We start from the raw sequence: 461,373 nt of genomic DNA, 5'->3' as shown, positions 1-461,373 counted from the left end.
GGTAACCACTCGCGACTAAGCCCGCTACAATTGAGCGAACCATGTTTCCCGCCCCAATAAAGGCGATGTTCTTATGTTCCATATATAAAATCCTGAGCGTGTCGCTGCGCGGATAAGGCGAAGCGGTATCAATACTTGTACTTGTCGTTGGTTACTTACTACGGCTATTTCGCGTAATCACGAGCGCCGAAAATAGCCGTTCCAATACGAACCATTGTGCTGCCAGCCTCAACGGCTGCATCCATATCACCACTCATCCCCATAGACAGGGTATCGATGTCTGGATACTTCGCGGATAACTTATCTTTAAGCTCTGCCAGTTGAGAGAACGCATTAAGCTGTGATTGATAGTCAGAGACGTTTGCAGGAATCGACATCAATCCTCTTAAGGTGAGGTTAGGGAGCGATGAAATCAACTCCGCGAGTGCAAAAACTGTCTCTTCTGAGGTTCCTGACTTAGACTCTTCACCACTGGTGTTTACCTGAATCAGCACCTGTAGAGGTGGAAGTTCGCTTGGACGTTGATCATTAAGTCTTTGTGCGATCTTATCGCGATCAACGGAATGTACCCATTGGAAGCTTTCCGCGATTGGACGAGTTTTATTGGACTGAATTGGACCAATAAAGTGCCACTCTAAATCTAGGTTAGAATGTTGTTCTGAAAAGTGTTTTACTTTATCGACACCTTCTTGAACATAGTTTTCACCAAAGGCAACTTGGCCTCCGAGTGCGGCTTCTAGAATCGCATCAATAGGTTTAGTTTTGCTGACGGCTAAAAGTTGCACGGACTCTGGAGCTCGTCCGCACTTTTGCTCAGCACTACGAATCTGTGAGGTGATTTGTTCGATATTTTGTTGAATACTACTCATAGCTGACTTTACTTAAGGGAAAATAAATGGATATCACTGAGTTACTAGATTTTAGTGTAAAGCATAACGCGTCAGATCTACATCTTTCTGCGGGTGTATCTCCAATGGTACGTATAGATGGTGAAGTAAGGAAGCTTGGAATCCCAGCTTTGAGTCATGCTGATGTGCATCGTTTGGTTTTTGAGATCATGAGCGATTCGCAGCGTGGTGAGTTTGAAGAAAAATTGGAAGTCGACTTCTCTTTTGAATTGCCCAATGTTGGTCGTTTCCGTGTGAATGCTTTTAACCAAGCTCGTGGTTGCTCGGCTGTCTTTCGAACTATCCCTGTAGAAATCCCAACTTTAGATCAACTAGGTGCGCCTGAAATCTTTGAAAAGATTGCCAACTACGAAAAAGGTTTAGTGCTCGTTACTGGCCCAACAGGCTCTGGTAAATCAACGACCCTTGCGGCGATGGTTGATTACGTAAACCGCAACCACAACAAACATATCCTGACGATCGAAGACCCGATTGAATTCGTTCACACCAACAATAAATGCCTTGTTAACCAACGTGAGGTCCATCGTGATACTCACAGCTTCAAAGCGGCGCTGCGCAGCGCGTTACGTGAAGACCCAGATGTTATCCTTGTTGGTGAGCTTCGTGACCAAGAGACGATCAGCTTAGCGCTAACCGCAGCGGAAACCGGTCACTTGGTTTTTGGTACCCTACATACCAGCTCTGCAGCAAAAACGATTGACCGTATCATTGATGTTTTCCCTGGTAGCGATAAAGACATGGTGCGTTCAATGCTGTCTGAATCGTTACGATCGGTGATTGCACAGAAGCTGCTAAAACGTGTAGGGGGTGGTCGTGTGGCTTGCCATGAAATCATGATGGCGACACCAGCGATCAGAAACTTGATTCGTGAAGACAAGGTCGCTCAGATGTATTCGATCATTCAAACGGGCGCAGCACATGGCATGCAAACCATGGAGCAAAACGCGAAGCAGCTGATGGCTCAAGGCTTGGTTGACTCGGAAGAGGTTGAGAAAAAAATCGAAATTGAAACCTCAATGTTTTAATCAAGGTGCACATAATGGAATTGAATCAAATCCTTGAGGGAATGCTGTCTCAAAAAGCGTCCGATCTTTATATCACCGTCGATGCGCCTGTCTTGTTCCGTGTCGATGGTGAACTACGACCGCAAGGCGAGAAGCTGAATTCGGTTCAGGTCGCTCAACTACTTGATGCGATGATGGATCAAGACCGACGTGATGAATATCAGCAAACGCGTGAGGCTAATTTTGCCATAGTGCGTGACTTTGGGCGTTTTCGTGTCAGTGCATTCTTTCAACGAGAGCTACCTGGAGCGGTCATTCGACGTATCGAGACTAACATCCCAACCTTTGAGCAATTAAAGCTTCCAGATGTACTGCAGGACCTTTCAATCGCTAAGCGCGGACTTGTGTTGGTGGTTGGGGCGACAGGCTCTGGTAAATCGACCTCAATGGCTGCGATGACTGGTTATCGCAATACCAACCGCTCGGGGCATATCTTGACGGTTGAAGACCCAATTGAATTCGTTCACGAACATAAAAAATGTATCGTGACTCAACGTGAAGTTGGGCTCGACACCGAGAGCTATGAAGTCGCACTTAAGAACTCGTTACGTCAAGCGCCAGACATGATCTTGATTGGCGAAATCCGTAGCCGTGAAACCATGGAATACGCGATGACCTTTGCTGAAACGGGTCACTTGTGTATGGCAACTTTGCACGCCAATAACGCTAACCAAGCGTTAGAACGTATTCTCCACTTGGTACCGAAGGAACAAAAAGAGCAGTTCTTGTTTGATTTGTCGATGAACTTGCGTGGTGTGGTGGCTCAGCAATTAATCAGAGATAAGAATGGCAGCGGTCGCCATGGTGTGTTTGAGATTCTACTCAACAGCCCTCGTGTGTCTGACTTGATTCGTCGTGGTGAACTACATGAACTGAAAGCAACCATGGCAAAATCAAAAGAGATTGGTATGCAGACCTTTGACCAAGCTTTATATGATTTAGTTGTAGCAGGCAAGATCAGCGAAGAGGATGCGTTTCACAGTGCTGACTCTGCTAATGACTTACGTTTGATGCTAAAAACCAGACGTGGCGATGATGACTACGGGACTGGTGCTTTGGCCGGGGTAAAGATAGACATGGGTTAGGTTGAATGCCTAGTGTCTGGTGCCAATAAAAAACCCGCTGAGATGCGGGTTTTTTGTAAAGTGAATAAATTAGTGATTAGCAAAACGGTTGTTGTCGTTCGAGTAGCCACGCTCTTTCTCTAATTTAATTTTAGTTGGATATTGTTCGCCAGTGTAACCCGCTGAACCCCCCATTGAACTGCATGCTGAAATGGTTAGAGCGGTGAAGATTGCTAGAAAAATTTTCATTTGAACTCCCACGTTCTGATTTTGAATTGCATCGACATTACGGCGTGAAATTCGTGTGGGATCACAAATTAGTTCAAATTTTGCTCACTTAATTTTCGTTACGAATATTGCGCTTCAAACCAGCTCTCTAAAATGACGACTGCAGACTGGTTATCTACATTGCCTTTACTTAATGCTTTATAGCCACCCATGTCAAAAAGATCGGCTCTTGCTTCGGCAGTCGATAGCCTCTCATCATGCAGTTCAACATCAACACCAAAGCGCCCTTTAAGGCGGTTAGCGAACTTCTTCGCTCTAGGTGTGATGGTGGCTAGATCTTTGCCATGAAGGTCGGTAGGAAGGCCAACCACAATCAGGTTAGGTTGCCACTCCTTAATTTGCTTTTCGATATCGTCCCAGTTAGGAATTCCGTCTTTGGCTTTAAAGGCTTTCAGTGGGCTTGCTGTGCCTGTGATTTCTTGTCCTATCGCACTGCCGATACTTTTTGTACCGTAGTCAAATGCCATAATTGTTCGTGACATGGGGGTTCCAAATTTATCTGTGTTTGAGAGTGTCTGTTTATTTAGCTGATTTGAGCTAGGCGTGACCAGCGTCTGCTGAAAGCTGAGCCGCATTAATGCCTAACATCTGCACGGCGACTTTCCAGCGGTCAGAAATCGGTGTATCGAAGATGACCTTTGGATCGGCTTCAACGGTTAACCATGAGTTCTCGGTAAGTTCGGTTTCCAGTTGTCCCGGTTCCCATCCTGCATACCCAAGTGCGACTAAATAATTCATCGGCTCATCTTCTGTGCCCAACACCATCAAGATATCTTTTGAGGTTGTCACTGAGATTTGAACTGTCATGTTGATGCTGGATTGATAGCTGCCTTTAGGTTTGTGCAAAATAAACCCACGGTCTTCTGCGACCGGCCCACCGTTCAATACTGGCTTATCAAGACTTGCCTGATTCGATTTCGGCTGCTCAGAATCAACCTCAACTTGTTTAAGCATGCTTCCGACAGTGACATCGATAGGAGCGTTGATCATTAAGCCCATCGCACCTTCGTCGTTGTGCTCACAAAGGTAAATTACCGAATTTTGAAAGTAGGGGTCTTTCATTCCGGGCATAGCAACCAGAAAGTGGTTCGTTAAATTCATAGAGCCTCCTGCCAGTGTGTTCCCAGTAAAGGAAAAAGAGCGGCGTGAAGCCGCTCATTGATTCTGTGCCGTTTGCGAATAGCTAAGGCTTTCTTTAGTTTAGGCTATTTAGCGTTAACGCGACGCTCGATTGCGTCCATTAATTTACCTGTTACCGAAATATCAAAAGCAGCTTCAATTTCACGGATACAAGTAGGGCTGGTCACGTTAATTTCTGTCAGCTTGTCGCCGATAACATCCAGTCCGACAAAGATTAAGCCTTTTTCTTTTAGTGAAGGAGCCACTGCTCGTGCAATAGCCCAGTCTGTTTCACTTAATGGACGAGCTTCACCTGTACCGCCAGCGGCTAGGTTGCCGCGTGTTTCGCCTTTAGCTGGAATACGAGCTAGGCAGTAAGGCATTGGCTCACCGTCAACCACAAGAATACGCTTATCACCATTGCTGATGTCAGGAACAAAGGTTTGTGCCATTGCGTAGTTTTGACCATGGTTGGTCAGCGTTTCAATGATCACCGATACGTTTGGATCGCCTTCCTTCACGCGGAAGATAGACGCACCACCCATACCATCAAGTGGTTTTAGGATCACGTCACCATGCTTCTCACGAAACTCTTTAATCTTTTCAGCTTTACGAGTCACGATGGTAGTTGGTGTTAGCTCTGGGAACCAAGCCGTGAACAACTTTTCGTTACAGTCACGTAGGCTTTGTGGCTTGTTTACGATCAGTGCGCCGTTTTCTTCAGCACGCTCAAGAATGTAGGTCGCGTAAATGTATTCAGTATCAAACGGAGGATCTTTACGCATCAATACTGCATCTAAATCAGATAGCGCGATAGTCTGTTCTGACTTGAATTCATACCAACCGTTTGGGTCTTCCTTTAGTTCTACAACCTTAGTGTCAGCAATGGCTACGCCTTGATCTAAGTGTAGATCATCCATTTCCATGTAATGGATTTCGTAACCACGACGCTGAGCTTCAAGCATCATGGCAAAGCTAGAGTCTTTTTTGATGTTAATGGATGAAATTGGATCCATTACGATGCCAAGTTTGATCATTTTTTTCTCCTAGCCTAGATCGCCAAAACGGACTTGTAAGGCAGTAATTGCGGTTAGAGCAGCTGTTTCGGTACGAAGTACACGTGGGCCGAGTAGCGTCTCTTCAAATTTGTATTGCTCTGTCATGCCGATTTCTTCAGCCGACAAGCCACCTTCAGGACCAATCAATAGGCGTACCTTGCTGATAGGTTCTGGAAGGGTGTTAATTGAGTACTTTGCTCGAGGGTGCAGGTTTAGCTTTAGTGCTTCGCTTGGTTCGCTGCACCATTCTTCAAGCTGCATAATTGGACGAATGACTGGAACCGTATTACGGCCACACTGTTCACACGCCGCGATAGCAATCTTTTGCCACTGTGCGAGTTTTTTCTCAAAGCGTTTTGTATCAAGTTTAACGCCACATCGCTCTGAAATTAGAGGGGTAATGGTGTTCACACCAAGCTCAACCGATTTCTGAATGGTGAACTCCATTTTGTCACCACGTGAAATCACTTGGCCTAAATGTAAGTCTAACGGAGATTCGCTGCTGCGCTCGATGCGTTCAGAAACATTAACGGTGACATTTTTCTTTGACACTTCAGTGATTGTCGCTGGAAATTCAGCACCACTGCCATCAAATAGAAGGACTTCTTGGCCTTCTTTCATGCGAAGGACACGACCAACATGACCCGCGGCATCTTCGCCTAAAGCGAGTGAACCTAACTGATGAATGCGTTCTGGGTGATGGATACGAGGGATTCTCATGCTGGTAAACCTATAAATATGTTCATTTGGGTATTTTGTCTCTGCCTAACATGGATGCTTTTGGTTGAAAAAACAAGGGTAGAGCAAGAGTTTCAGGGGCAATTCTGAAACTCTTGTTTGAGATAGTTGGAATGTTGATTGTACGAGTGACGTTATTTACAAGCAGGGTAAACAAATGGGTTGTGATTTCCTTGGATGGCATAGATTCGCTCATCCCGAGTACATTCCCACTTGTCGACAGGAAATTGCTTGTTCCACGCCATCATCAGGTTGGTTTGCTGCTTAGATAGCTTGAAGCCATACTCTTGGCTCATGTAAAGGTAGGTACGCGCGATAGAGCCTTTTGCTCTGTCTGGCGGCATCACCTTACGCTGCTTGAAGTTGACCTGCATTTCGCACTGACCATAGCTCACGCCATCCATTCCATTCCACTGGCTGAAGTTGTAGTTCGAACGGTCACCATTTACTTCACCGATAGCTGGCGTTAGGTTGTGGAGATCGGCTTCCATGGACTTGAATACTTTGTCATTGCGAGTGCAGTTCTTGCGCCCGCCATCTTGCCAGCACTGACGCTGGTGGCCGAATTGCCAAGCTGGAACCACGTGTTCCCACTCAATTCGACTCGCTCGCTTTTGTTGTTTTCGGACTTGATAACCACAGCCGTCAAGGTCGGGAATCCCTTTCTTTTTGTCCTTCCATGTAATGTCACAACCACAATAAAATGAAGTCGGGTGGTCGAGATAAATCTTCACCGCTTCTCTTTTTGCTTTGGAGAATGAGCTCAGTGGTGCGGCGAAAACGCTTTGGGTTACCAGTAGGCCAAATACTATTGATAAGTAAAAAGACACAGGTAGGCCAAATGCTTTGATGGTGAGTTTTTGCATAGAAAAAGACTGATAAAAGTATGATAAACATCAGTCTAGCACTCAAAGGATGAGTTTCTCCATTACATTTCTATCATCAACTTAATCGAGTGTTGCTTTCTGAAATAAAAAGGATGGGGTTACCAAATCGAATAGGTGCGAGTCTAGGACTTTAGCTGAGCTGTGTGCCTGTGAAGGATAAGGTTTGATAGCACAGCTGGCAGCGATAGGTCGATTGATTTCGAAGCACTTTATTGTGTCGTCTGATTGATAATGGGTAAGTGGTGCACTCACATCGATATTCAAAGGTTTTCCCTTGAACTGAAGCTATTTCAAAGCTGTGAGTTGTTTTGGCTGGAACGTTGAATACCTTTTCCATCACGTATTTCCACTCGTTTCCGTGAGGCCTAACACGTCCGAAAACCTGATGCGTGATTAGGTGTGCTAGCTCATGCGGCACAACTTCGTTGATGAAGGCGTCTTCATTTTCAGAAAATAGTACGTGGTTGAGCTTAATTTCGTTGAGCTGAAGGTAGGCCTTTCCCGCTGCTTTACCTCTTAACTTGAAGGTGATAGTTGGGTGTGGAAATTCACGAGAGAAATGTTGATTTGCGATAGCTAGGCACTCGGCCAATTTCTTATTTGCTCGATGTTGTTGCGGGGTGTAAGACAAACGTTGTTAACTCCAAATAAAAGACCTCAGCGTTTAAGCCAAGGCCTCATCATAACATTGCTTTTTGATCTAGCGATGCTTTACATGTGATGTTTTTTCTTAATGATCTCGTGATAAGCGTGCCATGTACCATAACCAAGTAGCGGCATGGTGACGATCATTCCGATGCCGTAGGTGGCAAAACCCACCAGAATACCGGCACAAATAATACTTGCCCAAACCACCATTGCAGGAATGTTCGATTTCACGGCATTAAAGCTAGTGAAAATTGCGCTCATCACATCAACGCGTCTCTCCATCATTAACGGAATTGAAAATGCTGAGATGCTAAATATGAGGCTTGCGATAACAAAACCAATCACAGAACCCGTAATTAAGAAGGGAGCGAACTCAGCCAATGGTGCGCCTTGCACTGAAGGGTAGAGCGCGTGCAATAACGCAGCGATACGCATCCAGAATATCATCGCAACCATCAACACAATCGCAAAGGCCCATTGGTGGGTGGAGTTGCGAGTGATGGCTTTCATTGAGTGGAGTAGGCTGGCGTTATGGCCTTTTTCTCTTTCCCAAGCTGCGTCATACAAGCCTAGGGCAAGAAACGGCCCTATCAGCATGTACACGATCAGGCTTGGCATCACGACTAAGTGTGTTCCTTGCCATTGGACAAGTTGAACAATCGCAATTGCTGCTCCCATAAAGCACAATCCGTAAAATGCGCTGATTAATGGCATTCTTACTAAGTCATGCAGAGCAAGCGACAACCAATGAAAGGGTGCGGAAATACTGATTTGGTTGCAAGGAATGGTGCGAGCGTAATCCTTATCGCTGACCTTGTGTTTTTTATCGTTCAGTTCGGATGGGTGCGCGGTACGAGGCATAGATCCCCCTAGTTAAATAACGTCCTAGTTATAATTCCATAAGGCTCATCGATATGGCTTGTGTGAGAGTTATGGTGTTTGAGCTAAATTGCTCTTTGTCATCCCAGTTATTGTTCTAGCGTGCATTTAACGAGCGTTATCAGACTGAATTAATTTAAGTTAAATGTGAGCTTGATCGCCTAGGAGTTACCTTAACTATTGTCAGTAGTGCTAGAAAACACAAATTATCAGCGGCTTTTTATACTAAGTGGTTAACGGTAAAGAAGGGCGTTGGAGAAGGGTATTGTGAGTGAAAGTTCGGTAAGTACATAAAAATAAAGCCCTTACTAAGCAGTAAGGGCTTTAAAGAAACAAATCGCAGTGGCTAAATTATTTTAGGCCAGCGAAGTCCGCAAGGATTGCTGCTTTGTCAGTCGCTTCCCAAGGGAACTCTTCACGACCGAAGTGGCCGTATGCAGCAGTTTGCTTGTAGATAGGCTGAAGAAGGTTCAGCATCTCTTGAAGGCCGTATGGACGTAGGTCGAAGTTTTGACGAACTGCTTCAATGATGATTTCGTGCGCTACTTTCTCAGTACCGAACGTTTCAACCATGATAGATGTTGGATCAGCAACACCAATAGCGTAAGACAGTTGAATCTCACAACGATCAGCCATGCCAGCAGCAACGATGTTTTTCGCAACGTAACGAGCCGCGTAAGCTGCAGAACGGTCAACTTTTGATGGATCTTTACCTGAGAATGCACCGCCACCGTGACGAGCTGCGCCGCCGTAGGTATCAACGATGATCTTACGACCAGTTAAACCACAGTCACCCATTGGGCCACCGATTACGAAACGGCCTGTTGGGTTGATGAAGAAGTTAGTATCTTTGTTGATCCACTCAGCAGGAAGTACTGGCTTGATGATTTCTTCCATTACTGCTTCGCGTAGGTCAGGCGTTGTTACTGAATCACAGTGTTGAGTAGAAAGAACAACAGCATCGATACCAACGATCTTACCTTGGTCGTATTGGAACGTAACTTGAGATTTCGCATCTGGGCGAAGGAAGTCAAGTTTGCCGCTCTTACGTACTTCAGCTTGCTTCTTAACAAGAAGGTGAGAGTAAGTAATTGGAGCTGGCATTAGGATAGGAGTTTCGTTAGTCGCGTAACCAAACATGATACCTTGGTCGCCTGCGCCTTGCTCTTTAGGGTCTTCTTTATCAACACCTTGGTTGATGTCTGGAGACTGCTTACCAATTGTGTTTAGAACAGCACAAGAGTCAGCGTCAAAGCCCATATCAGAATGAACGTAACCAATTTCACGTACTGTTTCACGAGTGATTTCTTCGATATCAACCCATGCAGACGTTGTCACTTCACCGCCAACCATAACCATGCCGGTTTTAACGTAAGTCTCACAAGCAACACGTGCTTTTGGATCTTGTTCCAAGATGGCATCAAGAACAGCATCAGAGATTTGGTCTGCAATTTTATCTGGATGACCTTCTGAAACAGATTCAGAAGTGAATAGGTGCTTAGCCATGAGAGCTCCACTTTTAAGTTTTTGGTGTAAATAGTTTATGGCGTCGCAAGCTAGGAAGCGCCGCCATTAAATACAGTATATTTTGTAGGTGTTTCTACATCTAGACGGCTATTCTAAATTCCAGCGGTCGAATTACAAGCTCTTTTTTATGATATGTCATAACTAATCGTTTGCGTATCGATCGAGATAAGCCACTGCTAAGTGATGTAAATGTTCGAAAATTGCGAAAAATGACCGTTAAAATGCCAGTAAAACGTTTGCAGTCGCAATAGTCGTTTGAGAGAATACCCGCGCTAATAAAAATGAAAACTTTAGCAATTATCTCTTTTTTAAATCGCTTATGTATCCAGGAGCAGACATGCCTTCTCGTAAAGATCTAGCCAATGCAATCCGCGCACTTAGCATGGACGGTGTTCAACAAGCAAATTCAGGCCACCCAGGCGCACCTATGGGCATGGCTGACATCGCTGAGGTTCTTTGGCGTGGCCACTTGAACCACAACCCAGCAAACCCAGAATGGGCTGACCGCGACCGTTTTATTCTGTCTAACGGCCATGGTTCAATGTTGATTTATTCTCTGCTTCACCTTGCAGGTTACGAGCTTTCAATTGAAGACCTGAAAAACTTCCGTCAACTGCACTCTAAGACTCCAGGTCACCCTGAGTACGGTTACGCTCCTGGTATCGAAACAACGACTGGTCCTCTAGGTCAAGGCATCACTAACGCTGTTGGTATGGCAATGGCTGAGAAAGCACTGGCGGCACAGTTCAACAAAGAAGGCCACGACATCGTAGACCACTACACTTATGCATTCATGGGTGATGGCTGTCTGATGGAAGGTATCTCTCACGAAGCATGTTCTCTAGCAGGTACGCTAGGTCTTGGTAAGCTGGTTGCTTTCTGGGATGACAACGGCATCTCTATCGATGGTGAAGTTGAAGGTTGGTTCTCTGACGATACACCTAAGCGTTTTGAAGCATACGGCTGGCACGTAATCCCAGCAGTAGATGGTCACGACTCTGACGCTATCAACGCAGCGATTGAAGCGGCTAAAGCGGATCCTCGTCCTACGCTTATCTGTACTAAAACTATCATCGGTTTTGGTTCTCCAAACAAAGCGGGTACGCATGACTGTCACGGTGCTCCACTAGGTGCTGATGAAATCACAGCAACTAAAGCAGCATTGGGTTGGGAACACGGTCCTTTCGAAATCCCAGCAGATATCGCAGCTGAGTGGAATGCGAAAGAAGCAGGCGCAGCGAAAGAAGCAGCGTGGAACGCGAAGTTTGACGCATACGCAGCGGCTTACCCAGAGCTAGCAGCTGAATTCAAACGTCGTACTAACGGCGAGCTACCCGCTGAGTGGGAAGAGAAAGCAAACGCAATCATTGCTGATCTTCAAGCTAACCCAGCAAACATCGCTTCACGTAAAGCATCTCAAAACGCACTAGAAGCGTTTGGTCAAATGCTTCCAGAATTCATGGGCGGCTCTGCTGACCTTGCGCCTTCTAACCTGACTATGTGGTCTGGTTCTAAGTCTCTTGAAGCAACTGACTTCTCTGGTAACTACATCCATTACGGTGTACGTGAATTCGGTATGACGGCTATCATGAACGGTATCGCTCTGCACGGTGGTTTCGTGCCATACGGCGCAACGTTCCTAATGTTCATGGAATACGCGCGTAACGCAATGCGTATGGCTGCTCTGATGAAAGTTCAGAACATCCAAGTTTACACGCACGATTCTATCGGCTTAGGCGAAGATGGCCCTACTCACCAACCGGTTGAGCAGATCGCTTCTCTACGTCTGACTCCAAACATGAGCACATGGCGTCCATGTGACCAAGTTGAGTCTGCTGTTGCTTGGAAACTGGCTATTGAGCGTAAAGATGGTCCTTCATCTCTAATCTTCTCTCGTCAAAACCTTGCACAACAAGATCGTAATGCTGAGCAAGTTGCTAACATCGCTAAGGGTGGTTACATCCTGAAAGATTGTGAAGGCAAGCCAGAGCTAATCATCATTGCAACTGGTTCTGAAGTTGAGCTTGCAGTTGAAGCTGCTGCACAACTAACCGCTGAAGGTAAAGCAGTACGCGTAGTATCTATGCCTGCAACTGACGCGTTCGACAAGCAAGACGCGCAGTACCGTGAGTCTGTACTTCCATCTGACGTTACAGCGCGTATCGCAGTAGAAGCTGGCATCGCTGACTTCTGGTACAAATACGTTGGCTTCGGTGGCAAGATCATCGGTATGACAACGTTCGGCGAATCTGCACCAGCAGGTGAGCTATTCAAGATGTTCGGTTTCACTACTGAAAACGTAGTAAACACAGCGAAAGAGCTTCTTGCTTAATCATTGACTGATGGCCTTGTGCTAACAGTTAAATGAAGGAAAAAACCGAGCGCTGAGCTCGGTTTTTTGTATCTGGGATTTGTTTCTTCTAGGCTTATCTCTACAAGCAACAGATTAACCTGTCTTAACTAAACGGCGTTATTCAAGTAATGCCTTTTGGGTAGGATTCAGTTATCATCTGTTGCACGAAATTTTGGTTAGATGTACGGAACTATGCTAAAAGTCGCGATAAACGGATTTGGAAGAATAGGGCGTAATGTATTACGCGCTGTCTATGAAAGTGGCAAAAGCCAACAAATCAAAGTAGTAGCTGTTAATGAGCTTGCTCAGCCTGACGCTATGGCTCATCTATTGCAATACGACACTAGTCACGGCCGCTTCGGCAAGAAAATCTCCAACGATCAAGAGCACATCTATGTCCATCACGGCATTGGTGCGGAAGATAAAGGTGAGTTCGATACCATTCGTATCTTACATCTTGCTGATATTGAGCTGTTGCCTTGGCGTGACCTAGAAGTGGATATTGTTCTCGACTGTACCGGAGTTTATGGTTGCCGAGATGACGGCCTAGCGCACATTGCTGCTGGGGCAAAAAAGGTACTGTTTTCTCACCCTGGTGCCAATGACCTCGATAACACCATTATCTATGGTGTGAATCACGATACCATTGAAGCGGACCACCGAATCGTTTCCAATGGCTCATGCACCACCAACTGTATTGTCCCTATCATTAAGGTTCTTGATGACGCCTTTGGCATTGAGTCCGGTACTATTACGACTATTCACTCTTCAATGAATGATCAACAAGTTATCGATGCGTACCACAGCGATTTGCGTCGTACTCGAGCGGCAAGCCAATCGATCATTCCTGTCGATACCAAGTTGCATAAAGGTATTGAAAGAATCTTCCCGAAATTTTCCAACAAATTTGAAGCTATATCTGTGCGTGTGCCGACGGTAAACGTAACAGCGATGGATTTAAGTGTCACAATTAATGCAAATGTGAAAGTTAATGACGTAAATCAAACCATTGTTAATGCATCCCAGTGTACATTACACAATATAGTTGACTATACTGAAGCGCCGCTCGTTTCCATCGACTTTAATCACGATCCCCATAGCGCAATCGTTGATGGTTCACAAACTCGAGTGAGCAACGGCCACTTAGTTAAAATGCTAGTGTGGTGTGACAATGAATGGGGCTTTGCGAACCGAATGCTAGATACGGTTCTTGCAATGCAAGCTTCTGAAGGCAAGAAGTAAGACCTAGAAGCAAATGTGCGGATTATTTATTTTTTAGCTTGAAATAAATACTAAGAGTCCACATATTATTGGTAGTGAAAGAATTACCAGTTGAATAATTTATAGGCTTAGCAGGGTTGCTGAGTTTCCAAAACTTTATATTTATTTAAATTTGAGAGGACAAATCATGTCTGTGATCAAGATGACTGACCTGGAACTTGCAGGTAAACGCGTATTTATCCGTGCTGACCTAAACGTACCAGTAAAAGACGGTAAAGTAACTTCAGATGCACGTATCCTTGCATCTCTACCAACTATCAAACTTTGCCTAGAAGCTGGCGCAAAGGTAATGGTTACTTCTCACCTTGGTCGTCCTACTGAAGGCGAATACAACGAAGAGTTCTCTCTAGCTCCTGTAGTTAACTACCTAAACGACGCACTAGACTGCGAAGTTAAACTAGCTAAAGATTACGTAAACGGCCTAGAGCTAAACGCTGGTGAACTTGTTGTTCTTGAAAACGTTCGCTTTAACAAAGGCGAAAAGAAGAACGAAGAAGCGCTTTCTAAGCAATACGCTGCACTATGTGACATCTTCGTAATGGATGCATTCGGTACAGCTCACCGTGCTCAAGCTTCTACACACGGTGTTGGTACTTACGCTCCTGTAGCATGTGCTGGCCCTCTTCTAGCTGCTGAGCTTGAAGCGCTTGGTAAAGCAATGGACAACCCAGCTCGCCCACTAGTGGCTATCGTTGGTGGTTCTAAGGTTTCTACTAAACTAACAGTTCTAGAATCTCTTTCTAAAATTGCTGACCAGCTTGTTGTTGGTGGTGGTATCGCGAACACATTCATCGCTGCTGAAGGCCACAACGTAGGTAAGTCTCTATACGAAGCTGACCTAGTTGAAACGGCTCAAAAACTAATGAAAGAGTGTGCTATCCCAGTAGCGACTGACGTTGCATGTGCTAAAGCATTCGACGAAAACGCAGAAGCTGAAATCAAGCACGTTTCTGAAGTTCAAGACGACGACATGATCTTCGACCTTGGTCCAGATTCAACTGCGGCACTAGCTGAAATCATCGGCAACGCTAAAACTATCCTTTGGAACGGCCCTGTAGGCGTATTCGAATTCAAAAACTTCGAAGCGGGTACAGCTGGTATCTCTAAAGCAATCGCTGAGTCTGCAGGCTTCTCTGTAGCAGGTGGTGGTGACACGCTAGCAGCTATCGACAAGTTCGGTATCAAAGCTGACGTTTCTTACATCTCTACTGGCGGTGGCGCTTTCCTTGAATTCGTTGAAGGTAAAGTACTTCCTGCAGTAGCAATGCTTGAAGAGCGTGCTAAAGCATAATTGATTTAGAAAGGCGAGATGTGAATCTCGCCTTTTAACGTTTGCTGCATATCACACTTTTTTGCTAGAATGACATAAGTTGTGAGCAAACGATTGCAAGTTTTTGAACTTAAGTTTTTTAATCTTAAAACGATAGAATAAATAGGACTATTTCCATGTCTAAGATCTTCGATTTTGTAAAACCTGGTGTAATTTCTGGCGATGACGTACAGAAAGTATTTGAAATCGCAAAAGAGAACAAGTTTGCACTTCCTGCTGTAAACGTTGTTAACACTGATTCAATCAACGGTGTTCTAGAAGCAGCTGCTAAAGTTAAAGCTCCTGTTGTTGTTCAGTTCTCTAACGGCGGTGCTGGTTTCTTCGCTGGTAAAGGCGTTAAACTTGAAGGTCAAGGCGCACAAATCCTTGGCGCTGTTGCTGGTGCAAAATACGTACACGCTGTTGCTGAGTCTTACGGTGTTCCAGTTATCCTGCACACTGACCACGCTGCTAAGAAACTTCTTCCATGGATCGACGGTCTACTAGACGCTGGTGAAGAGTTCTTCGCACAAACTGGTAAGCCTCTTTTCTCTTCTCACATGATCGATCTTTCTGAAGAGTCTCTAGAAGAGAACATCGAAACATGTGCTAAGTACCTAGAGCGCATGGCTAAAATGAACATGACTCTAGAAATCGAACTAGGTTGTACTGGTGGTGAAGAAGATGGCGTTGATAACTCTGATATGGACGCATCTGAGCTTTACACTTCTCCTGAAGATGTAGCTTACGCTTACGAAATCCTAAACGCAGTTAGCCCTCGTTTCACTATCGCGGCTTCTTTCGGTAACGTACACGGTGTTTACCAAGCTGGTAACGTTGTACTTACTCCAACTATCCTACGTGACTCTCAAGCATACTGTGCAGAGAAGTTCGGTATTGCACCTAACGCTCTAAACTTCGTATTCCACGGTGGTTCTGGTTCTTCTGAAGCAGAAATCCAAGAGTCTATCGGCTACGGTGTTATTAAAATGAACATCGATACTGATACACAGTGGGCAACTTGGGATGGTATCCGTACTTACTCTGCTGAAAACTTCGATTACCTACAAGGTCAAATCGGTAACCCTAAAGGCGAAGACCAACCAAACAAGAAGTTCTACGATCCACGCGTATGGCTACGTGCTGGTCAAGCTTCAATGGTTACTCGTCTTGAGAAAGCATTTGCTGACCTTAACGCTATCGACGTACTATAATTCTTTGAATTAAGTACTCTTTAAGTTTTAAAAACCCGCTCATTGAGCGGGTTTTTTTATGTCTGATAAAAACTTGTATTAAATATGTGAAAAACCTAGCGTGTGGTGAATAAATTTCCTAGGATTGAGTTATCGGTATTTGTATTTATTGGTAAGTTTCAATAATTCAAAAGCTTACATAAATATGACTTTGCAATCTGTCAAAGATAGGATATCGTGCCGAAAAACTGAACTTGGTTCAGTTTATAAAAAGGACTTGGCTTTAATTTACTTTGAACACAATGACTTAACGGTCATTAAACTGTTTATTATATTGTAGAGTAAATTAGGCTTAAGGCAGTTTAGCCCATAGCATATTATATAGAGGATGCACATTATGGCTGAGAGTTCGACAGCGGTTGAGACTCCACTTGTGGATGGTTTGTCTCAAGCAGAGCAGTGGTTAACAAATAATTCAGATTTATTTATCCAATATGGCGTAAATATCATTTCAGCACTGATAATTCTATTTATTGGTAACCTTATTGTTAAAGCAGTAGCGAATAGCGTGTCTAAGGTTCTTCAGAAGAAGAAAATGGACCGAGCGGTTGTGGAATTTATTCACGGCTTAGTTCGCTACCTATTGTTTGTTATTGTTTTAATTGCTGCACTAGGTCGATTAGGTGTTCAAACGGCATCTGTAGTTGCTGTTATTGGTGCGGCTGGTTTAGCCGTTGGTCTTGCATTACAAGGCTCACTATCTAACTTTGCTGCTGGTGTACTTATCGTTGCATTCCGTCCATTTAAGTCTGGTGACTATGTGGAAATTGGTGGTGTAGCAGGTTCAGTGGATTCAATTCAGATCTTCCAAACGGTTCTAACAACGCCAGATAACAAAATGGTAGTGGTACCAAACGGTAGCGTTATTGGTAGCCCAATTACTAACTACTCTCGTCATGACACACGTCGTATCGACCTAATGATCGGTGTTTCTTACGGTGCTGATCTACAAAAGACCAAAGAACTTCTGACTAAGATCTGTGAATCTGACGAGCGCGTGTTGAAAGAACCAGGCGTTCAAGTGGGTGTTCACACACTTGCTGACTCTTCTGTTAACTTCGTGGTTCGCCCATGGGTTAGCACCGCAGAGTACTGGAATGTTTACTTCGACCTGATGCAAGCAATCAAAGAAGGCTTGGATAAAGAAGGTATCGAAATTCCATTCCCACAAATGGATGTTCACATGAACAAAGTTGAGGGCTAATAAAGCTTCGACAAGTTGAATAAAAAGGCGGATAACTTAGGTTATCCGCCTTTTTTGTTGTCTTCAATATCATTCCTTTTACTCGTTAGTTGTCGTTACTGCTTAGCTTCTTTTCTTTGTATATCCCTATTTCGTGTTCTACTCGACGTCGGCCACAACGATGTTTTTAACATCGCATATAAGGGCTTTCTTACTTCTTGTCCTCCCAAAATAGCCAATAAACATAAACCGCCAGGAATCAGAATCATCATCAGTAGCGGTCGAAGTAGATAAGAGAAGCAAAAGATCGTGGGCAGAAAAATCAGCACTTGTCCCAGTCGGTTTAATATATTCATCATGTCCGTATCTCCAAAGTTAAATTGAGCGCGCTCATTTTTATAATTGAGCGCGCTCAATTTGTCAAATTAGAGCACTAAGAGTATGATCAAGCTTGATTAGAGAAGGATGTATTTTCGTGAGTAAGAGAGAGATAACGAAACAGAAGATCTTAGCGTCTGCTTGGGAGTTGTTTGGGGAAAATGGTTATGACAACACCACAACTCGACAGATCGCTCGCCACGCGGGTGTGGCAGATGGCACGGTGTTTAGTCATTTTGAAACCAAGCTGACTATTCTTCGAGAAGGAATGCTATCGCAGTTGGAAAAGATTGGTCAGGAGGTGTTAGCGGCTGAGCAAGATAAACGTGCTGTGGATATCGGTATCTCGCTAATTGGACACTACTACAGCTATTATTTTGATAATGTTGAGTTAAGTCGAGCGTTACTCAAAGAGGTCATTTGGGATCTAGACTATTACCGTACCTTTGATCAGGCACTCTTTCAGACTGTTAATGTCGATGCATCTATTTCTGAAAAAATGCCATTGATTATGGATAGCTATTTCATGACCTTGATAAATCACTTGAGCCAACCGGAACCAAGCCTTGAAGCTGCGCTGAGTGAACTTAACAGTAAAATTCGAGTCATTCTAGCGTAACTCATTATATTAATGAGTTACTGATGTCATCTTTGGCTTGGTCGACAGTCTTTGTTCTTTAATTGCTTACCAGTATTGCTCAACCAGTCCATTGGTAAGCACAGCAGCAATTGCGAACATCATAGTTGCTACAGCGATATCAATGCCTTTCTTAACATTCGGTTTAGATAGCGTTGGGCCTAGCTTTGCCGCGCCCAGTGACAAAGAGTAAAACCAAACAAATGAAGCCAAGATGGTTCCCATAGCAAAAGCAATTCTGTCGTTACCTTCAAACTGCCCGCCAATCGACCCAAGAATCACCACCGTATCTAAGTAGAGATGTGGGTTTAACACAGTAACCGCCAATGCGCCCAAAATAACGGTGCGCTTACCACGAGCCAGTATCTCTCCTTTTGACTCCTCGCTTGAGGGCGCTTTAAAGGCACTGCGTAGTGATAACAAACCATACACGGTTAGAAAAGCGATGCCGCCTAACGTGACCGAGGTGAGTAGCAATTCATTTTGCGACAGAATCGCACCGCCACCAAAGATACCCAATGAGATAAACAGAGTGTCGAGCAGGCTACAGATTGTTGCAGTGGTTAAATGGTGGTTGCGCTTTATCCCTTGATTTAGGACGTACGCATTCTGAGCGCCAATAGGGATAATCATGCTTGCCCCTAGACCAAAACCTTGTAATAAAACCCAAAAACTCATTTTAACCTCCACTTATTTAACGATATTTACGTGCTATATGGCGAAGATACTCCGACCCTTTAAATAAGTATAATTAATGATTTTAATCTATTATTAGAGTTGCTAATGTGGCATTGAGTTAGCTTAAAAAGGAAGCAAATTGATGCGTGGATTGGATTATAAGTGGATAGAAGCACTGGATGCCGTAGTAAAACAACGTAGCTTCGAAAGGGCTGCTGAGCAGTTATATATCTCCCAGTCGGCGGTATCTCAGCGCATCAAACAGCTGGAAAAGTGGTTGGCTCAGCCTGCCTTAGTGAGAGAAAGCCCGCCTAGGCCAACGCCTGCGGGTAAAAAATTACTGGGCTTATATCGTCGTGTTCGTTTGTTAGAGCACGAACTTGTGCCTGAGTTGATGAATGAAGAGGGAACTCAGCCACTATCGATATCCATAGCCACCAACGCTGATAGTTTGGCGACATGGCTGCTACCGGCTTTGTCGGATGTGATGAAATCTCGCCAAGTCGAGTTGAACCTCGCGATTCATGGTGAGTCGAGAACCATTGAAAAGATAAAAAGTGGCGAGGTGGCCGGTGCAATCAGTTTGGAGTCTCAAGCGATTCCAGGCTGCAGTGCCGATTATCTCGGTAGGATGGATTATGTTTGCGTGGCTAGCCCTGATTTTCATCAGCGTTACTTTTCAGAGGGCGTAAATTACGCCACGTTAAGCAAGGCGCCTGCGGTTTCCTATGATCAATACGATGACCTGCATAAGAAGTTTTTGCATGATCATTTTAACGTCCCGAGAGACAGTGTGATTAATCATACTGTCGGCAGCTCGGAAGCATTTGTGCGTTTAGCGTTGTCGGGTGTTGCCTATTGCTTGATTCCTCGATTGCAGATTATCGATGAGCTAGAGTCTGGTGATCTTATTGACATTACCCCTGGCTTTCTGCTGTCTTATCGCATTTATTGGCACCATTGGCAGCTCGAGAGTGGGGTGTTAAAAGAGGTATCCCAAGCGGTATTAAGTTTTGCTCACAATCACTTGCCTCAGTAAGCTGTTGATTTTTTCAGCGTCAAAGTTCTGTTAGAAGTGCGTGCTCTGGATTGGCTAAACGATAAATTGCTCTATGATGAAAGTACATTTGTTTAGCATAGGTCATACCTAATGAAGCTTGTACCAAAGATGTTAGCAACGTCTCTTACTCTTACTGCGGCGTTGAGTGCTGTGAGTTTTCCATCATTGGCAGACTCTCCATCCTTTCCTCATATTTCAACGACAGGCTATGGTGAAGTGATCGCGACACCTGATATGGCGACATTCTCTGTGAGAGTCGTGGAATCTACGATGACTGCTGAACAGGCTAAAAATACCGTTGATAAAGTCGTGACAGGCTTTCTAAATAAGTTGCATCAAGCTGGTGTTGATGAGGCGAGTGTTCACAGCTCGAACCTGTACCTATCTCCTCAATACCATTATCCAAAAGATGGTAAACCTGAACTGGTTGGCTACCGCGCCTCACGTAATGTGACCGTTCAAGTTAATGAGCTAGCGAACCTTAATGAATACATGGATATTGCTATCGGGCAGGGCATTAATCAGATCGATAACATTCAGCTGCAAGTTCGCGACCAAGCTAAGTATCAAGAGCAAGCGCGCTTAGAAGCTATTAAAGATGCGACATCAAAAGCCAAATCATTAGCGAGTGGTTTTGAGCGTGAGCTAGGTGATGTTTGGCGTGTTGATTACAACGCACAATCTTCTCAGCCTGTGCTCATGCGTTCAATGGCGATGGATGCGAGAACTGAATCGAACTCTTATGAAGACTCAACGATCACCATTCGCGATCGCGTTAATGTGATCTACCAAATCGAAGAGTAATGACATCGCTATAGAGGCTTTTGGATCATGATGATCTAATTACCTACGATAGGCCAAATACTAAAAAGGCTCTCATAATGAGAGCCTTTTTGTTTTTACTAATATCGAGTTCGATGATTAGTGAAGTAGACGAGCACGGATTGTGCCTTCGATCTCTTTCAGTTTAAGCAATGCTTCTTCTGAACGATCCGCTTCTACATCGATAACTACATAACCCATATCAGCCGCAGTCTGTAGGTACTGACCCGCGATGTTAATGCCTTCTTCAGCGAAGATGGTGTTGATCTGAGTTAGGATACCTGGGCGGTTTTCGTGAATGTGCAGCAAACGAGACGTGCCCGTGTGTAGCGGTAGAGATACCTCTGGGAAGTTAACACTTGATAGCGTAGAACCGTTATCAGAGTATTTCGCTAGCTTGCCAGCCACTTCAACACCGATATTCTCTTGTGCTTCCTGAGTTGAACCACCTACGTGAGGTGTAAGAATCACGTTGTCGAACTGCATCAATGGCGACTCAAACGGGTCTGCATTGGTTTTTGGTTCTGTTGGGAAAACGTCGATCGCTGCACCTGCAAGGTGACCAGAATCTAGAGCGCCACACAGAGCTGGAATATCTACAACTGTGCCACGTGCTGCATTGATAAAGATAGAACCTGGCTTCATGCGCTCGAACTCTTCTTTACCCATCATGTCTTTTGTTTCGTTGGTTTCAGGGACGTGTAAAGAGATCACATCACACTTATTCAGCAGTTCGGTCATGGTATGAACTTGCGTTGCGTTACCCAAAGACAGTTTGTTTTCAATGTCGTAGAAGTAAACACGCATGCCAAGGTTTTCAGCAATAATACCCAGTTGAGTACCTATGTGACCGTAGCCAATAATACCTAAACGCTTACCACGGGCTTCGTAAGAGTTGTCTGCACTCTTTTTCCAGATGCCACGGTGAGCAAGAGCGTTCTTTTCTGGAATGCCACGTAGTAGTAATAAAACCTGGCCAAGAACAAGTTCAGCAACGCTTCGAGTGTTTGAGAACGGTGCGTTGAACACAGGGATACCGCGTTTTGCTGCTGCTTGAAGGTTTACTTGATTAGTACCAATACAGAAACAACCAACGGCAACCAGTTTTTCAGCTGCATCAATAACTTCTTGGGAGATGTTAGTGCGAGAACGAATACCAATGAAGTGAGCATCTTTAACTGCTTCAAGAAGTTCATCTTCCGGTAGCGAGCCTTTGTGGTACTCAATGTTTGTGTAACCAGCGGCTTGCAGTACTTCTACAGAAGAAGGGTGAAGACCTTCTAGAAGTAGAATTTTTATTTTTTCTTTTTCCAGTGAAACTTTGGCCATTGTTCTCGTCCTTAAAATGGAAAGGTTGGGCAAATGCGGCGCACGTGCTACAAAATGGCTGAAAGGGGAACAAATTCACCACTTTGTTAGGAGACAAACGTTTTCCCTGTGCGTCTTCTGAACAATAAAGTAACAAAAAAAAAATGTTTTGGGTAAGAAAATTACGGAATAAGACATAATTTTACAGCAATAAAGCAAAAAAAACGGCGCCCTAGGGCACCGTATGTAATGAAGTAACAGAAAAACTCAATCTTCCATTATTTATTCTTCGATTTTTGCACCTTCAGGCGTGCCAGTGATAACCACATCAGCGCCACGGTGAGCGAACAGACCAACCGTCACCACACCAGCAATACCATTGATGATATCTTCTAGTTGTTTCGGGTTTTCGATCGCCATGCCGTACACATCTAGGATCACGTTGCCATTATCGGTTGTGCAGCCTTCGCGGTAAACTGGGTCACCACCAAGCTTAACTAACTCACGAGCAACGTACGAACGTGCCATTGGGATTACTTCAACAGGCAGTGGGAATTTGCCCAACACATCAACTGCTTTAGTACCGTCAACAATACACACAAACTTATCAGAGATAGCCGCTACGATTTTTTCACGAGTCAAAGCAGCGCCGCCGCCTTTGATCATATCGCGTGAAGCGTTAATTTCGTCTGCACCATCAACATAGATGTCTAACTTGAATACGTCGTTGCACTCAAATACTTTGATTTCTAGTGCTTCTAGTTTTTCAGTAGAGGCTACAGAGCTTGAAACCGCACCTTTGATTTTGTCTTTCATTGTGCCAAGTGCGTCGATGAAGTGATTTACTGTTGAGCCAGTACCTACACCTACAATGCTGCCTTCTTCAACATATTGAAGTGCTGCCCAGCCAGCTGCTTTTTTCATTTCATCTTGAGTCATGCCATTCTCCTGAATAAGGTCTTGCGCTTTGAATTAATCGTTCGCGTATTGAAGTTAACGTTTATATATCGAGGTTAACGTTTGCGGCGCGATTATAGCGCTTTAATGGTTGTTTTCCCATTGCCAAGTTTTACTTGGAGTCACGATTTTAGGTAACGGAATGTCCCATTCTTCAATCGGTAGGGTATCAACATGTTGGCAATCATGAGCCAAACCAATAGGAGTTGCGCCTTCGCCCGTTTCGAACCACTTCGCCAAGGTGCGATCGTAATATCCGCCGCCCATACCTAAACGATGGCCATGAGAGTCAAAGCCGACAAGGGGTGTAAGAATGAGATCGAGTTGCTGGCAAGGTTTAACCAGCATTTGATTAAGTTGGGGTTCAACGATTCCGTACTTATTCAAAACAGTGGGTGTGGTTGGAGAATAATGTAGAAACAACAGGTGTCCGGCAGAGAAGGGGTGTAATACTGGTAAATAAGTTTGCTTACCTTGCGCCCATAACCATTCGATCAAAGGCTGGGTATCGAGTTCGCCATCGATAGAGATGTAGAGGGCAATATGTTGAGCTGACTGAATCTCATTGAGCTGAGAACACTGCTTAACTAAGTCTATACCGGATTGAGTTTGCTGGTCGCCAGATAAGGCATTGCGTTTGATACGGATCTGTTTGCGAAATTCGCTGCGTGTGAGCGTCTTCATAAGAAGGGATACCCCAAAGTGCCGTTGAGAATAGATGGCCCTTGAACCAGCGAGTTCAAGGCGGATCAGCAATGATTACCGTAGGCTTCTCGGCGGACCGAGCATGCTCAATAGCACTCAAGTACTAACCCTTAGGGATTGCTTATCGGCTCGGGGACGTGAATCCTCTGACAAACACTCCAGGGTAAATTTTGTGTACGCTATTGCTGTCCGTGCTTAACTTTACTGAGGACATCTGAAAGTGATGTCGTGAGCTGTTCCATTCGCTCGGTCAGTGCGTTTTGTTCATCATTTGCTTCAAACTTCTTGGTTTGTAATTCGTAGCAAATATTCAGAGCTGCGATAGTCAGCAGCTTCACTTCATTGGTTACCTTAGTACGTTCAGCCATCTCTTTCAATCGATTATCAAGATCGGCCGCCGCTGCAATCAATGACTCTTCTTGCCCTGGTGGACAATTCACTCGAGTCAGTTTTCCTAATATTTCAACGTCTACCGCTTGATTACTCATGATGGATGAACTCTTTAACGCGCTATTTTAAGGCTATTGCCCTTCGCCATTTTTTGAGAAAGAAAAAGTGCAAGTACCGATGAGGAAGCAATCTCCTCTGAGGGAGAAACTATAGGTAAACCGCTATTAAGATTCAAGCTTTTCAGAGTGACTGTTTGTAAATGAGAGCTTGAGCACACAGTAATTCAGCAAATTGAACAATTGGTAGTCAGTCATCCTTCAATTGCTGGGGATCGATGCTTACCAGAATTGGGGTGAAGTGGTACGATTATACTATCGATATAAAGAATAACTGAGCGAGCTATCTGATGAGCGAAACTACTTTACCTGATTACCTAACGGTTGCGACTGAACTTCAATCGGCAAGTTTAGCCGTAACCCCTGCTGAGATGCATGGTTTATTAACGGGTATGTTAAGCGGAGGCTTAAGCCTAGCAGATAAGAGTTGGCAACCGCTGATCTTTGATTACACCAACGAAGGTATGGGCTGGCCAGATCGCGCGTTAACGCTAGCGGAAGCGACATTGAAAGTAACGACCAGTGAAATCACAGGTTCAGACATGGAATTGTCTATGTTGCTGCCTGACGAAGACGCAAGCGCAAGCCTGTTTGACTTGGCTGACGGTGTGTCTGATTGGATTAACCATTTCATCTCTGGTTTAGGTCTTGTTGGCGCTCAATTGAACAAAGCGTCTGAAGGCACGAAAGAAGCGTTGGCTGATCTTGAAGAGATGGCAAAGCTAGGCATTGATGAAGAAGATGATCTGGAAGAACAAGCACAACTTCTAGAGCACGTTATTGAGCACGTAAAAGCGTGTGCATTAACGATTCATGCTGAATTTGGTGCACGCCCATCTGAAGATGCGGCGCCAACAATTCACTAATCGTTTGTCGGTTTGAGGTTATGATGGCTCAATATGATGTTGTAATTGCTGGTGGTGCAATGGCGGGGGCGACGTTAGCCCTTGCTCTGAACCGCCTAAGCCAAGGCTCGTTGTCGATTGCGGTGGTTGAGCCTTATCAGGTTGATCATCAAGCTCATCCTGGGTTTGATTCTCGTTCGATCGCTTTGTCTTATGGCACGGTACAGATCCTTGACTCTCTGCACCTGTGGCAATCTATCGCTCCGGTAGCGACCCCGATTAAAGATATCCATGTATCGGATCGTGGGCATGCAGGGATGACGGATATCTATAGTGAAGAACTGGCTGTAGATGCACTTGGCTATGTAGTCGAGTTAGCCGATGTCGGTCGAATTTATCAGCAGAAGCTGGAATCAGAAGCGGCAATTACGATGTTGTGTCCGGACTCGGTAGCGAAAGTTGAGCGAAGTGAGTCACTGACAACTATCGAACTCAACAGTGGGCAAACCATAACGACTAAGTTACTGGTTGCGGCTGACGGTGCAATCTCAACCTGTTGTCAGCAACTCAATATCCCACTGAATGAACATGACTTTGAACAGGTTGCTATGATTGCCAATATCGTGGCGAGCGAACCCCATCAAGGTCGCGCATTTGAGCGTTTTACCCATCATGGGCCAGTCGCTCTATTGCCGATGAGTGATAACCGTTTGTCTCTGGTTTGGTGTTTACCGCCGGAGCAAGTCGATAAAGTTATGGCTTTTAACGACGACGAATTCCTTGAGCAGCTTCAGAGCGATTTTGGTTGGCGACTTGGCCGATTAGAGAAAGTCGGCAAGCGTGCGAGCTATCCACTGATTCTTCGTCACCGACAGCAAAATATCTCTCATCGATTTGCCATTGTTGGTAATGCTGCTCAAACGCTTCACCCCATTGCGGGGCAAGGCTTTAACCTAGGTATCCGAGACGTGGCTTCCTTGGCAGAAGAGTTGTGTACTCAGTTGGATGATGTGGGTCGTTACCGTGGTCTTGTTAACTTTAGAAAACGTAGAGAACAAGATAGAGACGCAACGATCACGTTGACTTCAAGCCTAGTTCACCTGTTCTCAAACGATTTTATGACCGCTCGCATTGGGCGTAATCTTGGGTTAGCCGTAATAGATAACCTTCCACCACTTAAAGGTCCACTTTTGCGTCATACGCTTGGCCTAGTAGAAAGATAAGGTAATAAATAATGATGCAAAGTGTTGATATCGCGATTGTTGGTGGTGGCATGGTTGGCTTAGCGCTTGCTGCTGCCCTGAAAGACAGTGACCTAAGAATTGCTGTCATTGAAGGTAGAGCTCCCAGCGAAGGGCTTAGTGAGCTGCCTGACGTACGTGTATCCGCGTTGAGTCGTTCTAGTGAAGTGATTCTTCGCAACCTAGGTGCATGGCAAGGTATCGAACAAAGACGTGCAGCACCGTATCAAGCGATGGAAGTGTGGGAGCAAGATAGCTTTGCCCGTATTGAGTTTGACTCGACACGCTTGGCTCAGCCGAACTTGGGTCATATCGTTGAAAACCGTGTGATTCAATTAGCGCTGCTTGATCAGGTTAAGAAGCAAGACAACGTCAGCCTGTATATGCCCGCAACGTGTAAAACGATGGCGATTGGTGAAAGTGAAGCTTGGTTAACATTGGACAATGGTCAAGCACTGACAGCTAAGTTAGTTGTTGGAGCAGACGGCGCAAACTCTTGGGTTCGTAAGCAGCAAGATATCCCATTAACACATTGGGATTACGGACACAGTGCGATTGTCGCGAACATCAAAACCACAGAGCCGCATCACAGCGTTGCTCGTCAAATATTCACACCTCAAGGCCCATTGGCATTCCTACCAATGCAACCAAGCCACATGAGCTCGATTGTTTGGTCTACGGAACCAAACCGTGCCGAGAAGTTGGTATCCATGTCGGATACTGATTTTAATAAGCAGCTAACGGCAGAGTTCGACTCAAAGCTTGGATTATGCGAAGTGGTTGGTGACCGTTTTGCATTCCCACTACGCATGCGTTATGCACGTGACTTTGCGGTAGAGCGTGTGGCTTTGGTTGGTGATGCTGCTCATACCATTCATCCATTAGCGGGGCAGGGCGTTAACCTTGGCCTATTAGACGCAGCAAGCTTAGCACAAGAGCTGTTAAAGCTATGGGCTGCGGGTGAGGACATTGGCACCAAGCGTAATCTTCGCGGCTACGAGCGCTGGAGAAAAGCAGAGGCGGCGAAAATGATTGCTTCAATGCAGGGCTTTAAAGACCTGTTTGAAGGCGATAACCCAGCTAAGAAGCTGATTCGTGGTATCGGTATGAAGCTAGCAGGTCAATTACCGGGTGCGAAAGATGAGATCATGAAGCGCGCACTGGGTTTATCTGGCAATCTTCCTGATTTAGCTAAGCGTCCAGTGACTCATCGATAGTGACATAGTGTTCTGGTGATTTATCGAATCATCATTGATACGAAAAAAGGGTTGGCATAATGCCAACCCTTTTTGTTTGTGCGCCGAGCATGGCGTTGATCTAGGAGGTGAAAGTCCTCTACGGGCTCAGTCGAGCGAGAACCGTTAGCCTATGCAAGGGTGTTCACCGTGAGGTGAAATCTGAAGGAAGCAAATGGCAAAACTTGGTTGTGACGAACAGAAATCTGATAGTAGGTCATTACAACTTGGGCAACCTAGCAATAGATAGAATAGCCCGATGCCTCGACGGGAAGTGTGTAGTGATAAATCAGGCACGGCCAAGGGAAAGAGCAACGTCTTACCTCGGGAGATCTTATTACTTGTCTCGATAGAGACTAATACAGCAGCGATGCGGTATGACGAGCAATAAGAAGTCAGCAGAAGGCATAGTACCTTAAGGAAGTACAACTTAAGGGAAGGCCCGAACTGAATATATCAAGAAGCAGTCACTAGACACTCAGTCATGTGGGGTCATAGCAAGATGAAAACCATCTCTACGTCCCAATGGGCGATACAGCAAGTAAAGCTCATGGTGATGAAGAATGACAAGCATGATTGGCGTAAACAGGAGGACGAGTCTTGGTGATCTCAACGTCGTTGATGGAGCAAATCTGCTCTTCAACCAACTTGAATCAAGCTCTACGAAGAGTGAAGAAGAACAAAAGGATGTGCAGGTGTCGACAAACTCGACATAGATGCGACTATCTCAACACTTCGACAGGCTTCAAATGGGCAAGCGCTTCGCCAGAGTCTTCTGGAAGGAAGCTACCAACCTCAACCGGTACTTGGTGTAGAAATCCCTAAACCTAGTGGTGGCGTAAGGCAACTAGGTATCCCAACCGTGCTTGATAGAGTTGTCCAACAGGCAATGACCTCAGTACTGTCAGATATCTATGACCCCAAGTTCTCCAATAGCAGTTACGGATTTAGACCAAACCGCAGTGCGCACCATGCATTAACGGCAGCCAGTCATTACATCCGAGAAGGTCGAGGTTATGTTGTAGATATCGACCTAGCGAAATACTTCGACACAGTGAATCACGATAGACTGATGTACAGACTGTCACAGGACATCAGTGATAAACGAGTGTTGAAGCTCATCAGGTTATATCTACAGGCAGGCATAATGCGAAACGGGATGGTTGAACAGAGACAAAGAGGGACACCACAGGGTGGACCATTATCCCCGTTGCTATCCAATATCGTATTAGATGAACTGGATAAAGAGTTAGAGCGCAGAGGGCATAAGTTCTGTCGATATGCAGACGACTGCCAAATCTACGTTCATAGTGAAGAAGCCGCTTATCGAGTTAAAGAGTCGATAACGGAGTTCTTGGAGCAAAAGCTGAAGCTCACGGTAAATCGAGAGAAAAGTGGTGCGACAAGAGTGACAGAGCGGACTTACTTAAGCCACCGCTTCGGGATAGATGGAACAATCCATCTATCGAAGGCAGCACAAACTCAAATGAAGAAGCGAGTGCGGCAGATAACGAAGCGAAACCGAGGGCGAGAGTTGCAAGCAGTCATAGCGGAATTAACTCAATACCTAAGAGGTTGGCAACACTACTTCAAACTCGCCATAGGGAAAAGCAGCTTGCAGCGCTTAGACGAATGGATACGGCGACGGCTGCGATGTTACCGCTTAAAACAACGCAAACGCAGATACGGCATAGCGACATGGTTACAACAACAAGGTGTAACGGAGCGCAATGCGTGGAAGGTAGCGATGTCAGATAAAGGGTGGTGGCACTTGGCCTTAACGCCGCAGATAAATCACGCCATGCCAATAAAATGGTTCGAGGAGTTGGGCCTGTACTCATTGCGAGATGGGTATGAGTCACTGAAAATATATTCGAACCGCCGTATGCGACCCACGCTTGTACGGTGGTGTGAGAGGACGGAGGCCGTGAGGCCTCCTCCTACTCGATTTAATTCTGTAGATAATCAGGTCATGCGTACGCGCAGCGCAGTTTCATGATTTCACTATTTATTTCTTTCACTGTTTGAAAGTGACGCTTTTCTGCTCGGTCTGGTAGCACTAGCTTACCGTTATCAAACTCAAATTTTCCTACGCCGTAAATGTAGATTCGTCCTTTGAAAAGTCGACTTACATGTTTAGCTATCATACTCGGTGTATAGCGCTTAAACAGTCTCATTTTTTATTATCCTTATATTTACCTAGCCTGCATATTATAGAAAAACTCCGAGATAATAATTGTGATAAGCATGGAGTAATATGCAGTAGAGTTGACGTTAATTAGATATTTGTGCTGTTCTAAGCACTTTCTTCAGTAAATATCTATTTTTACGTGAGCTCCTCCCCAAAATAATACTGAGTAGTGAACTGCCGTGAACTTTCCTGTTCGGTATTAAGCAGTGATAATGTTACAAGTATAAGAATAGGCGGGATTTTTTTGTTTGTGTAATCAAATTGTAAATTTCTGACAAAAAAAAGCCCGTCTAAAACGGGCGAATAGTCACAGATGCATTACACAAAAGTGGATACTGATGTTACTCAGTGGATTCACTTGTACTGATTTGCTTAATAGCTAGTCAGTAAATTTACAATAACGCAAATTTAACCTTGTGACTACTTATGCTTTTATTTTGAGTAACTATTTACTGGTGGTGTATTCTTCTTATGACGAAGTTCACACAAAAAATGTACTCAATGAAATATTCAAATGAAGTTTGCGAAGCATGATCTGATCGAAACGATCATCGACTGATATCTGCGACGGTCGGTGCACATAGCGCCATAAGATCATTGAGATCCAACGCAACGCCAGCCATTCGAACACCCGAGCTAATGGTTACGGTCGAGTTGTTCTGAATGGAAGGATCAAAAATGATCGGCATGTGTCTCTTGAGAGCGAGCGGACCAACGCAACCCACTTTAAAGCCAGTGATCGCTTCAACATCAGTGAGCGACACGCAAGTCATCCGACGGCAATTCAGCACCGAGCGTACTTTCTTGGGGTCGACAGAACGATCGCCAGCAGTACAGGCCAGTGCATACTGATTACCCATATCCTTGAGCAGGATGCACTTGACCATTTGAGATGGGTCGATGCCTCGCTCTTGCGCGGTTTCTTCGATGCTGGTGGTGGGTTTACTTTGCATCAGCAGGCGATACTTCACCTGCTGTTGATCCAGCCATTGTGTAATCAGTGTTTCCACGTGGTTACTCGTCTTCGAGGCTGTAAGGCAGTGGCAGGATATTCCACACTTGATCAGGCTGCGCAGTCAATCGAAGCTGAACATCGTCATCCAGGTTGTTTGGCAATACCATTAAACCAATCGCTTGGTTATCAGCAAATTGATATACGTTTAATAGTCGGCCTGCGCCACGCCAGTTTTCACCTACGCTACGCTCTAGTTCAATAGGGTTCTCTAGTGTTAGCACTTCCCCAGTTGGGCCAGAAACAATACGCATCTCACGCTTGTTCATGCCGCGGTACTTAGCACGAGCAACCGTTTCTTGACCTGTGTAACAGCCTTTTGAAAAGCTGATACCGCCAATCGCTTGCAGGTTAAGCGCTTGAGGGATGTGCTCGTTTTGCTCAGTTTTCGATAGATTCGGCTGAGCATCAATAATTTCATGATATTGCCAAAGTGCTTCTGATACTTTCTCAGCAGAGCTGTTGGTGACTAAAGCTTCTGCAGCTTCTTCTGTCACAAGTAAAGCCCAGCGGTTGTCTGATACTAAAACGGCCGTACCGCCAGAAATCGCACGCACATTACCTTGGCTTTCTGAAATCGAATCAATGTATTGATTTGCAGACGCACCCATCACACCGATAACAACGTCAGACGTTTGCTCGATATCGACCATAGAGAACACTGCGTACTTTTTGATTTCAACGAGCTCGACTTCAATCGCAGATTTAGGTTGCATGAGTGCGTAGCCACCGTTGTGGTGGAACAAACGAAAGATACTCCATACCTTTCCTTTTGCATCACAGTGCGCGCCTAATGTGGATTCATCATTAGGAAGAGTCACCACGTCGCACGTTACTTGACCTTGCAGGTACGACTTTTTGTCATCGCCTATCATGGTGATTGCACTCCAGTCTGACGCGTGTGTCATCATCAGTTCTGGAAGCGATTCATTTTGTGTATGAGCGAGTGGCTGAAATGTGTTTTTCCAATCCATTTTATCTTTCCTAAGAATTTTATTTGGCTCTATGTTAATCCGGTTCTGTTTCTTTGTCAGCTTAGGTTTTTTTTGTGAGCTGAGATAGGGACTGTGACTCACATAGTAGTTGCAGGGCGTATGACTTGTTACACTCCGAGAAAGAAAAATTATAGGTGAGGATAGCCAATGTACACTGCAGAGCAGAAAGCACGAATTAAATGGGGTTGCCGTCGCGGCATGTTAGAACTTGATGTAGTCATCATGCCATTTTTCGAAGAGTGTTTTGATTCATTGCAAGAGCAGGAACAGCGTGAGTTTGTTTCTCTACTAGAGTGTGATGACCCAGATTTGTTTACTTGGGTGATGGGACACGGACGCAGTGAAAACCTAGGTCATGCATCAATGGTTGATAAAATTGTCGCACACAACCTCAGCAAGGTTCGTTAAGCTCCAGCTTAACCCTTCATATTCCGCATTATTCGCAAAAGGCACTGTTTTCGGGTGCCTTTTGTTTTTCATCGTCCTATCTTCTATTCCACTTGCCGCCAGCCTTTATTGTTTAGCACTGCTGATCCATCTGTTTAAAACCAACCATCTGATTTTGAATAGTGCTCATGGTCGTTTTGATTATAAAGAAGATGGTGAGATCCGATTGAATGACCGACGTTATATTCTAAAGTCCGTGGATAAGATCTGGGCGCAGTTCTTTGTTAAATTGCAGTTTGAGTGTGGGTACTCGGTATTGCTTTGGCGCGACAGCTGTTGCGAGAATGAATATCGTCACTTTCTGGCAAACTTACAACGAGCGTGTTAGGTCAGCCAAAGTATTAGATAAAAGAAAGCATTAGACAAAAGAAAAGGGAGCACTCGGCTCCCTTTCGTTTAATTACTTTTCGCTGACGACTAATTAGCTAAGCACGCTTAACCCATAATTATGATTGGCGCTTTTCTGGCGTCAGAATCGTTGGGCCGCTGTCTTCTGCAAGTTCTGGATAGTCCAACGTGTAGTGTAGGCCGCGGCTCTCTTTACGTTGCATTGCACAGCGAACCATTAGCTCAGCCACTTGTAGCAAGTTACGCAGTTCTAATAGGTTATTCGAAACTTTGAAGTAGCTGTAGTACTCATGAGTCTCTTGCTGCAACATCTGAATACGGCGCAGTGCACGTTCAAGGCGCTTATCCGTTCGAACAATGCCCATGTAATCCCACATGAATAGACGTAGCTCGTGCCAGTTATGCTGAATGATAACTTCTTCATCACTGTTGGTTACTTGGCTTTCATCCCATGCAGGCAGTTCAGCACACAATTGAGATTGGTCGATGTTCTCAACGATATCTTTTGCTGCTGCCCATGCGTAAACCACACACTCAAGCAGTGAGTTAGAAGCCATACGGTTTGCACCGTGTAAGCCGGTATAGCTCACTTCGCCAATCGCATACAAGTTAGTCAGGTCGGTTTGACCTTGCTTATTAACCATGACACCACCACAAGTGTAGTGAGCAGCTGGTACGATAGGGATTGGCTCTTTGGTCATATCGATGCCCAAGTCCATCAAGCGAGTATGGATCATTGGGAAGTGCGTTGTGATGAATTCTTCAGGCTTGTGGCTGATATCAACATACATGCAGTCGGCACCCAAGCGCTTCATTTCGAAGTCAATTGCCCGAGCAACCACATCACGTGGAGCCAGCTCACCGCGCTCATCGAAGTCCTTCATAAAACGAGAACCATCTGGGCGGCGCAAGTAAGCACCTTCACCACGCAGTGCTTCCGTCAGTAGGAAGTTACGCGCTTCTGGGTGGAATAAACAAGTTGGGTGGAACTGATTGAACTCAAGGTTTGCCACACGACAACCCGCACGCCAAGCGATAGCAATACCATCACCTGAAGAAACATCTGGATTAGAGGTGTATTGGTAAACCTTTGAAGCTCCACCTGTTGCTAATACAACAAATTTAGCGCGCACGGTTTCAACGTGTTCTTGGTTACGGTTCCAAATGTAGGCACCGATCACCTTGTCTTTTGAACCACCAATCTTATCTTCAGTGATCAAATCCAGCGCATTGTGGCGCTCGAAGATCTCGATATTTGGGTGGTTGTTGACGTTATCTTGTAGTGAGGTTTGCATCGCCATGCCAGTTGCATCGGCAGCGTGCAGAATTCTGCGGTGACTGTGGCCACCCTCACGAGTGAGGTGATATTTTGGTTGGCCTTCGGTGCTGTTTTCATCTTTATCAAATGGAACACCACCATCAATCAGCCATTGCACACATTCTTTCGCATTTTCAGCAATGAATTGAACTGTATCTTCTTCGCATAACCCAGCCCCAGCAATTTGAGTATCCTCTACATGAGACTCAATACTGTCCGACTCATCGAACACCGCGGCGATACCACCTTGTGCGTAATACGTCGATCCTTCGCTGCGTGGTCCTTTGCTTAATACAATTACTTTTGCATGTTCTGCTACGCGTAAGGCTAATGACAAGCCTGCCGCACCACTTCCTACCACTAATACATCACACTGATGTTCACGGTTTGCGTTCATAAAACTTATTAAATCCCGGGCTATAGTCGAGTTGTCCACTCTCAATTGACTTTGTCTTGTTTTAGGAGTTTGGGTAAGACTGTTATAATCTCTCCAGAGTCATCCTTAAACGCTATGCAAAATCAATATATAGACAGCTATCTAGAAATATTTAATTGCTCAATACCATTGCTTTTGCTCAAGTTTCCCCAAATTGATAGGGATAGCTATTTTTATTACATCACATTGTGAAACAATAATGGCAAATAATTTTAAGAAAGTTGGAACTTTCGGTATTTGGCTTAGTCACAATAGTGCTCTTGTAGACGGTGGTGTCAATACTACATTTCGCATAATTAGTACCCATATCTGCGAAGGTAAGGGTTATAACAATAGGAGTACCCGCTCGAATGAACGAGCAGCTAACCGATCAAGTGTTGATTGAGCGAGTTCAGAGTGGAGATAAGCAGGCATTTAACTTACTAGTGGTTAAGTATCAAAACAAAGTTTGTAATCTTATCTCTCGATACGTGAATAATTCCGGTGATGTACCTGATGTAGCACAAGAAGCTTTTATTAAAGCTTACCGCGCGATACCTAACTTTCGTGGCGAGAGTGCCTTCTATACATGGTTGTACCGAATTGCCGTGAACACCGCTAAAAATCATATCGTTGCCCAAAGCCGTAGGCCGCCAGCAACCGATGTAGATGCAGAAGATGCAGAATATTACGAAACAGGCAGCGCGTTAAAAGAAATATCGAACCCTGAGAACTTAACGCTGTCAAAAGAATTGAAACAAGTCGTTTTTGGAGCGATTGAAGCGTTACCAGAAGACTTAAAAACTGCAATGACGTTGCGTGAGCTCGAAGGTTTGAGCTACGAAGAGATTGCAGAAGTAATGGATTGCCCTGTAGGAACCGTACGTTCGCGTATTTTCCGAGCTCGTGAAGCAGTGGAAAAGAAAATCAAACCTCTTTTGCAACGCTAGAACTTGTAATAATTATGGTGAAAATAATGGCTGATAAAGAAAAGCTTTCGGCACTCATGGATGGTGAAACGATCGATAAAGCTCTCATTGTAGATCTTGAATCTGATCAAGAAAGCATGGATACCTGGCAGAGTTACCATTTAATTGGTGATGTTATGCGTGGGGATGCGCCAGAAACTCAAGATTGGAACATTGCTAACAATGTGGCAGCAGCGCTTGAAGCTGAGCCTGCACATAGTGCAATGCCGAACCTGCACCAAGTGAATGTTGAACCTACTGTTGCTCCAATTGAAGAGCAGCCTAAACCTCAGCAAGCGAAGCGTCAGCTTCCGGCTTGGTTACAACAGTTTGGACAAGTTGCCGTAGCTGCGTGTGTTTCATTGGCGGTTGTATTAGGTGTTCAACAATATGGTGGCAGCGACCCTGCAGCTCCAGAGCAGTTGCCTGTACTCCAGACGATTCCATTTGCGGGTTCTGCGGAACCAGTAAGTTTAACGCGTGACTCCGTTGAGAAGCCGGCATCGGAAGCTAACTTGCAAGAGCAGCGTAAACGCGTTCATGCAATGCTAGAAGATTATGAGCTTCAGCTAAGACTAAACAGTGATGCATCGCCAATGCAAGATGCACATCTAGAATCGGACATTGAATGAAGAAAATCCTGGTCAGTGCACTGACACTGTTCAGCTTGATGTCTCCAACAGCCTTTGCAGAGGAAACCACTGCAAAGGCCTTGTTGCATCAAATGAACGAGGCCAGTCAGCATCTAAATTACGAACTCTCCTACATATTGATAAAGAAGAGCAGTATTGAACCTCTTGTTTATCGCCATGCAGTTAACGACGACCAACAACTTGCACACCTTGTTTACCTAAGCGGCCCTGTTCGTGAAGTCATTCGACGTGGCAATGAAGTTAGCTACATCGAACCGGGTACAGAGCCATTTACGATTCAGTCTGGCAGTATGGTTGCACCTGTTATTCCGATGATTAATAGAGATATCGAATCACTGAATCAGTACTACGACTTCGTAAAAGTTGGGCGCTCTCGTGAAGCGGGCAGCACTACTCAAGTACTGCGGGTCGTGCCGAAAGATGGCCTTCGCTATTCTTACGTGGTTTGGGTAGACGAGAAAACAAGCCTTCCTTTGCGTGCCGACCTTTTGGACCGTGATGGCGAAGTGCTTGAACAGTACCGCACGATCTCTTACGTGGTGAACGACAAGATTGCTGAGGCGATGGGTGGCTTGAACCAAGCTCAATTACCAAAAGTCTTATCACTGCCGGAAGGCTTAGTGAGTGAAACTAACTGGCAAGCGTCTTGGATTCCTGAAGGGTTTAAGTCAAAAGAGCTTAGCCGCTATCAAATGGCTGCGACCGATAAAATGGTTGAAAGTCAGCTTTTCAGTGATGGATTGTTTAGCTTTTCGGTTTATATCGCCGATAAAGACGAACATTCATTGAAAGGGCAATTGGTACGTCAAGGACGCAGAACCTTACACAGCTTAGTGATTGGCGATAAAGAAATTTCTGTGGTTGGTGATATTCCGCCAGCAACCGCCAAACGTATTGCTCAATCAGTTACGTTTAATAAATTGGAACCAGCGCAATGATGACCGCGCTGGCGACCGTTAGCTCGGTTGAACAAAAAGGTAAGCAATATTTTGTTCAACTGAGCTGCGAGCAACAAACCAGTTGCAGCAGTTGTTCTTCTCAAAAAAGCTGCGGAACAGGTATTGTGACTAAGGCTGTTGGCAATAAATCTTTGTTTTGGCAGCTTAAAACCAAAAGCTTAGTCAAAGCAGGACAAATCGTAGAAATTGGCTTTCCAGAAAAAAGCCTACTTCAGTCGGCGGCGATCGTTTATCTGATCCCACTTTTCATGTTGATGATTGGTGCTGGTTTTGGACAACTCTTGTTGCAACCCTTACTTCAAGGGGGCGAGGGCATTGTTATCTTAAGTGCAGCACTGTTTACTGCTGGTGGGATTGCCTTAGCGAAGCGGCTAGCCAAACCCATGGAAGACAAATCCAAGCAAGAAGTCGTCTTGATTCGAATCCTTGGTGAGTCTCTCGTCTAATTTATGATGCTTCTTGCCCTTAAATTGGGTAGAATCTGCCAACTTGATTGAAATGCCGCCACCAATGCTGACTGTAGATTGGACGTGTCGCGGCTTTCTTATTATCCCTATTCAAAGAGTTTAGTCACACCAAGCCTATGAAGCACATTCGTAATTTTTCGATTATCGCCCACATCGACCACGGTAAGTCGACCCTTTCTGACCGCTTAATCCAAGTTTGTGGAGGATTAAGTGAACGTGAGATGGCAGCTCAAGTCCTCGATTCTATGGATATAGAACGCGAGCGTGGTATTACAATTAAAGCGCAGAGTGTGACTTTAGATTACAAAGCTAAAGATGGTGAAACTTACCAGCTTAACTTTATCGACACTCCTGGACACGTAGACTTCTCTTACGAAGTATCTCGTTCTCTAGCGGCTTGTGAAGGCGCACTACTTGTAGTGGATGCAGGCCAAGGTGTTGAAGCACAAACTCTAGCAAACTGTTACACAGCAATCGAAATGGAGCTGGAAGTAGTGCCAATCTTGAACAAGATTGACCTACCAGCTGCTGAACCAGAGCGTGTTGCTGAAGAGATCGAAGAGATCGTTGGCATCGATGCGATGGAAGCGACTCGCTGTTCTGCTAAAACAGGTTTAGGCGTAGATGATGTTCTAGAAAACATCGTAACGGCTATCCCACCACCGGAAGGTGATCCTGAAGCGCCTCTACAAGCGTTGATCATTGACTCTTGGTTCGATAACTACCTTGGCGTAGTTTCTTTGGTTCGTATTAAAAACGGTAAGCTGAAGAAGAACGACAAGATTCGAGTAATGTCGACAGACCAAGTTTGGGGTGTTGACCGTCTAGGTATCTTCACGCCTAAGCAAATCGACACTACTGAGCTAAATACTGGCGAAGTAGGTTGGGTTGTTTGTGGTATTAAAGACATCCTAGGTGCACCAGTTGGTGATACGTTGACGCTTGCAAAAGGCGGCAGCACTGAACGTCTGCCTGGTTTCCAAAAAGTGAAGCCTCAGGTATACGCAGGTCTATTCCCTGTATCATCTGATGACTACGAAAACTTCCGTGACGCGTTAGGCAAGCTAAGCCTGAACGATGCGTCATTGTTCTTTGAACCAGAAAGTTCAGCAGCACTTGGTTTTGGTTTCCGTTGTGGCTTCTTAGGCATGCTTCACATGGAGATCATCCAAGAGCGTCTAGAGCGTGAATACGACCTAGACCTAATCACGACTGCACCAACAGTAGTGTATGAAGTTGTAAAAACAGATAAAACGGTTCTTTACGTTGATAGCCCGGCTAAACTGCCAGCGGTTAATGACCTAGAAGAAATTCGTGAACCAATTGCACGCTGTAATATCCTGGTACCTTCGGATTACCTAGGTAACGTAATCACACTGTGTGTAGAGAAGCGTGGCGTACAAGTAGACATGGTTTACCACGGTAATCAAGTTGCTGTGACGTACGATCTTCCTATGGCTGAAGTAGTTCTCGACTTCTTCGACCGTCTGAAGTCAACGTCTCGCGGTTACGCATCATTGGATTACAACTTCCAACGTTACGAGCCATCAAACATGGTACGTGTAGACGTATTACTGAATGGCGAAACGGTTGATGCTCTAGCGATCATTACGCACAAAGATATTGCTCAGTCTCGTGGTCGTCTACTGGTAGAGAAGATGAAAGAATTCATCCCTCGTCAGATGTTCGATATCGCGATTCAAGCAGCGATTGGTAACCACATCATTGCTCGTTCTACAGTAAAACAACTGCGTAAGAACGTAATCGCAAAATGTTACGGTGGTGATATCAGTCGTAAGAAGAAACTTCTTAAGAAACAAAAAGAAGGTAAGAAGCGTATGAAGCAGATCGGTAACGTTGAACTGCCTCAAGAAGCTTTCCTTGCAATCCTTCACGTTGGAAAAGACTAGGTATCAATCGCACTAACTATCTGCTGAATATTACTGGTTAAAATCGTTTATTTCTTTGTTGCAAAGATTGCAATTAGGCCCACTAGTCACTGCACTTTGCGCCTCGAACTAAACGATTTTTCCTGCGTAATCTTCCCAGCATTTAGTCAGCATGATTGATACAAATTAGAAATATTAAGCAGAGTGAAAGAGTTATGCTCTTTCACTTTCGTTATTTTTAAAGAAATGAAATTTAAGGGATATCAATGGCTAATACATTTTCGCTTATCTTAGTGATCGTAACTCTAGTGACCGGCATTGTATGGGCGTTGGAAAAGTTTGTGTGGGCGAAGAAGCGCCAGCAAAAGCTTGCTGACGTTGAAGCACAATCGAATGGCCTAGACGCTGAAACCAGCGCAAAAGTTACGGCTCAGCCTTGGTGGGTTGAGAACAGTGTGTCCATTTTCCCGGTAATTGCATTTGTTTTGATCTTGCGTTCATTCATCTATGAACCGTTTCAAATCCCATCAGGCTCGATGATGCCAACCCTTTTGGTTGGTGATTTTATCTTGGTAGAGAAGTACGCGTACGGTCTAAAAGACCCAGTATGGCGCACTCAATTGGTAGAAACAGGCAAGCCAGAACGCGGTGATTCAATCGTATTTAAGTACCCACCTCAGCCAAACATCGACTACATTAAGCGTGTTGTTGGTATGCCAGGTGACACTATTCGCTACAGCAGTCGTAAAGAGATCTGTATTCAGGCGAAGGGTACAAGTAGCTGTGAACCAGTGAAACTAAGTCACGTTGAAGAGAGCCAATTTATTCAAGATGGTGTGCCTCTGATTCAGCTGAATGAACAGCTTGGAGATGTTGAGCACCAAATTTTAGTTAACCCATTACGCCGTGATCGTGTGCAAGCATATCAGCCTCGCAATGGTGTTAACGAGTGGGTCGTTCCAGAAGGCCAGTACTTTGTGATGGGTGATAACCGTGATAACAGTGCTGATAGCCGTTACTGGGGCTTTGTCCCTGAAGCAAACCTTGTTGGTAAGGCCGTTGCTATTTGGATAAGCTTCGAATTCGAACGCGGTTCAGACAGTGTACTTCCAACATGGATTCCTACTGGTGTGCGTTTTAATCGCATCGGTGGGATTCATTAATCGATCAATTAACACATCGAGAGAGCATGAATTCTCCAATTGATAAACTAGAGAGAAAGATTGGCTATCAGTTTAATGATGCCGATCTTATCCACTTGGCGCTGACTCACCGCAGCGCCGCAGGTAAACATAATGAACGTCTTGAGTTTCTGGGCGATTCAATTTTAAGTTTTGTTATCGCTGATGATCTTTACCACCGTTTCCCTAAAGTAAACGAAGGTGATATGAGCCGCATGCGTGCAACATTAGTACGTGGTCATACATTGGCAGAACTAGGTCGTGAATTCGAACTAGGAGATTACTTAAAATTAGGTCCAGGTGAGTTGAAGAGTGGCGGTTTCCGTCGTGATTCTATTCTAGCGGATGCGGTTGAAGCGATCATCGGTGCTGTCTATTTAGATAGTGATACCGAGACGGTTCGCGGCATTATTTTAAGCTGGTACCGATCTCGCCTAGATGCTATTCAGCCTGGAGTATCTCAAAAAGATCCGAAAACTCGCCTACAAGAGTTTTTGCAAGGTCGAAGAAATCCTCTGCCTGTCTACACAGTGACTAATATTAAAGGTGAAGCACACAACCAAGAGTTTACGGTTGAGTGTGAAGTGGCAGGTGTGGATAAACCTGTTATCGGTAAAGGCACTAGCCGCCGCAAGGCAGAACAAGCGGCTGCTGAAACAGCATTAGAGCAACTAAGCAATGTCTGATAACAACCAAGATTTCGATATCGATGCATTCTTTTCATCTGATAGCAAAAAAACAGGCCTACCGGAAAACCAACACTGTGGCTTCATCGCTATTGTCGGTCGCCCAAACGTAGGTAAGTCGACGCTTCTGAACCATATTCTGGGTCAGAAGATTTCTATTACATCACGTAAACCACAGACGACACGTCACCGTATTATGGGCGTTGAAACTGAGGGTGATTACCAAGCGATCTTTGTTGATACTCCTGGACTTCATATTGAAGAAAAGCGTGCAATTAACCGCTTGATGAACCGTGCGGCGAACAGCTCACTGAGTGATGTGAATCTAGTATTCTTCCTTGTTGATGGTACTCACTGGACTGACGACGATGAGATGGTTCTGAACAAACTGAAGAAGACTGACTTCCCAGTTGTACTTTGCATCAACAAAGTAGATAACGTTCAAGACCGTACTAACGTGATGCAGCACATGATGGAAGTCTCTAAGAAGATGGACTTCATTGACGTTGTGCCAATCTCAGCGAAGCAAGGTAAAAACATTGATGTACTGCGTAAGCACGTACGTGAACATTTACCTAAAGCGACACACCACTTCCCGGAAGAATACGTGACAGATCGCTCGCAACGTTTTATGGCCTCTGAAATTATCCGTGAAAAGCTGATGCGCTTTACGGGTGATGAGCTACCGTACTCGGTAACGGTTGAAATTGAACGTTTCGATTACAACCCAGATAATGATGGCTTCCATATCAATGCACTGATTCTTGTTGAGCGTACAGGTCAGAAGAAAATGGTGATTGGTAAAGCGGGCGAGAAAATCAAAACGATTGGTCGTGAAGCGCGTATCGATATGGAAGAACTGTTCGGCCGTAAGGTTTACCTAGAGACTTGGGTCAAGGTTAAATCTGGCTGGGCTGATGATGAGCGTGCACTTCGCTCGTTAGGCTACATCGATGATCTATAATATATTGAACGTCACTTTCTGAGATTAAGAAAGTTGAACTGAAGATAAATCCAAGAGAGAGTGCGAACTCTCTCTTTTTGTATCTGTAATAAGGGTAAGTGATTGAGCGAAGGGTTACAGCGATGCTTTGTGTTGCACCGTCGACCATATAGTGAGTCGAGCCTGATCTTGGACGTCTTCAGTGAAGAGTTCGGTCGGGTGACGTTGATGTCTAAAGGTGCTCGCAGCAAGCGTTCCAATTTGAAAGGTGCACTACAACCATTTACGCCACTACTGCTTAAGTGGTCTGGTAATGGTTCGATGAAAACCTTACGCCAAGCTGAACCTATTAGCTTGGGGCTTCCTCTCGCCGGTATCAATCTGTATTCAGCCATGTATGTGAACGAGTTAATTGGTCGCGTATTGATGGCTGAAGTGCCGATGCCAGCACTTTTTCACGACTATCTTCATGCTTTAACAGAGCTGGCGCATAATGAAAACCCTGAGCCAGCACTGCGTCGCTTTGAGTTGGCTCTATTATCCGCTATGGGTTACGGCGTCGACTTTTTACACTGCGCGGGTACTGGCGAAGCGATTGATCCGAGCATGACTTATCGCTATCGAGAGCAGAAAGGTTTCATCGCTTCGGTGCGTCGAGACAACCTTACTTTTATGGGCGATGAACTAATCGCAATCAGTGAACGTAGGTTTATCACTAAAGAGCAGTTAAAAGCGGCAAAACGCTTTACACGCATAGCCTTAAAGCCGTATCTTGGCGGCAAACCATTAAAAAGTAGAGAGCTATTTATGCCAACAATAGCCCTCTCTAGAGCACGGAGTATTGGAAAATGAGCTCAATCCTTTTAGGCGTTAATATCGACCATATTGCAACACTACGTAATGCACGTGGTACTAAATACCCAGATCCAGTACACGCAGCTGAAATTGCTGAACGTGCGGGTGCTGATGGCATTACTGTTCACCTACGTGAAGACCGTCGTCATATCGTTGACCGCGATGTGCGTATTCTGGCTGAAACACTTCAAACTCGTATGAATTTGGAGATGGCAGTAACGGACGAGATGGTTCAAATTGCCCTCGATACTAATCCTGAGTTTGTTTGTCTGGTTCCAGAGAAGCGTGAAGAGCTGACCACTGAAGGTGGCTTGGACGTGGTTGGTCAACTTGAAAAGATCAAAGCGGCGACGGAAAAACTGTCTGCTGCTGGCATTAAAGTATCTCTGTTTATCGATGCTGACCGTGAGCAAATCGACGCAGCAAAAGCGTGTGGCGCACCGTTCATTGAACTGCACACTGGCCATTATGCCGATGCTAAAACAGAAGAAGACCAACAAGACGAGCTGAAAAAGATTGCTGCAGGCGCAAGCTACGCGGACGATCTTGGTATCACAGTCAATGCGGGTCATGGTCTGACTTACCACAACGTCGCACCGATTGCGGCTCTTCCAGAGATCTACGAGCTGAACATCGGCCACTCAATCATGGGACGTGCAGTGTTTGATGGTTTGAACAAAGCCGTTTCAGACATGAAAGCCGTGATGGAAACAGCGCGCAACAACGCTTAGTTTTCTAAACAGTAAGCGTTAAGTCTTAAGCGACTAATTAGTAGAATTAATAGATAGAAGTTTGGTAATAGGGTAAACATGGCTGTTGTTGGATTAGGTACAGATATCGCAGAAATTGAACGTGTTGAAAAGGCATTGTCACGAAGTGGTGACGCTTTTGCTCAGCGTATTTTGACCGATTCTGAATTTGAAGTATTCCAGCAACTGAAGCAAAAAGGGCGTTACCTTGCAAAACGTTTTGCTGCCAAAGAAGCGGCATCTAAGGCGTTAGGCACGGGGATCGCGCTGGGTGTGACCTTCCACGACTTTGAGATTTCAAACGATGAGCATGGTAAGCCAGTTCTGAGCCTGCATAAAAAAGCGCGTGAAATCGCAGAGGCGAATGGCACAACATCGATTCATCTGACTATCTCGGATGAGCGTCACTACGCTGTGGCAACGGTATTACTCGAATCGTAAACAGATTATCGCTACTTTATATCTAGTGCTCTTGGCTCTAGACAGAAAAAAGCAGAGCTTGTGAGCTCTGCTTTTTTATTGCCTTGAGTTTGAGGCTAAATCAATCTAGTCACTAGTTGGTTTCAAGTAGTGAATGGCCGTCGCTTGAACCTTATCTAGCTCATCTTGAAGCTCGAAAAGCTCCGGCTCAATGTCTTCAACAGAAGTACCAGAACGCAGCTCTTTCTCTATCGTCGCACATACCGACTTTAGCCTTGGTACGCCACTGTACGAACTGCTGCCATGCATCTTGTGGATAATGTGTATCAGCTCTTCAACTGGGTAGCCACTGTCTTCTATCGCTTTGTCTGCTGCCTCATAAACCTCCGGAATAAAGTCGACAAGCATTTGCAGCATATCGCGTGCGAGGTCTTCTTTGTTGGCGGCTTTTCTCATCGCAGCTTGCCAATCAATGATGATGTTTTTGTGCACGCTGGCTTCAGTTTCTGACACTGGACCGTTATCGATTTCAGCAGAAACAGCAGGGTGGTCTGGATCTATTTTTTCGATGTGCTCAACCTCAGAGGTTGGGCTCCAATGAATCAGTACCTGCTGTAAAACATGCTCTTCAATGGGTTTGGTTAGATAGTCATCCATGCCTGCTTCGAGTAGTCGGTCACGTTCGCCAATCATTGCATGCGCGGTCACGGCAATCACAGGTGTGTTCGCATTATTAGCTAGCTTCTTAATGTTCTTACAAGCCGTCACACCGTCCATCTGTGGCATTTGAATATCCATGAAGATGATATCAAATTGAGTATCTGTCGCCTTGTCTATCGCCTGCTGACCACTGGTACAACTGATGACGGTTTCTACACGTTCTTTTAGCAACGCAGTGATCAGTTTAAGGTTGGCAGGGTTGTCGTCGACCGCCAATACAGTAAGCGGAAGCTTCTCTTCTGAGTGTGTTTCAATCGCTGGTGCAATCAAGGTTGGCGCCTGATTCGATACCAGAGTTTGCAGTAACTTCTTGCGAGAAAGAGGTTTAGTGATGCATTGAACATCGACCTCTTTCATTAGTTGCTCACCCAACGCTAGCTCGGTACTTGGTGTACCAATAATCACGTTTTGGGCAATCTTCTTCGCACCAATTGCCCAACCACTCACGGTATCAAATTGATATTCTTGGTTGGCGGCTAGGTTAAGCAAAACGTAGTCATACGAGGTGGTCTCGTCTGGCATTACTGAACGATACGTTACCACTAAGCCTTCTTGAGTTAGGATTTGCTGAGTAATCGATGCCGCTTGCATGTTTGGTTCGATCAGCAGCAGTTGTTTGTCTTGTAGACACTGAGTCTCAATCAGCTCTGTCATTGGCATATCAGTCGTTGATAGTCTCAACGTAAACCAGAAGGTTGACCCTTGATGTAGACGACTGGTTAGGCTGATCTCTCCGCCCATTTGGCTGACCAGTTTTTGGGTTATAACTAGACCTAAGCCTGTACCACCATAACGACGAGAGATACTTGCGTCGGCTTGGCTGAAGGCTTGGAACAGCTGAGCTTGTTGACGCTCCGAAATACCAATACCCGTATCGCGAACCATGAATTGCAGCTCAATGTTGTCTTCGCTTTGTGAGCGAAGCTCAACGCTGATATCAATGTTGCCGCGCTCGGTAAACTTGATTGAGTTGCCGACTAGGTTGGTCAGGATCTGTTGAATACGCAGTGGATCGCCCACCACGCCTGGCGGCACTTTAGGATCGATCTTCAGTGTCAGCTCTAGGCCTTTCTCATGAGCGTTGGTTGCTTGAAGGTTTACTACCTCTTCAAGGCTGGCTTGGAACTCAAATGGGATGTTCTCTAGGGCTAATTTACCGGCTTCAAGTTTCGAGAAGTCCAAGATATCGTTGATGATGCTAAGCAGGTTGTTTGCCGAGCGTTCAATGGTTTGTAGGTAATCGGTTTGGCTGTTCGATAGGTGAGTCTTAAGCATTTGACGAGTGAAGCCAATCACACCATTCAGAGGTGTTCTTAGTTCGTGAGACATATTCGCCAGGAATTCAGACTTAACACGAGCTGCTTCTTGAGCTCGTTTCTTCGCTATGTCTAACTCAACGTTTTGAATCTCTAATTGCTCAAGGGTTTCTCGCAAGTCTGATGTGGCTTGGTCGATACTGTGCTGCATCTCGACGTGATACTCTGACAACGATACCGCCATCGCATTGATGCCGTTTTTCAGTGAGTCTAGCTCACCATGCATTTTGCCTTCGATACGTACATCTAGGTGGCCTCGACGAATTCGGTCGACCATGTTTTTCATGTGTGTGATCGGTTGAGTCACATCGTGCATTAAGCGGAACGCAAACACGCCCGATAAACCAAGCCCGAGAATCAGAACTAAGAAGGCAGAGAACACTTCTTGATATTGCTGTAATCGAAGTGATGACAGATCTAACTCTATTGCAATATAGCCGATCGCTTGGTTGGCTTGAGACTGACCGTTGGCTGAGTTGATATATTGGCCTTCGGCGATGATCGGTGTCCGCAGAATCAGTGTGTTATCGAGTAAATCAGAAGAACTTAAATGCGGAATCGGTTTATCTTTTGGATAAGTCAGGCTTTCAAAGTCGGGGTGGAAGTTTGAGGTTACAAACAATTCATGACGTTCATCAAACACCGCGATACTACGCACCAGCTTAGAATTCTTTCGATGCGCATAGCTAATAAGCTGACGAACAGACTCTCGACTTTCGAGCTTCATGCCTGATTCACTCGCAATCGCAAGTGGTTCAATGATGCTAGTACCAGTGTTAACCACTTGCCCCTCAAGGTCTTGATAGCGGTTAAATGAGAAAAATGCACTCAATAGCAACCCAATAATCAGGGTTGGAGCTAGAGTTAAGGTAATTACACGGGCTCTTAAGCCATATCTGGTCATGTTCTTTAATTACATCGAGGTCTGGATATGGGAAAATAACGCACACAATGGCGGTTAAGTGAACGGTAAGCTTAATCAAAGCCGTGACGTTCGACAATGATTCCAAGACATAATAGTGAGTCCTGGATACCAATTACTTATTAAAAGATACATTAGGCACAAGCAATGGCACGTTTTTTCCAACCAAAAAAGAAAACTCAACTCGAGACCAAGCATCAATCGGTTTTGGTTGAACGAATGGATCACAATGGCGCTGGCATCGCTTATCAGAAGAATAAACCGGTTTTCATTGATGGCGCATTGCCAGGTGAGCAGGTGGTCATTCAACTTACTGAGAGCAAAAGTAAGTTTTCGCGAGCAAAGCTCATCAAATTGTTGAAGCCGAGCGAGCAGCGCTTAAAGCCATTTTGTAAGCACTTTAATCAGTGTGGTGGTTGTCACCTTCAGCATCTCGGTTATTCCTCTCAGGTTGAGCATAAATCGCAATCTCTGACGCACCTGATGAGCCAATACCAAACGGCTAATACTGAAGTTGCACAACCTATTATTGGTGATGAAACCGGTTATCGACGTCGCGCACGTATCAGCCTATTTGTTGATAAGAAGACACAGCAGCTTCAATTCGGTTTCCGTAAGAAGCAGAGTAAACAGATTGAAAACATCACCGACTGTGCCGTGCTTGATCCTCGCCTTAATGTATTGCTTCCAAAACTGAAAAATTTACTCAACACTTTCAACAGCCTTACGTCTTTAGGACACGTTGAATTGGTATTGGGCGATACTGGCCCTGTTATGGTGCTACGTCACCTTAAGCCTTTGGTTGAAAAAGATGAACAAGCGCTGATTGCATTAGCAAAAGAAGAAGGCGCGACGCTGTACTCAATGCCTGAAACCGATAAGTTGGTTCGTTTGGTTGGTGATGCACCAGCCTATAGCGAAACTGGCGTGACGTTACCGTTTGAGCCAAACCACTTTATCCAAGTAAACCAGAAGGTTAACCAGCAGATGGTGGCTCAAGCGATTGAATGGTTAGAACCTAAAGCGGATGAGCGAGTGCTAGATCTGTTTTGTGGCTTAGGTAACTTCAGTCTACCTATCGCTCAACAATCGGCGTTTGTGGTTGGTGTTGAAGGTGTCGATGAGATGGTTCAGCAGGCCACATTGAATGCCCAATTGAACCAGTTGAGTAACACCGAGTTTTACCAAGCGAACCTTGAAGAAGACTTATCTACACAAGCTTGGGCAAAAGAGAAATTTGATAAAATCTTACTGGACCCAGCTCGTGCTGGAGCGAGTGGTGTTGTTGATCAAATTTCAGCGTTAGGAGCGAAGCGTGTGGTTTATGTTTCGTGTAATCCTGCTACTCTAGCTAGAGATTCAGAGAGCTTAGAAAAGCAAGGCTACCAATTAGCCAAACTTGGTATGTTGGATATGTTCCCACACACCAGCCATTTAGAATCGATGGCTCTCTTTATCAAGGCTTAAAGGCCCGTAAATAAGGCTTAAAAATGAATGACAAAGGCGCAGGGACACCTGCGCTGATATCAATATGGTCGAACTAACTTGGAACCAGTTAGTCATATTAAATTGGGTATAAAACATAATAACTAGGAAGGCATGATGGTTGCGGTACGAAGCGCACATTTAAACCCAAGCGAACAGTTTGAGCTAGAAAGTTGGATTGCGTCACTGAATCAAGACGCAAAAACCTCGAATAAACTGATCAAGGTTTATCGTCACTGTGAAGAGCTATTAAAAGATCACGAGCAAGCATCGCTCTTGCTTTGGCGTGGCCGCGAGATGATCGAAATCTTGGTTACGCTGTCCATGGACCGTGCCACTTTAATTGCCGCGCAACTTTTCCCCGTCGTCTCAAGCGGCGTTTTTGAGCGCGAAGCGTTTGAAGAAAGCTACGGTAAAGAAACCGTAAAGTTGATTGATGGCGTTGAAGAAATGGCGGCTTTAGGCCAGTTAAACGTGACTCTTGAAGGCAGTGCTGCCTCGGGACAAGTTGATAATGTTCGCCGCATGCTACTGGCGATGGTGGATGATTTCCGCTGCGTAGTTATCAAACTCGCTGAGCGAATCTGTAACCTTATTGAAGTAAAAAAAGCGCCTGATGCTGTACGTCGCGCGGCAGCAAAAGAGTGTTCTAACATCTACGCTCCGCTCGCTAACCGTTTAGGTATTGGTCAGCTTAAGTGGGAAATCGAAGATTACGCATTCCGCTACCAGCAGCCAGACACCTATAAGCAGATAGCTAAACAGCTGTCTGAGCGTCGTATCGTACGTGAACAATACATCACCGATTTCGTTGACGACTTAACGGCTGAAATGAATCGTTCAAGCATCAATGCGGAAGTGAGCGGTCGACCAAAACACATCTACAGTATCTGGCGTAAGATGCAGAAGAAAGGCTTGGACTTCGATGAGCTTTTTGACGTGCGAGCGGTACGTATCATCGCCGACCAACTTCAAGACTGCTATGCCGGCCTAGGTGTGGTTCATACCAAATACAAACATCTACCAAGCGAATTTGATGACTACGTGGCGAATCCTAAGCCAAATGGTTACCAGTCGATTCACACCGTGGTTCTTGGCCCTGAAGGCAAGACCATTGAGATTCAGATCCGTACCAAGCAGATGCACGAAGACTCAGAGCTTGGTGTTGCGGCGCACTGGAAGTACAAAGAAGGTGCTTCGAGTGGACGCAGTGGTTACGACGAGAAAATCACTTGGTTGCGTAAACTTATCGATTGGCAAGAAGAGATGTCGGATTCTGGCGAGATGCTGGATGAAGTTCGTAGCCAAGTCTTCGATGACCGCGTATACGCGTTTACACCGCGTGGTGATGTGGTCGATTTACCTATGGGTGCAACCCCGTTGGATTTCGCTTACCACATCCACTCGATGGTTGGACACCGCTGTATCGGTGCCAAAGTAGCAGGCCGTATCGTCCCATTCACTCATAAATTATCGATGGGTGATCAGGTTGAAATTATCACTCAGAAAGAGCCGAACCCATCTCGTGATTGGCTGAACCCAACCACAGGCTTCGTTCACTCTGGACGTGCTCGTGCGAAAATCAACGCTTGGTTCCGCGCGCAAAGTCGTGAGAAGAACCTAGAAGCGGGTCGTGACATTCTTGAGGTTGAATTAGCGAAGGTTGGTGCAACTCTAAAAGATGCCGACCAATACGCGCTAAGACGCTTTAACGTCAACACGCCAGATGAGCTTTATGCTGGTATCGGCAGTGGCGACTTGCGCATTAACCAAGTGGTTAATCACATCAATGCGTTGGTCAACAAGCCTACGGCGGAAGAAGAAGACAAGAAAGCGCTAGAGAAACTGCTTGAGTCGGAAAACAAGCCAGCACAACAGAGTCGTCCAAAGAAAGACGCGGTAGTGGTTGAGGGCGTTGATAACTTAATGACGCACCTAGCTCGTTGCTGTCAGCCAATCCCTGGTGATGTGATTAAAGGTTACATTACTCAAGGTCGTGGTATCTCAGTTCACCGTGCTGACTGTGAACAGTTGAGTGAGCTAAGCCTGCACGCACCAGAGCGTATTATTGATACAGTCTGGGGCAATGGCTTCGTCGGTTCTTACATCCTAACGCTGCGTGTTGAAGCACTGGAGCGTAATGGCTTGCTGAAAGACATCACCTCACTGTTCTCGAACGAGAAGATCAGCGTGACGACAATGAAGAGCCGCATCGACTATAAACGTCAGCTATCGGTAATGGATTTCGATTTGGAAGTGACCAATATTGAGATTCTGAGTCGAGTGACGAGCCGAGTAGAGCAGATCAAAGATGTCATGTCGGTTAAACGCCTAGGCTAACTTTCACGTTGCATTAGTCACTTTTACTGCGTTAACTGCGCTTTCTTGTTCCATCACATAGGCGAGCTATGCTCAGGAATCGCGAAAGCTTGTTGCCTTGTTAAAGTAACAACTGCTTAGTGAAAGATGCGGAATTTAGAGAATTAGACAGTATCAACAAAGGTGAGTGGTTTTGGCTGCTCACCTTTTTTAGTTTTAGAAGACGTTATAAATTTAAAAATCAAAGACAGTGAATAGGAAGAAAACGATGAACCACCCGATTGAACAACTTGAACAGATTATGGCTAAGCTGCGCGATCCTGAAGGTGGTTGTCCTTGGGATTTGAAACAAAATTTTGAAACAATTGTGCCGCATACTATCGAAGAAACTTATGAGGTGGTGGACGCGATTCACAACAAAGATTGGCCGAACCTACAAGAAGAGCTAGGTGACCTGCTGTTTCAGGTGATTTTCTACAGTCAGCTCGCGAAAGAGCAGGGGCTGTTTGAGTTTTCTGATGTGGTTGATGGCATCAATGAGAAGCTAACGCGCCGTCATCCTCATGTATTTTCTGATACCGAGTTTGCCAATGATGAAGAAATTAATGCCAACTGGGAAGCTGAAAAAGCCAAAGAAAAAGCACAGGCAGGCAAAACTCAAGAAAGTATTCTAGACTCAATACCAAACTCTCTACCCGCGCTTTCTCGTGCTACAAAGATTCAAAAACAGGTAGCGAAATATGGCTTCGATTGGGACTCTATTGGCCCAGTGGCTAATAAGGTTTTAGAGGAAGTCGATGAGGTGCTAGAAGAAGCGCTTCAAGTCACGCCAAATGAAGATTTGGTTGAAGAAGAGTTGGGTGATTTGCTGTTTGCGACGGTCAATTTGGTGCGACATTTGGGTAAAAATCCAGAGTCGGCTTTAAATAAAGCCAATCTGAAGTTCTCACGTCGCTTTAAAGGGGTGGAACAAAAAGTTCGTCAGCAAGATAAAATTTTGACCGATTTTTCACTACAACAGCTTGATTCCATGTGGGATGAAGTCAAAGTGGCGGAGAAAAGATAACCAAAGCTTTTATCATGAATTGATTTGAAGCAAAAAATAAAAAATAGCAGTGTGATAGATTTCACGTTGTGGCGATAAGGGGCTTCTGGTATATTTTCATCCCGTCCAGAAGTAGTCCATTTCCCTCATTCAACCAATTTCAGGTTAAACATGACGACAAATTACATTTTTGTTACTGGCGGGGTTGTATCCTCTCTAGGTAAAGGTATTGCTGCAGCATCTCTTGCGGCTATTTTAGAAGCTCGTGGTCTTAAAGTGACTATGATGAAGCTTGACCCTTACATCAACGTTGATCCAGGCACTATGAGCCCGACTCAGCACGGTGAAGTGTTCGTTACGGAAGATGGCGCTGAAACTGACCTTGACCTTGGTCACTATGAGCGATTCATTCGCACCAAGATGACTAAGCGTAACAACTTCACTGCAGGTCGTGTTTACTCAGACGTACTCGCTAAAGAGCGTCGCGGTGATTACCTAGGTGCAACTATTCAGGTTATCCCACACATCACTAACTCTATCAAAGAGCGTGTAATTTCTGGCGCAGCTGGCCACGATATCGCGATCGTTGAAGTTGGTGGTACGGTTGGTGATATCGAATCTCTACCATTCATGGAAGCGATTCGTCAGCTAGCAGTCGAACTAGGCCGTGAACGCGCAATGTTCATGCACCTTACTCTAGTGCCATACCTAGCAGCTGCGGGCGAAGTGAAAACTAAGCCGACGCAACACTCTGTAAAAGAGTTGCTGTCTATTGGTATTCAGCCAGACATCCTAGTTTGTCGTTCAGACCGCAACATTCCTTCGAACGAGCGTAAGAAAATTGCTCTGTTCTGTAATGTGCAAGAAAATGCAGTTATTTCTATGCGCGATGTTGACTCTATCTACAAGATCCCTCAGCTTATTAAAGCTCAAGGCACTGATGAACTTGTATGTAAGCGTTTCGGCATCACAGCTCCAGAAGCAGATCTGTCTGAATGGGAACAAGTAATTTACGAAGAAGCTAACCCAACGGGTGAAGTGACGATTGGGATGGTTGGTAAGTACATTGAACTACCAGATGCATACAAATCAGTAAATGAAGCGCTAAAACACGCAGGCTTGAAAAATCGCCTAAGCGTTAATATTAAATACGTAGATTCACAAGACGTTGAGTCTCGTGGCGTAGAAGTTTTAGAAGGCCTAGATGCAATCCTAGTTCCTGGTGGCTTTGGTGACCGTGGTGTTGAAGGTAAGATTCTTGCTGCTCAATACGCTCGTGAAAACAAAGTACCGTACTTAGGTATCTGTCTAGGTATGCAAGTAGCGCTTATCGAGTACGCTCGTAACGTTGCGAAAATGGAAGGGGCACACTCTTCTGAATTCTGTACTGAAACTAAGTACCCAGTAGTTGGTCTTATCACTGAGTGGACTGATGGCGAAGGTAAAGTTGAAGAGCGTACAGAATCATCTGACCTAGGCGGCACAATGCGTCTTGGTTCACAGCTTTGTCACCTAGCGAAAGGGACTAAAGCTTACGAATTATACGGTAGCGCGACGATCCATGAACGTCACCGTCACCGTTACGAAGTGAACAACAATCTTCGTCCACAAATCGAAAAAGCGGGCCTAAAAGTATCGGGTCTATCTGCGGACAAGAAACTGGTTGAAGTTATTGAGAACCCGAACCACCCATGGTTCGTTGCTGCTCAATTCCACCCGGAGTTCACTTCAACACCTCGCGATGGTCACCCATTGTTTGCAGGTTTCGTTAAAGCGGCTGGTGAGTTCCAGCGCGGCGAGTTAGAAAAGTAAAAAGGAATACAGGTAGCTGCGTAAGTTGTGCTGCTACCTTTAAATTTGACATTTATATATTCAACGAGAAGGAAACATTCAATGTCTAAGATCGTTAAAGTTCTAGGTCGTGAAATCATCGATTCACGTGGTAACCCAACTGTAGAAGCTGAAGTACACCTAGAAGGCGGTTTCGTAGGTATGGCTGCTGCTCCATCTGGCGCATCTACTGGTTCTCGCGAAGCTCTTGAGCTACGTGACGGCGACAAATCACGTTTCCTAGGTAAAGGTGTTCTTAAAGCTATTGAAGCTGTAAACGGCCCAATCGCTGAAGCTCTAGTTGGTACTGACGCTAAAGCACAAGCTGACGTTGACCAAATCATGCTTGACCTAGACGGTACTGATAACAAGTCTAAGTTCGGCGCGAACGCTATCCTAGCTGTATCTCTAGCTAACGCAAAAGCTGCTGCTGCTGCGAAAGGCATGCCTCTATACGAGCACATCGCTGAGCTAAACGGTACTGCTGGTCAGTTCTCTATGCCTCTACCAATGATGAACATCATCAACGGTGGTGAGCACGCAGATAACAACGTTGACATCCAAGAGTTCATGATCCAACCAGTTGGCGCTAAAACTCTTAAAGAAGGTCTACGTATCGGCGCTGAAGTATTCCACAACCTAGCTAAAGTTCTTAAGTCTAAAGGCTACAGCACTGCAGTTGGTGATGAAGGTGGTTTCGCTCCTAACCTTAAGTCTAACGCTGAAGCTCTAGAAGTTATCGCAGAAGCTGTTGCAGCTGCTGGTTACGAACTAGGTAAAGACGTTACTCTTGCTATGGACTGTGCAGCATCTGAGTTCTTCGACAAAGAAGCTGGCATCTACAACATGAAGGGCGAAGGTAAAACTTTCACTTCTGAAGAGTTCAACCACTACCTAGCTGAGCTAGCGAACAACTTCCCAATCGTTTCTATCGAAGACGGTCTTGACGAGTCAGATTGGGATGGCTTCAAGCACCAAACTGAACTTCTAGGCGACAAGCTTCAAATCGTTGGTGACGATCTGTTCGTTACAAACACTAAGATTCTTGCTGAAGGTATCGAGAAAGGCGTAGCTAACTCTATCCTTATCAAGTTCAACCAAATCGGTTCTCTAACAGAGACTCTAGCTGCTATCAAGATGGCTAAAGACGCTGGCTACACTGCAGTAATCTCTCACCGTTCTGGCGAAACTGAAGATGCAACTATCGCTGATCTAGCGGTAGGTACAGCTGCAGGTCAAATCAAAACTGGTTCTATGAGCCGTTCTGACCGTGTTGCTAAGTACAACCAACTTATCCGTATCGAAGAAGCTCTAGGTTCTAAAGCTCCTTACAACGGTCTTAAAGAAGTTAAAGGTCAATAATTCGTCCTATTTGGCACTGTAGCTGCGTTAACTGCAGAAGATTCACTAAGTCACATAGGAAACTATGCTCCATAGCTGAATCTTCTTTGTTGCCTTGCTACAGCACCAACTAGTTAGAATTATGCACTAATGCTTTTAAATGCCTCGCTTATGCGGGGCATTTTTTTGTCTGCAAAAAGGTGAAGAAAAGAAGCTCTAGGTTATATAGCTTTCTTTTTGATACCGAAAGTTCGTCATTCCCTAGACTGACGAAGGAAGGAGTAGGGAATCTCATTGTTGTCCTTACCTATCCCGACAATAATTCCCCGACTTATTGATTCCCTGACACCACATATCTCGCACCAATAAGCTCATTATGGTATATATGTGCCTTATTCTAGTTCCTTCTTTTTCAACCGGCGAAAGGTGTTATGCGAATTTTTGCTTTAGTACTGCTCATAGTGTTTGGCTGGCTACAACACACACTGTGGCTCGGTAAAAATGGTATTTCTGATTACTACGGTGTGAACAACGAAATCCAAGTTCAACAGCAAGTGAATGAAAAGCTGCATATTCGAAATGCAGAAATGTTTGCTGAAATTGACGATCTACGCCAAGGCTTAGACGCGATAGAAGAACGCGCACGTCATGAGCTTGGAATGGTCAAAGAAGGCGAAACGTTTTATCGCATCATTGGTGAGGAATCCCATTAATGTCGACTCAACTTCAAAGCGTGATTGCTGTTGTACCTGCAGCGGGCGTCGGTAGCCGAATGAAGGCAGACCGCCCTAAGCAATACCTCGAGATTCACGGCAAAACAATTTTAGAGCACACCGTTGAGAAATTACTGTCTCACCCTCAAGTCGCTCAAATTGTCGTTGCGATCAGTGATGATGACCCATACTACCCTGAGCTAGCACTCAACCAGAATCCACAAGTGATCAGAGTGTCAGGCGGAAGCGAGAGAGCAGACTCTGTACTCTCTGCGCTAAACTATATCGCTGAGCAGCAGCTTAGTGATTGGGTAATGGTTCACGATGCGGCAAGGCCGTGTGTTCAGCTAAGTGATATCGACAAGCTAATTTCCGGTGCAATGAGCCATGATGTGGGCGCTATTTTAGCGGCTCCAGTTCGTGACACGATGAAGCGAGGTGTCCAAGGGCAGATCGAGCATACCGTTGAGCGAGCCGATTTATGGCATGCTCTTACGCCGCAAATGTTCAGAGCAAAGCCTCTGTGGAAGGTATTAAGTGAGGCGTTGCAACAAGGCGCTTCGATTACTGATGAAGCCTCAGCCTTTGAATGGAAAGGTTTATCGCCCGCTTTAGTTGCAGGGCGTTCAGATAATTTTAAGATTACTCAGCCTGAAGATTTAGCGCTTGCTGAGTTCTATTTAAGTCAGAATAAGGAATAATGATGATTCGTATTGGCCATGGCTTTGATGTACATAAGTTTGGTGGTGAAGGCCCAGTAATTATTGGTGGTGTAAGCATCCCTTACGAGCAAGGTCTTATTGCACACTCAGACGGTGATGTTGCCCTTCATGCGTTATGTGACGCTTTACTGGGCTCAATTGCAGCGGGTGATATTGGTCGTCATTTCCCTGATACCGATGACGAATGGAAAGGTGCGGATAGTCGTGAACTACTGAAAGATGTTTACCGTCGAATAAAAGAACAAGGTTACGTGATTGGTAATGCCGATATTACTATCATGGCGCAAGCTCCAAAGATGGCGCCTCATATAGACTCTATGTGCCAAGCTATTGCTCAAGACCTAGAAACCAGCATCAGTAATGTGAATGTAAAAGCCACGACTACTGAGCGTTTAGGTTTTACAGGTCGCAAAGAGGGCATCGCATGTGAAGCGGTGGTCCTAATTACCAAAAGTGTGTAAGCACCAAAACGAAAAGAACAGCATGTCAGATATTTTATCTTCATTGGCTTATCTAAACGGTAAACCAACTGCGAAAGCAAAACTAAAAGCAAAAGCCGAACACTTTGTCGTTAATGAAGACTTGGGTTTTGAATTTACTGGTGAAGGCGAGCACCTAATGGTTCGTATTCGTAAAACTGGTGAAAACACGAGTTTCGTAGCAAACGAGCTGGCTAAAGCTTGCGGTGTTAAGTCGAAAGATGTGAGCTGGGCGGGTTTGAAAGACCGTCACGCTGTGACAGAGCAGTGGTTGAGCGTCCACCTACCGAAAGGTGAGCCTGACTTTTCAGCGTTCTTAGCACAATACCCAAGTATTGAAATCCTAGCGACAGCACGTCATAACAAAAAGTTACGTCCGGGCGATTTAGTTGGCAACCAATTTGAGTTGACCCTGTCTGAAGTAACGGATTGTGAAGATGTGGTAAAGCGTTTGGAAAAAGTCGCTCAAGTGGGCGTGCCAAACTACTTTGGTGCTCAGCGTTTTGGTAATGAAGGTAACAACCTATCTGAAGCTCGTCGTTGGGGCCGCGATAACGTTCGTACTCGTAACCAGAATAAACGCAGCTTGTATCTTTCTGCGGCTCGCTCGTGGATTTACAACTTGATCCTTTCAGACCGTATTGAGCAAGATGTGTTTGCATCGGCATTGGTTGGCGATATCGTGGTGAAAGACGGTGCTCAACTAACGGTAACGGCTGAAAATCTTGAAGCTGTAAAGCAAGATATCGCGAATGGTACTGCATTGGTGACTGTGGCTTTGGCCGGAGATAACGCTTTGCCAACAACAGATGAGTCTCAAGCTTTAGAGCAGAAACACCTTGATGCTGAACCGGATTTGATGGCTCTAATTCGTGGTAATCGCATGCGTCATGACCGCCGTGAAGCGTCACTGAAACCTACTGATCTAACGTGGGAAGTGAGTGAAGATAATGTCACCCTGAAGTTCTCTCTTGATGCAGGATGCTTTGCGACGGCTATCGTTCGTGAATTGGTTGAAGAAGTACACGTAGAGAGAAGCTACGAGCAGTAATGATTCTGCTTGGCACTAAGTGACTTAATATTGGAATTGAAGTCACTTAGCACTGGAATATGAAGAAAGGATACAGAATGAAGATTTTACTCAGCAACGATGATGGTGTGCATGCTCAAGGTATTCATGAGCTAGCAGATGAACTACGTGATCTTGCTGAAGTTATCATTGTTGCCCCTGACCGTAATCGCTCGGGTGCGTCAAATTCATTAACTTTAGAACAGCCTCTGCGTGTTCAAGAGATTGCTGAAAATACCTATTCGGTACAAGGAACACCGACCGACTGTGTGCATTTTGCGTTAAACGAACTGCTAAAGAATGACATGCCTAATCTGGTATTAACGGGCATTAATCACGGTGCTAACCTTGGTGATGACGTGCTTTATTCAGGTACGGTGGCAGCAGCAATGGAAGGGCACTTTCTAGGCGTTCAATCGGTGGCGTTTTCGTTGGTGGGTAAAAAACATTTTAAGACAGCGGCAGCGATTGCTCGTCGTATTGTCGAACAACATTTAGCAAACCCAATCCCGACCAATCGCTTATTGAACGTGAACGTTCCTGATTTAGCCTTAGAACAACTGTCTGGTACTCAGGTGACACGCTTAGGTGCTCGTCATCACTCTGAAGATATGATTAAGCAAAAAGACCCTCGTGGTCACGATATCTATTGGCTCGGCCCTCCGGGCAAAGAGCAAGATGCCGGCGAAGGTACCGATTTTTACGCAATCGAGCATGGCTTTGTATCGGTAACACCGTTACAAGTTGATCTAACGGCACACGAGTCGTTAGGTGCGATGACAACATGGTTAGGGGAGAAGTAAGTGAGCAATCCACAAGCCGAGCGCTTAATTACTTTTCTGATTGAAAATGGCATCCGAGATCAAAAGGTTCTTGATGCTATTTACCAACTGCCGAGAGAGAGTTTTTTATCACAGGCGATGTACCATCAAGCTTATGATAATAATGCTCTGCCGATCGGACAGGGTCAGACAATCTCCCAACCATACATTGTTGCCAAAATGACAGAGCTGCTTGAGTTACAACAAGATAGCCGAGTTTTGGAGATCGGAACGGGTTCAGGCTACCAAACCGCGGTATTGGCTCAGCTTGTTGATCATGTCTATTCGGTTGAAAGAATAAAGTCGCTACAATGGGATGCTAAACGCAGGTTGAAGCAACTCGATTTCTACAATATTTCAACTAAGCACGGTGATGGTTGGCAAGGGTGGTCTTCAAAGGCGCCTTTTGATGCGATTATTGTTACCGCTGCTGCAGAGTCGATTCCTCAAGCGCTTCTGCAACAGCTGAAAGATGGCGGTCGTTTACTGATTCCTGTTGGGGATGATGAACAACAACTGTTGAAGATCGTTCGTCACGGCGATGAATTTTTGTCGAGTGTTATCGAAATGGTGAGATTTGTACCTCTTGTTCCTGGTGAACTAGCTTAATAACAAGACTAATGGTGTAGGTGGATAGAGAGTCGATGCGTTCGAAGTTGTTTAAAGGAAGTACTTTACTGCTTAGCTGTGCCCTTGTTGGGTGTGCAGCGAATTCGCCTGCGCCGGTTTCAAGCCTTAACAAGAATTATTCATCGATTGATCGTGGTAGTTATCGCGGTAGTTACTATGAAGTCAAAAAAGGCGATACTCTTTATTTCATCGCTTATGTGACCAATAAAGACGTAAATGACCTCGTTAGCTACAACAAATTGTCTGCGCCTTATACTATTCACCCAGGGCAGAAGCTTAAGTTGTGGCGTCCTAGCTACAATGCGCCAGCGTATGGTAAATCAACGGTAGCGGCAGCAGCAGTTGCTGCGCCTGTCGCGGCATCGACAACGTCATCTGCGGCAAATAAACCTAAATCCACATCGCAATCGAGCAAAAACTCTAAACCAGCTCCAGCTCAAACTACCACCAAAGTGGCGAAAAAAGATCCACCAAAGAAGGTTGAACAATCTAAATCAAAGGAGTATGTTGGTTCTAAAGGTAAACAGAATGTTACACCGTCCACCAAACCAACAAGTGATAAAGTATCCAAATGGTTATGGCCAACTAAAGGGAGAGTAATCAAGAATTTCTCTGTAGGCGAACAAGGAAATAAAGGCATAGACATAGCAGGACAGCGAGGTCAGCCAATAGTATCTACTGCAGGGGGAACGGTTGTTTATTCGGGTAATGCACTACGAGGCTACGGCAATCTAGTGATTGTGAAGCACAATGATAATTACTTAAGTGCATACGCGCATAACGACCGACTATTAGTATCTGAAGGGCAAAGTGTGAAACCAGGGCAGAAGATTGCAACAATGGGAAGCTCTGGAGCCAGCAGTGTTAGGCTGCACTTTGAGATTCGTTACCAAGGTAAATCCGTTAATCCAAAACGATATTTGCCTTAAATACAATATGAACGATTAACGTATTGTATTGAGTGACATAGTCATTTAGCGACATATGAAGTTGTAATGTCATGCTAATTTCGCCAGGGGGAGGCGTTATGAGTATAAGCAATGCAGTAACCAAAGAAGAGTTCGATCTTGACCAAGCAACCACGGAACCGGAAGCTCTTGGAAAAGCAAAACGAACAGTCACTAAGAAAACCGAAGCGAAAGAAGAAGTTGAAGTTACGTCTAAAAGCTTAGATGCCACTCAACTGTATCTAGGCGAAATCGGTTTCTCACCACTACTAACCGCAGAAGAAGAAGTGCTTTACGCACGTCGAGCTCTACGCGGTGATGAAGCAGCACGTAAACGCATGATCGAAAGTAACCTGCGTTTGGTGGTAAAAATTTCTCGTCGTTATAGCAACCGTGGTTTGGCACTTCTCGATCTAATCGAAGAAGGCAACCTAGGCTTGATTCGCGCCGTAGAGAAGTTTGACCCAGAGCGAGGCTTCCGCTTTTCAACTTACGCAACATGGTGGATTCGTCAAACCATTGAACGTGCGTTGATGAATCAGACTCGCACTATCCGTTTGCCAATCCATGTTGTGAAAGAGCTGAACATCTACCTACGTACTGCAAGAGAACTATCACAAAAGCTTGACCACGAACCAACAGCTGAAGAGATCGCTTCTAAGCTAGATAAGCCGGTTGGTGATGTGAGCAAGATGCTTCGTCTAAACGAACGAGTGAGCTCTGTTGATACGCCAATTGGTGGTGACGGTGAGAAAGCGCTGTTGGATATTATTCCAGACATTAACAATTCAGATCCTGAGGTTTCAACTCAAGATAGCGATATCAAGAACTCACTGATCTTCTGGCTTGATGAACTGAATCCTAAGCAGAAAGAGGTACTTGCACGTCGATTTGGACTACTGGGTTATGAACCGTCAACGCTAGAAGAAGTTGGTCGTGAAATCAGCCTGACTCGTGAGCGAGTTCGTCAAATCCAAGTTGAAGGTCTTCGTCGTCTACGTGAGATTTTGATCAAGCAAGGTCTGAACATGGAAAACCTGTTCAACGTTGAAAACGACTAAACGATATTCCACGATATCGAAATAAAAAAACGCTGACCTAATGTCAGCGTTTTTTAGTTTTAGCTTCTGGTTTAATTTTGACTTCAGCTAGAAACCACAGCGCTTGGCTATTTAAACTAGAGTGCTTCTTTAGTTAGAGTAGCTTCTTCAAGCGGTAGAGCTCTTCTAATGCTTGGCGAGGGGTTAGATCATCAGGATCAACATTCGCTAGTGCTTGCTCCACCTCACTCGGTTCAGGGATCAGGCTAAGTTGGTTCGCGATATCAACACCACTTGGCTTCGATGTTGGCGACTCCATACTTAACGCTTCTAACTGAGTCAGCTTCGCTCGAGCATTCTTGATCACGGCTTTCGGTACGCCAGCTAAACCTGCAACCGCTAGACCGTAAGATTTACTTGCTGCACCTTCTTGAACCGCGTGCATAAAGGCAATGCTGTCACCATGCTCAACCGCATCTAAGTGTACGTTTGCTAAAGTTGGAAGTTGGTTAGGCAGTTCAGTTAGCTCAAAGTAGTGCGTTGCAAACAGTGTCATCGCATTGATTTGATTGGCTAGCCACTCTGCACTTGCCCAAGCCAGAGACAGACCATCGTAAGTACTGGTACCACGACCGATTTCATCCATTAGCACAAGGCTATTTGGTGTTGCGTTGTGCAGAATATTTGCGGTCTCTGTCATCTCAACCATGAAAGTTGAACGACCAGAAGCCAAATCATCGGATGCGCCAATACGCGTAAAGATACGGTCGATAGAGCCGATGGTTGCGCTTTCTGCAGGTACATAACAACCGATATGAGCCATCAATGCGATGAGTGCCGTTTGGCGCATGTAGGTCGATTTACCACCCATATTTGGACCTGTGATGATCAGCATCTTACGTTGATCATTCAGGTCGATAGGGTTAGCAATGAAAGGTTCGTCCATCACTTGTTCTACTACTGGGTGACGACCTGCTTGGATCTGTACACCCGCGGCTTCTGTCATGGTTGGACGACAGTAATCAAGAGTATCTGCGCGCTCAGCTAAGTTCTGTAGTACATCAAGTTGAGATACTGAAGAAGCGATGTTTTGTAGGCGCTCTAGATATGGCAGTAGCAAATCAAACAACTCTTCCCAAAGCTGTTTCTCGATAGCGAGTGCTTTCGACTTAGAGTTAAGTACTTTGTCTTCGTGTTCTTTCAGCTCAGGAATGATATAGCGCTCAGCGTTCTTCAGCGTTTGGCGACGAACATAATGTGGCGGCACAAGGTGGCTTTGCCCACGGCTCACTTGGATGAAGAAACCGTGTACGTTGTTGTAGCCAACTTTTAGCGTGTCGATACCGTGACGTTCACGTTCTTCTTGCTCAAGCTTATCCAGAAACTCGGTTGCGCCCGCAGCAAGGTCACGCCATTCATCTAGCTCGGCGTTGTAGCCTTCAGCAATCACACCGCCATCGCGGATAACCACGGGTGGGTTCTCTTTGATTGCACGCTCAAGTAGCTCAGAAACCTCATCCACAGGAGAGGCATACTGAGCAAGTTGAGTCAGGTATGGGTGTTTCAGCTGCGTCAGTGTTTCAGCTAGCTCTGGTAAATATTCCATCGCTTGGCGAAGTCGTGCCATATCACGTGGACGAGCAGAACGAAGAGCAAGACGAGCAAGAATACGCTCGATATCACCAATCTGCTTTAAGGTTGGCTGTAGCTCTGTGAATAGAGCCAAATCTTTCATCTCACCAATCGCATCTAAGCGCTGATCGAGTGCAGAGATATTGCGCATTGGTTGATGTAACCAACGCTTAAGCATGCGACTGCCCATCGCAGTTGCGGTGTGATCAAGCACTTCAGCAAGAGTGTTATCTGTGCCACCGCCAAGGTTTTGCGTGATCTCTAGATTGCGGCGAGTCGCAGCATCAAGGATCACTGAGTGATCTTGCTTATCCATCGTCAGTGAACGGATATGAGGAAGGGCTGTACGTTGGGTATCTTTCACGTATTGGATCAAACAACCAGCCGCACATAGACCCAGTTTTGCGCTTTCTACGCCAAAGCCAACCAGATCGCGAGTACCAAATTGTTTATTTAATTGCTGCTTAGCGGTATCTAATTCAAATTCCCATACAGGGCGGCGGCGGTTGCCATTACGGCTTGCCATTAGATTTACAGGTTCGAAATCTTCAGGGAACAGTAGCTCACGTGGTGAGGTTCTCTGCAGTTCTGCGGCCATTGCTTCTTCGGTTTCTGGCTCGCAAAGTTGGAATCGACCGGAGGTAATATCCAGTGTCGCGTAGCCAAACTTACCGTTGTGGTGGTAGATGGCCGCAATCAGGTTATCAATACGCTCAGAAAGCAATGCCTCATCGGTCACGGTGCCGGGTGTCACGATACGTACAACAGCACGTTCAACAGGGCCTTTTGAAGTTGCTGGATTACCAATCTGTTCACAAATTGCTACGGATTCACCAAGTTGCACTAACTTTGCAAGGTATCCTTCAACGGCATGGTATGGAACACCCGCCATCGGAATCGGTTCACCATTTGATGAACCGCGTTTAGTAAGTGAAATATCGAGGAGTTGAGAAGCTTTTTTAGCATCATCGTAGAAAAGCTCGTAGAAATCGCCCATGCGGTAGAACAGCAGAATTTCTGGGTTTTCTGCTTTCAGTTTTAGGTACTGCTGCATCATAGGTGTATGCGCTGCTTTTATGTCTTTGTTTTTAGTGGTTTCTTTTTGCATTAAGTTACTTTAAATCAATGGGTTATGAATTTCTGGGATCTTCAACAAGTCCCACTAAGTATCAAAGGATTTCACTACAGCGCGATCATTAGTGTAGGTAAAAGTGTAGTTTTTTTATTTCCTATACTAGATAATACAATCGCCGCACAATATTGCGATAAGGGACCCCGATAAATGGCTGATAAGAAGAATATCAAATCTATAACGAATAAGACAATTGAGGCGCTAACGGCTAAGAAAGGTGTCTTGTCTGATACTGGAGAAAACCGAGGGCTAAGAATAGCCTGTGGAAAGACGGGCAGGAAAACTTTTACCTATCGCTATAGAAGCCCAGAGTCAGGTGGTAAACTTGTACAGATTAAGCTAGGTACCTTTCCTGATATGTCACTTGAGCAAGCTCGCATTAAGCTTCGCGAAATGAAAGCCATAAGAGAGCGGGGAATATGTCCAAAGGCTGACTTAGAAAGGCAAGAACAAGAGCGGCGTAAGTTATTAAAGACTGAGCGTGTTAATAGCATTACTCTCAAAGATGTGATCGATCATTATTTAGAAAATTATATTCAAGACAGATTTACTTCTTCTGGTGGAGTGATCTCAGGAGCTCGTAAGGCAAAAGGACAAAAAGAAGTTAGACGAACATTGTATGTTGATATTGTCGCTCTTCTTGGAGATAGATCTGTTATGGAAGTCGGCAAAAGTGACATCACGTATTTAATTCAAGGGATCATTGATAGAGGTGCGCCAGTACAAGCAGGCTCTGTGTTACGAGAGCTATCCAGTGCCTATGAGTATGCTATTGGTATGGATTATCTCCCTGAAAACTTTGTCAATCCAGCGCTGTTGGCTATTAATAAGTTTAAGAAGAGTAAGGTTAAGCTGACTAATAATAAAGGTAAGAGAGTGTTAGACCATTCTGAGTTATCTAGATTTATCAAATGGTTGCCGAATTCGAGTTTTTCTAAAAACATAAGAGGTATTCTCCGAATGACGCTGTGGACAGGCTGTCGTACTGGAGAGGTTTGCGACTTAGAGTGGCAGCAGATTGATTTTGATAAGAACACCATTTATTTAACTGAAACAAAAAATGGTAACTCTCGTTATGTTCAGCTGCCTTCTCAAGCTGTTCAGTGGTTACGTAAGTGGAAAGAGGTTAAATCATACCCTCAATCTATCTATGTTTTTTCTACTTCTAAAGGAGGTTCTCACGTAGTTCAAAAACAACTAACTCAGTATACGTGGCGAATGCGTAGAGATGGATTAATGATTGATATGCCGCTTTGGACTCCTCACGATCTACGACGAACAGTACGAACGGAATTAGCACGTATGGGATGCCCTACGGGAGTTGCTGAAGCAGTATTAGGGCATAGTGTTAAAGGCATTGAGGGAACATATAATTTGCACCGCTATGAAGCTGAGTGTCGAGAGTGGCTACAGCGCTGGGCTGATGAGTTAGACTCGATAGTAAACGTTAAGACTAATATTGTTCAGTTTCCCGAAGTGGTATAATGTCGTAGGCTAAAGGGGGAGATGCCTATATTTATCCCCTTTACCGCTATAAGTTTTAACCTTTTTTACGTAGAGATCTACCCATAGATGAGGGGGCTGAGCTAAGAATCTCGACTAATCGGTGTATACTTTCATGCTTTTCAGATGAATCGTTGGTTACGTTTTTTAATATTATCTTCGTCAGTATTGACACTGTTAGTAGCTGTTTCATCCTTCATCCTTTATTTTTTCTAATTGTATATCTATCAGCTCTTTAAGCTTTGCCTTAATCTGATTTTTAGAGTGCCCTCCTGAAATCACAGTAAGCTTTTCCCAGTCAGCCTCACTGAATGTCAGTGTCTTTTCTTCTTTAGTGGTCTTTAATGCCTTGCCCTTTTCTTTATCCCTTTTTCTTCTAAGGAATTTCTCGACCAATTTATCTTCTAATTTGGTAAACATGTCTGGCTCAGTAGTCGCACAAAGCACATCGAAAATACACATGATGGTATGCTTCTGCTTATCGGTATCTTCTGTTACGGATAGACCAGTGTTTGGAAATTCTGTGATTAAAGCTCGGTAGTACCAACTAATTAACTCAGTATCATCTGATTTAAAAGCTTTTTTATTTACATTTCTGTTAATAAAAACTGTTTCATACAACCTTTCAATATTCCTAAGCAAGCGATATGTGGTTTGCTGCTCCCTTGGTGTTCTTGAGGTTATTATGATTTCTAGAGCACGAACAAGATTATCGTAGGCCGATAGGTTCTTATTTGGACAGACTTTAGTCAGAGGTGTTAAGTAGTCGGTGTCTCGTAGTAGGTATTTACGTCTCGAAAGATTTAAAGAAAACTCAGTTACAGGGAAGAAAAGATTGGTATTGCCAGTGCTAACTACGGTATGAACGATAACAAGAAAAAAATAAAGGGCTCTTGGCTCCCCATCTAGCCAGCCGATCTGATCACCAAACTCATATCTAATATCTCTTGATTGAGAAAAAAGTTCGTCAATATAATTGCCTAGTTTATATTCTTCTCTTTCGGATAGATTACCGGAATCTAAGTCTTCTCTCTCTATTCTTAAACTTTTACTTATCAACTCTTTTAATGTCAATTCAAGCTGCGATTTCTTGTAATTATTAAGATTAGTCGCTGTTTCGTTATATCCCATTTCAGCTTCAATGATTCTGATATATTTTCTTAATTCATCTTCAGTCGATTTTTTTATTAATTCTAAATAGCGATATGAGCTCATGAGGATCCTTACGTAAGGTTTTGAGTGGGACTATTGTAAGAAATATATAGGTTTTTGTACAGATTTTCAGGAGGGGTTGGTTATATTGTTGTAATTTTTGTGTGGGTTTTATGTTGGATTTTAATTGTGCTGAGTGTTTTTTCAATAGTCAAGTTTTTCTGGTAAAAAATTGTAGATTGGTTGTGCATTTCTTTGTTGATTTTTATTCGCTATAAATAATATTAACATAGTTAATTGATAATGTAATGGCAAGCTATAACTTTCGAGTTGATGATTATAAACGAATTCACTTTTATAATGTCTAAAATAGATAAGTAAGGTCGTTTTTTAGTTTTTTTGTCGGGAAAGGGATAGTTATCCGTATTGTTTTTCTGTAATGGTGATTTTAATTTTTTGGTATAAGTAATATACATAACTACTAAAATTAACGTTACTCCCTGTGTGTATGAGAGAGACACACAAATAGGGAGAACACTATGAATGATAAGTACACATCTGAAGATAAGTACAACAACTACGATCTACCTCAACCAACGAAACGAAAGCAACGATTCTTCTACCGTAAGTTTTACCTCTACAAGATTTCTCAATTGATAGAGAAAGCATTAAAGTATCACTCTAGGCTATCCGTGTTTCGGATAGACCTACACTTACCTAAGGATTTCGATGATGCCGATTCGAAAGTCATCACTCGATTCTTCAAATCCCTAAATGCCAAACTGGACGTAGATATAAAACGTAAAGAGAAAAGCTGGGGAAGGAGCTTGAGAAGCAAGACCAGTTACATCTGGGCAAAAGAGAAGAATACCTCAAAGCAGTACCACTACCATATCGCAATTTTCCTAAACAAAGACATCTATCATCGACTTGGTGACGTAGGAGCATCAGAAGGGTGCTTAGCTGCTTTAATTAAGCAAGCATGGTGTAGTGCTATCAAACAGGAGAAAAACGCTCTTGTCCATTTCTGCAAAAATGGCGTGTACTACTTAAATCTGAACTCATCTGACGTTCAGAAATCGAAAAATGAGTTATTCAAAAGGGTCTGCTATTTCGCTAAACCAAACTCAAAAGTATACGAGGGGGTCATGAGAAACTTTGCGACTAGCTCTTAGTTTTCTTAACAATCACGTTAGGCATCGTTCCTGTTGGAATCACAACAAACCACAGGAAACTTATCGTGCTAAATCTGTTCAACGCCACTCACAGTAGTTCAGAAGCGTCTAACTACCTTATCGTTACCGCATTCCACTACCTTTAACGATTATCCCGTGCTCTACAGTGAGCACGGACTGTATAAATCTGCCTTTACGAGTATGACCAACCTCTTTGAACAGGCACTAGAGCAGTTTGAGTTCACGTTAGTCATGCATTTGGGGCTATACCTTCCTAAAGACCACCCAGACACAAATTTGACCATCATCAATGACTACACCCACCAGCTTAAAGTGAAACTCAATACAGACTCACTCTATTGCTCGTGGCGTAAGCGAGCCGATAAATCCCCCTCACACTATTACCAAGTCATACTATTGCTTGATTACAACCAGTACTTTGGTTCCGCTATCTGTTGGGATAAACGTAATCAATTAGCCAACCACCTTAAAGAGGCATGGCAAGAGGCTGTACAGAGCCACTACGAAGGCAAAGAACGTTCATTAGTGTTATTTAACGACCGAGGTAACTACGGCTTAGGGACGCGCTGCAAAGAGCAAAAGTAGCGTAGTAAAGAACAGTGTATTTCACCGCATGAGCCGTCTAGCTGAGGCATGGGAAGAAGAGCAGTACTGTTTTGGTTCTAGCGAGGATTAACCCCACCGCACTTTTTTACAGCGGTGGCTTATCTCATGGGTATATACAAAATACAGGAGACCATTCCCAATGAGATTTCTAAAGTTAAAAGAAGTGATGGAGAAAACGGCTTTAAGTCGTTCAGCGATTTACCGAAAAATGAATAACGGTAACTTTCCATTATCAGTCAATCTTGGAGATAGAGCTGTTGCTTGGGTTGATGGTGAGATTGATGATTGGATGGAATCATGCTTGGGATTACGAGAGATCCAATAATAATCCAAGTAGCAGAAACATACTGACCACATCAACAGGGAGCCATTGAAGGCTCCCTTTTCAATTAGAGAGAGAAATAAAATGAGTTTTTCAATTTACGTAGATGGCGCAGCACCAAACAATCAACACGGATGCACACAGGGTGGAATTGGTATTGCAGCCTTTAATGAGCACGGTGAACTAGAGTATCAAGATAGCATCACTATCAGACGTAGTACTACCAATGCAGAATTAGAGCTAATGGCCTTAATCGAAGGTCTAGAGTATGCACAGGATGGCGATGTTATCTACTCAGACAGTGACTTTTGTGTGAAGGGTTATAACGGTTGGTTAGATAACTGGAAAGAGAAAGGTTGGCGTAAGTCAGATAAGAAGCCAGTAAAGAACCGTCATCTATGGCAACAAATCGACGAACTGCGTTCAAAGAAATACGTAGAGGTGTTTAAGGTCAAAGCCCATTCAGGTGATAAGGGTAATGATATGGCAGACTTGTTAGCTGTTGAAGCGGCAGAAGCCGAGTAAGAAGATTGTGCACAGTTTGTTGGCAAACCGCTAGCAGGCTGTGCGGTCGTATTTATGCTTTACCCCTAGAAACTATGATTCGTCTTTAGGATAGCGTTAAGCGTTTTTATAGATAACATATATCTGTAGGCTGATGCGATTTAGGGAGAGATCTAGTGGTCGTTCTGCTAAATGTGAGTCGATTCCCACGGGCATACACAGGCAGGGTTTGCACTTTTTTTTCAAATCGAAGATTATTGTTTATATCGTTTTACTGTTGATAAATTAATTATGCCAAAATCCCAAACAGTCCCTAAGTCTCTGACAGATAAATTTGACGAGATAACCTCCATCACAGACCAATTTTGTAACAGTTTCTTAAACGACGAATATGCAGAAATTATTCGTAATGCTGTTGCATCCCTTTGTCGAAAGCGTCCTTCACCATTAACAAAAGGAAAAGCTTCTTCGTGGGCATGTGGTATCACTCATGCCATAGGGATGGTCAATTTTCTTTTTGATGCAAGTAAAACGCCGCATATTAGTGCTGGAAAGATGTATAAAGAATTTGGAGTGGCAGAAAGCACTGGGCAAGGGAAATCAAAACAAGTAAGAACATTTCTAAAAATAAGACAATTTGATCCAAACTGGTCATTAAAAAGCAAGTTGGTTAAAAACCCTATGACATGGATGGTTTCAGTAGACGGTTATATTGTAGATATTCGTACCGCTCCAGTTGAATTGCAGCAGATGGCTTACGAGAACGGTTTAATTCCATTTATGCCCAAATAACATTTGGGAAGACGAGATCATCGAGTCTTATAACGCGTTCTCTGGTTGGCCTGATGCTGCTCCTCATTAAGCTGGGTGTATTAAAATATGGGCTTGATGTGTCTTTGCGTTCCACTCTTCCATTTCAGCAAGGAACAGGCCGTGAGCGTTAATCGTATTGATGAGCTTTGGTGCGCGTTCTAGTTTGATGAGCATCGATAGCGGTATTATTTGGTTGTTTTCTTGGTCAAAGCCGTGTTCGACTTGCTCTTCTAACATGTAAAGAATACCAAGCTCCGCTTCGCTGCATTCTTCAAACAATCGAGACTCAATACCTTCTTCATCATAAAGGTGTATGAGTAGATTATAGAGCTTTTCAGCACCGACGAGTTTCGTTTGATTCGATTGAGAATTGAGTTGATGCAGTTTCATTTCTAAGTTCCCCCCTTTTTTTCTCGCTACGCTGAGCATCAGTTTGATGTCTTTTTTAATATTCGACAATGACTTATCGCTGAGCTTCGGCTTGAGGTATTTTATCAAAATTTCATTACGCGTTGTGACTGGCACAAAGCGGGGAGATGCTGACACTTTACACAACAAGTGGAGTAAGGCGTGGGTAATGACGTTGTGTAGGTTGTGGTAGTAGTCAAAGTCTCGTTTGATTTGCATAGCCAAGGTAAAGTTGTTGTTTGGTTGTTAGGATATGGGGGCTCGCTGCTCTTTATCAATCACAATACTGACTCAGGGAGAGATTTTCCATAACGGTAGTCGTTCATAAATTGCTAATTTAGTGGATCAACTGAGCTGGAAATGTTCAAAAGTGTTTTAGTAGGGAAGCTGGTATGCGTATACAGAAGCAAAAAAAAAGAATGGGGAGCGTGATTGCTCCCCATTGTCAGTTTTAGTCTTGGCTGGTGGCATTACTTTTCTTTGATGGCTTCACAGCCTTTAGGTATCGCAACCGACGATACCAGTTTTCCTGCGTTTAGAGCTGCTTTCACATCCAGCTTGTATTGAGTGCATTTGCCTACACTGACGTTAACCGCTCCCGTTTCTACCGATGGATTACCTCCAAGCGATCCACCACCTTGAGCTAAAACAAAAGGTGACGCTAAGGTAGTAAGTAGAACAAGTGTGTTTGTTGTGATGTTTTTCATGGTGTCATTCTCACTATAATTTTAAAAAGAAAGTTGGGGAGATTAGTTAGCCGTTTGTTCAGCTTCAGGTGAACACTTATTCTTATCGGAGATCTGACCGTTAAGCTTTCCACACGCATCGGCTGTCCAATGTAGAAGCGCTCCAGCGACAAGAGTGGATTGAGGGCCTTGTTTTCCATTCCAGTGTTTCTCCAGATGCGCCTTAGAGATATTTGGTGTTCCACCGAGCGCAGCGTTTGCCATTGATGAAACGCTTAGAGATGAGCTCAATGCAATCGCGATGAGTACGTATGATTTTTTCATATTCGATCCTTATTGGTGTTGATAGATAGATGAGTTGTTTTGCTTTCGGTTTAGAAGGTGTAAACAAAGGTGCCAGCCGTTGACGTCACTTCAATTTCTTTTATGTTATCGACGGTGCAGTTGTTGCTGTATCCCGTGTAGGTTTCACCGAACTTCAATGAAACGTTTCTAGATAGCTCTGAGGCCGTACCAGCAGGAATACGACAATTACCTCGGTTAATCACAACGTCGGTGATGACGGTGTTGTTGGTGATGGCTTGTAGGTCAAAGACTAAGCTCCCCCAATGAGAGTTGGTGGAGATCGATACTTCTATATCCGCAACGGCTTCAGGAGACTCTTCCTGCTCAGTGCATCCTGTTGCTCCAATAAACAGGGCCATCGTGACTGCGTATCGAACCGATTGGTTTAGTCGATGTTTTAGTTTGGTCATGGGTTTACTCTCCTCATTGGTGAGTGAAATTCTGGGTAGCCTGCTCCTTCGTGAGCCAGCATGAACTGCTCAACATTGAAGTCAGAGGGATAGGTAAATGAAAATGTCGATACACTGGCCTCATCGATGAGTGGTAAGGCAACGGTGTGTATTGGATGTTGGTCGGATAACCGAAAGAGCAGCAAGAGCGCGTCACATTGAACCGAGAGTCCCAGTGGTTCAATGAGCGTTTGCTCTTGCTGCAAAGCTTGGCTAGAGACCTTTAGCATTCGGTTGTTAAGTAATGCTTCATGGACTGACCCTAAGACTTGTTGCTGCTTGTTACTCCAGCTTCTCGTATTAGGTAGGTTGAGGTGTACTTTGCTTAGCCAAAGTCGTTCTTTTGAAATGGCTGAAGCCTTATCCGGTAAGGGTTTGTCTCTCTCCGAGGGCCGACCCTGTCCATAATTCAGTGCATCAGGAATAAGCGGTTGTAAGTACTTGTTGGTCAGTTGCCAATAGAGCATTTCTTGCTTATTGAACGTCAGCAACTGCTCGGATGTTTTTCGGTAAACATGGGGCATGCTCATCGAATCACACTCCACGTTAAACACCTCCACAATGACTTCATCGAGGTAGCGTTTGATACTGCGGGTGGTGCGGTGGATATCGATTAGGGCTAACTGCTGCTGCAACTCCCTAACGGTGACCCATCGATGTTGAGGAATAAGCATCAGCGTGTGCAGCAAAGCAGATAAGCCTTCAATGCTGGTTTTATTGCTCATGGCTACTCTCTCAATACATAGCGCTCCACACCGGAGTCGGACATTTAATGTCGGGAGAATAGAGGTGGGTTCGACACATAATGTCCAACGGTTAAAGCGCCATCAATCGGCTTAGTGAAAGCGTGAGTCGATTAACATTATCGATGGTTGTTTTTATCTCTCAGCTCTGAGATGGCTACCAGCAACCCAATCAGCAGTACCACCAGAAAGCCTAAGGTCGTTAGGGTTCCAATGGCACCAAAGAAAGGGGAAAGAGAAAGTAACGTGATGAGGGCAGAGATAAGTTTGATGGTTTGTAGAAGAAGGGAAGTCATGAGTTATTGCGGGGTAAGGGTAATGTCGTCGAATACCTCCATCTCAACGTATGCGAGAAAATTACTCTCCCACAATTTATACAGCTCGATAGCCTCACGGTTATCTTTCATTGAAAACCAGCCGTGGTAGCTGGCAAAACATTGACTAGCGCGAAAGTCAAAATCTAAATTCCGCTCAAGCTCAGGGTAGTAGTTCCCCATATAAGCAAAGTCTGTGATGTACTCAACACACCATTCTCCTGTTGAAGACTGGCAAATAGACATTTCGACAGGGTGAAAGCCACCAGCATCAGCACTGTAACTTTTATCACGAAAGTTAAAGACCACATGACGGCTGGTGGAGAGCGTTTCATTGTTAAGCAAATGAGCTGAGTAACGCTCATTAAGCAAGGTATACAGCTTCTTAGAAACTGGTAGTGGTAATGACGTAAAGGCTAATTGGGACATCGACAGTCCTCCTTGTTTAGGGATAAATCAGAAAGTAGGTAGGGGATTAGTTAAACGAGCTGACTAGCGAGAGTTGCACGCTATCAAAGAGGTTTCGGGTTAGGTGGCGAGTTAATGCGTTCATCCAAGCGGTGAGCACTTCTTGCACTTCTGGATAAGATAAATCCGTTGTTCCTGTATCGGGTTGATAAAACCAACGATTAGCAAGGTGAAAGTACAACTCTGGCTCTACTGAAGTACTGTTGTCATTAGGGTAAGAAAAGCTTGCAAAGAACACGATGACCCATGACTCTGAGATTGACTCTCGTTTGAGCTGTATCTCAATCGGGTGCAGTCCTTGACGATGGCGGTAGTAACTCATTTGACGGCAGTTCAGTACCAGTCTTTCAGCCTGTTCAGGTAGTGTGTGACCAGTAAGAAGACTTTCTAGTGACGAGAGCAGTGCATCATTGATACTGATATCACCATAGTGTTGTTCAATCATAACCAGCCTCGCTCAGCAAATGAGGTGCAGGTTTCGCCCGTTACGATATGGTCCAATACGCGCACATCCACCAGCGCTAAAGCGTCTTTGAGTCTTTCGGTGATACGTCTATCCGCTTGTGAGGGGGTAGAGTCACCTGAAGGATGGTTGTGGGCCATAATCACTGCCGCTGCATTCACTTCCAACACGGCTTTTACTACTTCTCTTGGGTAGACACTGGCGGCATCGACGGTGCCATGAAAGAGCTCTTTAAACTCAATCAGTCGGTTTTGGTTATCCAGTAGCAGTAAAGCAAACACTTCACGTTCATAGCTGCCTAGCTTACAGCGTACATATTCTTTAGTGGCGTTAGGACTAATTAAGGCATCACCACGCACGTAGCGTGTGGCGAGTATCTCAGCCGCATGCTCTAGGATTTCATTCTCCTGATAGCGCTGTTGTTTTTTGTAATCAGAATTTTGGGTAGTTGCCATTACGGGCTCCTGTCGGATTCAATGATGGGTATTCACATTGATGACATATGCCTGAAAATTTTTGGGGTTAGGGTGCGAAGCGAGGGAAGATCATAAGGAAAGATGTGTTATTGAAGGGGGCGTATGGTTTGTTAGCTTTAGAGGTAGGCTAGAGAGGAAAGTTGTCCGAATGTAGAAGTTACGGAACTAAACGTTACTCACCCGTTTAAGCTCACAATACAATAACTAATGTTTGGTTTAAGATTGAAGATGCATATGAAAGACGACATTATTATGCCTAATTCAGAACTCCAACATAGCTTAAGGATCAAGATTATGGGGTGGCTAGACAAAGCTAAAAATGTTGCTTCACAGGCAAAGGATAAAATTTCAGATGTAGATACCGACGCTTTGAAGCAGCGAGCTAAAGATGTTTCTAACAATGCTGTATCCAGCGTGTCTGATAAGGCTGTAGAGGCCCTTTCAACTACAAAAGAATTAGTTTCTAATGTGGACGCAAAACAAGTTTTGGCTGATGTTAAGGCTAATGCTGGAGAATTCACAGAGAAAGGCCAGGCGCTAGCATCTGAGCAGATACAGAAATCAAGCAAGGCGATTTCAGGCGTATACTCTGAACAGGTAGATAACATAAAATCTCAAGCTACAAATGCCACAGAGTATTTGAAAAGTGGTCCCGCTAAATTGAATGCAATGGCTCGGTCTACTCTAGAAATAGATAAAGATACAATGCGGATGGTTAGCGACCTTCAGGAGCGACTTCCGGTACCTGCTAATACTATGGATGATATTTTCACACAATGTCGCGATGTAGCCATTCAAAGAGCTATGGCATCGTTCTTTCTAACTGGAACTATGGAGGCAATTGACCGGAATTCTGAAGCTAAATACGAAAACCTATCTGAATCATACAAAGACTATACAGCACGTACAAACATACGTGACCACGAAAATTATTCGGAAATGAAGAACATTCGGGCAGATGCTAGAGATACATTCAACTTTGTTGAAGACGGTTACAACAAAGGGAATCAAACCAGCCCATACGATGTAGACATTGAACACGTTATATCAGCGAAAGAGATATACGGTTCGACCATAGTTAAGGCTGGAACGAATGATGATCAGTTATTAGATGTGGTAAATGACAAAGATAACCTTATCTTCACTAATAGCTCGGTAAACAGATCAAAAGGACAAGTCCCTCTCGCTGAAGTTTTAGAGCGTTCAGAGCCTCACCCAACAAAAGAGGGTGTTAGAGTTTTGACTATCAATGGTGAAACCCATGAGATCAGCGAAGCAGACTGCCAAGAGGCACTTGAGAGATCAGAAGAGTCATTAGATTCACATAAAGTAGAAGCTGCAAAAGAGATTGGTTTGACGGCGGTTAAAACTGGTGCTGCCATGGCAGTTCAGCAGGTAATTGGTATGATGGTCGTAGAAACGATCGACATTTTCATGGAGGAGCTACAGCGTTTCTGCAAGGATTTTAAACTCTTTGATGAAAAGGGGATTATTGGCAATGTGCAAGAACTTCAGCAGCGTCTTTCTCAGAAGTTGAATCAACGTTTTGAAGAACGTCAAATCTGGGCTAAAGCACGAACACTGGGAATCGAGGCAGGAGTGAGCGGAGCACTGAGTGTTATTCCTCAAATCTTAATCTCAATGATCACCAAGATGCCGGCTTTTGTGCTCGGTATGATTCGAGAAGGTACTTTAAGCTGCGTCCGAAGTGTTCGTGTTTTGGCTGGTAACGATCCTAATAAACTACAGTCTATCAGTATCATTATGGCTAGTACCGCATCAGCTGTTGTAGGCCTCTATGTTAGCCGTGTAATTAGCACAGGGCTTGCAGGTGTACCATTGTTGAATCGCTTTAATAGCCAAATTACCTCAATTCTTTCGGGTTTATTAGTAACGGCGGTTCCATTAGTAGCTATCTACACTTTTGACCAGAACAAAAAACGTCTTATGTTTGCAATAAACAAAGACAAATCAACACCGTTATTTGAATCAGCGCAGAGTTAACCTCAGACCGTTTTTAGTCATCGTAATCAATCATAATTTTTGTTGCTATGTTCAACGATGGCTTTTCTTATCTTAGGTAATACGAGATTTTCGATACTCAAAGTTATTAATTAATTGCTACATTAGAAGAGTATGTAAAACGTTTATGTCCTCTTTTTTGATAACGAGCTGTGTGTTCACCAAGCGATTCTGTCGTTGATAACAGAAAAAAAAGAACACCGTCTAGATAGAGAGGCGAATAGATCGCCTCTCTTTTTTTATTCGTTTATCGCGATCTCACCTAAGGGCACATAACGTGCTTTGTTGTCCTCTCTGTAAAAGTTTTGCTTTTTTATTTGCCATCCGTAACGAATGTATTTGGTATCGGTTAGGTAATAGCCTTCCCCCATGGCAAAGCGCTCACGGTGTTCAACGCTTTTCTCAGGGTCATTAAGAAAAGCCGTTTCAGTGTGATTAAGGCATGCTTTGCGCAGCTCTGGAAATAGGTTTCGAGAGTGTTTCGACCAAGCGAGAATGATGGTCTTTAGCGTTTTGGTGTGAAACTCTCCAGCATACGGTTCACTGATTTCAGCGTCATAGTCCGTGAGTGTGGCAACAATCACGCCCTTTGCCCATTGTGGTACTTCTAAGGTCTCTTGAAACGCCTCCTCCGCTTGTTGGTGTTCACGCCACGCTCTTTCCCGCTCCTGTTGTTTGGCTTCTTCTTTTGCAGCTTCTTCGGCTTTAGCTTGCTCCTCGACCTGTTTAACTTGCATACGCCCTAGGTCTACGAATGAGTGGTCCAATTCATAAGTGTTTATGAGTTCGATTAACTGCTGGTGGTGTTTGTCATAAAGCCAAGGCTTATCGACATCCCCTTTATGCTGACGGTAATAACGAGCCATACTTAAACAGTGTTCAGCAAAACCCTGATCATTACCACCACAGCCTAAATCTAAGCGGCATTCGTGCTGATATTCATTGTCAAAGGTCACGGTTACTTTTGTTTTGTCGTACCCGCCTAATGGATTGCGTTTAGCAACCTCCAGAGCTTTCTTTTCGAATTCATTAAAGTCATAGAGTGTTTCTTCAGTGAACTCGCGAGATTCCGACCATTGGACAAGTACCGTGTTCGGTTTAATTTTTTTTGCCTCTGATGTGAGTAAAGAATCCTGTTGGTCTTTGGATGAGCTGTTTGGTTGTGTTGTTTGCATGAGTGCTTCCTTTTTACGAATAAAATAAAAAGACCACCTTGATAACAAGGTGGCCTCTAGAGTGGTGGGTGAACGTGTTTGTGGGTCGTTAAGCTGGTGGGTTGTGTTTAACGTATTAGATAGAATGCTTCTTTACAGCGTGATAGGGCGGCTCTGAGCCATTTATCCAGCACTTGCCTTGGTAGCCATTGATGAGCTGCTGAAAGAGCCACATCTCAAAAGCAGACTTGGGTTTTATTGCGACATCAAAGCCATCGTCATCAAATCGTTGCCGTTCTTTCCAAGTTGCATCTAAATCACTTAGCTGCGTTTTTAACTCATCTAGTTGGGTTTGTTTGGATTTCTCTAATGGCGCTTTAAGCCATACCTCTAGGGTGTGGCAATACGGCATCACTCCATAGTCTTTAGCGAGGTTCAAAGTGTTACGTAATGCTCGTATCCAACCTTCTGCTTTGGTATCGCGACCATTGAGTTTGACATCTCCAGATTCAGCGGCTGCTGACCAGTCACAACCGTATTTTACGAGTAGTTGGTTGAAGGTGTTTACACCACAGAACTGCCAGCTACGTGCTCGTTTGTTTGTCTCCGTGTCAAAGAGATTACTAGAGCCAATGAGCATGTGGAGCATGAGTAGGTCATCTTCACGTAGCCTAAGTCTGTAACGTTCATACAGGGCTTGTTTGAGTTCGTTGTTACTTCGGGTGTCTGTGTGGTTGAGGCGTTCTCTGAAGAAGGTACAGGCTTGCTGAGCGACATCTTCTTTTGGTACACGCAGTGCTAGTTGTTCATAGACAATGTCATAGGACATAAGGGTTTCTCCTGTGAAAGAGTAAGGTAGTAAAATCATGGTGATACTAGAAACGAGGGGAGAGAGTGGTTATTAATTGTGCTCAGGTATTAGCGGCTACGCAGCTCGACTTGGTTGTAGACTCCCTTGGCTAAGTTAGCGATAAATTTGGATTCCCATAGCTTATATAGCTTGTCGGTGTTGGGGGCAGTCATACTCTTTAGACCAGAGTATCGAGTGAAGACTGTGTCATGAGTGAAATCGAACTCAATGTCTCGCTCAAGTGTCGGGTAAGGGTATCCATTGAAGCTAAAATCTGTGATGCAAAGGATTGAATAGAGGTTGTTAACGCCTTTCGCCAGTGCAATCTCAACAGTGTGGTAGCCTCCATGTTCAGCGGAGTAGTGCTTGTTCCTGAAATAGATGATGTGATGCCCATCTGCGAGTCCTGTGTGTTTGTTTAGAACGTTGTTTAATGTATCCAGAAGAGCCAGAGAGATAGGCAAAGCTGTCTTGTTGAAGAAGTTGCGGGTAAGGGATTTCTATGCATAAGCAGCTCCTTTTTCTATCGGTGGAGTTATGCATAGTGATGAAATATATTTGAAAAGATTTGGATTCGAATGGATGGCAGGGGAGAAGGGCGTGATGCTGAATAGTGAGTCATTTAGGCTAAAACAAAAAGTTACATATGAAACCGGAGTGCTGAAAGTTTGGTTTTGCGCATTGTTGATTCTTTAATTCTCCCGTATTCTCCGTGTTTCAAAATGGACATAGAACTAGCGAGAGTACAACTCGGTGGTTGCTGAGATGGTCGCGATTAAAAAAAACAGCGACATAGTTAAAGTCAGCTTAGAAAAACACTTAGAGACTTGCCTTTAAAGATAGGCACTCATCAGCTTCAAACTCGGTGGTTTTTAGCGTTTAAGAGTGAAGCTCTTGAAGCGTAAATACCAGAGCAAGAAGTTCAGGCTTAACTGAGTCCCTAAATACAATATGACGAACATGTGCCGACTGTTTCACGATGTCGGTCAATAGTTGAAATGAATTGAGTAAAATATGAATAAGCAACAATTAGCGGCAAAAATCTGGGAATCAGCGAACCAGATGCGTTCAAAGATCGAAGCAAACGAATACAAAGACTACATCTTAGGTTTCATCTTTTATAAGTACCTCAGCGATCAACAGGTGCAGTTTGTCACCAAAGAAGGGATGACGTCTGATGAAGTCAAAGCGCTAACAGAAGAAGACGCTGAAACAGTCAAATACATTCAAGATAACCTTGGCTATTTTATTGCTTACGAAAATCTGTTTTCAACGTGGGTTGATCCAACGTCCGACTTTGATGAATCTAACGTACGTGATGCACTTTCTGCTTTTAGCCGTTTGATTTCTCCTACTTACAAAAAGTTGTTTGAAGGCATCTTTACTACTCTAGAAACCGGGTTAAGCAAACTCGGAGAAAGCGCGGGTAAGCGAACTAAAGCTATTAGCGACTTACTGCACTTAATCAAAAGTATCCCGATGAACGGTCAGCAAGGTTATGACGTTCTGGGTTACATCTACGAGTACCTGATTGAAAAATTTGCAGCTAATGCGGGTAAAAAAGCCGGGGAGTTTTATACGCCTCATGAGGTCTCGGTTCTCATGTCGCACATCATTGCTCATGAACTCAAAAATAAAGACACCATTGAGATTTACGATCCAACGTCCGGCTCTGGCTCACTCCTTATCAATATTGGTGAGGCTGTTGAAAAATACGCTAAAAACAAAGACAGCATTACCTATTATGCGCAAGAGTTAAAAGCGAATACTTATAACCTTACCCGTATGAATCTGATCATGCGTGGTATTAAAGCCAGCAATATTAAAACCCGCAATGGAGATACTCTAGAAGACGATTGGCCATACTTCGATGAGAACGACCCACAAGGCACTTACGATGCCTTATACGTGGACGCCGTTGTTTCTAACCCGCCGTATTCACAACAATGGGACCCTAGCTATAAAGATAGCGATCCTCGTTATTCGCGTTTTGGTCTAGCCCCAAAAACTAAAGCCGATTTTGCCTTTCTATTGCACGATCTCTATCACCTAAAGCCCGATGGTATTATGACCATTGTATTACCTCATGGTGTGTTGTTCCGTGGTGGTGAAGAGGGGGAGATCCGCAAGCAGCTTATTGAGCAGAATCACATTGATGCCATTATTGGTTTGCCGGGTAATATCTTCTTTGGTACGGGTATTCCAACCGTGATCTTGGTGCTCAAGCAAAAGCGACAAAATACCGATGTATTGGTTGTTGATGCTTCTAAGCACTTTACTAAAGAAGGCAAAAACAACAAGCTGCAAGCGAGTGATATTAAGCGTACTGTCGATGCCGTGATCAATCGAGAGAGCATCGATAAATTCTCGCAAGTAGTGAGCAAAGAAACCTTACGCAATAATGGTTACAACTTAAACATACCACGCTATGTGGACTCTTCAGTGGCGGCTGAAAGCTGGGACTTACACGCCACCATGTTAGGCGGTATTCCTAACAGTGAAATTGATGAACTCAATCCATATTGGCTTGCTTTTCCTGAACTACGCAGCGCCTTGTTTGCGGCTAAATCTTCTGCGTACAGTGAGCTGGCCATTGCTAAAGACGCAGTCAATACAAGCATTAGCAGTCATCCACAGGTGGTAGAGTTTATAGCAGGTTACAAACAAGCTTTTGCAGGGTTTGATGACGACTTAAACACCAAACTCATTCAAGATTGGGAAGGGGTTAAACGCAATCAACAAGAGGCTTCATTAAGTGTTGAGCTATTTAACCGCCTAAGTCCTATTGCTTTAATCGATAAATATCAAGCCTATCAGCTTCTAAACAACCAATGGCAAATCATTAGCGCCGATTTAGAAATGATGCAAACCGAAGGTTTTGATGCGACTAAGCAAGTTGACCCAAATATCGTTATCAAAAAGACAAATGGTAAAGACACGGAAGTACAAGACAAAGCGACGCCGTGGAAAGGTCACATTCTGCCTTTTGGCTTAGTGCAAAAAACTCACCTAAGCGACGACCTAGCAGCACTGGCTAAACAAGAGAATCGTTTGGCTGAAATCTCAAGTTCACTTGAAGACATTTTAGAATCGCTTAGTGAAGACGATAAAGAGCTAGCTACGGTCAAAGAAAGCAACGATGCTTTTGTCAATGCTGAAGTAGCAAAAGCAGCTAAGGTATTCTTGAAAGAGCAGAAAGACAGTAACGTTAAGTTCACAGAAGACAGTCTTGTACCTGAAGAAAGCTACAAGGCCAAAATTATTCGTGCTAACAAACTTATCAACGAAGAAAAGGCTCTAAAAAAAGCAGTGAAAGAGGCAGCAACTAAACTGCATCTTAAAACCAAGACCACCATTGAGGGCTTAAGCGACGAGCAAGTGAACAATCTACTGCACCTAAAATGGATTGAGCCATTAAGCAGCGAGCTCGCTGCAATGCCAAGCAGTTTGATTACCCAGCTAACCAACAAGGTGCAAGTTCTTGCCGATAAATACGAAGTTACTTACTCGCAAGTCGCGAGTGATATTAAAACCACCGAAGATGAATTAGCGGAAATGATGGACGGGCTTACGGGTAACGAGTTTGATATGCAGGGCCTAGCTGAACTGAACAAGCTATTGGAAGGTCAGTCGTATGAATAGCATGAAAGGAATACCTGCAATTCGTTTCAATTGTTTCGAAGGTGAGTGGACGTTATCTAAGCTAGATGATGTTGCTGATTTTTATGATGAACTCAGGAAGCCAATAACTGAAAGTGCTAGAGAATCTGGCCCATACCCTTATTACGGGGCTTCTGGAATTATTGACTATGTTAAAGATTATATTTTTGATGAAGAGATGATTCTTCTCAGTGAAGACGGAGCAAATATTTTAGATAGAAATTACAGAGTATGCTTTCTGGCGAGTGGTAAGTACTGGGTTAATAATCATGCTCACGTAGTTAAGGCGAAACGAGGTAACAATAATTTCTTCATATGTGAAAGTTTAGAGCGTTTACGTTATGACAAGTACAACACAGGAACAGCACAGCCAAAAATAAATCAAGATGTTTGTAAAAAATTACCACTATATACAACTAGTAACGATGAACAAACAGCTATCGGTAACTACTTCCAAAAGCTCGATAGTCTAATCAAGCAACACCAACAAAAGCATGACAAGCTCAGTCACTTGAAAAAAGCGATGCTGGAAAAGATGTTCCCCAAGCAAGGTGAAACCGTTCCGGAAATCCGTTTTAAGGGGTTTAGTGGGGAGTGGAAAGAGAAATTCTTTGGAGCATGTTTTGCTAACGTACCAAATAATACCCTTTCTCGTGCTGAGCTAAACTACCGAGTTGGATTGGCAAAAAACATTCACTATGGAGACGTATTAATTAAATTTGGTGAAACTTTAGATGCAGATAGTGAACTGATACCGTTTATTACAAATAATGAAGTTGTTAATAAGCTGAAACATACCGCTTTGCAGAGTGGTGACATAGTGATTGCTGATGCTGCCGAAGATAATACTGTTGGTAAGTGTACAGAATTACTCAATGTAGGTGAGCTGTTGGTTTTTTCTGGATTGCACACTATTGCAGTTAGGGCAACCCTGCCTTTTGCTTCTAAGTATCTTGGTTACTACTTAAACTCAGCTTCATATCATGACCAGCTTTCATCATTGATGCAAGGAACAAAAGTACTATCAATATCAAAGACCGCAATACAGAACACTCTTGTAGTATTTCCAAAGAACGTTGAAGAGCAAACCGCTATCGGCAACTACTTTCAAAAACTCGATACGTTGATCAACCAACACCAACAACAGATCACCAAGCTCACTAACATCAAGCAGGCTTGCTTGAGCAAAATGTTTATTTAAGGAATGACTATGACCATTTTTAAAACCGAAGCGCAATTTGAGCAGGCTTTTATTGAAGTTCTTATCCAAAAAGGATGGGAGCCTGAAATATTTAAAAACAAAACAGAAGCCGAGTTACTGCAAAACTGGGCAAACATTTTGTTTGAAAACAACCGCCAACAAGATCGCTTAAACGATGTGCCGCTGACTACCACTGAAATGCAGCAGATTATTGAGCAGATTAAAGAGTTGAAAACACCGCTCAAACTCAACGGTTTAATTAATGGTAAAACGGTCGCGATTAAACGAGACAATCCTGATGACTCGCTGCACTATGGCAAAGAAGTCAGTTTGAAAATTTATGACCGCCAAGAGATCGCTGCTGGTCAAAGCCGTTACCAAATTGTGCAGCAACCCAAGTTCGAACGAGGTAGCCCGTTACGTAACGATCGTCGTGGTGATGTACTGTTGCTAATAAACGGTATGCCCGTTATTCATATTGAACTAAAGCGCAGCGGAATTCCGGTCAGTCAAGCGGTCAATCAAATTGAAAAGTACTCTAAAGAAGGCATTTTTAGCGGACTCTTTTCGCTTATCCAAGTCTTTGTTGCGATGGAGCCGGATGAGGCTAAATACTTTGCTAACCCCGGACTAGATGGCAAGTTTAACCCTGACTATCAATTCAGTTGGGCCGATTATAATAACGAGCCTGTGAACCACTGGAAGGATATTGCCTCTACGTTGCTATCGATACCTATGGCACATCAGTTGATAGGTTTTTATACCGTCGCTGATGATACCGATGGGGTCCTTAAAGTCATGCGTAGCTATCAGTATTACGCTGCGAATGCGATATCGGATCGAGTTGCTAAAACCAACTGGAAGCAGTTAGGTGGTATAAACAATAAAGATAGGCTAGGTGGTTATGTATGGCATACCACAGGCTCTGGTAAAACCATGACCAGCTTTAAGTCAGCGCAGTTGATTGCTCAATCAAAAGACGCCGATAAAGTAATTTTCTTAATGGACCGCATCGAGCTTGGTACTCAGTCTCTACTTGAATATCAAGGGTTTGCCAGTGATGGAGAAGTGGTACAAGCCACTGAGAATACCCATGTACTGGTGACCAAACTAAAGAGCACTAAACCTGCTGATACTTTGATTGTCAGTTCCATTCAAAAAATGAGTAATATCTTTGAAGAAATGGGTGATGAGGGAGTAGCAACAAACTCGGCTGATATTGAAAAAATTCGAGCTAAGCGTTTGGTGTTTATTATCGATGAGGCTCACCGCTCAACGATGAGCGCAGGAAAAGAAGATAAAGAAGGCATGTTGGTCAGGGTAAAAAAAACCTTTCCTAAAGCTCTCTTCTTTGGTTTTACAGGCACGCCCATTCATGAAGAGAACCAAGTTAACAGTAATACGACTACTGACGTGTTTGGTAACGAGTTGCACCGCTATAGCATTGCCGATGGTATCCGTGATGGAAACGTGTTGGGTTTTGACCCTTACAAAGTTTCTACCTTCAAGGACGGCGAACTAAGAGAAGAGATCGCTTTACAGCAAGCTAAGGCTGACTCGGTTACTGATGCGATGGCAGAGTCTGGCAAAAAGAAAAAGTTTAATCACTTTATGAATGATGTGCCGATGGCGGGTTATAAAGACGCCGCAGGTAAATATCATAAAGGTATTGAAGACTATGTTCCTAAAAGCCAATATTTGACGGAGGCTCACCAAGAAAAAGTCGTCGCTGACATCTTGGATAAATGGGATGTACTGAGCCAAGGCAGTCAATTTCACGCCATTTTAGCAACGAATAGTATCGCTGAGGCGATTGATTATTATCGCCGTTTAAAAGCCGAGAAACCTGAGCTAAAAATATCGGCCCTATTTGACCCTAACATTGAGAACGATGGTAGTGGTGACCGTGGCCCGACGTTTAAAGGTGATGGTCTAGAAGAGATTATGGCTGATTATAACGCCCGCTATGGCCTAGAGTTTGACTTTGCTCGCCATTCGGCCTTTAAAAAAGATATCGCCGCGCGGCTTGCTCATAAAGAACAATATAAGAATATTCACAAAGAGCCTTCAAAGCAGCTGGACTTACTGATCGTGGTCGATCAAATGCTGACTGGCTTTGATTCCAAGTGGTTGAATACTTTGTACTTAGATAAAGTGATTAAGTATCAGAATATCATTCAGGCTTTCTCGCGTACTAATCGTTTGTTTGGTCCCGACAAACCTCACGGCATTGTTCGTTATTATCGCTATCCACATACCATGGAGCAGCACATTAATGATGCTGTCAAACTCTACTCCGGCGACAAACCTATTGGGCTTTTTGTTGATAGGCTGGCAAGTAATATTGAGCTTATGAATAGGGTGTCAGCGGATATCTCTGAGCTGTTTGCTAGTTCAGGTATTGAAAATTTTGAAACGCTGCCAGACGATGTAGAGCTCTGTGCTAAGTTTACCGAATTATTTAATACCTTTAACAAGCACCTAGAAGCTGCCAAAGTACAAGGTCTGAATTGGGAGCAGTCTACCTATACTGACTCATTAGAAGGCGAGAGCTGTGTTGAGCGCGAGGTCACTCTGGCTATCGATGAACTCACTTACATGAGTTTAGTTCAGCGTTATAAAGAGCTTGCTGGCAAAGGGGACGGTAAAGGTGAAGGTTCAGGTGGTGATGTCCCTTTTGATATCAGTGGTTATCTAACTGAAATAGACACGGGTAAAATCGATGCCGACTACATGAATAGTCGCTTTGATAAATATCTAAAAGAGCTTAATCAGCACCAAGATTCCACAAGTGTCGAAATAACTCTCAATGAGTTACATAAATCATTTGCGTCACTAAACCAAAGTGAACAAAAGTATGCCAAGCTCTTTTTGCACGATTTGCAGCGTGGGGATGCACAGTTAATTGAAGGCCATACTTTTAGAGACTACATCAACGACTATCAAAATCAGAAGGAACAGTTGCGAATAGCCGCTATTGTTGAGGCTCTTGGTTTAGATAGCGATTTACTTCTCCAGTTGATGGGTGGGGATGTTAATGAGCAGAGCATTAACCGTTTTGGTCGCTTTGATACGCTGAAATCAACGGTCGATAGAACTAAGGCAAAAGTCTACTTTGAACGCCTCGAAGGAGCGACGATCCCCCCGTTCAAACTGAACATGCGCATTGATAAGTACCTTCAAGAGTTTATCTTTGGGCAAGCGGAAGATTTTCTGGAAGATAGTCGGATAGATACTCACGAAGAGAGTCAAAATGTTTCCCCTAAGCCACTTGTTTTTGGTGATATTAAGCTCTATCGAGCAGACCAAGTTCTAGAGCTTAAAAACGCTGTTGAGTTGGGTTCAGTTACCTTTAAAACAGATACCTTGTATGAAGACAATCCCGCTTCGTTATTATCAACAGGCTGCTACAGTGAGCTAAAGCAACTTGGGGTGGTGTCTTCTCATGTTTTAGATACGACGCTTACTGCACTTTTAGAACTCGAACAGGTGACAAAAGATCTTGATCTTCCCCTTTATCAAGAAGGTCAGAGTGGTATTGTTTGGGCTCTCAAAGAGGTAAGAGAGGGGAGCGTAGTTGATGAGTTTATTGCTATTGCTGTTCAATATGCTGGAGATGAAAGCTATAAGCCATTTATCGAAAATGTTATTTACGATGGTGCAAAAAGTGTTCTGTTTGCCAGCTTTGTTGTATTGCCAAAAATGGCATTCAGCAAACTAAAAGCTAAGCATGAAGAACAAAAAGAGCGTAATGCTGAAAAGTCTGCCATTGAAACTTCGCCAAACGTCATTGATTTTAAAATGAATAAGAAGCTAGCAGAAAAATGGGGAAATACAGCACACTAATGAGTAGGTTAAATGACCTCCATTTACGTTTGCGAGTGTAGTTAGTATAGAAACGAATTGAGCAAAAAATATGACAGTAAAAGTTTCACATATCACGCATATTGATAATTTAGGGAGTATCTTAGAGCAAGAATGTCTCTGGTCTGATGATAAGCGTATTGAACTAGGGTTAGTGAATCAGAATATAGGTTATAGCCATATTAAACAGCGCCGTCTTGTACGCCCTGTAAATGTGGCTGCTGGCGGAGCTATCGGCCAGTATGTGCCTTTCAACTTCTGTCCTCGTTCTGTCATGCTGTTTGTTATCTATAAGGGGCACCCTGATTTTCAAGGTGGTCAAGACCGAGTGCTACACTTAATCAGTGATACAGATACTATTCGTTTGAGCAATCAGCACTGTTTCTTCACCGACATCCATGCAGACTTGGATTATGCTGAACAGATTGATGATTTTGATCGGATAGGTGAGCTAGATATTCAGCGGATTATTAATGAGAAGTACTGGCAAGATTTTAAAGAAGAAAAACAAGCTGAGTTTTTAGCTTTTGAATCAGTGCAATGGACCACAATTCACCAAATTGGTGTTAAGACGGAAGCTATTGCTGATGAAGTTAATGCTTTGCTTCAGGCTACACAGCACAAGCCAGAGGTTGTTATTCGACCTGAATGGTATTACTAGAGGTTACTATGATCATTTATCAGACAGGTAATATTTTGCATGATCAGGCTGACGCTATCATCAATACCGTAAATACGGTAGGCGTGATGGGGAAAGGCTTGGCTCTACAATTTAAAAAAGCATTTCCTGATAACTTTAAAGCTTATAAGAAAGCATGTGATGATAAATCTCTCGTAATCGGGCAAGTATTATCCGTACCTCTAAACTCAATCAGTGCACCATTTTATGTGATTAATTTTCCAACAAAAGCACATTGGAAAGGCCACTCTAAGCTTGATTTTATAGAGCAAGGTTTAAATAGCTTGAAAGCGGAGGTAAAGCGCTTAGAACTTAAATCGGTCGCTATCCCAGCATTAGGTAGTGGTTTGGGAGGATTATCTTGGCAACAAGTCGAGTTGCTCATTAAAGAACATTTAGCTGATATGCCTGATGTTGAATGGCGGATCTACCCACCACAAGCAGCACCTAAAGCAGAAGCTATGCTAAATAAAACTAAACGACCGGCTATGACAACGGGCCGAGCGGCTGTGCTTGGCTTGATAGAGCGCTATGTGTCAACGGGATTTGGTTATCGTTTATCTTTACTTGAAGTACAGAAGCTCGTGTACTTTCTAACAGCGGTTGGTGAGCCATTAAACAAGGTTGTCTTTCAAAAGCATCACTATGGTCCTTATGCTGATGTACTTCGTCACGTGCTCGATAAAATGGAAGGCCATTTTATTTCAGGTTATGCCGATGGTCTAAATAAGCCTGAAACACCGATTGAGCTTAAAGGCGATGCTGTAACTGAGGCTCTTAATTACCTTGAGCAGCATACAGAGACTAAACAGCGCTTTGATAAGGTTGCCAAGCTAATAGAAGGGTTTGAGTCTCAAAATGGTATGGAGCTACTATCAACTGTTCATTGGGTAGCAACTCAGGAATATGGTGATAAAGTTCTAACGAGTGAAGATGTGATTAATGGTGTTCATGGATGGAGTGCGAGAAAAGCAAATATGAAGTCAGCTCATATTTTGGCTGCTTGGAATCGATTGCGTGAACAAGGGTGGTTGGACAGTAAAGCGCCAGCGTTGTGATGTGAAAACCTATGCTCTCTTTTGTATTTCGATGAGCAATTTATTATGCGGGTTATGTTCTTAGTTAATGAAAAAGCCCTTTCAGCCATATCGGTTGGAAGGGTTTCATTTTTTTTAGCGATAGATAATGCAGCAAGGAGTTGGCGGCGTCATCCAAAATATTTTAGATATATGTCATTACCGTGAACATCAATATTCAGGTAAGGCATGACATGAATAAAATTAAGTTAATAAAATTAGAAGCTGTGATTGAAATGACGACTTTGAGTCGCTCTGCTATCTACAGGGGCATAAGAGAATGTCGGTTCCCAAAGCAAGTACGTTTGAGCCGTCGCTCAGTTGCTTGGGTTGAAAGTGACATTCAGAACTGGATAAAAGCACAAGTCGCGGAAAGGCAGAACATATAGATTTGAGAGGGGCAGGCTAAGGCCCTCTTTTTTTGTTTTGAGGATATAGGATGTCACGGTTTTAGGTTTGCCGAATACTTTAGTTTGTAACTGGAAACTTTGCAGGTGCGGACAAAAAGCAACCGATTGGAATTCGAGATAGAGAACTAAGGTTTCTTTTCTATCAATGAGTTAGCTTTTTTGGTTAGTGTAGGTAAAAGTGTGGTTTTTAAATATGTTTTACTTTAAGTTGTTGTTTTTAATGTGATTACATACTAATGCATCAGGAGTATGTTTTTGATCGGCTTTCACAGTTAACTTCTTTCGTTTATTTCTATTGCGGCTTAGGATACGTGAAAGCGTTTCGTGCGAAAAGCGGCTGATGCGAAAAGATGCGAATCCAAATGATATGACAGTAAATAAAGGGAAGCTGATGATGCAGATGACTCAAGACCTTAGTGAACAGCTTGGACATTTACTCGCTAAACACAAACAAGTGTTAGTGACGGCTGAATCTTGCACTGGCGGAGGTGTCGCGACTGCAGTCACTGACATTGCGGGCAGTTCTGGGTGGTTTGATCGCGCTTTTGTTACTTATAGCAATGAAGCCAAGCAAGAGATGATAGGTGTGCAGCTTAAAACCTTGATTGAGTTCGGCGCGGTGAGTGAACCTGTGGTGATAGAAATGGCCAAGGGTGCACTACAACATTCAAATGGCACTATTTCTGTGTCGATCAGCGGTATTGCTGGCCCTGGCGGCGGTACAGAAGAGAAGCCCGTTGGTACCGTCTGTTTTGCTTGGAAGGCATTAAACGGCTGGGATAAAGTGGAAACGAATGTATTTACAGGTGATAGATCACAAGTACGCCAACAAGCCACGCACCATGCCCTGCAAGTTATTTATGATTACCTATCAATGGAAGGTAAGTAACATTTGTACAAATTATTTTCATACAGGTATGGACACTGTATGAATCAACAGTATAATGAAAGCCAATTAGTCACCCTTATGTGGGTTAGAAATAGATTCTAGATCGCTTGTTGAGACAACCGATTATGTGGAGATAGAGATGGACGAGAATAAACAAAAAGCGTTAGCCGCAGCCCTTGGTCAGATTGAAAAGCAATTTGGTAAAGGTTCTATCATGCGTCTTGGTGATAACCGCACAATGGACGTAGAAACTATTTCTACAGGTTCTCTATCTCTAGATATCGCACTAGGTGCTGGTGGCCTACCGATGGGACGTATCGTAGAAGTTTACGGTCCAGAATCATCAGGTAAAACAACGCTAACGCTTGAGCTTATTGCTGCAGCACAGAAAGTGGGCAAGACGTGTGCTTTCGTTGATGCGGAGCACGCACTAGACCCTATCTACGCTCAAAAGCTTGGTGTTGATATCGATGCACTTCTTGTTTCTCAACCTGATACGGGTGAGCAAGCGCTTGAAATCTGTGATGCACTGGCTCGTTCAGGTGCAATCGACGTTCTTGTTATTGACTCAGTAGCAGCACTAACACCAAAAGCAGAAATCGAAGGCGAAATGGGCGACAGCCACATGGGTCTTCAGGCTCGTATGCTTTCTCAAGCGATGCGTAAGCTAACTGGTAACCTTAAGCAGTCTAACTGTATGGCTATCTTCATCAACCAAATTCGTATGAAGATTGGTGTGATGTTTGGTAACCCAGAAACAACAACTGGTGGTAACGCTCTTAAGTTCTACGCATCTGTTCGTCTTGATATTCGCCGTACTGGTGCGATTAAAGATGGTGATGAAGTTGTTGGTAACGAAACTCGTATCAAGGTTGTTAAGAACAAGATTGCTGCACCATTCAAACAAGCTGAAACTCAAATCCTTTACGGTAAAGGCTTCAACCGCGAAGGTGAGCTTATCGACTTAGGTGTTAAGAATAAGCTAGTAGAAAAAGCGGGCGCTTGGTACAGCTACAAGGGCGATAAGATCGGCCAAGGTAAAGCTAACGCTGGTAAATACCTACGTGAAAACCCAGAAGTTGCTCTAGAGATCGATACTAAACTTCGTGAGTTACTACTGACTCCTGCTGTTCTTGAAGAGAAAGACGTAGAGAAAGAAGAAGAAAACGAAGAGCTATAAGCTAACGTTTTATAGAGTAGATGTTTGAAAGAAGCATCCGCTTGAAAGAACTTAAAGCCTCGCATATTTTATGCGGGGCTTTTTTATTGGAGCAGTTCCGTCGAGCATGTATTTGGTCAACTCTCTTTTGTTGACTGAGTTTCTTCGGTACTAGATCGTCGATTTACTTCTGCTTTTCCACGGCTAGATATAGTGGAATATTCTTCATTTTATCGAATTCCCACTAAAATCCTGCCCAAGGGTGTCTTTTCTACAAGAAAACTAGTCGAAGCCTTAACCATGATCTACAATACGGCAAAATTCTAACTCGACTATTTTCAGGAAGAGCTGCATGTACATGAGCACTGATGAGGTTCGCAATGCGTTCCTTAAGTTCTTTGAGAGCAAAGAACACCAAATCGTAGACAGTTCATCGTTAGTTCCACATAACGATCCAACCCTGCTATTTACTAACGCAGGTATGAACCAATTCAAAGATTGCTTCTTAGGCGCCGAAAAGCGTGCCTACACTCGAGCAACTACGGCTCAGCGTTGTGTACGTGCGGGTGGTAAACACAATGACCTTGAAAACGTAGGTTTCACGGCTCGTCACCACACGTTCTTCGAAATGCTAGGCAACTTCAGCTTTGGCGACTACTTCAAAGAAGAAGCGATTGGCTTTGCTTGGGAATTCCTGACTGAGACTCTTCAACTGCCAAAAGACCGTCTGCTGGTAACGGTATACGAGACAGATGATGAAGCATTCGATATCTGGAACAAAAAAGTAGGTGTTCCTGCTGACCGTATCGTTCGCATTGGCGACAAAGAAGGCGGTAAACAGTTCGAGTCTGATAACTTCTGGACGATGGGTGACACAGGTCCTTGTGGTCCATGTACTGAAATCTTCTACGATCACGGTGAGCACATCTGGGGCGGTCGTCCTGGCACACCTGAAGAAGATGGTGACCGTTTCATCGAGATCTGGAACAACGTATTCATGCAGTTCAACCGTCACGCTGACGGTACAATGGAACCGCTACCTAAGCCTGCTGTAGATACAGGTATGGGTATTGAGCGTATTTCTGCAATCATGCAGGGCGTTCACTCTAACTACGAAATTGATGTATTCCAAAAGCTAATCAAAGCGACAGCGGAAGTTGTGGGTCATGACGATCTATCTAACCAATCGCTACGCGTTATTGCTGACCACATCCGTTCTTGTTCATTCCTAATCGCTGACGGCGTTATGCCTTCCAACGAAGGTCGTGGCTACGTTCTACGTCGTATTATTCGTCGTGCAGTTCGTCACGGTAACAAGCTTGGCGCACAAGGCGTGTTCTTCCACAAACTTGTGGGTGTACTGGCTGAAGTGATGGGCTCTGCGGCAGATGAACTTAAGAAACAGCAAGATCTTGTTGAAAAAGTACTTCGTATTGAAGAAGAGAACTTTGGTCGTACTCTAGAGCGCGGCATGGTTATTCTTAATGACGCACTAGACGCACTTGAAGGCAAAGAGCTTGACGGCGAAACAGTTTTCAAACTTTACGATACATACGGCTTCCCAGCTGACCTGACTAACGATGTAGCTCGTGAGCGCGACTTTACTATCGATGAAGAAGGCTTTGAGAAGGCGATGGAAGCACAGCGTAAGCGTGCTCGTGAAGCTGGCCAATTCGGCACTGATTACAACGCGACGATCAAAGTAGATACGAACACAGAGTTCTGTGGTTACACAGCAACTGAAGGTGCTGGTGAAATCTCTGCGCTATTTGTGGACGGCGAAGAGGTATCTTCACTATCGGCTGGCGACAAAGCAATCATCATCCTTGAAGAGACACCATTCTACGCTGAGTCAGGCGGTCAATGTGGTGATGCTGGTACACTAAAAACAGCGTCGGGTCTTTTCAAAGTACAAGATACTCAGAAGCTAGGTAACGCATTTGCACACCACGGTGAGCTAGTTGAAGGTGTATTTGCTAAGGGCGATAAAGTAGAAGCAACGGTTGATGCTGAGCGTCGTGCTGCTATCTCACTAAACCACTCTGCAACTCACTTACTTCACTCTGCATTGCGCGAAGTTCTAGGTGAGCACGTTGCTCAGAAAGGTTCTTTAGTTAAGCCAGATAACCTACGTTTTGACTTTTCAAACCTTGAAGCGGTAACACCGGCACAGATTAAAGAAGTAGAGCGTTTGGTTAACGCACAAGTTCGTAAGAACCACGTGATTGAAACCAACATCATGGACATCGAGTCAGCGAAAGAAAAAGGTGCAATGGCACTGTTTGGCGAGAAGTACGATGATGAAGTGCGCGTTCTATCTATGGGCGATTTCTCTACTGAGCTTTGTGGTGGTATCCACGCAAGCAACACAGGTGATATCGGCCTATTCAAGATCACCTCTGAAGGTGGTATTGCTGCGGGTATTCGTCGTATTGAAGCGGTAACGGGTGAATCTGCTCTAGATGCAGTAGAAGCTCAGGCTAACGCTTACGAAGAGAAGCTTGCTGAATCAGCTAAGAAAGCGAAATCTCTAGAGAAAGAAATCCAACTGCTTAAAGAAAAGATGGCTGCTGCAGAAAGCGCAAACATCATGGGCAAAGTAGAAGACATCTCTGGTACTAAAGTTTTGGTTGCTGCAATTGAAGGCGCAGACAACAAGAACCTACGTACTATGGTTGATAATGCTAAAAACCAAGTAGGTAGCGGCATCATCCTGATCGCAAATGTAGCAGACGGTAAAGTTGGCTTGATTGCTGGTGTAACCAAAGACCTAATCGGCAAAGTAAAAGCGGGTGACCTTGTTAAGATGGTTGCTGAGCAAGTTGGCGGTAAAGGTGGCGGTCGTCCAGATATGGCTCAAGCGGGCGGTACTGACGTTGAAGCACTGCCAGAAGCACTTAAATCTGTGCGTACTTGGCTAGAAGAGCGTCTTTAAGCTTAAGTAATTGATACAAAGATGCCCAATCAGTTGATTGGGCATCTTTTATTTTGCCTATTGGAAGCGTGTTTAAACAAGGTTTGATTGAGATTAACCAAGAAGTCTAATGGTGGCGTTAGACTCCTTGGTTAATTTTTTATTGCTTCGCCCTGACGCGGAGTATGTGTTTTTTTGTCATATATAGACATTGGTCTTGGGAAGGTGAGGACGGGTGAAAATGCCTCTTATCGTGCAGAAATTTGGTGGAACGTCGGTGGGTTCAATTGAACGAATCCATCATGTAGCAGAAAAAATCATTGAAGCGAAAAATGAAGGGAACCAGATTGTGGTTGTCGTTTCTGCTATGTCTGGTGAAACAAATCGGTTAGTTAACTTAGCCACACAAATCGATAGTGTACCAAACGCTAGAGAACTGGATGTGTTGTTAACGGCTGGCGAGCAAGTTTCCATGGCCTTGTTAGCAATGACGTTACACAAGTTAGGTTATGAAGCGACATCGATGACTGGCTATCAAGCCAAGATACACACGGATTCTAATCATAATAATGCAGCGATTGAGCGTATTGATACTGCCCCGATTCAAGCACTGTTAGATGACAACCAGATTGTCATTGTTGCAGGCTTTCAAGGATTCAATGCGAAAGGCGATATCACAACATTAGGTCGCGGTGGTTCAGATACTACAGCGGTAGCGCTTGCGGGTGCCTTACAGGCGAAAGAATGCCAGATCTATACTGATGTAGATGGTGTTTACTCTTGTGATCCTAGAGTCGTGAAGCAATCTCAAAAATTAGATACTTTAGACTTCCCTTCTATGGAAGAGATGGCCCGCCGAGGTGCTAAGGTTTTGCATCTTCCGTGTGTTCAGTATGCATGGCAGCACAACGTGCCATTGCGCGTGCTTTCAAGTTTTGAACAAGGCGAGGGCACATTGATCACGGGTAATCAGTGTTTGAATGATATTGCTGGTATCGCTATTCAAAGAGATATGGTGCGTATCGAGTGTTTGAATGAAGACTTACCGTCTTTCATTTCACATTGCCAACTGTTGGGGATCGAAGTCTGTAGTGTGATCGAGGAAACAGAACGGGCAGCACTCATTATTAAACAAGACATAAGTGCCAAATTAAAACTAGTTTTTGACGAGAAAATCCGTAATAGTGAACAGGTTAGTTTGTTAACTGTGGTAGGAAGCCGAACACAAGAAATTGTGGTCAGTTCACATGGATTGTTGTCTGAAGGCGAAATTGATGTACAGCATCACTTATTGCAGCAGCAGTCTTTAACTTTGGTGATATCACCAACGCAAGTCGATATGGCTGCTAACATATTACACAATGCATACATCGTAGCGCGTGAAACACAGGGTTATCCTAAAAAAGAAGTGCATTTTGGTTAAATAAACTCAATCGATAGTTTACGAAAATATAACTTTTGTTGGATAATGCTCTCGTAGCTAGATAAATTTAGAGATTACTCAAGGAGCAAAGAATGCTAATTTTGACTCGCCGCGTTGGCGAAACACTGATGATTGGTGATGAAGTAACAGTTACTGTACTAGGCGTTAAAGGCAACCAAGTACGTATCGGTGTTAACGCACCTAAAGAAGTATCTGTTCACCGTGAAGAGATCTACATGCGCATTCAAGCTGAAAAAGGTAATGGTAACGTTGCATCTGGCAACTACTAATACTTTTGCGTAGAGAAGAGGCTAGCATTGTTGCTAGCCTTTTTTGATCTTGGGGAATCGAAACACTCATTTTGACATAGATGAGTTAGATAACGGTTCGGTCTCAAAGTGGTGAAGTGAATGCTTTGTGATGTTGTGAGATACAGACAAGGCTGAACAGAACTGTTGCTCTCTATTTTGTTTGGCAAAACTCAAGATTTATTAGCTTCCCCTATGGCGCAAATACGCATCCCGTAGTATTGTGCCAACAGCGGTAGCACTTGCTGCTGGATAAATTAGATAATTGTTTTCGGCTGTTTATTATTGCCAATCTTTCACCTTAATTTTTAAGGGAAAAAGCGCGATTTGAATGTTATAAGTTCAATTTGCAAGCGCTTTGATTAAATAGCAAACGGTTGAGTGTTTTTGTCCAGTTTTTTTCAATAAAGTGTTTGACATATTTTCGGTAAAACGTAATATGTGCCTCCGCAAGACGGTGAGGTGGCCGAGAGGCCGAAGGCGCTCCCCTGCTAAGGGAGTATGTGGTTTGTAGCTGCATCGAGGGTTCGAATCCCTCCCTCACCGCCATTTCTTGCGAGTCTAAAATTAGCAATTTAGACAATGTAAATGTGCGTCCTTAGCTCAGCTGGATAGAGTACCTGGCTACGAACCAGGCGGTCGGAGGTTCGAATCCTCCAGGACGCGCCATTCTCTCTTCTCTTACTTGTAAGTGATTTGAGAATAATGAATTAGGTGAGGTGGCCGAGTGGCCGAAGGCGCTCCCCTGCTAAGGGAGTATGTGGTTTGTAGCTGCATCGAGGGTTCGAATCCCTCCCTCACCGCCATTCATTACAGGCCGATGGCCTTTTTTTTTCTTCGTAGCAAGAAGAATGTGATATGTTTCACAACTTCATTCTTAATGAATGAACACCGTGCGTCCTTAGCTCAGCTGGATAGAGTACCTGGCTACGAACCAGGCGGTCGGAGGTTCGAATCCTCCAGGACGCGCCACTATTTAAGGGTTTATTTCTTTTAAGAATGAAAGTCCTTGTATTGACTAAGTTGATACTAAAACCGTGCGCTCTTAGCTCAGCTGGATAGAGTACCTGGCTACGAACCAGGCGGTCGGAGGTTCGAATCCTCCAGAGCGCGCCACTATTTAGGGTTTAGTTCTTATAAGAATTTGAATCCTGATATTGATAAATCGTTCGTCGAGAATTAATATCAAAACCGTGCGTCCTTAGCTCAGCTGGATAGAGTACCTGGCTACGAACCAGGCGGTCGGAGGTTCGAATCCTCCAGGACGCGCCACTCTTTAGGGTTTCCTTGTGAACTCCTGATATTGGGAATACTGATATCGAAAACCGTGCGCTCTTAGCTCAGCTGGATAGAGTACCTGGCTACGAACCAGGCGGTCGGAGGTTCGAATCCTCCAGAGCGCGCCACTATTTAGGGTTTCTTTTATGAACCCCTGATATCGGGAATACCGATATCGAAAACTGCGCGTCCTTAGCTCAGCTGGATAGAGTACCTGGCTACGAACCAGGCGGTCGGAGGTTCGAATCCTCCAGGACGCGCCACTCTTTAGGGTTTCCTTGTGAACTCCTGATATTGGAAATACTGATATCGAAAACCGTGCGTCCTTAGCTCAGCTGGATAGAGTACCTGGCTACGAACCAGGCGGTCGGAGGTTCGAATCCTCCAGGACGCGCCACTATTTAGGGCTTCTTTCTTATAAGAATGAAATCCTTATATTGATCTGTTGTTAGTAACAATGAATTGATATTAAAACCGTGCGCTCTTAGCTCAGCTGGATAGAGTACCTGGCTACGAACCAGGCGGTCGGAGGTTCGAATCCTCCAGAGCGCGCCACATTATTAGAAAAAGCCTCGTTTATACGAGGCTTTTTTTATGTCTGCTGTAAAATTGTTGCAATAATGTTAAATTTGTTCGTTGTTTAACTTGTTGTATTTAAAGTGGTTCTTGATTACTTCTTTGTTATTCCACCTTTCTCATATCAATTCCCAGAAAAGTCCCGTTTAAGTCACAGTTTAAATATCTAAAAATGACGTATTTGACAGATTTATGTGATCTGATAGGCGAATAATTAACCTTATGTGTGCGTTATCCGTAACAGAACCTTAAACAAAATTGACAAACTTTTACCAATCGAGATAATCCATGGGTCGGGATCACTATTCGCTGAAATCCTGTACGTATGTCAGGATGACGAAGAAAGGAAGCAACATGACTAATATTGGAAGCCTGCTAGGAGATGCGGCGACTCTAATGATAACGGGGATGTCCGTTGTCTTTATTTTCCTAACTATTCTAGTTTACCTCGTTCGGTTGATGTCAAAACTGGTACCAGAAGAAGTACCTGAGCCGATCGCAGCACCTAAAAAAATTCAAAAATCACAATCAAACCCTTCAGCTGTTAGTCCACAGGTAGTGGCAGCAATTTCGGCCGCGGTTCATCAATACCGTGCGTCTACTGCTAAGTAGCATTTAAAGGATTAAAAAGGAGTTTATGAGCATGTCTAAACCACTAGCTATCACTGATGTGGTACTTCGTGACGCGCACCAGTCACTATTTGCTACTCGTATGCGTATCGAAGATATGCTACCAATTGCGGCAGAACTGGATAAAGTCGGTTACTGGTCACTTGAGACTTGGGGCGGCGCGACGTTTGATTCGTGTATCCGTTTTCTTGGCGAGGATCCATGGGAGCGTTTGCGTGAGCTGAAAAAAGCGATGCCAAACACACCAATGCAGATGCTACTGCGTGGTCAAAACCTATTGGGCTACCGTCATTACGCGGATGATGTAGTAGAAAAATTTGTTGAACGTGCCCATAAAAACGGCATGGATGTATTCCGTATCTTTGATGCGATGAATGACGTACGCAACTTTGAAAAAGCAGTGAAAGCAACGATCGACATTGGTGGCCATGCTCAAGGTACGTTGTCTTACACAACCAGTCCGGTTCACAACTCAGATACTTGGGTTGATCTGGCTAAGCGTCTAGAAGACCTAGGTTGTCATTCACTATGTATCAAAGATATGTCAGGTTTATTAAAGCCTTATGAAGCGGAAGAGTTAATTACACGCATTAAAGCATCGTGTGATGTTCCTCTAGCGCTACATAGCCACGCGACAACCGGTCTATCGACAGCAACAGCGGTTAAGGCCGTTGAGGCGGGTATCGATATTCTAGACACGGCTATCTCTTCAATGAGCTGTACTTACGGCCACACGCCAACTGAAACGGTTGTGGCGATGTTAGAAGGTACAGAGCGCGATACGAACCTTAAGCTTGACCAAATTGAACCAATCGCATCTTACTTCCGTGATGTACGTAAAAAGTACGCGAAATGGGAAGGGCAGCTAAAAGGCGTCGATTCTCGCATCTTGATCGCTCAGGTTCCTGGCGGCATGTTGACTAACATGGAAGGCCAGCTGAAAGAACAAGGCGCAGCCGATCGTATGGACGAGGTTCTTGAAGAGATTCCTCGCGTACGTAAAGAGCTTGGTTATATTCCTTTGGTAACACCAACTTCTCAAATTGTCGGTACTCAAGCGGTTATTAATGTTCTAACGGGTGAACGCTACAAGAGCATCACTAAAGAGACTGCCGGTCTTCTGAAAGGTGAATACGGTCAAGCTCCTGCGGAAGTGGATGCTGAACTGCAAGCGAAAGTTCTGGATGGTGCAGAGCCGATTACTTGTCGTCCTGCTGATTTACTTAAGTCTGAAATGGATACGTTAACGACGGATCTGTTAGAGAAAGCGAAATCAGAAGGTATCTCTCTAGCTGAAGATACGGTTGATGATGTACTGACTTACGCACTCTTCCCACAAGTGGGTCTTAAGTTCCTTAAGAACCGCCGTAACCCTGAAGCATTTGAACCTGCACCAACGCTAGAAGCTGCGGCTCCAGTTGCAGCAGCTCCTGTACAAGCTTCTGGTGGTATTGAAAGCTACAGCGTGAAGGTTGATGGTCAAGTTTACGACGTTGAAGTTGGCCCACAAGGTGAACTTACATCAGTAGCGCCATCTGCAAAACCTACTCAAGCGGCTCAAACTGCACCATTAGCAGCTTCTGACGCTGAAGCGGTTCCAGCCCCATTGGCGGGTAACATCTTCAAAGTAAATGTTCAGGCGGGTGCTGAGGTTGCTGAAGGCGACGTTCTGCTTATCCTAGAAGCGATGAAGATGGAAACGGAAGTTCGTGCTGCTCGTGGTGGTATCGTTCAAGAACTGAATGTTAAAGAAGGCGATGCAGTTACTGTAGGCGCTCCACTACTAAGCTTAGCGTAAGGGAGTACCATGGAAGGATTGATGACCTTATGGTCTGAAACAGGGATTGCTAACTTCGAGTTCGGCCAGATCTGTATGATGCTGGTCGGTTGCTTGCTGTTGTTTTTAGCAATTCGTAAAGGATTTGAACCGTTACTTCTACTACCGATTGGTTTTGGTGCTGTATTAGCAAACATCCCAAATGCTGGGTTTACTGATCCCGGTGGTTTACTGTACTACGTTTACTATATTGGTATTGAAACGGGTATTTTCCCACTGCTGATCTTTATGGGTGTTGGTGCGATGACGGACTTCGGTGCGTTGATTGCGAACCCTAAAACATTGTGGCTAGGGGCTGCGGCTCAGTTCGGTATCTTTGCAACGCTATTTGGCGCGATCTTGTTGAACTATGTTCCAGGAATGGAGTTCTCGATGGCCGATGCTTCGTCAATTGCGATCATTGGTGGTGCCGATGGCCCAACTGCGATCTTCTTGGCGAGCAAGTTATCTCCGGATCTTTTAGGTGCCATTGCCGTAGCAGCTTATAGCTACATGGCATTGGTTCCTATTATTCAGCCACCAATCATGAAAGCGTTAACGTCTCCTGAAGAGCGTAAGATTAAGATGGCTCAACTTCGTCACGTTAGCAAAGCAGAGAAGATCCTCTTCCCGCTTGCTGTACTGCTGATGACGATTTTGTTCCTACCTTCAGCAACACCTCTAGTGGGTATGTTTTGTCTGGGTAACTTGATGCGTGAAGCGGGTGTGGTTGATCGCCTATCGAAAACAGCGCAAAACGAACTGATTAACGTTGTGACTATTTTCCTTGGTCTCGGTGTTGGTTCTAAGCTTCAAGCGGATACTTTCTTGAACTTAGAGACTCTGGGTATTCTTGGCTTAGGTGCGGTCGCGTTCAGTATTGGTACTGCGGGTGGTGTATTGATGGCGAAGGTTCTAAACCGCTTCTCGAAAGAGGACATCAACCCATTGATTGGTGCAGCTGGCGTATCAGCGGTTCCAATGGCGGCACGTGTTGTGAACAAGGTAGGTCTTGAAGCAAACCCTCAGAACTTCTTGTTGATGCATGCAATGGGTCCGAACGTAGCAGGTGTACTTGGTAGTGCGGTAGCTGCGGGTATTCTATTAGCGCTAGTCGGTTAATGGATTACTTAGGTCATGTATCGTTACGTTAATTGGTCGTCAATTTACGAATGAGCGGTTAACTTAGCCTTATTAAATGGTTTATAGTCAAAGGGATGCTTTCGCATCCCTTTCTTTTTATTAATTAGGGTGCTTGCTCACTAGGGCTTTTATCAATCAAGGAAATGTGGAAATGGAAAATAAACAGATTGCGATTACTCAATTCGGCGGCGTCGAAAACCTTAGTATTCAAACCAGTGCGATTCCTGAGCCTAAGGCTGGAGAAGTGGTGGTTAAAGTTTCCTTTTCGGGCATTAATCCGATTGATGTGAAAACCCGTGCTGGCCTTGGTTGGGCAGCAGCACAAAACAAAGACAACCTTCCTTGGGTACCGGGATACGATATTTCGGGTCAAATTGTCACGCTAGGCGATCAGGCTGAACGTTTTACGGTTGGTGATAACGTGGCGGGCTTTATTGGCTTTCCACTGCAAGGTGGCGGCTACAGCCAATATGTTTGTGTTCCAGAAGCGGCGTTAAGCATGGTTCCTGATTCTGTCACCTTAGAAGCGGCAGCGGCATTACCACTCGCGAGTCAAACAGCGGCACAAGCGCTCAACAAAGCCGAAGTGAAAGAAGGCGACCGCGTGCTTATTTTAGCGGGTGCTGGCGGCGTTGGTCACCTTGCGGTTCAAATTGCAGTAGCCGCAAAAGCCGAGGTTTACACGACCTGCAGTGAAGCCAACCTTGATTACCTTGCGACGTTAGGTGCTCACGCAATTAACTATAAGTTTGCGCCAGCGTCGGAAAGAGTTTCTGATGTTGATGTGCTGATTGATTTGGTCGGTGGCGATACCGCGCTTGATGCGTTGAAGTGCCTGAAAGACGGTGCAAGAGTGGTGACCGTTCCGACCCTATCTGCTGAGTTGATCTGCGAAAAAGCGACACTATTAGGTTTTACTGCATCAGGCATGTTGGTTGAGCCAAACCCTGAGCAAATGGACACTATGCTCTATATGGTTAGTGTCGGATTGCTCAAAACAGAAATTCAAGGTATTTACCAGCTAGACGAGGCGCAGTCGGCGCATCTACAGGTTGAAACCGGACACACCAGAGGCAAGGTGCTACTTAAAATGCAAGAAAGTTGATATGCAGTGCTAGAATTCTTTAACTCCCTTTTTGAAAATATCGCGCTGTGGTTCTCGGACTCAGCGCTGTGGGTACTCTTCATCAGTGGCTTCTTGAGTGCCACATTACTCCCCGGTGGTTCAGAAGCTAGCCTTGTGGCTGCATTGAGCCTAGATCATTTTTCCACTTCATCGATTATTCTGGTGGCAACATTAGGCAACACCTTAGGCGGCCTGACTAACTATTGGATTGGTTTGTGGTTGCCTAATCGAACTCAATCTGAAAAGCATGGTCATAAGGCTATGGCTTGGCTAAGCCGTTATGGCTACTGGACACTGTTATTTAGTTGGTTACCGATCATTGGTGACCCTTTGTGTCTGGCAGCTGGTTGGCTAAGAATGAAATTCATCCCTAGCGTTATTTTGATAGCGATTGGCAAGGCCGCTCGCTATAGCTTACTTGCTGCTATCTACTTCGGTTTTTTCTAAGGAGAACCTATGAAAAAGGTTTTACTTGGTACATTTTCTCTTATCGCCATCGCAGGCTGTTCTTACAATGTACCTAGCTCAACGCCCTTCTTTTCCTCGTTACCTGAAGGTGTCACTCTGTTAGAAGAGGTTAAGCCTTCTAAAGATAAAGTGGTGATTCCTTACACCAAGTATCAGCTTGCAAACGGCCTGACAGTGATTCTTTCCCCTGATGATTCTGATCCGTTGGTGCATGTTGATGTGACTTACCACGTAGGCTCTGCTCGTGAAGAGATAGGCAAGTCGGGCTTTGCTCACTTCTTTGAGCACATGATGTTCCAAGGTTCAGAGAATGTTGGTGACCAACAGCACTTTAAGATCATTACCGAGGCTGGTGGTTCGTTAAACGGTACCACTAACCGTGACCGTACCAACTACTTTGAAACTGTTCCCTCTAACCAACTTGAAAAAATGTTGTGGTTAGAATCCGACCGAATGGGCTTCTTGTTAGATGCCGTTTCTCAGAAGAAATTTGAGGTACAAAGAGGCACGGTTAAAAACGAACGAGCGCAGAGCTACGAAAATCGTCCTTACGGCTTGATGTGGGAACGCATGGGCGAAGCGCTTTACCCAGAAGGTCACCCTTACTCTTGGCAACCAATTGGTTATGTGGAAGATCTAGACCGTGTTGATGTGAATGACCTTAAGGCGTTCTTCCTACGCTGGTACGGCCCAAATAATGCGGTACTGGCTATCGGTGGTGATATCGACGTTGATGACACGCTAGAGTGGGTTAACAAGTACTTTGGCCCAATCCCTCAAGGTCCTGAAGTGAAGGCGGCAGAGAAGCAACCTGCTGTTCTAACTGAAGATAAGTACATCACCTTAGAAGACAATATTCGTCAGCCGATGGTGCTTGTGGGTTGGCCAACAACGTATCGTGGTGAAGAGACCCAAGCTTCACTGAATGCACTGTCTAACGTGTTAGGTTCAGGTACCAACAGTTACCTATATCAAAATCTCGTAAAAACGCAGAAGGCAGTCAGTGCAGGATCTTTCCATGATTGTGCTGAGCTCGCTTGTACCATGTATGTGTATGCGATGGGCAACTCAGGTGAAAAAGGCGATTTGACGGTTCTTAATAAAGAGCTGATGGATACCTTAGATCAATTTTCGAAAGAAGGTGTTGAGCAAGAGCGTTTAGACCAGATCACTGGCATGGCAGAAGCGAATGCCGTTTTCGCATTGCAAAGTGTAAAAGGCAAGGTTTCACAACTGGCATCTAACCAAACCTTCTATGGTCAACCAGATCGCATTGAATCACAGTTGGATCAAATCCGAGCGGTGACTCCAGAAAGCGTAAGTAAAGCCTACCAAGATTTCATCGAAGGTAAGCACAAGGTGACCTTGAGTGTGGTGCCTAAGAAGCAACTTGATTTAGCGGTTCGTGAAGCGACCTTTACTACGCCTCTACGTACTTTGCCTGAATACAGCAAGGTGACAGAAGACCAGCTGGATTTCAGAAAAGCACCGAACACTTTTGATCGCAGCGTGATGCCAGAAGTGAACTTTGGTGTTGAAGCAACGATGCCTGATTTGTACCGCATGCACTTTGCCAACGGCACGAATTTGATTGGTACTGTGACTAGTGAAACACCGACCGTACAGCTACAGATTCAACTTCCAGCGGGCGAGCGTTATGTTCGCAAAGGACAAGAAGGCCTAGCGAACCTAACGGCTTCGATGATGGAAGAAGGCTCGACCAAACGAACCGTTGAAGAGTTACAGGCGACCTTAGATAAACTTGGTAGCAGCGTGAGCATTAGCGCGGGCAGCTACACCACGGATATTTCAGTCTCGACACTAGAGAAAAACTTGTCTCAAACCTTAGCGATCGTGCAAGAGGTTCTATTCGAGCCTAAGTTCGATGAGCAAGATTTCGAGCGAGTTAAGAAACAGATGCTAGAAGGCGTTGTGTATCAGCACCAGCAGCCAAGCTGGATGGCTTCTCAAGCAACCCGTGAAGTACTATTTGGTGACAGTATTTTTGCTCGCGCAAGTGACGGTACCAAGGCGTCTTTGTCGAAACTTACCCTAGACGATGTGAAAAAATTCTATGCACAACATTACACACCAGAAGGTGCCAATATTGTTGTTGTGGGAGACATCTCGAAGAAAGAGGCAGGGAAACAGCTACAATTCTTTGAACAGTGGCAAGGCGATGCGGCACCACTAACGCGTCCACAGATCGTCAAAGAGCTTTCAGGTCAGCACCTGTATTTGGTCGACAAACCGGGTGCGCCGCAAAGCATTGTTCGCTTGGTGCGTAAAGGCCTGCCATTTGATGCGACGGGTGAATTGTATTTGAGCCAGTTAGCTAACTTTAACTTAGCGGGTAACTTCAATAGCCGTATCAACCAGAACTTGCGTGAAGACAAAGCTTACACTTACGGTGCAAGCGGCTACTTCGCAAGTACTCGAGAAACTGGTGCAGTGGTATTTAGCGCGCAGGTAAGGGCGAATGCGACGGTTCCATCGATTCAAGAGTTTATTAATGAGTTGAACGAGTTTAGTCAAAGTGGATTAACTGACGAAGAGGTGAAATTTATGCGCCTCGCCGTCGGTCAACAAGATGCGCTTAAATACGAAACGCCAAGTCAAAAGGCTGGGTTGTTGAGTAATATTGTCGCATTGAGCCTTGATGAAGATTACCTACAACAGCGTAATCAGATAGTTGAAACGGTTTCAAAAGAGACCTTAAACGAGCTATCGAAGAAATGGTTCGACCCGAATGATTATCAAATAATCGTTGTTGGTGACGCGACTTCGCTTCGCCCGCAATTAGAAAAGTTAGATATTCCAATAGAAGAGCTTGAAATCATTCGTTAGAGTACACATTAAAGGGGGAGGGAAGAGACTCTACTTTTCTCCTCCAACCTAATTTATGATAGTTCTAATCAGAACAATATAAGATAAGTGAACTGAATTTTGACTGATTTTGCTGCGCGACTAAAGCAAGTTGCAACCAACCCTAAGACCTTCTCTCAATTCGGTCGTGGTGTTGAAAGGGAAACATTACGCTACACGGAAGATGGGCACCTTGCTACTGGGCCGCACCCTGAGGCTTTGGGATCTGCGTTGATGAACGAATGGGTAACGACCGATTTCTCTGAGTCGCTACTGGAATTTATCACGCCTGTTTCTAACGATGTTCCGACGCTTTTGAATCAGTTGTCTGATATCCATCACTTCACGCAAACCAAGTTAGACGGCGAAAAGCTATGGCCGCTTTCTATGCCTTGTTACGTTGGCAGTGAAGATTACATTCAACTAGCGCAATACGGCACCTCTAACAACGGTAAGATGAAGACGCTATATCGTGAAGGCCTAAAACGTCGTTACGGTAGCTTGATGCAGATTATCTCTGGTGTTCATTTCAACTTCTCTTTCCCAGAAAGCTTTTGGGATAGCCTGTTTGGAGAGCAAACAGAAGAAGCGCGTTGTGAATCTAAGTCAGATGCTTACTTCGGTTTGATTCGTAACTACTACCGCTTTGGTTGGTTAATCCCATACTTCTTCGGTGCTTCACCTGCGCTATGTTCTTCTTTCATCAAAGGAAGGGAGACAAGTCTGCCTTTTGAAAAGATTGGCGAGACACTGTATCTACCAAAAGCAACGGCACTGCGCCTGAGCGATCTTGGTTACACTAATAGTGCGCAAAGCGTATTGAAGATTGGTTTCAACAGCCTAGACCAATACCTTGAAGGTTTGAATCAAGCGATTCGCACACCATCAGAAGAGTTCGCTGAGATTGGCACTAAGGTTGATGGTGAATACCGTCAACTCAATAGCAATGTACTGCAAATTGAGAATGAGCTGTATGCTCCAATCCGTCCTAAGCGTGTGGCGAAGAGTGGTGAGAAACCATCTGAAGCGCTCGCTCGTGCTGGTGTTGAGTACATTGAGGTTCGTTCTTTAGACGTAAACCCATTCAGCTCAATTGGTATCAATGAGCAGCAAGTTCGCTTCTTGGACCTATTCCTTACGTGGAGTGTACTAACAGACTCTGCCGAGATGGATAACTGTGAACTTGAGTGCTGGCGCGATAACTGGAACAAGGTGATCTTAGAAGGTCGTCAGGTTGGTTTAGAGCTGCAAATCGGTTGTCATGGTGAGCGATTGTCTCTGCAAGATTGGGCGAAGCGTGTCTTTAAAGACCTACGCTCTATTGCCGAGATGATGGACGCTGAACAAGGTGGTCGTGCATATCAAGAAACCTGCGATACGCTTGAAGCTTGGATTGATAACCCAGAGCTGACCATTTCTGGCCAGTTGCTAGAAGAGACTAAGAAGTTAGGTGGTTTAGGTAAAGTGGGCTGTACGTTAGGTAAAACGTATGCAGAGCAGCACAAAGCACACCAATACAAAGTATATTCAGCTGAGTTGATGGAAGCAGAAGTTCAACGCTCTGTGACTGCTCAGCAACAAAGTGAAGAAGCAAGCACTCAAGATTTTGATAGCTTCTTAGCGGATTATTTTTCGTATTTAAAAGCATAGCGAGACTTTGGTGGAAAGGAAGCAAGCCTTATTAGGTCAGCCTACTCGTGTGAGTAGTCAATGGTTACCTGTAGTGACTGTTGGTGTTGTCTCTAGCCTATTGGTTGGATGTGCAACGCCACCGCCAAAGCAGCAAGATAATTTGTGTAGCATCTTTCGAGAGCACCCTTCATGGTATGAAGATGCCTTGGATATGCAAGAAGAGTGGGGCACGCCGATTAACGTTGCGATGGCTTTTGTGAAACAAGAGAGTAGTTATCGTCATGATGCGCGCCCACCTAAAGATTACATTCTTGGCTTTATACCGTGGGGCCGTGTAAGCAGTGCCTACGGTTATGCACAAGCTCAAGATCCTGCTTGGGAAGACTTCCAAAAGGCGACCAATAACGGTGGCTCAAGAACCAACTTTGATGATGCATTGATGTTCATCGGTTGGTATACCAGCGAGACGCGTCGTCAATTGGGCATCTCACTGTGGGACCCGTATAACCAATACCTGGCTTATCATGAAGGCCGTGGTGGTTATAAGCGCAAGTCATACAACAGCAAGCCATCGTTGATTAAGGTGGCGCGCAAAGTCGAACAGCAAGCAAAAGATTATGGATGGCAGCTGAAACAGTGCCGCAAAGAACTAGAAGACAATCGAAGCTGGTTTTTCTAAAGCCAGACGTCATGGAGAAGAGCAATGCCTTTATTAGATAGTTTCACTGTTGATCATACACGCATGAACGCACCGGCAGTTCGTGTTGCTAAAACAATGCAAACCCCAAAAGGGGATACCATCACTGTGTTTGACCTGCGTTTTACTGCGCCAAACAAAGACATCCTATCTGAGAAAGGTATCCATACTCTAGAGCACCTATACGCTGGTTTCATGCGTAATCAATTGAACGGTTCAGATGTAGAGATCATCGATATTTCACCGATGGGCTGCCGTACTGGTTTCTACATGAGCTTGATTGGTACGCCTACAGAGCAACAAGTAGCTGACGGTTGGTTGGCAGCGATGCAAGACGTACTGAAAGTTGAGAGCCAGAATAAGATCCCTGAGCTGAACGAATACCAATGTGGTACCGCAGCAATGCACTCTTTGGATGAAGCGAAAGAGATCGCGAATGCGATCATCGCTGCAGGCATCTCTGTAAACAAGAATGATGAACTGGCACTGCCAGAGTCTATGCTGCAAGAGCTTAAAATTGACTAATCACTTTTCACCTTGAGTGTGGTGAGTTAGATGTTAAAAGGCCCGATTCAATGAATCGGGCCTTTTGTTTATGTGAGGTATTAGTGATAACTCAGTTGGCCGTTCTTACGGTAATGAACAGTACTTATCAATTATCCGTTCACGATCTGTGGGAACACACGCACCAGCTTGATGCGGTTCTCTTCGAGTTCAACGATTTCCATTGGGTGGCTGGCAACCTGAACACTCAGGTGACTCTCTGGAATATCTTCAAGGTGTTCCAGTATCAAACCATTCAGCGTTCTAGGGCCATCGGTAGGCAGTGCCCACTGTAAGCCTTTGTTGATGTCTCTGATATTGGCACTGCCTTCAATTAAGAAGCTACCATCACTTTGTGGTGTGATCTCTTCAGATAAACTTGGCGCAATTGAAGTGGTAAACTCACCAACGATCTCTTCCAGAATATCTTCCAAGGTAACCAAGCCGTTGATATCGCCATATTCATCAACAATCAAACCGATACGCTGCTTATTGCGTTGAAACTTAAGTAGTTGAATGTTGAGTGGTGTCGCTTCAGGAATAAAGTAGATCTCATCCGCTGCACGCAATAGGGTCTCTTTATTGAATTCGTTCTTTTCAAGCATCAGACGGTAAGCTTCACGCAGCCTAAGCATGCCAACCACTTCATCTATTTGGTCACGGTACAGCACCACACGGCCATGAGGCGAGTGAGTCAGTTGGCGAACGATAGATTTCCAGTCGTCATTGATGTCAATACCAGTAATTTCATTACGTGGCACCATGATGTCGTTCACGGTGACGTGCTCTAAATCTAGAATAGACACCAACATATCTTGGTGACGCTGAGGGATTAGGCTACCTGCTTCATTTACCACGGTTCTAAGCTCTTCTGAGCTTAAGTGGTCGGTCGCATCGTGGCTGGCTTTGACACCTAAGATACGAATGAAGCCGTTGGTAATGAAGTTGACCAAGATCACTAATGGTGACAGCACCTTCATCAGTATCATCAAAAGGATACTACTCGCGTAAGAGACACGTTCAGGAAATAGAGAAGCGATGGTCTTTGGTGTTACCTCGGCGAACACGAGGATCACGAGAGTCAGGGTACCAGTAGCGATAGCCACACCGATATCCCCGTAGATGCGCATACCAAGAATAGTAGCGATCGCAGATGCAAGAATGTTGACGAGATTGTTGCCGATAAGAATGAGACCAATCAATCTGTCTGGGCGGTTCAGAAGTTTTTCTACACGTTTGGCACCTTTATGACCCGTATTGGCCAAGTGCTTTAAACGGTAGCGGTTCAGGGACATCATGCCCGTTTCGGAACCAGAGAAATAACCAGAAATTACAATGAGACACGCGAGTAGCGCAAATAAGATACCCGTTGATATGTCGTCCAAAACTATTCTTTTCCTATTTGTGTATCTTGATTAATTTATGACCGAACATGGTCGAGATGTCAATTGAATGTATTGCACTCAATATTTTAAAGGCAAGGTATGTGAGACCTTGCCTTTATTTTACAGACTAGTTCAGGATGATTTCCTGAACGAAGCGACTACCGAAGTAGGCTAATGTGAGCATGCTGGCACCCGCGAGTGCAAACCACGTGACTTTTTGTCCACGCCAACCTTTCTGATAGTGACCCCATAGAAGGATGGAGTAGATAACCCAAGCGATAAAAGACAGCACAGCCTTGTGCGCTTTTCCTTGAGCAAACATATCTTGTACGAAGATGAGGCCGGTTAACAAAGTACCCGTTAATAAGCCATTACCAATCAGAATGATCTTGAAAAGCTGTCTCTCCACCATCATTAAAGGAGGTAGGTTAGGGTTGATCACCAACGCTTTTTTCTTTTTAAGTTTGTGATCTAGCCACGCGAGTTGCAGGGCGTATAGCGCGCCGATAGTCAGTGTCGCGTATGAGAATAGAGCCAAAGAGATGTGCACGAGCAGTTTTGGGTCATTCTCTAGATGTTTGATGAAGGTGCTTGGAAGAAAAGTGGCAGCCATCAAGTTCAGTGCCGCGAAGCTATAAACGACGGGTAAGATAAACCACAAACGAGTTTTGAGCATAGCGCCGCTCATAACCACAGATATGATTAAACTGATTAATGAAGCAACGTTCAAGATACTGAGGTTTTGGCCACTGGCATTAAAAATCAAATCGCCAAGCAACCAAGCATGGAAAGCTAGAGCAAGTAATGCGCTGATAAACACCGTTTTTACACGGATTCCTGTTTGGTGCACGAGACCTGGAATGATCGTGGAAATCGCCATTGTATAAAGAAAGGCTGCTGCGATCGCAATAAGACTGTCCATGGTATCCATTTAAATGATTACTAATTGGCGAATTATACCTCGCATCGCTCTTTGGGGCTATGGCGAACCTCATTCAATTCCAAGTGAATAATGTCTCACATCACAAGCACGGATGATTAACGCTCTACAACGGGTATGACTCTAATCCGCGCTAATGTATACTCACAGTAATAGTCGCAGTTTTGAGCGAAGAGAAAACTATGTTTGATAATTTAACGGATCGTCTATCCAAAACGCTGAAGAACATCAGCGGTAAAGGTCGTCTGACCGAAGACAATATTAAAGAGACGCTGCGTGAAGTGCGTATGGCGCTACTTGAAGCCGACGTTGCACTGCCCGTTGTCCGCGATTTTGTTAAGCGCGTAAAAGAAGGTGCTGTGGGTGTTGAGGTTTCTAAATCTCTAACGCCTGGTCAAGAATTTATTAAGATCGTTCAAGCTGAACTTGAAGCGGTGATGGGTGAGTCTAACGAGGCTCTTAACCTAGCAGCGCAGCCGCCAGCCGTTATCTTAATGGCGGGTCTACAAGGTGCGGGTAAAACCACATCGGTAGGTAAGCTATCTAAGCTTCTAACTGAGCGTGACAAGAAGAAAGTCTTGGTTGTATCTGCCGACGTTTACCGTCCAGCGGCGATCAAACAGCTTGAAACGTTAGCAAGCGATGTTGGCGTAGACTTCTTCCCATCTTCAGCTGATCAAAAGCCTCTTGATATTGCAAACGCTGCAATCGACCACGCGAAGAAGAAATTCTACGACGTGCTACTTGTCGATACTGCTGGTCGTTTGGCTATCGATGAAGAGATGATGGGCGAGATTAAAGAGCTTCATACTGCAATTAAACCAGTAGAGACACTATTCGTTGTTGATGCAATGACAGGTCAAGATGCTGCGAATACTGCAAAAGCCTTTGGCGATGCGCTACCACTAACCGGTGTTATCTTGACGAAAGTTGATGGTGATGCGCGTGGTGGTGCAGCTCTGTCTGTTCGTCATATCACAGGCAAACCGATTAAGTTCTTAGGTGTTGGTGAAAAGACTGACGCACTAGAACCGTTCCACCCAGATCGTGTTGCTTCTCGTATCCTAGGTATGGGCGACGTTCTGTCTCTTATTGAAGACCTACAGAAAAACGTTGATACCGAGAAAGCAGAGAAACTGGCTAAGAAGTTCAAAGAGAAGAAAGGCTTTGACCTTGAAGACTTCCGTGAACAACTTGGTCAGATGCAAAACATGGGCGGCATGATGGGCATGATGGATAAGCTTCCAGGCATGTCTCAGCTACCAGATAACGTTAAAGATAAAGTTGATGACAAGATGTTCAAGCAAATGGAAGCGATCATCAACTCTATGACCATGAAAGAGCGTCAACGCCCTGACCTAATCAAAGGCTCACGCAAAAAGCGTATTGCCGCTGGTTCAGGTACACAGGTACAAGATGTAAACCGTATGCTTAAGCAGTTCACCCAAATGCAGAAGATGATGAAGAAAATGCAGAAAGGTGGCATGAAAGGCATGATGCGCAACATGCAAGGCATGATGGGCGGCGGTGGAGGTATGGGCGGAATGGGTGGTGGCTTTAACCCGTTTGGTCGATAATCTACAAATGTAAGCTTTAGCTACGTTACTTTTCATAGTGTTAGCCGTGTCACAGAAAGTGTACGGCAGCTATGTTGGTGAAAAAATAGCTAAAGCCCTTGCATTGCCCCGGAATAAGAGTAAAATTCCGGGGCTTTAATTTGGCACGAGACCCCAAGCTATTTACTTATACTTGGGGTTAATTATTTTATTAAGAAAGCAAAGAGGACGACATGGTAACCATTCGTTTGGCACGTCACGGTGCAAAGAAGCGCCCATTTTATCAAATCGTAGTTGCGGATAGCCGTAACGCTGCAACTGGCCGTTTCATCGAGAAAGTAGGTTTCTTTAACCCTACTGCTCAAGGTCAAGAAGAAGGTCTACGTCTAGACCTAGATCGTGTTAACCACTGGGTTGGTCAAGGCGCATCTCTATCTGATCGTGTAGCTAAGCTAGTTAAAGACGCTCAAAAAGCGGCTTAATTCTTTTTTAAAGAGAAATAGCTTATGTCGATGAAGGGTAAAGAAACTATGAGCGAGCAAAACAATAGAATTGTCATGGGTAAACTTGGGTCTACCTATGGTATTCGTGGCTGGCTTAAAGTGTTCTCCTACACAGACAATGCTGAAAGCATATTTGATTACAGCCCTTGGTATTTAAACCAAAAGGGTAAGTGGGTTGAGTACAAAGTTGAGAGCTGGAAACGTCATGGCCAAGGTTATGTATGTAAGCTAGCGGGATTAGATGTTCGTGAAGACGCGCAACTGATGACTAACTTTGAAATTGCTATTGACCCTGCTTCGTTACCTGAATTGTCAGAAGATGAATTCTACTGGCGCGAATTGTTCGGTATGCAAGTCTTTACTACTAAAGGTTACGACCTTGGTAAGGTCACTGACCTATTAGAGACTGGCTCGAACGATGTTCTAGTAATCAAAGCAAATCTTAAAGATGCTTTTGGCCAAAAGGAACGGTTAGTACCGTACCTTGAAGAGCAAGTGATCAAGAAAGTTGATCGCGAAGCTCGCCGGATCGAAGTTGACTGGGATCCTGGATTCTAACTCCAAATTACAGAGCGAGAGAACACATGTGGGTTGGCATTATTAGCCTTTTTCCTGAAATGTTCCGTTCTGTTACTGATTTTGGAGTAACAGGTCAAGCGGTTAAAAAAGGTCTTTTATCTATTGAGACATGGAATCCTCGTGATTTCACTCATGATAAACATCGCACTGTTGATGACAGACCTTACGGTGGTGGTCCTGGCATGTTAATGATGGTTCAGCCTTTGCGCGACGCTATCAAAACGGCCAAGCAAGCAGCACCGGGAAAGACGAAAGTTATCTATCTTTCACCTCAAGGTCGTAAACTCGACCAGAAAGGTGTTGAAGAGCTGGCAACAAACGAGAATTTACTTCTTATTTGTGGTCGCTACGAAGGGGTAGATGAGCGCATCATTCAATCTGAAGTTGACGAAGAATGGTCGATTGGAGATTTTGTGATGACGGGTGGCGAACTGCCAGCCATGACGCTGATTGATTCAGTATCTCGGTTTGTTCCGGGTGTACTTGGAGATTTCGCTTCAGCAGAAGAAGATTCTTTTGCAAATGGTTTGCTAGATTGTCCCCATTATACGCGCCCTGAGGTGCTAGACGATAAAGATGTGCCATCGGTACTCAAGTCTGGAAACCATAAGGACATTCGTCGCTGGCGATTAAAACAATCGTTGGGCCGAACTTGGCTAAGAAGACCAGAACTCCTGGAAAACCTAGCTCTGACTGACGAACAGGAACAATTACTGGCTGAATTCATTAAAGAGCAACGCTCTTAACGAAAAGCAAGCAGTAACCTATTAAATTTAGTATCAGTTTATTCTAGGAATTTATACAAATGAGCAACATCATCAAGGCTCTTGAAGAAGAGCAACTAAAATCAGACCTTCCTAAATTCGCACCAGGTGACACTGTTGTAGTTCAGGTTAAGGTAAAAGAAGGTGACCGTGAGCGTCTACAGGCTTTCGAAGGCGTTGTAATCGCTATTCGTAACCGTGGTCTACACTCTGCATTCACAGTTCGTAAGATCTCGAACGGTGAAGGCGTAGAGCGTGCGTTCCAAACTCACTCTCCAATGGTTGATAGCATCGAAGTTAAACGCCGTGGTGCAGTACGTCGTGCCAAGTTGTACTACCTACGTGAGCGTTCTGGTAAGTCAGCTCGTATTAAAGAGAAGCTTACTAAGAAGTAATTCTTTTTGCATTCTATCGATAAAAGCGGAGCCACTTGGCTCCGCTTTTTTGTGCCTGCTATTTAGAGTTTTGAAAGTAATATATCCCCAACTCGCTCTTGAGGATAACGGACTAAAACGAAACTCACATTTAACCGTCATTCCCTAGACTGACAAAGGAAGGAGTAGGGAATCTCTACTAGCGCCATGCTATAGGCAATAAAAAAGGATTGACGTTAAACGCCAACCCTTCAATCATTTTTCCGAATCTCGAATCTCGAATCTCGAATCTCGAATCTCGAATCTCGAATCTCGAATCTCGAATCTCGAATCTCGAATCTTAGTACTGGTCTTCCGACCAACCATCGCTATCCGACATATCAGGTGCGCCAGCGATGCTGTTCTCTTCATCAGCCCATTCACCGAAATCAATCATCTGACATTGCTTGCTGCAAAACGGGCGGTGCGGGCTTTGTTCACCCCATTCAACGTCAGTATTACATTGAGGGCATTTAACGATGGTGATTTTGTTCGACATAGTGATTCTTAATTAGAGGGTATTGTAAGAAAGAGTTTAGGCTCGAGTGAGGACTCAAGCCAAACTATAAAAGAAATTTAATTAGGTGCAGATCGCCAATTCAAATTCGATGTCTTGAGTACAGGCTTGCCCAGTTTCAAAGCTCATGAACTTAACAGCAAAACGGTTTTTATGACCCGAGATCATCGGGTAGGCACCGTATTGCATTGGAATAGAAAGGCGAAGGATATTCGCTTCATCGGCATCGCTCTGGAAGAAGCCAGCACGAGCGATTTGCTCTTTAAAGTGGCCAGTCTCTCTGGTGAGCTTCAACCACAGTGTTAGCGCTTCATACAGAGGCTGTAAGCTATCCATCCAAGCTTTAGCATCTCTCATTCTCTTATCGAGAGGAAGGTGCAGCCAATAATGCAGTGCCGGTAAATCAAAGCAGCATGAGCCACCTGGAAGATTAAAGCGTTGGCGAATCGCACTCAGGAAGCGGTCTTCTTTAAGTGATTGGCCAAAACGCTCTGCCTGCATCAGATCACGATAGATATTACCAATGTCATTAAGCAGTGATGTCAGCATCTCTTGATCGACACCTTCAACATCCAACCAACTTTTGTAGGTTACACGTTGTTTCTCAATATCTTTTGCGAGTTCGCTCTTGAGTTGGATCTGTTCGAAGATTTCAATCAGATCAAAGATGGAACGGAAAAAGAGTTGATACTGTTGAGCATCGGAAAATGTAGAAGACAAGTGTAGCTGCCTCAAGAGTGATTCGACTCTTAAGTAGATGCGTGTTTTCTCATTTAGCGGATGTTCAAATTTATGGGTGATCATCGAGCAAACCTTCATTCAACATTGTTCTATTCTGACCCATCTACAGCACTGATTGCCAGATACTTTTGATGTAAATCTGTGATTTGAGGCAAAAGTTCTTGGTTTTTAGTATGGTTTTTAATCACGTCATCTGCAACTGCTAAGCGTTGTTCTCTTGAAGCCTGTGATTTTAAAATTGATGCAACTTGTTCCCTAGAAACATTATCACGACTCATCGTTCGTTCTATTTGCACTTCTGCTGGCACATCAACGATTAATACGCGATCGGTCATGCCTTGCATTTGGTTTTCAACCAATAGCGGTGCGACTAATAAACCATACGGGGATGTGATTTTAGACAGGTCACTGTCAATTTTCTCACGGATCATGGGATGAAGAAGATCATTGAGCCATTGCTTCTCTTTTGGATTCGAGAAGATAAGCTCACGTAGCCTACTTCGGTTGAGTGTTCCATCTTCAAGCAAGATAGACTCACCAAAGTGTTCTGTAATCTGTTTTAAACCATCACTGCCCAGTGCGACCACTTCACGTGCCACGATATCAGCATCAACAATATCAATATTAAAATGCTCATTGAACAAGTTAGCGACGGTGGTTTTGCCACTAGCGATACCACCGCTTAATCCGATAATGATTGCCATGGTTAAATTCCTAGTACAGAAGTGAAATACCAACCCATGATGTCGTTACCCCACATCAAGCTTACCCAACCCGCAATCGCAAGGTAGGGGCCAAATGGAAAGGCTTTATCTATGCCTTGCTGTTTCAAGCGAAGTTGAATCAAACCAAACACAAGTCCAACAAGCGAAGATAAAAGGATGATCATCGGTAGGTGCTGCCAACCAAGCCATGCGCCAAGCGCAGCCAGGAGTTTGAAGTCACCGTAACCCATACCTTCTTTGCCTGTCAGTAGTTTGAACAACCAATAAACAGACCACAGCGCTAGGTAGCCAGCCATTGCCCCTACAACTGAGTCTTGAAGTGATACAGGGCTGATATTAAACAGTGCTAAAGTGATACCAGACCAAACCAAAGGCAAGGTGATTTGATCAGGCAACAACATAGTATCGAGATCGATAAAGGTCGCGGTAATCAGTGCGAAGGTGAAAAAAATCAAAGTAATGGCGTAGTAACTGAAACCAAAGTGGCTAGCAACCATTGTGCAAAGTATTGCGGTAAGCAGTTCGACCAAAGGGTAGCGAGCACTGATTGGATTCGCACAGCTGTGGCACTTCCCCTTTAAGAACAACCAGCTTAAGACTGGAATATTGTCGACGATTCTTAATTGGGTTTTGCATTTCGGGCAGGTTGAACGAGGAATGCTGAGATTAAACTTTCCTTCTGGTGCTGGAATTTTATATTGAGAGAAATATTCCGAGCACTCTTGTTGCCACTCTCGTTCCATCATTATCGGTAAACGGTGTATGACTACGTTGAGGAAACTGCCGATAAGAAGGCTAAAAATGAAAGCTAATACGGGGAATAGCCAAGGATAGTAGTGAAATACTTCCATAGTGTCCTTTACCACTTAATCAAGGTGAGCAGAGATTGCTGCTCATGGGTGTTTAGTTGCTTTTAACTATCCTAACACACTCATAAGATTAAAGATCGGTAAGTACATCGCAACCACAAGTCCACCAACAACGGTGCCTAAAAACACGATGATCAGTGGCTCTAGAATCTTGCCTAAATTGTCGACGGTGTTGTCTACTTCAAACTCGTAAATCGAGGCTACTTTATTGAGCATATCATCAAGGTTGCCAGACTCTTCGCCAATCATCACCATCTGTAACACCATTTCGGGGAAGGCATTGGTATTGCGCATTGCGATATACATCGGCATGCCAGCAGCCGTTTCTCGGTGAACTTCAATGATCGCCGACTCATAATGCAGGTTGCCTGCGGTTTTGGCTGTGGTTTTTAGGCTCATTAAAATCGGAATGCCAGAACTAAAGCTTGTCGATAAGGTTCGGCTAAATTTGGCAATAGAGGCTTTGGCTAATACGCCTCCAAGAACAGGGAAACGTAATCCTAGCCGACTGACAGACAGTCTGATCGAGTGGGAACGTTGACACAGTTGGTAAATAATCAGGACAACAAGCCCGATGCCTACAGCCGTATAAAAACTGTAAGCCTGCATCCAATGGGAAAGGTAGAGTACTTGTTGAGTAAACCAAGGCAGGTCGGCACCAAAGCCTGAAAACATCGATTCAAACTCCGGAATCACCATGGTCAGCATTAGATAAGAAACAGTCAGTGCAACGGTGACCACCATGGCAGGGTAAATCAGTGCTTTGACGACTTTGGATTTTAATTGCTCACTCTTTTCTCTATAGGTCGCTAAGCGCTCGAACACTTGTGCGAGATTGCCAGAAAGTTCGCCTGTCGCGACCAAGTCAGTATAGAGGTCATCAAAGTGACGGCTTGCGGTTCGCATCGCTTTTGAGATTGGCGTTCCGGCTTCTACGCCTTTGCAGATGTGCGATAAAATCGATTTCATTTCAGCTTTACGGTGGTTGTCTGATACCAACTTGATGGCTTGCACGATAGGCACCCCCGTAGCCAGCATGGTCGCTAGCTGCCTAGTCAAAATAGTGATGTCTTTGGCTTTGACTCTATGGGTTAAACGAGTGACGGCTGAAATACTTTTCTTTTTGATTTTCTTAATCTGAATGTGCTGCTCTTTGAGCTTTTCTCGTACTTCCAATTCGGTGAGCGCTAAGGTCTGCCCAGACACTTTCTTGCCGGAACTATTAATACCTTTCCAGTGATAGCTTTTTAGTTGTGATTGTTTGGACTTGCTACTCATTGGTGATCCATTAGTTTATAGGTACAGAACACGTTGCAGTTCTTGATAGCTGGTGGTGCCTTCAAGCAATTTATCTAGCCCCGACTCTTGCAGAGTTCTCATGCCTTCTCGGCGAGCCAAGTTTTCAATGGCTAACGCGTTAGGCTTGTCTATCAGGCTATTTTTCAGCTGATCGCTAAAAGGCATGACTTCATAGATACCCACTCGCCCCGAATAACCTTGATTACACTCATTACACCCTTGGGGATTAGCTTTGTAGATGGTTTGGTTGTTAGGAATCGAGTGACGCAGAAATATGTCCGGTGAGTTGTCATCTTCTTTGCAATGGTTGCACAATCGTCTTGCCAGTCGTTGGGCGATAATCAAACTCAGTGATGAAGCGAGGTTAAAGGGTTCTATCCCCATATGAGCGAGTCGAGTGACGGTTTCTGCGGCGGAATTCGTGTGCAGCGTTGAAAGGACCAAGTGACCGGTTTGCGATGCTTTGATCGCGATCTCTGCGGTTTCCAAGTCGCGGATCTCACCAACCATTACGACATCGGGATCTTGTCGTAAAAATGATCGCAGCGCCTCAGCAAACCCAAAGCCGATTTTAGGCGTCACTTGTACCTGATTGATACCACATAGGTTAATTTCCACTGGGTCTTCAGCTGTCGAGATATTGCGTTCAGTGGTGTTGAGCACTCGAAGGCCAGTATATAGGGAGACGGTTTTTCCGCTGCCAGTGGGCCCTGTCATTAAGATCATCCCTTGTGGGCGTTTCAGTGCATTGAGGTAGAGGGCTTTTTGATCTTCGCTATAACCTAATTTATCGATATCTAAATTAGCAGCGCTGCTATCAAGCAGTCGAAGTACAATCTTCTCACCCCACAAGGTCGGCAATGTTGAGACTCGCATATCAATCGCGAGCTCATCATTCAGGCGCAGTTTTATTCGTCCATCTTGAGGTAAGCGACGTTCGGCAATATCAAGCTTGGCGAGAATCTTTAAACGGGCTGATAAACGACGACTTAAGTGGGAGGCTGGTTGCTGTATTTCAACAAGGATGCCATCACAACGCAGGCGTACTCGGTAGTGCTCTTCATAAGGTTCGAAGTGGATATCTGATGCACCTTTGCGTACCGCATCAACCAGTATTTGATTTATGAATCGGCTGACAGGGGAGTCGTCCTGGCTGAGGTCTTCAATCGACGCTATCTCGTCGTCAGAGACTTCAACAAGATTGGCGAGTTCATCTTGAGTGATCTCTTTGCGTTTCGAACCTTGCCCGGAAATAGAGCGGCCATACAACTTGCGTATTGCGCCTTCTAATTCAGAGTAGTTAGCGACAACTAATTCAATCTGTAATCCCGTCGCGAATCGGAAATCATCTTCGGCTTGTAAATCGGTCGGGTCGGCTGAGGCGAGTGTTAGAGTAGAATTAGAGACTGAAATCGGTATCGCACGATACTTGGTGATCAGTTCACGAAGCCCTAATTGGTCACATAAGATTTCATAATCAACATTGGCGAGTTGCACCAATGGCAGACCGAAGATGGCCTGAATGTTATGTGCGAGACTCTCGCTAGTGAAAAAATCCAGAACGAGTAAAGCTTCAGGTGTCGAAATACCCGAAGCATGTATATGTTCCGCAACGGCTTGTTCCTGAGTCAGGCTAAGTAAATCAGCCTGACATAGAACGGTTGGAAGGTTGGTTAGCACTAACCACAACCTTGTAGGGTAAAGGTTGTCCCTGAAATACCGCACTCCCACAAACCATCCTCTCGTGTCCAAGTAACAATGCCACCATTTGCGGAAGTACTAGTTAGGGTTACGGTAATGCTACCATTTGATCCTGTAGCTCCGCTTGCTGCGACGTTTATGGTACCCAGTGAAAAGCTAGGTATCGCAATACTTGCTGATGCCGGAAAACTTCCATTCTCCACTATATGTTGCTCTACTGGCGTTTTTAGTGCTGTTGATGTCGCTAGCGCTGAACCTAGCGCCCCTTTAGCTGAGTAATCTTGGTACGCAGGCACAGCGATCGCCGATAAAACCCCAATAATTGCCACCACAATCATCAATTCAATCAGCGTAAAGCCTTTCTGGTTCGTTCTTTTGTTCTTGTTATTCATTGTCTAATTCCATTCTTTAGTTTGTTTCAGCGCAAGCACTGGTTGATGGAAAGAATAGAAGTCGAAATGGGGAAGTGGAATGGTGTTCAGGTGTGGTCGCGAGTGGTTTTGTATTTATTAGTGTGGTGTTTCATATAGCACGCAAATTTATGCGATCAACTTAAATAACTGCCTGAAATACTGATAATTAAGGTAATAAAAAAGGCACTATCATCAACAGTGCCTTCACGGAAATTATCTATTATTCAGTCAATTACGCTTTGAATCTCATTGATAGATCCATTGCTTTTAGGTGCTTAGTTAATGCACCTACCGAGATGTAATCAACGCCTGTTTCAGCAAATTCTGCAATCGTATCTAGCGTCACGTTGCCAGAGTTTTCTAGTGCTGCACGTCCAGCGTTGATTTTCACGGCTTCACGCATCATGGCGGTAGTGAAGTTGTCTAGCATGATGATGTCTGCACCAGCATTGATCGATTGCTCTAGCTCTTCTAGGCTTTCGGTTTCAACTTCTACTGGTTTACCTGGGTTGAGCTCTTTTGCTGTAGAGATAGCTTTCTCAATGCCACCACACGCGATGATGTGGTTTTCTTTGATTAGGTAAGCGTCGAAAACACCGATACGGTGGTTGAAGCCACCGCCACACGCTACAGCGTATTTTAGTGCACTACGTAGGCCAGGAATCGTTTTGCGAGTGTCTAACAGGCGGCACTCTGTATGTTTAATTTTGTCTGCGTAGATAGCCGTAGTCGTCGCACAGCCAGATAGCGTTTGAATGAAGTTCATTGCGTTACGCTCACCCGTTAATAGCGCGCGTGCTGGGCCTGTTAGCGTGCAAAGCGTTTGGTTTGGTTCAACTTTGTCGCCATCTTCTACATTCCACTCGATAGTCACTTCACCGCCCAGTTGCTTAAACACTTCATCAGCCCACGCTTTACCACAGAACACACCGTGCTCACGGGTAATGATGGTTGCGCTGTTGATTGCGTCTGCAGGGATTAGACTTGCTGTGATGTCAGCCGCTGGATCTAACGTGCCACCTAGATCTTCTTTGATGGTCTCAGCGACTGCACGAGTGATCTCTAGAGGCAGTTGCTGTTTTAAGTAGTCAAGGCGTTGGTGGCTGTTATGTGTGTTTTTCATCGCAAATCTAATCTTGAAAGGGAGTGGGAATGGAATGATACTCTTGCTTAACTTCAAATTAAAGAGGCTAGCGCGACTGCTCTATGGGCAAGGTCACATCTTATTGTGCTAGCAGAAAAGAAAGTGAGACCAAGATGACGATCAGCTCCAACGGATGGTATGACAACGCTCGGCATGTTCCTTCCCCGTATTTTGATGCTAGACCTAGTGTCGAGGATATCTCTCTGCTGGTGGTCCACAACATTAGTTTGCCTCCGGGGCAATTTGGTGGGCCTTACGTCGAACAGTTTTTTACAGGCAAGCTAGACCCGTCGGAACACCCATTTTTTAAGGTGATTCACCAAATGGGCGTATCGGCGCACTGCTTGATTCGTCGTGATGGCGAAGTGGTGCAGTTCGTTTCGTTCTTAGACCGAGCTTGGCATGCCGGCCATTCGAGCTTTGCAGGGCGTGACAGATGTAATGATTATTCGATTGGTATTGAACTCGAGGGCAGTGACTTTGTGGCGTATAGCGAGCAGCAGTATCAAGCGCTTGCCCAATTAACAGAAACGATTGTATCCACTTTTCCTCAAATCACCACCGAACGCATCACTGGCCATCAATATATAGCGCCTCTGCGTAAAACTGACCCTGGCTTGGTGTTCGATTGGAAGAAGTTTAAAGGAAAGCTAAAAGCTTAAGTCTTAGTTTTTGGTTATGACCTTACCGCTTTTGGGCGTTGAATAGTCAACGCCTAGCATAATGACTTGTGAATTTTTGTTGTTGCGATGTAAAGAAAGTGGTGGAGAGAAGAGCATCAATAAATAGAGAGTGTGACGAGCTTATCAAACACTCATTTATTAAAACTTATTAACAGAAATTCGACCCTAAATGTGCGCTTGGTTCGATTTTTAAACAAGTGGCACTAATCTTTCTGAAACAATTCATTTTTATCCTGAAACTTTCTAGCACGAAACCTCCCCAAAAGTATTACCCCTGTAAATGGTAAGACCAATTTGGTTGCTGTTTTAAATTTCATTTGTTAAATCATGGTTAATTCACACTGCGTTCTATGATGCAGGTCAATTTTACACTGGACAGTGGCGTTTTAATTATGTTAATTTCTGCCCAACTTAAAATTGGTATTACCAATTGTCAGCGAAGAAAAAGAAGAACAACAAACTATGGCTTATCAAAGGATTCGTCAGCCAAAACTCTCCGATGTTATCGAGCAAGAGTTAGAAAGGTTGATAGTGGAAGGAACACTGGCTCCAGGGCAGCAGCTGCCGCCTGAGCGTGAACTGGCGAAACAGTTCGATGTGTCTCGTCCTTCAATCCGAGAAGCGATACAACGTTTAGAAGCAAAACGCCTGCTTACTCGCCGTCAAGGTGGAGGTACGTTTGTTAGCGAAAATATCTGGAAAAGCTTTTCAGATCCTTTGCTTAATTTGTTGTCCTCCCATTCTGAAACCCAACTAGACTTGTTGGAATCGCGTCATGCGATGGAAGGGATTTCGGCTTACTTCGCGGCATTGCGTGGCACTGATGAAGACTTTGCTCGAATTCAAGCATGCCAAGAGAAAATTCGCGGTGCGCAAGATAAGGGGGATATTGAAGCCGAATCTGCAGCGGTGATGGCTTTTCTTATTGCTTTAACAGAGGCAGCGCACAATGTGGTGTTACTGCACATTGTTCGCAGCTTGGCTCCGTTACTCGAACAAAACGTCTTAGAAAATTTAAAGCTGTTGCATCGTCGTAAAGACGTTGTGGAGAAAGTGAGTATACATCGAGCTAACATTGTAGATGCGATCGTTTCAGGACAGCCAGAACAGGCACGTGAAATGTCACACTCTCATTTAGCTTACATCGAAGAAACATTGATGGATTTGACCAAAGAAGAATCGCGTCGCGAACGTTCTTTACGTCGAATTCAACAGGGTAAATAGCCGTAATACTTCGGCTTTTTACGTGTTTAGTAGAATCCAACTAACAAAAAGGATAGATCGCCATGTCTGACATGAAGCATGACGTTGATGCTCTGGAAACTCAAGATTGGTTAGAAGCTCTTGAGTCAGTAGTACGTGAAGAAGGTGTAGAACGTGCACAGTTTTTACTAGAACAAGTTCTAGATAAAGCGCGTTTAGATGGTGTTGATATGGCTACAGGCATCAACACAAACTACATCAACACAATTCCAGCAGCACAAGAGCCAGCTTACCCTGGTGACGTAACTCTTGAGCGTCGTATTCGTTCGATTATTCGCTGGAACGCAATCATGATTGTATTGCGTGCTTCTAAGAAAGACCTAGACCTTGGTGGTCACATGGCTTCTTACCAGTCAGCAGCAGCGTTCTACGAAGTATGTTTCAACCACTTCTTCCGTGCTCCAAACGAGACGGACGGTGGCGATCTAGTTTATTACCAAGGTCACATCTCTCCAGGTATCTACTCTCGTGCATTCGTTGAAGGTCGTCTAACTGAAGAGCAGCTAGATAACTTCCGTCAAGAAGTTGATGGTAAAGGTATTCCTTCTTACCCGCACCCTAAACTGATGCCTGAGTTCTGGCAGTTCCCTACAGTATCTATGGGTCTAGGTCCGATCTCTGCGATCTACCAAGCGCGCTTCCTTAAGTACCTTGACGGCCGTGGTCTTAAAGATACTTCTGCTCAACGTGTATACGCTTTCCTAGGTGACGGTGAGATGGATGAGCCAGAATCACGTGGTGCTATCTCTTTCGCTGCGCGTGAGAAGCTAGACAACCTATGTTTCCTAATCAACTGTAACCTACAGCGTCTAGACGGCCCTGTAATGGGTAACGGTAGCATCATCCAAGAACTTGAAGGCCTATTCAAAGGTGCAGGTTGGAACGTTGTTAAAGTTATCTGGGGTAGCAACTGGGATTCTCTACTAGCTAAAGACACTACTGGTAAGCTTCTTCAACTAATGAACGAAACTATCGATGGTGACTACCAGACATTCAAATCTAAAGATGGCGCATACGTACGTGAGCACTTCTTTGGTAAGTACCCAGAAACAGCTGCACTAGTTGCAGACATGACTGACGACCAAATCTTCGAACTGAAGCGTGGTGGTCACGACTCTTCTAAACTGTTCGCTGCATTCAACAATGCAAAAGAGACAGGTGGCAAGCCAACAGTAATCCTAGCTAAGACAGTTAAAGGTTACGGCATGGGTGAAGCTGCAGAAGGTAAGAACATCGCTCACGGTGTTAAGAAGATGGATATGACTCACGTACAATACCTACGTGACCGTCTAGGCCTACAAGACATCCTTTCTGATGAGAAAGTGTCTGAGCTTCCTTACCTGACTCTTGAAGAAGGTTCTGCTGAGTACGAATACCTACATGCTCGTCGTAAAGCCCTACAAGGTTACACGCCAGCACGTCTGCCTAAATTCACTCAAGAATTCAAAGTTCCTGAGCTAGACGCATTCGCACCTCTACTAGGTGAACAGAAGCGTGATATCTCTACAACTATGGCTTATGTACGTACGCTAAACATCCTTCTTAAAGATAAGAACATTGGTAAGAACATCGTTCCTATCATCTGTGATGAAGCTCGTACATTCGGTATGGAAGGTCTATTCCGTCAGGTTGGTATCTACAACCCACACGGTCAAGAATACACACCTGAAGATAAAGGCATCGTTTCTTACTACAAAGAAGCAACGTCTGGTCAAGTACTTCAAGAAGGTATCAACGAACTAGGTTCTATGGCTTCATGGGTTGCTGCTGCAACTTCATACAGCACAAACGATCTACCGATGATCCCGTTCTACATCTACTACTCAATGTTCGGTTTCCAACGTATTGGTGACATGGCATGGCTAGCAGGCGACCAACAAGCTCGTGGCTTCCTACTAGGTGCTACTGCAGGTCGTACAACACTGAACGGTGAAGGTCTACAGCACGAAGATGGTCACTCGCACATCCAAGCGAACACTATCCCGAACTGTATCTCTTACGACCCAACGTTTGCTTACGAGCTAGCGGTAATCATGCAAGACGGTATCCGTCGCATGTACGGTCCTGAGCAAGAGAACGTTTACTACTACCTAACAGTAATGAACGAGAACTACGCAATGCCAGCAATGCCAGAAGGCGCTGAAGAAGGCATCCGTAAGGGTATCTACAAGCTTGAATCTCACGCTGGTGCTAAGGGCAAAGTTCAACTAATGAGCTCTGGTACTATCATGAACGAAGCGCGTAAAGCAGCTGAAATTCTAAGCGAAGAGTACGGCGTAGCATCTGACGTATTCTCTGTAACGTCGTTCAACGAACTAACTCGTGACGGCCAAGCGGTAGAGCGTGACAACATGCTTCACCCAGAAGCTGAAGAGAAAGTACCGTACATCACGACTGTTCTTGGTAAGGAACCTGCAATCGCAGTGACTGACTACATGAAGAACTACGCTGAGCAAGTACGTGCGTACATGCCAACTGAGTCTTACAAAGTACTTGGTACAGATGGTTTCGGCCGCTCTGACAGCCGTGCAAACCTACGTCGTCACTTCGAAGTTAACGCTGGCTACATCGTAGTTGCAGCTCTAACTGAACTGGCTAAACGTGGTGACATTGAGAAATCAGTAGTTGTTGAAGCAATTGCTAAGTTCGATATCGACACTGAAAAAACTAACCCGCAATACGCATAAGACTGGCATTAAGGTAGGTAAATACAATGACAATCGAAATTAATGTACCAGACATCGGTGCTGACGAGGTTGAAGTAACTGAGATTCTTGTAAACGTTGGTGACAAGGTTGAAGAAGAGCAGTCACTGATCACTGTTGAAGGCGACAAAGCTTCAATGGAAGTTCCAGCGTCTCAAGCGGGTATCGTTAAAGAAATCAAAGTAGCTGAAGGCGATTCAGTTTCTACTGGTTCTCTTATCATGATCTTCGAAGCGGAAGGTGCTGCTGCAGCACCGGCTGCGCCAGCAGTTGAAGCGGCGGCACCAGTTGCTGCAGCTCCTGCAGCGGCGGCTGAGCTTAAAGAAGTTCACGTACCAGACATCGGCGGTGATGAAGTTGAAGTAACTGAAATCATGGTTGCAATCGGTGATGCAGTAGAAGAAGAGCAATCTCTTCTTACTGTTGAAGGCGACAAGGCTTCAATGGAAGTTCCTGCACCATTCGCTGGTATCGTTAAAGAAATCAAGATCGCTTCTGGTGATTCAGTTTCTACTGGTTCTCTAGTAATGGTATTCGAAGTAGCTGGTTCAGCACCTGCAGCAGCTCCGGCTCCTGCGGCGGCAGCACCAGTTGCAGCGGCTCCAGCAGCATCTGCTGAGAAAGAAGTAAACGTTCCTGATATCGGTGGTGACGAAGTAGAAGTTACTGAAATCATGGTAGCGGTTGGCGATACAGTAGAAGAAGAGCAATCTCTAATTACTGTTGAAGGCGACAAAGCTTCAATGGAAGTTCCTGCACCATTCGCTGGTACAGTAAAAGAAATCAAGATTGCAGCTGGCGACAAAGTGTCAACTGGCTCTCTAATCATGACTTTCGTAGTTGAAGGCGCAGCTCCTGCTCCTGTTGCAGCACCTGCACAAGCAGCAGCTCCAGCGGCGGCACCTGCTCCTAAAGCAGAAGCACCTGCAGCGGCTCCAGCAGCAGCTGGCGACTTCCAAGAGAACGGTGACTACGCGCACGCTTCTCCAGTAGTTCGTCGTCTAGCTCGTGAATTTGGCGTTAACCTTTCTAAGGTTAAAGGTACTGGTCGTAAGAGCCGTATCCTTAAAGAAGACGTTCAGTCTTACGTTAAAGATGCACTTAAGCGTCTTGAGTCTGGTGCAGCTGCATCTGGCAAAGGCGGCGACGGTTCTGCTCTTGGTCTACTACCATGGCCAAAAGTTGACTTCAGCAAGTTCGGCGAAACTGAAGTTCAGAAGCTTTCTAAGATTAAGAAGATCTCTGGCGCTAACCTGCACCGTAACTGGGTAATGATCCCTCACGTTACACAGTGGGACAACGCAGACATCACTGAGCTAGAAGCATTCCGTAAAGAACAGAACGCAATCGAAGCGAAGAAAGACACTGGCATGAAGATCACTCCACTTGTGTTCATCATGAAAGCTGTCGCTAAAGCGCTAGAAGCATTCCCAGCGTTTAACTCTTCTCTTTCTGAAGATGGCGAAAGCATCATTCTTAAGAAGTACGTAAACGTGGGTATCGCTGTTGATACACCAAACGGTCTAGTTGTTCCTGTCTTCAAAGACGTGAACAAGAAAGGCATTTACGAGCTATCAGAAGAGCTAATGGCTGTTTCTAAGAAAGCACGTTCTGGTAAGCTAACAGCGGCAGACATGCAAGGCGGTTGTTTCACAATCTCTAGCCTTGGTGGTATTGGCGGTACTGCATTTACTCCAATCGTAAATGCTCCAGAAGTAGGTATCCTAGGTGTATCTAAGTCTGAAATTAAGCCAGTTTGGAATGGTAAAGAGTTCCAACCACGTCTACAGCTTCCACTGTCTCTATCATACGACCACCGTGTGATCGATGGTGCTGAAGGTGCACGCTTCATTACTTTCCTAAACAGCGCACTATCTGACATTCGTCGTCTAGTACTGTAATTGAGAAAGTAATTATTAAGGTGACTTTCGGGTCACCTTAATTCTTTATATAAAGACTATTTTTAGAGAACAGTTTCCTGCATTTCTCATAATCTGATAGGGAATTGTTGTCTAGCTCACAGGCTAACTTAAAGCTACTTTCACACTGTTAACATCTCTGTAAAATGTTTCCTGTTTGAAAGCCCAATAATTTTAAGAACATCTACTCAGCCTGTTAGGGATAATGACTACAAGAGGTCACAATGAGCAAAGAAATTAAAGCCCAAGTTGTTGTACTTGGTTCAGGTCCTGCTGGTTACTCAGCGGCATTCCGTTGTGCGGATTTAGGTCTAGAAACAGTACTAGTTGAACGTTACAGCACTCTTGGTGGTGTATGTCTAAACGTTGGTTGTATTCCATCAAAAGCACTTCTTCACGTTTCTAAAGTAATTGAAGAAGCTAAAGCGATGGCAGAGCACGGCGTTGTATTCGGCGAGCCACAAACGGACATCAACAAGATCCGTATTTGGAAAGAAAAAGTAGTTGATCAACTAACTGGCGGTCTTGGCGGTATGGCTAAGATGCGTAACGTTACTGTTGTTAACGGTTTCGGTAAGTTCACTGGTCCTAACAGCATTCTTGTTGAAGGCGAAGGCGAAGCAACAACTGTTAACTTCGACAACGCAATCATTGCTGCGGGTTCTCGCCCAATCAAACTTCCTTTCATCCCACATGAAGACCCACGTATTTGGGATTCTACGGATGCACTAGAACTAAACGAAGTACCTGAAAAACTGCTTATCATGGGCGGCGGTATCATCGGTCTTGAGATGGGTACGGTTTACCACTCTCTAGGTTCTAAAGTTGAAGTTGTAGAGATGTTCGATCAAGTTATCCCTGCTGCGGATAAAGATATCGTTAAAGTCTTCACAAAACGTATTAAGAACAAGTTCAAGCTAATGCTTGAAACTAAAGTAACAGCAGTTGAAGCGAAAGAAGATGGTATCTACGTTTCAATGGAAGGCAAAAAAGCACCAGCTGAAGCTGAGCGCTACGATGCTGTTCTTGTTGCTATCGGTCGTGTTCCAAACGGTGCACTTATCGACGCTGAAAAAGCGGGTATCGAAGTTGATGAGCGTGGTTTCATCAATGTTGATAAGCAAATGCGTACAAACGTTCCTCACATCCATGCGATCGGTGACGTTGTTGGTCAACCAATGCTTGCTCACAAAGGTGTGCATGAAGGTCACGTAGCTGCTGAAGTTATCTCTGGTAAGAAGCACTACTTCGATCCTAAAGTAATCCCATCAATTGCGTACACTGAGCCAGAAGTTGCTTGGGTAGGTAAGACTGAGAAAGAAGCGAAAGCTGAAGGCATCAACTACGAAGTTGCTACTTTCCCTTGGGCTGCTTCTGGTCGTGCAATTGCTTCTGACTGTGCAGACGGCGTGACTAAGATGATCTTCGATAAAGAGACTCATCGCGTAATCGGTGGTGCTGTTGTTGGTACTAACGGTGGTGAACTTCTTGGCGAAATCGGCCTAGCAATCGAAATGGGTTGTGATGCAGAAGATATCGCACTTACTATCCACGCTCACCCAACTCTACACGAGTCTGTTGGTCTAGCTGCGGAAGTATTCGAAGGTTCAATCACTGACCTTCCAAACAAGAAAGCAGTGAAAAAGAAGAAGTAATTCTTCTTTAGTCACTCGCTAATGTTTTTAAAAGCCGCTGATTCGTCAGCGGTTTTTTTATGTCTGAAGTAAGGCGCAGGAACGTTTCACTCCGAGATGCGAGTACGCTGCGCTTCGGGATGCGAAGAGCCATTCCATTCTACAAAAAAGGGTTGACCGCTTAGGCCAACCCTTAAATTATTTACTCGAATCTCGAATCTATTTATAAATGCACAGCATGTTTAAGTAGCTATCTGTTAAGCTTGAAAGCTCTTCAGGTGTTTCTACACGTTTCGCTTGGATGAATAGCGAGTAGCAGATGCCGTGGAATAGGTTCGCTAGATGTTTAGGGTCGTGATCGTCACAAACTTCGCCGCGTTCAATCGCTTTGCTAAACATGTTCTGGACTAACATTTGGTTAGTGCGGTTAGTGGTTACGAACAGTGGCCATACTTCATCACGAGTCGAAGCGCTCCATTCGAACCATACGTTCAACCAATGGCTGTCTTGAGCCACTAACGTCACCATTTCAGTCGCAATATTATGTAGGTTTTCTTTTGCGTGAATATCTAAGTCGATATTGTCTGAAAGGAAGTTAGAGAATTGGCGTACAACGTGATTCAGTACTTCATCAACCAGATCTTCACGGGTTGGGAAGTAGTTAAATACGGTTGCTACAGACACCTGAGCGATGTCTGCAATATCAGCGTGTCCACCACGGCCAATGCCGCGACGAGAGAACACTTCAAGCGCGATTTCCATCAGCTGAAGTTTTCTTTTTAAAGGTGAAAGCCTAGTTCTAGGTCTCTTAGAGATTGAGTCCATTTTATTTTCCTTGCCAACGATTTTTTTATATTAATGATTTTATTATTATTTAAGCCAAGATGAGTGTAATGGTGCATATGCGAATGGTCAATCCTTTCAGCTTGTTTTATAGACAGTTACATCAAACTTGATACATAAAGCGTGATCAGCATTGATGTGAAAGGAGACGAGTATTGGATAAGGCACCAGCGCACATTTCGTTGAGAATCTGACAGTAAATTCGAACCATAAGGTGGTGTGGGTATTTGAGCAGTGCTAGACTTACGCACAAAATTGAGCGACACAACTGACGAAACTGTCAACATTCGTCGCAATCACCAAATAGAATGAGAGCAGTATGAAGCATACAGTTGAAGTCATGATCTCTGAGCAAGAAGTTCAGGATCGAGTGAACGAACTAGGCAAACAGATCACGGAGCACTACAAAGGTAGTGAAGATCTAGTTTTAGTTGGCTTATTGCGTGGATCTTTTGTCTTTATGGCAGATCTTGCTCGTGCTATCGATTTAACTCACCAAGTTGATTTCATGACCGCGTCTAGCTACGGCAACGGCATGGAAAGCTCACGTGATGTTCGTATTTTGAAAGACCTTGATGATGATATTCAAGGTAAAGACGTTCTACTTGTAGAAGATATTATCGATACGGGTAACACGCTGACTAAGGTGAAAGAGATTCTAAGCCTACGTGGCCCTAAGTCTATCGAAATTTGTACGCTACTAGACAAACCTTCTCGCCGTGAAGTGACTGTAGATACAAAGTGGATTGGTTTTGAAATCCCAGATGAGTTCGTTGTTGGTGTTGGTATCGACTACGCACAAAAATATCGTCACCTACCGTACATCGGTAAGGTAGTACCTCAAGAGTAATCATTGCGCTTGTGGTTTAGAAGTCATTAAAAAGCCCGCTTGATGCGGGCTTTTTGTATTTATTACAGAAGGGGGTTAGCTTTGTTGACTAAGAAGAGGCGTCGTTAAGATCTTGTTTAATGCATCTAAGTGACTGTTCTCTAGGGTATCGTTACTTGAGCAACGTACGCCAAGGTCTTGCAGCTTGCCATCGCCAATACCATAAACCACACCGTGGATTTCAACTTCTTGGCCACGCTCCCACGCATTCTGCATAATGGTTGAGTTGCCTAGGTTATAAACCTGTTCTGCGACGTTAATTTCGCACAACTTGTCACCCCATTGCTCACGAGGTAGCCCTTCGATTTGCTTACGGTATTTTAGGTAGTTATCACGGATATGAAGTAACCAGTTGTTGATAAGGCCAAGTTTAGGGTTATCAATCGCCGCATTAACACCGCCACAACCGTAGTGACCACAGACAATGATGTGTTTAACTTTGAGTACATCGACGGCGTACTGCACAACTGAGAGGCAGTTTAAGTCGGTATGAACCACTTGGTTCGCCACATTTCGGTGAACAAACAGTTCGCCAGAATATAAACCAGTGAGACGCTCGGCCGGAACACGGCTATCTGAGCAGCCAATCCATAGAAAACCAGGGCTTTGACCCTCTTCAAGCGTTGTAAAATACTCAGGTCGTTGAGAGCGAATTTCTTCTGACCATTTAGAGTTGTTTTCAAAAAGCTGTTTAATCTCTGGCATTTTGCGTCTTACATCCCTTAATTAAGAATCTCAACTATACACAATGTTACAAATTCAATCTCGTAAAAACTGTGTCAAATAGTACTCATCTGACGTGTACTCGTTGTTAAAATCATTAACTTAGCGTAGAAGCTATGATCCGGTTATAAGACATGAATAATGTGATTGAATTAACACTTTCTGAACACTTGATACATTTGTTAAAGTGATAAGGTTTGTCATTTCATCATCAGGAAGGTGTGTTTTGTTTGGAAGTCGTTTTACGGATATCAATCTCAAAGGGGATATGTTTGGTGGTGTCACTACAGCCATCATCTCATTGCCTTTAGCATTGGCATTTGGTGTTGCTTCTGGTGCGGGCGCCGAAGCTGGCCTTTGGGGAGCCATCATGGTTGGCCTATTTGCAGCTTTGTTCGGCGGTTCAAGCAGCCTGATATCTGAGCCAACCGGCCCGATGACAGTGATCATGACGGCGGTAATGACCAGCATGGTGGCTAAATATCCTGAAACCGGAATGGCAATGACCTTCACCGTGGTAATGATGGCAGGTGCATTTCAGATACTACTCGGTACGTTAAAGCTCGGAAAATACGTTACTTTGATGCCATATAGCGTGATCTCCGGATTTATGTCGGGTATCGGCGTTATTCTAATTATTCTGCAGTTGTCCCCTTTATTAGGACACGCTGCCCCCTCTGGAGGGGTGATGGGCACGCTTTCCGCACTTCCAGATACATTGGCTAATCTTAAAATCAGTGAGCTGTTTTTAGGTGCTTTGACGCTCGGTATTCTTTTTGGCTTCCCTGCTAAGTATCGTAAGTATGTACCCGCTCAACTGGTCGCTTTGGTTGCTGTGACGCTCTTGTCTGTCATTATTTTTGATACCGATTCTATTCGCCGCATTGGTGAAATCCCAGCCGGTTTGCCTTCTCTCGTTATCCCTACAATCAGCGCTGAACAGTTCACTACCATGGTTATTGATGCCTTGGTACTGGGTACACTTGGCTGCATTGATACGCTTCTGACCGCGGTTATCGGAGATTCACTGACTCGTAAAGAGCATGACTCAGACAAAGAACTTCGCGGCCAAGGCATTGCGAATATGATCTCTGGACTGTTTGGTGCACTACCTGGTGCGGGTGCGACTATGGGTACTGTAACCAATATTCAGGTTGGCGCGCGTTCTCCGCTTTCAGGTGTTATTCGAGCTTTAGTACTTGCGCTAGTGGTATTGGTTGCGGGTGGCTTAACAGAACCGATTCCTATGGCAGTGCTGGCTGGTATCGCGATGTATGTTGGTTTCAATATCCTAGATTGGAGTTTTATCCAGCGCGCGCACAAGGTTAGCTATGCCGGCATGGGCGTGATGTACGGCGTGATGCTCCTGACTGTGTTTGTCGACTTGATTATTGCTGTCGGATTGGGCGTGTTTATCTCGAATATTCTGATTATTGAAAGATTGAGCCGAGAACAAGCCAGACAAGTTAAGGCGATCAGTGATGGTGATGATGAAGACGATATCCCATTGACCGATAGCGAACGTCAGTTACTCGATAGTGCCAATGGTAAGGTTCTTTTCTTCTATCTTTCAGGGCCGATGATATTCAGCGTTTCAAAGGCGATTTCACGCCAGCACTCAAGTATCTCTGACTATGAAGCGATGATTCTAGACCTGACAGATGTTCCTATGATTGATGTCACTGTTGGCCTTGCGCTAGAGAATGCGATTAAGGATGCATTGGATGCGCAGTGTGAGGTGTACCTGCTGTGTCCTAATGAGAATACTCGTCAGCAACTAGAGAAGTTCCACGTGATTGACCTAGTACCTGAATCCAATACTTATCGATTCAGATATGAAGCCCTGACGGCAGCAACAAGCTATGTCGACAGAGATGAGCATCAATTTGAGTCAGTTTAATTTTCAGTAATAAGCGAACATGAATGAGCTGATATGAATAATCTAATATGAATAAGCTATAGACGCTCACTTCAAGGCTGATCATAAATGCCGTTAAGTGAATCACTTAGCGGCATTTTTATATTTACTGAACATTGATTTAGTCTTCACGTAGCCAAGACGCTTATTTTTTTCGAAAGAAACTCTCACACGATATTTGTATTCATCGTTAATCAACGATAAACTTGTTTGCAAAATGGCCGAGTAAACAAGTTTGGGTTAGTTTTCTGCTAGCTCGTTTTAAGCATTACTCTCTTCCTCAAGCTCGGTCGTCTACATCTTATCTATAGCAAATGGCAGTCTATCTCTATGTATGCATTAGAAATTGAGCAATTAAGAAAAACTTATGCTGGGGGCTTCGAGGCTCTTAAGGGCGTTAGTTTACAAGTAGAAAAAGGCGACTTTTACGCACTACTTGGTCCAAATGGTGCGGGTAAATCAACCACCATTGGTGTTATCTCTTCACTGGTAAACAAAACTTCAGGCAAGGTTAAAGTGTTCGGTTACGACATTGACACTGATCTGGAGTTGGCGAAGCAGAACTTAGGTCTAGTGCCCCAAGAGTTCAACTTTAACCCGTTCGAAACCGTTGAACAGATCGTGTTGCAACAGGCGGGCTATTACGGCGTGCCAAAAGCATTGGCGAAAGAGCGAGCGAAAAAGTACCTATCTCAACTCGATTTGTGGGAAAAACGTGGCGAACGTGCGCGTAACTTGTCTGGTGGTATGAAGCGTCGTTTGATGATCGCGCGTGCATTGATGCATGAACCTCATTTGTTGATCCTTGATGAACCAACGGCGGGTGTTGATATTGAACTGCGTCGTTCAATGTGGGAATTCCTAAAAGAGATCAATGAGAAGCAGGGCATTACCATTATCTTGACCACGCACTACCTAGAAGAAGCGGAAATGTTGTGTCGCAACATCGGCATCATTAATCGCGGTGAGTTGATTGAGAACACAACCATGAAAGCGCTGTTGGGCAAATTGAGTGCTGAGACCTTTATTCTGGATCTGGAAGAAGGCACGACAGAACCTAAGCTTGAAGGTGTGAATAGCCAAGTCATGCTCAATGGCTCGCTAGAAATCGAAATCGATAAAAACCTAGGTTTGAATACCATCTTCGCTCAGTTGAGCGAGCAACAGGTGAAAGTCCTCTCTATGCGTAACAAAGCAAACCGTTTAGAAGAGCTATTCGTGAGTATTGTCCGTGAGGGGAGTAAATAATATGTACAGCCTATATTGGACAGCTTTCTGCAGTTTGTTGACTAAAGAGATCAATCGCTTCACGCGTATCTGGGTGCAAACTCTGGTGCCGCCAGCGATTACCATGACGCTTTATTTCATCATCTTCGGTAACCTGATTGGTGCTCGTATTGGTGAAATGAACGGCTTCAGTTATATGGAATACATTGTTCCTGGCCTGATCATGATGTCGGTGATCACTAACTCGTATTCCAACGTTGCTTCTTCATTCTTTAGTGCTAAGTTCCAAAAGAACATTGAAGAGTTGCTTGTAGCTCCGGTTCCTAACTACGTGATTATCGCCGGTTTTGTAATGGGTGGTGTGGTGCGTGGCTTGTTAGTGGGCACTATCGTAACCTTCGTATCCTTGTTCTTTGTCGACTTACAAGTTGACCATTGGGGTGTGATCATTGCGACAGTATTTTTAACGTCGGTAGTGTTCGCTCTGGGTGGCTTGATTAACGCGGTATTCGCACGCACGTTTGATGATATATCTATTATCCCAACCTTCATCTTAACGCCGCTGACGTATCTGGGTGGTGTGTTCTACTCAATTAGCCTGTTGCCTGAGTTTTGGCAGGGTGTGTCGAAGCTGAACCCGATTGTCTACATGGTAAACGCGTTCAGATATGGCTTCCTGGGTGTGTCTGATGTGGGTATCGTGACGTCGTTTGGCGTACTAGGCGTGTTTATCGTGCTGTTGTATGGCATTGCACACTACCTAGTGACAAAGGGTATTGGCTTACGTAGTTAATACCTAGTTAGCCAGAATTGCAGGCAAAGAAAAAGGTCGATATTACATCGACCTTTTTTGTGTTCTGCGTTTGTGCTTTTGCTTTGCGTTAGGAGCTTGTTTACGCAAAGAGAAGAAAGCGATTACTCAGCGGTTTCTTCTTTCACTTCTACTTTGGTTTCCGTTACCAAGTCGAGAACTTGGTTGTCGATAAGACGAGTCTTACCTAGGAAAGCTGACATAAGAATCACAGCTTGAGTGGATTCTGGAGTGATCGCTTGTAGCGTTTTTGCATCACAAATGAATATCTCATCAGGTTGAAGGTCTGCAGCGCGTAGCTGGTCGGTTGCATCTTCAATTACTGATGCGTAGTCATCGCGACCACCACGAATAGCACTGCTGATCCAGCGCATGGTACGCGCTAGAACTGGTGCTCGTTGGCGTTCGTCAATCGTTAGATTGCTATTGCGAGAGCTCATTGCCAAGCCGTCCATTTCACGAACGGTCGCAACGCCCACAACTTTAATGTCTAACGCTAAGTCAGTGGTCATCTGGCGAATAACAGCAAGCTGCTGGAAGTCTTTTTTGCCGAAGCATGCAAAGTCTGGCTGAACAATGTTAAACAGCTTGGTGACAATCGTCGCTACGCCACGGAAATGACCTGGACGAGATGCACCTTCAAGCATGTGAGATATGCCAGGGACCTCAACAAACGTCTGTTTGTCTAATCCATCTGGATACATCACCTCTGGCGTTGGTGTAAATACCAGCTCAACGCCTTCGCCAGTTAGTTTGCTTAAATCTGCTTCTAACGTGCGAGGGTAGTTGTTTAGGTCGTCGGCGCGGTCAAACTGCATTGGGTTTACAAAGATGCTTACCACAACGATGTCTGCCAGTTCTCGAGCTTTCTTTACTAGAGTTAGGTGGCCTTCATGCAGGTTTCCCATTGTCGGTACAAAAGCAACCGTACGTCCATCACGCTTAAACTGTTTAATCTGCTCACGAAGAGCCGCTATTTCAGCAAAAGTTTGCATACTTACTCCTAAGCGATTGTATGAGCTTCATCAGGGAAGCGCGCGCTCTCTACTTCTTCTTTGTATAGAGCTACTGCCTTACGCATATCACCGGTTTCTGCTAGGAAATTCTTAGAGAACTTCGGCATGTAGTTCGCAGAAATACCGAACATGTCATGCATAACCAAGATCTGACCATCGGTAACATTGCCGGCGCCGATACCGATAACCGGTACGTCACAAGCTTCTGTAATTCGTTTTGCCAATGAAGCTGGCACACATTCAAGTAGAACGATTTGAGCGCCTGCGTTTTGCAGAGCTAGCGCGTCAGCAACCATTTTGTCGGCTTGCTCGTCGTCACGACCTTGAATTTTGTAACCACCAAAAATGTTTACAGACTGAGGTGTTAAGCCTAAGTGTGCACATACTGGTACTGCACGTTCTGTTAGCATCTTCACAGTATCAACCAACCAGCTTCCGCCTTCGATTTTTACCATATTCGCGCCAGCACGCATCAAGGTAGCTGCGCTTTCACAAGCTTGCTCTGGAGTCGCGTAGCTCATGAAAGGCATGTCAGCCATCAGAAGGCAATTAGGGCTACCAGCACGCACTGAGCGAGTATGGTAAGCAATATCTTCAACGGTGACTGGTAATGTATCGTTATGGCCTTGTAGAACCATACCCAGTGAATCACCGACAAGCAGTACAGGCATCTCTTGGCTTTCGAATAATTGAGCAAAGCTCGCATCATAAGCTGTCGACGTCGCGAATTTACGGCCTTCACGTTTGCATTTGATCAGGTCGTTAATGGTTACTTTTTTCATTGGTTTTCCTTAATGCGCTTGGCTATTGTTGCCAAACATTGAGCCCGTTCTTATCTACTATTTTCAGTAGTTCTGTCAGCTCAGTCCCATCAGGGAGTTGTAAACTTGGTGCGATTTCAGCAAGCGGGTAGAGTACAAACTCTCGTTCTTTCATTCCGTAATGAGGAACAATTAAGCGCTCTGAATCGATCACCTCATTGCCGTATAACACAATGTCGAGGTCCAAGGTTCTTGGCCCCCAACGCTCGTCTTTACGGACGCGCCCTTGCTCTAACTCGATCTTTTGAGTGCAATCAAGCAGTTCAATTGGCGTTAATTCGGTTTGGATAGCGACTACCGCGTTGATGTAGTCCGGTTGATTTTGCGGCCCCATTGGAGTGCTACTATATAGCTGAGAGGTCGCAATAAACGTTGATCGCGGTAGGCTTTTTAGCGTTTCGATAGCCAAATTTGCTTGGCTAACTGGGTCGGCAAGGTTGCTGCCGACCGCAATGTAAGCCGTTATCATTCTGATTGCTTACTCTTTTTGTTTCGGTAAGTCTTACGGCGACGATGGCCTGACTTTGATGGTGCTGCAACGTCGTTAGCCATCGCTTGACGCATGTTGCGACCGGCTGTTTGATAACGCTCCCACCATTTCGCAAGATCTTTAGTTTCGCCACCCTCAATCTCACCACGCATTTCTAGGAAATCGTAGCCTGCACGGAACTTGTTGAGCTCCATAAGACGAACAGCGCGTTTACCGTTGCGACGAGGCAGTCGAAGTTGCAGTTGCCAAACTTCGCGAATGGTTGCGGTGTGACGACGAGGAATCGCAATAGACTTTACTTGCTGATCAAGAATGATGTTACTCGCTTCCATGATCGCGTCGTAGTGCGCCATACCCTGTTCAGCGACAAGTTTGTCTGCTAGCTTGTTCATTGGGTACCAAAGCATCGCTGCGAACATGAATGCTGGGTTTACTCGCTTACCATCTTCGATGCGAAGATCGGTTGAATCGAGAACCAAATCAAGCATCTGCTCTGTGTGAGAGTCGTAATCTTCTGTGAAGTATTCCGCTACAGCTGGGAACATCTGCTGAAAGAGGTTGTACTCGCGCATTAGGTGGTAGGTTTCTAAACCGTGACCTGATTGCAGCAATTTCAGAGACTCTTCGTAAAGACGCGCTGCTGGGATATCTCTTAGAAGGTGCGCTAACTCTTCAATCGGGTCAGCTGTGTCTTCTTCAATATCGAAATCCAGTTTAGCGGCGAAGCGCATTGCACGTAGCATACGTACTGGGTCTTCACGGTAACGCGTTTCTGGATCGCCAATCAGGCGGATCAGTTTATCTTCTAAATCTTCTACACCACCCGCGTAGTCGTGGATGCTGTAGTCTGCAATGTTGTAGTACATCGCATTGATTGTGAAATCACGACGCTCTGCATCTTCATCAACACTGCCATACACGTTATCGCGCAATAGCATGCCTTCTTTCGATTGTGCAGACACGTTTTTCGATGGTTCTTGGTGGTGGCCACGGAAAGTTGCCACTTCAATGATGTCACGACCAAACATGATATGTGCCAAGCGGAAACGGCGACCGATAAGGCGACAGTTTCTGAAGAGGTGTTTGATTTGCTCTGGCGTTGCGTTGGTCGCAATATCAAAATCTTTTGGCTGAGAGCCTAATAAGATATCGCGTACACCACCACCGACTAGAAATGCGTCAAAACCCGCACCATTCAGACGATATAGCACTTTTAGTGCGTTGTCGCTGATCTGCTTGCGTGAAATATTGTGCTCTTGACGAGTATAAATATTCAGAGCTAATTCGTGGAATCCGCGTTGTTCGCTTGGGGTATTGTCGTTTGTATTCATTAGTTTAGAACAAAGTAGGTATCGCCAACTTTGTTTTTCTCTTAGTCCAAAGTGGTAGTGCAGAGTTTAATTGCGGCTAATAATAGCTTAGCGCGAGCCATTTGAGAACATCGTCTGCTTAACCACAGTGGTTGGTTATGGCATTTTTATGTGTCGTTTTTGCTATTTGCCGTGAGTTTCGAGCTAATTACAGTGCTCTTTTTGTAAACTATCAGGTAACTGACTGACGTTCCATTGTTGGCAGCCCCACAATAAAATCTCATCCATTGAAGCCTCACAAAGGGCTGTCGGGATATCAAAACCTAAGAATCGCATCGCGTTGAGTAACGTTGGTTTTGGATTGTCGAGATTGATTGCGGTGGCATGGTTCTGTTTTGACAGTTTATTCCCCAAGTCATCGGTTGCCAATGGTAAGTGCAAGTAGCTCACTGTTTTTTGCTTGAGCGTCTTGTACAAACTGATTTGTCGACCTGTTGGTTCTATCAGGTCTGCGCCTCTTACGACTTCCGTTACTCCTTGTTCGATGTCATCAAGGACAACGGCCAAGTTATAGGCAAACAATCCATCTCTGCGTTTAATAATAAAATCTTCTTCAGCTAATGCTTTAGGGATTTGAATCGTGCCGTGGCGCACATCATCAAAGGACTCTACAGGAAAATCCATGCGTAAGCGCACCGCTTGTTCACCTGAATCGATTAAGCCTGCATCTCGACAGTGACCATTGTAAAAGCCACCCAAAGCCTTTATCTGCTTACGAGTACATTGGCAGTAGTAGGCTTGTTTATCAGCGACCCATTGATCAATTTGAGCTTGATACATGTCGTGACGCTGGCTTTGATAAACGACTTCACCATCCCAAAATAGATGGTAAGCCTCAAGCGTCTTAAGAATCAGGTCTGCAGCGCCGGCCATTTCTCTTGGTGGATCTAAGTCTTCCATACGAACCAACCATTTTCCTTGGTTAGATTTTGCTTGGAAGTAACTACCAAGAGCAGCAACAAGTGAGCCAAAATGAAGAGGACCTGACGGTGATGGTGCAAAGCGCCCGATATAATTCATGTGTGAACAACCTAATCTGGATGGTACCGCAGTAGCCGATTCTTAAGACGTTTAACTGTCGTATTATTGTTTCTAACTCGCGCTTTAACGCTGAGTTCACCAACAAAAAAGGGAGCCAAGGCTCCCTTTCTTTACATCTGCAAGAATTAACCTTGCATCTGTTTCTCTTTGATTTCTGCAAGTGTTTTACAGTCAATACAAAGGTCAGCAGTTGGACGAGCTTCAAGGCGACGAATGCCAATCTCGATACCGCAAGAATCACAGAAGCCGAAATCGTCTTCTTCGATCTTGTCTAATGTCTTCTCAATTTTTTTGATAAGACGACGCTCACGGTCACGGTTACGTAACTCTAGGCTGAATTCTTCTTCTTGAGAAGCACGGTCAACTGGGTCTGGGAAATTCGCTGCTTCGTCCTGCATGTGGTGCACAGTACGATCAACTTCTTCCCTGAGCTGGTTGCGCCAAGCTGCTAAAATTTTTGTAAAATGTTCCGTTTGCTCAGGTGACATGTACTCTTCACCTGGCTTTTCTTGGTACGGTTCAACACCTGCGATGGCTAGGATGCCTAGCGCTTTTTTCTTAGATTCTGGCATACAGCATCTCCTATTTACACCTAGTCAACTGCAAAGCAGCTAATTTTAAGGCGGGTATCTATAGCAGAAAGAACGAATGGTGGCAAATACTCTTATTCAAACTTGCAATCAATGTGATTAGTTCAGCATCTTTGCTTAGCTATTGATAAATTCAACAGCTTGTTTTAGTTGTATTTGAGTATTGCTGAGCTCTGCTTTATAGCAAAGCACTTCAACTCCAGCGTCTTGTGCTTGTTTTAGTAATAACGAATATTTGGCGTCTATATGGTGTGCCGCAGACACTTTTTCAATACCTGAATGTAAAACAGTGAATAAAAGTACGGCTCTATTTCCAGATTCGACCATTTCTGTGAGTTCACGCAGATGTTTTTGGCCTCTGGTGGTGACCGCATCAGGGAAAAAGCCTTGCCCTTTAGTTGACGTTTCTTGCTCGTCGAGCAAAGTGACGCTTTTTACTTCGATATAACAAGGCGGCTTTTCGTTATCTTCAAGCAGAATATCAATGCGACTATTCTCACTGCCATATTTCACTTCGGTTCGTAACGCGTTATAGCCTAAGAGTTCAACTATAGTATTATTTTCAATTGCTTCCACTGCCAACTGGTTTGCTCGCGCAGTATTTACACAAATACGATGACCTTTGTCTGTTTCTGAGATCTCCCAGCTGTTTGGGTACTTTCTTTTTGCATTATCGGAGGTTGAGTACCACACCGTATTGCCAGGAGTCGCACATCCTGTCATCGCTCCCGTATTGGCACAGTGAATAGTACGCTCGCTACCGTCTGGAAGTTGGATGTCAGTGAGGAAACGTTTATAGCGTTTAATAAGAGTCGCTGGCTCTAATGGCGGATTGAAGTGCATATTACTTATTTAGACAGGTAGGTTTTTATGTACAATGTTGCCAACATTACACCACAAGGTTCTCCCATTGCCACAACTGCCCATAGAAGCTGTGATGCCAGATCTGCTCGCTGGCGTAGAAACACACACTCAACTTATTCTAAAGGCCGCTCCCGGTGCGGGTAAGTCAACATTCTTCCCTTTACAGTTAGTTAAGACCAACGCCGTTCAAGGCAAAATCATCATGCTTGAACCGAGGCGTTTGGCTGCAAGGAATATTGCCACTTACTTAGCGAGCCAATTGGGAGAAAAGGTGGGGGAGAGCATTGGCTTTAGAGTTCGTGGTGAATCTAAAACCAGCAGTGCAACTCGCCTAGAGATTGTTACCGAAGGGATAATGACAAGAATGATCCAAACCGACCCTGAATTGACCGGGGTTGATATGGTGATCTTTGATGAATTTCATGAGCGCAGCATTCACGCCGATACCGCATTGGCGTTTAGCTTGGAGATCCAAGAGGCATTACGTGACGATCTAAAAGTGGTTGTGATGTCGGCAACCTTAGATCAACAAGCGCTGCAAACTTTGCTGCCGAATGCCAAATACGTTGAATCACAAGGTCGCACCTTTCCGGTCGATTTCCGTTATCAGCCTCTTAGCGCAAATGAATATCTAGCCCCTAAAATGGCTAATGTGATTCGATCTCTGGTGGAGAAAGAGTCAGGCTCACTTCTGGCCTTTTTGCCGGGCGTTTCTGCGATTAAGCAGGTGGAGTCTCAACTAGAACAACTCGCCAGTGATATCGATGTTTGCCCTCTGTATGGGCAACTCAGCTTTCCTCAACAGCAGAAAGCGATCGCGCCATCAGAGAAAGGGCGTCGAAAGGTGGTGTTAGCGACCAATATTGCTGAGACTTCTTTGACGATTGAAGGCATTCGACTGGTGGTTGATTCCGGGCTTGAACGTGTAGCGAAGTTCGATCTGAAAACCGGTATTACTAAGCTTGAGCAAGTGAAAATCTCGCAATCTTCAGCTGAACAACGAGCAGGTCGTGCAGGACGAATTGAAGAGGGCTTGTGCGTCCGTTTGTACAGCGAAACGCAGCTGATGCAGCAACCGGCTGTACCAGAACCTGAAATTCTTCATTCTGATTTGTCTTCGTTGGTGTCTGAATTGACGCAATGGGGCGCTGCGAGTGCCGATGAACTGCAATGGTTAGACGTTCCGCCCAAAGCTTCTATTGGGCAAGCCAAGCAACTCTTACAGACTCTTGAATTGTTAGACGATAATGGTCAATTTACGGCATTAGGAAAACAGGCCCAACGTTTAGGTCTAGAGCCTCGTATTGCCAGCATGTTGGTTAAAGCGCAGCAAGGTAGTCCTGCTCTGTTGAATGTCGCGATTGTTGCCGCTGCTTTGCTGGAAGAGCCGGAGCGCAATGTGACGGATATTCAACACTCTTTGCACCGATTTAAGCAAAGAAAACATTCCAAAAATAGCGTTGTGATGCAGCGAGCGAAAAGTCTCGCGAGCAAACTCAATCATCACTTAGATTTGTCACAAGCTGACGAATCATTGCTACCATTAGTGCTTTGTTTTGCCTTCCCAGACCGGGTTGCACAAGTGAGAGGCGCGACCAGCAGTGCTTTCCTTCTGGCGAATGGCCACGGCGCTGAGGTTCGTGACGATGACCCATTGGCGAACAATGACTATATCGTAGTGATTGATTTGATGCGCAGCACAGGGCGAGCCAGTCAAATTTTCTTAGCCACCGCGGTTGATATCGCGCAGCTAGAAGCTGAATTTCCAAAACTGTTTGTTCGTTCCGATTACGCCGATTGGGATGAGAAACGCGGCCGTTTAGTTGCCGAGCAGCGTGTATCTCTGGGCAAATTGATTATCAGCACCAAAGTTTTACCTGATCCCGATGCGAATCAGGCGAGCCAAGCGCTGCTCAATTATGTCGCTCGATGTGGGTTGGATCGCTTAAATTGGACAGCTTCGGCTAAGCAGTTGGTTGAGCGTGTACGCTGTGCAGAGCTTTGGATGCCTGAGCATGATTGGCCAGCGATGGACGATGCGAGTTTGATTGAACACCTTGATGAGTGGCTATCTCCGTATTTGAATGGCATTAAGTCGGCAAAAGGGCTGGCTAGTGTGTCGATTGAGCAAGCATTGTCGGCTTATCTTGGCTGGCCTTTGAATCAAGAAATCGACCAATGGCTGCCAACGCACTATCTGATGCCAACAGGCAGCAAGAAGGCCATTCGTTATCAATATCAATCTGAACCAGTGATCTCAGTGCGAATGCAGGAAGTCTTTGGCGAACAGGACTCGCCATTGATCGCGCAAGGGCGTAAAAAAGTAGTGCTTGAGCTCCTTTCTCCAGCACAGCGACCACTGCAAATTACTCAAGATTTAGCCGGCTTTTGGGCTGGCGCGTACAAAGAAGTACAAAAAGAGATGAAAGGCCGTTACCCAAAACATCCTTGGCCGGATGACCCTGCTAACCATGTAGCAACCACTAAAACCAAACGACAGTTGAATCGATGATGACCAAAATGTTAACGCCAAAAAAGGCACCACCTAAAAAAGCGCCAGCAAAGAAGTCACCAGCGACCAAAGCCAAGCCAAGAAAACCAAGAGCGGCTGCGAAAAAGACCAAACCTAAGGCTAAGAAATCTGGCAAAAGAGGTTGGTTGAAGATCCTATGGGGCATTTCTTGGAAAGCAGGCTTAGCGCTCGCGGCATTGCTGTTGTTCGTCGGTATATATCTCGACTCAGTGGTTAAGCAGCGTTTTGAAGGTCAGCTGTTTGATTTGCCAACCGTGGTTTATGCGCGAGTGCTAGACCTGTCTCCGGGAACTCCGGTGAGTTTGGTACAGGTTAAGAATGAGCTCGATGTACTTAATTATCGTAAGGTGAACGCGCCTCGTCACCCAGGCGAATACTCTTCTTCTTCAACCAAGATTGAAATGATTCGTCGTCCGTTCGAGTTTGTCGATGGACCGGAAGCGGATCGTCATGTGATGCTGCATTTCAATGGTAACGAGTTGACTCGTATTCAGTCGCTAGAGAAGAAAGGCGACATGGGTTACTTGCGTGTTGAACCGAAAATGCTTGGCATGCTTGAGAAAAGTAACGATGAGCAGCGCCTGTTCTTAAAACGTAATCAATTCCCAGAAGTGATGGTTGATGCCTTATTGGCAACCGAAGACCGAAACTTCTATCAACACGATGGCGTGTCGCCATTGGCCATCGCTCGTGCAATGGTCGTTAACGTCAAAGCAGGGCGAACGGTACAAGGCGGTAGTACGCTGACGCAACAGTTGGCAAAAAACCTGTTCTTGTCCAGTGAACGTACATTGTGGCGTAAGGTTCGTGAAGCCTACATTGCGCTTATCTTGGACCATCGTTACAGCAAAGACCGAATCCTAGAGGCTTACTTAAACGAGGTTTACCTTGGGCAAAATGGTGGGCAAGCGATCCATGGCTTCGGTTTAGCGTCTCGCTTGTACTTCGGTCAGCCAATTCAAGAGCTCCGTATCGATCAACTAGCACTGCTGGTGGGTATGGTGAAAGGCCCTTCGTATTACAATCCGGTTCGTTATCCTGAACGTGCTAAGACGCGACGCGATCTGGTTCTTCGCTTGTTGATGCAGCAAGACATCTTAACTCCGCGACAATACGAAGAAGCGGCGAGTCGTGATTTGGATATTCAAGACAACCCACGTATTGCTAGCCGTCAGCCCGCTTACTTCCAACAAGTAAATATTGAGCTTAAGAAGTATGTCGGCGATCGATTTGAGGCGAAAAAAGGGATTCGAGTCTTCACCTCTCTGGATCCAGTCTCTCAAGACAAGTTAGAGAAGTCGATTGCTCGTAAGGTGCCTGATTTATCGAAAACCGCAGGTAACAAACTGGAAGCAGCAGCTATTGCCGTGGATAGAAATACCGGTGAAATTCGAGCGATGGTCGGTGGTAAGCGTACTGGCTACGATGGCTTTAACCGTGCCTTGAACGCGAGTCGTCCTATTGGTTCTTTGGTTAAGCCAGCAATCTACTTAACCGCATTAGAGCAGCCTCAGAAGTACACGTTAGCGACAACATTGAAGGATACGCCACTGAGCTTGAAAGGCAGTAAAGGTAGTGTATGGAGCCCAAGAAACTTCGATCGTAAGTTCCGTGGCGATGTGCCTTTGTATGTGGCGCTTTCTAAGTCTTACAACGTACCTACCGTTCGTTTAGGCATGCAGTTAGGCATTGATAGTGTCTCGGATACGATTGGAAAGCTGGGGGTCGATAAAAATGAAATTCGTCCAGTACCGTCGATGTTTTTGGGTTCGTTCTCACTGACTCCATTCCAAGTCGCACAGATGTACCAAACCATTACCAATTCTGGGCGTATCGCACCTTTGTCTGCGCTTCGCTCAGTGGTTGATAACGATGGTGAGGTTTTGTATCAGTCGATTCCTCGTGTATCACAAAGCGTCGACCAGCAAGCCGCTTGGTTAACAACCTATGCAATGAAACGTGGCGTATCGGAAGGTACGGGTCGTTTCCTACAAGGCCAGTTTGCATGGGCAGGATTAGCTGGCAAGACCGGTACCAGTAATGACAGCCGAGACAGTTGGTTCGTGGGCGTTGATGGCCGTGAAGTGACGACCATCTGGCTAGGGCGAGATGACAATAAGCCGACTAAGCTTACTGGTTCGAGTGGTGCGTTACGTGTTTATGCCGATTATCTGAAACAGAGAACGCCCGAGCAGTTATTGCTGCCTTGGCCGACAGGCATTGTCACGGCCAACTTTACTCGAACTTCTGAAGGGGCTTTAGAGTTTGATTGTGATGGCGCAGTTAAACTGCCAGTTTGGGATGAGGATGGAAACATTAAAAAGGGCTGTGAAAGTCAACCAAAACAGTGGCTAAAGAAGCTTTTTCAGTGGTAAAGTCGTAACAGGAAAGAATGACAAGGACAGTTAAAATAATGATTTCTCGTTGGTTAGTGAGTGGCTTAGGCATTGTCGGTACAGTGATCAGTTTTCAGCTGTTTGCATCCACCGCGACACAGGTTGAACAATCTCAGCAGGCTGAACAAGCTCATAAAAGACCAACCGTTGCTGTCGTTCTTGCTGGTGGTGGGGCAAAAGGTGCAGCTCACATTGGTGTGCTTAAAGCTCTAGAAGAGATGCAAATCCCGGTTGATTACATTACCGGTACCAGTATGGGCTCATACGTTGGCGGTCTTTATGCGACAGGGATGAGCGCAGACGAGATCGAGAGCTTTATTTATACGGTTGATTGGAATCGCGGTTATCGTGATCGCGTTAACCGTAGTGATCGCCGTGTACGTGACAAAGAATATGAAGACCGCTACCAACTGAACACAGATCTCGGCTTAGGTTGGGGCGAAATCAAAGCAAGGAAAGGGGTGGTGCAAGGCCAGAATATGTTGCGTATTCTGCGTGAGACCACAGGTAATCTATCCTCATTCGATTCTTTCGACCATCTTGCGATTCCATACCGTTCCGTCGCAACCGACATCATCGAACTTGAAGAGGTGGTCATCGACCATGGTCACCTTGTTGATGCCATGATGGCCAGTATGTCGGTACCCGGTGCGCTTCCCCCTTATTCGCTAGATGGTCGAATGCTGGTTGATGGTGGTGTCACCAATAATATGCCAGTCGACGTTGCCAGAGCGATGGGAGCGGACATTGTCATTGCGGTGGATATCAGTACCAATTACAAAGGCAAAGAAGACTTCACGAATTTTCTAGCGGCAGCTGACCAACTTTCTAATTATCTGGTTCAACGCAGCACTCAGGAGCAAGCTGAAACACTGACCGATGATGATGTTTTCCTACGCCCTGATGTTGGGCAAATGGAGACGACAGAATTCGATAAAATGCCGGGTGCCTACCAAGCCGGTTATGACGCAGCGATTCAGAATAGCTCTGAGCTTTCTAAGCTGTCACTCTCTAACGCAGACTATCAGCATTATATCGAGGACAAACAAAAAGCACGCAGACAGCTGAAGCACGGTGATAAGACCGTCGTTGACCGAGTTGTTATCAATAACAATACTCACTATTCCGATAAGCTGATCGAAAACCGTTTAAACCTAGATTCCGGTAAGATCTTAAAGACCAGTGAAATTGAATCTAAAGTGCAAGACCTCTATGCACTGGATAGATTTGAGTTAGTCACTTATGAGTTTGATAATGTTGACGGTGAAGAGCAACTTACGGTGAATGTGGATGAAAAGTCTTGGGGGCCAAACTACCTCAACTTTCGTTTCTTTCTTGAAGATGATTTCTCTACTACCAGCCAGTACTCGATCGGTGTTTCAGCCAACTTTACCGATATCAACTCGCACGGTGCAGAGTTAAGAACCAATATCGAGATGGGTACGGATAAACGAATTGAGGCCGAACTCTACTCGCCATTCTTTTCGAGCCAAAAATTGTTCACTTCAGCATCGATTGTTTACAGTAAGCAGAACAGAAACCTCCCGGTCGATATTGACGAAATTGAAGAGCCAACACTAGACGTAACGAACGACTACTTTCCAATGACTTATAGCGAGTATGTCGGAGAGTTAGCATTAGGCTATCAACCTACCTTGTGGCAAGAGCTGAAATTCGGCCTTCGCTATACTGATGGGGATGTTGAGGTGGCTTCTTTACCTTCATTGGGCAGTGGTGGCTATAAACGTATTGGTGGCTTTATGGGCTATCGACTGGATACTTTGGATAACTTCAGCTTGCCGACTAAGGGCTTCTTTGTCGATTTGGAGTACCTTGTCTCCCATGATGATTTTGATAATGACAGCTCTGTTGGTGAATCGGATTTAACGTCTGAGAGTGATACGGTTTATGAGTTTTCAGCCAATTTCATGGCTGCACAAAGTATTGAGAAGCATACTTTAGTCGCAAAGCTCGATTACGGCATTGTAGAAAGTAAAAATTCAGTCTTTCCAATTGATCCGAAAGAGCTAGGAGGGTTCCTCAATCTATCCGGTATTCCAAGGAATAGCTTGATCGGTCAAAACTTAGCATACACCAGTTTGATTTATCGCTATAAGTGGTTTGAAAATGACTTCGGTCTCTTTAAATCACCATTCTACGTGGGGGCATCCATTGAACATGGTGGTGTTTGGTCGAACAATGATTTGAGTATTGATGAAGCGCCAATGTACACCGCGGGTTCTGTTTTCGCAGGAGTCGATTCACCCATCGGGCCGATCATTTTAGCTTATGGCCGAACCGAAGATAACTTCGATTCGGTGTATCTGATTGTAGGTACTTCCTACAAATAATCATGCGTAGAGTCGCCATTTAAGTGCGTAATTAGGCAAAAATAGTGGGACTTTCGTCTTAACTTGCTATGTTGGTCAAAATGATAAGATTTTAATTTAACGTTAAATTTGCTATTCTACCGCCCACAGTTTGGCCTCTATGACGCCGCTCATCAATACAAATTGAATGACAAAAATGGCAATGGAGAGCCAAGTTTCCAAGGATGTTCACTTCTTTATTTTACTAACAATTATGAAGGGAAGAAGTGAACCGCAATGAGAGGAAAAAAGTCGTGCTTGAAGCCTACCGTAAACACGTCGAAGAACGTGCTGCCGAAGGAGTTGTTCCAAAACCACTAGATGCTGAGCAGGTAGCTGGCCTAGTTGAACTTCTGAAGAATCCACCTCAAGGTGAAGAAGAAATCATTCTTGACCTACTAGAAAACCGCATTCCACCGGGTGTAGATGAAGCTGCTTATGTAAAAGCTGGCTTTCTTACGGCTATCACTAAAGGTGAAGTAGCTTCTCCACTAGTAAGCAAAGCAAAAGCTGCAGAACTGCTTGGTACTATGCAAGGCGGTTACAACATCGAATCTCTAGTATCTCTACTAGACGATGCTGAGCTTGCTCCAATCGCTGTTAAAGCTCTATCTCATACTCTACTGATGTTCGATGCGTTCTATGACGTAGAAGAGAAAGCGAAAGCGGGCAATGCATCTGCACAACAAGTACTTCAATCTTGGGCTGATGCTGAATGGTTTACAGCGAAAAACAAAGTAGCGGAAAAGATCACCGTTAAAGTATTTAAAGTTACCGGTGAAACTAACACTGATGACTTATCTCCAGCGCCTGATGCATGGTCACGTCCTGATATCCCAGTGCACGCGAAAGCGATGCTGAAGATGGAACGTGATGGCATTACTCCTGATGAGCAGGGTAGCGTTGGTCCAATCAATCAAATTGAAGAAATGCAAAAAGATGGCATTCCACTGGCTTACGTTGGTGATGTTGTTGGTACAGGTTCTTCACGTAAATCGGCAACAAACTCAGTACTTTGGTTCATGGGTGAAGACATCCCATTCGTACCAAACAAGCGTACTGGCGGTGTTTGTCTTGGTGGTAAAATTGCACCAATCTTCTACAACACAATGGAAGATTCAGGCGCACTACCAATTGAACTGAACGTACAAGACATGAACATGGGCGATATCATTGATATCTACCCGTACGAAGGTGTTGTTCACAAGAACGGTTCTGTGATTTCAAACTTTGAGCTAAGTAAAGTTCTTCTCGATGAAGTGCGTGCTGGTGGCCGTATTCCACTGATCATTGGTCGTGGCCTAACAGGTCGTGCTCGTGACTCTTTAGGTCTAGCTGAAACTGATCTGTTTGCTAAACCAATCGATCCATCTGCATCTGATAAAGGCTACACGCTAGCTCAGAAGATGGTAGGTAAAGCATGTGGTGTTGAAGGTGTGCGTGCTGGTCAGTACTGTGAACCTAAAATGACGACAGTCGGTTCTCAAGATACGACCGGTCCTATGACTCGTGATGAGCTTAAAGATCTGGCGTGTCTTGGTTTCTCAGCAGACCTTGTAATGCAGTCTTTCTGTCACACATCTGCATACCCGAAACCTGTTGATGTAAACACTCACCATACGCTACCTGATTTCATCATGAACCGTGCGGGTGTTTCACTTCGTCCGGGTGATGGCGTTATCCACTCATGGCTAAACCGTATGCTTCTTCCTGATACTGTAGGTACAGGTGGTGACTCGCATACTCGTTTCCCTCTAGGTATTTCATTCCCTGCGGGTTCTGGCTTGGTAGCATTTGCTGCCGCAACAGGCGTTATGCCTCTTGATATGCCTGAATCTATCTTGGTTCGCTTTAAAGGCGAAATGCAACCGGGTATCACGCTACGTGACCTAGTACATGCCATTCCTCTTTATGGTATCAAGCAGGGCCTACTAACCGTAGAGAAAGCAGGTAAGATCAACGAATTCTCTGGTCGTGTACTAGAAATTGAAGGTGTTGAGCACTTATCTGTTGAGCAAGCATTTGAGCTTTCTGATGCATCTGCTGAGCGTTCTGCTGCAGGTTGTACGGTTAAGCTATCTCAAGAGTCGATCGATGAGTACCTGAACTCGAATATCGTTATGCTTAAGTGGATGATCGCGGAAGGTTACGGTGATGTTCGTACGATTGAGCGTCGTATCACTGCAATGGAAGAGTGGTTAGCGAACCCTGAGTTGCTATCTGCTGATTCAGATGCGGAATACGCGCACGTTATCGAGATTGATCTTGCTGACATCGATCAACCAATCCTTTGTGCACCAAACGATCCAGATGATGCTCGTCTTCTTTCTGACGTTCAAGGTACTGAGATTCAAGAAGTGTTTATCGGTTCTTGTATGACGAACATCGGTCACTTCCGTGCTGCTGGTAAGATGCTAGAAGAGTTTAACGGCTCGCTAAATACTCGCCTATGGGTGGCTCCGCCAACCAAGATGGATAAAGATCAGCTGACAGAAGAAGGCTACTACGGCATCTTCGGTCGTGCTGGGGTTCGTATTGAAACTCCGGGTTGTTCACTGTGTATGGGTAACCAAGCTCGTGTTGCTGATGCTGCGACGGTAATGTCTACCTCTACTCGTAACTTCCCGAACCGTTTGGGTACAGGCGCGAATGTTTACCTAGCGTCAGCTGAACTTTCTGCGGTTGGTGCGATTCTAGGTCGTATTCCAACGAAAGAAGAGTACCTAGAGTACGCTGATAAGATCAATGCAACGGCTGCTGATACATACCGTTACCTGAACTTCCATAAAATGGGTCAGTACACGGAAAAAGCGGACACGGTTATTTTCCAAGAACCAGCCTAGTTCCTCGTCATATTTGTAGCGGCAGCGTTGTTGACTGCGTACGTTCACCCTAATCACATAGAGCTTCTATGCTCATAGGGATGAACGTACTTGTCGCCTAGCTGCCACTCCAACTATTTAGAGGAACCCAAATGATAGAGCGTCTACTTCGGTAGGCGTTTTTTTATGTCTGAATGTTAGAAGACGAGCGACTCGATCTCTTGATGACTTCGCTATATACTCTCGCCTCATTTTTAACCCTATCTGTCATTAGTGCGCGGAGCCTTTATGGAATTTGAATTTACAAGAAACACTTTAATGGGCGAGTACTATGTAAAGTGCAGTATGGGGCACGAGATCGTTGGCCGCTGGTTACAAGAAGAGATCGGTAAAGATAAGCAGAAACTAGATCATGTGATGGCGCTTATTGAGCAATCTCGACAGGACCTGAGCAATGAAGTGACGCTGCTTGGCAAAGAGATTAGCCTTGCCATCAATGAAGATGAAGTCACGATTCAAGAAAACGTGTTAGCGCATGACCAAGAAATGGAAGAGGGCAGTGAGTTCGACTTCTATAACTGTGAAAGCCAAGCAAGCTGTGGAATCGATGACTTTGAACTACTCATCGAACGCTGGATGGATTTTTTAGGTTACTAGTTTCTAACACCTATTTGTTAGTCATTCAGAGCTTTGAAGGCTCCGTTGCCCAAATCTGGAGCAATAAGAGCTTTACGCATTAAGATAGTGAAAAGGCCGCACCATATTGGTGCGGCCTTTTTTGTTTTTATAGTCTTATTATGTATATTTAATTAAAAATCAAACACTTAACTTTTTGGCACGCTACTTGGATTGTTATAAGAGAATTAACGGATTAAGTAAGAATTTAAGGAACGAATATGAAATTAATAAATGCCATTGTTAAGCCATTCAAATTAGACGATGTACGCGAAGCGCTCTCTGATGTGGGTATTGAAGGTATGACGGTTTCTGAAGTTAAAGGCTTTGGTCGTCAGAAGGGACACACTGAATTGTATCGTGGTGCAGAGTACCAAGTGGACTTCCTACCAAAGGTGAAGCTAGAGATTGCTACCCAAGCTGAAAACGTTGACCGAGTTGTTGAAGCGATTAGCCAAGCGGCACACACCGGAAAAATCGGCGATGGCAAAATTTTTGTGTATGACCTAAGCCAAGCCGTACGAATTCGTACTGGTGAAATGGATGCTGAAGCACTTTAAAGAATTACAAGGACTGGAGACTTTAATATGGAACTTACAACAACAGTAACGGAACTACGTTACGCACTAGACACTTTTTTCTTCCTCATTTCAGGTGCGTTGGTAATGTGGATGGCAGCAGGCTTCGCGATGCTTGAAGCTGGCCTAGTTCGTTCAAAGAACACCACAGAAATTTTAACTAAGAACATCTGCTTATACGCGATTGCTTGTACAGCGTTCTTAGTGGTTGGTTACAACATTATGTATGTCGACAACGGCGAAGGCGGTTGGTTGCCATCATTCGGTACTCTGATTGGTACTCAAGGTGAAGGCGCAGACCACTCTCTAGAATCAGACTTCTTCTTTCAGGTAGTATTCGTTGCAACTGCAATGTCTGTGGTATCTGGTGCAGTTGCTGAGCGTATGAAACTTTGGTCATTCCTTATCTTCTCGGTAGTACTAACAGCATTCATTTACCCAGTTGAAGGTTACTGGACTTGGGGCGGTGGTTTCCTATCAGAAGCGGGTTTCAGTGACTTTGCAGGTTCGGGTATCGTACATATGGCCGGTGCAGCAGCTGCATTAGCAGGTGTTCTACTGCTTGGTGCTCGTAAAGGTAAATACGGTAAGAACGGTGAAATCTACCCGATTCCTGGTTCAAACATGCCGCTTGCAACACTAGGTACATTTATTCTTTGGTTTGGTTGGTTCGGTTTCAACGGCGGTTCTCAATTGATGGTTTCAGATTTCGAGAACGCGACAGCAGTTGGTCAAATCTTCCTTAACACCAACGCAGCAGCGGCAGCTGGCGCAATCGCAGCACTACTAGTATGTAAAACGACTTGGGGTAAAGCAGACCTAACAATGATTCTTAACGGCGCGTTAGCTGGCCTAGTAGCAATCACTGCGGACCCTCTATCACCATCACCTCTATTTGCTGTAGCGATTGGTTCGGTATCTGGTGCATTAGTTGTATTCAGCATCATCGCTCTAGATAAAGCTAAGATTGATGATCCAGTAGGTGCAATCTCTGTACACGGTGTGTGTGGTTTCTTCGGTCTAATGGCTGTGCCACTAAGCAATGCTGACGCAACGTTTGGTGCTCAACTAATGGGTGCAGCAGTAATCTTTGCATGGGTATTCGGTGCTAGCCTAGCTGTATGGGCAGTGCTTAAAGCAACAATCGGTATTCGTGTTAGTGAAGATGAAGAGCTAGAAGGTATGGACATGCACGATTGTGGTGTCGGCGCTTACCCAGAGTTTGTATCAGTAAAATAATCGATAGTATTTGTCTAATCTGAACGGGTTAGGCAGGACAAAGAAAACCCCATAGCCATTGGTTGTGGGGTTTTGTTATTAATGGTCGAGTAGTTTTGATTGATGTAGATAAACCGATCTAGCCGGCAACGCTTCGCACGCATAAGTGGTCGCTTTGAAATGAATTGTTACAAAAGTGCGAGGCTGATGGCACAGAGCGAACAATTTTTTTGTCGGACATCATTGTAATTGTGTTACTGATGAATATAATAACGCAACTGATATAGATTATCATTTCGATATAAAGGATTTTACCATGAAAAAACTGCTAACACTTTCAGCTCTAGCGTGTAGTGTCATTGCCCCTGCTGCAATGGCTGCGGAAGAAGTGAACGTATACTCTTACCGTCAACCTTTCCTAGTTGAACCAATGTTCAAGGAATTCACAAAAGAGACTGGCATTAAAGTAAACGTTAAGTTTGCTAAAAAAGGTTTAGCAGAAAAGTTAGCTCAAGAAGGCGAATACAGCCCTGCAGACGTAGTGTTAACTGTAGACATCAGTCGTCTATCTGAGCTAACTAAACAAGGTTTAGTTCAGTCTGTTGAAAGCGAAGTTCTTGAAAAGAATATTCCTGCTCAATACCAAGATACAAACAATGAGTGGTTCGCTCTAACAACACGTACACGTAGCGTTTACTCTTCTCGTGACCGTGTTGGTCGTCTAGGTGAGGAGTTTACTTACGAAGATCTAACTAAGCCTGAATTTAAAGGTAAGATCTGTACGCGTAGCGGTAAGCACCCATACAATGTTTCTCTAGTATCTTCGATGATCGCTCACAAAGGTGAAGCTGAAACGAAAGAGTGGCTAGAAGGCGTAAAAGCTAACCTAGCACGCAAGCCTCAAGGTAACGATCGCGCACAAGTTAAAGCGATTAAAGAAGGCCTATGTGATGTTGCTCTTGGTAACAGCTACTACCTAGGCAAGATGGTTAACGATAAAGAGCAAAAAGCTTGGGCTGACGCTGTTTACATTAACTTCCCTAACCAAGAGACAACGGGTACTCACGTGAATATCTCTGGTATGGCAATGGCTAAATACTCTCCAAACGAAGAGAATGCCGTTAAGCTAATGGAATTCCTATCGGGTAACACAGCACAAAGCATGTATGCAGAAGTGAACTATGAATACCCAGTGAAAGCTGATGTGAAACCTTCTGAGCTTGTTGCTTCATGGGGTGAATTCAAAGCAGATACAATTTCTCTAGACCAAATTGCTGACCACCACGCAGCAGCAATTAAACTATTAGACGAAGTTAAGTTCGATCTTTAATTTATTACTGTAGGCTTCGGCCCAAGTAAAATGACAACCTCAAGTCGCCATTTTCGGTCACTTGGGGTTGTTTGTTTTGGAAAATCACTTTTTGATACAAAGCTCGCCGTTGATCCCTTGAGTTATTAGCATCTCACCTTGAAGTCATTACAGTATATGGGTATAAATAACCCCACCATTAAAAGGACATGAGATGTATTTGCAAATGCATTTGTGTTTCATTAAGCCTCTTTGTAGTTAGGCGATGAAAGAAAAGAATTATTTATGGAACACCAGTAGCGGCATTATTGCTGTATTACTGGTTTTACCGATCTTAGCGATTTTTACGACGGCTGTTGGAGAAACAGATGAGCTATTTTCTCATCTGATGTCCACAGTAATGCCCACCTATGCTTACAATACGGTGGTTTTAGTCATGGGAACCTTATTCCTGTCTTTGGTTTTTGGTATTCCGTCTGCTTGGATTATGGCAATGTGCCGTGTTCCGGGAGAGCGGGTTTTGCAATGGGCGCTAGTACTGCCATTAGCAATGCCAGGCTATATTGTTGGGTATATATTCACCGATTGGTTCGACTTTGCTGGGCCTGTTCAAGTTCTACTGCGAGATCTTACTGGGTGGGGACCCGGTGAGTATTGGTTCCCGGATATTAGAACCTTATCTGGTGCTATTATTGTTCTGTCTCTCGTTCTTTATCCTTATGTTTACTTGCTGTGCCGCGCCGCATTTATGGAGCAAAACGTCTCCTTACTGCAATCCGCTCGGTTGCTAAAATGCTCACCTTGGGAAAGCTTTCGTCGTATCTCGTTGCCACTTGTTCGCCCATCAATGGCGGTAGGTCTATCGCTTGTTGCGATGGAAACTATCGGTGATTTTGGTACCGTGAGTTACTTTGCAGTCAACACTTTAACGACAGCGGTTTACGATACCTGGCTAGGTTATTCAAGTTTAACGGCTGCTGCGAAAATATCGGCAATTATGCTAGTTATCGTGATCCTGCTGTTGAGTTCAGAGCGCTACAGTCGTCGTAAACAGAAACTGTTCCAGAATCAATTCAGCAGTCGTGAAGACTTTCGTTACGACCTATCCGGTTGGAAGAAGTGGTTGGCACTGTTTTGGTGCTGGGGGTTAGTGTGCGTTGCATTCTTGTTCCCTCTGGGTCAGTTGATGATCTATGCCTACAAATACTTTGCACAAAGTTGGACGCCTGAATTCAGAGAGTATGCTGTTAACAGTCTTTATGTGTCAGTAGTCGCGGCGATTATTGGCGTTATCATTGCGATGATTGTGAACTTTAATCAACGTGTCAGCCCGAGTAAGAAAAATCAGGCTTACATGCGTATTGCTTCGATGGGCTATGCTGTTCCAGGCACTGTGTTGGCGATTGGTGTGATGGTGCCTGTGCTGTTTATGGATCACTTAGTCAATGATATTGCCAAAGTGATGGAGTGGGGACGCCCGGGGCTGATTTTCTCTGGTTCCATGTTTGCGCTGATCTTTGCAATGGTGGTGCGTTTTTCTGCAGTGGCGATTGGCAGTATTGAAAGTAGCTTGAGTAAAGTATCTCCTTCATTGGATATGGCTTCTAAAACCATGGGTTGCAATACCAACCAGATGTTACGTCGTGTTCATTTACCTTTGATTAAACGCGGCGCGCTGATCGCCGGTTTACTGGTGTTTATCGAATCAATGAAAGAGCTAAATGCGGCATTGCTGCTGCGCCCTTTCAACTTCGAAACATTGGCGACCTATGTTTATAACTATGCCTCAGATGAGCACCTCGAATTGGCGGCGATGCCTGCTGTATTACTGGTGTTAGTAGGTTTAATTCCTCTGATCATCGTAAACCGTTCTTTGGAGCAGAAACACTAATGAGTTGTGCATTATCAATTAAAGATTTGACTTGTAAGTATGAGTCGCAAACCATCTTGGAAGCGCTCTCGTTAGAAGTTGAGCATGGTGAAATTGTTTGTCTTCTTGGTGCAAGTGGTTGCGGGAAAACCACCTTACTTAAGGCGATTGCTGGCCTGCTTCCATTGAGTAGTGGCGTAATGAGTTTAAACTGTCAAACCATCGATGATGGCGATAATTGGTTGCCACCGGAGCAACGAAATATTGGTATGATTTTCCAAGACTACGCTCTGTTCCCGCACTTGACGGTCAACCAGAACGTTGGCTTTGGACTAAAAGAACTCTCAGAGCAGCAAAAGAAAGAGAAAGTTCAAGAGATGTTAGAGTTGGTTCACTTAGATGAGTATGGTGACCGATACCCGCATCAACTTTCTGGTGGTCAACAGCAGCGTGTTGCGATTGCCCGATCTTTGGCATACAAGCCTGACTTACTGCTGTTAGATGAACCATTCTCGAACATTGACACTCAAGTTCGTCATGAGCTGATTTCTCAAATTCGTAAGATCTTTAAGAAGCAGGGTGTGACCGCTATTTTTGTGACTCACAGTCGCGAAGAGGCATTTGCTTTCGCAGATAAGATGGCTGTAATGAACCATGGTGTGATTGAACAGTATGGTTCGGCGTCTGAGTTGTATTTCCATCCTTCGAGTAAGTTCGTTGCTGATTTCTTGGGTGGCGGTAGCTACTTAAAGGCACAGCGTATTTCAGACAATGAGTTTGAAACCAGCCTAGGTCTGATTGAAGCGAAAGCACAAACCGAGATTGAAGTGGGTGCGGATTGCGCGTTGTTGTTAAGACCTCAACATATTGTGGCAAGCCATGATGTCGACAGTAATCTGTCTGTATTGGAGCAGCAATTTATGGGCGATCACTGTCGCTATGTGATTGAAGCCAATGGTCAGAAGTTATTGTCGACCTCTTCTGAAGCGCTTGAAGTCGGTATGCCAGTAACTGTGAAAGTAGACACCAAAGGCGTGCTTGCGTTCTAACTCAGTTTAGTCGCTAGCTAAACTCAGTAAATCCTACTCTGCTAAGCAATAGAAGTTCGCGATAAAAAAGCCCAGCACTTTAATCTAAAGTACTGGGCAAGAGTTCTTCATCTATAGGCTTTAACAAGGCAGTGATTTGTTAAGTCCCATCCAAAACTGCTACACTCTATAAGCCTATAGAGAGAGGAAGTCTTTCACTTTTTGAAGAACACGTTCTGCAGTGTCTTTGTCTTCCATTTCTGCGAAGATTCGTAGTAACGGCTCTGTTCCTGAGAAGCGAGCAATCACCCAGCCGCCATTCTTGAAGTACACCTTAGCACCATCTTCATAGCTGACTTTTTCAATTTCGTACTTAAATTCAGGCAGTTGTTTCTCTACGTAGATCTTAGTGTAGAGAGCTTCCTTCTCCGAAGGCTTAAACTTACAATCGCCTTCAGCGGTGTAGGCATAGCCATATTTAGAGTAGATTTCATCAAGCAGCTCAGACAATTTCTTACCTGTTACGCTGATCATCTCAACCAGTAGGCTTGACGCGAAGACACCATCTTTACCTTTGATGTGACCACGAATGGTTAAACCGCCTGAGCTTTCGCCACCAATCAGTGAGTCATCGGCTTCCATTTGCGAGCTGATATGTTTAAAGCCTACCGGAACCTCAAAGCTTTTCTCGCCGTGATCCGCCGCCACTTTGTCGAGTAGGTGTGTGGTTGCGATGTTGCGCACGACAGAACCTTTCCAGCCTTTGTATTCCAATAAGTAGTAGTAAAGCAGTAATAGCACTTCGTTAGGGTGGATGAAGTGACCCTTCTCATCGATGATACCCAAACGGTCGGCATCACCATCAGTACCAATACCAATGTCATAACCTTCAGCGGCTACTAAGTGCTTTAAGCGATACAGCGTTGCGGCATTTGGCGATGGCATCAAGCCACCAAAATCTGGGTTTTTGCCATCGTTGATCACGTCGACATCACAACGACCATTGATAAGAACCGTTTGCAACGCGTTTTTCGCGACACCAAACATAGGGTCAATTAGTACGCGCAGATTCGCTTTCTTGATCGACTCGATATCGATAAAGTTGATGATTGAATCAACAAAGTCGTTCATCGGGTTGATGATCTCGATTTCTTTGTCATTCAACGCTTGTTCGAAATCAACTCGGATAACGTCTTCGTTGGTTAGAGTTGCGATTTGCTGTTCGATCTTCTCTGTGATGATCTCGTCAGCATCACGACCACCTTCAATGAACACCTTGATACCGTTGTAATCCGCAGGGTTGTGAGATGCGGTAATACATGCCGAGTAGGTGCAGCCCATCTCTTTTGCTTGGAACATCACGATAGGTGTCGGAACGAATTTATCAATGAAGCTTACTTTGATGTTGTTCGCTGCAAGTACTTCTGCAAACCAGCATGCCGCTTTATCTGAAAGGAAGCGACGGTCATAGCCGATCACAAATCCGTTCTTTGCAGCATCTTCGTTGTTGATGATGTTAGCGAGCGCTTGCGCTACCAAACGTACGTTTTCTCTAGTGAACTCTTCACCAATGAAAGCGCGCCAGCCACCTGTACCAAATTTAATCATTAGAAAATCCTTTTAGTCTCATTGTCTCAAGCCTGTAAAGACTTGAGACAAGAGCTGTTCGTTAAATTGAGTGGCTAGCCTAGAACAACGACAACATCGTTCACGCTGCCTTCTGCTTGTACTGGGATTGCACCTTCAACTGACTCACCATTGATAGTGATAGAAGCAACGCCTTTGCTTACTGCATTCGGGTTTTGCACTGTGATGTTGTAAGTTGCGCCACGCCATTGACGAGTAACCTCGAACTCTGGCCAATCTGTTGGGATACATGGATCAACCGTTAATCCTTCAAAGCCAGTACGAACACCAAGAATGAAGTTGGTTACCGCAAAGTAAGCCCAACCAGAGGTACCGGTTAACCAAGGGTGGTTTGCGCGGCCGTGGTCTTGGTGGTCTTTACCCATGATGAACTGCACGTACGAGTATGGTTCTGCGTAACGTGTTTCAATCATGTCGTTTTGGTTATACGGGTTAAGTGCATCGTAGAATTTCATCGCACGGTCACCACGGCCAAGTTTCGCTTCTGCTACCCAAGCCCATGGATTCGGGTGAGAGAAGATTGCGCCATTCTCTTTTACGCCTTGGTAAACGCGAGTCACGAAACCGATGTCATCGTTTGGTGTTGCAAATGAAGGGGAGTTTAGGTGTAAGCCGTATTCAGAGAATAGGTTCTCATCTACTGCGTCCATCGCTTTCTCACCGCGCTCTTGAGAAACGGCACCAGACAGAACTGCGAGCGTGTTTGACTCAAGGTGTACACGGCCTTCAGCTTGTTGTGCAGTACCGATCTTGTCGCCATTTTTAGTCAGGCCACGGATGTACCAACCACCCTCGTCATCCCAAAGGTGAGTTTCACACGCTTCGCGTACGTTCGCTGCCATTTCTGTGTATTTAGCAACATCAGCATCGTTATTGCGGAACTTAGCAAGGTCTAAAAATTCTTGTAGCGCCCAGAAGTGTAGGAATGACACCATTGAAGATTCACCGCCACCTAGGTTCAAACAGTCATTCCAGTCAGCACGTAGACCTTTACAAATACCAGTTTGCCCCACGTATTCTGCAGAGAAGTTCAGTGCCGCTTTCATGTGTTCGTAGACAGTCGCTTCACCTCCGTCTGCGTATGGAATTACTTCATCAAAGAAGTCATGTTCACCGGTTTCCATCACATATTTGATGATGGTCGGAACGATCCACAAGTGATCATCAGAACAAGTATCTTCAATGCCGTGGATCTTGTCGTCATCTGACGGTGTTGGAACAACAGTTGGTGATTTTGAAGGCTCAACGTCTGCTTTCTCTGGATCGAACCAGTCTGGATCGAATAGGTGTAGACCGTAGCCCGCTTTTACTTGGCCACGAAGCAGGTCGATAATACGTTTCTTGGTCATTTGTGGGTTGGCATGAGGTACTGAAATCGCATCTTGCGCAGTATCACGGTAGCCAAGACCAGTACGCCCCCCAACTTCAATGAATGATGCAAAGCGTGACCAAACTACACAGGTTTCTGCTTGGTACAGTGTCCAAGTGTTGATCATGGTGTCTAAGCCTTCGTTTGGAGACTTAACTTGGAACTTGTTGCAACGCTCGTCCCAGTGATCTTTGATGCCTTGGAAAGCCGCATCAACGTTTGCTGTATCTTGGTACTTCTCGCGTAGGCGTTCCCCGTTGCCTTTACCTATACCTAGTACGTACGCAAAGCGAACTTCTTCACCCGGTTGAATGGTAAATTGCTTATGCAGAGAACCACAGTGGTTGTAACAGGTTTGAGCGCTGTTCGAACACTGACCGTTTTCAACCGCAATCGGGTTAGCTTCATCGCGGTACATACCAAGGAAGTTGTCACGCTGACCGTCGTAGCTGTCTGGTGAGAAGGTTGACGCTAGGTAGTAGAAGCCTTCAAAGTCGTTAGTGTTGTAGTACAGATCGTATTCCAACACACCTTCTTGGTAAGACGTGCCCGCAGAGTACAAAGACATCTGGTGGTTTTGGTTGTCTGATTGGATGTGGCTGAACGAGAACTCTACAAATGAGAATGTGCTGATAGTACGAGGCTTATCCGTGTTGTTCTTTAGCACAACGTCCCAAACTTCTGCATCTTCGCCTTTAGGTACGAATAGCGTTTTGGTTGCGGTAATGCCGCTGTATTCACATTTGAACTTTGAGTATGACAGGCCGTGACGAACCTCGTAGTTCGCTTCATCTAGGCTCTTGGCCACTGGTTGCCAAGAGATAGACCAGTAATCACCCGTCTCATCATCACGCAAGTAAACATAGTGTCCAGGACGGTCAAAGGTGCCGTTTGGACGGAACTTAGTAACACGGTTGTATTCCGGAGAGTTGTAGAACGAGTAACCGCCCGCATTGTGCGAAATCACGGTACAAAACTTTTCAGTACCTAGGTAGTTGGTCCAAGGTGCTGGTACATCAGGGCGAGTGATGACGTATTCGCGATTGTCGTTATCGAAATAGCCGTATTTCATTGTCATTTCCTTTTTAACAAACTGCATCTATGCAGCTAATTTTTGAATAGTGATGCTGAGTCTTATCTGACTGAGCACCTTAATTTGAGTTAGCAAGCGCTCGATGTGAGTGTTGCTTTGGTTTTGTTTTATTGAGCTTTCCAAGGGTTGCGATAGTCAACATTGAGTCTGTCGAGTAGCGGCAAGTGACCCTTTAGGCGAGACAGGTAATCTAGCCAGTTTCGGTTGTTTTTATGTGTCCAACATCCTTCAGCTAAAGCGCTAATTCTTGGAAATACCATGTAATCCATACGCTTTTGGTTGGTGACGATCTCACACCATAGAGCACACTGAATTCCGCGGATCCGCTTACGAATTGGGTCGGTGTCGGATATCTCAGCAAGCGCTTCGTAGGTATAAGCTTGTTCTAATGGGATAACGGCAGCCCAATCTACGCCCGGCTCTTCCGGTGCATAATCTTGGGTCATGTCGAGATAGGTAAATTGTGCAGGTTGCAATACCACATCAAAGCCTTGGCGAGCGCAGTTCACAGCCGCTTCTTCACTGAGCCATGAATAGATGATGGTCTCTTTGCTCACCTTGTCGCCGTGCTGAGCTTCTTCCCAGCCCACCATGCGTTTGCCGAGTTGCTTAAGCTTATTCTCGGCATAGCGGAATAGGTGACCTTGCAAATCTTTGCTGTCTTGGTATTGATGTTCTTTCATCAGCGCTTGAGCTGCAGGGCTGTTAGTCCATACGCCCGGTGGTACTTCGTCTGCGCCCATGTGAATCAATTCGCTAGGGAATAGCTCTGCGACTTCTTCAATAACCGCATCTAAGAACTGGTAAGTGCCCGGTAAACCTGGATTTAACACATTGTCGTTGTAGTGCTGAATGCTCTTGTATTGAGTAGTGTCTGCTTGCTCTACCAACATATCAGGCAGTGATTTGATTGCTGCACGGCAGTGTCCCGGGATATCGATCTCAGGGATAACCGTGATGCTGCGTTGTTCTGCGTATTCAATCACTTCGCGAATCTGTTGCTGGGTGTAGAAGCCGCCGTAGTTTTCAGCAATATGGGTATATTGTGGCTCTAATGCATGGTCAGGACCTCGCCAAGCACCGATTTCAGTGAGTTGAGGTAGGCTCTTTATCTCGATCCTCCAACCTTCATCATCGGTTAGGTGCCAATGAAAAACGTTGAATTTGTAGTGCGCCAACTGGTTGATTAAACGTTTCACTTGCTCCACCGAGTGGAAGTGACGTGCACAGTCCAACATCATGCCGCGGTATTTGAAACGAGGTTGGTCGGCGATTTTGCAACATGGCACAGAGAAGCGTTCAGCATTTTGTTGTTGAACTAATTGGATTAAGCTAGCTACTGCATGAGTGAAGCCTGATTGACTGCCTGATTCTACGACCACTTGTTGAGTTGTGATTGTTAGCTTGTACTCGGCTTCATCTAAAGTTGGGTTGCTACGAAGTAGAATGTCTCCGCTCGCTTCTGGTGAGAGTTCTGTTGAAATCGCTAGCTCGAACGTAATCAGTAACTCTTGTTGTAACCAAGCGCTGGCCTTCTCTGCAAGGTGAGATTGAACCTCAATTTTGCATTTACTATTTAACGCGAAGCTACCTTGCTTAAGTTCGAACTGATTCGGCTGAGGAATTAATGCCACCTCAGCAGCGTTCACTTCAGGTATCTGATTGCGTTCACGGTATGGTGACGCCAGAACAATAGGTGATATCGCGACTGGCAGCACCGAGGTTTCGCCTTGGTGATGCGTTTGGATAAAGGCATCGTTTAGACCGTCAGAATAAAAACGGAATGGGGCGCTTTGAATGCTGAATTCAAGGTAGTAATGGTTGTTCGCCTTTAACACTGACGAACTTGGTTTGAACGAACAAAAGCTGCCAACTTGAGTCAGTTCACCCTGCGATAAACTCTCTTGAAGGATGAATCGGTCAAACGCAAAATGCAGTGACCAATCTGTTACGTTAAGGTCACTTAAGTTATGTACCGTAAGGCCAAATCGGCAGTTGTTTTTTTGTTCAGAAAGAACAGCTAAGTCGATGCGATAATTCATATAACTTCCCTGCTAAGCCTGTTGATACAAGTTGTGTTGTGGTTTACCGGCAAACATCAATGCGCCTTCGATAGCGTCGAATTGAGGTTTAACGATCCATTGCTGTACTGGTGGTGATAGCCAGTTGAGAATTCGCTCTGCGATACTTCCCATCAGGCATACCTTGTCCGCACCTTTGTGATGCAGTGCTAGTACAAACATTTCGATATCAGCGGCGGTTTGCTTGAGCATCTCGATAGCCAGTTCGTCACCTTCATTAGCGAGTTGAAAAATAACAGGTGAGAATTGACCGTAATCCTTTGGAATCGCGCCTTTTGACCACTCTACAATGGCATCGACATCATTATTAAAGTGATTCATAACATGCTGAGTCAGTGGGGTTTTACTACGAATTCCATCTTCTGCAAGCAGGACTTGTTGAATCAAACGTAAGCCCATAACAGCGCCGCCGCCTTGATCGGATATCGGGAATTCACGACCGCCAACCACATGTTGTTCACCGTCTTTTAGGTAAATACCGCAAGAACCCGTACCGCCAATCATGATGGCACCGTTATGGCCATTGTGAGCCCCAATGCATGCACCATAAGCGTCGGTATTTAACGTCATGCTAGCGAAAGGGTGTGCTTGTGCCATGAAGTCGAACCATGCTGATTTCTGCTCGGCACCAGCCAGTGCAAGGCCGACATGCATATTGGAAAAATGATTAAAGTCGAGTTGCCCTTGCTGAGCTGCTTGAGTAATCGCATCGACAATTGAGCTCATCGCAACATCAACACCCAAAAGGATATTAGCGCTGCCGCTTTTCGCTTCACCAATGAGTGTGCCTTGGTCATCACGAATACGAGCACGACAAGAAGTGCCGCCACCATCAATACCTACGTAGTAAAGAGTCATGATTATTGCTCCTTACGTTGTGCTAGGAAATTGAACTGCGCAGCGGTTGCCAATAGGAACCAAGCGCCGTGAGGGATCCATTGTTCGCCCCAGCGCCAGTTTTGAAGCATGTCATCTTTTTGTGCTGGTGGATTAAACGCAATGTCTTGATCATCTTCAAAGCCAGCGGTGATACCGTTACAGATACCGCCTTTGGCATTGAAAAAACCAAGCTGAGGTAAGTAGTCAGGGTTGTTATGACCGTGACCATCAAGCATGCACATGTGGTATGGATTGAGACCTAAAATCCAGTCGAGGCTGTTCTGTGAAAGTTGGATTAAACGCTTTTGCAGTTCGCTGTCTTGAATGTGTGGCTGAACTAAATACGCCATGGTTGCGAGTGAGCCAAGACGTGCGTTCTCGCCTTGCCACCAGTAGCCTGTTTCGTTTTTCTGAGCGACGAAGAAAGCATCGCGCTTATCACTATCAACATTTTTAACGTACTGTCTTGGGTAGCCAAATGGGTTGGTTACTTTATCGGTGATGTTGATTTCGAATTGACATGCTTGTTCAACAACAATGCGAGCTTGTTCTTTGAGCTCCGTATCGGTTTCATTGTTGATGTACTCACACAAAGCAATTACTGGAAGGCCAGCTTCAGCTGCATGAAAGTATGGGCGAGAGCCATCAGAGTTTGCTGACCAGAAGTGCTCAAATGAATCATCTGACTGTTGGCGAGAGATTAAGCGAGCCGCCCAAGTTCTTGCTTCTGAAAGGTATTGTTCGTCTTGTGTTACTCGATACAGCTCATTGGCTGCGAGTAGGGCACAGTACTCATCGATGATGTTCTCTTCACCATCGTTTAGATACTGGAGGTTGTGCTCTTTAAGGTGCCAGTAACCTTTGGTCGCGGTACCAAGATAGGTTTGGCTAGAGTAGCTGCCTGAAACCTCAAGTTCAGAAGCCGCAGCGAGTGCCGCAATAGCAACACCTGCACCTTGCCGGTAGCCTGCTTGTAAGTCTGTTGATTTATGACCTTCTTGAGTCGCATAAGCACAGATATCGCGCTGGTTGATATCTTTACTCCACTTGTCGAATACTGTCATGTAGAAGTATCCAGCCGCGTCTTGCATGCGTACTAAGAAATCAGCACCGAATAGCGCTTCTTCTGTTAGGCGAGTCATGGAGAATTTAGGGAAGTCTGGATTGTCACTGGTTAAGCGCACGCTTTTGAGCATGTTCCAAACAACCATAGGAATCTGTTGTGGATTGAGGTAGTTGCCGTAAGACAAGTGGCTAAAGTACTTGCTTACATCACCTGATGCGTCGTACCAGCCACCGTGGACATCGACGTATCTGTCGGTGCCAAGAATTTGTGCTTGTCGATCTTTCTTGTCAAAAGTGCCGCCACAACGTTGAGACTTAAAGTAATGAAGCACATCAGAAAAGGTGTGGTTCATTAATAGGTTGCTACCAATCTCGAAAACTTCTGAGCGTAGGTTATCAAAGCGCAGGTAGTAGCGACCAGATTCAGTGGCTGAACTGAAATCAATAGTGAAGAATTGCCCTTGATGCCAATTTGCTACGCGGCCTTGTTTAACCACATCAAAACTTCCGACAGTCATATGGTTGTCAGCACAGACGAGTAGAGCCGTTGTGCTAGATAGGCGAGCTTTCTTAGTTTGTAAGATAGCTTGCTTGGGGCCTGTGGACTCATAGCCAATATGGTTGGTCAATAACAGCATCAATATTCTCCGACAGTCCTAGTTTCTATTGGCTAGGTACTTGAATTTTTTTGGATATAAATAGTTAGGGCCCGCAGACCCTAACTTGGGTTTTTATGCTTAGCTTTCGTGTAGGTAACAGCGTACAAAGTGGTTATCAGCTAGCTGTGTAACCCCTGGTAGCTGCTCTTTACACTTGTCCATCGCATGAGTACAACGGCCTGCAAATGGGCAGCCTGCTGATACTGGTGTCCAAAGAGGAATCTCCCCTTTGTTGCCAGCAAGTTGCTCGTGGATCGATTTCTTAGGATCTGGAACGGCAGAAACCAGCAGTTGAGTGTAAGGGTGTTGAGGGTTAGCAATAACGTCGTCGGTATCGCCCCATTCCACCATGTGACCGACGTACATCACTGAAAGATCCTCAGCAATATAACGAGCAGTTGCGATGTCGTGAGTGATGTAAAGCAGTGACATTTGCTTCTCAAACTTCATCTCTTCCATCAGGTTTAAAACACCCGCACGAATTGAAACGTCTAGCATTGATGTTGGTTCATCGGCCAGAACAACTTCAGCACCAACTGCGATGTTACGTGCTAGATTGACACGTTGACGTTGGCCGCCAGACAGTTGGTGAGGGTATTTCTTCGCCGTCTCTTTTGGCGGAATGAGACCAACTTGCTCTAAAAGATCGTAAACGCGTTCTTCTAGTTCTCTTTTATTGCCCGGAGATACTTTCTTGTGGATTAACAACGGTCGAGCAATGTGGTGGAAGATATTGTGCGTTGGGTTCAATGAACCAAACGGGTCTTGCCATACCATCTGCACGCCTTCACGGTAGTGCATAAGATCTTTTCTGCTTGAGATCTCTTGGATATCACGGCCTTTGTATTCTATCGTGCCGCCCGAAGGCGCGTACATTTTTGCGATCATCTTTGCCGTTGTTGATTTGCCTGAACCAGACTCACCAACCACCGCTAAGCCGCGACTTTTATACATCTTGAATGACACGTCGTTAATCGCACGCATCATTGGGGTTTGAATGGTGGTACTGCTTATTGGGAAGTCTTTTACGACATTTTTGCCTTCTACCAATAATTGACCGAAATCTTTGCTCATAATTGTCTCCAGAATCCTTATTCGCTTTGCTTGTTTTTAGGCGGACGGGCCGCCTTGTTCGTTATTCACGCCAAGTTAGCGTGCAAGCTATAGCTTCCTTTGTACTATTGGGTCACCGTACAGGTGGCAGTTAGACAAATGTCCCGGGTCGATAGAACGCAGCTTGGTTGGCACCTTGGTACACGTTTCATGTACACGGTCACAACGAGCTTGGAAACGACACCCTTCAGGGATCTCTAACAGGTTCAGAGGGTTACCTGGAATACCTGCTAACTTTGTCTTTGGCCCTGTCAGTGGAGGGAAAGAACTTCCCAGCCCTTTGGTGTAAGGGTGGTAAGGGTTTTCTAGAATATCTTGAGAGTTAGCCACCTCGATTAGCTCACCTGAGTACATGATGCCGATGCGGTCAGAGAACTCGACCATCAATGACAAGTCATGGGTGATGAACAGAATAGAGAAGCCAAACTCTTCTTTCAGTGCATAGATCTTTTGTAGGATTTCACGTTGCACAACTACATCAAGTGCGGTTGTCGGCTCATCCATGATGATCAGCTTTGGATTCAGTGCTAACGCGATAGCGATAACTAAGCGCTGACGCATGCCACCAGAGAATTGGTGAGGGTAGTCACTCAATCGGCTCGGGTGAATATCTACGATTTCAAGTAGACCTTCAGCACGCTGCTTAGCTTGCTCACGAGTCATGTTAGTGTGACGCATAATTACGTCACAGAACTGCTCTTCCATCGGTAGTACTGGGTTGAGTGCATTCATCGCACTCTGGAATACCATCGACATCTCGCTCCAACGGAACGACTGCATACGGTCATCGCTGTATTCAAGGATGTTCTCACCGTTGAAGATAACCTCACCACCACTGATGTAAGCGGGCGGCTTATGAAGACGCATAAGAGAGAAAGCGACCGTTGATTTACCACAGCCAGATTCACCAGCTAGGCCGAATACTTCACCTGGAGCGATGTCAAAACTTACGTTGTTACACGCACGAACATCGCCAGACTCTGTGATGTAATCCACGCATAAGTTGCGGATAGAAATTAGTGGTTCAGACATGATTATTTATCTCCGCTCCAAAGTGCATTTTGTGGTGGTAGTTCTGGTTCACGTTCTTCTTTGTCTTGAGCTGCTAGTTTTTTCCAACGCTTCATGCCTTTGTGAGAACGCAGTTGCGGGTTAGCAATTTCATCGACAGCGAAGTTAAGTAGAGCAAGGCCAGTTACAAGTAGTGTCAGTGCGATACAAGGAGCCAGCAGTTCCCACCAAGCGCCAATCAGCATTGATGAAGAGGTTTGAACGTTGTAAAGCATGATGCCCCAGCTGATTGTGTTCGGGTCACCAAGACCTAGGAACGAGATGGTTGCTTCCATCATGATTGCGTACATCACCGAACCGATGAAGCTTGCGCCAACGATAGAGATAAGGTTTGGCAGAATCTCTACGAAGATGATGCGGAATGAAGATTCACCCAAAACTTCAGCGGCTTTTACAAACTCTTTTTCACGCAGTGCTAAGGTCTGGGAGCGAACAACACGGGCGCCCCAAGCCCAGGACATAAAGCCGATAACCAAGGTTATGGTGAGTGGCCCTGCCTCACCGATAAAGGCTGCTACTACGAACAGTAATGGGTATTGAGGGATTACTAGCATGATGTTCATTGCGGCTGTTAGAACGTCATCGACACGGCCACCGAAGTAACCTGCAGAAACACCAATAACAGTTGCGAGTAAACATACGGTTAGACCCGCACCAAAACCTACAGCAAGAGATACGCGTGCGCCGTATACCACTTGAGACCAAACGTCACGACCCATGCGAGTTGTACCTAGTACGTGGTCCGCCTTTTTAGACATGATCAATGTACGACGGTCGTCTGCTAAGTTTTGAGCAACCCAGCCATCAGGGTTAGTTTGTGCAGACTTCACTACGAAACCAGGGTATTCATGTGGGTTGCCTGTACGCTTGTCTGGTACATGTTTAGTGATCAATGGAGCTGCAATCGCGCCAAGAATAAAAATACTTAGGATGATGACGCCTGTTAGGGCCATCGGGTTACGCCAAATGAGTTTTAGAAAGTCTTTCATGATTATTTACCACCCTTACGAAGACGAGGGTCAAGAACAACGTAAAGCATGTCTGCAACTAGGTTAAAGAACAGCATGAATAGCGTCATGATAAGCAGCTGACCTTGCAGTACTTGGTAGTCACGAGCGTTAATTGCGTTGAAAAGTACGCTGCCAAGACCTGGGTAGTTAAAGATGATTTCGATAATTAACTGACCACCGATTGCCATACCTAGCGACATTGAAAGGGCTGTCACACTCGGTAGCATCGCGTTACGAGCTGCGTAGTTGAATACCACTCTGTTTTCGCTCAGGCCTTTGCCTTTCGCCATGGTGATGTAGTCTTCGGCTAGTAGGTTGATCATGTTGTTACGCATGTTTACTAGGAAGCCACCAATTTGAACAACAGAAGCACAGAACAATGGTAAGAAGGCGTGGTAAGCGACATCTTTGATGAATGCCCAGCTTGTCCAATCAGGCATGGTACCTGCGGTGTAGGCATAACCGGTTGGGAACCACTTCAAGCCAATTGCAAAGGTAAATAGTGCAATCATCGCGATAACAACTTGAGGAACAGCTTGTAGAATCAGCATCCCTGGCGTTACGAAGGCATCGTATTTACTGCCGCGTTTCCACGCTGCGAAAATACCTAGGATCGAACCAATCGAGAAAGAAAGAATAACTGCGGTGCCGGCTAAGAAAAGCGACCAACCGAATGCTCCACCCAACAGTGTGTTTACAGAAAGTGGGTAGAATTGAATTGATGTACCAAGTTCCCAGCTAAGAATGTTCTTCATGTACGCTACGTATTGAACCAGTAGGCCACCATCAACGAAGCCTAATAGTTCTTTCATTGCAGCAATACGCTCTGGAGTAACTTGTACAGAAGCGTTCGCAAACATCATGGTAACGGGGTCACCAGGCATTGCTCTTGGAATAATAAAGTTTAACGTCGCAGCAACTAATAGCGCGACAAAATAAAATGACAAACGTCTTAAAAAATAACCCATAACTCACACCTTACTCACCCAGATTGTTTCCCTGTTTCTGGATTCAGGTCGCTCCTAGCGAAATTTGGAACGAAAAATCCCCTGACGACTAGCGCCATACTTTCAATTGAGAGTGTGGGGATTTTTATAAGCGGCGTAAGAGGTTACGCCGCAAGGATTGAACGATTACTTATTTAACTGGTTTTAGGTCCAGTACATGAAGTAGACGCTCTGGAATACCAGCCCAAATGTTTGGACGGCCTTTTGGATTTTCTTCGTTCCACCAGCCAGTGAAGCGAGTTGTGTTGTATTGGTACATGTAAGCACCAGACATCACAGGGATTGTCACTTGGTCTGCAGCGATGATTTGCTGAATACCGTGTGCAATATCTAGCTGCTCGTTCTTATCAGCTGTTTTGTAGAAGCTGTTTAGAAGACCATCTAGCTTTTCGTTTTTGTAGAAGTGCATTGCGAAACGAGGCATACCATCACCAGATTGTAGTGATGAGTTGTAAGCACTGTTCCAGTACGTGTATGGATCCGCACCGTGGAAGTAGTTTGTGTATGCTACGTCGTATGTACCTTCAAGCATTGCTTGGTTGTAAACAGAGAAGTCAGGCGTACGAGCTTTCGCTTTAATACCGATTTCGTTCAGCTGTTCTACCGCTAGTTGAACTGTGTTGTTGAAGTCAGTCCAGCCGTTTGGCGATTGAATCATTAGTTCAAAAGACTTGCCTGATGGAGTGTCAACAAAACCATCTTTGTTTACATCTTTGAAGCCAGCGTCAGCAAGAAGCTTCTTCGCGCCTTCAGCGTTGTATGTGTTGAAGCCTTTGTACTTATCGTGAGTTTTTTCATCAGACCAAGCTTCAAACGCGTAGCCAAGACCCGATGCGAAATCGTTCACAGTACCGCCGCCGTAGAATGCGATGTCGATGATAGTTTGACGGTCAAGAGCCATAGAGAAAGCACGACGGAAATCAACGTTGCTCAATGCTTCATGCTTCGCAGCATCAGGGTGCTTGAAGTTGACGATGAATGCCTGTGTACCTGCTGGCGGGTACCAGTAGTGGTGTTTAGGGCTAGCTGCTGCGTATGTACGGTCGATATCTGGAACAAAAGAAGACGTCCAGTCCATTTCACTGTTTACAACTTTACCTAGGAATTGGTCGTTGTTCGCAATTTGTGGAACACGTAGACAGTCAACATCTAGGTTGTCTGCATCCCAGTAGTTTGGGTTTGCACACTGGATGTATAGTTGCGCTGTAAACGTATCGATTTCTGTAAATGGACCAGAACCTACCGGATTCTCATTGGTAAACGTTGATGGATCTTTAACGTCTTTCCAGATGTGCTTAGGTACTACAGGTACTTTAGCAATCTCATAAGGTACGTTTGAGTTTGCTTCTGTTAGGGTGAACTTAACTTGGTTGTCGTTCAGTTTTTCTACAGAAGTTACCCAAGAGTTGATACCAGATTGGTCAAGCTCTGGCTTCTCTTTTACAAGGTTGAAAGAAAAAACAACATCATCAGCAGAGAAAGTTTCTCCGTCAGACCATTTAACACCCTTACGAATGTCGAAAACAACGCTCATCAGATCATCTGACATCTTGAAGTTTTCAGCTAGACGGAACACTGGAGTGTTACCGTGCATTTCGTTAAATACTACTAGCGGTTCATACATGAAGTCAGTTGTAGTATGTAGGTTAGTAGCACCAAGGTACGGGTTAAAGTTACGTACGAATGTAGTGTACTCTTTCGGGTGAACGGTCAGTTCACTGCGTTCTGCAGCTGTTGCTACTGATGCAAAACCTGTTGTAGCAGTTGCAATAATTGCTGTTGCTATTGCTGTTTTTTTTATATTGGCAAGCATAGCTGTTCCTTACTATTTGCTTTCATTTCACTAATGGATTGAATGTTATCTGTCGCTAAATTGTTTAGTAGATACACACTCTGGTTAAAGGCCTACCTCTTCTTCGTTGCTCCAGATTCATCGTTGATTCTGAGAAGTGGTAAGAGTGGCCTGTAGGCCTTTGGCAGGAGTAAGAAAACACCTTATCGATGAATTAATCAAACTCGTTTCCCGTCAAAAACGTTAAAATTAGATAATCCCACGTCATTAACGTCAAAATGGGTTGCTTTGGTGGTTTTTTGTGCGTAATTGTTAAGGTGATGTGACTCGCATTTGGTTTTGTGGTAATTGTTGGTTGTAAGTGGTCACTAACTTTAAAGGCTTTTTATTATAATGCTTTACCATGCGTTGGTATAATTGTAGATCTCGGTCACTTACCAGTTTTACGTTAAATTTCCCTAGAAAATTAAATCTGCCGTTCTGTTGTGACTCGCTTCTCAAACTGCAACAAAGAGTCGGAGGAATGTGAAATTCAGCCAAGAATAGGACTCAAAATAGCGATTGGATTGGTGATTGTTTAAGCTTGAGTAACGTGTCATTTTGCTTGTTTAAAGCAGTGAAAAAAGTGTATTTGGATTGACGATATTGTGCTTTGAGTGAGAAAAGTACGTACAAAAAAAGCCCACGCTAGGTGGGCTCCATTACTCTAAGTATCGTGATGTTGGTTCAGGGATTAACTGGTCAGTAGTTTCTGCAGCTTATCTCTTAGCATCTCAATATGCGTCCTTTCTGGCGTCTGTTCTTTACAGTGTTCCAGTATGAATTCGATTGAGCTCAGTACCGTTCGCCAGCGAGGCGTTTTCGGTAGCGTTTCTACGCGTAGATATTTGTCTAGCGTTCGCGTTTGTAGCGTACTGCGGTCTAAGTAGACCCGCCACAAACCACTTTTCTCTGCGAAAGCAAACTTGGTTTCACCAGTCACCGATTCCCAGTAGATGATGGCATTCGTCATCGCATCGACCAGCACCTCGCGCATCAACTCTTGCTTGTTTTTACCTTCACCGGTTGCCTTGTCAGCAAGACGAGTAAATTCTCCGCCAAGCTCTTTCAGTTGCTGCAACTTATCTTTGTCGCCTTCAAAGGCATAACTAGAGAGAGCCTCAACCGCTGTTTCAAGGTTATTGATTCGGTTGGAGTTAACACCACCACCTACATTGAAGATATACATGGTGTCGAGCCCTGAACCTTCAGGCAGCTTAAGGATGTCACTTGGTATGCGCTGACGTGTGTCATCTATATAGATATCAATGTCACCGCAGTAGTGGGCTTGTTCTACCTTGAGGTATTTAGGCGCAATGATCTCGTCGGCCATAGAGCGCTTAAGTTGTTCCTGTCCGCGTCTGAATAGTTTTGCCGCCGCTTCGTTGGCAAAGCGAATACGTTGGTCATCACGAATACAGATGATGGCTTCAGGTGCCGATTCTAGTTGCTCTAATAAGCGCCCTTGAGTTTCTAACAAGTTAGCTTCAACCATAGCTCTGTGTTTGAGCTCGAGTTGCAGTTGGTCATTTTCAAGGCGTCTCTGTTCGGCTTTACTTGCTGATAGATGCGCTGTAATTCGAGCCGCCAGTTCTTGTTTGTTGAACGGTTTAGACAAGTAGTCATTGGCACCTGCTTCGAAACCTCGAACACGGTCTTCTGCCTGGTTGAGTGCCGTTAGCATGATGATTGGCAATTGAGCATGGTCATATTGCTTTCTCAGAGCTTCACAAACCTGATAGCCGCTCATACCTGGCATCATGATATCGAGCAGAAGCAGCTCTGGCTTCTCTTTTTCAATCAGTTCAATGGTTTCCGGACCGTCACATGCAGTACGTACTCGATAACCTTCTAACTTCAAGAAGCTGTCTAATACTCGCAGGTTAACCGGCTCATCATCGGCGATAACCAGTAACGGGCCATCTGGGTTTTCACTGATAACACTGTTTTCTTGTTGGCTGTTATCTATTAAATCGGGCGCTTGGAAGTGCGAGTAATGACCAGATTCGTTGTAACTGTCCAGCTCATCTTGAGTAGCTAGGGGCAGGGTAAAGCTAAACGTAGTGCCAAGCATTGGTTGGCTACTTACGTACAGTGAACCGCCCATTAGCTCGATCAACTGACGACTGATCGATAATCCAAGCCCTGCACCTTGGCGGTAGTTACTCGCATCTTGGCCTGCTTGAATCAATGGTTCAAAGATGTGCTCAAGGTACTCGGCCGGTATACCTTGGCCTGTATCGACAACTTGTACACGAATGTTGTCATCGATAACGCTGGCAGAGATAACAATCTTACCTTCAGAGGTGTACTTGATGGCATTGCCAACTAAGTTATACATCACTTGCTCAAGTCGTTGAGGATCCGATGAGACTAGCCCTAAATCACTTGGGACTTGGTTAATGATGCGGATTGGTTTATTGCCCAATAGATGATGAGATAACTCTAGGACCAAGCTGGTGGCTGCAGATAAATCAACAGCTGATTTCTTAATGTCTAAGCTGCCATAGCGCATCTTGTGATAATCAAGCAGATCATCAACCAAGGTTGCTAATCGCTGACCGCTATTGATGATGATATCCAACTGATACTTCTGGTTAGCAGGGATGGGGCCATTCGCACCGGATATCAGCGCTTCAGCAATACCCACCATGCCATGCAGTGGTGTTCTCAATTCGTGTGAAGTAGTAGCTAGGAACTCATCTTTAAGTTTGTTCGCCAGTTGCAACTCTTCGTTTTGCTTTTGAATTGTCTTAAGGTTGTCTTCAAGTTCATCGTTTTGGTTTTTGATGAGCTGCATTTTTTCACGAATCGAGCGCTGCATTCTCTCGAAGCTCACCGCGAGCCGGCCTATTTCATCTTTGCGCTCGGTATTGATCATGGTTTCATCGAGATCACCCGCAGATACTTTCTCGGCAGCCCACGTCAGTTTGAGTAGTGGGGATGTGATGAAGTTAGACAGATAGTGCGATGCAACGACTACCAGAATGATCGCCGTTAGCATCACGATCACGAAGATCTTTTCTAACTGATGAATACGAGCAAACGCCTCTTTTTCTGGCAGCTCTACGACAAGAGCCCATGTTGCGTATTTCAGCTCAATTGGTGTATATGCTGCGATGATCGCTTGATCTAGGGTGTTGTCGAAGGTGCCAACCGCTGTTTCGCCAGCCAATGCTTTATCGACAACATCTAAGCTCAAGTTGATAGATTCTTGTGAATGAGCAAGGCTACGCGGCAGGTGATCATCACCTACAAGCAGAGTTTGAATATTCGAACTCTTGTTGAGATCCGCAATCAGCTTAGTAATGCCGTTGATAGGTAATCTAAACATCGCGTAACTGTGTAGGTAGCCCTGTTGAACGATAGGTGCACCTAGCCATGCGGTCTGTTTACCGTTCTCGTCTTTAAAGTCCGACACAATAACAGGCGTGTAATCCTCATTAGACTTACGGCGATCGGTGACATCTTTAGCGAGCCGTTGAAAGGTAACGCCTAGGTTTGAATCTTTGTATTTACCTGTCAGCAAGTTAGTGCCGTAATCGTCATTTTTAAAGACGGAGTAAGCAACGTTACCGTTGATATCAACCAATAGAATATCGTCAAAATCGGAGCGTTTAAGCAACTCTAGGTAAGCGTTATGGTAGCGCTTGTGCAGTAGGCGGTAACGCTCACTGCCAATGAAGCTACTGGATTCAGGAAGAATCGATGTTTTGATTTGATCGCCCGATCCTTGAATGTAGCGTTGCTGCGCATTACTGCGTGCTTCGTCAATATCTAACCCTAGACGTTGGAATGCATTGATCAAACCATAGAATCGGCCGCCACTGGCATTGGCTAGTTCAGAGCGAACAAAGCCCATCACTTGGGATTCTTGAGCTTGTAGGTAGTCGACAATCTGTTGCTGCTTAGTATCACGGACTGAAACAAGGTGTGAGGTGCTTTGTTCCTGAAGGTCCTGACTGTGCGATTGAAGGAAAAAGATCGCGATAAGTGTCACTGGGGTAATACTGAGGACAAGAAATGCCAGCATTAGGGTATTTTGAAGGCGCTTAAACTTCTGCTTACGATAAAATCTAAACATAAATTGGGTACTACTTTCCTTTGATGTACTGCTAAAAGGGGCGAAAACAAGTACAGAGAATAGAATTAATGGTTTCCAATTTAACGAAATTAACGAGTTTTTTTACTTTGACAAGTAAGTGGTATTTAAAGCGTGTGCAAAAGCTCACTTTTATAGAGTTTTGATAAAAATATGAACAGACAGCGCAGATAATGACCCTGCGCTGTGCTAGAGATGCTACTTACTTGCGTGGTAGATCGCGAATTTGGTGGTCTTATTTAGAGTCGCGCATTTTCCAAACGCTTGCTCAATAATTGGGATGTATTTTAAGAAACTGTTCGCAACAATAATCATCTCACCAGAGCGCTTCAAATGCTTAGGGGCCTGAGCAAGTAAGGTCTCAGTCGCGCTGTAGCTAGTGTCTAAACCAGAATGGAATGGTGGGTTACTGATGATGAATTGGTAGTCTTGTGCTGTATCAGAATAGACATCTGACGCGAAGACTTTACCTGTTAAACTATTTGCTTTCAGTGTGGCTTGGCTTGATGCTACGGCAAATGCACTGATGTCGCACATTTCTAGCTCAATATCTGGGTTACGAGATGCCATTACTGCGCCTAACACGCCTGCACCACAGCCAAAATCCAGTACCTTGCCTTTTAGTCTTGGCAGGGTATCCAATAGAAGTTGGCTACCAACATCGAACTCTCCGTGACTGAAGACGCCTGGAAGGCTTTTTACCGTGAGAGGTTGCTCATCAATGTTAACCGTGTAGGTCTTAAACCAGTCTTGTAAGTTGAACGCTTGTGGTTGCTCGAAGCATTGACCCCAGTAGAAAGAGCAGCGACGTGCTGAATCGTATTTAACGACTTTGCCGTAAGGCGCAAACATCTTCTCGATGCTTTTCACGCCTGAGCGGTTCTCACCAACCACGACGATTTCGGTATCTTTGCCTAGCTTAGCAAATAACATCGCCAACAGAAATTCCGCTTCCGCTTTGGCTTTCGGCCAGTAGAGCATCACTAAGTCAGCTTTGGTCTCTTCGGTAAACTCAGCACCGTAAAAACGTTGGATGCTGCTATAACCTTCAAGCTGACGGTAGTAGCTGTAATTAGAGGTGAACACAGAGACAGATTCACAATGCTTGGCTAATTCAACAGGGAATAAGTCTTCAGCCTCACCGGCAACTAAAACATGTTTGCCTTCAAAGTAGGCAAGTTGGCGCTCAGCAATCTGGCTTGGGGCAATATAAGCTGACATAGGACACTCTATTGAATCGTTAGCAAAAAATGAGGGCGGATTTTCGCATAATCCGCCCAAAGCTTGAAGTGTTTAATACTCGTTCGGCAAGCAAGTGATTGAAGAGCGGTTTAACTCTTGTCTTGCTGGTTTAAAAAGTCCTTAAACTCTTCATCGTAGATGTTGAATAGGACGATAGTAATCGCAAAAATCAGTGGGCCGTAGATAAGACCAATTAGGCCAAACAGTTGAATACCACCCAGTAGTGAGAAGAAAATCATTAGGGTGTTCATGCCTGCGCTGCCTTGCATTAGAAGCGGACGCAGAAGGTTGTCAATTGATCCAACAATTGCCACGCAGTAAACCGTTAGGAAAATTGCCCACGTAGTATCACCAGTTAGGAACAAGTAGGTCGCCGCTGGGATCCAGATTAGTGCTGTTCCCACAACAGGGATGAATGAGGCAAAGCCCATCATAGTGCCCCAGAATAGGCCTGGGAAACCTGCAATCCACATACCTAAACCGCCGGCAAAACCTTGCGCGATTGCTGTTAAGAATGAGCCCATTACTGCTGATTTCGATACTTGTTCTATCTCTGTTAGAAGCTTGTCTTCTTGGCTACGAGATAGCGGAAGAATATGACGAACCACACTGATGATTTTGTCGTGATCTCTTAATAAGAAGAACAGAACAAACAACATCAAGAAGAAGTCCATCAAGAAATTGGTTGCATCACCTAAGATTTTCGCACTAATGCCAACCAGTTTAGAGCCGAAGCTTGTCGCGAACTCACCCACCTTCTGTGCGATGGCTTGTGGTTCAATATTGTCGAAAGGCAGGTAGTTGTTCACGAATGACAGCGCTTTGACCACCAATGGGTGTGCGAACAGAGTTTGAATGCCGCCGTGTGTTACCCATTGGTAGGTGTTCTGAGAGAACAGGGAACCTTGCTGAACAATTGCTGCGAATACTGCCAATAAAGGGATAACAATAATGAAAGTCAGGATGATACAAGACAGCAAAGAGACGATGTTTTCTTTATTAGGTATCTTTTTTTCAAGCCACTCATGGATTGGGAACATCAATAGTGAAATGATAAAGGCCATCACAATTGAGTTAACGTACGGCTCAATAAGCAAGTAACAAGCATAAGCCGCCGCAAGTAGGGCGATGATGATCACCCAGTGGCTGGAATTGATTTTAATTTTTTCTGACACGGTAATGGTCTCTATATTTGCGTTCTGAGTTTATAATGGCTGCAAAACAGAGAGTTAGCAATGAGGAGTTTTGATTATGGGATGCTGTGATAAAGATAAGAAATGCCAAGACGAACAACAGCAAACAAAAAAAGAGATCCCTTGGTTCAGAATGTTCCTTGGTACGCTGATGTTGTTGGTTTTTCTTTTCTGGGAACGTTAGACGTTTTTCGTCAAGTTTTCGAACAAATTGACGCGTAATCTAAGCGGAAATATTCGAGTTTAATTAAGTCGATGCATTAAAAAGGGCTGCGTTAATGCAGCCCTAAATTCAATCGGTTAGCGACTTATAAAGTGCTTTCGATTATTTGCTTTCAGCAGCAATGATCGCAAGAGAGCGGTCAGCAGCTTCTAGTGTCGCATCTAGCTCTTTTGAACCATGAGCAAGAGAAGTAAAGCTTGCTTCGAATGCTGAAGGTGCAAGGTAAACACCGTGATCCAGCATTAGGTGGAAGAAGCGCTTGAAGCGTTCTACATCACACTTAGTTACATCTTCGTAGCACGTCACCGTTTCTTGGTCTGTGAAGAAGAAACCAAACATACCACCAACTTGGTGTACTAGCATCGGGATGCCGTGCTTGTCAGCAAGCTGCTTGAAGCCATTCGCTAGCTGCTTAGTTTTTGAAGCTAGACGCTTTTCGTTGCCTTCTTCACGTAGAAGGTTCAAACATGCGTAGCCAGCAGCCATTGCAACAGGGTTACCTGAAAGCGTACCTGCTTGGTAAACTGGGCCTGTAGGAGCGATGTATTGCATTACTTCTTTACGACCACCAAAAGCACCTACAGGCATACCGCCGCCGATAACTTTACCAAGACACGTTAGGTCTGGCTTGATGTTGTAGTAAGCCTGCGCACAACCTTCAGCAACGCGGAAACCTGTCATTACTTCATCAAAGATTAGCAATGCACCTTCTTGGTCACAGATTTCACGTAGACCTTCGTGGAAGCCCTCTACTGGTGGGATACAGTTCATGTTGCCCGCAACTGGTTCAACGATGATGCACGAGATCTCGCCTTTGTTTGCTGCGAACAGCTCACGTACTGAATCTAGGTTGTTGAAGGTTGCAGTCAGCGTGTGCTTAGCAAAATCAGCTGGAACGCCTGGTGAGCTTGGCTGACCTAAAGTCAGTGCACCTGAACCGGCTTTTACAAGTAGGCTGTCTGCGTGGCCGTGGTAGCAGCCTTCAAACTTAAGAATTTTGTCACGACCAGTGAAGCCACGAGCAAGACGAATCGCACTCATTGTTGCTTCTGTGCCTGAGCTCACCATACGTAGCTGTTCCATTGATGGAACCATCTCAGATACAAGCTCAGCCATTTTGATTTCAGTTTCGGTTGGAGCACCGAAGCTAAGGCCGCGTTGAGCTGCTTCAATAACCGCATCACGGATAACAACGTGGTTGTGACCAAGGATCATTGGACCCCAAGAGCCAACGTAATCGATATATGCTTTACCATCAGCATCAAAAATAAGTGGGCCATCAGCGCGTTCAACGAAGATTGGAGAACCACCTACGCCATTGAATGCACGAACTGGAGAGTTTACGCCACCAGGAATAGTTTGCTGTGCTTTTTCGTACAGCTCTGCTGATTTGGTCATTGATATATCCTCTTTTGACTGTCGGACCAATTGGCACGCATTGTACCTATCCCTAATCCAACTAGGAATGCTTTCGCCCAGATAATCACCCGAATCTGGTTGTTTTGTGTGATTACACGTTTTAATTGCCAGATATTGACGAGTTTACCACAGTAAAAGGAAGGATCCGGTGGTGAATACTTGAACGTTTCAGTCAGGTATTAGATAATCACCCGAATATAAGAAAATACTCAACAACTATGGTCTCGAATTAGATTTGTATCATGTTGTTTTTGACACAGGTAAGAGAGGTTGTCGTGAGCGAAGTAAATATCCCATTGTCTTTTTCTGATGCAGCAGCTACCCGCGTACAAACGCTAATCGCTGAAGAAGAAAACCCAGAACTAAAACTACGTGTATACATTACAGGTGGTGGTTGTAGTGGTTTCCAATACGGCTTCACATTTGATGAAAAAGTAAATGATGGCGACACTACGATTGTAAATAGCGGTGTAACACTGGTTGTTGACCCAATGAGCCTACAATACCTTATGGGCGGCATGGTTGATTACACAGAAGGCCTAGAAGGCGCACGCTTCTTTGTGAACAACCCGAACGCTACAACAACATGTGGTTGTGGCGCATCATTCAGCGTATAGCTTGAAAGATAGCTAGAGTTAAAAGACAGCTTTAGCTGAAAGCTACACCAGAAGGTTGTAAACGCCGAACTTATGTTCGGCGTTTTTGTTTTTATATCCCCAAATTTCTCTTCATAACAAAGCTCGGTTCTGAACAAGGCACTTGTTTTTCACGCAGCTTCAAAATTGATAAGACATATTAAGTCATTGCTTTTAAAACCATTCCAACCCTCTATTTTGACATTTTTAGTACACGGCATATTTTTTAAACTGTCGATAGCGTCCAACTTCGTTTGATTTTGGTCTGTTAAGGTTACCTATGTGTATCAGGAAGTTGCACATGACAGTGTTAAGCCATTTAGCGCGCCTTAATCACATCGGACAAAAGGATTTGTTATGCCCACTCTATCTTCTAACTCACCACTTTTTCAGAAACTGAAACAGCCGTGGCTGGTGTCTCTGATTTTAGTGATGTTGTTGTCTATCTGGCTTGGTTTAGGGGTGGGGCAGGCAGAAGAGTCGCCAGAGAAAAAAGCGACAGAAATCCCGTTAGCCAAAGTTTCCTTTCAAACCTTCACCTCATCACCCACCTTTAAAACCATTGATTTATACGGTCGAACGGCACCCGATAGGCATGCTCGATTAGGCGCGGAAGTCGCGGGAAAGATTGTTCGATTGAACGTTGTGAAAGGCGATGCGGTTAAAGCAGGGCAGGCTATTGCTCAGATTGATAAAGGTGATTTGGAAATACAGTTAGAGCGTGCAACGGCTCTGTATCGTTTAAAGCAGAAAGAGTTCAAAGCAGCGCAATCACTGAAGAAAAGAGGTCTGCAAGGTGAGATCGCCTACACCACAGCAGAGGCTTCGTTAACGGAAGCAAAAGCCATGATGCGCAATGCGGAATTGGCTTTAAAGAATACCGTTATTAGCTCGCCTTTTTCGGGTGTGGTTCAAGATTTGATGGTCGAGTTGGGTGACTTTGTTGGGGTTGGCGATCCGGTTGCGGGCGTGATTGACCTTGATCCTTTGGTTATTGAGGCCGATGTCAGTGAACGTCATATCCAGCATTTGTTAGTTAACCAGTCTGCCTTGGTTCGCTTGCTAGGAAGAGAAGAGGCGGAAGGGCGCTTGCGTTATGTGTCTCGAATTTCTTCGGCCTCAACTAATACTTTTCCAATCGAAATTGAAATCGATAACTCTGAAGGCCTACTGCCTGCAGGTGTCAGCGCTGAAGTGAAGCTCAACCTCGAAACAAGGGATGCTATCAAAGTCACACCTGCGATGTTGGCTTTGGATGAGGCGGGTAACCTTGGGGTCAAAACGTTGGTTTCAGTCGATGACTCACCAGTTGTGAAATTTGTCGGTATTCAACTAGTGAAGGCAGAGCAAGATGGAGTTTGGCTCACAGGTTTGGGTCAACGGGTCGATATCATCACCGTCGGACAAGGGTTTGTGCGTGATGGTGATTCAGTGATTGCGGTTGAGCAAGAAGCCGAACTCTCGAATGTAACAACTGAGTAGGAGATAACAGATGTATTCAATTATTGATGCAGCCTTGTCTCGTGCTCGAACAATGCTCTCTCTTTTGGCGCTCATCTTGGTTGCAGGTGTCATTACCTATATCACGATACCTAAGGAGTCGAGCCCAGACATTACCATCCCGATTATCTACGTCTCTGTTGGGCACCAAGGGATCTCGCCAACTGATGCTGAGCGTCTGTTAGTTCGACCTATCGAGCAAGAATTAAGGTCGATTGAGGGCGTAAAAGAGATGACAGCAACCGCAGCAGAGGGTCATGCCTCTGTGGTGTTGGAGTTTAATGTTGGAGTCGATCTTACCAAAGCGATGGCGGATGTTCGTGATGCCGTTGATCTTGCCAAACCAAAGCTACCAGAAGACAGTGATGAGCCGACCGTCAATGAAGTCACACTCGCTTCGGAGCAGCCAGTACTTTCTGTTGTGCTGTTCGGCACCGTTCCTGAACGTACTATCGTACAAATTGCCCGAGAAGTAGGAGATAAACTCGAAAGCTATCGCCAAATATTAGAGGTCAATATTGCAGGTGATAGGGAAGATATCGTTGAAATCATCGTTGACCCTCTTTTGATGGAGAGCTACAGCCTAGATCAAGCGGATATCTACAACCTGATCGCTTTGAATAACCGAGTGGTTGCCGCGGGTTTTGTCGATACTGGTTATGGTCGTTTTTCTGTCAAAGTCCCTTCGGTATTTAACTCCTTAAAAGACGTGCTTGAGCTACCTATCAAAGTGGATGGCAAACAGGTGGTCACTTTTGGTGATGTCGCCACGGTTCGTCGAGCGTTTCGAGATCCAGAGAGTTTTGCTCGTTTAGATGGTAAATCTGCGGTGGTGTTGGACATCAAAAAGCGCGCAGGTGAGAACATCATCGAAACCGTTGAGTTGGTGAAAGCTGTAATGGCCGGGGCTCAGCAGCAAGCAGAATGGCCAAATAACCTGTTGGTCAAATACACCTGGGATGAATCGAAAGATGTGAAGATCATGCTTAATGATCTGCAAAACAATATTCTATCCGCCATCATCCTGGTGGTGATCGTCATCATCGCGATTCTTGGCGTGCGTACTGCTTTGTTAGTCGGCATCTCAATTCCGGGTTCATTCTTGACCGGACTATTGGTTCTTTCTGTATTTGGCTTAACCGTTAACATCGTAGTGCTGTTTTCGTTGATTATGGCGGTCGGGATGTTGGTTGACGGTGCGATTGTGGTAACTGAATTTGCCGATAGGCGGATGCAAGAAGGGGAAGGGCGTAAAGCAGCCTATCGAGATGCGGCTAAGCGAATGGCATGGCCAATAACCGCATCAACGGCTACAACCTTGGCGGCGTTTGCTCCACTCCTGTTTTGGCCTGATGTAACAGGCGAATTCATGAAGTTCCTTCCATTAACTCTGATCGCTACGTTAACTGCCTCATTGATTATGGCGCTGTTGTTTGTGCCCGTGTTAGGTGGTTTGATTGGCAAACCGCAATACGTCTCGTCTCAGAGCCAAGCTCGAATGGTGGCTTTGCATAATGGGGATTTCTCACAGGCGACAGGCTTAACCAAGGCGTATTACCACACACTTTCTATTGCGATTAAGCACCCCTTTAAGATTCTTTGTAGTGCGATACTGCTCGCGGTTGCGGTTGGTTTCACGTATTCAAAAGCGGGGCTCGGTGCTGAGTTCTTCCCTGAAGTTGATCCGCCATTCTTTAATGTCAAAGTTCGCTCTCATGGCGATCTTTCTATTCAAGAAAAAGATGACATCATGCGCGATATTGAACAGATGATGCTGAATCATGATGAGTTCGACAGCGTTTATACGCGAACCGGTGGTGACGACCAGATTGGTTTGATTTCGATAACGCCCGTCGATTGGCAATACCGCCGCAGTGTTAAAGCGATCATTGATGAATTAAAGGTGCAAACCGATCAATACGCTGGTGTCGAGATTGAATACAAGTTCCCTGATGCAGGACCTCCGGTTGAAAATGACTTGGTCATCGAGCTTTCTGCTAAAACACCTGAGCAACTTAATCAGGCCGCAAAAATTGTGAGAAACTGGGCTGATGGCAATCAAGCACTGACCAATATCAGCGACACTGCGAGTAAAGATGGCATCGATTGGAAGGTGGATATCCGCCGAGACGATGCCGCCCGTTTTGCAGCTGACGCGACCTTGGTCGGCAATACCGTTCAGTTCGTCACTAATGGATTAAAGATTGGTGATTACTTGCCTGATGATTCATCAGAAGAGGTCGATATCTTGGTGCGTTACCCGAATGATAAAAGGGATATTGGACGCTTTGACCAGCTGAGAGTGAAAACGCCAGCTGGCTTGGTGCCGATCACCAACTTTGCTCAGATTGTTCCCGACCATAAGCAAGATACGATTAAACGTCTCGATGGTAAGCGTGTGGTGAACATCATGGCGGATATGGAAGAAGGCTATAACCTTGCGCTGGAACTACCAAAGATCGAACAAGCATTAAGTGAGCTAGGGCTGCCGAGTAGCGTGGAATTTCGTATCCGTGGCCAAAACGAAGAACAAGAGAACTCGTCAGCCTTTTTACAAAGCGCGTTCTTGGTGGCACTAGCGGTGATGGCTTTAATTCTGATTACTCAGTTCAATAGTTTCTATCAGGCGTTCTTGATTCTAAGTGCAGTGTTGTTCTCAACGGTTGGTGTGTTCGTTGGTTTACTTATCTTCCAGCGCCCGTTTGGCATCGTGATGTCCGGTATTGGGGTGATTGCGCTGGCTGGTATAGTGGTGAATAACAACATCGTGCTGATCGATACTTATAACCAATTGATTATAAGAGGCTTGGATAAGCGAGATGCGATTCTGAGAACCGGTGTTCAGCGTTTAAGGCCTGTAATGCTTACCACTGTCACCACCATTTTAGGTTTGATGCCGATGGTGCTAGAAATGAATATCGACTTGATTAATCAAAAGATAGAATTTGGTGCGCCGAGCACGCAATGGTGGTCGCAACTCGCTACGGCAATTGCGGGAGGCTTAGCATTCGCCACGGTATTGACCTTGGTACTGACTCCTTGTTTATTAATGTTAGGGCGAGATAAGAAGCCGGAAAAATAGTAGATACAGTGGTTCGATGAACATAAAAAAGAGCGCCTTGGTGGGCGCTCTTTTAGTTGGTTTATATGGCTATCAACCTAATTGGTTGCGAGTAACTGACCGTATCGCTCAAGGTTATTTAGTCGAATCTCTGAGTTCGCAATAAATGTTGCTTTTGCTTTACCCGTTAACGACTTTGATTGAGGCAACTTCACGGTACGCGCATTTTTATGCACGCCATTGACCAAGAATTCATAGTGTAAATGCGGGCCAGTTACACGACCTGTTCCACCCAAAGTACCAATGGTTTGGCCTTGTTTTACGCGCTGGCCAGTTTTCACCATACGTCGCTTCATGTGTAGGTACTTGGTGATATAAGTGTTGCTGTGGCGAATGAACACGTAGTTACCGTTGAATTGGTTGTACCCAGACTTCTGCACGATACCGTCACCGGCTGCCCAGATAGGTGTGCCAACAGGAGCTGCGTAGTCAGTGCCGCGGTGAGCTCGAACCTTACCTGTTACTGGGTGTCTTCTGGTAGGATTAAAGTTCGATGTTACGCGACGAAAATCAATTGGTGAGCGCAAGAACGCTTTCTTCATCGCACGACCATTTTCGTCGTAGTAGTTACCAGTTTTATCGTCCAATACCGCGGTAAATGAATCACCTTGGTTTTTGAACACTGCCGCCATGATCTTGCCGCGACCAATCACTTCGCCTTCAACCACTTTCTCTTGATACAAGATTTTGAAGCTGTCGTTCTTACGAATATCTAGCGCAAAATCGATATCCCAACCAAAGATACCTGCCAGTTCCATAATTTGGTTTGCGGTTAAACCTGCGTTTACACCAGCGTTCCAGAAATTAGAGGTAATATTAGCTTCGGCATAGTTGTATTGGTATGCGACTTCTTTTTTGTCGAAGCTAGAGGAGAAAGAATCGCCAGACTTAGTGATCTTGAAGCTTTCAAACGCACTAAGTTGTCGTTTTAACTGAATAAGGTCGTTGTTTTCATCGAAGCCGAATTGCAAGACATCGCCAGGCCTGAGATTAGACAACTGCTTCTTAATATCATTATTGGTATTGAGGAGCGTGATCAGCAGGCGGTATGAAAGGCCAATACGCTCGAATAAAACAGAGGTACTTTCGCCTGAACGAACGGTGTATTTTTCCCAATTGAGTACTGCCGTTGGTGGTGCGTCACTTGAGCTAACAAGCGCAGATGCATCAATAGTCAGTGGATAATGTTTTCCCACAACTAAAGCGCCCGAATCGTCACGCAAACTGTTGACGTCGGGGAGTAAGAAAATCGCGACGAAAATTATGGCACTAAAAAATGCGATAAAAGCCCGGTGCAAAATAGGAAGGCGTGCAAAAATAGACAACATGTTCCGGTTCGTTCTGTAAATATTATGAAAATCGACGACGGAATAGTGTAACTGGTTTCAAAATACATCGCTATTCAAGTAAGATGTCTAATTAATGTATTTTTGCCAAATCTGTGGGAGTGAACAAGAATGGCGAGTATTGAAGCTGCACTAGCCGAGATCAAACGTGGCGTAGAAGAACTGATTCCAGAAGACGAACTGATTGCAAAACTAAAAGAAGGTCGTCCTTTACGCATTAAGCTGGGTGCCGATCCAACAGCTCCAGATATCCACCTAGGCCATACGGTTATCTTTAACAAGCTTCGTGCTTTCCAAGAGCTTGGTCATGAAGTGACATTCCTTATCGGTGATTTCACTGCAATGGTTGGTGACCCATCAGGTAAGAACTCAACGCGTCCACCACTAAGCCGTGAAGACGTACTGAAGAATGCTGAAACTTACAAAGAGCAAGTATTCAAGATTCTAGATCCTGCGAAAACGCAAATTCGTTTCAACTCTGAATGGCTATCTGAGCTTGGTGCTGAAGGCATGATTCGTCTTGCTTCTAACCAAACTGTTGCTCGTATGCTTGAGCGTGATGACTTCAAAAAGCGTTATGCTGGTGGTCAACCGATCGCAATCCACGAATTCATGTACCCACTTCTACAAGGTCACGACTCTGTTGCACTAGAGAGCGACGTTGAGCTGGGCGGTACTGACCAGAAGTTTAACCTTCTAATGGGTCGTGAACTGCAAAAAGCGGCAGGTCAAAAACCACAAGCGGTACTGATGATGCCACTACTTGTTGGTCTAGACGGCGTTAAGAAGATGTCTAAGTCTGCGCACAACTACATCGGTATCAGCGAAGCACCAAGCGAGATGTTTGGTAAGATCATGTCTATTTCTGACGATCTAATGTGGAGCTACTACGAGCTGCTGTCTTTCCGTCCTCTTGAAGAAGTTGCGGAACTGAAAGCTGGCGTTGATGCAGGTAAGAACCCGCGTGACGTTAAAGTACTGCTAGCGAAAGAGATTATTGCTCGTTTCCATAGTGAAGCAGATGCTGAAGCCGCTGAGCAAGAGTTCGTTAACCGTTTTGCTAAGAACCAAGTTCCTGATGAAATGCCAGAATTCGAATTCGAAGCTGGCCTGCCAATTGCGAACGTTCTAAAAGAAGCAGGTCTTGTAAACTCGACTTCTGATGCGATGCGTATGATCAAGCAAGGCGCGGCTAAGCTTGAAGGCGAGAAGATTGAAGACAGCAAATTCGTACCTGAAGCAGGTACTGCCGTTTACCAAGTAGGTAAGCGTAAGTTTGCTCGTATTACTATTAAGTAATAATGCACATCAATGATTGAGCCAAAGGCATCCACGGATGCCTTTTTTATTGACCGAAAGTTGACGAAACTTTGAAACGCCTATTGCTACACTATGCGCGCTGTCAAATTGACAGTAATTCTGGAGATTTTTATGAACAATACCGACCATCCTCCTAGTTTGAATGGAGAAGAATAACCTGTCTCGGTATTGATCTATTGTCCTGCCGTTCAGGTAGGGTATCTTTGTTTTCTCCCTCATTCTTTTCCACACACTAGATTCTAACAAGTAGACACATCAGTAGCTTTCAGCTCTTGATGCGCATAAATCTATAAATCTATAAATCTATAAATCTATGCTATTTGTTTTGATGGTCGTTACCTTTGCCAATCGGGAGATTCGCCATGACGGTAATGAACAACACTTTTTTGTCTATTGAAGCTCTGTACTCAGAGCAAGACATCCAAGCTGTATCGAATGCATTTCAACAGTACGGACGTGAACAACAAATTAACCTTTTGAACCGAATGCCGCTCGAAGATGCGGTGTTAGTGCTGGGGCAATGCTCTCTTAGTACGATTCAGACTTTACTTAGTGAGCTGGAAGAGCAGGGCTTTGAGAAGCGCTCTCGACATCTAGCTCACCAACTAGGGCTGATTTACTCAGAGGTAGAACCTCAGCAGGGCTATCTTTCTACTGGCGTCATGAGCCACGTTAGACAGCGTATCGGTTGGATTATTGCGTTAGCACTATTGGGCATCGTCTCAGGGCTTATCATCGCTCAATATGAAGACATTCTCAGTCAGTTGGTTCTTTTGGCTATCTACATGCCGGTAATTGCTGCTGCTGGTGGTAATACCGGGACACAAGCCGCGACTTTGGTTATCAGAGCCTTAGCCACAGGTGAGTTAAAAAAACGCCAATGGGCTAACGTTCTGTGGAAAGAGTTTAGAGTTGCTATTTGTTTAGCTCTAGCGATTGCCATAGTGATGATTGGGCGTATTCTGCTATTTAGCGAAAACCAATCGACAGGTGGCTATGACATCAACATGATTGCGTTAGCGATTGCGGTAGCGCTGTTTATTCAGGTGACCATATCAACTGTGCTCGGCGGAGGGTTACCGATCGTTGCTAGGCTATTCAAGCTGGATCCAGCGGTGTTAGTGAGTCCAGTGCTTGCTTCGATAGTTGATATCTCAGGAATGTGGATCTATTTCACTGTCGTGAACTCATTCCTAGGAATTGCTTAAAAGCTGATAAAAATAGCTAAATACATCTGAGAAATAAAAATGGCGCTGAAGATTGAAGGTCTTCAGCGCCATTTTTTAGGTAGAGGTTTACAAAGAGCCAAACATTACTTCGATTTGCTTTGTGTTTGACTGAACTCAACTACATCTTTGTAGAAAGCACGCTCAAACTGGGTGATTGGAGCCTCTACCGGTCTGTCTGGATCTTGCTCTTCAGGGAAGTAATCACGAATAAACTGCACAAACAAAGAGTTTGGTTTCCCGGACTCATCTAAACCATATCCCGCCATGTTGTACGTTCCGTACAAAGAACCACTTTTGGCTGTGATGTTGCCTTGAATCGGTGCTTTTCTCATGCTTTGACGGTATTTGAGCGTTCCATCAGTGCCTGATGTAGGCATAGCCTCAATTAGGTTGAGCTGTTGATCGTTTTCCCAGATATAACGAAGCACTTGAGCCATGGTCTGTGACCTCATTCGGTTATTTCTAGATAGCCCTGAACCATCGACGAGCTGCGCTTTACTGAGGTCAATATTAGCCTTGGTCAGCAATATCTGCTTTATCGCTTCAGTACCGTTATTGAAACTGCCTGGTTGAACATAAAATGTGGCTCCTAGCGTTTTAGTTAGATTATCTGCGATAAGGTTATCTGACTTCTTGAGCATGATATCGAGCAGTTCAGGAAGCTTTTCTGAGTGATGGCTAGCCACTAACGTCGTCTTGTTTGTGCTTTCCTTAGTTCCAATGATCACATCCCCCTTTACTTGTATTTTCAGCTCTTTAAGTAGTGATCTCACCACTTGAGAGGTGTAAAGCTCAGGATTTTGAATAGCGAACTTTAGTGGTAATGGCTTCTTACGTTCCACTAAGCAACCAGATAGCGTGTACGAGTTGTTTGGTGTGGTGATGAGCTCTAAGTCGCACTGTGTGGCTTTTTGTCCTGAGCGCGTCACAGTGGCTGCATTGGTTGTCACGTCGATTGGGTAATGGGTTGGAATATAGACGCGAGTGCTGCCGTTATCTTTTGTATAAATAGAGGCTTGTGCGCAGTTACTGTCTAAGGTCATTGCACTAGAAGGCGCGCTGTAACAAACGCCTAGAATGTCCCAAGGCCAACCAACGGCTCGCTGATAGCCGGTATAAGCCGAGTTATCGAGGTATAAGTTGCCTTTGATGGCTCTGGATTGAGACTTAGCGTATTGAGCTAAAAGGCTTTTAAGCTGTTCTCGTTGCAAGGTTGGGTCGCCACTAAATGAAATGATAGAGTCATTCCCAGAACGAGCAATGCTGGTCGTGTAGTGAAAGTCATCCCCTAACTCCAACTTAGCCGCCAACGCTGTCACCAGCTTTAAAGTACTAGCGGGGGGATAGAAGCCATCACTGTTGGAATTCATTTTGTTTGAATCGCCTTTCAGGGATTCCAAAATTACACTGGTGCTACTGCCATCAGGCAGTTTATTTAGAGGGGGGTAAGCGAAAGCGTTAACTGAGAAAGCGCTAATGGAAAAACTACATACAAGTAGTGTGGATAGAAGGCGCATAGAAGATTTCTTGGATGGCTGATGTTTTCAGTATACAGATATAAAAAAACGCCCGCTATCTAGCGGGCGTTTTGATTCTCAATTAACTAATTAATCAATTAGATAATCAGAATTAGAAGTCGTAACGTAGACCTAGAGCTAGCTCGTCTTCAGCTTGGGCTTTAGTTGCACCGAAGTTAGCTGGAATGCCTGCTGTACCGAACTTGTCACCTTCAGAGATTAGGTTGAAGTTGTACGAGATGTACGTACGGAAGTTAGGCTTGAAGTAGTAAGTCGCATCGATAGCAACGTTGTCAGCAGATGTGTCGCCGTTTGTTTCTGCGTTGTTGTACGTTAGCGTGAATGCAGTTTTTTCTAGTGTGTATGCTGTTGCGAATTCGTAACCAGTGTAATCACCGTTATCTTTCGCTAGCTCACCGTCTGTGAATGTACCAGCAAAGTATAGAGCGTCAGTGCGGTAAGAAGCCGCTAGCATGTACTCGTTTTGCTCGTCTTGATCAGCGTAACCAGCACCTAGCTTGAAGCCAGAGTCACCGATAGCGTAGATACCAGATAGAGAGTAACCATCTGCATCATTATCATCGTAAGAAATTACAGTGTCGCCAACTTTGTTTTCTGTGCGGTCAGCAAAACGGTAGCTTGCTTTAACGCTTAGGTCTTGGAATTGACCTTTGTAAGAAACCATGTTGTCTGAACGATCTGCTACAGCAATTTTCATCGCCGCAGAGTTACCGTGGTAAGACATGATATCGGTAAAGTCTGTGATTACACCTAGTGCACCGTCGTTTTTACCGTAAGTCACTTCACCGAATGCACCGCCGATACCAGCGTACGTGTAACGGTTAGTAATGTCACCGTCGTTGTTATCAGTAGAACCGCCGTTTTCAGCAGTTGTGAATTCGCCTTCGTAGAAACCAACACCGTATAGGCCGTCTTGGATTTCCACTTTACCTAGGAAGTTAAGACGTACACGTGTTTTGTCTTCAGCTTTGCCGTCTTTTAGAGATAGACGAGCTTCCGCACGACCACCGATCTCTAGAGAAGTGCCGTTTGAGCTGTATACAGAAGTACCGTCAATACCACCAGCTTGTTTACCGTCGGCTGCCACTGCGTTAGTAGCAAGAGCTGCAGCAGATACAGCAAGCGCAATCATAGTCTTGTTCATGTTATTATTTCCTAATTACTGTCCATAGAAGTTTTATCAAGGATTTGAACCCTTTTGTGTATTGCCTGTATTAATCAGGCTTCATAACCATGATTAGAACAGAAGTCTGAAAAATGCCAGTGCAATCCATGGGTTACTTTTTACCTCTAAAGTTCCATAGTCAGTTAGTAAAATGATATAAAACTAAAAAATGAACACTGTTTTATTATGTCTCTTGTTATTTAAGTTTATGTTTTAAATTGATTTTTACAAAAGTGTGATCTGTGTTTATTTTGTTTGTTTTTTGTTTTTTTAGGTATTTGTTTCTGGGCTTATTGATGGGGAGGTTATTATTCATTTTTGTGATGTCTGTAATTTAGACCTAGATAAAGCTTTTATAACGCAAAGTGGAATAAAGGTGATTTAGCCATAAAGTTTGTTTACACTAAGCCAAATCGTTTTGTTTCTATCACCTAATAACTATGTTGGGTGTATTTATGTTGGCCAAAGAAAGCTTTGGCATAGAGGTAAAAAATGGAAAAGGTTCCAATGACAGTACGTGGCGCTCAGCAGCTACGTGACGAATTAGATCGCCTACTTAAGCTACGCCCTGTTATCTCAGCAGCTATTGGTGAAGCACGTGAACTAGGTGATCTGAAAGAGAATGCTGAATACCACGCCGCTCGTGAAGAGCAGGGTATTTGTGAAGCTCAGATCCGTGATATTGAATATAAGTTATCACTGGCTCAGATCATCGATGTAACGCAAATGGATAATACGGGCAAGATTATCTTTGGTACGACAGTGACGCTAATCGATGTGGATACAGACGAAGAGTACCGCTACCAAATCGTTTCAGAAGACGAAGCAGACATCAAAACGGGTCGTATTTCTGTGAAATCGCCAATTGCTCGCGGCCTTATCGGTAAAATGGAAGGTGACGAAGTTATGATCTCTACCCCAGGTGGCGACAAAGATTTCGAAATCGACAAAGTAGAATATATCTAATTGAATTTTCTTTGTTTCTAATAAGTAAAAAGGTCGCTAAATGCGACCTTTTTCGTTTCTCACGCTACACTAAAAGATAAGCGCTGTGGCTTCCTATTAGTGAAGTTAGCTTATATTAAGCTCGCTTATTTACGTGGAATCTCGATTTTACGTGCTTCTGACTGACGGAACAGTACTAGAACTTTACCGATAGTCTGTACTTTCTCAGCTTTAGTTTCACGTACAATTGCATCGATAATCAGTTGCTTAGTCTCACGGTCTTCTGATGCAACTTTAATCTTGATCAGTTCGTGGTGGTCTAGAGCTAATTCGATTTCCGCTAGAACAGCTTCAGTAAGTCCATTTGCGCCCATTAGCACAACAGGTTTTAAACTGTGAGCTAGGCCCTTTAGATGCTGCTTTTGTTTGGTACTTAGGTTCATTACGCGGCCAATTTTCTTTACTATTAGGGTTGAAAAAACCTATTTTAACGCCATCTAAAGCTGAAGACTATAATTTATTCAGCAATTAGTACTTTCCTCCAATTTAGGTATCCAATGAGCAAACAGAAACACTCGGCCAGTTCAGGCCGTTGGTTGAAGGAACACTTCGACGACAAGTACGCAAATGAAGCAAGAAAGAAAGGCTATCGTTCACGTGCTTATTTCAAAATGGAAGAGATTCAAACGAAAGATAAATTGCTGTCTCCTGGGATGACCATTGTGGATTTGGGTGCAGCACCTGGCGGTTGGTCTCAATATGCTGCTAAGATTGTTGGAGACAACGGACAAATCATTGCGTGTGACTTGTTACCAATGGACCCGATTGCTGGCGTTAGCTTTTTACAAGGCGATTTCCGCGAAGAAGCTGTGCTAGATGCCTTGTTGGAGCGTATACAACCAAACATGGTTGATGTCGTGATGTCAGATATGGCACCTAATATAGCAGGCAACAATTCTGTGGATCAGCCAAGAGCTATGTATTTAGTTGAATTAGCTTTGGATATGTGTCGACAAGTTCTAGCTACCAATGGTAGTTTTGTTGTAAAAGTATTCCAAGGCGAAGGGTTTGACCAATACGTTAAGGACGTCCGCGAGATGTTTAAAACAGTAAAAGTTAGAAAACCCGACTCTTCTCGAGCTCGATCTCGTGAAGTGTTTATCGTAGCCACTGGTTACAAAGGTTAACGATTCTCTTCCAATAGTGAGAGTTAACAACATGGCTACAGGTTACAAACTGTAGTACCCTACCTTTAATTACAATTAGTTATCGAGAGGCTTACACCTTGAGTGACATGGCAAAAAATTTAATTCTGTGGCTTGTTATCGCGGTAGTGTTGATGTCGGTATTCCAGAGCTTTGGCCCTGGGGAAAGTAACGGCAGAGCAGTAGATTACACCACGTTTGTACAGGAAGTTGGCCAAGGCCAGATTCAAGACGCACAGTTCAATAACAGCGAAATCACTTTCACACGTCGTGGTGGTGGCTCTAAGTATGTAACTTACATGCCTGTTTATGATCAAAAGCTACTTGATGACTTAATTAATCAAAACGTAAAAGTTCAGGGTACACCACCTGAAGAACAGAGCCTGCTTGGCACTATCTTCATCTCATGGTTCCCTATGATCTTACTGATTGGTGTATGGATTTTCTTCATGCGTCAAATGCAAGGCGGCGGCGGCGGTAAAGGCGCGATGTCTTTCGGTAAGAGTAAAGCTCGAATGATGAGCGAAGAACAAATCAAAACGATGTTTGCTGATGTTGCTGGTTGTGACGAAGCAAAAGAAGACGTGAAAGAGCTTGTGGATTACCTTCGTGACCCAAGCCGCTTCCAAAAGCTAGGTGGTAAGATCCCAACAGGTATCTTGTTGGTTGGTCCTCCTGGTACGGGTAAAACATTGCTTGCAAAAGCGATTGCCGGTGAAGCGAAAGTACCGTTCTTTACTATCTCTGGTTCTGACTTCGTTGAAATGTTTGTTGGTGTTGGTGCATCTCGTGTGCGTGACATGTTCGAACAAGCGAAGAAAGCGGCACCTTGTATCATCTTTATCGATGAAATCGATGCTGTAGGTCGTCAACGTGGCGCTGGTGTTGGTGGTGGTCACGATGAACGTGAACAAACACTGAACCAAATGCTGGTTGAGATGGATGGTTTCGAAGGTAACGAAGGTATTATCGTTATCGCTGCGACTAACCGTCCAGACGTACTAGACCCTGCATTACTTCGTCCTGGTCGTTTTGACCGTCAAGTTGTGGTTGGTCTGCCAGATGTACGTGGTCGTGAACAGATTCTTAAAGTACACATGCGTAAAGTGCCACTATCGGGTGATGTTGAACCATCTCTGATTGCTCGTGGTACTCCAGGTTTCTCTGGTGCAGATCTTGCGAACCTTGTGAACGAAGCGGCGCTGTTTGCTGCTCGTGGTAACAAGCGTAATGTATCTATGGTTGAGTTCGAACTAGCTAAAGACAAAATCATGATGGGTGCAGAGCGCCGTTCAATGGTGATGTCTGAAGAAGTGAAAGAGTCAACGGCTTACCACGAAGCGGGTCACGCAATTGTTGGTCGCTTGGTGCCTGAACACGATCCAGTGTACAAGGTTTCAATCATTCCACGTGGTCGTGCGCTTGGTGTAACTATGTACCTACCTGAGCAAGACCGCGTAAGCATGTCTCGCCAACATCTAGAATCAATGATCTCTAGTTTGTACGGTGGTCGTCTTGCTGAAGAACTTATCTACGGTAAAGACAAAGTTTCGACTGGTGCGTCTAACGATATCGAACGTGCAACTGATATTGCTCGTAAGATGGTAACGCAGTGGGGCTTCTCAGAAAAACTGGGTCCTCTTCTATATGCTGAAGAAGAAGGCGAAGTTTTCCTAGGTCGCGGTATGAGCCAAGCGAAACATGTTTCTGACGATACGACTAAGCTGATCGATGAAGAAATTCGTATTCTAATCGACCGCAACTATGCTCGTGCGAAGCAAATTCTTGAAGAGAACATGGATATCATGCACTCGATGAAAGACGCGCTAATGAAGTTTGAAACGATTGATGCAGGTCAGATTGATGACTTGATGGAACGTAAAGACGACATTCGTGAGCCAGCTGGTTGGGGTGATCAGGCGAAAGCAGAACCTGCAAAGGAAGAAGCTAAACCTGAAGCGAAATCAGAAGAAGCAGCAGCCGAACCAAAAGCTGAAGAGTCGCAAGTTGAAGAAGTTAAGTCTGAATCAGATGATGCTCAAAACAAAGATTCTTAATCACTAGGCTTTAAATTAAAACCCTGAGTACGCTCAGGGTTTTTCTGTTTATAGCCCAAGATGTTTTTACCTTTAAGACCCACCTTCCATGATATTAAAAGCACATAATAAAACGCTCGTTTTAGACCGCCCACATGTGATGGGTATCCTCAATGTTACGCCTGACTCTTTCTCTGATGGCGGGAAATTCAATTCATTAGATAATGCTTTACTGCAAGCAGAGCGAATGATTCAAGCAGGTGTTAGCATTATTGACATTGGTGGTGAGTCAACTCGCCCGGGAGCACCTGACGTATCTTTAGAAGAAGAGCTCGCTCGCGTTATACCTGCCATTAAAGCAATTCGCGCCAAGTTCGATGTGTGGATCTCTATTGATACCAGTAAAGCTCAAGTGATGCGCCAAGCCGTTGAAGCAGGGGCTGATTTGATCAATGATGTGCGCGCATTGCAAGAGCCCGGAGCTCTAGAGGCAGCCGCCGATGCTAATGTGCCAGTTTGCCTGATGCACATGAAAGGTCAGCCAAGAACCATGCAAGCCAACCCAAATTACGATGATGTCCTAACGGATGTTGAAGCGTTCTTAAAAGAAAGGGTAGAAGCGTGTGAGGCTGTTGGCATACCAAAAGATCAGCTGATTTTGGATCCTGGTTTTGGTTTTGGTAAAACCATTGAGCATAATTACCACCTATTAGCGCACCTTGAAAAATTTCACAGGCTTGGGTTGCCAGTCTTAGCGGGGATGTCGAGAAAGTCGATGCTCTTTAAGCTACTAGACAAAGTTCCAGCAGATTGCATGGTTGCTAGCGTCACTTGCGCTACCATCGCTGCAATCAAAGGTGCACAAATTATTCGCGTTCACGATGTTGAAGATACATTGGAAGCGATGAAGATAATCGAAGTGATGAATAACAATCACTAATCATAATTAAGGAAAATCAATATGTCTGATAAGAGACGTTACTTCGGCACAGATGGTGTACGTGGCAAAGTTGGCCAATACCCGATTACACCTGATTTTGTTCTGAAGCTTGGCTGGGCTGCGGGTCGTGTTCTTGCGAAACAGGGCACTAAGAAAGTCATCATTGGTAAAGACACCCGTATCTCTGGCTACATGCTGGAGTCTGCTCTAGAAGCTGGTCTCGCTGCTGCGGGTCTTCAGGCTACTTTTACTGGCCCAATGCCAACACCAGCCGTGGCTTACCTAACACAAACGTTCCGCGCTGAAGCTGGTATTGTTATCTCAGCATCACACAACCCTTACTACGATAACGGTATTAAGTTCTTCTCTTCTGAGGGAACAAAGCTACCGGACGATATCGAGTTGGCGATTGAAGCTGAACTGGACAAAGACATTGAATGCGTTGATTCTTCGGAGCTAGGCAAAGCAGTACGTTTGAACGATGCCGCTGGCCGTTACATCGAGTTCTGTAAAAGTACGTTCCCACATAAAATGACATTAGCTGGCATGAAGATCGTTATCGATTGTGCCCATGGTGCCACTTACCACATTGCGCCTGCTGTATTTAAAGAGCTGGGTGCTGAGGTTGTGGCTATTGGTGTTGAGCCAAATGGTACTAACATCAACCACGAAGTAGGCGCGACGGATGTACGTGCTCTGCAAGCTAAAGTGCTTGAAGAAAAAGCGGCATTAGGTCTGGGCTTTGATGGTGACGGCGACCGTATCATCATGGTTGACGAGCTAGGCAACAAAGTTGATGGTGACCAAATCGCTTACATCATTGCACGCGATGCACTGCGTCGTGGTGAGTTGAAAGGTGGTGTTGTTGGTACACTAATGACCAACCTGGGTATGGAAAATGGCCTTAAGCAGTTAGGTATTCCGTTTGTTCGTGCTGCAGTTGGTGACCGTTACGTAATGGAGCAACTTCTTGCTAAAGGCTGGAAGATTGGAGCAGAGAACTCGGGTCACGTTATCCTATTAGATAAAGTAACGACGGGTGATGCTATCGTTGCTGCGCTGCAAGTATTGGCTTCAGTTGTTGATAGCGAAATGACTCTGAATGAGCTGTCTCAGGGCATGACGTTGTACCCGCAAGTTCTAGAAAACGTTCGTTTCAGTGGAGACTCAAACCCACTAGAAGCAGAAGCAGTAAAAGCAGCTGTTGTTGAAGTTGAAGCTGAACTTGGCGAGAAAGGTCGTGTGCTATTACGTAAGTCTGGTACAGAGCCACTATTGCGTGTGATGGTTGAAGGCGAAGATGCTGAGCTTGTTCAAGCATCCGCGCTTAAGATTGCCGATGCAGTAAAAGCAAACTGCTAATTTAACCTTTTACTAAACAGGCGCAATGAATAGCGCCTGTGATTAGAAGTGATTGACTTATATAACGGTCAAGATATAACGGTCAAAAGAGACGTAAATGAGTTTTGTGTCGCTTTTGACCTTTTTTTGACCATTCACTTGGTAAAGGCTTATTTTTTAGCAAATTCTCCTTGTCAGCCATCGTCGCATTCGCTAGTATTGCTCGGCCTTCAGTTAGGAGGTCGCTAGCCTTGTTCTTAAAAATAGTTTTTTGAACGGCGCTGGCTCAACAATTAGGAACATAGGTGGAAAAATGTTTACAGTTCTACTTGTGATTTACCTGTTGGCAGCGCTTGGTGTAATTGGCCTAGTGTTGATTCAACAAGGTAAAGGCGCAGATATGGGAGCCTCTTTCGGTGCTGGCGCTTCAAACACTGTGTTTGGTGCTGGTGGCTCAGGAAATTTCCTTACCCGAATGACTGCAATTTTTGCAACTACATTTTTTATCCTTAGCTTAGTGCTTGGTAATATGTCTACACATAAAACTGAGTCACAATGGATTGACCCGACTCAAGGTCAGGTAATTCAACAAGCTGATGACGCAGTGAGTGAAGTTCCGGCGCAAGGCGACGAAATTCCACAATAATCTGTAAAGATTTGATGCCGAGATGGTGAAATTGGTAGACACGCTAGCATGAGGTGCTAGTGCCTTAGGGTGTGAGGGTTCGAGTCCCTCTCTCGGCACCATGTTTACAAACTTGTAAAACATCTTGTTGGGCGTATAATGCTCGCAAGTCGGACGCGGGATGGAGCAGTTTGGTAGCTCGTCGGGCTCATAACCCGAAGGTCGTCGGTTCAAATCCGGCTCCCGCAACCAATTTCAATGCTATTATATAGCTTGTATTGGTAGCAAGTTTGCACAGTGTGAACCTCACTGTGAGTTAAGTGTGATATCGAATGTGATGGCACTTAACATATAAGGGTCCAGCAACAAAAACCCCGGCTTATACGGGGTTTTTTGTTATCTAAGCATTTATAAATGCGCTTAGATAATGTTTGCTTGGAATTTAAATTGGGCTTTGAGCCCTTTTTTTGTTTCTGGAGTGGTTAAATGACTGGTTTAGAAAGACAACTTACTGAAATGCTTGACGCTCCAGTAGCAGCATCAGGTTATGAGTTAGTTGGATTAGAATTTATTCGTGCTGGTGAGCACTCAACGCTACGTATTTACATCGATTCACCAAACGGTATCAATGTAGATGATTGCGCTGAAGTTAGTCACCAAGTAAGTGCCGTAATGGACGTTGAAGATCCAATTTCAGTGGCTTATAACCTTGAAGTGTCTTCACCAGGTTTAGAGAGACCACTGTTCAAAGCAGAGCATTACCAACAATTTATTGGTCACGAGGTAAGCATCGTTTTGAAAATGGCTGTCGGCAACCGTCGTAAATGGAAAGGTGATATCCAATCTATCGAAGGCGAGACAGTGAAAGTATTGGTTGAAGGACAAGAAGAAGAATTCGTCCTGAGCAATATTGCGAAAGCTAACCTGATCCCTAAATTTTAGTTCTCCTAGAGAGAAGAGCTTAAGAGGCTAGATTAATGAACAAAGAAATTTTGGCGGTAGTAGAAGCTGTTTCTAATGAGAAAGCAGTTCCTCGTGAGCGTATTTTTGAAGCGCTTGAAATCGCGCTTGCAACGGCAACAAAAAAGAAAAGCGAACTAGAAATTGAAGTTCGTGTTGAAATCGACCGTAAAACGGGTGATTTCGAAACTTTCCGTCGTTGGGAAGCTGTTGAGGAAGTTGAATTCCCAACAAAAGAAATCTCTATTGAAGCTGCAAAGTACGATGACCCAGAGATCGAACTTGGCGGTTTCATTGAAGATGACATCGAATCAGTAACGTTTGACCGTATTACCACTCAAACGGCTAAGCAAGTTATCGTACAGAAAGTACGTGAAGCTGAACGCGCTCAAATCGTTGAACAGTTTATTGATAACGAAGGTGAGCTAGTAACTGGTGCAGTTAAGAAAGTTAACCGTGACACTATTATCCTAGACCTAGGTAACAACGCTGAAGCGGTAATTCTTCGTGATGACCAACTTCCTCGTGAAAACTTCCGTCCAGGTGACCGTGTTCGTGGTCTTCTTTACGCAGTTAAACCAGAAGCTCGCGGTTTCCAGCTTTTCGTTACTCGTTCGAAGCCAGAAATGCTAGCTGAACTATTCCGTGTTGAAGTGCCTGAGATTGGTGAAGAGCTAATTGAACTTAAAGGTGCTGCACGTGACGCGGGTTCTCGTGCTAAAATCGCTGTGAAAACAAACGACAAACGTATTGACCCAGTTGGTGCGTGTGTTGGTATGCGTGGTGCACGTGTACAAGCTGTTTCTAACGATCTTGGCGGTGAGCGTATTGATATCGTTCTTTGGGATGATAACCCGGCTCAATTCGTAATCAACGCAATGGCTCCTGCTGATGTTGCTTCAATCATCGTTGATGAAGACGCACACTCTATGGATATCGCTGTTGAAGCGGATAACCTAGCACAAGCTATCGGTCGTAGCGGTCAAAACGTACGTCTAGCTTCTCAACTGACTGGTTGGGAACTGAACGTAATGACTGTTGCTGACCTTGAGAAGAAGCACCAAGAAGAAGCAGTTGCTTCTATTGAAAACTTCATGAAGCACCTAGACATTGAAGAAGACTTCGCTCAAATGCTTGTTGAAGAAGGCTTCTCTACGCTTGAAGAAGTAGCATACGTTCCTGTGAACGAGCTTCTTGAAGTAGATGGTCTAGATGAAGGTATCGTTGAAGAACTACGTAACCGCGCGAAAGACGCACTGACTACTCTAGCGCTAGCGAAAGAAGAAACTTTCGATGGTGTTGAGCCTGCTGAAGACTTACTTGCACTTGAAGGTCTAGAGCGTGAAATGGCTTACAAGCTAGCAGCAAAAGGCGTTGCGACATTGGAAGACCTAGCTGACCAAGGCGTTGATGAACTAGAAGGCATCGAAGACCTAACTGCAGAGCGTGCAGGCGAGCTAATTATGGCTGCGCGTAACATCTGTTGGTTCGGCGACGAAGAATAATTCAGCAAGGAGAGAAAGCGGTATGACACAATTAACAGTTAAAGCACTGAGTGAAGAGATTGGTACGCCAGTTGACCGCTTAATTGAACAACTTGCTGATGCAGGCATGAAGAAAGCAGGGTCGGATCAAGTGACTGATTCAGAGAAGCAAACATTGCTAACGCACCTTAAAAAGGAGCACGGCGATACTTCTGGTGAAACAGAACCGACTCGTTTAACTCTTCAACGCAAGACCCGCAGCACGCTAAGTGTTGCCGCTGGAGGCGGTAAGAGTAAGGATGTTCAAGTAGAGGTACGTAAAAAACGTACTTACGTGAAGCGCAGCACTATTGAAGATGAAGCGAAACGTGAAGCTGAGGAAGCGGCTAATCGTGAAGCGGAAGAGAAAGCACAACGCGATGCTGAAGAGCAAGCGAAACGTGATGCTGCAGAGAAAGCACAGCGCGAAGCCGAAGAAAAAGTAACACGTGAAGCGGATGCAAAACGTGAAGCTGAAGAGAAGGCTCAACGCGCACAAGCTGAAAAGGCTAAAAAAGACATGAATTCAAAAAATGCAGACGCTAACGCACAAGCGAAAAAAGAAGCGGATGAACTTAAAGCTCGTCAAGAGCTAGAAGCAACTCGTAAAGCAGAAGCTGAAGCAGCTAAGCTTGTTGAAGAAGCTCGTAAGTTAGCAGAAGAGAACCAAGAACGTTGGTCTGAAGAAGAGAAGAAGAAGAAAGAGCAAGAGAAATCTGCGGATTACCATGTGACTACTTCTACTTACGCTCGTGAAGCTGAAGATGCGGCAGATAAGAAAGATGAGAAAGCACCTCGTCGTCGCAAGAAGAAAGCAGCTCCTGCTAACCAACCTGCAAACAACCGTGGTGGTCGTAACCAACGTGGTCGTGGCGGTAAAGGTAAGCTTGCTAAACCAACTTCAATGCAGCAAGGCTTCGATAAGTCAGCTACTGTTGCTAAATCTGACGTTGCTATCGGCGAAACTATCGTTGTTTCTGAACTGGCGAGCAAAATGTCAGTTAAAGCAACTGAAGTTATCAAAGTAATGATGAAGATGGGCGCTATGGCGACTATCAACCAAGTGATCGACCAAGAAACAGCACAACTTGTTGCTGAAGAAATGGGTCACAAGGTAATCCTGCGTAAAGAAAACGAACTTGAAGAAGCAGTACTAGCTGACCGTGATAGCGATGCTATCGCTGAAGGTCGTGCTCCTGTTGTTACTATCATGGGTCACGTTGACCACGGTAAAACTTCAACACTTGATTACATTCGTAAAGCACACGTTGCTTCTGGCGAAGCTGGCGGTATCACGCAGCACATTGGTGCTTACCACGTAGATACTGACAACGGCATGATCACTTTCCTTGATACTCCTGGACACGCGGCGTTTACCGCTATGCGTGCTCGTGGTGCTCAAGCGACAGATATCGTTGTACTTGTAGTTGCAGCAGACGATGGCGTAATGCCACAAACAATCGAAGCAATCCAGCACGCGAAAGCGGCAGGCGTTCCTCTGATTGTTGCTGTGAACAAGATCGATAAAGAAGGTGCAAACCCAGACAACGTTAAGAATGAGCTAGCTCAATACGACGTTATCCCTGAAGAGTGGGGCGGCGAGAACATCTTCGTTCACATCTCTGCAAAACAGGGCACAAACATCGATGGTCTTCTAGAAGCAATCCTTCTTCAGTCTGAAGTTCTTGAGCTTACAGCGGTTAAAGAAGGCATGGCGTCTGGTGTTGTTGTTGAATCTCGTCTTGATAAAGGTCGCGGTCCAGTTGCAACAGTACTAGTACAGTCTGGTACTCTAAACAAAGGCGACATCGTTCTTTGTGGTCAAGAGTACGGCCGTGTTCGTGCAATGCGCGATGAGAACGGCAGAGACATCGAAACTGCAGGTCCATCTATCCCTGTAGAAATTCTAGGTCTTTCTGGCGTACCTGCGTCAGGTGACGAAGCGACTGTTGTACGTGATGAGCGTAAAGCACGTGAAGTTGCTAACTACCGTCAAGGTAAATTCCGTGATGTTAAACTAGCTCGCCAACAAAAAGCGAAACTAGAGAACATGTTCGCGAACATGACGGCGGGTGAAGTTGCTGAACTTAACGTTGTACTTAAAGCTGACGTTCAAGGTTCTGTAGAAGCGATTGCTGACTCTCTACTGAAACTATCAACTGACGAAGTTAAAGTGAACATCGTAGGTTCTGGTGTTGGTGGTATTACTGAAACTGATGCAACTCTTGCTGCAGCTTCTAACGCTATCATCCTTGGTTTCAACGTTCGTGCTGACGCAACTGCGCGTAACACGGTTCAGAACGAAAACCTAGATCTACGTTACTACTCAATCATTTACCAACTGATTGACGAAGTTAAACAGGCGATGGGCGGTATGCTTGCTCCTGAATTCCGTCAAGAGATCATTGGTCTTGCACAAGTTCGTGACGTATTTAAGTCGCCTAAACTTGGTGCAATCGCTGGTTGTATCGTTACTGAAGGTACGATTAAGCGTAGCAACCCAATCCGTGTACTTCGTGAAAACGTTGTTATCTACGAAGGTGAACTAGAGTCACTTCGTCGCTTTAAAGATGACGTTCAAGAAGTTAAGAACGGTTACGAATGTGGTGTCGGCGTTAAGAACTACAACGACGTTCGCGTTGGTGACCAGATCGAAGTATTCGAAATCGTTGAGGTTAAACGTACTCTAGACTAATCAGTCTGTACGACTCGACATATTGACTAAGGTTACTAACATTACTAATAAAGGTAATAAGTAATCGGTTGTTGAATACACCATGGGGGGCTGGTAATTACCAAGCCCCCCATCTTTCTAAGTGAGAAAAGAAAATGTCAAAAGAATTTAGCCGCACACAACGTGTGTCTCAGCAGCTTCAAAAAGAGCTTGCGCTTATCCTCCAACGTGAAGTTCGTGACTCACGTATTGGTATGGTAACTATCTCAGATGTAGAAGTGTCTCGTGACCTTGCTTACGCAAAAGTGTTCGTGACTTTCCTATGTGTTGGTGAGCAAACACCTGAATCATGTCTTAAAGCTCTTAAAGAGCATGAAGTGCCAGTTCGTATGGCTCTTGGTAAGCGTATTCGCCACCGCCTAACGCCTGAAGTTCGTTTTACTTACGACAACACACTAGTAGAAGGCATGCGTATGTCTAACCTAGTAAGTGAAGTTCTGAACGACGACAAGCGCAAGCAAGAAGAAGCTGGCCGCACTGACGAAACTCAGTCTAAGGGCGAAGAGTAATGGCTCGCCGTCGTAAAGGTCGCCCTATAAACGGGGTAATTCTGTTAGATAAGCCGACAGGTATTTCGTCTAATGATGCACTGCAAAAAGTAAAGCGTATTTACTTTGCAGAGAAGGCGGGGCACACCGGTGCTCTGGATCCTCTTGCGACTGGCATGCTGCCAATTTGTCTTGGTGAAGCAACGAAGTTTTCTCAGTTTCTTCTAGATTCTGATAAGCGCTACGTTGTTATCGCTAAGCTTGGTGAGCGTACCAATACCTCTGACTCTGATGGTGAAGTGGTAGAGACGCGTGATGTTAACGTGACTCAAGAACAGCTTGAGCGTTGTATTGCGAGCTTCAAGGGTGAAACCGATCAGATACCATCAATGTTTTCGGCATTGAAGTATCAAGGTAAGCCTTTGTACGAATACGCACGTGCAGGTATCGAGGTTCCTCGTGAGTCTCGTAAGATCACCGTGTACTCTATTGAACTGCTTCGCTTTGAAGGTGATGAAGTTGAAATGGAAGTGCATTGTTCGAAAGGCACATACATCCGCACAATTACCGATGATCTTGGTGAGATGCTAGGTTGTGGTGCTCACGTGACTATGCTTCGTCGTACAGGTGTCGCGAAGTACCCATACGAGCGTATGGTGACTTTGGAGCAGTTAAACGAGATCCTAGAGCAAGCACAGGCGCAAGAAATTGCACCGAAAGAGCTGCTTGATCCTCTGCTGATGCCAATGGACACTGCCGTTGAAGACTTACCAGAAGTAAACCTGAACGCGGAACTGACTGACCTTGTTCAGCACGGTATGCCAGTTCAGGTTGCTGGTGCGCCAACTGAAGGCACGGTTCGCATGACAAGTGGCGAAGAGAAGCTGTTTGTCGGCGTTGCTCAGATTGGCGAAGATGGCCGAGTTGCACCGAAGCGTTTGGTTGTTTTCAGAGATGAAGAGCCACAAGCGTAGCGCTTACATAGAGTCTGATATTAGCGGTTCGCCTTGAAATGCGAGCAAATAAGACAGAAAGCGAACGCCTAATTTAGGTGGTTCGCTTTTTTCGTTTTCAATGGGTTCGATTGTTATTGCACCAACTGACAAACTTCCCTATAATCCTCGGCTCGCGTAGCGGCTGAATCAGAGATTGGCTGCTACAAATATAAACTTACTCTTATCAGGAGAGAATTATGTCTCTGAATGCAGAAACTAAAGCAGCAATCGTTGCAGAATACGCACAATCTGAAGGCGACACAGGTTCACCAGAAGTACAAGTAGCACTACTTACTGCTTCTATCAACCACCTACAAGGTCACTTCAAAGCGCACAAACACGATCACCACAGCCGTCGTGGTCTACTACGTATGGTTTCTAGCCGTCGTAAGCTTCTTGATTACTTGAAAGGCAAAAACCTTGCTCGTTACCAAGACCTAATCAAGCGTCTAGGCCTACGTCGCTAATAGCGATGTCTGCAAAGACAGTTTGAAGAAAAGGAGCATTTATGCTCCTTTTTTTGTGCCTGTAAGAAAATGCGAGACCGGATGCTCAGAATATCATCTGGCTTTTTCTGATAGGAAATATATCTCCTAATAAAAATAGTTTATACTACGCCCGCCTATAGCGTTTTCAGCGTTTGGCAATCAACCTCTCAAGAGATTACAGTCACAGATGTCGGCCAATAGGTCGCGACTATTCAAAGGCGGATTTGGTCTTAATTCGGCGTATGAACTCATACAAAGAGTCACCATCCTAAGTCCCTTTTCACTAGTCGCGATTGGTAATATCTTGAGTCATTATTCACTTAATCTAAAGTTTGACTTTAGAGCTAAGGATATACAATGTTTGAAAAACCAGTTGTAAAATCGTTCCAGTACGGTAACCACACCGTTACTCTAGAAACGGGCGTAATTGCACGTCAAGCTACCGCTGCTGTAATGGCGACTATGGATGATACATCAGTATTCGTTTCTGTTGTTGCTAAGAAAGAAGCTGTTGCAGGTCAAGACTTCTTCCCTCTAACAGTTAACTACCAAGAGCGCACATACGCTGCGGGTAAAATCCCTGGTGGTTTCTTCAAGCGTGAAGGTCGTCCATCTGAAGGCGAAACACTAACAGCTCGTCTGATTGACCGTCCAATTCGTCCACTTTTCCCAAGTGCGTTTAAAAACGAAGTTCAAGTTATCGCTACGGTTGTTTCTATCAACCCTGACGTAAACCCAGACATGATCACTATGATCGCAACGTCTGCTGCACTTGCTATCTCTGGTGCTCCATTCAATGGTCCTATCGGTGCTGCACGTGTTGGTCACATCGACGGCGAACTTGTTCTTAACCCATCAAATACTGAGCTTGAAAACTCTAAACTAGACCTAGTTGTGTCTGGTACAGAAGGCGCAGTACTTATGGTTGAATCTGAAGCAGATAACCTATCTGAAGAAGAAATGCTTTCAGCTGTTGTTTACGGTCACGACCAACAACAAGTTGTAATCAAAGCAATCAACGAGTTTGCTGCTGAAGTTGCAACTCCATCTTGGAACTGGGAAGCACCAGCAGTTAACACAGAGCTTAAAGCTCAAGTTGCTGAACTTGCTGAAACACGTCTATCTGACGCGTACCAGATCACTGAAAAAATGGCTCGTTACGAGCAAGTTGGCGCAATCAAGAACGACGTTGTTGAAGCTCTAATCGCACAAGACGAAAACCTAGATGAGCGCGAAATCCGCGGCATGCTTGGTTCTCTAGAGAAAAAGGTAGTACGTAGCCGCATCATCGCTGGCAACCCACGTATCGATGGCCGTGAAAAAGACATGGTTCGTGCGCTAGACGTACGTACTGGTGTTCTTCCACGTACACACGGTTCTTCTCTATTCACTCGTGGTGAAACTCAAGCACTTGTTACTGCAACGCTTGGCACACAACGTGATGCTCAAATCATCGATAGCCTAATGGGTGAGAAGAAAGACAACTTCCTTCTACACTACAACTTCCCTCCATACTGTGTAGGTGAAACTGGTTTCGTTGGTTCTCCTAAGCGTCGTGAAATTGGTCACGGTAAGCTTGCTAAACGTGGTATCCAAGCAGTAATGCCTTCTGTTGAAGAATTCCCATACACAGTTCGTGTTGTATCGGAAATCACAGAATCTAACGGTTCTTCTTCAATGGCTTCTGTATGTGGTACATCTCTAGCGCTTATGGATGCTGGTGTTCCAATCAAAGCTTCTGTTGCGGGTATCGCAATGGGTCTTGTTAAAGAAGGCGACGATTTCGTTGTTCTTTCTGACATCCTTGGCGACGAAGATCACCTAGGTGACATGGACTTTAAAGTAGCAGGTACTAACGCTGGTATCACTGCACTTCAAATGGACATCAAGATCGAAGGTATCACTAAAGAGATCATGCAAATTGCACTTAACCAAGCGCAAGGTGCACGTAAGCACATCCTTTCTGTAATGGATGAAGCTATCTCTGGTGCTCGTGAAGATATCTCTGAATTCGCTCCACGTATCCACACAATGAAAATCAGCTCTGATAAGATCAAAGATGTTATCGGTAAAGGCGGCGCAGTTATCCGTGCTCTTTGTGAAGAAACTGGTACTACAATCGAAATCGAAGACGATGGCACAATCAAGATTGCTGCTACTGAAGGCGCAGCTGCTAAAGAAGCTATCCGTCGTATCGAAGAGATCACAGCTGAAGTTGAAGTTGGCCGCATTTACCAAGGTAAAGTTGCTCGTCTAGCTGACTTCGGTGCATTCGTTACTATCCTTCCAGGTAAAGATGGTCTAGTACACATCTCTCAAATCGCTGACAAGCGCGTTGAGAAAGTGTCTGACTACCTAACTGAAGGTCAAGAAGTTCCTGTTAAGGTTCTTGAAATTGACCGTCAAGGCCGTGTACGTCTAAGCATGAAAGAAGCAGTTGAAACGCCAGCTGAAGGCGAAGCACCTGCTGCTGAGTAATTCTCAGTGTGTCGATGGTGATATCGCTTTTTAGTGATTTCTAACCTATCGTCAACAAAGCATGTTATAAAGGGGAGCATATCGCTCCCCTTTTTTATTGCGGTCATAACAGGAGTAATTATTTGTGAAATGGTTTCAAACCGCGAGTATGTGTTTACTGCTTGTACTAACAGGTTGTGCGACAACATCAGATAACGCCTCACGCTGGGTTTATCCACCGATGGCTGTGCCACTGCAACCAAGCGTTCAGCAAGAAGTTCAAATTGCACGTCTTAGTCAGTTATTACAGCGCCCAGATTTGAACGATGAAGTTCGAGCTAAGATGCTGTTTGAACGTGGTAACTACTACGACAGTGTTGGCCTGCGTGATCTCGCGCGTCTCGACTTCAACCAATCTCTTTCATTGAACCCAGCTCAACCTGATATCTTCAATCTTTTGGGTGTTTACTTTACGCAGGTAGGGGAGTTTGATGCGGCTTATGAATCTTTTGATTCTACGTTAGAGCTTGATCCTGCAAACTCTTACGCAGAAAGAAACCGTTCTATCGCGCTTTATTATGGCGAACGTTACGACTTAGCCAATGAAGAGATGATGAAGCACTACGCCGATGATCCTAGCGATCCGTTTCGCGCTCTGTGGTTGTATATTATTCAGCATGAGCTAACGCCAGAGCAAGCTAAGCTTGATTTACAAAAACGTTACGAGAGTCGCGATGAGCAGTGGGGCTGGGTATTAGTCGCGATTATGCTTGATGACATTACTGAAGAGCAGGCTTTTAAGGCGATCTTAACCGGTACTCGTGACAACACGTTACTAGCGCAGCGTCTAACAGAGACGTACTTCTACCTGGCTAAGCGTTACCATATGAATGGTGACTACGCGAATGCGATCTCTTTGTACAAGTTGTCAGTCTCTTTCAACGTGTATGAATATGTAGAGCACCGCTACTCTTTCTTAGAGCTAAGCCGTATCTTCACCACGCTTAAAGCCGAGCACTTAGCACAAGTTAAGTTAGCTGAGGCTGAAGAAGAAGCCAGCGCTAAGTAAGCAATACATTTTGACTCCGAGAAGCCGCTGCCTGTCAGCGGTTTTTTTATGCTCCTTTTTTATGATCTTCATCTCGTTTTGATTGCTTTTTATTTAAACAACACTAAAATAGTTAGCCTTGCTAACTAAATGCTATTCTTTGATTGGGTGAGTATGCTAAACCAGAATTTAGAAAAGATTGAGCGTTTTGCTTCAAAGATATGGCGAACTCAGGTAAATGAAGACCCTATTTGCCAATTGAGCTTCAATGAGTATGACTATTTGAAGGTCATTCAATCTTCTCCTGAACCGATCCGATTGACTGATCTTGCGATTGAGATGCAGGTGACCAAGCCTTCAGCAACCACTATGGTTCAGAGACTAGAGAGAAAGGGGCTTGTTGAGCGTAAAGCTTCGCTCGAAGATGCGAGGTCTAAGTTGGTTGTACTGACCAGCAAAGCTGAAGTCGGCTTAGAAGAAGAAAGTAAGATCTATCAGGTCATGGCACAAATACTGGAAAGTCGTTTGTCTGAGCAAGAATCTCAGCAGCTAAACCTATTATTAAATAAAGCTTTGAAGTAAATAATTTAGATATTTAGTTAGCCTTATTAACTAATTTTTCGAGTCATATCTTGTTGATATGCGACTCACAAATGAAAGTAGAGTAAGAAATGAGTAACTCAATTAGTCGTCAGTTTTGGCGATACACAATCCCTACCGTGGCAGCCATGTTGGTTAATGGCCTGTACCAAGTGGTGGATGGCATTTTCATTGGCCGCTATGTGGGGGCTGATGGACTTGCAGGTATCAATGTTGCGTGGCCTGTGATTGGTTCGATTCTCGGTATTGGTATGTTGGTGGGCGTGGGTACCGGTGCACTGGTCTCGATTCGCCAAGGTGAAAAAGATACTCAAGGCGCTAAGCAGATCTTAGCAACGGGCTTAACCCTGTTGTTAGCGATAACGCCTATTGTCTCCGCATTGCTGTTTTTGTTTGCTGATAACTTCTTGCTTTGGCAGGGCGCTGAAGGGCGAGTGTATGAACTTGGCTTGCAGTACTTACACATTCTTATTGGTGCTAGTGTCTTCACGCTAGGTTCGATCGCGATGCCGTTTCTACTGCGTAACGATGACAGCCCTAATTTAGCGACGATATTGATGATCGTTGGTGCTGTGATTAATATCGTACTCGATTACCTGTTTATCGCTCTGTATGGTTGGGAGTTGATGGGCGCGGCACTAGCAACAGCTATCGCACAATTTGTGGTAACGGGCTTAGGTCTGGCTTACTTCTTTTCACGTCGAGCAAATTTACGCTTACGTTGGAATGAGTTACGACTGAAGCTATCGGTTATCCCACAGATCTTCGCCATTGGTACATCAAGCTTCTTTATGTACGCTTATGGTTCGATGATGGTGGCGCTGCACAATGCGTTGTTCTCCCAATATGGCGACCAGTTGATGATTGGTGCTTACGCGATTTTGGGCTACATCGTGACGGTTTATTATCTCACGGCTGAAGGTATCGCCAATGGCATGCAACCTTTGGTGAGCTACAACCATGGTGCGCGTAACCAAGCGAACATTCGTAAGTTACTTAAGATTGCGATGCTGAGTTCGGTATTGATTGGTGTGGCGTTCGTGCTGCTTCTGAACGCATTCCCACGTGAGTTTGTATCAGTCTTTAACTCGGACGAACCTCAGTTAGTTGAGTACACCGTGTTGGGTATTCGACTTCACATGTTTGCCTTAGCCCTAGATGGCTTCTTGGTAGTAGCAGGTGCTTACTATCAGGCAGTGAACAAGGGTAGCAAGGCGATGTTTGTAACGATAGGCAATATGCTGATCCAGTTACCTTTCTTGTACATTATGCCTAAGTTGTACGGTGTGCCGGGGATCTGGATTGCATATCCACTGTCTAATATCGCGTTGAGCGCGGTGGTAATGGTGATGCTCTACAAAGACGTAAAGAAGCTCGACGCCTCGCCGATGGAAACCGCAACGGCATAGGTCGATTTTCTTGAGACGAACTAAAAAGGTCTAGCGAATGCTAGACCTTTTTTGTACCTGTTTCTGGTTAGTCCAATGCGAGGAACTAGATGTTCTTAACGTCTAGACCGGCAAGCTGATGCCAGTAACCATTACATTGGCGGCTTTCAATCTTCATCGGGTTTTGACCTTGTTCGTTCGCTCTGAAGTTATTGATCTCAGAGAAGGTATCAACGCCGAGTGGGCTTAAGCGAACCACATCAACCAGGTCGTGCATGTTCGGCAAATCATTGACTAGGTTGTAGCAGTAGCCTGATTGGGTCTGGATACCATTAAGGTTGAATACTGATTGGCCTTCTTGGCTTTCTACTTGTAGCCCTGTTGGGTACTTGATACAGCAGGTTTCGCAATCGTCTTTAGCTTTGTTTTCAGCGCGAGCGGTAAAGCAGCGTGCTGAGTAAGCAAGCGGTAGGTAGCCGTGGCTAAATACTTCTACTTCGAACTTATTACGAATATTGAGCTCTTCGCACTGGGTCATTACGTTACTTAACCATTCGCGAGAAAGCTCAACCGGCATACACCAACGCGTCATACCTTGTTTCAAGAACAGGTTCAGGGTGCGTGCGTTGTAGGTGTTCACCGCAGGACCAACCACGAAAGGGACTTTGCTTTCGCTGGCCAGTTGAATTGCAGACACGTCGTTTGCTTCAATCGCGAAGTCACCGTTATCGATGTACTTCTTCATGATGTTGACTTCACTTGGCGCTTCGAGCAACGCCATGGTCGACAGTACCACTTGCTTACCTGAAGCAGACAGCTCTTTAGCGATGTCCATCCAGTGTTTTGCTTTCATCTCACGACGCTTTGAACACACGGCTTCACCGAGATATATGATATCAGCAGAGCTTGATTTCGCTTGCTCATAGAAGCTTTCAACGTCTTGTTTTGGCCAAAAATAAAGTAGAGGGCCTAATGCGTATTTCATTGAGTTCTCCATTTGGCTCTATTGCCATTTACGATGATAAGCGCCAAGCGTGGTTTGTGTACCTTCCGATACATTCGCCAGTGTCGCATTCCAAGCTTGTTCTACTTGGTATTGTTCAGGGTTTGCTAAGTAGCGATCAATAGCAGCGCGCCACGTACGAGTAACTTGCTCTACATAAGCAGGGCTACGCTGACGACCTTCAATTTTCACTGAAGCAACATTGGCAGCGAAAAGCTCTGGCAGCATTGATAGCGTGTTTAGGCTGGTTGGTTCTTCAAGTGCGTGATAGCGCTTACGTTCACCATCGATCTCTGCTTCAAAGCGGCCTTTACACAGCGTTGGGTAACCTGCGTTCTCACCTGCTTCATATTTATCGATAAGGATTTCGTTCAAGCGAGATTCGAGGCCTGTTTCTGTTTCTTGCCAGCGAACGTATTTCGCAGGAGAGCAAGCGCCAACCGTATTTGGTGATTCGCCAGTCATGTATGAAGAGAGGTAGCAACGACCTTCTGCCATGATGCACAAACTACCGAAAGCGAATACTTCAAGGTCAACGTCAGAAGTGATATTACGAGAAAGCTGTTTGACCTGATGGATCGATAATACACGCGGCAGTACCACACGCTTAACATTGAAGTTTTTATGGTAGAAGTCGATAGCAGCGGCATTGGTCGCTGATGCTTGTACCGATAGATGCAGTTCTAGATCTGGATATTTGTTTGCTGCGTACTCAAGCACCGCGATGTCTGCGATGATCAGTGCATCGACACCTAGCGCAGCAGCGTTGTCTACGGCATTGGTCCAACGGTCGAAGCCATTTGGGTGAGCAAACGTGTTTAGGGCAACATGAATTTTCTTGTTGTGGTCATGCACATACTGCACAGCACGATCGAGCTTTTTACCCGCAAAGTTTAGGCCTGCAAAGTGTCGGGCATTGGTATCGTCTTTGAATCCGATATAGACAGCATCCGCACCACAATCAATAGCGGTTTTCAAAGCAGGTAAGTTACCCGCTGGGCATAAGAGTTCCATTTGCTCACTACCAGTAGAATTGAGTTGAAGCGAGCATTTTATGAAGAATTGTGAATGACGGAATTGATGTAAGGCAGGTTTAGATGGATAAATCTGCTTTTACTCCGTTTGAGGTACTGACGAGTGACCGTTTTACATGTTGGCTTGGTTTAAATATGAGGTACTTGAATCGGTTAGTTAGTTCTTATGACGGCGGTTTTGGGCAAACAACTCTTCGACATCTTGTTTTGGTTGCGGACGGTAGAAGTGGAAGCCTTGAATCGAACTACAGTTGAGATTAGACAGCAGAGTCGCTTGCTCACTAGTTTCGACACCTTCAGCAACCACAGTTAAATCGAGAGACTTACCCAGGTTGATGATGTTTTCAATTACGGTGATTTGCTTTGGTAGGGTATCGATATCGGAGATGAAAGCACGGTCTATCTTTAGCTCATCAATTGGGAAGCGAGCAAGGTAAGACAGTGAAGAGTAACCAGTACCAAAATCATCGATGGAGAGAGCAAAGCCAAGTTTCTTGATGGCGTTAAGCATTTGAAGTGTGTGTTCACTATCACTCATCACCGCGCTTTCCGTTAGCTCAAATGTAATCGCACTTGGGTCTAGTTCTGTCGAACGCAGCAGTTTTTCCATGTAATCAATCAGTTTCGGGTTCCCAAACTGTTCAGGAGAAAGGTTGATTGCCACACGGCCAGGTAGGATCCCCTGCATCTTCCAGCGTTTAACTGTTGCGAATACTTCACGCATCACCACACGACCAAGCTGCTCGATAAGACCTGCACGTTCTGCAACTGGGATGAAAGCAGCAGGGCTGATGTAGCCTTCGACAGGGTGTTTCCAACGAACTAGAGCTTCTGCTCCGTTGATGGTGAAATCACGGGCATTTACTTTTGGTTGGTACCAAACCTCGAGTCCATTTTGTTGCAGCGCTTTCTGAAGCTCAATCTCCAGCCACAGTCGCATACGCGCTTCTTTGTTCATCTGTTCGTTGAACTTGATCAAGCGGTTGCGACCACGATCTTTCGCTTCATACATTGCTGTGTCTGCATTTTGCAACAAGATACGAGCATCAGTACCATCTTGAGGGAAGTTCACGCTACCAATCGAGCAGGCCAAGCGTTTACTGAAGTGGTGAAGATCGAAGGGTTGATTGATCAGGGAGATGATCTTTTCAGCGAGCATTTCAGGTGTTCGCTGATGTTCAGGTTCTGGCAGGATAATACCAAACTCATCCCCGCCTAAATGCCCAATCACAGCCTTACGGGGCAGTAAGCGTTTAAGGCGTGAAGCGACCTCTTTAATCACCTTGTCACCGATGTGATGACCAAGTGAATCATTGATATTCTTAAAGTTATCAATGTCTAAGTAGAGCATCACCACTGGCGTATCGTTGTGAATGAACTGCTCAAGACGCTTTGTAAACCCAACTCGGTTATAGAGCTTAGTCAGTGCGTCGATGTAGGCATCTTCACTGTTTGCCGGTGTATATTGTTTTGCGGTTTCTTGTGCGTCTTGGATAAGCACCAACTGAGTATTACTTCCAAGAACAGTGGTGGAGTCGATGTTGAGCTGAACCTTACGTTCAAAGCCGCATCGGGCACCCGTTAAGCAAACCAAACCAGACTCAGAAATAATAGAAGTGAGGTTATTATTGAAAACTGTTTTGGTTTGTTCATCGATAAATAGGCGTCCCAATTCTTCGCCAATTAACTCTGTGGTTGAGTTAAAGCCAAGCAAGCGAGCTGCTGCTGGGTTGGATGACAAGATGTAGTCACTTTCAACGAGCAGTAATCCGTCTGGGAGTAGTTGAGATAGCTTGTGGAATTTAGCTTCGGATTCTTCTAAAGAACGGACAAGTACTTGGTTTTCTGATGTGTCGAAGGCGTGAAAGACGATGTAGTCGGTTTTGTTGCCATTGGTAAGCGGAGATAGGCTGAAATGAAGGCTGGTATCGAGGTCAGTTTCGTTAAGGGTGACTTCGGCCTCAATCGTTTCGCCACTGAATGCACGCTCATAGTAAGGCTTAAGATGTTGGTAAAATTGTTCGCCCAATGTTTGGCGGTCATTCATGCCTGCAAGCTCTGTTTGACTCAAACCAGCAATATCGCAGTAACGCTCATTCACCATAAAATAGTTATGTTGAGCATCAAGTACTGCAAAAAAGAACGGACTATTTGCAGTTAGCTGGGTAAACCAATGTTGTAGTTGCTGGGGAGGCATCAAAGTACTACCAATTCTCCAAGAGCTTGAATATTCACTATCGATAAATATTTATTACTTTTTGTGTGGCTATCGATATTTACCTGTGAGTGCAGCGATCCGCTGTAATTCTCATTACCTGAGTTACTATAACTGTGATTTTCAGGATATTAAAGGTCGAGCATCAAACAGAAGTTAATTTGATACATAACAGTAACTGAGATCTTAACATCATCTATGATGCATTCCATATTATTGACAAAGTTACGGATAAGTCACGTGATAAACAAGATTCGCACTCAACTAGTTCAAAATGCCGCATCAATTTTGCGATCTCCAGTCCAGTTATTGCCTAAAACAGTACAAAAAAGAGCCTTGTTGGAGGCGCTTAAGAATGTCTTTAAGGAAGCTTTAGAGGACGGTGACTTTGAGTTCTTAGAAGATAAGTGGCTTAAAGTCTCAATAAAAGATATGGGGTTAAGTTGGTGTATTAGTTACAAAAATGAGCAACTAGTTGTAGCTGATAAAGAGGTGGCTGAAGATGTAAGCTTTAGCGGGAATCTTAATGACCTTGTGTTGATTGCGGGGCGTAAAGAAGATCCAGATACGCTTTTCTTCCAACGTAGACTGTCTATTGAAGGCGATACCGAGCTTGGTTTAGAAGTCAAAAACTTGATGGATAGCGTAGATTTGGACTTATTGCCGACTCCTATGAAAACTTTGTTAAATCAATTAGCTGATTTTGTGCAGAAGGGAGTACAATCCCCAGATACACAAAGTGAGGTAATGAATGCTTATTCGAACTGAAGCACCGGCAGATATACTTGTCATTGATCGTTTATTGAAATCTGTTTTTGAAACAGATGCAGAAGCTAATTTGGTTATGAGCCTGCGTGAGAATAGTCATTTAACGCTATCGCTGGTGGCTTGTTCTGACGAAGGCGAGGTGGTTGGTCACCTGATGTTTAGCCCTATCACGCTTAAAGGTGACGATCACAATTGGCAGGGGCTTGCACCGCTTGCTGTGAAAGAAGAGTTCCGCAACCAAGGCATTGCTAAATCACTGGTTGAAGATGCTTTCTCTACTTTGGTTGATTTTGGTTACCCAGCCTGTGTTGTGCTTGGTGATCCTGCCTATTACGGCCGCTTTGGTTTCAAGGCTGCGAGTGAGTTTGGTTTGAGCTGCACTTGGAATGTGCCAGAGGGAGCCTTTCAAGCTATCGAGTTAGTTGAAGGTGCGCTTGCTGGGCATTCTGGTGAGATTGCTTACAGTCCTGAGTTCAATGACTTATAAGCCCATTTCCCACGCAATATGATGCAAACTGATTTAGTCTAAATAAAGGAGCTTGATGCTCCTTTATTTTTTGTTAGTATCAGCCCAGCTCTGATGAGCTCGTTTTTAACTTCGCTCTAATAAATCGCCCACTATAAACCTAAGGTTACACCGCTAGATATGTCACAAACACACGCACAATACCTGCAAGAGATGGGCATTAGCCAATGGGAGCTTAGCCACCCAGAGCGTTTAGCGGGTTATGAATCTGAATTGATGCCACTCTCAAATGACTGCAAGCTACTGTTGGTTTCGCCTGAAAAGCCTCAGGAAGATCTCGCCGTGATGTTTGAACGAGTACTCAAAAGTATCAAGCTCGACTTATTTCAGGCATTACACATTCAGCCTCAGCACCTATCTTCGGTGGATTTAGGGGCGGTTGAGTGGGTGTGGTTTGCGGGGTGTGAGCCGACTCAAGAGCTGAAGGCTAAAACATTACAATCGCCATTACTGTCTGACATTAACGGTAATAACCAACATCGCCGCGACTTATGGCAACAAATTTGTGCTTATGACTAATCAATTTTTACCGACTTCACAACAACACCTAGACGCCATTTGGCAGATTGAGCAGGCCGCACATTCTCATCCTTGGTCTGAAACCATGATTCGAGATCTTGAGAGTCGAGGCGCTTGTCATCATGTTCTCGAAGTCGATGGGCAAGTGGTCGGGTACTTCTTCGCGCAAAACATCGTTGGTGAAGTCACGTTACTTAATATAGCGGTAGACCCAAGCCAACAAGGCAAAGGGTATGGTAAAGCGTTAACTGAACATTTCCTTGATATATGCGAACAAGCTGACGCGGAAAGCGCTTGGCTAGAGGTTCGCGAAAGTAATGTGAATGCGTTTAATCTTTACGAAAAAGCGGGCTTTAATGAAGTCGATCGTCGTCGTAACTATTACCCAACTAAGCAAGGCAACGAAGATGCGATCATTATGAGCTATCTTTTTATGTCTTTTAGCTAGTCATCTTGTCGCTTTTCGCTAAGCAGAGAATAAGCGACAAAATAGGGTGTAAACTGACCCTTTAGAAAGTGACACGCTTTCTGTATAATCTGCACACAGAATTCAAGGGCAAGTATTATCTACTTGCCCTTTTTACGCTTTAGATCAGCAAAGGGCGACTATGTCTTTCCAACAAGAAGTGAGCAAACGTAGAACGTTTGCGATTATCTCTCACCCGGATGCGGGTAAAACCACGATTACTGAAAAAGTTCTTTTATTCGGAAACGCGATTCAAAAAGCGGGTACCGTAAAAGGCCGTGGCTCTAACCAGCACGCTAAATCTGACTGGATGGAGATGGAAAAAGAACGTGGTATCTCGGTAACTACGTCGGTAATGCAATTCCCATACAATGATTGCCTAGTAAACCTATTAGATACTCCAGGACACGAAGATTTCTCGGAAGATACGTACCGTACGCTAACAGCGGTTGACTCTTGTTTGATGGTTATCGATGCTGCGAAAGGTGTCGAGGATCGTACTCGTAAACTAATGGAAGTAACACGTCTACGTGATACGCCAATCGTAACGTTTATGAACAAACTTGACCGTGACGTTCGTGACCCAATGGAAGTGCTTGATGAAGTTGAGAGCGAGCTAGGTATGGCTTGTGCTCCTATCTCATGGCCAATTGGTTGTGGTAAAGAGTTTAAAGGTGTTTACCACATTCACCGTGATGAAACGATCTTATATGAATCAGGCCATGGCCATGAGATCCAAGAAGTTCGCATCATCAAAGGTCTAGATAACCCAGAGCTAGATGAAGCGGTAGGCTCTGATCTTGCGGAAAGCGTACGTGAAGAGCTAGAGCTTGTTATCGGTGCTTGCCCTGAGTTTGACCACGAACTGTTCCTTGCTGGTGAACTAACGCCGGTTTACTTCGGTACCGCATTAGGTAACTTCGGTGTTGACCACATGCTTGATGGTCTAACGAAATGGGCACCTGCTCCTCAAACGCGTCAAGCGAACGAGCGTGATGTTGAAGCGACAGAAGAGAAGTTCTCTGGTTTCGTCTTTAAGATCCAAGCAAACATGGACCCTAAACACCGCGACCGTATCGCATTCATGCGTATCGTATCAGGTACTTACAACCAAGGCATGAAGATGAACCATGTTCGTACTGGCAAGAACGTAAGTATCTCTGATGCGGTAACCTTCATGGCGGGTGACCGTGCACGTGCTGAAAAAGCATACGCGGGCGATATTATCGGTCTGCATAACCACGGCACAATCCAGATTGGTGATACCTTCACTCAAGGTGAGAGCCTTAAGTTCGCTGGTATTCCTAACTTCGCACCTGAGCTATTCCGTCGTATTCGCCTACGTGATCCACTGAAGCAGAAGCAGCTTCTAAAAGGCTTAGTTCAGCTTTCAGAAGAGGGCGCAGTACAAGTATTCCGTCCTATGCAGAACAACGACCTGATCGTTGGTGCAGTTGGTGTACTTCAGTTCGACGTGGTTGTAGCGCGCTTGAAAGCGGAATACAACGTAGAAGCTATCTACGAAGGTGTTAACGTTGCAACAGCTCGTTGGGTTGAATGTGATGACGCTAAGAAACTAGAAGAATTCAAACGTAAGAACCAATCTAACCTTGCGCTAGATGGCGGTGACAACCTGTCTTACATCGCACCAACTATGGTGAACTTGAATCTAGCTTCTGAACGTTTCCCTGAAGTTCAATTCCGAGCGACGCGCGAGCACTAATTACTCCGCGCTCTATTCGAGTTAAACAAAAACGTCTATTGTTCTGCAATAGGCGTTTTTTAATGCGTTTTATTTAAGGTTCAAAAGCTGAGGTTAAAGGCAAGTATGTTGGGTTGGATAAAAACTTGGATTAAGAAATACGATAAGTGGTGTGAAGAGCTTGGCTTAACGCCTGAAAATAAGCGTAGCTGTGTACCTTATCGTCGTGACCTTCAAGGCCAGAAAGCAGAGAATGGAAAATATGACACAGCAAATAAGTGACTTTCCGCTGTTTGATACTCATTGCCATGCGGATTTTGAGGCGTTTGAGCAACATATTGTAATTGATCAGGGAACTACACTTGATCAAAGTATTGATCGCTACCTTGAAGAAGCGAAACAAGCCCAAGTTGAGAAAATACTCATCCCTTCTATAGGCCAAAATAACTGGCGTAAGCTTGAAAAAATTGCGCAATCCTACCCGAATGTTTATTACGCGCTAGGCTTCCATCCTTACTTTTTAGAGCAAGCGGATGAGGTGCAATTTGAAGAACTTCGCCAATTACTCTCTTCAAAAAACAGCCAATGTGTCGCGATAGGTGAGTGCGGACTCGACTTCTTTGTGGGCGTCGAAAGGGAAAAACAAGAGCGTTTTTTTGTCCAGCAAATGGAGCTAGCTAAGACCTTTGAGTTGCCTTTAATCATCCATGAACGGAAGTCTTACAACCGACTGATCGAGTTAATAAAGCAGCATAATTTTACTTTTGGTGGGGTGATTCACGGTTTTTCAGGGAGTGAACAGCAAGCTTTAGCGTGGATCAAGCTCGGTTTCTATATTGGCGTCGGTGGAACGATAACTTACCCAAGAGCGCAAAAAACACGCACAACTATCGCAAAATTGCCCCTTGAATGCTTGGTATTGGAAACGGATGCTCCGGACATGCCGGTGTACGGAAACCAAGGAAATGTTAATCATTCCAAATATTTAGTTACGATATTAAATGAACTTATTTTGCTTAGAAATGAGACAAAGCAATCGGTTGCAGCGCAAATATGGCAAAATAGCCATCGCGCATTCGGTATATGTGAATAAAATCGAGGGTTTTTGTTTATCGTTTGCGTAAATTGCATTGAGCTTGTGATTTAGCTCACATTTGTGTGTGAATGGTACATGAATCTTGTACGAAAGTGTGAGGATGGCATTACTTTATTAGTGGTCGCATGAGTATAATTGCCTCCGCTTTATAGCCCCATTTTGTAACACGCCAATAAATAACTAATAAGGAAGTCATAAACTATGAGCCTGTTTATGAGCCTCGTCGGAATGGTTGCACTGATTGCAATCGCAGTACTACTATCTGACAACCGCAAAGCTATTAATCTAAGAACAGTGGGTGGCGCTTTCGCTATCCAATTCGCACTTGGTGCATTCGTACTTTACATCCCTTGGGGTCGTGATCTACTTGCAGGTTTCTCTGCTGGTGTAGCAAACGTGATCGACTACGGTAAAGACGGTACTGGTTTCCTATTCGGCAGCCTAGTTAACTTCTCAGTTGACGGTATCGGTTTCATCTTTGCTTTCCAAGTACTACCAACTCTGATTTTCTTCTCTGCACTTATCTCTGTACTTTACTACATTGGTGTAATGCAAATTGTAATCAAAGTTCTTGGTGGTGGTCTTCAGAAAGCTCTAGGTACTTCTCGCGCCGAGTCTATGTCTGCAGCAGCAAACATTTTCGTTGGTCAAACAGAAGCACCTCTAGTTGTTCGTCCTTTTGTTCCTAAAATGACTAACTCTGAACTATTCGCAGTAATGTGTGGTGGTTTGGCTTCTGTAGCTGGTGGTGTACTAGCAGGTTACGCATCTATGGGTGTACCTCTAGAGTACCTAGTTGCAGCGTCATTCATGGCAGCACCTGGTGGTCTACTATTCGCTAAAATCATCAAGCCTGAAACAGATACGCCAGACGACAACATCGCTGACGAAATGGACGGTGGCGATGACAAACCAGCTAACGTTATCGACGCAGCAGCAGGTGGCGCATCAGTTGGTCTACAACTAGCTCTTAACGTTGGTGCAATGCTACTAGCATTCATCGGTCTAATTGCTCTAATCAACGGTATCCTAGGTGGCATCGGTGGTTGGTTCGGTATGGAAAACCTAACTCTAGAACTTCTTCTAGGTTGGATCTTCGCACCGCTAGCATTCATCATTGGTGTTCCATGGGAAGAAGCAACTATCGCTGGTTCTTTCATTGGTCAGAAGACAGTTGTTAACGAATTCGTTGCATACCTAAACTTCGTACCATACGTTGGTGAAAATGCTCAAGTTGTTGCAGCAACTGGTCAAGTGATGTCTGAGAAGACTCAAGCTATCATCGCATTCGCACTATGTGGTTTCGCAAACCTTTCTTCAATTGCGATTCTTCTTGGTGGTCTAGGTGGTATTGCACCAGCTCGTCGTCACGACATCGCTCGTATGGGTGTTAAAGCGGTTATTGCTGGTACTCTATCTAACCTGATGGCAGCAACAATTGCTGGCTTCTTCCTATCTTTCTAATCAAGTAGATTTAGATATATAGACGCCATAATAATATCGCCCCGTAGCAAGAAATTGCTGCGGGGCTTTTTTGTTTTTAGGCCTAGTGATTTTTAGTATGAGCACGAGCGATGCTGGGATTCAATAATGGGTCTAGAATGTTTTTTTGAGATACAAACCGTTTGCGTTCTAAGGAGCACTACAATTTATTGATGGATACCTATAATGTATAAGCTAAAGGGATAGGATGTCTCTGTTGGCAAGAAAGTAACCTCGAAATCAACTCGAACGTTATTCTTCTGGGATTAAGCCAAAATTAGCGATACGCTATAGATGTTAGACACAACATGACTGATTTGTTGTGCCATAGACCAAACTGGTACTGTGCGGTGACAAGGATTGCAATTGGTAGCGAAAGTTATCAAGTCTTCAAGGAACCAAGTCCGTTCATTTGTGACTACTGAGCATTACTAAAATATCCATCTATACTGGATGGATGGCGAAGTAGTTAACTATTTGAATATATTGATCGGAGATAGAAATGAGCGATTTAAAAGCAGCAGCTCTACGTGCACTTAAACTTATGGACCTAACTACGCTAAATGATGACGATACTACTGAGAAAGTAGTGGCGCTTTGTCATGACGCGAAGACTGCAGTAGGCAACACAGCTGCAATCTGTATTTACCCTCGCTTTATCCCAGCAGCTAAGAAAGCGTTGCGTGAGCAAGGTACTCCAGAAGTACGCATTGCGACTGTAACTAACTTCCCTCATGGTAATGACGACATCGAAATTGCTGTTGCAGAAACAAAAGCAGCGGTAGCGTACGGCGCAGACGAAGTTGACGTAGTATTCCCATACCGTGCTCTTATTGCTGGCAACGAAGAAGTTGGCTTTGAGCTAGTTAAACAGTGTAAAGCAGCTTGTGGTGACATTACGCTTAAAGTGATCATCGAAACAGGTGAACTGAAAGAAGAAGCACTGATCAAGAAAGCTTCTCAAATCTGTATCGAAGCTGGTGCAGACTTCATCAAAACTTCAACAGGTAAAGTGCCAGTAAACGCGACTCCAGAATACGCTCGCATGATGCTTGAAGTTATTCGTGACATGGGCGTTGCTAAAACAGTTGGTTTCAAACCAGCTGGTGGCGTTCGTACAGCTGAAGATGCTCAAGCTTACCTAGCAATGGCTGATGAGCTACTAGGCGCTGAGTGGGCAGACAACATGCACTACCGTTTTGGTGCTTCAAGCCTACTGACTAACCTTCTTAATACATTAGAAGTGACAGACCAAACTGCTGATCCAGCAGCATACTAATTTACTCGTCATATTTGACGCCGCAGCGTTGTTGACTGCGTAAGTTCACCGGTTCGCCGGCCGTCCTAATCACATAGAGCCTCTATGCTCATAGGAATGAACTCACTGGTCGCCTAGCTGTAACGCCAAATATTTAGAGTATTGAAAATAACAAGTCTGTTTGATGGAGTGACGTTAAGTCACTCCATATTACCTCTTTCCCTACAAACCATACTCACTAGAGTTTGGGAGGCACTAATGTATCTACCTCAAGAAATTATTCGCAGAAAACGTGATAACGAAGTACTGACCACAGAAGAAATTAACTTCTTCATTCAAGGCGTAGCTAAGAACACGGTTTCTGAAGGCCAAATTGCAGCATTTGCAATGGCTATCTTTTTTAATGAAATGACAATGCCAGAACGTATCGCACTAACTTGTGCAATGCGTGATTCAGGTATGGTGATTGACTGGAGCCACATGAACTTTGATGGCCCAATCGTTGATAAACACTCTACTGGTGGTGTTGGTGACGTAACTTCTCTGATGCTTGGCCCTATGGTGGCAGCATGTGGTGGTTTCGTTCCAATGATCTCTGGTCGTGGTTTAGGCCACACTGGCGGTACGCTAGACAAGCTAGAATCTATCCCGGGTTACAACATTACACCAACCAACGAAGTGTTCGGTGAAGTAACGAAAGATGCTGGCGTGGCTATCATCGGTCAAACAGGCGATCTAGCTCCTGCTGACAAGCGTGTTTACGCAACTCGTGATATCACAGCAACCGTAGATAACATCTCGCTAATTACGGCTTCAATCCTATCTAAGAAACTGGCCGCTGGCCTTGATTCTCTAGTGATGGATGTAAAAGTAGGTTCAGGCGCTTTCATGCCGACTTACGAAGCGTCAGAAGAGCTAGCGAAATCTATCGTTGCAGTAGCAAACGGTGCAGGTACTAAAACAACAGCAATTCTAACGGACATGAACCAAGTTCTAGCTTCTTCAGCGGGTAACGCAGTAGAGGTTCGTGAAGCGGTTCAATTCTTAACGGGTGAATACCGAAACCCACGTTTGCTAGAAATTACGATGGCATCGTGTGCTGAAATGCTGGTGTTGGGTAACCTTGCAAAAGATTCAGACGAAGCGCGCGAAAAACTGATGGCAGTACTGGATAACGGTAAAGCAGCAGAGTGCTTTGGTAAGATGGTAGCGGGCCTTGGTGGCCCAGCAGATTTCGTAGCGAACTACGATAACTACCTAGAAAAAGCAGAAATTGTTAAGCCAGTGTACGCGCTAGAAAGCGGTGTAGTATCAGCAATGGATACTCGTGCAATTGGTATGGCTGTAGTTGGTATGGGCGGTGGTCGCCGCGTAGCAACTGACAGCATTGATTACGCAGTCGGTTTTGATCACTTCATTCGTCTTGGTGAAGTAGCAAGTGAAGATAAACCATTAGCAATGATTCATGCTCGCAACGAACAACAGTGGCAAGAAGCTGCAACAGCATTACAAAATGCAATCACTGTGGGCGGAGAATATACAGCAACGCCAGATGTTTACCGTCAGATTCGTTCTGAAGACGTGTAAATAACAGGTATCGGCATACCTCGTGTATGCCGATAAACAGAGTTCTGGTGCAAAGAGCAATAAGTTGGTGAAGAAAATGAAAAGAGCATTTATTTTAGTTTTAGATTCATTCGGTATCGGTGAAACAGCGGATGCAGATAAATTCGGTGATGTAGGTTCTGACACTATGGGTCACATCGCAGATCATTGTGACCAAGGTCTTGCCGACAATGCAGATCGTAAAGGTCCTCTGACGCTACCAAACCTGTCTAAGCTAGGCTTAGCAATGGCTCATAAAGAGTCTACAGGTCGTTTTGCTCCTGGTATGGATGCAGACGCTGAAATCATCGGCGCTTACGGTCACGCTGCTGAACTGTCTTCTGGTAAAGACACGCCATCAGGTCACTGGGAAATCGCTGGTGTACCAGTATTGTTTGACTGGGGCTATTTCACCGACAAAGAGAACAGCTTTCCAAAAGAGCTGACTGACCGCATCCTTGAGCGTGCAGGTTTGTCTGGTTTCTTGGGTAACTGCCACTCATCAGGCACTGAAATCCTAGATAACTTAGGTGAAGAACACATGAAGACTGGCCTGCCAATCTTCTACACTTCTGCGGACTCTGTTTTCCAGATCGCTTGTCACGAAGAGACATTCGGCCTACAAAACCTATTAGACCTTTGTCAGATTGCTCGTGAAGAGCTAGAAGACTACAACATTGGTCGTGTTATCGCGCGTCCGTTCGTTGGCCCGGGTAAAGGTCAATTTGAGCGTACAGGTAACCGTCGTGATCTTTCTGTTGAGCCACCTGCAGCAACTATCCTGCAGAAACTTGCTGATGAGAAGGGCGGTAACGTTCACTCAATCGGTAAAATCTCTGATATCTACGCAGGCTGTGGTATCACTCAGAAAACTAAAGCAACAGGTATCCCTGCGCTATTTGAAGCGACTAAAGAAGCGATCAATGAAGCGGGCGATAACACGATTGTGTTTACTAACTTCGTTGACTTCGACTCAGCTTACGGCCACCGCCGTGATGTTGCTGGTTACGCAGCGGCACTTGAGTACTTCGATGGTCGCATCAATGAAATCATCGATATGATGAAAGAAGATGATGTACTTATCCTAACGGCAGACCACGGTTGTGATCCGACATGGCCAGGCACAGACCATACTCGTGAGCACATCCCTGTGATTGTTTACGGTCAGAAGGTTCCAGCGGGTTCTCTAGGTCGTCGCGATACGTTCGCTGATATCGGCCAAAGCTTAGCGTCATACTTTGGCACATCGCCAATGGGACACGGTACAAGCTTCCTATAATAGTTAACTAAGAGAGAGGGAAACCTCTCTCTTCTTTTTTGTTTTGAGATTAAGGATATTTTCAATGGCTACTCCACATATTAATGCTGAAATGGGTGATTTCGCTGACGTAGTTTTAATGCCAGGCGACCCGCTACGTGCTAAATACATCGCTGAAACCTTCTTAGAAGAAGTGGTTCAAGTGTGCGACGTTCGCAACATGTTTGGTTACACCGGTACTTACAAAGGTCGTAAGGTTTCGGTTATGGGACATGGTATGGGCATTCCATCTTGTTCTATTTACGCGACTGAGCTAATCAAAGATTTTGGTGTGAAAAAGATCATTCGAGTTGGTAGTTGTGGTGCAGTGAGCGAAGATATCAAAGTGCGTGATGTGGTTATTGGCATGGGCGCATGTACTGACTCAAAAGTGAACCGTATTCGCTTTAAAGGTCACGACTTCGCAGCTATCGCAGACTACAAAATGGTACGTGCGGCAGAAGATGCAGCAAAAGTACGTGGTGTTGATGTAAAAGTTGGCAACCTGTTCTCGGCTGAGTTGTTCTACACGCCAGATCCAGAAATGTTCGAAGTGATGGACAAATATGGCATTGTTGGCGTAGAGATGGAAGCGGCTGGCATCTATGGCGTATGTGCTGAATACGGTGCGAAAGCGCTAACGATTTGTACTGTTTCTGACCACATCAAGACTGGTGAGCAAACTACATCAGATGAACGTCAAACGACTTTCAACGACATGATGGTTATCGCACTAGACTCTGTGTTGCTTGGTGACCAAGAATAATCTTGATTTGTCTTAGCTTGATAAGTGAACTGATAACAAAAAGCCCCGTTGCTGCCTGAGCGTCGGGGCTTTTTATTGGATAAGTTAAACGCGATGTTTATGAGCTTACATTCTTCAACAGTAAGTTCTCACCAGACTTGGTTGGCCTTCTGCGAATCAGCATAATGAACAGCACACCACTCACAAACCCCATCAACACCATACCGATCATGTAGCGATCACTTTTTCGATAATGGTGATCAGAAATTGCCGTCATCTTACCTGTTTCAAAAGTCACTCGAATAAAGCCGATGATCGTTTTCTCCGGTGAATAAATAGGTTCAACTAATTGTTGTCTGCCAATACTTGCTGTTGAAAGTGGCGTATCTAAGCCAAGAACCTCGCGCACCGAGAGCGCTTTTTCACTCGAAGCCAGTCGGATGCCCTCTGCATCATAGATGGTGGTATCGAACACCAGTCGGTCTTGAGACAGCTGATTAGTAAGATCAAGTAATCGCTCTTGGTCTTGTTGCGTGATCATCTTGCTGGCCGAAAGTGATGCCTGAGAGATAAGCAGCTTGGTAAGGGTTTCCAACTGTTTCGCTTGGATCTTCTCGTTACCTTTACTGATCACGACCGTATTTTTAATCGTTACAACGAACATGGTAGCCAACAAAATAAGGGCTAGCATTCGTAAAGCGTTACGTATTGAGAACAATGATTCATTCATGTTTCACGAAGCCTGAAATAAACAAATGTTATGATTAAGACATATTGAGACTTGCGTTTTCAAATTGCAATAGGTTAACGTTTAGCATAGTTAATTAGGAATCATACACATGGACGCTCAGAAATATCTGCCGATAAAAAGGCATACGACATTATTAACTCGACTCCCCGAGACTCGTTTCGCTTCTCAACTCGCTAAATCCAAAGCTAATTGGATTGTGTTTGGTGAGTACCTATCTCCACAATTTTTCGATGACATCGACTTTTTCACTGGCACTTACAACACCATCCTCGATACGTGGAAAGTTGGGCATTATGAAGTGGCTTTGATGTCAGGCAACCTAACACCAGCACATGAAGAAATCCTCCAAGCGCTAAAGCTTGATTATGCTTGCCTTAGCGAGGTCCCAGACTTATCTAAGCCAGGTTTGATTGTGATGGATATGGATTCCACAGCGATTCAAATTGAATGTATCGATGAGATTGCCAAACTGGCTGGAGTGGGAGAGTTAGTCTCTGAAATCACCGAACGAGCAATGCAAGGTGAGCTCGACTTTGAACAGAGCTTACGCCAAAGAGTAGGAGCACTGAAAGGTGCGGATGAGTCGATATTAGAGCAAGTGCGCCAATCTTTGCCATTCATGCCAGATCTGGTTGGGCTTGTGAACACGCTTAATAAGCTTGGCTGGAAAACGGCGATTGCATCAGGCGGTTTTACTTACTTCTCTGACTACCTGAAAGATACCTTGGATCTTGACCATGCTCAGTCGAATACTCTAGAAATCGTTAAGGGTAAATTGACGGGGGAAGTGTTGGGTGACGTGGTTTCGGCGCAAACCAAAGCCGATATTTTGGTAGAGTTGGCTGAAGAGTACGAATTGGAACTGCACAATACCGTTGCCGTTGGTGATGGTGCCAATGACTTGGTGATGATGGGCTCTGCAGGTTTAGGCATTGCCTACCACGCGAAACCAAAAGTAGAGCAGCAAGCTCAAACCGCTGTTCGTTACGCAGGTTTAGGCGGTGTGCTTTGTATCTTGTCGGGTGTATTAGCTAAGCAGCAAAAAATCAGCTGGCAGGCAAAACCTTAAGGCTTGATTGGGAAGTTGTATTTGCCGGAAGTTATAGTCGAGATCAGATACAAAAAAAGCAGGCGATGAGCCTGCTTTTTCTATTTTCCAATCCAGTCAATGGAGATTAACCTAACGAGTAAGCTCTAATCGAATCAACACTTCATCTGTGATGTCTTCAATCTCACCATAGCCGATAAAAGCGGTGATCTCGTTCTCTAGTTTCTTAGCTTGATGCATGCTGATGCGTGAAAGCTCTTCTAAATCCGATTGGAATAAACTTGTTAGCGGGTTAAAGATAGGTGCCGTGGTGACTCGCAATACATACACATTACCCAAGTGCTGCGCCTTCTTGATGAATAAGATGCGCTCTTTTGCTGAGGTGAAATCTTTCACCAACTTGGTATGCACCGATTGGATCTTGTCACCAAACTTTACCGCAGCAATATACACGTCATGGTGTTTGGGCTCAGCGCCTTCGATTCTTTTCAGTGGCTCGGCCAGTAGCGAGTTAGTGTGGCCTTTAAAGATCGGCTCTAGAGAGAACTTTTGGTTGTGTCCAAGTTTAGCGAGCAACGTTAGGTGCTTATTCAATGGGAAGTTCACGCCTATGATCTTACAGCGCAATGTTGAGCTTGGCTTATCAATGAAGATAGGGTTACTGACCATCTTGCTAAGCAATATATTGTGTAACGATTCGAGCAACGAGTTGGTTGGCAGTATCTCTTTCTTTTTAATCAGCTTGCTTTGGTTCTGATCGATAAGCCCATTTAGGAAAGCGATAGTACGCATCGTCTTCGCGTTCTCAGCAATAACCAGCTGTACGTTGCGGCCATTCGGGCTCACTCGGATCACATGGTAAGGCACGGTGCTCAATGGCAGGTTCTTGTCATAGAGCTGCAGTTCATTGAAGTTCACCAATACCGGATCATTAATCTTGAGGACCATTGGGTGTTCAAGGTTAATGCTCAGTCCACGCTTCGAGATATCTAAAGTGTGTCCGCTTGCCGCAGCGCCATCTTGTGACGTAAGTTGTAACGGTGATTTAAATTGGTATCTCGGTTCTTTACGGCGAGTCTGAGAATCAAAGTAGATACTTTGAATATTCCCAACCACAGTGCGTGGGTGACGAAAGCGGTTCAGTTCACTGCTTGGAATACGTGGCTTTTCACTTAACAGATAATCAGCCGCACTTTCGTGATCGCCAATTTCTTGCAAGATACCGCAATGCGTCAGTTGCGCTGAGCTTTGAGCCAGAGTATCCGAGTGTTTGGCTAACGCTTGTTGCTCGGTGTCTGAAAGTTCGAAAACTGAGAACTTGAACGCCTTCCAACTTTTACGTTTACCGCCAATGTGCCAAAACAGTTGTCTTTGTTCGCGAGAGGCTTCAGGTAGCATCATTGAATAGAACAAGGTCTTGTTTTGGTGTTCATGGGTAAAAGAGTAGATAACGTTACTGGTTCCCTTCACTCCTGGTTTCGCCAGCAGGTTCATACGTTGCTCGTTGAACAGGGTGCCCAGCGCTTGTTGATTTCGCTCGTCGTGCCAGTATTGCCACAACGGATGGTTGTTATCCGTCAGTAGGGCAAGCTTTAGTTCACTGCCGCTGAAGAACAGCGGAAGGTTACAAGTATGCTTTAGATAGGTGTGTTCGATTCCTCGCGTACGAGTTCGAATGATCCTATCTTGGTTCTCATGGCTGGTTTTCTTACTGATGCTATTTAAAGACTCATCGAGTAAGCGAGCCACAACATTGTTGTCGCTTACCTTGATGGTTCTTAGAAATTTGACCGCGTTGTTCTCATAAGACTCGTCGATACCCAAAACACGAAATTCAACAGCTTGGTTAACATCGTTTTCTTGGGACTTTTCGATAAGCTCTGAGAATTTAACGCTGATGATCTCACCGAGGTTGTATCGAAAGGCGCTTGGCACCTTGAACTTTGCGCCCGACGGAGAAATATCAACCGTTACACCATGTAGGCTTTGCCCTTTCGATGTGGTGATCTCAACCTGTGAGCTAATCTTGAGTCTGTTCTCTTGACGCTTTAAGTCGTAACCTAGATTAATCGCTTCAGCTTCGTACGGGCTATTGGCGCTAGTAATGTCGTGGTTACCTTGAGAAGATGTTTTAACAACGCTCATTGGTTGAGTTCGCGGAGTCATTACTAACTCCCATGCGCCTTCTGTGTAACCTTTAAACTTTTTAGTGCCACGTTGATACGCGTTTAAAGCGATGTCATCGAGCCAGTGTTTACGGCCGTCTAACGTGAACTGACGACATTCATTATCAATGCGCCCACGTAAATCAATGCTCTTTGTACACGGAGCCATGATACGATTCAGTTCCATTTTAACCAGCAGTTTTAGAGACGGAGATTCGCCTTCTGTCATTTGAGAAAGAAGGAATTCGAAATCTTCGGCGTGGTAGGCCGGGATAAGACGTTCTGCTACAGATAGAATTTCAGATTGCTGCATACTTTTCTTGTTAGAATGGACGGTGCATTTATGTTATCGACTAGTTTAAATCGATCTTTAAGTATAAGTGGTATGACTGCAACGTTTATTTTCACCCGTACGGTCAAATAAGTCACAAATTGACAACATCATTGTGTAACTGAGTAAATTATTGAGGTTTTATGGCTAAGGCAAAACGAGCTTATGTGTGTAATGACTGTGGTGCTGACTTTCCACGTTGGCAGGGGCAGTGCAACGCATGTGGTGCTTGGAACACGATTACAGAAGTTAGGTTAGCCGCTTCACCTCAAGTAGCGCGCAATGAAAGATTATCTGGTTATGCAGGTGCAGTAACAGAATCGAGCGTTCAGACATTATCTGAAATTAATCTACAAGAAGTGCCACGCTTTAGTAGTGGCTTCAAAGAGCTCGACCGCGTACTCGGTGGTGGTGTTGTCCCTGGAGCTGCGATCCTGATTGGTGGTAACCCAGGCGCGGGTAAATCAACACTATTATTGCAGACCATGTGTCAGCTCTCTTCTCAACTGCCGACTCTTTATGTAACAGGTGAAGAATCCTTACAGCAGGTTGCAATGCGTGCCTCTCGACTTGGATTACCAAAAGAGCACCTAAAGATGCTCTCTGAAACCAACGTAGATAAGATCTGTCAGGTTGCTGAAAAAGAACAGCCAAAGATCATGGTTATCGACTCCATCCAAGTTATGCACGTTGCTGATGTTCAGTCTTCACCGGGCAGTGTTGCTCAGGTTCGTGAATCGGCAACCGCATTAACGCGCTACGCAAAACAAAATAATGTTGCGGTGTTCTTGGTGGGACACGTAACTAAAGACGGCACCTTAGCCGGGCCAAAAGTGCTTGAGCACATTATTGACTGTTCTGTTCTATTGGATGGCGGAACAGATAGCCGCTTTAGAACACTGCGCAGCCACAAAAACCGTTTTGGTGCGGTCAATGAGCTTGGCGTATTTGCCATGACAGGCCAAGGACTAAAAGAAGTTAGTAACCCATCCGCAATCTTCTTGTCTCGTGGTGAAGAAGAAACCTCGGGTAGTTCGGTGATGGTTGTGTGGGAAGGCACTCGTCCATTGCTTGTTGAAATCCAAGCGCTGGTGGATTATTCCCAGCTGGCAAATCCGCGTCGTGTCGCTGTCGGCCTTGAGCAAAACAGGCTTTCATTATTATTAGCGGTGCTGCATAAACACGGCGGCTTACAAATGGCTGACCAAGATGTGTTTGTGAATGTCGTTGGTGGTGTTAAAGTAACCGAAACCAGTGCTGATCTTGCGTTGGTGATGGCTCTACTTTCAAGTTTCAGAGACCGCGCATTGCCAAAAGATGTGGTGGTGTTTGGAGAAGTAGGTCTAGCGGGTGAGATTCGACCTGTACCGAGCGGACAAGAGCGTTTAAATGAAGCATTTAAACACGGCTTTAAGAAAGCAATCGTACCGGCAGCGAACATGCCTAAAGGTGGCATTCCTGGAATGCAGATCCATGGTGTGAAAAAATTATCGGAAGCAATTAATGCTTTTGATGAGTTGTAATTGAACTCACTTCAGCTACTCTATACAGCAGCAATTCAGCCTAACCTTAACGCCGATTAGGCTTTGGGTTAGCACTATAATTAACAATCATTTAGATTGTTACTACTGAGTGCCTTTTTCTATATGTTAGAAAAAGGCAAAGTTTTTTAGTCCCAAATGCATGCAAAGCTATCAGTCTTCACAGATTGTGATATACTCTGCGCGCATTTTATATCCTATTAACAGAGTAAGACAATGGCAGATTTATCGAAATACAGAAACATTGGTATTTTCGCGCACGTTGATGCGGGTAAAACAACTACCACTGAGCGTATCCTTAAGCTAACTGGTCAAATCCACAAGACTGGTGAAGTACATGATGGCGAATCAACTACTGACTTCATGGAACAGGAAGCTGAGCGCGGTATTACTATCCAATCAGCAGCTGTAAGCTGTTTCTGGAACGGTCACCGTCTAAACGTTATCGATACTCCTGGACACGTTGACTTCACAGTTGAAGTATACCGTTCTCTTAAAGTACTTGATGGCGGTATCGGTGTATTCTGTGGTTCTGGTGGTGTTGAACCTCAATCAGAAACTAACTGGCGCTACGCTAACGAATCAGAAGTATCTCGTCTGATCTTCGTTAACAAACTAGACCGTATGGGTGCAGATTTCTACAACGTTGTTGACCAAGTTAAAAACGTTCTAGGTGCTACTCCTCTAGTTATGGTTCTACCAATCGGCCGCGAAGATGAATTCGTGGGTGTTGTAGACCTTCTAAGCCGTAAAGCATACGTTTGGGATGACACTGGTCTTCCTGAAAACTACGAAATTCTAGATGTTCCTGCGGACATGGTAGATGACGTAGAGCAATACCGTGAAGAGCTAATCGAAACTGCTGTAGAGCAAGACGATGACCTAATGGAAGCTTACATGGAAGGTGAAGAGCCTTCTATCGAAGACGTTAAGCGTTGTATCCGTAAAGGTACTCGTGACCTAGCATTCTTCCCAACTTTCTGTGGTTCTGCATTCAAGAACAAGGGCGTACAAATCGTTCTTGACGCTGTTGTAGATTACCTACCTTCTCCAACTGAAGTTGATCCTCAACCTCTAATGGACGAAGCTGGCGAAGAAACTGGCGAACACGCTATCGTTTCTACAGAAGAAACTTTCAAAGCGCTTGCATTCAAAATCATGGATGACCGCTTCGGTGCTCTAACTTTCGTTCGTATTTACTCTGGTAAACTGAACAAAGGTGACACGATTCTTAACTCATTCACTGGCAAAACAGAACGTGTTGGCCGTATGGTTGAGATGCAAGCTGATGACCGTAACGAACTAACTAGCGCACAAGCTGGTGACATCATTGCGATCGTTGGTATGAAGAACGTGCAAACTGGTCACACTCTATGTGATCCTAAGCACCAAGTAACGCTTGAGCCAATGGTATTCCCAACTCCAGTAATCTCAATCGCTGTATCTCCAAAAGATAAAGGCGGTTCTGAGAAAATGGGTATCGCGATCGGTAAAATGGTTGCAGAAGATCCATCTTTCCAAGTTGAGACTGACGAAGAGACTGGCGAAACTATCCTGAAAGGTATGGGTGAACTTCACCTAGACATCAAGGTAGATATCCTTAAGCGTACATACGGCGTTGACCTAACTGTAGGTGCTCCTCAAGTTGCTTACCGTGAAACTATCACTCAAGCAATTGAAGATAGCTACACGCACAAGAAGCAATCTGGTGGTTCTGGTCAATTCGGTAAGATCGATTACCGTATCAAACCAGGCGAAGCAGGTTCTGGCTTCAAGTTCAACTCTGTAGTTGTGGGCGGTAACGTTCCTAAAGAATTCTGGCCTGCAGTTGAGAAAGGCTTCGCATCTATGATGGAAAACGGCGTACTAGCTGGCTTCCCAACTCTAGACGTTGAAGTTGAACTTTTCGATGGTGGTTTCCACGCAGTCGATTCATCTGCAATCGCATTTGAAATCGCAGCGAAAGGCGCATTCCGTCAATCTATGCCTAAAGCTGGCGCGCAACTTCTTGAGCCTATCATGAACGTTGACGTGTTCACTCCAGACGATCACGTTGGTGATGTTATCGGTGACCTTAACCGTCGTCGTGGTATGATCAAAGATCAACAAGCTGGCGTAACTGGTGTTCGTATTAAAGCTGACGTACCTCTTTCTGAGATGTTCGGCTACATCGGTCACCTACGTACTATCACTTCTGGTCGTGGCCAATTCTCTATGGAATTCGCACAATACGCACCATGTCCAACTAACGTTGCTGACGAAGTGATTGCAAAAGTTAAAGCTGAAAAAGAAGCTGGTAAGTAATTAGCCCTTTTCTAAATTAGCTAAAAAAAGCCCCGCAAGTGAAAGCTTGCGGGGCTTTTTATTGCTTGTAACATACTGCGAGAGATGAGAGATGAGAGATGAGAGATGAGAGATGAGAGATGAGAGATGAGAGATGAGAGATGAGAGATGCGAGATGTGATATGGTCCCTAAAAAGTAGACACAGGGGTTGTCCCGTATTTAATCAACACGGGACTGATAAAGCAGGGAGAGACTAACGCTTTAAGTCGATGTAAATCTGCTCTACCTTGGTGCGAGCCCAATCTGTTTTACGCAAAAATTTTAAGCTCGATTTAATGCTCGGGTCTTTTTTAAAGCAGTTGATGTTTACCATGTAACTCAACTCTTCCCAACCGTAATGTTCAACCAATTCAGTCAGTAGCTTTTGTAGAGTGATACCGTGAAGTGGGTTATTTTCTTGTGTCATGAGATGTTCTCGCCATTTATTTGAGCTCAGTATACCAGTTTCGCTTTATGAATTATCAGACCATTTAAGTTCGTAATCGGTGTGGATAATCGACAATTCTTCTCTACCTGTATCACCAAATAATTTAACTTGAGTCTGCATCCATTCTTCGAAGCGTTTTATCTTTTCTCGATGGAAGTAACCTGGAGGTGCACATAAAAAATAATTGTATTTAGGCTTCAGTGCTATGTTTCCGATTCGGACGAGTTTCTTTTCCTGCAAGTAGCGATACACCAAGCTGTGCTTAACCAAGGCTACGCCTTGAACGGATAGCGCACCTTCTAACACAAAATGAGAGCCATCAAATTGCAATGATGTACGGCCAGCTTTTACTCCTGCGACTTGTAGCCAAAGATTCCAATCCATATCAGGCCAGCGGTCTTCAATCAATTCTGCTTTATGCAGATCGTCGATCTCATAAATACCATGTTTCTCTTGATAGATAGGATGGCAGACAGGGTAAACCACTTCGTCCATTAACCAACGTGATTCGATGTTTGGGTAGTTACCGTGACCGTAGCGAACACAAATATCGACATTGGAATCCTCAAAGGTGACCAGTTTGTTGGTCGGTTCTATCAACATAGATAAATCTGGATGGCGATCGCGGAAGTCGCCAATTCTGGGTACGAGCCAATGCTGAGCAAAGGAAGGCACGGTAGAGATCGACAGCTGAGTAGGGTTAGGATCTTGGTTGATTCGTCTCACCCCATCTTGAATATGAGCAAAGCCTTTCTTCGCTTGCAGGTACAGTACTTCGCCTTCATGGGTTAATACTATTTTTCGGTGCTGGCGAATAAAGAGGTCAGCTCCTAACCATTCCTCAAGTTGACGAATTTGTTGACTCACCGCGGCAGCAGTAACAAATAGCTTTTCTGCTGCGAGCTTAAAACTGCCAGTTTCAGCTGCAGTATAAAAATAGTAGATCCCTTGGAATGGTGGAGTTCGCTCTCTCACATTAGTTTTCCTTAACTGAATGCCAGTATCTATCGTTTGTCGATGTTGCTCTGTTGGTCGATTATTGACCATAACAAAGCAAAAGATCAACAGGAGAAAGGGTATGAATACGATCACAGTAACAGCAAATACCAACCATTCACTTTTGTCATCGTTATCAACTAAGAAATTCTATTCTAAATTGAGACTGTATATTCGGAATCGTAGAACCAGAAAGCAGTTGTCTGAGCTTCCCGACTATTTATTGAGAGATATCGGGGTTACTTCAGAGCAAGTCGAGAAAGAACTGAAGAAGTCATTTTGGGAGTGATTCAGGGCAGCGTAGCTTTTAACTCAACGTTGCTTTTGCTCAACATAGTTTTGTCGGTGTCGGGAGGTTTACGTTACAGTTCTATGTTGAGTTAAGCTTGTTGCTTATTTAAGCTCATTGCTTATTTGAGGAATCGATAGTTGAGAGCTAATTCTCCAATAGCTCGTTTACTTCTTCGTGTAACCAATTGGTGAACGCTGTAATACGCTCTTTTCTCGGGGAGTTGGGGTCAAAACATAGGTTTACTTGAACACCAGGCGTCATGCCTATATCAAAGGGTTTTACTAGCAAGCCGCGTTCGATGAAGTCACCAGCCAAGCTGTCCGTTGCTAGGCAAACGCCATGTCCCGCCATGACTGTGGTTAGCCCCATATCAAATGTACCGACTTCCATCCATTGAATGGTGCTGCTTTGGGTAGATATGTTTGCTTGTCTAAACCATTCCTCCCAAGGGAAACAACCGCTATCAAACTGAATCAGCCAACACTTGAGGAGTTGTTCTGGTGATGTGAATTTCAGAGATTTTGCTAACTCGGGGGAGCAAAAAGGGTAGATAGGCTCGTTAATTAGCATCTTAAGAGTCAAGCCTTCTTCCACATATAAGTCTTCACCTTGTCGAATAGCTACATCAATCTCGCCATGCTTTAAATTTGGTGTGTCGCAGCCTGTTAGCACCTTGATCGGGATCTCTGGATGCTTCACTGAGAACTTCCAAAGCCTAGGCAGCAACCAACGCGTCGCAAAAGAGGGTGGACTTCTAACAACAAGTAGCCCTTGAATGGGTTCAGACTGGATCTTGTTCAATCCCAGTATCACCTCTTGAAATCCATCAGATACATGTTTAAAAAGCGTGTGTCCTTCGTGTGTCAAAGTCATTGCTCGCCCCTTACGAATAAAGAGCTTACATCCAACCTGCTGTTCTAACTGTCGAATCTTCTGGCTGACGGCAGCTTGACTGACGAACAGCTCTTCAGCAGCTTTGCTGTAACTGCTTAAGCGAGCCGCAACTTCAAAGTAACGGAGACCTGAAAGGTAGCGCAGTCTATTGTCCATAATCTCAGCTTATAGTTCTTGTTAATAATGGTTGTTCGCTTATCGAACAGGTAGTTTCCATAATAGCGACAAATAAACAGGGAATACAAGAGAGGGAAAATGAAAGCAATAACCTGTTGGGTTGGCAGATTTGTTACTCAGGCACTTAAAACTATTGATAAAAATAAGATGAGGAAGGTGACTAAATCGAGACAAATTATTTGCTCGGAATCGCTAAGTAGCCGAATGAGAGATGATATCGGTTTGGATAATGAGAGTAGTGATGCTGCGGATTATACTAAGTACTTATAATTTGAGCTTACAAAAAAGGAGCCGTAATGGCTCCCTCTCGGTTTTGATTATTCTTCCCAAACCACCAATTTATCTTTTGGCCAGTTATGTCCGATTTCATGGTATTTCTGCTCAAGAATATGTCGCTTGATTTTGAGAGTAGGGGTTAACACGCCATTCTCAATGCTCCATGGTTCCTTAATCATCAGTACACCCTTGATCTTCTCATGTGAGCCGAGCTGCTCGTTCATTTTCTCGATAACGCGCTTTGTCGTTCTCTCATAACGAGCTCGGTCAAAGTTAGGGAAGTCATGCGGTACCACCAGTAGGATTGGGCCTGGTAGACCAAGACCTATCAAACACATCATTTCTACGCGGCTGTACTCAAAGAGTTTATTTTCGATAGGCACAGGAGCAACGAACTTACCTTTAGCGGTTTTAAAGGTATCTTTCTTACGCCCGCGAATCGTTAGGTAACCTTCACTATCGATATCACCGATATCACCGGTATGAAGCCAACCATCGGAGTTAAAAGATTCTTGGGTTGCAATATCATTTTTGTAGTAACCAGAGAATAAGCCTTTGCCTCGAACTAGAATCTCTTCATCTTCAGCTATTTTGAGTTCGATCCCTGGACCTGCATTACCAACCGTACCAATTTTATCGGCTCTGAATGGGTAGTTGAGCGTGCTATAGGCGAAAGACTCTGTCATGCCCCATGCCTCGGTAATGTGCAAACCAACACTCTCATACCATGCCAGTAGAGCGGGTGATACTGGAGCTGAGCCACATCCAAGAACACGAGCTTGATCTAATCCTAAACCGTCAGCCAGCTTCTTCTTAATGATGTTGTTGATAAACGGAATCTTAAGTAAGAAGTTCAGTTTCTTCTGAGGCAATTTGTCTTGGATTCGCTGCTGGAACAGCGTCCATAAGCGAGGAACTGAAATAAACAGAGTAGGACGATGCATTTTCACATCATCAATAAACGTGTCTAAAGATTCAGGGAAAGCCGTGACCACGCCACCCATGACTGAAGAACCAAAGATGTAAACGCGTTCTGTAATATGAGCAAGTGGTAGGTAAGAAAACAGGCGATCGCCGGGTTGGATACCAATATGGTCGATCAGTCTTTGAACTGACCATGTAAAGGCGCCGTATGTAAGCATTGCCCCTTTTGGTAATCCAGAGGTGCCGGATGTATACACTAATGACATTAACTTGTCGTCGTGATGTTGAGGACGTTTGGTGGATGGTTCATGCGTATCGATCAGCTGTTCAAATGTGTGTTGGCATTTGGCAGCCGTATCGTATGGTAGAGAGATGCTGATTAAGCTCGGATTGTCATCCAGTACCTTTTGGGTAGCAGCAGGATCATCTAGCTTACCTGCAATCACTATTTTACTTTCACTGTGCTCAATACAGTATTGGATGGTATCTGCACCAGCTGTTGGAAAGATTGGGACGCTGACAAAATCTCCTAACATCATGGCAAGGTCGCAGATGAACCACTCTGCACAGTTTTTCGATACGAGAGCGACTCGATCGCCCGGTTGGGCGCCGAGCCCTTCTAGTGCTGACGCCAGTTTCAGTGCTTTGTCGGCTACTTCTTTATAAGTAAATTCGACAAATTGGCGGTTAATAATCTGTTTCAAATAGACTTCGTTTGGGCGTTCTTCTGCCCATTTTAAAATCATGTCATTGGGTGTAGGGAGAGCTGTTGCTTGTTCTTGGCTAAACTCGTTAGGCTGAATCATTGTCTAACTCCATGTTTTTCGCTAAGTTATTTTTGTTAAAATCATGTTAAATGTACCATGATTTTTTCTTTTAGGGAGTAAAATTAGCGTTTTCTGTTATCTGTGCAGGCACGCCTGTAACTTGCTGGGGTTACACCAGTCCTTTTCTTAAAAATTCTCGAAAAATACGACACATCCTTGTATCCACATTGATAGGCAATTACAGCAATTTTTGACTCGGTATCCGCCTCAATCAACTTTTTAGCTAGTAGAACTCTTTTGTCACAAACAAAGTCTCTAAAGCTTACCCCAAAGTGTAGATGAAACTTTTTCGAAAAGTAGGTTGTTGAACAATGGCACTTCTCGGCGATCTCCGTTTCTCTGATTTCTTTGTTTATGTTATCCATAACATAGTTAACAACCTCAGAAGTAAACAATTTGGTAGGCAGTTGATTGTTGTTATTTATGTCTCTGTCGAGATCGAAGTGAGGTTCGAAGATATGCTGTGTTTTACGCTTAAGTTCTTCGAATGTACTGGTCAGATGATTGCCAGGGCAAGATCATGAACATTTTTCGCCCAATGGTTGACTAACGTTGACCTGATGGGTTGGTTGTGATCTTATTCTCCTCTTTTGAGGAGCACCCATGAATTTAGATACCATCAAAACGTATTTCAGCATCATTCGAGACGAACGACAAAGCGCAAAAGTAGACTATCCTCTGTTCGACATTTTATTTGGTTCAATTTGTGCCGTAATAGCCGGAGGTCAAGGCTGGACTGATATTCGCGAGTATGTTCTCGGACACCATGAATGGTTTCTTAAACATGGTTTATTCGAAAAAGGTGTGCCGGTTGATGATACCTTTGCTCGTCTGATTTCAAACATCGACCCGGCAGAGTTCCGAGATTGCTTTCTAGCCTGGATGAAAGCAGTGCACAAGTTAACTGGTGGTGAGGTGGTAGCCATTGACGGCAAAACTTTACGGGGTTCCTATGACAGAAACGACAGGCAAAGCACCATTCACATGGTGAGTGCTTATTCCTGTGCTAATCAACTCGTATTAGGTCAGCTAAAAACCGATGCTAAGAGTAATGAAATCACAGCGATACCTGCACTCCTCCAGATGCTCGACTTACGAGGTGCTATCGTGACGATTGATGCGATGGCCTGCCAGACTAAGATAGCAAAGGCTATCACGAGCAAAGGCGGTGATTACTTATTATCGGTTAAGGGTAATCAAGGCAAGTTAGCGGCCTCGATTCAGTCCGCCTTCTCCTCACGCCGGCGAGATCCGATTGACTGGGATAGGTATCAAGTTGAGAAGCAGAAGGGCCGGATTGAAGCGCGTACTTGTCATATCCTGAGTGCTCGTGAGTTGGAGGGTGACTTCTCCACTTGGGATAGGTTAACCAGTATTGTGATGGTCGAAAACTACCGAGCAACAAAAGGCAAGGCTCCAGAGTTGGAGTATCGTTACTACATTAGTTCAGCAGAACTGACCTCAGAGCAGGCAAGAGAGGCTATCCGTGCCCACTGGGGCATTGAATCCATGCATTGGATTTTAGATGTCAGTATGGGTGAAGATGCTTGTCAGATTTATAGAGAAAATGCTGCTGAAAACATGGCGGGATTAAGACATATGGCATTGAACATGCTCAGAGCTGAGTCAACCAAGATTAGCGTACCGATGAAACAGAAGCGGTGTATGATGAAGCCTGCCTACTTGGAACAAGTTCTTATGGCTGGATTTACATCGATGGCTAAATCTTAACCATTCATGCGGACGCCCTGAGATGATTGCTGTTTGTTTCGATAATGAAAAATATATTCTTATGATTTCGAACGATATTAGGTAACTGGTCCGAGCAAATAATGACTATTCGCTTGTTCAAGTTTTCACAAATAGATAATGCCATTGTAAGTAGTTGAAGTTTATCCGGTCTATTCAAGATAAAAAATACCAGTCTGACATCTAAGTTACTGATTATAGATATATCTTGCTTATAATTTTCAATGGGGAAGTAGTGGTTTATTTTATTGATAATAACAGCATTAAATTCACTGTCTTTATCTGATAATAAAGGTGTGACTACTTTCATATAAATGCCAACTCTATTTCATATTCAACTTCGAGTTTAAAAATAGATAAATTAAGATGCGTAATAATTAGATTAGAAGTACCACAAAAAAGTGCAAGTAAATGGCAAGAAAATCCTAACCTAATATATCTCTCACCTCTAGATTTAGTTTACAGGTAAACAAAGCCTGATACGTAAATCAAGGAGAGGTTCTCATGGATAAGTTTTTGAATAATTGTAAAGAATTCATGAAAGATGAAGAAGGGTTGACTGTAATCGAGTATGTAATCGGTGCAGCTTTATTGGTATTAGGTTTAACAACCGTATTTTCTGGTTTAGGGGCTACACTCGCAGCGAAACTGAACAGTATTGTTAATGGTCTATGATCGGTTAGGAGTGAGACAGCAAAGAGGGCTTACTTCGGTTGCCTACATTGTCGCTGCTGCGTTACTTGTCATTGCTATAGGATTGGTTTTTTCTGGGATGGCAACAGCCTTACTTAGCAAAATCCAGAGCATTTTTTCGAGTGTATGAATTGAATATATGATTAATGAGCCTTCAGTTTTTTGGGCGTTGCTAATTGCAGTTTCGGTATACGATGTTGAGAAACATCGTATACCAAACAAAATATTGATACTGTTTTTGTTTGTGTACTTTTTATCAATGTTTAACCGCAATTACACCTTTGATGTTTTTTTAATGTCCTTAGTTGGATTCGTGGTGTTTTTTTGTTTTGGATTACTCTTATATTTTTTAAGAGCTATTGATCTGCTCCAGTTAGACTGGACACCGCATTAAGCGACATATTGTTTTTCAAAGTTAACTGGACTTAGATACCCAAGGGCACTGTGCCTTCTTGTTCGATTATAATCAACTTCGATATATTCAAAAAGTGCTTGGCGCATCTCTTCTCGCGTCATTATCGGCTCGTATTGAACGGCTTCTACTTTCATTGAGTGGAAAAAGCTTTCAACACAGGCGTTATCCCAGCAATTTCCCTTCCTACTCATACTTTGTTTTAGATTATGGGCTGAGATTAAGTCTCTGTAATCTTTTGAACAATATTGGCTACCTCTATCACTATGGATAATTACCCCTTCGGGCATGCCTCTACGGAACAATGCCATTGATAGCGCATCACAGACCAGAGTCGCGGTCATTCTGGTGCTCATTGACCAACCAACTACTTGCCGTGAGTACAAGTCGATAACAACCGCCAAATACATCCAACCTTCGCTTGTCGCTAGATAGGTAATATCTCCAGCCCATTTTTGGTTTGGTGCTGTCGCATTAAAATCTTGCTCTAGCAAGTTCGGGGGCAACAGGAAGCCTATGCTTGCTGTCTGTCGTACATTTAAACTTACGGGCTGCCTTCGCGACTAAGCTCTGGCGCTTCATGCTCGTGGCAATGGTTTTTACATCGTGCTTATTACCATTTGCCTCAAGTTCTTTTTGAATACGCCTTGCACCGTCGCGTTCCTTTTTATCATCAAAGACTTCTCGAACTTTGCTGTCAAGCTGCTTTCGGTGCTCGTTGCGTTGAGTGACTTTATGGCGATTATCAATCCAATAATAAAACCCACTTCGAGAAACCCCAAACACCTTAGCCATACGGACAATCCTATATTGCATAAGGTGTTCGAGCATAAACTCATAGCAATCTACTTTAGATTTTTCGCGAAGTAGGTGGCGGCCTTTTTTACGATATCTAGCTCTTCAGCTTGCTCAGCCAATAACCGTTTGAGTTTGGCATTTTCAGTGGCGAGTTCCCTTTCTCTATCGCTGATTTTCGCATCTTTTTTGACGGCTTTACGCCATCCATAAATTTGAGATTCATACAACGATAGCTGTCGTGCCGCAGCAGCGACACCGACTTTCTCTGCCAACTTAAGTGCTTCGGATTTAAATTCAGGAGCATGTTTGATTCGTGTTTTCTTAGTTGTCATTGTTCACCTCGTTAGTGATTGTACTCACTTAACTCAGTGTCCAAAACTTCTGGTGCAGATCATTGCTCTGCGAGACAACAATATAGACTTGGCTTTATATGAATATATACGCTCTTTGTCCTTCCCTGAAAAAGAGTTTCACGATAAAACCTTGTTCACTATTGGCCAAATACATTCGTCTCGCGGTAACTATGCGTTGGCCGAGAAAGCTTACCTAGCAGCGCTAGATTTTAATCCTGCCCACACCGAAGTATTGGAGCAGTTAGGTGTTTTGTATACCAAGCAACGCCGTACCGATGAAGGTCGAAGCTATTTCTTTAAAGCGATTAATTCAGACCAGGTTCGTTTAAAAAGCAGCGAAACTATCCAAAATTACCAAGCGTTGAGTCAAAGTGAAGTGGCCAGTTTGAAGGTAGACAGCATGTCCCCAGCATTGGCTTATATGGGGATTGGTGTATTGGAAGATGTTGACGGAAAGCATCAGATCGCACAAGAGTACTTCAAAAAGTCACTGACGATAGATAAAAGCTCAGTCAAAGCTTTGTTGAATATGGGCTACTCCCACTACATGTATGGTAACTATAAGGAAGCGTATCAATACACGCGTTCAGCCTTAGAGTTAGAACCGAATAATGAAAAAGCTCAGAATAATCTAGCACTTATTTATTTAGCCTCTGGGGATATTAAAAAGGCAACCAACGTGTTCATGAGGCACATGGATGCCCCGGAAGCGTTGAATAATGTTGGCTACTTCCTCATCTTACAAGGAAAACCTGATCAGGCGGTTCCATATCTACAGCAAGCTATCGATAAAAAATCATCTTACTACAAAGTAGCAAATGAAAACTTAAACAGAGCACTAGCGGAAGTGAGAGAGATGGAACAATAGTGAATTGATTTTGGCTTAATGAAAAGGATATTCATATTGCCTAAAAGTGAGAGTTTTAACAAAGACATCATAGCTATTTCTGTAATTTGGCTCGTATGTGCCATTTTTATATTTATTTATAAGTGGGAGAGCATTTCAATACTCAACCTGAATGACAATGACGATTATATGCGTTTTGTTCAGTTTCAGGAGTGGATGAGGAATGGTCATTGGTACCTAGAGCCAATGAGTAACTTTAATGCCGATGACGGTATTATTATTCATTGGTCTCGATTTCCTGATCTAATGCTCTCTTCAGTCGCTTTCCCATTGATATTTATGGTTGATGATAGCCTTGCTAAGGCAAGATCATTATAAATTTGAACTTTTCCTAATTTAAGGGATCAGATCTGGTAACTATTATCCATTTAGAGTCTTTTCCATGTCTGATTCGTTTCTAGAGCATTTCGAAAACATCGTTGACCCTCGCATTGAACGATGTAAAAAACACCAACTCTTAGATATTCTTTTACTTGCTATTAGTGCGGTGATTTCTGGCGCGGAGGGCTGGGAGGACATCGAAGATTTCGGCCATAATCGTTTAGATTGGCTTCGTAAATACCGTCCATTCCTCAATGGCATCCCTCGTCACGATACAATTGCAAGAGTTATCACCAAACTCAGAGCAGATGAGATTGAGCAAGCGTTTCAGTCGTGGATGAAGACGCTAGTTCAAACGACAGGCACTGATATCATTGCCGTAGATGGCAAAACAGCACGCCACTCTTTCGATACTCGCGGAAGAAAAAATCCGCTTCATTCGGTGAGTGCGTGGAGTTGCTCCAACCAACTTGTTTTAGGTCAGGCCGCCGTTGACGATAAAAGCAATGAAATAACCGCTATTCCTAAATTGTTAACCTTACTTGATATAGAGAACTGCATCATCACACTCGATGCGATGGGTTGTCAGCGCAAGATTGCCAAACAAATAGTTCAAAGCAAAGCGGACTATGTCTTGGCCCTAAAAGGGAATCACTCAACGATGCAGGCAGAGCTAGAAGCTTGGTGGCATAAGGCGTGTCGAGAGCAATTCACCGAGAAGAACTATGCTCAACACACGGATGTAGACGCAGGACATGGTCGAATCGAGACGCGACACTGTGAGCACCTTGTGGTTGATAAAGAATGGCTGACTAAACAATATCATTGGGAGGGACTTAGAAGCATTATTAAAATCACTTCTGAGGTCGAGCACTCCATAACATGCAAGGTTAGCAAAGAGACTCGTTGGTATATCAGTTCACTGGAATTAGATGCAGAACAAGCACTTAAAGCTGTCCGTGGTCATTGGCAAGTAGAGAGTATGCACTGGATGTTAGACATGACCTTCAGAGAAGATGAATGCCGAATTAGAAAAGGAAATGGTGCGTTGGCTTTTAATGCGTTAAGGAAAATAGCCCTCAACTTGTTTAAGTTTGATACAACCCAAAAGATGAGTATGGCTCGAAAGAAAAAGAATGCAGCACTGAATGATGAATACCGCTCAGTGCTTTTAGAGTCTGCGGTTAAAATGCGCTAGCCTTAATAGCCTTGCTTATACTATCTCGATTTCTATTGTCCCTTTGCTTTATTTATTGTTCTTCGCATTATCGTGCTTTTACCTATGCGAACGTTTCTTAGGCGCTAAGTACCGCTTTATCAGCACGATGTTTGCTATTTTTTCTCCTGCGATAATACACTTCTTACCTGGTTCTATTGACCATCATAATATTCAACTTATTTTGGCAACGCTCTTCTTATCAGTAACACCGACTTCTATCAACAACCTAAGGCAATCATGGCGAGTGTATGCTCAGGCCGTTTTCGTGTCTCTATCTCTATGGACTGGGATGGATAATGTTTTGTTGTTTATGATTTTCTTAATTATTTATACTGTGTATTACTGCTTCGTTCGTGACGAGTGGTTTAGTTATGTCTCTAAGTTATACGTAACTTGTTCGATTTTTGGAGCTTGTGCTGTTTTATTAAATAGGCCTTATGATGAGTTCTTTGCTTTTAAATATGATGAAATCTCATTTATTATCATCATTCTTTTTTTTAGTGGTTGGGTGTTTGTCAATGCTTACAACCTATTGAATAATAATAGAAAAAACTTAACTCAAAGATTTTTATTGTTTGTTTTTCTTGGTTTGTTGTGTTTACTTCCGGTTGTTATTCTTTACCCCTCACTGACTAGTGCTTTGTTTATTGATTACCCACCGATATTAAAGTTGTATTGGCTTGATCAAGTTGCCGAAGCTAAATCTGTCGCAACATACATAGCAATGAATGGCTTTTTTTCAGTGGATAATTATTTGTTGCTATTAGTTCCCGCAATGTTGTATCCATTCTTTCGAAATAAAAACCCACACTGTGCAATCTTGTATCTCATTTTTATGTTTAATTTAGCCCTTGCGATGTTTTGGCAGATTAGAGTGATGAGGTTGTGTTTTGTTTTGGCGGCACCTTTTCAAGCATATTTTGTAATTAAAGTGTCTGAATACGTTAGGTATTCACTACTGAAAATGCTGATTATTTTCTCAGGTACTCCATTGGCGTTAGCGTTTGTCATTCTCGCTTTATCTCCAGCAGAGGAAGTGACTACCAAACTTGATAAGACCGATAAGTTACCAGTCATCTTTAAGGTGCTGAAAGATAACGGTATTAACTCTCATACAATTCTTTCAGGAATAGAAACAGGTGCACCTGTATTGGCCAAAACGAACAACAATATAATCGCCGCGCCTTATCATAGAAATATTGTGGGTAACCAATTTTTAATCGAAGTGATGTTAGAAGAGGACATGCTTCTAGCAAGAAACAAAATAGTCGATAAAAAGGTTGATTATATATTGATCGGTAATGACCCTCATTTAACTCTCCTAAAGGACTCTGGAAGCGAGGACTCTTTAGTTAGGAGACTTCATGGGGATAATATCCCGGCTTGGTTAGACGTTACATATGATGGAATTGAGGATGGTTATCGAGTTTTTAAAGTAAGGAGTGAGCATGAATAAACAGAAAGTCGCAGTATTACTCCCATGTTATAACGAAGCCGGAGCCATTGGTGAAACGGTCACGTCTTTTCAACAAGCCTTACCTGATGCATCCATTTATGTTTATGACAATAATTCAACCGACAACACGGTCAACGAGGCGTTACAAGCAGGGGCGATTGTGCGACATGAGCCGCGCCAAGGTAAAGGGGAGGTTGTGAGGCGGATGTTTTCTGATATCGACGCCGATATCTATGTGATGGCTGATGGTGATGATACCTATGACGCCTCAATATGCCCCGAGCTGATCGACCAACTAAATAATGAAAAGCTCGATATGATCATTGGCAGTCGCGAGCGAACTTCAATGGCTTATCCCAAGGGACATATCCTTGGGAACAAGATGTTTTCATCTCTGATTAACTTAGCATTCAATGCGCAATTGAATGATGTGTTTTCTGGCTATCGAATTATGAGCCATAGATTTGTCAAAACCGCACCTATCTTCAGCGATGGTTTCCAGATAGAAACAGAACTTACCGTGCATGCGTTACACCATAATATGTCAATCAAAGAAGTCTCGACTCAATACCAATCTAGACCTGAAGGGACTACCAGCAAACTGAACACCTTGAGCGATGGTCTCAAGATTCTAAATTTTATCTTGTTCTTATTGAGAGATGTAAAGCCGATGTTTTTCTTTGGCTCTCTCTCGATATTGCTAGGTTTTATTTCATTGATCTTGGGTATCCCCGTCATTGTTGATTTTGTTGATACAGGATTGGTTGAGAGGCTACCTACAGCTGTTTTGTCTAGCTCAATAGCTTTGATCGCGGTGATGTCTTTTTTCTGCGGTTTGATACTCGATAACGTATCACGAGGTAGGCGAGAGATGAGAATACTCTCTATTTTAAGATTTAAGGACGATGAATGACTTAGCTGAGATATTTGGCTAAGAGATCAATCCTCGAGAGCATGAGCTTTGAGATGGAATTACCAACTATATAGCGGGTGATAGGTAGATTAAATTATGAAAGACGAAAGTAAGAAGCAAGCGGTTCGCTTACTTCTTACCTTAAACCTATTAGACCGCCAGTCCTGTCATTGCGCCAAAGACAATGAACAACCCTACTAACCCAACAATAGGTAACTTCACGGTTTTCAATAACCACACACCAACAATGATCAGAGCGAAATCTAAGCCACTACTCACTACACTTGTGAAGATGGGTTGATATAGTGCTGCCAATAACAAACCTACAACCGACGCATTCACACCTGTAAGTGCACCAGCCACTAAAGGTTTGCTTGCAATCGCCTGCCAGTTCTTCAGTACACCCATTAGCAATAATAAGCCCGGTAAGAATACAGCAATCGTTGCGAGTAGGGCGCCGGTGATCGGTGCTGATGGCATCAACACATAACCTAGATAAGTGGCTAACGTAAACATCGGGCCAGGTACTGCTTGCGCCGCTGCATAACCTGTTAGGAAGGCATCTTGAGACAGTTGGTCGCCAATACCATTTTGTAGTAGTGGAAGTACCACGTGGCCGCCACCAAATACTAGGCTGCCTGCTTGATAGAACAGGCCAAACACTTCAATGCCTTGAGAGTAAGCACTGAATAGAGGCAAGCCAACCAGCAAAGCAACAAAAATCACGAGAGGCGTTACCGATATTTTTTGTGTTGAAGGTATCGTTTTAAGCTCTTGTGAGGTTAAGAACTTACTGCCAACGATCGCTGCAAATAGAAGCACTAAAACTTGAGGCCAGATGCCAGGAATCAGTAGCAGAACAATTGCGGTAATCACACATAAGGCGGTCGCGATCTTCGATTGGCAAAAGTTTTTGTACATGCCGAAAGTGGCATCAGCCACAACCACAACGGCGAGTAACTTAAGCCCGTGGATGACAGAGATGAACAGCGGAGCTTCCAACAATTGGTTACTCACTAACGCCAAAATCAGCATCAGAATGACAGATGGAGAAGTGAAGCCGACAAATGCAGCAATCGCACCTGTTAAGCCTCCTTTCTTGTAGCCAACCGCAAAGCCAACCTGACTTGAACCTGGGCCCGGAAGAAATTGGCTGAGGGCGACAATTTGCCCGTACTCTTCGTCGGACAACCAATTCAGTTTTTCAACAAAGGTTTTACGGAAGTAGCCAATGTGTGCTGCTGGTCCACCGAAGCTAATCCAGCCAAGCCAGAAAAAGGTTTTAAAAATTGAAAGCATGATCGATTCCAGATAAATGTTTAGCGTAATTTAGGTGGAGTTAAACTATGATTCAAATTAATTGTTTTAATTATAACTATGAATGAAATGGGTTGTTTGGCATGGCTGATTTTAATTGGAAAGGGATCGACCTTAACTTGTTGATTGCACTGCAGGCTTTGTATAAAACGAATAGCGTGAGTAAGGCTGCTGAGCGTTGTTATGTCAGCCAATCTGCGATGAGCCATAGCTTACAAAGGCTACGAAAGTTGTTTGATGACCCTTTGTTTGAGCGTGTAGGTAGCAAAATGGAGGCGACCGACCGAGCCATTGAACTATCAAGTACCGTGGATGCGCTACTGAATACCATCCAGTCTGAGGTGCTGTTGTCAAAATCGTTTGATGCAGAAACTTATAAAGGGACTTGGAAGATTGGTCTCACTGATTATGCCGAGCAGATGTTCGCTCCAATATTGTTTGACCTGATTAAGCAATCCTCTCCTTACTCCCAAGTAGCGTTGTTCAATGTAAACCGGAGTAACTACCAGCAAGTCTTTGAAGATGCCAAGCTTGATATGACGATAGGCAGCTTTGGTGAGGTATCAAAGCAGTATCGAACAAAGCATTTGTACACGGAGCAACATGTTTGTTTACTTGACCAATCGGTTCTATCTATTGAGGAACCTATGTCGCTAGAACAATTTGTTGCTGTCGAGCACGCACTCGTTTCCCCGGCAGGGGCTTTAAAGACGGGAGTAGATACTCGTTTAGCTGAACTCGGTTTAAGCCGGAAAGTCGCGATATCTTCCAGTAACTTTTTAACTGTTAAGCGGCTCATTCGTGGTAGAGAACTATTGTGTATTGTCCCCAAGCTAGTCGCGCGCAAGGATATTGATAGTGAAGAAACCTTACTAGCTGTGAAGCCACCAATTGATGTTCCAGATTTTGATATCCAGCTTGTTTATAGAAAGGCAAAGCATTTAGATGATAAAAATAAACGACTTAGAAAGCTGATTACTAATGCGATCTCATCTGTGATTTCCGAATAGTTTATTGTGTCGGTTAATCGTCAAATTCATATGAATTAATTTTAGAAAAATCCGGTTTATTATAAGAATCCGACTATACTTAATTTACGACTCAAAGCAGTCGCAAAGAATAGGTTTTTTGATTTACCTAAGTAAAAAAATTGGTTATATCTTCATGATATAGCTTAAAAATCTACCAGGCTAAACGGACTTAGTTGGTCTTAAAAGCGCTAGCTCCCCCTAGCGCTTTTTTCTTTTGGTCGAGATAAATTTAGACGTATCAACAACAACCTAAAAAGAGAATCGAGTCCATTTCTTCGCTCGCCAGCGATAGGCCATGATGATTCCACGGAACCACTCGTCCATCGCTATTGCCATCCAAGCCCCTAATACGCCATAACCCCAATGCACGCCAAGCAAGTAGCTCATGGCAACCCCAATGCCCCACATGCTGAGAATACCCATTTTGATCGGGAATTTAATGTCGCCAGCGGCCTTTAGACAAGAGATAAAGATCAGGTTAAATACTCGGCCAGCTTCAAGAATGATGGAACCTGCAATCAGCGCGGCAGTTAGCGCAACGATCTCTGGATCTTGCGTGAACAGATCGAGAATTTCGAAACGGAACACATAAACCATGCAGGTAATCGCAGTTGAGGCGATAAAACCAACCACAAAGTAGCGTTGCACGCGCTTGGTGATCTCGTCGATCCAACCCTTGCCAATGTAATAGCCTGTTTGGATTTGGCTGCCTTGACCAATCGCCAGTGCAAACGCAAAAGAGAGGCGAGCGATGTTTTGTGCGTAAGTAAACGCAGCCAGTGAAGAGGTGCCCATCTGCACTACAAAGAAGGTAATGCTGATCTGAGCCATGTTATAAGAGAGCACTTCTCCTGCGTTCATCGAGCCGATCTTAATGATTTTTTGATAGATGGCTTTCGGCACAGATTTAAACTGCTTCACTGGTAGATCTATCCCTTTGCTTCTGACCACACCAATTAAGATCAACATCCCGATCACTTGGCTGATTACAGTCGCGGTCGCAACCCCTTGCACGCCGTATACAGGCAAACCAAAAGGTTGATATAAGGCACAATAGTTGCCGAATACGTTGATGACGCCAGCAATCATGTTGATCACCATTGGTGACTTTGAATAGCCATGACTGCGCAGAATAGTAGTGAGAACCACACCAATGGTTACATTGAAGGTGAGAGCACCACTGATGAATAGGTATTCTTGTGCGTATTGCTCGACTTGAGGTTCGAGTTGATAGAGCGGGATAAAATATTCAGCAACAAGAACGGCAATCACACTCAGTAGCACACCGGCAATAATGGCCAGAATGATGCTCGCTACGCCCACGTGAGCGCTCTCTTGAGTGCGGGAGGCACCGTTGTACTGCGCGATTAAAATCCCTGTACCACTGCTGACCATAGTTGAGACAATGATCAGGAAAAAGGATATCTGAGAAATAACACCAACGGCAGACACGGCTTTGTCCGAGTATCCCGATAACATGAATACATCACTGGTGTTGAGTGCGGTTCTTAAAAGAACTTCGATAAAAATTGGCCAGGTGAGCGCAACGATTCCCATACGTTTGTTTAGGGTGGAATCAGTATTAGGCATTTAGGTTTTCTCAAAAAAGGGGTAGGCGACACTATAGTTTAGCGATTATTTAGTAAACGACTATCAAATTAATGTCCGGAAGACTAATAAGGATAAATAAAATTCGAATAAGTCTTCAGAACCCAGTGTTTCAGTGAGAGTGATGAAACTTTTGAGCGGGATTTCATAGCATGAGCACTCTTTGTTTTTTGTGAGTAAAAGCTTGCGAGTGTTAGCGGACTACAGCAAAAGGATCATGGTAGGCCAAATAGTCTAAATGCTTGTTCGCTTATTTGGCTTCAGGTGTAAAAAAGGCACTCAGCGAGATACTGAGTGCCAAAGTCTGAAATTTATGAGTTTATCTTTTCATTGAATTCCAGAAGACAGGTATAGGTTTGATTTACTCTGCGTCAGTAAAGAAATCGTTGTAAAGCATGTACAGGTGAGCTGCACTCCAAGAGAAGTTTGGTGCGCCTTGTTGTTCACCGTTCAATGGGTTGTAGTTCTCACGGATAGGACCGTCTTGAACTAATCCATCGGCATGGTCAAAGAACGCACCTGCCATTTCAATTGCGTCATCACGGTAGCCGTAGCTGTCCATGCCTTTTAGACCGAAGTAGAATTGGTCTACCCAAACGCGTCCACGCCAGTAAATGTCTGGGCCGAATGCTGGGCTAGAAAGCGCTGCCGTACCCAGCGGAACGTAGGTGTTGAACTCTGAGGTATCTTTCATCACAGAAACAACCGCATCAGCGTGATCTTGCGTTGCTGCGCCATTGAACAGTGGTGACCACCCTTCAGGGCCTTTACCACGTTCTACAATCGGTTTACCTGCACAGCCATTGGCTAGTGGTTTGTCTTCAATGCGAATGTCGTAGAAGAAGTTAGTGCCTTCGTCGAACATACAAGTGTTGATGTAGTTCGATAGGTGTTCTGCTTTTTCACGGAACTCTTTTGCTTCTGCGTCTTTACCTAGAATGTCAGCCATTTCTGCTAGGTACTTGTTATCGCTGTACATGTAGCTTGCTTGGTCGACAGATTCTTGCAGTAGCGAGTAGCCTAGCAGTGTGCCGTCTTCAGCGCGGTTTTGAGCGAACTCAACATCCCAATCGCTGCGCTTACCACCGTTTGCAACGTATGCGTCTAGCTGGTCTTTATCAATGAAGCCAAATGCGGCTGCATCGTCACGGCCTGATTCCCAAGATGCAGCCGTTTGTGCGGGGCTCTCGATGTAATCGTAGTTGCCTTCTGCTACCACTTTATCCAGTGCTGCTTGTCCTACGACTGTTTCGTGCTTATCGCCACGAACCACGGTGAAGTACATTTCACCTTCAGGTGTGTTGTGTGCTTTGTCGCGAGCAGCGCCATACTCTGGAACGCCATTGCCGTTGTTGTCACGGTTGCGTAGCCACCAGTCGTGGTATGCCACTAACTTTGGATACATCTCTTCTAGCCAAGCTTCATCGCTGGTGGTCTTATAAACTTCCATTACCGCCCATGCTGCTAGGCTCGGTTTGGTGTTACGCTCATTCCAGTTACCGCCGTCGCCGCCACGTTCTGGGCTTAGGTTGTAAGCGAGTAGATCTGGCACGTAGCCCTCATCCCAAGGGCGAACGGCATCGTCGGCTTGGATTTGGTAAGCGAACATTGCACGGATGTTATCTTTCGCTACGTCTGGGTTGAAGTGAGCCATTGCGTAGGCTTGTTTCCATGTGTCCCACGGCCAAGTTTGGTTGCCCGAGAACCAACGCGCCGTTACTGATGGTGTTACAGAGTCAAACTCCATCGCACCTGCAGCGCCGCGCCAGTTACCGTTTAGGGTTTCCATCGCCTTAACCGCAACACGCTCTTGTTCTGGTGTTGCGTTCGGGTTGGTTAAACCCATCTCAAGATAGCCTTCCCAACGCTCTGCTGATGCAGCTAAGAAATCGGTAGGGTTTGCCATGATCTTTTTGATTTCGGGCTGTTCTGCTTGCGCTTCTTCTGCCGTTAGAACATGTGAGTATGTGGTGTAGATAGTTGTCGATACTTCAATGTTTGCCGTTGAAGTAAACGTTAGGCCATCCACTTTAGTTTGCGTTGGAATCGATTTGTGAACTTGGTACTCAGACTCACCTGAAGTCAGCAGATCCCAAGTTGAACGCACTTTACCAAAGGTGACTTTCAGGCCATCGTCGGTTGCGACGATTTGACGGTCATACTCAGGGTAAGTTTCAGCGATTGTTTTGTCGGTTTGCGCCACGCCTTCTTTCGCGTGCGTCTTTTCTAGTAGTTCACCATCCCACACTAACTCAACCGGCGAGTCGGTAGTGATTTTGGTTTCTAACAGAGAAGTACGGTTTGAAGCAAAACGCATCGTCATCTCTACCGTTACATCGTCAGATTTTAGTGTCTGAACTAATGCGCCCGGTAGGCTGTAAGCTTCCATGGTGAATGCGACTTTTTTGCCATCTTTGAACACGCTTAGGCGGTCAAAGTTATCTGCCATGAAGTTAATGTATTCTTCAGTAAGCAGCGCCGTACCCGGGAAGCCGCCCATGCCTTCAGCCGTGTCTGGCAACAAGTGACCGTGCCATGCACCTAGGTCGAAGAAGGGGTTAAAACGTTGGTGGTCATCGAAGTCGTAGTCACGCATGTATTCTGGTGAACCAGTGCGGTCGATAACGTTCTTAAATTGGTTCGCTTGAAGCTCTTCAGAGCCTGTATTTGTAGCGCAACCAGTAACAACAAGTGCTGCACCGATAGCGAGAGCTGCGAATGATTTATTCAGTTTCATGATCAATTCCTGTTATTACCAGTAGAAGTATTGCATTGCGAACACCTGAGCGTCACCGATTTCAGTATCGCTGCCTACGCCAAAGCGGCTATCGAAAGCAGTCGCAAATGTGCCATTTCCGTATTCGTACCAAACGCCCGCGTTGATGTAAGAGGTGATTTCTTTGTCGCCGTTGTCACCACCAAAGTTTGCGTAGTTGTAGGCTGCCGAAAGGTAAACGCCCTGAGCCGCTTCGTACCAAGCACTGGTTTGAATACCGGATTCACTGCCAAATGATTCTTGGTTGCCTTTATCTGTGTCGTGCCAAATACGAGTCGCAAAGTTTTTGTATTCAGCACCCAATAGCAATAGTTCACCGCCATCGTTGTTACGAACTTCACCACCACCCATTAAAGTTAAGTCGTCAGTCAGATCGTATTGGAGGTAACCGTTGACCATGGCGTTCTTATCTTTCCATTGGTCTGCGAAGTTGTCGTATTTACCGAAATGAACCAGAGCATCGTCTTCAGAGAAGTCAGATTCTGGCGCGAAAGAAACGCTGTAGCGTAGCTTGCCTTCTAGGTTTTGGATCTTCACACCAACATGTACGTCACGCGTGTTTGAGATCGCGTAGCCGTACTCGACGGTAGGGTCACCCCACCATTGAACGTCATCCAATGAAGAGTCCATACGACCAACAATAAACTCTGTTTTAGCGTCGGTGCGGTAGCCAGCGTAAAAGCGGTTAAAACCACCTTCAAAGCCGCCCCAGCCGTGGCCAGTTGCCCAAGCATTGCCTTCGTCGTCAGCTTGTACTGTCCAGCCTTCCATGTAAGCAAGACCGAACCAATTACCGTGCTCGATAGCCAAGCCTGCTTCGATGTAAGTACCGTCTGCATAACGGCCTTTGTCGTCGCCTTCTAGTGCAACGTGACCACCAAGGCCAAGCTCACCATAAAAGTTAAATAGGGTTTCTGTTTCTGTTTTCGGAGGCTGAGTATCACTGTGGTTTGCTGCGGATTCTTCCGCATGGGCCGTGGTACTTAGGGCAGCAAGAATACAGCTTGTAATAAGAGTGGTTTTAGTAAAACTACTATTCATTTTAATCACTTCTGTGTCGGGGTTATAAATGAAGGTTCGTAAGCAGTTCTGACTTCTAATATGGGGTGCTCTTCAAGGCGTATTGGTCAGGTTACTTACGATCGCAAAACCGATATTAATGATTATTTTTGTGTTTAAAATTAAATCGATCTAAAAGTGTGATCTATTTTTAGTAAATTTTTACTTTTAATTTATTTTGGTTTTTAGTTGAATTTGTAAGCTAATGCTTGGGGTGGGAGGTATTTGGAGTGTGAATAAAATTTTGAACAAATAAACAGGCTTGTAAATAAAAAGGCACTCACCAAATGGGAGTGCCTTAAGTTTTCGATCTGAGTGTAGGGTAAAACTAAGCGTTCGCTGGTTCAGGTTTCGCTTCTAGTTTTTTCTCTTCTGGAGATAAGCTTTTCTCGTATTGACCGTACTTCCACCATGCGTAGCCAAGGAAGATCACAATCCCCCCCACGTTGTAGAAGATGATGGTCATGATGTCTGCGCCTGTAGGGAAGGTAGAAGCGAAGAAGCCAACGGTAAAGATAGCGATAAGAATCGATACTGCAGTAATACCGACCGTACGAGAACCCATGCGGAAATCACGTGGTAGGTGGTCCAGTTTCACGCGCAGGTGCAGGTAAGCAATCATGATGAACAGTGGCGGTAGCATAGAAGCTGCTGCGGTCATGTTGATGATGGTGCTCATCAAGTCTTGAACGGTGTCAGACGCCAACGTTGGGATGAACATCAGTGGAATCACGATGAAGAACTGAACCCAAGCTGCACGCTCTGGTACACCTTGTTTGTTAAGCGCGACAGTCTTCTCGCCAAAGATGCCTTTAGGGATTTCAGAGAAGAAGATCTTAACCGGTGTCGCCGTCCACATAAGTAGAGAGCCCAACATCGCAGTGAATGAAACCACACCAACGAAACGGTTCATCAGGATTTCCGACAGTCCAAAGTGTCTTGCTAGTCCTTCAAATACCTGAACTGAGCCGCCAGTGAATTTAAGTTCTTCACGAGCAACAAATACGTTCGCTAACACAGATCCTACCGAGTAAAGCGCACCGATGAAGATACCCGCGATGATGATCACTTTAACGAAAGACTTGTGACCGCCTTTGATGTCGTTAACGTAAACCGCGACCGATTCCGCACCGCCCGCCGCCATGAAAATCCAAGTAATTACGCCAAGGAATGCCCAGTTGAAGCTTGGTGTCATTGCTTCGATGGTGATTGGATCAGCTGGCTCGATACCACCTACTAAAGCCCCGCCAGATAACAAGATGTAAGACATCGTTAGCAGCAGCATCAGTGAGGATGTTAGTGAAGTGATAGGGCCCAGTAATTTCGCGCCGTTGTTAGAGATATGAGTCGCGACCGCAAACAAAATGGTACTCAGAATCGCGGTGGTCATTGGCGTGAATATGTACTCGAAACCTAAGAACGCATACGACGCATAAGCGATGATTCTAGGCAGCAGAGAGGTGAAGAAGAATAGGTTAACAAACCAGTAGGTGTAAGCTGAAATAAACGCCCAGCGACCGCCTAGAGAGCTTTTAACCCAAGAGTAAACACCCGCTTCAGAGTCTTTATTCAGTGACACAAACTCTGCAACGATCAAACAAAATGGCACAAAGTAGAAGATGGTTGCTAGAAAGAACATCGGAGCCGAGGAAAGACCGATCTCGATGTTGTTATTAATGATGTTATTGAAGCTGTATACCGCCGCGAAGGTCATAGACAGTAGGGCAAATTTGCCTATCGTACTGCGTTTATTTTCGGACATGATGTTCTCCGGTGAATCACGTTGATGATCGTTATAACTTGGTCCTAGAGAGGGAAGCTCTAGGCCGCACTTTTATTGTTATGTTGGTTTGGCAAACACCCGCTTTGTTTTGTCAGGGTTGGCTCATTGTTGTTTTTATAGATTTACGATCGGACTTCTTTGGGCTTTTTCTCTCTGGTATTTCAGTAAACTTATTACCAAAACAAAGAGTTAAAGATTAAGAAGTTCATTGAAGAGATTGCTGGTTTCATGAGCGACGATTTATAAGGCTTGTAGGGGCTTTTTGTCGCTTTTTTTATATGAATCAGTTTGTCTCTTCAGCAAGAAGATTAAAGATTAAGCGGCGGGAAGTTAATCGAAATTGATCAAATATGTGACCTTGAGTAAGTAAATTTAGTTAATGTTTTACCTTGGTTTTTATTCGAGTTTTATTACCTATTAATTGGTGTTTTTCGTGAACTGAAACCTTGACGGAACACCGTTTTTATTTTTTGAGTTCTATTTTAATTATCTGATTTAAAACAAAAAAAGCGCCTTGGTAGGCGCTTTTAAAGTTGGGGGGGATGCAGAGTGCTACGATTGCTTAGCTGTTTCTAGCTTTGCGTCTTTACCTGCCTGCTTTTTTTCAAAGCGCGAGATCCACCACCAAGCGAGACCAGAGAATACCGCTGTCATGAATACGTTGATAAAGAAGGCTTGAACTAGGTCAACACCTGTTGGGAATGCAGATGCCGTCATACTCACAACGAAGATGCCGATAAGCACAGAGACAACAGCCATACCTTGAACTCGAGTACCCATGCGGAAATCACGTGGTGTGTCGTCATGCTTCAAGCGGAATACAAAGTACGCCACCATGATGAAGATCGGCGGAAGCATTGCTGTACCAGCGGTTAGGTTGATTGCTGTGTTCATCATGTCTTGTACTGATTCAGAGCCGAAGCCATTCACCACAAGCATCACGAATACAAACGCGAACTGCCACCAAGCTGCACGTACTGGCACGCCGTGTTCGTTAAGCTCTGTTGTCTTCTCGCCGTAAACACCTTTAGGAATTTCAGAGAAGTGAATTTTTACTGGAGCTGCTGTCCACATCATCATCGAACCGAACATAGCAACGAATAGGATAATACCGACGAAGCGACCCGTTAGAGATTGTGAAATGTCGAAGTAGTTCGCCATACCAGTGAAGATTTCAACCATGCCGCCAGCGTAGGTCAGTTCATCACGAGCAACGAATACGTTAACAAGTAGAGAGCCCACTGCGTACATTGCGCCGATTGCGATACCTGCGCCAATGATAACCTTGATGAAAGACTTGTGACCGCCCTTAACATCGTTTAGGTAAGCGGCTGCGGTTTCAGCACCACCGGCTGCTTGGAAGATCCAACACATGATACCTAGCGTTGCCCAGTTGATGGTCGGTGTCATTGCTTCAAGCGTGATTGGTTCTACTGGTTCATGGTTGCCGCCCAGTGCCATTAGTGCACCGATAACGTAGATTGCAAACAGAGCGAATACACCGTATGCCACGATCTCGGCAATCTTACCTAGCCAGCTCGCGCCTTTGGTTGAGATGTGAGTCGCTGCTGCAAACAGAGCAATCGAGATAGCCGATGTGACGACTGGCGAGAAGGCGTATTCATAGCCCAACATCGCGTAAGATGCATAAGCGATTACGTTTGGTAGCAGTGATACAAACCAGAAAAGGTTTACGAACCAGTATAGGAACGAACCTAGGTAGGCTGCTTTTGAGCCTAGCGGTTTTTTAAGCCAGTCGTACATGCCTGACTCAGAATTTTTATTTGCGGATACGAATTCAGCAATGATGAACACGAATGGAATAAAGTAAATAAGGGTAGCGAGCAAAAAGATAGGGGCTGAACTCAATCCCAATTCGATGTTGTTGTTTACAATGTTGCGAACGTTAAATACCGCTGCAAATGTCATGGAGAGTAGGGCAAATTTGCCTAACTTACCGCGTACAGATTCAGACATAGTGTCCTCCAAGGGTCACGTAATTATAGTCGTTATATCTTTAAGCTTCCTTGTAGGGAAGAAGCATAAAGGCGTTTGCAGTGTGACTGAGTCTTGAACGGCAAGCCTCGGTCACACTGTGAATAGATTTTGTTGTTGCTACTTTCAGCTGTTTGGCTTCGGTAGCTTAATGTCGGTTACTTCTTTAGCTTCAGTTACTTACTTATTAAGGAAGTAGCCGTCTTCGATAGTCACTTTCAGCACCACTTTGCGAACTCGGTTATCACCGTGAAAGCGATAAGCTTTGCTGTTATCAAAGATCGCCACTTGGCCTTCAACTAACTCACGAGTTTCACCGTTACCCAGTAGGTGTTCACGGTCGGTTTCATCGCTGTAAGCTTGGGTCTGTTCAAGTTGAGACTTATCAGCAAACTCAACCGTTTCACGACCTTCCAAGTAGTAGTGCACATCAAAGTAACGACGGTTGCCGGTGAAGTTTTCTGTGTTACGAGCCACACCGTCTTCAATCATGTAAGCCAGTGAGTCACCAATCGAATACATCACGCCATCTTTGATGTTGCCGATGTTTTCAATCGCTTCTACACAGCGTTGCCATTTACGACCGTCGCGGTAAACGACTTTAAATTGCTCTAGGTTGTCTAAAACGATCATCGCTTATGCCTCGTTCTGTTGTGGTTGAGTTGTTGGCGTATTCGCCGTGAAGAACTCGTCACCAAAGTTATGATTGATAAGTGCTTGTGCATTACAGTCACCTGCTTGGAATGGCACTAGCGTTAGACCGTAGCGGAACTCATCCATGTATACGCGGTAAGAATCCAACACTTCACTGCCCCAAGAGTTTGAGCCTAAGCCCATCACTTGGTGATCTAGATTTAGCGTGATGTAGCCACTCTTCTCTAGCTCAATCGTGTGCTGTGCTTGATGCAGATTTTGGTTGGTGTAGAACCACGCGCTGAAGTTGATTTCTTGTTGTGGTTTCACCGCAATACCATTGCCAGCGCGACTTGAAAGCGCAGCCCAACGAACGTGTTGGCGGTTGCCGTTGTTTTGTGGGAATGGGTAGTTCTCGAACATGTCAGCCACGGTTGATTGGTAAACGTCAATCATGTTGGCTTGCTTGCTGTCTTGGTAGTTCTCTTCAGGGCCACGTCCGTAATATTGGACTTGGTCGAAGTCGCCGTTGATGCCCATGTCGAAACCAATCACTGGAATCACGTGTGGGTAATCACCGTAGCGTTCGCCACCTAGCTCAACGTTTAATTGACCTTCGGAACTGATCTGGTAGCGATATTCACAGCGCATGCCGAAATCGAATACTGGTGGAGCAATGATACTGGTGGTGGTGATCTCAATCTTGCCGTTGTTCTCTTCCACGTTTAGCGTGCGGAAGTGCTCTTGCATGATCTGCAGGTGTGCAGGTTCCCAGTAACCATCGTGCTCTTGCTTATGGTTATCGATCATTGGCTTGAAGAAGTTCAGTTTAGGCTCCGACTTAATCAGTTCTTCGCCATTGACTAACCAGGACGTCAGCTTGCCGTTCACTTTTGAGAAATTCAGAGCAAAGTTGTGGCCTTTGATTAGGTAAGCTAAGCGAGACTCTTCAACATTCAGTGCAGTTGCATTGTTGTTCGTGAAGGCTTCAAGTTGTGCTGTGTTCTCTTTCACTTGGAACTGATAAACCGCGATGTCGTGGTTCGCCTCGCTGTATGAAGTACGAGAATCCTTACGAACCGTAAAGTTCACAAACACTTCGCGCGCATCAAGCTGTGGCAAGTTAAGCGTTAGTTCACGGCTAGAGTTCTCAGCCAGTTCTTCAACCTTGATGTGTTGTACGGCAATGGTTTCACCCTCAGCGCGGATTTCCGCAGTGATGGTGTAGTCATCGATGTTTGAGAACCAAAGCTTGTTGTCTACCGTAAAGGTGCCCGTTTGTGCATCGAAATCGCGAAGCTTCACAGGGGCAATCACTTGCTTGTACTCTTTCAAGCCTGGGCCTGGCGTTTGATCCGGGTAGATCAAACCGTCCATGCAGAAGTTGTAGTTGTTCGGGTAGTCACCGTAGTCACCGCCGTATTTGTAGAACTCTGTGCCTGCTTCATCACGCGCTAGAATGCCGTGGTCACACCATTCCCAAACATAGTGACCTTGAATGGCATCATGCTTGTAGAATACGTTCTGGTACTCGGTTAAACCGCCCGGGCCGTTACCCATTGCGTGTGCGTATTCACAGATGATGCGTGGCTTTTCGTGCGGGAATTCACCGAAGGCATTCATCAGTTGAGCTCGTGAGTACATGGTTGAAATGATGTCGACCACTTCAGCATCACGGTCTTCTTCGTAATGAACCAGACGCGTGTCATCAATGGCTTTTGCTGCATCGTACATAGAACGGATGTTGCAGCCGTAACCAGACTCGTTACCCAGTGACCACATGATGATAGAAGGGTGGTTCTTTTGAGCGTGAATATGACGCTCGATACGCTCAACAAACACCGCTTCCCATGCTGCATCGTTAGTGATGCGGCTTAAGTCGCCAACGTTAGCAAAACCGTGTGTTTCAACATCGGTTTCGCCCATCACGAACAGACCGTAGATATCACACAGTTCGTAGAAACGTGGGTCGTTCGGGTAGTGCGCTGTACGTACTGAGTTGATGTTGTGTTGCTTCATCAACACTAAGTCTTTTTCTACGCGATCCATCCCAACAGCACGACCTTTTAGGTGGTCGTTGTCGTGGCGGTTCACACCATGCAGCATCACGTATTTGTTGTTGATGTAGAACAGACCATCACGAACTTTAATGTCACGGAAACCAACGCGTTGTGGGATTACTTCTAACACTTTGCCGTCAGCGTCTTTCAGCGTCAGCAGCAGTTGGTAAAGGTATGGGTTTTCAGCGTTCCATTGAACAGGGTTCACTACATCGATAGAGAATTGAGTATCGGCATTGCCGCCAGTCTGTTGGTTAGGAACAGTTAGGTTATCTACTGAGCCTTGCGAGATAACTTGGCTGCCATCAAGCAATGCGTACTCAAGGGTTGCGTTTGCCGCTGCTGCTAGGTTTTCTAGTTCCACTTTGCACGACAGGGTAGCGCTTTGGTAAGCGTCGTCGAAATCAGTGCGAACGGTAACGTCTTGAATGTGCAGCTGTTCTTTACCTACGAGGTAAACGTCACGGAAGATACCGCCCGTCCACCACATGTCTTGGTCTTCAATGTAGGTTGAATCGGCCCACTGCATCACACGAATAGAAAGTAGGTTGTTGCCTGCTGTTACCTGGCTAGAGATATCGAACTCAGCGGTTAGGCGGCTACCTTTGCTGAAACCTACATATTCGCCGTTTACGTAAACTTCGAAGTAAGTTTCAACGCCATCAAATTTGATGATGGTTTGTTTTTCGTCCCAGCTTTCGCCAAGGAAGAAAGAGCGTTGGTATGCGCCGGTTGGGTTGTCTGATGGTACGAAAGGCACGTCAATTGGGAATGGGAAACCTTCATCTGTGTATTGAAGATCGCCGTGGCCTTCCATTTGCCACATGTTTGGAACCGTGATGTTGCCCCAGTCGCTCATTTCCTGAGAATAAAACTCTTCAGGAACCAATAGCGGATTGGTGAAGTAGCTGAAATTCCATTGGCCACTCAATAGTTGGAAGTGGCTGCTCAGTTCACGCTGAAACGTTTTTGCATTTGTTTCTGATGCGTATGAGAAGAAGTATGCACGCGGTGCCATACGGTTCTCATGTAAGTTCAGGAAGTTTTCCCAGTTGTTCACGTTGCCTCTCTCTCGGTCTGAATGCAGTTTGCTGACCGACGTTCTTATGCGTAATTGGGTCGTAGTGAATACGAGTATTTTTGGACTGAGGTAATTATTAGTAAAAGTTTTACTAAATGAAATTAGTGAGAACGTTTTACTTTAACTTCATCACGTTTTTTATGGTCTTTTTGCGGTGCTGTGTGATCCACTTAAAAGAATGCTATTAGCTGATTTATACAGCAGGTTAAAGAGGGGCATATGTGTCGATTGATGTATGTGATGGGCACAAAAAAGGCCACCTTCAACAAAGGTGGCCTTAATTTATCTATTTGATATATTTAATTATTTTGTTGTATCACGCAGCTTGAGTTTGCTTGGAACATAGACGCGTAATGGGATAGTGCGACCGTCGCGTACTTTCTCGATCAACAGGTTAACGCCTTGAATTCCCATGAGTTCAGAGTGAATACGAACAGTCGATAAAGATGGGAAGGTAAATTTAGCTGTTGGGATGTCGTTTACACTAATCAGCGCAATATCTTCAGGAATGTTTAATCCGTGCTCATGAACTGCTCGTAAAACGCCAATTGCGATGGAATCTGACGCAATAAACATGGCTTTAGGGTAGTCGCCTGTCGCGAGCATCTGCTTTGCAAGCTTGTAACCTGAAGAGCTAGAGAAGTCACCACGGTAGATGTCTTGCTCACTGACAACGTTCTTGAGGCTGCCATATTCAGCAAAGGCCACTTCACGAATATCAGGGGTGTTGACGTCGTCTTGGCCACCAATAAAGCCGATGCGCTCATAGCCTTGATTGATAAAGAAGTTGGTGATCTCTTTGCTGATCAAAGCCAGGTCGATATCGACAGAGTCATAAGGTTCTGAGTGATCAGTAAAATCGACATAACAGATATTATCGCTCAGCTTTTTAGCTTGCTCGATAACCTCTGGTGTCATTCTTCCGACTAACAAAATACCTGTGATTGGCGCTGAATTAATTTGTATTTTGCTTTCATAACAGTTGGTTAGCTTAACTTCCATCTTTTCGCATTGGGTTTCAATCCCGTGACGAATCGACAGGTAGTAAGGGTCGTTAACCTCAGCTTCTTGCTTGTAGTTATACAGTGCTAGGAAGTGATGGTTTTGTTTTTTACTGCTAACGGTTTTTCGTGAGCTGCTGGTTTTGTATTCCAACTTCTCTGCAATTTCAAAGATACGCCTTTTGGTCTCTTCCTTGACGCTTAATGTTGGATCTTCATTGAGAACCCTTGAAACTGTAGCCAATGATACATTCGCTTCAGTCGCGATATCTTTTAACGTTGCCATACTCACTTCCTGTTATTGGAACATTGCGCTGCTTTGAAATTGGTATTTAGTAAAAAAGCAATGCACCTCTTTATTCTACAGACCTATTGTAATCAAACTGGACGTCATTGCATTAACTTTTAGTAAAATAAATGCTCAACTCCTCTGTGATGTCTCAAATCTAACTATCTATAATTATCTTATTAAAATTCAATGAATTAGAAGTTAATGGCTATACGTTATCTCGATGTCATGATCGGTACCAAGGATGAAAGTTGGTGTAAACGTTTACACTTCGTGGTTTTGATCACAGAATTATAGTCAAAATGGCTGCTACTATTTCTGACATACGGTGCTACTGAGCTGAATGTCAGTCCGAGTTAGCCCACGAATGACGACAAAGAGAGGTTGATTGTGAAAGTACTGGTTACGGGCGGCATGGGTTACATCGGAAGTCATACATGCATTCAAATGATACAGGCAGGTATGGAGCCAATCATTGTTGATAACCTTTGCAACAGCAAAGAGCTAGTGCTGGAACGAATCGAATCGTTAACTGGCAAGCGACCAACGTTTTATCTTGGCGACATTCGTGACCAATCTTTTCTAGATAGCGTGTTTTCAGAAAACGATATCCAAGCGGTGATTCACTTTGCTGGCCTGAAAGCGGTAGGGGAGTCGGTTGCTAAGCCTTTGGAATACTACGATAACAACGTCAATGGTTCACTGGTGTTAGCTCGAAGCATGAAGAAAGCGGGTGTGAAAAGCATCGTATTTAGTTCTTCGGCTACTGTTTACGGCGATCCAGAAGTGGTGCCGATTACTGAAACTTCACCAACTGGCGCGACAACTAACCCTTATGGTCGCAGCAAATATATGGTGGAAGAGTGCTTAAGCGATCTGTTCAACGCGGAGAATGATTGGAGCGTTACTTTACTGCGTTACTTCAACCCAGTAGGTGCACATCCATCGGGCACTATGGGTGAAGATCCACAAGGTATCCCAAATAATTTAATGCCGTTTATTGCTCAAGTAGCCGTCGGTCGTCGTGAAAAACTGGCTGTTTTTGGAAACGATTACCCAACAGTCGATGGCACAGGCGTTCGTGACTATATTCACGTAATGGATTTAGCGGATGGCCATGTCGCAGCACTAAAAGTGGTTGGTGAGAAAGCGGGCTTACACATTTACAACCTAGGTACTGGCAAAGGCTCAAGTGTACTCGAGATGGTTGAAGCCTTCGCACAAGCATCGGGCAAACCGGTTCCTTATGAACTTTGCCCACGCCGCGCAGGTGACATTGCCGAATGTTGGGCAAGCACTGAAAAAGCAGAGCGCGAGCTTGGCTGGAAGGCGACGCGTAGCGTGATGGAGATGACGGCGGATACGTGGAACTGGCAGTCGAATAACCCGAACGGCTATTCCCCTTCGTAATTGAAGCCGCAGCGTTGTTAGCTGCATCTCTAATTTCTTTGGGAAAGCAGAGATAAGAGATGAGAAAAGCGAGATTCCAGATATCTCGTGCCTCGATTCTGGAATGACGAATTTTAAAACTACGATTTCTGAACGTCATTCCCTACTGCGAGGAACGAGCGTGATAGGGAATCTCCTTGTAGAAGAATTATTCATTTTGGTGAATTGACCAAGACACAAAATTTGAGAGCAATCTAAACATGTCAAAAGTTGAATTTAACCCAGTAGACCACCCGCATCGTCGTTATAACCCATTAACGGGTCAGTGGATCTTAGTATCACCGCACCGAGCAAAACGTCCTTGGAGTGGTCAAGATGAAAAGCCATCGACTGCGCAGCTTCCTGCGTACGAGAAAGAGTGTTTCTTGTGCCCAACCAATACGCGTATCTCGGGCGACGAAAACCCAGATTACGACGGCACTTACGTATTCAGTAATGATTTCGCGGCGTTGATGCCTGATTCACCTGATGCTCCAGAGTCTGAAAACCCTCTATTCAAGACTCAAGGTGTTCGCGGGTTAAGCCGTGTGATCTGTTTCTCTCCGGACCACAGCAAAACGTTGCCAGAGTTACCAGTAAACAAGATTCGCGGTGTGATTGATACATGGAATGAACAGATTGAAGAGCTAGGTAAAGACTACCTATGGGTTCAAGCGTTTGAAAACAAAGGCGAGACCATGGGCTGCTCTCAGCCTCATCCACACGGTCAAATTTGGGCGAACAGCTTTCTGCCAAACGAGATTGAACGTAAAGAAAAGCTTCTAAAAGAATACTTTGAGCAACAAGGTTCAAACCTATTAGTGGATTACGTTGAAGCTGAAATGAAAGACGGCTCACGCACTGTCGTTGAAACCGAACATTGGGTTGCTGTGGTTCCTTACTGGGCTGCGTGGCCATTCGAAACCATGTTGCTGCCAAAAACACACATTCGCCGCATGAGTGAACTGACTGACGAACAACGTGATGACTTGGCACTTGCGATTAAGAAGCTAACGAGTCGCTACGACAACCTATTCCAATGTTCATTCCCATACTCGATGGGCTGGCACTATGCGCCATTCTTTGAAGAAGGTACGGATATCGATCATTGGCAGTTGCATGCCTTGTTCTACCCGCCACTGTTACGCAGTGCTTCGGTTCGTAAGTTCATGGTTGGCTATGAAATGCTGGCAGAATCTCAGCGTGATTTAACCGCAGAACAAGCAGCGCAACGTCTTCGTGATTTGAGTGACGTTCACTATAAAGAGCAGTAATACGTTGCTTCGTAGATAACGAGCGAGATTCCTGATATCTCGTCCCTCGATTCTGGAATGACGGCAGGTGAGAAGCTTGGTTGCTTCGTTACTTAGGAGTCGATATTGTCATTCCCTATTGTGAGAGATGAACGAGATAGGGAAATCTAAAAGAATTAAAGTGGTGCCGTGAAGGGGCCATAACCAATTGAACAAAGAGTTTAACCAGAGAGTTTACTTATGTCTGACCTAATCCAAAACGTGAAAGCATCTTTTGAGCAAGTCCTTGGCTACCAAGCGACTCATATTATCCAAGCACCAGGTCGTGTGAACCTGATCGGTGAACACACTGACTACAACGATGGTTTTGTTCTACCGTGTGCCATTAACTACCAGACGGTAGTCGCAGCGGCTAAACGTGACGACAACATCGTGCGCGTAGTGTCGGTGGACTACGGCAATGCTGTGGATGAATTCGACCTAACTCAAGAGATCACATTTCAACAAGACAAGATGTGGGCTAATTACATTCGTGGTGTGGTGAAGTGCTTAAAAGGTCGCGGTTTTGAATTTACAGGTGCAGATATCTCTGTAACGGGCAACGTGCCTCAAGGTGCTGGCTTAAGTTCTTCTGCGGCACTGGAAGTGGTGATTGGTCAAACATTCAAGGTGCTTTACAACCTAGAGATCAGCCAAGCCGAAGTGGCGCTTAATGGTCAGCAAGCTGAAAACGAATTTGTAGGCTGTAACTGCGGCATTATGGACCAGATGATCTCTGCAGAAGGTCGCGCAAATCACGCAATGCTTTTGGACTGTCGTAGCCTAGAGACTCAAGCGGTTTCAATGCCAGAAGATATGGCTGTGGTTATCATCAACTCAAACAAGAAACGCGGCTTAGTCGACAGCGAATACAACACGCGTCGTGAACAATGTGAAGAAGCGGCGCGCATCTTTGGTGTTCCGGCACTTCGTGATGTGACCATTGAACAGTTCAAAGCGAAAGAATCTGAGTTGGACGAGATGGTTGCTAAGCGTGCTCGTCACGTGATTACTGAAAATGACCGTACCGTTGAAGCGGCTCAAGCTCTGCGTACTCACGACATGAAGCGTATGGGTGAACTGATGGCAGAATCGCATGCATCAATGCGTGATGACTTTGAAATCACAGTGAAAGAGATTGATACGCTGGTAGATATGGTCAAAGAAGTGATCGGTGAGCAAGGCGGTGTGCGTATGACGGGCGGTGGTTTCGGTGGTTGTATTGTGGCTTTGGTTCCACCTGCATTGGTTGATGAAATTAAAACAACTGTGGAGCAGAAATATCAAGCGGCGACGGGTCTAAAAGAATCTATTTATGTGTGCCAAGCGAAAGACGGCGCCAGCCTAATTGAAGTAATCTAACTGCTTCGAGACTTAATATAGAGCTTACCAAGTAAAAAGATCATGGTAGGCCAAATACTAAAGCCTTTACCTCAAACGTAGAGGCTTTTTACTGGCAGTAGAAGGAATTTAGAATGACACAAGCGCAGAACCTGCATCAATCCATGACAGAAACTGCAGCCTATGATGGCCAACCTGCTCAGCTTGTCACGCTGTCGAATGTACACGGCATGGAAGTGACATTCATGGATATTGGCGCAACGTGGTTGAGCTGTATCTTGCCAGTAAAAGGAAATAGAAGAGAAGTGCTATTGGGTGTTAACTCAATGGATAATTTCGAGAAGCAAGCCAGCTATATGGGCACAACCGTTGGCCGTTATGCTAACCGCATTGCCAATGGTCGCTTTAAAATTGATGGTCAGAACTACAAGCTGGAAACCAACCAAGCGGGCAATACCTTGCATGGTGGTCCGAACGGTTTTGATAAACGTCGTTGGAATATTACCGAGAAAACCGAAACGTCAGTGGTGTTTACTCTTGAGTCTGCTGATGGCGACCAAGGATTTCCGGGGAATTTGAATGTGTCGGTGCGTTATGACATCACCGAAGACAATCGAGTTTCCATTAATTACTCTGCAACCACCGATAAGCCAACCGTGGTTAATCTAACGAATCATGCTTACTTCAATCTACTTGGCGCAGAAGCCGGACACGATTGTTTGTCACACATTGTCAGCATCAACGCCAATCAATTCTTACCGACCAATTCGGTGGGTATTCCATTAGGTAACCTTAAATCGGTGAAATCGACCAGCTTCGACTTCAATCAGCCTATGATGATCTCAGAGCGTTTGTTGGGTGATGAACAGCAGAAAGCAGCAAAGGGTTACGACCACTCTTTCTTATTGGCTGACGGCTGCAAGCGCACTCAATGTGCCGCTACCGTAACCTCACCAGATGCGCTCGTCACACTAAAAGTATTTTCAACCAAACCTGCGATGCAGCTATACACCGGAAACTGGCTTGGTGGCACACCAAACCGAAGTGGTGGTAGCTATGAAGACTACGCTGGTTTGGCGCTAGAAACTCAGTTCTTACCTGACTCTCCTAACCACCCAGAGTGGAAGCAGGACAGTTGTATTCTCAAGCCTGAACAAGAATATAACTACAGTACCTGTTACCAGTTTGAATTTTCGGGGGATTCTTCAAACTAGTACGCTCTAGTTCAAAACGGTTACGCCAATGTCTTTTGCTTGTGAATAGGACGATGTGAATTATCGCGTTGTTCTTGGGGGATGAGCAAAAGTGGCGCTCAACAAGAGTGCGGTTTATTAAGCGCGATTGTTGAGTATCCGAGTAAGGTAGGAAAGCCCTAACAGAAGCGATTCTGTTAGGGCTTTTTTTTGTTTATTGCTTGGTGAGTAGACTAGAGCTTAGACTTTCTCTACCGAATTACGGCGTACCAAAGTCGGAGAGAACATCATTGGCTCAGTTGAGGTGTTTTCACCTTTGGCTAGGTGCAACGCGAGTCGTGTCGCTTTCTCTGCCATCATCTGAATTGGGTAGCGAATGGTGGTTAGCTTTGGATGAACATAGCGGGCAATCAAGCCATCATCGAAGCCGATGATCGACATTTCGTCCGGCGCTTGAATACCGTTTTCATCAAGGACAGATAAAGCACCTGCTGCCATGTAATCGTTGTATGCAACAATACCGGTGATTGGCAGTGATTTAGTCAAAAGGTTAGTCATGGCGTATTCGCCACCGTCACTGGTGGGTGCTGAGTATTCAATATAGCTGTCAGAGAGCGCAATTTTGTAATCTGAGAGTGCCGCTAAGTAACCTTGGATACGTTCATCGGCATCTTCAATGCTATGCGATGAGGCGATACAGGCAATATTCTGATGACCATGGCGGATCAGATATTCAGTCGCAAGATACGCGCCTTTTTTGTTGTCCAAGAAAATACAACGGTTGGCAATCTCTGCAATATAACGGTTGATCAGCACTAAGCCTTTGACTTCTTTTGCATAGGCAATCAGTTCTTCGTCTGTCAGGCCTTTTGAGTGGATCACCAAAGCATCGCAACGGCTGTTAATCAGTAACTCAATCGCTTGTCTCTCTTCTTCACGATCGTGTGAGCCATTACCGACAAGGATATGTTTTCCGTTCTCACGAGCGACATTATCGACAGCCTTAACTAGCGTGCCAAAAAAGGGATCGGAGATGTCACCGACCAATACACCAACAGTGTTTGTGCTTTGGCTTACCAGAGCGCGAGCATTGGCATTCGGGCGATAGCCGAGTTTAGACATCGCTTTAGTTACAGACTCTACCGAGCTTGCACTCGCCTTGGGAGACTTGTTGATCACTCGAGATACGGTTGCAACAGAAACACCAGCTTCCTTTGCTACATCTTTAATTGTTGCCATTTTTAACCTCTATACATTGCTGCATCTATTTAACACCGACAATGATAGTAAGGCAACGAAACTCTCATTTTACTTCCAGTAATGAGATCTTTACCGCTTGTAATTATTAGGCTTAATGCTAGTGTAAACATTTACATTTTACTTAATTTTAGTAAATGATTTAATGGGTGAAAATAAATCAATATAGGAAGTGAGAAATGGATACTGTCTCTTATGGTGACTTTGCTAAGTTAGAAATGCGTGTCGGTAAGATCATCGAGGTTGTGCGTCATGAAAATGCGGACAAGCTTTACATCGTGCAAGTGGATGTGGGTGACAAAACGCTACAAACGGTGACCAGTTTAGTACCTTATTACACAGAAGAAGAGTTAATGGGCAAGCAGGTTGTTGTTTTGTGCAATCTAGCGAAGGCGAAGGTGAGAGGCCACACTTCTGAGTGCATGTTGTTATGTGCCGAAACGGAAGATGAATCTGAAAGTGTATTACTGACACCTGAACGTGCGATGCCAGCAGGTATTCGTGTCGTTTAAGCTCTCTTTAGGTTGGTGATCTAATGTGTTCACCAACCTAAATTAACTCGCTATGTATATTCATTAACAAGGTACATAAGCTAGCTTCGTACAGTCAGTATCAAGCCATCAATTACACTGTGGTGGTGATCGGAAACCCCAGCAAGATTGCCGTATTTAGGCTGGTGGCGATCATTTTCTAATGGGTGATGCCAACCTTGTGTGTGTTTAACAAAGTGCGCCGCAAAGCTTTCAGACACCTCTAAACATCCTGCCAATACCGTGTCGACATAGGTTTGAACGATAGGGCTGTTTTCGCAAGGAGCCTCAATCTCGTCTTTGATGTAAACCCAGATCGATTGATCCTGTTTGAACTCATTTTGGCTTTCTATCTGAGAGGCCTTTAATTCGATTCGATGATAACCTCGCTCACGGCGATCAAACTCAGCCAGTGCAATATCATCCACCTCAAGCAACACACCATTCACCTGTCCCTTGCCGAGATTGACGATCAAAGGTGATAAAACATAACTGTCATCGATCTTGCTCCAATGGCGAATTAAGCCATGAACAATCGCAGGGATCGCTTGCCCAGTCTGACCGGTAAGCTGGCGTGAAGATGAGTTGATTAAGCTACCATAACCAAAAATATACATCGCATTCCTTGTCTGAGTTGTTCCATTTAAGTCTAGTCTTACTATATGTGTCGTTTCATCAAAAGTCAGCCGTTTTTATTTTTATACACTTGCGAGTTAAATTGACTCTTTTGATTGTGTTTAATTGACTCGCTTTTGACTTGAAAAAGTGCGTTGATTGTTGTTTTTAAAAGGTTTCTATGTTTGGCGCGTTTCGTGCATTGTTGAAAGTAATATGGCAGTAGAAATTACTGCATCACGAATTTGACTATTAAATAGCAATTCCCAGAAGCCACACTTGGCTTGTTATCTGAAATGAGGAACGAGTTTGTTAAATATCACAGATAAAAGTGTAGAAGATGCAATTCCTGCTTATCTTCGTTTGGGGTTTAGACCTTTCTTCTTTTTAGGCAGTCTCTATGCTGTGATCGCGATTGTGGCTTGGGTCATCATGTTCCAAAACGGTCAGCCAGAAATGCTAAAAGTACCGGCGCTTTGGTGGCACGTACACGAAATGCTGTTTGGTTTCTCAATGGCGATAGTGGTCGGTTTTGTGTTAACGGCGGTACAAACGTGGACGGGTGTCAACGGAACCAAGCACTATCGGTTAGCTGCCCTTGTTGGCTTATGGATCGCACCTCGCATTCTGTTTTGGACACCTGCTCCGTTATGGTTGATCTCGTCGGTTGAGGCGTTGTTCTTAATCTTCGCCGCCTACGAAATTGGTTTTCGTGTCGTGAAGTCGAAAGGCTGGAAGAACCTGTTCTTTGTACCACTGTTTATATTGGCTATCGTGGCGAACTTTGCTAGTTACGCGACCATTAAGGGGATGCCTCCATTTCCTTCATCAGCGGTATGGCAAGCGATGTTGTGGTGGTTTACGTTGTTGCTGTCTGTAATGGGTGGGCGAGTTATTCCATTCTTCACGGCGCGTCGTTTTGATTTTGAAAAAGCTCAACCCTTAGTTTGGTTGGAATGGCTAGCGAATCTACCTTTGGTTGGTTTATTTGTGTTGAGTTTCTTCCCATTGACCTTTGCTCAAGTCGGCAATGAGTTGATGGTATTTGCAGGTGTAACCCAATTGGTACGCTTTATCCGCTGGAAGCCTTGGACAACTTTGTCTGAGCCTTTGGTGTGGTCGCTGCATGCGGCTTACCTATGTATCCCTCTAAGCTTGCTGCTACGTGGTCTGTTGGACAACCCGTTCGCGAGCCACAATATGCTGCACTTGTTTGCGATTGGTGGTCTGAGTGGGTTAATTCTTGCGATGATTACACGCGTGACGATGGGGCACACCGGTCGTGCTATCTATAAAGGGCCAAGTATGGCTTTGGCGTTCTCGGCTATTTTTATCGCGGCGCTAGTACGTAGTCTAGGTGTGACCTTTTTCCCGGCGTACTTATTTGAGATAGTCAACATCAGTGCGGGTTTATGGACGTTAGCATTTGGGCTATTTATCTGGAAGTTCGGCATGATGCTATTAACACCAAGAGTGGATGGTCACCCGGGCTAAGCTAATTGGTTATCTACCCATACTGAAAGGGAAGCTCTGAGCTTCCCTTTTTGATCTTCATAACTCATTAAGTATTTGCAACAAGGTATTGGCGTACCTGTGTAATGAGATCTTCTTTGGCGTGAGGCGAGATGAAACTGGCTTCGATGGCATTAATACTGAATTGCGCTAATTCGTTTTTCGTCACTGGGTGAGCATTGGCGACGGCGAGGAAGTTATCATTCATATAGCCGCCGAAGTAAGCGGGATCATCGGAATTGATGGTGACGCACAGCCCTTTTCTCAACAGCTCGACGATGTTGTGCTCTTGCATGGTGTCGAAGACCTCGAGCTTAGTATTCGAGAGTGGGCAGACCGTCAGCGGTGTGCGTTTGGCTATTAGCTGCTCCATCAGTTCTTCATCTTCTATACAGCGAACGCCATGATCAATTCGGGTAATGCTTAGCAAGCTCAGAGCGTCGATAATATTTTGCGCAGGGCCTTCTTCTCCGGCGTGCGCGACAGTCAGAAATCCTTGGTTGATCGCTTCTCGGAATACATGTTTAAACTTCTCTGGCGGGTTGCCTTGTTCTGATGAATCTAGCCCAACCGCAATGATTTTGTCTTTGTAAGGTAAGGCCTGTTTGAGTGTCTCGAACGCGCTGCCTTCATCGAGATGACGCAGGAAACACATGATAAGTTGGCTGCTGATCCCGAGTTCCTGTGTGGCTTGCTCTAGTGCTTGGGTAATGCCGCCTACAATCGTGTCAAAGGCGATGCCACGTTCAGTGTGGGTTTGAGGGTCGAAGAATATCTCAGTGTGAACCACATTATCTTGCTGGCACTTCAACAGATAAGCCCACGTCAGATCGTAGAAATCTTGCTCATGAATCAGTACGTTAGCACCTTGATAGTAGATATCGAGAAAGGATTGAAGATTGTGGAACTGGTACGCCTCTCGTATTTGTTCAGGGGTCTCAAAGGGAATCGACACGTTATTACGCTTGGCGAGCTCGAACATCAGCTCTGGTTCTAATGTACCTTCTATGTGTAAGTGCAGCTCAACCTTCGGTAAATGTTTGATGAAGCTATCCATAGCAACTCCTTAGCTATTTTAATTATGGGCGGAGTAGGTGAGGCAGTAGAGTCTATAAACCTGAGCAAGCAGGTATCTCTTTCATTTATCTCTGTTTGAGCATAGTTCATTTCATTGTTGTCGATAAAACAGGGCAGAAACTGATGATGAATTGGAAGTTATGAACTAACAGAAATCAAGCGCAAACGATTTGCAGCATTGGAGTGTGATCCGCTGCAAATATTTGCAGCAATATTCATTGATTTGTGCTCTAATACCGCGCTTACCAAGGGATGGTGTTAAAAGATGCTCACTTAGATGGAGTTATCAAAGTTGACCGATCCCTTAATGATCTCCCTTAGGAAAAAATAGAACATGTCTAAGAACAAAAAATTTGATATCCGCCTTACAGAAAAACGCAACGGTTGGTGTGCTGAGATTACTCGTCAAGTAACGTCTCGCAGCACTACAGTATCTAAGCGTGAGTCTGGTTTCGAAACTGAAGCTCTAGCACAAGAGTGGGCAGAGAAAGAGCTAGCATCTTTCATCGCTAACCAAGCTGAACGTAACGAGCGTAAATCAGAGCAGCGTAAAGAGCGTGACGAACTACGTCACACTAAAGAGCTTAAAGCTGAGCAAGCACGTGAAGCGCGCGCTAAAGCTCGTGCAGAAGAGCAAGAAGACGCTGAGTAATTCAGTGCATGATTAATTTATAGATCCCTTAATTTTAAGATAAGGGATTTGTAAAAAAAGCCCCGATATAACTTTTCTCTTTCTAGTTAAAAGTATATTGGGGCTTTTTAGTTTGTGGAGTTCTGTTTTATTGTGTTTAAGAGCACGGTTTGGCTTCTCGCTTTTAACGTCGAGCTCTTAAACTTTTAAGCATTGCCTGATTAGTTATTCAGCGCAGTTAGCCAATCGTCTTCTGCTACTTCTTCAATGTAGCTTTCTACTGATTGTCCTACTTCTTCATCGTCTTGCTTAAAGTAAGCAATATGGAACACAGCATCACCTTCGTTTACCAAAGGTAGAGTTTGTTGACCAATCACGATACCGCCTTTGGTTGTGATCACTTGGCCCTCTTGGTGACCTAATGGAGAACTGATGTAAGCAAGGGTTTGTCCTGCTTCAACTTGTTCGCCAAGTCTTACCATGTTACGCAAAATACCGTCTGATTCCGCGCGGATCCAGCTGGTGGATTTACTCAACACAGGCTCTGGCAACTTTTTGCGGTTAGGGCGCAGCATGCCGATTTCTTTCATCACTTGATGCACACCAAGATAACCCGCACGAATCGCTAGATGATCAAAACGCAGCGCTTCACCACCTTCGTAAGTTAATACAGGAATCCCCAGTTTTTCTGCTTCGCTACGCAGTGAACCGTCACGCAGTGGTGAATCGATGATCACTGGTGTTGCGAATGCTTTCGCGATGCGCATTGTTTCTGGATTTGATAGGTTTGCACGAATCTGAGGCAGGTTGGTGCGGTGAATCGCGCCCGTGTGTAGATCCAAGATGTAATCACAGTGCTTTGCCACGTTCTCGAAGAAAGTGTAAGCGATACGTGATGTTAGCGATCCTTTCTCACTACCTGGGAAGCAACGGTTTAGGTCGCGACGGTCTGGTAGGTAACGAGACTTATGGATAAAGCCGAACACGTTAACGATAGGCACGACAATCAAGGTACCTTTCAGTTTTTTTGGATCGATAGCATTCGTCAGTTGTCGAGCAATCTCAACACCGTTTAGCTCATCGCCGTGGATCGCCGCATTTACCATCAGTGTTGGGCCTGCTTGGCGACCGTGAATAATTTCAATCGGGATCGAAAGTGGAGAGTGCGTGTAAAGCTGAGCCGCTTGCAGTTCAATCTCCATTCGTTGTCCTGGCTGAACAGTATAACCAAGTAATTCGAATGGTTGATTAGGTTTTAGTCTTGCCATTTAGGTTGTTCTCAACATGGTGATAATTCGTTAACACGGAATGTATCAATCGTTGATTTTTAGTACGAATCAATCGCTTTACGGTGACGACAAAAGTTTTTTATGAAGGGGCTTATGAATTGGTTTCAGTTTTTTATTTGGTTAATTGAAGGGTGTTTCAAATTGTGAATTTTCTGACAATACATTGATTTAGCGCTGATATTTGTCATTTGGTTCGTTGGTATTATCCACCGCCATTTTTTGGCGGCCAAATTCAAATATCGAGATCAAAATGAAAAAAACAATTTCAAAAGTTGTAGCACTAGCAGTGGTATCTGTTGCTTTGTCTGGCTGTGTTGGTAGCAACGCAGTAACGGGTTACCTAATGAAGTTCAACCTTAAAGCGGTTGATAACCGTTACGCACGTGGCGGTTTGAACTTACTGTTGGCACCTGCGTACGGTCTAACGGTTGCAGCGGATTACCTAGTATTCAACTCACTAGAGTTCTGGACAGGTAGCAACCCACTAACGGGTGCTCCGCACATCTTTGATACTAAGGTTGATACTTACCTTGATATTAACCATCAGCTAGATCCGTCTCTAACAGAAGCACCGATAGGCCCAATCACTAATGTAAATATGATCGAAAAAGGTCAGATGCAGCAGATTGATGAAAATACAATCCAAATGGATATCACTTACCAATCTGGTGAGCGAGCGACACTAATCGGTGTTCGTGATGGTGAGATGGTAACGTACTTCATCGATGGCGAAGTGGTTGCACAAACTTCAATTGATGAGCTAGAGAACTACGCAGCTTCACGCGCTTAATTTTTTTGCTTATTACAAAAATTAGATACAAAAACAGGTACTCAATGAGTACCTGTTTTTGTATCTAATAAACGGCATTTACTGAAAAGTACTATTTATTGAAAAGTACTATTTATTGAAAAGCACGGTTCATTGAACAAACATAGCTTATCGAATTATGCTTTTTCTGGGATTGCTTCAAGCAGTGCAACCATTTGGTTCCAGAATAGCTCAACGGTGTCGATCTTCACTTTCTCATCAGGAGAGTGCGGGAACTTGATCGTTGGGCCGAAAGAAACCATATCCATATTCGGGTAAGGTTCTTTGAATAGACCACACTCAAGACCAGCATGGATAACCATGATGTTTGGCTTGTGACCGTAGATACCTTCGTACATGTCGCGGAAGATGTGCATGATTTCTGAATCTGCGTCTGGCTTCCAACCTGGGTAAGCGCCAGAAAACTCGATGCTCGCGCCTGCTAGTTCAGCAACAGAATTCAGCATGCTTTCAACTTGGCTACGGCCAGAATCGATCAAAGAGCGAATCAGGCAAAGTACAGTGATTGAGTTCTCTTCTGTTGTGATAACACCAACGTTTAGAGATGTTTCAACAACACCTTCAATCTCGTCGCTCATACGAATCACGCCGTTTGGCGCAGCGTTTAGTGCAGCGATAAAGCGAGCTTGGTCAGCTGCTGCAAGAGCGCCCATTTCAACCGAAGCTTCTTCGTTGAAAGTAACAATGCTGTCTTCTACTTTACCTAGCTCAGTTGAAAGAAGCTCTGTGTAGTAGTTGTATAGAGAAGCCAGTTTCTCTTGGTTTGCAGCAGGTACTGCAACCGTTACGAAACCTTCACGAGGGAGCGCATTACGTAGGCTACCGCCTTTGAATTCGACGATGCGTAGGTCTAGCTCTTTCGCGTGACCCGCTAGGAAGCGAGCAAGCAGTTTGTTTGCGTTTGCACGGCCTGTGTGGATATCACAACCAGAGTGACCGCCTTTAAGGCCTTTCAACGTTAGCTTGCGTGTTACGAAATCAGCAGGAATTGCATTACGTGCAACTTCAAATGTCATTGCGCCGTCGATACCGCCAGCACAACCCATGTACACTTCGCCTTCTTGCTCTGAATCGGTGTTAAGAAGGATATCGCCTTCTAACCAACCCGCTTCAAGACCGAAAGCACCAGTCATGCCTGCTTCTTCATCTACTGTTAGTAGAACTTCGATAGGGCCGTGCTGGATTTCGTTTGAAGCAAGAACCGCTAGGCAAGAAGCCATGCCCATGCCGTTATCAGCGCCAAGCGTTGTCCCTTTTGCTGTAACCCACTCACCATCGATGTATGGTTGGATTGGATCTTTAGCGAAGTCATGAACGGTGTCTTCGTTCTTTTGTGGAACCATATCGATGTGAGCTTGTAGCACCACACCTTTTTTGTTTTCCATACCCGGCGTTGCTGGCTTCTTGATGAATAAGTTGCCCGTTGGGTCACGACGTACATCTAGGCCTTGCTCTGTTGCCCAAGCAATAATGTATTGAGCAAGCTCTTCTTCATGCTTTGAAGGGTGTGGGATTGAGCAAATCTTATCGAAGAACTGCCAAATAGGGGCAGGGGATAATTTACTGATCTCAGAATGGAATTCAGACACGGATGACTCCTTTTTTATTTGATAACCATATATTTAGGGTTTTTATAGGTGAAAACTTAGAACAAAAATCTAAAATATGGGTCTGTTTTGATGGCAACAGCATACCACTAGAGTGTTTTGACGAGTAGCGGTTCTAAACCTCAAATAGCTCAAATTTTGAAAGCGATCTTGTCCATCTGATCATGATTAAGCGCTTTGATGCTTATAAATGACACGGGCAAACGTTTGTTTAATTCTTTTTTGTAATTTAATTACAAAAATAAGTTTGCAAAATAACCATAAGTAGCCAAAAGTGTGATGTGTAGCAAAAAATACTTGTAATCTTTTTTCTTTGGGGTATATTAATAACCAACTTCTGAGACGAAGAGTAAATGCTCAAAGGATGAGTCCGTTTTATCGCCTCCAAGGAACCGAGAAATCAAATTTGTTTTTTATTGATTTATTAAGGTGATAGTTATGAAAGGTTTACCATCTGCAATGTTCTGGCTTAACAGCTCTGTTTACACTAGCAACTTTGCATACCCTACAAGCTTTGGTTACTAATACCGTAAGCATGTAACTCGAACAGTTTTGTTCACCCCTATATATTGGAATTCTTTTACAGCCCTTTTGGTTGACAGATTCTACCGCCACTCAGTTTTGAGTGGCGTTTTTTTTGCCTGCTACTTTTCCAAACCGCTTTATCTCGTCTCTTTTCCTGCTGCTCTGCGTGGTTGTTTTTTAAACGCCAAAATATCAATTTGCGCCTTATTACTGATCCTGTTGAAAAATACACAACTCTTGTGGGTTTGAATTCAGAATTTAATGGTTAGATTCTTTATCAAAATAACAGATGGTCGAAAAAGTAACCAAGATTTTTCATTGTGCTTAATGGGCTTAATTAACTGTTTATTATGATTATTTCTTGGTGATTACTGCGTTTTTAATCGCTTTGTTTCATACGGCATTCTGATAAATATCGATTAGAGCCTTAATTCTATCTGGAATTTGTTATTTGATAACTTTATAATCCACAGCCAATCGATTACGCAACCGTTTACTTTTTACCCTTATAGGATTCGATAATGTTCGAAAAGCTATTCAAACTCAGTGAAAATGGCACCAATGTGCGCACTGAAATCATCGCAGGTCTAACAACCTTCCTAACAATGGCTTACATCATTTTTGTAAACCCAATGATTCTAGCTGATGCTGGTATGGACCATGGCGCTGTATTTGTAGCAACCTGTTTAGCGGCTGCTATTGGCTGTTTCATCATGGGCTTTGTTGCTAACTACCCAATCGCTCAAGCACCAGGTATGGGTTTGAACGCCTTCTTTACCTACGCAGTTGTTATGGGTATGGGTTATACGTGGCAAGTTGCTCTGGCAGCGGTTTTCGTATCAGGTGTAATCTTCATTTTCTTAAGTATCTTTAAGATCCGTGAATGGATTATCAACTCGATCCCCATGTCTCTGCGTGTTGGTATCTCTGCAGGTATCGGTCTTTTCCTAGCGTTTATTGCTCTTAGCAATGCAGGCATCGTTGTTTCTAACCCAGCAACTAAAGTTTCACTGGGCGACATTACTGCGATTGCTCCTATCCTTGGTTCATTAGGCTTCTTCCTTACGATTGCTCTTGTTCACCGTGGTGTGAAAGGCGCAGTAATGATTGCAATCCTAGCAATCACGGCTCTTGGTATTATTATTGGTGACGTTCAATACGGCGGCATCATGTCTACACCACCAAGCCTTGCTCCTACATTCATGCAGCTTGATTTCTCTGCTGTATTTGAAATCGGTATGATTTCAGTGGTATTCGCATTCTTGTTCGTCGATTTGTTCGATACAGCTGGTACTCTGGTTGGTGTTGCAACGAAAGCAAACCTAATCAAAGAAGACGGCAAACTACCTCGCTTGAACAAAGCACTGCTTGCTGACTCTACAGCAACATCTATTGGTGCACTGCTAGGTACATCAAATACTACTTCTTATGTTGAGAGTGTTGCGGGTGTCGCTGAAGGCGGCCGTACAGGTCTAACAGCGGTTGTTGTTGGTATCTTATTCCTACTGGCTCTTTTCTTCTCGCCACTTGCAGGTATGATTCCGGCTTACGCAACATCAGGTGCACTTTTCTATGTAGCAATTCTGATGATGTCTGGCCTAGTTGGCATTGATTGGCGTGATCTTACGGAAGCAGCACCAGTCGTGGTAACATGTCTGCTTATGCCGCTGACGTACTCTATCGCTGAGGGTATCTCACTAGGTTTCATCGCTTACGCTGCAATTAAGCTGCTAAGTGGTAAAGGTCGCGACGTTTCACCTGCTGTGTGGGTAATGTCGGCTATCTTTATTCTTAAATACATTTTCGCTTAATCGTCTAGATTTCTGCTTAATCGCTGAAGAGGCTATGTTTGAGATAGCCTCTAATAACATGACAAAATTATTAGGTTTTATACTATGAGCAACAAATTCGTTATCACTTGGGACAACATGCAGACTTACTGCCGTCAACTTGCTGAAAAGCAAATGCCAGCAGAGCAGTGGAAAGGCATCTGGGCAGTAAGCCGTGGTGGTTTGGTTCTGGTGCAATCTTGGCTCGTGAACTAGGTATTCGTCACGTAGATACGATTTGTATTTCTAGCTACGACCACGATCACCAACGTGATATGACAGTAGTTAAAGCACCTGAAGGTGACGGCGAAGGCTTCCTAATCGTTGAAGACTTGGTTGATAGTGGTGACACTGCACGTAAGCTTCGCGAAATGTACCCTAAAGCGAAACTGATCGCTGTATGTGCAAAACCATCTGGCGCTGATTTGCTAGACGAGTACATTGTTGATATCGCTCAAGACACATGGATTGAGCAACCTTGGGATACTAGCCTAAGCTACGTTGAGCCAGTAAATCGCAAGTCAAAATAAGCGTAAACTTAGTTTTTTGAGAAATGACCCTTTATAGGGTCATTTTTTTTTATATGATTAGTGACAACCATTTCTTATTAAGTATCCCAATGTCTGAACCAGAAGAAACGAGCTCGAACCTTTCGGAAACTTTGTTTGTAAAGCACAAGCAGGCGAAAGAGACCTCAATGTTGACACAATACATGCCAAGCTCTGAAGAGTTATTGGATGAGAAGCGTGAACAGCAAAACTCATCATGGTACCGAAACCTAAGACGTCTTCAGTGGGTATGGCAAGGCGTTAATCCAATAGAGCAAGAAGCGGTATTGGCTCGCATCGCGTCATCAGATAACTCTCGTACAACCGATGAGTGGCTTGATACGGTTATGGGTTACCGAAGTGGTAATTGGGCATACGAATGGACCAAGCTGGGTATGCAACATCAGAATCGTTCTAATGAAAAGAACGGTGAAGAGATGGCTGAAGAGCTGTTTTCAGCATCGTTGTGTTTCAGTATTGCGGGTTACCCACATCTCAAGAACGACAATTTGGCAGCTCAGGCTCAAGTGTTGGCCAACGCAGCCTATTCTGAAGCGATTAAGCACACCAAGTTGATCGTCAAACAGATTGATATTCCGTACCAAAACAAGAAGATCAAAGCGAACTTGCATCTAACTAAAACAGACAAACCACAACCAGTTGTGATTGTCAGCGCGGGTCTCGATAGCTTACAAACTGATATGTGGCGCTTGTTTAGGGATTATTTAGCACCTAAGAACATTGCTATGTTAACGGTAGACATGCCATCGATAGGGCACAGTGCGCATTGGCCTTTGACAGAAGACTCGTCTTGTCTTCACCAAGCTGTGCTGAATGAGCTACCTAACATTCCATGGGTGGATCACCACAAAGTGGGTTTATTTGGCTTCCGCTTTGGCGGCAATGCGATGGTCAGATTATCTTTCCTTGAGCAACATAAGATAAAAGCATGTATCTCTTTAGGCGCGCCAATTCACGATATCTTTGTTCATGCCGACAAACTTAAGCAGATGCCTAAGATGCATTTGGATGTGTTGGCTTCGCGTCTTGGTAAAGGGGCGGTCGATATCAATAGTCTTTCTGGGCAATTGATGGCGTGGTCACTGAAGGTGCAAGGTTTGCTGTCAAACAGTAAAACCAGTGTTCCTATCTTGGCATTGGCCTTAGAGGGTGATCCTGTATCACCACCGATGGATAATCAACTGGTTGCTATTTACAGTGATTACGGAAAAGCGAAGAAAATCAAAGCTAAGTCAATTACACAAGGTTATGAGCAATCCCTCGAATTGGCGATAAAGTGGCTTGAGGATGAATTATTTAGATGACATTTCTCCTAAATTAGTTAAGCATGAAAAGTGTACAAACTAAGTACCTGATACTCAGTAATAATTTATAAAATCCAATTGCGTAGTTTCTACGTATAACAGTCTGAGTAACGTCATTCTTAACATTGAAACTGGAGATTCAATATGTCAGAAGTGACACAACAACCTACGCATTACCGCTTGTTGAATGTTTTAAAGGCGATCGGGCCTTACTTGAGGGAACCGCAATCAGAAGAAGGTCACTATATCTTTGATTGCTTGTCTGTATGTGTGAACGATAAAAAATCACCAGAAGAACGCGAGTTTTGGGGCTGGTGGCTGGAATTAGATAAGTCGGAAGAGGGATATTCGGCGAAGTACAATATCGGTAAATACAACATCGATGGTAACTGGGATTCTTTGCCGTTACCTAAAAAGGCGGTCGCTGAGGTCTCTCGAACTCAAGAAGCCTTCCACAAAAAACTGGTTGATGAACTTCAAAGTAAGTTTGAAATCAGTATCCAATTAGACGAAGAGTCTGTCGAATTCGTCTAATTTTAAAGGTTACTCTTCTATATAAAGCAAAAAGGTGCGATTTCGCACCTTTTCTGCTTGTGAATTCCCCTTTTGATTGCTAAAACATCACCTCTTATTTGTTTTATCCATAAAAGACTTCATGACAACAAATCATCAAAGCGGGACAACAACACAGCGTAAAACTGTCGTTGTTAAACTGGGTACCAGTGTCTTAACTGGTGGAACATTGGCATTAGATCGTGCTCACATGGTTGAGCTAGTTCGTCAATGTGCAGAATTAAAAAAACAAGGCCACTCTGTGGTTATGGTTTCGTCTGGCGCAATTGCAGCAGGACGTGAGCACCTTGGTTACCCCGCACTTCCCAACTCAATGGCGAGCAAACAGTTGCTTGCGGCAGTTGGGCAAAGCCAGTTGATTCAAGTTTGGGAGTCTTTGTTTGCTATCTATGGCCTTAAGATTGGTCAGATGCTACTGACTCGTGCTGATCTCGATGATCGCGAGCGTTTTCTGAATGCACGTGACACGATCAACGCACTTGTTGAACACGATATTATTCCGGTAGTAAACGAAAACGATGCAGTAGCAACCAACGAAATTAAAGTGGGCGACAATGATAACTTGTCGGCATTAGTGGGTATTTTGTGCGGTGCTGATAAGCTTTTGCTACTAACAGACCAAAAAGGCTTGTTTACGGCTGACCCTCGTAAAGATCCAAATGCTGAGCTCATCAAAGAAGTGAAAACCATTGATGACACACTGCGTAAGATCGCAGGCGGCAGCGGTACGACGTTAGGTACTGGCGGCATGGCGACAAAACTGCAGGCTGCGGATATTGCTCGTCGCGCTGGCATCGAAGTGATTATTGCTGCGGGCAGTGCTGAAAATGTGGTGTTTGACTCACTGAGTGACAACCCACAAGGCACACGTTTCTTGCCGTTAGCCGAAGCGCTTGAAAACCGTAAACGCTGGATTTTAGCGGGTCCTGCTTCAGCTGGTGACATTGTGGTCGACGACGGTGCAGTAAACGCAGTCAACACCAAAGGCAGTAGCTTGTTGGCTAAAGGTGTTGTTCGAGTTAAAGGCGAGTTCTCTCGTGGTGAAGTTACCCAAGTCACAGACAGCAAAGGCAAAGTAGTAGCGCGTGGTATCGCTAGCTACTCAAGCCAAGACCTAGCAAAAATAGCAGGCAAGCACAGTAAAGATATTGGCGACATCCTTGGTTACGATTACGGGTCAGAAGTCATTCACCGTGACGACCTAGTCGTGATTCAAGAGTAGCTTGTGATGATAAGGCGATGAGCCGCGAGTTTAGACATCGCGAATCGCCTTTGTACATCCAAAGACAGACAGAATTTAGGGAGAGTTAAACGTGGATTTAACTAACATGGGTATCGCAGCAAAAGACGCTGCTTTCCACCTAGCGACCGCATCTACGGCGCAAAAGAATAAAGCATTGGCGATCATCGCTGATGAGCTAGAAGCAAACGCAGCAACGATTTTAGAAGCGAATGCGAAAGATATCGAACTAGGTCGCGAAGCCGGTTTAACTGACGCATTGCTTGACCGTCTACTTCTTAACGAAGAGCGCTTAACAGGCATTGCTAACGATGTTCGTAACGTGATTAGCCTGAATGACCCAGTAGGCAGCGAAATTGACAGCAAGGTACTGGAAAACGGCATGTCATTGTCTCGCCGTCGCGTACCGCTTGGTGTGGTTGGCGTTATCTATGAAGCGCGTCCGAACGTAACCATTGATATTGCGGCATTGTGTCTGAAGACTGGTAACGCAAGTATCCTACGTGGCGGTAAAGAGACGTTTTTCTCGAACATGGAACTGGTTAAAGTTATCCAGTCTGCATTAGAGAAAGCGGAACTTCCTGCGGCTTCTGTTCAGTACATCGAAAAACCGGATCGTGAACTCGTATCTCAACTGCTTAAGCTAGATGACTATGTTGACATGATCATTCCTCGTGGTGGCGCTGGCTTGCACAAGATGTGTAAAGAGAACAGCACCATTCCAGTGATCATCGGTGGTTTCGGTATCAGCCATATCTTTGTTGATGAAAGCGCTGATCTTGAGAAGTCTGTCGATGTGGTTGAAAACTCGAAAGTTCAACGTCCATCTGCATGTAACTCATTGGATACACTGCTAGTGCATGAAGCCGTTGCTGAAGCTTTCCTTACTAAGCTGAAACAGCGTTTAGCGGGCAAGGTAACCTTGGTTGCTGATGCGAGTGCAAAATCACTGCTAACTGGCTTTGAAGACCAACGTGATGCGGTTGAAGGTGACTTTGACACTGAATGGCTAAGCTACACGTTAGGCGTAAAAGTGGTTGCTGACGTTGCAGAAGCGATTGACCACATGCGCGTACACAACGCGAGTCACTCTGATGCGATCATGACTAACAGCCTAGAAAGCTCAGAGCGCTTTATTAACTCGGTAGGTTCTGCGGCGGTATATGTAAATGCATCAACTCGCTTCACTGATGGTGCGCAGTTTGGTTTGGGCGCTGAAGTAGCAGTCTCTACCCAGAAATTACATGCTCGCGGCCCTATGGGCTTAGAAGAGCTAACAAGTTACAAATGGGTAGGTAAAGCGAACTATTTAGTTCGCGGTTAACGCTGGTCGTTAATTTTACTCCTCAGCTCATTTTTGAAATGGCGATCGAGTAGCAATAATCAATGAATCACCACACAAAAGGGCCTTAATTGGCCCTTTTTCTTTCCTAACGTTTGGCAATTCCGTTACACTGATATTCAATTATTTGGAGGTGATATGCATTGTCCTTTTTGTTCAGAGAACGACACTAAAGTAATCGATTCAAGACTGGTTGCCGATGGACATCAGGTTCGTCGTCGCCGTCAATGCCTTGCATGTAGCGAGCGTTTTACTACGTTCGAATCGGCAGAACTTGTGATGCCTAAAGTAATTAAGTCGAATGGAAACCGCGAACCATTTAACGAAGATAAAATGGTCGGTGGTGTTCAGCGCGCCCTCGAAAAACGCCCAGTGAGTGCTGATGCAATTGAACTTGCGATCAGTACGATTAAGTCACAACTCCGTGCAACTGGTGAGCGTGAAGTACCAAGCGAGATGATTGGTAACCTTGTGATGGGCCAATTGAAAGAATTGGACAAAGTGGCGTACATCCGTTTTGCCTCTGTTTACCGTAGTTTTGAAGACATCCGAGAGTTTGGCGAAGAAATCGCTAAATTAGAGGATTAACTCCTCAATCATGTCAAACTTTACTCCCCTAGATTTTCAAATGATGTCGCGTGCTATTCAGTTAGCAAAACGCGGCATTTACACTACTGCACCAAACCCGAATGTGGGCTGTGTCATCGTACAAACCGATGGTCAGATCGTCGGTGAAGGTTTTCATGCTAAAGCGGGCGAACCTCATGCCGAAGTGCATGCCATGAGAATGGCAGGCGATAAGGCCAAAGGCGCGACAGCTTATGTCACACTTGAACCTTGTTCGCATTATGGTCGAACGCCGCCTTGTGCCGAAGGTTTGATTAAGGCTCAAGTTGCAAAAGTAATTTGCGCTATGCAGGACCCAAACCCAAAAGTCGCAGGTCGTGGTATCAAAATGCTACGCGACGCGGGTATTGAGGTTGAAATTGGTTTGTTAGAGCAAGATGCTCTTGATTTGAACCCTGCATTTATCAAGCGTATGCAAACTGGCATGCCATTTGTTCAGTTGAAGATGGCGGCTAGCCTTGATGGTCAAACTGCATTGGAAAATGGCCAAAGCCAGTGGATCACATCGCCAGAAGCGCGTCGTGATGTTCAGAATTACCGAGCAAAAGCGGGCGCAGTGTTATCCACAAGCCAAACGGTGATTGAAGATAACGCCTCGTTGAATGTTCGCTGGGCAGAGTTGCCAAGCAGTATTAAAGCTCATTACGCTGAAGATGAACTTCGTCAGCCAATTCGCGTGATTCTTGATCGTCAAAATCAACTGCGTCCTGAGCTCAAGTTATATCAGTCGCCAACACCAGTGTTAAGAGTGGCTGAAGCGTCTGCGGATATTGAAGTAGGAACCACAGATGCAGGTCAGCTCGATTTGCACGATCTGATGCGTCAATTACCTGCCAATCATATCGACCATATTTGGGTCGAAGCGGGCGCAACATTGGCAAAAAGCTTGATTGAAGAACAGCTGGTGGATGAGCTAATCCTCTATTTAGCACCTAAACTTATGGGCAGTGACGGACGAGGTTTGATGGGCGCATTAGGGCTCACTTCAATGTCTGACGTTATTGACCTAGAAATTAAAGATGTTCGACAGGTTGGTGTGGATATTCGCATTGTGGCGAAACCAATTGTGGCTAAACCAATAGCAGCGAAACCACTCTCGAAATAGTTACTCCAACTGCATACGTGTCGTTGACAACAAAAAGAGTTTTAAAATGTTTACAGGAATTGTAGAAGCCGTAGGTACATTGAGTGCAATCACTCCCCGCGGAGAAGACATCACCGTAACGGTCAACGTTGGCAAGCTTGATATGGCTGACGTTCAGTTAGGCGACAGTATCGCAACCAATGGTGTGTGTTTGACAGTCGTTGAATTCAACGACCACAGCTACAGTGCAGATCTTTCGCTTGAGACCCTGAAAAAAACGGGTTTTGTCGATTACCAAGCGGGCGATAAAGTTAACCTTGAGAAAGCAATGTTACCAACCACGCGTTTCGGTGGACACATTGTGTCTGGTCACGTTGATGGCGTGGGTGAGATTGTTGAACGCAACCAAGTTGGCCGTGCAATTGAGTTTTGGGTAGAAATGCCAGCAGAGATCTCAAAATACGTCGCTCAAAAAGGCTCAATAACGGTCGATGGCATCAGTCTGACTGTGAACGATTTACGCAAGAACGCATTCAAGCTGACTATCGTTCCTCACACCTCTTCAGAAACCACCATCGACCAATTCAATGTAGGTCGTAAAGTGAATTTAGAAGTCGATGTATTAGCGCGTTACATGGAGCGTTTACTGCAAGGTCAGCAACAAGAATCTGAGCCTGAATCTCGATTAACGATGGAATTCTTACAGCAGAATGGTTTTGCCTAACCGTTAATACAAAGTAATTAAGCGAGACTTTGTAAAGCGAAGCAATATCATCAGGTTTAAATAGTGTCGGTTCTAGGAAGCAGAACCATTTCAAAGGATATAGAACAATGCCAATTAGTACTCCTCAAGAAATTATTGAAGACATTCGCCTAGGAAAAATGGTTATCCTGATGGATGATGAAGATCGCGAGAATGAAGGCGATCTGATCATGGCAGCAGAACATGTTACGCCAGAAGCGATTAACTTCATGGCAATGTACGGCCGCGGTTTGATCTGTCTAACGCTGACTAAAGAGCGTTCAAACCGTATGGGTTTAGCACCTATGGTTCAAGACAATAATGCACAGTACACCACTAACTTTACGGTTTCGATTGAAGCGGCAGAGGGTGTAACAACCGGTATTTCAGCATCCGATCGTGCAGTGACGGTTCAAGCTGCAGTAGCGAAAGACGCAAAAGCGGCTGACTTAGTTCAACCTGGTCATATCTTCCCACTGACTGCTCAAGAAGGTGGCGTATTAACGCGTGCTGGCCACACTGAAGCGGGGTGTGATTTAGCTCGATTAGCAGGCTGTGAACCAGCATCGGTTATCGTAGAAATCCTAAACGACGACGGTACTATGGCGCGTCGCCCTGACCTTGAAGTGTTCGCAGAAAAGCACGACATCAAGCTTGGCACTATTGCTGACTTGATTGAGTACCGTAACAACACTGAAACGACAATTGAGCGCGTTGCACAATGTCATTTACCAACAGAGTTTGGTGATTTCGAGCTTGTGACTTACCGCGATACAATTGATAACCAGATCCACTACGCAATGCAAAAGGGCGACTTGTCTGTAGGCGCTCCTTTAGTGCGTGTTCACCTGCATGATACATTTACCGATCTGCTTCATTCAGACCGCGGTACCGAGCGCAGCTGGTCGTTAGATAAAGCGATGAAGCGCATTGGTGATGAAGGCGGCGTGTTGGTTATTCTTGGCAACGAAGAGTCGTCTGATTCTTTGATCCACAAAGTGAAGACATTCGAAGCGCAAGATAAGAACGAGCAGCCAACCATGGCTAAGAAGCAAGGTACTTCTCGTCGTGTTGGTGTCGGTTCTCAGATTCTTCAAGACCTAGGCGTACACGATATGCGTCTGCTTTCTTCGAGCACTAAGCGTTACCACGCATTGGGTGGTTTTGGTCTTAACGTTGTTGAGTACGTTTGCGAATAAATCCTATGTCAACAAGCAGACGTTTCTCCGTTTGTAGCGACATAATTTACCGATGATTTCAGTGGCTCTTTTGGTGATAAATCTTGCCAAAAGAGCAAAGTAGCCAAGTTCGACTCAAAACGTGTTCAATACACAAACTTGGCTACTCGCTGTTCCTATATGCTTGGGATTGGCGCTGCATTATCATCTTTACATTGCCGGTGTCTGTTCTTCTAAATTACCATTAGATATTGCTCACAGTTTTGTGCTAGAATCCGGCGATTCTCACTTGATGAAAATAGTTAAAGGAAGGCTTATGAAAGTGATCGAGGGTGGCTTCCCAGCGCCAAATGCAAAAATTGCTATCGTTATTGCTCGTTTCAACAGTTTTATTAACGAAAGTTTACTTTCTGGTGCAATCGATACTTTAAAGCGTCATGGACAAGTAAGCGAAGACAACATCACTGTTGTTCGTTGCCCTGGTGCAGTTGAACTTCCACTTGTAGCGCAGCGCGTTGCAAAAACAGGCAAGTTCGATGCGATTGTATCTCTTGGTACAGTAATTCGTGGCGGTACACCTCACTTTGACTATGTTTGTAGTGAATGTAATAAAGGTTTGGCACAAGTGTCTCTGGAATACTCTCTTCCAGTAGCGTTTGGTGTTCTTACTGTTGATACGATCGATCAAGCTATTGAACGCGCAGGAACCAAGGCTGGTAATAAGGGTGCAGAAGCAGCACTTAGCGCACTTGAGATGATCAACGTTCTTTCTGAAATCGATTCCTAATGGGGGCCAGTGTGAAACCAGCCGCACGTCGTAACGCACGTCAATTTGCTCTACAAGCAATTTATTCTTGGCAAATTACTAAAGAAAATATTGCTACCGTTGAAGAACAGTTCTTATCTGGTGGTAAGTATGATGAAGAAGAGCATCATGCTGCAGAACCTGCACTTGCTATGCCAGAAACAGACGTTGCATACTTCCGCGACCTGCTAACTGGTGTTGCTCTTAGCCACATGGAACTTGATAGCAAGCTTCGTCCATTCGTATCTCGCCCTATGCAAGATCTGGATCTGATGGAACTAGCGCTTCTACGTTTAGCTATGTACGAGATGACTCGTCGCGAAGATGTACCATACAAAGTGGTTATCAACGAAGCTATCGAGCTTGCGAAAGTATTCGCAGCAGAAGACAGCCATAAGTTTGTTAACGGTGTGCTTGATAAAGCTGCACCGCACGTTCGTAAGAAATAATATGTTCGTATATTGAATCTAAAGGTCAGCTATCATGCTGGCCTTTTTTGTAACTAAATTTCTGTAATATCAATAATTACGGTGATTTGTATGAAGACTAAAGATAGGGCATGTGATGTCTGGCGAATTTAACCTGATTGAAAAATATTTTGTAAATCGACAACCACAACGTAAAGATGTACATCTGGCTGCGGGTGATGATTGTGCTTTGGTCAAAGCGCCAAGCAATGTTGAGATAGCGATCAGCACGGACACCTTAGTTGCGGGTACTCACTTCTTAGCGGAAGCGAACCCAGCTTGGGTTGCACATAAAGCCTTGGCGTCTAACATTAGCGACCTTGCTGCTATGGGGGCGACGCCTGCTTGGGTTTCATTTGCGTTAACCATGCCTGAAGTGGATGAGGCATGGCTTGCTCCTTTCTGTGACTCCTTTTTTAAACTCGCAGACTACTTTGGTATCCAGTTAATTGGTGGTGATACAACTAAAGGGCCACTAAGTCTGACATTGACTGTACAGGGCTTTGTTCCTGAAGGACGAGCACTGCGTAGAGATGGCGCTAAAGTGGGTGACTGGATTTACGTAACGGGTAACCTAGGTGACAGTAAAGCTGGCCTCGAAGTGCTACTTAACCCTGAACAGAACAAAGCTAAGCCTTATGCACTTGAGCTTGAAGAGAGACACTACATCAGCTCTCCACGAGTGCTCGCGGGCCAGGCGCTCGTTAATCTTGCTTCGTCTGCTATTGATATCTCTGACGGCGTGATTGCTGACCTAAAGCATATCCTGAAGCGTTCAGAGGTTGGTGCAAGCATTGATGTGAGTTGCCTTCCTATCTCTCCAGAGCTACGCCAGTTTGCTTCTGATGTCGCTTCGGCTCAACAGTATGCGCTCACCAGTGGTGAAGAGTACGAACTGTGCTTTACTGTGCCGGAAGAGAATAAAGGGTCATTGGAAAGTGCTTTGTCACACACTGGCACAAAAGTCACCTGCATTGGCCAGGTAAGACCTGTAGAATATTTTGAATTACACAATAATGGTGAACCACTGAGTTGGAACTTAACTGGTTACGATCACTTTAAGGTTAATTGATGACAAACCCACTTTCTCTTATTTCTCTTAAAAACCCTTGGCATTTCTTAGCAACGGGTTTTGGTAGTGGCTTATCGCCTATTATTCCCGGCACCATGGGTACGCTCGCGTCTATTCCGTTGTACTTATTGTTGGTTCAGCTACCGTTCCCTGCTTACGTTGCTGTGGTGGTTGTAAGCTGCATTATTGGTATTAAGATCTGCCAAGTAACGTCTGATGATATGGGCGTGCATGACCACGGTTCTATCGTTTGGGATGAGTTTGCGGGCTTTTGGATCACCATGAGCTTGGTGCCGATGCTGAATATCCCTGCTGATGACTGGAAATGGCTTCTGACTGGTTTTGTGCTTTTCCGCTTCTTTGACATGGTAAAACCATGGCCGATTGGTTGGTTAGATGCGCGAGTTCATGGTGGTTTGGGTATTATGATTGACGATATTGTGGCGGGTATTATGGCGGCGATTTCGTTGTATGCCGTAGCGCATTTCGCAGGTTGGTTAGTGTGAGTTAGCTGAAGGTTTAGTTGGTGGTACACTAAACTAATTAACGGATACTAAAAAGGTTGACCCTAGGGCCAACCTTTTTGTTTTGTCGTTTATGCCGTTTGCTTGTGAAAGCTATTTAGCAAGGTAGTCAGAAATAGACTTCTCAATACCTTTCGCGTCTAAGCCTAGCTCTTCATGTAGCTCGCCTTGAGTGCCTTGAGCAATGAATTTGTCAGGTAGGCCAAGGTTCAATACTGGCATCAGTAGTTTCTCTTGCATCAAGAATTCAATCACACCCGCACCCGCACCACCTGCGATTGCGTTTTCCTCGATAGTAACCAGTACATCGTGGTCAGCAGCAAGTTGCTTGATCAGAGCTTCGTCTAGCGGTTTCACAAAACGCATGTCTGCAACGGTCGCATCGATAGCGTCAGCGGTTTGAAGTGCGCTCTCAAGGAAAGTGCCGAAGCTTAGGATAGCGACTTTCGAGCCATCTTTTGCTTTCGCACTTTCACGAACGATACGACCCTTACCAATCTCAAGCGCAGTAAACTCACTTTGGATCTCAGTGCCCATGCCATTACCTCGAGGGTAACGAACGGCACTTGGACCTGTGTGTTGGTGGCCAGTGTATAGCATTTGGCGACATTCGTTTTCGTCACTTGGTGCCATGATCACCATGTTTGGAATACAACGCATAAAGCTTAAGTCGAACGCACCTTGGTGTGTTTGACCATCGGCACCGACAAGACCTGCACGGTCAATCGCGAACATGACCGGTAGATCCATGATAGCTACATCGTGGATCAACTGATCGTAGCCACGTTGTAGGAAAGTCGAGTAGATAGCCACAATCGGTTTATCACCCGCAATCGCCATACCGGTTGCTAGCGTCACAGCGTGCTGCTCAGCAATAGCAACGTCGAAGTATTGTTCTGGATATTCTTTAGAGAAACGTACCATGCCAGAGCCTTCACGCATTGCAGGCGTGATCGCCATCAGCTTAGGATCTTGCGCGGCCATATCACACAGGAAGTCGCCAAAAATCTTAGAGAAAGTTGGTTTAGAGCTGGTGCTCTTAGGCAGACTTGAGTGTGCTGGATCGAATTTCGGTACGCCGTGGTAACCGATTGGATCTTTCTCTGCTGGCTCGTAACCTTTGCCTTTCTTAGTCATGATATGCAGGAACTGAGGGCCTTTAAGGTCTCTCATGTTCTTCAGCGTTTTAATCAGCTCATTCACATCGTGCCCATCAATTGGACCAATGTAATTAAAGCCTAACTCTTCAAACATGGTGCCAGGAACAACCATGCCTTTTAGGTGTTCTTCTGTACGACGAACCAGCTCTTTAATCGGCGGAACGCCAGATAGCACTTTCTTGCCGCCCTCACGAATAGACGTGTAAAGACTGCCAGAAAGAACTTGAGCTAGGTGGTTGTTCAGAGCACCTACGTTTTCAGAGATCGACATCTCGTTATCGTTAAGGATAACCAGCATGTCATTGTGAATATCGCCCGCGTGGTTCATAGCTTCGAATGCCATACCCGCAGTAATCGCGCCGTCACCAATCACACTCACGACTTTACGATTCTTGCCTTCTTTCTTTGCACTGATAGCCATACCAAGTGCAGCACTGATCGAAGTTGAAGAGTGACCAACCGAAAGGGTGTCGTATTCGCTCTCTTGACGCCATGGGAATGGGTGTAGCCCATCTTTTTGACGGATAGTCGACAAGCGGTCGCGACGACCAGTAAGAATTTTATGCGGGTATGCTTGGTGGCCAACATCCCAAACCAACTGGTCAAAAGGTGTGTTGTACACGTAGTGCAGAGCAACGGTTAGCTCTACTGTACCTAAGCCTGACGCTAAGTGACCACTTGATTGGCTCACCGAGTTAAGAAGATAGGTACGTAATTCATCACAAAGCTGTGTAAGCGTCTCTTTCGGGAGGAGACGCAAATCCTCTGGCTTATCAGCTAAAGCAAGAGTTGGGTACTTTGATATATCAAGAGTCATAGGTAATGCGCGCTTATTGTCTTAGTTCTTGCGCTCGATGACGTATCGGGCGAACTCTTCGAGTAACTGGGTATTGTATGGGATTGCAGCCAAAGCTTGAAGCGCTTCCTGTAGCAGAGTTTGCGCTTTTTCTTGAGCGCCCTCTAAACCTAGCAAAGAAGGGTAGGTGCTTTTGTTTAATTCTTGGTCAGAACCCTGTGGTTTACCCAAAGTTTCAGTATCGCTGGTGATATCTAAAATATCATCTTGAACCTGGAATGCTAATCCAATGGCATCGGCGTACTTGTCTAATTGAGGCATCACTTCAAACGCTTTTTCGCCAGCAGCGAGTGCACCTAAACGAATCGCACATTTCATTAGAGCGCCCGTTTTATTGCGGTGAACTTCTTCTAACTCTTCTAGCGTGACAGAGCGGTTTTCAGCTTCAATATCAAGTGCTTGTCCAATACACATACCTTGTGCACCAGAGGCTTCAGCTAGGCGTTGAATCATTCGAACGCGATTGCTTTCCCCGTCAGCACTTAATGTGCCTTCCGCAAGTATAGTAAACGCGAGAGTTTGTAGTGCATCGCCCGTTAAAATTGCCGTTGCTTCATCGTATTTGATGTGGCAAGTCTGATGGCCACGACGCAGTTCATCGTCATCCATAGCTGGAAGGTCGTCGTGAATCAGAGAATAGGCATGAATACATTCGATTGCAGAGGCTGGAGTATCGAGTTCTTCAGCGGAGCAGCCGAGCATTTCCCCTGTAATGTAGACAAGAAATGGACGTGCGCGTTTACCGCCTAAAAGTAACCCATAACGCATCGCGTTGATCAGGTTCTGATTTTGGTGTGGCAGGCGATCAAGCCAAAGGTTCAGTTGCTCGTTATTACGTGCTTGATAAGACAATAAAGTCTCGATCATAGGGGATCTCATACAATTCGTTATTCTGGTTGTGGGTTAAAGTCACTAAGTTCTGCGTTTTCATCATTTTGCAGTAGGATGCTAACACGCTGTTCAGCATCGTTTAGTTTGCTTTGACCGGCACGAGCGAGGGAGATACCTCGTTCGAACTTCTTCAGCGCATCATCTAAAGCTAGATCACCATTTTCTAGTTGATCAACCAAGCCATCAAGCTCTTCGATTGCTGCTTCAAAGCTCATATTTTCAGGTTTCTTAGTAGCCATAATAAATCTGCGTTTGGAAAGATGAACGAACGTTACCCTAGGCCGCTAAGATGGTCAAATGTAACCAAGAAATTTTGCTAGAAAGTTTGTTTTTAAGGGGCTTGAACTCACTTTGCTTGAATAACCTTAGCTTTATCGAGTTTATGCGCTACCTATAAGAGCAAAGTAAGCCAATAGTTGGGATTCAAAAACGAAAAGTGTGATACTTAGGCCAAGAATTTACTAAAAGATCTTATAGTCTTGCCGATACAAAGATTATCGTCGACATAGAGCTACAAAAAAGCATGAGGAGTGCTCAGTGGATTTAGCAACCCTAATAGGTTTGATTGGTGGATTTGCCTTTGTAATCATGGCAATGATCCTAGGTGGAAGCCTCGGGATGTTCTATGACACGACATCCATTTTGATCGTGGTTGGTGGCTCAACCTTTGTTGTTCTGATGAAGTTCACCATGGGGCAGTTCTTTGGTGCGACTAAAATTGCAGGCAAAGCCTTCATGTTTAAAGCCGATGAACCTGAAGATCTCATCGCTAAAGTGGTAGAGATGGCGGATGCAGCGCGTAAAGGTGGCTTCTTAGCACTCGAAGAGATGGAAATCAGTAACAGCTTCATGCAAAAGGGCATCGACCTGTTGGTAGATGGCCATGATGGAGATGTAGTACGTGCAGCATTGCAAAAAGACATCGCATTAACGACTGAACGTCACGAGCAGGGCGCGAAAGTGTTCTCTGCATTTGGTGATGTTGCTCCTGCGATGGGTATGATTGGTACCTTGGTTGGTCTGGTAGCCATGCTTTCGAACATGGATGATCCAAAAGCGATCGGTCCTGCGATGGCGGTAGCACTTTTGACCACTCTGTACGGTGCGATTCTTTCGAACATGGTGTTCTTCCCAATTGCTGACAAGCTTGCGCTACGTCGTGACCAAGAAACACTTAACCGTCGTCTAGTTATGGATGGTGTACTGGCTATTCAAGATGGTCAGAACCCACGAGTTATTGATGGTTACCTCAAGAGCTACCTCAACGAAGGTAAGCGCACGATTGATGGTGAACCCGCGTAAGAGGAGTTTAAGATGGATGAAGAGAATCCATGTAAATGTCCTCCTCCGGGGTTACCTCAATGGATGGGGACATTTGCTGACTTGATGTCACTGCTGATGTGTTTCTTCGTACTGCTGCTCTCATTTTCTGAGATGGACGTACTGAAGTTCAAACAGATCGCTGGCTCGATGAAATTCGCGTTTGGTGTACAAAACCGCTTGGAAGTGAAAGACATTCCTAAAGGCACCAGCATTATTGCACAAGAGTTCCGCCCTGGTCGCCCAGAGCCAACACCTATTGATGTGATCATGCAGCAGACTATTGATATTACGCAGCAAACGCTTGAGTTTCATGAAGGTGAATCTGAGCGAGCTGGCGGCACCATGCGTGACCAAGGCAAGATGACCGGAGGCAAGTCGCCAGAGGTTTCGACTCACGATAATCAAAACTCTGAGTCAGACCAACAGCAACAACAAGCTGAAGCTCAATCGCAAGAGATGGAAACCTTGATGGAAAGCATCAAGAAAGCGTTGGAACGAGAAATCGACCAAGGCGCGATTGAGGTGGAAAATCTTGGCCAGCAGATTGTTATTCGAATTCGTGAGAAAGGCGCATTCCCATCGGGTTCTGCTTTCTTACAACCTAAATTTCGCCCATTGGTGAGACAGGTCGCTGAACTAGTAAAAGATGTACCGGGCATTGTCCGAATCTCAGGACATACCGATAACCAACGTCTTGATTCAGAGCTTTATCGCTCAAATTGGGACTTGTCATCACAGCGAGCAGTGTCTGTTGCTCAAGAGATGGAGAAGGTTCGTGGGTTTTCTCATCAACGCTTGAGAGTGCGTGGCATGGCCGATACTGAGCCAGTCGAGCCGAACGATACTGAATGGCAACGTAGCGTTAACCGCCGCGTTGAAATCAGCATCATGCAGGGTGAACCGCTTTACAGTGATGAAGTGCCTGTTATTAATGAGTAGCCGATATGTGCACGCGGTAGTGAACAGATAGCATCGAAAGCCCAACCTTACAATGAGGTTGGGCTTTTTGTTTGTTGGTCTTCAATCATCTCTCTGCTGTATTTATGTCGTTTCGAAACCTGCTACTTTTAATAACAGGCAGTTTAATGATGGTGTTGCAGCAAGCACTCTTTTCCTTGCTTCACTTTCTCATGTATAATTCGCGCCCTTAGGTTTAGATATGATCTATTCTTGCTTCAAGTGCTGGGTAAATTCTCTAATTTGTTTGGCGATGAGCGTTTTCAAAATTTTGAACATTAATGTTGTGAAAGTACTATGAAATTTATTGTTAAGCCCCATCCGGAAATTTTTGTAAAAAGTGAATCGGTGCGTAAGCGCTTCACAAGGATTCTAGAGTGCAACATTCGTAACGTTATTCAACGTCGCTGTGAAAGTGTTGCGGTATTCAACCGTCGCGATCATATAGAAGTGACGTCTGAGAGTGACCAGTACTACACAGAAGTGTTAGAGGCTCTGACTCACACTCCAGGTATTCACCACTCTCTTGAAGTACAACAGTCTGAATTCAAAGACTTGCACGATATTTACGAGCAAGTACTAGAACGCAGCCGTGCTGACATTGAAGGCAAGACTTTCTCTGTTCGTGCTAAGCGTCGTGGTAAGCATGACTTTACATCTATTGAACTTGAACGCTACGTAGGTGGTGGTCTAAACCAAGCGGTTGAGTCAGCTAAAGTTCGACTTAAGAACCCTGATGTAACCGTTAAGGTTGAAGTGGCTAACGATAAGCTAAACCAAGTTCTAGCTCGCCATAAAGGCCTAGGTGGTTTCCCTCTTGGTACTCAAGAAGACCTACTGAGCTTGATCTCTGGTGGTTTCGACTCTGGTGTTTCAAGCTACCTGCACATCAAGCGTGGCTCTAAGGTTCACTACTGTTTCTTCAACCTTGGTGGCCCAGCGCACGAGATTGGCGTTAAGCAAGTAGCTCACTACCTATGGAACAAATACGGCTCATCTGCAAAGGTGAAGTTCATTTCTGTAGATTTTGAACCCGTGGTTGCTGAAATCCTAGAGAACGTTGAAGACGGCCAAATGGGCGTTGTTCTTAAGCGTATGTTCATGCGTGCTGGTGGTATGGTTGCAGAGCGTTTCGGTATTGAAGCGCTAGTAACGGGTGAAGCACTTGGTCAGGTTTCTAGCCAAACGCTAACTAACCTTCGCCACATCGACAACGTGACTGATACTTTGATTCTTCGTCCGCTTATCAACTGGGACAAAGAAGACATCATTGACCTTTCTCGTATCATCGGTACTGAAGACTTCGCTAAAGTAATGCCTGAGTATTGTGGTGTTATCTCTAAGAAGCCAACAGTGAAAGCGAAGAAAGGCAAACTGGAAGCAGAAGAAGCTAAGTTTAACTTTGAAGTGCTGGATCAAGTGATCGAGAACGCTCGTGTTATGGATATCCGTGACATCGAGAAAGAGAGCCAAGAGCAAGCGCCTGAAGTTGAACAAGTTCAAGCTGTTGCTGAGCACGCTATCGTTCTTGATATCCGTAGCCCAGAAGAAGAAGACGAAAGCCCACTAGAGATCGATGGTGTTGAAATTAAACACATTCCGTTCTTCAAGCTTTCGACTCAGTTCGGTGACCTAGACCAAGATAAAGAGTACTTGCTGTACTGTGACCGTGGTGTAATGAGCCGTCTGCAGGCGCTTTACCTACAAGAGCAAGGCTTCCATAACGTTAAGGTTTACCGTCCATAGTGGAGTGTTGACCAACCGTTAATCATTTTGCAAAGCCGCTTACTGAAAAGTAAGCGGCTTTTTTATTTTCTATTGTGAATGATTTACAGTAGTCAGACAGAGTCGTGAGTTTGGGCGTGCTATCGTCATGCTCAGATTCAAAATTTTTGATTGATAGAGAGAGTGAGCTCTAAACGGGTTTATAAGTACCGAAGAAGTGTGAGTATCTTGAAGTATTCTGTTACTTTTTAGTGCAACTCAATGGTGCTATTTGTATGTGTTCAGTTGATTATTTGAGTGGGTATCTGATTCTGTGATTAGCGATGAAAAATAATAAAGATTAATTAGCACAGCTATTGATAAACTTGTTGTTACATTTCTTTGCACATAAAAAAACACCGCCCATAAGGCGGTGTAAACAAATTTGACAGACAGGTCAAAATAAATACAGGAAGTACATGCCTCGTTTCAGTATAGAACTGCAACAAAACATTTGGTAGAACTCTACCCAACTCGAAAAGAACGAGTTTGCAAACACAACATCGCAGGAGCTAAGCCAATTGATTCTAGAGAGAATCAAGCCGTTCAGGCTAGCTGCTGCGGGATGAAATATAGAATTTCTCTGGCCGCTAGGCAATGGACAAATTATAATGTTTCAGATAAAAAAAACTAATGCTTATTTAGAGAGTAACTATGTCTCGTCGATTACCCCCATTAAACTCGCTAAGAGTGTTTGAAGCTGCTGCTCGACACTTGAGTTTTACGCGTGCCGCAGAAGAGTTGTTTGTTACTCAAGCGGCGGTCAGTCATCAGATCAAAGCGCTTGAAGAATTCTTATCTTTGAAGCTGTTTCGCCGAAGAAACCGCTCTTTGCTGCTGACTGAAGAAGGCCAAAGCTACTTCTTGGATATCAAAGATATTTTCACATCACTGGCAGAAGCGACGGACAAAGTGCTTGAGCGAAGTGAAAAGGGCGCATTGACCATCAGTTTACCGCCGAGTTTTGCCATTCAATGGTTGGTACCAAGGCTTGCCGACTTTAATCAGCAAGAACCTGACATTGATGTAAGAATCAAAGCCGTTGATATGGATGAAGGTTCGCTGACTGATGATGTAGATGTGGCTATTTACTATGGCCGAGGTAATTGGTCAGGGCTTAGAGCTGACAAGCTGTATCAAGAATATCTGATTCCACTTTGCTCACCTTCCGTGCTGCTAGGAGCTAAACCATTAGAATCTCTCAGCGATTTGGCATGTCATACGTTACTGCATGATACTTCTCGAAAGGATTGGAAACAGTTTGCTAAGCAAAATGGCATTGACGGGGTTAATGTTAATCACGGTCCTATCTTCAGTCACTCAACCATGGTGCTGCAGGCGGCTGCTCACGGCCAGGGGATTGCTCTTGGTAACAATGTGTTGGCGCAGCCTGAAATCGAAGCAGGTCGTTTGATTGCGCCTTTTGATGAAGTGTTGGTGAGTAAGAACGCCTTCTATGTGGTTTGTCATGAGAAACAAGCTGACATGGGTCGTATCGCCACTTTCCGTGACTGGATGCTAGCGAAAGCGCAAAGTGAACAAGAGGACTTACTCGATGAATAACGTCATCATTGATGGTGAAAACAACCCAATCACCTTTATCTTCGCTCACGGCGCGGGTGCCGGCATGGACCACGAGTTCATGCAGTCAGTGACAAAAGGGTTGACCTTTAAAGGGATACGAGTGATTCGTTTCAACTTCCCTTACATGATCAAGCGTGCTGAAGATGGCAAGCGTCGGCCACCTGACAGAGCCCCTAAGCTCCTTGAAGCCTACCAAGAGATCATAGAGCAATGCGACGCTGATAAGCTTGTGATTGGTGGTAAGTCGATGGGAGGGCGCATGGCGAGTCATTTGTCTGAAGTTGATAAAGTGGCAGCGATGGCGTGCTTGGGTTTTCCTTTCCACCCTCCGGGCAAACCAGAGAAATACAAAGGCGAACATCTCGCTGAGTTAGCTAAGCCGTGTCTTATTTTACAAGGCGAGCGCGATACCTTTGGTAAGCGAGAAGAGTTTGCTGACTTCAATCTATCGGATTCAATTCGAGTTGAGTTTATTCCCGATGGCGACCATAGTTTTAAGCCTCGTAAGAGTTCTGGTTACACCGAACAGCAGAATATTGCGTTAACCGTTGAGAAGTTGTCAGCGTTTATCAAAGAGGTGCTCAATGAAAAGTAAGTATTTACTCACTTTTTCAGGCATTTCTGGTGCGATCGCTGTGATGCTTGGGGCATTCGCCGCGCACGGTTTGAAGGCTATCTTGCCAGAGTATCTTTTAGGTGTGTTCGAGACCGGTGTTCAGTACCAATTTATCCATACTCTAGCGATATTGGCGTGTGGTGCTCTGCTACAGATGAAACTTGGCGCTAAATCACAAAAATATTTTTTCATTGCGGCAATTTGCTTTATCATCGGCATCCTTTGTTTTAGTGGCAGCCTTTATGGCTTAGCACTGACAGGAATAAAATGGTTTGGCCCTATAACACCGTTTGGTGGTCTACTGTTTATCATTGGTTGGGGAGTCTTCTCCTTCGCTGCTTTGAATATAAAAGAGGTAACTCAGTGAAACACGTACTACTTTATTGTCGCTCTGGTTTTGAAAAAGAATGTGCTGGCGAAATTCAAGACAAGGCAACACAACTGGAAGTGTTTGGTTTTCCTCGCCTAAAGAACAATACAGGCTTTGTATTGTTTGAATGTTACCAAGCAGGTGAAGCGGATAAGTTGATCAAAGAGATCGATTTCCAATCACTGATCTTTGCTCGTCAGATGCTAGCAGTGGCAGTTGAAATCAAAGACCTGCCAACCGATGACCGTATCTCTCCAATTCTTGAAGCGCTTTCTGAAAAAGAAGGTTTCCCTCGTTGTGGTGATATCCGTATCGAAACACCAGATACTAACGAAGCAAAAGAGCTTTTGAAGTTCTGCCGTAAGTTTACTGTGCCGATGCGTCAAGCGATGCGTGGTAAAGGCCTGATGACAGCGAAAGATAACGCTAAGAAGCCTGTGCTTCATTTATGCTTCATCGCTCCGGGTCACTGCTTTGTGGGTTACTCTTACCCAACCAATAACTCACAATTCTTTATGGGCATCCCTCGTTTGAAGTTCCCTTCAGACGCACCAAGCCGTTCTACATTGAAGTTAGAAGAAGCATTCCACGTATTTATTCCTCGTGATGAATGGGATGAGCGTCTTGCTCCAGGTATGTGGGGTGTTGATTTAGGTGCATGTCCGGGTGGTTGGACTTACCAATTGGTTAAGCGCTCGATGTTCGTTCACTGTGTTGATAACGGCATGATGGCAGACAGCCTAATGGAAACGGGTCAAATTAAGCACCACATGGTGGATGGCTTTAAGTTTGAACCAGACCGTAAGAACGTAACTTGGATTATCTGTGACATGGTTGAGAAGCCAGCGCGCGTTGCACACCTTATGGGTGAGTGGATCATCAAAGGCTGGGCGAAAGAAGCACTATTCAACCTTAAACTGCCTATGAAAGGCCGTTACGATGAAGTACTGCAAGATATCGAGAACCTAAAAGTGTTCCTTATTGAGAATAAAGTGAAGTTCAAGATGCAGGCTAAGCACCTTTACCACGATCGCGAAGAGATCACGGTTCACATTCAGGCGCTTTCAAACATCTCACCGCACTAATATTTACGTTAGGGTGTCAGTGAAAAAAATGCTCCTTTAAGGAGCATTTTTTGTATCAATACCATCGAGTCACAGCGACTTAAGCGTGTGCTTCGTAGCGAATATCTTGCAGATTGAACCCTAAATCGATATCGGTTTTGAGTGCCGATACTTGCTTACATACACGAGCGGATTCGATGTGCTCGTCGAACTTCTTACGGTATTTTTTCGGTAGATCTTCTGCTTGGTAGGCCGCTTCGATATCTGAGTAGGTGGTTAATATCTCTTTGGCTGCTTTTGGTCCGACACCTGGAATTCCCGGTACTTGGCTAGAGCTGACACCTGTTAACCCCCAGTAATCCGCCAGTTGTTCAGGCTTAACGCCAAACTCAGCTTCGATAAAGGGTTTGTCTAACCAACGGTGCTGGAAGTAGTCACGGATCTGCAGAGTGGGTGATAGCAGTTGGCAGTAGCCTTTATCCGTCGAAATGATGGTGACGGTTTCTCCGTGGTCAGCCACTTTCTTTGCCAGTGTTGCTACTAGGTCATCCGCTTCATCGCCATCAGACAGCAGTGAATCAATGCCTAATTCCCACCAAGCTTGTTGAATAGCATCAAGACCTTTCATCAATGGCTCTGGCATCGGTTTACGGTTCTGCTTATAAGAAGGGAGCACGTCTGCGCGCCAGCCACGGTCTTGTAAATGGTGATCAAATACCGCGATGATGTGGGTGGGTTTTGATTCATTCAGAATCTTATTGAGAGTGCGAGTTGTCGTGGTGATGGTTCTTGCTATATCGGTTGGGTCCGGCTGAACAGAGTGCACGCGTCGGATGAGGTTTAAGGCATCGATAATAACAAGATGGATAGACATAAGTTTCCACTAAATAGGCAATAAAAAAGGGGCTGCTAGCCCCTTATAGTAACGTATCACTTGGTGAGTTGAAACGTTAGCGACGTATACGTCATGACTTGTTTAGTTTTACGCTTGTCACCTGTTATCAGTTGCTTGCCATTATTAGCTACTAGACACAATCTGATAGCAAGGCACGTAGTCCGTACCACCCGGTAGCTTCATTCGATGTTGCTCCACAAAGTCATTTAGCAGTTGGTCCATTTTGGTCATTAGCTCTTTGTCGCCATCAATCAGGAATGGACCGTGCTTCTCGATCTCTAGAATACCCTCAGCTTTGACGTTACCTGCGACAATGCCTGAGAACGCTTTACGTAAATTAGCGGCTAGGCTCTCTGTTTTTTGGTCCATATGAAGATCAAGCGCCGCCATAGATTCGTGTGTCGGATCGAATGGCAGTTGGAACTCCGGCTCAATATGCAGTGACCAGTTATAGCTGTAGGCATCGCCGGTCTCTTTACGGTGAGATCGCACATCTGGCATCGCTTGTTTCATGATTTTTGCAGCGCGAGCAGGATCATCAATCACGATCTCATAGTGTTTCTGCGCATCAGGCCCTAAGGTTTCACCGATGAACTTATCGATAGAGCGGAAGTAAGCCTCACTCTCTTTCGAACCCGTTAAGACAATCGGCATTGGCTGCTCAGCGTTGTTCGGGTGCATCATGATCCCTAAGATGTACAGCAGCTCTTCGGCTGTGCCTGGGCCGCCTGGGAAAATGATGATGCCATGCGCCATACGAACGAATGCCTCAAGACGTTTCTCGATATCTGGCATGATCACCAGTTCGTTCACGATTGGGTTTGGTGGCTCAGCAGCAATGATTGAAGGTTCTGTCAGCCCTAAGTAACGATGATCAGTATAACGTTGCTTAGCGTGACCAATAGCCGCGCCTTTCATTGGCCCTTCCATCGCACCCGGTCCACAACCGGTACAGATGTTCAGCTCACGTAGGCCAAGTTCATTACCCACTTCGCGAGTGTATTGGTATTCAGTGGCATTAATAGAGTGACCACCCCAACATACAATCAGGTTAGGCTCGATACCCGGTGTAAGTGCGCCTGCATTTCTCAGAATACCAAATACGAGGTTGGTAATGTGAGTGGCATTAGTCAGGTTGAGCCTTTGGTTATCTGCGAGGTGCATGTTGACGTAAACAATGTCACGCAGCACTGAAAATAGGTGCTCTTGGAGACCTTTGATGATTTCACCATCGACAAAGGCATGCTCTGGAGGGTTGCTCAGCTCGAGTTTGATACCACGCTCACGTCGCACTACCTCAACATCAAACGATTGATACTTGTCGAGTAACTCTTTGGAGTTGTCGGTGTGGCTACCTGAGTTGAGTACCGCTAACGTACAGTTACGATACAGTTGGTACAGATCACTAGACGCGGTTTTCTTAAGACGCTCAACCTCAAGTTGAGAGAGTAAATCCATGCTACCGGCAGGGCTGATATGAGTGATCATAGTGCCTCCTTGTTGAAAAGAGCAGGGGACGTTGAAGTGACCCTCTGGCTCGAGAGTGAGAAGCAAACGTTGAAAGTGTTTGGTTAAAGGTGGGAGAGAGTTAACCAGACGAAACGGATACGACAGCGTTGCTTGCCAAGAATGCTTGTTAAGCGAATGTTAATCATTAGCTTAGCAAACATTGAGGGAAATGGTATGTGATAAGTATTTGAAAAAATGAAATAAATTAAATCTAAGGTGGCTTAGTTCCAAACAAGTTGGTTAGTGCCGCGTTGTTTTGCTTTGTTTAGCGTCTTATTGAGTCTTTCCAATACTTCTTCTGGTGTATCTGACTCTTTAAACTGAGTGCTTGCCGCACACAAGGTAATCGTGATTTGTTGGTCACGGAACTTAAAGGGCAAACGACTTACTTGAGTTTGGATGTTTTGAATGACCTGGTGGCAATATTCATCAGTTTGCTCTGGCAGCAATAAGACAAATTCTTCACCTGAAAAACGCGCCACAGTATCAGTGGTGCCTGCTTCTTTGGTGATGGTTCTTGCGATGATTTTGAGTGCTTTGTCGCCCGCGGTATAACCAAAGCTATCGTTAATCGCTTTGAAGTTGTCTATATCGAGCAGTACTACGCGCAGTGAGTGTTGTGCGCGGATCCAGCGGCGATACTCAAGCTCTAAGCGGTCAGTAAAGGCGGTGCGATTGTAAACCTTTGTTAGCGGGTCAAGCAGCATGCGTTGAGCCTGATCTTCCAAACGCTTACGGTAATCTTGGGTGACTTCATACAGTGAATCTAACTGAGTCTTTCCGTAATTCATTCTCTCTATTAGAGCTTGTTCTTTTTGCTCTGCGTGGTTCAATCTTTCCGAAAGAGAGGCTATTTCACTGAGCAGCGGGTTAATCGAGCGCTTTAAACTATCAATATCTTTTGCTTTCTCTACAGAGTTTTGGCTCTTAGTGACAAGTTCATTTAACTCAGAGTTAAGCCCTTGGCGGTGCTCAAAGTAGCTTTGGCTCTGGTCGGTATTTTGGTCTGCCGTTTTGATGCTGGAAGCTAGAGATGAATTAAGCTGATCAACAAATTGTTCAGACTTCTTACGTTCTAGGTTGGTGCCTTCAATGACCAGTTTGAGGATCTGAAGTGTCAACTCAAGTAGGTTTTGTGTGGAAACACCAAGCAGCAGCTTCGCTCGAATATCGGTAAGGAGATCACCCGATTCACCCTCGAAATCAAGTTCAGTGATCAGATGTTGTAATTCATTTGATAGGTCGGAAAGGAGCTCTTGTTCCGGAGAATACGTAGCGTCGGCAAAATGAGTGCGTGAGTTATTCGCCATAATCTTAATGGCACGCTCATAAATACCGAGAAGTTTCATGGCATGATCGACTTTTTGACTGCCATTGCATTCGGAGAAGCTAAGTAAGTTTCGTAGGTCGCGTTTAAGCTGCGCTGGAAGGCCTGTTATGCGCTGCAGCGTTTCCCCACTGTGCTTAATGCTATCGTCCAGATATCCGTTCTGTTTATCCATAGCCAACGTTTTCTGCTTAAGCATCCTTTCTAATACTGCCAGCTTTGGGATCATTGAGCTAATGTCTTTTTGCTTTTCTAGCTCTTCCCTAAGGGCAATGAGGTTTTCATCTAAATGACTGTTACTGCCAACACATGCGTCACTTAAAGATGTGACGATACGCTTTAGAACTTTCTGTTCTCTAATAAACTTGAACGAGGTGTCTCTTTGCGTCAAACGAACCTGCTCCAACTGAGATTTCAGCTGGTGGAGTTGCGCCTGAATGTCTTTTTCAAGAATGCCCATAGATGTATTAATTAGCGCCGCGTAGACCGATCTCGATCATTTTGATGAAATTCCGTTACATCGATAATAACAAAACTAAAAATAAGGTCACGACTTGCCGCTCTTAACCGCTCGCAAATCAGTCATCTTTTAGCATTTTTTTGATGTTGTCCTCATTCTGGTACGACGATTGTATTTTTATTAACCCTTGATTAATCGCATGTTTACACGCTTCTCTTATGTTACCAGTTGCAAGGCTCGCTGCTGGTGCATTATCGATAGCTTTTAGGTATACCCATTGGCTGCTGCGCTCTTTGAGACTGATCTCACGAGCTAGATTGGTCGACATTAACAATACGTCGAGCAGCTCTTGATCGTTAATTGCGGTGTAAGCGCGTGGTAAAAACGGGTAGTCAGCGATGCCCATGCGGACCGTTCGATTGATGTTACGCTCTGTTTCGAAGTCATTCACCCAAGACTGAATCTTTCTGAACATGGCCTCAGGCGATAAATCACGGTCGGCGTTGGGCTCGATATAAAGCAGGTTCGCATCCGAGAAATGGTAAACACGAGCTGGACCTTCAAGCTTAGATTTGAGGAATTCACCGAAAGCATCTTCCAGTTCTAAACCGGCTTTGTAACCGTTCTGCGTGTACATGTTGCGCAAGAACGGCAAATCAATCATCACAAAGCGCAAACGGTCGTTCAGTGGTTCATGAATCAATTCCCCCATCTGCCATTGCTCAAAGGTCTGGCTGGTTTGCTCCAAAGAGTTCGAGAGCTTCGCATTGAGCATTCTTAGGTTAGGAAGCTTCGAACGCGAGTGCGTAAAGAGATCTGTGCGTAGTGAGTCCACTTCTTTGGCCAAGGTTTGAATGAGGTAGCCTCGGCGTAGCACAAAGAAGAACAAGACAATGCTGAACAAGAATAGGGCGAACGATATTTTTTGGAACTTACGATGCTCCAGTTTGTATTTTTCTAGCTCTTGCGCTTGGCCTGCATAGTGCAAGGTCTGCTCGGCAAACTCTTTCTGTTGGCGGAATGCATCTTCGCCAACACGGTTAAGTTTTTGCTGCTCTAAAGAAACAAGGCTGTTGTACTGCTTGAGGTTTGCTAGCGCCTGCTGTGGACGACCAGCCTGCTCATAACCTAAAGAAAGTAAGTAGTACGAGCGTTGTGAAAGGCGCATGTTTTCTATCTGGCGTGAGATCTCAAGTGCGCGTGTTGCATGCTTAATCACGTCTTCGCTTTCTTGCAGGTGATAAGCCAACCCAGCCGATAACAGTGCGGCACGACCTTCCAGCTTTGGTATGTCGGTGTATTCCAGCAGCTCAAGGGCACGTGTTAGGTACTGTTCTGCTAAAGGGTAATTATAAAGGCGTAGGTAAGTCGCTGATAGGCTTAGGCGAATATCAATGACTTCGTGGATATCTCGGTCAGTACTTTCGTGATCAAGAACGTTGAAGAAGTGCACCAGGGCAAGGTTATATTTCCCTTGATAGAAGTACACGTCACCCATTTTCTTAAGCACTTGCGCTAAGACAGGTGAGTTTTCAAAGTTATCATAGAAATCAGCAGCTTGAGAAAGGTGCTCTAGCGCTTTATCTAAAACTTGGCGCTCAAAGAAAAGCTGAGCAAGTAGGCGGTTTACCTTGGCCAAGCGTGAACTCAGGTTGCCTTCGACTGATTTCCAATAGCCATACAACAACTCAGACAGCGCGTGGTTGTACTCTTTGTGGGTCAGATAAAACTCACCGACTGAGATGTGGTAGTCGATGGTGACTTTTTCAGAGTAGCGCTGGTCGAGGTAGGTTTTGGCTTCTTGATAGAACTTCTCAGCTTCGTCGACCTTGTTGTCGTAAGAGGCGATGTCGGCTTTTAACATGATCAAGCGATAGGTGATGCCTTCCGTCAAGCGTAAGGTTTTATTCACCGATTCTAGGTTTGCTTCAATACCTGCTAGCTCTGATTTTGCTTTGGCTGATTTTCTATCATTAAGCCAAACCAAGCGAACTTTTAGGATCTGGAGATCCAGCTTTAGGTAATCAAGCTTATAGGTTTTCGCTAGCTCAGAGGCCTTTTCGATGTGCTTGATAGCAATGCGAATATTGCCAAGGTTGTACTCTGCTTTAGCTAAGATCTTATACGCATCGATACTGCTGTTTGGTGTTCGAATAGAAGAGTCTGTCTCTTCGCGAGAAATAGCAGAAGGGCTTTTCTCGCGTTGATCGGAAAGGACACGAAGCGTTAGGTAGCTGTTGGCCATTTGTTTTGCTTGGCTCGGCTCGATCTCAACCAAGTTATTGGCTTCATTGAGCAGCGCCGACGAGTAGACCGACGCATTAACCGATGTGCTTAAGCTTAAAATAAATAGGCTAACGACGTATAACCAACGCATTTCAATGTCCCTTTAAAGATGAGGTAGGTTCCAATAAGTGTGTGGTTTGTATGCCTATTATTGGCGAGCCATACGCTTGTTGTGGCTTGGTCTATCTTGCTCTGTTGAACGGTACGGGTTGATATCCAGACCACCACGACGCGTGTAACGAGCAAATACGGTTAGCTTCGATGGACCACAGTATTTCATGATGTCAGTGAAGATACGTTCGACACATTGTTCGTGGAATTCGTTGTGTTCACGGAAAGAAACTAAATAGCGTAGCAGAGCTTCACGGTCAATTTGCTTACCTGAATATGCGATCTTAACGCTGCCCCAATCCGGTTGATTAGTGATCAAACAGTTCGACTTCAATAGGTGGCTGTGCAGTGTTTCTTCGACTTCTTGTTCGCCAGCAGCGCCCTCAAGCAGTGATGCTTCAAAGTCATAGCTAGTGATGTGGATGTCTTGGTTGTCGATACATTCGCCTTCCATCGTTACGATAGGTTGGTTGGTGTAGTCGGTTACTGAGTTTACATTCACAATGACGGTTTCGCCTGCACATGCTGACAAATCTTGGGTCAGGCGCTCAGTGACTTGTTCCCAGTTTTCAAATTGAGTCTGGTTGTAGCTGTTCAGGTACAGTTTGAAAGATTTTGATTCAATTAAATTTGGGCTGGTTGCCGGGATGAAAACTTCGCCAACAGCCACTTGTGGTAGGCCATTGGTGTTTAGCCACGAAAGCTCGTACATAGTCCAAATATCATGACCAACAAAAGGCAGCTCGCCGTTTAGCGCAAGATCATCGCGATTAAGGCTACGAGGCACTGGTTGCAATAAACTTGCATCGTATTGGTTAGAGTACTCAGTTTTTTGGCCTAGGGTTAAACCCGCTAGCTCTTTTGCGTCAGAATATTTGCTCATACTTTCGTTTCAAATTCGATTAGAATGGGGTCGATTTTACTGAATCCCCATTACCCTGTCATTAAGTCATCGCTTATTCGGCAAGGAAAGGCCCAGATTCTATTTATTATTATGTGTTTAGGAGATTTTCATGACTCAACGTGCTCAAGACGCACTACTTTCTTTCAGTCAGCGATACGTTGACGCGTGGCAGCAGCAACACCAAAGCTTACCTCGTAATGAGGAGTTGGTGGACATCGTATCGCCATGCGTAGAAGAAAAGAGTGGCGACGCCGTGTTGTGGAAGCACTATCCACGTGAGCAATTCGCGGATTTCACCAACGTTGAAACCGGTATTGAGTTGACTCTGCATGAAGACATCAAGACTTTCTATGGCGCACAATTCAGCGCAGATATGAATGCGACTTTTGATGGTAACGAGCTGACTCTATTACAGATTTGGAGTGATGAAGACTTCGAATGCCTACAAGAAAACATTTTGGGTCACCTAGTGACTCAGCGTCGCTTGAAGCTAAAGCCTACGGTTTTCATTGCCGCGACCGATGCAGAGCTGGATGTTATCTCTATCTGTAACCTAACGGGTAACGTGATTTTGGAGCGCTTAGGCACCAAAAATCGTGATGTACTAGCCGAGACATTGGCAGAATTTTTAGAAAAGCTACAACCAGCGGTATAAATAGATGTACGTACTAGAACTTCAATTTGAGTGTTTTGACAACACAACGGTAAGCGCTGTCGACAAGGCTGTTAATGGCTTAATGGATGCACTTCGTTATAACGGGCAAGTGTTGGGGCGTGAATTTCCTATCGTGATGGGTGACGGCGAATTTTATGTTCGCGTTGTCTGCCCAGAGCAAGACAGCTTGCACCCGCGTAACCACTCAGATTTCGTAAAAGTGTGTTTTGATCGCTTGTCTAACGCGAGCCTGCTTGCGCCTAAAATACGTTTACTGGGGCGAGATCTTAACTCTGAAGAAGTGGCCGAAGACGAAGCGCCAAGCTGGCAGGTGTTGTACACGACGTTCGTTCATACCTGTTCGCCGCTACGCAGTGGTGACAGCTTGTTGCCGATCCCTCTGTATCGCAACCCGCCAACCTTCAATGGTGACCATAAAGCCGTATTGAAATGGCAGACTGAATGGCAAGCTTGTGATGAAGTCCAAATGGGTGGTGGTTGTCGTGCTGAACACGCAACTCTGACAGAGATTAGTGATACTAAAAGTGTGTTGTTCAAACGCGGTTGGGGCTTGAGAGGACGCATTGAATATCTCACGAAGATCCCGACTTATTACTACTTGTACCGCGTGGGTGGCATTAGCTTAAAAGCTGAAAAAGAGCGCAAATGCCCGCAATGTGGTGGCGAATGGCTGCTAGATGCGCCTATCCACGATATTTTCTATTTCAAGTGTGATGACTGCCGTCTGGTATCAAACATCTCTTGGGATCATCTTAAGTAATCCATAAAGCTTAATTTTCGATTCAAGGTATCGAAGTGTTGATCAATACTTCGATACTTATTCCTCTGTTTTCTCTCTGCTAGCTTCTCGTCTGTTTCTCTTTCTTTGACCTCCATATTGAGCATTAATCAGTATTGGGCTTTTCCAATATTGTCGAATCTATTTCGCCCTTAAGTACGCTCATTCTGTGCTGTATGTCTCTCTCTGTAGTCCTCATGTATTCACCGAAATAATTCCACACCCATCAACTTTTGATCATTTCAATAGTTAACTGGATCACAGTAATCAATCAGTTCTCTTTCAATTTATATTCTGCTCAATATAAATGGGATCGATCCCATGGGAATGTTCCCATTTATAAGTGATAACCTAATTCTAGATCTGAAAGGAATGGACGATGAAACTGTTACCTATTGCTGCTGCACTCTCTACTGCTTTACTTGCACCTAATTTATACGCTGATGAAACCACACCATTAGAGTTCAATGGCTACATGCGCGGAGGCGTTGGCCTGAGTAATGAAGGCGGCTCAAACAGCAAGTGGGAGGTGAGTAAAGTTGGACGACTCGGCAACGAAAATGACCTGTATGGCGAGTTTGGTTTTAGAAAAGAAGTGTATGCTGAGGACGACGTTTCATTTTTAGTTGATTCCATGTTGTCGTACTGGCAAGGCCAAGATGAGAACGCGGCGGATAAAAGCGTTGATGTAGTTCAACTCAATGTTCAAGCAGTAGGGCTTTTTGAAGATAAAGATATTGGTATTTGGGCGGGTGAGCGCTACTACCAACGCCATGATGTTCACATCGTTGATAACTACTACTGGGATGTAAGCGGTATTGGTGCGGGGGTTGAACACATCAATATGGGACCAGGTAAATTATCGGTGGCTTTGATTCAAGACACGGTTACTGGCGATGTGTTTGATGGCAAAGAAACCACAGCCATGATTGCTGATATACGTTATGCGGGTATTCCATTGTGGAAAAATGCTGATCTTGAGGTCGGTATTGATATGAACTTCGCCAATGAAAAGCAGGGCCAAACGGTGGACGCGGATGATAGCGTGATGCTGACTGCCAGCCTAAATCAAAAACTAGCGGGTGGTTTCAACAAAACCATTCTCCAAGTGGCTAACTCTGGTTATGCGGAGCAGATGATAACCTTTGGTACAGGTAAGGGCATCGTTCGTGATGTAAATAACAACGATGCGGATGGCTTCCGATTGATTAACTGGGGTGTGCTTGATATCGGTGAGAACATCGAATTTGGTCACACGGTTCGTTATGCCGCGTCATCGGATGTTGGTGCGAATAACAGTGATGATGAGTCGTTCAGTGCTGTAATCCGTCCGCTTTATAAGTGGGACAAGCGCATGCGTACCATTCTTGAAATTGGTGGTTTTGTAGAAACGATTGATAACAAAGATGGGGCGGGTGGTAAATTTACAATCGCTCAGGCTTGGGTTCCACAAGTGGGTTTCTGGTCTCGTCCTGAATTTCGTATCTTCGCCACTTACCTAAATGATGCAGAAAACGACAATGCCTTCGGTGAAGGAAAAAACAGTGAAATGAGCGTTGGTATGCAAGTGGAAGCTTGGTGGTAAGTCGAGCCTTTCTAACTAATTGCGGTACATAAAAAACTGCCGTAAATAAAAAGGGGCTGACGTTATGTCAGCCCCTTCGGGTATCTATACGATGCTGCAGTTTAGGTGATTACCAACCTTTAACTACGCCACCTTGGAAGATATCAGAAGCTGCGTTGTACACTTCTTCAGTTTGGTAAGCTTTAACGAAGTTCTGTACGTTTTCAGCGTTTAGGTTGTCTTCACGAGAAACGATTAGGTTTACGTAAGGAGAATCTTTGTCTTCAACGAATACGCCATCTTTTTGTGGAGTCAGGTTGATAGAGCTCGCGTAAGTTGTGTTGATGATAGAAAGCGCTACATCATCAAGAGAACGTGGCAGTTGTGCTGCGTCTAGTTCAACAATTGTTAGGTTCTTAGGGTTCTTAACGATGTCACGAACAGTTGCTAGAAGACCAGCACCTTCACGAAGCTCAAGAAGACCTTGTTGCTCAAGAAGCAGTAGAGAACGACCTAGGTTTGTAGGGTCGTTTGGTACTGCAATACGAGCACCGTCTTGGATTTCGTCTACAGATTTCACTTCTTTAGAGTAACCAGCAATTGGGTAAACAAACGTGTTACCAGCGATAGTCAGTTTGTAACCACGGTCAGCCACTTGCTGATCTAGGTACGGTGCGTGTTGGAATGCGTTGATGTCGATAGAGCCATCATCCAGTGCTGCGTTTGGTGTTACGTAATCTGTAAAAGTAACCAGTTCAACGTCTAGGCCGTACTGCTCTTTTGCTACTTTAGCTGCAACTTCAGCAACTTGCGCTTCAGCACCTGCCATTACGCCAACTTTTACTTTAGAAGTATCCACTTCTTTATCACCACAACCTGCTAGTACTAGCGCTGATGCTGCTGCTGCGATAGTAAGTAAACCTTTAAGGCTAAATTTCATAATAATCTCCTTTTAATAAATCTATTTAATTTGGTTCAGACGACTCTTGTCTTAGATAGTTTGCGTTTAAACGCTGAGTCTTTATCTGTGGTCAACGCGGCGAACTAATGAATCACCGATTGATTGAATAATTTGTACAAGCACAATCAACATCACTACCGTTACAGCCATGATGGTCACATCGTAACGGTGGAATCCGTAACGAATCGCGACATCACCTAGACCACCACCGCCTACAGTACCTGCCATTGCCGAGTAGCTCACCAACGTCACTAGCGTAATCGTTACTGAGTTGATAATAGTCGGTAGTGCTTCAGGAAGCAGAACCTTATTGATGATTTGTGTTGGTGTTGCGCCCATCGATTGAGCTGCTTCTACTAGACCTGTTGGTACTTCAAGTAGTGCACTTTCGATAAGTCGAGCTACGAATGGGATAGCGCCAATTGTCAGTGGAACAATCGCTGCTGTTGTACCGATGAAGGTACCAATCAGCATCTTAGTCAGTGGGATAATCGCAACCATCAACACTAAGAAAGGCACTGAACGACCGACGTTCACAATCGCACCTAGAATCTTGTTTACTTTGGTGTTCTCTAACAGGCCACCTTTTTTAGTCGTGTGTAGAATCACGCCTAGTGGAATACCGACAGCGAAGCCTACAATGCCAGCGACAGCAACCATGTAAAGTGTTTCGCCTGTTGCGCCTAATAGAAGGTTACCGTTAAGGCTGATCCAGTCAGCAATCTCGTTGAAACTAAAGGACATAACCAAGCACCTCTACTTTTACATTGTTATCGCGTAGGAATTGGATAGCAGCATTATCATCTGCTTCATTACCGAACAGTTCAGCAACCATCATGCCGAACTTCACACCGCCGGCGTAATCAAGGTCAGAGCTTAGGATGCTGACATCGATATTGAATTTGCGTGCAATCTGCGTCATCAACGGAGCATCAACCGTTGCGCCTGTAAACTCAAGGCGTACCAGCGGGTAGCTGCTGTTTACACGAGTCTGTTGCAAGCGTGCTTGGTAATCTTCGGGAATCGTCAGATCCAGCGTTGAACGAATGAATTGATGCGCAAGCTCAGTTTTAGGGTGAGCAAAGATGTCACCAACTGTGCCTTTCTCTACCAATTCACCACCGCCGATGATCGCCACTTCGTGACAAATGCTCTTAACCACATCCATCTCGTGCGTAATAAGCAGGATCGTGATGTTCAGCTTGCGGTTGATTTCACGCAGTAGCTCAAGAATCGATTGGGTAGTCGCAGGATCCAATGCGCTGGTCGCTTCATCACACAGAAGTACTTTCGGATCAGAGGCCAGGGCACGAGCAATCGCAACACGCTGTTTTTGACCGCCACTTAGATTTGCAGGGTAAGTGTCACGCTTATCAGCTAAGCCAACGAGTTCAAGTAACTCACTCACTTTCGCTTCAATAATTGCTTTATCTTTACCAGCAAGCTCTAAAGGCAGTGCTACATTGTTAAATACAGTACGAGAAGACAGCAGGTTGAAGTGTTGGAATATCATGCCGATATTACGGCGCGCTTCGCTAAGTTCAGATTTGCTGAGTTTTGTCAGGTCGATACCGTCAACAATCACTTCACCTGAAGTCGGGGCTTCCAACATATTTACACAGCGGATTAGGGTACTTTTGCCTGCACCTGAAGAGCCGATGACTCCAAAGATTTGACCTTGAGGAATGTGGAGGTTGATATCAATTAAGGCATTGATTTCTTTAGTGCCTTGATAAAAAACCTTGTTGACTTGATTCACTTTAATCATAGAGAAACCCGTGCAGGTAGAACAGAATAATATGTCGATAGCTCGCTCGATTTACAGACGATGCTATGGTGTTCTATGATCTAAGTCAATAGATATTTTTACGTCTAGACGGCTAAACGTCGATTGTATTGATAAGCTAGAAACAAATCGTTAACGAACGCAAAACTAAATAGATAGTGATGAAGCAAATAAAGCGTGTAATAATTAATGATTAATAGAGAGTTGATAGAGAACAAAATTTTGTCTAAACCTGCTGTTTTTTTAGATCGTGATGGTGTGATTAACGTTGATCACGGCTACGTACATGATGAGCATGACTTTGAATACATCGATGGTGTGTTTGAAGCGGCGAAAGCGTTTAAAGATATGGGTTATTTATTGGTGCTAGTGACCAACCAATCTGGTATTGCTCGCGGCATGTTTAGTGAAGACCGTTTTCTTTCTCTGACGCAGTGGATGGATTGGAACTTTGTCGATAACGGCGTTGAGCTTGATGGCATCTATTACTGCCCGCACCACGCTGAACACGGTATTGGTGACTACAAGCAAGATTGTGAATGTCGTAAACCAAAGCCAGGTATGTTCATTTCTGCTCGTGACTTTCTGAAGATTGATATGGCTAACTCGGTCATGATCGGCGATAAAGCTGAAGACATGATGGCTGCAGAAGAGGCAGGTGTTGGCACAAAAGTACTGGTAAGAACCGGTAAGCCAATCACTGAAAAGGGTGAAGCGTTAGCTAGTGTGGTACTTGATAGCATTAAAGATGTACCTGCTTTCTTAAAAGGTTAAGACACTAAGTCTCTTTCACTTAGATATAAGTGTTGTTCACTATATAAAGATGAGGAACGTAGCATGAAAGCATTGTTGATAGCATCTCTATGTACGGTAGCGTTGTTCGGGTGTTCTAAATCCGCAGCGCCTGATGGTGCAGTATCGGACGATCAATTCGTGACTTATCAATGTGAGTCTGACGCTTCATTTAAGGTCGCTTACCTTGGTAATGAAAAAGCGGTATTACGTTTGCCAGAGAATGAATATCGCCTCACTCAAATAGCGGCAGGTTCAGGAACGAAGTACATCTTAGATGATGGAACCTCTGAACTGATCAATAGCGTCACTTTACGTACTAAAGGTGACAACGCACGTCTAGAACTTGGTCGTGTCGTCTATAAAAATTGTCGAAAGTAAGTCATAGTTAACTCCTAAGATTTACAAACAGTTAAGTGAGGGGATCTACCCTCACTTTTTTTTCTCTTCCCTTTAACGTTAGACTTTTTATGAGCAAAAAACTCACTATTCTCGATATTGCTAAGCTGTCCGGTGTTGGTAAGTCAACCGTATCTCGCGTTCTGACCAATGATCCAAAAGTGAAACCTGAAACCCGTGAAAGGGTGGAAAGAGTAATTCAAGAATCTGGGTACACGCCTTCAAAGTCTGCGCAATCAATGCGTGGTGGCAGTCAAAAAGTCATCGGCGTGATCATCTCTCGTTTAGATTCTCCCTCTGAAAACAAAGCCGTTAGCACCATGCTAGCTGAGTTGTATCGAGCGGATTACGACGTGGTGATCATGGAAAGCCAACTCGATAGAGATAAAGCCAACGAGCATCTTCAGGTTCTTAAGCGTCGTAACGTTGATGGCATTATTGTGTTTGGCTTTACGGACTGTGACATTCCAGCGATCGAAGCGTGGGAACACAAAGCCGTTGTTATCGCTCTGGATACCGAGAACGTAACGTCGATTAACTATGATAACCAACAGGTGATCAATAGTGCGTTAGCGCATCTATCGGATCAGGGTATCTCAGATGTCGGTTTTATTGGTGTTGATCCTAGCGATAAATCAACCGGTGAGTTGCGTCTTAAGGCTTACCTCGATTGGTGTGAAAGCACTGGAGTGATTGCGAACTATCGTACTGGCCAACTTCATCATGAAAGCGCTTATCAGCTGGTGGATGAGGTACTGACTCCTACAACTCAAGCACTTGTTTGTGCTAGTGACACATTGGCTCTTGGCGTGATCAAGCGTCTACAAGAACTACAACGTGAAGATGTGGTTGTAACAGGCGTTGGTGGCAATGATCTTCTCTCTTTCTTGTTCCCTCGCGTATTTAGTATTGATCCAGGCTATCAATCTGCAGGTAAGTTGGCGGCTAATCTATTGATCTCTCAGCTTTTAGGCAATTCAGAGATCTCTCATCACACTCAATCTCCGATTCTATAATCCACTCAATTAAGCGAAATTTAACCGCTTAGATTAAAATTAGAGTGTGATCTCTTTCAATTAATGGGACTGTTCCCATTTGAATTTATCATTCATGCGGGCATTATAATAACTGTAATTGGGAATGTTCCCATAAATCTGAATCTTGAGTGGTTATCACTGCATGGTTTAGATGAGTAATTGAATGAAACCAGGGTGGGGTAGTATGAGTAAGATAGCGAAGCAAGACGTTGCGCGTCTTATCGAGTTAGTCGGTGGCAAAGAAAATATTGCGAGTGTCAGCCATTGTCTGACTCGACTGCGTTTTGTATTGAACGATACAGAGCAGGCCAACAAAGCTGAACTCGAAAAACTGAAGCTAGTAAAAGGCTGTTTTACTAACGCAGGCCAATTCCAAGTCGTGATTGGCACTGAAGTTGATGAAGTGTACGCACTTCTGATTGAGCAAACGGGTAAAGAGGCGTCATCAAAAGATGAGTCTAAGCTGGCCGCTCGTCAAAATATGAACTTCCTTGAGCGTGGTATCTCCCATTTAGCCGAAATTTTCGTACCACTGCTGCCTGCCATCATTACTGGTGGTCTGATTCTTGGTTTCCGTAATGTGATTGGCGACATTCGCATGTTCGACGGCAAAACCCTCGTTGAAATCAGCCAATTCTGGGCAACTGTTCACTCTTTCTTATGGCTGATTGGCGAAGCGATTTTCTTCTTCCTACCGGTTGGTGTGTGTTGGGCGACGGTTAAGAAGCTTGGCGGAACCCCTATTTTGGGTATCACGCTCGGTGTAACCTTGGTTTCCCCGCAATTGATGAACGCTTACATGATAGGTAAATCGGTACCTGAGGTGTGGGACTTTGGCTTGTTCGTGATTGAGAAAGTCGGTTATCAAGCACAGGTGATCCCTGCGATGCTAGCGGGTGTGGCTCTGGCGTTCATTGAGACTAACCTTAAGCGTATTGTACCTTCTTATCTGTACCTTGTTGTCGTGCCATTTGTATCGATTATTTTGTCTGTGATTTTAGCTCACGCTTTCATTGGTCCATTTGGCCGTATGTTAGGTGATGGCGTAGCATTCGCGGCTAAAGCAGCAATGACGGGTGACTTTGCGATTCTTGGTTCAGTGGTATTTGGCTTCCTATACGCACCTTTGGTTATTACGGGTATTCACCACACAACCAACGCAGTCGACCTACAATTGATGCAAGACTTAGGCGGCACGCCAATCTGGCCTTTGATTGCGCTATCAAATATCGCACAAGCTTCAGCGGTCGTTGGCATCATCATCTTAAGTAAACGCGAAGGTGAACGAGACATCTCGGTTCCAGCAGCAATCTCTGCTTACTTAGGTGTAACAGAGCCAGCGATGTACGGCATCAACCTTAAATACAAATTCCCAATGCTGAGCGCAATGATCGGCAGTGCTGCAGCGGCTGCAATCTGTGGTAGTGCAGGTGTGATGGCGAATGGTATCGGTGTTGGTGGCTTGCCGGGCATCTTATCGATTCAACCGCAATATTGGTCTATTTACTTAATTGCGATGCTGGTGGCGATTGTACTACCCGTCACGTTAACACTGTTCTTCTATAAACGAGCACAGATGAAAGGCGAGCTAGAAACCGCCAACGCGTAATGCATTAAATAAGCGATGGCTTCAAAGTGAGCCATCGCTTTTTCTCTTAGTTATAGCTTTTTCTTTTAGTTATAACGGCTATTCGACCATGATTCACATGGTGATTTTTATTTTATATTTTCTGGTAAGTGAGTGTTAGAGATGGCGATGACTGAGCATGATGAAAGTTGGTGGAAAACCGCAACCATCTATCAAATCTACCCAAAGAGCTTTTGTGATAGTGGCAGTAAAGGTACTGGCGATATCAAAGGGATCATTTCAAAACTGGATTATCTTAAACACTTGAGTGTGGATGCAATTTGGTTAACCCCAGTTTACGCTTCCCCAATGATCGATAACGGCTACGATATTTCAGATTACTACGCGATTAACCCGCAATTCGGCACCATGGAAGAGTTCGACTTATTGCTGGCTGAAGCGCACCAACGTGGTATTCGTATCGTGATGGACATCGTGGTAAACCACACTTCAACAGAACATGCGTGGTTTCAGTCGGCATTGGGTGACAAAAACAGCCCATACCGCGACTACTATATCTGGAAAGATCCAGTAGATGGCCAAGCACCAACTAACTGGCAGTCTAAGTTCGGTGGTAATGCGTGGGAACTAGATGAGTCGACTGGGCAATACTTCCTACACTTATTCGCCAAAGAACAGGCTGACCTCAACTGGGAGAACCCAGTTGTACGCGAAGAAGTGAAGGACGTTATCAGCTTTTGGGCAGAGAAGGGCGTTGATGGTTTCCGCTTGGATGTGATCAACCTTATTTCGAAACAACAAGATTTTCCTAACGATGATATCGGTGATGGTCGTCGTTTTTACACTGATGGCCCACGTGTACACGAATACCTGAAAGAGATCAGCGAAGCAGTATTCCAGAAGTACGGCAGCGTGACTGTAGGTGAGATGTCTTCAACTACGTTGGAGCATTGTCAGCAATACTCAAATGTTGATAACAGCGAGCTATCAATGGTGTTTAACTTCCACCACCTTAAGGTCGATTACACCAATGGTGAGAAGTGGACTAATGCGCCGTTTGATTTCTTACAGCTCAAGTCGATCTTCAATCATTGGCAAACAGGCTTGAACGGCAAAGGGTGGGGCGCATTGTTCTGGTGTAACCACGACCAACCGCGAGTGGTGAGCCGCTTAGGTGATGATCAGCAGTATCGTGTTGAGTCGGCGAAGATGCTGGCTGCGTCTGTACACATGATGCAAGGCACGCCGTATATCTATCAAGGTGAAGAGATTGGCATGACTAACCCGGGTTATACTGAGATAAGCCAGTATCGTGATGTAGAGAGCACCAACATGTATGACATCATGGTTAACCGTGATGGTGTGGCTCATCAAGATATGATGGCGATTCTTGCACAGAAATCTCGTGATAACTCTCGTACGCCGATGCAGTGGAACAGTGAAGCGCACGCGGGCTTTTCGAAGGCTCAGCCATGGTTGGATGTTGCGAACAACTACCCTGAGATCAATGCTGAGCAAGCGCTAGAAGATAAAGACTCTGTTTTTTACTTCTACAAGAGTTTGATTGAACTTCGTAAAGAGGTGCCTGTGATTACTCATGGTAGTTATCAAGATTTGCTACCTGAGCACCTATCTATATTTGCGTATTCTCGCGAGAGCGAAGGGCAGACTCTGCTGTGTGTTAATAACTATTATGGTGAAGAGACGGAATGTGTTTTACCGGAACGTTTTGATATGACGAATGCCAAGTGCTTGCTTGCTAACTATCAAGAGACAGACGACTCAGTAACATCGCATCATCAAGTATTGCGCCCTTATGAGACTCGTATTTTGTTGATTGAGGGCTAGGTAGCTAGGTCACTTTATTAAGGTATATCTAAACACAAAATAAAGCTCATGACCTTTAGTACCCCAGTAGGTCATAAGCTTACCAACAAGGCTTTGGATTGCTCCCCAAAGCCTTTTTTACATCAGTGTGCTGCAGTTAGTATCACTACGTTTTTTCTATTGCTGTCAGCTTAGCTGCTGATTCCTCAATAGTAGATTGTTCCACTGACATCAATTCAATCTGCTCAATCAGGCCAATCGTTGGGTTGAACCAGCGCTCAGACGATGTGCCAAACTCTGCTGAATCCATACCGACACAGCCAATGTAGTAAGTGTTTTTCTCCGTAAGATTCGCAGCTTCGATCGATTTACCCGAAACAGTGAAGCTTTTACGTACACCTGTTTCATTGATTTCTTGCTGCCAAGTAACTTGGCATGACGCATCAGTTGGCAGTGATTGCACCCACTGGTGATCCTCAAAGTCACTCAACATATTCGCGACGGCTTCTCCATCAAGCGTAATTTGCATTGAAATGGTTTCTTCGCTGATATCAATAATTGGGTTGCTCTCTTTTACGTCTGTTCCTTTCAAACGGAACAGTGGGCTGCTGTACATCATTCTTGTGATGTATTGGCTACCAATGAAGTAAGCATTGGTGATTTCGTGTAACCCACGGTCAGGACCTGCAAAATAAATGCTGCCGTCTTCTTGTGTGCCTTCAGCATTCGTCATGATGTCTTCAGAGACATAAAACTCGGTGATGCCGTAATTGATCAGGTCGTTGATAACTTGAATTTCCGCTTCATTGCCTGACTCTGATTCTAAACCTGCAATGACGAGCTCACCACTTAACGGCGTGAAGTTCATCGTCATCGAGCCTTCAGTTTCACCATCTTTGGTAAATGCGTATTTTAATGCTGTGCTTGCTTGAGGCGCGAATTGAGAGTCATTGATTGGGTAATCGACTTGATTGCTTGGGCCTTTATTGCCATTGGTTGAACCAGACGAAGAGCCGCCTCCGCCGCCACAGCCATAAAGAGCAAAAAGAGAAGTCGCAAGCAGCGTCATGGTTTTTTTCATGTGAAGCATTCCTAATAATGTTGTTGACCGTGAGCGGTCGGATGTTTTTAGGAATGCTATTGATATGAGGGTTTGTAGGGCAAAAAATGAAGATACATGAAACCTTAATTTATATTTAAGTTGCTGTTATTAATGATTTTATATTATTTAGTTCGATAGTTGATGCCCGACAGCGGTACAGTAATTTAGCATCAGATTCTCCCACTGCTTGATGATCAGCGGCTCATTGACACTGAGTTTTAGATTTTTCCAAGGCTGAAGGCAGGTCGATTTTGACTCTGGCTTGGATAAGCGCGCAAACAGTTCTTCCGATGGAACGACTCGTAGTAAGGCAACCAAAGACTCCATGTAGTTGAGGCGAAACTTATCCATGTCTCCTTGCTTATAAGCGATGTGAGATACCACCATATAAACCAGAGCATTTTCGATAGTCGAGTTTCCGGCGGTGTTGGTTAAGAATTCCTTCGAAGTTTGCAGATCTCTCAACTTGAAGTGAATAATCCCCAGCCACAGCTTAAGTTCGTCTGGAATCAACTTAAAGTGGGTTTGCACTAGGCTAGTAAATCGAATCAGTCGCTGGTGATCTGTCTCAAATAGCGCTAGCTGGCGAGCGATCAGCGTTGAGGTCATCACGTTGAGTGGTACGTTCTCAAGATCGATAGTCGTGCCATTCAATAGAGCACTTAATGCGTGATTGTCGACAGACCATTCCGGATAGAGCGGAGCAGGCAGAGCAAAGTAGCTCGCAAGTTCTTGGTTAATCTCCATCAAGCTCTCGCTGAGATTATCTATCTCAATAGAGTAAACGCCACGAAAGGCAAGCTTACCTGAGCTCGGGTAGATAAGGCTGACCTTGGCTGCGAGTCGTTTGTCGACCTCTTGGTCCTTCAGCTGAATATTAAGCAGATAGTCACTGGTGCGCATGTTCTTTGCGCCAGGGAAGAAAGGAGAGCTATCTACCGGGTCTAGGAAGTAACTTGGGGCATCTTGGTTGGCTAAATCGGTATAGGCGTACTCAATTTGTTGTTGAAGCAACAGAGCTTTAACCATCTTGCGATAATGTCTTGCATTGTCACCGACCGCATCGATGCGATTGAGTAGCAGCTCAACCTTAGGAATTAACCTCTGTTCACGTTCAACCTCAGAGGCATGGTTCGACGAATGCCATAACATGTAACCCAAGCTTGCTGTAGTGATCAGTAACACCAGAGTCGTTAACAGGAGAACAGAGGTCACTAGCGTCGGAGTCTTTCGCGCTTTAGGTTGTTCTGTTTCCAAAACTGTTTCTGCTGTTTCAGATGCTGCATTAGATAAACTGACCGAGCTAGGGCTAAGAAAGTAGCCTTTGCGTGGGTAAGTGACCAAAATTTTGGTAGCGTCGTTCTCTGGCAAGTGTTTTTGTAGTACCGAGCGAAGTGTGCTGATTCGGTTGGTGAGTACGTTTTTGGATATGAAATTACTTTGCCAAACCGTCGCGATAATTTGCTCTGCCGCTAATGGCTCTCCGACGCTCGTGAGAAATAGCTCAAGTAACTCGATAGAACGAGGCTCTAAATCGATGACCTGCTCGTTGCAACTCAAGACACGTGTCATTGGGTTGAATTCTAAACCTTCAATGAAGATCGAGGTTTGAGTGTCTTTGGCGCTGGAGAGGTAATCTTGCATAACGAAAGAGGGGTAGCTTATAAAAGCTAAATACTAGCTGTTTTCGTTATGAAAAACAGCTAGTAATTCATTGATTGGATAGCTGGCGTTAAGACGCGTAGTTCACCGAATAGCGTGTAGGCTTATGATTCATCGCTAATACGATGTTCAATACCGCAGTGCCCAATACAGAAACCGCAATCACCCAAGGCGATACGAAGAAGAATGATGCAAACAGAATACACGCATCAATAGCCATTTGGGTTTTGCCTACTGAGATACCGTAGCGATCCTGAATGAATAAGCACAAGACGTTGAATCCACCCAAGCTTGAGCGATGACGGAATAAGATCAGCATACCCAAGCCCATCAATAAACCACCGGCTACTGCACAGTAGATCTCATTATGAACTTCGAGCGAAATAACCAAGTATAAATGATCGGCAAACACAGACACTAAAGCGCCGGAAATCGCACTGCTGATCGCAAAGCTGCGACCAAAACGTTTCCACGCCAATAGATAGAATGGACAGTTAGCGACAAAGTATAGAATACCGAAGGTTACAGGCAAAAATTGACTCAGCAGTAGAGCCAAACCAGTAGTACCACCGGTAAGCAGGTGCGCAGACTGTAAAAAGAAGACGCCTAACGCTACTAAAAACGTGCCCGTCAGGACTGCAATCCAATCTTCTTTACGTGAGTGTTTTTCCATCGTTTTAATAATTACCTAATCAATAAAGGCGTGCATAGTAGAGAAAAACTTAAGCTTTCGGTAGCTAGAGGGGCAAAATTAAGGTAAACCTATGTAATCTGCGTTTTACAGGGTGTAAATCGTAAAATTGACAGTAAGGAACATCTTTGGTTGGATAAGCCCAATAACCATGATGAATCTTATTTGTGATTATGAAAAAACTGCATGATAAAATTGCAATTAGCTCTTTATGACCTAGATCAAATTATGTAGAATGCGTCACATCAAAACGGTGACGGAAACGTTTGCTTTCGGTCGTTGTGTGGTTTTTTTGAAACTTTCAGTACAATCTGAGTCAGGAGATACAGATGCTTAAGCGTGACATGAACATTGCTGATTACGATGCGGATCTATTCGCAGCTATCCAAGAAGAAACTCTTCGTCAGGAAGAGCACATCGAACTTATCGCTTCAGAAAACTACACAAGCCCACGTGTAATGGAAGCTCAAGGTTCTCAGCTAACAAACAAATACGCTGAAGGCTACCCAGGCAAGCGTTACTACGGTGGTTGTGAGTACGTAGACAAAGTTGAAACTCTAGCAATTGAACGTGCATGTGAGCTGTTTGGTGCCGAGTACGCGAACGTACAGCCTCACTCAGGTTCTCAAGCAAACAACGCTGTATACATGGCGCTACTGAACGCAGGCGACACAGTTCTAGGTATGAGCCTAGCGCACGGTGGTCACCTAACTCACGGTTCTCCAGTAAACTTCTCTGGTAAGCTTTACAACATCATCCCTTACGGTATCGACGAAGCAGGCCAAATCGATTACGAAGAGATGGAAAAGCTGGCTATCGAGAACAAACCTAAGATGATCATCGGTGGTTTCTCTGCTTACTCTCAAATCTGTGATTGGAAGCGCATGCGTGAAATCGCTGACAAAGTAGGTGCTTACCTATTCGTAGATATGGCTCACGTAGCGGGTCTAATCGCGGCAGGTGTTTACCCGAACCCAGTTCCACACGCGCACGTTGTTACAACAACAACGCACAAAACGCTAGCAGGCCCACGTGGCGGTCTAATCCTTTCTAACGAAGGCGAAGACCTTTACAAGAAGCTGAACTCAGCAGTATTCCCAGGCGGTCAAGGTGGCCCTCTAATGCACGTTATCGCTGGTAAAGCAGTAGCGTTCAAAGAAGCTCTAGAGCCAGAGTTCAAAGAATACCAAGCACGTGTAGTTGCTAACGCAAAAGCAATGGTTGCTGAATTCCTTGAGCGTGGTTACAACATCGTTTCAGGTTCTACAGAGAACCACCTGTTCCTAGTTGACCTAATCAACAAAGACATCACAGGTAAAGAAGCAGACGCAGCACTAGGTGCAGCAAACATCACAGTAAACAAGAACTCAGTACCAAATGATCCACGTAGCCCGTTCGTTACTTCAGGTATCCGTATCGGTTCTCCTTCTATCACTCGTCGCGGTTTCTCAGAAGCAGACGCGAAAGAGCTAGCAGGTTGGATCTGTGACATCCTAGATAACATGGGCGATGAGTCTGTTATCGAAGCAACGAAAGCAAAAGTACTAGAAATCTGTAAGCGTCTACCGGTTTACGCTTAATTTTTCTGGCTCAAATAGCTTAATTTCTGTGTCAAAGGTGCTCATTTACATTCGTAAACTCCGCGCCTTTTCCTTGAACTAAAGCTATTTGATTGAAAAATGATGATTTTAAAGGCTCCTTGATAGGGGCCTTTTTTGTTTTTGAGGTACTTCGTTGTCGAGCATGCTCACTTACATCCGTAAGCTCCGCGTGCTCTCCTAGAATTTCAAACGACTACTTTGAAAAATACTTTTAAAGGGGCTCATTGAGTCTCTTTTTGTTTTAGGGAAAGGTGCTGAAAACTCCGCGCCTGTTCCTTGAACTTAAGCTATTTGATTGAAAGTACGATTTGAAGGGCTCCTTGTTAGGGGCCTTTTTGGTATCTGTCGGTATGGAGTTGGGTTATATGAGAATGCAGAAAGGCGGGTACTAAAAAGGGCTGATGTCTGCACATCAACCCTTTGTGGTTTTCTTATGTTGGTTCTACTTTCTGATGCTAAGCAGGGTGCCAGACTTACACTTGAATGAGTAATAATGGCGGCTCTCGTTGAATTTTCCTAAGCCTTCGCCGTCACAGTAGTCGATATTGATGTCACGCATCACTTCTAGTGTGTCTTCGCTTTTCAGAGCGAATTTAGAGCCATCAGAGCAGACAATACGCACTCTTTCATCATGGCTTACTGAGTAAATATCGACTTCGGTGTTACACAGCTCAAAAGAGGCTTCACGAAAGTTGTCTTGCTGTGTATTTGAAGCGCAACCTGCAGTCAGTGTTGCTGCGAAAACTGCCAAAAGTCCGAGTCTTTTCATTGTTAATCCTTCGCTATCATCAGATTGATTGATGAGTTTTATATGCTATTTCAGGTAGCCTATACAACAATACGCTTTGGTTCAAGGAGCGCTCGTTGACTCTAAGATATAAAAGTATAGATGTAGACAGACAATTTATAATTGGCTAACTGCATGTTTATCCAATACGTATCACCAATAAAAAAGACCAACACTGAGGTTGGCCTTTCAAAATCAAGCTTGTTTTAAATGACTATCGAAACTGTTTGGCTTCTGGAAGGAATTCAAAACCAGCTGACGCAAGTTTAGCGATCAATGCTGCTTTGTCGATCTCGTAGAAGTTGACCACTCGATCTATATCACCGCCGAAGTCGTCACGTAGCTTCATGTTGACGATGCTCATCAACATTACAGGATCCATTTTTTCAAAATTAGCGAGGTTCATATTAGTCCTCGAAATCTGAGATCAGCAGGTTTGCAGCGGCAAAGGCTGCACGCTCACGCGCTTCTTTAGGAAGAGATTCGTCTGCAGCAAGGTCATTCAATGTTTTTACCGCGCAGGTGATCGCTTTCGGGATATAGCCTTGGTCGCCACTGCCAATTTGAGAATACAGTTCACGCACCAAATCACAACAATCGTATACTTTCATTTTTATACCTAACCAAATGATAACTGATCTCAATATACACATAGAGATAAGCAAAAACAAAGTGGATCTGATTAAGTTCAGAGTTAGTTTGTTCTTGCTCAATATCTCATTCTGTTGATGCTCAACATATCACTTGCTAGCTTGCCAATTAGCCGGATATTGACCACTTAACCAGATATTTGCTGTTCAAGTTGATAAGTCACTTCATCAGCAAGGTTGAGTTGTTTGGCTAACTCTTTGAGGTACGCCTTTTCCATGAAGTTCTGTTCGTCGGCTACGATCAAAGAGGCTAAGTAGATTTCGCTGGCTTGTTGCGGTGATGTCGCGAGTTGAGCGATTTCACTTGGATCGAGTGGTTTGTGCAACTCTTCAGACACCAATTTAGTCAGTTGATAATCGGCACCCATGTTCTCGACGGCTTGTTCAATCTTAGCCATCTCTTCTTCATCGACATGGCCATCGGCTTTGGATGCGGCAATCATTGATCTGAGAATCAGTACGCTATGGTTTGAGTCGTTCTCATCAAATTGAGCTTGCTCGGCATTCGGTGTTTGGCCTTGTTTAGATTGGTAGTCGTTGTAGACCTTGTAAGCGAGAGCGCCCAGAGCTGCTGCGCCACCAATACCTGCGGCTTTCTTACCCATTTTCTTGGTTTTATTAGAACCCATTAATGCACCTAATAGCCCGCCACCAACAGCGCCTGCACCGAAGGCTCCGAGTGTACTTTTACTGCTACTCTTGCCATTGTTGCCTTGAGAAAGGCCACTTAAACTTGAAGACCCTTGTGAAAGTTTCTGAGTGCCTTGTTTAACGAGATCTGACTTAAGTGCTTGGTTAAGTAAGCTTTTGATATCCATCGATACCTCCAATGGTGAGCATGTCCAAAAAGTTGATGACACCAATATACGGATTTGAAGATGAACAGGGGATTAACTTACCTTATTTACTCTACTGATAAATAGAAGGGAGTTTGAAGGGAAAAAATAGGTATAAAAAAGGCCACCTGATGGTAGCCTTTCAATGTTTATCTAGTGAGTAATCTGATTACTAAGCTAGTTGAGCTTTAAGGTGCTCGATAACCGTGTCCATTGCGATAGCTTCTTTATCACCAGTACGACGGTTTTTGTATTCGAAGTTACCTTCGTCCATGCTGCGATCACCGATAACGATAGTGTGAGGAATACCCACTAGCTCGATATCTTTAAACATAACACCTGGGCGCTCTTTACGGTCATCGAATAGAACTTCGATACCCATAGCTGTTAATTCAGCGTATAGCTTCTCAGCTGCTTCTTTAACGCGCTCAGATTTGTGCATGTTCATTGGTACGATAGCAACTTGGAACGGTGCTAGTGCGTCTGGCCAAGTGATACCGAATTTATCGTGGTTTTGCTCGATAGCAGATGCAACAACACGTGAAACACCGATACCGTAACAACCCATTTCTAGGATTACGCTCTTGCCGTCAGGACCAAGCACGTTACAGTTCATTGCTTTAGAGTAAGTATTACCCAGTTGGAAGATGTGACCAACTTCGATACCGCGCTTAAGTTGGATTGTACCTTGACCACATGGGCTTAGGTCGCCTTCAACTACGTTACGTAGATCTTCAATTTGAGCAAGCTCAACATCACGACCCCAGTTAATACCGAAGTAGTGCTTACCGTCTACGTTTGCGCCAGCGCCAAAGTCGCTCATTACAGCAACAGAGCGGTCAACGATGAATGGTAGCTCTAGGCCAACAGGGCCAAGTGAACCTGGACCTGCACCAACAAGTGCGCGGATTTCTTCTTCAGAAGCCATCTCTAGCGGAGCAGCAACTTGTGGAAGGTTCTCTGCTTTCACTTCGTTAAGCTCGTGGTCACCACGGATGATCAGAGCAATAATATCTGCTTCTACTTCATCAGAAGCTTTAACGAATAGAGTCTTAACTGTCTTCTCGATTGCTAGACCGTGTTGCTCTACCAATTCTGCGATAGTTTTCGCGTTTGGTGTATCAACCAGTTCCATCTCTTGAGTTGGTGCTGCAGCATCTTCAGTAGGAGCAAGTGCTTCTGCTTTTTCGATGTTTGCTGCGTAATCTGACTCAGTTGAGAATGCGATTAGGTCTTCGCCGCTTTCAGCAAGAACGTGGAACTCTTGAGAGCCGCTGCCGCCGATTGCGCCAGAGTCTGCCAATACTGGACGGTACTCAAGGCCCATGCGGTCGAATGCTTTACAGTAAGCATCGTGCATCGCTTGGTAAGACTTTTCTAAGCCTTCTTTATCGATATCAAAGCTGTACGCATCCATCATAGAGAATTCACGTGCACGCATTACGCCAAAACGAGGGCGGCGCTCATCACGGAATTTAGTCTGGATTTGGTACAGGTTTAAAGGTAGCTGTTTGTAAGAGCTGATCTCGTTACGTACTAGGCTCGTCACTACTTCTTCAGCTGTTGGGCTAAGAACAAACGGACGAGAGTGACGGTCTGTGAAACGAAGTAGCTCAGGACCCATCTTTTCAGAACGGCCAGTCTCTTCCCAAAGCTCAAACGGTTGAACTACGGGCATCAAGATTTCAACGGCACCTGCATTATCGATCTCTTGGCGAACGATATTTTCGACTTTACGCAGTACACGTAGACCAGTAGGTAGCCAAGTATATAAACCTGAAGCTAGCTTACGGATCATACCTGCACGTAGCATCAGCTGGTGGCTGATAACTTCTGCGTCGTTTGGAGTCTCTTTCAGAGTAGAAAGAAGGTAGTTACTGGTACGCATTCTATGGTATCCGTTTCATCATTGACAAAAGAAAACTTGCTGTCGTTCGTGACCACAGCAAATCTGATATAGCCGCATATAATATCAGCCTATTTGGGATCTCAAAAGCGTTCAATGTCAGTTACATTGATGAAAAGTGTTTCAACTACGAATTTCACGTTAAGATCGAACAAATTTACCGCATATTCCTTGTTGTCAGGTTTACCTTTCTTATAGGCAGGACGAGGATCTTGGCCTAATACTTCTTTGATCACCTGAACGATATGGCGCGCTTGTGGATGACTGGCTAGCTTACTTTGCGCTTGCTGAGAAAAGTTAACTTCGAGCACTTCTGGTTCATCGGCAGCAAACCCTCCCAATGCGTCCGGAATCGAATCTGAGTAGGGGATATAAGGCTTGATGTCGATGATCGGTGTGCCATCTACTAAGTCGACGCTGCCGAGATCCAACCAAGTTTGTCCTTTCTCTTGAGACACACCTTTTAGTTCAACCGCAGACATGCCAATTCCATTCGGTCTGAATGTGGCACGAGACGCGAATACACCAATACGTTCATTCCCGCCAAGGCGAGGTGGCCTCACGGTTGGTTTCCAGCCTGCTTCAAGGTTCTTGTCGAACAGAAATAGTAACCAAACATGGCTAAATTGCTCAATACCACGAACAGACTCAAGGCAGTTTGCTGCATCAACTAACCTGACTCTTGAGGTGGATGTGGGTACCAACCTAGGCTGCCTTGGCACAGCGAACTTCTCTTTATAAGGAGAGTCAATAAAGCCAACAGGTTCAATGGTGTACATAGTTGGGTGTTCTCTGATTACGATTAAGACGGAAAAATATCATAAAATTGCTTGTTTTTCCTTTGATAATAATTATCATTTGAAATGTTATAACATATCAAATTAGTTATTGAGGGAAATACAATGAAACCGAATATCCATCCAGATTACCGTCCCGTGGTCTTTCATGACACCAGTGTCGATGAGTACTTCTTAATCGGCTCAACGCTAAAAACAGACCGTACTATCGAATGGGAAGACGGTAATATTTATCCTTACTTCACGATTGAGGTGTCGTCAAAGTCGCACCCTTTCTATACCGGTAAACAGAGAGTGCTACATAAAGAGGGACGTGTTGCGAACTTCACTCGTCGTTTTGGTCAACTAGGTAAGGGAGCGAAATAAATGAAAGTCGTGAAATCACTGAAAAGTGCAAAGAGCCGTCACCCGGATTGTCAGATAGTAAAACGCAGAGGCCGACACTATGTTATCTGTAAAACTAATCCGAGATTCAAAGCGGTTCAGAAATAAGCCGTCAATTTGATGTGACACGTGTGTAAAAAACGAGGGGAAAGTCAAACTTCATTCATTTGCCTGCTTTTCTTTTCCCTCAAGAGGAACCTGATTAAAGATAGAGTGTTTATTTAGCGTACGATGTGTTTTATTTTTAAGTGAATCAATAGGTTATATCGTTAGGTATATTTGTAGTGAATGCGTAGTTGTGAATTATAAATCTAGATTTTGTATTTAATGTAGATTTATTTGCTAATTAATTGTTCAAATAGAGTTAAACATCGTCGTTTGTTACACATTTTGTAACATTTTGAATTTCTAATTGATAATTTTGTCGCGTACCCTTCGCTGGCAATTTGAACATTTTTGTCACAATTGCATAGGAATCACTACAAGGAGGGAACTGATGAGTTCATCAGCTTCAATAAAAAACAACTCGCCAAAGAAACCTATTTTTACCCGTTTTCTCGATGGTGTTGAATATTTGGGGAACCTATTACCCCACCCAATCACTCTTTTCGCAATCTTCTGCGTCGCTATTCTAGTTACTTCAGGTATCGCTGGATATTTTGAAGTGTCTGTTATGGACCCTCGCCCAGAAGGTGCTCCAGGTCGTGCTGCTGACGGCATGATCTACGTTGTAAGCTTACTTAACGCTGAAGGCTTACAGCTCATTGTTACTAATCTAGTTAAAAACTTTGTTGGCTTTGCGCCATTAGGTACCGTGCTTGTTGCAATGCTAGGTGTAGCGATTGCTGAACACTCAGGTCTATTATCTGCGGCGATGCGTGGCATGGTAATGGGCGCATCTAAGCGTATGGTTACGGTAACCGTAGTTTTTGCCGGTATTATCTCTAACACGGCTTCAGAGCTTGGTTACGTAGTACTTATCCCTCTTGCAGCAATGCTTTTCCACTCTTTGGGTCGCCACCCATTAGCGGGTCTAGCGGCAGCATTTGCTGGTGTATCTGGTGGTTACTCTGCAAACCTTCTAATCGGTACGGTTGATCCACTGCTTTCTGGTATTACAGAAACAGCAGCACAAATGATCGACCCGACTTACAGCGTCGGTCCTGAATCAAACTGGTACTTCATGTTTGTTTCGACTTTCTTCATTGCGATTACAGGTGCATTTGTAACTGAGAAGATTGTTGAGCCAAAACTGGGTAAATACAACGATGAAGAAGCGTCTGAAGACCTATCAAATGATTCGATGGGTAAACTAACAGACGTTGAGAAGAAAGGCCTTAAGCTTGCGGGTATCGCAGTGCTAGCGGTATCTGCACTTCTTGCTTGGACGATTGTTCCAGCTGACGGCGTTCTACGTTCAGCCGCAGGTACGGTTTCAGGTTCTCCATTCCTGAAAAGTATCGTAGCGTTCATCTTCGTATTCTTCGCAGTTCCTGGTTTCGTTTACGGTAAAGTTACCGGCACAATGAAAACCGACCGTGATGTAATCGATGCAATGTCTAAATCTATGTCTTCAATGGGTATGTATATAGTACTTGTGTTCTTTGCTGCTCAGTTTGTTGCTTTCTTCAAGTGGACTAACTTCGGTCAAGTATTCGCAGTTGCAGGTGCTACGTTCCTACAGGATATCGGCCTAACGGGTCCAATGTTGTTTTTCGCATTCATCCTAATGTGTGGCTTCATTAACCTGATGATCGGTTCGGCTTCTGCTCAGTGGGCCGTTACAGCACCTATCTTCGTTCCAATGCTAATGCTAGTAGGCTACGCACCAGAAACGATTCAAGCGGCTTACCGTATCGGTGACTCAACAACGAACATCATTACTCCAATGATGAGCTACTTCGGTCTTATCCTTGCTGTAGCGACGCGTTACATGAAGAACTTAGGTATCGGTACTTTGATTGCAACTATGCTTCCATACTCAATCGTATTCTTGGTTGGTTGGAGCTTAATGTTCTACGTTTGGGTATTCGTATTTGGCCTACCAGTAGGTCCGGGCGCTGCAACTTACTACACGCCTTAGTGGTCGAGTAGGGGAGCCCCCTTTTAATCGACAATAAAAAACCTGCATTGATTGCAGGTTTTTTTGTTCTTGTCATGAAGAGATAGAACTAAGTTAATCTAGAATTAGATTGTTAGCGTTTTGCTAGCAGGCGATCGAGGTGGTTGGCGAACTCACGGCGATCGGTCTGTGATAAGGCACTTGGGCCACCCGTTTGGATGCCACTTGAGCGCATGGTATCCATAAAGTCACGAATATTCAGACGTGCTTTGATGGTCTCTTTGGTGTAAAGCTCACCACGAGAGCTGAGAGCTTGGCCACCTTTGGTGATCACTTCGTCAGCCAGAGGGATATCGGATGTAATCACAAGATCGCCAGGTTCAGTGCGCTTTACGATTTCATCATCAGCAATATCAAATCCGCTTGGTACTTGAATCGAGTGAATGTTATTGCGTTTAGGAACGGGAACCAGATGGTTTGCCACAAAGGTACATTCAACCCCTGTGCGCTCAGCTGCGCGTACGATTGTTTCTCGGATAACCTTTGGACAAGCGTCCGCATCAACCCATATCTTCATAGTGTTCTATTTCTCTATTCGCTTATTTATCTGTCAACTTATTGCTCGGTTAACTTATTACTCAGTTAATTTGGCTTCAAGCGTGGCAACGCGAGCAGTAAGTTCAAGGATTTGCTTTTCCAGTTGGCCAACACGGTCTAGTGCCGGCTCTTCTTGTGTCGCGACTTCAACTTTAGGAACGCGATTCGCACTTTTCCAGCTCTTGATGGTTGTGATTAAAGCAGGCATTGGAACCGATGTACTCATACGAGCTTTCACTAATGCAACGGTCGGCTCTTTACCTTGTGCTTGCAGTCCTTCAAGCACTGATTTCAACTCTTCAGAAACATCTTTTGTCAGCATGTTGACCTCCATTTTTAGTCTTCAATCATTTTACTCGCTCCGCTGGATGATAGCGAATCATAAAACATCCCATGGCGTGTGAGAGATCTCTTACAAAGGCTGTGAGATAACACGAATAGTTGTCTAGAGAGATTGATATGCATATAGTTAACTTTTTGAATTTTAATTGTTTTATATAATTAACAACTCGGATGAATTCAAAGTGTGATGCAAATCTATTGTCCGAAACCCTAAATCGCGTAAATTAAACCTTGTCGGAAGGATTCTGACACGGAACAGGAAAGCACCAAGGATTTGGTTATCTTCAGGATGAAGATTTGGTTACTTAGGATTGAGTGATCAAGCATGGAGCGTAAGGACATTGTAGGGATACAGTCAGTTAACAGGAAGTTAGCTGCAACGGAATGACAATGGACACCTTTAGGATTAAAGGGTTGGATTAGCATCAGGACGATGCAAAGGACACCGCTCACGGAACAAGTGATGTGCGCTAACTAGGATTGTTAGCTTTCAGGATGATTGGACACCGCTAGGACGGCGAAGTAAAGGAAAGAGCTGAAGGATTACAGCCACTATTATGGATGATGCATGGAGCATTAATTAGTAGCCGGACTGCTGCGAGTAAGACCCTAGCCCTGACACTTCGGTGTCGGGGCTTTTCTTTTCCTGAGGCTTTTCTCTATCTAGGAGACTCTTTTAAATCTAGAGCGTCTTTATCTAAGAGCTTCTTCATTTAAGAGCGCAACATCTGCTTTTCTGCTAATGGTCAACACAAGGAGTGTTTTATGACGATAGCAACCTCAAGAACGCTGTTGGTACCTTATACTGAACAGCTAGAACTCGACTTTATCAAGTTAAATTGCTGCCCCATTAATCGTGCCGAAATGAATGGGCCTCACTCTGTCGCCTCTGCGAAGCACCTTTTTCAAGAAATACTGCAAGATAACGTCGGCTTCTGCCGCGCGATCATCCACAACCAAACCCGTGAATATCTTGGGCATGTCTTTGTTTCATCGGAAAAGGGTAAGCATGAACTTGGCTTTATTTTGGATAAAGAATACTGGAATCAAGGTTTTGCTAGTGAGGTACTGAAACCTTTCTTTAGTTTGGTGCGCTTTGAAGAGCGTTTAACGAATGTTGTTGCGACTGTGAATGTCGGACACAACCCATCCATTAAGCTATTAGAAAAATTAGGTTTTGCATTTAAAGAGACCAAACAAGATCAGTTTGGCCCTTACCATGAATATCGTTATACCGAGTATTGCGACGTTACATTCTATGAGGCTGTAGCTCAAACCGCATAGAGCGGAAACCGACCATGGTCAGTTTACCTTGGTATAGGTCATCACCTAACGCTGAAAATTCAAATTGGTACACAGTATGCCAGCGCCAAATCGTGGTTAACTCATGGCGCATCTTAAGCTTATGACCACTAAAAGCGACACTCAACAATTGTAAGTCCAGCTCTTTACACTTTCTCGCAATGGCAGCCTTCGCAAGCTCTGATTGCCTGCGCTGCTGCCAAAATAAAAAGCAAAAGAAGCACAGAAACAAAATAGCCAATAAGTTATCTATCATTTAATCCATACTTCCTTTTTATCTATTCATTCCAATTGTGATAGTTGCGCATTTTGATGAACTACAGAGTGAGTCTCTTTGTGAACTTATTTAGCTTTAGCCGCTTGCTGCAGTTCGACCAGTGCGTTTGCAAGTTCTGGTGATGGATTTGAGTTCAGTAGCGGTAAAAATACCATTCTCAGAGTTGGAATCATCACTAAATCTGCAAATAACTGATTGAACAAGTTTTGGTTACCTGTTTGTGCGAGGCGCAGCAAGAATTGCTCAGCAATCGCAGGATCTTGCAGTGCGTGCCAGCTTCGACCAGCCAAACCAATTAACACTTCTTGGTGACTCAAGCGTGGGCTCGCCAGAACTTGGTTAATTACGGCATTCGTTGTGCTTGGTTCTGCACCAGAAAGTGCACGAACCAACGCAGACAGCAAGAACAGATCCGGTTCTTGGCTATTAATCTCATTTTCGGCCATCTCTTGTAAGCGTTGAGCCAGCTTGTCATTGATTTGCGTGTGCTCAAGAGCCCCTAGTGTTGCGTATAGAGGTTCTGATGGTAGTTTGTTCAATGCTTTACGAATCGCGACACCGTTTTGTTGGCTGCCTAGGCGAGCACACATATCGGTGATGCCTTGAAGACCAACAGTTTTCCAGTTATCCCAGGTTAGTTCGCCCGTGAAGTAGTGTTGAGCGTGTTCGTAGTATTGGCTAGTCGCCAGATCTAAACCTGCTCTTACTTGGCTATGGAACACGGCCATCTTGTCTTCTGAAGGCTTAAACGTGTATGGGTTGTTAGACAGCTTTTGTTGTTGCTCTTCGCTGATCTCGCCGTTTAGACGTGTGCCCATTGCTTCTATGACAAACTTAAGGAAGTTACCTACATCGCCTTGATGCAACAGGCCCCTTTCGTCCAGCTTGAACTTTAGAAACCAAATCCAAGGCTGCTTGTGTTCGTTCCAGTAACTAATGGCTAAGTGAGCTTGTTTCTGAAGTGGAAATGGGTACGGCTGTTTCCCTTGCTCAACATCAGAGAATAAGGTGTTGTCGATCTTCTGAATGCGACGACCTAGGTCGTAGATATCGTATTGGCAACCGCTATTCTTGAGTAACTGAGTGAGCGTGTGAATCGTTTCCATAGTAATAAAGCTCCTAACTTTCTTTCCTAAATAGATGGTACTCTATGCCCCAATTTCAAGGTCACTAGATAAATAACTTGGTGAAAAATGACAGCTGCCACAAAGTTACCTCCTTTACTTCAACAATTAGAACAACAAATGCGCCAATGTTCGCTGTGGAGTGATGTTCCACCTTCGGACGAAGCTCTGGCCAGTGTTGAACCTTTCGCGATTGATTCGTTACAACCGGAAGAGTGGTTGCAGTGGATCTTTATCGTTAAGATCAACGCAATGATGGATGCGAAAATGCTCCTACCGAAGGGCTTTGCTATCCATCCTTATTTTGGTGAAGTTTGGAAAAATGAGGCAGACAAGGCTGAACTGCTAGTGACGATTCAGAGCATTGATGAGGTATGCGCGTAATGTTAGAGATCATTTATCAAGATGAGTATTTTGTCGCGGTGAATAAGCCCGCTGGCATGCTTGTGCATCGCTCATGGTTGGATAAACACGAAACGCAATTTGTGATGCAAACACTGCGTGATCAAATTGGTCAGCACGTATTTCCTCTGCATCGCTTAGATCGCCCAACGTCTGGCGTTTTGGTGTTTGCGCTATCGAGTGAGGTCGCCTCTGAGGTGATGCCAATGTTCGCTAACCATGAGATGCAAAAGACTTACCATGCAATTGTTCGTGGTTGGATAGAAGAGGGCGATACGCTAGATTACGCACTTAAGGTTGAGCTGGATAAGATCGCAGATAAGTTCGCGAAAGAAGACAAAGAAGCGCAAGAGGCTGTGACGGTTTATGAACCGATAGCAAAAGTCGAAGTACCCTATTCAACGGGACGTTTCCCAACGAGCCGCTACTGCTTGGTTGAGATGATGCCAAAAACAGGGCGTAAACATCAGCTGCGTCGTCATATGGCTCACCTAAGACACCCAATCGTGGGTGATACCTCACATGGTGATGGTAAACACAACCGACTGTTTCGTGATGATTTAGATTCGCACCGTTTGTTGCTACATGCCTCTGAATTGCGCTTCATTCATCCTTTCACTAAAGAAGAGTTGGTCATGAAGGCGAACCTGGATGAAACTTGGCTAAGGTTGTTTGAAACCTTTGAGTGGGATACCAACTTAATCGATGCTCAAACTTGCTTGTCGAAGTAAGTCACGCGTATTTAAGCAATCGCGAGTCTAAGTGAAAAGAAAAATATAATAAAAACAAAGGGCTGATAGTGATATCAGCCCTTTTTGTATCTGTACAACCTTAACGGCATCACGATTGTTGACTAGTTCGTCGTTAATCGTGGGATCATTTTAGCTTTTCTAGATCGGCTTCGATCTCAGCGATCTTGCTTGATACCACTTTCTCTAGATGGCGTAAGTCGGTAAGGATCTTCTGCTTCACATCCACCTCAGCCGTTGGCGTCGGTTTGGTTATCTTGTTGAGTTCATCAATTACAAGAGTGAGGTTTCGGTTAATCTCGGTCACTTCTTTGTATTGATTATTGCCACCGCTAACAAGCACACTTTTCACTTGTCGTGGGTATTTAAACTTAACGCTTTTTGCGAACAGTTCACCTTTCTGCTTACGAAAGTAAATTTTCAGGATATCTTTATGAGCTTCTTGGCGAAGGGAATAACGTTCAATCTGTTTAGGTTCGTGGATACCTAAGCCAGTGAGGTTTGGATACATAAGCGACCTCTAGGTTATGAATGTAATACTTTTATGTAATTGACTTGATCAATGTAGCAGCCTAACGACGAGCTAGATAGTTGATATCTGTGAATTGATTGTAAGTTGTGGGCAAGATCGCTCTCTATCTTTACCCACACTTATTTGGCTATTAAAGCTGCCCTAAGACCTAATTCGACTTCTAAGGAGCGAGTTCCGAAACATGCTCGGTTAGCCTTTCTCTTAGCGCTTGTTCTTGTTCTTCAGAAAGCCTACCTCCTGCTTCACTGGTCAGAATAAACAAATCCTCAGCTCGCTCACCTATGGTGGTGATTTTCGCACCGTGCAAGTTGATGCCTAGCTCCGCAAAGGTAGCACCGACTTGAGCCAATAGTCCTGGCGTGTCTAGAGCTCTTAACTCCATTAAGGTGCGTTTTTTGCTCTTGGTTGGTAGGAATTCAACCAGAGTCTTCACCTTGAAGTGCTGTAAGTTACGAGGTGTGCGACGTGTCTTGATCTTAGTTGGACGACCATCAGCCAGTACATGAGTCAGATGCTTGGCAACGGCTTTGTGTCTGGCTTCATCGATCGCTTCACCATGTTGGTCTAGTACGATAAAGGTATCTAAAACATGGCCATCTTTGCTGACCATGACCTGCGCGTCATGAACGTTAAAGTTGCGCCTGTCGAGCTCTGCAACCACGGTCGCAAACAGTGCCGCTTGGTCTCTACAGTAAACGAATACTTCTGTACCACCACGTGTCGCTTTTTTGCTGATCAGTACTAGTGGTTGGCTTGGGTCTTCTAGGCGAAGTAGGTGCTCACAGTGCCAAGCGATTTGTTTGTGTGTGTGGCGTAAGAAGTAGTCGGCTTTGAAGCGTTGCCATAACACTTCAATTTCACGAGCGGTGAATCCCTCTTTACGCAGCAAAGCTGACGCCATTTGTTGGTTATGACGAATACGATCTCTGACATCGACAGGGTTTTCTAATCCGCGGCGTAGTGCTCGCTGAGTAGAGTGGAATAGCTCTGCTAACAGCGTTCGCTTCCAGCTGTTCCATAGCTCTGGGTTAGTTGCACAGATATCGGCAACCGTTAGGCAAACCAGTAGCTCGAGTGATTCTTCATCACGGACCTTTTTTGCGAATTCAGTGATTACATCAGGGTCGTAAATATCACGACGTTGAGCGGTTACAGACATCAACAGGTGGTTTTGTACCAACCACGCGACTTGCTTGGCTTCAGGTTTTGATAACCCGTGTTCAATACAGAAAGAGTATGCTTCAACAGCACCAATCTCTGAATGGTCTCCACCGCGGCCTTTGCCGATGTCGTGGAAGATAGCCGCCAGAATCAGCAGCTCTTTCTTCTGTACGCGTGGGTAAACTTCACAACAGATCGGGTGCTTGTCGTGGTTCTCAATTTGGCCAAAACGGTTAATGTGCTTGAGCAGGCGAATACTGTGCTCATCCACCGTGTATACGTGGAATAGGTCAAACTGCATCTGGCCAACAATCTGGCTCCACTGCGGTAAGTACGCTGAGAGCACGCCTAGCTTATGCATTAAGCTAAAGGCTTTGTGTAGTGCATTTGGGTGGCGAACTAGATCCATGAACTTGTCACGAGCTTCAGGAATAGTATGCAGGAAGCGGTTCAATCGACGACGTGCCGTTCGCAATTGTCGCAATGTTGGTGGGCTTACCCCTTCGATAGTAGAGTCATTAGCGATATGGATAAACATATCGAGAATCGTTTCTGGTCTAGCTTGGAATAGGGCCGGCTTGCGTGCTTCGATCAATGACCCTCGGCGTTGGAAGTCATTGTCGAGAATCTCAGCTTCTTGGGTCTGGCCACCATTGATGATTGCCTGATCGAATAATTTAAGCAGCATTTTGTTGAGCTCGGCAACGCGACGAAGTGTTCGGTAGAACTCTTTCATCATCATCTCAACGCCACGGTTACCTTCGCCAGTATAACCCAAATGTTCAGCGACTTGAGCTTGGTGGGCAAAGGTGAGGCGGTTGTCGTAACGGCGCAGCTCTATGTGCAGTGCAAAACGAACACGCCATAAGAAATCTTGGCACTCAACTAACTCACGATACTCAGCATCGGTTAGAAAACCGTACTTGCTCATCTCTAACAAAGAGGTCGCACCGAAGTGGCGACGCGCTACCCAGCTCAGGGTATGGATGTCTCTGAGTCCACCTGGAGTCGATTTAATGTCCGGCTCTAGATTGTAAGTGGTGTCGTGGTAGCGAGCATGACGTTCTCTTTGTTCTTGAATCTTAGCCTTGTAGAAGGTTTCACTTGGCCAAAATGAATCGGAATGAATTTTCAGCTTTAGTTCTTGAAAAGTGTCTTCACTACCACACAGCAATCGAGACTCTTGCAGGTTGGTTGCAACGGTTAAATCATCAATACCGATATCAAGACATTCGGCAATGGTACGTACCGCGTGACCAACTTCGAGTCTCAAATCCCAGAGTAGGGTGATGAACTGGCTGACTTTTTCGCCAAGTGCTGGTGGCAATGTTTTTTGCGAGACGATAAGGATATCAATGTCGGACAAGGGGTGGAGTTCACCACGGCCATAACCGCCTACAGCGACGAGTGAAATATGAGGCAGTTTGTTGAATCCGAAATTTTCCCACAAACGATTGAGAAGTAAATCCATGTATTCGGAGCGCAGTAGAACCAAATCGGTGACGGGGTGGTGGTTAAGAAATTCATTTTTTTGATACTGCGTGAAGATATCGAGCTGATTTTTTAATTCGCAGATTTCAATTTGTTCGTCATTGAACGTAAGAGGGCATTGATAAGGCATAGTCTGCTATCCGTGCAAGCAAATGAGAATAGTAAACAATTTAACAGAAGCTGATGGAAAATCGAAATTGAGCGGATAAAAAAATATCCTCGACAAGGCGAGGATATTTTTAAAAGTCTGAAGCGTTCAATTTGATGAACTAAGCGTTCTTCATGATACGTGGGATCGTATCGTCGCTGCGTAGTGTTAGTACTTCACAACCTGTATCTGTCACAACCAGTGTGTGTTCCCACTGCGCCGAGTTTTTGCTGTCTGCTGTGTACACTGTCCAGCTATCTTGGTCATCAAGACGGCAGCCAAACTTACCCGCGTTGATCATTGGCTCGATAGTGAAACACATGCCTGCCTTCAGCACTGTGCGGTCACTGTTCTTGTAGTGAACCACTTGCGGATCTTCGTGGAACTCAGAACCAATACCGTGACCACAGTAATCTTTAACAATAGAGAACTTAGCACGTGGGTTATTCTTGTTGTTTGTTTTGATGTACTTCTCGATAGCAGTGCCGATTTGGCCAAGTTGAACACCTGGCTTAACTTGGCGCATGCCTTCGTAAAGTGCTTCTTGAGCAACCATGCATAGACGCTTGTTTGCTGGTGAAACTTCACCCACAAGGAACATCTTAGATGTGTCACCGTGGTAGCCTTGTGGACGAACGCTTAGGTCTGCGTTTTCGTCATCAGGGATGATTACTGTGATATCAACGTTAAGAATGTCACCATCCTTTAGTACCGCAGGTTTGAATTGACCAGTGCTGCCAGTCTCATCTTGTGATGCTGGAATACCGTGGCACACAATGTGGTTGATAGAGGTACAGATTGACTTAGGGAAACCGTGATAATCAAGTGGTGCTGAGTATGCGCCTCTTTCCGTAGCGTACTCATGACAGATTTGGTTTAGCTCTTCTGTCGTTGTACCTACTTGGATGTGAGGTTCAATCATCTCTAGAATCTCCGACGCCAGCTTGCCGGCGACGCGCATTTTTTCAATTTCTTCAGCAGTTTTAATTTTTACAGCCATTGCATATCTCTTAATTTGGTAGCACCTAAGTGTGCATATTGGGGCTATTCTATCAGTGCAGCATTTTAGCGCAACATTCCCATATCCATACAATGCTGGTGGATACTACTCAACCTGAGTGGTTTACGTCCGGTCTATTGAGATAGAAGTGAATGAATAGCGACACTATTTATAGGTAAATTTCGCCGATAGGGATCAGTATAGCAGTCTAAGGCTAGCGCATTTTAACCGCAGACTCTAAAAGCACTGAGCGGTATTCATCATTCAGTGCTGCATTCTTTTTCTTTCGAGCCATACTCATCTTTTGGGTTGTATCAAACTTAAACAAGTTGAGGGCTATTTTCCTTAACGCATTAAAAGCCAACGCACCATTTCCTTTTCTAATTCGGCATTCATCTTCTCTGAAGGTCATGTCTAACATCCAGTGCATACTCTCTACTTGCCAATGACCACGGACAGCTTTAAGTGCTTGTTCTGCATCTAATTCCAGTGAACTGATATACCAACGAGTCTCTTTGCTAACCTTGCCTGTTATGGAGTGCTCGACCTCAGAAGTGATTTTAATAATGCTTCTAAGTCCCTCCCACTGATATTGTTTAGTCAGCCATTCTTTATCAACCACAAGGTGCTCACAGTGTCGCGTCTCGATTCGACCATGTCCTGCGTCTACATCCGTGTGTTGAGCATAGTTCTTCTCGGTGAATTGCTCTCGACACGCCTTATGCCACCAAGCTTCTAGCTCTGCCTGCATCGTTGAGTGATTCCCTTTTAGGGCCAAGACATAGTCCGCTTTGCTTTGAACTATTTGTTTGGCAATCTTGCGCTGACAACCCATCGCATCGAGTGTGATGATGCAGTTCTCTATATCAAGTAAGGTTAACAATTTAGGAATAGCGGTTATTTCATTGCTTTTATCGTCAACGGCGGCCTGACCTAAAACAAGTTGGTTGGAGCAACTCCACGCACTCACCGAATGAAGCGGATTTTTTCTTCCGCGAGTATCGAAAGAGTGGCGTGCTGTTTTGCCATCTACGGCAATGATATCAGTGCCTGTCGTTTGAACTAGCGTCTTCATCCACGACTGAAACGCTTGCTCAATCTCATCTGCTCTGAGTTTGGTGATAACTCTTGCAATTGTATCGTGACGAGGGATGCCATTGAGGAATGGACGGTATTTACGAAGCCAATCTAAACGATTATGGCCGAAATCTTCGATGTCCTCCCAGCCCTCCGCGCCAGAAATCACCGCACTAATAGCAAGTAAAAGAATATCTAAGAGTTGGTGTTTTTTACATCGTTCAATGCGAGGGTCAACGATGTTTTCGAAATGCTCTAGAAACGAATCAGACATGGAAAAGACTCTAAATGGATAATAGTTACCAGATCTGATCCCTTAAATTAGGAAAAGTTCAAATTTATAATGATCTTGCCTTATATAGCAGTCGCCATTTTTAGATTTTTTTCTAGCCATAGATAGACAAAATATGGTATAAAGCGCGCCGGACATCAGGAGTGTTTTCTCCAATAGGCGAAACAAGCTTTGTGTCCACTAACTTATTTCTTTAAATCACACACATTCCGACACATGTTCCGGGGTGCCTCAACAACACAGATAACGGCTGAAAAGTGGTTAGTTGTTAGGGGTCGGATTCATGGGGGATGTGGAGGCCTAACCCCATAGAGGATTTTAAAATGGCAACTGTATCAATGCGCGATATGCTTAAAGCTGGTGTTCACTTCGGTCACCAAACTCGTTACTGGAACCCAAAAATGAAGCCATTCATCTTTGGTGCTCGTAACAAAGTACATATCATCAACCTAGAAAAAACTGTACCAATGTTCAACGACGCTCTAGCTGAAATCGCTAAAGTTGGCGAGAAGAAAGGTAAAGTTCTTTTTGTTGGTACTAAGCGCGCTGCATCTGAAGCTGTTAAAGAAGCTGCTATCAACAGCAACCAGTTCTACGTTAACAACCGCTGGTTAGGCGGTATGCTAACGAACTACAAAACTGTTCGTCAGTCTATCAAGCGTCTGAAAGAACTTGAAGCGCAAGCTCAAGACGGTACTTTCGACAAGCTTACTAAGAAAGAAGCTCTAATGCGTACTCGCGAAATGGAGAAGCTAGAGAAATCTCTTGGTGGTATCAAGAACATGGGCGGCCTTCCAGACGCTCTATTCGTAATCGATGCTGATCACGAACACATCGCAGTTAAAGAAGCAAACAACCTAGGTATCCCAGTTTACGCTGTAGTTGATACTAACTCTAACCCAGACGGCGTTGACTTCGTTATCCCAGGTAACGATGATGCAATCCGTGCAGTACAGCTTTACCTAAACGCTGCTGCAGACGCGGTTAAAGAAGGTCGCAACAAAGATGTTGCTGCTGTAGCTGCTGAAAAAGACGGTTTTGTAGAAGCTGAATAATAGCGGCTCTGAGCCATGTTTAGTTCATATTAAGCGGTCATAATCGGTGGCTTAACGGACTGAATACAGTCAATATCAGGGGCCAATTAATTAGGCCCCTGTTTTTTATCTTTTTTAGAATTTACTGAGGAATAGAGAATGGCAACTGTAACTGCAGCTCTAGTTAAAGAACTTCGCGAGCGCACTGGCGCTGGCATGATGGAATGTAAGAAAGCGCTTGTAGAAGCAAACGCTGACATCGAACTAGCAATTGAAAACATGCGTAAGTCTGGCGCAGCGAAAGCAGCTAAGAAAGCTGGTAACGTTGCTGCTGAAGGCGCAATCATCATCAAAGAAGAGAACGGCGTAGCTGCTCTTCTTGAAGTTAACTGCCAAACTGACTTCGTAGCAAAAGATGCTAACTTCACAGCATTCGCAGAAGAAGTTGCAGCTGCTGCAGTAGCTTCTCAAGCAACTGTTGAAGAGCTACAAGCACAGTTCGAAGAGACTCGTGTTGCTCTAGTTGCAAAAATCGGCGAAAACATCAACATCCGTCGCGTACAGTACGTTTCAGGTGTTGCACTAGCTTCTTACCGTCACGGTGAGAAAATCGGTGTTGTTGTTGCTGGTGAAGGCGAAGCTGAAACTCTTAAGCACGTTGCAATGCACGTTGCTGCATCACGTCCTGAGTTCCTAAACCCAGAAGACGTACCTGCAGACGTAGTTGCTAAAGAAAAAGCAGTTCAAGTTGAAATCGCTATGAACGAAGGCAAACCAGCTGAAATCGCAGAGAAAATGGTTGTTGGCCGTATGAAGAAATTCACGGGCGAAATCTCTCTAACTGGTCAAGCTTTCATCATGGAGCCTAAGCAAACTGTTGGCGCTATCCTTAAAGAGAAAGGCGCTTCAGTATCTAACTTCGTACGTCTAGAAGTTGGTGAAGGCATCGAGAAAGCAGCTGAAATGAGCTTTGCTGACGAAGTTGCAGCGGTACAAAAAGGTTAATCCTTAGCGTATTGTTTGAAAAGAGACCGTGGCAAATGCTGCGGTCTTTTTATGAATAGTGAATTATTTTTTAGCTGTTATGAATGCAAACTGAGCTATTCAGTTTTTATCCATGACTGTTAATCATCAACTCTTTGGAAGGTAAACTCCATGACTACGAACCCTAAACCGGCGTATCAACGTATTCTGTTAAAACTTAGCGGTGAAGCACTACAAGGCGAAGAAGGTTTTGGTATTGACCCGACGATCCTTGATCGTATGGCTCAAGAAGTGAAAGAATTGGTTGAACTAGGTGTTCAAGTAGGCGTTGTTATCGGTGGTGGTAACCTTTTCCGTGGTGCAGGCCTTGCTGAAGCAGGTATGAACCGCGTTGTTGGTGACCACATGGGTATGCTTGCAACGGTAATGAACGGCCTTGCAATGCGTGACGCTCTTCACCGTGCTTACGTAAACGCACGTGTAATGTCTGCAATCCCTCTTAAAGGTGTGTGTGACGACTACAACTGGGCAGACGCAATCAGCCAACTACGTCAAGGTCGCGTTGTGATCTTCTCTGCTGGTACTGGTAACCCATTCTTCACTACGGATTCTGCTGCATGTCTACGTGGTATCGAAATCGAAGCTGACGTAGTTCTAAAAGCGACAAAAGTAGATGGTGTATTTACTTCTGACCCTGTAGCAAACCCAGACGCAGAGCTGTATGATACGTTGTCTTACAACACAGTTCTTGATAAAGAACTTAAAGTAATGGACTTGGCTGCATTTACGCTAGCTCGTGATCACAAAATGCCAATCCGCGTATTTAACATGAATAAACCAGGCGCACTACGTCGCGTGGTTATGGGTGAAACTGAAGGTACATTAATCAGCGACGCTGACTAATTTTTCGGGCTTACTGAGGTGTTAGACTTTAGTAAGCTTATCCTTATCACTCAAATAAAAAGCTTTCTTGAAGAAAGAACATAATCAAGGTGAAATTGTGATTAACGAAATCAAAAAAGACGCTCAAGAGCGCATGGTAAAAAGTGTTGATGCACTAAAAAACAGCCTGCAAAAGATTCGTACAGGTCGTGCGCACCCAAGCCTACTTTCTGGTCTTACTGTTGAGTACTACGGTGCTCCAACGCCTTTGACTCAAGTAGCTAACGTTATCGCTGAAGATGCACGTACACTAGCTATTACAGTGTTTGATAAAACACTGACTCCTCTAGTTGAAAAAGCAATTCTGACATCTGACCTAGGCCTAAACCCTATGTCTGCTGGCACAGTTATCCGTGTTCCACTTCCTCCGCTAACGGAAGAGCGTCGTAAAGACCTAGTTAAAATCGTTCGTGGCGAAGCTGAAGGTGGCCGTGTTGCTATCCGTAACATCCGTCGTGACGCGAATGGCGATCTAAAAGCACTTCTTAAAGATAAAGAAATCTCTGAAGATGAAGATCGTAAAGCACAAGACGAAATTCAAAAGCTAACTGACGCTGCGGTTAAGAACGTAGATGAAGTTCTAGCTGTTAAAGAAAAAGAGTTGATGGAAGTTTAATTTTCCATATTCTTTTCTTTCCGGAAAAACGCTGTACTCACGGTGCAGCGTTTTTTTATGCTACTCTGTTCGACTATTAGAATTTGATTCACTCTTTTATGCATAATTCTCAAGCGTTCACAGACTCTCTTCCTAAACACATTGCTATCATTATGGATGGTAATGGTCGCTGGGCAAAAGCTCAGGGCAAGCCTCGCGTCTTTGGCCATAAAAACGGTGTTCAAGCCGTTCGTAAAACTATCTCTTCTGCAGCCAGACTTGGCATTAAAGCCGTTACTCTTTTTGCGTTTAGTAGCGAGAACTGGCGTCGTCCTGAAGAAGAAGTCGGTATTTTGATGGAACTGTTTATTTCAGTGCTGTCGAGTGAAGTAAAAAAGCTTCATAAAAATAATCTACAACTTCGTGTTATTGGTGATAAAAGTCGTTTCAATGATCGACTACAAAAGAAGATAGAAGAAGCGGAAGCTTTGACTAGCACCAATACCGGTATGGTTATTAATATTGCGGCTAACTACGGCGGTAAGTGGGATATTCAGCAAGCAATGACCTCTATTGCTCAACAGGTAAAGTCTGGTGATATTAATGTAGATGACATTGATGAAGCTATGATTACACAGCACCTGACGATGGCAGATATTCCTGAAGTCGATCTACTTATCCGTACCAGTGGTGAATGCCGCATTAGTAATTTTATGCTTTGGCAGTTGGCTTACGCCGAAATGTATTTCACTGAACAATTCTGGCCAGACTTTAATGAAGACAGCTTAGTAGAAGCTGTGACTTGGTTTGTAAACCGTGAGCGTCGTTTTGGATGCACTGGTGAGCAAATTAAAGCTCTGATGGACAGTTAATAAGGATTTTTTGGTTTGAAACAACGAATTATTACGGCGTTGATTTTAGCTCCCCTAGTTATTCTAGGCATTTTCGAGTTATCACTTCCTACATTTATTCTTTCATTAGCGGTAATCTCGCTATTAGGTTTTTGGGAGTGGACTCAGTTTGTTGAAAGCAAATCGCGTTATTTAGCGTTGATTCCAACGGTTGTGGTCAGTGCCGCAAGTTTTGCTTTTATCCCTTTTGATGCATTTAGCCTTAATAACTTGTCTACTGCTCACTACGCCATTCTAACGATTGGCTCAATTTGGTGGGTAATAGCGAGTGGTATGGCGGTGACTTATCCTAAGTCTATGCCTGCATGGAAAGATTCTTCTCTTCTTCGTCACGCCTTTGGTGTGCTGACTCTGCTGCCATTCTTCTGGAGTGTGGTTATCCTGCGTGCTAACGGTATCGATGTTGATCCTTACCACGGTGCAAAATTGGTGATGTTTGTTTGCTTGCTCGTTTGGGCTGCAGACAGCGGTGCTTACTTTTCAGGAAAGAGCTTTGGTAAGCGTAAAATGGCCCCAGCGGTAAGCCCGAATAAAACGATTGAAGGTCTTATTGGTGGCATCATTACTGCAGTGATCGTGGCTTGGATCTTTGCTGACTTGTTTGATATTCAATTCACAAGTCCTCTTCACATGATTGTTATTACTCTTGTGACCGTCGTTATTTCTGTTCTTGGTGACCTTGTTGAAAGCATGTTTAAACGTGTGTCTGGGGTGAAAGACAGCAGTAATCTGATTCCTGGTCATGGTGGTATACTAGATAGAATAGATAGCTTAACGGCTGCATTCCCTGTCTTTGCTCTGCTTTATTTAGCATTCTAATAAAAAAGGGCAGTGATTCTGCCCTTTATTACATTTCTACGGTCATATGTGATGCGAAATCTAACTATCCTTGGCGCTACCGGCTCTATTGGTGCAAGTACACTAAAAGTCGTTGAGCAAAACCCAGATCTTTATACGGTCGTAGCACTAGCCGCCGGTTCGAATGTTGAAAAGATGCTGGCGCTAGTTGAAAAGTGGCAACCAAGCTATGTTGCTATGGCTTGCCCCGATGCAGCGTCTCAACTGAGTGATGTGTTGTCTTCGGATTACCCAAACATCAAAGTACTTTCAGGCTCAGAAGGCATGTGTCAGGTCGCTTCCCTAGATGAAGTAGACACTGTTATGGCTGCGATTGTTGGCGCAGCAGGCTTGCTTCCTACTATGGCTGCGGTTAAGGCAAGTAAGCGTATCTTGCTTGCTAACAAAGAAGCTTTGGTGATGTCTGGGCAGCTGTTTATAGACGCCGTAGAAAAGTACGGTGCAGAACTACTTCCTGTCGACAGTGAGCATAATGCTATTTTCCAATGCCTTCCGCAGAACGTACAAACCAAACTAGGCCGCTGTGACCTTGAAGAAAACGGCATTAACCATATTCTTCTGACTGGTTCTGGTGGTCCTTTCCGTTATACCGATGTGGCTGAGCTCGAATCAGTGACTCCTGAACGCGCAATTGCACACCCTAACTGGTCTATGGGTCCTAAGATCTCTGTCGATTCTGCGACTATGATGAATAAAGGGCTAGAGTACATTGAAGCGAAATGGCTATTTAATGCTTCTCAGGAGCAGTTAAAAGTCATCATTCATCCGCAGTCTGTGATTCACTCTATGGTCCAGTACAAGGATGGCTCTGTGCTGGCTCAAATGGGCGAGCCGGACATGGCAACGCCAATTGCTTTGACGATGTCTTACCCTAATCGCACCGAGGCGGGTGTTAAGCCTTTAGACTTTACGAAAGTGGGCGAGCTTACCTTCTTAGAGCCAGATTTTAGTCGTTACCCGTGTTTGAGATTGGCGATTGAAGCGTGCTACTTAGGTCAGCATGCGACAACAGCCATTAATGCAGCAAATGAAATTGCAGTCGATGCTTTTTTGAATAATCGAGTGAAGTTTACCGATATTGCTGTCATTAACGAACATGTTATGAGCAAAGTATGTGAACAACATAACTCTGAGGGCTTAGATAGCTTGGAAAGCCTTCTCGAGCTAGATAATATGTCTCGTCAATTAGCCAATCAATTTATTAAAGAGCAGCTAGCATGAGTGGAATTCTGTGGAACTTCGCATCCTTTATTGTAGCGCTTGGCATTCTGGTCGCTGTTCATGAGTTTGGACATTTCTGGGTTGCTCGTCGCTGTGGTGTGAAAGTTGAGAAATTCTCGATTGGTTTTGGTAAATCAATCTGGAGCAAAGTTGGCCGTGATGGTACGGAATACAGCTTGTCAGTCATTCCATTGGGCGGCTACGTTAAGATGCTTGATGGTCGTGTTGACGACCTTTCTGAAGACGAACAACAATACGCTTTTGATAAGAAGCCATTGTGGAAAAGAACGGCGATTGTGGGTGCAGGTCCTGCGTTTAACTTTATCTTTGCCGTCTTTGCATATTGGCTAGTATTTTTGATTGGCGTGCCGGCGGTTAAACCTGTAATCGGTGAAGTCACTCCGCAATCTATTGCTGCACAAGCCGGAATTGAAACTGGGATGGAACTTAAATCTATTTCAGGAATCAAAACCGCAGATTGGGAATCAGTCAATATGGGTTTGATATCACACATTGGTGATCAATCCATGACAGTGACGGTTGCTTCTCAAGACGACATCGGCTTTGAGCAACAAATGACATTGGATATTTCAGACTGGTCGTTCAACCCAGAAACTGAATCTGCAATGACAACGCTGGGTTTTAGACCGTACTCTCCAGAGGTATCGACTGTACTGGCTCAAATCATTGATGATGGCGCTGCATACGATGCAGGTCTTGAAGCCGGTGATAAAATTGTTGAGATTAACGGGCAACCTATTGAACAGTGGCAGTCGGTTGTTGAGTTAATTCGTGCAAATCCAATGACACCCTTGGACTTGGTCGTATTGCGAAATGGTGCTGAGCAGTCATTGGTTATGACACCAAAAAGTCGAGAGCTTTCTGATGGTTCGACAATCGGCTATGCAGGTATTGCTCCGGAAGTCGCAGAATGGCCAGAAGATTATCGCTTTGAGTTACAATTTGGTGTAATTGAGTCTGTAGGAAAAGCATTTGATAAAACAGGTCAAATCATTGGTTTGACACTGACAATGCTTAAGAAGCTTATCGTTGGTGATGTTGGCTTAAACAACTTGAGTGGCCCTATTTCAATCGCGAAAGGTGCAGGTACAACCGCCGATTATGGTTTGGTTTACTTCTTAGGCTTTTTGGCTCTGATTAGTGTTAACTTAGGGATTATTAATTTGGTTCCGCTGCCTATGCTTGATGGCGGACATTTGCTGTTTTTCGCTATTGAGGCCGTTACTCGTAAACCGGTACCTGAGAAAGTTCAGGAAATGGGATACAGATTGGGAGGGGCAATCCTCTTCTCATTGATGGCTCTGGCAATATTTAACGATTTTACTCGTCTGTGAATGGTTTCTCACAGGCATTGGTAGTAGCAAGGAATAATTAGAATAAGTATGGCGATTAAGCAAATTCTGTTCGCAAGTCTATTGGCCACTAGTGTGGCTGCGAACGGAGCACAAAACTTTGTAGTTCAAGATATCAAGATCGAAGGTTTACAGCGTGTTGCACTTGGTGCGGCTCTACTGAAAATGCCAGTACGTATTGGCGATGAAGTGGATGAAAGCGATGTATCTGAGATCATTCGTGCATTGTATGCTTCGGGTAACTTTGAGGATGTTAAAGTCCTTCGCGATGAAGGTGTTTTAGTTGTTCAAGTCAAAGAACGACCGACCATCGCGAGCATTTCATTCTCGGGTAACAAAGCGATCAAAGAAGAGCAACTTCAGCAGAACCTAGATGCGTCTGGTGTTCGTGAAGGAGAGGCTCTTGACCGTACGACGCTGAGTAACATTGAGAAAGGCCTTGAAGATTTTTACTACAGTGTTGGTAAGTACAACGCGACAGTAAAAGCGGTTGTGACGCCTTTGCCACGTAACCGTTCTGACCTTAAGTTTGTGTTTACTGAAGGCGTATCCGCTAAGATTCAGCAAATCAACTTTATCGGTAACGAAGTTTTCTCTGACGCTGAACTCCTCAGTCGTTTCAACTTGAACGTTGATGTTGCATGGTGGAATTTCCTTGCGGATGAAAAATACCAGAAGCAAGTATTAGCTGGTGATATCGAAGCGCTGAAATCTTACTACCTTGACCGTGGTTACCTTAAGTTTAAGGTAGATTCTACTCAAGTTGCGATCTCTCCAGATAAGAAAGGCGTGTATATCACGCTTGGTATTGATGAAGGCGAAGCTTATACCGTTAAAGATGTCGCATTTCGTGGTGAGCTCATCGGCCGTGAGGCTGACTTTGAGGCGTTAGTGCCATTTGAAGACGGTGATACTTATAACGGTTCATCGGTAACGTCTTTAGAAGAGAACGTAAAACGAATTCTTGGCGAATCTGGCTATGCGTACCCACAAGTTCGTACTATTCCAGAGTTCAATGATGAGACCAAAGAAGTGTCGTTGGTTATCAATGTAGAAGCGGGCAGCCGTATCTATGTTCGTGACATTCGATTTACGGGTAACAATTCAACGAAAGATGAAGTTCTTCGTCGTGAAATGCGTCAAATGGAAGGCAGCTGGCTTAACTCTAAGTCAATTGATACTGGTAAGAGCCGTCTTAACCGTTTAGGTTTCTTTGAAACGGTTGATGTACAAACCGTTCGTGTTCCTGGCAGTGAAGACCAAGTTGATTTGGTTTACAACGTTAAGGAAGCGAACTCCGGCAGCATCAACTTTGGTGTCGGCTACGGTACGGAATCAGGTGTTAGTTTCCAAGTTGGCCTACAACAAGACAACTTTGCGGGTTCTGGTAACCGTGTTGGCGTAAGTGCCATGATGAACGATTACCAAAAGAACGTGAGCTTAGACTACCGTGACCCATACTGGAACCTTGATGGTGTGAGTCTAGGCGGTAAGATCTTCTACAACGAATTCGAAGCCTCTGAAGCGGGTATTGTCGACTATACCAACCAAAGTTACGGTACGAGCCTTACATGGGGTTTCCCTATGGATGAGCTGAACCGTATCGAGTTTGGTGTTGGCTATACACACAACAAAATCGGTAACGTTCCGACTTATATCCAAGTTGAACAGTTTGCGAGAAGTATTGACCAATATGGTGACGAGCACATCTTAACCGATGATTTCGATATCAATATCTCTTGGACGCGTAATAACTTGAACCGTGGTTTCTTCCCAACAGAAGGTAACCACCAGCGTGCTTTCGCTAAAATGACGGTGCCAGGCTCTGATGCTCAGTACTTCAAAATGCAGTACGATGTAAAACATTACATCCCGCTGACCAAAAAGCATGAGTTCACACTATTGATGCGTGGCCGATTAGGCTATGGTAATGGTTATGGTCAAACGGATGGTAACGATAACTTGTTCCCATTCTACGAGAACTACTACGCAGGTGGTTTTACAACCCTACGTGGTTTTGGTTCTAACTCGGCTGGCCCGAAAGCCGTTTACGGAAGCAGCACAGGTAACAACCCAACCTACGATACTGCTACTGATGATTCAGTGGGTGGTAACGCGGTTGCTTTGGCAAGTCTAGAGTTAATTGTACCTACGCCGTTTGCTTCTGATGAAGCACGCAGCCAGATTCGTACCAGTGTCTTCTTCGATATGGCTAGTGTATGGGATACCGAATTTGTAGACCGTGGCGCGCCTAATAGTGGCGGCCAGTACTACTACGATTACTCTGATCCAACGAATTACCGTTCATCTTATGGTGCAGCCCTTCAATGGATGTCACCGATGGGCCCACTGGTTTTCTCTCTAGCGAAACCAGTTAAAATTTACGAAGGTGATGATGAGGAATTCTTCACATTTACCATTGGTAGAACTTTCTAATATTTAAAGGACAATATTTTGAAAAATATGATTAAAGCAGCAGGTTTAGGCCTTGTAGTTCTTAGCTCTTCTTTCTTTGCAACAGCTGCTGAAGCTGCGCAAAAAGTGGGTTATGTAAACACTGCACAAGTATTCCAGGCTCTACCTCAGCGTGAAGTTGTTCTTCAAAAAATGCAGGAAGAGTTCAAAGACAAAGCAGCTGAGCTGCAGAGCATTCAAGCTGAAGCAAAAACGAAGATTGAAAAGCTTAAGCGTGATGGCGAGCTACTAGGTCCTGACGAAGTTGAAAAGCTACGTATCGAAGTAGGTCAACTAGACAGCAAGTACAAAATCAAAGCTCAAGCACTAGAAAAAGCAAGCCAACGTCGTGAAGCACAAGAGAAGCAGAAGCTATTCAAAGTGATTCAAGATGCTGTAACGAAAGTTGCAGAGAAAGAAGGCTACGATATGATCGTTGATATTCAAGCTCTGCAATACGGCAAGCCAGAATACAACATCTCTGAGAAAGTAATTAAAGCACTGAAATAAGTTTTATGAAGAATCTAACTTTAGCCGAATTGGCAACGATTACCGGGGGAGAGCTACACGGAGATGGTACTATTACCGTTTCAGCAGTCGCTCCTATGGATAAAGCGCAAGAAGGTAACATTACGTTCCTTTCTAACGTAAAGTACAGCAAGCACCTAGGTGACTGTAAAGCATCCGCTATTATGGTTAAAGAGAGTGAGCGTGAACTTTGTAAGACGAACGTGATTGTGGTTAATGACCCTTACGTTGCTTTTGCTAAAGTTGCTCAAGCGCTTGATACTACTCCAGCACCCGCTGCGGCTATTGCTGATTCAGCTTCGATTGCAAGTGATGCGACCATTGGACAAAATGTGTCTATTGGTGCAAATGCTGTGATTGAGTCTGGTGTGGTACTTGGTGATGATGTGATCATCGGTGCTGGTTGCTTTATTGGTAAAAACGCGAAAGTTGGCTCTGGCACTAAGCTATGGGCTAACGTAAGTGTTTACCATGAAGTTGTGATTGGCGAAGCATGTTTGATTCAATCAAGCACGGTTATCGGCTCTGATGGCTTTGGTTATGCGAACGAGAAAGGCGAGTGGATTAAAATCCCACAAGTCGGTTCAGTTCGTATCGGTAACCGCGTAGAAATCGGCGCGTGTACTACCATCGACCGTGGTGCATTAGACGACACAATTATTGAAGATAACGTTATCTTAGATAACCAACTTCAAATTGCGCACAATGTTCACATCGGATATGGTTCAGCCCTTGCGGGTGGTACTATTGTAGCTGGCAGCACGACGATAGGTAAGTACTGTATTATTGGTGGTGGCTGTGTGATTAATGGTCACATTGAAATCATTGACGGCGTTACAATCACCGGTATGGGGATGGTAATGCGCAGCATCACTGAGAAAGGCATGTACTCTTCGGGTATTCCTTTACAGCCAAACAAAGATTGGCGTAAAACAGCAACGCGTGTTCATCGTATTGATGAAATGAACAAGCGTTTGAAAACCGTTGAAAAACTTATCGAGAAGAGCGCGGAATCATAATTCCAGCATTTCTAATAAAAGGCTCGCGTATAGCGAGTCTTTTTCGTTTATAATCCTTCTAATTAAATAAAGAATATACATAGGAATACGACTTTGACTACTGAACAGACAACGATGAACATTACTGAAATTCAGGAACTATTACCTCATCGCTACCCATTCTTAATGGTTGATCGTGTGACTAGCTTTGAAAAAGAAAAAACACTGACCGCAATTAAGAATGTCTCTGTTAACGAACCTCAGTTCACAGGCCACTTCCCTCAGCTTCCTGTATTCCCAGGCGTGTTGATCTTAGAAGCAATGGCACAAGCAACAGGCCTTCTAGCATTTAAATCTTTTGGTGCGCCTTCTGGCAACGAACTTTACTACTTTGCAAGTGTTGATAAAGCAAAATTCCGTAAGCCAGTCGTACCTGGTGACCAACTGGTTATCGAAGTTGAATTCTTAAAAGAGCGTCGTGGCATTGCATCGTTTAACGGTGTAGCGAAAGTTGACGGCGACGTTGTATGTTCAGCTGAACTTAAATGTGCTCGTAGAGAGTTTTAATATGATTCATGAAACAGCGAAAATTCACCCGGCAGCAGTAATCGAAGGTGATGTAACTATCGGTGCTAACGTGACAGTTGGGCCTTTCACTTACATTGCTGGTAACGTGACAATTGGTGACGACACTGAAGTGATGTCGCATGTTGTGATCAAAGGTCATACAACCATTGGTAAAGAAAACCGTATCTTCCCTCATGCTGTTATTGGTGAAGAAAACCAAGACAAGAAATACGGTGGTGAAGAGACAACAGTTGTGATCGGTGATCGCAACGTGATCCGTGAAGCGGTTCAAATCCACCGTGGTACGGTTCAAGACAAAGCAACCACTGTAATTGGTGATGACAACCTACTTTGTGTTAATGCTCACGTAGCGCACGATGTTATTGTTGGTAACCATACTCACATTGGTAACAACGCTATTCTTGGCGGACACGTGACGGTTGGCGACTACGCTGGTGTTATGGCACTGTCTGCGATTCACCCATTCTGCTCAATTGGTGCTTACGCATACATTGGCGGCTGTTCTGCTGTTGTTCAAGATGTACTTCCGTACGTACTTGCACAGGGTAACCATGCTGCTCCATTCGGTCTGAACCTAGTGGGCTTGAAGCGTAACGGTTTTGAAAAACCAGAAATTCGTGCACTACAGAAAGCGTACAAAGAGTTATACCGTTCAGGTAAAACACTTGAAGAAGCGAAAGCGGCTTTAGTTGAAATGGCGAAAGAGTTTACTTCGGTGGCTCCTATGCTAGAAATGCTAGAGAATTCTGAGCGCGGTATTATTCGTTAATACTGGATGTGGTTGTGTACCAATCCGCGCAAGTATGACAATAATTACTTAATCAGATTGGTATAACAAAAAGATCGCTAATCATTAGGCGATCTTTTTTGTTTTAGGCAAGAAGGGAATTGGAAAACTATGGCACAGCAAGAAGCAGCAACCAACAGCACGGACTTTGTTTCGAATGAACCTCTGCGGGTAGGTATCGTTGTCGGAGAACTCTCTGGTGATACGCTTGGTGAAGGTTTTATCAAAGCAATCAAATCACAGTACCCGAATGCTGAATTCGTCGGTATTGGCGGACCCAAAATGAAGGCGCTTGGTTGTGAGTCTCTTTTCGAGATGGAAGAGCTAGCTGTCATGGGCTTAGTTGAAGTACTTGGCCGTTTACCTCGTCTGCTAAAAGTAAAAGCAGAGTTGGTTAAGTATTTCACTCAAAACCCACCAGATGTGTTTGTTGGTATCGATGCACCTGATTTCAACCTAAGACTTGAACTTGATCTTAAGAACGCAGGCATTAAAACGGTCCATTACGTGAGCCCTTCAGTGTGGGCTTGGCGTCCCAAGCGTATCTTTAAAATCGACAAAGCAACCGACTTGGTTTTGGCCTTCCTGCCATTCGAGAAAGCGTTTTACGATAAATACAACGTTGCCTGTGAATTTGTTGGCCACACGCTGGCAGACGCAATTCCTTTAGAACCAAGTAAACAAGATGCACGTGAGCTGTTAGGCTTAGACCAAGACAAACAGTGGTTAGCCGTATTGCCGGGCAGTCGAGGTGGTGAGATGGGGTTGATCGCTCAACCATTTATCGAAACGTGCCAGCGCATTAAGCAAAAATACCCTGACATCAATTTTGTTGTTGCGCTCGTGAATGAACAGCGTAAAAAACAGTTTACCGAAATCTGGCAAACAACAGCGCCTGAGCTTGAATTCACGTTAGTCGAAGATACGGCAACCAACGTGATTACCACTGCTGACTCTGTGCTTCTGGCTTCCGGCACAGTGGCTCTTGAGTGTATGTTACTGAAGCGTCCAATGGTCGTTGGCTACAAAGTAAATAAGCTGACAGGCTACATTGTGAAGAAGCTAGCAATCACTGATTTCGTATCACTGCCGAATATTTTGGCTGGTGAAGAGATCGTGAAAGAGCATATTCTTGAGGAATGCCACCCAGACTTCTTGTTCCCATCTGTCGACAAAATGCTATCAGCCGACAACAGTACATTGATCGAACGTTTTACCGAGATGCATCACTGGATTCGTAAAGATGCTGATAAGCAAGCCGCCAACGCAGTACTGAAATTGATTGGTCGAGAGTTTGTTGAATCATAAAGTGCAGCTTCAGAAAGCACTGACTTATAAGTTACAAAGAGAATTGTCATGGCAGTAAAAGAGAAAAAAGAGCTTCCTCCATTTGAATATCCGCAAGGCTACCAGTTGTTTGCTGGTGTGGATGAAGTAGGTCGTGGGCCATTGGTAGGCGATGTGGTGACTGCTGCGGTTATCCTAGATCCAAATAATCCAATCGAAGGCTTAAACGATTCAAAAAAACTGTCTGAGAAAAAGCGTCTTGCTCTGCTTCCTGAAATCAAGGAGAAAGCCTTGGCGTGGTCTGTTGGTCGCTGTTCGCCACAAGAAATTGATGAGCTGAATATTCTACAGGCAACTATGGTCGCTATGCAGCGCGCTATCGCTGGGTTGAGCGTTCAGCCTGACATGGCACTGATCGATGGTAACCGTGTTCCTGAACTGCCAATGGACGGTCTGGCTATTGTAAAGGGCGATTTACGAGTAGCAGAGATAAGTGCAGCGTCTATTATCGCTAAAGTGGTTCGTGACCAAGAGATGGAAGAACTCGACAAGTTGCATCCAGAGTTTGGTTTCGCGAAACACAAAGGTTACCCAACCAAAGCGCATTTCGAAGCGATTGAAAAACATGGTGTTACCGAGCATTACCGTAAGAGCTTTAAGCCAGTAAAACGTATCCTTGGCATAGATTAGAGCGTATTGATTAAGCTCTATCTAAACTAGAGCTTTACGTTAGCTAGACCTGGGCATCGAATAAAGTTGCTTACTTGCGTCAGAAAAAAATAGAATACACACAGTTGTAATCCTAGGCTCCGGTCTAGAACTCAGGAAAAATAATGTCAGATCCAAAATTTGTTCACCTACGCGTACACAGTGACTTTTCTATGGTGGATGGCCTCTCTAAGGTGCCGCCATTAGTTAAAAAAGTCGCTGAAATGGGTATGCCTGCTCTAGCACTTACCGACTTTACCAACCTGTGTGGTTTGGTGAAGTTTTACGGTACTGCTCATGGGTGCGGGGTTAAACCAATTATTGGTGCTGACTTCTTGATGCAGTCTCCGGAATTCGGTGACGAGCTAACCAAGCTCACCGTCATTGCAACGGACAATAAAGGTTATAACAACCTAACGCTGCTTATCTCAAAAGCTTACCTTCGTGGTCATGTACAGCATCAGCCTGTTATCGATAAAGAGTGGTTGATTGAGAATGCCAAAGGCCTGATTATTCTATCGGGTGCCAAAGAAGGTGAGATTGGTAAGGCGTTACTGAAAGGCAACCGTGAGTTGGTGGCAAGCAGCGTCGAGTTTTACAAAACGTACTTCGCCGATCGTTTTTACTTGGAACTGATTCGTACCGGACGACCGGATGAAGAGTCTTACCTGCACTTTGCGTTGGAACTGGCTGAGCAAGAAGACCTGCCTGTTGTCGCAACCAACGAAGTGGTTTTTCTAACTGAAGATCTGTTTGATGCTCATGAAATCCGTGTGGCGATCCATGACGGCTTCACTATGGTCGATCCTCGTCGCCCTAAGAACTACAGCGCGCAGCAATATCTACGCAGTGAAGAAGAGATGTGTGAGTTGTTCTCAGATATCCCTGAAGCGCTAGAGAACAGTGTTGAGATTGCCAAGCGTTGTAACGTGACCGTTCGTCTAGGTGAGTACTTCCTACCTAACTTCCCTACGGAAGGTTTGGCGATTGAAGACTTCTTGATCAAGAAATCTGAAGAAGGTCTTGAACGACGTTTGGCGTTCCTATTCCCTGACGAAAAAGTGCGTGCTGAACGCAGACCTGAATACGATGAGCGACTTAAGATAGAGCTCGAAGTTGTCAATAACATGGGTTTCCCTGGCTACTTCTTGATCGTAATGGAGTTCATCCAATGGTCAAAAGACAACGATGTGCCAGTAGGTCCAGGGCGTGGTTCTGGTGCTGGCTCTCTAGTAGCTTACGCCTTGGATATCACCGATCTCGATCCACTTGAATACGATCTCCTTTTCGAACGTTTCTTGAACCCAGAACGTGTCTCCATGCCCGATTTCGATATCGACTTCTGTATGGATAAACGTGACCAAGTTATTGATCACGTGGCTGAGATGTACGGTCGTGATGCGGTATCTCAGATCATCACTTTTGGTACTATGGCGGCAAAAGCGGTAATCCGCGATGTAGGCCGTGTATTGGGTCACCCGTTTGGCTTCGTCGACCGAATTTCAAAGCTTGTACCGCCAGATCCGGGTATGACGCTTGAGAAAGCCTTCCTTGCTGAACCGGCACTGCCGGAGCTTTACGATGGCGATGAAGAAGTTCGTGAACTGATTGATAAGTGTCGCATCCTTGAAGGTTGTACGCGAAACGCCGGTAAACACGCGGGTGGTGTTGTAATATCACCAACCACGATCACTGACTTTGCGCCAATTTATGCCGATGCTGAAGGTAACTTCCCAGTAACGCAATTCGATAAGAATGACGTTGAAACTGCTGGCTTGGTTAAGTTCGACTTCTTGGGTCTGCGTACCTTGACCATCATCGACTGGGCGTTAGGCCTAGTGAACCCACGTTTGAAGAAAGAGGGTAAAGAACCAGTTCGTATCGAGTCGATTCCTCTAGATGACCAAGCGTCGTTTAACCTATTACAAAATTCTGAAACCACCGCGGTATTCCAGCTGGAATCGCGTGGTATGAAAGACCTGATCAAACGTCTACAGCCCGACTGTTTTGAAGATATCATCGCATTGGTAGCCCTGTTCCGTCCGGGTCCTCTGCAATCAGGCATGGTAGATAACTTTATCGACCGTAAACATGGCCGTGAAGCGGTTTCTTACCCTGATGAAACGTGGCAACACGAATCACTGAAAGAGACACTAGAACCTACCTACGGCATCATCCTGTATCAAGAACAGGTAATGCAGATCGCACAGATTCTGGCAGGCTATACGCTTGGCGGCGCGGATATGTTGCGTCGTGCGATGGGTAAGAAAAAGCCAGAAGAGATGGCGAAACAGCGTGGTACCTTTAAAGAGGGTGCTGAAGCCAACGGTGTTGATGGCGAACTTGCCATGAAAATCTTTGACTTGGTAGAGAAATTTGCGGGCTACGGCTTCAACAAATCTCACTCGGCGGCATACGCACTGGTTTCTTACCAAACGCTGTGGTTGAAAACGCACTACCCAGCGGAATTTATGGCTGCGGTAATGACGGCTGATATGGATAACACCGAGAAGGTTATTGGCCTTGTTGATGAGTGTTTCCGTATGAAGCTCAAGCTGCTTCCACCTGATATCAACTCGGGCTTGTACCGCTTTAACGTGGATGAAGATGGCGCGATTGTTTATGGTATCGGCGCGATCAAAGGGGTAGGTGAAGGCCCTATTGAAGCGATTATCGAAGCACGAAATAAGGGCGGTTACTTTAAAGACTTATTCGACTTCTGTGCGCGTCTTGATCTGAAGAAGGTCAACAAACGTGTTATCGAAAAGTTGATTCTATCCGGTGCCTTAGATAGATTAGGTCCTCACCGTGCAGCGATGATGGCTTCATTGCCGGATGCGGTTAAAGCGGCAAGCCAACATCACCACGCTGAGTCCTTTGGACAATCAGATATGTTTGGCGTGTTGACCGATGCTCCGGAAGAGGTTGAACACAAGTATACCCAAGTGCCTAAGTGGCCTGAGAAGGTTTGGCTTGAGGGCGAACGCGAAACGCTTGGTTTGTATCTAACTGGTCACCCGGTTAACGCTTACATCAAAGAGTTAGCGAAATACACTAGCTGTCGCTTGAAAGATGCCACGCCAACGCGTCGTGACCAATCATTAACGATTGCCGGTTTGGTGATTGCTGCGAGAGTGATGACCACTAAGCGCGGTACACGAATCGGTTTGATGACACTTGATGACCGATCTGGGCGAATGGAAGTGATGTTGTTCTCTGATGCGCTCGATCGCTACGCAGAGTTGCTCGAAAAAGACAAAATTGTGGTCGTTTCCGGACAGGTCAGCTTTGATGATTTCAATGGCGGGCTTAAAATGTCCGCGCGCGAGGTCATGGACTTAGGAAGCGCCCGTGAGAAATATGCTCGTGGGGTGTCGATATCTATCGACCAATCCCAAATTAACGGTCAATTTTTTGAACGCTTTAGTCAAATCTTAGAACCTTATAGAGCCGGAACGGTCCCAGTCAATGTATACTACCAGCGTGCCGACGCTAGAGCGCGGTTAACATTGGGCACAGAATGGCGTGTGACGCCAAGTGATACATTACTAGACGAATTAAAACAGCTGCTTGGAAATAGCCAAGTAGAACTCGAATTTAACTAAAATTTAGCTTCGCGAATACGGAGCTGAATCAACAAGGATTCATAGATGAGCCTGAACTTTCTAGAATTTGAAAAGCCTATCGCTGAACTTGAAGCAAAAATCGAAGCGCTACGTGACGTTTCGCGTCATGGTGGTGACACAGCGGTAGATCTAGACAAAGAAATCGAACAACTAGAGAAAAAAAGCTTAGAGCTTAAACAGAAAATCTTTAGTGACTTAGGTGCATGGCAGGTTGCTCAACTTGCTCGTCACCCTCAACGTCCTTACACAAAAGATTACCTGGAGCATGCATTCACAGAGTTTGAAGAGATGGCGGGCGATCGCGCTTACGCTGACGACAAAGCTATTGTGGGTGGTATGGCTCGTCTAAATGGCCGTCCTGTTATGGTTATTGGTCACCAGAAAGGTCGCGAGACTAAAGAGAAAGTGATCCGTAACTTTGGTATGCCAAAGCCAGAAGGTTACCGTAAGGCGCTACGTCTAATGGAAACCGCTGAGCGTTTCAACATGCCTATTATTACTTTCATCGACACAGCGGGCGCATACCCAGGTGTTGGTGCTGAAGAGCGTGGTCAATCTGAAGCTATCGCGAAAAACCTAAAGGTTATGGCTGGTCTTTCTGTTCCAGTTATCTGTAACGTTGTGGGTGAAGGCGGTTCTGGTGGTGCACTAGCGATTGGTGTTGGTGACTACGTGAACATGCTTCAGTACTCTACGTATTCAGTAATCTCTCCAGAAGGTTGTGCTTCAATCCTATGGCGTGATTCAGATAAAGCCCCACAAGCAGCTGAAGCGATGGGCCTGATTGCTCCTCGTCTTAAAGAGCTTGAGCTTATCGACGAAATCATTCCTGAGCCTCTAGGTGGCGCGCACCGCGACCCTGCACAAACCGCTCAGAACATGAAAGACATGCTAGTTAAACAGCTAGAAGAGCTAGAGCAGTTTGATAACGAAACGCTTCTTGAGCGTCGTTACCAGCGTCTAATGAGCTACGGCTACTGCTGATAAGTTACCTTAGTAATAAGGTCTGCTTAACGTAACAAGTTGATGAAAGGGTTGGACTCAGTGCCAACCCTTTTTTATTATTAAAACATTATCCTTTCACACACGACCTCTTGGTTTAGTAGCCTCATGACACACTTAATTGATACTTTCACATCTGTACTTGATCAAAGCGCGCTTAAGCCTCGTAGTAGGTTGGTCGTCGCTTTCAGTGGTGGTGTCGATTCACGAGTGTTGTTGGAGTTATCCGCTCAATATGCCCAAGCGCACGACATTGAGTGCCATGCGGTTCATGTGCACCATGGCTTAAGTACAAATGCAGACCTCTGGGTAGAACAATGCCAAACATGGTGTGATGGTTTGTCTATTCCATTAGCTATTGAGCGAGTGTCGTTGGATGTTAACAGTGGAGAAAGCATAGAAAAACTCGCTAGAGATGCTAGGTATCACGCCTTCAAACAACATATTCGATATGGGGATGTGCTTGTTACAGGTCAACACCTCGATGATCAAGTAGAGACTTTCTTGTTAGCGTTGAAGCGTGGCAGTGGGCCTAAAGGCCTCTCTTCAATGGCGAAAGTGATGCCGTTTGTTGATGCTCATATTGTTCGCCCTATGCTATCGGTAACTCGAACCGAGATTGAAGCAGCTGCTTACGGCATGGGCTTAACTTGGGTAGAAGATGAGAGTAATCAGGATGTGCGTTTTGACCGAAACTTTATTCGTCATCAAGTGACTCCGGTGCTGACTGAGCGTTGGCCGAGCTTTCGTGAGTCGGTCAGTCGTAGTGCTCAGCTTTGTGCGGAGCAAGAGTTATTGCTCGATGAGTTACTTGAGTCACACTTTCAGCAAGCTTTGGGAGATAGTCAGAGCTTAAGCACTGAGGCGTTATCTCAACACTCAGACTTGTTACGAGCACGACTGTTAAGAATGTGGTTGAGTCATTGTAATCAAGCAATGCCGAGTCAAAAGCAGCTCAAACTCATATGGGATGAGGTGGCATGTGCTCAGGCAGACGCCAATCCTAAGCTCGTGTTGAATGAGGTTGAGATTAGACGTTTTAATCATCAGCTTTATGTCGTAAAAGAGACCAAAGATTTGTCGAGCTGGCAAAGCAATATATCGATGGGAGATAGCTTAGTTCTGCCTGATGGCTTGGGGGAACTTTATTTTAATGCTGCAGCGACTGATAACTTACCTAGTAACAGTTATGTGCAAAGTTTTAGCTTGCCCAAAGTAAACGGAACACTGCGAGTTATCCTTAATCCTGAAGGGTTGTCGGCTCACCCTGTTGGGCGCGGTCATAGCAGAAAGCTTAAGAAGCTGTTTCAAGAGTATCAAGTCCCCAGTTGGTTGAGACGCAGAACGCCGATATTAATGGATGGCGATCGAGTGATCGCTGTTTTAGGCTTATTCGTAGATAAAAACTACGAAGGTCAAGATTGTGAAGCGCTTTGGAGCAAGTAGAAAAAGTTTGTGTCACAATTCGACGTCACTTTAATAAAAATAATTAATGGAATATACAATGAAGAAAATTACACTAGGATTAGTTCTTGGATTTGGACTATTGAGTGGTAACGCTCTGGCGGGTGATGTTGCTGCGGGTCAAGCTAAAGCAGCAATCTGTGCAGCATGTCATGGTGCTGACGGTATCGCAGTGATCCCAGGTTACCCAAACCTTAAAGGTCAAAACGAGCAATACATCGCTTCATCAATTAACGCATATAAGAACGGCCAGCGTACCGGCGGTTTGGCCGCTGTAATGCAGGCTCAAGCTTCAATGCTGAATGATGCAGATATTGCTAATCTAGCCGCTTACTACGCAAGCCTTAAGTAAAACCTTCTTAAAGCGCTGATTAAACAAGATGATAAATTTCGAGCCAGAGCTTTAAAGCTCTGGCTTTTTTCATTGAATGTTTACTATAGCTAACCGATAATGAGCCATTCGCACAGTTTAAGGGATGAACATGAAAAAGATTGAAGCCATTATCAAGCCATTCAAACTTGATGATGTACGTGAAGCACTTGCAGAAGTGGGTATTACGGGTATGACAGTATCTGAAGTGAAAGGCTTTGGACGTCAGAAAGGTCATACTGAGCTATACCGCGGCGCAGAGTACATGGTCGACTTTTTACCTAAAGTGAAATTGGAAATTGTTGTGACCGACGAAGTGGCTGACCAATGTGTTGATACCATTATCGAAACGGCGCAAACAGGCAAAATTGGCGACGGTAAGATCTTCATTACTGACGTTGAACGTGTGGTACGTATTCGTACTGGTGAAGAAGACGAAGACGCCATATAAAAAAACTATTACCCTAAAAGGAGCGTTTATCGCTCCTTTTTCATCTCTGGTAGGGTGTTGCATGTTTAAGAAAACCATCATTGTTATCACGCTATTGATAACGCTTGCTGTCGTTAGTTTTCATTTAATCTTCGTGATCCCGAATAAACCCAACCTGATCACCTCTTCTCAAAATACCAGCAATGATATCTACAGTTGCTATCAAAATTCTGAGCCGAGAGCAATTGATGTGTCTGATGGCTTAGACATTACGGTGTGGAATATCTACAAGCAAAACCGAAGTAATTGGCAGAGTGAATTAAATAAGCTGTCGGCTGGTAGCGATTTAGTCTTGTTGCAAGAAGCGAGTATGACAGAAGAACTTCGCCAATGGGTAACGAGTGGCCAGTGGGGAAGCACTCGTGTTAATGCGTTTGAAGCCTTTGAGCAAAGTGCTGGTGTACTTAACCTAGCGACGCATTTGCCTATCGAAGCTTGTGCTTATACTCATGAAGAACCTTGGCTTCAATTACCAAAATCCGCGCTTTGGTCGCGTTACCAACTTAGTAACGGCGAACAACTGGCCGTGATTAACATCCATGCTGTGAACTTTACGTTTGGTACGGAAGATTACAAAGCTCAGCTCAAGAGCTTAACTGACAATCTGCAAAAGTATCGTGGGCCTGTTATTTTTGCTGGGGATTTTAATAGTTGGAGTGAAGCCCGCTTTGCTGTCTTGAAAGGTGCATTGGAACAGGTAGGTTTGACGGAAGTAGCCTTTGACCCAGACAACAGAACTCAGTTCATTACAGGACTGGTGCTCGATCATGTGTTCTATCGAGGGCTAGAGGTAGAAAAAGCAAAAGCGCCCATTACGGACGCTTCTGATCATAACCCTATGCGAGTGACTTTTAAGGCTAAATAGGCTAGAGAGTTTTCGCTAGCCTTATATCTTTAACTTAAAAGATTAAAATGTAGAGCGCCCAGATTAGGTAGTAGCCGACCCATGGTAAGCCAGAGATGACCAGTGCCTGACCACGCTCAAACTCAGTCCACGTCAATACAGCGGCATAACCCAACACAATGTACCAAGGCAACAACAGTGGTAATGAGCTAGCAAACTGCGACCAATCATTGGTTAGCGGTAACTTGATTAAGCCGTTTAAGCTATTCAAATCAGCGGCGTAGTTCATCACATGCCCATGCTTGAGTATCAGGCTTGCGTAGCTCGCAATGTCGCCTAAAACTGCAGGGAAGATGATAACGGATGCCGCTGCAAACCATCGCCAAAAGCTATGTTGATGTTGGCTTGGCTTTGTTGCTAGGTTAAACCAGAATGCCAACAAAACGATGGTTAGCGTTCGGCTAAATACGTCGTTGATGATTTCACTTGCGAGTAGGGTGTTGCTGTCAAGTAACGCCAATTGGTCAGGGTTAGTTTGAGCCAATTGCTGTGATAGCTCTGCACTTAACCATGCAAAATCGACATTCGAAAAATAAGCACCCCAAAACAAAAATGGGCTGAGCATTAATACGACGTAGGGTTGCCATCCCCAAGCACTTCGCTGATAAAGCGCTAAGAAACACGCTGTTGGTGAACGGAATATATCCAACAGCATGACGAGTGGGTTACTTGACGGGTTCATACACTTACCTTAGTTACATCAACATACAGCTTGAGTTTTTGTCCTGGCTGTAGGTATTTCTTGTTCTGCAAAGCGTTCCATTTTACAACATCTGTACTTTTTACTTTGAACTTTGATGCAATACCGCTGACTGTGTCACCAGATCTTACGTTATAGAAGATCGTGCGGATGACGGCGCCGTCTGAACCATTCTTCCAAATGACCAGTTCTTGACCAACTCTCAGCGTGTCGCGTGGTCCCATACCGTTCCACTTAGCCAGTGATTGGTGAGATACCTTATTTGCGCGTGCAATCGTCCATAGGCTGTCACCACTTTTTACTGTATGGCTGAGCTTATATTGACCACGACTCTTCGACTGGGTGCTTGCTAGGCGGTTTGAAGCGCTTAGTGCGTATGTCTTGTCATCTTTAGTTGATGTTGGGATTAGCAGGTGCTGTCCAATACGAATATTGTTGTTGCTCAAACCGTTTGCAGAGCGAATCACTTTACTGGTGGTGTTGTATTTGCTTGCTAGCACGCTAATGCTGTCACCAGATTGAACTTTGTAACGCACCAACTTCATGCCTTTGCCTTTATTGGCAGCGACTTCTTTGTTGAATTTTTCAACTGAGTCTAGAGGAAGTAATAGCTGTTGGTGTTTCTCTGGTGCCGTTGCCCACTGGTTGTAAGCAGGGTTGTAGCCTTGCAGCTCTTTAACTGGAATGCCTGCGTAGTTCGCAGCAATCGCTAGATCAAGCTGTTCTTCAGGGTTAACCAGAGTCAGCACTGGCTTGTTCGGGATCGCAGGGATATCGATGCCATACTTTTCTTGATTGGCAATGACATCAGCTAGAGCAAGCAGTTTAGGTACATAGCTGCTGGTCTCTTTTGGTAAATCGAGAGAGAAGAAGTCGATTGGTTTACCCAACTTCTTGTTCTTACGGATTGCGCTGTTTACTCGACCACCGCCACTGTTATAGGCAGCAATCGCATGGTTCCAGTCGCCATCGAAACGTCGGTTAAGGTCTGATAAGAAATCCAATGCGGCGTCGGTAGAGGCGGCAACATCACGGCGGCCGTCATACCAAAAGTTCTGTTCAAGCCCGTAGTCTTTGCCTGTGCCTGAAATGAATTGCCATAGACCTGCAGCACTGCCATGAGAATAGGCAAACGCATCGAAAGAACTTTCTACAACGGGCAATAGGGCCAGCTCTAGTGGTAAGCCTTTTTCTTCAATCTTAGTGGTGATCAGATACAGGAAAGGTTCAGCACGTTTTGATACGGTTTTTAGATGACTCGGGTGCTTGAGGTACCAAGTTCGGTAGTAGTCGACCTTCTTTTGGTCTGGTACTTCCATTTCAAGTTGCATCGCAATGCGTTTCCAAACATCTTGTTGTGTTTGTGGAGTTACGACAGGTGCTTCAACTTTTTGATCTTCTTTGGCTGTGGCTTCTGATGAAACGTTCGCTTGAGAAACTTCTTTAGTAGGAGATGTGTTGGTTTGCTCGGAAGCTTGGTCTGGATTCTCTGACTGAGTTAATTGGCAACCAGAAAGTAGTAATACCAAAGCCCAGCTGTACTTAACTCGCATGTTACAGCCTTTTTAATTAACGGCCGATGATAATACTTGCCACCCCCTATGAGTGACAAGTCTGTATTTGTTAAAATTCGTTCTTCCACGCACGTAAAGCGGTGAATACCGATAAAGGGTCGGTCTGCTCGGTGCGATTAGACACTGATTTCACTACACTTGGCTCGGTATAGCGCAAGAAGGGGTTCACAAACTTCTCTTGTTTCAAATTTGTGGGGATGGTCGACTTATTTTGCGCGCGAAGTCGGTTCACTTGGTCGCGATATTGCTGCAAATGTTGGTTGTCAGGTTCAACCGCTAATGCGAAAGCGATGTTTGCGGCAGTGTATTCATGCGCACAATAAACTTCGGTTTCTTGAGGTAGCGCCGTGATCTTATTCAGTGCATCGAACATCTGTTGTGGTGTGCCTTCCATGATTCGGCCGCAACCCGCAGAGAACAGCACATCACCACAAAACAGTTTTGCATCACCTACATAACCAATATGACCCGCGGTGTGGCCACTGAGCCCTAGGACGAGGAATACTTCGTCAAACAGTTCTAATTGGTCACCATCATCGACTGGGTGAGTTAAGGTGGGGATTGGTTCATTCCTTGGACCCACGACATCAACGCCGGGAAATTGTCTAACTAGTTCTGGAACGCCACCAATGTGATCGTGGTGGTGGTGCGTAATCAAGATTGCATCTAAAGTTAGCTCATGGTGTGCTAAGTACTCTAATACTGGAGCCGCATCACCGGGGTCGACGACAGCACAACGGCGATCGCTATTTTCAATCAGCCAGATGTAATTGTCGTTAAATGCAGGTATGCTTTTGATATGTAACATTATTGGTTCTCCAGTCACTTTTAGTGCGACAGAATAAGTGAGACAGATTATTGATGAAGCCAGCACGTAGCAGAAAGAAGTTTGAACGTCCTTATACTTGGGCGCAATTGCACAATGGGGACTGGTTGAGAGAATCTATTCAAACTCGACTCGATGAGTGGTGCCCAAAGCTATTTGGTTACCATATGCTCAAGCTCGGCGGCCTCAGTAGTGAGATTTCTAGCTGCACATGCAACATTCAACATCAAGTAAACCTAGATATCCAGAACCCATTACATAATGTGATAGCGGATGGCTATAATTTGCCCTTTTTGGAGAAAAGCTTTGATGTTGTGGTGTTGAGTCATCAGTTAGATTATAGCAATGACCCACATCGCTTATTGAGAGAAGTTGATCGAGTCATGATGGACGATGGCTATATCATTATCACTGGCTTTAACCCGATTAGTGTCACTGGGCTTGCCAGTTTGATGCCTTGGCGAAAGAACAGTTTGCCTTGGAGTGGGCGCATGTACACGCCTAACCGAATAAAAGATTGGTTAGGGGTACTTAATTATGAAGTGATTCATTGTGACACCTACGCGCTGTTTCCGATGAGTAAGTATCAAGCGATGTGGACGTGGTTGGAGAACAGCTTAGGTGGATGTGCATCCTTCGCCGGAAGCCAATACTTTATTGTTGCACGTAAACGTACTTACCCGCTTAAACCTATCAAGCCACATTGGCACCTTAAGCGACGTTTCTCACCTGTTGGAGCAAGTTTTAGAACCAATACGCGTCGTACAATGGATTCCGCCAAAGCGTCATATCCGCTAAAAACAGAAAAAGCCGACTAGTTGTCGGCTTTTTATCTACTAGTTCGGTTAAGAAATTATCAATTAATTTAAGGCGTTATCAATCAGTTTCAGGAACAATAAATCATTTTCTGAAATGTACGTCTAATTCTAAAAGACGATTAACTTGGCTGATAGCCCGTATCTTCTTTAGTCGGATTTTCCGCTGCGTTTCTTGCTAAATCATCACACATTTCGTTTTCTCTGTGTCCTGCGTGTCCTTTTACCCAGCGCCAATCAACGCTATGGCGAGCGGTTTCTTTATCAAGCCTTTGCCACAGATCGGCATTTTTAACCGGTTTCTTGTCGGCTGTTTTCCAGTCACGCTTTTTCCAGTTGTGAATCCACTGTGTGATGCCTTGACGCACGTATTGGCTATCTGTGGTCAGAATCACAGAACAAGGCTCTTTGAGGGCTTGGAGAGCAACGACAGCGGCGAGCATTTCCATACGGTTATTGGTTGTTAGCGTGAAACCTTCTGCTAGCGTCTTCTCGACTTTTTTGTAGCGAAGTACGATGCCATAGCCGCCAGGACCAGGGTTGCCTAAACAAGAACCATCAGTGAAAATTTCAACTTGTTTCGTCATGATTTGATACTATTACCTCAAGCACATTATCGGCATAGTCTGACACAGTTATCCTTATGAATACCAGTAGCACTCCAGAACAAAGCACGAACGAAAAAAACAGTTCGAACGAAAATAAGCGCATTGTTGTACTCGATACCGAAACCACCGGTATGAATACAGAAGGTGGCCCTCATTACATGGGTCACCGCATCGTTGAAATTGGTGCAGTAGAGATCATCAACCGTAGGTTGACCGGGCGTCATTTTCACGTCTACATAAAACCTGATCGTGCGATTCAAGAAGAGGCGATTGGCGTTCACGGTATTACCGATGAGTTCTTGATTGATAAGCCTGAATATCAAGACATACATAAAGAGTTTCTCGACTTTATAAAAGGTGCAGAGCTGGTGGCTCATAACGCGCCCTTCGATACCGGCTTTATGGACTATGAGTTTGAGAAGCTTAATCCAGCGATAGGTAAAACGGATGACTACTGTAAAGTTACCGATACCTTGGCGATGGCGAAGAAGATATTCCCAGGTAAAAGAAACAACCTAGATATCTTATGTGACCGTTATGGTATTGATAACTCGCACCGTACTCTCCACGGCGCATTACTCGATGCGGAGATCCTAGCCGACGTCTACTTATTGATGACGGGTGGCCAAACTTCGCTGCAATTTAACGCTGGTCAACAGGAAGGCGAAGCCGAAAGCATACGAAGAGTAGAAAGTGGTCGAAAATCCCTAAAGGTTTTACGAGCTACGGCCGATGAAGTAGAAGCGCATCAAAGTCGTTTAGATCTCGTCGAGAAAAGCGGAAGCTGCCTCTGGCGTCAGTAGGGAGAGAGTATGTTAAGGGTATTGGCTACCGGTTGTTTATTGCTGTTAAGCTTTAGCTTGCATGCGGCAACAGAATCCGTAATGAGTTTATTGGACAACCGTTTTCGAGTTGATTCCAGTATTGAACAAGTCACCTTTGTGATTTATCGAGCCGATAACTCTAAACCTGTCGTTTTGGTTCGTCCTGATGGCAAGAAATACTACTCTTGGCGCAATGCTGATAATGTCCGTTGGTACGAAGAGTCGTCCATGGACATTATATCTATCGACAATCCGATGCCTGGCCCTTGGCAAGCGATAGGTAAAGTTTCCCCTAAGAACAACATCAAGCTCCTGTCTCATCTTGTTTTGGATGCTAATGAGTTTCCCGACAAGTTGTATCAGACTGAGCGCATTAAATTTACCGCCCGTCTCACCTCTGATGGCAAGCCGCTTGTGCTGCGTGATTTTCTCGAGCGCGTGAAGCTTAAGGTTACCTTTACTAAGTTTGTTGAAAACGAAGAGTCTTTAGTGAGAGAAGCTCGCCCGGTTCCGGTTGTGATGGGCGAGTTTGCTGATGATGGTGTTGATCTTGATGAAAAAGCGGGAGACGGCGTATTCACAGTATCCTTACCAATTGATATCGAGCCCGGTAAATACCGAGCGCGAATTACCTCTGGTAATGGTGTGTTCCTGCGAGCGCAAGAGCAAGAAGTCTTGGTTTACCCAACACCGCTCACTACCACCTTTATTCAGTCTCGAAAAGAGGGTTTACCTCATACTATTGTGGTGTCTGGTGAACAGGGGATGATCGCACCGAGCTCTTTGGCGGTTCATGTTGAGCACAAGGCTCCTGATGAATATGTTATTTACAAGCAGGGGCAAGCTGAAGTCGACGCAATGAAAGTCGCTTTAGAGCTGCCTTATAATGGCGATTTAGGGATTTATAATTGGTCAGGGATGGTTTATGCCACTGATGCTTCAAGTCAGCGCCCGCTTATCTTTCCAATTACTGAGCAGTCGTACAGCGTTGTTGAAGATATCGACTTAGCAGAGTCACGACGCCTTCAAGAAGAAGCACTTGCTGAACAGAAGCGTATCGCAACAGAGTTGATGATCCTTCAAAAACGTGAAGATGACAGACAGCGCAGTATGATCATTATTGCGGTGGGTAATGTGGTCGCTATTCTATTGGGCTTATTGATTTGGTTTGTGGTTCGTAAGGTCAAGGCGAAGAAAAAAGCGTTACCTGAGATGCAGCTTAAAGCGCCTAAGTAACTCGCTTAGATGATTAGGTTGTCTGGAGAGAATAAGCCGCCAGAGATAAAGCATTAGAATTTTTGACAACGATGTCATGAACAAAAAAACGGGACTCATAGGAGTCCCGTTTTTGTTTCTATTTTTGACCTTAAGCGACGTTATCAATCGATTGGTCTGGGTACTGAGACTTTGCTGCAAGCTCCTCTGGTGAGAAGTCATCAACGTTAATCGTGTACAGTCTGTGTTCCTCAGCGCTAATCAGAAGATTTGCTTCGTCTTGCGTTAAGATACCTTTTTCAAGTCCCAACTGAGCAACAAGATCAAGTCGTAAGAAGGCACGTTTTTGATGCGTCTCTTTGCAGACTTTGTCGAACAGAGGTTCAGCTTGAAGAATCACTTCTAGCGCTTTTTCAATCTTACCTACTGGGTTGTATTCCGTTGCTTCTAGGTATTGGCCACGACCGATACGAGAGCGTGTTTCACTTGGTGTTTGTAGAATGTGCGCGACTTTGCTATCCAGCTTGTCGTTTGGTGCACGACGGATACGGCCAAATGGCATTAGCACAACACGAAGCAGACGACCAATCACAGGGTTAGGGAAGTTCGCTAAGAACTCATCAATCGCCACTTCAGTTTGGCGTAAGCTATCTTGCATACCCCAATGTACTAACGGTAGATCTTCAGCGTGGCTGCCTTCGCTTTCAAAGCGTTTCAGCGTTGCTGAGCCGAGGTAAAGTTGACTCAGGATGTCCCCCAATCTTGCTGATAAACGTTCTCTACGCTTCAGTGAGCCACCTAGAACTGCCATTGAGATATCAGACAGTAGCGCTAGGTTTGCACTGTAGCGGTTTAGCTGTTGGTAGTAACGTTGTGTCTGTTTATCGGTTTTATTTGAAGGTGTTGGCGCATCTGAACCACGGCCATCGGTTAAACCAAACCACAAGCTGCGGACTAGGTTACTCATAGTAAAGCTAACGTGTCCTGCTAACGCCGAATCAAACTTATCTAGAGCATCACTGCTTTCAGAATAAGCCGCTTCCATTTCGTTAAGTACGTAAGGGTGACAGCGAATCGCACCTTGACCATAGATGATCATTGAACGAGTCAGGATGTTTGCGCCTTCAACCGTAATCGCGATAGGCGAACCTTGGTAGCCACGAGCTAGGAAGTTCGATGGACCTAAGCAAATACCTTTACCGCCAACAATATCCATAGCATCGATGATGCTGCGCTGACCACGGTGTGTACAGTGGTACTTAACGATTGCTGAGATAACCGAAGGTTTTTCGCCAAGATCGATACCTGCAACGGTTAGATTACTTGCCGCATCCATCACATAAGCGTTACCCGCTAGGCGTGCAAGTGGCTCTTCAACCCCTTCCATGCGGCCAATCGGTTGTTTGAATTGACGACGAATACGAGCATAAGCGCCCGTTGCTAATGCAGCAGACTTAATACCACCCGTTGAGTTTGAAGGCAGTGTGATACCACGACCAACCGACAGACACTCAACCAGCATACGCCAGCCTTGACCTGCCATTTTCTGGCCACCAATGATGAAGTCGATAGGCACAAAGATATCGTCGCCTTGCGTCGGACCGTTCTGGAACGGCACATTCAGCGGGAAGTGGCGATTGCCAATTTCTACGCCTTTTAAATCCGTTGGGATAAGCGCACAAGTGATGCCTAGATCTTTTTGGTCACCAAGCAGACCATCAGGGTCACGCAGTTTAAAGGCCAAGCCTAATACCGTCGCGACAGGTGCTAGGGTGATGTAACGCTTGTTCCAAGTTAGGCGCATGCCCAATACTTCTTCACCTTGCCATTCGCCTTTACATACCACACCGTAATCTGGGATTGAACCTGCATCAGAGCCAGCTTCTGGGCTCGTCAGGGCAAAACAAGGGATCTCTTTACCTTCTGCTAGGCGCGGCAGGTAATGATTTCTTTGTTCTTCTGTACCGTAGTGTTGTAATAACTCACCAGGGCCTAATGAGTTAGGTACGCCAACCGTTGATGACAATACGCTAGAAACGCCGGTTAGCTTCTGAAGAACCAAAGACTGAGCGTAAGCCGAGAATTCTAAACCGCCGTATTTTTTCTTGATGATCATGGCGAAGAATTTATGGTCTTTCAGGTATTGCCATACTTCTGGTGGCAAATCTGCAAGCTCATGGGTGACTTGGTAATCATTGACCATTTCACACACCGTGTTTACCGGGCCGTCTAGGAACGCTTGTTCTGCGCCTGACAGTTTTGGATCAGCGATGTTTTGTAGCTTTTTCCATTCAGGCTTGCCTTTGAACAACTCTGCTTCCCACCAAACGGTGCCGGCTTCCAGTGCTTCTTTTTCTGTTTGAGACATTGCCGGTAGTACTTTCTTAAATACAGAAAGCGCTTTTTGGCTGATGAGAGTTTGACGAATGGCTGGCACAGCAAAGATCGCAACGGCTAACAAGTAACAAAGCCAACCAGTGACTGCCACGCCGCCGAACAGTGTTAATGCTACCATTGCGCCAGTTAATACAACTAATGCACGTACCAGACTAACTCTATGGTAAAGACAGACGCCTAAGATGGCTGTCATGCCGAGTAGGGAGAGCAATATGTTCATGATCGATTTCCTTTTCAGAGATCACTTATTGTTATTAAGTTTTAGGTAAGAGGTCTAACCAGTCAAGTGTAAACAAAATATTAAATATTTGTAAAACTCCAAAGTGAATAAAAAGTGATCTCAATAGAGTTAAAGTTCTAATTGTGAGAGGTTGGTGGCGAATATTTGGACGGATCGGCAGCGAGACTCTAATTAAGGTGGCAATCTTTGGGCTTAAGTGTCGACACTATTTCATGTTTGTGGGTAAACTCAGGTAAAAGAGGGGAAAACCCTCAGCTCTCATTTCACGTACTTTAAGTTGCGTAAAAAAATATAAGAGATAAGCCTTATGTACCATGACCTAATCAAAAGTGAATTGAACGAAGCTGCTGACGTTCTGAATAAGTTCTGAGTGATGACCATAACATCGCTCAAATTGAAGCGGCGGCAAAACTGATTGCTGACTCATTCAAGCAAGAGGGCAAAGTGCTTTCTTGTGGTAACGGTGGTTCACACTGTGATGCAATGCACTTCGCAGAAGAGCTTACTGGCCGATACCGTGAAAACCGTCCAGGTTACGCTGGTATTGCGATTTCAGATCCAAGCCACCTGTCTTGCGTGAGTAATGATTTTGGCTACGACCACGTATTTTCTCGTTATGTAGAAGCGGTAGGTCGTAAAGGTGATGTGTTGTTCGGTCTGTCGACTTCAGGTAACTCTGCCAACATTTTGAAAGCGATTGAAGCTGCTCAAGCTAAAGGCATGAAGACGATTGCATTGACGGGTAAAGATGGCGGTAAAATGGCGGGTTGCGCTGATATCGAAATCCGAGTGCCACATTTTGGTTACGCAGACCGTATCCAAGAGATTCACATTAAGATCATTCATATTGTGATTCAGCTTGTTGAAAAAGAAATGGAATAATAGTTTTACAGACATTTGGAGCCCAGGTTTGTGGCTCCATTGGTTTTAAAAGGGAGTAGATTAAACCATGTGTGAATTGCTCGGTATGAGCGCGAATGTGCCAACTGATATTTGTTTTAGTTTCACCGGCCTGATGCAGCGTGGAGGTAATACCGGACCACATCGTGATGGTTGGGGAATCACCTTTTATGAAGGGAAGGGCTTTCGAACGTTCAAAGATCCTAACCCTAGCTGTGAATCAAAGATTGCTGAGTTAGTTCAAAACTACCCAATTAAAAGCCAAGCTGTTGTCAGTCATATCCGTCAAGCCAATCGTGGTGGCGTTAATCTAGAAAATACTCACCCATTTACCCGTGAGCTATGGGGACGATACTGGACCTTCGCTCATAATGGCCAATTAACGGATTACGATGATCTGGTTAGTGGTCGTTTCAGACCTGTCGGCGAGACGGACAGTGAACTTTCTTTTTGTTGGTTAGTGAAACAGCTAGAAGATCGTTTCCCTGAACCACCACAAGACATGGAAGGTATGTTTCGCTTTGTCGCGGAATGTTGTGACCAGTTGCGTGAGAAAGGTGTCTTTAACATGCTACTCAGTGATGGTGAGTATGTGATGACCTATTGTACGAATCACTTGTACTGGATAACAAGACGTGCACCTTTTGGTAATGCGAGTCTGATTGATGAAGATGTTGAGATTAACTTTCAAGAAGAGACCACGCCTAATGATGTGGTTACGGTAGTGGCGACTCAGCCTCTAACTGACAATGAAGAGTGGTTTAGAATGAAGCCAGGCGAATACGCACTGTTTCATTTTGGTGAGCTGATTGGTAATAACCATAAAGCGTTGGAAGATGTTGCTTACGCACCTAAAAAGGTTGCAAGCCAAGCACCAACTGAGCCATTGAGCTAAGTATTCCGAATAGTATTAATTTGAAACGCATAAAAGAAAGGCCGCTTACTGAACTAATGAATCAGTAAGCGGCCTTTTTATTTGGTTTAGTTTTAACGAATCACTCTTCTGCGTAACCGTGTTTGCCCAATGCCTTGCTGTCTAAGATAGCTTGTCCGTTTGCCATTGATAAACGATCTTCCGCGAACCACTTGCAGACCAGAGGATAAATGCAGTGTTCTTGAGTAAGCACTCGGCTTGCCAGCATGTCAGCATCATCATCTTCAAATACAGGAACCTTAGCTTGTAAGATTACAGGACCACCATCGAGCTCTTCGGTAACAAAGTGGACGCTGGTGCCATGCTCTTTGTCCTGAGCATCAATAGCACGCTGGTGGGTGTGCAGCCCCGGATACTTAGGTAACAGAGAAGGGTGGATATTGATCATTTTACCCGCGTAATGACGAACAAACTCTGAACTCAGAATGCGCATATAGCCAGCGAGTACAATCAGGTCGGGTTGGTAAGCATCGATCTGAACCATCAATTCATGATCAAATTCTTCACGCGAATTAAATTCTTTTGGATTCACCGAATGAGCGTCAACACCTGCTGACTTTGCTCTCTCTAGACCAAAAGCCTCTGCTTTGTTTGAGAAAACGGCCTTAACAGAGGCATCAATCGTGTGGCTCTCACAGGCATCCAAAATTGCCTGCAAGTTACTTCCGCTTCCTGAGACTAAAACGACGATGTTTTTCTTAGAGTGACTGTTATTCATAGAATGGCTGTTCTTCATAGAGTGGGTCATGCGATTGGTTAACTGGACTGTTTACAATGTACCTACATAAACTAAGGTTTTCTGCGGGCTAAATAGCAAAATGAGGACCATTAGGTCCTCATTGATTAACTAAGTAAGTGAGCGTATCACTTATTTGATTTCTACTTGCTCTTCGCCAGCTTCAGCGTTTGCGATCTCACCGATAACCCAAGCGTTTTCGCCTTCTGCTTTCAGTAGTTCAACAGCAGCGTCTGCTTGATCTTTAGGTAGAGCAACAACTAGGCCTACACCACAGTTGAAAGTGCGGTACATTTCAAATGTTTCCACGTTACCTTTCTCTTGTAGCCAGTTGAAGATAGCTGGCCATTCCCAGCTCTTGCCATCAATGACTGCTTTAGTGCCTTCAGGAAGTACGCGTGGGATATTTTCCCAGAAACCACCACCTGTGATGTGCGAGATAGCATGAATGTCATGCTCAGCAATCATCTTAAGTGCCGATTTGATGTAAATCTTAGTAGGTTCTAGTAGGTGCTCACCGATAGTGCGACCTTCTAGTTCTTCACTCTTATCAGCACCAGAAACTTCTAGAACTTTACGAATTAAAGAGTAACCGTTTGAGTGTGGACCACTTGAACCAACAGCGATAAGTGCGTCGCCTGCTGCTACTTTAGTGCCGTCAATGATGTCAGCTTTTTCTACAACACCAACACAGAAACCAGCTACGTCGTAGTCGTCGCCTTCGTACATGCCTGGCATTTCAGCCGTTTCACCACCGATTAGTGCACAACCAGCTTGAACACAACCTTCAGCGATACCAGAAACAACGTCTGCTGCTGTATCTACATCTAGCTTACCTGTTGCGTAGTAGTCTAGGAAGAATAGCGGCTCACCACCTTGAACGATTAGGTCGTTCACACACATTGCCACTAGGTCGATACCAATGGTGTCGTGTTTTTTCAGATCCAAAGCAAGGCGAAGTTTAGTACCAACACCATCAGTACCTGAAACAAGTACCGGCTCTTTGTATTTCGTTGGAAGTTCACATAGGGCGCCAAAGCCACCAATACCGCCCATTACTTCAGGGCGACGAGTGCGTTTAACAGCACCTTTAATACGGTCTACTAGTGCATTACCTGCGTCGATATCAACACCAGCGTCTTTGTAGCTTAGAGAAGAAGTATTACCACTCACGGGATAGTCCTCGAACTTAAGTTGGATGTGAAAACGGCGCTATTCTAACAGGGCTTGATTACCAAGAGCAAACGTTTGCGCGGTTTTTTTTATTAGAATAAAGATTCTGAAATAACCTTAGAGTTCGTGTATAATCTACAGGTTTGTTTAAATATTGCCGGAGTTGGAAATGAAAGTTGTTGAAGTGAAACACCCGCTAGTAAAACATAAAATTGGCCTGATGCGTGAAGGTGAGATTAGCACTAAGCGTTTTCGTGAGCTAGCGACAGAAGTGGGTAGCCTTCTAACATACGAAGCGACATCAGACTTTGAAACTGAGCGTGTGACGATTAACGGTTGGAACGGTCCAGTAGAAGTTGACCAAATTAAAGGTAAAAAAGTAACGGTAGTGCCAATCCTACGTGCTGGTCTAGGCATGATGGACGGCGTTCTTGAGCACATCCCAAGTGCACGTATCAGCGTTGTTGGTATTTACCGTGACGAAGAAACACTTGAGCCGGTACCATACTTCAACAAGCTTGCATCTAACATCGACGAGCGTATTGCTCTAGTGGTAGACCCAATGCTTGCGACAGGTGGTTCTATGATCGCGACTATCGACCTAATGAAAGAGAAAGGTTGTAAGCACTTTAAGATTCTTGTGCTTGTTGCTGCTCCTGAAGGTATCGCTGCTCTAGAAAAAGCGCACCCAGACGTTGAGCTTTACACCGCTGCAATCGATGAGAAGCTAAACGACAAGGGCTACATTGTTCCTGGTCTTGGCGATGCTGGTGATAAGATCTTCGGTACTAAGTAATTCGGTTTCAGCTTAAGTGACTCTAAACCGTTTCTTAACTCGCTGAATTAGCCGTATTAGTAAAAAGGGAGAGCATTCAATGCTCTCCCTTTTTTGATCTTGTTGGTTTGTGATTCTTTTGAATCTAGCCTTACCGATTCATTAATCGATTTGAGCTTTGTCTACCACAGTGTTGTCACCTAACTCTTCTGGAAGCACTAGGTTAAGTAGAATCGCCACGATACCGCACAAGCTTACGCCCTGTAGGCTGAAATCACCGATACCAAAGGCCATGCCGCCAATACCAAAGACTAAAGTAATGCCGACAATCACAAGGTTGCGTGATTTGTGTAGGTCAACTTTGTTTTGAATTAGAGTATTCAAACCTACGGTTGCGATAGAGCCAAACAGTAGAATCATGATGCCGCCCATTACAGGAACCGGAATCGTTTGAAGTAGTGCACCTAGCTTACCGACCAATGCAAGAACGATGGCTGTTACAGCAGCCCAAGTCATGATCACTGGGTTGAATGCTTTGGTCAGCATAACTGCACCTGTTACTTCACTGTACGTAGTGTTTGGTGGCGCGCCCAGCATTGAAGCGGCAATGGTTGCCACGCCGTCGCCAGTAATAGTGCGGTGTAAACCTGGTTTCTTAAGGTAGTCTTTGCCTGTTACATTAGAAATAGCAAGCATGTCGCCTACGTGCTCAACAGCAGGTGCAATCGCGACAAACACCATAAAGAAGATAGCGTTGATGTTGAACTCTGGCGCTGTGAAGTTTGGTAGTGCTAACCAAGACGCTTGCGCTACTGGTGTGAAGTCTACCGCGCCGTATACCAAGCTAGTGATGTAACCCGCAACAATACCACCGAAGATTGGCAGCAGCTTAAGGAAGCCTTTTGAGAACACACTGATGACAATCGTCACTAACAGTGAAATCGAAGAGATCCACAGTGCAGCGTCTGCATCAACAAGTTGAACCGCGCCGTCGCCTGTCTTACCTAGCGCCATGTTAACTGCAACAGGTGCAAGACCTAAACCAATAACCATAATTACTGGGCCAACAACGACTGGTGGGAGCAGTTTATGGATAAAGCCAACGCCACGAACTTTAATTAACGCGCCCATTAGTACATACACAACACCTGCCGCCATTAGGCCGCCCATGGTTGCACCGACACCCCAAGTTTGAATACCAAACATGATAGGCGCGATGAATGCAAAAGAAGATGCTAAGAAGATTGGCACTGAACGGCGTGTAATAAGTTGGAATAAAAGGGTACCAATACCTGCGCCAAAGAGTGCAACGTTGGGGTCAAGTCCTGTTAGTAGCGGCACGAGTACAAGCGCACCAAATGCTACAAACAGCATTTGCGCACCTTGCAGAGCATTTTTCATGTTATGTCCTTAAAATGGTCGTTATATGAAAAGCGAAAAATAAAATTCGCGGGATTCTATCACTTAGCAATCGATTGCCACACCAAATAGATCAAATTTATTTATCTTAATGATGTTTTATATCCATCTAAGCCCTAGAAATTCAGTTTATAAGTGAGCGATTTATCATGGCCAGGTGATATTTTGTGGTTATTAAACACAGTGGGCGCTATCGACCTTGCCCCTCAATCCATAGTTGCTTATCATCTAGGCACAAGATTTGAATATTAGGATCAGTATGCGCTACATAGCATTGTTGTTGATGGGACTATTAGCCTCTCCGAGTTATGCCTTAACTCAAGTAGATATTTTTAGTGCTGAAGTTGCGATTAACGCTGAAGACAAACAGCCAGAACAAGTGGCAAGAAATACAGGTATGGAGCAGGTATTGATACGTGCGACCGGCCAAACTGATGTCGCTTCGAATGAGACGATTCAAAAGGCGATGCGCAAGAGTTCGCAGTACATGTCTCAAATGAGTTTTGGTGAAAGCAATGACCAATCAACATTGCGTATGCGTTTTAACGGTGCTCAAATCCGTTCGCTATTGACTCAAGCACAGTTACCGTACTGGCCTGACACGCGTTCAAACATCCTTGTTTGGCTGGTAGAAGAGGACAACTACGACAAGAATATCGTCTGGGAACACTCTAACTCGCAGTTAGCAGCGGGCTTGCAAGCAAACGCAAAAGAGCGCGGTTTGCCTCTAACGCTGCCTGTGGGTGACTTTGACGATATTACGGGTATTGCAACTTCTGATTTGTGGGGCAGCTTTGTTACGCCAATCAGTAAAGCGAGTCAGCGTTACCCTGTTGATGCTGTATTGGTGATCAAGGCTCAATCTTCAGGTCTACGTTGGACTCTATACGATCAAAAGCCAAGTCAATTGACGAGCGCACCAACATCGCCTGTAAGTGGTTCTTTATCAGGTAACAGTGCCACGACTTCTAAGAAGTTAGTCGACCAAATCAGTAACTACTACGCAGGAAAAAGTGCTGTGACGGTAGCGAGTGAGTCATCAGAATCGATTTTAACGCAGTTTATTAGCCTGAATAATGCTCAAGACTTCTTTCAGTTGGAAAACGCACTTAAGCGTCTCAACTCGGTGGCAAGCCTAGATATTCTGAAGATTCAGAACAACGAAGTAACTTTCCGAATTCACTTATTGTCGACTCAACAAGAGTTTGAGCAAGAAGTTGCAAGTATTCGCCAAGTTGCGAAGGTTGAAGAATCTTACATTGAGCCTGAAGTGAGCCCTGAATTTGAAACTCAAGACAACACCATGTCTGTAGGCGATGATTCAACAGACGCTGCTGAAGTCGTTGGTGACGAAACTGACTCAGGCGTACAAGTGATTAATGGCGACGAGGTATCTGAGGATACTGAGCTAACGAACACGCCTGACGCAACGCTAGAGGAACCTAACACAGCTGATACTGCGCCTGTACATGCTAAGCCAAGCTTGGTCTACGAGTGGGTTCGCTCATAATTGTCTGCTGACATGACTGATTAAAATGAAACATTAAAAAGCCCTGCAAGAGCAATCCTGCAGGGCTTTTTGTTTATCTAGTGTCTGTGTTCAAGAGCAACGTATCAATATTATTGCTCGAATTTCGCTTTTTCTTTCTTTTCTACTTCCGAAAGGCGCTTCAACTTGATGCCTAACTCTTTAGCCCTAAAGCGAGTAAATAAGATATTGCCCGCGAAACCAAGAGTCGTCAGAAGCAGTTCTACAGCCGCTAACAAGCGTTCACCATCATCTACATACAAAATAGTTAATGCGTGTAGGAAATAGAGCATCAGGACGAAATTCGCCCAAGCGTGCGTATAAGGCTTACCGGCTAAAATGCCTGGTAATGGCAGTAACAGCGGTATTGCCCAAGCAATTGCCAGTGTTACATTACTGAGATGAGGATGCGGTGAAAGCGTCATCTGCCAAGCCACAACCCAACCTAACAGCAATAGGTTGCCTGCTAATGCGAGATAGCGGAATAGCTTAGTCTTAGGAGACATCGCCTTCTCTGACATGTACATCATTGAGAGATTCCTTTCTGATTCATAGCAATGCGCGCGAGGCGTTTACCTAGGTTCTGCGCCAACTCAATTTCTTCTTTGCTTAATGAAGCACTTTCGCCTGTGCTGCTTGCACCATAAGGCGTACCACCGGTTTGAGTGGTGTGCAGCGCAGGTTCTGAGTAGGGGATGCCCACGACTAACATGCCATGATGCAGCAGGGGCAACATCATGCTTTGTTGTGTCGTCTCTTGACCACCATGCAGTGATGAAGAAGAAGTGAATACACAAGCTGGCTTATCGATGAGATCGCCATTGATCCACAGTGACGTCGTGCTATCCCAAAAGTGCTTCATCGGCCCGGCCATGTTACCAAACCAAACCGGACTGCCTAGCGCTAAACCATCACAAGAGCGTAACTCTTGTAATGTTGCAATAGGGTCGGTTGGTTGATGACGCGCATCAGGCTGCTCTTCTACGGTATACACGTCGTTCACTGTTCTCAGCATAGCTTCACACTCAGGGATGGACTCCACCCCTCGTGCAATCTGTCTTGCTAAAGCTTGTGTGTTGCCGTGGCGACTATAATAAAGAACAAGAATGTTAATGCTCATATCGGATTACAGAATCTCTAATACTTGCTCTGGTGGACGACCAATCTTTGCTTTGTTGTTCGCAACAACCACAGGGCGCTCGAACAGTTTTGGATTTGTTGCCATTGCTGAGAAAAGATCTTCATCAGTTACTGATGCATCATCCAAGTTTGCTTCTTTGTAGTCCGCTTCTTTGGTACGCATCATGTCGCGAACATTGTCAAAACCCAGTTGAGTGAAAAGCACTTTTAGCTGCTCGACAGTTAAAGGCGTGTCTAGGTACTTGATAACTTCAGGTTGTACACCGTTTGTTTCAAGCAATTCGAGAGTTTGACGGCTCTTTGAGCAACGTGGATTATGATAAATCACGACAGACATGGTTCTTCCTCATTATTATTTTTGATTTAATTGTTTAGCTGAAGCCACCAGAGGCGACTTCTTTTTTGTGTAACGTTGAGCTTTCTTTTTATTCTTGCAACGAGCGGTTACCAGTAAATATATTATTGTAGCGACAAGAAGCGCTCTCGTTGAATCATTAGTTGATCAATTCGAGCGTCGTAGCGTGCTTGTTTTAGGCTGCCTAGTTCTGCGATTTGGCTCGCCTGCGTGTAGTACTGAATCGCTTTGTTCCAGTTGGCTTGTAGTGCCAAAATTTCTGCACGAGCAGCCAGTTCTTCGTCGCTATTACCAAGGCTCGTATTTACTTTTGAAAGTAGGTGCCAGCCATTGGTGTCATTCGGGTTATCGTGCGTGTAACGCTGCAATACGCGAACTGCTTCTTGTAGATTTTCATTTTCAATTAGTGCATTGGCGTAGTTGATGGTCAGAACTGGGTTGTTTGGCTGACGAACCAGTGCCGACTTAAGTTCTTTAATCGCAATCTCAGGCTGTTTCTTCTCGATGTGCAGATCGGAAATAGCATCTAGATAAAACAGGTTGGTCGGGTCGCTGTTAATCAGTTTGTTCAGAATTGGCTCTGCTTTGTCTAATTTTTTAGAATCTAGGTAAACCAGCGCTTGCCCATACTTTAACGATGGAACCAAGGCTTTAGGGGCTTTCTTCAGCTGACGCTCAAACCAATCAAGAGCAGCATCGTTATTAATGCCAGCATAGCGCGCAACAATGCGGGCTCTTGCAAGATGGTAGTCCAAAGACGGAGCTAGTTTCAGTGGCGGGTAACTACGAGCACGAGCACGTGAATCTGTAATTCGGTCTTCTGGTAATGGGTGAGTCAGTAGCATTGGAGGTGGTGTGCTCGCATAGCGGTATTCATCGGCTAAGCGGCCAAAGAAGCGTGGCATTGCATTCACATCAAAGCCAGCTTTCGCAAGCGTGTTGATACCAAAGCGGTCAGCTTCTTTTTCATTACTACGTGTGTAGTTGATCTGGCTTTGCATATTACCCGCTGTCGTTGCCGTTAGGGCTGCAATGCCCGCTTCAGGAGCTGCAATCGCCAGTAATACAGAAGCCGCAAGTGCAGCAATGGTTGCTGGAGAACGGCGAGCTTGATCTTCCATGCTACGTGCTAAGTGACGTTGGGTAACGTGCGCGATTTCGTGCGCTAATACTGAAGCCAATTCACTTTCAGATTGTGCATGCAGGAATAGACCTGAATGCAAAGCAACATAGCCACCAAAGAAAGCAAAGGCGTTGATGTTGCGGTCACGGATCATAAAGAACTGGAAAGGCGTCTTTACATCATTTGCGTTAGCGACCAGACGATGACCAAGCGTATCAATATATAAGTTTAAAACTGGGTCGTTTACGATAGGCTGGCTGCTTCTGATGATACGCATGTAGGCATCACCATAGATAAGCTCTTGGTCGATAGAGAGTGTGCCGCCAGCAGCGGTACCGATATCGGGTAGCTCCAAACTATTGGTATTCGCCAACGTTGGGGTGCTTAATGTAGCTGCGATGCATAAGCAAGCAATTGAGCGAGCGCGTTTAAACATATTAGTCAGTAATACTCCGTTTCTTCTGACAGTAAGACAAGTGCAATGCAAATTGGTTCTTTATCTGATTTAACCTTTGCCAAGTGCGTGCGCTATCATGAAGGAAGATGAATGAATGATGGCGCGTTTTCAAAAACAGATTACAATACGACCCTTATAATAAGCATCGAGCTCAAGAATGACACCTAATATTCTAGATTTACGCCAAGAGCGCTGTCCAATGGCACTATTATTAGCCAAGCGTCACAGTGTAAAGTTAGAAGTCGGGCAATCATTGTCAATTTATGTCTCTGATAACAGCTCGATGAAAGATATTGTTACTTTTTTGTCTAAGCAAGCCTATGACGTCATCACTGAGGTTTGCTCTAATTACTATCATCTCCTCGTCACTAAAAAGGAATTGCAGTCAGATGCTTGAAATGGTCAATCGTTGGTATAAACGACGTTTCTCTGATCCCCATGCTGTCAGTTTGGTTGCCATCATTCTATTCGGCTTTATTACCATATACTTCTTTGGTCACCTCATTGCGCCATTATTAGTGGCCATTGTGTTGGCTTACTTGCTTGAGTGGCCTGTTACCCAACTTCAAAGACTCGGTGTTCCAAGAACCCCTTCGGTGATGCTGGTTATCATGATGTTCTTTAGCGTGATGCTACTTGCGATCTTTGGCTTGGTACCAACCATTTGGGAACAAGTGGGTAACCTAATCAATGATATCCCAAGTATGTATGGCAGCTTACAAAACTTCATCGCGACTATTCCTGAACGCTACCCTGAACTTGCCAACTTGCAGATCGTTGAGTCCATTATGTCTAATGCCAAGAACAAAGCGTTAGGTTTTGGTGAAAGTGTTGTCAAAGGCTCACTTGCTTCTCTTGTGAGTTTAGCGACCTTGGCGGTTTACTTGATTCTCGTACCATTGCTTATCTTCTTCTTGTTAAAAGACAAAGAAGAAATGATCAGAATGGCCAGCGGTGTACTTCCTCGAAATCGTCGTTTAGCGACTAAAGTATGGGAAGAGATGAACCAGCAAATCTCTAACTACATCCGCGGTAAAGTGTTAGAAATTCTAATCGTAGGCGGCGTGAGTTACGTAACCTTCGCAATTCTGGATCTTCGTTATTCAGTATTATTGGCTGTAGCGGTTGGCTTCTCGGTACTGATTCCTTATATCGGTGCGGCAGCTGTGACCGTTCCTGTGGCGATTGTTGGTCTGTTCCAGTGGGGATTAGAGCCTCAGTTTTATTGGCTGCTTCTCGCTTACGGTATTATCCAAGCGTTAGATGGTAACGTACTGGTTCCGGTTCTTTTCTCTGAAGCGGTAAACCTGCACCCAGTCGCAATTATTGTTGCCGTGTTAGTGTTTGGTGGATTGTGGGGATTCTGGGGTGTGTTCTTTGCTATCCCGCTAGCAACGCTAGTTAAAGCGGTTTGGAATGCCTTACCGAGCCACGCATTAGACGATGACCCCGAACATCAAAATTAATTGATCTTGTTATAGAAAAAGGCCGAATATCCATGATGTTCGGCCTTTTTGCTCTTAGCTTAATTATTAGCTAAATGAGTGCTGCTCTTGGCTTAGTGAGTGGTGAATCTAAGTTATTAGCTCACTCAAATCGACCTTAAGCTTCTTGATTGAAGTAATCTAGAACCACTTCGTGGTGCGTCTTAGTCTTGAACTTGTTGAAGACGTGCTCAATCTGACCTTCTTCGTCAATTAGGAAGCTAATACGGTGCAGGCCGTCGTAGATTTTGCCCATGAATTTTTTCTCGCCCCAAACGCCAAACTGCTCAGCAACGCTGTGGTCTTCGTCAGACAGCAGTGTGAAGTTTAGAGATTTCTTCGCAACGAAGTTTGGTAGGCGTTTTACAGGGTCAACACTTACACCTAAAACAACCACATTTAGGTCATCAAGCTGTGCTTTGATATCACGCAGGCCTTCAGCTTGCACAATACAACCCGGAGTCATTGCTTTTGGGTAAAAGTAGAAAAGTACTTTTTTACCTTTGAAGTCACCAAGAGATACGATATTGCCATCTTGATCTGGAAGAGAAAAAGCAGGTGCTGGAACACCAGCCGTTAGCGTATTCATGACATTTCCTTTTTAAAGACTGTTTTTGATAAAGTTGAGCGAGCCTTGGACTGATAGGCTCTGACACAGCGAATTGAATTCTTCTTGTAGCTGCATCAAATTACATTCTGATTGCACAGAAGCGGTAATAGAGATATGGAATTGGTCGTTATCGAGCTGAACCTTGGACTTATTGATGGTCTGCGCGCTAAGCGAGTCGAGGCCGATATTGCGGTTTGCGAAGAACTGAGTGAATTGCTCGGTCAGGCCGAGTTTGTCGTCTGACTCAACGAAAACTTCCAGCGTGTAGGAGTTCTCAATAACATCATGAGGCGAGGTTCGCTTCATAATCGTAATCAAGTCGTGCTCTTGGCCAAGCAAGGGCAGGGTGGTTTCAACGCGGGTAATGTTATTTGCCTTTCCAGACAGTAGCATGATAAGCGTAAATTCTTCGCCAAACAGAGCGATACGGCTATCAATAATGTTACAGCCTGATTGGGTGACTAAATGAACCACTTGGTTGCATACACCTGGGCGATCAGTGCCCACAGCTGTGATTACTAGATGTTGAGTCATAAAATCACGTCTCTTTATATTCCATTGATTCATGCATGTTAGCACAGTTAGCTTGTGGAATAAGCGTGCGTAAGGGGCTTTTTATGAGCCACCTTGCTTCTAACATGTAACCAATGATAAGAATGTCAGGTGCGTTAAAAAACGAGATAGAGTGATGAGAGCACAGCTTACTTGTTACTGACATCCAGTTAGGTGCTATCCGCTAGATTGAGCGCAGGTTACCCAAATTCTAGGTAGAACGCTGTTAGAAGTCGTTTTACCTCAAACATACGACAATATTTAATGCAGATGTTGCCGGTAAGCCACTTTAATGTCTTGTGTTTATTGATTGGCTTACAGTAACATGCAAAAAGAATAAATTAAGGGAGATAGACATGTTTTCAGGAAGTATCGTTGCGCTAGTTACGCCATTTAACGCAGATGGCGAAGTGGATTTCGACAGCCTTAAAAAGTTGGTTGATCACCATGTTGCTGCAGGTAGTGATGGTCTGGTTGCGGTTGGCACAACAGGTGAGTCTTCAACACTCACAATTGAAGAGCATGTCAAAGTCGTCAACAAGATCGTTGAATTTGCTGATGGTCGTATTCCCGTTATCGCTGGTACAGGTGCAAATGCAACTCACGAATCTGTTCTATTCAGCCGTTTGTTGAATGGTTCTGGTATTGCAGGCTGTCTGAGCGTAACGCCTTACTACAACAAACCGACTCAAGAGGGTTTGTACCAACACTACAAAGCGATTGCTGAAGTCAGTGACGTTCCACAAATCCTATACAATGTTCCTGGTCGTACTGCTGTAGACTTGTTGCCAGAAACGGTTGCTCGCCTTGCTGAGATCGAAAACATCGTTGCACTTAAAGATGCGACGGGTGATCTCGACAGAATTGCAATTCACCGTGAACTTTGTGGCGAAGACTTTATCTTACTAAGTGGTGATGACTTAACAGGTCTAGAATTTGTTAAGCGTGGTGGCGATGGCGTGATCTCTGTAACGAATAATGTTGCAGCCGCTGATATGGCAACCATGTTCAAGCTAGCAAAAGAAGGTAAGTTTGAAGAAGCAGAAGCGATCAATGAGCGTTTGATGCCTCTACATAAGAATTTGTTCGTTGAATCTAACCCTATTCCCGTAAAATGGGCGGTTCATAAAATGGGTCTGATCGCTGAAGGTGGCTTACGTCTACCGCTGACTGAACTGTCAGAACCAGCTCAACCTGTTGTTGCTCAAGCAATGACTGAAGCGTGCATTTACTAAAACGTATGAAGTGATGCCGAAGCGAACTTTCGGCATTTAGGAGTATAAATGAAGTATTCTCACCAGCTAGTGATTGGGTCACTGGCTGTTTTCGTTCTTACAGCATGTTCTGGCAGCCCGACTCAACGTCGCCAAGCCAAAGATGATTTCGAATACTTAGAAACACCTGAGTTTTCACAATGGCAGTTGCCTGAAGATGCTCAGCCTCAGTTCTACCCAAATTTTGACATCCCAAGCGGTGAGTTCAGTGGTGGTACAGGTCGTGAAGTTGATATTCGCCCACCGCAACAGGTTCTTGAATTGATCCCGGGTGCTCGCGCTGAGCGTCAAAATGGTGAAGTGACACTATGGCTTCTTCGTGCTGAAGAGGCAGACAGAGTGTGGCAAACAGCAGTAGATATGCTAGCTCAACGTGGTATTGGTATTCGTGAGCAATCCGAGAATGAGATTGAGACTGATTGGGTAACTTGGGTTTCTGAAGATGAAGACGTAGAGCTTGGCAGCCGCTACTCTATCTCTCGTTTCCAAGCGAACAACCGTCATGGCTTTAAGATTAACCTTATTGATTGGCGTGAAGGTACTGAAGAGAAGCCAGTAACGGCAACCAATAAAGAGCGTTACAACGCGTTCTTAACTAACTTAGTGATGGCTAAGTACGATGAAAACCTTCGTGCTGAAGCAGCTTTGAAAGCACAAGAGTTGGTGAAGCGTATTCCGATCTCAATGGGTGCTGACCGTAGTGGTTTCCCTGTGATTATTGCTCGTACACCATACAATGTATTCTGGCAGCGTCTGCCAAACTTGTTGCCTGCTATGGGCTTTGAGCTTGAAGAGCGCAACCAGTCTCAAGGTACAGTGAAAGCTAAGTACGCCGCACCAGATGATGAGTTCTGGGAAGAAATTGGCCTACAGCCTATCGATTTAGCGCCAGGCACTTACAACTTCCTATTTGGTGACCTTGGTAACCGTACGTCGATTAACGTAACGGATGCATCAGGTAAGCCAGTAGAGGAAGAGCTGCTTAAGTCAATGGTTCCGGTACTAGCGCATATTGCTGACCAGACCAAAGATGACAAAGAAGCGAAAGCTGAGTAGTAGCACTTAAGCAATCACAGAGCTGGTTTCAATCAGCTCTGTGATTAGCTAAAGCCAATAAAAAAGAGGACACATTGTGTCCTCTTTTTTTTGTTCTTTGTTATCAGACTATTAGTTAATCAAGTGGATACCCAAAGTAAAAAGCTATGCGTCTTTGTTGTCTTTGGATTCTTCTTTTTCAGCTTTCTCTTGGTTAAGTTTATCCAAGCGATTGAGTTTATCTAAATCTCGCTCTGTTTTACCACGACCTGTCAGATCCATATTGGCAGTCTGTTTAAGAGCTGCGATGTTACCCACCACGACGCTAACCACGATGATGATGATAACCCAAGGGTTTGTAAGCCACTCCAACATAAGCGCTCCTAATGATTGATATTCGCTACGAAGCGTGCGTAGATCTCGTCTAGCTGCTCCATAATAATCTCATACCCTAATATTGGCTTAGATTGGAGTTGCTTGCCAAGTAAAGTGGGAGATAACTGTGATAAACACGACTCCGAAACGTTACGATGGCTAATATGCCAAGGTTCTATCGCCACACCACCCAGGTCTTGACTGTAAGGGAAGAAGAACCCAAATTGTTCAGCATGAACCGATAGCCATTGGTAAAACGCTTGCTGGTGGCCGGTAAGGTATTCCCATGGTTCTAATTGCAGCTGTGTGCTTTCAGGTAAGAGGTTACGAGCAAAGACATCGAAGTCACACCCCCAATGGTGACGACTCGCACCGGGAAGCGCAGACCATCTCAAGATAGCCGACAACTTTTGATGTTCAGTCAGTGTTGAAGCATCAAGTGGTTGGCTCTCTGAATCTAATATCAGAGCTTCGCCAGAAAACTTACGGTTCCAAATCAAAGATTGTCTTTCATAGTCGCGAAAGCCACTGGCAATCTCCATTTTAAAACCAGCGAGTTGAGCAGCTTCAATCAAATTGTTTAGGTCATTCTTAACCTCACTGTGAACCAAGAAGGTCTTGGTACCGATCAGGCTAGGTTCTAGATGAGAATCTGATTGTCCGGTAAGCTGCTCTGGTGTCATAACGAGTCTCTCAATAATTAGATGCTATGAATCGCTGATGAAAGACTATTTAGCGAACAGGTTCACTAATGTTCTTTCGTACATGTCAGTTAGCTTTTCTAAATCAGCTACTTTCACGCATTCGTTAACTTTGTGAATCGTCGCGTTCACAGGGCCTAGTTCAACGACTTGTCCGCCCATGCGCGCAATGAAGCGGCCATCAGACGTACCGCCAGTCGTTAGTAGTGCTGGTTTAACATCATTCACGTAACCTACTGCATCAACAATAGCATCAAGCAGTGAACCTGCGTCCGTTAGGAACGGGTCGCCATTGAATGTCCACTTAAGATCGTATTCGAAATCATACTTATCGAGTGTTGTTGTGATTCGCTCAACGATGATGTCGTTGCTTAACTCGGTACTAAAACGCAGGTTAAACTGAACATTAAACTCACCAGGGATCACGTTTGACGCGCCAGTACCTGCACTTACATTTGGAATCTGGAAGCTTGTTGGTGGGAAGTAATCATTACCCTTGTCCCACTCAGTTGTTGCCAACTCGTTGATAGCAAGCAGAGAGCTGTGTACTGGGTTGTTCGCTAGGTGAGGGTAGGCAACATGACCTTGTGTACCTTTAATCGTTAGATCGCCTGTGATAGAGCCACGACGGCCGTTCTTCACAACATCGCCTACGAACTCAGTGCTTGATGGTTCACCAACAATACACATGTCGATGTTCTCACCGCGCTCCATCAGTGCTTCAACAACACGTACGGTACCGTTGATGAACGGGCCTTCTTCATCCGATGTGATAAGGAAACCGATTGAACCTGTGTGGTCTGGATGCTCCGCAATGAACTGCTCGACTGCAACAATCATTGAAGCCAGAGAGCCTTTCATGTCCGCCGCGCCGCGTCCGTGTAGGAAACCGTCTACGATAGTCGGTTCGAATGGCTTAGTGTCCCACTGTTCAATTGGGCCTGCAGGGACAACATCTGTATGGCCAGCAAAGGCAAACAGAGGCGCCTCGGTACCACGACGAGCCCAAAAGTTCGTCGTATCTTCAAATACCATTACTTCGATTTCAAAACCGAGCGCTTTTAAGCGATTAATCATCAGCTCTTGGCAACCTGCATCTTCTGGTGTTACCGATTGACGGCTGATTAGGTCTTTTGCCAGAGCCAAAGTTGGGCTATCTGTCATCCTTGAATTCCTTGTTTAAATAAAACTTCTAGTCATTGATTTCAGGCGTTGAACAGGCGAAGTTCAACGCTTTGTTATCTGTTCTAATATTACTTATTACGTAAATTGCTGATTACGCAAAAATAGCCGCGTATTGGTCAGCTTTGAAGCCAATATGAAGCTTGCCATCGACTTTCAAGACAGGGCGCTTAATCATTGCTGGTTGTTCAACAAGCAGAGTGATTGCAGTTTGCTCCGTTAACGTGTCTTTTTGCTCTTGAGAAAGTTGGCGATAAGTCGTACCACGTTTGTTTAGTACAAGCTCCCAGCCAAGCTCTGAGCAAAAGTTTGTTACTAGCTCTTCAGTGATGCCTTGTTTGCGATAATCGTGAAATTCGAACTCGATACCTTCAGATTCGAGCCATTTCTTTGCTTTTTTGATGGTGTCGCAATTTGGGATACCAAACATAGTGATAGTCATTATTCTTCCTTTGGGTGATTTTATTTCATTGTTATGAGTTGAATCCTATCAGGAAGCAGCAATTCAGACAAAATAGAGTGAGGAATATTTCATTGAGCGAAAAAAAACAGTAAGAAAATGTCACTATTGGAGAGTTATTGATCAGCCTCAACATGTTGTCAGCGAAAAAAGAAATAATTGAGTTGCACATATATAGGAGGTGTCAATGGAGTTGAGTCCTGTTTTTGCAAGGCGGCTATATTTAGCATTGTTAGTCGAAAGCCTTGATAGGCCAAATGTGCCTAAACTCATCGAAAAAACGGGTTGGCCTCGTCGTACTATTCAAGATGTACTCAAGGCGTTACCGGGGATCGGTATCGAACTTATGTTTGTTCAAGATGGGCGACGTCATAATGATGGTTATTACCAGTTATCCGACTGGGGACCATTTGACAGTCAGTGGGTTCTAGAACGTAAAGGCGATATAGCAACAAGCCTTGGATTTAGTGCATAAGCCAGCGAAAGCTGGCTTTCTTTTGGGCGTCATAAAATCGAAGCATACCGATATGCCGATTTATTTGCTTACTCGCACAGGTAGGCGGTGCCAAGCATGGTAACCGAAGTCGCAAAATCTTGAGGTAAGGTAAAGATGACGGTATCTGCGCCTAGCTCAATGGCATTCGACTTAAGCTCATTAATCGCACCTTGAATCAGGGTGTCATTGGGAAAGAACAAATAGCTGTACCAGTGACCTTCGCTGCCAGTGACTTCCCCTTTATACTCGCATTGGTCGATATTAATCAGGCCGTGGTAGTCCATTTGTACTTTGTCAGCTTCGCTATGGGGCATTGATGTGGGTGTCGTGCAACCTAGCAATGCACCACTTATAATCAAAGCGACTAATTCCTTTTTCATACGATTACCCTGTTATTTCATCAAATAAATTGCGAAGCCTATCCAGCTAGCGACCAATAGTAGCCACGGCAATTTATTGGCGTGATTTGATGCGGTTTCAACACTTGTTTCGATCGTGTCTTCTTGGTTTTGGTTAGCTTGTTGAGTTTGCTTCTCTTTTTGTACGCGCTTCTTCGCTTTATCGGCTTGGCGGCTGCGCTCTTTTTGCTGTTTCTTATACAAGGCGATGCCTTTCTCAATACCTTGAGCAATCAGTTTAGTTTGTTCTTTGGTTTGAGCTGGCTTTTGAGTCGCTTTGGCTATCTTCAGTGCTTCTTGTTGAGATTCAACAGACGGCGTATTAGTTTTCTTTTTCATACTGAGTTCGATAATTAAAACGGATTGGCTACTAAGATAACGCAAAGCTAGTTAAGTATGAATGATTTGCGTTAAAGTGTTGGTTTGAAAATAAGTGAAAGTGAGATTTGTGCGGTACTCCATAGAACAATACGACAAGCACGGCTTTTTGAAAGCCCCGATCTTGCTCTGGTTAGGTTGGTTGTTTCTTGCTAAAGCCTTGGTCGTTTTCATTGTTGCAGGCGCAAGCCGAGAATCGGGAACGGATATCCTCGAGATAGTCTACCCAGATCATCAGATGTTTTATGTTGGAATTGCGTTGAGTATTCCTAGTTTGCTAATCATGTGGTTATTTGGGCTAAGATCTCCAGATAGAAAGCGCCTTAACAAAGTCGTGTCATGGGGGCGCGGGGTGACCATGATGGCTATCTTGGCACAGAGCTCCCATACGATTTATTTAATCTATTTGGATAACGGATGGTTCCGTTGGTCAAATGGCATCACCCTATTGTTGCTGCTGTGGTTGGCGCTTTACCTAACCAATAGCCATGCTGCAAGGGATTGCTTTAAAGTGGTTGAGCTCGAAGACTGATTCTCATCAAAACATTTGTCCCATTCACAATTATACTTAGAAGCTAAAACTGGAAGGAATAATCTATGCTTAATGTTTCAAATGAGCAGCCTAACGTTCAAAGTGCTATTTTGCCTGAAGCTGGGCCTTTCGCTCTTTACGTTCAACTTAAAGTGAACGCTAATACTGCTAATGTACTAGCAGAAATTCAAAAGCTTCCGACTCTAATCGAAGAGCTAAACCAAACTCAACCTGATGCGAACCTAACGGCGTCGGTTGCGTTCTCAAAAGCTTTTTGGGATAAGTTCGAGCAAGCTGCTCCCTCTGATCTAATTGATTTCCCTGCGCTTGGCGAAGGTGATGTGACAGCACCGAGCACACTGTCTGATGTTTTGATTCACTGTCATTCAAACCGACATGATCTGCACTTCTTCATCCTACGTAAATTGCTATCTGAAGTAGCGGCAGACGTTGAAGTAGTGGATGAAACTTACGGTTACCGCTTCCTAGACTCACGTGACATGACTGATTTCGTTGATGGCACTGAAAACCCGAAAGACGCACAGCGCGCTGAAGTGGCGATTGTGCCTGAAGGTGAATTCGCGGGTGGTAGCTACGTGATGGTGCAACGTTTTGTGCATAACCTACCTGCTTGGAACCGATTAAACGTATCGGCACAAGAGAAAGTGGTTGGCCGTACTAAACCAGACTCTATCGAGTTAGATGATGTTCCAGCAGCGTCTCACGTTGGCCGTGTGGATATTAAAGAAGAAGGCAAGGGTCTTAAAATCGTTCGTCACAGCCTGCCCTACGGCACAGCAACGGGCGATCACGGTTTACTGTTCATTGCTTACTGTAACGTTCGTCATAACTTTGATGCGATGTTAGAGAGCATGTACGGCGTAACCGATGGCAAAACCGACCAACTGCTTCGCTTTACTAAAGCCGTTACTGGCGCTTACTACTTTGCTCCTTCAACTGAGATGTTGAGTGCATTAACGATTAAGTAAGCCGTCTCAAAAAGAATGAACAAAAGGAGCCTCAGGGCTCCTTTTTTATTAAAGCTTTATATGAATTGGTCGATATAAGAGCAATCGTGAGTTTTATTCATCTTTTTGTAAGTGAAGGTCTATGGCTATAACTGTTAATACAAATGTCTCAGCGCTGGTGGCTCAGAGAAACCTCTCTAATGCCAACAACATGCTGAACCAATCTTTGGAGCGCTTGGCTTCAGGGAGTCGTATTAACAGCGCTAAAGACGACGCTGCAGGCCTGCAAATCTCGAATCGACTTGAAGCGCAGATGAGCGGTATTGATGTCGCTGTTCGCAATGCGAATGACGGCATCTCCATTATGCAAACTGCAGAAGGTGCGATGAATGAAACCACCAATATCATGCAACGCATGCGTGACTTGTCCCTACAAGCGAGTAACGGCTCGAATAGTTCATCAGAACGAATCGCCATTCAAGAAGAAGTGACCGCCTTAAATGACGAGTTGAATCGAATTGCAGAAACCACCTCATTTGGTGGAAAAAAGCTCCTTAACGGTAGTTTTGGTAGCTCGTCATTTCAGATCGGTGGTAGTTCTGGTGAAGCGGTGCAAATCGGCCTGAAAAGCATGCGCACCGATGACATCAACATGGGGGGCTTTAGTTATGTTGCCAGTGGCATGGCAAGTGACTCGTGGGAAGTAAAATCCAACCAGAATGATATGACGATGTCTTTTACCGACCGTTTTGGTCAGCCTCAAGAGATCGCCATTAATGCTAAAGCGGGCGATGACATTGAAGAGCTGGCGACTTACATCAATGGTCAAACAGATCTGGTATCGGCTTCCGTCAATGACGAAGGGCAACTTCAGATCTACATGTCTGGCGAAGATACGGCCGGCACGATCTCTTTCTCAGGTTCGTTAGCCAGTGAACTTTCGATGTCGGCGGGTTATTACGAATCTGTCGACGACATCAACGTGACCGATGTGGGTGGTGCGCAGCGTGCTGTCTCTATTTTGGATACAGCGATGAAGTACGTGGATAGTCATCGTTCTGAATTAGGCGCAATGCAAAACCGCTTTGATCATGCGATTAATAATCTCGAAAATGTTCATGAGAACTTGGCGACATCAAATAGTAGAATTAAAGATACTGATTACGCCAAGGAAACCACTCAAATGCTTAAGCAACAAATTTTGCAGCAGGTGAGCACCACAATATTGGCCCAAGCAAAGCAGGCGCCGAACCTTGCCTTAACCTTATTGGGTTAATAAATTGCCTAAAATATTATAAATGTGTTTCGGCTTAATCAGTCCGTTTGGTTAATTAAAATACAAATTGTCACTCGACCGACTTCTCGGCAACTTTAGTGTTTTTCTCATCTTTTTTTGATAATTTTACTGCCAGTCACGCTTTCTTCTCCTTTATCGCTATTTCTTTAATTTTGTTGTTTTTTTCCTAAAGGTTTCGCCAATCACGCCGTTATTAAAAGTAACTTAGAGATAACTACTTGGTTTTCCGAGACGTCGGAAACCGCTATACCGGAAAATCAATTGGAGAAGTCACCATGGCAGTGAATGTAAATACAAACGTATCAGCGATGACAGCGCAACGTTACCTAAACAACGCAAACAGCGCACAACAAACATCAATGGAGCGTCTAGCTTCAGGTTCTAAAATCAACAGCGCAAAAGATGACGCTGCGGGCCTACAAATCTCGAACCGTTTGAACGTTCAGAGCCGTGGCCTTGATGTTGCTGTACGTAACGCGAACGACGGTATCTCGATTGCACAAACTGCTGAAGGTGCAATGAACGAGACAACGAACATCCTGCAACGTATGCGTGATTTGTCTCTGCAATCTTCAAACGGCTCAAACTCAAAATCTGAGCGTGTAGCGATTCAAGAAGAAGTAACAGCACTGAACGACGAGCTAAACCGTATCGCGGAAACGACGTCTTTTGGTGGTAACAAGCTGCTTAACGGTACTCACGGTACTAAATCATTCCAAATCGGCGCGGATAACGGTGAAGCGGTAATGCTTCAACTGAAAGACATGCGCTCTGATAATGCTCAGATGGGTGGTAAGAGCTACCAAACTGAGAACGCGAAAGACAAAGATTGGAACGTTCAAGCAGGTTCTAACGACCTAAAATTGTCTTTCACTGACAACTTCGGTCAAGCCCAAGAAATCGACATCAGCGCAAAAGCGGGTGACGACATCGAAGAGCTAGCAACGTACATCAACGGTCAACAAGACTCTGTGAAAGCGTCTGTAACTGAAGATGGTAAGCTACAAATGTTTACTGGTAACAACAAAGTTGAAGGCGAAGTGGCATTCTCTGGTAGCCTTGCTGGCGAACTAGGCATGCAACCTGGCAAAGACGTAACGGTTGATACTATCGACGTAACGTCTGTTGGCGGCGCACAAGAGTCTGTAGCGGTTATCGATGCGGCACTTAAGTACGTAGACAGCCACCGTGCTGAGCTAGGTGCTTTCCAAAACCGTTTCGACCACGCTATCAGCAACTTAGATAACATTAACGAGAACGTTAACGCATCTAAGAGCCGTATTAAAGATACCGACTTCGCGAAAGAAACGACTCAGATGACTAAGTCTCAGATCCTTTCTCAAGCTTCAAGCTCGATTCTTGCTCAAGCGAAGCAAGCACCGAACTCGGCACTTAGCTTACTAGGTTAATCGATTGAAAGGCCACGTTGACCATAAGTATTTTTGATCATAAGCGTTAACGCTAGGCTTCCACAAATTAGCTCGTGGTGAGAGATGAGCGCTAAACAGACCCAGCTTCGGCTGGGTTTTTTATTGCCTGAAATTTGGTGAAGGTGTATTTGGAAAAGTGTAGTGCGGGTAAACAGAAGCAAAAGCGAGATTCCCTATCACGCTTTTTCCTCACTGTAGGGAATGACGACTACAGGGTGGTATTGATCTTCTATTGCTTACCTGAATCGAAGTCTTTAGTCGTCATCTCAGAATCGAGTAGAACGAGATATCAGAGAACTGCTGTTTGTTACACATCACAAGTGTAATTTGATGTATAGGCGAAATGCATTGAATAGCGCTTAATAACGTTTAGTCAAAACCTAGTTGGATAGTAGGGCGCAAACGGTCAGTGTGGTTGTGATTCTTTGAGGGAGCTTGGAGAAGAGTTTTGGTGTGATAGTCAGTATTGCTATCTGAGGTATTGAAAAAAACAGCAGGCACAAAAAACGCCACCCTTAGGTAGCGTTTTCATTAAAGCAGATAAGTAATCGAGATTACTTCGTTACTTTAAGAACTGGAGTTTCGCCAACAGTTACAGAACCAGAAAGCTTGTTCAGCTCCTTGATTTCGTCCATGTTAGAGATAACAACTGGAGTAAGCGTAGATTTCGCTTTCTCTTCTAGAAGCGCTAGGTCGAAAGTGATGATAGTGTCACCAGCTTTAACAGATTGACCTTCTTCAGCTACACGAGTGAAGCCTTCGCCTTTAAGTTCAACAGTATCGATACCGAAGTGAACGAAAAGCTCAACACCGTCGTCAGACTCGATAGAGAATGCGTGGTTAGTTTCGAAGATCTTACCGATAGTACCGTTAACTGGAGCTACCATTTTGTCGCCAGCTGGTTTGATCGCGATGCCGTCACCAACGATTTTTTCAGCGAAAACTACATCTGGCACATCTTCGATGTTTACGATTTCACCAGAAAGAGGTGCGATGATTTCGATTGCACCAGCATCAGCGCTGTCATCAGATACAAGCTTTTTCAGTTTGTCAAACAGACCCATTGTGTCATGCTCCTAACGTTTAGTTTTATTCTGTAGAATATACTATACCAATCTAACAAATTAGACGACTATTTTTAGCCGTCTAACTTTATTAAGCATTTGGCGATTACTGAGTTTTCTCAGCGATGAATTTTTCTACGCAAGCTTCAATTTCTGCAGCTGTAGGTAGAGATAGTGCTTCGTCAGCCATAGCTTTAACTTCAGCGAAGTTAGAGTTACGAATTACCTTCTTAACTTTAGGGATAGAGATACCGCTCATAGAGAACTCATCTAGACCCATACCAAGAAGAAGTAGCGTTGCACGCTCATCACCAGCAAGTTCACCACACATACCAGTCCACTTACCTTCAGCGTGTGATGCGTCGATCACTTGCTTGATTACTGTAAGAACAGCAGGAGATAGTGGGTTATATAGGTGAGAAATCATTTCGTTACCACGGTCTACCGCAAGAGTGTATTGCGTTAGGTCGTTAGTACCGATAGAGAAGAAAGATACTTCTTTCGCTAGGTGGTGTGCGATTGCAGCAGCAGCTGGAGTCTCAACCATTACGCCGATTTCGATTTCTTCATCGAAAGCTAGGCCTTCAGCGCGAAGTTCAACTTTGTACTCTTCGATTGCTTTTTTCAGTTCACGGATCTCTTCAACAGAAATGATCATTGGGAACATGATACGTAGTTTACCGTGTGCAGATGCGCGTAGAATGCCACGTAGTTGGTCACGTAGGATTTCACGACGATCCAAGCTGATACGTACTGCACGCCAGCCTAGGAAAGGGTTCATCTCTTGTGGAAGGTCCATGTATGGTAGGTCTTTGTCGCCACCGATATCCATAGTACGGATAATCACTGACTCGCCTTCCATTGCTTCAGCTACTTCTTTGTAAGCAACGTATTGCTCTTCTTCAGTAGGAAGCGCGTCACGGTCCATAAATAGGAATTCAGTACGGTACAGACCAACGCCTTCACCGCCGTTACGCAGGATACCGTCACAGTCTTTTACTGTACCGATGTTGCCACAAACTTCTACACGGTGACCGTCTAGAGTTTCAGCATGCAAATCTTTTAGTTTTGCTAGTTCAGCCGCTTCTGCTTCGAAATCTGCTTTGATTTTCTTAGCTTCCGCTAATTCAGCTTCAGAAGGGTTGATGATGATCTTGTTGTTCATCGCGTCTAGCACAAGCATGTCGCCGTTCTTAACTTGCTTAGTGATATCGTTAGTACCAACGATAGCTGGAAGCTCAAGAGAACGTGCCATGATTGAAGTATGAGATGTACGACCGCCGATGTCACAAGCGAAACCAAGAACGTAGTCTAGGTTGATTTGTGCAGTTTCAGATGGCGTTAGGTCGTAAGCTACTAGGATAACTTCTTCATTGATGTCTGCTAGAGATACAATGTTGATGCCTAGAGCATTTTTAACGAAACGAGTACCGATATCACGGATATCAGTTGCACGTTCTTTTAGGTACTCATCATCAAGAGACTCTAGTGCAACAGCTTGCTCTTCGATCACAGTGTGGATCGCGTTGTCTGCGTGCATTTTGTCTTTCTTGATGAGTGCTAAAATCTCTTCTTCTAGCTCTTCATCTTCAAGCAGCATGATGTGGCCTTCAAAGATTGCTTCTTTTTCTTCGCCAAAAGTTTCAAGTGCTTTTTGCTTAACAACTTCAAGTTGCTGAGAAGATTTGTTACGAGCGTCAAAGAAACGCTGTACTTCTGCTTCAACTTGGTCGTCAGAGATAGATTGAGTGTTTAGGACAATTTCATCTTCTTGAAGTAGTAGTGCTTTACCGAAAGCAATACCAGGAGATGCTAGGATGCCTGAAATCATAGCCTTACCTTAGTTGTTCAACTGTAAACGGGAGAGTGTGTGACTTTAAGTCGTCGACTAATGTCGCGCTTATTCCTATCTATTTCGAACAAAGCCACTTTGCTATGCAAAATGGCTTTGAAAGAAGGAGACCGTATTAGTGTAGTTGATCCATAAGAGCAACTAGGTGGTCAACTGCTTGCTGAGCTTGAGGACCTTCAGCTGAAATAGTAACGTTAGTACCTTTTACTAGGCCTAAAGTTTGTAGTTTGAACAGGCTTTTCGCGCTAGCGCTTTTGCCGTTAGAAGTCACTGTGATGTCAGCGTCGAAAGATTTTGCTTCTTTAACGAACTGTGCAGCTGGACGAGTGTGAAGACCGTTTTCTGCTGTGATTTCTACTTGCTTCTCGTACATTTTATATACCCCAATTAATTTATTTTTTGTAAGTTTGTAACCAGATTAGCTTAACTGCTTTAGCCCAAATGCGCTAGAGGCTAGTACGCCATGTTCGTGTTAGAACTTAGACTGGTTATAAATTTTTATCCAGCCATGGTCGTCTTTTGTTGAGTACTCATGACTTTCAGAATTTGTTTATTGCTTCTTTTATTTTGAAGCGAAAAATAAAACAGACCCGATATTACCAAAGGTGGGGCAGGGATCAACAAAAAAGCCCCTAAACGGGGCTTTTTTGGACGAAAAATTGATTTGACCACATATTATTGTTGGTTCTCTTTTTCCGTAAAGATGCCAGCAAATAGGGCTGTACTTAGGTAACGCTCACCAGAGCTTGGTAGTACGGTAACGATAGTTTTTCCTGCAAATTCAGGTAGTTCTGAGATTCTGTTCGCAGCTACAACTGCCGCGCCAGATGAGATACCTGCAAGAATACCTTCTTCTTTCATTAGGCGTTGAGCCATCTCAATCGCTTCTTCAGAAGTTACCGATTCAACACGGTCAATAATATCTAAATCTAGGTTTCCAGGGATGAAACCTGCACCGATACCTTGAATTTTGTGTGGAGCTGGCTTGATTTCTTCGCCTGCAAGCGCTTGTGCAATGACTGGAGACTCGGCTGGTTCAACTGCTACTGAAGTAATCGCTTTGCCTTTTTCACCTTTAATGTAACGACTTGTACCAGTGATAGTACCACCCGTACCAACACCCGCTACAAACACGTCGATTTCGCCGTCTGTTGCTTCCCAAATTTCAGGGCCAGTCGTCTGCTCGTGAATCTGTGGGTTTGCTGGGTTGTTGAATTGTTGTAGTAGTAGGTATTTACTTGGATCTGAAGCAACAATCTCTTCTGCTTTAGCAATCGCGCCGTTCATGCCTTTTGGTGCTTCAGTCAGCACTAGGTTTGCGCCAAGCGCTTTAAGCAACTTACGACGTTCTAGGCTCATTGACTCAGGCATAGTTAGCGTTAGCTTGTAACCGCGCGCCGCGGCTACGAAGGCAAGAGCAACACCAGTGTTACCACTAGTCGGTTCAACAAGCTCAATACCTGGCTTCAGAGTACCTGCTTTTTCTGCTTCCCAGATCATGTTTGAACCGATACGACACTTAACACTGAAGCTTGGGTTACGAGCTTCGATCTTAGCTAGGACGTTACCTTTGCTTACTTTGTTAAGGCGGACTAGAGGTGTGTTACCAATCGTTAGGGTGTTGTCTTCGTAGATCTTGCTCATGCGATATTCCTTCATTTAATGACAGAACTAAACGTAGTATATCAATCACTTTACCGTCTAGTGTCTTTCGATGTTTGTTTAGCTTGAATTTAGATTAAACAAGTTAAAAAAAAGGTAAAAGGATTAAAAAGTTATATCATATAGATATGTAGCAGAATTGACGCCTATCTTTATTGAAATCAGAACTTCAAAAAGATAGGCGAAACTAGGAAGTATAGGCAGGGTTAAAGACGAGAACTATAGACGTGAGCGTAGGGCTTGGTCTTTAAACTCAGCAACCCACATTGCTGTTGCGCCACAAACGGCAACGGGCATTACAATCAGGTTTAAAATTGGAATGGTCGTGAAAACAGAAACAAGCGCACCGAAGCAGTAGCTCTTACCTTGTTTTTGTTTCAAATTGTTTCTCATGTCATCGAACTTGATTTTATGATTATCGAACGGGTAGTCAGCGTATTGAATCGCTAACATCCATGCTGTGAAGATGAACCATAAAAACGGTGCAACGGTTTGCCCTAGTGCTGGAATTAACAAAAGTAGGAATAAACCGATCGCTTTTGGCAGAACGTAGACAAGCTTGCGCCATTCTCTCGCTAATATACGTGGGGTATCTTTGAGAACATCAAGTAAACCATCGTCATTCACTTTTTTACCGCTCAGCAACTCTTCAACTTTTTCCGCGAGCAAGCCGTTGAACGGTGCGGCAATGAAGTTAGCGAGCGTACTAAAGAAATACGAGAACGTGGCCAAGATGGTTAACACTAGTAATGGCCATAAAATGTATGACAACCACGATAAGAAGCTTGGTAACGCACCAATCCAACCTTCAATCCAAGTGTTTAGGTTGGAGAAGATATAAAACAAGGCACCACCAACGAGTAACACGTTCGCGATAAGTGGCATGAGTACAAACTTACGAATGCTCGGTGACAAAGCGATTTTTATTCCGAAAATAAAATAGCCAAAGCCGGAGCGGGGAACAGATTCAATAGTCATATTTAAATTAGGTCACATGTGAATTTGATTAAATAGCAAACATGTCTAGTGTACTCGACCAAAATTAAGAAAAAAAGCGTGGTGAAAATCACACCATGTAAGGAACTAATTGTATTAAGTTGTTCTAAAACAGTGGCTACTTTTGATAGAGTAGTGAGATTAGCCAAATTAACCCAACTTAGTGACAGCGTGTTTATCGCTAGTTGACTAAGAAAGCTGAGAGCGAAAAATGCAGGAATTGCGATTTGTACTCATTATTGTTGGCGCATTAGCTATCGCCGCATTATTGTTCCATGGTCTATGGACGAGTAAAAAAGAAGGGAAAGCAAAGTTTGGAGATAAGCCGCTTGGTAAGCTTGATAACGATAGCTTAGATGAAGCAGAAACTATCCCAAATCGTTCATTCGCCCCAGAAGATGATTTTGAGATAATCCGAAAAGAACGCAAAGAACCGGATTTTGCTGTTTCGCCATCTGCGACTGATCCTCTAATCGATTCAGATCCGCTTACAGCGCCACAAGTGAAAGAAGTTCACGAAGACGACATCGAATTGAATGATCTTCCTTCTTTCAGCGTTGAAGACCCAATCAAGGTTGAAAGTGAACCGGAAGAGCTTAAGGAGGAGAAGGTTATTGAGCCTGAAGTTCCAAGCTTTGAGTTGACCGACGAACAAAAAGAAAACCATGCAGGCTTTAAAGAGCAGTACGGTTCGTTTGAAGAAACTTCTGAGACGGTTGATGAGCCACTTGTTCCAAACGAAACGTTCACCCCTGGTGAGCCTGTTGTTGCGAAAGAAGTTGTTACTCCGCAAAGTGCGCCTGTTGAAGAAGCGAAGTCAGATGAAGAACTTGGTTTAGAAGTTATCGTTCTTAATGTTCACTGTGCTGGAGAGATCCCATTCGTGGGTACTGAGCTGTTCCGCAGCATGGAAAACAACGGTCTAACTTATGGTGAGATGTCTATCTACCACTGCTTTGCACAATCGAGTGACGAACCAAAAGTTATTTTCAGCGTAGCGAACATGATGCAGCCAGGTACTCTAGAACATGACGACCCTGCTGACTTCACGACTAAAGGTATTTCGTTCTTTATGACGTTACCTTGTTACGGTCAGGCTGATCAAAACTTCAATGTAATGTTGAGTGCGGCGCAGAAAATTGCTGATGATATGGGCGGAAACGTATTGGATGAGTCACGTAACTTAATGACACCAAACCGTTTATCTGATTACCGCAAGCAAATCAGAGACTTTATGACGGCATCGAACGCCTAGCCGTATTGTTTAGCCTTGTAAATAATCTATATTTATAGAAAAGGGCTCCTAAGGGAGCCCTTTTTGATATTTCAATCACGACAGAGAATGATATGAAAGAATCGATTCAAGTTACCTTAGAGCAGTTAAGAGAAACTCTGCATTATCACGCCGTTCGTTATTACGTAGAAGATAGCCCTGAGATCCCTGATGTCGAGTACGATCGATTAATGCAGCAATTGCTAAAGATCGAAGAAGAGAATCCAGAGCTTGTTACGGTGGATTCACCAAGCCAACGTGTTGGCGGTCAGCCTTTAGATGGCTTCACGCAAGTGACTCACGAAATCCCAATGCTTTCTCTAGACAATGCATTCTCTGACGAAGACTTGGATGCGTTCAATAAGCGTATGTCCGATAGAGCACCAACCGCGAACCTTAAAACTTTCTGTTGCGAGCCTAAACTCGATGGCCTCGCTGTGAGCTTGCTTTACGTGAACGGGACATTAGTTCAAGCGGCGACTCGTGGTGATGGCGCAACGGGTGAAAACATCACGGAAAACGTACGTACGATTAGCTCAATTCCACTTAAGCTACAAGGCGAAGGTTGGCCAGAACGTATTGAAGTGCGTGGCGAAGTGTTTATGCCAAAAGCCGGCTTCGATAAACTGAACGAAATGGCGCTGAAGAAAGGCGAGAAAGTCTTTGTTAACCCACGCAATGCCGCTGCAGGTAGCCTGCGTCAGCTTGATTCTCGTATTACAGCGAAGCGTCCACTGGCTTTCTACGCATACAGTGTCGGTGTTGTAGAGGGCGCTGAGCTTTCTAATAGCCACTATCAACGCTTCTTACAGCTGAAAGGCTGGGGTTTACCTATGTGTCCTGAGACTAAGCAGCTTAGCTCACTTGAGGACGTAAAGGCTTATTATCAAGATATCATGACCCGCCGCGATGCTCTGGCTTATGAGATCGATGGCGTGGTGATCAAAGTCGATGATATCGCGGCTCAAGAAGTACTTGGCTTTGTTGCTAGGGCTCCTCGTTGGGCGATTGCTTACAAATTCCCAGCGCAAGAAGAAATCACTCTGCTTAACGATGTTGAGTTCCAGGTGGGCCGTACTGGCGCTATTACGCCGGTTGCTAAACTAGAACCTATCTTCGTAGGCGGCGTGACGGTTAGTAATGCCACTTTACACAATGCCGATGAGATTGCTCGTTTAGGCGTGAAGGTAGGCGACAGCGTTATTATTCGCCGAGCTGGTGATGTAATTCCACAGATCGTTGCGGTTGTACAAGATCGTCGTCCTGAGACTGCGAAAGACATTGTTTTCCCTGATGCTTGCCCTGTATGTAGCTCTGCGGTTGAGCGTGAAGAAGGCGAAGCGGTAGCGCGTTGTACCGGCGGTTTAGTGTGTCAGGCGCAGCGTAAAGAAGCCCTTAAACACTTTGTTTCTAGAAAGGCGCTAGACGTTGATGGACTGGGCGTGAAAGTAATTGAGCAGCTTGTGGACCGTGAAATGGTCGAAACACCTGCTGATTTATTTAAGCTAAGTGCTGGCGTGATTACTGTTCTTGACCGAATGGGGCCTAAATCGGCACAGAACGTCGTGAGCGCGCTGAATAAAGCCAAAGACACGACATTAGCGCGTTTCCTCTATTCACTCGGTATTCGTGAAGTCGGTGAAGCGACAGCGATGAACCTAGCGCAACACTTTAAGACGTTGGAACTGGTTCAAGCTGCAACTCATGAACAGCTAGTGGAAGTGTCAGATATTGGTGACATCGTTGCTAGCCACATCACCAGTTTCTTCTCACAAGAGAAAAACAGAGCGGTTGTTGATCAGTTAATCGAGCTTGGTGTGAACTGGCCTGTGATCGAAGAAGCTCCTGATGACCAAGAACTGCCTTTGGAAGGTAAAGTCGTTGTGTTAACAGGTTCATTGTCGCAATTAGGTCGAAGTGAAGCTAAAGCTGCGTTACAAGCATTAGGTGCGAAAGTGACGGGTAGCGTATCGAAGAAAACGGACATCTTGTTTGCCGGAGAAGCTGCGGGTTCTAAATTAACCAAAGCACAAGATTTAGGTATCGAAATAAGAACCGAAGAAGATCTAATAGCCCTTATTTCGTAAGTAAATACAGATAAAAAAAGCTCAAAGGCACTTCTTTCAAGGGAGTGCCTTTTTTGTTTCTGATATAAAAATGAGGGCTTTTTAATTGTTGAGAATTTTGTTCCTATACGAACTCTAAAATCAGGACAGTGACGCTGCTCAACATTAATGAAATACCATTGTAGTTGTATCAAAAATGCGAGTCACTTCTATTTTTACAAGAGCGCAATCCATTCAAGTGGTTGATATTTATTGTTTTTATTGTTTTTGGTTGTGAGCTTTACAATTTATCGATCTGGATCACTAAGTACCTACTAAATTTGCACCAACTCATATTTTTTTAGATGAAAATTAAGTTCTCATTGATCTTTTTGAGGGCGAAGTTAGTCTTAATGCCATGGATGCACACGATGTGTATAACCAGAAAGGAAATAGAGAATTCAGAGTTTAGGGTTCTCAAACAAGAAAAGGTATTTCTCTCTACGGCGGCCAACTTTAGGCGGGGAATATTCAAACAGCTATATCCATTTTTAGGAGTTTTATTCCATGGAAAACAAAATTTTCAAACGTACTCTACTAGGTGCATCTGTTGCACTTTTATCGACAGGCGTAATGGCGAAAGAAGTTGGTATCAACTCTGACTTCAACGTTGACGTTTACGGTGTTGCAGCTATCTCTCTAGTGAACTACAACACAACTGACAACAATGACTCTAGCTCTGGTTACGCAGTAGAGAACGAATCTCGTATCGGCTTCCGTGCTCACAAAGATATGTTTGAAGACGTTACTATCACAATGCAGATCGAATCTGGCTACGTAGATAGCACAGACTGGTCTCACGGTGGCGTTTCAGGTGGTGTTCTAGGTTTCCGTGATACGTTCGTTGGTGCTTCTGGCTCTTGGGGTAACCTTCGTGTGGGTCGTGTTCTTACACCACTATACGAAATCGTCGACTGGCCATTCTCTAACCCTGGTTTAGGTTCTGTATTCGATTGGGGCGGCATCAACGGTCACTACGATCGTCAATCTAACCAAGTACGTTACGATTCAGCTAAATTTGGTGGTTTCTCTTTTGCAGCTTCTGTTGGTCGTGATGATAACGACAACGGTGGCGGTGCAGCGACTCGTGATGCAAACTTTGTTGGTGCAAGTGCTAAGTACAGCTTCGAAAAAGTAACATTCATGGGTGCGGTTGAATCTGGTACTCGTGTAGTAGCGGAGACTGGTGGTGAGTATGTTGTAGCTCAAGAAGACATTAAAGATGCAAACGGCAACGTAACTACGCCTAAAGGTGAAATTTACCTAACTGATACTGTAGCTGGTTACGATGACGATACATTCGCATACATCGTAGGTTTTGAAGCTAGTCTACCAGCTGGTTTCGGTATCGCAGCAGCATATAAAGGCGAAGAGCTAGATAACGGAATCCGTAAAGTGACTCAAGATTCTTACTCAATCATTGGTCAATACTGGAATGGTCCAATCGGTTTCAAACTAGGTTACGCAGCTAACCTTGAGTCTGAAACAAATGGTTCTAAAGATGCTAACTCAGACAGCAACACTATTTCTGGTCAGCTAATGGCTGTTCATAACGGTTTCGTACCTTACCTACGTGTAGCGGGTCGTACTGTTGGTGACGCTGATACAGATATCGTAACTCGCGTTGGTCTTGAGTACGGTTTCTAAGCTAGAATCTTTAGCTTAAACAGTTAGATAAAAATCAAAACGCTGGTAAATTTTGTTTGCCAGCGTTTTTCCATAGTGAACATAAGGAATTAGTCATAATGAATAAAGTTAGTGTAGTTGTATTATCATTATTTTTGGGAGCTTGTAGTTCACTCGATTCACAAAGTAATTTTGCAGACTCAGTTGCAGATGTACAGCCAAAAGGTGGTTACATTCAAGTGACTGGACAATCTTATGTAGCGGAAAGTAAAGCGAACGTCGGTGCTGATATCCTGAAATCGTCACTTTACTTTACATACAACAAAGAAGTAACACAGAACTCGGCTCCAGAATCTTCAATTATCATGGATGTGAGTTACTTCCAGAGCTATAAAGAATACGAAACCGTAAGCTTTTTTGGAAAGACGATAGACCTTGAAGAGAGACAGGTTCCAAGAGAGAGCTGCAGCGAACACTGCACAAAGACTCAATATATTGAATTTACATTGAGCGAAGCTGACATTCAGCAAGCAAGAGAAAAGAACTTAGAATTTACACTTGATGGACAAAACTCAGTAATGAGTACAACTTTCATTGTGCCGAAAGCGTATATCGACACAATCTATAATGGCGCAAATAATCATACAGCTATCGCTGTTGCTCCAGTAGCGGTGCCTGTTGCGGCTGTAGTTGCTGAAGAACCAAAAGCATCACAAGCACAAGAGATGGTGAATTACTGGTATGTTGAAGCAACCAAAGAAGAGCAAGCTGCAGTGACAGATTGGGCATTCAAGAATCGTAAGAACGCGAACCCAGCACCACTAGAAGGCTCAAAAGAGATCGAAATGGTTTCATACTGGTTCAACAAGCTAGATAGTGAAGAAAAATCTCAAACTATTATTTGGTTGTTAGAGCAAGAGTAAGCCTTTAACGTTACACCCTAACTATGTTTTTCAACCGCAGTATTGTATAACAACAGTACTGCGGTTTTTCATTTTAGGCTTACAGGTAAGATTGTGAATATTGGTGAAGTAGCGAAGCGTGTTGGTACAACAGCGAAATCCATTCGTTTTTACGAAAGTAAAGGCATGATGAGTCCTCCACATCGTTCAGAAAACGGCTATAGGCAATACGGCGAGATTCACATCGAACAGTTGGAGTTTGTACTAAGAGCTAAAATGGTTGGATTTACCCTTGATGAGTGTAAAGCACTAGTTGATTTGGCAATGAACCCCGATAGAGAAAGCTACGAGGTAAAAAAGAAGGCAACGCAGAAGTTAGACGAAATAGAGTTGAAGCTTGCTGAATTAAATAAGATGAAAGCTCAACTGCAATCTTGGGTTCATGATTGCCCTGGTGATGCTTCAACGGAATGTCCTATCTTAAACAATTTATCTGGCCGCAGTTAGGTTATGTCAGCTAAAAAGAATCGTCAGGCCGCAATTACATTACTAGCCTGACTTTAGTCTCCTATCACAGCACTTTTCCGCCGTAATGTTTACAGATCAGCAATGGTACGTGAGTGACTGCATTACCATCTGAGCATTTTACAATTGGCCCCATGTTTCCGTTACCAGGAGACTGACTGCTCGCGAGAGCACTTCCGAATGATAAGCTGAAAATAGCCGTTAGAATGATTAAAAAATGTCTCATACAAACTCCATTAGGTTTATCTCTGATTGAGATAAATGAAAGTATGGACAAGGGAAAGAAAATTTCAAAAATTGGACGGACTTAACATTTTTAATAATTATAATTAAGCGAGAGTCAGGCTAATTATTCATATATATCTTGGGCAAGAAATCTGGCTTTCTTATACCTTTTTAGCTTAATCAAACTTTTTAGCTTTACGAAATAAGAACTTATTTTTTTTTCAATTCAATCTATCGCAATGATAATTCGAATATTATTAAGGTTCAAAAATAGAAAAAGCCTGCATTTATTGAAAATGCAGGCTCCATATAGCACTTGATTATAAAGGTTCTATTATTAGAACTATTCCGTCTAAAGCGACAATCTTAATTTCGGTGCCTGATGGGATATCTTGACTCGCCTTTGCAGACCAAGAAGAGTCACCGAACTTAATTCGACAGCTACCTTTCTTTACGTCTTCACTTAGAATTACGGTTTGACCTACCAGTTGCTTTTCTCTTTGGTTTAACTCTCGCCCTGCATCCGATTGCTTGTCATTCGAGAGTTGTCTTCTCCACCACAACCAAGTCGTGATAAGTGAGAAGCTTGCAAAGGACAGCCATTGCATCTGCCAACCAATTGGTAGAGCACCCAAAAGTGCACCGACCAACATGGCAGATATGCCTATCCATAAAAAGTAACCAGCGGTTCCAACCAGTTCAAGTGCAAGCAGTGCTAGACCAAATGCCAGCCAGTGCCAGTGGTTTACTTGTTCTAGTAATTCGACCATAAGTTAGTCCTTACTACCTTTGTCATTCTTATGTGCAAACATCTCTGCAATACCAGCCACAGAACCCATTAGGCCTGTTGCTTCAAGCGGTAGCATGATGATCTTGCCGTTTTCTGCTTGGCCAATTGATTTCAGTGCGTCGGTGTAGCCTTGTGCAATAAAGTAATTTACAGCTTGCATGTCGCCTTGAGCAATCGCCGTCGATACCATTTCTGTCGCTTTCGCTTCTGCTTCTGCAGCACGTTCACGAGCTTCGGCTTGAAGTATTGCAGCTTGTTTTTCACCTTCCGCTTTCAGGATTTCTGACTGCTTGTGACCTTCTGCTTTTAGGATCTCTGCTTGTCTTACGCCTTCTGCTTCTAAGATATCAGCACGTTTGTTTCGTTCTGCCTTCATCTGAGCATTCATTGCAGCGGTAAGATCGGCTGGCGGTTGTACGTCTTTAATCTCAATACGCGTAACTTTTACGCCCCAAGGATTAGTTGCTTCATCGACGATGTTAAGCAATTTGGTATTGATCATGTCACGCTGGCTGAGCATTTCATCCAGCTCCATCGAGCCAAGCACAGTACGGATATTGGTGAGGGTTAAGTTACGGATCGCGTGCTCAAGGTCATTTACTTCATAAGCTGCTTTAGGGGCGTCGATAACCTGAACAAAACACACCGCATCAATAACGACGTTCGCGTTGTCTTTAGAGATGACTTCTTGTGCTGGGATGTCGAGTACACGCTCCATCATGCTGATGCGCTGTCCAACTTTATCAATAAATGGAATGATTAAGTTAAGACCCGGTTTGAGAGTATGTGTGTATCGTCCGAAGCGTTCAACGGTCCAGTTGTTGCCTTGTGGAACGGTTTTTACACCAGCGAAGATAAATAACAGTGCGACGGCAGTAAAGACGCCAATAGTAATCAAGGTATCAATAGGCATACAAAGTCCTTTGCAAGTTTAAGTTTTTGAATGTTTATTACTCATACTGGCGCATATTTAAAGGCGGGGCAAATTTATAAATGAGAAATGGGCCATAAAACATTGATTTTATGGCCCATTGTGATGTTTTACATTCGAAAATCTAATAGGTGGATTTGCTTGAATTTAGATTTGATAGTTAACTTACGACTCAGCTGTTACAGAACCTGACTAGTAAAGCAGAGAGTACAACTGTCGACGGTATTTACTCGCAACCGCGTTACCTTGTCCAAGCGCACTCAAGATATCCATGAATTCTTTCTTCATGTCACCATCGAGAGTATTAAGATCTTTTGCTAGGAAAGACCACAGTAGATCCATTGCTTCTTCGCTACGGTTCACTTGGTGGTATTGCAGTGCTAATTCAGAGGCCGTTTTAGCATCGCTTGGGTTTTGCTGAAGAGCGGATTCTAGGGCTTGAATCTCAGGGCTGTCTGCTGCCTGTTTATGAAGTTCAAGCTTCGCAACTAAGCCTTTGTAGTAATTATCTTGGTACTCAAGAGGGATGGTTGCTAGCTGAGTTTCAGCAAGGTCAAACTGTTGTGTTTCTAACAAACACTCTGCTATCGCCAGTCTTACTTCACCTTTGCTTGTAAGCTCAGAAGGAAGTTGCTGCATTGCCGCTAGAGCTTGAGTGTGATCGCCTGCTTGCATTAACTCAAGAGCTTGGCGCAGCGCGAGTTCATCTTGACTAGGAAGGTGTTTGCTTAGCATCTCTACAATCGCGTCTAAGCTTTGAGGACCACCCAGTCCATCGACAGGTTGACCGTTAACAAACAGTGCAATCGTAGGCAGTGCTTGAACACCAAACTGGCTAGCAATCGCTTGTTCTTGCTCGCAATTCAGTAGGGCCAAAGTAAAAGCACCGTTGTATTGCTGAGTTAATGTTTGGAGTTCAGGAATGACTTGGGCGCTCTCTTGGCTCATTGGTGCCCAAAAATGGATGAGTACAGGGGTCTGCATCGAACCTTCTAATACTTGACGAAAGTTCTGCTCATTAAGTTCAACAATATGCGGAGATTGCATTTACGTTCCTTGAGGTTTGTTTTGTGGATACGTTGCAAATATGGGGTGAGAAGTCGGTAACTTCAAGATCTAACTCAGTTATCTCAGATAAAAAGCGCTAAAAATAGAAAAACGCCATGCTTCGATGTTGATAGAGTTGTTATCTCAACACGGAAGACACAGCGTTCTCATTGAGGTGGCCAGTGAGGTATTACTTAAGATATTCAAAACAGAATAAACAACGTAATAGCCAAACTCACACCTACCCAATTAAGGCGGTTTAAAGTCATGAAATATCCAGAAGTAGCTTCATCAATTGGGAATAATTGATGAGATAGCCTAAATCATGACATCTTATTGTTACGAATAAATTACATCGTTACATTAAAGTTTGCGACTGTGCATTCAAAGTTACTCATTTATGCTGCTTTTCTTAAAATAGGGTCTAGCAAGCGGCTTGGTAGGAGTCTTTTTAACACAGCGAATACCTTGGTTGGTGTCGTAACTCGGTACCTTAACTTAGGTTTATCGGCAGTCAGCGCATGAAAAACGGGTTCAATGCAGCTTGCAGCAGGCAGGACAAAAGCGTTGTTCGACGACTCTTTTTCAAGTCGGTCTTTTTGCTGTTGGTAAGCTTCTTGGTGGACACTGCCAGAAATGTTGATCCATTTATTGAACGCTTTCAGGGCGTTGGCTCTAAACTGGGTTTCGATAGGGCCGGGCTGAAGTAATGAAATGTGTATACCGCTGCCATGTAGTTCTAAACGTAGAGTATCAGTCCAACCTTCAATAGCGAACTTTGAAGCGTTGTAGGCGCCGCGATATTTCATAGCGGCGAAGCCTAACACTGAACTGTTTTGTACGATTCGGCCTTCGCCACGTTCACGCATATGCGGAAGGATCTGACAAACAAGATGGTGCCAGCCGAAGAAGTTGGTTTCGAATTGCTCTCTGAGGCCTTGAGTCGGTAAGTCTTCTAGCGCCCCTGCTTGGCCGTAAGCACCGTTGTTGAATAATCCATACAACCCGTCAGGTGCGAGTTCAATCGCAAGCTTGGCACCATTTTCAATACTTTCTTGGTTGGAAAGATCGAGTTGGATGCAGGTGAGACCTTCATCTTGAAGGCGTTGAACATCTTGTGGGTCACGACAAGATGCAATGACATGAAAGCCGCGCTTTTGAAGTGCATGGGCACATGTATAGCCAATACCTGTTGAGCAACCGGTAATAAGAATCGACTTGTTCACACTTAATCCTTTATTAGAGTCTCTATCGCTCTAGGGTAAAGAATTAGTCTTGATGTTGTAACAAGTTTTTTAATGCAGGTTCGATCCTAGAGTAACTAAAGTTGAATCCCGTTTCAGTGAGCTTCTTCGGTTTGGATCGAATGCTGTCAAATAGCAAACAAGATGATTCTCCCATCAGAAGCGACATAGCCCATTTCGGAGTGAACAAGAAATGCGGTCGGCGTAGTTGCTTGGCTAGTGTGCTGCTGAACAGTTTATTGGTGACAGGGTGCGGAGCACACATATTAAACTCCCCTTGAGCGTGAGGAATCGACAATAAGTGGTTGATGGCTCTCACCATATCAAGCATGTGAATCCAAGGCATGTATTGTTCCCCAGAGCCTAATGGGCCGCCTACTCCGAGCTTGTACGGCATAAGCATCTTCTTGAGTGCACCGCCATTTTCTCCCAATACAATCCCCGTTCTGAGTAGTATCACTCGCGTGCTATCTGATTGGGCTCGCTTAGCTATCTCTTCCCAGTGAGCACAAACTTTATGAGGGAAGCTCTCATCCTCCACTTGTAATGATTCATCAAATGGGTGTTGTTGTTGATCGCCATAATAACCTACGGCGGAACCACTAATGAAAACCTCAGGTGGGTTGCTGCTGGCCTGAATTAATTCGACCAGTTTTTCAGTGATGTGCCAGCGACTATTACAGATCCTCTCTTTTTGCTCTGTACTCCAACGCTTATCTGCAATCGGTTCACCTGCGAGGTTGACTACAACGTCAAAATCATTGAGATCACTGAGCTCATCAATGGATTGAATGTAATGAAGATTATTCTGGTTGAGGTGATTTAGGTTTTGTTTCGCATTTTCAGGACTCCGCGTCAGCAATGTTACGTCGTCAGTGTTCCAACTCTTGACCAATTCAGAGCCAATAAATCCAGTACCACCCGTTAACAATATCTTCATACCAATCTCCCTATTAAACATAATTATAGACACGGCTTGTTTTTAATCGCCAACCAATACGAAAAAATCACTATAACGATCAGTTGGTTTCAATAGTGTGATCCCCAAATTACGCCTTTTAAATTTAAGAATGAGTGAAATAAAATTCATTTGGCTAGGAAGTATACCGCTATCACATTTATGGGTTTTACTCGGATATGTTACCAACTGCGTAATATTTATCACATAAGGAATGATAAGGATTTGCCATGATTATTAGTAACTCATAATCAGCGACAAGGAATTGCGATGACGGCGGTGCTTGCTTTGTTTCGAGCCATGTTAGGTAGCCTGAGAGATCTATTGCCGATCGTGGCGGTGATCGCTTTTTTCCAGCTTGCTGTCTTGCAAGAGCCACTTCCTCATCTGTTATCAATTCTAACTGGCTTAGTGCTGGTGGTGTTTGGTCTGACTTTCTTTATCTTTGGCCTTGAAATGGGGTTGTTCCCGATTGGCGAATCGATGGCTCAAGCTTTTGCGCGAAAGGGCAGTGTGTTCTGGCTATTAACCTTCGCTTTCTGTTTAGGTTTTGGTACCACCATTGCCGAACCTGCGTTAACCGCAGTGGCGGCCGAAGCCGCGGAAGTGGCCGCCGAGGGAGGCGTCATCCCTAATACGTTAGATGAAATGGAAGAATATGCAGATGGTCTGCGTTTCACCGTAGCATTGTCTGTCGGTATCGCTATTTTACTTGGGGTGCTGCGAATCTTAAAAGGTTGGCCAATTCAGTACATGATCATCGGTGGCTATATTGGAGTTGTGGTGCTTACTGCATTTGCTCCGGAAAACATTATTGGGATTGCGTATGACTCTGGTGGAGTGACAACATCGACGATCACCGTTCCGTTAGTGACGGCATTAGGAGTGGGGTTAGCCTCGGCGATTAAAGGACGAAATCCTATGATTGATGGCTTTGGATTGATTGCATTTGCTTCGTTGTTGCCGATGATGTTTGTCATGGTTTATGGGATGGTGGTGACATGATCAGTGTGCAGCAATTTGTCGACACCTTTTTAGGTACCGTGGTGGATGTAATTCCGATTGCGGTGATCATCTTTGGTTTTCAGTTGGCGGTATTACGTAAGCCCGTGAACAATTTAGCTAAGGTGCTGATTGGTTTCTTTTACGTCATCCTTGGTTTGTCTCTTTTCTTGATGGGATTGGAACTTGCACTGTTTCCCTTGGGAGAGACGATGGCCATGCAACTGACCGAGCCAAGTTTCCTGACTGAGTTTAAGGTCAGCTCTGGCCTTACGTTGGTTTGGTTTGACTATTATTGGGTTTATCTTTTTGCATTCTGTATTGGTTTTAGCACCACAATCGCCGAGCCTTCGTTGATTGCTGTGGCAATTAAGGCGAATCAAGTCTCGGGCGGTAGTATCAGTGTTAATGGGCTGAGAATCGCCGTGGCATTGGGTGTCGCTATTGGTATCTCGCTTGGAAGCTATCGGATTGTTGCTGGAGACCCGATCCATTACTACATCATTTTTGGTTATGTCGTCGTGGTCATTCAAACCTTTTACGCCCCAAAACTCATTATTCCATTGGCCTATGACTCGGGCGGTGTAACCACATCAACGGTGACAGTCCCTTTGGTGACAGCGCTCGGGCTTGGGCTTGCTTCAACCGTACCAGGAAGAAACCCTGTCATTGATGGTTTTGGATTGATCGCTTTTGCCAGCTTATTTCCCATTATTTCAGTGATGAGCTATGCCCAAATAACACAATGGTTAAACCGTTTACACACCTCTAAGGAGAGCAAAGATGCGCTTTAAACTTATCTTAGCGTTTGTAGAAGAGAGCAAGACAGACAGTGTGCTCGATGCCGCGCGTGATGCGGGCGCAACCGGAGCAACCGTGATTAATAATGCCAGAGGGCAGGGCTTAAACCAAAAAACCACCTTCTTTGGCTTAACGTTAGAGGTGCAAAAAGATGTGTTGCTGTTTGTCGTCGAGGAGCATCTAGCAAGGCATATTCTCGAAAGAATTAGTGACGTGGGTGAGTTTGACCAAGAATCGGGACAAGGTATAGCAGTGCAGATTGATGTCGAAGATGCAGTCGGGGTAGCACACCAGGTCGAGACATTAACTAAGGTTGTGGAGGATGAACTATGAATACCAATGACAAGATTCGAGTCAGTGACGTGATGGCAAATACCTATGTGATTATTGATGGGCTAACCACAGTGTTAGAAGCGATAGAGATGGCTAAGAAGCATAAAGTGAAAGCCATCATTGTCGATAAGCGCCACGAAGGTGACGAATACGGCATCGTATTGATGAATGATATTGCTAAGAAAGTACTGGCTAAGAACCGTTCTCCGAAGCGAACCAATGTTTATGAGATCATGACCAAGCCAGCGCTAAGCGTGTCTGCTGAGATGAACGTAAAATACTGCGCTCGCCTATTTGAACGCTTTGGTATCAGTCGTGCGCCAGTCGTTTGTGACAACAAGATAGTCGGTATGGTTAGTTACAATAATATCGTAATCAACGGTATGGCGAGAGATGACGTGTAGCATTTTGATACGTACAATAGGCTGATAAATTTTATGGAGAAGTACGTGTGAAATTATTTTTTGCTTCAGACCTACACGGTTCGCTGCCAGCAACAGAAAAAGTATTAGAGCTATACCAAGCCTCTGGTGCACAATATTTGGTTCTATTGGGTGATATTCTGAATCATGGTCCAAGAAACCCGATCCCAGAGGGATACAACCCGCCGGCGGTTGCAGATAAGTTGAATGCGTTTTCTCAAGAGATCATTGCCGTTCGTGGTAACTGCGATAGCGAAGTGGATCAGATGTTGTTGTCTTTTCCAATGATGATGGATTACTCGTGGGTGCTATTAGAATCAGGCCAACGTATCTTCCTAACCCATGGTCATTTGTACAATACCAATAAACGCCCTGCGCTGAAGGCAGGCGATATTATTGCACACGGCCATACTCATATCCCAGTTGCTGAATACCAAGATAATATCTTTATCTTTAACCCTAGTTCGGTGACATTCCCACGAGATGGCCACGCAGCGAGCTATGGTATCTATGAAAACAATACCTTCAAAGTTATTAGCCTTGAAGGTGATGTTCTCGTGAGTGGCCAGCTTTAAACCATTGGATCGGCGGTTAAAGGGCTTATTTTGAGTCTACGTGGCCGAGGTCTCTGTCTGGAGCAATGATATTTCGCACTCTTTGTTTCAGAACTTTCGCCTCAGGAAAGCCGCCATCTGCTTTTCTTTCCCAGATTTGCACACCATTGCAAAAGATTTCGAACCTGCCTCCTGTGTCTGGATGTAAACTGACTTGTTCAATTTCTTCACTGAAGGTATGCAGTAGCTCTTGGCATAACCAACTAGAACGAAGCATCCAATTGCATTGACGGCAATAGTGTATGGTGATTGTTGCTCTAGTGATAGGGGAAGCTGTTTGATCTGACTCTGTACTCATGGGTAATCCTTTTAAATGCGAGTAAATTCTTAATACCAATATCACTGTATCAATGAAAAAACAGATGCTAAGGGTAATAAAAAAGGAGCATCATGCTCCTTTTTTATTACTATGCCGTAAAGAGCTATTCGATTTTAGTTCGAAAACAATACGGTAGAACCATGATTTAAGCTAGTCAGTAACAGTGCCTTCGGGTTAACAATGTCTATGCGGCGGCTTTGCTCTGCGTCCATCTTAATGACTTGAGTGATAAGCTCTAGTTGCTCTTCTGAAAAGTCTTGGCGCTGAGCCGAAGTCACATCTTTAAACTCTGTTGGCGAAACCAGTAAGTAGTTATCGTTAATATCCCACTGACCCGTTTCAGAGATGTTGATGACATTCGCAGGCTCAGTTTGATTACCGTAAAGTCTAACCACTGACATTCTCAAATATGTACCATTTGGCAGGTACTTCGCATTCGATGATAGTTCAACTCTACGAAGTGGGCCGATTGAGTCAGCTTGCTTGTTATCGCTAATCAGCGTCACCATCTTAGATTGCCATTCATGCTGAGTGAGCAAGCGCTCTACTTTTGCATCGCTGCCCCAATACAACCAACCACTCAAAAATGCAGATAGAACCAGTAAAATAATCGATACTTTTAATTTCATGTTACTGACCACCGTTACAAATGTCGTTTACATCCGACTGGTTTGCGTAAATTCTTAGAGTTACATTTTCGCTTGAGTATTCTTGCGGGTGAATGTAGTTGAGGGCAAGGTTATTGGTTTGCCCACCTGTTGCAATCACTTCAGTCGGCTTTAGCATGCCAGTGTGATTCGTGTTGTAACGTAATACACACTTCTCTATCGCTGGCAGCCAACTGCTAAGATCTGGGTGGTTAATCGGTGATTGAACCTTTACGCCATCTATTTCAGCCAATGTTTTGAACTCGGACTCTGCCGGGTTGGTAAACGTCAAAACGAGAATTGGCATGATGAAAGCGGCAAGCAGTAACCAAAATGTTAGCCACTTATTGGTGTTTTTAGCGGGAGCCGTAACAGGAGCGGTTGCTGGTTCTAGTTCTACCTTGGTCTCTTGAACTTTTGCAATTGGCTCTGATTCAACCGTTTCAGTGATCGTTTCTTCAGTCGCTGCAGGCGTTGCAAACGTCAAGATAGGTTCTACGTCATTTTCGGTAATTTCAGCAGCTACTGGCTGATCATTTGATGAAAGTGGGGCAGAGCGCTCAACGGTTGCAATAAATTGATAACCGCGTTTAGGCACGGTCTTTACGAATTCTGGAGATTTGGTCGAATCTTTCAGCATCTTTCTTAGTGTCGATACTGCTTGCGTTAAGCTAGAGTCATCAACCTCAAAGCCTTGGTCTCGCCAAACATACTCGTGTAATTCATTACGAGTGATAACTTCATTGGGTCTTTCTGACAGCATCAGGAGAATGCGGCTTTCATTGCTGCCAAGGCGTACGACTTCGCCGTCGCTCATTTGGTCAACAAGTGAGTTGCTGTTTGGATCGAAGACAAACCGCTGTGCGAGAATAAACTTTGTGCCGATATTGCTCATTGAATTCTTCTACTTTTGGATGATTTGGGGTGCGAAATAGACAAATCTCAGGTGAAGTTCAGTTAATTCTTCACCAAATCATGGCTTCTTTTATGTTCTTTTATATTTATCAGACTCAAGGATAATAAAAACAGATCAAAAAAACAGTGTTTTTATGATTTTTGACCTTGAATTTACATTTGTCATCCTCATGTTAATGAACATAAGAGTGGCATCAAGTGTTACTCCCCCTATGGTTATTCAACATAAAGTATAGATGTTTTGGAGTAAAAATGAGCGAAACGGCAACGCAAAATAAAGAGACTCGTGGCTTTCAATCTGAAGTAAAACAACTACTTCATCTAATGATTCACTCACTGTATTCAAATAAGGAAATCTTCCTACGTGAGCTGATCTCTAACGCATCTGACGCGGCTGACAAGCTTCGTTTTCAAGCTCTATCTAATGGTGACCTTTACCAAGGTGATGCTGATTTAGGTGTGAAACTTTCATTCAATGCTGAAGCAAACACCTTAACGATTTCTGATAACGGTATCGGCATGAGCCGTGACAATGTTATTGAGCATTTAGGTACGATTGCTAAATCAGGCACTGCAGATTTTTTCTCAAAGCTATCTGAAGACCAAAGCAAAGACTCTCAATTGATTGGTCAATTTGGTGTTGGTTTCTATTCTGCGTTTATCGTTGCTGACGCGGTAACGGTTCGCACTCGTGCAGCTGGCCTAGAAAACAATGAAGCCGTTCAATGGCACTCTGCTGGCGAAGGCGATTACACCATCGAAGACATCACTAAAGAATCTCGCGGTACTGACATCATTCTGCATATGCGTGAAGACGGTAAAGAGTTCTTAAACGAATGGCGCCTGCGTGAAGTGATTGGTAAGTACTCTGATCACATCGGCATCCCTGTTTCTATCTTCACAGCCGTGAAAGATGACGAAGGTAAAGACACCGAAGAGAAGCATTGGGAACAGATTAACAAGGCGCAAGCGCTTTGGACTCGTAACAAATCTGATATCGAGAAAGAAGAGTATCAAGAGTTCTACAAGCACGTATCTCACGACTTTGCTGATCCACTGACGTGGAGCCACAACAAGGTTGAAGGTAAGAACGACTACACAAGCTTGCTTTACATCCCAGCGAAAGCACCTTGGGACATGATGAACCGTGACCACAAGAGTGGCTTGAAACTTTACGTGCAGCGTGTATTCATCATGGATGACGCAGAGCAGTTCATGCCATCTTACATGCGTTTCGTTCGCGGTCTGATTGACTCAAACGATCTGCCATTGAACGTGTCTCGTGAAATCCTGCAAGACAACAAGGTAACTCAGTCTCTTCGTGGCGCATGTACCAAGCGTGTACTAACTATGCTTGAGCGCATGGCAAAGAATGACAATGACAAGTACCTAGAGTTTTGGAAAGAGTTCGGCCTAGTATTGAAGGAAGGCCCAGCTGAAGACATGGCGAATAAAGAGAAGATCGCTGGTCTACTCCGTTTCTCGTCAACGGAAGTGGATTCTGCTGAACAAACCATCAGCCTTGAATCTTACGTTGAACGCATGAAAGAAGGCCAAGATAAGATTTACTACCTAACAGCGGATAGCTACGCTGCAGCTAAGAACAGCCCACACTTGGAGCAGTTCAAAGCGAAAGGTATTGAAGTGGTTCTAATGTACGATCGCATTGATGAGTACGTAATGAACTATCTAACTGACTTTGATGGCAAACAATTCCAATCGATCACAAAAGCAGGCTTAGATCTAAGCAAGTTTGAAGGTGAAGAAGAGAAAGAGAAGCAGAAAGAGACTGAAGAAGAGTTCAAGTCTGTTGTAGAGCGCACTCAATCTTACCTAGGTGGTCGTGTTAAAGAAGTTCGTACGACCTTCAAGCTAGCAACAACACCTGCGGTTGTAGTAACGGACGACTTCGAAATGGGCACGCAAATGGCTAAGCTTCTTGAAGCTGCTGGTCAAGCTGCGCCTGAAGTGAAGTACATCTTCGAGATTAACCCTGAGCACGCTCTGGTTAAACAAATGGCCGATGAAGCAGACGAGCAAGCGTTTGGTCGTTGGGTTGAGTTGCTACTTGGGCAAGCGATGCTGGCTGAAAAGGGCTCAATGGAAGATCCGTCACAATTCTTGGGTGCAATCAACGAGCTACTGACAAAGCGTTAGTCTTTCGACTTTAGGTTAAGCCAAAAATTGTAATAAAAAGCTCGCAAATGCGGGCTTTTTTTTATGAACGTCGCTGAAAATCTATTAAACGTGGTCAACGTCACCGTTATCGTCACAACAAATGTTGCCGATACATTCTTTAGTCGTAAATTCAGCCAAATTGAATATTAATGTGATAGAATGCTCGACCTAATCAGCTGGAGCTAGGAACCAATTTCTTCCAGTTGTATGATTTTTAAACGTTATACCGAAACTTACCGTTTTGCTTCTGTTTACAGTTTTGCTTAACCTCAGCTGTTACCTAACTTTTCCTGTTTATCTTAAATATGAACGAGGAAGGTGGGATAGTGAGCTTCGGTATAAATCATAATTTTATAAGAGGATTAAACATGCGCATCATTCTTCTAGGTGCTCCTGGCGCGGGTAAAGGTACTCAAGCTAACTTCATCATGAACAAATTTGGTATCCCTCAAATTTCAACTGGTGACATGCTACGTGCTGCTATCAAAGCGGGTACTGAGCTTGGTAAGCAAGCAAAATCAGTAATCGACGCTGGTCAGCTAGTTTCTGATGAAATTATCCTTGGTCTTATCAAAGAGCGTATCGCTCAAGATGACTGTGAGAAAGGTTTCCTACTAGACGGTTTCCCACGCACAATCCCACAAGCTGATGGCCTAAAAGAAATGGGCATCGCTGTTGATTACGTTGTTGAATTCGACGTTGCTGACGATGTGATTGTTGAGCGTATGGCTGGTCGTCGTGCTCACCTTCCTTCAGGCCGTACATACCACACTGTGTACAACCCGCCTAAAGAAGAAGGCAAAGATGACGTAACTGGCGAAGAGCTAGTTGTACGTGATGACGACAAAGAAGAAACCGTTCGTGCACGTCTAGGCGTATACCACGATCAAACAGCTCCGCTAATCTCTTACTACGGTAAAGAAGCTGAAGCAGGCAACACTCAGTACCTTAAGTTTGACGGTACTAAGCAAGTTGCTGAAGTTAGTGCAGAACTTGAGAAAGCACTAGCATAATTGGCTAACAGCCAGTTTTAGAATTTGATATATTGGAAGCGACCTTAAGGGTCGCTTTTTTTGTTTCAGTTTTTAGTACGATACCAATCTAGATAATTCGATTACACACCATTCAAGATGAAACCGTTTTTGATGAAGGTGGCTCACAATCGAGAGTAGATGTTGCGATATCCCATTTAAAGAATGATTATTCAGACATTTAGTGGGAACCAATGATCTTAAACTTATGCAGATTAGTATATTACTTTCCAGAAAATCACATATTGGTCTCAGGTATCTATGGAAAATAATAAAAAGCAGGGCGTTTTACTGGTGAACTTAGGAACACCAGATTCGGCGACCCCAGCTGGCGTTCGTCGATTTTTGAGTGAATTCTTACACGACAAGCGAGTAGTAAACCTAACCCGTTGGCTTTGGTGCCCAATCTTGCACGGGGTGATTTTACCGATTCGAGCACCCAAAGTAGCCAAGTTGTATCAATCTGTCTGGATGGATGAAGGCTCACCACTGTTTGTGTATTCTCAAAGACAAGCTGAAAAGCTCCAGAAGAAACTAGAGATGCCGGTTGCACTGGGTATGACCTATGGTAACCCAAGCATTAAGACTGGTGTTGAGCAACTGATGGACCAGGGCGTTGAGGACATCATCGTACTGCCTTTATATCCTCAGTATTCTGGCACAACCACAGCGGCAGTTTCTGATGGTTTAACCAAAGCCTTTAAACAGATGCCAGTTATCCCAAGCTATCGCTTTATTCGTGACTACTACTCACACCCTAGCTATGCCAAAGCATTGGCTGAAAGCGTTCGTAGCCATTGGGAACAAAATGGCAGAGCCGATCACTTGGTTTGTTCGTTCCACGGTATTCCGAAGCGCTTAGCTGATGAAGGCGATATCTACCCACAGCATTGTGAAGCAACGACAAAGCTGCTTGCTGCTGAGCTAGGTTTATCTGAAGAAGACATCACCATGACCTACCAATCGCGATTTGGTCGAGAGGAGTGGTTGAAGCCATACACTGACGAGACACTTGAATCACTGCCAAGCAAAGGTATCAAGAAGATCGACATCATGGCACCTGCATTTTCGGTTGACTGTTTGGAAACGTTAGAAGAGATTTCAGACCAGTGTAAAGATACTTTCATTGACGCTGGTGGTTCGGACTTTAGCTACATTATGTGTTTGAACGACAGAGACTCGCACATCGATATGATGGCAGAGTTAGTCGCTCTATATCGCTAACAGCTGCTGAGCCTTGATTACGTCTTATCGCATAAATAACAAAAGGGCTGCTCATTGAGCAGCCCTTTTTGAACTTGAAGTTTCTTCTTGAAATAGCTCTAGATATTAAGCAACAGACGTTTCTGCTGTCTCAGCTTTTGGCTCTGCTTCAAGCGTCATGTTGGTTTCTACACCATGCATCCAGGATACGAGCTTACCAGCACAAAGAAGCAATAATACGCCACTAATTGTTGCTGTAATCGCGATACCACCAAAGATAGACATCGCGCCAAGCTCACCAACGTGAGAACCCACTAGGCCTGCTACGTAGTTTGCAACCGCATTGAAGCCAAACCAAGCACCCATCATTAGTGATGCTAAACGAAGTGGAGCTAGCTTAGTGACCAACGACAGGCCAATAGGCGATAAACAAAGCTCACCAAGTGTATGGAAGAAGAAGGCACCTACTAGCCATAACATCGATGTTTTCACTGTTAGGTCACCACCTTGCTCCATTACCGCACCCATCATGCACACAAAGCCAAGTGCTAAGAAAAACAGCGCCATCGCAAACTTAACAGGTGAGTTTGGCTCACGCTTACCCAGTTTCACCCAGAACGCAGCAATGATTGGAGCAAGTGTAATGATGAAGAATGGGTTCAAAGATTGGAACCACGCAGCAGGAACTTCAAAGCCACCAATCATACGGTCAGTATATTGTTGAGTGTAGATGTTCATTAGGCCGCCAGCTTGTTCAAAGCCCGCCCAGAATACAATCACGAACAGACCCATAATCAGAATAACTTTTAGTCTGTCGAATTCTTCTTTAGTTAGTGGCGCTTTCTCTTTCGATTTGTTCAGTTCTTTTGCTCGAGCAGCCGCAGGTACAGAACCGATGTTGCCTAACCAAGATTGAGCCATCGTCATTTGCATGATCAAGCTAATAACCATACCGATACCAGCAGCCAAGAAGCCCGCTTTCCAACCGAATGAATCCACTGCTGCACCGGAAATCAAGCCACCAAGTAGTGCGCCTAAGTTGATGCCCATGTAGAAAATGGTGAAAGCACCATCACGGCGGTTATCACCTTCTTGGTACAAGTCGCCAACCATGGTCGAGATGTTTGGTTTAAACATACCGTTACCACTGATAAGCAGTGCTAAACCAAGGTACAGAGCGTTGACTTGGTCTAAGCCAATAAAGCCGTTAGGTAGAGCCAGTGTGAATTGGCCTAGAGCCATCAATACACCACCAATTAGGATCGATTTACGTTGTCCTAGGTAGTTATCGGCAATCCAGCCACCAATTAATGGTGTGATGTAGACTAAACCTGTGTAGATCCCGTAGAGATCGAGAGCGTCTTTTGTTGACCAACCAAGGCCACCATTAAGAGTGGTATCAGTTAAGAATAAAACAAGAATTGCACGCATTGCATAGTAGGAGAAACGTTCCCATAGCTCTGTGCTAAATAGTAGAAATAGGCCTCTAGGGTGGCCAAAGATGTTGTGAGTGCTTGGCATAAGTTTTACTAATTTTAGGTATTAAAAGATTTTATAGTCACTTATGTATACAGAGTGGAATAACCATCTGCAATAGGCGTCTTTTATGGTTACGATAACTAATTTTTTATAACTGCATGAAAATAAGGGGTTTTCTATGCAATGTTACCCAGATAATGCGTGCTGCAAACTAATTTTCCAGTTTTGGGCTGGATGCATAGTGAGCTTTTTAAAAGAATTACCGAATAATAAAAGTGAAATGCATTGACTTGTTGTATCATTTTGATCTTCATAGGGTATGGTGTGTTTTATTTATCTGGCATACATACGCTTACAAGAATGCGCCTTTTTATCTGTAAATGATCCCTGTACAATGCTTAACCACTTTTCGGACCTATGACTTTTTGTTGATAAGTTGGTCTGTTACGCATAATTTCTTGCTTATCAGTCTTCATTTTATTAACGGTGATTAAACCGTTTTAGGCTTGTGGTAAAATGTTCAAAAATAGAAAATGGCTAGTAAAATGAAACGTTGGTATTTGCTCTACTGTAAGCGTGGTGATCAAAAACGCGCTCAACAGCACTTAGAGAATCAAGGGGTAGAGTGCTTTTATCCTCAAATAGAAGTCGAAAAGGTGGTGAGAGGGAAAGAAAAGCAGGTCAAAGAGCCGCTGTTTCCATCTTACATCTTTGTTCGCTTTGACTATGAGCAAGGTCCTAGCTTCACGACTGTTCGTTCAACGCGCGGTGTGGTGGACTTTATTAAGTTCGGCACAAGACCGCATGAGGTCCAAGGTGACTTGGTTTTTGAACTCAAAGAGTTTGAGAAGTGCTACAGCATCGAAACTGAAGATTGTTGTGTTGAGTTTGAATCTGGGCAGGTGGTTAAGATTCAGAGTGGCCAGTTTGCCGGGGTTGAGGCTATTTTCGATCAGAAAGACGGTGAGGCTCGATCGATTATGTTGGTAAAAATGATCAGCCACGTGGTTCCTATCAGTATTGAGAACGAAGCACTACAAGCTCACGCATAACTGCAACAATAAAAAATAGGCTTAAAAATAAAAAGGCGCATCATGCGCCTTTTTTAGTCTTTAGGGTTTGTTCAAAACGCTCTAAGCGTTGTAAGCATCGTTGTGAACGGCTTGTACTGCACGGCCCGATGGGTCGACACAGTTTTTGAATGACTCATCCCACTCAATCGCTTTTGCTGATGAACAAGCAACTGAAGGTCCACCTGGTACACATTCTGCCGCTGATTCTAGAGGGAATAGCTCCTCAAAGATTTCACGGTAAGCATAACCTTCCTTGGTTGTTGGCGTGTTGTAAGGGAAACGGAACTTAGCAGCCTCCATTTGTTGATCCGTTACTTTTGCTTCAGCCGTTGCTTTCAATGTATCAATCCAATCGTAGCCAACACCATCAGAGAACTGCTCTTTTTGACGCCATGCGATTGAATCTGGTAGGTAGTCTTCAAAACACTCACGCAGGATGTGTTTCTCCATCTTACCGTTACCACACATCTTGTCTTCAGGGTTCAGGCGCATTGCGACATCGATAAACTCTTTGTCTAAGAATGGTACACGACCTTCAACGCCCCATGCTGCCAATGATTTGTTTGCGCGAGCACAGTCGAACATGCTTAGAGCAAGTAGCTTACGTACTGTTTCTTCGTGGAACTCTTTTGCGTTTGGCGCTTTATGGAAGTAAAGGTAGCCACCAAAGATTTCATCAGCACCTTCACCAGACAATACCATTTTGATGCCCATTGCTTTGATCTTACGAGCAAGCAAGTACATTGGCGTTGATGCACGAATCGTCGTTACATCGTAAGTCTCGATATGGTAGATAACATCACGGATCGCATCTAAGCCTTCCTGAATGGTGTAAGTCATCTCGTGGTGCACAGTACCGATCTTGTCCGCAACTTCACGAGCAGCGATAAGATCTGGTGCGCCTTCAAGGCCAACTGCGAATGAGTGTAGTTGTGGCCACCAAGCTTCAGATTGCTCATCATCTTCGATACGCATTGCAGCAAAGCGTTTAGCGACCGCTGAAGTAATTGATGAATCAAGGCCACCAGATAGAAGTACACCGTAAGGAACGTCAGTCATTAGTTGGCGTTTAACAGCTGCTTCTAGTGCTTCAGTCAGTTCTTCTTTGCTTGTGCTGTTGCCTTGTACCGCAGCGTACTCGTTCCAATCGCGGATGTAGTAGCGTTGAGGTTCTGCATCTTTCGAAGAGTAGAAGCTACCAGGAGGGAATTCACTGATCGTCTTACATACTTCAACCAATGCTTTCATCTCTGAAGCAACGTAGTAGTTACCGTGCTCATCGTAACCTTGGTAAAGCGGGATGATACCAATATGGTCGCGGCCCACTAGGTATTCGTCTTTCTCTTCATCGTATAAAACGAAGGCGAAAATACCGTTAAGCTCTTCTAGAAGGTCTGCACCCATCTCTTGGTATAGCGCTAGGATAACTTCACAGTCAGAATCAGTCTGGAACTGGTACTTATCTTCATAGCGTGCGCGAAGTTCTTTGTGGTTATAAATTTCACCGTTCACTGCAAGAATGTGCTTTTTGTCTTGGCTGTATAGTGGTTGAGCACCACTGTTCAAGCCAACAATAGCAAGACGTTCATGAGCAAGGATTGCTTTTTCACCAGCATAGATACCAGACCAGTCCGGACCACGGTGACGAAGCTTCTTAGACATTTCTAAAGCAATAGGGCGAAGTGCTGCGGCATCACTTTTAATGTCGAGAATGCCAAATACTGAACACATAGAACTTCCTTTTAAATAATTTCTAAATCAACTGCATTCAATTTGCCATTCTGGCTAAAAAAAGCAACCGGATGTGAGCAAAAAAATAATATAAAGGGTGTTCTGTTAGAAATTATCTAATTTTTATGTGCTTTTGGTGTGTGATGTTTAATTGCGGTTGGTTTTTTAAACAAAAACCTCTCAAAAGTGCGAAAAATAGTCAGTTTTGAGAGGTTTAGTTGAACACGGTCTAATACTAGATTTTATTGATATTTGGATTTAACTGTTCGCAAACGTGGCGAGCAAAACCACTACCAGCCTCGCTGTAAATGTTAAATGCCGCATCAACGCCATTCTCTTTCAGTGTTTCGAGTTGATCTGGATATTCAGCAATAGCCGCAATTTGGCCTTTAAAGTTACGTGACTTCAATTGCTCTAAAGCGGTTTGATTACCTTGGTGGTGAGGCATAGCCAGGATCACTAGCTTTACGTTTGCTGTATCTAGAATTCGTTCCCAGAAATCCGGGTCAGTCGCGTCACCAGAGATCACGTTCCTGCCATGGCTTCTGTGATTGTGCGCGGCTTCTTCGCGAACTTCAACACCTAGGCTGACTTTGCCATAGCGAGTGCGTAATTCGTCATAAGCACCAGTACCAATTCGTCCCATACCAAGAATCAGCACTTGGGCCCGACCTGGGTCAATTCGCTTATCACGTCGGTGAAGCTTTTCTGACGCATGCTCTTTTAGCCATTTACCTGACTGCTGATAAAGCTTGTGACCAGCTCGGTTTAAAGGTGCTGCGATTAAGAACGACAGTGAAACAGCAATTGCCACAGCCACCAAGATGTCACCTGACATCCAGCCCATCTTGAAGGCGAGACCACCAACGATGAGGCCAAACTCGCTATAGTTAAACAGTGATAGCGAGGCAAGTAGAGACGTTCGAACACGGAACTTGAAGCGGTTGAGTACCAAGAAGTAGAGAACACCTTTCACTGGCAGCATCAGCAAGAACAAGATTGCGAGCATAAAGCCTTGAATGGTTGGTTGCTCTGACAAACCAATGTTCAAGAAGAAACAGACAAGGAAAAGTTCTTTAAGGTTAAACAGCGACTTTGATAATTCTGAGGCTTTTGGGTGACCAGCAAGTAACATACCTAAAACAAGAGCCCCCAAGTCTGGTTTCACACCAACCAAATGGAATAAACCAGCACCGACGACTAATGCGAAGAAGATGCCGGAAAGAACCAGCATCTCACCGTGACCAACCCAATCGAGCACTTTGTAGAACAGTGGGCGTAATAAGGGTAGGGCAAACAGAGCAATCGCATACCACTCAGGTATTTTGCCCGTAGAAGCCGTTAAGAATACTACGGCGAAGATATCCTGCATGACCAAGATACCAATCGCTAACGTTCCGTAGGTCGCATTCATTTCGCCTTTCTCTTGCAGAGTCTTAACCGCAAATACGGTACTAGAGAATGAAAGAGCAAAACCGAGCAGAACGATCTGTTCTACCGACATGGCAGCTAGCGATGAAATACCTAAGAACTTAAAGCCAAACAGGGCGACGGCGAAAAACAGAGTGGACAAAAGGTTGTGGATTGTCGCGCCAGCCCAGATCTCTTTAGAGAGTAGGGTTTTGATATCGAGCTTTAAGCCGATAGTAAATAGAAGCAGAGTAACACCAAGGTCAGCTAAAGTAATGATGGTGTCATTGGTTTCAAAGCCAAAGGCAAAAAGCCCAAAGCCTGCAACCAAAAAACCAACTAATGGGGGAAGGTGACACTTTAAAGCAATAAATCCTGCGATAAACGCAGTGGATATTAATATAAGTTCCATAACTTGTTGTTGTAGTTCCCTAGCTTAAAAAAACGGGCCGTGTTTATACAAACACGGCCCGCGGAAAATCAGAATTGTTTTTCTCTAGTCTTCGAGAAGCTTCTGCAGTAACACGCCGTTGAGCATGGCGCGCTTAATCATGGCAAAAGCTCCCATCGTAGGATGTTTATCGATCTGTGATGCTACAATAGGCAAGCCGCTATGGAAAGTCGTTAACGACTGATTCTCTACATTGCGCTTAATTGCAGGGAAAACAATCTCTTGTGCCTTGGTAATATCACCAGCAATGATAACTTTTTGAGGGTTAAATAAGTTAATCGTCATGGCGATAGCCTTACCTAACTGGTTTCCTACTCGAACTAAGCTTTGCTTCGCCAGTTCGTCACCATTGATTGCATGGTCACACACATCTTGAATCGTAATACGGTCAAGCTCTGTTAAAGAAGACTCATAGCCTTGTTTAATCAGTTTTTGAACTCGTTCAACGATTGCTGGGTTTGCCGCTACGGTTTCAAGACAACCGAAGTTACCACATTGGCATTGCTCGCCTAGCGGATCGATTTGGATATGGCCAATCTCACCTACGTTGCGGTTGTGACCTAAGAAAACCTGACCATTTACGATAATACCTGCGCCGGTACCACGGTGAACACTCACTAAAATAGAGTCTTGGCTGTCTTTACTTGCACCGAAGTAGTGCTCTGCAAGCGCCATTCCGCGAACATCGTTACCCACAAAACAAGCGACATGGAATGTGTCGCGAATAATGTCACTTAAAGCCAGGTTATCGATATCCGTGTTTGGCATGTACTCAACAACACCAGTCGTTGGGTTAACCAAGCCTGGAAGTGTGACACCAATAGCAATCAGCTGATCGATCTTTGGTTGGTGTTCAGCAATAAAAGCCTTCAAATTATTAACCAAGCCTTGGGTAAGGTCTGACTGGTCTGAATAATTCAGGTCTTGCTGTTGGAAAGCCAACTCACGACCGCCAAGGTCATGAAGGCTTATTTGAATGTAGTCTCGACCTAAACGCACAGCGACAGAATGAAAAGGTTCTACTTCTGTGGTTAGGGAGATAGCGCGTCTACCGCCAGTAGACGCTTGCTGCGCAACCTCTTTAATTAGGCCGCGCTCTAAAAGTTGGCGGGTAATTTTTGTAACACTTGCCGGTGCGAGTTGGCTTACATCAGCCACTTGTATACGACTGATAGGCCCTTGTTGGTCTATAAGTCGGTATACCGCCGCACTGTTTAGTTGTTTAACTAAGTCTACGTTACCTATTTGTCCGCCATTCATACTTAATTGTGCTCGTATTGTCCGTTAACAACAGTCGCTTTAACGTTAAAGTCTCGGTCAAATACAGCTAGGTTTGCAACCATGCCTTTTTTGATTCGACCTAGCTTGCTTTCTACACCGATAGCCGTAGCTGGGTATAGCGTAGCCATGCGAAGAGCTTCGTCTAAAGCGATACCAGCGTGCTCAACTGTATTCTGAACTGCTTCAATCATAGTCAGAGCTGAGCCGCCCAGTGTGCCGTTTTCATCAACACACTTACCATCACGGTAATATACTTTCTTACCGACAAAAATAAAGTATTCCATGTCAGCACCTGCAGGAGCTGTGGCATCCGTCACTAATACCAACTTTTCTCCCTTGATTTTATGCGCAATTCTGATGTTTGCGTAATCAACGTGGAAACCGTCGGCAATGATGCCAGCGTAAACCTCTGGTGTGTCGTAAATCGCGCCTACAACGCCCGGTTCACGACCGACCATAGGGGTCATTGCATTGAATAGGTGAGTAGCGAACGTGATACCAGATTCAAAACCTTGGCGTGCTTCTGCGTAAGTTGCGTTGGTGTGGCCGATAGAAACCACAACGCCAGCTTTGTGCAGGCGTTCAATGTGTTCAGGGTCGTTTAACTCTGGAGCTAATGTAACTTTTGCAACAAGGTCACTGTTGTCACAGATAAGCTCAATCATTTCGTTGTCAGACTTACGAATGTGATCGACGCTGTGGATGCCTTTTTTCGCAACGTTCAAGTACGGACCTTCTAGGTGCAGACCTAAAGATTGGTTTTGGTACTGGTTGTGGTACTCACGAGCTGCCGTAATAACCGCACGCATATCTTCGTCTGAAGAGGTGATAAGCGTTGGTAAGAAGCTAGTACAGCCAGATTTCAGATTTGCTTTGTGCATGATCTGCATGGTTTCTGCAGTGATCTCATCGTTAAGCATTACACCGCCACAACCGTTCAGTTGTAGGTCAATGAAACCTGGACTTAGGTTTGCTCCGTCTAGGTCGCGAACCTCGATTCCCTCTGGCAATTCAGAGATAGGACAGACTTTTTTGATCAGTTCGTTTTCGATTACAACAGCATGATCGGTCAGAACATCACTACCAGTGTAAATTTTACAGTTACTTAGCGCGTACATAGTCAGCTAATCCTTATTTCGTGAGATCTTTTAAATTCGTTCGTTACCTAAATGCGGACTTAGTTTGCGAGCATCATTTACGTAACGATTTATCTTTTATGGGCAAACGGCTTCAATATGGGAAGCTATTTAAGTATTTGAAAAATATATGAAAAACTGATCATTATTATACATTTAGGTTCATTGTTAATGATTATTCATACGGCAATAGAAGCCCGCAGATACCATCTTTTTACCTAATGATTAGATTTGGATTTTATCTATAAATGTTCATTTTTTTGAATGATAAAATAAGTTTTATGATCTCGCTAGCAAAAACCTCTGGATTTGGTAAAAACTGGTGATTAGGATCACAAATGGTAAGGTTTTAATTTGCGGAGCAAAATTAATTGAATACACTGAATAGGACTAAATTGAGCGACTAAAATAAGTTTCTCAAACGAATTCTAAAAAATCCTATAGGGGGAAACAACTGGTGAATATTCTAGGATATGCACAGAAGCTTGGTAAGGCGTTAATGCTACCAATCGCAACGCTTCCGATTGCGGCGCTTCTTTTACGTTTAGGTCAAGGCGATCTACTTGATATTCCATTCATGGCGCAAGCTGGTGGTGCTATCTTCGGTAACCTACCATTGCTCTTTGGTCTAGGTATCGCGATTGGTCTTTCTAAAGACGGTAACGGCGCAGCAGGTCTTGCTGGTGCAGTTGCTTACTTCGTACTAACTGCTACAGCAACGACAATTAACGCAGACGTTAACATGTCATTCTTCGGCGGTATCTTCGCAGGTATCATCGCAGGTCACTCTTACAACGCTTTCCACGCGACACGCCTTCCAGAGTGGCTGGCTTTCTTCGCGGGTAAACGTTTAGTACCTATCATGGCCGGTCTATTTGCACTTGTTGCAGGTGCTGTGTCTGGTGTGGTTTGGCCTGGTGTTCAATCTGGTCTAGACGCACTGGCTCACGCAGTATCAACGTCTGGCGCTATCGGCCAATTCGTTTACGGTACTCTTAACCGTGCACTTATCCCTGTAGGTCTACACCACGTATTGAACTCATACTTCTGGTTCGGTATGGGTACATGTCAAGAGATCATCGTTGCTGGTCAAGGCGCATTCGCTAACATCACTCAACTTTGTGTTGACCCAGCACTGGCTAAAACTCTAGTTGTTGGCCAAGAGCACACATTCACATTCGCTAACTCTGTAACTCCAGAAATCACTACTGTAGTTAAAGAAGTGACTGAAACTGTTAAATCTGGTGACCTACACCGTTTCTTCGGCGGCGATAAAGGCGCTGGCGTATTCATGAATGGTTTCTTCCCAGTAATGATGTTCGGTCTACCAGGTGCTGCACTTGCAATGTACCTAGCTGCTCCTGCTGAAAAACGTAGCCAAGTTGGTGGCGCACTATTCTCAGTTGCATTCTGTTCATTCCTAACAGGTATCACAGAGCCGCTAGAATTCATGTTCGTATTCCTAGCTCCTGCTCTATACGCAATGCACGCTGTATTTACAGGTCTGTCTCTAGTAGTTGCTAACATGTTTGGTACTCTGCACGGTTTCGGTTTCTCTGCTGGTCTTATCGACTTCGTATTGAACTGGGGTCTAGCAACTAAACCATTCGTACTACTACTAATCGGTCTTGGTTTCGGTGCTCTATACTTCTTCACTTTCTCTTTCGCAATCCGCGCTTTCAACTTGAAATCGCCAGGTCGTGAAGATGATGACGAAGCTGTTGCAGCTCCTGCTGGCGACGCACCAAAAGGCGACCTTGCACGTCAATACCTGAAAGCTCTAGGTGGTCACGATAACCTAACTTCAATCGACGCTTGTATCACTCGTCTACGCTTAACTCTTAAAGACCGCTCTGTCGCTGATGAAGTTGTTCTTAAGAAACTAGGTGCTAAAGGTGTGGTTAAACTAGGTGAAAATAACCTACAGGTTATCCTAGGCCCACTAGCTGAAATCGTAGCTGGCGAAATGAAAGCTATCGGTGCAGGCGAAGACCTATCTGATGTAAAACTTCCATAGTAAAGGAAGTACTTAATTAAGACGTAAAGTTACTCTTAAGTAAGTGTCAAATTGAAAGCCTCCCACATGGGAGGCTTTTTTGTGCCTGCTGTTTAAGGCTAATGAACACGGTTCGTTCTATTCTTCATCGAATAGCAGAAATATTCGCAATTAACGGACGGTTCTTATTGTGCAAAGGCAAAGAATTGTGGATGATTAGCAACAATGATCTTTCAATCTTTGACCGGCGCTATAAGCGACCGTTTTCTTGGGGATGAAAGATAACTTTCTCTGACAATACTAAATACATAGAGGTGCTATAGATGAGTGAAGCTGAGGCTCGTCCATCGAATTTCATTCGCCAAATTATTGATAAAGATTTAGCGGATGGTACACACAGTAGCGTGCATACTCGTTTCCCGCCGGAGCCAAATGGCTACCTGCACATTGGTCACGCTAAATCTATTTGCTTGAACTTTGGTATTGCTCAGGACTACCAGGGACAATGTAATCTTCGTTTCGATGATACAAACCCTGAAAAAGAAGACGTTGAATACGTTGAGTCAATTAAGAATGATGTAAGCTGGTTAGGCTTCGAATGGTCTGGTGATATTTGTTACTCATCAAACTACTTCGATACGCTTTACGCTTATGCTGTGGAATTAATTAATAAAGGCTTAGCGTATGTTGACGAGCTAAGTCCTGATCAAATCCGTGAGTACCGTGGCACGCTAAAAGAGCCAGGTAAAGCGAGCCCATACCGTGACCGCAGCCCTGAAGAGAACCTAGCGTTGTTTGAAAAAATGCGTGACGGTGGCTTTGAAGAAGGTAAAGCGTGTTTGCGTGCTAAGATCGACATGAGCTCTTCGTTCATGGTTATGCGCGATCCTGTTATCTACCGTGTTCGTTTTGCTCACCACCATCAAACAGCTGACAAGTGGTGCATTTACCCAATGTACGACTTTACTCACTGTATCTCTGATGCGCTGGAAGGTATTACGCACTCTATCTGTACGCTTGAATTCCAAGATAACCGTCGTTTGTACGATTGGGTTCTAGATAACATCACGATTGATTGCCAACCTCGTCAGTACGAGTTTAGTCGCCTGAATCTTGAATACACAGTGATGTCTAAGCGTAAGCTGAACCAACTTGTGGTTGAAAACCTAGTTCAAGGTTGGGATGACCCACGTATGCCTACTATTTCTGGCCTGCGTCGTCGTGGTTTTACTTCAAGCTCTATTCGTGAATTCTGTAAGCGTATTGGCGTGACAAAGCAAGAGAACATGATTGAGTTCGGTTCACTTGAGTCTTGCATTCGTGATGATCTGAACGAAAATGCACCTCGTGCAATGGCCGTTCTGGATCCAGTTAAGATCGTTATTGAAAACTACGAAGCAGATGCAGTAGAAACGTTAACTGTTGCAAACCATCCAAACAAGCCAGAAATGGGAACTCGCGAAGTACCATTTACCCGTGAAGTTTGGATTGAGCGTGATGACTTCCGTGAAGAAGCAAACAAGAAGTACAAGCGTTTGGTTCTAGGCAAAGAAGTTCGTCTACGTGGCGCTTATGTGATCAAAGCTGAACGTATCGAAAAAGATGCAGAAGGCAACATTACGACTATCTTCTGCTCTTACGACAATGAAACATTGGGTAAGAACCCTGCAGATGGCCGCAAAGTGAAAGGCGTTATCCACTGGGTATCTGCTGATAAAGCGCTGCCTGCTGAGATTCGTTTGTACGATCGTCTATTCACAGTGGCAAACCCAGCCGCTGCTGATGACTTCGCTGCAACGCTAAACCCTGAATCACTTGTTACGCTAAATGGTTTTGTTGAACCTAGCCTAGCAGAAGGTGTTGCAGAGCAAGCGTACCAGTTTGAACGTACAGGCTACTTCTGTGTGGATTCGAAAGACTCTAAAGCAGATGCACTAGTCTTCAACCGCACGGTTGGTCTGCGCGATACTTGGGGTAAAACTGAAGCTTAATGCTTGAGCATTTAGTTTGTTAAAAACGACCCAATAAAAAACCGGCTTAGAGCCGGTTTTTTTGTGTCTGCGGATATGTGCCTAGAGAGGACGTTGCTAATTTACTCTACTCGCTCAAGTTATATATCATCTGGTCGAGAGTTCGTGATTTCACCAGTGCGGGAGTTATACCAAAATACGTATTCAGCTCTGTCTGGATTTCTATGATGACCTTCAGCTGTGAAGATGTAATAGCAGAGCGCTTGAGCAGTAACAGAATCGCCCTCTTTAGTTAAAAAGGTTAGATTTTGGCGGCGCGATACAAAATCGAATCCATCAAAATTGTCTCGATCGGTTGTAACCGTAAGATCGCTGTTCATAATTGCGTCCCAGATAGCGACACAACCTTGATGGCCTTGACCTATATTGTAGGGCGCGCCCATTGGCGAATTTTTATCAACACCTAAAGGGTAACCCTCATCGTTGATATCTAGCTGTGGGTTACCGTTAGCATCCTCGCCGAAGCCTGGAAGGTCGTTCATTTCTGAATTACCGCCTCCATTCACTAGCCATTTACTATGCGCGAACGTTATCGCAGTTTGAAATTGAGATTGAGCAGCGTCAAACAGAGCGATACGGCCATCGGTTTGAATGTTAAGAAAACGGGGAAGGGCAACAACAGCAAGTACGGCGATAATCACCACAACAACCAACATCTCAATTAAAGTAAAAGCCTTAACTAGCGGGATTCTTTTCATGGATACTTTATGGAGCCCTATATAAAAAACGCCGGCCTAAGCCAGCGTTCTGTATTACTTCTTCGCTTTATGCGCGTCTGGATTGCCTTTGCAATCTCCGCTAATGCTTTTGCCGTACAAGTACAAACTGTGGTTTGTCAGTTGTACGTTGTAACGCTGAGCAATCTCTTTCTGTCTTTCTTCGATGATGTCATCAGAGAATTCGATCACTTCGCCACAATCTAAACATACAAGGTGGTCGTGGTGGTGCTGTGTAGAAAGTTCAAATACAGACTTGCCGCCTTCGAAGTGGTGACGAGTTACAATGCCAGCGTCATCGAATTGGTTAAGTACTCGATAAACGGTTGCAAGACCGATTTCTTCACCTAGGTCGATCAGCTTCTTATATAAATCTTCAGCACTAATATGTTGGCAGTCTGGCTGTTGTAATACTTCTAAAATTTTGAGCCGTGGAAGGGTCACTTTAAGACCTGCATCTTTTAGCGCTTGATTATTGTCTGACATATACTTTCCTGTTGATGATCTGCAGCAATTAACAGAATTCAATATTAATACCATTATAGTTTAGTCAGGCATAACAATAAACCACGAACTTCAAAGGGTTACTTACTGACATCACAATCTGTTTTGTAAATTGGAAGTATCTCACTTATAGTGGAGGTACGACCAGTCAAGGTGACGGTGTTTCTGATATGAACATGGAATGTTGTTATGAATAAGCAACTCGCAAAAATATATAAACCCAACATTGTAAAATTTGCTCTTAATATTTGGCCTCCCTTTTGGGGAGCGGGTATTCGAATAGCCCACATTAGCGCTGACTTTAGGGTTGTTAAGACGGTACTTAAGCTACGCTGGTGGAATAAGAACGCCAATCGTACTCAATATGGCGGCAGTATCTTTTCTCTTACCGATCCCGTTTACTCATTGATGTTAATGGGAATTTTAGGTGAGCGATATTATGTTTGGGATAAAGAAGCGAGCATTAACTTCATCAAGCCGGGGCAATCGGACTTGTATGCAGATTTTGAGATAAGCCAAGGGCAGCTTGACGATATCTATCGTCAGACACAGCTCGGTGAAAAGTGTTTTCCTGAATTTATTATTCACGTGAAAGATAAGCAGGGTAATGTGGTCTCAGAAATTCAACGCACCCTCTATGTAAGAAAGAAGCCGCAATTTAGAGATGATGATGAAGCATTAGAAGCTGAGTGCTAATTAATAGATTTTAAATAGCAAAAAACCTCCCATAAGGAGGTTTTTTCATATCTACATAATGGTTATTAATTGTAACAATTAACAACCACTAGAGAATTAGTCTTCTAGCTCTGCTAGGCACATTTCTGCGTGGATTTGTTTAACCCAGTTAGATACGCGCTCATCAGTTAGCTCAGGTTGACGGTCTTCATCGATACATAGACCAACGAATTGGCTGTCATCGCCTTCAACTAAACCTTTCGATGCTTCGAATTCGTAGCCTTCAGTTGATGTGTGACCTAGGATAGTACCGCCTTTCGCTTCAACGATGTCACGGATAGTACCCATAGCATCACAGAAGTATTCTGCGTAATCTTCTTGGTCGCCACAACCAAAGATAGCAACAAGCTTAGTTGAGAAATCAATAGCTTCTAGCTCTGGGAAAAAGTCATCCCAATCACATTGTGCTTCGCCGTAGTACCACGTAGGGATACCAAGCAGCAGTAGATCGAAGTTATCGATATCTTCTTTGCTGCTTTTTGCAATGTCTTGAACGTGAACGAGCTGTTTGCTCAATTGCTTTTGAATCATCTTAGCAACAGCTTCAGTGTTACCTGTATCGCTACCAAAGAAGAGACCTACACTTGCCATAGAATCATTACCTTTCATTTTGTCTGTTGTCGGTGTGATAAAGTTCGGAAGAGAATCGTTAGATCCCAGTTCCTTCCCAGCTTAGTTGGATTATCCCTTTGGCGATAAAACCCGCACAGCCAAGGAAAAGTACTAACCATACGATGCGACGACCAAATGGAGGAACATTTCCCTGCTTGAGAACGTCCTTAATTGCCATACCGATTAAAAAGAAAATCGCGGCAAACAGGAGATCTAAACCAACAGATTCAATGATGTTCATGTAGTCGTAAAGCATGGGAACCTTATATACCAATTTTGCTTGGGCGCACTATATCACTGTTGCGAGATAAAGTTAATCTGCAGTGATTACTCAGCTCTCATTTATCTGCATGAAAAAGCGCGCTTAAGCGATGAATTTTCGTATTGCTCTGAGTACTTCAGCTGGCTTTTCTGCGTGTAGCCAATGACCCGTATTGGCAATGACGTGCGCCTTTGCGTTAGAAAATTGCTGCTGAACTGCAGTTTGGTGCTCAGCCGTGAGGTAGTCAGAATCCCCACCTTTTATTAGCAAGGTTTTGACCGAGGTTTTGTCGATCGGTTCCCAGCCAATGATGTGAGCGTAGTTTGCAAGTAGTGACGCGACGTTAAAGCGCCACTCCATAATGCCTTGTTCTGACTTGAATAGTGATTTCGTTAAGAACTGGCGAACCCCGTCGATTTCAATATGTTTTGCGAGTACTTTAAGTGCTTCAGAGCGAGATTCTGGTTTTTCTTCTATCACGGCTTGAAGGCCTGCGAATACGTTATCATGGCGACTTTGGGTGTAAGCGACCGGTGCCATGTCCAGTACGATCAGTTTACGTAGCTCTAGGTGTTGGGTGAGTGCCATGGCAACCTTGCCACCCATCGAGTGACCAATCACAGTGACGTCGTCTAACTCGAGATCTTTCAACAGTTGAGAGACATCTTGCGCCATCGCTTGGTAGTCATGAGTGTCACTATGGAAAGATTGGCCGTGGTTACGTAGATCGATACTAAGCACTTGATGATCGGCTTTTAGATCCCTAGCGAGCAAGCCAAGGTTGTCCAGATTACCGAATAATCCATGGATCAAAACAATGGTGTGACCCTCACCTTCAATTTTATAGTTGAGCTGTACTGACATTTTTATCTTATTCATGGTGGGTTTGACGTAGAGTATCCGCGCGGATCTCGCTATAATCCCCCAGAGTTTAAACATTGAGATTGTGAAAAGCGAATGAAAACAATTGAGGTTGATGAGGACCTATACCGTTTTATTGCGGGTCAGACAGAACGTATTGGCGAAAGCGCTTCAGATATTCTGCGCCGCTTGTTACAGGTTGATAGCCAAGGCATGGCTCCGATCGAAGAGATCGTTGAGCCAAAAGGTATCGTTGTTAGCAAAGAGGTAGGCTTTACTCCAGAGAAGTTCGATGGCGTTAAAGAAATGCGCTCACTACTAATATCAGATGAGTTTGCATCACTAAAGAAAGCCATTGATCGTTTCATGCTTGTGTTATCAACACTGCATAAAATCGACCCTTTAAGCTTTTCAGAAGCAACTCAAGTAAAAGGCCGTAAGCGCGTTTACTTTGCAGATAACGAAGCGACGTTGCTAGCAAACGGCAACACGACTAAGCCTAAAGCTATTCCACAAAGTCCTTTTTGGGTTATTACTAATAACAATACAAGCCGAAAAAGACAGATGGTTGAGCAGCTTATGAGCCGCATGAGTTTCCAAGCAGAATTGATAGAAAAAGTAACAGGTTCAATTTAACGAAATCTGATTTAAACCTCATAATATCCATGGATAAGAAGATATTATGAGGTTTTTTTGTTTTTAAATTTTATATATAAGGATGTCGAAAAATGGCTATGCACCCTCGTGCTGGGCAGAAAGCTCAGCAGGAAGATCTTCATAATATCCCGGCTTTAGTTGCTAACTATTTCTTACAGCAACCGGATGCTACGAACCCAGATCATAAAGTACTTTTCGGTACTTCAGGTCACCGCGGTACAGCAGACAAATCAACATTTAACGAAAATCACATTCTAGCAATTGCACAAGCGGTTGCTGAAGTTCGTGCCGAGCAAGGTACAACTGGCCCTCTTTTCTTAGGTAAAGATACTCACGCTCTATCTGAGCCTGCGTTCTCTACGGTTATCGAAGTGCTTGTAGCGAACGGTGTTGAAGTTATTATTCAAGAAAACAACGGCTTTACTCCAACACCGGGTATCTCGCACGCGATTCTTACGCACAACCTAGTGAATGACAAAAAAGCCGACGGCATTGTTATCACGCCTTCACATAACCCACCTCAAGACGGCGGTATTAAATACAACCCGACACACGGTGGCCCAGCTGAAGCTGAATTGACTCAAGCGATTGAAGACCGTGCGAACGTGATCATTGCTGAGCAAATGCAAGGTGTTAAGCGTACGCCTATCGCACAGGCTAAACAGTCTGAGCTAGTAAAAGAAGTCGACCTAGTGGCGCCATACGTCGCTGATTTGGTTAACGTCGTTGATATGGAAGCGATCCAGAAAGCAAACATCAAGATTGGTGTTGATCCACTGGGTGGCAGCGGTATTGATTACTGGCGTCAAATTGGTAAAGCGTACAATCTAGATCTTACTCTGGTAAGTGAAGCGGTTGACCCTTCATTCCAATTTATGTCTCTAGATAAAGATGGCGTGGTTCGTATGGACTGTTCTTCCCCATACGCGATGGCAGGCTTACTGGCTCTTAAAGACGAGTACGCTCTAGCGTTTGGTAACGACCCAGATTACGATCGCCACGGCATCGTGACACCTAAAGGCTTGATGAATCCAAACCACTTCTTAGCGGTTTGTATTGATTACCTATACCGTAACCGTGAAGGTTGGGGTAAAGACGTTGCTGTTGGTAAGACACTAGTATCAAGCGCATTGATTGACCGTGTTGTTGCTGACTTAGGTCGCGAACTTTGTGAAGTGCCAGTTGGTTTCAAATGGTTCGTTGATGGTCTTTACAAAGGCCAGTTTGGTTTTGGTGGTGAAGAGAGTGCAGGTGCTTCTTTCCTACGTAAAGACGGTACGCCTTGGTCAACAGATAAAGATGGCCTGATTCTTTGCCTACTTGCGGCTGAGATCACAGCGGTAACGGGTAAGAACCCACAAGAATACTACGAAGAGCTTGCTGCTAAACACGGTGAATCTAAGTATAACCGTATTCAAGCGGTAGCAAATGGCGCACAAAAAGACGTGCTTAAAAAGCTATCTCCAGAGATGGTTTCTGCTGAAACACTTGCTGGCGATGCGATTACTGCTCGCTTAACGCATGCTCCAGGTAATGGCGCTGCGATTGGTGGCCTGAAAGTGACCACTGAGAACGGTTGGTTTGCTGCTCGTCCATCAGGCACTGAAGACATCTACAAGATTTACTGTGAAAGCTTTAAGGGTGAAGAGCACCTGAAAGCAATCGAAGCAGAAGCTCAAGAGATTGTGAACCAAGTATTTGCAGCGGCTGGTCTGTAATCGAAATTTGATTACTGGATATAAAAGCTAAATAGATAGAAGGGTTGATGTGAAAACATCAGCCCTTTTTATTTGTGCTGGTTGCGTGTAATAAGCGGGAAAAGGTAAGTGAGTTAGCTTAGACGACTAACCGTGTGGCCAACTTTGTGGCATCACAAACCAGAATTGCCCGGACTTGGTTTGCCCATGGACGAAGCGATCACCAAACTCGGTGATAGGCTTACTGCTGAAATCATCCGTCCCTGCCGCCCATTGTTCTTTGGTGAGAGGGTAGAGCGCTTCAGTGATTAGATGAGCTTGGTTTTGATAGCACCAAAAGCCGTTTACTTGGCTCGGGTTAATGTCGTAGCCCAAACATTCAGTAGGTACGTTTTGCTCTAAGAATGGGTTGGTGTATAGACGACCTTGCATGAGGAGATGTTTTGAGTCGACATCGATCTCTGGATACTGCTCAATAAAAGCGGATGAAGATGACATACCAAGCTGGTGGCTGAGCATCCTTTCGAGCTTCTTATCCAATTGATCGTGAGAGTTGGGGCCAAACCAAGTTTGTTCGTGGAGCAGATAAAACTTAATCGCCACTTCCCAGTGTTCTAACTTTTGGTCGTTCGCTTTTTCGAGAATAAAGTCGATTGCGCCGAGTGTTCTACCCTCAACATTAATCTGGATCTCATCGTGCTTGATTGAATAATTATCCGAAGCAGTGATGACTTGTTCACATAAGTGTTGGTAGAGAAAGCCTAATCTAGGATTACCATCATAAGTATGTGCGTCGTCGAGCTCTTGGTGGTTTGAGAATGCTGTGAGATCAGAAATCGGTGGCTTGATTTCTAGTAATGGTGGTGAGTCGATGACCCATTGGTAAAAACGTTGCAGTGCTGTCATCTCTTCCTCATAAACATAGCTCTTTATAAACATAGCCCTGGGGCTTTCGACATTCTACCCGTAAATTGATATAACGACGTTATTATAAAGGTAAGCTGGAAATAAAAATGAATAACTTACAATTAGAAAAGCTACTTAACGAAAAACTGCAGCCACAACAGATTAAAGATTACTGCCCGAATGGTCTTCAAGTCGAGGGTGCATCTGAAGTGAAGCGCATCGTTACTGGTGTAACAGCCTCTCAAGCTCTGATTGATAAAGCGGTAGAATTGAATGCCGATGCTTTGTTGGTTCATCACGGTTTCTTTTGGAAAGGTGAGTCAGAAGCGATTCGTGGCATGAAGGGCAAGCGCATTCGTACTCTGATTAAGAATGACATTAATCTTCTAGGTTATCACTTACCTCTCGATATCCACCCTGAACTTGGTAACAACGCCAAGCTCGCTGAGCTGCTTGATATTGAGGTAGAAGGTGGCTTGGAAGGGCACCCACAATCGGTTGCAATGTTTGGTAAATTAAAAAAACCAATGACAGGTGCTGAGTTTTCAGAAAAAATTGATCATGTTCTAAATCGTAAACCACTGCATATTGCTCCTGAAAACGCCGATAAAATGATTGAAACGGTAGGTTGGTGTACTGGTGGTGGTCAAGATTACATTGAGCTGGCGGCTTCTCAAGGTATTGATGCATTTATCTCTGGTGAAATTTCAGAGCGCACAACTTACTCGGCTCGTGAGCAAGACATCCATTACTTTGCCGCAGGTCACCATGCAACAGAACGCTACGGTGTTAAAGCATTGGGCGAGTGGTTAGCAAAAGAGCATGGATTGGATGTTGAGTTTATCGATATCGATAATCCGGTTTAAGAACAGATGCGAGATGAGGGATACGAGTCGATTGTATCCCGTAGAAAAGAAAAGGGGTTGATGTTCTTACATCAACCCCTTTTAACATTATGCTTTATAGCGACTATTCACGTTCGTAAAGTGCTTTAAAGTCACGTTGTTCTTCACCAGTATATAGCTGACGAGGGCGACCGATACGGTTCGTCGGATCGCTGTGCATCTCGTTCCAGTGTGCAATCCAACCGATAGTACGAGACATCGCGAAGATTACTGTGAACATAGACACTGGAATGCCGATTGCTTTCAGAATGATACCTGAATAGAAATCTACGTTCGGGTATAGCTTCTTAGAAACAAAGTACTCATCAGATAGAGCGATACGCTCAAGTTCCATTGCTACGTCTAGTAGTGGATCTTGGATGTTTAGCTCTTTAAGTACTTCGTGACACGCTTCGCGCATTACTGTTGCACGTGGATCGTAGTTCTTGTAAACACGGTGACCGAAGCCCATCAAACGGAATGGGTCATCTTTGTCTTTTGCTTTCGCAACGTATTCTTCAATGTTATCTACGCTACCGATCTCTTCAAGCATACGCAGACAAGCTTCGTTTGCACCGCCGTGAGCAGGGCCCCAAAGTGATGCGATACCTGCAGCGATACATGCAAACGGGTTAGCCCCAGATGAACCAGCAAGACGTACTGTAGACGTAGAAGCATTCTGTTCGTGATCAGCGTGTAGAGTAAAGATTTTATCCATTGCACGAGCGACGATAGGGTTCACTTCATACTCTTCACATGGGTTTGCAAACATCATGTGTAAGAAGTTTTCTGCGTAGCCAAGGTCGTTACGTGGGTAGATAAACGGCTGACCGATTGAATATTTGTAACACATTGCTGCCAGTGTCGGCATTTTTGAAATCAGGCGGTATGCCGCAATTTCACGGTGTGTATCGTTGTTTACATCAAGTGAGTCGTGGTAGAACGCCGCTAGAGCACCTACAACACCACACATTACAGCCATAGGGTGAGCGTCACGGCGGAAGCCGTGGAAGAAACTAGCAATTTGCTCATGCACCATAGTGTGACGTGTCACGGTAGTCTTGAACTTTTCGTACTCAGCTCGAGATGGGGCTTCACCGTAAAGAAGTATGTAACATACTTCTAAGTAATCAGCGTTATTGGCAAGTTGGTCAATTGGGTAACCACGATGTAAAAGAATACCTTTTCCACCGTCAATAAAAGTGATTTGAGACTCACAGGATGCAGTGGCAAGAAAACCAGGGTCAAAAGTGAAAAAACCATTAGAACCTAGTGTACGAACATCGATCACTGGAGTACCAAGTACACCTTCTGTAATCGGCAGCTCGATTGGCGCTTGACCTTCAATGTGAAGGGTAGCTTTCTTATCCGCCATAACAATCTCCTTTGTTTATTATTTAATCCGTCCAGGATGTTTATGTGCCATTTTTTTACTGGTCTTACGTGGGAAAGTCAATTTTTCTGCAGCTTTGTGTGCACTTGTTAGTGTTTTTTACATTAAATTCGTTAAAAATCTGGTCTGTGTAGCATTATTTGTTACATCAATTGTATTAGAATGTTGCCAGCCGTATAGTGGCGCTGAAAAGTTTGGTTAAAACCTTATAAATGCAAGGCTAAGAAGAAATGTGAGGTGTCTTTCTTAATCGAGCAGTTAACAATTATTTTACAATTATCTAAGGCTCAACTTCAGTTATTTGTTAAGTTAATGTTAAATTTTGAAGGTTAGCAATCAAATTTTGTCCATAACAATATCATAAGGTTATTTAATGACCATAATGCTCAATGGAGCTGAGTGAGCAAGCCCGTGAAAGAAAGAAAGACAAGACCTGTTAATTTAGATTTACAGACCATCCACTTTCCAATCACAGCAATAGCTTCCATCCTACACCGTGTGTCTGGGGTGATAACTTTTGTCGCGATTGGAATTTTGCTTTGGTTACTATCCATTTCCCTCTCATCCCCAGTAGGCTTTATGGAAGCTAGCGACATTGTCGATGGTTTCTTCGTGAAGTTTATTCTGTGGGGCATTTTAACCGCTTTGGCTTACCACATTGCTGGTGGTATTCGTCACCTTCTTATGGACCTAGGTCACTTTGAAGAGCTGGAATCTGGCGCTAAGAGCGCTAAGGTTGCATTCGCAGCAACAGCGGTATTGTCTCTACTAGCGGGGATCTTAGTATGGTAAACAACGTTTCTACTTTTGGTCGTAATGGTGTTCATGATTATCTACTGATTCGTGCAACTGCCATCATTATGACTCTTTACACTATCTACCTAGTAAGCTTCTGTGCTTTCTCTGGTGATATCTCTTACGCATCTTGGACGCAATTCTTTGGTGGAACATTCACTAAAGTCTTCACCATGTTAGCGCTTACTTCTGTTTTGGTTCACGCGTGGATCGGCCTATGGCAAGTACTAACTGACTACATCAAATGCGCAAAACTGCGTGTTGGTCTTCAAGTTGGTGTTGTTGCAGTTCTTCTTGGATATTTCTTCTCTGGTCTGTTTATTTTGTGGGGTGCGTAAGTGACTATTCCTGTTCGTGAGTTTGATGCCGTAGTTATCGGCGCTGGTGGTGCAGGTATGCGTGCCGCACTGCAAATTTCTGAGCAAGGCCTATCTTGTGCATTGCTTTCTAAAGTTTTCCCTACTCGTTCTCATACGGTTTCTGCGCAAGGCGGCATCACTGTTGCTCTTGGTAACGCGCACGAAGACCATTGGGAACAACACATGTATGACACAGTAAAAGGTTCTGATTACATCGGTGACCAAGACGCTATCGAGTACATGTGTAAAAACGGTCCTGAGTCGGTAATCGAACTTGAAAAAATGGGCCTACCTTTCTCACGTTTTGAGAACGGTACTATTTACCAACGTCCTTTCGGTGGTCAATCTAAAAACTTTGGTGGTGAGCAAGCGGCTCGTACCGCAGCTGCAGCCGACCGTACTGGTCACGCACTGCTTCATACGCTTTACCAACAAAACATTAAACACAAAACGACGGTTTTCTCTGAGTGGTATGCACTGGATCTTGTGAAGAACGAAGATGGTGCAATCTTAGGTACAACCGCGCTTTGTATGGAAACTGGCGAAGTTTGCTACTTCAAAGCGAAGGCAACAATCCTTGCTACTGGTGGTGCTGGTCGTATCTACGCTTCGACAACTAACGCACACATCAACACTGGTGACGGTGTTGGTATGGCGATTCGTGCTGGCGTTCCAATGCAAGACATCGAAATGTGGCAGTTCCACCCAACGGGTATTGCTGGCGCTGGTGTATTGGTAACGGAAGGTTGTCGTGGTGAAGGTGGTTACCTTCTCAATAAAGACGGCGAACGTTTCATGGAACGTTACGCACCAAACGCTAAAGACTTAGCGGGTCGTGATGTTGTTGCTCGTTCAATGATGGTTGAAATCCGTGAAGGTCGCGGCTGCGATGGCCCTTGGGGTCCACACATCAAGCTGAAACTTGATCACCTAGGTAAAGAGACGCTTGAATCTCGTCTTCCTGGTGTATGTGAACTTTCTCGTACCTTTGCTCACGTTGATCCAGTGAAAGAGCCAATCCCAGTAATCCCAACATGTCACTACATGATGGGTGGTGTTCCAACACAAGTTTCTGGTCAAGCTATTAAGCAAACTGAAGACGGAAGCGATGTTGAAATACAAGGCCTATTTGCTTGTGGTGAAATTGCATCAGTTTCTGTACACGGTGCTAACCGTCTAGGTGGTAACTCACTGCTTGATTTAGTGGTATTTGGTCGTGCGACAGGTCTACACCTAGGTGAGACACTGAAGAAGCAAGACGAAGCTAAGCCTGCAACTGAAGCTGACATTGAACGTTCACTAGAGCGTTACAACCGTTGGGAAAACAGCACAGACGGTGAAGATCCAGCGCAAATTCGTAAAGATCTTCAGCAATGTATGCAGAACAACTTCTCGGTATTCCGTGAAGGTAAAGCAATGGCTGAAGGCCTAGAAGAGCTTAAAGCGATTCGCGAACGTCTGAAGAATGCACACCTATCTGACAAGTCGACAGAGTTCAACACTCAACGTATCGAGTGTCTAGAGCTTGAAAACTTGATGGAAACGGCATTCGCAACGGCTGTTGCTGCAAACTTCCGTACAGAGAGCCGTGGCGCACACGCTCGATTCGATTTCCCTGACCGTGATGATGAGCAATGGCTATGCCACTCACTTTACAACCCAGAGTCAGAGAGCATGACTAAGCGTGGTGTAAACATGGAACCTATCCATCGTGAAGCGTTCCCACCAAAAGCACGTACGTACTAAGGAGATATGACCATGAAACTGAATTTCTCTTTATATCGTTACAATCCAGATGTCGACCAGAAGCCTTATATGAAGGAATACACTCTAGAAGTGGATGAAGGTTCAGACATGATGCTTTTGGATGCGCTTATTCTGTTGAAAGAGCAAGATCCAACAATCTCATTCCGTCGCTCATGCCGTGAAGGCGTATGTGGCTCTGATGGTTTGAACATGAACGGTAAAAATGGCCTAGCGTGTATCACGCCATTGTCTGCGCTTTCTGGCCAAGACAAGATTGTGATTCGCCCACTGCCTGGCTTACCCGTTGTTCGTGACCTAATTGTAGACATGACTCAGTTCTACGATAACTACGAAAAAGTGAAGCCATTCTTAGTGTCTGATGGCAATGTGCCACCGGCTCGCGAAAACTTACAAAGCCCTGATGAGCGTGCTCATTTAGATGGATTGTACGAATGTATCATGTGTGCATGTTGTACAACGTCATGCCCATCGTTCTGGTGGAACCCTGACAAATTCATCGGACCAGCAGGCCTGCTTGCAGCGTACCGTTGGCTAATTGATAGCCGAGATACAGCGACAGACGAACGTTTGTCCGATCTTGATGATGCATTTAGCGTTTTTCGTTGCCATGGCATCATGAATTGTGTAAGTGTTTGTCCTAAGGGATTAAATCCGACGAAAGCGATTGGTCACATCAAGACCATGCTAGTGAATCGTTCGGTTTAAGTTATATAAAAATTGCCGCCCTAGAAGTTTTGGGGCGGCCTTTTAATAGCTCGGCATAGACCGCAGCAAACGTGAAAACTACTGGTTAAGGGAAAATATGCACAACGGCGTGATGAAGGCATGGCTCGAGTCTTCACACTTGGCTGGCGCCAATGCAACGTACGTAGAAGAACTCTATGAACTGTATCTAAGTGACCCAGATTCGGTAAGTGACGAATGGAGAAGTGTTTTTGAAGAACTGCCTGTGCAAGCTTCAGAGACAGTGGAACAACCACACTCTCGTGTTCGTGAATACTTCCGTCGACTCGCTCAAGAAACAAAGCATTACAGTGTCCAAGTTAGTGATCCAGATGTCGATGCGAAACAAGTAAAGGTTCTGCAACTTATTAATGCCTATCGATTCCGAGGGCATCAAGCAGCAAATCTAGACCCCCTAGGTTTATGGAAAAGAGCGACAGTTGATGAACTGGACCCTTCTTTCCACACTCTTACCGAAGATGACCTCAATGAGACGTTTAACGTCGGCTCTTACGCCATTGGCCAAGAGACGATGGTGCTTAAAGATCTCTACAAATCTCTAAAGCAAACTTATTGTGGCTCTATTGGTGCAGAATACATGCACATGACAAATACAGAGCAAAAGCGTTGGATCCAACAACGTTTAGAGTCTGTATCTGGTCAACCCTCTTTCAACAAAGAAGAAAAACAAGCTTTCCTAGAAGAGCTAACTGCTGCTGAAGGTCTTGAGCGCTATCTTGGTGCGAAATTCCCAGGCGCAAAACGCTTCTCGTTGGAAGGTGGTGATGCGCTTATCCCAATGACGAAAGAAATTATTCGTCATGCTGGCGGACAAGGCATGCGCGAAGTTGTTGTTGGTATGGCTCACCGTGGTCGTCTAAACATGTTGGTCAACGTGCTTGGTAAAAAGCCACAAGACCTGTTTGACGAGTTTGCGGGCAAGCACGATGACACGTGGGGTACTGGTGACGTGAAATACCACCAAGGTTTCTCTGCGGACTTCGCAACGCCAGGCGGCAACGTTCACTTAGCACTTGCATTTAACCCATCTCACTTAGAAATCGTAAACCCGGTAGTTATCGGTTCAGTACGCGCGCGTCAAGATCGCCTTGGTGATAATGACGGTAGCCGTGTACTTCCAATTACTATCCACGGTGACTCAGCTATCGCTGGTCAGGGTGTAGTACAAGAGACGTTTAACATGTCTCAAGCGCGTGGTTTCTGTGTGGGTGGTACGGTTCGTATCGTTGTAAATAACCAAGTTGGTTTTACAACGTCTAACCCACGCGATACTCGTTCTACGATGTACTGTACTGATATCGCGAAGATGGTTCAGGCTCCGATTTTCCACGTTAACTCTGATGACCCAGAAGCGGTCGCTTTCGTCGCTCGTTTGGCATTGGATTACCGTAATACGTTTAAGCGTGATGTTGTTATTGATTTGGTTTGTTACCGTCGCCACGGTCACAACGAAGCCGATGAGCCGAATGCAACACAGCCTTTGATGTACCAAAAAATCAAAAAGCACCCAACACCACGTAAGCTTTACGCTGACGTGCTAATGGAGCGCGGTGAGTTTGGTATTGATACAGCAACTCAGCTAGTTAACGAATATCGTGATGCACTTGATCACGGTGAAGTTGTGGTTAAAGAGTGGCGTCCAATGGCACTTCACTCAGTAGACTGGTCTCCTTACCTAGGTCACGACTGGAACATCGAGTGGGATAACAAGATTGATATCGAGCGCCTGAAAGAGCTTGGTACCAAACTTTGCCAATACCCAGACAGCCACAAGCTGCAAAGCCGAGTCAATAAACTGTACAACGATCGTACTGCCATGGTGAATGGTGAGAAACAAGTCGATTGGGGTATGGCTGAAACTCTGGCTTACGCAACACTTGTTGACGACGGTAAGCGTATTCGTATCTCTGGCCAAGATTCAGGTCGTGGTACGTTCTTCCACCGTCACTCAGTACTGCACAATCAATCAGATGCAAGCACGTATGTTCCTCTTGCGAACATTCATGATAAACAAGGGCCATTCCAAGTGTTTGACTCTGTGTTATCTGAAGAAGCGGTACTCGCATTTGAGTATGGTTATGCAACAGCAGAACCAAGCGGTCTAACCCTTTGGGAAGCACAATTTGGTGACTTCGCAAACGGTGCACAAGTTGTTATCGACCAATTCATTTCATCAGGTGAGCAAAAGTGGGCACGTTTATGTGGTCTAACTATGCTGCTTCCTCACGGTTATGAAGGTCAAGGCCCAGAGCACTCTTCTGCACGTCTTGAGCGTTACCTTCAGTTATGTGCTGAACAAAACATGCAGGTTGTTGTTCCTTCAACACCGGCGCAGGTTTACCACATGATTCGCCGTCAGGTTGTTCGACCAATGCGTCGTCCACTGATTGTAATGTCACCTAAGTCATTGCTTCGTCACCCTCTGTGTACTTCTTCTCTTGAAGATTTGGCAGAAGGCACGTTCCAACCAGCTATCGCAGAAATTGATGATCTGACACCTGAGAACGTAAAACGCGTCGTGTTCTGTTCAGGTAAGGTTTACTTTGACCTGCTTGACCAACGACGTAAGAACGAGCAAGACGATGTCGCTATTGTGCGTATCGAGCAACTTTACCCGTTCCCTTACGAGGACGTGAGAGCTGCCATCGCACAGTACACAAATGTAGTCGATTACGTTTGGTGTCAAGAAGAGCCACAAAACCAAGGTGCTTGGTACAGTAGCCAACATAATTTCCGAGCTGCTATCCCAGTGGGTGCTGATATTCAATACGCAGGTCGCCCTGCATCAGCATCACCAGCTGTTGGCTATATGTCGGTACACTTGAAACAACAAAAAGCGTTAGTAGACGACGCTTTGACCCTACTTAAGAACTAGAAGTAAAAGG

General features: G+C 44.6%; 404 protein-coding genes, 12 tRNA genes, 1 other RNA gene and 11 pseudogenes (1 of these 428 cut by a window edge). 255 read left to right on the top strand and 173 right to left on the bottom strand.

Going from position 1 to position 461,373, the window contains the following annotated elements:
- Together proC and BCU34_RS11735 are read right to left on the bottom strand one after the other, a co-directional pair.
- A protein-coding gene (proC, locus tag BCU34_RS11740) for a pyrroline-5-carboxylate reductase (RefSeq protein ID WP_102431288.1) crosses the window boundary here: on the bottom strand, window positions 1–82 show its 5' end (the start). The gene continues 737 nt to the left of window position 1, outside the view; 82 of the gene's 819 nt are visible here — the first part of the coding sequence; it begins with the start codon at window positions 80–82; its stop codon lies beyond the left edge, outside the window.
- 82 nt (window positions 83–164) lie between these two features.
- Window positions 165–869 (bottom strand): YggS family pyridoxal phosphate-dependent enzyme, encoded by a 705-nt coding sequence (locus BCU34_RS11735; RefSeq protein ID WP_102431287.1) that lies wholly within the window; start codon window positions 867–869, stop codon window positions 165–167.
- Between the two features lie 26 nt (window positions 870–895).
- On the opposite strand from BCU34_RS11735, the gene BCU34_RS11730 reads away from it, so the two are divergent.
- Both BCU34_RS11730 and BCU34_RS11725 read left to right on the top strand, forming a co-directional pair.
- Entirely contained in the window at window positions 896–1,933 is a 1,038-nt protein-coding gene (locus BCU34_RS11730) for a type IV pilus twitching motility protein PilT (protein ID WP_048659419.1), read from the top strand.
- A 14-nt stretch (window positions 1,934–1,947) separates the two neighbouring features.
- Window positions 1,948–3,057: a PilT/PilU family type 4a pilus ATPase gene (locus BCU34_RS11725; protein ID WP_055319637.1), complete on the top strand. Its 1,110-nt coding sequence runs from the start codon at window positions 1,948–1,950 to the stop codon at window positions 3,055–3,057.
- A gap of 69 nt (window positions 3,058–3,126) precedes the next feature.
- On the opposite strand, the gene BCU34_RS11720 is transcribed toward BCU34_RS11725, so the two are convergent.
- From BCU34_RS11720 to metK, 9 genes are all read right to left on the bottom strand, one after another.
- Window positions 3,127–3,285 carry a hypothetical protein gene (locus BCU34_RS11720; protein WP_165886710.1) on the bottom strand — a complete coding sequence of 53 codons (159 nt, stop codon included), beginning with the start codon at window positions 3,283–3,285 and terminating at the stop codon, window positions 3,127–3,129.
- 98 nt (window positions 3,286–3,383) lie between these two features.
- A complete protein-coding gene (gene ruvX, locus BCU34_RS11715; RefSeq protein WP_048659417.1) occupies window positions 3,384–3,806 on the bottom strand; it encodes a Holliday junction resolvase RuvX in 423 nt (140 codons plus the stop codon).
- A gap of 55 nt (window positions 3,807–3,861) precedes the next feature.
- Window positions 3,862–4,425 carry a YqgE/AlgH family protein gene (locus BCU34_RS11710; RefSeq protein ID WP_102479698.1) on the bottom strand — a complete coding sequence of 188 codons (564 nt, stop codon included), beginning with the start codon at window positions 4,423–4,425 and terminating at the stop codon, window positions 3,862–3,864.
- Between the two features lie 104 nt (window positions 4,426–4,529).
- Window positions 4,530–5,480, bottom strand: coding sequence for a glutathione synthase (gshB, locus tag BCU34_RS11705; protein WP_019822368.1), 951 nt, complete (start codon window positions 5,478–5,480; stop codon window positions 4,530–4,532).
- Between the two features lie 9 nt (window positions 5,481–5,489).
- On the bottom strand, window positions 5,490–6,221 hold the full coding sequence (rsmE, locus tag BCU34_RS11700) for a 16S rRNA (uracil(1498)-N(3))-methyltransferase (protein ID WP_055319636.1): 732 nt from the start codon (window positions 6,219–6,221) through the stop codon (window positions 5,490–5,492).
- 152 nt (window positions 6,222–6,373) lie between these two features.
- Window positions 6,374–7,105, bottom strand: a complete 732-nt coding sequence (locus tag BCU34_RS11695; RefSeq protein ID WP_102321472.1) for an endonuclease — start codon at window positions 7,103–7,105, stop codon at window positions 6,374–6,376.
- A 151-nt stretch (window positions 7,106–7,256) separates the two neighbouring features.
- Window positions 7,257–7,757, bottom strand: a complete 501-nt coding sequence (locus BCU34_RS11690) for a SprT family zinc-dependent metalloprotease (protein WP_102321473.1) — start codon at window positions 7,755–7,757, stop codon at window positions 7,257–7,259.
- 80 nt (window positions 7,758–7,837) lie between these two features.
- A complete protein-coding gene (locus BCU34_RS11685; protein ID WP_102479697.1) occupies window positions 7,838–8,635 on the bottom strand; it encodes a DUF2189 domain-containing protein in 798 nt (265 codons plus the stop codon).
- 369 nt (window positions 8,636–9,004) lie between these two features.
- Window positions 9,005–10,159, bottom strand: a complete 1,155-nt coding sequence (gene metK, locus BCU34_RS11680) for a methionine adenosyltransferase (RefSeq protein WP_017062234.1) — start codon at window positions 10,157–10,159, stop codon at window positions 9,005–9,007.
- A 358-nt stretch (window positions 10,160–10,517) separates the two neighbouring features.
- Here metK and tkt point away from each other — a divergent pair, with 358 nt between their 5' ends.
- From tkt to BCU34_RS11650, 6 genes are all read left to right on the top strand, one after another.
- Entirely contained in the window at window positions 10,518–12,512 is a 1,995-nt protein-coding gene (tkt, locus tag BCU34_RS11675) for a transketolase (protein WP_108145191.1), read from the top strand.
- Between the two features lie 213 nt (window positions 12,513–12,725).
- Window positions 12,726–13,775, top strand: coding sequence for an erythrose-4-phosphate dehydrogenase (epd, locus tag BCU34_RS11670; RefSeq protein WP_065675480.1), 1,050 nt, complete (start codon window positions 12,726–12,728; stop codon window positions 13,773–13,775).
- A gap of 166 nt (window positions 13,776–13,941) precedes the next feature.
- Window positions 13,942–15,105 carry a phosphoglycerate kinase gene (locus BCU34_RS11665; protein WP_017059064.1) on the top strand — a complete coding sequence of 388 codons (1,164 nt, stop codon included), beginning with the start codon at window positions 13,942–13,944 and terminating at the stop codon, window positions 15,103–15,105.
- A 155-nt stretch (window positions 15,106–15,260) separates the two neighbouring features.
- A complete protein-coding gene (gene fbaA, locus BCU34_RS11660; protein ID WP_060982706.1) occupies window positions 15,261–16,337 on the top strand; it encodes a class II fructose-bisphosphate aldolase in 1,077 nt (358 codons plus the stop codon).
- 376 nt (window positions 16,338–16,713) lie between these two features.
- Entirely contained in the window at window positions 16,714–17,580 is an 867-nt protein-coding gene (mscS, locus tag BCU34_RS11655; RefSeq protein ID WP_102431282.1) for a small-conductance mechanosensitive channel MscS, read from the top strand.
- 454 nt (window positions 17,581–18,034) lie between these two features.
- Window positions 18,035–18,556 (top strand): TetR/AcrR family transcriptional regulator, encoded by a 522-nt coding sequence (locus tag BCU34_RS11650; protein WP_102431280.1) that lies wholly within the window; start codon window positions 18,035–18,037, stop codon window positions 18,554–18,556.
- A 66-nt stretch (window positions 18,557–18,622) separates the two neighbouring features.
- Here BCU34_RS11650 and BCU34_RS11645 read toward each other — a convergent pair whose 3' ends face one another.
- Complete coding sequence (locus BCU34_RS11645) at window positions 18,623–19,252, bottom strand: LysE/ArgO family amino acid transporter (RefSeq protein WP_102431279.1); 630 nt, start codon at window positions 19,250–19,252, stop codon at window positions 18,623–18,625.
- 142 nt (window positions 19,253–19,394) lie between these two features.
- Between BCU34_RS11645 and BCU34_RS11640 the strand changes: the two genes are divergently transcribed.
- Complete coding sequence (locus BCU34_RS11640; RefSeq protein WP_102478912.1) at window positions 19,395–20,291, top strand: LysR family transcriptional regulator ArgP; 897 nt, start codon at window positions 19,395–19,397, stop codon at window positions 20,289–20,291.
- Window positions 20,292–20,402: 111 nt separating this feature from the next.
- On the top strand, window positions 20,403–21,116 hold the full coding sequence (locus tag BCU34_RS11635; RefSeq protein WP_048611414.1) for an oxidative stress defense protein: 714 nt from the start codon (window positions 20,403–20,405) through the stop codon (window positions 21,114–21,116).
- 117 nt (window positions 21,117–21,233) lie between these two features.
- Here the strand turns inward: BCU34_RS11635 and serA are convergent, their stop codons facing one another.
- The 5 genes from serA to zapA all read right to left on the bottom strand — a co-directional run bounded on the left by serA (window position 21,234) and on the right by zapA (window position 24,592).
- Window positions 21,234–22,463 (bottom strand): phosphoglycerate dehydrogenase, encoded by a 1,230-nt coding sequence (gene serA, locus BCU34_RS11630; protein WP_055319631.1) that lies wholly within the window; start codon window positions 22,461–22,463, stop codon window positions 21,234–21,236.
- A 261-nt stretch (window positions 22,464–22,724) separates the two neighbouring features.
- Complete coding sequence (rpiA, locus tag BCU34_RS11625; RefSeq protein WP_048605825.1) at window positions 22,725–23,381, bottom strand: ribose-5-phosphate isomerase RpiA; 657 nt, start codon at window positions 23,379–23,381, stop codon at window positions 22,725–22,727.
- 102 nt (window positions 23,382–23,483) lie between these two features.
- Window positions 23,484–24,083 (bottom strand): 5-formyltetrahydrofolate cyclo-ligase, encoded by a 600-nt coding sequence (locus tag BCU34_RS11620; RefSeq protein WP_102431719.1) that lies wholly within the window; start codon window positions 24,081–24,083, stop codon window positions 23,484–23,486.
- A gap of 6 nt (window positions 24,084–24,089) precedes the next feature.
- Window positions 24,090–24,272, bottom strand: a non-coding RNA gene (gene ssrS, locus BCU34_RS11615) — 6S RNA.
- An 11-nt stretch (window positions 24,273–24,283) separates the two neighbouring features.
- Window positions 24,284–24,592 (bottom strand): cell division protein ZapA, encoded by a 309-nt coding sequence (gene zapA, locus BCU34_RS11610; protein WP_004735366.1) that lies wholly within the window; start codon window positions 24,590–24,592, stop codon window positions 24,284–24,286.
- A gap of 308 nt (window positions 24,593–24,900) precedes the next feature.
- On the opposite strand from zapA, the gene BCU34_RS11605 reads away from it, so the two are divergent.
- The 4 genes and pseudogenes from BCU34_RS11605 (at window position 24,901) to ltrA (ending at window position 29,845) form a co-directional block, all read left to right on the top strand.
- Complete coding sequence (locus BCU34_RS11605; RefSeq protein ID WP_102478911.1) at window positions 24,901–25,476, top strand: YecA family protein; 576 nt, start codon at window positions 24,901–24,903, stop codon at window positions 25,474–25,476.
- A gap of 23 nt (window positions 25,477–25,499) precedes the next feature.
- Window positions 25,500–26,678: a 2-octaprenyl-6-methoxyphenyl hydroxylase gene (gene ubiH / locus BCU34_RS11600; protein ID WP_102478910.1), complete on the top strand. Its 1,179-nt coding sequence runs from the start codon at window positions 25,500–25,502 to the stop codon at window positions 26,676–26,678.
- 11 nt (window positions 26,679–26,689) lie between these two features.
- Window positions 26,690–27,913, top strand: coding sequence for an FAD-dependent 2-octaprenylphenol hydroxylase (locus BCU34_RS11595; protein WP_048659404.1), 1,224 nt, complete (start codon window positions 26,690–26,692; stop codon window positions 27,911–27,913).
- Between the two features lie 639 nt (window positions 27,914–28,552).
- Window positions 28,553–29,845 (top strand): annotated as a pseudogene (gene ltrA / locus BCU34_RS11590) (group II intron reverse transcriptase/maturase).
- 56 nt (window positions 29,846–29,901) lie between these two features.
- On the opposite strand, the gene BCU34_RS11585 reads toward ltrA, so the two are convergent.
- The 3 genes from BCU34_RS11585 to ygfZ all read right to left on the bottom strand — a co-directional run bounded on the left by BCU34_RS11585 (window position 29,902) and on the right by ygfZ (window position 32,108).
- Window positions 29,902–30,108 (bottom strand): DUF1107 domain-containing protein, encoded by a 207-nt coding sequence (locus BCU34_RS11585; RefSeq protein ID WP_009847660.1) that lies wholly within the window; start codon window positions 30,106–30,108, stop codon window positions 29,902–29,904.
- A gap of 562 nt (window positions 30,109–30,670) precedes the next feature.
- Entirely contained in the window at window positions 30,671–31,132 is a 462-nt protein-coding gene (locus tag BCU34_RS11580) for an aminoacyl-tRNA deacylase (RefSeq protein WP_048664488.1), read from the bottom strand.
- Between the two features lie 4 nt (window positions 31,133–31,136).
- Window positions 31,137–32,108: a tRNA-modifying protein YgfZ gene (ygfZ, locus tag BCU34_RS11575; RefSeq protein WP_102478257.1), complete on the bottom strand. Its 972-nt coding sequence runs from the start codon at window positions 32,106–32,108 to the stop codon at window positions 31,137–31,139.
- A 168-nt stretch (window positions 32,109–32,276) separates the two neighbouring features.
- Here ygfZ and BCU34_RS11570 point away from each other — a divergent pair, with 168 nt between their 5' ends.
- Window positions 32,277–32,537 carry a succinate dehydrogenase assembly factor 2 gene (locus BCU34_RS11570; protein ID WP_004735374.1) on the top strand — a complete coding sequence of 87 codons (261 nt, stop codon included), beginning with the start codon at window positions 32,277–32,279 and terminating at the stop codon, window positions 32,535–32,537.
- Window positions 32,485–32,904 carry a protein YgfX gene (locus BCU34_RS11565; RefSeq protein WP_307862880.1) on the top strand — a complete coding sequence of 140 codons (420 nt, stop codon included), beginning with the start codon at window positions 32,485–32,487 and terminating at the stop codon, window positions 32,902–32,904. The genes BCU34_RS11570 and BCU34_RS11565 overlap by 53 nt, the downstream gene beginning before the upstream one ends.
- A 118-nt stretch (window positions 32,905–33,022) precedes the next feature.
- Here the strand turns inward: BCU34_RS11565 and nadB are convergent, their stop codons facing one another.
- Window positions 33,023–34,639 carry an L-aspartate oxidase gene (gene nadB, locus BCU34_RS11560; RefSeq protein WP_019826282.1) on the bottom strand — a complete coding sequence of 539 codons (1,617 nt, stop codon included), beginning with the start codon at window positions 34,637–34,639 and terminating at the stop codon, window positions 33,023–33,025.
- A 389-nt stretch (window positions 34,640–35,028) separates the two neighbouring features.
- Here nadB and rpoE point away from each other — a divergent pair, with 389 nt between their 5' ends.
- The 11 genes from rpoE (at window position 35,029) to acpS (ending at window position 44,448) form a co-directional block, all read left to right on the top strand.
- The gene (rpoE, locus tag BCU34_RS11555) at window positions 35,029–35,607 is read left to right on the top strand and encodes an RNA polymerase sigma factor RpoE (RefSeq protein WP_008223963.1); all 579 of its coding nucleotides are present in this window, start codon (window positions 35,029–35,031) and stop codon (window positions 35,605–35,607) included.
- Between the two features lie 26 nt (window positions 35,608–35,633).
- Window positions 35,634–36,257: an RseA family anti-sigma factor gene (locus tag BCU34_RS11550; protein WP_048659401.1), complete on the top strand. Its 624-nt coding sequence runs from the start codon at window positions 35,634–35,636 to the stop codon at window positions 36,255–36,257.
- Window positions 36,254–37,216, top strand: a complete 963-nt coding sequence (gene rseB, locus BCU34_RS11545) for a sigma-E factor regulatory protein RseB (RefSeq protein ID WP_048659400.1) — start codon at window positions 36,254–36,256, stop codon at window positions 37,214–37,216. The genes BCU34_RS11550 and rseB overlap by 4 nt, the downstream gene beginning before the upstream one ends.
- Window positions 37,213–37,683, top strand: coding sequence for a SoxR reducing system RseC family protein (locus BCU34_RS11540; protein ID WP_048605807.1), 471 nt, complete (start codon window positions 37,213–37,215; stop codon window positions 37,681–37,683). The genes rseB and BCU34_RS11540 overlap by 4 nt, the downstream gene beginning before the upstream one ends.
- Window positions 37,684–37,820: 137 nt before the next feature.
- Window positions 37,821–39,614 (top strand): translation elongation factor 4, encoded by a 1,794-nt coding sequence (gene lepA, locus BCU34_RS11535; RefSeq protein ID WP_048615653.1) that lies wholly within the window; start codon window positions 37,821–37,823, stop codon window positions 39,612–39,614.
- Window positions 39,615–39,859: 245 nt separating this feature from the next.
- On the top strand, window positions 39,860–40,756 hold the full coding sequence (gene lepB / locus BCU34_RS11530; protein WP_048659399.1) for a signal peptidase I: 897 nt from the start codon (window positions 39,860–39,862) through the stop codon (window positions 40,754–40,756).
- Between the two features lie 26 nt (window positions 40,757–40,782).
- Window positions 40,783–41,460 (top strand): ribonuclease III, encoded by a 678-nt coding sequence (gene rnc / locus BCU34_RS11525; RefSeq protein WP_102478258.1) that lies wholly within the window; start codon window positions 40,783–40,785, stop codon window positions 41,458–41,460.
- Window positions 41,453–42,424, top strand: a complete 972-nt coding sequence (gene era, locus BCU34_RS11520; RefSeq protein ID WP_017059042.1) for a GTPase Era — start codon at window positions 41,453–41,455, stop codon at window positions 42,422–42,424. The genes rnc and era overlap by 8 nt, the downstream gene beginning before the upstream one ends.
- Before the next feature lie 102 nt (window positions 42,425–42,526).
- The gene (recO, locus tag BCU34_RS11515; RefSeq protein ID WP_048659398.1) at window positions 42,527–43,255 is read left to right on the top strand and encodes a DNA repair protein RecO; all 729 of its coding nucleotides are present in this window, start codon (window positions 42,527–42,529) and stop codon (window positions 43,253–43,255) included.
- Window positions 43,252–43,989 carry a pyridoxine 5'-phosphate synthase gene (gene pdxJ / locus BCU34_RS11510; protein WP_102478259.1) on the top strand — a complete coding sequence of 246 codons (738 nt, stop codon included), beginning with the start codon at window positions 43,252–43,254 and terminating at the stop codon, window positions 43,987–43,989. Before recO ends, pdxJ begins: the two co-directional genes overlap by 4 nt.
- A 78-nt stretch (window positions 43,990–44,067) precedes the next feature.
- Entirely contained in the window at window positions 44,068–44,448 is a 381-nt protein-coding gene (gene acpS, locus BCU34_RS11505) for a holo-ACP synthase (protein WP_017059039.1), read from the top strand.
- A gap of 105 nt (window positions 44,449–44,553) precedes the next feature.
- Here acpS and barA read toward each other — a convergent pair whose 3' ends face one another.
- Window positions 44,554–47,367: a two-component sensor histidine kinase BarA gene (gene barA / locus BCU34_RS11500; RefSeq protein WP_102478260.1), complete on the bottom strand. Its 2,814-nt coding sequence runs from the start codon at window positions 47,365–47,367 to the stop codon at window positions 44,554–44,556.
- A 165-nt stretch (window positions 47,368–47,532) separates the two neighbouring features.
- Here barA and rlmD point away from each other — a divergent pair, with 165 nt between their 5' ends.
- The 13 genes from rlmD (at window position 47,533) to rpoS (ending at window position 61,847) form a co-directional block, all read left to right on the top strand.
- Complete coding sequence (rlmD, locus tag BCU34_RS11495) at window positions 47,533–48,852, top strand: 23S rRNA (uracil(1939)-C(5))-methyltransferase RlmD (RefSeq protein ID WP_048659394.1); 1,320 nt, start codon at window positions 47,533–47,535, stop codon at window positions 48,850–48,852.
- A 135-nt stretch (window positions 48,853–48,987) separates the two neighbouring features.
- Window positions 48,988–51,210, top strand: a complete 2,223-nt coding sequence (gene relA, locus BCU34_RS11490; protein ID WP_055319624.1) for a GTP diphosphokinase — start codon at window positions 48,988–48,990, stop codon at window positions 51,208–51,210.
- A 247-nt stretch (window positions 51,211–51,457) separates the two neighbouring features.
- Window positions 51,458–52,255: a nucleoside triphosphate pyrophosphohydrolase gene (gene mazG / locus BCU34_RS11485; RefSeq protein WP_048664494.1), complete on the top strand. Its 798-nt coding sequence runs from the start codon at window positions 51,458–51,460 to the stop codon at window positions 52,253–52,255.
- Window positions 52,256–52,405: 150 nt separating this feature from the next.
- Complete coding sequence (locus BCU34_RS11480; RefSeq protein WP_017629586.1) at window positions 52,406–54,046, top strand: CTP synthase; 1,641 nt, start codon at window positions 52,406–52,408, stop codon at window positions 54,044–54,046.
- Window positions 54,047–54,127: 81 nt separating this feature from the next.
- A complete protein-coding gene (eno, locus tag BCU34_RS11475; protein WP_017059033.1) occupies window positions 54,128–55,426 on the top strand; it encodes a phosphopyruvate hydratase in 1,299 nt (432 codons plus the stop codon).
- A 410-nt stretch (window positions 55,427–55,836) separates the two neighbouring features.
- Window positions 55,837–56,118: a cell division protein FtsB gene (gene ftsB / locus BCU34_RS11470; RefSeq protein ID WP_010435786.1), complete on the top strand. Its 282-nt coding sequence runs from the start codon at window positions 55,837–55,839 to the stop codon at window positions 56,116–56,118.
- On the top strand, window positions 56,118–56,819 hold the full coding sequence (gene ispD, locus BCU34_RS11465) for a 2-C-methyl-D-erythritol 4-phosphate cytidylyltransferase (protein WP_102478261.1): 702 nt from the start codon (window positions 56,118–56,120) through the stop codon (window positions 56,817–56,819). The genes ftsB and ispD overlap by 1 nt, the downstream gene beginning before the upstream one ends.
- Before the next feature lie 2 nt (window positions 56,820–56,821).
- The gene (gene ispF, locus BCU34_RS11460) at window positions 56,822–57,301 is read left to right on the top strand and encodes a 2-C-methyl-D-erythritol 2,4-cyclodiphosphate synthase (RefSeq protein ID WP_102478262.1); all 480 of its coding nucleotides are present in this window, start codon (window positions 56,822–56,824) and stop codon (window positions 57,299–57,301) included.
- A 22-nt stretch (window positions 57,302–57,323) separates the two neighbouring features.
- Window positions 57,324–58,370, top strand: a complete 1,047-nt coding sequence (truD, locus tag BCU34_RS11455) for a tRNA pseudouridine(13) synthase TruD (protein ID WP_048659390.1) — start codon at window positions 57,324–57,326, stop codon at window positions 58,368–58,370.
- A 77-nt stretch (window positions 58,371–58,447) separates the two neighbouring features.
- The gene (surE, locus tag BCU34_RS11450; protein ID WP_102478263.1) at window positions 58,448–59,191 is read left to right on the top strand and encodes a 5'/3'-nucleotidase SurE; all 744 of its coding nucleotides are present in this window, start codon (window positions 58,448–58,450) and stop codon (window positions 59,189–59,191) included.
- Entirely contained in the window at window positions 59,192–59,818 is a 627-nt protein-coding gene (locus BCU34_RS11445) for a protein-L-isoaspartate(D-aspartate) O-methyltransferase (RefSeq protein ID WP_019826319.1), read from the top strand.
- A 35-nt stretch (window positions 59,819–59,853) separates the two neighbouring features.
- Complete coding sequence (nlpD, locus tag BCU34_RS11440; RefSeq protein WP_102478264.1) at window positions 59,854–60,768, top strand: murein hydrolase activator NlpD; 915 nt, start codon at window positions 59,854–59,856, stop codon at window positions 60,766–60,768.
- Window positions 60,769–60,866: 98 nt separating this feature from the next.
- Window positions 60,867–61,847: an RNA polymerase sigma factor RpoS gene (rpoS, locus tag BCU34_RS11435; RefSeq protein ID WP_017059027.1), complete on the top strand. Its 981-nt coding sequence runs from the start codon at window positions 60,867–60,869 to the stop codon at window positions 61,845–61,847.
- Window positions 61,848–61,980: 133 nt separating this feature from the next.
- Here rpoS and mutS read toward each other — a convergent pair whose 3' ends face one another.
- Window positions 61,981–64,566, bottom strand: a complete 2,586-nt coding sequence (gene mutS / locus BCU34_RS11430; protein ID WP_375071618.1) for a DNA mismatch repair protein MutS — start codon at window positions 64,564–64,566, stop codon at window positions 61,981–61,983.
- A gap of 174 nt (window positions 64,567–64,740) precedes the next feature.
- Between mutS and BCU34_RS11425 the strand changes: the two genes are divergently transcribed.
- Window positions 64,741–66,075 (top strand): tyrosine-type recombinase/integrase, encoded by a 1,335-nt coding sequence (locus BCU34_RS11425; RefSeq protein ID WP_076655932.1) that lies wholly within the window; start codon window positions 64,741–64,743, stop codon window positions 66,073–66,075.
- A gap of 207 nt (window positions 66,076–66,282) precedes the next feature.
- Here the strand turns inward: BCU34_RS11425 and BCU34_RS11420 are convergent, their stop codons facing one another.
- Entirely contained in the window at window positions 66,283–67,308 is a 1,026-nt protein-coding gene (locus tag BCU34_RS11420; RefSeq protein ID WP_108145121.1) for a hypothetical protein, read from the bottom strand.
- 476 nt (window positions 67,309–67,784) lie between these two features.
- Between BCU34_RS11420 and BCU34_RS11415 the strand changes: the two genes are divergently transcribed.
- The 5 genes and pseudogenes from BCU34_RS11415 (at window position 67,785) to BCU34_RS11395 (ending at window position 70,665) form a co-directional block, all read left to right on the top strand.
- A complete protein-coding gene (locus BCU34_RS11415; RefSeq protein ID WP_102478607.1) occupies window positions 67,785–68,420 on the top strand; it encodes an inovirus Gp2 family protein in 636 nt (211 codons plus the stop codon).
- Window positions 68,421–68,576: 156 nt separating this feature from the next.
- Window positions 68,577–69,117, top strand: a pseudogene (locus tag BCU34_RS11410) (inovirus-type Gp2 protein).
- Between the two features lie 69 nt (window positions 69,118–69,186).
- Window positions 69,187–69,372, top strand: a complete 186-nt coding sequence (locus tag BCU34_RS11405; protein WP_017090816.1) for an AlpA family transcriptional regulator — start codon at window positions 69,187–69,189, stop codon at window positions 69,370–69,372.
- Between the two features lie 81 nt (window positions 69,373–69,453).
- Window positions 69,454–69,894, top strand: a complete 441-nt coding sequence (locus BCU34_RS11400) for a ribonuclease HI (RefSeq protein WP_102478608.1) — start codon at window positions 69,454–69,456, stop codon at window positions 69,892–69,894.
- Window positions 69,895–70,164: 270 nt separating this feature from the next.
- Window positions 70,165–70,665, top strand: coding sequence for a DUF6398 domain-containing protein (locus BCU34_RS11395; RefSeq protein ID WP_102478609.1), 501 nt, complete (start codon window positions 70,165–70,167; stop codon window positions 70,663–70,665).
- Window positions 70,666–70,731: 66 nt separating this feature from the next.
- Here the strand turns inward: BCU34_RS11395 and BCU34_RS11390 are convergent, their stop codons facing one another.
- From BCU34_RS11390 to radC, 9 genes are all read right to left on the bottom strand, one after another.
- Window positions 70,732–71,313: a DUF2913 family protein gene (locus tag BCU34_RS11390; protein WP_102478610.1), complete on the bottom strand. Its 582-nt coding sequence runs from the start codon at window positions 71,311–71,313 to the stop codon at window positions 70,732–70,734.
- A gap of 251 nt (window positions 71,314–71,564) precedes the next feature.
- Window positions 71,565–71,801, bottom strand: coding sequence for a hypothetical protein (locus BCU34_RS11385; protein ID WP_102478611.1), 237 nt, complete (start codon window positions 71,799–71,801; stop codon window positions 71,565–71,567).
- 42 nt (window positions 71,802–71,843) lie between these two features.
- Complete coding sequence (locus tag BCU34_RS11380) at window positions 71,844–72,104, bottom strand: hypothetical protein (protein ID WP_102434453.1); 261 nt, start codon at window positions 72,102–72,104, stop codon at window positions 71,844–71,846.
- 50 nt (window positions 72,105–72,154) lie between these two features.
- Complete coding sequence (locus tag BCU34_RS11375; RefSeq protein WP_241905471.1) at window positions 72,155–72,484, bottom strand: hypothetical protein; 330 nt, start codon at window positions 72,482–72,484, stop codon at window positions 72,155–72,157.
- Between the two features lie 47 nt (window positions 72,485–72,531).
- Complete coding sequence (locus tag BCU34_RS11370) at window positions 72,532–73,299, bottom strand: transcriptional regulator (protein WP_102478613.1); 768 nt, start codon at window positions 73,297–73,299, stop codon at window positions 72,532–72,534.
- A 137-nt stretch (window positions 73,300–73,436) separates the two neighbouring features.
- Window positions 73,437–73,613: a hypothetical protein gene (locus tag BCU34_RS11365; protein WP_004735711.1), complete on the bottom strand. Its 177-nt coding sequence runs from the start codon at window positions 73,611–73,613 to the stop codon at window positions 73,437–73,439.
- A gap of 3 nt (window positions 73,614–73,616) precedes the next feature.
- On the bottom strand, window positions 73,617–74,060 hold the full coding sequence (locus BCU34_RS11360; protein ID WP_102437950.1) for a DUF2787 domain-containing protein: 444 nt from the start codon (window positions 74,058–74,060) through the stop codon (window positions 73,617–73,619).
- Window positions 74,061–74,106: 46 nt separating this feature from the next.
- The gene (locus BCU34_RS11355; protein ID WP_102478614.1) at window positions 74,107–74,544 is read right to left on the bottom strand and encodes a DUF2787 domain-containing protein; all 438 of its coding nucleotides are present in this window, start codon (window positions 74,542–74,544) and stop codon (window positions 74,107–74,109) included.
- Entirely contained in the window at window positions 74,541–75,017 is a 477-nt protein-coding gene (gene radC, locus BCU34_RS11350) for a RadC family protein (RefSeq protein ID WP_102478615.1), read from the bottom strand. The genes BCU34_RS11355 and radC overlap by 4 nt, the downstream gene beginning before the upstream one ends.
- A gap of 255 nt (window positions 75,018–75,272) precedes the next feature.
- On the opposite strand from radC, the gene BCU34_RS11345 reads away from it, so the two are divergent.
- Window positions 75,273–77,042 carry a hypothetical protein gene (locus BCU34_RS11345; RefSeq protein ID WP_102478624.1) on the top strand — a complete coding sequence of 590 codons (1,770 nt, stop codon included), beginning with the start codon at window positions 75,273–75,275 and terminating at the stop codon, window positions 77,040–77,042.
- 257 nt (window positions 77,043–77,299) lie between these two features.
- Here the strand turns inward: BCU34_RS11345 and BCU34_RS11340 are convergent, their stop codons facing one another.
- The 3 genes from BCU34_RS11340 to BCU34_RS11330 all read right to left on the bottom strand — a co-directional run bounded on the left by BCU34_RS11340 (window position 77,300) and on the right by BCU34_RS11330 (window position 79,528).
- Window positions 77,300–78,235 carry an LPD25 domain-containing protein gene (locus BCU34_RS11340; protein ID WP_102478616.1) on the bottom strand — a complete coding sequence of 312 codons (936 nt, stop codon included), beginning with the start codon at window positions 78,233–78,235 and terminating at the stop codon, window positions 77,300–77,302.
- A gap of 115 nt (window positions 78,236–78,350) precedes the next feature.
- Window positions 78,351–79,043, bottom strand: coding sequence for a hypothetical protein (locus BCU34_RS11335; protein WP_102478617.1), 693 nt, complete (start codon window positions 79,041–79,043; stop codon window positions 78,351–78,353).
- 89 nt (window positions 79,044–79,132) lie between these two features.
- Complete coding sequence (locus tag BCU34_RS11330) at window positions 79,133–79,528, bottom strand: DUF2787 family protein (protein ID WP_241905470.1); 396 nt, start codon at window positions 79,526–79,528, stop codon at window positions 79,133–79,135.
- Window positions 79,529–80,078: 550 nt separating this feature from the next.
- Between BCU34_RS11330 and BCU34_RS11325 the strand changes: the two genes are divergently transcribed.
- From BCU34_RS11325 to luxS, 30 genes are all read left to right on the top strand, one after another.
- Complete coding sequence (locus BCU34_RS11325) at window positions 80,079–82,706, top strand: type I restriction-modification system subunit M (protein WP_102478618.1); 2,628 nt, start codon at window positions 80,079–80,081, stop codon at window positions 82,704–82,706.
- On the top strand, window positions 82,699–83,925 hold the full coding sequence (locus tag BCU34_RS11320) for a restriction endonuclease subunit S (protein ID WP_102478619.1): 1,227 nt from the start codon (window positions 82,699–82,701) through the stop codon (window positions 83,923–83,925). Before BCU34_RS11325 ends, BCU34_RS11320 begins: the two co-directional genes overlap by 8 nt.
- Before the next feature lie 9 nt (window positions 83,926–83,934).
- Window positions 83,935–87,771: a type I restriction endonuclease subunit R, EcoR124 family gene (locus tag BCU34_RS11315; protein WP_102478620.1), complete on the top strand. Its 3,837-nt coding sequence runs from the start codon at window positions 83,935–83,937 to the stop codon at window positions 87,769–87,771.
- Window positions 87,772–87,841: 70 nt separating this feature from the next.
- Window positions 87,842–88,450 carry a DUF4433 domain-containing protein gene (locus BCU34_RS11310; protein WP_017104914.1) on the top strand — a complete coding sequence of 203 codons (609 nt, stop codon included), beginning with the start codon at window positions 87,842–87,844 and terminating at the stop codon, window positions 88,448–88,450.
- A gap of 8 nt (window positions 88,451–88,458) precedes the next feature.
- The gene (locus tag BCU34_RS11305) at window positions 88,459–89,526 is read left to right on the top strand and encodes a macro domain-containing protein (RefSeq protein WP_102478621.1); all 1,068 of its coding nucleotides are present in this window, start codon (window positions 88,459–88,461) and stop codon (window positions 89,524–89,526) included.
- 212 nt (window positions 89,527–89,738) lie between these two features.
- Window positions 89,739–89,933 (top strand): helix-turn-helix transcriptional regulator, encoded by a 195-nt coding sequence (locus tag BCU34_RS11300; RefSeq protein ID WP_017088307.1) that lies wholly within the window; start codon window positions 89,739–89,741, stop codon window positions 89,931–89,933.
- 415 nt (window positions 89,934–90,348) lie between these two features.
- A complete protein-coding gene (gene pncC / locus BCU34_RS11295) occupies window positions 90,349–90,843 on the top strand; it encodes a nicotinamide-nucleotide amidase (protein ID WP_102478625.1) in 495 nt (164 codons plus the stop codon).
- 139 nt (window positions 90,844–90,982) lie between these two features.
- Entirely contained in the window at window positions 90,983–92,023 is a 1,041-nt protein-coding gene (gene recA / locus BCU34_RS11290; RefSeq protein WP_017056586.1) for a recombinase RecA, read from the top strand.
- Between the two features lie 331 nt (window positions 92,024–92,354).
- The gene (gene alaS, locus BCU34_RS11285; RefSeq protein WP_102478622.1) at window positions 92,355–94,937 is read left to right on the top strand and encodes an alanine--tRNA ligase; all 2,583 of its coding nucleotides are present in this window, start codon (window positions 92,355–92,357) and stop codon (window positions 94,935–94,937) included.
- Between the two features lie 220 nt (window positions 94,938–95,157).
- Window positions 95,158–96,339 (top strand): aspartate kinase, encoded by a 1,182-nt coding sequence (locus BCU34_RS11280; protein ID WP_102478623.1) that lies wholly within the window; start codon window positions 95,158–95,160, stop codon window positions 96,337–96,339.
- Window positions 96,340–96,431: 92 nt separating this feature from the next.
- The gene (gene csrA, locus BCU34_RS11275; protein WP_004415691.1) at window positions 96,432–96,629 is read left to right on the top strand and encodes a carbon storage regulator CsrA; all 198 of its coding nucleotides are present in this window, start codon (window positions 96,432–96,434) and stop codon (window positions 96,627–96,629) included.
- A 474-nt stretch (window positions 96,630–97,103) separates the two neighbouring features.
- A tRNA-Ser gene (locus tag BCU34_RS11270) sits at window positions 97,104–97,196 on the top strand.
- A gap of 43 nt (window positions 97,197–97,239) precedes the next feature.
- Window positions 97,240–97,316: transfer RNA gene (locus tag BCU34_RS11265), tRNA-Arg, on the top strand.
- Between the two features lie 44 nt (window positions 97,317–97,360).
- Window positions 97,361–97,453 (top strand) — tRNA-Ser (locus BCU34_RS11260).
- A gap of 89 nt (window positions 97,454–97,542) precedes the next feature.
- Window positions 97,543–97,619, top strand: a tRNA-Arg gene (locus BCU34_RS11255).
- A gap of 67 nt (window positions 97,620–97,686) precedes the next feature.
- Window positions 97,687–97,763, top strand: a tRNA-Arg gene (locus BCU34_RS11250).
- A 79-nt stretch (window positions 97,764–97,842) separates the two neighbouring features.
- A tRNA-Arg gene (locus BCU34_RS11245) sits at window positions 97,843–97,919 on the top strand.
- 57 nt (window positions 97,920–97,976) lie between these two features.
- Window positions 97,977–98,053, top strand: a tRNA-Arg gene (locus BCU34_RS11240).
- 58 nt (window positions 98,054–98,111) lie between these two features.
- Window positions 98,112–98,188, top strand: a tRNA-Arg gene (locus BCU34_RS11235).
- 57 nt (window positions 98,189–98,245) lie between these two features.
- A tRNA-Arg gene (locus BCU34_RS11230) sits at window positions 98,246–98,322 on the top strand.
- An 81-nt stretch (window positions 98,323–98,403) separates the two neighbouring features.
- A tRNA-Arg gene (locus BCU34_RS11225) sits at window positions 98,404–98,480 on the top strand.
- 375 nt (window positions 98,481–98,855) lie between these two features.
- Window positions 98,856–99,113, top strand: coding sequence for an oxaloacetate decarboxylase subunit gamma (locus tag BCU34_RS11220; RefSeq protein WP_004741884.1), 258 nt, complete (start codon window positions 98,856–98,858; stop codon window positions 99,111–99,113).
- A gap of 31 nt (window positions 99,114–99,144) precedes the next feature.
- Window positions 99,145–100,929 carry a sodium-extruding oxaloacetate decarboxylase subunit alpha gene (gene oadA, locus BCU34_RS11215; RefSeq protein WP_102478752.1) on the top strand — a complete coding sequence of 595 codons (1,785 nt, stop codon included), beginning with the start codon at window positions 99,145–99,147 and terminating at the stop codon, window positions 100,927–100,929.
- Between the two features lie 9 nt (window positions 100,930–100,938).
- Window positions 100,939–102,069: a sodium ion-translocating decarboxylase subunit beta gene (locus tag BCU34_RS11210; RefSeq protein ID WP_019825842.1), complete on the top strand. Its 1,131-nt coding sequence runs from the start codon at window positions 100,939–100,941 to the stop codon at window positions 102,067–102,069.
- Window positions 102,070–102,241: 172 nt separating this feature from the next.
- Window positions 102,242–103,195 carry an NADP-dependent oxidoreductase gene (locus BCU34_RS11205; RefSeq protein WP_102478753.1) on the top strand — a complete coding sequence of 318 codons (954 nt, stop codon included), beginning with the start codon at window positions 102,242–102,244 and terminating at the stop codon, window positions 103,193–103,195.
- Between the two features lie 6 nt (window positions 103,196–103,201).
- On the top strand, window positions 103,202–103,663 hold the full coding sequence (locus BCU34_RS11200; RefSeq protein WP_048659376.1) for a YqaA family protein: 462 nt from the start codon (window positions 103,202–103,204) through the stop codon (window positions 103,661–103,663).
- 9 nt (window positions 103,664–103,672) lie between these two features.
- Window positions 103,673–106,531, top strand: a complete 2,859-nt coding sequence (locus tag BCU34_RS11195; protein ID WP_102478754.1) for a M16 family metallopeptidase — start codon at window positions 103,673–103,675, stop codon at window positions 106,529–106,531.
- Between the two features lie 99 nt (window positions 106,532–106,630).
- Window positions 106,631–108,199, top strand: a complete 1,569-nt coding sequence (gene gshA / locus BCU34_RS11190) for a glutamate--cysteine ligase (protein WP_102433040.1) — start codon at window positions 106,631–106,633, stop codon at window positions 108,197–108,199.
- 10 nt (window positions 108,200–108,209) lie between these two features.
- Window positions 108,210–108,860 carry a hypothetical protein gene (locus BCU34_RS11185; protein WP_029405685.1) on the top strand — a complete coding sequence of 217 codons (651 nt, stop codon included), beginning with the start codon at window positions 108,210–108,212 and terminating at the stop codon, window positions 108,858–108,860.
- Window positions 108,861–108,884: 24 nt separating this feature from the next.
- The gene (gene luxS, locus BCU34_RS11180; protein ID WP_019825850.1) at window positions 108,885–109,403 is read left to right on the top strand and encodes an S-ribosylhomocysteine lyase; all 519 of its coding nucleotides are present in this window, start codon (window positions 108,885–108,887) and stop codon (window positions 109,401–109,403) included.
- A gap of 131 nt (window positions 109,404–109,534) precedes the next feature.
- Here luxS and BCU34_RS11175 read toward each other — a convergent pair whose 3' ends face one another.
- Window positions 109,535–110,806 (bottom strand): HlyC/CorC family transporter, encoded by a 1,272-nt coding sequence (locus BCU34_RS11175; RefSeq protein ID WP_019825852.1) that lies wholly within the window; start codon window positions 110,804–110,806, stop codon window positions 109,535–109,537.
- Window positions 110,807–110,933: 127 nt separating this feature from the next.
- On the bottom strand, window positions 110,934–111,728 hold the full coding sequence (locus tag BCU34_RS11170; RefSeq protein WP_019825854.1) for an inner membrane protein YpjD: 795 nt from the start codon (window positions 111,726–111,728) through the stop codon (window positions 110,934–110,936).
- Between the two features lie 200 nt (window positions 111,729–111,928).
- Here BCU34_RS11170 and ffh point away from each other — a divergent pair, with 200 nt between their 5' ends.
- From ffh to rplS, 5 genes are all read left to right on the top strand, one after another.
- Window positions 111,929–113,323: a signal recognition particle protein gene (gene ffh / locus BCU34_RS11165; protein WP_010435884.1), complete on the top strand. Its 1,395-nt coding sequence runs from the start codon at window positions 111,929–111,931 to the stop codon at window positions 113,321–113,323.
- 212 nt (window positions 113,324–113,535) lie between these two features.
- Window positions 113,536–113,784 carry a 30S ribosomal protein S16 gene (gene rpsP / locus BCU34_RS11160; RefSeq protein WP_004410028.1) on the top strand — a complete coding sequence of 83 codons (249 nt, stop codon included), beginning with the start codon at window positions 113,536–113,538 and terminating at the stop codon, window positions 113,782–113,784.
- Between the two features lie 24 nt (window positions 113,785–113,808).
- Entirely contained in the window at window positions 113,809–114,363 is a 555-nt protein-coding gene (rimM, locus tag BCU34_RS11155; protein WP_048615624.1) for a ribosome maturation factor RimM, read from the top strand.
- 26 nt (window positions 114,364–114,389) lie between these two features.
- Window positions 114,390–115,130, top strand: a complete 741-nt coding sequence (gene trmD, locus BCU34_RS11150; protein WP_019826347.1) for a tRNA (guanosine(37)-N1)-methyltransferase TrmD — start codon at window positions 114,390–114,392, stop codon at window positions 115,128–115,130.
- A 59-nt stretch (window positions 115,131–115,189) separates the two neighbouring features.
- The gene (gene rplS / locus BCU34_RS11145) at window positions 115,190–115,543 is read left to right on the top strand and encodes a 50S ribosomal protein L19 (RefSeq protein WP_004735514.1); all 354 of its coding nucleotides are present in this window, start codon (window positions 115,190–115,192) and stop codon (window positions 115,541–115,543) included.
- Window positions 115,544–115,862: 319 nt separating this feature from the next.
- Here rplS and yacG read toward each other — a convergent pair whose 3' ends face one another.
- The 8 genes from yacG to nadC form a co-directional block, all read right to left on the bottom strand.
- Complete coding sequence (gene yacG / locus BCU34_RS11140) at window positions 115,863–116,060, bottom strand: DNA gyrase inhibitor YacG (RefSeq protein WP_008222354.1); 198 nt, start codon at window positions 116,058–116,060, stop codon at window positions 115,863–115,865.
- 81 nt (window positions 116,061–116,141) lie between these two features.
- Window positions 116,142–116,882, bottom strand: a complete 741-nt coding sequence (gene zapD, locus BCU34_RS11135) for a cell division protein ZapD (RefSeq protein WP_017063237.1) — start codon at window positions 116,880–116,882, stop codon at window positions 116,142–116,144.
- Window positions 116,883–116,908: 26 nt separating this feature from the next.
- Window positions 116,909–117,523, bottom strand: a complete 615-nt coding sequence (gene coaE, locus BCU34_RS11130; protein WP_019823817.1) for a dephospho-CoA kinase — start codon at window positions 117,521–117,523, stop codon at window positions 116,909–116,911.
- A 2-nt stretch (window positions 117,524–117,525) separates the two neighbouring features.
- Window positions 117,526–118,395, bottom strand: coding sequence for a prepilin peptidase (locus tag BCU34_RS11125; protein WP_048659372.1), 870 nt, complete (start codon window positions 118,393–118,395; stop codon window positions 117,526–117,528).
- Between the two features lie 66 nt (window positions 118,396–118,461).
- The gene (locus tag BCU34_RS11120) at window positions 118,462–119,691 is read right to left on the bottom strand and encodes a type II secretion system F family protein (RefSeq protein ID WP_048659371.1); all 1,230 of its coding nucleotides are present in this window, start codon (window positions 119,689–119,691) and stop codon (window positions 118,462–118,464) included.
- A 15-nt stretch (window positions 119,692–119,706) separates the two neighbouring features.
- Window positions 119,707–121,392 (bottom strand): type IV-A pilus assembly ATPase PilB, encoded by a 1,686-nt coding sequence (gene pilB, locus BCU34_RS11115; protein ID WP_102478755.1) that lies wholly within the window; start codon window positions 121,390–121,392, stop codon window positions 119,707–119,709.
- Window positions 121,392–121,805, bottom strand: a complete 414-nt coding sequence (locus BCU34_RS11110) for a pilin (RefSeq protein ID WP_076678249.1) — start codon at window positions 121,803–121,805, stop codon at window positions 121,392–121,394. Before BCU34_RS11110 ends, pilB begins: the two co-directional genes overlap by 1 nt.
- Before the next feature lie 253 nt (window positions 121,806–122,058).
- Window positions 122,059–122,949 carry a carboxylating nicotinate-nucleotide diphosphorylase gene (gene nadC / locus BCU34_RS11105; protein WP_102478756.1) on the bottom strand — a complete coding sequence of 297 codons (891 nt, stop codon included), beginning with the start codon at window positions 122,947–122,949 and terminating at the stop codon, window positions 122,059–122,061.
- Between the two features lie 83 nt (window positions 122,950–123,032).
- Here nadC and ampD point away from each other — a divergent pair, with 83 nt between their 5' ends.
- The 5 genes from ampD (at window position 123,033) to lpdA (ending at window position 131,195) form a co-directional block, all read left to right on the top strand.
- The gene (ampD, locus tag BCU34_RS11100) at window positions 123,033–123,632 is read left to right on the top strand and encodes a 1,6-anhydro-N-acetylmuramyl-L-alanine amidase AmpD (protein ID WP_102478757.1); all 600 of its coding nucleotides are present in this window, start codon (window positions 123,033–123,035) and stop codon (window positions 123,630–123,632) included.
- A gap of 483 nt (window positions 123,633–124,115) precedes the next feature.
- Window positions 124,116–124,877: a pyruvate dehydrogenase complex transcriptional repressor PdhR gene (gene pdhR / locus BCU34_RS11095; protein ID WP_009847596.1), complete on the top strand. Its 762-nt coding sequence runs from the start codon at window positions 124,116–124,118 to the stop codon at window positions 124,875–124,877.
- A gap of 62 nt (window positions 124,878–124,939) precedes the next feature.
- Window positions 124,940–127,603: a pyruvate dehydrogenase (acetyl-transferring), homodimeric type gene (gene aceE, locus BCU34_RS11090; RefSeq protein ID WP_017063244.1), complete on the top strand. Its 2,664-nt coding sequence runs from the start codon at window positions 124,940–124,942 to the stop codon at window positions 127,601–127,603.
- Window positions 127,604–127,629: 26 nt separating this feature from the next.
- Window positions 127,630–129,522: a pyruvate dehydrogenase complex dihydrolipoyllysine-residue acetyltransferase gene (gene aceF, locus BCU34_RS11085; protein WP_102433045.1), complete on the top strand. Its 1,893-nt coding sequence runs from the start codon at window positions 127,630–127,632 to the stop codon at window positions 129,520–129,522.
- 242 nt (window positions 129,523–129,764) lie between these two features.
- Complete coding sequence (gene lpdA, locus BCU34_RS11080) at window positions 129,765–131,195, top strand: dihydrolipoyl dehydrogenase (RefSeq protein ID WP_102530242.1); 1,431 nt, start codon at window positions 129,765–129,767, stop codon at window positions 131,193–131,195.
- A gap of 198 nt (window positions 131,196–131,393) precedes the next feature.
- Here lpdA and BCU34_RS11075 read toward each other — a convergent pair whose 3' ends face one another.
- Entirely contained in the window at window positions 131,394–131,999 is a 606-nt protein-coding gene (locus tag BCU34_RS11075) for a LuxR/HapR/OpaR family quorum-sensing transcriptional regulator (protein WP_048664508.1), read from the bottom strand.
- A gap of 337 nt (window positions 132,000–132,336) precedes the next feature.
- Between BCU34_RS11075 and hpt the strand changes: the two genes are divergently transcribed.
- Window positions 132,337–132,867, top strand: a complete 531-nt coding sequence (hpt, locus tag BCU34_RS11070) for a hypoxanthine phosphoribosyltransferase (protein ID WP_017633235.1) — start codon at window positions 132,337–132,339, stop codon at window positions 132,865–132,867.
- Window positions 132,868–132,942: 75 nt separating this feature from the next.
- Here hpt and can read toward each other — a convergent pair whose 3' ends face one another.
- On the bottom strand, window positions 132,943–133,611 hold the full coding sequence (gene can / locus BCU34_RS11065) for a carbonate dehydratase (protein ID WP_048658190.1): 669 nt from the start codon (window positions 133,609–133,611) through the stop codon (window positions 132,943–132,945).
- 286 nt (window positions 133,612–133,897) lie between these two features.
- Here can and BCU34_RS11060 point away from each other — a divergent pair, with 286 nt between their 5' ends.
- The 3 genes from BCU34_RS11060 to BCU34_RS11050 all read left to right on the top strand — a co-directional run bounded on the left by BCU34_RS11060 (window position 133,898) and on the right by BCU34_RS11050 (window position 137,567).
- Window positions 133,898–135,529, top strand: a complete 1,632-nt coding sequence (locus BCU34_RS11060) for a SulP family inorganic anion transporter (RefSeq protein WP_170960822.1) — start codon at window positions 133,898–133,900, stop codon at window positions 135,527–135,529.
- Window positions 135,530–135,877: 348 nt separating this feature from the next.
- On the top strand, window positions 135,878–136,795 hold the full coding sequence (locus BCU34_RS11055) for an ABC transporter ATP-binding protein (RefSeq protein WP_048658189.1): 918 nt from the start codon (window positions 135,878–135,880) through the stop codon (window positions 136,793–136,795).
- A gap of 1 nt (window position 136,796) precedes the next feature.
- A complete protein-coding gene (locus BCU34_RS11050) occupies window positions 136,797–137,567 on the top strand; it encodes an ABC transporter permease (protein WP_010435987.1) in 771 nt (256 codons plus the stop codon).
- 122 nt (window positions 137,568–137,689) lie between these two features.
- Here the strand turns inward: BCU34_RS11050 and panC are convergent, their stop codons facing one another.
- The 7 genes from panC to sfsA all read right to left on the bottom strand — a co-directional run bounded on the left by panC (window position 137,690) and on the right by sfsA (window position 143,756).
- The gene (panC, locus tag BCU34_RS11045) at window positions 137,690–138,580 is read right to left on the bottom strand and encodes a pantoate--beta-alanine ligase (protein ID WP_102478382.1); all 891 of its coding nucleotides are present in this window, start codon (window positions 138,578–138,580) and stop codon (window positions 137,690–137,692) included.
- An 8-nt stretch (window positions 138,581–138,588) separates the two neighbouring features.
- A complete protein-coding gene (gene panB, locus BCU34_RS11040; RefSeq protein ID WP_017059433.1) occupies window positions 138,589–139,383 on the bottom strand; it encodes a 3-methyl-2-oxobutanoate hydroxymethyltransferase in 795 nt (264 codons plus the stop codon).
- Window positions 139,384–139,405: 22 nt separating this feature from the next.
- Window positions 139,406–139,891 (bottom strand): 2-amino-4-hydroxy-6-hydroxymethyldihydropteridine diphosphokinase, encoded by a 486-nt coding sequence (gene folK / locus BCU34_RS11035; RefSeq protein WP_004735459.1) that lies wholly within the window; start codon window positions 139,889–139,891, stop codon window positions 139,406–139,408.
- Window positions 139,888–141,243, bottom strand: coding sequence for a polynucleotide adenylyltransferase PcnB (gene pcnB, locus BCU34_RS11030; protein ID WP_019819797.1), 1,356 nt, complete (start codon window positions 141,241–141,243; stop codon window positions 139,888–139,890). The genes folK and pcnB overlap by 4 nt, the downstream gene beginning before the upstream one ends.
- A 183-nt stretch (window positions 141,244–141,426) precedes the next feature.
- Window positions 141,427–142,302 (bottom strand): tRNA glutamyl-Q(34) synthetase GluQRS, encoded by an 876-nt coding sequence (gene gluQRS / locus BCU34_RS11025; RefSeq protein WP_048658186.1) that lies wholly within the window; start codon window positions 142,300–142,302, stop codon window positions 141,427–141,429.
- 146 nt (window positions 142,303–142,448) lie between these two features.
- Window positions 142,449–142,895 (bottom strand): RNA polymerase-binding protein DksA, encoded by a 447-nt coding sequence (gene dksA / locus BCU34_RS11020; protein WP_004738189.1) that lies wholly within the window; start codon window positions 142,893–142,895, stop codon window positions 142,449–142,451.
- Between the two features lie 135 nt (window positions 142,896–143,030).
- Window positions 143,031–143,756 carry a DNA/RNA nuclease SfsA gene (gene sfsA / locus BCU34_RS11015; protein ID WP_102478383.1) on the bottom strand — a complete coding sequence of 242 codons (726 nt, stop codon included), beginning with the start codon at window positions 143,754–143,756 and terminating at the stop codon, window positions 143,031–143,033.
- A gap of 34 nt (window positions 143,757–143,790) precedes the next feature.
- Here sfsA and hrpB point away from each other — a divergent pair, with 34 nt between their 5' ends.
- The 10 genes from hrpB (at window position 143,791) to BCU34_RS10965 (ending at window position 160,596) form a co-directional block, all read left to right on the top strand.
- Window positions 143,791–146,289 (top strand): ATP-dependent helicase HrpB, encoded by a 2,499-nt coding sequence (hrpB, locus tag BCU34_RS11010; protein ID WP_102478384.1) that lies wholly within the window; start codon window positions 143,791–143,793, stop codon window positions 146,287–146,289.
- Window positions 146,286–148,685, top strand: a complete 2,400-nt coding sequence (gene mrcB / locus BCU34_RS11005; protein WP_102478385.1) for a penicillin-binding protein 1B — start codon at window positions 146,286–146,288, stop codon at window positions 148,683–148,685. Before hrpB ends, mrcB begins: the two co-directional genes overlap by 4 nt.
- 38 nt (window positions 148,686–148,723) lie before the next feature.
- Window positions 148,724–151,057: a patatin-like phospholipase family protein gene (locus tag BCU34_RS11000; RefSeq protein ID WP_102478386.1), complete on the top strand. Its 2,334-nt coding sequence runs from the start codon at window positions 148,724–148,726 to the stop codon at window positions 151,055–151,057.
- Window positions 151,058–151,329: 272 nt separating this feature from the next.
- Window positions 151,330–153,918 (top strand): bifunctional aconitate hydratase 2/2-methylisocitrate dehydratase, encoded by a 2,589-nt coding sequence (acnB, locus tag BCU34_RS10995; protein WP_048658182.1) that lies wholly within the window; start codon window positions 151,330–151,332, stop codon window positions 153,916–153,918.
- Between the two features lie 267 nt (window positions 153,919–154,185).
- Window positions 154,186–154,554 (top strand): YacL family protein, encoded by a 369-nt coding sequence (locus tag BCU34_RS10990; RefSeq protein ID WP_102478387.1) that lies wholly within the window; start codon window positions 154,186–154,188, stop codon window positions 154,552–154,554.
- 239 nt (window positions 154,555–154,793) lie between these two features.
- On the top strand, window positions 154,794–155,132 hold the full coding sequence (gene glnK, locus BCU34_RS10985; protein ID WP_004738200.1) for a P-II family nitrogen regulator: 339 nt from the start codon (window positions 154,794–154,796) through the stop codon (window positions 155,130–155,132).
- Between the two features lie 27 nt (window positions 155,133–155,159).
- A complete protein-coding gene (locus BCU34_RS10980) occupies window positions 155,160–156,389 on the top strand; it encodes an ammonium transporter (protein ID WP_048658181.1) in 1,230 nt (409 codons plus the stop codon).
- Window positions 156,390–156,684: 295 nt separating this feature from the next.
- On the top strand, window positions 156,685–157,698 hold the full coding sequence (locus tag BCU34_RS10975) for a Fe(3+) ABC transporter substrate-binding protein (protein WP_048658180.1): 1,014 nt from the start codon (window positions 156,685–156,687) through the stop codon (window positions 157,696–157,698).
- A 244-nt stretch (window positions 157,699–157,942) separates the two neighbouring features.
- Window positions 157,943–159,568, top strand: coding sequence for an ABC transporter permease (locus BCU34_RS10970; protein WP_048658179.1), 1,626 nt, complete (start codon window positions 157,943–157,945; stop codon window positions 159,566–159,568).
- Window positions 159,568–160,596 (top strand): ABC transporter ATP-binding protein, encoded by a 1,029-nt coding sequence (locus BCU34_RS10965; RefSeq protein WP_048664518.1) that lies wholly within the window; start codon window positions 159,568–159,570, stop codon window positions 160,594–160,596. The genes BCU34_RS10970 and BCU34_RS10965 overlap by 1 nt, the downstream gene beginning before the upstream one ends.
- A gap of 174 nt (window positions 160,597–160,770) precedes the next feature.
- Here BCU34_RS10965 and BCU34_RS10960 read toward each other — a convergent pair whose 3' ends face one another.
- The 14 genes from BCU34_RS10960 to hemL form a co-directional block, all read right to left on the bottom strand.
- A complete protein-coding gene (locus BCU34_RS10960; RefSeq protein WP_102478388.1) occupies window positions 160,771–162,183 on the bottom strand; it encodes a phosphoglucomutase/phosphomannomutase family protein in 1,413 nt (470 codons plus the stop codon).
- Between the two features lie 74 nt (window positions 162,184–162,257).
- Window positions 162,258–164,663 carry a GH36-type glycosyl hydrolase domain-containing protein gene (locus BCU34_RS10955; protein WP_102478389.1) on the bottom strand — a complete coding sequence of 802 codons (2,406 nt, stop codon included), beginning with the start codon at window positions 164,661–164,663 and terminating at the stop codon, window positions 162,258–162,260.
- A 128-nt stretch (window positions 164,664–164,791) separates the two neighbouring features.
- Window positions 164,792–166,726, bottom strand: coding sequence for a beta-N-acetylhexosaminidase (locus tag BCU34_RS10950; RefSeq protein ID WP_102478390.1), 1,935 nt, complete (start codon window positions 166,724–166,726; stop codon window positions 164,792–164,794).
- Between the two features lie 12 nt (window positions 166,727–166,738).
- A complete protein-coding gene (locus tag BCU34_RS10945) occupies window positions 166,739–167,623 on the bottom strand; it encodes an N-acetylglucosamine kinase (protein WP_055319602.1) in 885 nt (294 codons plus the stop codon).
- Window positions 167,624–167,625: 2 nt separating this feature from the next.
- On the bottom strand, window positions 167,626–169,347 hold the full coding sequence (locus tag BCU34_RS10940) for a glycoside hydrolase family 9 protein (protein WP_102478391.1): 1,722 nt from the start codon (window positions 169,345–169,347) through the stop codon (window positions 167,626–167,628).
- Between the two features lie 99 nt (window positions 169,348–169,446).
- Window positions 169,447–170,442: an ABC transporter ATP-binding protein gene (locus BCU34_RS10935; protein WP_048605696.1), complete on the bottom strand. Its 996-nt coding sequence runs from the start codon at window positions 170,440–170,442 to the stop codon at window positions 169,447–169,449.
- 87 nt (window positions 170,443–170,529) lie between these two features.
- Window positions 170,530–171,513, bottom strand: a complete 984-nt coding sequence (locus tag BCU34_RS10930) for an ABC transporter ATP-binding protein (RefSeq protein ID WP_048605693.1) — start codon at window positions 171,511–171,513, stop codon at window positions 170,530–170,532.
- A 2-nt stretch (window positions 171,514–171,515) separates the two neighbouring features.
- The gene (locus BCU34_RS10925; RefSeq protein ID WP_017056648.1) at window positions 171,516–172,541 is read right to left on the bottom strand and encodes an ABC transporter permease; all 1,026 of its coding nucleotides are present in this window, start codon (window positions 172,539–172,541) and stop codon (window positions 171,516–171,518) included.
- Between the two features lie 2 nt (window positions 172,542–172,543).
- Window positions 172,544–173,530, bottom strand: coding sequence for an ABC transporter permease (locus BCU34_RS10920; RefSeq protein ID WP_017633262.1), 987 nt, complete (start codon window positions 173,528–173,530; stop codon window positions 172,544–172,546).
- Window positions 173,531–173,699: 169 nt separating this feature from the next.
- Window positions 173,700–175,382: an ABC transporter substrate-binding protein gene (locus BCU34_RS10915; RefSeq protein ID WP_102478392.1), complete on the bottom strand. Its 1,683-nt coding sequence runs from the start codon at window positions 175,380–175,382 to the stop codon at window positions 173,700–173,702.
- A 712-nt stretch (window positions 175,383–176,094) separates the two neighbouring features.
- Window positions 176,095–179,484 carry a response regulator gene (locus BCU34_RS10910; protein WP_055319598.1) on the bottom strand — a complete coding sequence of 1,130 codons (3,390 nt, stop codon included), beginning with the start codon at window positions 179,482–179,484 and terminating at the stop codon, window positions 176,095–176,097.
- Window positions 179,485–179,700: 216 nt separating this feature from the next.
- Window positions 179,701–180,723, bottom strand: a complete 1,023-nt coding sequence (gene rsmC / locus BCU34_RS10905; protein ID WP_048658170.1) for a 16S rRNA (guanine(1207)-N(2))-methyltransferase RsmC — start codon at window positions 180,721–180,723, stop codon at window positions 179,701–179,703.
- Window positions 180,724–180,833: 110 nt separating this feature from the next.
- The gene (locus BCU34_RS10900; protein ID WP_048658169.1) at window positions 180,834–181,919 is read right to left on the bottom strand and encodes an AI-2E family transporter; all 1,086 of its coding nucleotides are present in this window, start codon (window positions 181,917–181,919) and stop codon (window positions 180,834–180,836) included.
- Between the two features lie 343 nt (window positions 181,920–182,262).
- Complete coding sequence (hemL, locus tag BCU34_RS10895; protein ID WP_048605689.1) at window positions 182,263–183,558, bottom strand: glutamate-1-semialdehyde 2,1-aminomutase; 1,296 nt, start codon at window positions 183,556–183,558, stop codon at window positions 182,263–182,265.
- A gap of 296 nt (window positions 183,559–183,854) precedes the next feature.
- Between hemL and erpA the strand changes: the two genes are divergently transcribed.
- The 3 genes from erpA (at window position 183,855) to BCU34_RS10880 (ending at window position 188,796) form a co-directional block, all read left to right on the top strand.
- Window positions 183,855–184,196, top strand: coding sequence for an iron-sulfur cluster insertion protein ErpA (erpA, locus tag BCU34_RS10890; RefSeq protein ID WP_004734539.1), 342 nt, complete (start codon window positions 183,855–183,857; stop codon window positions 184,194–184,196).
- Window positions 184,197–184,571: 375 nt separating this feature from the next.
- Window positions 184,572–185,696 carry an efflux RND transporter periplasmic adaptor subunit gene (locus tag BCU34_RS10885; RefSeq protein WP_102478393.1) on the top strand — a complete coding sequence of 375 codons (1,125 nt, stop codon included), beginning with the start codon at window positions 184,572–184,574 and terminating at the stop codon, window positions 185,694–185,696.
- Between the two features lie 10 nt (window positions 185,697–185,706).
- The gene (locus tag BCU34_RS10880) at window positions 185,707–188,796 is read left to right on the top strand and encodes an efflux RND transporter permease subunit (protein ID WP_102478394.1); all 3,090 of its coding nucleotides are present in this window, start codon (window positions 185,707–185,709) and stop codon (window positions 188,794–188,796) included.
- Between the two features lie 77 nt (window positions 188,797–188,873).
- Here BCU34_RS10880 and BCU34_RS10875 read toward each other — a convergent pair whose 3' ends face one another.
- Entirely contained in the window at window positions 188,874–190,163 is a 1,290-nt protein-coding gene (locus tag BCU34_RS10875) for a peptidoglycan DD-metalloendopeptidase family protein (RefSeq protein ID WP_102478395.1), read from the bottom strand.
- 129 nt (window positions 190,164–190,292) lie between these two features.
- Between BCU34_RS10875 and tyrS the strand changes: the two genes are divergently transcribed.
- Together tyrS and BCU34_RS10865 are read left to right on the top strand one after the other, a co-directional pair.
- Complete coding sequence (tyrS, locus tag BCU34_RS10870; protein WP_017059402.1) at window positions 190,293–191,480, top strand: tyrosine--tRNA ligase; 1,188 nt, start codon at window positions 190,293–190,295, stop codon at window positions 191,478–191,480.
- A 383-nt stretch (window positions 191,481–191,863) separates the two neighbouring features.
- Complete coding sequence (locus tag BCU34_RS10865; protein WP_059020120.1) at window positions 191,864–192,709, top strand: magnesium transporter; 846 nt, start codon at window positions 191,864–191,866, stop codon at window positions 192,707–192,709.
- 104 nt (window positions 192,710–192,813) lie between these two features.
- Here the strand turns inward: BCU34_RS10865 and dacB are convergent, their stop codons facing one another.
- Both dacB and BCU34_RS10855 read right to left on the bottom strand, forming a co-directional pair.
- On the bottom strand, window positions 192,814–194,247 hold the full coding sequence (dacB, locus tag BCU34_RS10860; protein WP_102431661.1) for a serine-type D-Ala-D-Ala carboxypeptidase: 1,434 nt from the start codon (window positions 194,245–194,247) through the stop codon (window positions 192,814–192,816).
- A 112-nt stretch (window positions 194,248–194,359) separates the two neighbouring features.
- Complete coding sequence (locus BCU34_RS10855; RefSeq protein ID WP_048658162.1) at window positions 194,360–195,412, bottom strand: porin; 1,053 nt, start codon at window positions 195,410–195,412, stop codon at window positions 194,360–194,362.
- Window positions 195,413–195,925: 513 nt separating this feature from the next.
- Here BCU34_RS10855 and greA point away from each other — a divergent pair.
- Window positions 195,926–196,399: a transcription elongation factor GreA gene (greA, locus tag BCU34_RS10850; protein ID WP_102433387.1), complete on the top strand. Its 474-nt coding sequence runs from the start codon at window positions 195,926–195,928 to the stop codon at window positions 196,397–196,399.
- Between the two features lie 125 nt (window positions 196,400–196,524).
- Here greA and yhbY read toward each other — a convergent pair whose 3' ends face one another.
- The gene (yhbY, locus tag BCU34_RS10845) at window positions 196,525–196,821 is read right to left on the bottom strand and encodes a ribosome assembly RNA-binding protein YhbY (protein ID WP_004738252.1); all 297 of its coding nucleotides are present in this window, start codon (window positions 196,819–196,821) and stop codon (window positions 196,525–196,527) included.
- A 114-nt stretch (window positions 196,822–196,935) separates the two neighbouring features.
- On the opposite strand from yhbY, the gene rlmE reads away from it, so the two are divergent.
- From rlmE to BCU34_RS10760, 17 genes are all read left to right on the top strand, one after another.
- Complete coding sequence (rlmE, locus tag BCU34_RS10840) at window positions 196,936–197,565, top strand: 23S rRNA (uridine(2552)-2'-O)-methyltransferase RlmE (protein ID WP_017059396.1); 630 nt, start codon at window positions 196,936–196,938, stop codon at window positions 197,563–197,565.
- A 107-nt stretch (window positions 197,566–197,672) separates the two neighbouring features.
- On the top strand, window positions 197,673–199,640 hold the full coding sequence (ftsH, locus tag BCU34_RS10835; protein ID WP_048658160.1) for an ATP-dependent zinc metalloprotease FtsH: 1,968 nt from the start codon (window positions 197,673–197,675) through the stop codon (window positions 199,638–199,640).
- Window positions 199,641–199,728: 88 nt separating this feature from the next.
- On the top strand, window positions 199,729–200,559 hold the full coding sequence (gene folP, locus BCU34_RS10830) for a dihydropteroate synthase (protein WP_102479085.1): 831 nt from the start codon (window positions 199,729–199,731) through the stop codon (window positions 200,557–200,559).
- Window positions 200,560–200,580: 21 nt separating this feature from the next.
- Complete coding sequence (glmM, locus tag BCU34_RS10825; RefSeq protein WP_017059393.1) at window positions 200,581–201,921, top strand: phosphoglucosamine mutase; 1,341 nt, start codon at window positions 200,581–200,583, stop codon at window positions 201,919–201,921.
- A 292-nt stretch (window positions 201,922–202,213) separates the two neighbouring features.
- Window positions 202,214–202,546, top strand: coding sequence for a preprotein translocase subunit SecG (secG, locus tag BCU34_RS10820; RefSeq protein ID WP_017059392.1), 333 nt, complete (start codon window positions 202,214–202,216; stop codon window positions 202,544–202,546).
- Window positions 202,547–202,562: 16 nt separating this feature from the next.
- A tRNA-Leu gene (locus BCU34_RS10815) sits at window positions 202,563–202,647 on the top strand.
- A gap of 53 nt (window positions 202,648–202,700) precedes the next feature.
- Window positions 202,701–202,777, top strand: a tRNA-Met gene (locus BCU34_RS10810).
- Window positions 202,778–203,011: 234 nt separating this feature from the next.
- Entirely contained in the window at window positions 203,012–203,467 is a 456-nt protein-coding gene (gene rimP, locus BCU34_RS10805; RefSeq protein ID WP_004738265.1) for a ribosome maturation factor RimP, read from the top strand.
- Between the two features lie 35 nt (window positions 203,468–203,502).
- Window positions 203,503–204,990 (top strand): transcription termination factor NusA, encoded by a 1,488-nt coding sequence (nusA, locus tag BCU34_RS10800; protein WP_017059230.1) that lies wholly within the window; start codon window positions 203,503–203,505, stop codon window positions 204,988–204,990.
- Window positions 204,991–205,012: 22 nt separating this feature from the next.
- Window positions 205,013–207,703, top strand: coding sequence for a translation initiation factor IF-2 (infB, locus tag BCU34_RS10795; protein ID WP_102479084.1), 2,691 nt, complete (start codon window positions 205,013–205,015; stop codon window positions 207,701–207,703).
- A 134-nt stretch (window positions 207,704–207,837) separates the two neighbouring features.
- A complete protein-coding gene (gene rbfA, locus BCU34_RS10790; protein ID WP_017065964.1) occupies window positions 207,838–208,251 on the top strand; it encodes a 30S ribosome-binding factor RbfA in 414 nt (137 codons plus the stop codon).
- A complete protein-coding gene (truB, locus tag BCU34_RS10785) occupies window positions 208,251–209,204 on the top strand; it encodes a tRNA pseudouridine(55) synthase TruB (RefSeq protein ID WP_050620004.1) in 954 nt (317 codons plus the stop codon). Before rbfA ends, truB begins: the two co-directional genes overlap by 1 nt.
- A gap of 218 nt (window positions 209,205–209,422) precedes the next feature.
- A complete protein-coding gene (gene rpsO / locus BCU34_RS10780; protein WP_010436144.1) occupies window positions 209,423–209,692 on the top strand; it encodes a 30S ribosomal protein S15 in 270 nt (89 codons plus the stop codon).
- Window positions 209,693–210,070: 378 nt separating this feature from the next.
- Complete coding sequence (gene pnp / locus BCU34_RS10775) at window positions 210,071–212,191, top strand: polyribonucleotide nucleotidyltransferase (protein WP_102479083.1); 2,121 nt, start codon at window positions 210,071–210,073, stop codon at window positions 212,189–212,191.
- Window positions 212,192–212,315: 124 nt separating this feature from the next.
- On the top strand, window positions 212,316–213,239 hold the full coding sequence (nlpI, locus tag BCU34_RS10770) for a lipoprotein NlpI (RefSeq protein WP_048658156.1): 924 nt from the start codon (window positions 212,316–212,318) through the stop codon (window positions 213,237–213,239).
- Window positions 213,240–213,392: 153 nt separating this feature from the next.
- Entirely contained in the window at window positions 213,393–213,800 is a 408-nt protein-coding gene (locus BCU34_RS10765; protein ID WP_009847536.1) for a MarR family winged helix-turn-helix transcriptional regulator, read from the top strand.
- An 89-nt stretch (window positions 213,801–213,889) separates the two neighbouring features.
- A complete protein-coding gene (locus BCU34_RS10760; protein WP_055319586.1) occupies window positions 213,890–215,227 on the top strand; it encodes an MATE family efflux transporter in 1,338 nt (445 codons plus the stop codon).
- Window positions 215,228–215,312: 85 nt separating this feature from the next.
- Here BCU34_RS10760 and BCU34_RS10755 read toward each other — a convergent pair whose 3' ends face one another.
- The 3 genes from BCU34_RS10755 to BCU34_RS10745 all read right to left on the bottom strand — a co-directional run bounded on the left by BCU34_RS10755 (window position 215,313) and on the right by BCU34_RS10745 (window position 219,440).
- A complete protein-coding gene (locus tag BCU34_RS10755; RefSeq protein WP_008218800.1) occupies window positions 215,313–216,191 on the bottom strand; it encodes a U32 family peptidase in 879 nt (292 codons plus the stop codon).
- A gap of 18 nt (window positions 216,192–216,209) precedes the next feature.
- Window positions 216,210–217,223 carry a ubiquinone anaerobic biosynthesis protein UbiU gene (gene ubiU / locus BCU34_RS10750; protein WP_017068227.1) on the bottom strand — a complete coding sequence of 338 codons (1,014 nt, stop codon included), beginning with the start codon at window positions 217,221–217,223 and terminating at the stop codon, window positions 216,210–216,212.
- A gap of 177 nt (window positions 217,224–217,400) precedes the next feature.
- Window positions 217,401–219,440: a bifunctional diguanylate cyclase/phosphodiesterase gene (locus tag BCU34_RS10745; RefSeq protein WP_048658152.1), complete on the bottom strand. Its 2,040-nt coding sequence runs from the start codon at window positions 219,438–219,440 to the stop codon at window positions 217,401–217,403.
- 258 nt (window positions 219,441–219,698) lie between these two features.
- Here BCU34_RS10745 and ubiT point away from each other — a divergent pair, with 258 nt between their 5' ends.
- From ubiT to deoD, 12 genes are all read left to right on the top strand, one after another.
- On the top strand, window positions 219,699–220,226 hold the full coding sequence (ubiT, locus tag BCU34_RS10740; protein WP_032545250.1) for a ubiquinone anaerobic biosynthesis accessory factor UbiT: 528 nt from the start codon (window positions 219,699–219,701) through the stop codon (window positions 220,224–220,226).
- Window positions 220,210–220,713, top strand: coding sequence for a GNAT family N-acetyltransferase (locus BCU34_RS10735; protein ID WP_102433383.1), 504 nt, complete (start codon window positions 220,210–220,212; stop codon window positions 220,711–220,713). Before ubiT ends, BCU34_RS10735 begins: the two co-directional genes overlap by 17 nt.
- 159 nt (window positions 220,714–220,872) lie before the next feature.
- The gene (locus BCU34_RS10730) at window positions 220,873–221,271 is read left to right on the top strand and encodes a DNA polymerase III subunit psi (protein WP_102433382.1); all 399 of its coding nucleotides are present in this window, start codon (window positions 220,873–220,875) and stop codon (window positions 221,269–221,271) included.
- Complete coding sequence (gene rimI, locus BCU34_RS10725; protein WP_102433381.1) at window positions 221,264–221,719, top strand: ribosomal protein S18-alanine N-acetyltransferase; 456 nt, start codon at window positions 221,264–221,266, stop codon at window positions 221,717–221,719. The genes BCU34_RS10730 and rimI overlap by 8 nt, the downstream gene beginning before the upstream one ends.
- Before the next feature lie 160 nt (window positions 221,720–221,879).
- Window positions 221,880–223,460 (top strand): peptide chain release factor 3, encoded by a 1,581-nt coding sequence (prfC, locus tag BCU34_RS10720; RefSeq protein WP_048658149.1) that lies wholly within the window; start codon window positions 221,880–221,882, stop codon window positions 223,458–223,460.
- A gap of 105 nt (window positions 223,461–223,565) precedes the next feature.
- On the top strand, window positions 223,566–223,721 hold the full coding sequence (locus BCU34_RS10715) for a DUF5363 family protein (protein WP_157933150.1): 156 nt from the start codon (window positions 223,566–223,568) through the stop codon (window positions 223,719–223,721).
- Complete coding sequence (locus BCU34_RS10710; protein WP_102479082.1) at window positions 223,702–224,532, top strand: TatD family hydrolase; 831 nt, start codon at window positions 223,702–223,704, stop codon at window positions 224,530–224,532. Before BCU34_RS10715 ends, BCU34_RS10710 begins: the two co-directional genes overlap by 20 nt.
- A 204-nt stretch (window positions 224,533–224,736) precedes the next feature.
- Window positions 224,737–225,999 carry a NupC/NupG family nucleoside CNT transporter gene (locus BCU34_RS10705; RefSeq protein WP_060982613.1) on the top strand — a complete coding sequence of 421 codons (1,263 nt, stop codon included), beginning with the start codon at window positions 224,737–224,739 and terminating at the stop codon, window positions 225,997–225,999.
- Window positions 226,000–226,519: 520 nt separating this feature from the next.
- Window positions 226,520–227,296 carry a deoxyribose-phosphate aldolase gene (gene deoC / locus BCU34_RS10700; protein ID WP_102433379.1) on the top strand — a complete coding sequence of 259 codons (777 nt, stop codon included), beginning with the start codon at window positions 226,520–226,522 and terminating at the stop codon, window positions 227,294–227,296.
- A 237-nt stretch (window positions 227,297–227,533) separates the two neighbouring features.
- A complete protein-coding gene (gene deoA / locus BCU34_RS10695; protein ID WP_102433378.1) occupies window positions 227,534–228,862 on the top strand; it encodes a thymidine phosphorylase in 1,329 nt (442 codons plus the stop codon).
- 76 nt (window positions 228,863–228,938) lie between these two features.
- Entirely contained in the window at window positions 228,939–230,159 is a 1,221-nt protein-coding gene (locus BCU34_RS10690) for a phosphopentomutase (protein ID WP_048658145.1), read from the top strand.
- Window positions 230,160–230,223: 64 nt separating this feature from the next.
- Window positions 230,224–230,943 (top strand): purine-nucleoside phosphorylase, encoded by a 720-nt coding sequence (deoD, locus tag BCU34_RS10685; RefSeq protein WP_102433377.1) that lies wholly within the window; start codon window positions 230,224–230,226, stop codon window positions 230,941–230,943.
- Window positions 230,944–231,040: 97 nt separating this feature from the next.
- Here deoD and BCU34_RS10680 read toward each other — a convergent pair whose 3' ends face one another.
- A complete protein-coding gene (locus tag BCU34_RS10680) occupies window positions 231,041–231,652 on the bottom strand; it encodes a YtjB family periplasmic protein (RefSeq protein ID WP_076655999.1) in 612 nt (203 codons plus the stop codon).
- 109 nt (window positions 231,653–231,761) lie between these two features.
- On the opposite strand from BCU34_RS10680, the gene serB reads away from it, so the two are divergent.
- Window positions 231,762–232,742: a phosphoserine phosphatase gene (gene serB, locus BCU34_RS10675; RefSeq protein WP_102433376.1), complete on the top strand. Its 981-nt coding sequence runs from the start codon at window positions 231,762–231,764 to the stop codon at window positions 232,740–232,742.
- A 111-nt stretch (window positions 232,743–232,853) separates the two neighbouring features.
- Here the strand turns inward: serB and BCU34_RS10670 are convergent, their stop codons facing one another.
- Window positions 232,854–235,199, bottom strand: coding sequence for a PilZ domain-containing protein (locus BCU34_RS10670; RefSeq protein WP_102433375.1), 2,346 nt, complete (start codon window positions 235,197–235,199; stop codon window positions 232,854–232,856).
- A 161-nt stretch (window positions 235,200–235,360) separates the two neighbouring features.
- Between BCU34_RS10670 and radA the strand changes: the two genes are divergently transcribed.
- Together radA and fusA are read left to right on the top strand one after the other, a co-directional pair.
- Window positions 235,361–236,740 (top strand): DNA repair protein RadA, encoded by a 1,380-nt coding sequence (gene radA / locus BCU34_RS10665; protein ID WP_017058826.1) that lies wholly within the window; start codon window positions 235,361–235,363, stop codon window positions 236,738–236,740.
- 234 nt (window positions 236,741–236,974) lie between these two features.
- The gene (gene fusA, locus BCU34_RS10660; RefSeq protein ID WP_050633924.1) at window positions 236,975–239,062 is read left to right on the top strand and encodes an elongation factor G; all 2,088 of its coding nucleotides are present in this window, start codon (window positions 236,975–236,977) and stop codon (window positions 239,060–239,062) included.
- A 233-nt stretch (window positions 239,063–239,295) separates the two neighbouring features.
- Here fusA and BCU34_RS10655 read toward each other — a convergent pair whose 3' ends face one another.
- The gene (locus tag BCU34_RS10655) at window positions 239,296–239,508 is read right to left on the bottom strand and encodes a VF530 family DNA-binding protein (protein ID WP_017106559.1); all 213 of its coding nucleotides are present in this window, start codon (window positions 239,506–239,508) and stop codon (window positions 239,296–239,298) included.
- Window positions 239,509–239,553: 45 nt separating this feature from the next.
- Complete coding sequence (locus BCU34_RS10650; protein WP_102479081.1) at window positions 239,554–240,504, bottom strand: LysR substrate-binding domain-containing protein; 951 nt, start codon at window positions 240,502–240,504, stop codon at window positions 239,554–239,556.
- A gap of 103 nt (window positions 240,505–240,607) precedes the next feature.
- On the opposite strand from BCU34_RS10650, the gene BCU34_RS10645 reads away from it, so the two are divergent.
- The gene (locus BCU34_RS10645) at window positions 240,608–240,814 is read left to right on the top strand and encodes a DUF1127 domain-containing protein (protein ID WP_102432823.1); all 207 of its coding nucleotides are present in this window, start codon (window positions 240,608–240,610) and stop codon (window positions 240,812–240,814) included.
- A 147-nt stretch (window positions 240,815–240,961) separates the two neighbouring features.
- On the opposite strand, the gene BCU34_RS10640 is transcribed toward BCU34_RS10645, so the two are convergent.
- The 3 genes and pseudogenes from BCU34_RS10640 to BCU34_RS10630 all read right to left on the bottom strand — a co-directional run.
- Entirely contained in the window at window positions 240,962–241,867 is a 906-nt protein-coding gene (locus tag BCU34_RS10640; RefSeq protein ID WP_102432822.1) for a LysR substrate-binding domain-containing protein, read from the bottom strand.
- A gap of 338 nt (window positions 241,868–242,205) precedes the next feature.
- Window positions 242,206–243,894, bottom strand: coding sequence for an AMP-binding protein (locus BCU34_RS10635; RefSeq protein WP_102479080.1), 1,689 nt, complete (start codon window positions 243,892–243,894; stop codon window positions 242,206–242,208).
- An 83-nt stretch (window positions 243,895–243,977) separates the two neighbouring features.
- Window positions 243,978–244,421 (bottom strand): annotated as a pseudogene (locus BCU34_RS10630) (helix-turn-helix domain-containing protein); the annotation flags it as partial.
- 97 nt (window positions 244,422–244,518) lie between these two features.
- Between BCU34_RS10630 and BCU34_RS10625 the strand changes: the two are divergent.
- The gene (locus BCU34_RS10625) at window positions 244,519–245,646 is read left to right on the top strand and encodes an ISAs1 family transposase (RefSeq protein WP_102480625.1); all 1,128 of its coding nucleotides are present in this window, start codon (window positions 244,519–244,521) and stop codon (window positions 245,644–245,646) included.
- Window positions 245,647–245,656: 10 nt separating this feature from the next.
- On the opposite strand, the pseudogene BCU34_RS10620 reads toward BCU34_RS10625, so the two are convergent.
- Window positions 245,657–245,974: pseudogene (locus BCU34_RS10620) on the bottom strand (AraC family transcriptional regulator); the annotation flags it as partial.
- Between the two features lie 194 nt (window positions 245,975–246,168).
- On the opposite strand from BCU34_RS10620, the gene BCU34_RS10615 reads away from it, so the two are divergent.
- Window positions 246,169–246,339: a Flp family type IVb pilin gene (locus BCU34_RS10615; RefSeq protein WP_102480233.1), complete on the top strand. Its 171-nt coding sequence runs from the start codon at window positions 246,169–246,171 to the stop codon at window positions 246,337–246,339.
- 157 nt (window positions 246,340–246,496) lie between these two features.
- A pseudogene (locus BCU34_RS10610) lies at window positions 246,497–246,718 on the top strand (prepilin peptidase); the annotation flags it as partial.
- Between the two features lie 29 nt (window positions 246,719–246,747).
- Here BCU34_RS10610 and BCU34_RS10605 read toward each other — a convergent pair.
- Window positions 246,748–247,899 (bottom strand): annotated as a pseudogene (locus BCU34_RS10605) (IS3 family transposase).
- Between the two features lie 58 nt (window positions 247,900–247,957).
- Between BCU34_RS10605 and BCU34_RS10600 the strand changes: the two are divergent.
- The 5 genes and pseudogenes from BCU34_RS10600 to BCU34_RS10580 form a co-directional block, all read left to right on the top strand.
- A pseudogene (locus BCU34_RS10600) lies at window positions 247,958–248,788 on the top strand (tetratricopeptide repeat protein); the annotation flags it as partial.
- Window positions 248,789–248,806: 18 nt separating this feature from the next.
- Window positions 248,807–249,142 (top strand): annotated as a pseudogene (locus BCU34_RS10595) (hypothetical protein); the annotation flags it as partial.
- Window positions 249,143–249,209: 67 nt separating this feature from the next.
- Window positions 249,210–250,346: an ISAs1 family transposase gene (locus BCU34_RS10590; protein ID WP_413216405.1), complete on the top strand. Its 1,137-nt coding sequence runs from the start codon at window positions 249,210–249,212 to the stop codon at window positions 250,344–250,346.
- Window positions 250,347–250,350: 4 nt separating this feature from the next.
- Window positions 250,351–251,823, top strand: a pseudogene (locus tag BCU34_RS10585) (hypothetical protein); the annotation flags it as partial.
- Entirely contained in the window at window positions 251,816–252,736 is a 921-nt protein-coding gene (locus BCU34_RS10580; RefSeq protein WP_048658128.1) for a glycosyltransferase family 2 protein, read from the top strand. The pseudogene BCU34_RS10585 and the gene BCU34_RS10580, both read left to right, overlap by 8 nt.
- Window positions 252,737–252,886: 150 nt before the next feature.
- Here BCU34_RS10580 and chrA read toward each other — a convergent pair whose 3' ends face one another.
- Window positions 252,887–254,035, bottom strand: coding sequence for a chromate efflux transporter (gene chrA / locus BCU34_RS10575; RefSeq protein ID WP_102432811.1), 1,149 nt, complete (start codon window positions 254,033–254,035; stop codon window positions 252,887–252,889).
- A gap of 101 nt (window positions 254,036–254,136) precedes the next feature.
- Between chrA and BCU34_RS10570 the strand changes: the two genes are divergently transcribed.
- Window positions 254,137–255,063, top strand: coding sequence for a LysR family transcriptional regulator (locus tag BCU34_RS10570; RefSeq protein ID WP_048658126.1), 927 nt, complete (start codon window positions 254,137–254,139; stop codon window positions 255,061–255,063).
- A 270-nt stretch (window positions 255,064–255,333) separates the two neighbouring features.
- Here BCU34_RS10570 and BCU34_RS10565 read toward each other — a convergent pair whose 3' ends face one another.
- From BCU34_RS10565 to ebgR, 8 genes are all read right to left on the bottom strand, one after another.
- Complete coding sequence (locus BCU34_RS10565; RefSeq protein ID WP_102479927.1) at window positions 255,334–256,674, bottom strand: MATE family efflux transporter; 1,341 nt, start codon at window positions 256,672–256,674, stop codon at window positions 255,334–255,336.
- 379 nt (window positions 256,675–257,053) lie between these two features.
- On the bottom strand, window positions 257,054–259,429 hold the full coding sequence (gene ygjK / locus BCU34_RS10560) for an alpha-glucosidase (RefSeq protein WP_102479438.1): 2,376 nt from the start codon (window positions 259,427–259,429) through the stop codon (window positions 257,054–257,056).
- Between the two features lie 15 nt (window positions 259,430–259,444).
- Window positions 259,445–260,509, bottom strand: a complete 1,065-nt coding sequence (gene ygjJ / locus BCU34_RS10555; RefSeq protein ID WP_102479437.1) for a protein YgjJ — start codon at window positions 260,507–260,509, stop codon at window positions 259,445–259,447.
- Between the two features lie 346 nt (window positions 260,510–260,855).
- A complete protein-coding gene (locus tag BCU34_RS10550; RefSeq protein ID WP_048668902.1) occupies window positions 260,856–262,289 on the bottom strand; it encodes an amino acid permease in 1,434 nt (477 codons plus the stop codon).
- 573 nt (window positions 262,290–262,862) lie between these two features.
- Window positions 262,863–264,287, bottom strand: a complete 1,425-nt coding sequence (locus tag BCU34_RS10545; RefSeq protein ID WP_048605567.1) for an amino acid permease — start codon at window positions 264,285–264,287, stop codon at window positions 262,863–262,865.
- Window positions 264,288–264,485: 198 nt separating this feature from the next.
- Entirely contained in the window at window positions 264,486–264,938 is a 453-nt protein-coding gene (locus BCU34_RS10540) for a beta-galactosidase subunit beta (protein WP_102479188.1), read from the bottom strand.
- Between the two features lie 3 nt (window positions 264,939–264,941).
- Window positions 264,942–268,058: a beta-galactosidase subunit alpha gene (ebgA, locus tag BCU34_RS10535; RefSeq protein ID WP_102479189.1), complete on the bottom strand. Its 3,117-nt coding sequence runs from the start codon at window positions 268,056–268,058 to the stop codon at window positions 264,942–264,944.
- Window positions 268,059–268,382: 324 nt separating this feature from the next.
- On the bottom strand, window positions 268,383–269,366 hold the full coding sequence (gene ebgR / locus BCU34_RS10530) for a transcriptional regulator EbgR (protein ID WP_102479600.1): 984 nt from the start codon (window positions 269,364–269,366) through the stop codon (window positions 268,383–268,385).
- A 393-nt stretch (window positions 269,367–269,759) separates the two neighbouring features.
- On the opposite strand from ebgR, the gene galE reads away from it, so the two are divergent.
- The 4 genes from galE to galM all read left to right on the top strand — a co-directional run bounded on the left by galE (window position 269,760) and on the right by galM (window position 274,644).
- Window positions 269,760–270,779 carry a UDP-glucose 4-epimerase GalE gene (gene galE / locus BCU34_RS10525; protein ID WP_048612262.1) on the top strand — a complete coding sequence of 340 codons (1,020 nt, stop codon included), beginning with the start codon at window positions 269,760–269,762 and terminating at the stop codon, window positions 270,777–270,779.
- 239 nt (window positions 270,780–271,018) lie between these two features.
- Complete coding sequence (locus BCU34_RS10520) at window positions 271,019–272,071, top strand: UDP-glucose--hexose-1-phosphate uridylyltransferase (RefSeq protein ID WP_102478738.1); 1,053 nt, start codon at window positions 271,019–271,021, stop codon at window positions 272,069–272,071.
- Window positions 272,072–272,290: 219 nt separating this feature from the next.
- A complete protein-coding gene (gene galK / locus BCU34_RS10515; protein ID WP_102478737.1) occupies window positions 272,291–273,451 on the top strand; it encodes a galactokinase in 1,161 nt (386 codons plus the stop codon).
- A 113-nt stretch (window positions 273,452–273,564) separates the two neighbouring features.
- Window positions 273,565–274,644 carry a galactose-1-epimerase gene (gene galM / locus BCU34_RS10510; RefSeq protein WP_048658115.1) on the top strand — a complete coding sequence of 360 codons (1,080 nt, stop codon included), beginning with the start codon at window positions 273,565–273,567 and terminating at the stop codon, window positions 274,642–274,644.
- A 219-nt stretch (window positions 274,645–274,863) separates the two neighbouring features.
- Here galM and BCU34_RS10505 read toward each other — a convergent pair whose 3' ends face one another.
- Window positions 274,864–275,862: a substrate-binding domain-containing protein gene (locus BCU34_RS10505; protein ID WP_048658114.1), complete on the bottom strand. Its 999-nt coding sequence runs from the start codon at window positions 275,860–275,862 to the stop codon at window positions 274,864–274,866.
- A 197-nt stretch (window positions 275,863–276,059) separates the two neighbouring features.
- On the opposite strand from BCU34_RS10505, the gene BCU34_RS10500 reads away from it, so the two are divergent.
- Complete coding sequence (locus tag BCU34_RS10500) at window positions 276,060–276,392, top strand: tRNA-binding protein (RefSeq protein ID WP_102478736.1); 333 nt, start codon at window positions 276,060–276,062, stop codon at window positions 276,390–276,392.
- A gap of 80 nt (window positions 276,393–276,472) precedes the next feature.
- Here the strand turns inward: BCU34_RS10500 and BCU34_RS10495 are convergent, their stop codons facing one another.
- On the bottom strand, window positions 276,473–277,027 hold the full coding sequence (locus tag BCU34_RS10495; protein ID WP_048668908.1) for a gamma-glutamylcyclotransferase family protein: 555 nt from the start codon (window positions 277,025–277,027) through the stop codon (window positions 276,473–276,475).
- Window positions 277,028–277,334: 307 nt separating this feature from the next.
- Here BCU34_RS10495 and BCU34_RS10490 point away from each other — a divergent pair, with 307 nt between their 5' ends.
- Window positions 277,335–278,519, top strand: a complete 1,185-nt coding sequence (locus tag BCU34_RS10490; protein ID WP_102432650.1) for an NnrS family protein — start codon at window positions 277,335–277,337, stop codon at window positions 278,517–278,519.
- A 67-nt stretch (window positions 278,520–278,586) separates the two neighbouring features.
- On the opposite strand, the gene BCU34_RS10485 is transcribed toward BCU34_RS10490, so the two are convergent.
- Window positions 278,587–279,594, bottom strand: coding sequence for an adenosine deaminase (locus tag BCU34_RS10485; RefSeq protein ID WP_102478735.1), 1,008 nt, complete (start codon window positions 279,592–279,594; stop codon window positions 278,587–278,589).
- 354 nt (window positions 279,595–279,948) lie between these two features.
- On the opposite strand from BCU34_RS10485, the gene BCU34_RS10480 reads away from it, so the two are divergent.
- Complete coding sequence (locus tag BCU34_RS10480) at window positions 279,949–280,266, top strand: DUF3622 domain-containing protein (protein WP_017056240.1); 318 nt, start codon at window positions 279,949–279,951, stop codon at window positions 280,264–280,266.
- A 200-nt stretch (window positions 280,267–280,466) separates the two neighbouring features.
- Here BCU34_RS10480 and BCU34_RS10475 read toward each other — a convergent pair whose 3' ends face one another.
- Complete coding sequence (locus tag BCU34_RS10475) at window positions 280,467–281,513, bottom strand: succinylglutamate desuccinylase/aspartoacylase family protein (RefSeq protein WP_048658111.1); 1,047 nt, start codon at window positions 281,511–281,513, stop codon at window positions 280,467–280,469.
- 271 nt (window positions 281,514–281,784) lie between these two features.
- Here BCU34_RS10475 and BCU34_RS10470 point away from each other — a divergent pair, with 271 nt between their 5' ends.
- A complete protein-coding gene (locus BCU34_RS10470) occupies window positions 281,785–282,324 on the top strand; it encodes a DUF3332 domain-containing protein (RefSeq protein ID WP_102478734.1) in 540 nt (179 codons plus the stop codon).
- Window positions 282,325–282,479: 155 nt separating this feature from the next.
- Here BCU34_RS10470 and BCU34_RS10465 read toward each other — a convergent pair whose 3' ends face one another.
- A complete protein-coding gene (locus tag BCU34_RS10465) occupies window positions 282,480–283,952 on the bottom strand; it encodes an aminoacyl-histidine dipeptidase (RefSeq protein WP_102479772.1) in 1,473 nt (490 codons plus the stop codon).
- 1,064 nt (window positions 283,953–285,016) lie between these two features.
- Here BCU34_RS10465 and BCU34_RS10460 point away from each other — a divergent pair.
- From BCU34_RS10460 to pgpA, 14 genes and pseudogenes are all read left to right on the top strand, one after another.
- Complete coding sequence (locus BCU34_RS10460; protein WP_017633422.1) at window positions 285,017–286,306, top strand: NCS2 family permease; 1,290 nt, start codon at window positions 285,017–285,019, stop codon at window positions 286,304–286,306.
- 84 nt (window positions 286,307–286,390) lie between these two features.
- A pseudogene (tet(34), locus tag BCU34_RS10455) lies at window positions 286,391–286,854 on the top strand (oxytetracycline resistance phosphoribosyltransferase domain-containing protein Tet(34)).
- A gap of 89 nt (window positions 286,855–286,943) precedes the next feature.
- The gene (frsA, locus tag BCU34_RS10450; RefSeq protein ID WP_102432647.1) at window positions 286,944–288,197 is read left to right on the top strand and encodes an esterase FrsA; all 1,254 of its coding nucleotides are present in this window, start codon (window positions 286,944–286,946) and stop codon (window positions 288,195–288,197) included.
- Between the two features lie 144 nt (window positions 288,198–288,341).
- Window positions 288,342–288,731, top strand: coding sequence for a sigma factor-binding protein Crl (gene crl, locus BCU34_RS10445; RefSeq protein ID WP_017060787.1), 390 nt, complete (start codon window positions 288,342–288,344; stop codon window positions 288,729–288,731).
- 76 nt (window positions 288,732–288,807) lie between these two features.
- Window positions 288,808–289,992 (top strand): glutamate 5-kinase, encoded by a 1,185-nt coding sequence (proB, locus tag BCU34_RS10440; RefSeq protein ID WP_170960819.1) that lies wholly within the window; start codon window positions 288,808–288,810, stop codon window positions 289,990–289,992.
- 91 nt (window positions 289,993–290,083) lie between these two features.
- Complete coding sequence (locus BCU34_RS10435) at window positions 290,084–291,334, top strand: glutamate-5-semialdehyde dehydrogenase (protein ID WP_048664553.1); 1,251 nt, start codon at window positions 290,084–290,086, stop codon at window positions 291,332–291,334.
- 156 nt (window positions 291,335–291,490) lie between these two features.
- Window positions 291,491–291,940 carry a transcriptional regulator NrdR gene (gene nrdR / locus BCU34_RS10430; protein ID WP_004734394.1) on the top strand — a complete coding sequence of 150 codons (450 nt, stop codon included), beginning with the start codon at window positions 291,491–291,493 and terminating at the stop codon, window positions 291,938–291,940.
- 40 nt (window positions 291,941–291,980) lie between these two features.
- Window positions 291,981–293,084, top strand: a complete 1,104-nt coding sequence (gene ribD, locus BCU34_RS10425) for a bifunctional diaminohydroxyphosphoribosylaminopyrimidine deaminase/5-amino-6-(5-phosphoribosylamino)uracil reductase RibD (protein ID WP_048664554.1) — start codon at window positions 291,981–291,983, stop codon at window positions 293,082–293,084.
- A 46-nt stretch (window positions 293,085–293,130) separates the two neighbouring features.
- On the top strand, window positions 293,131–293,787 hold the full coding sequence (locus BCU34_RS10420) for a riboflavin synthase (protein ID WP_048658105.1): 657 nt from the start codon (window positions 293,131–293,133) through the stop codon (window positions 293,785–293,787).
- Between the two features lie 107 nt (window positions 293,788–293,894).
- Window positions 293,895–295,004 (top strand): bifunctional 3,4-dihydroxy-2-butanone-4-phosphate synthase/GTP cyclohydrolase II, encoded by a 1,110-nt coding sequence (gene ribBA / locus BCU34_RS10415; RefSeq protein WP_004734397.1) that lies wholly within the window; start codon window positions 293,895–293,897, stop codon window positions 295,002–295,004.
- A gap of 295 nt (window positions 295,005–295,299) precedes the next feature.
- Window positions 295,300–295,770, top strand: a complete 471-nt coding sequence (gene ribE, locus BCU34_RS10410; protein ID WP_004741508.1) for a 6,7-dimethyl-8-ribityllumazine synthase — start codon at window positions 295,300–295,302, stop codon at window positions 295,768–295,770.
- The gene (nusB, locus tag BCU34_RS10405; RefSeq protein ID WP_004734399.1) at window positions 295,770–296,237 is read left to right on the top strand and encodes a transcription antitermination factor NusB; all 468 of its coding nucleotides are present in this window, start codon (window positions 295,770–295,772) and stop codon (window positions 296,235–296,237) included. The genes ribE and nusB overlap by 1 nt, the downstream gene beginning before the upstream one ends.
- 115 nt (window positions 296,238–296,352) lie before the next feature.
- Entirely contained in the window at window positions 296,353–297,327 is a 975-nt protein-coding gene (gene thiL, locus BCU34_RS10400; RefSeq protein ID WP_102479759.1) for a thiamine-phosphate kinase, read from the top strand.
- On the top strand, window positions 297,327–297,833 hold the full coding sequence (pgpA, locus tag BCU34_RS10395) for a phosphatidylglycerophosphatase A (RefSeq protein ID WP_048605519.1): 507 nt from the start codon (window positions 297,327–297,329) through the stop codon (window positions 297,831–297,833). The genes thiL and pgpA overlap by 1 nt, the downstream gene beginning before the upstream one ends.
- Before the next feature lie 111 nt (window positions 297,834–297,944).
- Here the strand turns inward: pgpA and dxs are convergent, their stop codons facing one another.
- Genes dxs through xseB form a run of 3 tightly spaced genes read right to left on the bottom strand, consistent with a single transcriptional unit; the run spans window position 297,945 to window position 300,997 of the window.
- Window positions 297,945–299,828, bottom strand: coding sequence for a 1-deoxy-D-xylulose-5-phosphate synthase (dxs, locus tag BCU34_RS10390; RefSeq protein WP_048605516.1), 1,884 nt, complete (start codon window positions 299,826–299,828; stop codon window positions 297,945–297,947).
- A 21-nt stretch (window positions 299,829–299,849) separates the two neighbouring features.
- Entirely contained in the window at window positions 299,850–300,734 is an 885-nt protein-coding gene (gene ispA, locus BCU34_RS10385; RefSeq protein ID WP_048664556.1) for a (2E,6E)-farnesyl diphosphate synthase, read from the bottom strand.
- A gap of 20 nt (window positions 300,735–300,754) precedes the next feature.
- Entirely contained in the window at window positions 300,755–300,997 is a 243-nt protein-coding gene (gene xseB / locus BCU34_RS10380) for an exodeoxyribonuclease VII small subunit (RefSeq protein WP_004734405.1), read from the bottom strand.
- Window positions 300,998–301,295: 298 nt separating this feature from the next.
- Here xseB and pomA point away from each other — a divergent pair, with 298 nt between their 5' ends.
- The 7 genes from pomA to rlmM all read left to right on the top strand — a co-directional run bounded on the left by pomA (window position 301,296) and on the right by rlmM (window position 308,457).
- The gene (gene pomA, locus BCU34_RS10375; RefSeq protein WP_004734406.1) at window positions 301,296–302,060 is read left to right on the top strand and encodes a flagellar motor protein PomA; all 765 of its coding nucleotides are present in this window, start codon (window positions 301,296–301,298) and stop codon (window positions 302,058–302,060) included.
- A 12-nt stretch (window positions 302,061–302,072) separates the two neighbouring features.
- Complete coding sequence (locus BCU34_RS10370; RefSeq protein WP_102398339.1) at window positions 302,073–303,020, top strand: flagellar motor protein MotB; 948 nt, start codon at window positions 302,073–302,075, stop codon at window positions 303,018–303,020.
- 315 nt (window positions 303,021–303,335) lie between these two features.
- Window positions 303,336–304,784 (top strand): tRNA uracil 4-sulfurtransferase ThiI, encoded by a 1,449-nt coding sequence (gene thiI, locus BCU34_RS10365; protein ID WP_048658100.1) that lies wholly within the window; start codon window positions 303,336–303,338, stop codon window positions 304,782–304,784.
- A gap of 672 nt (window positions 304,785–305,456) precedes the next feature.
- A complete protein-coding gene (locus tag BCU34_RS10360) occupies window positions 305,457–306,365 on the top strand; it encodes a transcriptional regulator GcvA (protein WP_017063339.1) in 909 nt (302 codons plus the stop codon).
- The gene (locus tag BCU34_RS10355; protein WP_102398338.1) at window positions 306,358–306,981 is read left to right on the top strand and encodes an alpha/beta family hydrolase; all 624 of its coding nucleotides are present in this window, start codon (window positions 306,358–306,360) and stop codon (window positions 306,979–306,981) included. Before BCU34_RS10360 ends, BCU34_RS10355 begins: the two co-directional genes overlap by 8 nt.
- Window positions 306,971–307,369: a DUF423 domain-containing protein gene (locus BCU34_RS10350; protein ID WP_048664560.1), complete on the top strand. Its 399-nt coding sequence runs from the start codon at window positions 306,971–306,973 to the stop codon at window positions 307,367–307,369. The genes BCU34_RS10355 and BCU34_RS10350 overlap by 11 nt, the downstream gene beginning before the upstream one ends.
- Entirely contained in the window at window positions 307,366–308,457 is a 1,092-nt protein-coding gene (gene rlmM / locus BCU34_RS10345; RefSeq protein ID WP_017070491.1) for a 23S rRNA (cytidine(2498)-2'-O)-methyltransferase RlmM, read from the top strand. Before BCU34_RS10350 ends, rlmM begins: the two co-directional genes overlap by 4 nt.
- A 79-nt stretch (window positions 308,458–308,536) precedes the next feature.
- On the opposite strand, the gene xni is transcribed toward rlmM, so the two are convergent.
- The 5 genes from xni to queF form a co-directional block, all read right to left on the bottom strand.
- Complete coding sequence (gene xni, locus BCU34_RS10340) at window positions 308,537–309,310, bottom strand: flap endonuclease Xni (protein WP_102478921.1); 774 nt, start codon at window positions 309,308–309,310, stop codon at window positions 308,537–308,539.
- A 144-nt stretch (window positions 309,311–309,454) separates the two neighbouring features.
- On the bottom strand, window positions 309,455–310,819 hold the full coding sequence (gene ppnN, locus BCU34_RS10335; protein WP_102478920.1) for a nucleotide 5'-monophosphate nucleosidase PpnN: 1,365 nt from the start codon (window positions 310,817–310,819) through the stop codon (window positions 309,455–309,457).
- A gap of 242 nt (window positions 310,820–311,061) precedes the next feature.
- Window positions 311,062–312,627 (bottom strand): diguanylate cyclase domain-containing protein, encoded by a 1,566-nt coding sequence (locus BCU34_RS10330; RefSeq protein WP_102478919.1) that lies wholly within the window; start codon window positions 312,625–312,627, stop codon window positions 311,062–311,064.
- A 118-nt stretch (window positions 312,628–312,745) separates the two neighbouring features.
- Complete coding sequence (locus tag BCU34_RS10325; RefSeq protein WP_048658093.1) at window positions 312,746–315,004, bottom strand: tetratricopeptide repeat protein; 2,259 nt, start codon at window positions 315,002–315,004, stop codon at window positions 312,746–312,748.
- A 57-nt stretch (window positions 315,005–315,061) separates the two neighbouring features.
- The gene (queF, locus tag BCU34_RS10320) at window positions 315,062–315,907 is read right to left on the bottom strand and encodes an NADPH-dependent 7-cyano-7-deazaguanine reductase QueF (protein WP_102478918.1); all 846 of its coding nucleotides are present in this window, start codon (window positions 315,905–315,907) and stop codon (window positions 315,062–315,064) included.
- 130 nt (window positions 315,908–316,037) lie between these two features.
- On the opposite strand from queF, the gene syd reads away from it, so the two are divergent.
- From syd to BCU34_RS10305, 3 genes are all read left to right on the top strand, one after another.
- Complete coding sequence (gene syd, locus BCU34_RS10315; RefSeq protein ID WP_017089736.1) at window positions 316,038–316,583, top strand: SecY-interacting protein; 546 nt, start codon at window positions 316,038–316,040, stop codon at window positions 316,581–316,583.
- Window positions 316,584–316,587: 4 nt separating this feature from the next.
- Window positions 316,588–317,364: a Zn-ribbon-containing protein gene (locus BCU34_RS10310; protein ID WP_102478917.1), complete on the top strand. Its 777-nt coding sequence runs from the start codon at window positions 316,588–316,590 to the stop codon at window positions 317,362–317,364.
- Between the two features lie 397 nt (window positions 317,365–317,761).
- Window positions 317,762–318,967, top strand: coding sequence for a carbohydrate porin (locus BCU34_RS10305; RefSeq protein ID WP_102478916.1), 1,206 nt, complete (start codon window positions 317,762–317,764; stop codon window positions 318,965–318,967).
- Between the two features lie 109 nt (window positions 318,968–319,076).
- Here the strand turns inward: BCU34_RS10305 and BCU34_RS10300 are convergent, their stop codons facing one another.
- The 3 genes from BCU34_RS10300 to metN all read right to left on the bottom strand — a co-directional run bounded on the left by BCU34_RS10300 (window position 319,077) and on the right by metN (window position 321,675).
- Window positions 319,077–319,886, bottom strand: coding sequence for a MetQ/NlpA family lipoprotein (locus tag BCU34_RS10300; protein ID WP_017630795.1), 810 nt, complete (start codon window positions 319,884–319,886; stop codon window positions 319,077–319,079).
- An 81-nt stretch (window positions 319,887–319,967) separates the two neighbouring features.
- A complete protein-coding gene (locus tag BCU34_RS10295; protein ID WP_017060764.1) occupies window positions 319,968–320,651 on the bottom strand; it encodes a methionine ABC transporter permease in 684 nt (227 codons plus the stop codon).
- A complete protein-coding gene (gene metN, locus BCU34_RS10290) occupies window positions 320,641–321,675 on the bottom strand; it encodes a methionine ABC transporter ATP-binding protein MetN (protein WP_048661199.1) in 1,035 nt (344 codons plus the stop codon). The genes BCU34_RS10295 and metN overlap by 11 nt, the downstream gene beginning before the upstream one ends.
- Window positions 321,676–321,882: 207 nt before the next feature.
- On the opposite strand from metN, the gene gmhB reads away from it, so the two are divergent.
- From gmhB to treC, 5 genes are all read left to right on the top strand, one after another.
- The gene (gene gmhB, locus BCU34_RS10285) at window positions 321,883–322,467 is read left to right on the top strand and encodes a D-glycero-beta-D-manno-heptose 1,7-bisphosphate 7-phosphatase (RefSeq protein ID WP_170960820.1); all 585 of its coding nucleotides are present in this window, start codon (window positions 321,883–321,885) and stop codon (window positions 322,465–322,467) included.
- Window positions 322,468–322,530: 63 nt separating this feature from the next.
- A complete protein-coding gene (locus BCU34_RS10280) occupies window positions 322,531–322,866 on the top strand; it encodes an MliC family protein (RefSeq protein ID WP_048664565.1) in 336 nt (111 codons plus the stop codon).
- A gap of 89 nt (window positions 322,867–322,955) precedes the next feature.
- Entirely contained in the window at window positions 322,956–323,900 is a 945-nt protein-coding gene (gene treR / locus BCU34_RS10275; protein WP_019824953.1) for a trehalose operon repressor TreR, read from the top strand.
- Window positions 323,901–324,105: 205 nt separating this feature from the next.
- Window positions 324,106–325,530, top strand: a complete 1,425-nt coding sequence (treB, locus tag BCU34_RS10270; RefSeq protein WP_102478915.1) for a PTS trehalose transporter subunit IIBC — start codon at window positions 324,106–324,108, stop codon at window positions 325,528–325,530.
- Between the two features lie 141 nt (window positions 325,531–325,671).
- Window positions 325,672–327,357, top strand: a complete 1,686-nt coding sequence (gene treC, locus BCU34_RS10265) for an alpha,alpha-phosphotrehalase (protein ID WP_102478914.1) — start codon at window positions 325,672–325,674, stop codon at window positions 327,355–327,357.
- A gap of 145 nt (window positions 327,358–327,502) precedes the next feature.
- Here the strand turns inward: treC and BCU34_RS10260 are convergent, their stop codons facing one another.
- The 3 genes from BCU34_RS10260 to BCU34_RS10250 form a co-directional block, all read right to left on the bottom strand.
- Window positions 327,503–328,417, bottom strand: a complete 915-nt coding sequence (locus BCU34_RS10260; protein WP_102432634.1) for a hypothetical protein — start codon at window positions 328,415–328,417, stop codon at window positions 327,503–327,505.
- A 147-nt stretch (window positions 328,418–328,564) separates the two neighbouring features.
- Window positions 328,565–330,082, bottom strand: coding sequence for a winged helix-turn-helix domain-containing protein (locus tag BCU34_RS10255; RefSeq protein ID WP_102432633.1), 1,518 nt, complete (start codon window positions 330,080–330,082; stop codon window positions 328,565–328,567).
- An 88-nt stretch (window positions 330,083–330,170) separates the two neighbouring features.
- Window positions 330,171–330,773, bottom strand: coding sequence for a YitT family protein (locus BCU34_RS10250; RefSeq protein WP_061032592.1), 603 nt, complete (start codon window positions 330,771–330,773; stop codon window positions 330,171–330,173).
- Window positions 330,774–331,120: 347 nt separating this feature from the next.
- Here BCU34_RS10250 and glyA point away from each other — a divergent pair, with 347 nt between their 5' ends.
- Window positions 331,121–332,371: a serine hydroxymethyltransferase gene (gene glyA, locus BCU34_RS10245; RefSeq protein WP_004738553.1), complete on the top strand. Its 1,251-nt coding sequence runs from the start codon at window positions 331,121–331,123 to the stop codon at window positions 332,369–332,371.
- Window positions 332,372–332,834: 463 nt separating this feature from the next.
- Here the strand turns inward: glyA and BCU34_RS10240 are convergent, their stop codons facing one another.
- The 6 genes from BCU34_RS10240 to tsaA form a co-directional block, all read right to left on the bottom strand.
- Window positions 332,835–333,161 (bottom strand): hypothetical protein, encoded by a 327-nt coding sequence (locus BCU34_RS10240; RefSeq protein ID WP_017063350.1) that lies wholly within the window; start codon window positions 333,159–333,161, stop codon window positions 332,835–332,837.
- A 232-nt stretch (window positions 333,162–333,393) separates the two neighbouring features.
- A complete protein-coding gene (locus tag BCU34_RS10235; protein WP_029235125.1) occupies window positions 333,394–333,585 on the bottom strand; it encodes a DUF4250 domain-containing protein in 192 nt (63 codons plus the stop codon).
- 1 nt (window position 333,586) lies between these two features.
- Window positions 333,587–333,790 (bottom strand): YaeP family protein, encoded by a 204-nt coding sequence (locus tag BCU34_RS10230; RefSeq protein WP_008222923.1) that lies wholly within the window; start codon window positions 333,788–333,790, stop codon window positions 333,587–333,589.
- A 167-nt stretch (window positions 333,791–333,957) separates the two neighbouring features.
- Window positions 333,958–334,647, bottom strand: coding sequence for a tellurite resistance TerB family protein (locus BCU34_RS10225; protein ID WP_102478913.1), 690 nt, complete (start codon window positions 334,645–334,647; stop codon window positions 333,958–333,960).
- A 190-nt stretch (window positions 334,648–334,837) separates the two neighbouring features.
- A complete protein-coding gene (locus BCU34_RS10220) occupies window positions 334,838–336,553 on the bottom strand; it encodes a proline--tRNA ligase (RefSeq protein WP_102333426.1) in 1,716 nt (571 codons plus the stop codon).
- A 101-nt stretch (window positions 336,554–336,654) separates the two neighbouring features.
- Window positions 336,655–337,350 (bottom strand): tRNA (N6-threonylcarbamoyladenosine(37)-N6)-methyltransferase TrmO, encoded by a 696-nt coding sequence (gene tsaA / locus BCU34_RS10215; RefSeq protein WP_102432056.1) that lies wholly within the window; start codon window positions 337,348–337,350, stop codon window positions 336,655–336,657.
- Window positions 337,351–337,473: 123 nt separating this feature from the next.
- Between tsaA and BCU34_RS10210 the strand changes: the two genes are divergently transcribed.
- The 3 genes from BCU34_RS10210 (at window position 337,474) to BCU34_RS10200 (ending at window position 339,835) form a co-directional block, all read left to right on the top strand.
- Window positions 337,474–337,734 carry a type B 50S ribosomal protein L31 gene (locus BCU34_RS10210; protein WP_048661210.1) on the top strand — a complete coding sequence of 87 codons (261 nt, stop codon included), beginning with the start codon at window positions 337,474–337,476 and terminating at the stop codon, window positions 337,732–337,734.
- Window positions 337,735–337,860: a type B 50S ribosomal protein L36 gene (gene ykgO, locus BCU34_RS10205; RefSeq protein ID WP_004734365.1), complete on the top strand. Its 126-nt coding sequence runs from the start codon at window positions 337,735–337,737 to the stop codon at window positions 337,858–337,860.
- A 388-nt stretch (window positions 337,861–338,248) separates the two neighbouring features.
- Window positions 338,249–339,835 (top strand): AbgT family transporter, encoded by a 1,587-nt coding sequence (locus BCU34_RS10200; protein WP_048661211.1) that lies wholly within the window; start codon window positions 338,249–338,251, stop codon window positions 339,833–339,835.
- A gap of 112 nt (window positions 339,836–339,947) precedes the next feature.
- Here the strand turns inward: BCU34_RS10200 and BCU34_RS10195 are convergent, their stop codons facing one another.
- Window positions 339,948–340,391: a YaiI/YqxD family protein gene (locus tag BCU34_RS10195; protein ID WP_009847429.1), complete on the bottom strand. Its 444-nt coding sequence runs from the start codon at window positions 340,389–340,391 to the stop codon at window positions 339,948–339,950.
- A gap of 57 nt (window positions 340,392–340,448) precedes the next feature.
- Window positions 340,449–340,733, bottom strand: coding sequence for a hypothetical protein (locus BCU34_RS10190; protein ID WP_055319552.1), 285 nt, complete (start codon window positions 340,731–340,733; stop codon window positions 340,449–340,451).
- A gap of 785 nt (window positions 340,734–341,518) precedes the next feature.
- Here BCU34_RS10190 and BCU34_RS10185 point away from each other — a divergent pair.
- Window positions 341,519–342,037, top strand: a complete 519-nt coding sequence (locus tag BCU34_RS10185) for a GNAT family N-acetyltransferase (RefSeq protein WP_048612224.1) — start codon at window positions 341,519–341,521, stop codon at window positions 342,035–342,037.
- Here the strand turns inward: BCU34_RS10185 and BCU34_RS10180 are convergent.
- Window positions 342,003–342,311, bottom strand: a complete 309-nt coding sequence (locus tag BCU34_RS10180; protein ID WP_019821602.1) for a DUF3301 domain-containing protein — start codon at window positions 342,309–342,311, stop codon at window positions 342,003–342,005. The genes BCU34_RS10185 and BCU34_RS10180 overlap by 35 nt on opposite strands.
- A gap of 86 nt (window positions 342,312–342,397) precedes the next feature.
- On the bottom strand, window positions 342,398–343,438 hold the full coding sequence (locus BCU34_RS10175) for a DUF3549 family protein (RefSeq protein WP_102479307.1): 1,041 nt from the start codon (window positions 343,436–343,438) through the stop codon (window positions 342,398–342,400).
- Between the two features lie 87 nt (window positions 343,439–343,525).
- Here BCU34_RS10175 and BCU34_RS10170 point away from each other — a divergent pair, with 87 nt between their 5' ends.
- Together BCU34_RS10170 and truC are read left to right on the top strand one after the other, a co-directional pair.
- On the top strand, window positions 343,526–343,840 hold the full coding sequence (locus BCU34_RS10170) for a YqcC family protein (RefSeq protein ID WP_048661214.1): 315 nt from the start codon (window positions 343,526–343,528) through the stop codon (window positions 343,838–343,840).
- Window positions 343,840–344,589 carry a tRNA pseudouridine(65) synthase TruC gene (gene truC / locus BCU34_RS10165; RefSeq protein ID WP_055319550.1) on the top strand — a complete coding sequence of 250 codons (750 nt, stop codon included), beginning with the start codon at window positions 343,840–343,842 and terminating at the stop codon, window positions 344,587–344,589. Before BCU34_RS10170 ends, truC begins: the two co-directional genes overlap by 1 nt.
- A 145-nt stretch (window positions 344,590–344,734) precedes the next feature.
- Here truC and BCU34_RS10160 read toward each other — a convergent pair whose 3' ends face one another.
- From BCU34_RS10160 to BCU34_RS10145, 4 genes are all read right to left on the bottom strand, one after another.
- Complete coding sequence (locus tag BCU34_RS10160; protein WP_004734354.1) at window positions 344,735–345,118, bottom strand: DUF3461 family protein; 384 nt, start codon at window positions 345,116–345,118, stop codon at window positions 344,735–344,737.
- Window positions 345,119–345,299: 181 nt separating this feature from the next.
- Window positions 345,300–347,921: a bifunctional uridylyltransferase/uridylyl-removing protein GlnD gene (gene glnD, locus BCU34_RS10155; protein ID WP_102479308.1), complete on the bottom strand. Its 2,622-nt coding sequence runs from the start codon at window positions 347,919–347,921 to the stop codon at window positions 345,300–345,302.
- A 139-nt stretch (window positions 347,922–348,060) separates the two neighbouring features.
- Window positions 348,061–348,939, bottom strand: coding sequence for a type I methionyl aminopeptidase (gene map / locus BCU34_RS10150; RefSeq protein WP_048661217.1), 879 nt, complete (start codon window positions 348,937–348,939; stop codon window positions 348,061–348,063).
- Window positions 348,940–349,153: 214 nt separating this feature from the next.
- A complete protein-coding gene (locus BCU34_RS10145; RefSeq protein ID WP_108145141.1) occupies window positions 349,154–350,290 on the bottom strand; it encodes an ISAs1 family transposase in 1,137 nt (378 codons plus the stop codon).
- A gap of 341 nt (window positions 350,291–350,631) precedes the next feature.
- On the opposite strand from BCU34_RS10145, the gene rpsB reads away from it, so the two are divergent.
- From rpsB to BCU34_RS10040, 21 genes are all read left to right on the top strand, one after another.
- The gene (gene rpsB, locus BCU34_RS10140) at window positions 350,632–351,363 is read left to right on the top strand and encodes a 30S ribosomal protein S2 (RefSeq protein ID WP_009847420.1); all 732 of its coding nucleotides are present in this window, start codon (window positions 350,632–350,634) and stop codon (window positions 351,361–351,363) included.
- A gap of 138 nt (window positions 351,364–351,501) precedes the next feature.
- Window positions 351,502–352,347: a translation elongation factor Ts gene (tsf, locus tag BCU34_RS10135; protein ID WP_017630772.1), complete on the top strand. Its 846-nt coding sequence runs from the start codon at window positions 351,502–351,504 to the stop codon at window positions 352,345–352,347.
- A gap of 150 nt (window positions 352,348–352,497) precedes the next feature.
- A complete protein-coding gene (gene pyrH / locus BCU34_RS10130) occupies window positions 352,498–353,229 on the top strand; it encodes a UMP kinase (protein WP_017630771.1) in 732 nt (243 codons plus the stop codon).
- Between the two features lie 97 nt (window positions 353,230–353,326).
- A complete protein-coding gene (frr, locus tag BCU34_RS10125) occupies window positions 353,327–353,884 on the top strand; it encodes a ribosome recycling factor (protein ID WP_017060741.1) in 558 nt (185 codons plus the stop codon).
- Window positions 353,885–353,982: 98 nt separating this feature from the next.
- Window positions 353,983–354,735 (top strand): isoprenyl transferase, encoded by a 753-nt coding sequence (locus BCU34_RS10120; RefSeq protein WP_017063364.1) that lies wholly within the window; start codon window positions 353,983–353,985, stop codon window positions 354,733–354,735.
- Between the two features lie 15 nt (window positions 354,736–354,750).
- The gene (locus tag BCU34_RS10115; protein WP_048606675.1) at window positions 354,751–355,593 is read left to right on the top strand and encodes a phosphatidate cytidylyltransferase; all 843 of its coding nucleotides are present in this window, start codon (window positions 354,751–354,753) and stop codon (window positions 355,591–355,593) included.
- Window positions 355,594–355,644: 51 nt separating this feature from the next.
- Window positions 355,645–356,853, top strand: coding sequence for a 1-deoxy-D-xylulose-5-phosphate reductoisomerase (ispC, locus tag BCU34_RS10110; protein ID WP_102479643.1), 1,209 nt, complete (start codon window positions 355,645–355,647; stop codon window positions 356,851–356,853).
- Window positions 356,850–358,208, top strand: a complete 1,359-nt coding sequence (gene rseP, locus BCU34_RS10105) for a sigma E protease regulator RseP (RefSeq protein ID WP_048664583.1) — start codon at window positions 356,850–356,852, stop codon at window positions 358,206–358,208. Before ispC ends, rseP begins: the two co-directional genes overlap by 4 nt.
- Before the next feature lie 48 nt (window positions 358,209–358,256).
- Entirely contained in the window at window positions 358,257–360,662 is a 2,406-nt protein-coding gene (bamA, locus tag BCU34_RS10100; protein ID WP_048661222.1) for an outer membrane protein assembly factor BamA, read from the top strand.
- 27 nt (window positions 360,663–360,689) lie between these two features.
- Window positions 360,690–361,190, top strand: a complete 501-nt coding sequence (locus BCU34_RS10095) for an OmpH family outer membrane protein (protein ID WP_017056311.1) — start codon at window positions 360,690–360,692, stop codon at window positions 361,188–361,190.
- A 5-nt stretch (window positions 361,191–361,195) separates the two neighbouring features.
- Window positions 361,196–362,227, top strand: a complete 1,032-nt coding sequence (gene lpxD, locus BCU34_RS10090; RefSeq protein WP_048661223.1) for a UDP-3-O-(3-hydroxymyristoyl)glucosamine N-acyltransferase — start codon at window positions 361,196–361,198, stop codon at window positions 362,225–362,227.
- 93 nt (window positions 362,228–362,320) lie between these two features.
- Window positions 362,321–362,773, top strand: a complete 453-nt coding sequence (gene fabZ, locus BCU34_RS10085; protein ID WP_048661224.1) for a 3-hydroxyacyl-ACP dehydratase FabZ — start codon at window positions 362,321–362,323, stop codon at window positions 362,771–362,773.
- Between the two features lies 1 nt (window position 362,774).
- Entirely contained in the window at window positions 362,775–363,563 is a 789-nt protein-coding gene (lpxA, locus tag BCU34_RS10080) for an acyl-ACP--UDP-N-acetylglucosamine O-acyltransferase (protein ID WP_048606664.1), read from the top strand.
- Window positions 363,564–363,692: 129 nt separating this feature from the next.
- Entirely contained in the window at window positions 363,693–364,889 is a 1,197-nt protein-coding gene (lpxB, locus tag BCU34_RS10075; protein WP_102479642.1) for a lipid-A-disaccharide synthase, read from the top strand.
- 48 nt (window positions 364,890–364,937) lie between these two features.
- Window positions 364,938–365,558: a ribonuclease HII gene (gene rnhB / locus BCU34_RS10070; RefSeq protein WP_048606660.1), complete on the top strand. Its 621-nt coding sequence runs from the start codon at window positions 364,938–364,940 to the stop codon at window positions 365,556–365,558.
- A gap of 143 nt (window positions 365,559–365,701) precedes the next feature.
- Window positions 365,702–369,181: a DNA polymerase III subunit alpha gene (dnaE, locus tag BCU34_RS10065; protein ID WP_102432048.1), complete on the top strand. Its 3,480-nt coding sequence runs from the start codon at window positions 365,702–365,704 to the stop codon at window positions 369,179–369,181.
- A 45-nt stretch (window positions 369,182–369,226) separates the two neighbouring features.
- On the top strand, window positions 369,227–370,186 hold the full coding sequence (gene accA, locus BCU34_RS10060) for an acetyl-CoA carboxylase carboxyl transferase subunit alpha (RefSeq protein WP_017060731.1): 960 nt from the start codon (window positions 369,227–369,229) through the stop codon (window positions 370,184–370,186).
- Window positions 370,187–370,312: 126 nt separating this feature from the next.
- Window positions 370,313–371,650 carry a tRNA lysidine(34) synthetase TilS gene (tilS, locus tag BCU34_RS10055; protein ID WP_102479640.1) on the top strand — a complete coding sequence of 446 codons (1,338 nt, stop codon included), beginning with the start codon at window positions 370,313–370,315 and terminating at the stop codon, window positions 371,648–371,650.
- A 58-nt stretch (window positions 371,651–371,708) separates the two neighbouring features.
- Window positions 371,709–372,020, top strand: a complete 312-nt coding sequence (locus tag BCU34_RS10050; protein WP_048661228.1) for a c-type cytochrome — start codon at window positions 371,709–371,711, stop codon at window positions 372,018–372,020.
- A gap of 130 nt (window positions 372,021–372,150) precedes the next feature.
- Window positions 372,151–372,489 (top strand): nitrogen regulatory protein P-II, encoded by a 339-nt coding sequence (glnB, locus tag BCU34_RS10045; RefSeq protein WP_040987526.1) that lies wholly within the window; start codon window positions 372,151–372,153, stop codon window positions 372,487–372,489.
- 61 nt (window positions 372,490–372,550) lie between these two features.
- Complete coding sequence (locus tag BCU34_RS10040) at window positions 372,551–373,393, top strand: endonuclease/exonuclease/phosphatase family protein (protein ID WP_102432046.1); 843 nt, start codon at window positions 372,551–372,553, stop codon at window positions 373,391–373,393.
- 34 nt (window positions 373,394–373,427) lie between these two features.
- Here the strand turns inward: BCU34_RS10040 and BCU34_RS10035 are convergent, their stop codons facing one another.
- The 3 genes from BCU34_RS10035 to gloB form a co-directional block, all read right to left on the bottom strand.
- Window positions 373,428–374,114 (bottom strand): YIP1 family protein, encoded by a 687-nt coding sequence (locus tag BCU34_RS10035; RefSeq protein ID WP_048661230.1) that lies wholly within the window; start codon window positions 374,112–374,114, stop codon window positions 373,428–373,430.
- The gene (locus BCU34_RS10030; RefSeq protein WP_102432045.1) at window positions 374,111–375,685 is read right to left on the bottom strand and encodes a LysM peptidoglycan-binding domain-containing protein; all 1,575 of its coding nucleotides are present in this window, start codon (window positions 375,683–375,685) and stop codon (window positions 374,111–374,113) included. Before BCU34_RS10030 ends, BCU34_RS10035 begins: the two co-directional genes overlap by 4 nt.
- A gap of 70 nt (window positions 375,686–375,755) precedes the next feature.
- Window positions 375,756–376,514, bottom strand: coding sequence for a hydroxyacylglutathione hydrolase (gene gloB / locus BCU34_RS10025; protein WP_102479013.1), 759 nt, complete (start codon window positions 376,512–376,514; stop codon window positions 375,756–375,758).
- 53 nt (window positions 376,515–376,567) lie between these two features.
- Here gloB and BCU34_RS10020 point away from each other — a divergent pair, with 53 nt between their 5' ends.
- On the top strand, window positions 376,568–377,350 hold the full coding sequence (locus tag BCU34_RS10020; RefSeq protein WP_048661233.1) for a class I SAM-dependent methyltransferase: 783 nt from the start codon (window positions 376,568–376,570) through the stop codon (window positions 377,348–377,350).
- Between the two features lie 119 nt (window positions 377,351–377,469).
- Here the strand turns inward: BCU34_RS10020 and rnhA are convergent, their stop codons facing one another.
- A complete protein-coding gene (rnhA, locus tag BCU34_RS10015; protein WP_048661234.1) occupies window positions 377,470–377,934 on the bottom strand; it encodes a ribonuclease HI in 465 nt (154 codons plus the stop codon).
- 56 nt (window positions 377,935–377,990) lie between these two features.
- Between rnhA and dnaQ the strand changes: the two genes are divergently transcribed.
- Entirely contained in the window at window positions 377,991–378,758 is a 768-nt protein-coding gene (gene dnaQ, locus BCU34_RS10010; protein WP_017060722.1) for a DNA polymerase III subunit epsilon, read from the top strand.
- Window positions 378,759–378,767: 9 nt separating this feature from the next.
- Complete coding sequence (locus BCU34_RS10005; protein ID WP_102479012.1) at window positions 378,768–380,015, top strand: TIGR03503 family protein; 1,248 nt, start codon at window positions 378,768–378,770, stop codon at window positions 380,013–380,015.
- 130 nt (window positions 380,016–380,145) lie between these two features.
- Here the strand turns inward: BCU34_RS10005 and fadE are convergent, their stop codons facing one another.
- On the bottom strand, window positions 380,146–382,611 hold the full coding sequence (gene fadE, locus BCU34_RS10000; protein ID WP_102432043.1) for an acyl-CoA dehydrogenase FadE: 2,466 nt from the start codon (window positions 382,609–382,611) through the stop codon (window positions 380,146–380,148).
- Window positions 382,612–382,939: 328 nt separating this feature from the next.
- On the opposite strand from fadE, the pseudogene lpcA reads away from it, so the two are divergent.
- Together lpcA and BCU34_RS09990 are read left to right on the top strand one after the other, a co-directional pair.
- Window positions 382,940–383,514: pseudogene (lpcA, locus tag BCU34_RS09995) on the top strand (D-sedoheptulose 7-phosphate isomerase).
- Between the two features lie 67 nt (window positions 383,515–383,581).
- Entirely contained in the window at window positions 383,582–384,427 is an 846-nt protein-coding gene (locus BCU34_RS09990; protein WP_102479011.1) for a class II glutamine amidotransferase, read from the top strand.
- 100 nt (window positions 384,428–384,527) lie between these two features.
- Here the strand turns inward: BCU34_RS09990 and purN are convergent, their stop codons facing one another.
- The gene (gene purN / locus BCU34_RS09985) at window positions 384,528–385,214 is read right to left on the bottom strand and encodes a phosphoribosylglycinamide formyltransferase (RefSeq protein WP_102479010.1); all 687 of its coding nucleotides are present in this window, start codon (window positions 385,212–385,214) and stop codon (window positions 384,528–384,530) included.
- 120 nt (window positions 385,215–385,334) lie between these two features.
- Window positions 385,335–386,375: a phosphoribosylformylglycinamidine cyclo-ligase gene (gene purM, locus BCU34_RS09980; RefSeq protein WP_008222945.1), complete on the bottom strand. Its 1,041-nt coding sequence runs from the start codon at window positions 386,373–386,375 to the stop codon at window positions 385,335–385,337.
- 169 nt (window positions 386,376–386,544) lie between these two features.
- Between purM and upp the strand changes: the two genes are divergently transcribed.
- Window positions 386,545–387,171, top strand: a complete 627-nt coding sequence (gene upp, locus BCU34_RS09975) for a uracil phosphoribosyltransferase (RefSeq protein WP_017060716.1) — start codon at window positions 386,545–386,547, stop codon at window positions 387,169–387,171.
- Window positions 387,172–387,312: 141 nt separating this feature from the next.
- On the opposite strand, the gene BCU34_RS09970 is transcribed toward upp, so the two are convergent.
- Complete coding sequence (locus BCU34_RS09970; protein ID WP_048661237.1) at window positions 387,313–388,551, bottom strand: uracil-xanthine permease family protein; 1,239 nt, start codon at window positions 388,549–388,551, stop codon at window positions 387,313–387,315.
- Between the two features lie 277 nt (window positions 388,552–388,828).
- Between BCU34_RS09970 and BCU34_RS09965 the strand changes: the two genes are divergently transcribed.
- On the top strand, window positions 388,829–390,079 hold the full coding sequence (locus BCU34_RS09965) for a DUF2066 domain-containing protein (RefSeq protein ID WP_102479009.1): 1,251 nt from the start codon (window positions 388,829–388,831) through the stop codon (window positions 390,077–390,079).
- Window positions 390,080–390,189: 110 nt separating this feature from the next.
- On the opposite strand, the gene BCU34_RS09960 is transcribed toward BCU34_RS09965, so the two are convergent.
- The 4 genes from BCU34_RS09960 to BCU34_RS09945 all read right to left on the bottom strand — a co-directional run bounded on the left by BCU34_RS09960 (window position 390,190) and on the right by BCU34_RS09945 (window position 393,151).
- Window positions 390,190–390,627, bottom strand: a complete 438-nt coding sequence (locus tag BCU34_RS09960) for a DUF2069 domain-containing protein (RefSeq protein ID WP_048661239.1) — start codon at window positions 390,625–390,627, stop codon at window positions 390,190–390,192.
- Window positions 390,624–391,217, bottom strand: a complete 594-nt coding sequence (wrbA, locus tag BCU34_RS09955; protein ID WP_102479008.1) for an NAD(P)H:quinone oxidoreductase — start codon at window positions 391,215–391,217, stop codon at window positions 390,624–390,626. The genes BCU34_RS09960 and wrbA overlap by 4 nt, the downstream gene beginning before the upstream one ends.
- Before the next feature lie 6 nt (window positions 391,218–391,223).
- Entirely contained in the window at window positions 391,224–391,574 is a 351-nt protein-coding gene (gene arsC, locus BCU34_RS09950; RefSeq protein ID WP_102479007.1) for an arsenate reductase (glutaredoxin), read from the bottom strand.
- 122 nt (window positions 391,575–391,696) lie between these two features.
- Window positions 391,697–393,151 carry a tetratricopeptide repeat protein gene (locus BCU34_RS09945; RefSeq protein WP_102479006.1) on the bottom strand — a complete coding sequence of 485 codons (1,455 nt, stop codon included), beginning with the start codon at window positions 393,149–393,151 and terminating at the stop codon, window positions 391,697–391,699.
- Between the two features lie 178 nt (window positions 393,152–393,329).
- On the opposite strand from BCU34_RS09945, the gene BCU34_RS09940 reads away from it, so the two are divergent.
- Both BCU34_RS09940 and BCU34_RS09935 read left to right on the top strand, forming a co-directional pair.
- The gene (locus tag BCU34_RS09940; RefSeq protein WP_004734311.1) at window positions 393,330–393,569 is read left to right on the top strand and encodes a sulfurtransferase TusA family protein; all 240 of its coding nucleotides are present in this window, start codon (window positions 393,330–393,332) and stop codon (window positions 393,567–393,569) included.
- A complete protein-coding gene (locus BCU34_RS09935; protein ID WP_055319544.1) occupies window positions 393,562–394,638 on the top strand; it encodes an AI-2E family transporter in 1,077 nt (358 codons plus the stop codon). Before BCU34_RS09940 ends, BCU34_RS09935 begins: the two co-directional genes overlap by 8 nt.
- Window positions 394,639–394,774: 136 nt before the next feature.
- Here the strand turns inward: BCU34_RS09935 and bcp are convergent, their stop codons facing one another.
- A complete protein-coding gene (bcp, locus tag BCU34_RS09930; RefSeq protein WP_055319543.1) occupies window positions 394,775–395,245 on the bottom strand; it encodes a thioredoxin-dependent thiol peroxidase in 471 nt (156 codons plus the stop codon).
- A gap of 12 nt (window positions 395,246–395,257) precedes the next feature.
- Window positions 395,258–395,800 (bottom strand): glycine cleavage system protein R, encoded by a 543-nt coding sequence (locus tag BCU34_RS09925; protein WP_102479005.1) that lies wholly within the window; start codon window positions 395,798–395,800, stop codon window positions 395,258–395,260.
- A gap of 374 nt (window positions 395,801–396,174) precedes the next feature.
- On the opposite strand from BCU34_RS09925, the gene dapA reads away from it, so the two are divergent.
- Both dapA and bamC read left to right on the top strand, forming a co-directional pair.
- A complete protein-coding gene (dapA, locus tag BCU34_RS09920; protein ID WP_017632493.1) occupies window positions 396,175–397,053 on the top strand; it encodes a 4-hydroxy-tetrahydrodipicolinate synthase in 879 nt (292 codons plus the stop codon).
- A 48-nt stretch (window positions 397,054–397,101) separates the two neighbouring features.
- Window positions 397,102–398,148: an outer membrane protein assembly factor BamC gene (gene bamC / locus BCU34_RS09915; RefSeq protein WP_102432037.1), complete on the top strand. Its 1,047-nt coding sequence runs from the start codon at window positions 397,102–397,104 to the stop codon at window positions 398,146–398,148.
- Between the two features lie 144 nt (window positions 398,149–398,292).
- Here bamC and BCU34_RS09910 read toward each other — a convergent pair whose 3' ends face one another.
- The 4 genes from BCU34_RS09910 to BCU34_RS09895 all read right to left on the bottom strand — a co-directional run bounded on the left by BCU34_RS09910 (window position 398,293) and on the right by BCU34_RS09895 (window position 400,827).
- Window positions 398,293–398,502: a DUF2897 family protein gene (locus BCU34_RS09910; protein ID WP_019821638.1), complete on the bottom strand. Its 210-nt coding sequence runs from the start codon at window positions 398,500–398,502 to the stop codon at window positions 398,293–398,295.
- Window positions 398,503–398,510: 8 nt separating this feature from the next.
- Entirely contained in the window at window positions 398,511–399,185 is a 675-nt protein-coding gene (locus BCU34_RS09905; protein WP_102479004.1) for a M15 family metallopeptidase, read from the bottom strand.
- Between the two features lie 45 nt (window positions 399,186–399,230).
- On the bottom strand, window positions 399,231–400,367 hold the full coding sequence (dapE, locus tag BCU34_RS09900; protein ID WP_102432035.1) for a succinyl-diaminopimelate desuccinylase: 1,137 nt from the start codon (window positions 400,365–400,367) through the stop codon (window positions 399,231–399,233).
- Between the two features lie 112 nt (window positions 400,368–400,479).
- On the bottom strand, window positions 400,480–400,827 hold the full coding sequence (locus BCU34_RS09895) for an ArsC family reductase (RefSeq protein ID WP_102479003.1): 348 nt from the start codon (window positions 400,825–400,827) through the stop codon (window positions 400,480–400,482).
- Between the two features lie 205 nt (window positions 400,828–401,032).
- Between BCU34_RS09895 and BCU34_RS09890 the strand changes: the two genes are divergently transcribed.
- A complete protein-coding gene (locus BCU34_RS09890) occupies window positions 401,033–401,320 on the top strand; it encodes a winged helix-turn-helix domain-containing protein (protein ID WP_004741665.1) in 288 nt (95 codons plus the stop codon).
- A gap of 68 nt (window positions 401,321–401,388) precedes the next feature.
- On the opposite strand, the gene BCU34_RS09885 is transcribed toward BCU34_RS09890, so the two are convergent.
- Window positions 401,389–401,721, bottom strand: a complete 333-nt coding sequence (locus BCU34_RS09885; RefSeq protein ID WP_102479002.1) for a DUF4156 domain-containing protein — start codon at window positions 401,719–401,721, stop codon at window positions 401,389–401,391.
- Between the two features lie 12 nt (window positions 401,722–401,733).
- On the bottom strand, window positions 401,734–402,078 hold the full coding sequence (locus BCU34_RS09880) for a DUF2956 domain-containing protein (protein ID WP_102479001.1): 345 nt from the start codon (window positions 402,076–402,078) through the stop codon (window positions 401,734–401,736).
- A 109-nt stretch (window positions 402,079–402,187) separates the two neighbouring features.
- Here BCU34_RS09880 and BCU34_RS09875 point away from each other — a divergent pair, with 109 nt between their 5' ends.
- From BCU34_RS09875 to BCU34_RS09860, 4 genes are all read left to right on the top strand, one after another.
- Window positions 402,188–402,649, top strand: coding sequence for a DUF2919 domain-containing protein (locus BCU34_RS09875; protein ID WP_102479000.1), 462 nt, complete (start codon window positions 402,188–402,190; stop codon window positions 402,647–402,649).
- A 65-nt stretch (window positions 402,650–402,714) separates the two neighbouring features.
- The gene (locus BCU34_RS09870) at window positions 402,715–403,638 is read left to right on the top strand and encodes a Dyp-type peroxidase (protein ID WP_102432031.1); all 924 of its coding nucleotides are present in this window, start codon (window positions 402,715–402,717) and stop codon (window positions 403,636–403,638) included.
- Between the two features lie 121 nt (window positions 403,639–403,759).
- Complete coding sequence (locus BCU34_RS09865; RefSeq protein WP_102432030.1) at window positions 403,760–404,893, top strand: flagellin; 1,134 nt, start codon at window positions 403,760–403,762, stop codon at window positions 404,891–404,893.
- 296 nt (window positions 404,894–405,189) lie between these two features.
- Entirely contained in the window at window positions 405,190–406,323 is a 1,134-nt protein-coding gene (locus tag BCU34_RS09860; protein ID WP_048659821.1) for a flagellin, read from the top strand.
- Between the two features lie 575 nt (window positions 406,324–406,898).
- On the opposite strand, the gene crr is transcribed toward BCU34_RS09860, so the two are convergent.
- From crr to cysZ, 5 genes are all read right to left on the bottom strand, one after another.
- Window positions 406,899–407,408: a PTS glucose transporter subunit IIA gene (gene crr / locus BCU34_RS09855; protein WP_004737851.1), complete on the bottom strand. Its 510-nt coding sequence runs from the start codon at window positions 407,406–407,408 to the stop codon at window positions 406,899–406,901.
- A gap of 106 nt (window positions 407,409–407,514) precedes the next feature.
- Window positions 407,515–409,239 carry a phosphoenolpyruvate-protein phosphotransferase PtsI gene (gene ptsI, locus BCU34_RS09850; protein ID WP_048660880.1) on the bottom strand — a complete coding sequence of 575 codons (1,725 nt, stop codon included), beginning with the start codon at window positions 409,237–409,239 and terminating at the stop codon, window positions 407,515–407,517.
- A gap of 136 nt (window positions 409,240–409,375) precedes the next feature.
- Window positions 409,376–409,633: an HPr family phosphocarrier protein gene (locus tag BCU34_RS09845; RefSeq protein ID WP_004734263.1), complete on the bottom strand. Its 258-nt coding sequence runs from the start codon at window positions 409,631–409,633 to the stop codon at window positions 409,376–409,378.
- A 302-nt stretch (window positions 409,634–409,935) separates the two neighbouring features.
- Entirely contained in the window at window positions 409,936–410,904 is a 969-nt protein-coding gene (cysK, locus tag BCU34_RS09840; RefSeq protein WP_102479242.1) for a cysteine synthase A, read from the bottom strand.
- Between the two features lie 237 nt (window positions 410,905–411,141).
- Complete coding sequence (gene cysZ, locus BCU34_RS09835; RefSeq protein ID WP_102479243.1) at window positions 411,142–411,900, bottom strand: sulfate transporter CysZ; 759 nt, start codon at window positions 411,898–411,900, stop codon at window positions 411,142–411,144.
- A gap of 229 nt (window positions 411,901–412,129) precedes the next feature.
- Between cysZ and zipA the strand changes: the two genes are divergently transcribed.
- From zipA to cueR, 5 genes are all read left to right on the top strand, one after another.
- Entirely contained in the window at window positions 412,130–413,173 is a 1,044-nt protein-coding gene (zipA, locus tag BCU34_RS09830; protein WP_102479244.1) for a cell division protein ZipA, read from the top strand.
- 92 nt (window positions 413,174–413,265) lie between these two features.
- Complete coding sequence (gene ligA, locus BCU34_RS09825) at window positions 413,266–415,278, top strand: NAD-dependent DNA ligase LigA (protein WP_102479924.1); 2,013 nt, start codon at window positions 413,266–413,268, stop codon at window positions 415,276–415,278.
- 525 nt (window positions 415,279–415,803) lie between these two features.
- Window positions 415,804–416,943 carry a porin gene (locus BCU34_RS09820; protein ID WP_048660875.1) on the top strand — a complete coding sequence of 380 codons (1,140 nt, stop codon included), beginning with the start codon at window positions 415,804–415,806 and terminating at the stop codon, window positions 416,941–416,943.
- A gap of 98 nt (window positions 416,944–417,041) precedes the next feature.
- Window positions 417,042–417,845, top strand: a complete 804-nt coding sequence (locus BCU34_RS09815) for a DUF2057 family protein (protein ID WP_102479921.1) — start codon at window positions 417,042–417,044, stop codon at window positions 417,843–417,845.
- 93 nt (window positions 417,846–417,938) lie between these two features.
- Entirely contained in the window at window positions 417,939–418,331 is a 393-nt protein-coding gene (gene cueR, locus BCU34_RS09810) for a Cu(I)-responsive transcriptional regulator (RefSeq protein ID WP_048660873.1), read from the top strand.
- 64 nt (window positions 418,332–418,395) lie between these two features.
- Here cueR and BCU34_RS09805 read toward each other — a convergent pair whose 3' ends face one another.
- The 6 genes from BCU34_RS09805 to BCU34_RS09780 all read right to left on the bottom strand — a co-directional run bounded on the left by BCU34_RS09805 (window position 418,396) and on the right by BCU34_RS09780 (window position 423,526).
- A complete protein-coding gene (locus BCU34_RS09805) occupies window positions 418,396–418,575 on the bottom strand; it encodes a hypothetical protein (RefSeq protein ID WP_017061927.1) in 180 nt (59 codons plus the stop codon).
- A gap of 319 nt (window positions 418,576–418,894) precedes the next feature.
- Window positions 418,895–419,344, bottom strand: a complete 450-nt coding sequence (locus BCU34_RS09800) for an NfeD family protein (protein ID WP_048660872.1) — start codon at window positions 419,342–419,344, stop codon at window positions 418,895–418,897.
- Between the two features lie 3 nt (window positions 419,345–419,347).
- The gene (locus tag BCU34_RS09795; protein WP_017063395.1) at window positions 419,348–420,277 is read right to left on the bottom strand and encodes an SPFH domain-containing protein; all 930 of its coding nucleotides are present in this window, start codon (window positions 420,275–420,277) and stop codon (window positions 419,348–419,350) included.
- Window positions 420,278–420,487: 210 nt separating this feature from the next.
- The gene (locus BCU34_RS09790) at window positions 420,488–421,342 is read right to left on the bottom strand and encodes a co-chaperone YbbN (RefSeq protein ID WP_102479391.1); all 855 of its coding nucleotides are present in this window, start codon (window positions 421,340–421,342) and stop codon (window positions 420,488–420,490) included.
- A gap of 398 nt (window positions 421,343–421,740) precedes the next feature.
- Window positions 421,741–422,568 carry an SDR family oxidoreductase gene (locus BCU34_RS09785; protein WP_048664658.1) on the bottom strand — a complete coding sequence of 276 codons (828 nt, stop codon included), beginning with the start codon at window positions 422,566–422,568 and terminating at the stop codon, window positions 421,741–421,743.
- Between the two features lie 43 nt (window positions 422,569–422,611).
- The gene (locus tag BCU34_RS09780) at window positions 422,612–423,526 is read right to left on the bottom strand and encodes a TIGR01777 family oxidoreductase (RefSeq protein ID WP_102479481.1); all 915 of its coding nucleotides are present in this window, start codon (window positions 423,524–423,526) and stop codon (window positions 422,612–422,614) included.
- A 288-nt stretch (window positions 423,527–423,814) separates the two neighbouring features.
- Here BCU34_RS09780 and BCU34_RS09775 point away from each other — a divergent pair, with 288 nt between their 5' ends.
- Genes BCU34_RS09775 through yfcE form a run of 5 tightly spaced genes read left to right on the top strand, consistent with a single transcriptional unit; the run spans window position 423,815 to window position 426,677 of the window.
- Entirely contained in the window at window positions 423,815–424,549 is a 735-nt protein-coding gene (locus tag BCU34_RS09775) for a DUF1538 domain-containing protein (protein WP_048660868.1), read from the top strand.
- Window positions 424,546–425,340 (top strand): DUF1538 domain-containing protein, encoded by a 795-nt coding sequence (locus BCU34_RS09770; protein WP_102479480.1) that lies wholly within the window; start codon window positions 424,546–424,548, stop codon window positions 425,338–425,340. The genes BCU34_RS09775 and BCU34_RS09770 overlap by 4 nt, the downstream gene beginning before the upstream one ends.
- Window positions 425,330–425,680, top strand: a complete 351-nt coding sequence (locus BCU34_RS09765; RefSeq protein WP_048660866.1) for a P-II family nitrogen regulator — start codon at window positions 425,330–425,332, stop codon at window positions 425,678–425,680. The genes BCU34_RS09770 and BCU34_RS09765 overlap by 11 nt, the downstream gene beginning before the upstream one ends.
- A complete protein-coding gene (locus tag BCU34_RS09760; protein WP_102432775.1) occupies window positions 425,677–426,084 on the top strand; it encodes a CBS domain-containing protein in 408 nt (135 codons plus the stop codon). The genes BCU34_RS09765 and BCU34_RS09760 overlap by 4 nt, the downstream gene beginning before the upstream one ends.
- A gap of 47 nt (window positions 426,085–426,131) precedes the next feature.
- Entirely contained in the window at window positions 426,132–426,677 is a 546-nt protein-coding gene (yfcE, locus tag BCU34_RS09755) for a phosphodiesterase (RefSeq protein ID WP_102432776.1), read from the top strand.
- A gap of 25 nt (window positions 426,678–426,702) precedes the next feature.
- Here yfcE and BCU34_RS09750 read toward each other — a convergent pair whose 3' ends face one another.
- The 3 genes from BCU34_RS09750 to BCU34_RS09740 form a co-directional block, all read right to left on the bottom strand.
- Window positions 426,703–427,014: a SelT/SelW/SelH family protein gene (locus BCU34_RS09750; protein ID WP_048660863.1), complete on the bottom strand. Its 312-nt coding sequence runs from the start codon at window positions 427,012–427,014 to the stop codon at window positions 426,703–426,705.
- Window positions 427,015–427,148: 134 nt separating this feature from the next.
- Entirely contained in the window at window positions 427,149–427,664 is a 516-nt protein-coding gene (locus tag BCU34_RS09745) for a regulatory protein ToxS (RefSeq protein ID WP_017066005.1), read from the bottom strand.
- A 1-nt stretch (window position 427,665) separates the two neighbouring features.
- Window positions 427,666–428,577: a transcriptional regulator gene (locus BCU34_RS09740; protein WP_048660862.1), complete on the bottom strand. Its 912-nt coding sequence runs from the start codon at window positions 428,575–428,577 to the stop codon at window positions 427,666–427,668.
- A gap of 272 nt (window positions 428,578–428,849) precedes the next feature.
- On the opposite strand from BCU34_RS09740, the gene htpG reads away from it, so the two are divergent.
- The 3 genes from htpG to hemH all read left to right on the top strand — a co-directional run bounded on the left by htpG (window position 428,850) and on the right by hemH (window position 433,030).
- A complete protein-coding gene (gene htpG, locus BCU34_RS09735) occupies window positions 428,850–430,754 on the top strand; it encodes a molecular chaperone HtpG (protein ID WP_048660861.1) in 1,905 nt (634 codons plus the stop codon).
- 389 nt (window positions 430,755–431,143) lie between these two features.
- A complete protein-coding gene (adk, locus tag BCU34_RS09730; RefSeq protein ID WP_048660860.1) occupies window positions 431,144–431,788 on the top strand; it encodes an adenylate kinase in 645 nt (214 codons plus the stop codon).
- 279 nt (window positions 431,789–432,067) lie between these two features.
- Window positions 432,068–433,030, top strand: a complete 963-nt coding sequence (gene hemH / locus BCU34_RS09725) for a ferrochelatase (RefSeq protein WP_102479478.1) — start codon at window positions 432,068–432,070, stop codon at window positions 433,028–433,030.
- A 105-nt stretch (window positions 433,031–433,135) separates the two neighbouring features.
- Here the strand turns inward: hemH and BCU34_RS09720 are convergent, their stop codons facing one another.
- Complete coding sequence (locus BCU34_RS09720) at window positions 433,136–434,530, bottom strand: peptide MFS transporter (RefSeq protein ID WP_017629610.1); 1,395 nt, start codon at window positions 434,528–434,530, stop codon at window positions 433,136–433,138.
- Between the two features lie 503 nt (window positions 434,531–435,033).
- Between BCU34_RS09720 and rfaH the strand changes: the two genes are divergently transcribed.
- The gene (rfaH, locus tag BCU34_RS09715; protein WP_102479170.1) at window positions 435,034–435,540 is read left to right on the top strand and encodes a transcription/translation regulatory transformer protein RfaH; all 507 of its coding nucleotides are present in this window, start codon (window positions 435,034–435,036) and stop codon (window positions 435,538–435,540) included.
- Between the two features lie 81 nt (window positions 435,541–435,621).
- On the opposite strand, the gene asnB is transcribed toward rfaH, so the two are convergent.
- From asnB to nagA, 4 genes are all read right to left on the bottom strand, one after another.
- The gene (gene asnB, locus BCU34_RS09710) at window positions 435,622–437,292 is read right to left on the bottom strand and encodes an asparagine synthase B (protein WP_017062196.1); all 1,671 of its coding nucleotides are present in this window, start codon (window positions 437,290–437,292) and stop codon (window positions 435,622–435,624) included.
- Between the two features lie 235 nt (window positions 437,293–437,527).
- Window positions 437,528–439,114, bottom strand: a complete 1,587-nt coding sequence (locus BCU34_RS09705; RefSeq protein ID WP_065675885.1) for a cation:proton antiporter family protein — start codon at window positions 439,112–439,114, stop codon at window positions 437,528–437,530.
- Window positions 439,115–439,198: 84 nt separating this feature from the next.
- The gene (gene nagC, locus BCU34_RS09700) at window positions 439,199–440,413 is read right to left on the bottom strand and encodes a DNA-binding transcriptional regulator NagC (RefSeq protein WP_017629614.1); all 1,215 of its coding nucleotides are present in this window, start codon (window positions 440,411–440,413) and stop codon (window positions 439,199–439,201) included.
- A gap of 2 nt (window positions 440,414–440,415) precedes the next feature.
- On the bottom strand, window positions 440,416–441,552 hold the full coding sequence (gene nagA, locus BCU34_RS09695) for an N-acetylglucosamine-6-phosphate deacetylase (protein WP_019820501.1): 1,137 nt from the start codon (window positions 441,550–441,552) through the stop codon (window positions 440,416–440,418).
- Window positions 441,553–442,027: 475 nt separating this feature from the next.
- Here nagA and nagE point away from each other — a divergent pair, with 475 nt between their 5' ends.
- Entirely contained in the window at window positions 442,028–443,587 is a 1,560-nt protein-coding gene (gene nagE, locus BCU34_RS09690) for an N-acetylglucosamine-specific PTS transporter subunit IIBC (RefSeq protein WP_048612171.1), read from the top strand.
- Between the two features lie 302 nt (window positions 443,588–443,889).
- Window positions 443,890–445,557, top strand: coding sequence for a glutamine--tRNA ligase (gene glnS / locus BCU34_RS09685; RefSeq protein ID WP_102478244.1), 1,668 nt, complete (start codon window positions 443,890–443,892; stop codon window positions 445,555–445,557).
- A gap of 119 nt (window positions 445,558–445,676) precedes the next feature.
- Here glnS and BCU34_RS09680 read toward each other — a convergent pair whose 3' ends face one another.
- The gene (locus BCU34_RS09680) at window positions 445,677–446,294 is read right to left on the bottom strand and encodes a prepilin-type N-terminal cleavage/methylation domain-containing protein (protein ID WP_080967728.1); all 618 of its coding nucleotides are present in this window, start codon (window positions 446,292–446,294) and stop codon (window positions 445,677–445,679) included.
- Between the two features lie 54 nt (window positions 446,295–446,348).
- Window positions 446,349–446,798 (bottom strand): ferric iron uptake transcriptional regulator FcrX, encoded by a 450-nt coding sequence (fcrX, locus tag BCU34_RS09675; protein ID WP_048606469.1) that lies wholly within the window; start codon window positions 446,796–446,798, stop codon window positions 446,349–446,351.
- A 207-nt stretch (window positions 446,799–447,005) separates the two neighbouring features.
- Here fcrX and BCU34_RS09670 point away from each other — a divergent pair, with 207 nt between their 5' ends.
- Entirely contained in the window at window positions 447,006–447,512 is a 507-nt protein-coding gene (locus tag BCU34_RS09670) for a DUF4442 domain-containing protein (protein ID WP_019820496.1), read from the top strand.
- A 96-nt stretch (window positions 447,513–447,608) separates the two neighbouring features.
- Here BCU34_RS09670 and fldA read toward each other — a convergent pair whose 3' ends face one another.
- The 3 genes from fldA to BCU34_RS09655 form a co-directional block, all read right to left on the bottom strand.
- On the bottom strand, window positions 447,609–448,142 hold the full coding sequence (gene fldA / locus BCU34_RS09665) for a flavodoxin FldA (protein ID WP_102478245.1): 534 nt from the start codon (window positions 448,140–448,142) through the stop codon (window positions 447,609–447,611).
- 58 nt (window positions 448,143–448,200) lie between these two features.
- On the bottom strand, window positions 448,201–448,419 hold the full coding sequence (locus BCU34_RS09660; protein ID WP_004737900.1) for a DUF2788 domain-containing protein: 219 nt from the start codon (window positions 448,417–448,419) through the stop codon (window positions 448,201–448,203).
- 108 nt (window positions 448,420–448,527) lie between these two features.
- Window positions 448,528–449,289: an alpha/beta fold hydrolase gene (locus BCU34_RS09655; RefSeq protein WP_048660854.1), complete on the bottom strand. Its 762-nt coding sequence runs from the start codon at window positions 449,287–449,289 to the stop codon at window positions 448,528–448,530.
- Window positions 449,290–449,382: 93 nt separating this feature from the next.
- On the opposite strand from BCU34_RS09655, the gene seqA reads away from it, so the two are divergent.
- Both seqA and pgm read left to right on the top strand, forming a co-directional pair.
- Window positions 449,383–449,922: a replication initiation negative regulator SeqA gene (gene seqA / locus BCU34_RS09650; RefSeq protein ID WP_019820493.1), complete on the top strand. Its 540-nt coding sequence runs from the start codon at window positions 449,383–449,385 to the stop codon at window positions 449,920–449,922.
- Between the two features lie 92 nt (window positions 449,923–450,014).
- Window positions 450,015–451,661 carry a phosphoglucomutase (alpha-D-glucose-1,6-bisphosphate-dependent) gene (gene pgm / locus BCU34_RS09645; RefSeq protein WP_102478246.1) on the top strand — a complete coding sequence of 549 codons (1,647 nt, stop codon included), beginning with the start codon at window positions 450,015–450,017 and terminating at the stop codon, window positions 451,659–451,661.
- Window positions 451,662–451,787: 126 nt separating this feature from the next.
- Here pgm and BCU34_RS09640 read toward each other — a convergent pair whose 3' ends face one another.
- On the bottom strand, window positions 451,788–452,546 hold the full coding sequence (locus BCU34_RS09640) for a DUF1853 family protein (protein WP_102433586.1): 759 nt from the start codon (window positions 452,544–452,546) through the stop codon (window positions 451,788–451,790).
- A gap of 107 nt (window positions 452,547–452,653) precedes the next feature.
- Here BCU34_RS09640 and BCU34_RS09635 point away from each other — a divergent pair, with 107 nt between their 5' ends.
- Entirely contained in the window at window positions 452,654–453,412 is a 759-nt protein-coding gene (locus tag BCU34_RS09635) for a Nif3-like dinuclear metal center hexameric protein (RefSeq protein ID WP_019820488.1), read from the top strand.
- A 103-nt stretch (window positions 453,413–453,515) separates the two neighbouring features.
- Here the strand turns inward: BCU34_RS09635 and BCU34_RS09630 are convergent, their stop codons facing one another.
- A complete protein-coding gene (locus tag BCU34_RS09630; protein WP_019820487.1) occupies window positions 453,516–454,805 on the bottom strand; it encodes a citrate synthase in 1,290 nt (429 codons plus the stop codon).
- Window positions 454,806–455,222: 417 nt separating this feature from the next.
- Here BCU34_RS09630 and sdhC point away from each other — a divergent pair, with 417 nt between their 5' ends.
- From sdhC to sucA, 5 genes are all read left to right on the top strand, one after another.
- Window positions 455,223–455,615 carry a succinate dehydrogenase cytochrome b556 subunit gene (sdhC, locus tag BCU34_RS09625; protein WP_019820486.1) on the top strand — a complete coding sequence of 131 codons (393 nt, stop codon included), beginning with the start codon at window positions 455,223–455,225 and terminating at the stop codon, window positions 455,613–455,615.
- A complete protein-coding gene (sdhD, locus tag BCU34_RS09620) occupies window positions 455,609–455,956 on the top strand; it encodes a succinate dehydrogenase, hydrophobic membrane anchor protein (RefSeq protein ID WP_010436768.1) in 348 nt (115 codons plus the stop codon). The genes sdhC and sdhD overlap by 7 nt, the downstream gene beginning before the upstream one ends.
- Window positions 455,957–457,723 (top strand): succinate dehydrogenase flavoprotein subunit, encoded by a 1,767-nt coding sequence (sdhA, locus tag BCU34_RS09615; RefSeq protein ID WP_048606450.1) that lies wholly within the window; start codon window positions 455,957–455,959, stop codon window positions 457,721–457,723.
- A 12-nt stretch (window positions 457,724–457,735) separates the two neighbouring features.
- A complete protein-coding gene (locus BCU34_RS09610) occupies window positions 457,736–458,449 on the top strand; it encodes a succinate dehydrogenase iron-sulfur subunit (protein WP_010436773.1) in 714 nt (237 codons plus the stop codon).
- A 97-nt stretch (window positions 458,450–458,546) separates the two neighbouring features.
- Window positions 458,547–461,363 (top strand): 2-oxoglutarate dehydrogenase E1 component, encoded by a 2,817-nt coding sequence (gene sucA / locus BCU34_RS09605; RefSeq protein WP_102478247.1) that lies wholly within the window; start codon window positions 458,547–458,549, stop codon window positions 461,361–461,363.
- Window positions 461,364–461,373 lie beyond the last annotated feature (10 nt).

Origin of the sequence: Vibrio sp. 10N.286.45.E10 (assembly GCF_002874195.2) — a bacterium.
Classification (GTDB): domain Bacteria; phylum Pseudomonadota; class Gammaproteobacteria; order Enterobacterales; family Vibrionaceae; genus Vibrio; species Vibrio crassostreae.
This window is presented reverse-complemented; position numbering and strand designations above follow the sequence as displayed.

Bases quoted from the DNA above. Each gene is read 5' to 3' on its own strand.
- BCU34_RS11735 (WP_102431287.1), bottom strand. From the start codon at position 869: ATGAGTAGTATTCAACAAAATATCGAACAAATCACCTCACAGATTCGT.
- BCU34_RS11730 (WP_048659419.1), top strand. From the start codon at position 896: ATGGATATCACTGAGTTACTAGATTTTAGTGTAAAGCATAACGCGTCA.
- BCU34_RS11725 (WP_055319637.1), top strand. From the start codon at position 1,948: ATGGAATTGAATCAAATCCTTGAGGGAATGCTGTCTCAAAAAGCGTCC.
- BCU34_RS11720 (WP_165886710.1), bottom strand. From the start codon at position 3,285: ATGAAAATTTTTCTAGCAATCTTCACCGCTCTAACCATTTCAGCATGC.
- ruvX (WP_048659417.1), bottom strand. From the start codon at position 3,806: ATGTCACGAACAATTATGGCATTTGACTACGGTACAAAAAGTATCGGC.
- BCU34_RS11710 (WP_102479698.1), bottom strand. From the start codon at position 4,425: ATGAATTTAACGAACCACTTTCTGGTTGCTATGCCCGGAATGAAAGAC.
- gshB (WP_019822368.1), bottom strand. From the start codon at position 5,480: ATGATCAAACTTGGCATCGTAATGGATCCAATTTCATCCATTAACATC.
- rsmE (WP_055319636.1), bottom strand. From the start codon at position 6,221: ATGAGAATCCCTCGTATCCATCACCCAGAACGCATTCATCAGTTAGGT.
- BCU34_RS11695 (WP_102321472.1), bottom strand. From the start codon at position 7,105: ATGCAAAAACTCACCATCAAAGCATTTGGCCTACCTGTGTCTTTTTAC.
- BCU34_RS11685 (WP_102479697.1), bottom strand. From the start codon at position 8,635: ATGCCTCGTACCGCGCACCCATCCGAACTGAACGATAAAAAACACAAG.
- metK (WP_017062234.1), bottom strand. From the start codon at position 10,159: ATGGCTAAGCACCTATTCACTTCTGAATCTGTTTCAGAAGGTCATCCA.
- tkt (WP_108145191.1), top strand. From the start codon at position 10,518: ATGCCTTCTCGTAAAGATCTAGCCAATGCAATCCGCGCACTTAGCATG.
- epd (WP_065675480.1), top strand. From the start codon at position 12,726: ATGCTAAAAGTCGCGATAAACGGATTTGGAAGAATAGGGCGTAATGTA.
- BCU34_RS11665 (WP_017059064.1), top strand. From the start codon at position 13,942: ATGTCTGTGATCAAGATGACTGACCTGGAACTTGCAGGTAAACGCGTA.
- fbaA (WP_060982706.1), top strand. From the start codon at position 15,261: ATGTCTAAGATCTTCGATTTTGTAAAACCTGGTGTAATTTCTGGCGAT.
- mscS (WP_102431282.1), top strand. From the start codon at position 16,714: ATGGCTGAGAGTTCGACAGCGGTTGAGACTCCACTTGTGGATGGTTTG.
- BCU34_RS11645 (WP_102431279.1), bottom strand. From the start codon at position 19,252: ATGAGTTTTTGGGTTTTATTACAAGGTTTTGGTCTAGGGGCAAGCATG.
- BCU34_RS11640 (WP_102478912.1), top strand. From the start codon at position 19,395: ATGCGTGGATTGGATTATAAGTGGATAGAAGCACTGGATGCCGTAGTA.
- BCU34_RS11635 (WP_048611414.1), top strand. From the start codon at position 20,403: ATGAAGCTTGTACCAAAGATGTTAGCAACGTCTCTTACTCTTACTGCG.
- serA (WP_055319631.1), bottom strand. From the start codon at position 22,463: ATGGCCAAAGTTTCACTGGAAAAAGAAAAAATAAAAATTCTACTTCTA.
- rpiA (WP_048605825.1), bottom strand. From the start codon at position 23,381: ATGACTCAAGATGAAATGAAAAAAGCAGCTGGCTGGGCAGCACTTCAA.
- BCU34_RS11620 (WP_102431719.1), bottom strand. From the start codon at position 24,083: ATGAAGACGCTCACACGCAGCGAATTTCGCAAACAGATCCGTATCAAA.
- zapA (WP_004735366.1), bottom strand. From the start codon at position 24,592: ATGAGTAATCAAGCGGTAGACGTTGAAATATTAGGAAAACTGACTCGA.
- BCU34_RS11605 (WP_102478911.1), top strand. From the start codon at position 24,901: ATGAGCGAAACTACTTTACCTGATTACCTAACGGTTGCGACTGAACTT.
- ubiH (WP_102478910.1), top strand. From the start codon at position 25,500: ATGGCTCAATATGATGTTGTAATTGCTGGTGGTGCAATGGCGGGGGCG.
- BCU34_RS11595 (WP_048659404.1), top strand. From the start codon at position 26,690: ATGATGCAAAGTGTTGATATCGCGATTGTTGGTGGTGGCATGGTTGGC.
- BCU34_RS11585 (WP_009847660.1), bottom strand. From the start codon at position 30,108: ATGAGACTGTTTAAGCGCTATACACCGAGTATGATAGCTAAACATGTA.
- ygfZ (WP_102478257.1), bottom strand. From the start codon at position 32,108: ATGGATTGGAAAAACACATTTCAGCCACTCGCTCATACACAAAATGAA.
- BCU34_RS11570 (WP_004735374.1), top strand. From the start codon at position 32,277: ATGTACACTGCAGAGCAGAAAGCACGAATTAAATGGGGTTGCCGTCGC.
- BCU34_RS11565 (WP_307862880.1), top strand. From the start codon at position 32,485: ATGCATCAATGGTTGATAAAATTGTCGCACACAACCTCAGCAAGGTTC.
- nadB (WP_019826282.1), bottom strand. From the start codon at position 34,639: ATGAACGCAAACCGTGAACATCAGTGTGATGTATTAGTGGTAGGAAGT.
- rpoE (WP_008223963.1), top strand. From the start codon at position 35,029: ATGAACGAGCAGCTAACCGATCAAGTGTTGATTGAGCGAGTTCAGAGT.
- BCU34_RS11550 (WP_048659401.1), top strand. From the start codon at position 35,634: ATGGCTGATAAAGAAAAGCTTTCGGCACTCATGGATGGTGAAACGATC.
- rseB (WP_048659400.1), top strand. From the start codon at position 36,254: ATGAAGAAAATCCTGGTCAGTGCACTGACACTGTTCAGCTTGATGTCT.
- BCU34_RS11540 (WP_048605807.1), top strand. From the start codon at position 37,213: ATGATGACCGCGCTGGCGACCGTTAGCTCGGTTGAACAAAAAGGTAAG.
- lepA (WP_048615653.1), top strand. From the start codon at position 37,821: ATGAAGCACATTCGTAATTTTTCGATTATCGCCCACATCGACCACGGT.
- lepB (WP_048659399.1), top strand. From the start codon at position 39,860: ATGGCTAATACATTTTCGCTTATCTTAGTGATCGTAACTCTAGTGACC.
- rnc (WP_102478258.1), top strand. From the start codon at position 40,783: ATGAATTCTCCAATTGATAAACTAGAGAGAAAGATTGGCTATCAGTTT.
- era (WP_017059042.1), top strand. From the start codon at position 41,453: ATGTCTGATAACAACCAAGATTTCGATATCGATGCATTCTTTTCATCT.
- pdxJ (WP_102478259.1), top strand. From the start codon at position 43,252: ATGAGCTCAATCCTTTTAGGCGTTAATATCGACCATATTGCAACACTA.
- acpS (WP_017059039.1), top strand. From the start codon at position 44,068: ATGGCTGTTGTTGGATTAGGTACAGATATCGCAGAAATTGAACGTGTT.
- barA (WP_102478260.1), bottom strand. From the start codon at position 47,367: ATGACCAGATATGGCTTAAGAGCCCGTGTAATTACCTTAACTCTAGCT.
- rlmD (WP_048659394.1), top strand. From the start codon at position 47,533: ATGGCACGTTTTTTCCAACCAAAAAAGAAAACTCAACTCGAGACCAAG.
- relA (WP_055319624.1), top strand. From the start codon at position 48,988: ATGGTTGCGGTACGAAGCGCACATTTAAACCCAAGCGAACAGTTTGAG.
- mazG (WP_048664494.1), top strand. From the start codon at position 51,458: ATGAACCACCCGATTGAACAACTTGAACAGATTATGGCTAAGCTGCGC.
- BCU34_RS11480 (WP_017629586.1), top strand. From the start codon at position 52,406: ATGACGACAAATTACATTTTTGTTACTGGCGGGGTTGTATCCTCTCTA.
- eno (WP_017059033.1), top strand. From the start codon at position 54,128: ATGTCTAAGATCGTTAAAGTTCTAGGTCGTGAAATCATCGATTCACGT.
- ftsB (WP_010435786.1), top strand. From the start codon at position 55,837: ATGCGAATTTTTGCTTTAGTACTGCTCATAGTGTTTGGCTGGCTACAA.
- ispD (WP_102478261.1), top strand. From the start codon at position 56,118: ATGTCGACTCAACTTCAAAGCGTGATTGCTGTTGTACCTGCAGCGGGC.
- ispF (WP_102478262.1), top strand. From the start codon at position 56,822: ATGATTCGTATTGGCCATGGCTTTGATGTACATAAGTTTGGTGGTGAA.
- truD (WP_048659390.1), top strand. From the start codon at position 57,324: ATGTCAGATATTTTATCTTCATTGGCTTATCTAAACGGTAAACCAACT.
- surE (WP_102478263.1), top strand. From the start codon at position 58,448: ATGAAGATTTTACTCAGCAACGATGATGGTGTGCATGCTCAAGGTATT.
- nlpD (WP_102478264.1), top strand. From the start codon at position 59,854: ATGCGTTCGAAGTTGTTTAAAGGAAGTACTTTACTGCTTAGCTGTGCC.
- rpoS (WP_017059027.1), top strand. From the start codon at position 60,867: ATGAGTATAAGCAATGCAGTAACCAAAGAAGAGTTCGATCTTGACCAA.
- mutS (WP_375071618.1), bottom strand. From the start codon at position 64,566: ATGCAAAAAGAAACCACTAAAAACAAAGACATAAAAGCAGCGCATACA.
- BCU34_RS11425 (WP_076655932.1), top strand. From the start codon at position 64,741: ATGGCTGATAAGAAGAATATCAAATCTATAACGAATAAGACAATTGAG.
- BCU34_RS11420 (WP_108145121.1), bottom strand. From the start codon at position 67,308: ATGAGCTCATATCGCTATTTAGAATTAATAAAAAAATCGACTGAAGAT.
- BCU34_RS11415 (WP_102478607.1), top strand. From the start codon at position 67,785: ATGAATGATAAGTACACATCTGAAGATAAGTACAACAACTACGATCTA.
- BCU34_RS11405 (WP_017090816.1), top strand. From the start codon at position 69,187: ATGAGATTTCTAAAGTTAAAAGAAGTGATGGAGAAAACGGCTTTAAGT.
- BCU34_RS11400 (WP_102478608.1), top strand. From the start codon at position 69,454: ATGAGTTTTTCAATTTACGTAGATGGCGCAGCACCAAACAATCAACAC.
- BCU34_RS11395 (WP_102478609.1), top strand. From the start codon at position 70,165: ATGCCAAAATCCCAAACAGTCCCTAAGTCTCTGACAGATAAATTTGAC.
- BCU34_RS11390 (WP_102478610.1), bottom strand. From the start codon at position 71,313: ATGCAAATCAAACGAGACTTTGACTACTACCACAACCTACACAACGTC.
- BCU34_RS11385 (WP_102478611.1), bottom strand. From the start codon at position 71,801: ATGAAAAACATCACAACAAACACACTTGTTCTACTTACTACCTTAGCG.
- BCU34_RS11380 (WP_102434453.1), bottom strand. From the start codon at position 72,104: ATGAAAAAATCATACGTACTCATCGCGATTGCATTGAGCTCATCTCTA.
- BCU34_RS11375 (WP_241905471.1), bottom strand. From the start codon at position 72,484: ATGGCCCTGTTTATTGGAGCAACAGGATGCACTGAGCAGGAAGAGTCT.
- BCU34_RS11370 (WP_102478613.1), bottom strand. From the start codon at position 73,299: ATGAGCAATAAAACCAGCATTGAAGGCTTATCTGCTTTGCTGCACACG.
- BCU34_RS11365 (WP_004735711.1), bottom strand. From the start codon at position 73,613: ATGACTTCCCTTCTTCTACAAACCATCAAACTTATCTCTGCCCTCATC.
- BCU34_RS11360 (WP_102437950.1), bottom strand. From the start codon at position 74,060: ATGTCCCAATTAGCCTTTACGTCATTACCACTACCAGTTTCTAAGAAG.
- BCU34_RS11355 (WP_102478614.1), bottom strand. From the start codon at position 74,544: ATGATTGAACAACACTATGGTGATATCAGTATCAATGATGCACTGCTC.
- radC (WP_102478615.1), bottom strand. From the start codon at position 75,017: ATGGCAACTACCCAAAATTCTGATTACAAAAAACAACAGCGCTATCAG.
- BCU34_RS11345 (WP_102478624.1), top strand. From the start codon at position 75,273: ATGAAAGACGACATTATTATGCCTAATTCAGAACTCCAACATAGCTTA.
- BCU34_RS11340 (WP_102478616.1), bottom strand. From the start codon at position 78,235: ATGCAAACAACACAACCAAACAGCTCATCCAAAGACCAACAGGATTCT.
- BCU34_RS11335 (WP_102478617.1), bottom strand. From the start codon at position 79,043: ATGTCCTATGACATTGTCTATGAACAACTAGCACTGCGTGTACCAAAA.
- BCU34_RS11325 (WP_102478618.1), top strand. From the start codon at position 80,079: ATGAATAAGCAACAATTAGCGGCAAAAATCTGGGAATCAGCGAACCAG.
- BCU34_RS11320 (WP_102478619.1), top strand. From the start codon at position 82,699: ATGAATAGCATGAAAGGAATACCTGCAATTCGTTTCAATTGTTTCGAA.
- BCU34_RS11315 (WP_102478620.1), top strand. From the start codon at position 83,935: ATGACCATTTTTAAAACCGAAGCGCAATTTGAGCAGGCTTTTATTGAA.
- BCU34_RS11310 (WP_017104914.1), top strand. From the start codon at position 87,842: ATGACAGTAAAAGTTTCACATATCACGCATATTGATAATTTAGGGAGT.
- BCU34_RS11305 (WP_102478621.1), top strand. From the start codon at position 88,459: ATGATCATTTATCAGACAGGTAATATTTTGCATGATCAGGCTGACGCT.
- BCU34_RS11300 (WP_017088307.1), top strand. From the start codon at position 89,739: ATGAATAAAATTAAGTTAATAAAATTAGAAGCTGTGATTGAAATGACG.
- pncC (WP_102478625.1), top strand. From the start codon at position 90,349: ATGCAGATGACTCAAGACCTTAGTGAACAGCTTGGACATTTACTCGCT.
- recA (WP_017056586.1), top strand. From the start codon at position 90,983: ATGGACGAGAATAAACAAAAAGCGTTAGCCGCAGCCCTTGGTCAGATT.
- alaS (WP_102478622.1), top strand. From the start codon at position 92,355: ATGTACATGAGCACTGATGAGGTTCGCAATGCGTTCCTTAAGTTCTTT.
- BCU34_RS11280 (WP_102478623.1), top strand. From the start codon at position 95,158: ATGCCTCTTATCGTGCAGAAATTTGGTGGAACGTCGGTGGGTTCAATT.
- csrA (WP_004415691.1), top strand. From the start codon at position 96,432: ATGCTAATTTTGACTCGCCGCGTTGGCGAAACACTGATGATTGGTGAT.
- BCU34_RS11220 (WP_004741884.1), top strand. From the start codon at position 98,856: ATGACTAATATTGGAAGCCTGCTAGGAGATGCGGCGACTCTAATGATA.
- oadA (WP_102478752.1), top strand. From the start codon at position 99,145: ATGTCTAAACCACTAGCTATCACTGATGTGGTACTTCGTGACGCGCAC.
- BCU34_RS11210 (WP_019825842.1), top strand. From the start codon at position 100,939: ATGGAAGGATTGATGACCTTATGGTCTGAAACAGGGATTGCTAACTTC.
- BCU34_RS11205 (WP_102478753.1), top strand. From the start codon at position 102,242: ATGGAAAATAAACAGATTGCGATTACTCAATTCGGCGGCGTCGAAAAC.
- BCU34_RS11195 (WP_102478754.1), top strand. From the start codon at position 103,673: ATGAAAAAGGTTTTACTTGGTACATTTTCTCTTATCGCCATCGCAGGC.
- luxS (WP_019825850.1), top strand. From the start codon at position 108,885: ATGCCTTTATTAGATAGTTTCACTGTTGATCATACACGCATGAACGCA.
- BCU34_RS11170 (WP_019825854.1), bottom strand. From the start codon at position 111,728: ATGGACAGTCTTATTGCGATCGCAGCAGCCTTTCTTTATACAATGGCG.
- ffh (WP_010435884.1), top strand. From the start codon at position 111,929: ATGTTTGATAATTTAACGGATCGTCTATCCAAAACGCTGAAGAACATC.
- rpsP (WP_004410028.1), top strand. From the start codon at position 113,536: ATGGTAACCATTCGTTTGGCACGTCACGGTGCAAAGAAGCGCCCATTT.
- rimM (WP_048615624.1), top strand. From the start codon at position 113,809: ATGTCGATGAAGGGTAAAGAAACTATGAGCGAGCAAAACAATAGAATT.
- trmD (WP_019826347.1), top strand. From the start codon at position 114,390: ATGTGGGTTGGCATTATTAGCCTTTTTCCTGAAATGTTCCGTTCTGTT.
- rplS (WP_004735514.1), top strand. From the start codon at position 115,190: ATGAGCAACATCATCAAGGCTCTTGAAGAAGAGCAACTAAAATCAGAC.
- yacG (WP_008222354.1), bottom strand. From the start codon at position 116,060: ATGTCGAACAAAATCACCATCGTTAAATGCCCTCAATGTAATACTGAC.
- zapD (WP_017063237.1), bottom strand. From the start codon at position 116,882: ATGATCACCCATAAATTTGAACATCCGCTAAATGAGAAAACACGCATC.
- coaE (WP_019823817.1), bottom strand. From the start codon at position 117,523: ATGGCAATCATTATCGGATTAAGCGGTGGTATCGCTAGTGGCAAAACC.
- BCU34_RS11125 (WP_048659372.1), bottom strand. From the start codon at position 118,395: ATGGAAGTATTTCACTACTATCCTTGGCTATTCCCCGTATTAGCTTTC.
- BCU34_RS11120 (WP_048659371.1), bottom strand. From the start codon at position 119,691: ATGAGTAGCAAGTCCAAACAATCACAACTAAAAAGCTATCACTGGAAA.
- BCU34_RS11110 (WP_076678249.1), bottom strand. From the start codon at position 121,805: ATGAATAACAAGAACAAAAGAACGAACCAGAAAGGCTTTACGCTGATT.
- nadC (WP_102478756.1), bottom strand. From the start codon at position 122,949: ATGAAAAACACACATAACAGCCACCAACGCCTTGACTACTTAAAACAG.
- ampD (WP_102478757.1), top strand. From the start codon at position 123,033: ATGGGCAAGGTCACATCTTATTGTGCTAGCAGAAAAGAAAGTGAGACC.
- pdhR (WP_009847596.1), top strand. From the start codon at position 124,116: ATGGCTTATCAAAGGATTCGTCAGCCAAAACTCTCCGATGTTATCGAG.
- aceE (WP_017063244.1), top strand. From the start codon at position 124,940: ATGTCTGACATGAAGCATGACGTTGATGCTCTGGAAACTCAAGATTGG.
- aceF (WP_102433045.1), top strand. From the start codon at position 127,630: ATGACAATCGAAATTAATGTACCAGACATCGGTGCTGACGAGGTTGAA.
- lpdA (WP_102530242.1), top strand. From the start codon at position 129,765: ATGAGCAAAGAAATTAAAGCCCAAGTTGTTGTACTTGGTTCAGGTCCT.
- BCU34_RS11075 (WP_048664508.1), bottom strand. From the start codon at position 131,999: ATGGACTCAATCTCTAAGAGACCTAGAACTAGGCTTTCACCTTTAAAA.
- hpt (WP_017633235.1), top strand. From the start codon at position 132,337: ATGAAGCATACAGTTGAAGTCATGATCTCTGAGCAAGAAGTTCAGGAT.
- can (WP_048658190.1), bottom strand. From the start codon at position 133,611: ATGCCAGAGATTAAACAGCTTTTTGAAAACAACTCTAAATGGTCAGAA.
- BCU34_RS11060 (WP_170960822.1), top strand. From the start codon at position 133,898: ATGTTTGGTGGTGTCACTACAGCCATCATCTCATTGCCTTTAGCATTG.
- BCU34_RS11055 (WP_048658189.1), top strand. From the start codon at position 135,878: ATGTATGCATTAGAAATTGAGCAATTAAGAAAAACTTATGCTGGGGGC.
- BCU34_RS11050 (WP_010435987.1), top strand. From the start codon at position 136,797: ATGTACAGCCTATATTGGACAGCTTTCTGCAGTTTGTTGACTAAAGAG.
- panC (WP_102478382.1), bottom strand. From the start codon at position 138,580: ATGCAAACTTTTGCTGAAATAGCGGCTCTTCGTGAGCAGATTAAACAG.
- panB (WP_017059433.1), bottom strand. From the start codon at position 139,383: ATGAAAAAAGTAACCATTAACGACCTGATCAAATGCAAACGTGAAGGC.
- folK (WP_004735459.1), bottom strand. From the start codon at position 139,891: ATGATAACGGCTTACATTGCGGTCGGCAGCAACCTTGCCGACCCAGTT.
- pcnB (WP_019819797.1), bottom strand. From the start codon at position 141,243: ATGAATACAAACGACAATACCCCAAGCGAACAACGCGGATTCCACGAA.
- gluQRS (WP_048658186.1), bottom strand. From the start codon at position 142,302: ATGAATTATATCGGGCGCTTTGCACCATCACCGTCAGGTCCTCTTCAT.
- dksA (WP_004738189.1), bottom strand. From the start codon at position 142,895: ATGCCAGAATCTAAGAAAAAAGCGCTAGGCATCCTAGCCATCGCAGGT.
- sfsA (WP_102478383.1), bottom strand. From the start codon at position 143,756: ATGCACTTCAATCCGCCATTAGAGCCAGCGACTCTTATTAAACGCTAT.
- hrpB (WP_102478384.1), top strand. From the start codon at position 143,791: ATGTTGCCAACATTACACCACAAGGTTCTCCCATTGCCACAACTGCCC.
- mrcB (WP_102478385.1), top strand. From the start codon at position 146,286: ATGATGACCAAAATGTTAACGCCAAAAAAGGCACCACCTAAAAAAGCG.
- BCU34_RS11000 (WP_102478386.1), top strand. From the start codon at position 148,724: ATGATTTCTCGTTGGTTAGTGAGTGGCTTAGGCATTGTCGGTACAGTG.
- BCU34_RS10990 (WP_102478387.1), top strand. From the start codon at position 154,186: ATGGAATTTGAATTTACAAGAAACACTTTAATGGGCGAGTACTATGTA.
- glnK (WP_004738200.1), top strand. From the start codon at position 154,794: ATGAAATTAATAAATGCCATTGTTAAGCCATTCAAATTAGACGATGTA.
- BCU34_RS10980 (WP_048658181.1), top strand. From the start codon at position 155,160: ATGGAACTTACAACAACAGTAACGGAACTACGTTACGCACTAGACACT.
- BCU34_RS10975 (WP_048658180.1), top strand. From the start codon at position 156,685: ATGAAAAAACTGCTAACACTTTCAGCTCTAGCGTGTAGTGTCATTGCC.
- BCU34_RS10970 (WP_048658179.1), top strand. From the start codon at position 157,943: ATGAAAGAAAAGAATTATTTATGGAACACCAGTAGCGGCATTATTGCT.
- BCU34_RS10965 (WP_048664518.1), top strand. From the start codon at position 159,568: ATGAGTTGTGCATTATCAATTAAAGATTTGACTTGTAAGTATGAGTCG.
- BCU34_RS10960 (WP_102478388.1), bottom strand. From the start codon at position 162,183: ATGATTAAATTTGGTACAGGTGGCTGGCGCGCTTTCATTGGTGAAGAG.
- BCU34_RS10955 (WP_102478389.1), bottom strand. From the start codon at position 164,663: ATGAAATACGGCTATTTCGATAACGACAATCGCGAATACGTCATCACT.
- BCU34_RS10950 (WP_102478390.1), bottom strand. From the start codon at position 166,726: ATGAATTATCGCATCGACTTAGCTGTTCTTTCTGAACAAAAAAACAAC.
- BCU34_RS10945 (WP_055319602.1), bottom strand. From the start codon at position 167,623: ATGACTCTTTACTACGTAGGTATTGATGGTGGCGGCACTTCTTGTCGT.
- BCU34_RS10940 (WP_102478391.1), bottom strand. From the start codon at position 169,347: ATGCTGTTATTGACCAACCATATTGGCTATGAGTCCACAGGCCCCAAG.
- BCU34_RS10935 (WP_048605696.1), bottom strand. From the start codon at position 170,442: ATGAGCAAAGATTTCGGTCAATTATTGGTAGAAGGCAAAAATGTCGTA.
- BCU34_RS10930 (WP_048605693.1), bottom strand. From the start codon at position 171,513: ATGTCTGAACCACTAATTTCTATCCGCAACTTATGCGTGGATTACATC.
- BCU34_RS10925 (WP_017056648.1), bottom strand. From the start codon at position 172,541: ATGAAAGACTTTCTAAAACTCATTTGGCGTAACCCGATGGCCCTAACA.
- BCU34_RS10920 (WP_017633262.1), bottom strand. From the start codon at position 173,530: ATGGGTTATTTTTTAAGACGTTTGTCATTTTATTTTGTCGCGCTATTA.
- BCU34_RS10915 (WP_102478392.1), bottom strand. From the start codon at position 175,382: ATGCTTGCCAATATAAAAAAAACAGCAATAGCAACAGCAATTATTGCA.
- BCU34_RS10910 (WP_055319598.1), bottom strand. From the start codon at position 179,484: ATGTTTAGATTTTATCGTAAGCAGAAGTTTAAGCGCCTTCAAAATACC.
- rsmC (WP_048658170.1), bottom strand. From the start codon at position 180,723: ATGTCAGCTTATATTGCCCCAAGCCAGATTGCTGAGCGCCAACTTGCC.
- hemL (WP_048605689.1), bottom strand. From the start codon at position 183,558: ATGACCAAATCAGCAGAGCTGTACGAAAAAGCACAGCAAACTATTCCT.
- BCU34_RS10885 (WP_102478393.1), top strand. From the start codon at position 184,572: ATGCCCACTCTATCTTCTAACTCACCACTTTTTCAGAAACTGAAACAG.
- BCU34_RS10880 (WP_102478394.1), top strand. From the start codon at position 185,707: ATGTATTCAATTATTGATGCAGCCTTGTCTCGTGCTCGAACAATGCTC.
- BCU34_RS10875 (WP_102478395.1), bottom strand. From the start codon at position 190,163: ATGTTGTCTATTTTTGCACGCCTTCCTATTTTGCACCGGGCTTTTATC.
- tyrS (WP_017059402.1), top strand. From the start codon at position 190,293: ATGGCGAGTATTGAAGCTGCACTAGCCGAGATCAAACGTGGCGTAGAA.
- BCU34_RS10865 (WP_059020120.1), top strand. From the start codon at position 191,864: ATGACGGTAATGAACAACACTTTTTTGTCTATTGAAGCTCTGTACTCA.
- dacB (WP_102431661.1), bottom strand. From the start codon at position 194,247: ATGCGCCTTCTATCCACACTACTTGTATGTAGTTTTTCCATTAGCGCT.
- BCU34_RS10855 (WP_048658162.1), bottom strand. From the start codon at position 195,412: ATGAACAAGACTATGATTGCGCTTGCTGTATCTGCTGCAGCTCTTGCT.
- greA (WP_102433387.1), top strand. From the start codon at position 195,926: ATGGAAAAGGTTCCAATGACAGTACGTGGCGCTCAGCAGCTACGTGAC.
- yhbY (WP_004738252.1), bottom strand. From the start codon at position 196,821: ATGAACCTAAGTACCAAACAAAAGCAGCATCTAAAGGGCCTAGCTCAC.
- rlmE (WP_017059396.1), top strand. From the start codon at position 196,936: ATGAGCAAACAGAAACACTCGGCCAGTTCAGGCCGTTGGTTGAAGGAA.
- ftsH (WP_048658160.1), top strand. From the start codon at position 197,673: ATGGCAAAAAATTTAATTCTGTGGCTTGTTATCGCGGTAGTGTTGATG.
- folP (WP_102479085.1), top strand. From the start codon at position 199,729: ATGATATTAAAAGCACATAATAAAACGCTCGTTTTAGACCGCCCACAT.
- glmM (WP_017059393.1), top strand. From the start codon at position 200,581: ATGTCTGATAAGAGACGTTACTTCGGCACAGATGGTGTACGTGGCAAA.
- secG (WP_017059392.1), top strand. From the start codon at position 202,214: ATGTTTACAGTTCTACTTGTGATTTACCTGTTGGCAGCGCTTGGTGTA.
- rimP (WP_004738265.1), top strand. From the start codon at position 203,012: ATGACTGGTTTAGAAAGACAACTTACTGAAATGCTTGACGCTCCAGTA.
- nusA (WP_017059230.1), top strand. From the start codon at position 203,503: ATGAACAAAGAAATTTTGGCGGTAGTAGAAGCTGTTTCTAATGAGAAA.
- infB (WP_102479084.1), top strand. From the start codon at position 205,013: ATGACACAATTAACAGTTAAAGCACTGAGTGAAGAGATTGGTACGCCA.
- rbfA (WP_017065964.1), top strand. From the start codon at position 207,838: ATGTCAAAAGAATTTAGCCGCACACAACGTGTGTCTCAGCAGCTTCAA.
- truB (WP_050620004.1), top strand. From the start codon at position 208,251: ATGGCTCGCCGTCGTAAAGGTCGCCCTATAAACGGGGTAATTCTGTTA.
- rpsO (WP_010436144.1), top strand. From the start codon at position 209,423: ATGTCTCTGAATGCAGAAACTAAAGCAGCAATCGTTGCAGAATACGCA.
- pnp (WP_102479083.1), top strand. From the start codon at position 210,071: ATGTTTGAAAAACCAGTTGTAAAATCGTTCCAGTACGGTAACCACACC.
- BCU34_RS10765 (WP_009847536.1), top strand. From the start codon at position 213,393: ATGCTAAACCAGAATTTAGAAAAGATTGAGCGTTTTGCTTCAAAGATA.
- BCU34_RS10760 (WP_055319586.1), top strand. From the start codon at position 213,890: ATGAGTAACTCAATTAGTCGTCAGTTTTGGCGATACACAATCCCTACC.
- BCU34_RS10755 (WP_008218800.1), bottom strand. From the start codon at position 216,191: ATGAAATACGCATTAGGCCCTCTACTTTATTTTTGGCCAAAACAAGAC.
- ubiU (WP_017068227.1), bottom strand. From the start codon at position 217,223: ATGGAACTCTTATGCCCAGCGGGTAACTTACCTGCTTTGAAAACCGCT.
- BCU34_RS10745 (WP_048658152.1), bottom strand. From the start codon at position 219,440: ATGCCTCCCCAGCAACTACAACATTGGTTTACCCAGCTAACTGCAAAT.
- BCU34_RS10735 (WP_102433383.1), top strand. From the start codon at position 220,210: ATGCTTATTCGAACTGAAGCACCGGCAGATATACTTGTCATTGATCGT.
- BCU34_RS10730 (WP_102433382.1), top strand. From the start codon at position 220,873: ATGTCACAAACACACGCACAATACCTGCAAGAGATGGGCATTAGCCAA.
- rimI (WP_102433381.1), top strand. From the start codon at position 221,264: ATGACTAATCAATTTTTACCGACTTCACAACAACACCTAGACGCCATT.
- prfC (WP_048658149.1), top strand. From the start codon at position 221,880: ATGTCTTTCCAACAAGAAGTGAGCAAACGTAGAACGTTTGCGATTATC.
- BCU34_RS10715 (WP_157933150.1), top strand. From the start codon at position 223,566: ATGTTGGGTTGGATAAAAACTTGGATTAAGAAATACGATAAGTGGTGT.
- BCU34_RS10710 (WP_102479082.1), top strand. From the start codon at position 223,702: ATGACACAGCAAATAAGTGACTTTCCGCTGTTTGATACTCATTGCCAT.
- BCU34_RS10705 (WP_060982613.1), top strand. From the start codon at position 224,737: ATGAGCCTGTTTATGAGCCTCGTCGGAATGGTTGCACTGATTGCAATC.
- deoC (WP_102433379.1), top strand. From the start codon at position 226,520: ATGAGCGATTTAAAAGCAGCAGCTCTACGTGCACTTAAACTTATGGAC.
- deoA (WP_102433378.1), top strand. From the start codon at position 227,534: ATGTATCTACCTCAAGAAATTATTCGCAGAAAACGTGATAACGAAGTA.
- BCU34_RS10690 (WP_048658145.1), top strand. From the start codon at position 228,939: ATGAAAAGAGCATTTATTTTAGTTTTAGATTCATTCGGTATCGGTGAA.
- deoD (WP_102433377.1), top strand. From the start codon at position 230,224: ATGGCTACTCCACATATTAATGCTGAAATGGGTGATTTCGCTGACGTA.
- BCU34_RS10680 (WP_076655999.1), bottom strand. From the start codon at position 231,652: ATGAATGAATCATTGTTCTCAATACGTAACGCTTTACGAATGCTAGCC.
- serB (WP_102433376.1), top strand. From the start codon at position 231,762: ATGGACGCTCAGAAATATCTGCCGATAAAAAGGCATACGACATTATTA.
- BCU34_RS10670 (WP_102433375.1), bottom strand. From the start codon at position 235,199: ATGCAGCAATCTGAAATTCTATCTGTAGCAGAACGTCTTATCCCGGCC.
- radA (WP_017058826.1), top strand. From the start codon at position 235,361: ATGGCTAAGGCAAAACGAGCTTATGTGTGTAATGACTGTGGTGCTGAC.
- fusA (WP_050633924.1), top strand. From the start codon at position 236,975: ATGGCAGATTTATCGAAATACAGAAACATTGGTATTTTCGCGCACGTT.
- BCU34_RS10655 (WP_017106559.1), bottom strand. From the start codon at position 239,508: ATGACACAAGAAAATAACCCACTTCACGGTATCACTCTACAAAAGCTA.
- BCU34_RS10645 (WP_102432823.1), top strand. From the start codon at position 240,608: ATGAATACGATCACAGTAACAGCAAATACCAACCATTCACTTTTGTCA.
- BCU34_RS10640 (WP_102432822.1), bottom strand. From the start codon at position 241,867: ATGGACAATAGACTGCGCTACCTTTCAGGTCTCCGTTACTTTGAAGTT.
- BCU34_RS10635 (WP_102479080.1), bottom strand. From the start codon at position 243,894: ATGATTCAGCCTAACGAGTTTAGCCAAGAACAAGCAACAGCTCTCCCT.
- BCU34_RS10625 (WP_102480625.1), top strand. From the start codon at position 244,519: ATGAATTTAGATACCATCAAAACGTATTTCAGCATCATTCGAGACGAA.
- BCU34_RS10615 (WP_102480233.1), top strand. From the start codon at position 246,169: ATGGATAAGTTTTTGAATAATTGTAAAGAATTCATGAAAGATGAAGAA.
- BCU34_RS10590 (WP_413216405.1), top strand. From the start codon at position 249,210: ATGTCTGATTCGTTTCTAGAGCATTTCGAAAACATCGTTGACCCTCGC.
- BCU34_RS10580 (WP_048658128.1), top strand. From the start codon at position 251,816: ATGAATAAACAGAAAGTCGCAGTATTACTCCCATGTTATAACGAAGCC.
- chrA (WP_102432811.1), bottom strand. From the start codon at position 254,035: ATGCTTTCAATTTTTAAAACCTTTTTCTGGCTTGGCTGGATTAGCTTC.
- BCU34_RS10570 (WP_048658126.1), top strand. From the start codon at position 254,137: ATGGCTGATTTTAATTGGAAAGGGATCGACCTTAACTTGTTGATTGCA.
- BCU34_RS10565 (WP_102479927.1), bottom strand. From the start codon at position 256,674: ATGCCTAATACTGATTCCACCCTAAACAAACGTATGGGAATCGTTGCG.
- ygjK (WP_102479438.1), bottom strand. From the start codon at position 259,429: ATGAAACTGAATAAATCATTCGCAGCTCTCGCTATCGGTGCAGCACTT.
- ygjJ (WP_102479437.1), bottom strand. From the start codon at position 260,509: ATGAATAGTAGTTTTACTAAAACCACTCTTATTACAAGCTGTATTCTT.
- BCU34_RS10550 (WP_048668902.1), bottom strand. From the start codon at position 262,289: ATGTCCGAAAATAAACGCAGTACGATAGGCAAATTTGCCCTACTGTCT.
- BCU34_RS10545 (WP_048605567.1), bottom strand. From the start codon at position 264,287: ATGTCTGAATCTGTACGCGGTAAGTTAGGCAAATTTGCCCTACTCTCC.
- BCU34_RS10540 (WP_102479188.1), bottom strand. From the start codon at position 264,938: ATGATCGTTTTAGACAACCTAGAGCAATTTAAAGTCGTTTACCGCGAC.
- ebgR (WP_102479600.1), bottom strand. From the start codon at position 269,366: ATGGCAACGTTAAAAGATATCGCGACTGAAGCGAATGTATCATTGGCT.
- BCU34_RS10520 (WP_102478738.1), top strand. From the start codon at position 271,019: ATGTCAAAAGTTGAATTTAACCCAGTAGACCACCCGCATCGTCGTTAT.
- galK (WP_102478737.1), top strand. From the start codon at position 272,291: ATGTCTGACCTAATCCAAAACGTGAAAGCATCTTTTGAGCAAGTCCTT.
- galM (WP_048658115.1), top strand. From the start codon at position 273,565: ATGACACAAGCGCAGAACCTGCATCAATCCATGACAGAAACTGCAGCC.
- BCU34_RS10505 (WP_048658114.1), bottom strand. From the start codon at position 275,862: ATGGCAACAATTAAAGATGTAGCAAAGGAAGCTGGTGTTTCTGTTGCA.
- BCU34_RS10500 (WP_102478736.1), top strand. From the start codon at position 276,060: ATGGATACTGTCTCTTATGGTGACTTTGCTAAGTTAGAAATGCGTGTC.
- BCU34_RS10495 (WP_048668908.1), bottom strand. From the start codon at position 277,027: ATGTATATTTTTGGTTATGGTAGCTTAATCAACTCATCTTCACGCCAG.
- BCU34_RS10485 (WP_102478735.1), bottom strand. From the start codon at position 279,594: ATGGATAGCTTCATCAAACATTTACCGAAGGTTGAGCTGCACTTACAC.
- BCU34_RS10480 (WP_017056240.1), top strand. From the start codon at position 279,949: ATGTCTAAGAACAAAAAATTTGATATCCGCCTTACAGAAAAACGCAAC.
- BCU34_RS10475 (WP_048658111.1), bottom strand. From the start codon at position 281,513: ATGGCAAGACTAAAACCTAATCAACCATTCGAATTACTTGGTTATACT.
- BCU34_RS10470 (WP_102478734.1), top strand. From the start codon at position 281,785: ATGAAAAAAACAATTTCAAAAGTTGTAGCACTAGCAGTGGTATCTGTT.
- BCU34_RS10460 (WP_017633422.1), top strand. From the start codon at position 285,017: ATGTTCGAAAAGCTATTCAAACTCAGTGAAAATGGCACCAATGTGCGC.
- frsA (WP_102432647.1), top strand. From the start codon at position 286,944: ATGTCTGAACCAGAAGAAACGAGCTCGAACCTTTCGGAAACTTTGTTT.
- crl (WP_017060787.1), top strand. From the start codon at position 288,342: ATGTCAGAAGTGACACAACAACCTACGCATTACCGCTTGTTGAATGTT.
- nrdR (WP_004734394.1), top strand. From the start codon at position 291,491: ATGCATTGTCCTTTTTGTTCAGAGAACGACACTAAAGTAATCGATTCA.
- ribD (WP_048664554.1), top strand. From the start codon at position 291,981: ATGATGTCGCGTGCTATTCAGTTAGCAAAACGCGGCATTTACACTACT.
- BCU34_RS10420 (WP_048658105.1), top strand. From the start codon at position 293,131: ATGTTTACAGGAATTGTAGAAGCCGTAGGTACATTGAGTGCAATCACT.
- ribBA (WP_004734397.1), top strand. From the start codon at position 293,895: ATGCCAATTAGTACTCCTCAAGAAATTATTGAAGACATTCGCCTAGGA.
- ribE (WP_004741508.1), top strand. From the start codon at position 295,300: ATGAAAGTGATCGAGGGTGGCTTCCCAGCGCCAAATGCAAAAATTGCT.
- nusB (WP_004734399.1), top strand. From the start codon at position 295,770: ATGGGGGCCAGTGTGAAACCAGCCGCACGTCGTAACGCACGTCAATTT.
- thiL (WP_102479759.1), top strand. From the start codon at position 296,353: ATGTCTGGCGAATTTAACCTGATTGAAAAATATTTTGTAAATCGACAA.
- pgpA (WP_048605519.1), top strand. From the start codon at position 297,327: ATGACAAACCCACTTTCTCTTATTTCTCTTAAAAACCCTTGGCATTTC.
- dxs (WP_048605516.1), bottom strand. From the start codon at position 299,828: ATGACTCTTGATATATCAAAGTACCCAACTCTTGCTTTAGCTGATAAG.
- ispA (WP_048664556.1), bottom strand. From the start codon at position 300,734: ATGATCGAGACTTTATTGTCTTATCAAGCACGTAATAACGAGCAACTG.
- xseB (WP_004734405.1), bottom strand. From the start codon at position 300,997: ATGGCTACTAAGAAACCTGAAAATATGAGCTTTGAAGCAGCAATCGAA.
- BCU34_RS10370 (WP_102398339.1), top strand. From the start codon at position 302,073: ATGGATGAAGAGAATCCATGTAAATGTCCTCCTCCGGGGTTACCTCAA.
- thiI (WP_048658100.1), top strand. From the start codon at position 303,336: ATGAAATTTATTGTTAAGCCCCATCCGGAAATTTTTGTAAAAAGTGAA.
- BCU34_RS10360 (WP_017063339.1), top strand. From the start codon at position 305,457: ATGTCTCGTCGATTACCCCCATTAAACTCGCTAAGAGTGTTTGAAGCT.
- BCU34_RS10355 (WP_102398338.1), top strand. From the start codon at position 306,358: ATGAATAACGTCATCATTGATGGTGAAAACAACCCAATCACCTTTATC.
- BCU34_RS10350 (WP_048664560.1), top strand. From the start codon at position 306,971: ATGAAAAGTAAGTATTTACTCACTTTTTCAGGCATTTCTGGTGCGATC.
- xni (WP_102478921.1), bottom strand. From the start codon at position 309,310: ATGTCTATCCATCTTGTTATTATCGATGCCTTAAACCTCATCCGACGC.
- ppnN (WP_102478920.1), bottom strand. From the start codon at position 310,819: ATGATCACTCATATCAGCCCTGCCGGTAGCATGGATTTACTCTCTCAA.
- BCU34_RS10330 (WP_102478919.1), bottom strand. From the start codon at position 312,627: ATGGGCATTCTTGAAAAAGACATTCAGGCGCAACTCCACCAGCTGAAA.
- BCU34_RS10325 (WP_048658093.1), bottom strand. From the start codon at position 315,004: ATGCGTTGGTTATACGTCGTTAGCCTATTTATTTTAAGCTTAAGCACA.
- queF (WP_102478918.1), bottom strand. From the start codon at position 315,907: ATGAGCAAATATTCTGACGCAAAAGAGCTAGCGGGTTTAACCCTAGGC.
- syd (WP_017089736.1), top strand. From the start codon at position 316,038: ATGACTCAACGTGCTCAAGACGCACTACTTTCTTTCAGTCAGCGATAC.
- BCU34_RS10310 (WP_102478917.1), top strand. From the start codon at position 316,588: ATGTACGTACTAGAACTTCAATTTGAGTGTTTTGACAACACAACGGTA.
- BCU34_RS10305 (WP_102478916.1), top strand. From the start codon at position 317,762: ATGAAACTGTTACCTATTGCTGCTGCACTCTCTACTGCTTTACTTGCA.
- BCU34_RS10300 (WP_017630795.1), bottom strand. From the start codon at position 319,886: ATGAAATTTAGCCTTAAAGGTTTACTTACTATCGCAGCAGCAGCATCA.
- BCU34_RS10295 (WP_017060764.1), bottom strand. From the start codon at position 320,651: ATGTCCTTTAGTTTCAACGAGATTGCTGACTGGATCAGCCTTAACGGT.
- metN (WP_048661199.1), bottom strand. From the start codon at position 321,675: ATGATTAAAGTGAATCAAGTCAACAAGGTTTTTTATCAAGGCACTAAA.
- gmhB (WP_170960820.1), top strand. From the start codon at position 321,883: ATGATTAATAGAGAGTTGATAGAGAACAAAATTTTGTCTAAACCTGCT.
- BCU34_RS10280 (WP_048664565.1), top strand. From the start codon at position 322,531: ATGAAAGCATTGTTGATAGCATCTCTATGTACGGTAGCGTTGTTCGGG.
- treR (WP_019824953.1), top strand. From the start codon at position 322,956: ATGAGCAAAAAACTCACTATTCTCGATATTGCTAAGCTGTCCGGTGTT.
- treB (WP_102478915.1), top strand. From the start codon at position 324,106: ATGAGTAAGATAGCGAAGCAAGACGTTGCGCGTCTTATCGAGTTAGTC.
- treC (WP_102478914.1), top strand. From the start codon at position 325,672: ATGGCGATGACTGAGCATGATGAAAGTTGGTGGAAAACCGCAACCATC.
- BCU34_RS10260 (WP_102432634.1), bottom strand. From the start codon at position 328,417: ATGAAAAAAACCATGACGCTGCTTGCGACTTCTCTTTTTGCTCTTTAT.
- BCU34_RS10255 (WP_102432633.1), bottom strand. From the start codon at position 330,082: ATGCAAGATTACCTCTCCAGCGCCAAAGACACTCAAACCTCGATCTTC.
- BCU34_RS10250 (WP_061032592.1), bottom strand. From the start codon at position 330,773: ATGGAAAAACACTCACGTAAAGAAGATTGGATTGCAGTCCTGACGGGC.
- glyA (WP_004738553.1), top strand. From the start codon at position 331,121: ATGCTTAAGCGTGACATGAACATTGCTGATTACGATGCGGATCTATTC.
- BCU34_RS10240 (WP_017063350.1), bottom strand. From the start codon at position 333,161: ATGAAAAGACTCGGACTTTTGGCAGTTTTCGCAGCAACACTGACTGCA.
- BCU34_RS10235 (WP_029235125.1), bottom strand. From the start codon at position 333,585: ATGAACCTCGCTAATTTTGAAAAAATGGATCCTGTAATGTTGATGAGC.
- BCU34_RS10230 (WP_008222923.1), bottom strand. From the start codon at position 333,790: ATGAAAGTATACGATTGTTGTGATTTGGTGCGTGAACTGTATTCTCAA.
- BCU34_RS10225 (WP_102478913.1), bottom strand. From the start codon at position 334,647: ATGGATATCAAAAGCTTACTTAACCAAGCACTTAAGTCAGATCTCGTT.
- BCU34_RS10220 (WP_102333426.1), bottom strand. From the start codon at position 336,553: ATGCGTACCAGTAACTACCTTCTTTCTACTCTGAAAGAGACTCCAAAC.
- tsaA (WP_102432056.1), bottom strand. From the start codon at position 337,350: ATGTACACCATTGAACCTGTTGGCTTTATTGACTCTCCTTATAAAGAG.
- BCU34_RS10210 (WP_048661210.1), top strand. From the start codon at position 337,474: ATGAAACCGAATATCCATCCAGATTACCGTCCCGTGGTCTTTCATGAC.
- ykgO (WP_004734365.1), top strand. From the start codon at position 337,735: ATGAAAGTCGTGAAATCACTGAAAAGTGCAAAGAGCCGTCACCCGGAT.
- BCU34_RS10200 (WP_048661211.1), top strand. From the start codon at position 338,249: ATGAGTTCATCAGCTTCAATAAAAAACAACTCGCCAAAGAAACCTATT.
- BCU34_RS10195 (WP_009847429.1), bottom strand. From the start codon at position 340,391: ATGAAGATATGGGTTGATGCGGACGCTTGTCCAAAGGTTATCCGAGAA.
- BCU34_RS10190 (WP_055319552.1), bottom strand. From the start codon at position 340,733: ATGCTGACAAAAGATGTTTCTGAAGAGTTGAAATCAGTGCTTGAAGGA.
- BCU34_RS10185 (WP_048612224.1), top strand. From the start codon at position 341,519: ATGACGATAGCAACCTCAAGAACGCTGTTGGTACCTTATACTGAACAG.
- BCU34_RS10180 (WP_019821602.1), bottom strand. From the start codon at position 342,311: ATGATAGATAACTTATTGGCTATTTTGTTTCTGTGCTTCTTTTGCTTT.
- BCU34_RS10175 (WP_102479307.1), bottom strand. From the start codon at position 343,438: ATGGAAACGATTCACACGCTCACTCAGTTACTCAAGAATAGCGGTTGC.
- BCU34_RS10170 (WP_048661214.1), top strand. From the start codon at position 343,526: ATGACAGCTGCCACAAAGTTACCTCCTTTACTTCAACAATTAGAACAA.
- truC (WP_055319550.1), top strand. From the start codon at position 343,840: ATGTTAGAGATCATTTATCAAGATGAGTATTTTGTCGCGGTGAATAAG.
- BCU34_RS10160 (WP_004734354.1), bottom strand. From the start codon at position 345,118: ATGTATCCAAACCTCACTGGCTTAGGTATCCACGAACCTAAACAGATT.
- glnD (WP_102479308.1), bottom strand. From the start codon at position 347,921: ATGCCTTATCAATGCCCTCTTACGTTCAATGACGAACAAATTGAAATC.
- map (WP_048661217.1), bottom strand. From the start codon at position 348,939: ATGGCTGTAAAAATTAAAACTGCTGAAGAAATTGAAAAAATGCGCGTC.
- BCU34_RS10145 (WP_108145141.1), bottom strand. From the start codon at position 350,290: ATGTCTGATTCGTTTCTAGAGCATTTCGAAAACATCGTTGACCCTCGC.
- rpsB (WP_009847420.1), top strand. From the start codon at position 350,632: ATGGCAACTGTATCAATGCGCGATATGCTTAAAGCTGGTGTTCACTTC.
- tsf (WP_017630772.1), top strand. From the start codon at position 351,502: ATGGCAACTGTAACTGCAGCTCTAGTTAAAGAACTTCGCGAGCGCACT.
- pyrH (WP_017630771.1), top strand. From the start codon at position 352,498: ATGACTACGAACCCTAAACCGGCGTATCAACGTATTCTGTTAAAACTT.
- BCU34_RS10120 (WP_017063364.1), top strand. From the start codon at position 353,983: ATGCATAATTCTCAAGCGTTCACAGACTCTCTTCCTAAACACATTGCT.
- ispC (WP_102479643.1), top strand. From the start codon at position 355,645: ATGCGAAATCTAACTATCCTTGGCGCTACCGGCTCTATTGGTGCAAGT.
- rseP (WP_048664583.1), top strand. From the start codon at position 356,850: ATGAGTGGAATTCTGTGGAACTTCGCATCCTTTATTGTAGCGCTTGGC.
- bamA (WP_048661222.1), top strand. From the start codon at position 358,257: ATGGCGATTAAGCAAATTCTGTTCGCAAGTCTATTGGCCACTAGTGTG.
- BCU34_RS10095 (WP_017056311.1), top strand. From the start codon at position 360,690: ATGATTAAAGCAGCAGGTTTAGGCCTTGTAGTTCTTAGCTCTTCTTTC.
- lpxD (WP_048661223.1), top strand. From the start codon at position 361,196: ATGAAGAATCTAACTTTAGCCGAATTGGCAACGATTACCGGGGGAGAG.
- lpxA (WP_048606664.1), top strand. From the start codon at position 362,775: ATGATTCATGAAACAGCGAAAATTCACCCGGCAGCAGTAATCGAAGGT.
- lpxB (WP_102479642.1), top strand. From the start codon at position 363,693: ATGGCACAGCAAGAAGCAGCAACCAACAGCACGGACTTTGTTTCGAAT.
- rnhB (WP_048606660.1), top strand. From the start codon at position 364,938: ATGGCAGTAAAAGAGAAAAAAGAGCTTCCTCCATTTGAATATCCGCAA.
- dnaE (WP_102432048.1), top strand. From the start codon at position 365,702: ATGTCAGATCCAAAATTTGTTCACCTACGCGTACACAGTGACTTTTCT.
- accA (WP_017060731.1), top strand. From the start codon at position 369,227: ATGAGCCTGAACTTTCTAGAATTTGAAAAGCCTATCGCTGAACTTGAA.
- tilS (WP_102479640.1), top strand. From the start codon at position 370,313: ATGACACACTTAATTGATACTTTCACATCTGTACTTGATCAAAGCGCG.
- BCU34_RS10050 (WP_048661228.1), top strand. From the start codon at position 371,709: ATGAAGAAAATTACACTAGGATTAGTTCTTGGATTTGGACTATTGAGT.
- glnB (WP_040987526.1), top strand. From the start codon at position 372,151: ATGAAAAAGATTGAAGCCATTATCAAGCCATTCAAACTTGATGATGTA.
- BCU34_RS10040 (WP_102432046.1), top strand. From the start codon at position 372,551: ATGTTTAAGAAAACCATCATTGTTATCACGCTATTGATAACGCTTGCT.
- BCU34_RS10035 (WP_048661230.1), bottom strand. From the start codon at position 374,114: ATGAACCCGTCAAGTAACCCACTCGTCATGCTGTTGGATATATTCCGT.
- BCU34_RS10030 (WP_102432045.1), bottom strand. From the start codon at position 375,685: ATGCGAGTTAAGTACAGCTGGGCTTTGGTATTACTACTTTCTGGTTGC.
- gloB (WP_102479013.1), bottom strand. From the start codon at position 376,514: ATGTTACATATCAAAAGCATACCTGCATTTAACGACAATTACATCTGG.
- BCU34_RS10020 (WP_048661233.1), top strand. From the start codon at position 376,568: ATGAAGCCAGCACGTAGCAGAAAGAAGTTTGAACGTCCTTATACTTGG.
- rnhA (WP_048661234.1), bottom strand. From the start codon at position 377,934: ATGACGAAACAAGTTGAAATTTTCACTGATGGTTCTTGTTTAGGCAAC.
- dnaQ (WP_017060722.1), top strand. From the start codon at position 377,991: ATGAATACCAGTAGCACTCCAGAACAAAGCACGAACGAAAAAAACAGT.
- BCU34_RS10005 (WP_102479012.1), top strand. From the start codon at position 378,768: ATGTTAAGGGTATTGGCTACCGGTTGTTTATTGCTGTTAAGCTTTAGC.
- fadE (WP_102432043.1), bottom strand. From the start codon at position 382,611: ATGAACATATTGCTCTCCCTACTCGGCATGACAGCCATCTTAGGCGTC.
- BCU34_RS09990 (WP_102479011.1), top strand. From the start codon at position 383,582: ATGTGTGAATTGCTCGGTATGAGCGCGAATGTGCCAACTGATATTTGT.
- purN (WP_102479010.1), bottom strand. From the start codon at position 385,214: ATGACCCACTCTATGAAGAACAGCCATTCTATGAATAACAGTCACTCT.
- upp (WP_017060716.1), top strand. From the start codon at position 386,545: ATGAAAGTTGTTGAAGTGAAACACCCGCTAGTAAAACATAAAATTGGC.
- BCU34_RS09970 (WP_048661237.1), bottom strand. From the start codon at position 388,551: ATGAAAAATGCTCTGCAAGGTGCGCAAATGCTGTTTGTAGCATTTGGT.
- BCU34_RS09965 (WP_102479009.1), top strand. From the start codon at position 388,829: ATGCGCTACATAGCATTGTTGTTGATGGGACTATTAGCCTCTCCGAGT.
- BCU34_RS09960 (WP_048661239.1), bottom strand. From the start codon at position 390,627: ATGATGTACATGTCAGAGAAGGCGATGTCTCCTAAGACTAAGCTATTC.
- wrbA (WP_102479008.1), bottom strand. From the start codon at position 391,217: ATGAGCATTAACATTCTTGTTCTTTATTATAGTCGCCACGGCAACACA.
- arsC (WP_102479007.1), bottom strand. From the start codon at position 391,574: ATGTCTGTCGTGATTTATCATAATCCACGTTGCTCAAAGAGCCGTCAA.
- BCU34_RS09945 (WP_102479006.1), bottom strand. From the start codon at position 393,151: ATGTTTAAACGCGCTCGCTCAATTGCTTGCTTATGCATCGCAGCTACA.
- BCU34_RS09940 (WP_004734311.1), top strand. From the start codon at position 393,330: ATGACACCTAATATTCTAGATTTACGCCAAGAGCGCTGTCCAATGGCA.
- BCU34_RS09935 (WP_055319544.1), top strand. From the start codon at position 393,562: ATGCTTGAAATGGTCAATCGTTGGTATAAACGACGTTTCTCTGATCCC.
- bcp (WP_055319543.1), bottom strand. From the start codon at position 395,245: ATGAATACGCTAACGGCTGGTGTTCCAGCACCTGCTTTTTCTCTTCCA.
- BCU34_RS09925 (WP_102479005.1), bottom strand. From the start codon at position 395,800: ATGACTCAACATCTAGTAATCACAGCTGTGGGCACTGATCGCCCAGGT.
- dapA (WP_017632493.1), top strand. From the start codon at position 396,175: ATGTTTTCAGGAAGTATCGTTGCGCTAGTTACGCCATTTAACGCAGAT.
- bamC (WP_102432037.1), top strand. From the start codon at position 397,102: ATGAAGTATTCTCACCAGCTAGTGATTGGGTCACTGGCTGTTTTCGTT.
- BCU34_RS09910 (WP_019821638.1), bottom strand. From the start codon at position 398,502: ATGTTGGAGTGGCTTACAAACCCTTGGGTTATCATCATCATCGTGGTT.
- BCU34_RS09905 (WP_102479004.1), bottom strand. From the start codon at position 399,185: ATGACACCAGAGCAGCTTACCGGACAATCAGATTCTCATCTAGAACCT.
- dapE (WP_102432035.1), bottom strand. From the start codon at position 400,367: ATGACAGATAGCCCAACTTTGGCTCTGGCAAAAGACCTAATCAGCCGT.
- BCU34_RS09895 (WP_102479003.1), bottom strand. From the start codon at position 400,827: ATGACTATCACTATGTTTGGTATCCCAAATTGCGACACCATCAAAAAA.
- BCU34_RS09890 (WP_004741665.1), top strand. From the start codon at position 401,033: ATGGAGTTGAGTCCTGTTTTTGCAAGGCGGCTATATTTAGCATTGTTA.
- BCU34_RS09885 (WP_102479002.1), bottom strand. From the start codon at position 401,721: ATGAAAAAGGAATTAGTCGCTTTGATTATAAGTGGTGCATTGCTAGGT.
- BCU34_RS09880 (WP_102479001.1), bottom strand. From the start codon at position 402,078: ATGAAAAAGAAAACTAATACGCCGTCTGTTGAATCTCAACAAGAAGCA.
- BCU34_RS09870 (WP_102432031.1), top strand. From the start codon at position 402,715: ATGCTTAATGTTTCAAATGAGCAGCCTAACGTTCAAAGTGCTATTTTG.
- BCU34_RS09865 (WP_102432030.1), top strand. From the start codon at position 403,760: ATGGCTATAACTGTTAATACAAATGTCTCAGCGCTGGTGGCTCAGAGA.
- BCU34_RS09860 (WP_048659821.1), top strand. From the start codon at position 405,190: ATGGCAGTGAATGTAAATACAAACGTATCAGCGATGACAGCGCAACGT.
- crr (WP_004737851.1), bottom strand. From the start codon at position 407,408: ATGGGTCTGTTTGACAAACTGAAAAAGCTTGTATCTGATGACAGCGCT.
- ptsI (WP_048660880.1), bottom strand. From the start codon at position 409,239: ATGATTTCAGGCATCCTAGCATCTCCTGGTATTGCTTTCGGTAAAGCA.
- BCU34_RS09845 (WP_004734263.1), bottom strand. From the start codon at position 409,633: ATGTACGAGAAGCAAGTAGAAATCACAGCAGAAAACGGTCTTCACACT.
- cysK (WP_102479242.1), bottom strand. From the start codon at position 410,904: ATGAGCAAGATCTACGAAGACAACACCCTAACGATTGGTAACACACCT.
- cysZ (WP_102479243.1), bottom strand. From the start codon at position 411,900: ATGACTATTGAATCTGTTCCCCGCTCCGGCTTTGGCTATTTTATTTTC.
- zipA (WP_102479244.1), top strand. From the start codon at position 412,130: ATGCAGGAATTGCGATTTGTACTCATTATTGTTGGCGCATTAGCTATC.
- ligA (WP_102479924.1), top strand. From the start codon at position 413,266: ATGAAAGAATCGATTCAAGTTACCTTAGAGCAGTTAAGAGAAACTCTG.
- BCU34_RS09820 (WP_048660875.1), top strand. From the start codon at position 415,804: ATGGAAAACAAAATTTTCAAACGTACTCTACTAGGTGCATCTGTTGCA.
- BCU34_RS09815 (WP_102479921.1), top strand. From the start codon at position 417,042: ATGAATAAAGTTAGTGTAGTTGTATTATCATTATTTTTGGGAGCTTGT.
- BCU34_RS09805 (WP_017061927.1), bottom strand. From the start codon at position 418,575: ATGAGACATTTTTTAATCATTCTAACGGCTATTTTCAGCTTATCATTC.
- BCU34_RS09800 (WP_048660872.1), bottom strand. From the start codon at position 419,344: ATGGTCGAATTACTAGAACAAGTAAACCACTGGCACTGGCTGGCATTT.
- BCU34_RS09795 (WP_017063395.1), bottom strand. From the start codon at position 420,277: ATGCCTATTGATACCTTGATTACTATTGGCGTCTTTACTGCCGTCGCA.
- BCU34_RS09790 (WP_102479391.1), bottom strand. From the start codon at position 421,342: ATGCAATCTCCGCATATTGTTGAACTTAATGAGCAGAACTTTCGTCAA.
- BCU34_RS09780 (WP_102479481.1), bottom strand. From the start codon at position 423,526: ATGAAGATATTGTTAACGGGTGGTACTGGATTTATTGGCTCTGAATTG.
- BCU34_RS09775 (WP_048660868.1), top strand. From the start codon at position 423,815: ATGACGGCGGTGCTTGCTTTGTTTCGAGCCATGTTAGGTAGCCTGAGA.
- BCU34_RS09770 (WP_102479480.1), top strand. From the start codon at position 424,546: ATGATCAGTGTGCAGCAATTTGTCGACACCTTTTTAGGTACCGTGGTG.
- BCU34_RS09765 (WP_048660866.1), top strand. From the start codon at position 425,330: ATGCGCTTTAAACTTATCTTAGCGTTTGTAGAAGAGAGCAAGACAGAC.
- BCU34_RS09760 (WP_102432775.1), top strand. From the start codon at position 425,677: ATGAATACCAATGACAAGATTCGAGTCAGTGACGTGATGGCAAATACC.
- BCU34_RS09750 (WP_048660863.1), bottom strand. From the start codon at position 427,014: ATGAGTACAGAGTCAGATCAAACAGCTTCCCCTATCACTAGAGCAACA.
- BCU34_RS09745 (WP_017066005.1), bottom strand. From the start codon at position 427,664: ATGAAATTAAAAGTATCGATTATTTTACTGGTTCTATCTGCATTTTTG.
- BCU34_RS09740 (WP_048660862.1), bottom strand. From the start codon at position 428,577: ATGAGCAATATCGGCACAAAGTTTATTCTCGCACAGCGGTTTGTCTTC.
- htpG (WP_048660861.1), top strand. From the start codon at position 428,850: ATGAGCGAAACGGCAACGCAAAATAAAGAGACTCGTGGCTTTCAATCT.
- adk (WP_048660860.1), top strand. From the start codon at position 431,144: ATGCGCATCATTCTTCTAGGTGCTCCTGGCGCGGGTAAAGGTACTCAA.
- hemH (WP_102479478.1), top strand. From the start codon at position 432,068: ATGGAAAATAATAAAAAGCAGGGCGTTTTACTGGTGAACTTAGGAACA.
- BCU34_RS09720 (WP_017629610.1), bottom strand. From the start codon at position 434,530: ATGCCAAGCACTCACAACATCTTTGGCCACCCTAGAGGCCTATTTCTA.
- rfaH (WP_102479170.1), top strand. From the start codon at position 435,034: ATGAAACGTTGGTATTTGCTCTACTGTAAGCGTGGTGATCAAAAACGC.
- asnB (WP_017062196.1), bottom strand. From the start codon at position 437,292: ATGTGTTCAGTATTTGGCATTCTCGACATTAAAAGTGATGCCGCAGCA.
- BCU34_RS09705 (WP_065675885.1), bottom strand. From the start codon at position 439,114: ATGGAACTTATATTAATATCCACTGCGTTTATCGCAGGATTTATTGCT.
- nagC (WP_017629614.1), bottom strand. From the start codon at position 440,413: ATGAATGGCGGACAAATAGGTAACGTAGACTTAGTTAAACAACTAAAC.
- nagA (WP_019820501.1), bottom strand. From the start codon at position 441,552: ATGTACGCGCTAAGTAACTGTAAAATTTACACTGGTAGTGATGTTCTG.
- glnS (WP_102478244.1), top strand. From the start codon at position 443,890: ATGAGTGAAGCTGAGGCTCGTCCATCGAATTTCATTCGCCAAATTATT.
- BCU34_RS09680 (WP_080967728.1), bottom strand. From the start codon at position 446,294: ATGAAAAGAATCCCGCTAGTTAAGGCTTTTACTTTAATTGAGATGTTG.
- fcrX (WP_048606469.1), bottom strand. From the start codon at position 446,798: ATGTCAGACAATAATCAAGCGCTAAAAGATGCAGGTCTTAAAGTGACC.
- BCU34_RS09670 (WP_019820496.1), top strand. From the start codon at position 447,006: ATGAATAAGCAACTCGCAAAAATATATAAACCCAACATTGTAAAATTT.
- fldA (WP_102478245.1), bottom strand. From the start codon at position 448,142: ATGGCAAGTGTAGGTCTCTTCTTTGGTAGCGATACAGGTAACACTGAA.
- BCU34_RS09660 (WP_004737900.1), bottom strand. From the start codon at position 448,419: ATGCTTTACGACTACATGAACATCATTGAATCTGTTGGTTTAGATCTC.
- BCU34_RS09655 (WP_048660854.1), bottom strand. From the start codon at position 449,289: ATGTCAGTACAGCTCAACTATAAAATTGAAGGTGAGGGTCACACCATT.
- seqA (WP_019820493.1), top strand. From the start codon at position 449,383: ATGAAAACAATTGAGGTTGATGAGGACCTATACCGTTTTATTGCGGGT.
- pgm (WP_102478246.1), top strand. From the start codon at position 450,015: ATGGCTATGCACCCTCGTGCTGGGCAGAAAGCTCAGCAGGAAGATCTT.
- BCU34_RS09640 (WP_102433586.1), bottom strand. From the start codon at position 452,546: ATGACAGCACTGCAACGTTTTTACCAATGGGTCATCGACTCACCACCA.
- BCU34_RS09635 (WP_019820488.1), top strand. From the start codon at position 452,654: ATGAATAACTTACAATTAGAAAAGCTACTTAACGAAAAACTGCAGCCA.
- BCU34_RS09630 (WP_019820487.1), bottom strand. From the start codon at position 454,805: ATGGCGGATAAGAAAGCTACCCTTCACATTGAAGGTCAAGCGCCAATC.
- sdhD (WP_010436768.1), top strand. From the start codon at position 455,609: ATGGTAAACAACGTTTCTACTTTTGGTCGTAATGGTGTTCATGATTAT.
- BCU34_RS09610 (WP_010436773.1), top strand. From the start codon at position 457,736: ATGAAACTGAATTTCTCTTTATATCGTTACAATCCAGATGTCGACCAG.
- sucA (WP_102478247.1), top strand. From the start codon at position 458,547: ATGCACAACGGCGTGATGAAGGCATGGCTCGAGTCTTCACACTTGGCT.